General features: G+C 44.1%; 383 protein-coding genes, 32 tRNA genes, 1 pseudogene, 1 CRISPR repeat array and 2 riboswitches (2 of these 419 cut by a window edge). Of the genes and pseudogenes, 168 read left to right on the forward strand and 248 right to left on the reverse strand.

What is annotated here, in order from left to right; translation table 11 throughout:
* A protein-coding gene (locus tag ACAY30_RS07360) for a 6-phosphofructokinase (RefSeq protein WP_290250392.1) crosses the window boundary here: on the forward strand, nt 1–658 show its 3' portion. Its footprint begins 371 nt before the window's first position; 658 of the gene's 1,029 nt are visible here — the last part of the coding sequence; the start codon falls outside the window, past its left edge; it ends in the stop codon at nt 656–658.
* A 26-nt stretch (nt 659–684) separates the two neighbouring features.
* Here the strand turns inward: ACAY30_RS07360 and ACAY30_RS07365 are convergent, their stop codons facing one another.
* The 28 genes from ACAY30_RS07365 to ACAY30_RS07500 form a co-directional block, all read right to left on the reverse strand.
* A complete protein-coding gene (locus ACAY30_RS07365; protein WP_290250393.1) occupies nt 685–1,512 on the reverse strand; it encodes a LytTR family DNA-binding domain-containing protein in 828 nt (275 codons plus the stop codon).
* Complete coding sequence (locus tag ACAY30_RS07370; protein ID WP_290250394.1) at nt 1,505–2,584, reverse strand: sensor histidine kinase; 1,080 nt, start codon at nt 2,582–2,584, stop codon at nt 1,505–1,507. The genes ACAY30_RS07365 and ACAY30_RS07370 overlap by 8 nt, the downstream gene beginning before the upstream one ends.
* Before the next feature lie 104 nt (nt 2,585–2,688).
* Nucleotides 2,689–3,699, reverse strand: a complete 1,011-nt coding sequence (locus tag ACAY30_RS07375; RefSeq protein WP_290250395.1) for a phosphotransferase — start codon at nt 3,697–3,699, stop codon at nt 2,689–2,691.
* A 33-nt stretch (nt 3,700–3,732) separates the two neighbouring features.
* Entirely contained in the window at nt 3,733–4,353 is a 621-nt protein-coding gene (pnuC, locus tag ACAY30_RS07380; protein WP_290250396.1) for a nicotinamide riboside transporter PnuC, read from the reverse strand.
* Nucleotides 4,353–4,628 carry a hypothetical protein gene (locus ACAY30_RS07385; RefSeq protein WP_290250397.1) on the reverse strand — a complete coding sequence of 92 codons (276 nt, stop codon included), beginning with the start codon at nt 4,626–4,628 and terminating at the stop codon, nt 4,353–4,355. The genes pnuC and ACAY30_RS07385 overlap by 1 nt, the downstream gene beginning before the upstream one ends.
* Nucleotides 4,629–4,697: 69 nt before the next feature.
* A complete protein-coding gene (locus ACAY30_RS07390) occupies nt 4,698–6,872 on the reverse strand; it encodes a TonB-dependent receptor (RefSeq protein WP_290250398.1) in 2,175 nt (724 codons plus the stop codon).
* Between the two features lie 73 nt (nt 6,873–6,945).
* A riboswitch (TPP riboswitch) is annotated at nt 6,946–7,051 on the reverse strand.
* Nucleotides 7,052–7,245: 194 nt separating this feature from the next.
* Complete coding sequence (locus tag ACAY30_RS07395; protein WP_290250399.1) at nt 7,246–7,596, reverse strand: HIT domain-containing protein; 351 nt, start codon at nt 7,594–7,596, stop codon at nt 7,246–7,248.
* A 72-nt stretch (nt 7,597–7,668) separates the two neighbouring features.
* Complete coding sequence (locus tag ACAY30_RS07400; protein WP_290250400.1) at nt 7,669–8,244, reverse strand: DUF4136 domain-containing protein; 576 nt, start codon at nt 8,242–8,244, stop codon at nt 7,669–7,671.
* 61 nt (nt 8,245–8,305) lie between these two features.
* The gene (locus tag ACAY30_RS07405) at nt 8,306–8,953 is read right to left on the reverse strand and encodes a DUF2959 domain-containing protein (RefSeq protein WP_290250401.1); all 648 of its coding nucleotides are present in this window, start codon (nt 8,951–8,953) and stop codon (nt 8,306–8,308) included.
* A 193-nt stretch (nt 8,954–9,146) separates the two neighbouring features.
* Nucleotides 9,147–9,222 (reverse strand) — tRNA-Gly (locus ACAY30_RS07410).
* A 41-nt stretch (nt 9,223–9,263) separates the two neighbouring features.
* Nucleotides 9,264–9,350: transfer RNA gene (locus tag ACAY30_RS07415), tRNA-Leu, on the reverse strand.
* Nucleotides 9,351–9,387: 37 nt separating this feature from the next.
* Nucleotides 9,388–9,463 (reverse strand) — tRNA-Gly (locus ACAY30_RS07420).
* 34 nt (nt 9,464–9,497) lie between these two features.
* Nucleotides 9,498–9,584 (reverse strand) — tRNA-Leu (locus ACAY30_RS07425).
* A 4-nt stretch (nt 9,585–9,588) separates the two neighbouring features.
* Nucleotides 9,589–9,662: transfer RNA gene (locus tag ACAY30_RS07430), tRNA-Cys, on the reverse strand.
* Between the two features lie 39 nt (nt 9,663–9,701).
* Nucleotides 9,702–9,777: transfer RNA gene (locus ACAY30_RS07435), tRNA-Gly, on the reverse strand.
* A gap of 21 nt (nt 9,778–9,798) precedes the next feature.
* A tRNA-Gly gene (locus ACAY30_RS07440) sits at nt 9,799–9,874 on the reverse strand.
* A 19-nt stretch (nt 9,875–9,893) separates the two neighbouring features.
* Nucleotides 9,894–9,969, reverse strand: a tRNA-Gly gene (locus ACAY30_RS07445).
* A gap of 67 nt (nt 9,970–10,036) precedes the next feature.
* A tRNA-Leu gene (locus ACAY30_RS07450) sits at nt 10,037–10,123 on the reverse strand.
* Nucleotides 10,124–10,162: 39 nt separating this feature from the next.
* Nucleotides 10,163–10,238 (reverse strand) — tRNA-Gly (locus ACAY30_RS07455).
* Between the two features lie 25 nt (nt 10,239–10,263).
* Nucleotides 10,264–10,339: transfer RNA gene (locus ACAY30_RS07460), tRNA-Gly, on the reverse strand.
* A gap of 36 nt (nt 10,340–10,375) precedes the next feature.
* Nucleotides 10,376–10,462, reverse strand: a tRNA-Leu gene (locus tag ACAY30_RS07465).
* A 4-nt stretch (nt 10,463–10,466) separates the two neighbouring features.
* Nucleotides 10,467–10,540: transfer RNA gene (locus tag ACAY30_RS07470), tRNA-Cys, on the reverse strand.
* Between the two features lie 44 nt (nt 10,541–10,584).
* Nucleotides 10,585–10,660: transfer RNA gene (locus tag ACAY30_RS07475), tRNA-Gly, on the reverse strand.
* Nucleotides 10,661–10,892: 232 nt separating this feature from the next.
* Complete coding sequence (gene pgsA / locus ACAY30_RS07480) at nt 10,893–11,498, reverse strand: CDP-diacylglycerol--glycerol-3-phosphate 3-phosphatidyltransferase (RefSeq protein ID WP_290250402.1); 606 nt, start codon at nt 11,496–11,498, stop codon at nt 10,893–10,895.
* Between the two features lie 91 nt (nt 11,499–11,589).
* Entirely contained in the window at nt 11,590–12,483 is an 894-nt protein-coding gene (locus tag ACAY30_RS07485; protein WP_290250403.1) for a sulfurtransferase, read from the reverse strand.
* A gap of 7 nt (nt 12,484–12,490) precedes the next feature.
* Entirely contained in the window at nt 12,491–14,323 is a 1,833-nt protein-coding gene (uvrC, locus tag ACAY30_RS07490; protein WP_290250404.1) for an excinuclease ABC subunit UvrC, read from the reverse strand.
* A complete protein-coding gene (uvrY, locus tag ACAY30_RS07495) occupies nt 14,313–14,975 on the reverse strand; it encodes a UvrY/SirA/GacA family response regulator transcription factor (RefSeq protein ID WP_290250405.1) in 663 nt (220 codons plus the stop codon). The genes uvrC and uvrY overlap by 11 nt, the downstream gene beginning before the upstream one ends.
* A gap of 10 nt (nt 14,976–14,985) precedes the next feature.
* Nucleotides 14,986–15,249, reverse strand: a complete 264-nt coding sequence (locus ACAY30_RS07500) for a hypothetical protein (RefSeq protein WP_290250406.1) — start codon at nt 15,247–15,249, stop codon at nt 14,986–14,988.
* A gap of 191 nt (nt 15,250–15,440) precedes the next feature.
* On the opposite strand from ACAY30_RS07500, the gene fabA reads away from it, so the two are divergent.
* Nucleotides 15,441–15,959: a bifunctional 3-hydroxydecanoyl-ACP dehydratase/trans-2-decenoyl-ACP isomerase gene (fabA, locus tag ACAY30_RS07505; protein WP_290250407.1), complete on the forward strand. Its 519-nt coding sequence runs from the start codon at nt 15,441–15,443 to the stop codon at nt 15,957–15,959.
* A gap of 849 nt (nt 15,960–16,808) precedes the next feature.
* On the opposite strand, the gene ACAY30_RS07510 is transcribed toward fabA, so the two are convergent.
* The 9 genes from ACAY30_RS07510 to rlmKL form a co-directional block, all read right to left on the reverse strand.
* The gene (locus ACAY30_RS07510) at nt 16,809–17,747 is read right to left on the reverse strand and encodes a hypothetical protein (RefSeq protein ID WP_290250408.1); all 939 of its coding nucleotides are present in this window, start codon (nt 17,745–17,747) and stop codon (nt 16,809–16,811) included.
* A 61-nt stretch (nt 17,748–17,808) separates the two neighbouring features.
* Nucleotides 17,809–18,108, reverse strand: coding sequence for a hypothetical protein (locus ACAY30_RS07515; protein WP_371189822.1), 300 nt, complete (start codon nt 18,106–18,108; stop codon nt 17,809–17,811).
* A 149-nt stretch (nt 18,109–18,257) separates the two neighbouring features.
* Nucleotides 18,258–18,602, reverse strand: coding sequence for a hypothetical protein (locus ACAY30_RS07520; RefSeq protein WP_371189824.1), 345 nt, complete (start codon nt 18,600–18,602; stop codon nt 18,258–18,260).
* Between the two features lie 38 nt (nt 18,603–18,640).
* Complete coding sequence (locus tag ACAY30_RS07525) at nt 18,641–18,934, reverse strand: hypothetical protein (RefSeq protein ID WP_290251949.1); 294 nt, start codon at nt 18,932–18,934, stop codon at nt 18,641–18,643.
* Nucleotides 18,935–19,088: 154 nt separating this feature from the next.
* A complete protein-coding gene (locus tag ACAY30_RS07530; RefSeq protein WP_290251950.1) occupies nt 19,089–19,661 on the reverse strand; it encodes a hypothetical protein in 573 nt (190 codons plus the stop codon).
* A 483-nt stretch (nt 19,662–20,144) separates the two neighbouring features.
* Nucleotides 20,145–21,929, reverse strand: coding sequence for a DUF3466 family protein (locus ACAY30_RS07535; protein ID WP_290251951.1), 1,785 nt, complete (start codon nt 21,927–21,929; stop codon nt 20,145–20,147).
* Nucleotides 21,926–23,848: an ABC transporter ATP-binding protein gene (locus ACAY30_RS07540; protein WP_290251952.1), complete on the reverse strand. Its 1,923-nt coding sequence runs from the start codon at nt 23,846–23,848 to the stop codon at nt 21,926–21,928. Before ACAY30_RS07540 ends, ACAY30_RS07535 begins: the two co-directional genes overlap by 4 nt.
* A complete protein-coding gene (locus ACAY30_RS07545) occupies nt 23,835–24,080 on the reverse strand; it encodes a glutaredoxin family protein (protein WP_290251953.1) in 246 nt (81 codons plus the stop codon). Before ACAY30_RS07545 ends, ACAY30_RS07540 begins: the two co-directional genes overlap by 14 nt.
* Before the next feature lie 10 nt (nt 24,081–24,090).
* Nucleotides 24,091–26,217 carry a bifunctional 23S rRNA (guanine(2069)-N(7))-methyltransferase RlmK/23S rRNA (guanine(2445)-N(2))-methyltransferase RlmL gene (gene rlmKL, locus ACAY30_RS07550; RefSeq protein ID WP_290251954.1) on the reverse strand — a complete coding sequence of 709 codons (2,127 nt, stop codon included), beginning with the start codon at nt 26,215–26,217 and terminating at the stop codon, nt 24,091–24,093.
* Between the two features lie 394 nt (nt 26,218–26,611).
* On the opposite strand from rlmKL, the gene ACAY30_RS07555 reads away from it, so the two are divergent.
* The 5 genes from ACAY30_RS07555 to ACAY30_RS07575 all read left to right on the forward strand — a co-directional run bounded on the left by ACAY30_RS07555 (nt 26,612) and on the right by ACAY30_RS07575 (nt 27,686).
* Nucleotides 26,612–26,688 (forward strand) — tRNA-Met (locus ACAY30_RS07555).
* Between the two features lie 105 nt (nt 26,689–26,793).
* A tRNA-Met gene (locus ACAY30_RS07560) sits at nt 26,794–26,870 on the forward strand.
* A gap of 163 nt (nt 26,871–27,033) precedes the next feature.
* Nucleotides 27,034–27,110 (forward strand) — tRNA-Met (locus ACAY30_RS07565).
* Nucleotides 27,111–27,369: 259 nt separating this feature from the next.
* Nucleotides 27,370–27,446, forward strand: a tRNA-Met gene (locus ACAY30_RS07570).
* Nucleotides 27,447–27,609: 163 nt separating this feature from the next.
* Nucleotides 27,610–27,686, forward strand: a tRNA-Met gene (locus ACAY30_RS07575).
* 456 nt (nt 27,687–28,142) lie between these two features.
* Here ACAY30_RS07575 and ACAY30_RS07580 read toward each other — a convergent pair.
* The gene (locus tag ACAY30_RS07580; RefSeq protein WP_290251955.1) at nt 28,143–28,703 is read right to left on the reverse strand and encodes a hypothetical protein; all 561 of its coding nucleotides are present in this window, start codon (nt 28,701–28,703) and stop codon (nt 28,143–28,145) included.
* A 365-nt stretch (nt 28,704–29,068) separates the two neighbouring features.
* Here ACAY30_RS07580 and ACAY30_RS07585 point away from each other — a divergent pair, with 365 nt between their 5' ends.
* A complete protein-coding gene (locus ACAY30_RS07585; protein ID WP_290251956.1) occupies nt 29,069–29,332 on the forward strand; it encodes a DUF1653 domain-containing protein in 264 nt (87 codons plus the stop codon).
* A 14-nt stretch (nt 29,333–29,346) separates the two neighbouring features.
* On the opposite strand, the gene ACAY30_RS07590 is transcribed toward ACAY30_RS07585, so the two are convergent.
* The gene (locus ACAY30_RS07590; RefSeq protein ID WP_290251957.1) at nt 29,347–30,318 is read right to left on the reverse strand and encodes an NAD(P)H-quinone oxidoreductase; all 972 of its coding nucleotides are present in this window, start codon (nt 30,316–30,318) and stop codon (nt 29,347–29,349) included.
* Between the two features lie 42 nt (nt 30,319–30,360).
* Nucleotides 30,361–30,630 (reverse strand): acylphosphatase, encoded by a 270-nt coding sequence (locus tag ACAY30_RS07595; RefSeq protein ID WP_290251958.1) that lies wholly within the window; start codon nt 30,628–30,630, stop codon nt 30,361–30,363.
* 98 nt (nt 30,631–30,728) lie between these two features.
* On the opposite strand from ACAY30_RS07595, the gene ACAY30_RS07600 reads away from it, so the two are divergent.
* Complete coding sequence (locus tag ACAY30_RS07600) at nt 30,729–31,919, forward strand: class I SAM-dependent methyltransferase (RefSeq protein WP_290251959.1); 1,191 nt, start codon at nt 30,729–30,731, stop codon at nt 31,917–31,919.
* Nucleotides 31,920–32,142: 223 nt separating this feature from the next.
* Here ACAY30_RS07600 and ACAY30_RS07605 read toward each other — a convergent pair whose 3' ends face one another.
* The 4 genes from ACAY30_RS07605 to ACAY30_RS07620 form a co-directional block, all read right to left on the reverse strand.
* A complete protein-coding gene (locus ACAY30_RS07605) occupies nt 32,143–32,457 on the reverse strand; it encodes a PilZ domain-containing protein (RefSeq protein ID WP_290251960.1) in 315 nt (104 codons plus the stop codon).
* Between the two features lie 231 nt (nt 32,458–32,688).
* Nucleotides 32,689–36,573, reverse strand: a complete 3,885-nt coding sequence (hrpA, locus tag ACAY30_RS07610) for an ATP-dependent RNA helicase HrpA (RefSeq protein WP_290251995.1) — start codon at nt 36,571–36,573, stop codon at nt 32,689–32,691.
* 535 nt (nt 36,574–37,108) lie between these two features.
* Nucleotides 37,109–37,528 carry a CBS domain-containing protein gene (locus ACAY30_RS07615; RefSeq protein WP_290251961.1) on the reverse strand — a complete coding sequence of 140 codons (420 nt, stop codon included), beginning with the start codon at nt 37,526–37,528 and terminating at the stop codon, nt 37,109–37,111.
* A 217-nt stretch (nt 37,529–37,745) separates the two neighbouring features.
* Nucleotides 37,746–38,831: an isoaspartyl peptidase/L-asparaginase family protein gene (locus ACAY30_RS07620; RefSeq protein WP_290251962.1), complete on the reverse strand. Its 1,086-nt coding sequence runs from the start codon at nt 38,829–38,831 to the stop codon at nt 37,746–37,748.
* A gap of 493 nt (nt 38,832–39,324) precedes the next feature.
* Between ACAY30_RS07620 and ACAY30_RS07625 the strand changes: the two genes are divergently transcribed.
* Complete coding sequence (locus ACAY30_RS07625) at nt 39,325–39,672, forward strand: DUF3718 domain-containing protein (RefSeq protein WP_290251963.1); 348 nt, start codon at nt 39,325–39,327, stop codon at nt 39,670–39,672.
* Nucleotides 39,673–39,829: 157 nt separating this feature from the next.
* Here the strand turns inward: ACAY30_RS07625 and ACAY30_RS07630 are convergent, their stop codons facing one another.
* The 7 genes from ACAY30_RS07630 to ACAY30_RS07660 form a co-directional block, all read right to left on the reverse strand.
* Entirely contained in the window at nt 39,830–40,093 is a 264-nt protein-coding gene (locus ACAY30_RS07630) for a hypothetical protein (protein ID WP_290251964.1), read from the reverse strand.
* A 106-nt stretch (nt 40,094–40,199) separates the two neighbouring features.
* Nucleotides 40,200–42,401: a winged helix-turn-helix domain-containing protein gene (locus ACAY30_RS07635; protein WP_290251965.1), complete on the reverse strand. Its 2,202-nt coding sequence runs from the start codon at nt 42,399–42,401 to the stop codon at nt 40,200–40,202.
* A gap of 242 nt (nt 42,402–42,643) precedes the next feature.
* Nucleotides 42,644–43,153, reverse strand: a complete 510-nt coding sequence (locus tag ACAY30_RS07640; RefSeq protein ID WP_290251966.1) for a DUF3087 family protein — start codon at nt 43,151–43,153, stop codon at nt 42,644–42,646.
* A complete protein-coding gene (gene recD / locus ACAY30_RS07645) occupies nt 43,150–45,075 on the reverse strand; it encodes an exodeoxyribonuclease V subunit alpha (protein ID WP_290251967.1) in 1,926 nt (641 codons plus the stop codon). The genes ACAY30_RS07640 and recD overlap by 4 nt, the downstream gene beginning before the upstream one ends.
* A 26-nt stretch (nt 45,076–45,101) precedes the next feature.
* Complete coding sequence (gene recB / locus ACAY30_RS07650) at nt 45,102–48,818, reverse strand: exodeoxyribonuclease V subunit beta (protein ID WP_290251968.1); 3,717 nt, start codon at nt 48,816–48,818, stop codon at nt 45,102–45,104.
* A gap of 4 nt (nt 48,819–48,822) precedes the next feature.
* Nucleotides 48,823–52,275, reverse strand: coding sequence for an exodeoxyribonuclease V subunit gamma (recC, locus tag ACAY30_RS07655; protein ID WP_290251969.1), 3,453 nt, complete (start codon nt 52,273–52,275; stop codon nt 48,823–48,825).
* A 365-nt stretch (nt 52,276–52,640) separates the two neighbouring features.
* A complete protein-coding gene (locus ACAY30_RS07660) occupies nt 52,641–52,985 on the reverse strand; it encodes a DUF4870 domain-containing protein (RefSeq protein WP_290251970.1) in 345 nt (114 codons plus the stop codon).
* Between the two features lie 259 nt (nt 52,986–53,244).
* Between ACAY30_RS07660 and ACAY30_RS07665 the strand changes: the two genes are divergently transcribed.
* Nucleotides 53,245–53,928: a DUF2982 domain-containing protein gene (locus tag ACAY30_RS07665; RefSeq protein ID WP_290251971.1), complete on the forward strand. Its 684-nt coding sequence runs from the start codon at nt 53,245–53,247 to the stop codon at nt 53,926–53,928.
* Between the two features lie 29 nt (nt 53,929–53,957).
* Here the strand turns inward: ACAY30_RS07665 and ACAY30_RS07670 are convergent, their stop codons facing one another.
* Complete coding sequence (locus ACAY30_RS07670) at nt 53,958–56,672, reverse strand: reprolysin-like metallopeptidase (RefSeq protein ID WP_290251996.1); 2,715 nt, start codon at nt 56,670–56,672, stop codon at nt 53,958–53,960.
* Between the two features lie 394 nt (nt 56,673–57,066).
* Between ACAY30_RS07670 and sbcB the strand changes: the two genes are divergently transcribed.
* On the forward strand, nt 57,067–58,515 hold the full coding sequence (sbcB, locus tag ACAY30_RS07675) for an exodeoxyribonuclease I (RefSeq protein ID WP_290251972.1): 1,449 nt from the start codon (nt 57,067–57,069) through the stop codon (nt 58,513–58,515).
* A gap of 149 nt (nt 58,516–58,664) precedes the next feature.
* On the opposite strand, the gene ACAY30_RS07680 is transcribed toward sbcB, so the two are convergent.
* Nucleotides 58,665–59,546 carry an NAD(P)-dependent oxidoreductase gene (locus tag ACAY30_RS07680; protein WP_290251973.1) on the reverse strand — a complete coding sequence of 294 codons (882 nt, stop codon included), beginning with the start codon at nt 59,544–59,546 and terminating at the stop codon, nt 58,665–58,667.
* Between the two features lie 76 nt (nt 59,547–59,622).
* On the opposite strand from ACAY30_RS07680, the gene ACAY30_RS07685 reads away from it, so the two are divergent.
* A complete protein-coding gene (locus ACAY30_RS07685) occupies nt 59,623–60,102 on the forward strand; it encodes a glutathione peroxidase (RefSeq protein ID WP_290251974.1) in 480 nt (159 codons plus the stop codon).
* Between the two features lie 36 nt (nt 60,103–60,138).
* On the opposite strand, the gene lysC is transcribed toward ACAY30_RS07685, so the two are convergent.
* Nucleotides 60,139–61,479, reverse strand: a complete 1,341-nt coding sequence (lysC, locus tag ACAY30_RS07690) for a lysine-sensitive aspartokinase 3 (protein ID WP_290251975.1) — start codon at nt 61,477–61,479, stop codon at nt 60,139–60,141.
* Nucleotides 61,480–61,795: 316 nt separating this feature from the next.
* Between lysC and ACAY30_RS07695 the strand changes: the two genes are divergently transcribed.
* A complete protein-coding gene (locus ACAY30_RS07695) occupies nt 61,796–62,542 on the forward strand; it encodes an ElyC/SanA/YdcF family protein (RefSeq protein ID WP_290251976.1) in 747 nt (248 codons plus the stop codon).
* An 82-nt stretch (nt 62,543–62,624) separates the two neighbouring features.
* Here the strand turns inward: ACAY30_RS07695 and ACAY30_RS07700 are convergent, their stop codons facing one another.
* A complete protein-coding gene (locus ACAY30_RS07700; RefSeq protein ID WP_290251977.1) occupies nt 62,625–64,328 on the reverse strand; it encodes a SufS family cysteine desulfurase in 1,704 nt (567 codons plus the stop codon).
* 276 nt (nt 64,329–64,604) lie between these two features.
* Between ACAY30_RS07700 and ACAY30_RS07705 the strand changes: the two genes are divergently transcribed.
* The gene (locus ACAY30_RS07705; RefSeq protein WP_290251978.1) at nt 64,605–64,811 is read left to right on the forward strand and encodes a hypothetical protein; all 207 of its coding nucleotides are present in this window, start codon (nt 64,605–64,607) and stop codon (nt 64,809–64,811) included.
* 135 nt (nt 64,812–64,946) lie between these two features.
* Here the strand turns inward: ACAY30_RS07705 and ACAY30_RS07710 are convergent, their stop codons facing one another.
* The 9 genes from ACAY30_RS07710 to rimP all read right to left on the reverse strand — a co-directional run bounded on the left by ACAY30_RS07710 (nt 64,947) and on the right by rimP (nt 76,861).
* On the reverse strand, nt 64,947–66,464 hold the full coding sequence (locus ACAY30_RS07710) for a hypothetical protein (RefSeq protein WP_290251979.1): 1,518 nt from the start codon (nt 66,462–66,464) through the stop codon (nt 64,947–64,949).
* 67 nt (nt 66,465–66,531) lie between these two features.
* The gene (gene nlpI / locus ACAY30_RS07715; RefSeq protein WP_290251980.1) at nt 66,532–67,470 is read right to left on the reverse strand and encodes a lipoprotein NlpI; all 939 of its coding nucleotides are present in this window, start codon (nt 67,468–67,470) and stop codon (nt 66,532–66,534) included.
* A 127-nt stretch (nt 67,471–67,597) separates the two neighbouring features.
* Nucleotides 67,598–69,703, reverse strand: coding sequence for a polyribonucleotide nucleotidyltransferase (gene pnp, locus ACAY30_RS07720; RefSeq protein WP_290251981.1), 2,106 nt, complete (start codon nt 69,701–69,703; stop codon nt 67,598–67,600).
* A gap of 558 nt (nt 69,704–70,261) precedes the next feature.
* Nucleotides 70,262–70,531, reverse strand: a complete 270-nt coding sequence (gene rpsO / locus ACAY30_RS07725) for a 30S ribosomal protein S15 (protein WP_290251982.1) — start codon at nt 70,529–70,531, stop codon at nt 70,262–70,264.
* A gap of 161 nt (nt 70,532–70,692) precedes the next feature.
* The gene (truB, locus tag ACAY30_RS07730) at nt 70,693–71,643 is read right to left on the reverse strand and encodes a tRNA pseudouridine(55) synthase TruB (protein WP_290251983.1); all 951 of its coding nucleotides are present in this window, start codon (nt 71,641–71,643) and stop codon (nt 70,693–70,695) included.
* A 3-nt stretch (nt 71,644–71,646) separates the two neighbouring features.
* A complete protein-coding gene (gene rbfA / locus ACAY30_RS07735) occupies nt 71,647–72,042 on the reverse strand; it encodes a 30S ribosome-binding factor RbfA (protein WP_290251984.1) in 396 nt (131 codons plus the stop codon).
* Nucleotides 72,043–72,149: 107 nt separating this feature from the next.
* A complete protein-coding gene (infB, locus tag ACAY30_RS07740; protein WP_371189834.1) occupies nt 72,150–74,810 on the reverse strand; it encodes a translation initiation factor IF-2 in 2,661 nt (886 codons plus the stop codon).
* Nucleotides 74,811–74,836: 26 nt separating this feature from the next.
* Complete coding sequence (gene nusA / locus ACAY30_RS07745; protein WP_290251986.1) at nt 74,837–76,330, reverse strand: transcription termination factor NusA; 1,494 nt, start codon at nt 76,328–76,330, stop codon at nt 74,837–74,839.
* A 75-nt stretch (nt 76,331–76,405) separates the two neighbouring features.
* Nucleotides 76,406–76,861 (reverse strand): ribosome maturation factor RimP, encoded by a 456-nt coding sequence (gene rimP, locus ACAY30_RS07750; protein ID WP_290251987.1) that lies wholly within the window; start codon nt 76,859–76,861, stop codon nt 76,406–76,408.
* Between the two features lie 495 nt (nt 76,862–77,356).
* On the opposite strand from rimP, the gene ACAY30_RS07755 reads away from it, so the two are divergent.
* From ACAY30_RS07755 to ACAY30_RS07770, 4 genes are all read left to right on the forward strand, one after another.
* Entirely contained in the window at nt 77,357–78,139 is a 783-nt protein-coding gene (locus tag ACAY30_RS07755) for a 3-hydroxybutyrate dehydrogenase (RefSeq protein WP_290251988.1), read from the forward strand.
* A 71-nt stretch (nt 78,140–78,210) separates the two neighbouring features.
* On the forward strand, nt 78,211–79,158 hold the full coding sequence (locus ACAY30_RS07760; protein ID WP_290251989.1) for a PHB depolymerase family esterase: 948 nt from the start codon (nt 78,211–78,213) through the stop codon (nt 79,156–79,158).
* Nucleotides 79,159–79,326: 168 nt separating this feature from the next.
* Entirely contained in the window at nt 79,327–81,600 is a 2,274-nt protein-coding gene (locus tag ACAY30_RS07765; RefSeq protein WP_290251990.1) for a TonB-dependent receptor, read from the forward strand.
* 117 nt (nt 81,601–81,717) lie between these two features.
* On the forward strand, nt 81,718–82,383 hold the full coding sequence (locus ACAY30_RS07770; RefSeq protein ID WP_290251991.1) for a response regulator transcription factor: 666 nt from the start codon (nt 81,718–81,720) through the stop codon (nt 82,381–82,383).
* On the opposite strand, the gene ACAY30_RS07775 is transcribed toward ACAY30_RS07770, so the two are convergent.
* A complete protein-coding gene (locus ACAY30_RS07775; protein ID WP_290251992.1) occupies nt 82,380–85,838 on the reverse strand; it encodes a PAS domain-containing hybrid sensor histidine kinase/response regulator in 3,459 nt (1,152 codons plus the stop codon). The genes ACAY30_RS07770 and ACAY30_RS07775 overlap by 4 nt on opposite strands.
* Before the next feature lie 245 nt (nt 85,839–86,083).
* On the opposite strand from ACAY30_RS07775, the gene ACAY30_RS07780 reads away from it, so the two are divergent.
* Both ACAY30_RS07780 and ACAY30_RS07785 read left to right on the forward strand, forming a co-directional pair.
* Entirely contained in the window at nt 86,084–87,160 is a 1,077-nt protein-coding gene (locus ACAY30_RS07780; protein ID WP_371189838.1) for an MFS transporter, read from the forward strand.
* Between the two features lie 2 nt (nt 87,161–87,162).
* Nucleotides 87,163–88,101, forward strand: a complete 939-nt coding sequence (locus tag ACAY30_RS07785) for an alpha/beta hydrolase (RefSeq protein WP_290251994.1) — start codon at nt 87,163–87,165, stop codon at nt 88,099–88,101.
* A gap of 619 nt (nt 88,102–88,720) precedes the next feature.
* On the opposite strand, the gene ACAY30_RS07790 is transcribed toward ACAY30_RS07785, so the two are convergent.
* The 8 genes from ACAY30_RS07790 to rlmE form a co-directional block, all read right to left on the reverse strand.
* Nucleotides 88,721–89,620: an IS256 family transposase gene (locus ACAY30_RS07790; protein WP_371189840.1), complete on the reverse strand. Its 900-nt coding sequence runs from the start codon at nt 89,618–89,620 to the stop codon at nt 88,721–88,723.
* Between the two features lie 284 nt (nt 89,621–89,904).
* Nucleotides 89,905–89,991 (reverse strand) — tRNA-Leu (locus ACAY30_RS07795).
* A gap of 17 nt (nt 89,992–90,008) precedes the next feature.
* Nucleotides 90,009–90,359, reverse strand: coding sequence for a preprotein translocase subunit SecG (gene secG / locus ACAY30_RS07800; RefSeq protein ID WP_290249932.1), 351 nt, complete (start codon nt 90,357–90,359; stop codon nt 90,009–90,011).
* 12 nt (nt 90,360–90,371) lie between these two features.
* A complete protein-coding gene (gene tpiA, locus ACAY30_RS07805) occupies nt 90,372–91,118 on the reverse strand; it encodes a triose-phosphate isomerase (protein WP_290249934.1) in 747 nt (248 codons plus the stop codon).
* Between the two features lie 141 nt (nt 91,119–91,259).
* Nucleotides 91,260–92,600, reverse strand: a complete 1,341-nt coding sequence (gene glmM, locus ACAY30_RS07810; RefSeq protein ID WP_290249936.1) for a phosphoglucosamine mutase — start codon at nt 92,598–92,600, stop codon at nt 91,260–91,262.
* Nucleotides 92,601–92,691: 91 nt separating this feature from the next.
* A complete protein-coding gene (gene folP, locus ACAY30_RS07815) occupies nt 92,692–93,528 on the reverse strand; it encodes a dihydropteroate synthase (RefSeq protein WP_290249938.1) in 837 nt (278 codons plus the stop codon).
* A 230-nt stretch (nt 93,529–93,758) separates the two neighbouring features.
* A complete protein-coding gene (ftsH, locus tag ACAY30_RS07820; RefSeq protein WP_290249940.1) occupies nt 93,759–95,675 on the reverse strand; it encodes an ATP-dependent zinc metalloprotease FtsH in 1,917 nt (638 codons plus the stop codon).
* 101 nt (nt 95,676–95,776) lie between these two features.
* Nucleotides 95,777–96,412, reverse strand: coding sequence for a 23S rRNA (uridine(2552)-2'-O)-methyltransferase RlmE (gene rlmE, locus ACAY30_RS07825; RefSeq protein ID WP_290249942.1), 636 nt, complete (start codon nt 96,410–96,412; stop codon nt 95,777–95,779).
* 92 nt (nt 96,413–96,504) lie between these two features.
* Here rlmE and yhbY point away from each other — a divergent pair, with 92 nt between their 5' ends.
* Nucleotides 96,505–96,801, forward strand: coding sequence for a ribosome assembly RNA-binding protein YhbY (gene yhbY / locus ACAY30_RS07830; protein WP_290249944.1), 297 nt, complete (start codon nt 96,505–96,507; stop codon nt 96,799–96,801).
* 160 nt (nt 96,802–96,961) lie between these two features.
* A complete protein-coding gene (locus tag ACAY30_RS07835) occupies nt 96,962–97,375 on the forward strand; it encodes a hypothetical protein (RefSeq protein ID WP_290249945.1) in 414 nt (137 codons plus the stop codon).
* Nucleotides 97,376–97,568: 193 nt separating this feature from the next.
* Here the strand turns inward: ACAY30_RS07835 and ACAY30_RS07840 are convergent, their stop codons facing one another.
* Both ACAY30_RS07840 and ACAY30_RS07845 read right to left on the reverse strand, forming a co-directional pair.
* Nucleotides 97,569–98,306, reverse strand: a complete 738-nt coding sequence (locus ACAY30_RS07840; protein WP_290249948.1) for a 3'-5' exonuclease — start codon at nt 98,304–98,306, stop codon at nt 97,569–97,571.
* Nucleotides 98,303–99,901 (reverse strand): Na/Pi cotransporter family protein, encoded by a 1,599-nt coding sequence (locus ACAY30_RS07845; protein ID WP_290249950.1) that lies wholly within the window; start codon nt 99,899–99,901, stop codon nt 98,303–98,305. Before ACAY30_RS07845 ends, ACAY30_RS07840 begins: the two co-directional genes overlap by 4 nt.
* A 61-nt stretch (nt 99,902–99,962) precedes the next feature.
* Between ACAY30_RS07845 and ACAY30_RS07850 the strand changes: the two genes are divergently transcribed.
* Nucleotides 99,963–101,138 (forward strand): cation:proton antiporter, encoded by a 1,176-nt coding sequence (locus tag ACAY30_RS07850; protein WP_290249952.1) that lies wholly within the window; start codon nt 99,963–99,965, stop codon nt 101,136–101,138.
* Here the strand turns inward: ACAY30_RS07850 and ACAY30_RS07855 are convergent.
* From ACAY30_RS07855 to aroG, 8 genes are all read right to left on the reverse strand, one after another.
* A complete protein-coding gene (locus ACAY30_RS07855; RefSeq protein WP_290249955.1) occupies nt 101,118–101,450 on the reverse strand; it encodes a DUF1294 domain-containing protein in 333 nt (110 codons plus the stop codon). The genes ACAY30_RS07850 and ACAY30_RS07855 overlap by 21 nt on opposite strands.
* A 109-nt stretch (nt 101,451–101,559) precedes the next feature.
* Entirely contained in the window at nt 101,560–101,961 is a 402-nt protein-coding gene (locus ACAY30_RS07860; RefSeq protein WP_290249957.1) for a hypothetical protein, read from the reverse strand.
* Between the two features lie 217 nt (nt 101,962–102,178).
* Nucleotides 102,179–105,289: an error-prone DNA polymerase gene (locus tag ACAY30_RS07865; RefSeq protein ID WP_290249959.1), complete on the reverse strand. Its 3,111-nt coding sequence runs from the start codon at nt 105,287–105,289 to the stop codon at nt 102,179–102,181.
* Between the two features lie 27 nt (nt 105,290–105,316).
* On the reverse strand, nt 105,317–106,786 hold the full coding sequence (locus ACAY30_RS07870; protein ID WP_290249961.1) for a DNA polymerase Y family protein: 1,470 nt from the start codon (nt 106,784–106,786) through the stop codon (nt 105,317–105,319).
* Nucleotides 106,786–107,472 (reverse strand): translesion DNA synthesis-associated protein ImuA, encoded by a 687-nt coding sequence (gene imuA, locus ACAY30_RS07875; protein ID WP_290249964.1) that lies wholly within the window; start codon nt 107,470–107,472, stop codon nt 106,786–106,788. The genes ACAY30_RS07870 and imuA overlap by 1 nt, the downstream gene beginning before the upstream one ends.
* 549 nt (nt 107,473–108,021) lie before the next feature.
* On the reverse strand, nt 108,022–108,792 hold the full coding sequence (gene udp, locus ACAY30_RS07880; RefSeq protein WP_290249966.1) for a uridine phosphorylase: 771 nt from the start codon (nt 108,790–108,792) through the stop codon (nt 108,022–108,024).
* Nucleotides 108,793–108,856: 64 nt separating this feature from the next.
* Nucleotides 108,857–109,243 carry a DUF2750 domain-containing protein gene (locus ACAY30_RS07885; RefSeq protein WP_290249967.1) on the reverse strand — a complete coding sequence of 129 codons (387 nt, stop codon included), beginning with the start codon at nt 109,241–109,243 and terminating at the stop codon, nt 108,857–108,859.
* 62 nt (nt 109,244–109,305) lie between these two features.
* Nucleotides 109,306–110,361: a 3-deoxy-7-phosphoheptulonate synthase AroG gene (aroG, locus tag ACAY30_RS07890; RefSeq protein ID WP_290249969.1), complete on the reverse strand. Its 1,056-nt coding sequence runs from the start codon at nt 110,359–110,361 to the stop codon at nt 109,306–109,308.
* A gap of 227 nt (nt 110,362–110,588) precedes the next feature.
* On the opposite strand from aroG, the gene add reads away from it, so the two are divergent.
* Both add and deoD read left to right on the forward strand, forming a co-directional pair.
* Nucleotides 110,589–111,587 carry an adenosine deaminase gene (gene add, locus ACAY30_RS07895; protein ID WP_290249971.1) on the forward strand — a complete coding sequence of 333 codons (999 nt, stop codon included), beginning with the start codon at nt 110,589–110,591 and terminating at the stop codon, nt 111,585–111,587.
* 21 nt (nt 111,588–111,608) lie between these two features.
* Nucleotides 111,609–112,319, forward strand: a complete 711-nt coding sequence (gene deoD / locus ACAY30_RS07900; RefSeq protein WP_290249973.1) for a purine-nucleoside phosphorylase — start codon at nt 111,609–111,611, stop codon at nt 112,317–112,319.
* Nucleotides 112,320–112,753: 434 nt separating this feature from the next.
* Here the strand turns inward: deoD and ACAY30_RS07905 are convergent, their stop codons facing one another.
* The gene (locus tag ACAY30_RS07905; protein ID WP_290249975.1) at nt 112,754–113,968 is read right to left on the reverse strand and encodes a phosphopentomutase; all 1,215 of its coding nucleotides are present in this window, start codon (nt 113,966–113,968) and stop codon (nt 112,754–112,756) included.
* Between the two features lie 218 nt (nt 113,969–114,186).
* Between ACAY30_RS07905 and udk the strand changes: the two genes are divergently transcribed.
* The 4 genes from udk (at nt 114,187) to ACAY30_RS07925 (ending at nt 117,662) form a co-directional block, all read left to right on the forward strand.
* Entirely contained in the window at nt 114,187–114,816 is a 630-nt protein-coding gene (udk, locus tag ACAY30_RS07910; RefSeq protein ID WP_290250227.1) for a uridine kinase, read from the forward strand.
* Nucleotides 114,817–114,848: 32 nt separating this feature from the next.
* Entirely contained in the window at nt 114,849–116,099 is a 1,251-nt protein-coding gene (locus ACAY30_RS07915; protein WP_290249977.1) for a NupC/NupG family nucleoside CNT transporter, read from the forward strand.
* Nucleotides 116,100–116,148: 49 nt separating this feature from the next.
* Nucleotides 116,149–116,916 carry a deoxyribose-phosphate aldolase gene (gene deoC, locus ACAY30_RS07920; RefSeq protein ID WP_290249979.1) on the forward strand — a complete coding sequence of 256 codons (768 nt, stop codon included), beginning with the start codon at nt 116,149–116,151 and terminating at the stop codon, nt 116,914–116,916.
* Between the two features lie 161 nt (nt 116,917–117,077).
* Nucleotides 117,078–117,662: a thymidine kinase gene (locus tag ACAY30_RS07925; protein ID WP_290249981.1), complete on the forward strand. Its 585-nt coding sequence runs from the start codon at nt 117,078–117,080 to the stop codon at nt 117,660–117,662.
* Nucleotides 117,663–117,823: 161 nt separating this feature from the next.
* Here the strand turns inward: ACAY30_RS07925 and nhaA are convergent, their stop codons facing one another.
* The 3 genes from nhaA to ACAY30_RS07940 all read right to left on the reverse strand — a co-directional run bounded on the left by nhaA (nt 117,824) and on the right by ACAY30_RS07940 (nt 122,960).
* Entirely contained in the window at nt 117,824–119,038 is a 1,215-nt protein-coding gene (gene nhaA / locus ACAY30_RS07930) for a Na+/H+ antiporter NhaA (protein WP_290249983.1), read from the reverse strand.
* Nucleotides 119,039–119,254: 216 nt separating this feature from the next.
* Nucleotides 119,255–120,433: a cystathionine beta-lyase gene (locus tag ACAY30_RS07935; protein WP_290249985.1), complete on the reverse strand. Its 1,179-nt coding sequence runs from the start codon at nt 120,431–120,433 to the stop codon at nt 119,255–119,257.
* A 133-nt stretch (nt 120,434–120,566) separates the two neighbouring features.
* Nucleotides 120,567–122,960 (reverse strand): DNA polymerase II, encoded by a 2,394-nt coding sequence (locus ACAY30_RS07940; protein ID WP_290249987.1) that lies wholly within the window; start codon nt 122,958–122,960, stop codon nt 120,567–120,569.
* A gap of 81 nt (nt 122,961–123,041) precedes the next feature.
* Here ACAY30_RS07940 and dinG point away from each other — a divergent pair, with 81 nt between their 5' ends.
* A complete protein-coding gene (gene dinG / locus ACAY30_RS07945; protein ID WP_290249989.1) occupies nt 123,042–125,138 on the forward strand; it encodes an ATP-dependent DNA helicase DinG in 2,097 nt (698 codons plus the stop codon).
* Between the two features lie 45 nt (nt 125,139–125,183).
* Here the strand turns inward: dinG and ACAY30_RS07950 are convergent, their stop codons facing one another.
* Entirely contained in the window at nt 125,184–125,990 is an 807-nt protein-coding gene (locus ACAY30_RS07950) for a sulfite exporter TauE/SafE family protein (protein ID WP_290249991.1), read from the reverse strand.
* A gap of 69 nt (nt 125,991–126,059) precedes the next feature.
* A complete protein-coding gene (queE, locus tag ACAY30_RS07955; RefSeq protein ID WP_290249993.1) occupies nt 126,060–126,731 on the reverse strand; it encodes a 7-carboxy-7-deazaguanine synthase QueE in 672 nt (223 codons plus the stop codon).
* A 96-nt stretch (nt 126,732–126,827) separates the two neighbouring features.
* Between queE and queC the strand changes: the two genes are divergently transcribed.
* Complete coding sequence (gene queC / locus ACAY30_RS07960; RefSeq protein ID WP_290249995.1) at nt 126,828–127,496, forward strand: 7-cyano-7-deazaguanine synthase QueC; 669 nt, start codon at nt 126,828–126,830, stop codon at nt 127,494–127,496.
* 10 nt (nt 127,497–127,506) lie between these two features.
* Here the strand turns inward: queC and ACAY30_RS07965 are convergent, their stop codons facing one another.
* Nucleotides 127,507–129,942, reverse strand: a complete 2,436-nt coding sequence (locus ACAY30_RS07965) for a bifunctional diguanylate cyclase/phosphodiesterase (protein WP_290249997.1) — start codon at nt 129,940–129,942, stop codon at nt 127,507–127,509.
* A gap of 1,130 nt (nt 129,943–131,072) precedes the next feature.
* On the opposite strand from ACAY30_RS07965, the gene ACAY30_RS07970 reads away from it, so the two are divergent.
* On the forward strand, nt 131,073–131,279 hold the full coding sequence (locus tag ACAY30_RS07970; RefSeq protein WP_290249999.1) for a hypothetical protein: 207 nt from the start codon (nt 131,073–131,075) through the stop codon (nt 131,277–131,279).
* 233 nt (nt 131,280–131,512) lie between these two features.
* Here the strand turns inward: ACAY30_RS07970 and uvrB are convergent, their stop codons facing one another.
* The gene (uvrB, locus tag ACAY30_RS07975; RefSeq protein WP_290250001.1) at nt 131,513–133,507 is read right to left on the reverse strand and encodes an excinuclease ABC subunit UvrB; all 1,995 of its coding nucleotides are present in this window, start codon (nt 133,505–133,507) and stop codon (nt 131,513–131,515) included.
* 25 nt (nt 133,508–133,532) lie between these two features.
* Nucleotides 133,533–134,885 (reverse strand): MATE family efflux transporter, encoded by a 1,353-nt coding sequence (locus ACAY30_RS07980; RefSeq protein WP_290250002.1) that lies wholly within the window; start codon nt 134,883–134,885, stop codon nt 133,533–133,535.
* A gap of 286 nt (nt 134,886–135,171) precedes the next feature.
* On the opposite strand from ACAY30_RS07980, the gene ACAY30_RS07985 reads away from it, so the two are divergent.
* The 6 genes from ACAY30_RS07985 (at nt 135,172) to ACAY30_RS08010 (ending at nt 136,312) form a co-directional block, all read left to right on the forward strand.
* Nucleotides 135,172–135,381, forward strand: coding sequence for a DUF2007 domain-containing protein (locus ACAY30_RS07985; RefSeq protein WP_290250004.1), 210 nt, complete (start codon nt 135,172–135,174; stop codon nt 135,379–135,381).
* A gap of 352 nt (nt 135,382–135,733) precedes the next feature.
* Nucleotides 135,734–135,810: transfer RNA gene (locus ACAY30_RS07990), tRNA-Asn, on the forward strand.
* An 86-nt stretch (nt 135,811–135,896) separates the two neighbouring features.
* Nucleotides 135,897–135,973, forward strand: a tRNA-Asn gene (locus tag ACAY30_RS07995).
* Nucleotides 135,974–136,009: 36 nt separating this feature from the next.
* Nucleotides 136,010–136,086 (forward strand) — tRNA-Asn (locus ACAY30_RS08000).
* 36 nt (nt 136,087–136,122) lie between these two features.
* Nucleotides 136,123–136,199: transfer RNA gene (locus ACAY30_RS08005), tRNA-Asn, on the forward strand.
* Between the two features lie 36 nt (nt 136,200–136,235).
* A tRNA-Asn gene (locus tag ACAY30_RS08010) sits at nt 136,236–136,312 on the forward strand.
* Between the two features lie 423 nt (nt 136,313–136,735).
* Here ACAY30_RS08010 and ACAY30_RS08015 read toward each other — a convergent pair.
* Nucleotides 136,736–137,095: an MmcQ/YjbR family DNA-binding protein gene (locus ACAY30_RS08015; protein ID WP_290250006.1), complete on the reverse strand. Its 360-nt coding sequence runs from the start codon at nt 137,093–137,095 to the stop codon at nt 136,736–136,738.
* A 386-nt stretch (nt 137,096–137,481) separates the two neighbouring features.
* On the opposite strand from ACAY30_RS08015, the gene ACAY30_RS08020 reads away from it, so the two are divergent.
* The 7 genes from ACAY30_RS08020 to ACAY30_RS08050 all read left to right on the forward strand — a co-directional run bounded on the left by ACAY30_RS08020 (nt 137,482) and on the right by ACAY30_RS08050 (nt 144,692).
* Entirely contained in the window at nt 137,482–137,862 is a 381-nt protein-coding gene (locus tag ACAY30_RS08020) for a hypothetical protein (protein WP_290250009.1), read from the forward strand.
* Nucleotides 137,863–137,994: 132 nt separating this feature from the next.
* Nucleotides 137,995–138,414: an energy transducer TonB gene (locus ACAY30_RS08025; protein ID WP_290250010.1), complete on the forward strand. Its 420-nt coding sequence runs from the start codon at nt 137,995–137,997 to the stop codon at nt 138,412–138,414.
* A gap of 137 nt (nt 138,415–138,551) precedes the next feature.
* On the forward strand, nt 138,552–138,803 hold the full coding sequence (locus ACAY30_RS08030; RefSeq protein ID WP_290250012.1) for a hypothetical protein: 252 nt from the start codon (nt 138,552–138,554) through the stop codon (nt 138,801–138,803).
* Between the two features lie 392 nt (nt 138,804–139,195).
* Complete coding sequence (locus ACAY30_RS08035; RefSeq protein WP_290250014.1) at nt 139,196–139,636, forward strand: hypothetical protein; 441 nt, start codon at nt 139,196–139,198, stop codon at nt 139,634–139,636.
* 269 nt (nt 139,637–139,905) lie between these two features.
* A complete protein-coding gene (locus ACAY30_RS08040) occupies nt 139,906–140,763 on the forward strand; it encodes a hypothetical protein (protein ID WP_290250016.1) in 858 nt (285 codons plus the stop codon).
* Nucleotides 140,764–141,000: 237 nt separating this feature from the next.
* Nucleotides 141,001–143,817: a DUF2339 domain-containing protein gene (locus ACAY30_RS08045; RefSeq protein WP_290250017.1), complete on the forward strand. Its 2,817-nt coding sequence runs from the start codon at nt 141,001–141,003 to the stop codon at nt 143,815–143,817.
* A gap of 254 nt (nt 143,818–144,071) precedes the next feature.
* A complete protein-coding gene (locus tag ACAY30_RS08050; protein WP_290250019.1) occupies nt 144,072–144,692 on the forward strand; it encodes a LysE family translocator in 621 nt (206 codons plus the stop codon).
* Nucleotides 144,693–144,700: 8 nt separating this feature from the next.
* On the opposite strand, the gene ACAY30_RS08055 is transcribed toward ACAY30_RS08050, so the two are convergent.
* Nucleotides 144,701–145,165 (reverse strand): hypothetical protein, encoded by a 465-nt coding sequence (locus ACAY30_RS08055; RefSeq protein ID WP_290250020.1) that lies wholly within the window; start codon nt 145,163–145,165, stop codon nt 144,701–144,703.
* Nucleotides 145,166–145,454: 289 nt separating this feature from the next.
* Between ACAY30_RS08055 and ccoN the strand changes: the two genes are divergently transcribed.
* From ccoN to ACAY30_RS08125, 14 genes are all read left to right on the forward strand, one after another.
* The gene (ccoN, locus tag ACAY30_RS08060; RefSeq protein WP_290250022.1) at nt 145,455–146,879 is read left to right on the forward strand and encodes a cytochrome-c oxidase, cbb3-type subunit I; all 1,425 of its coding nucleotides are present in this window, start codon (nt 145,455–145,457) and stop codon (nt 146,877–146,879) included.
* Between the two features lie 10 nt (nt 146,880–146,889).
* The gene (ccoO, locus tag ACAY30_RS08065; RefSeq protein WP_290250228.1) at nt 146,890–147,561 is read left to right on the forward strand and encodes a cytochrome-c oxidase, cbb3-type subunit II; all 672 of its coding nucleotides are present in this window, start codon (nt 146,890–146,892) and stop codon (nt 147,559–147,561) included.
* A gap of 2 nt (nt 147,562–147,563) precedes the next feature.
* Nucleotides 147,564–147,746, forward strand: a complete 183-nt coding sequence (locus ACAY30_RS08070) for a CcoQ/FixQ family Cbb3-type cytochrome c oxidase assembly chaperone (protein WP_290250025.1) — start codon at nt 147,564–147,566, stop codon at nt 147,744–147,746.
* Nucleotides 147,739–148,719, forward strand: a complete 981-nt coding sequence (gene ccoP, locus ACAY30_RS08075; protein ID WP_290250027.1) for a cytochrome-c oxidase, cbb3-type subunit III — start codon at nt 147,739–147,741, stop codon at nt 148,717–148,719. Before ACAY30_RS08070 ends, ccoP begins: the two co-directional genes overlap by 8 nt.
* A gap of 206 nt (nt 148,720–148,925) precedes the next feature.
* The gene (locus tag ACAY30_RS08080; protein WP_290250028.1) at nt 148,926–149,408 is read left to right on the forward strand and encodes a FixH family protein; all 483 of its coding nucleotides are present in this window, start codon (nt 148,926–148,928) and stop codon (nt 149,406–149,408) included.
* Nucleotides 149,409–149,410: 2 nt separating this feature from the next.
* The gene (locus tag ACAY30_RS08085) at nt 149,411–151,807 is read left to right on the forward strand and encodes a heavy metal translocating P-type ATPase (RefSeq protein WP_290250030.1); all 2,397 of its coding nucleotides are present in this window, start codon (nt 149,411–149,413) and stop codon (nt 151,805–151,807) included.
* An 18-nt stretch (nt 151,808–151,825) separates the two neighbouring features.
* Nucleotides 151,826–152,026, forward strand: a complete 201-nt coding sequence (gene ccoS / locus ACAY30_RS08090; RefSeq protein ID WP_290250031.1) for a cbb3-type cytochrome oxidase assembly protein CcoS — start codon at nt 151,826–151,828, stop codon at nt 152,024–152,026.
* A 3-nt stretch (nt 152,027–152,029) separates the two neighbouring features.
* Nucleotides 152,030–152,695, forward strand: coding sequence for a sulfite exporter TauE/SafE family protein (locus ACAY30_RS08095; RefSeq protein WP_290250034.1), 666 nt, complete (start codon nt 152,030–152,032; stop codon nt 152,693–152,695).
* A gap of 49 nt (nt 152,696–152,744) precedes the next feature.
* A complete protein-coding gene (gene fnr, locus ACAY30_RS08100) occupies nt 152,745–153,458 on the forward strand; it encodes a fumarate/nitrate reduction transcriptional regulator Fnr (protein WP_290250035.1) in 714 nt (237 codons plus the stop codon).
* Between the two features lie 205 nt (nt 153,459–153,663).
* Nucleotides 153,664–154,584 carry a universal stress protein UspE gene (gene uspE / locus ACAY30_RS08105; RefSeq protein ID WP_290250037.1) on the forward strand — a complete coding sequence of 307 codons (921 nt, stop codon included), beginning with the start codon at nt 153,664–153,666 and terminating at the stop codon, nt 154,582–154,584.
* A gap of 241 nt (nt 154,585–154,825) precedes the next feature.
* Nucleotides 154,826–156,115 carry an NCS2 family permease gene (locus tag ACAY30_RS08110; RefSeq protein WP_290250039.1) on the forward strand — a complete coding sequence of 430 codons (1,290 nt, stop codon included), beginning with the start codon at nt 154,826–154,828 and terminating at the stop codon, nt 156,113–156,115.
* Between the two features lie 110 nt (nt 156,116–156,225).
* A complete protein-coding gene (locus tag ACAY30_RS08115) occupies nt 156,226–157,005 on the forward strand; it encodes an outer membrane protein OmpK (protein WP_290250041.1) in 780 nt (259 codons plus the stop codon).
* 399 nt (nt 157,006–157,404) lie between these two features.
* Nucleotides 157,405–158,283, forward strand: coding sequence for a fructosamine kinase family protein (locus ACAY30_RS08120; RefSeq protein WP_290250043.1), 879 nt, complete (start codon nt 157,405–157,407; stop codon nt 158,281–158,283).
* Nucleotides 158,284–158,392: 109 nt separating this feature from the next.
* Complete coding sequence (locus ACAY30_RS08125; RefSeq protein ID WP_290250045.1) at nt 158,393–158,599, forward strand: CPXCG motif-containing cysteine-rich protein; 207 nt, start codon at nt 158,393–158,395, stop codon at nt 158,597–158,599.
* Nucleotides 158,600–158,704: 105 nt separating this feature from the next.
* Here ACAY30_RS08125 and ACAY30_RS08130 read toward each other — a convergent pair whose 3' ends face one another.
* Nucleotides 158,705–159,334: a riboflavin synthase subunit alpha gene (locus tag ACAY30_RS08130; RefSeq protein WP_290250047.1), complete on the reverse strand. Its 630-nt coding sequence runs from the start codon at nt 159,332–159,334 to the stop codon at nt 158,705–158,707.
* A gap of 50 nt (nt 159,335–159,384) precedes the next feature.
* Between ACAY30_RS08130 and ACAY30_RS08135 the strand changes: the two genes are divergently transcribed.
* Entirely contained in the window at nt 159,385–160,764 is a 1,380-nt protein-coding gene (locus ACAY30_RS08135; protein WP_290250048.1) for an MATE family efflux transporter, read from the forward strand.
* Nucleotides 160,765–160,938: 174 nt separating this feature from the next.
* Nucleotides 160,939–161,015 (forward strand) — tRNA-Val (locus ACAY30_RS08140).
* Between the two features lie 117 nt (nt 161,016–161,132).
* On the opposite strand, the gene pta is transcribed toward ACAY30_RS08140, so the two are convergent.
* The 7 genes from pta to ACAY30_RS08175 form a co-directional block, all read right to left on the reverse strand.
* The gene (gene pta, locus ACAY30_RS08145; RefSeq protein ID WP_290250050.1) at nt 161,133–163,247 is read right to left on the reverse strand and encodes a phosphate acetyltransferase; all 2,115 of its coding nucleotides are present in this window, start codon (nt 163,245–163,247) and stop codon (nt 161,133–161,135) included.
* Between the two features lie 9 nt (nt 163,248–163,256).
* The gene (locus tag ACAY30_RS08150) at nt 163,257–164,462 is read right to left on the reverse strand and encodes an acetate kinase (RefSeq protein WP_290250052.1); all 1,206 of its coding nucleotides are present in this window, start codon (nt 164,460–164,462) and stop codon (nt 163,257–163,259) included.
* 287 nt (nt 164,463–164,749) lie between these two features.
* Complete coding sequence (locus ACAY30_RS08155) at nt 164,750–165,355, reverse strand: hypothetical protein (RefSeq protein WP_290250054.1); 606 nt, start codon at nt 165,353–165,355, stop codon at nt 164,750–164,752.
* A gap of 105 nt (nt 165,356–165,460) precedes the next feature.
* On the reverse strand, nt 165,461–166,591 hold the full coding sequence (locus ACAY30_RS08160; RefSeq protein WP_290250056.1) for a MaoC family dehydratase: 1,131 nt from the start codon (nt 166,589–166,591) through the stop codon (nt 165,461–165,463).
* A gap of 55 nt (nt 166,592–166,646) precedes the next feature.
* Nucleotides 166,647–167,549 (reverse strand): CoA ester lyase, encoded by a 903-nt coding sequence (locus ACAY30_RS08165; RefSeq protein WP_290250058.1) that lies wholly within the window; start codon nt 167,547–167,549, stop codon nt 166,647–166,649.
* Nucleotides 167,546–169,252, reverse strand: a complete 1,707-nt coding sequence (locus tag ACAY30_RS08170) for an acyl-CoA synthetase (RefSeq protein ID WP_290250060.1) — start codon at nt 169,250–169,252, stop codon at nt 167,546–167,548. Before ACAY30_RS08170 ends, ACAY30_RS08165 begins: the two co-directional genes overlap by 4 nt.
* Nucleotides 169,252–170,373: a CoA ester lyase gene (locus tag ACAY30_RS08175; RefSeq protein ID WP_290250062.1), complete on the reverse strand. Its 1,122-nt coding sequence runs from the start codon at nt 170,371–170,373 to the stop codon at nt 169,252–169,254. The genes ACAY30_RS08170 and ACAY30_RS08175 overlap by 1 nt, the downstream gene beginning before the upstream one ends.
* Before the next feature lie 480 nt (nt 170,374–170,853).
* Between ACAY30_RS08175 and ACAY30_RS08180 the strand changes: the two genes are divergently transcribed.
* The 3 genes from ACAY30_RS08180 to ACAY30_RS08190 all read left to right on the forward strand — a co-directional run bounded on the left by ACAY30_RS08180 (nt 170,854) and on the right by ACAY30_RS08190 (nt 173,341).
* Nucleotides 170,854–171,843 (forward strand): CoA ester lyase, encoded by a 990-nt coding sequence (locus ACAY30_RS08180; RefSeq protein ID WP_290250064.1) that lies wholly within the window; start codon nt 170,854–170,856, stop codon nt 171,841–171,843.
* A 367-nt stretch (nt 171,844–172,210) separates the two neighbouring features.
* Complete coding sequence (locus ACAY30_RS08185; protein WP_290250066.1) at nt 172,211–172,612, forward strand: hypothetical protein; 402 nt, start codon at nt 172,211–172,213, stop codon at nt 172,610–172,612.
* 231 nt (nt 172,613–172,843) lie between these two features.
* Nucleotides 172,844–173,341, forward strand: coding sequence for a YchJ family protein (locus ACAY30_RS08190; protein WP_290250068.1), 498 nt, complete (start codon nt 172,844–172,846; stop codon nt 173,339–173,341).
* Between the two features lie 19 nt (nt 173,342–173,360).
* Here ACAY30_RS08190 and ACAY30_RS08195 read toward each other — a convergent pair whose 3' ends face one another.
* Both ACAY30_RS08195 and ACAY30_RS08200 read right to left on the reverse strand, forming a co-directional pair.
* Nucleotides 173,361–174,638 carry an ATP-binding protein gene (locus ACAY30_RS08195; protein ID WP_290250070.1) on the reverse strand — a complete coding sequence of 426 codons (1,278 nt, stop codon included), beginning with the start codon at nt 174,636–174,638 and terminating at the stop codon, nt 173,361–173,363.
* A gap of 23 nt (nt 174,639–174,661) precedes the next feature.
* On the reverse strand, nt 174,662–175,378 hold the full coding sequence (locus ACAY30_RS08200) for a response regulator (RefSeq protein ID WP_290250071.1): 717 nt from the start codon (nt 175,376–175,378) through the stop codon (nt 174,662–174,664).
* Nucleotides 175,379–175,783: 405 nt separating this feature from the next.
* On the opposite strand from ACAY30_RS08200, the gene xthA reads away from it, so the two are divergent.
* Together xthA and rlmA are read left to right on the forward strand one after the other, a co-directional pair.
* On the forward strand, nt 175,784–176,590 hold the full coding sequence (gene xthA, locus ACAY30_RS08205) for an exodeoxyribonuclease III (RefSeq protein WP_290250073.1): 807 nt from the start codon (nt 175,784–175,786) through the stop codon (nt 176,588–176,590).
* Between the two features lie 25 nt (nt 176,591–176,615).
* Nucleotides 176,616–177,431 carry a 23S rRNA (guanine(745)-N(1))-methyltransferase gene (gene rlmA, locus ACAY30_RS08210; RefSeq protein WP_290250075.1) on the forward strand — a complete coding sequence of 272 codons (816 nt, stop codon included), beginning with the start codon at nt 176,616–176,618 and terminating at the stop codon, nt 177,429–177,431.
* 102 nt (nt 177,432–177,533) lie between these two features.
* On the opposite strand, the gene yfbV is transcribed toward rlmA, so the two are convergent.
* The gene (gene yfbV, locus ACAY30_RS08215) at nt 177,534–177,956 is read right to left on the reverse strand and encodes a terminus macrodomain insulation protein YfbV (protein ID WP_290250077.1); all 423 of its coding nucleotides are present in this window, start codon (nt 177,954–177,956) and stop codon (nt 177,534–177,536) included.
* Between the two features lie 861 nt (nt 177,957–178,817).
* Between yfbV and ACAY30_RS08220 the strand changes: the two genes are divergently transcribed.
* From ACAY30_RS08220 to tcdA, 7 genes are all read left to right on the forward strand, one after another.
* On the forward strand, nt 178,818–179,207 hold the full coding sequence (locus ACAY30_RS08220; protein WP_290250079.1) for an ACT domain-containing protein: 390 nt from the start codon (nt 178,818–178,820) through the stop codon (nt 179,205–179,207).
* 27 nt (nt 179,208–179,234) lie between these two features.
* Nucleotides 179,235–179,585, forward strand: a complete 351-nt coding sequence (locus ACAY30_RS08225) for a Spx/MgsR family RNA polymerase-binding regulatory protein (protein WP_290250081.1) — start codon at nt 179,235–179,237, stop codon at nt 179,583–179,585.
* Nucleotides 179,578–180,723: a succinyl-diaminopimelate desuccinylase gene (dapE, locus tag ACAY30_RS08230; protein ID WP_290250083.1), complete on the forward strand. Its 1,146-nt coding sequence runs from the start codon at nt 179,578–179,580 to the stop codon at nt 180,721–180,723. Before ACAY30_RS08225 ends, dapE begins: the two co-directional genes overlap by 8 nt.
* Before the next feature lie 22 nt (nt 180,724–180,745).
* Nucleotides 180,746–181,465, forward strand: a complete 720-nt coding sequence (locus ACAY30_RS08235) for a M15 family metallopeptidase (protein ID WP_290250085.1) — start codon at nt 180,746–180,748, stop codon at nt 181,463–181,465.
* A complete protein-coding gene (locus ACAY30_RS08240) occupies nt 181,458–181,673 on the forward strand; it encodes a hypothetical protein (RefSeq protein ID WP_290250087.1) in 216 nt (71 codons plus the stop codon). Before ACAY30_RS08235 ends, ACAY30_RS08240 begins: the two co-directional genes overlap by 8 nt.
* A 99-nt stretch (nt 181,674–181,772) precedes the next feature.
* Nucleotides 181,773–182,333 carry an HD domain-containing protein gene (locus ACAY30_RS08245; protein WP_290250089.1) on the forward strand — a complete coding sequence of 187 codons (561 nt, stop codon included), beginning with the start codon at nt 181,773–181,775 and terminating at the stop codon, nt 182,331–182,333.
* A gap of 155 nt (nt 182,334–182,488) precedes the next feature.
* Nucleotides 182,489–183,289 carry a tRNA cyclic N6-threonylcarbamoyladenosine(37) synthase TcdA gene (gene tcdA / locus ACAY30_RS08250; RefSeq protein WP_290250091.1) on the forward strand — a complete coding sequence of 267 codons (801 nt, stop codon included), beginning with the start codon at nt 182,489–182,491 and terminating at the stop codon, nt 183,287–183,289.
* A gap of 184 nt (nt 183,290–183,473) precedes the next feature.
* On the opposite strand, the gene ACAY30_RS08255 is transcribed toward tcdA, so the two are convergent.
* Nucleotides 183,474–183,821 carry a rhodanese-like domain-containing protein gene (locus ACAY30_RS08255; protein ID WP_290250093.1) on the reverse strand — a complete coding sequence of 116 codons (348 nt, stop codon included), beginning with the start codon at nt 183,819–183,821 and terminating at the stop codon, nt 183,474–183,476.
* Nucleotides 183,822–184,076: 255 nt separating this feature from the next.
* On the opposite strand from ACAY30_RS08255, the gene ACAY30_RS08260 reads away from it, so the two are divergent.
* Genes ACAY30_RS08260 through ACAY30_RS08275 form a run of 4 tightly spaced genes read left to right on the forward strand, consistent with a single transcriptional unit; the run spans nt 184,077 to nt 186,931 of the window.
* Entirely contained in the window at nt 184,077–185,300 is a 1,224-nt protein-coding gene (locus tag ACAY30_RS08260; protein WP_290250095.1) for a Xaa-Pro peptidase family protein, read from the forward strand.
* Between the two features lie 16 nt (nt 185,301–185,316).
* Nucleotides 185,317–186,018 carry a sulfotransferase family protein gene (locus ACAY30_RS08265; RefSeq protein WP_290250096.1) on the forward strand — a complete coding sequence of 234 codons (702 nt, stop codon included), beginning with the start codon at nt 185,317–185,319 and terminating at the stop codon, nt 186,016–186,018.
* Nucleotides 186,019–186,065: 47 nt separating this feature from the next.
* Nucleotides 186,066–186,629, forward strand: coding sequence for a septation protein A (locus tag ACAY30_RS08270; protein WP_290250098.1), 564 nt, complete (start codon nt 186,066–186,068; stop codon nt 186,627–186,629).
* A complete protein-coding gene (locus tag ACAY30_RS08275; RefSeq protein WP_290250100.1) occupies nt 186,629–186,931 on the forward strand; it encodes a YciI family protein in 303 nt (100 codons plus the stop codon). The genes ACAY30_RS08270 and ACAY30_RS08275 overlap by 1 nt, the downstream gene beginning before the upstream one ends.
* Before the next feature lie 560 nt (nt 186,932–187,491).
* On the opposite strand, the gene ACAY30_RS08280 is transcribed toward ACAY30_RS08275, so the two are convergent.
* A complete protein-coding gene (locus ACAY30_RS08280) occupies nt 187,492–188,223 on the reverse strand; it encodes an SDR family oxidoreductase (protein WP_290250102.1) in 732 nt (243 codons plus the stop codon).
* Between the two features lie 328 nt (nt 188,224–188,551).
* Between ACAY30_RS08280 and ACAY30_RS08285 the strand changes: the two genes are divergently transcribed.
* From ACAY30_RS08285 to ACAY30_RS08295, 3 genes are all read left to right on the forward strand, one after another.
* A complete protein-coding gene (locus ACAY30_RS08285) occupies nt 188,552–189,019 on the forward strand; it encodes a hypothetical protein (RefSeq protein ID WP_290250104.1) in 468 nt (155 codons plus the stop codon).
* Between the two features lie 1,067 nt (nt 189,020–190,086).
* The gene (locus tag ACAY30_RS08290; protein WP_290250105.1) at nt 190,087–190,710 is read left to right on the forward strand and encodes a hypothetical protein; all 624 of its coding nucleotides are present in this window, start codon (nt 190,087–190,089) and stop codon (nt 190,708–190,710) included.
* A gap of 66 nt (nt 190,711–190,776) precedes the next feature.
* Complete coding sequence (locus ACAY30_RS08295; protein ID WP_290250108.1) at nt 190,777–192,717, forward strand: hypothetical protein; 1,941 nt, start codon at nt 190,777–190,779, stop codon at nt 192,715–192,717.
* Between the two features lie 349 nt (nt 192,718–193,066).
* Here ACAY30_RS08295 and ACAY30_RS08300 read toward each other — a convergent pair whose 3' ends face one another.
* The 3 genes from ACAY30_RS08300 to ACAY30_RS08310 all read right to left on the reverse strand — a co-directional run bounded on the left by ACAY30_RS08300 (nt 193,067) and on the right by ACAY30_RS08310 (nt 196,450).
* Nucleotides 193,067–193,978, reverse strand: coding sequence for an FRG domain-containing protein (locus tag ACAY30_RS08300; protein WP_290250110.1), 912 nt, complete (start codon nt 193,976–193,978; stop codon nt 193,067–193,069).
* Between the two features lie 221 nt (nt 193,979–194,199).
* Nucleotides 194,200–194,736: a hypothetical protein gene (locus tag ACAY30_RS08305; protein WP_290250112.1), complete on the reverse strand. Its 537-nt coding sequence runs from the start codon at nt 194,734–194,736 to the stop codon at nt 194,200–194,202.
* 631 nt (nt 194,737–195,367) lie between these two features.
* Nucleotides 195,368–196,450 carry an AI-2E family transporter gene (locus ACAY30_RS08310; RefSeq protein WP_290250115.1) on the reverse strand — a complete coding sequence of 361 codons (1,083 nt, stop codon included), beginning with the start codon at nt 196,448–196,450 and terminating at the stop codon, nt 195,368–195,370.
* Nucleotides 196,451–196,569: 119 nt separating this feature from the next.
* Here ACAY30_RS08310 and ACAY30_RS08315 point away from each other — a divergent pair, with 119 nt between their 5' ends.
* Nucleotides 196,570–197,493: a TIGR01777 family oxidoreductase gene (locus ACAY30_RS08315; protein ID WP_290250116.1), complete on the forward strand. Its 924-nt coding sequence runs from the start codon at nt 196,570–196,572 to the stop codon at nt 197,491–197,493.
* Between the two features lie 129 nt (nt 197,494–197,622).
* Here the strand turns inward: ACAY30_RS08315 and ACAY30_RS08320 are convergent, their stop codons facing one another.
* The 3 genes from ACAY30_RS08320 to ACAY30_RS08330 form a co-directional block, all read right to left on the reverse strand.
* A complete protein-coding gene (locus ACAY30_RS08320; RefSeq protein WP_290250118.1) occupies nt 197,623–197,982 on the reverse strand; it encodes a VOC family protein in 360 nt (119 codons plus the stop codon).
* A 203-nt stretch (nt 197,983–198,185) separates the two neighbouring features.
* On the reverse strand, nt 198,186–200,690 hold the full coding sequence (locus ACAY30_RS08325; protein WP_290250120.1) for an ABC transporter permease: 2,505 nt from the start codon (nt 200,688–200,690) through the stop codon (nt 198,186–198,188).
* Complete coding sequence (locus ACAY30_RS08330) at nt 200,690–201,412, reverse strand: ABC transporter ATP-binding protein (RefSeq protein ID WP_290250121.1); 723 nt, start codon at nt 201,410–201,412, stop codon at nt 200,690–200,692. Before ACAY30_RS08330 ends, ACAY30_RS08325 begins: the two co-directional genes overlap by 1 nt.
* Before the next feature lie 112 nt (nt 201,413–201,524).
* Here ACAY30_RS08330 and ACAY30_RS08335 point away from each other — a divergent pair, with 112 nt between their 5' ends.
* Complete coding sequence (locus ACAY30_RS08335; protein WP_371189860.1) at nt 201,525–202,028, forward strand: arylesterase; 504 nt, start codon at nt 201,525–201,527, stop codon at nt 202,026–202,028.
* Nucleotides 202,029–202,055: 27 nt separating this feature from the next.
* Here ACAY30_RS08335 and ACAY30_RS08340 read toward each other — a convergent pair whose 3' ends face one another.
* The 3 genes from ACAY30_RS08340 to ACAY30_RS08350 all read right to left on the reverse strand — a co-directional run bounded on the left by ACAY30_RS08340 (nt 202,056) and on the right by ACAY30_RS08350 (nt 205,201).
* Nucleotides 202,056–203,423 carry a DASS family sodium-coupled anion symporter gene (locus ACAY30_RS08340; RefSeq protein WP_371189862.1) on the reverse strand — a complete coding sequence of 456 codons (1,368 nt, stop codon included), beginning with the start codon at nt 203,421–203,423 and terminating at the stop codon, nt 202,056–202,058.
* A 39-nt stretch (nt 203,424–203,462) separates the two neighbouring features.
* The gene (gene nagZ, locus ACAY30_RS08345) at nt 203,463–204,503 is read right to left on the reverse strand and encodes a beta-N-acetylhexosaminidase (RefSeq protein WP_290250126.1); all 1,041 of its coding nucleotides are present in this window, start codon (nt 204,501–204,503) and stop codon (nt 203,463–203,465) included.
* Nucleotides 204,504–204,571: 68 nt separating this feature from the next.
* Entirely contained in the window at nt 204,572–205,201 is a 630-nt protein-coding gene (locus tag ACAY30_RS08350; protein WP_290250128.1) for a TetR/AcrR family transcriptional regulator, read from the reverse strand.
* Nucleotides 205,202–205,594: 393 nt separating this feature from the next.
* Between ACAY30_RS08350 and ACAY30_RS08355 the strand changes: the two genes are divergently transcribed.
* Nucleotides 205,595–205,804, forward strand: a complete 210-nt coding sequence (locus ACAY30_RS08355; RefSeq protein WP_290250129.1) for a hypothetical protein — start codon at nt 205,595–205,597, stop codon at nt 205,802–205,804.
* Between the two features lie 305 nt (nt 205,805–206,109).
* On the opposite strand, the gene ACAY30_RS08360 is transcribed toward ACAY30_RS08355, so the two are convergent.
* Both ACAY30_RS08360 and upp read right to left on the reverse strand, forming a co-directional pair.
* Nucleotides 206,110–206,475 (reverse strand): hypothetical protein, encoded by a 366-nt coding sequence (locus tag ACAY30_RS08360; protein ID WP_290250131.1) that lies wholly within the window; start codon nt 206,473–206,475, stop codon nt 206,110–206,112.
* A gap of 850 nt (nt 206,476–207,325) precedes the next feature.
* The gene (gene upp / locus ACAY30_RS08365) at nt 207,326–207,952 is read right to left on the reverse strand and encodes a uracil phosphoribosyltransferase (RefSeq protein WP_290250132.1); all 627 of its coding nucleotides are present in this window, start codon (nt 207,950–207,952) and stop codon (nt 207,326–207,328) included.
* 382 nt (nt 207,953–208,334) lie between these two features.
* Between upp and ACAY30_RS08370 the strand changes: the two genes are divergently transcribed.
* On the forward strand, nt 208,335–208,736 hold the full coding sequence (locus tag ACAY30_RS08370; protein ID WP_290250133.1) for a DUF6524 family protein: 402 nt from the start codon (nt 208,335–208,337) through the stop codon (nt 208,734–208,736).
* A 191-nt stretch (nt 208,737–208,927) separates the two neighbouring features.
* Here the strand turns inward: ACAY30_RS08370 and ACAY30_RS08375 are convergent, their stop codons facing one another.
* Nucleotides 208,928–209,563, reverse strand: a complete 636-nt coding sequence (locus ACAY30_RS08375) for an MBL fold metallo-hydrolase (RefSeq protein WP_290250134.1) — start codon at nt 209,561–209,563, stop codon at nt 208,928–208,930.
* 221 nt (nt 209,564–209,784) lie between these two features.
* Here ACAY30_RS08375 and ACAY30_RS08380 point away from each other — a divergent pair, with 221 nt between their 5' ends.
* Entirely contained in the window at nt 209,785–211,122 is a 1,338-nt protein-coding gene (locus ACAY30_RS08380; RefSeq protein ID WP_290250135.1) for a sodium-dependent transporter, read from the forward strand.
* Between the two features lie 7 nt (nt 211,123–211,129).
* Here ACAY30_RS08380 and ACAY30_RS08385 read toward each other — a convergent pair whose 3' ends face one another.
* The 3 genes from ACAY30_RS08385 to ACAY30_RS08395 all read right to left on the reverse strand — a co-directional run bounded on the left by ACAY30_RS08385 (nt 211,130) and on the right by ACAY30_RS08395 (nt 216,297).
* Nucleotides 211,130–212,455 carry a DNA recombination protein RmuC gene (locus ACAY30_RS08385; RefSeq protein WP_290250136.1) on the reverse strand — a complete coding sequence of 442 codons (1,326 nt, stop codon included), beginning with the start codon at nt 212,453–212,455 and terminating at the stop codon, nt 211,130–211,132.
* Nucleotides 212,456–212,596: 141 nt separating this feature from the next.
* Nucleotides 212,597–214,612, reverse strand: a complete 2,016-nt coding sequence (locus tag ACAY30_RS08390) for a S9 family peptidase (protein ID WP_290250137.1) — start codon at nt 214,610–214,612, stop codon at nt 212,597–212,599.
* 155 nt (nt 214,613–214,767) lie between these two features.
* The gene (locus ACAY30_RS08395; RefSeq protein WP_290250138.1) at nt 214,768–216,297 is read right to left on the reverse strand and encodes a fumarate hydratase; all 1,530 of its coding nucleotides are present in this window, start codon (nt 216,295–216,297) and stop codon (nt 214,768–214,770) included.
* 262 nt (nt 216,298–216,559) lie between these two features.
* Here ACAY30_RS08395 and pabB point away from each other — a divergent pair, with 262 nt between their 5' ends.
* The 4 genes from pabB to ACAY30_RS08415 all read left to right on the forward strand — a co-directional run bounded on the left by pabB (nt 216,560) and on the right by ACAY30_RS08415 (nt 221,108).
* The gene (pabB, locus tag ACAY30_RS08400) at nt 216,560–217,957 is read left to right on the forward strand and encodes an aminodeoxychorismate synthase component I (RefSeq protein ID WP_290250139.1); all 1,398 of its coding nucleotides are present in this window, start codon (nt 216,560–216,562) and stop codon (nt 217,955–217,957) included.
* 108 nt (nt 217,958–218,065) lie between these two features.
* On the forward strand, nt 218,066–218,707 hold the full coding sequence (locus ACAY30_RS08405; protein WP_290250140.1) for an outer membrane beta-barrel protein: 642 nt from the start codon (nt 218,066–218,068) through the stop codon (nt 218,705–218,707).
* A 337-nt stretch (nt 218,708–219,044) separates the two neighbouring features.
* The gene (locus ACAY30_RS08410; protein WP_290250141.1) at nt 219,045–219,614 is read left to right on the forward strand and encodes a CoA pyrophosphatase; all 570 of its coding nucleotides are present in this window, start codon (nt 219,045–219,047) and stop codon (nt 219,612–219,614) included.
* Nucleotides 219,615–219,731: 117 nt separating this feature from the next.
* Nucleotides 219,732–221,108, forward strand: coding sequence for an L-serine ammonia-lyase (locus ACAY30_RS08415; protein WP_290250142.1), 1,377 nt, complete (start codon nt 219,732–219,734; stop codon nt 221,106–221,108).
* Nucleotides 221,109–221,205: 97 nt separating this feature from the next.
* On the opposite strand, the gene ACAY30_RS08420 is transcribed toward ACAY30_RS08415, so the two are convergent.
* The 11 genes from ACAY30_RS08420 to ACAY30_RS08470 form a co-directional block, all read right to left on the reverse strand.
* The gene (locus ACAY30_RS08420; protein WP_290250143.1) at nt 221,206–222,264 is read right to left on the reverse strand and encodes a hypothetical protein; all 1,059 of its coding nucleotides are present in this window, start codon (nt 222,262–222,264) and stop codon (nt 221,206–221,208) included.
* Nucleotides 222,265–222,384: 120 nt separating this feature from the next.
* Nucleotides 222,385–223,155 carry a tRNA-uridine aminocarboxypropyltransferase gene (locus ACAY30_RS08425; protein ID WP_290250144.1) on the reverse strand — a complete coding sequence of 257 codons (771 nt, stop codon included), beginning with the start codon at nt 223,153–223,155 and terminating at the stop codon, nt 222,385–222,387.
* Nucleotides 223,156–223,167: 12 nt separating this feature from the next.
* Nucleotides 223,168–223,647 (reverse strand): YcgN family cysteine cluster protein, encoded by a 480-nt coding sequence (locus tag ACAY30_RS08430; protein WP_371190260.1) that lies wholly within the window; start codon nt 223,645–223,647, stop codon nt 223,168–223,170.
* Nucleotides 223,648–223,897: 250 nt separating this feature from the next.
* Nucleotides 223,898–224,911, reverse strand: coding sequence for a lytic transglycosylase domain-containing protein (locus tag ACAY30_RS08435; protein ID WP_371190262.1), 1,014 nt, complete (start codon nt 224,909–224,911; stop codon nt 223,898–223,900).
* 56 nt (nt 224,912–224,967) lie between these two features.
* The gene (locus ACAY30_RS08440; RefSeq protein WP_290250147.1) at nt 224,968–225,258 is read right to left on the reverse strand and encodes a YcgL domain-containing protein; all 291 of its coding nucleotides are present in this window, start codon (nt 225,256–225,258) and stop codon (nt 224,968–224,970) included.
* Nucleotides 225,259–225,397: 139 nt separating this feature from the next.
* Entirely contained in the window at nt 225,398–226,525 is a 1,128-nt protein-coding gene (gene rnd, locus ACAY30_RS08445) for a ribonuclease D (protein WP_290250148.1), read from the reverse strand.
* A 131-nt stretch (nt 226,526–226,656) separates the two neighbouring features.
* Nucleotides 226,657–228,315, reverse strand: a complete 1,659-nt coding sequence (locus tag ACAY30_RS08450; RefSeq protein ID WP_290250149.1) for an AMP-binding protein — start codon at nt 228,313–228,315, stop codon at nt 226,657–226,659.
* Nucleotides 228,316–228,659: 344 nt separating this feature from the next.
* Nucleotides 228,660–229,571: an alpha/beta fold hydrolase gene (locus ACAY30_RS08455; RefSeq protein WP_290250150.1), complete on the reverse strand. Its 912-nt coding sequence runs from the start codon at nt 229,569–229,571 to the stop codon at nt 228,660–228,662.
* Nucleotides 229,572–229,610: 39 nt separating this feature from the next.
* A complete protein-coding gene (locus ACAY30_RS08460; protein ID WP_290250151.1) occupies nt 229,611–230,306 on the reverse strand; it encodes a M50 family metallopeptidase in 696 nt (231 codons plus the stop codon).
* A gap of 113 nt (nt 230,307–230,419) precedes the next feature.
* Entirely contained in the window at nt 230,420–231,121 is a 702-nt protein-coding gene (tsaB, locus tag ACAY30_RS08465; RefSeq protein ID WP_290250152.1) for a tRNA (adenosine(37)-N6)-threonylcarbamoyltransferase complex dimerization subunit type 1 TsaB, read from the reverse strand.
* Nucleotides 231,122–231,166: 45 nt separating this feature from the next.
* Nucleotides 231,167–233,140, reverse strand: coding sequence for an ATP-dependent DNA helicase (locus tag ACAY30_RS08470; protein WP_290250153.1), 1,974 nt, complete (start codon nt 233,138–233,140; stop codon nt 231,167–231,169).
* A gap of 630 nt (nt 233,141–233,770) precedes the next feature.
* Here ACAY30_RS08470 and hisG point away from each other — a divergent pair.
* From hisG to ACAY30_RS08515, 9 genes are all read left to right on the forward strand, one after another.
* Nucleotides 233,771–234,673, forward strand: coding sequence for an ATP phosphoribosyltransferase (gene hisG / locus ACAY30_RS08475; protein WP_290250154.1), 903 nt, complete (start codon nt 233,771–233,773; stop codon nt 234,671–234,673).
* Between the two features lie 3 nt (nt 234,674–234,676).
* Nucleotides 234,677–236,017: a histidinol dehydrogenase gene (hisD, locus tag ACAY30_RS08480; RefSeq protein WP_290250155.1), complete on the forward strand. Its 1,341-nt coding sequence runs from the start codon at nt 234,677–234,679 to the stop codon at nt 236,015–236,017.
* The gene (gene hisC, locus ACAY30_RS08485; protein ID WP_290250156.1) at nt 236,014–237,177 is read left to right on the forward strand and encodes a histidinol-phosphate transaminase; all 1,164 of its coding nucleotides are present in this window, start codon (nt 236,014–236,016) and stop codon (nt 237,175–237,177) included. Before hisD ends, hisC begins: the two co-directional genes overlap by 4 nt.
* A complete protein-coding gene (hisB, locus tag ACAY30_RS08490) occupies nt 237,174–238,268 on the forward strand; it encodes a bifunctional histidinol-phosphatase/imidazoleglycerol-phosphate dehydratase HisB (RefSeq protein WP_290250157.1) in 1,095 nt (364 codons plus the stop codon). The genes hisC and hisB overlap by 4 nt, the downstream gene beginning before the upstream one ends.
* 25 nt (nt 238,269–238,293) lie before the next feature.
* Nucleotides 238,294–238,944 carry an imidazole glycerol phosphate synthase subunit HisH gene (gene hisH, locus ACAY30_RS08495; protein WP_290250158.1) on the forward strand — a complete coding sequence of 217 codons (651 nt, stop codon included), beginning with the start codon at nt 238,294–238,296 and terminating at the stop codon, nt 238,942–238,944.
* Complete coding sequence (gene hisA, locus ACAY30_RS08500) at nt 238,944–239,681, forward strand: 1-(5-phosphoribosyl)-5-[(5-phosphoribosylamino)methylideneamino]imidazole-4-carboxamide isomerase (protein ID WP_290250159.1); 738 nt, start codon at nt 238,944–238,946, stop codon at nt 239,679–239,681. Before hisH ends, hisA begins: the two co-directional genes overlap by 1 nt.
* Nucleotides 239,663–240,448, forward strand: a complete 786-nt coding sequence (gene hisF, locus ACAY30_RS08505; protein ID WP_290250160.1) for an imidazole glycerol phosphate synthase subunit HisF — start codon at nt 239,663–239,665, stop codon at nt 240,446–240,448. Before hisA ends, hisF begins: the two co-directional genes overlap by 19 nt.
* A 115-nt stretch (nt 240,449–240,563) precedes the next feature.
* Nucleotides 240,564–241,184 carry a bifunctional phosphoribosyl-AMP cyclohydrolase/phosphoribosyl-ATP diphosphatase HisIE gene (hisIE, locus tag ACAY30_RS08510; RefSeq protein ID WP_290250161.1) on the forward strand — a complete coding sequence of 207 codons (621 nt, stop codon included), beginning with the start codon at nt 240,564–240,566 and terminating at the stop codon, nt 241,182–241,184.
* Nucleotides 241,185–241,203: 19 nt separating this feature from the next.
* The gene (locus ACAY30_RS08515; RefSeq protein WP_290250162.1) at nt 241,204–241,674 is read left to right on the forward strand and encodes a GNAT family N-acetyltransferase; all 471 of its coding nucleotides are present in this window, start codon (nt 241,204–241,206) and stop codon (nt 241,672–241,674) included.
* A 36-nt stretch (nt 241,675–241,710) separates the two neighbouring features.
* On the opposite strand, the gene ACAY30_RS08520 is transcribed toward ACAY30_RS08515, so the two are convergent.
* The 5 genes from ACAY30_RS08520 to ACAY30_RS08540 all read right to left on the reverse strand — a co-directional run bounded on the left by ACAY30_RS08520 (nt 241,711) and on the right by ACAY30_RS08540 (nt 245,501).
* Nucleotides 241,711–242,478, reverse strand: coding sequence for an SIMPL domain-containing protein (locus tag ACAY30_RS08520; RefSeq protein WP_290250163.1), 768 nt, complete (start codon nt 242,476–242,478; stop codon nt 241,711–241,713).
* Nucleotides 242,479–242,508: 30 nt separating this feature from the next.
* Nucleotides 242,509–243,279 (reverse strand): hypothetical protein, encoded by a 771-nt coding sequence (locus ACAY30_RS08525; RefSeq protein ID WP_290250164.1) that lies wholly within the window; start codon nt 243,277–243,279, stop codon nt 242,509–242,511.
* The gene (locus ACAY30_RS08530; RefSeq protein WP_290250165.1) at nt 243,269–243,931 is read right to left on the reverse strand and encodes an RNA polymerase sigma factor; all 663 of its coding nucleotides are present in this window, start codon (nt 243,929–243,931) and stop codon (nt 243,269–243,271) included. The genes ACAY30_RS08525 and ACAY30_RS08530 overlap by 11 nt, the downstream gene beginning before the upstream one ends.
* A 125-nt stretch (nt 243,932–244,056) precedes the next feature.
* Complete coding sequence (locus tag ACAY30_RS08535; protein ID WP_290250166.1) at nt 244,057–244,653, reverse strand: energy transducer TonB; 597 nt, start codon at nt 244,651–244,653, stop codon at nt 244,057–244,059.
* Nucleotides 244,654–244,829: 176 nt separating this feature from the next.
* Nucleotides 244,830–245,501 carry an energy transducer TonB gene (locus ACAY30_RS08540; protein WP_290250167.1) on the reverse strand — a complete coding sequence of 224 codons (672 nt, stop codon included), beginning with the start codon at nt 245,499–245,501 and terminating at the stop codon, nt 244,830–244,832.
* A 117-nt stretch (nt 245,502–245,618) separates the two neighbouring features.
* Between ACAY30_RS08540 and ACAY30_RS08545 the strand changes: the two genes are divergently transcribed.
* On the forward strand, nt 245,619–246,014 hold the full coding sequence (locus ACAY30_RS08545; protein WP_290250168.1) for an MAPEG family protein: 396 nt from the start codon (nt 245,619–245,621) through the stop codon (nt 246,012–246,014).
* A gap of 161 nt (nt 246,015–246,175) precedes the next feature.
* Here ACAY30_RS08545 and ACAY30_RS08550 read toward each other — a convergent pair whose 3' ends face one another.
* The 8 genes from ACAY30_RS08550 to ACAY30_RS08585 all read right to left on the reverse strand — a co-directional run bounded on the left by ACAY30_RS08550 (nt 246,176) and on the right by ACAY30_RS08585 (nt 254,673).
* Nucleotides 246,176–249,046: a prolyl oligopeptidase family serine peptidase gene (locus ACAY30_RS08550; RefSeq protein WP_290250169.1), complete on the reverse strand. Its 2,871-nt coding sequence runs from the start codon at nt 249,044–249,046 to the stop codon at nt 246,176–246,178.
* The gene (locus ACAY30_RS08555; protein ID WP_290250170.1) at nt 249,043–249,600 is read right to left on the reverse strand and encodes a hypothetical protein; all 558 of its coding nucleotides are present in this window, start codon (nt 249,598–249,600) and stop codon (nt 249,043–249,045) included. Before ACAY30_RS08555 ends, ACAY30_RS08550 begins: the two co-directional genes overlap by 4 nt.
* A 498-nt stretch (nt 249,601–250,098) precedes the next feature.
* On the reverse strand, nt 250,099–250,743 hold the full coding sequence (gene adk / locus ACAY30_RS08560; RefSeq protein ID WP_290250171.1) for an adenylate kinase: 645 nt from the start codon (nt 250,741–250,743) through the stop codon (nt 250,099–250,101).
* A 331-nt stretch (nt 250,744–251,074) separates the two neighbouring features.
* On the reverse strand, nt 251,075–251,734 hold the full coding sequence (locus ACAY30_RS08565; protein WP_290250172.1) for a GNA1162 family protein: 660 nt from the start codon (nt 251,732–251,734) through the stop codon (nt 251,075–251,077).
* Nucleotides 251,727–252,074, reverse strand: coding sequence for a DUF4810 domain-containing protein (locus ACAY30_RS08570; RefSeq protein WP_290250173.1), 348 nt, complete (start codon nt 252,072–252,074; stop codon nt 251,727–251,729). The genes ACAY30_RS08565 and ACAY30_RS08570 overlap by 8 nt, the downstream gene beginning before the upstream one ends.
* On the reverse strand, nt 252,071–252,400 hold the full coding sequence (locus tag ACAY30_RS08575; protein WP_290250174.1) for a hypothetical protein: 330 nt from the start codon (nt 252,398–252,400) through the stop codon (nt 252,071–252,073). The genes ACAY30_RS08570 and ACAY30_RS08575 overlap by 4 nt, the downstream gene beginning before the upstream one ends.
* Before the next feature lie 6 nt (nt 252,401–252,406).
* Nucleotides 252,407–253,363: a CsgG/HfaB family protein gene (locus tag ACAY30_RS08580; RefSeq protein ID WP_290250175.1), complete on the reverse strand. Its 957-nt coding sequence runs from the start codon at nt 253,361–253,363 to the stop codon at nt 252,407–252,409.
* 590 nt (nt 253,364–253,953) lie between these two features.
* Complete coding sequence (locus tag ACAY30_RS08585; protein ID WP_290250176.1) at nt 253,954–254,673, reverse strand: SIMPL domain-containing protein; 720 nt, start codon at nt 254,671–254,673, stop codon at nt 253,954–253,956.
* Nucleotides 254,674–254,871: 198 nt separating this feature from the next.
* On the opposite strand from ACAY30_RS08585, the gene ACAY30_RS08590 reads away from it, so the two are divergent.
* Both ACAY30_RS08590 and ACAY30_RS08595 read left to right on the forward strand, forming a co-directional pair.
* Entirely contained in the window at nt 254,872–255,981 is a 1,110-nt protein-coding gene (locus ACAY30_RS08590; RefSeq protein WP_290250177.1) for an HlyD family secretion protein, read from the forward strand.
* The gene (locus tag ACAY30_RS08595; protein WP_290250178.1) at nt 255,971–256,987 is read left to right on the forward strand and encodes a DUF2955 domain-containing protein; all 1,017 of its coding nucleotides are present in this window, start codon (nt 255,971–255,973) and stop codon (nt 256,985–256,987) included. The genes ACAY30_RS08590 and ACAY30_RS08595 overlap by 11 nt, the downstream gene beginning before the upstream one ends.
* A 129-nt stretch (nt 256,988–257,116) precedes the next feature.
* Here ACAY30_RS08595 and htpG read toward each other — a convergent pair whose 3' ends face one another.
* Nucleotides 257,117–259,060, reverse strand: a complete 1,944-nt coding sequence (gene htpG / locus ACAY30_RS08600; RefSeq protein WP_290250179.1) for a molecular chaperone HtpG — start codon at nt 259,058–259,060, stop codon at nt 257,117–257,119.
* A gap of 186 nt (nt 259,061–259,246) precedes the next feature.
* Nucleotides 259,247–259,846: a recombination mediator RecR gene (gene recR / locus ACAY30_RS08605; protein ID WP_290250180.1), complete on the reverse strand. Its 600-nt coding sequence runs from the start codon at nt 259,844–259,846 to the stop codon at nt 259,247–259,249.
* 399 nt (nt 259,847–260,245) lie between these two features.
* On the opposite strand from recR, the gene ACAY30_RS08610 reads away from it, so the two are divergent.
* Entirely contained in the window at nt 260,246–262,840 is a 2,595-nt protein-coding gene (locus ACAY30_RS08610) for a TonB-dependent siderophore receptor (protein ID WP_290250181.1), read from the forward strand.
* A gap of 251 nt (nt 262,841–263,091) precedes the next feature.
* Here ACAY30_RS08610 and ACAY30_RS08615 read toward each other — a convergent pair whose 3' ends face one another.
* Both ACAY30_RS08615 and ACAY30_RS08620 read right to left on the reverse strand, forming a co-directional pair.
* On the reverse strand, nt 263,092–263,292 hold the full coding sequence (locus tag ACAY30_RS08615; protein WP_290250182.1) for a DUF3185 family protein: 201 nt from the start codon (nt 263,290–263,292) through the stop codon (nt 263,092–263,094).
* A gap of 313 nt (nt 263,293–263,605) precedes the next feature.
* Nucleotides 263,606–264,973: a M17 family metallopeptidase gene (locus ACAY30_RS08620; RefSeq protein ID WP_290250183.1), complete on the reverse strand. Its 1,368-nt coding sequence runs from the start codon at nt 264,971–264,973 to the stop codon at nt 263,606–263,608.
* Between the two features lie 861 nt (nt 264,974–265,834).
* Here ACAY30_RS08620 and putP point away from each other — a divergent pair.
* From putP to ACAY30_RS08635, 3 genes are read left to right on the forward strand one after another with little or no spacing between them, the layout of a single operon-like run.
* Complete coding sequence (putP, locus tag ACAY30_RS08625; RefSeq protein WP_290250184.1) at nt 265,835–267,319, forward strand: sodium/proline symporter PutP; 1,485 nt, start codon at nt 265,835–265,837, stop codon at nt 267,317–267,319.
* 24 nt (nt 267,320–267,343) lie between these two features.
* On the forward strand, nt 267,344–268,444 hold the full coding sequence (gene proB, locus ACAY30_RS08630) for a glutamate 5-kinase (RefSeq protein WP_290250185.1): 1,101 nt from the start codon (nt 267,344–267,346) through the stop codon (nt 268,442–268,444).
* 4 nt (nt 268,445–268,448) lie between these two features.
* The gene (locus ACAY30_RS08635) at nt 268,449–269,696 is read left to right on the forward strand and encodes a glutamate-5-semialdehyde dehydrogenase (RefSeq protein ID WP_290250186.1); all 1,248 of its coding nucleotides are present in this window, start codon (nt 268,449–268,451) and stop codon (nt 269,694–269,696) included.
* A gap of 149 nt (nt 269,697–269,845) precedes the next feature.
* Here ACAY30_RS08635 and ACAY30_RS08640 read toward each other — a convergent pair whose 3' ends face one another.
* On the reverse strand, nt 269,846–270,397 hold the full coding sequence (locus ACAY30_RS08640; RefSeq protein ID WP_290250230.1) for a YeeE/YedE thiosulfate transporter family protein: 552 nt from the start codon (nt 270,395–270,397) through the stop codon (nt 269,846–269,848).
* On the reverse strand, nt 270,397–270,951 hold the full coding sequence (locus ACAY30_RS08645; protein WP_290250187.1) for a YeeE/YedE thiosulfate transporter family protein: 555 nt from the start codon (nt 270,949–270,951) through the stop codon (nt 270,397–270,399). The genes ACAY30_RS08640 and ACAY30_RS08645 overlap by 1 nt, the downstream gene beginning before the upstream one ends.
* A 454-nt stretch (nt 270,952–271,405) precedes the next feature.
* On the opposite strand from ACAY30_RS08645, the gene ACAY30_RS08650 reads away from it, so the two are divergent.
* Entirely contained in the window at nt 271,406–271,954 is a 549-nt protein-coding gene (locus tag ACAY30_RS08650; protein WP_290250188.1) for a hypothetical protein, read from the forward strand.
* Nucleotides 271,955–272,093: 139 nt separating this feature from the next.
* On the opposite strand, the gene ACAY30_RS08655 is transcribed toward ACAY30_RS08650, so the two are convergent.
* The 13 genes from ACAY30_RS08655 to csx16 (ACAY30_RS08715) all read right to left on the reverse strand — a co-directional run bounded on the left by ACAY30_RS08655 (nt 272,094) and on the right by csx16 (ACAY30_RS08715) (nt 290,575).
* Nucleotides 272,094–273,086 carry a fatty acid desaturase gene (locus ACAY30_RS08655; RefSeq protein ID WP_371190264.1) on the reverse strand — a complete coding sequence of 331 codons (993 nt, stop codon included), beginning with the start codon at nt 273,084–273,086 and terminating at the stop codon, nt 272,094–272,096.
* Between the two features lie 62 nt (nt 273,087–273,148).
* On the reverse strand, nt 273,149–274,201 hold the full coding sequence (locus ACAY30_RS08660; RefSeq protein ID WP_290250190.1) for a flavin reductase family protein: 1,053 nt from the start codon (nt 274,199–274,201) through the stop codon (nt 273,149–273,151).
* A gap of 405 nt (nt 274,202–274,606) precedes the next feature.
* Nucleotides 274,607–275,080, reverse strand: a complete 474-nt coding sequence (locus ACAY30_RS08665; RefSeq protein ID WP_290250231.1) for a fasciclin domain-containing protein — start codon at nt 275,078–275,080, stop codon at nt 274,607–274,609.
* Between the two features lie 735 nt (nt 275,081–275,815).
* Complete coding sequence (locus ACAY30_RS08670) at nt 275,816–276,145, reverse strand: hypothetical protein (protein WP_290250191.1); 330 nt, start codon at nt 276,143–276,145, stop codon at nt 275,816–275,818.
* A 197-nt stretch (nt 276,146–276,342) separates the two neighbouring features.
* Nucleotides 276,343–276,924 carry a 4Fe-4S single cluster domain-containing protein gene (locus ACAY30_RS08675; protein WP_290250192.1) on the reverse strand — a complete coding sequence of 194 codons (582 nt, stop codon included), beginning with the start codon at nt 276,922–276,924 and terminating at the stop codon, nt 276,343–276,345.
* On the reverse strand, nt 276,924–278,762 hold the full coding sequence (locus tag ACAY30_RS08680; RefSeq protein WP_290250193.1) for an AAA family ATPase: 1,839 nt from the start codon (nt 278,760–278,762) through the stop codon (nt 276,924–276,926). The genes ACAY30_RS08675 and ACAY30_RS08680 overlap by 1 nt, the downstream gene beginning before the upstream one ends.
* 4 nt (nt 278,763–278,766) lie before the next feature.
* Entirely contained in the window at nt 278,767–279,903 is a 1,137-nt protein-coding gene (locus ACAY30_RS08685; protein WP_290250194.1) for a hypothetical protein, read from the reverse strand.
* 2 nt (nt 279,904–279,905) lie between these two features.
* Nucleotides 279,906–282,026 carry a PIN domain-containing protein gene (locus ACAY30_RS08690; RefSeq protein ID WP_290250195.1) on the reverse strand — a complete coding sequence of 707 codons (2,121 nt, stop codon included), beginning with the start codon at nt 282,024–282,026 and terminating at the stop codon, nt 279,906–279,908.
* On the reverse strand, nt 282,023–285,991 hold the full coding sequence (locus tag ACAY30_RS08695) for a DEAD/DEAH box helicase (protein ID WP_290250196.1): 3,969 nt from the start codon (nt 285,989–285,991) through the stop codon (nt 282,023–282,025). The genes ACAY30_RS08690 and ACAY30_RS08695 overlap by 4 nt, the downstream gene beginning before the upstream one ends.
* A 498-nt stretch (nt 285,992–286,489) precedes the next feature.
* The gene (locus tag ACAY30_RS08700) at nt 286,490–287,527 is read right to left on the reverse strand and encodes a hypothetical protein (RefSeq protein ID WP_290250197.1); all 1,038 of its coding nucleotides are present in this window, start codon (nt 287,525–287,527) and stop codon (nt 286,490–286,492) included.
* Between the two features lie 411 nt (nt 287,528–287,938).
* Complete coding sequence (locus ACAY30_RS08705; protein ID WP_290250198.1) at nt 287,939–289,126, reverse strand: Card1-like endonuclease domain-containing protein; 1,188 nt, start codon at nt 289,124–289,126, stop codon at nt 287,939–287,941.
* Between the two features lie 4 nt (nt 289,127–289,130).
* On the reverse strand, nt 289,131–290,270 hold the full coding sequence (csm6, locus tag ACAY30_RS08710) for a CRISPR-associated ring nuclease Csm6 (RefSeq protein ID WP_290250199.1): 1,140 nt from the start codon (nt 290,268–290,270) through the stop codon (nt 289,131–289,133).
* Between the two features lie 5 nt (nt 290,271–290,275).
* Nucleotides 290,276–290,575: a CRISPR-associated protein Csx16 gene (csx16, locus tag ACAY30_RS08715; protein ID WP_290250200.1), complete on the reverse strand. Its 300-nt coding sequence runs from the start codon at nt 290,573–290,575 to the stop codon at nt 290,276–290,278.
* Nucleotides 290,576–291,369: 794 nt separating this feature from the next.
* Here csx16 (ACAY30_RS08715) and ACAY30_RS08720 point away from each other — a divergent pair.
* The gene (locus tag ACAY30_RS08720) at nt 291,370–292,404 is read left to right on the forward strand and encodes a toprim domain-containing protein (protein ID WP_290250201.1); all 1,035 of its coding nucleotides are present in this window, start codon (nt 291,370–291,372) and stop codon (nt 292,402–292,404) included.
* A gap of 25 nt (nt 292,405–292,429) precedes the next feature.
* A CRISPR array of direct repeats spans nt 292,430–293,715; the repeat unit is 36 nt; unit sequence GTCTTAATCCCCTTTATCACGGGGCAACATTCCAAC.
* Nucleotides 293,716–293,873: 158 nt separating this feature from the next.
* Here ACAY30_RS08720 and cas2 read toward each other — a convergent pair.
* The 17 genes and pseudogenes from cas2 to ACAY30_RS08805 all read right to left on the reverse strand — a co-directional run bounded on the left by cas2 (nt 293,874) and on the right by ACAY30_RS08805 (nt 310,934).
* The gene (gene cas2, locus ACAY30_RS08725) at nt 293,874–294,152 is read right to left on the reverse strand and encodes a CRISPR-associated endonuclease Cas2 (RefSeq protein ID WP_290250202.1); all 279 of its coding nucleotides are present in this window, start codon (nt 294,150–294,152) and stop codon (nt 293,874–293,876) included.
* Nucleotides 294,149–295,120 (reverse strand): CRISPR-associated endonuclease Cas1, encoded by a 972-nt coding sequence (gene cas1 / locus ACAY30_RS08730; RefSeq protein ID WP_290250203.1) that lies wholly within the window; start codon nt 295,118–295,120, stop codon nt 294,149–294,151. The genes cas2 and cas1 overlap by 4 nt, the downstream gene beginning before the upstream one ends.
* A 2-nt stretch (nt 295,121–295,122) precedes the next feature.
* Entirely contained in the window at nt 295,123–295,260 is a 138-nt protein-coding gene (locus tag ACAY30_RS08735; RefSeq protein ID WP_371190289.1) for a hypothetical protein, read from the reverse strand.
* 3 nt (nt 295,261–295,263) lie between these two features.
* Nucleotides 295,264–295,416, reverse strand: a pseudogene (locus ACAY30_RS08740) (hypothetical protein); the annotation flags it as partial.
* A gap of 28 nt (nt 295,417–295,444) precedes the next feature.
* On the reverse strand, nt 295,445–295,918 hold the full coding sequence (ssb, locus tag ACAY30_RS08745) for a single-stranded DNA-binding protein (protein ID WP_290250205.1): 474 nt from the start codon (nt 295,916–295,918) through the stop codon (nt 295,445–295,447).
* Nucleotides 295,919–295,974: 56 nt separating this feature from the next.
* The gene (locus ACAY30_RS08750) at nt 295,975–298,230 is read right to left on the reverse strand and encodes a helicase C-terminal domain-containing protein (protein ID WP_290250206.1); all 2,256 of its coding nucleotides are present in this window, start codon (nt 298,228–298,230) and stop codon (nt 295,975–295,977) included.
* 170 nt (nt 298,231–298,400) lie between these two features.
* Nucleotides 298,401–299,678: a CRISPR-associated ring nuclease Csm6 gene (csm6, locus tag ACAY30_RS08755; protein WP_290250207.1), complete on the reverse strand. Its 1,278-nt coding sequence runs from the start codon at nt 299,676–299,678 to the stop codon at nt 298,401–298,403.
* A 32-nt stretch (nt 299,679–299,710) separates the two neighbouring features.
* Entirely contained in the window at nt 299,711–300,295 is a 585-nt protein-coding gene (gene cas6, locus ACAY30_RS08760; protein WP_290250208.1) for a CRISPR system precrRNA processing endoribonuclease RAMP protein Cas6, read from the reverse strand.
* A gap of 287 nt (nt 300,296–300,582) precedes the next feature.
* Complete coding sequence (locus ACAY30_RS08765) at nt 300,583–302,757, reverse strand: TIGR03986 family CRISPR-associated RAMP protein (RefSeq protein ID WP_290250209.1); 2,175 nt, start codon at nt 302,755–302,757, stop codon at nt 300,583–300,585.
* Entirely contained in the window at nt 302,757–303,224 is a 468-nt protein-coding gene (locus ACAY30_RS08770; protein ID WP_290250210.1) for a hypothetical protein, read from the reverse strand. The genes ACAY30_RS08765 and ACAY30_RS08770 overlap by 1 nt, the downstream gene beginning before the upstream one ends.
* A gap of 4 nt (nt 303,225–303,228) precedes the next feature.
* Nucleotides 303,229–304,686 (reverse strand): RAMP superfamily CRISPR-associated protein, encoded by a 1,458-nt coding sequence (locus tag ACAY30_RS08775; protein WP_290250211.1) that lies wholly within the window; start codon nt 304,684–304,686, stop codon nt 303,229–303,231.
* On the reverse strand, nt 304,686–306,245 hold the full coding sequence (locus ACAY30_RS08780; protein ID WP_290250212.1) for a hypothetical protein: 1,560 nt from the start codon (nt 306,243–306,245) through the stop codon (nt 304,686–304,688). The genes ACAY30_RS08775 and ACAY30_RS08780 overlap by 1 nt, the downstream gene beginning before the upstream one ends.
* A 7-nt stretch (nt 306,246–306,252) precedes the next feature.
* Nucleotides 306,253–306,840 carry an RAMP superfamily CRISPR-associated protein gene (locus ACAY30_RS08785; RefSeq protein ID WP_290250213.1) on the reverse strand — a complete coding sequence of 196 codons (588 nt, stop codon included), beginning with the start codon at nt 306,838–306,840 and terminating at the stop codon, nt 306,253–306,255.
* Nucleotides 306,841–308,526 carry a hypothetical protein gene (locus tag ACAY30_RS08790; protein ID WP_290250214.1) on the reverse strand — a complete coding sequence of 562 codons (1,686 nt, stop codon included), beginning with the start codon at nt 308,524–308,526 and terminating at the stop codon, nt 306,841–306,843. It lies immediately after the preceding gene.
* 22 nt (nt 308,527–308,548) lie between these two features.
* Nucleotides 308,549–308,848 carry a CRISPR-associated protein Csx16 gene (gene csx16, locus ACAY30_RS08795; protein ID WP_290250215.1) on the reverse strand — a complete coding sequence of 100 codons (300 nt, stop codon included), beginning with the start codon at nt 308,846–308,848 and terminating at the stop codon, nt 308,549–308,551.
* Nucleotides 308,849–309,357: 509 nt separating this feature from the next.
* On the reverse strand, nt 309,358–309,567 hold the full coding sequence (locus tag ACAY30_RS08800) for a hypothetical protein (protein ID WP_290250216.1): 210 nt from the start codon (nt 309,565–309,567) through the stop codon (nt 309,358–309,360).
* A gap of 176 nt (nt 309,568–309,743) precedes the next feature.
* A complete protein-coding gene (locus ACAY30_RS08805) occupies nt 309,744–310,934 on the reverse strand; it encodes a Card1-like endonuclease domain-containing protein (protein WP_290250217.1) in 1,191 nt (396 codons plus the stop codon).
* A gap of 298 nt (nt 310,935–311,232) precedes the next feature.
* Here ACAY30_RS08805 and ACAY30_RS08810 point away from each other — a divergent pair, with 298 nt between their 5' ends.
* The gene (locus tag ACAY30_RS08810) at nt 311,233–312,246 is read left to right on the forward strand and encodes an IS1595 family transposase (RefSeq protein ID WP_353958570.1); all 1,014 of its coding nucleotides are present in this window, start codon (nt 311,233–311,235) and stop codon (nt 312,244–312,246) included.
* Nucleotides 312,247–312,367: 121 nt separating this feature from the next.
* On the opposite strand, the gene ACAY30_RS08815 is transcribed toward ACAY30_RS08810, so the two are convergent.
* From ACAY30_RS08815 to ACAY30_RS08830, 4 genes are all read right to left on the reverse strand, one after another.
* Nucleotides 312,368–312,901, reverse strand: a complete 534-nt coding sequence (locus ACAY30_RS08815) for a hypothetical protein (protein WP_290250218.1) — start codon at nt 312,899–312,901, stop codon at nt 312,368–312,370.
* A gap of 382 nt (nt 312,902–313,283) precedes the next feature.
* Nucleotides 313,284–314,039, reverse strand: a complete 756-nt coding sequence (locus tag ACAY30_RS08820) for an NYN domain-containing protein (RefSeq protein ID WP_290250219.1) — start codon at nt 314,037–314,039, stop codon at nt 313,284–313,286.
* 805 nt (nt 314,040–314,844) lie between these two features.
* A complete protein-coding gene (locus tag ACAY30_RS08825) occupies nt 314,845–315,465 on the reverse strand; it encodes a macro domain-containing protein (RefSeq protein ID WP_371189878.1) in 621 nt (206 codons plus the stop codon).
* An 81-nt stretch (nt 315,466–315,546) separates the two neighbouring features.
* Entirely contained in the window at nt 315,547–316,203 is a 657-nt protein-coding gene (locus ACAY30_RS08830) for a DUF4433 domain-containing protein (protein WP_290250221.1), read from the reverse strand.
* Between the two features lie 588 nt (nt 316,204–316,791).
* On the opposite strand from ACAY30_RS08830, the gene ACAY30_RS08835 reads away from it, so the two are divergent.
* Complete coding sequence (locus ACAY30_RS08835; RefSeq protein WP_290250222.1) at nt 316,792–317,016, forward strand: tyrosine-type recombinase/integrase; 225 nt, start codon at nt 316,792–316,794, stop codon at nt 317,014–317,016.
* Between the two features lie 143 nt (nt 317,017–317,159).
* Here the strand turns inward: ACAY30_RS08835 and ACAY30_RS08840 are convergent, their stop codons facing one another.
* From ACAY30_RS08840 to ACAY30_RS08875, 8 genes are all read right to left on the reverse strand, one after another.
* Nucleotides 317,160–317,486, reverse strand: coding sequence for a YbaB/EbfC family nucleoid-associated protein (locus ACAY30_RS08840; RefSeq protein WP_290250223.1), 327 nt, complete (start codon nt 317,484–317,486; stop codon nt 317,160–317,162).
* Nucleotides 317,487–317,614: 128 nt separating this feature from the next.
* Nucleotides 317,615–319,960 carry a DNA polymerase III subunit gamma/tau gene (gene dnaX, locus ACAY30_RS08845; RefSeq protein ID WP_290250224.1) on the reverse strand — a complete coding sequence of 782 codons (2,346 nt, stop codon included), beginning with the start codon at nt 319,958–319,960 and terminating at the stop codon, nt 317,615–317,617.
* A gap of 49 nt (nt 319,961–320,009) precedes the next feature.
* A complete protein-coding gene (gene apt, locus ACAY30_RS08850) occupies nt 320,010–320,555 on the reverse strand; it encodes an adenine phosphoribosyltransferase (protein WP_290250225.1) in 546 nt (181 codons plus the stop codon).
* A 353-nt stretch (nt 320,556–320,908) separates the two neighbouring features.
* Nucleotides 320,909–321,307: a response regulator gene (locus tag ACAY30_RS08855; RefSeq protein WP_290250226.1), complete on the reverse strand. Its 399-nt coding sequence runs from the start codon at nt 321,305–321,307 to the stop codon at nt 320,909–320,911.
* A gap of 542 nt (nt 321,308–321,849) precedes the next feature.
* Nucleotides 321,850–323,160, reverse strand: a complete 1,311-nt coding sequence (locus ACAY30_RS08860) for an IS4 family transposase (RefSeq protein ID WP_371189879.1) — start codon at nt 323,158–323,160, stop codon at nt 321,850–321,852.
* A 153-nt stretch (nt 323,161–323,313) separates the two neighbouring features.
* The gene (locus ACAY30_RS08865) at nt 323,314–323,712 is read right to left on the reverse strand and encodes a hypothetical protein (RefSeq protein WP_290252143.1); all 399 of its coding nucleotides are present in this window, start codon (nt 323,710–323,712) and stop codon (nt 323,314–323,316) included.
* A 298-nt stretch (nt 323,713–324,010) separates the two neighbouring features.
* Nucleotides 324,011–326,302 (reverse strand): peptidase domain-containing ABC transporter, encoded by a 2,292-nt coding sequence (locus tag ACAY30_RS08870; protein WP_290252142.1) that lies wholly within the window; start codon nt 326,300–326,302, stop codon nt 324,011–324,013.
* 59 nt (nt 326,303–326,361) lie between these two features.
* Nucleotides 326,362–327,798, reverse strand: coding sequence for an HlyD family efflux transporter periplasmic adaptor subunit (locus tag ACAY30_RS08875; RefSeq protein ID WP_290252141.1), 1,437 nt, complete (start codon nt 327,796–327,798; stop codon nt 326,362–326,364).
* Between the two features lie 1,594 nt (nt 327,799–329,392).
* On the opposite strand from ACAY30_RS08875, the gene ACAY30_RS08880 reads away from it, so the two are divergent.
* The gene (locus ACAY30_RS08880; protein WP_290252140.1) at nt 329,393–330,160 is read left to right on the forward strand and encodes a transposase; all 768 of its coding nucleotides are present in this window, start codon (nt 329,393–329,395) and stop codon (nt 330,158–330,160) included.
* A 176-nt stretch (nt 330,161–330,336) separates the two neighbouring features.
* Here the strand turns inward: ACAY30_RS08880 and galU are convergent, their stop codons facing one another.
* The gene (gene galU, locus ACAY30_RS08885; protein ID WP_371190266.1) at nt 330,337–331,179 is read right to left on the reverse strand and encodes a UTP--glucose-1-phosphate uridylyltransferase GalU; all 843 of its coding nucleotides are present in this window, start codon (nt 331,177–331,179) and stop codon (nt 330,337–330,339) included.
* A gap of 500 nt (nt 331,180–331,679) precedes the next feature.
* On the opposite strand from galU, the gene ACAY30_RS08890 reads away from it, so the two are divergent.
* On the forward strand, nt 331,680–332,543 hold the full coding sequence (locus ACAY30_RS08890) for a universal stress protein (RefSeq protein WP_290252138.1): 864 nt from the start codon (nt 331,680–331,682) through the stop codon (nt 332,541–332,543).
* A 169-nt stretch (nt 332,544–332,712) separates the two neighbouring features.
* On the opposite strand, the gene ACAY30_RS08895 is transcribed toward ACAY30_RS08890, so the two are convergent.
* The 3 genes from ACAY30_RS08895 to ACAY30_RS08905 form a co-directional block, all read right to left on the reverse strand.
* Entirely contained in the window at nt 332,713–335,109 is a 2,397-nt protein-coding gene (locus tag ACAY30_RS08895; RefSeq protein ID WP_290252137.1) for a M28 family peptidase, read from the reverse strand.
* 131 nt (nt 335,110–335,240) lie between these two features.
* On the reverse strand, nt 335,241–336,149 hold the full coding sequence (locus ACAY30_RS08900) for a phospholipase A (protein WP_290252136.1): 909 nt from the start codon (nt 336,147–336,149) through the stop codon (nt 335,241–335,243).
* A gap of 104 nt (nt 336,150–336,253) precedes the next feature.
* Complete coding sequence (locus tag ACAY30_RS08905; protein ID WP_290252135.1) at nt 336,254–338,086, reverse strand: SLC13 family permease; 1,833 nt, start codon at nt 338,084–338,086, stop codon at nt 336,254–336,256.
* A 439-nt stretch (nt 338,087–338,525) separates the two neighbouring features.
* Between ACAY30_RS08905 and nrdB the strand changes: the two genes are divergently transcribed.
* The 7 genes from nrdB to ACAY30_RS08940 all read left to right on the forward strand — a co-directional run bounded on the left by nrdB (nt 338,526) and on the right by ACAY30_RS08940 (nt 344,538).
* Complete coding sequence (nrdB, locus tag ACAY30_RS08910) at nt 338,526–339,656, forward strand: class Ia ribonucleoside-diphosphate reductase subunit beta (protein ID WP_290252134.1); 1,131 nt, start codon at nt 338,526–338,528, stop codon at nt 339,654–339,656.
* Between the two features lie 64 nt (nt 339,657–339,720).
* Nucleotides 339,721–339,933, forward strand: a complete 213-nt coding sequence (yfaE, locus tag ACAY30_RS08915; RefSeq protein ID WP_290252144.1) for a class I ribonucleotide reductase maintenance protein YfaE — start codon at nt 339,721–339,723, stop codon at nt 339,931–339,933.
* Nucleotides 339,934–340,037: 104 nt separating this feature from the next.
* Nucleotides 340,038–340,517 (forward strand): acyl-CoA thioesterase, encoded by a 480-nt coding sequence (locus ACAY30_RS08920; RefSeq protein ID WP_290252133.1) that lies wholly within the window; start codon nt 340,038–340,040, stop codon nt 340,515–340,517.
* A gap of 121 nt (nt 340,518–340,638) precedes the next feature.
* Nucleotides 340,639–341,919: a retropepsin-like aspartic protease gene (locus ACAY30_RS08925; protein ID WP_290252132.1), complete on the forward strand. Its 1,281-nt coding sequence runs from the start codon at nt 340,639–340,641 to the stop codon at nt 341,917–341,919.
* Nucleotides 341,920–342,212: 293 nt separating this feature from the next.
* On the forward strand, nt 342,213–342,635 hold the full coding sequence (locus tag ACAY30_RS08930; RefSeq protein WP_290252131.1) for a YeeE/YedE family protein: 423 nt from the start codon (nt 342,213–342,215) through the stop codon (nt 342,633–342,635).
* Nucleotide 342,636: 1 nt separating this feature from the next.
* Entirely contained in the window at nt 342,637–343,074 is a 438-nt protein-coding gene (locus tag ACAY30_RS08935) for a YeeE/YedE family protein (RefSeq protein ID WP_290252130.1), read from the forward strand.
* Between the two features lie 789 nt (nt 343,075–343,863).
* The gene (locus tag ACAY30_RS08940; protein ID WP_290252129.1) at nt 343,864–344,538 is read left to right on the forward strand and encodes an NAD(P)H-binding protein; all 675 of its coding nucleotides are present in this window, start codon (nt 343,864–343,866) and stop codon (nt 344,536–344,538) included.
* Between the two features lie 194 nt (nt 344,539–344,732).
* Here ACAY30_RS08940 and ACAY30_RS08945 read toward each other — a convergent pair whose 3' ends face one another.
* Nucleotides 344,733–345,569, reverse strand: a complete 837-nt coding sequence (locus ACAY30_RS08945) for an alpha/beta hydrolase (RefSeq protein ID WP_290252128.1) — start codon at nt 345,567–345,569, stop codon at nt 344,733–344,735.
* An 846-nt stretch (nt 345,570–346,415) separates the two neighbouring features.
* On the opposite strand from ACAY30_RS08945, the gene ACAY30_RS08950 reads away from it, so the two are divergent.
* On the forward strand, nt 346,416–347,576 hold the full coding sequence (locus ACAY30_RS08950) for an IS256 family transposase (protein WP_371189880.1): 1,161 nt from the start codon (nt 346,416–346,418) through the stop codon (nt 347,574–347,576).
* A 403-nt stretch (nt 347,577–347,979) separates the two neighbouring features.
* Nucleotides 347,980–348,141 carry a hypothetical protein gene (locus ACAY30_RS08955; RefSeq protein WP_290251037.1) on the forward strand — a complete coding sequence of 54 codons (162 nt, stop codon included), beginning with the start codon at nt 347,980–347,982 and terminating at the stop codon, nt 348,139–348,141.
* A gap of 187 nt (nt 348,142–348,328) precedes the next feature.
* On the opposite strand, the gene ACAY30_RS08960 is transcribed toward ACAY30_RS08955, so the two are convergent.
* From ACAY30_RS08960 to smc, 3 genes are all read right to left on the reverse strand, one after another.
* The gene (locus tag ACAY30_RS08960) at nt 348,329–350,272 is read right to left on the reverse strand and encodes a BRCT domain-containing protein (protein ID WP_290251038.1); all 1,944 of its coding nucleotides are present in this window, start codon (nt 350,270–350,272) and stop codon (nt 348,329–348,331) included.
* A gap of 157 nt (nt 350,273–350,429) precedes the next feature.
* Entirely contained in the window at nt 350,430–351,731 is a 1,302-nt protein-coding gene (zipA, locus tag ACAY30_RS08965) for a cell division protein ZipA (protein WP_290251039.1), read from the reverse strand.
* A gap of 12 nt (nt 351,732–351,743) precedes the next feature.
* Nucleotides 351,744–355,280, reverse strand: a complete 3,537-nt coding sequence (gene smc / locus ACAY30_RS08970) for a chromosome segregation protein SMC (RefSeq protein WP_290251040.1) — start codon at nt 355,278–355,280, stop codon at nt 351,744–351,746.
* A 292-nt stretch (nt 355,281–355,572) separates the two neighbouring features.
* On the opposite strand from smc, the gene cysZ reads away from it, so the two are divergent.
* Nucleotides 355,573–356,322: a sulfate transporter CysZ gene (gene cysZ / locus ACAY30_RS08975; RefSeq protein ID WP_290251041.1), complete on the forward strand. Its 750-nt coding sequence runs from the start codon at nt 355,573–355,575 to the stop codon at nt 356,320–356,322.
* A 105-nt stretch (nt 356,323–356,427) separates the two neighbouring features.
* Nucleotides 356,428–357,771 (forward strand): anti-phage deoxyguanosine triphosphatase, encoded by a 1,344-nt coding sequence (locus ACAY30_RS08980; protein WP_290251042.1) that lies wholly within the window; start codon nt 356,428–356,430, stop codon nt 357,769–357,771.
* Nucleotides 357,772–357,779: 8 nt separating this feature from the next.
* On the opposite strand, the gene ACAY30_RS08985 is transcribed toward ACAY30_RS08980, so the two are convergent.
* The 3 genes from ACAY30_RS08985 to ACAY30_RS08995 all read right to left on the reverse strand — a co-directional run bounded on the left by ACAY30_RS08985 (nt 357,780) and on the right by ACAY30_RS08995 (nt 362,097).
* The gene (locus tag ACAY30_RS08985) at nt 357,780–358,895 is read right to left on the reverse strand and encodes a patatin-like phospholipase family protein (RefSeq protein WP_290251043.1); all 1,116 of its coding nucleotides are present in this window, start codon (nt 358,893–358,895) and stop codon (nt 357,780–357,782) included.
* An 84-nt stretch (nt 358,896–358,979) separates the two neighbouring features.
* The gene (locus ACAY30_RS08990; protein WP_290251044.1) at nt 358,980–360,824 is read right to left on the reverse strand and encodes a protein kinase; all 1,845 of its coding nucleotides are present in this window, start codon (nt 360,822–360,824) and stop codon (nt 358,980–358,982) included.
* A 241-nt stretch (nt 360,825–361,065) separates the two neighbouring features.
* A complete protein-coding gene (locus tag ACAY30_RS08995) occupies nt 361,066–362,097 on the reverse strand; it encodes a CNNM domain-containing protein (protein ID WP_290251045.1) in 1,032 nt (343 codons plus the stop codon).
* Between the two features lie 805 nt (nt 362,098–362,902).
* Here ACAY30_RS08995 and ACAY30_RS09000 point away from each other — a divergent pair.
* From ACAY30_RS09000 to nhaD, 9 genes are all read left to right on the forward strand, one after another.
* The gene (locus tag ACAY30_RS09000) at nt 362,903–364,810 is read left to right on the forward strand and encodes an EAL domain-containing protein (protein ID WP_290251046.1); all 1,908 of its coding nucleotides are present in this window, start codon (nt 362,903–362,905) and stop codon (nt 364,808–364,810) included.
* Nucleotides 364,811–364,964: 154 nt separating this feature from the next.
* Nucleotides 364,965–365,543 (forward strand): electron transport complex subunit RsxA, encoded by a 579-nt coding sequence (rsxA, locus tag ACAY30_RS09005; RefSeq protein ID WP_290251047.1) that lies wholly within the window; start codon nt 364,965–364,967, stop codon nt 365,541–365,543.
* Complete coding sequence (gene rsxB / locus ACAY30_RS09010; protein ID WP_290251048.1) at nt 365,543–366,097, forward strand: electron transport complex subunit RsxB; 555 nt, start codon at nt 365,543–365,545, stop codon at nt 366,095–366,097. Before rsxA ends, rsxB begins: the two co-directional genes overlap by 1 nt.
* 10 nt (nt 366,098–366,107) lie before the next feature.
* On the forward strand, nt 366,108–368,486 hold the full coding sequence (gene rsxC, locus ACAY30_RS09015; RefSeq protein ID WP_290251049.1) for an electron transport complex subunit RsxC: 2,379 nt from the start codon (nt 366,108–366,110) through the stop codon (nt 368,484–368,486).
* A 6-nt stretch (nt 368,487–368,492) separates the two neighbouring features.
* Nucleotides 368,493–369,548, forward strand: coding sequence for an electron transport complex subunit RsxD (gene rsxD, locus ACAY30_RS09020; RefSeq protein ID WP_290251050.1), 1,056 nt, complete (start codon nt 368,493–368,495; stop codon nt 369,546–369,548).
* Nucleotides 369,549–369,562: 14 nt separating this feature from the next.
* A complete protein-coding gene (gene rsxG, locus ACAY30_RS09025) occupies nt 369,563–370,210 on the forward strand; it encodes an electron transport complex subunit RsxG (RefSeq protein WP_290251051.1) in 648 nt (215 codons plus the stop codon).
* Nucleotides 370,197–370,901, forward strand: coding sequence for an electron transport complex subunit E (locus ACAY30_RS09030; protein WP_290251052.1), 705 nt, complete (start codon nt 370,197–370,199; stop codon nt 370,899–370,901). Before rsxG ends, ACAY30_RS09030 begins: the two co-directional genes overlap by 14 nt.
* Before the next feature lie 97 nt (nt 370,902–370,998).
* Nucleotides 370,999–371,679, forward strand: a complete 681-nt coding sequence (nth, locus tag ACAY30_RS09035) for an endonuclease III (protein WP_290251053.1) — start codon at nt 370,999–371,001, stop codon at nt 371,677–371,679.
* Between the two features lie 87 nt (nt 371,680–371,766).
* The gene (nhaD, locus tag ACAY30_RS09040) at nt 371,767–372,996 is read left to right on the forward strand and encodes a sodium:proton antiporter NhaD (RefSeq protein WP_290251054.1); all 1,230 of its coding nucleotides are present in this window, start codon (nt 371,767–371,769) and stop codon (nt 372,994–372,996) included.
* A 134-nt stretch (nt 372,997–373,130) separates the two neighbouring features.
* Here the strand turns inward: nhaD and ACAY30_RS09045 are convergent, their stop codons facing one another.
* On the reverse strand, nt 373,131–373,457 hold the full coding sequence (locus tag ACAY30_RS09045) for a heavy metal-binding domain-containing protein (protein ID WP_290251055.1): 327 nt from the start codon (nt 373,455–373,457) through the stop codon (nt 373,131–373,133).
* A gap of 110 nt (nt 373,458–373,567) precedes the next feature.
* Nucleotides 373,568–378,208 carry a DUF3320 domain-containing protein gene (locus ACAY30_RS09050; protein WP_290251056.1) on the reverse strand — a complete coding sequence of 1,547 codons (4,641 nt, stop codon included), beginning with the start codon at nt 378,206–378,208 and terminating at the stop codon, nt 373,568–373,570.
* A 418-nt stretch (nt 378,209–378,626) separates the two neighbouring features.
* Between ACAY30_RS09050 and gloA the strand changes: the two genes are divergently transcribed.
* The 9 genes from gloA to ACAY30_RS09095 all read left to right on the forward strand — a co-directional run bounded on the left by gloA (nt 378,627) and on the right by ACAY30_RS09095 (nt 390,415).
* Nucleotides 378,627–379,019, forward strand: a complete 393-nt coding sequence (gene gloA / locus ACAY30_RS09055) for a lactoylglutathione lyase (RefSeq protein WP_290251057.1) — start codon at nt 378,627–378,629, stop codon at nt 379,017–379,019.
* Nucleotides 379,020–379,170: 151 nt separating this feature from the next.
* Nucleotides 379,171–379,707 carry a YaeQ family protein gene (locus ACAY30_RS09060; protein WP_290251058.1) on the forward strand — a complete coding sequence of 179 codons (537 nt, stop codon included), beginning with the start codon at nt 379,171–379,173 and terminating at the stop codon, nt 379,705–379,707.
* Nucleotides 379,708–379,723: 16 nt separating this feature from the next.
* Entirely contained in the window at nt 379,724–381,055 is a 1,332-nt protein-coding gene (locus ACAY30_RS09065; protein WP_290251059.1) for a M28 family peptidase, read from the forward strand.
* A 313-nt stretch (nt 381,056–381,368) separates the two neighbouring features.
* Nucleotides 381,369–383,234 carry a DUF885 family protein gene (locus ACAY30_RS09070; protein ID WP_290251060.1) on the forward strand — a complete coding sequence of 622 codons (1,866 nt, stop codon included), beginning with the start codon at nt 381,369–381,371 and terminating at the stop codon, nt 383,232–383,234.
* A 226-nt stretch (nt 383,235–383,460) separates the two neighbouring features.
* Nucleotides 383,461–385,851, forward strand: a complete 2,391-nt coding sequence (locus ACAY30_RS09075) for an ATP-binding protein (protein ID WP_290251061.1) — start codon at nt 383,461–383,463, stop codon at nt 385,849–385,851.
* A gap of 48 nt (nt 385,852–385,899) precedes the next feature.
* Complete coding sequence (tsaA, locus tag ACAY30_RS09080) at nt 385,900–386,610, forward strand: tRNA (N6-threonylcarbamoyladenosine(37)-N6)-methyltransferase TrmO (protein ID WP_290251062.1); 711 nt, start codon at nt 385,900–385,902, stop codon at nt 386,608–386,610.
* A gap of 213 nt (nt 386,611–386,823) precedes the next feature.
* Nucleotides 386,824–387,810, forward strand: coding sequence for a rhodanese-related sulfurtransferase (locus ACAY30_RS09085; RefSeq protein ID WP_290251063.1), 987 nt, complete (start codon nt 386,824–386,826; stop codon nt 387,808–387,810).
* Nucleotides 387,811–388,228: 418 nt separating this feature from the next.
* The gene (locus tag ACAY30_RS09090) at nt 388,229–388,459 is read left to right on the forward strand and encodes a hypothetical protein (RefSeq protein ID WP_290251064.1); all 231 of its coding nucleotides are present in this window, start codon (nt 388,229–388,231) and stop codon (nt 388,457–388,459) included.
* Nucleotides 388,460–388,699: 240 nt separating this feature from the next.
* Nucleotides 388,700–390,415 carry a proline--tRNA ligase gene (locus tag ACAY30_RS09095; protein ID WP_290251065.1) on the forward strand — a complete coding sequence of 572 codons (1,716 nt, stop codon included), beginning with the start codon at nt 388,700–388,702 and terminating at the stop codon, nt 390,413–390,415.
* A gap of 112 nt (nt 390,416–390,527) precedes the next feature.
* Here the strand turns inward: ACAY30_RS09095 and ACAY30_RS09100 are convergent, their stop codons facing one another.
* Nucleotides 390,528–391,160, reverse strand: a complete 633-nt coding sequence (locus ACAY30_RS09100; RefSeq protein ID WP_290251066.1) for a lecithin retinol acyltransferase family protein — start codon at nt 391,158–391,160, stop codon at nt 390,528–390,530.
* Between the two features lie 150 nt (nt 391,161–391,310).
* Here ACAY30_RS09100 and ACAY30_RS09105 point away from each other — a divergent pair, with 150 nt between their 5' ends.
* From ACAY30_RS09105 to ltaE, 8 genes are all read left to right on the forward strand, one after another.
* The gene (locus tag ACAY30_RS09105; protein WP_290251135.1) at nt 391,311–392,528 is read left to right on the forward strand and encodes a pyridoxal phosphate-dependent aminotransferase; all 1,218 of its coding nucleotides are present in this window, start codon (nt 391,311–391,313) and stop codon (nt 392,526–392,528) included.
* A gap of 274 nt (nt 392,529–392,802) precedes the next feature.
* Nucleotides 392,803–393,408: a 5'-deoxynucleotidase gene (yfbR, locus tag ACAY30_RS09110; RefSeq protein WP_290251067.1), complete on the forward strand. Its 606-nt coding sequence runs from the start codon at nt 392,803–392,805 to the stop codon at nt 393,406–393,408.
* Between the two features lie 308 nt (nt 393,409–393,716).
* Nucleotides 393,717–393,934, forward strand: a riboswitch (cobalamin riboswitch).
* Nucleotides 393,935–394,190: 256 nt separating this feature from the next.
* Nucleotides 394,191–395,021, forward strand: coding sequence for an ABC transporter ATP-binding protein (locus ACAY30_RS09115; RefSeq protein WP_290251068.1), 831 nt, complete (start codon nt 394,191–394,193; stop codon nt 395,019–395,021).
* Nucleotides 395,018–396,037 carry an iron ABC transporter permease gene (locus ACAY30_RS09120; protein WP_290251069.1) on the forward strand — a complete coding sequence of 340 codons (1,020 nt, stop codon included), beginning with the start codon at nt 395,018–395,020 and terminating at the stop codon, nt 396,035–396,037. Before ACAY30_RS09115 ends, ACAY30_RS09120 begins: the two co-directional genes overlap by 4 nt.
* Nucleotides 396,038–396,082: 45 nt before the next feature.
* Nucleotides 396,083–396,685 carry a cob(I)yrinic acid a,c-diamide adenosyltransferase gene (gene cobO / locus ACAY30_RS09125; RefSeq protein ID WP_290251070.1) on the forward strand — a complete coding sequence of 201 codons (603 nt, stop codon included), beginning with the start codon at nt 396,083–396,085 and terminating at the stop codon, nt 396,683–396,685.
* Nucleotides 396,685–397,689, forward strand: coding sequence for a cobalamin-binding protein (locus ACAY30_RS09130; protein ID WP_290251071.1), 1,005 nt, complete (start codon nt 396,685–396,687; stop codon nt 397,687–397,689). The genes cobO and ACAY30_RS09130 overlap by 1 nt, the downstream gene beginning before the upstream one ends.
* A gap of 21 nt (nt 397,690–397,710) precedes the next feature.
* Nucleotides 397,711–399,657 carry a TonB-dependent receptor domain-containing protein gene (locus tag ACAY30_RS09135; protein ID WP_290251072.1) on the forward strand — a complete coding sequence of 649 codons (1,947 nt, stop codon included), beginning with the start codon at nt 397,711–397,713 and terminating at the stop codon, nt 399,655–399,657.
* An 87-nt stretch (nt 399,658–399,744) separates the two neighbouring features.
* Nucleotides 399,745–400,776: a low-specificity L-threonine aldolase gene (ltaE, locus tag ACAY30_RS09140; RefSeq protein ID WP_290251073.1), complete on the forward strand. Its 1,032-nt coding sequence runs from the start codon at nt 399,745–399,747 to the stop codon at nt 400,774–400,776.
* 97 nt (nt 400,777–400,873) lie between these two features.
* Here ltaE and astB read toward each other — a convergent pair whose 3' ends face one another.
* Nucleotides 400,874–402,211 carry an N-succinylarginine dihydrolase gene (gene astB / locus ACAY30_RS09145; RefSeq protein WP_290251074.1) on the reverse strand — a complete coding sequence of 446 codons (1,338 nt, stop codon included), beginning with the start codon at nt 402,209–402,211 and terminating at the stop codon, nt 400,874–400,876.
* A 340-nt stretch (nt 402,212–402,551) separates the two neighbouring features.
* Here astB and ACAY30_RS09150 point away from each other — a divergent pair, with 340 nt between their 5' ends.
* Genes ACAY30_RS09150 through ACAY30_RS09160 form a run of 3 tightly spaced genes read left to right on the forward strand, consistent with a single transcriptional unit; the run spans nt 402,552 to nt 405,198 of the window.
* Complete coding sequence (locus ACAY30_RS09150) at nt 402,552–404,279, forward strand: acetolactate synthase 3 large subunit (protein WP_290251075.1); 1,728 nt, start codon at nt 402,552–402,554, stop codon at nt 404,277–404,279.
* Nucleotides 404,279–404,776, forward strand: a complete 498-nt coding sequence (gene ilvN / locus ACAY30_RS09155) for an acetolactate synthase small subunit (RefSeq protein WP_290251076.1) — start codon at nt 404,279–404,281, stop codon at nt 404,774–404,776. Before ACAY30_RS09150 ends, ilvN begins: the two co-directional genes overlap by 1 nt.
* Before the next feature lie 8 nt (nt 404,777–404,784).
* The gene (locus tag ACAY30_RS09160; protein WP_290251077.1) at nt 404,785–405,198 is read left to right on the forward strand and encodes a GNAT family N-acetyltransferase; all 414 of its coding nucleotides are present in this window, start codon (nt 404,785–404,787) and stop codon (nt 405,196–405,198) included.
* On the opposite strand, the gene ACAY30_RS09165 is transcribed toward ACAY30_RS09160, so the two are convergent.
* Nucleotides 405,195–405,947, reverse strand: coding sequence for an SDR family NAD(P)-dependent oxidoreductase (locus tag ACAY30_RS09165; protein ID WP_290251078.1), 753 nt, complete (start codon nt 405,945–405,947; stop codon nt 405,195–405,197). The two genes, ACAY30_RS09160 and ACAY30_RS09165, sit on opposite strands and share 4 nt — an antisense overlap.
* A gap of 33 nt (nt 405,948–405,980) precedes the next feature.
* The gene (locus ACAY30_RS09170) at nt 405,981–406,454 is read right to left on the reverse strand and encodes a DUF3429 domain-containing protein (RefSeq protein ID WP_290251079.1); all 474 of its coding nucleotides are present in this window, start codon (nt 406,452–406,454) and stop codon (nt 405,981–405,983) included.
* 345 nt (nt 406,455–406,799) lie between these two features.
* On the opposite strand from ACAY30_RS09170, the gene ACAY30_RS09175 reads away from it, so the two are divergent.
* The 3 genes from ACAY30_RS09175 (at nt 406,800) to ACAY30_RS09185 (ending at nt 411,120) form a co-directional block, all read left to right on the forward strand.
* Complete coding sequence (locus ACAY30_RS09175) at nt 406,800–407,033, forward strand: DUF6482 family protein (RefSeq protein ID WP_290251080.1); 234 nt, start codon at nt 406,800–406,802, stop codon at nt 407,031–407,033.
* Between the two features lie 395 nt (nt 407,034–407,428).
* Nucleotides 407,429–409,546 (forward strand): polyphosphate kinase 1, encoded by a 2,118-nt coding sequence (ppk1, locus tag ACAY30_RS09180; RefSeq protein ID WP_290251081.1) that lies wholly within the window; start codon nt 407,429–407,431, stop codon nt 409,544–409,546.
* Between the two features lie 47 nt (nt 409,547–409,593).
* The gene (locus ACAY30_RS09185; protein WP_290251082.1) at nt 409,594–411,120 is read left to right on the forward strand and encodes an exopolyphosphatase; all 1,527 of its coding nucleotides are present in this window, start codon (nt 409,594–409,596) and stop codon (nt 411,118–411,120) included.
* 46 nt (nt 411,121–411,166) lie between these two features.
* Here the strand turns inward: ACAY30_RS09185 and ACAY30_RS09190 are convergent, their stop codons facing one another.
* The 4 genes from ACAY30_RS09190 to ACAY30_RS09205 form a co-directional block, all read right to left on the reverse strand.
* Nucleotides 411,167–411,343 (reverse strand): hypothetical protein, encoded by a 177-nt coding sequence (locus ACAY30_RS09190; RefSeq protein ID WP_290251083.1) that lies wholly within the window; start codon nt 411,341–411,343, stop codon nt 411,167–411,169.
* Between the two features lie 119 nt (nt 411,344–411,462).
* On the reverse strand, nt 411,463–412,779 hold the full coding sequence (locus tag ACAY30_RS09195) for an amino acid permease (protein WP_290251084.1): 1,317 nt from the start codon (nt 412,777–412,779) through the stop codon (nt 411,463–411,465).
* Nucleotides 412,780–413,094: 315 nt separating this feature from the next.
* A complete protein-coding gene (locus ACAY30_RS09200) occupies nt 413,095–414,183 on the reverse strand; it encodes a TonB family protein (protein WP_290251085.1) in 1,089 nt (362 codons plus the stop codon).
* Nucleotides 414,184–414,416: 233 nt separating this feature from the next.
* Nucleotides 414,417–414,572 carry a hypothetical protein gene (locus ACAY30_RS09205; RefSeq protein ID WP_290251086.1) on the reverse strand — a complete coding sequence of 52 codons (156 nt, stop codon included), beginning with the start codon at nt 414,570–414,572 and terminating at the stop codon, nt 414,417–414,419.
* Between the two features lie 202 nt (nt 414,573–414,774).
* Between ACAY30_RS09205 and ACAY30_RS09210 the strand changes: the two genes are divergently transcribed.
* A complete protein-coding gene (locus ACAY30_RS09210; RefSeq protein WP_290251087.1) occupies nt 414,775–416,061 on the forward strand; it encodes an APC family permease in 1,287 nt (428 codons plus the stop codon).
* Between the two features lie 156 nt (nt 416,062–416,217).
* Here the strand turns inward: ACAY30_RS09210 and ACAY30_RS09215 are convergent.
* From ACAY30_RS09215 to ACAY30_RS09240, 6 genes are all read right to left on the reverse strand, one after another.
* Nucleotides 416,218–416,293 (reverse strand) — tRNA-Glu (locus ACAY30_RS09215).
* Nucleotides 416,294–416,365: 72 nt separating this feature from the next.
* A tRNA-Glu gene (locus tag ACAY30_RS09220) sits at nt 416,366–416,441 on the reverse strand.
* Between the two features lie 86 nt (nt 416,442–416,527).
* Nucleotides 416,528–416,603: transfer RNA gene (locus ACAY30_RS09225), tRNA-Glu, on the reverse strand.
* A gap of 93 nt (nt 416,604–416,696) precedes the next feature.
* Nucleotides 416,697–416,772, reverse strand: a tRNA-Glu gene (locus ACAY30_RS09230).
* Between the two features lie 88 nt (nt 416,773–416,860).
* Nucleotides 416,861–416,936 (reverse strand) — tRNA-Glu (locus ACAY30_RS09235).
* Between the two features lie 72 nt (nt 416,937–417,008).
* Nucleotides 417,009–417,084: transfer RNA gene (locus ACAY30_RS09240), tRNA-Ala, on the reverse strand.
* Nucleotides 417,085–417,533: 449 nt separating this feature from the next.
* Between ACAY30_RS09240 and yvcK the strand changes: the two genes are divergently transcribed.
* Complete coding sequence (gene yvcK, locus ACAY30_RS09245; protein WP_290251088.1) at nt 417,534–418,502, forward strand: uridine diphosphate-N-acetylglucosamine-binding protein YvcK; 969 nt, start codon at nt 417,534–417,536, stop codon at nt 418,500–418,502.
* Between the two features lie 217 nt (nt 418,503–418,719).
* Here yvcK and dcd read toward each other — a convergent pair whose 3' ends face one another.
* Nucleotides 418,720–419,313, reverse strand: coding sequence for a dCTP deaminase (dcd, locus tag ACAY30_RS09250; RefSeq protein WP_290251089.1), 594 nt, complete (start codon nt 419,311–419,313; stop codon nt 418,720–418,722).
* A gap of 33 nt (nt 419,314–419,346) precedes the next feature.
* Nucleotides 419,347–420,459: an iron-sulfur cluster carrier protein ApbC gene (gene apbC, locus ACAY30_RS09255; RefSeq protein ID WP_290251090.1), complete on the reverse strand. Its 1,113-nt coding sequence runs from the start codon at nt 420,457–420,459 to the stop codon at nt 419,347–419,349.
* Nucleotides 420,460–420,574: 115 nt separating this feature from the next.
* On the opposite strand from apbC, the gene metG reads away from it, so the two are divergent.
* On the forward strand, nt 420,575–422,602 hold the full coding sequence (gene metG / locus ACAY30_RS09260; RefSeq protein ID WP_290251091.1) for a methionine--tRNA ligase: 2,028 nt from the start codon (nt 420,575–420,577) through the stop codon (nt 422,600–422,602).
* Nucleotides 422,603–422,686: 84 nt separating this feature from the next.
* Here the strand turns inward: metG and ACAY30_RS09265 are convergent, their stop codons facing one another.
* The 7 genes from ACAY30_RS09265 to seqA all read right to left on the reverse strand — a co-directional run bounded on the left by ACAY30_RS09265 (nt 422,687) and on the right by seqA (nt 431,291).
* Entirely contained in the window at nt 422,687–423,187 is a 501-nt protein-coding gene (locus ACAY30_RS09265; RefSeq protein ID WP_290251092.1) for a murein L,D-transpeptidase family protein, read from the reverse strand.
* Nucleotides 423,188–423,567: 380 nt separating this feature from the next.
* Nucleotides 423,568–425,160 (reverse strand): dihydrolipoyllysine-residue acetyltransferase, encoded by a 1,593-nt coding sequence (locus ACAY30_RS09270; protein ID WP_290251093.1) that lies wholly within the window; start codon nt 425,158–425,160, stop codon nt 423,568–423,570.
* An 11-nt stretch (nt 425,161–425,171) separates the two neighbouring features.
* Complete coding sequence (locus tag ACAY30_RS09275) at nt 425,172–426,149, reverse strand: alpha-ketoacid dehydrogenase subunit beta (protein ID WP_290251094.1); 978 nt, start codon at nt 426,147–426,149, stop codon at nt 425,172–425,174.
* Entirely contained in the window at nt 426,149–427,333 is a 1,185-nt protein-coding gene (locus tag ACAY30_RS09280; protein ID WP_290251095.1) for a thiamine pyrophosphate-dependent dehydrogenase E1 component subunit alpha, read from the reverse strand. Before ACAY30_RS09280 ends, ACAY30_RS09275 begins: the two co-directional genes overlap by 1 nt.
* A 279-nt stretch (nt 427,334–427,612) precedes the next feature.
* The gene (astE, locus tag ACAY30_RS09285; RefSeq protein WP_290251096.1) at nt 427,613–428,674 is read right to left on the reverse strand and encodes a succinylglutamate desuccinylase; all 1,062 of its coding nucleotides are present in this window, start codon (nt 428,672–428,674) and stop codon (nt 427,613–427,615) included.
* 252 nt (nt 428,675–428,926) lie between these two features.
* A complete protein-coding gene (gene pgm / locus ACAY30_RS09290; protein ID WP_290251097.1) occupies nt 428,927–430,573 on the reverse strand; it encodes a phosphoglucomutase (alpha-D-glucose-1,6-bisphosphate-dependent) in 1,647 nt (548 codons plus the stop codon).
* A 61-nt stretch (nt 430,574–430,634) separates the two neighbouring features.
* Nucleotides 430,635–431,291: a replication initiation negative regulator SeqA gene (gene seqA / locus ACAY30_RS09295; RefSeq protein ID WP_290251098.1), complete on the reverse strand. Its 657-nt coding sequence runs from the start codon at nt 431,289–431,291 to the stop codon at nt 430,635–430,637.
* Nucleotides 431,292–431,631: 340 nt separating this feature from the next.
* Between seqA and ACAY30_RS09300 the strand changes: the two genes are divergently transcribed.
* The 5 genes from ACAY30_RS09300 (at nt 431,632) to fur (ending at nt 434,275) form a co-directional block, all read left to right on the forward strand.
* Nucleotides 431,632–432,417: an alpha/beta fold hydrolase gene (locus ACAY30_RS09300; protein WP_290251099.1), complete on the forward strand. Its 786-nt coding sequence runs from the start codon at nt 431,632–431,634 to the stop codon at nt 432,415–432,417.
* 134 nt (nt 432,418–432,551) lie between these two features.
* Nucleotides 432,552–432,773: a DUF2788 domain-containing protein gene (locus ACAY30_RS09305; protein WP_290251100.1), complete on the forward strand. Its 222-nt coding sequence runs from the start codon at nt 432,552–432,554 to the stop codon at nt 432,771–432,773.
* 4 nt (nt 432,774–432,777) lie between these two features.
* Nucleotides 432,778–433,056, forward strand: coding sequence for a LexA regulated protein (gene ybfE / locus ACAY30_RS09310; protein ID WP_290251101.1), 279 nt, complete (start codon nt 432,778–432,780; stop codon nt 433,054–433,056).
* Between the two features lie 21 nt (nt 433,057–433,077).
* Complete coding sequence (gene fldA, locus ACAY30_RS09315) at nt 433,078–433,605, forward strand: flavodoxin FldA (RefSeq protein ID WP_290251102.1); 528 nt, start codon at nt 433,078–433,080, stop codon at nt 433,603–433,605.
* A gap of 226 nt (nt 433,606–433,831) precedes the next feature.
* Entirely contained in the window at nt 433,832–434,275 is a 444-nt protein-coding gene (fur, locus tag ACAY30_RS09320; RefSeq protein WP_290251103.1) for a ferric iron uptake transcriptional regulator, read from the forward strand.
* Between the two features lie 469 nt (nt 434,276–434,744).
* Here the strand turns inward: fur and ACAY30_RS09325 are convergent, their stop codons facing one another.
* Nucleotides 434,745–435,572 carry a hypothetical protein gene (locus ACAY30_RS09325; RefSeq protein WP_290251104.1) on the reverse strand — a complete coding sequence of 276 codons (828 nt, stop codon included), beginning with the start codon at nt 435,570–435,572 and terminating at the stop codon, nt 434,745–434,747.
* A gap of 534 nt (nt 435,573–436,106) precedes the next feature.
* On the opposite strand from ACAY30_RS09325, the gene ACAY30_RS09330 reads away from it, so the two are divergent.
* Nucleotides 436,107–436,424, forward strand: coding sequence for a hypothetical protein (locus tag ACAY30_RS09330; protein ID WP_290251105.1), 318 nt, complete (start codon nt 436,107–436,109; stop codon nt 436,422–436,424).
* A gap of 208 nt (nt 436,425–436,632) precedes the next feature.
* On the opposite strand, the gene glnS is transcribed toward ACAY30_RS09330, so the two are convergent.
* Entirely contained in the window at nt 436,633–438,303 is a 1,671-nt protein-coding gene (gene glnS / locus ACAY30_RS09335) for a glutamine--tRNA ligase (RefSeq protein ID WP_290251106.1), read from the reverse strand.
* 376 nt (nt 438,304–438,679) lie between these two features.
* Here glnS and ACAY30_RS09340 point away from each other — a divergent pair, with 376 nt between their 5' ends.
* Nucleotides 438,680–439,219, forward strand: a complete 540-nt coding sequence (locus ACAY30_RS09340; RefSeq protein WP_290251107.1) for a CIA30 family protein — start codon at nt 438,680–438,682, stop codon at nt 439,217–439,219.
* Between the two features lie 62 nt (nt 439,220–439,281).
* Here the strand turns inward: ACAY30_RS09340 and ACAY30_RS09345 are convergent, their stop codons facing one another.
* On the reverse strand, nt 439,282–441,513 hold the full coding sequence (locus tag ACAY30_RS09345) for a prolyl oligopeptidase family protein (RefSeq protein WP_290251108.1): 2,232 nt from the start codon (nt 441,511–441,513) through the stop codon (nt 439,282–439,284).
* 405 nt (nt 441,514–441,918) lie between these two features.
* Here ACAY30_RS09345 and ACAY30_RS09350 point away from each other — a divergent pair, with 405 nt between their 5' ends.
* Nucleotides 441,919–442,461 (forward strand): peroxiredoxin-like family protein, encoded by a 543-nt coding sequence (locus tag ACAY30_RS09350; RefSeq protein ID WP_290251109.1) that lies wholly within the window; start codon nt 441,919–441,921, stop codon nt 442,459–442,461.
* A 91-nt stretch (nt 442,462–442,552) separates the two neighbouring features.
* On the opposite strand, the gene ACAY30_RS09355 is transcribed toward ACAY30_RS09350, so the two are convergent.
* From ACAY30_RS09355 to sucC, 5 genes are all read right to left on the reverse strand, one after another.
* Nucleotides 442,553–443,044 carry a hypothetical protein gene (locus ACAY30_RS09355; RefSeq protein ID WP_290251110.1) on the reverse strand — a complete coding sequence of 164 codons (492 nt, stop codon included), beginning with the start codon at nt 443,042–443,044 and terminating at the stop codon, nt 442,553–442,555.
* A gap of 155 nt (nt 443,045–443,199) precedes the next feature.
* The gene (locus ACAY30_RS09360; protein WP_290251111.1) at nt 443,200–443,670 is read right to left on the reverse strand and encodes a GNAT family N-acetyltransferase; all 471 of its coding nucleotides are present in this window, start codon (nt 443,668–443,670) and stop codon (nt 443,200–443,202) included.
* A 288-nt stretch (nt 443,671–443,958) separates the two neighbouring features.
* On the reverse strand, nt 443,959–444,216 hold the full coding sequence (locus ACAY30_RS09365) for a DUF2999 family protein (protein ID WP_290251112.1): 258 nt from the start codon (nt 444,214–444,216) through the stop codon (nt 443,959–443,961).
* 113 nt (nt 444,217–444,329) lie between these two features.
* Nucleotides 444,330–445,202, reverse strand: coding sequence for a succinate--CoA ligase subunit alpha (gene sucD / locus ACAY30_RS09370; protein ID WP_290251113.1), 873 nt, complete (start codon nt 445,200–445,202; stop codon nt 444,330–444,332).
* Nucleotides 445,202–446,368 (reverse strand): ADP-forming succinate--CoA ligase subunit beta, encoded by a 1,167-nt coding sequence (gene sucC, locus ACAY30_RS09375; RefSeq protein ID WP_290251114.1) that lies wholly within the window; start codon nt 446,366–446,368, stop codon nt 445,202–445,204. The genes sucD and sucC overlap by 1 nt, the downstream gene beginning before the upstream one ends.
* Nucleotides 446,369–446,726: 358 nt before the next feature.
* On the opposite strand from sucC, the gene ACAY30_RS09380 reads away from it, so the two are divergent.
* Nucleotides 446,727–447,281, forward strand: coding sequence for an outer membrane beta-barrel protein (locus tag ACAY30_RS09380; protein WP_290251115.1), 555 nt, complete (start codon nt 446,727–446,729; stop codon nt 447,279–447,281).
* 141 nt (nt 447,282–447,422) lie between these two features.
* On the opposite strand, the gene ACAY30_RS09385 is transcribed toward ACAY30_RS09380, so the two are convergent.
* From ACAY30_RS09385 to ACAY30_RS09400, 4 genes are all read right to left on the reverse strand, one after another.
* Nucleotides 447,423–447,707 carry a hypothetical protein gene (locus tag ACAY30_RS09385; protein ID WP_290251116.1) on the reverse strand — a complete coding sequence of 95 codons (285 nt, stop codon included), beginning with the start codon at nt 447,705–447,707 and terminating at the stop codon, nt 447,423–447,425.
* 384 nt (nt 447,708–448,091) lie between these two features.
* The gene (locus ACAY30_RS09390; protein WP_290251117.1) at nt 448,092–448,259 is read right to left on the reverse strand and encodes a DUF2986 domain-containing protein; all 168 of its coding nucleotides are present in this window, start codon (nt 448,257–448,259) and stop codon (nt 448,092–448,094) included.
* Between the two features lie 32 nt (nt 448,260–448,291).
* A complete protein-coding gene (locus ACAY30_RS09395) occupies nt 448,292–449,071 on the reverse strand; it encodes a cytochrome b/b6 domain-containing protein (RefSeq protein ID WP_290251118.1) in 780 nt (259 codons plus the stop codon).
* Nucleotides 449,072–449,300: 229 nt separating this feature from the next.
* Nucleotides 449,301–449,609 carry a hypothetical protein gene (locus tag ACAY30_RS09400; protein WP_290251119.1) on the reverse strand — a complete coding sequence of 103 codons (309 nt, stop codon included), beginning with the start codon at nt 449,607–449,609 and terminating at the stop codon, nt 449,301–449,303.
* A gap of 172 nt (nt 449,610–449,781) precedes the next feature.
* Between ACAY30_RS09400 and ACAY30_RS09405 the strand changes: the two genes are divergently transcribed.
* Nucleotides 449,782–450,462, forward strand: coding sequence for a DUF4377 domain-containing protein (locus ACAY30_RS09405; RefSeq protein ID WP_290251120.1), 681 nt, complete (start codon nt 449,782–449,784; stop codon nt 450,460–450,462).
* Between the two features lie 50 nt (nt 450,463–450,512).
* Here ACAY30_RS09405 and ACAY30_RS09410 read toward each other — a convergent pair whose 3' ends face one another.
* From ACAY30_RS09410 to ACAY30_RS09435, 6 genes are all read right to left on the reverse strand, one after another.
* Nucleotides 450,513–452,075, reverse strand: coding sequence for a tetratricopeptide repeat-containing sulfotransferase family protein (locus tag ACAY30_RS09410; protein WP_290251121.1), 1,563 nt, complete (start codon nt 452,073–452,075; stop codon nt 450,513–450,515).
* A gap of 5 nt (nt 452,076–452,080) precedes the next feature.
* Nucleotides 452,081–453,349 (reverse strand): amidohydrolase family protein, encoded by a 1,269-nt coding sequence (locus tag ACAY30_RS09415; RefSeq protein ID WP_290251122.1) that lies wholly within the window; start codon nt 453,347–453,349, stop codon nt 452,081–452,083.
* Nucleotides 453,350–453,444: 95 nt separating this feature from the next.
* Complete coding sequence (locus tag ACAY30_RS09420; RefSeq protein ID WP_290251123.1) at nt 453,445–455,895, reverse strand: TonB-dependent receptor; 2,451 nt, start codon at nt 455,893–455,895, stop codon at nt 453,445–453,447.
* A 598-nt stretch (nt 455,896–456,493) separates the two neighbouring features.
* Entirely contained in the window at nt 456,494–457,981 is a 1,488-nt protein-coding gene (odhB, locus tag ACAY30_RS09425) for a 2-oxoglutarate dehydrogenase complex dihydrolipoyllysine-residue succinyltransferase (RefSeq protein WP_290251124.1), read from the reverse strand.
* A 23-nt stretch (nt 457,982–458,004) separates the two neighbouring features.
* Nucleotides 458,005–460,803 carry a 2-oxoglutarate dehydrogenase E1 component gene (locus ACAY30_RS09430; RefSeq protein WP_290251125.1) on the reverse strand — a complete coding sequence of 933 codons (2,799 nt, stop codon included), beginning with the start codon at nt 460,801–460,803 and terminating at the stop codon, nt 458,005–458,007.
* Nucleotides 460,804–461,008: 205 nt separating this feature from the next.
* Nucleotides 461,009–461,373, reverse strand: partial view of a succinate dehydrogenase iron-sulfur subunit gene (locus ACAY30_RS09435; RefSeq protein WP_290251126.1) — the 3' portion only. 346 nt of this gene lie beyond the right edge of the window; 365 of the gene's 711 nt are visible here — the last part of the coding sequence; the start codon falls outside the window, past its right edge; its stop codon occupies nt 461,009–461,011.

The raw sequence follows: 461,373 nt of genomic DNA on the forward strand, positions 1-461,373 counted from the left end.
ATTAATTGGTTTACCCGGAACCATCGATAATGACATCGATGGTACTGACCACACTATCGGATTTGCTACCGCGGTGGAAACGGCAATACAAGCGGTTGATAAAATTCGCGATACCGCCGATGCATTTGAGCGAATTTTTATTATAGAAGTCATGGGCCGCCACAGTGGATTTTTGGCGCTCAATGTGGGAATAGCCTCTGCTGCCGAGCAAATTATCACCTTTGAAAACTTTGAAAATCCAGGTAAAGAATTACAAAAGATAGCCGAACACATCGCGTTGTGTAAAAAACAGCGAGGCTTGAGTAGTTACCTTATTGTTGCTGCCGAAAACCTGTGGCCAGGTGGCGTAAGCCAACTCGCGGAAGATCTTGCTAACTACGCCAATATTCGTTGCACGCCTTGTATTCTTGGCTACATACAGCGCGGAGGTGCACCGTTGGCAAAAGATCGAATACTGGCGACTAAACTGGGAATTGGTGCTGTCGAAGCGGTAATCGACAACAAAACGTTAATTATGATCGGTGAGTCTAATCGACAAACCTGCCAAATACCGTTAACTCAAGCCGTAGCTCACCAAAAAACGGTAAATAAAGCCTTACTCGCCGCTCAAGAGTCGGTATTAGACATTGCAAAACTGGCTAAAAGCCACTTGATGTAAGTTTGTCCGTTTCGCCGTGGGGGAAGTTAGCTGCCCAAAATAGCTTGTTTCACTTTGTCTTTGTAGCTACGAGACACTTTGATTTCTTTTTCGTTGGTCAACACCACGTAGTATTCGCCATTGGCATTATTGCCAAACTTATCGATAAAATGTCGATTGACGATACTAGAGCGATGAATGCGAATAAAGTGACGAGGGTCTAATAGTTGTTCTAACTCTTTCATTGTCTTGCGCAAGATGTGCGTTTCACTGTGGGTATGAACACACATGTAATCGCCGGCGGCATCAATCCAGACGATATCTTTGGTTGGCACCAAGGTGGTTTCACCGACGTCTTTAATTGGCAGTGACTCAGCATATTCATTGATCGTCACCGGCGTATTCGTGGCGAGGTCTTTGAGAATTTGTTGACTATCATGCCCGGTGACATCCGATACTAAATGCAACAGCCGGTTTTTATGTTGCTCTGCTAATTGTAATGCAAACGCTTGCTCTACATTGTCAATTGCCTTTGCTAATCGCTCGCTATCAACCGGTTTGAGCAGATAGTCTATCGCGCGGATGTCGAACGCTTTAATCGCGTATTGATCGAAGGCAGTAACAAACACGACCATCGGTAAGCGAATATTTTCCTCGTTCAATCGGGCGACAACGTCAAAGCCATTTAAGCCAGGCATTTGAATATCTAAAAACACCAGATCCGGTTGCAGTAATTTAATTTGCTCGACAGCCTGCTGGCCGTTACTGCATTGACCAACCACCTCAATATTGGCTAGTTCATTGAGTCTTACCATCAACCCTTTACGCGCCAGCGGTTCATCATCAACCACTAATGTTTTTAATACCTTACTCATGTTCTTGTTCATGCTCAAAAGGAATGCGAATATTAATTTTTACACCTGATGGTACATTATCGCTGATCACAAAGGAATAATCCTTGCCATACAATGTGGCTAAACGCTCTCGCGTATTTACCAAACCGACCCCTTTTTCTCGAGATAGTTCGCCATTGTGAATTTCTGCACCTGGACCATCGTCCGCCAACTCTATCAGTAAATCATTAGCAAAGCGAGACACCTTCAATGAAATGGTTCCACCCTCTTCTTTTGCCGCAATCGCGTATTTAATCGCATTTTCGACTAACGGTTGGAACAGTAAGCTCGGAACCAGCGCATCTTGGCAACTGCGCTGGATTTCAAACTGTAATTTTAACCGCTGTTCAAAGCGCACCTTTTCAATATCAAGGTACAATTCCAGTGCTTTTATCTCTTGCTTTAACGTCACTTTTTTCATTGGATCCATATCCAATGAATAGCGTAAAAAGTCACTCAAGCGCGTAACCATAGCATTTGCCGTGGTATTTTCACGTATTAAAATCAAGGTCGAGATAGCGTTTAACGTATTGAATAAAAAATGCGGATTAAGTTGATAGCGAAGCATTTTCAATTGAGCTTGGTTAGCCATGTTGTTGGCACTAAGCACATTTTGTTTCTCGGCTTGTAACATTTGATAGTACTTGATGCCAAAGTACAAACCACTCCAAGAAAGCATGATGTAGAAAGACCACAAGCTCGATTGAGTGTAATACAGGATAAAGTCTGGACGCCAGCCGTGTTTGTATATTTCCCAATAGGTGATATTTTTAACCACTTGCCACAACACACCGGCTACGTACGATGAAACGATCACGCAGATAGCAATTTTCCACGGTGGCATTTTCCATACATAACGGTAAACGTAGCGCAAAGGAAACGAAAAAATGGCACCTGCATAGGCACTGAGTACGGTTACCCAGGTGAACAAATCGCGAAGGTCGTGCAGTAGCGAGCCCAAGTAATGCACTAAGGCAAAACCCACCCAGCCACTGATGTGTAATACCCAAAAAAAACGATTTCGATTATCTACGAGTTCTTGCCAATTAAACATACGCTAAACAGTCAGCCACATATAGCTTTATTATCCGTCAGCAGTACTCATTACGCACGACCGTTAGTCTCACTGTGATGGTACTTTGTCGCAAAAAAACGCCCTTACCAAAGTGTAAGTGCTTGTTTTATCTGTCTATGCGCCCAGCGTCTCTGCTTTGGACGCAGTTGTTCGTCATTTACCGACAAGAACCATAAGCCGTTGATTAAACGACAAATATCAAGGTAACGCGTAACTTTTTCTGCGGTGACAGTCGGTTGTATCGGTAACTTTTGTTGGTTGTAGCAGTGACAACTAGCGACAATGTATTTTTGCGGCAAATCATTAATAGCAATCATCATCGCGATATCCCACTCAGGCTCAGCTGATACCGCACAATCAAAGTCGATAAGGCAAAACCTGTCCGTCGATAACACATTGTTAAAGTTTAAGTCGCCATGACAGCTAACCCAGCGATGTACTTGATTATCGAGTGTTGACACCAATTGTGTTGCGCGTGTTGTTACATCGCCTAGCGTTTTGTTAATACGGCGTAAACCACCGCGAGCGGACAAGGCTAACTGCTCTGTGAGTTCAGGGATGTCTAATGGCGATAGTTGGCAATTGAGGCGATGTAACCTAGCAACTTGCGCCACTGTTGCGCTTACTTTCTGTTCGACACTAAGCTGACTGCGATTTAGATTGACGCCGTCAATGAATTCACTGATGACAACGCCTTCTTGAAAATTGTGATAGTAAATTTTTGGTGCTAGGTCTGCATGGCTTGCCTGCTGCCATAACGATAATGGCGCCATGCTGTCGACCGGATGATACACTTTCACCACAAGATTTACGCGATTTTCAGGTGTTGGTTTAGATTGATTGATAGCACAAGTCAGATTGACAAGCAGACGGTGCAATTCAGTTTGCAGGTCGCTTGGGTTGCAGTTATTTAATTGCTTATCTGCCCCAGTGTTTAGCACCTTATTTAACGCTTTGTTTATGGTCTCTGGCGAAACCTCAATACGATAGCTGTTGTGAGAAATCCCGTCGCTAAAAACTGAAACGTCATTGGCATGAGCGAGCAAAGTTTTTAATATTGGCCGCGCGTTCTCGGCGTGGTACCAGATTGACATGTCGACCTTTCTCACTTGCATAATGTATTGGCTTTAGCTTCCATTGCCAGGTGCCAACTGAAGTTTATACGCACTGTGCCAACGATAGATACCGATAAAGCACATGACGATATTAAACATCGCCAAACACGCTGTTGGCTCGAGCCCTTTTTGCAGGTACAAGTACACCGAAGCCGTATTAATAACGATCCAATACCACCAATTTTCAAATACCTTTATTGCAACCAAATACGTCGTCGCCATGGCAAATACAGTGGTAAATGTATCTAAATAGGCAAAATCTGCTTGCGTATAGTTAGCCATGTACCAGCCGAGCAGCAAACTCAGTAATGACAACGCTAACACCAGCACCAGGTGGTGACGAAGCGGCCAACGAATGATTTTCTCTCCGTGGTTTACTTGACTCGAGCGTTGCCAACAATACCAACCATAGACTGCCATAACCATGTAATAACCGTTTAACAATGATTCCATCAACAGCGAGACATCGTAAAAGATAACGGTAAAAATGAACGTGCTGATCAGCGCTGCTGGCCAGCACCATATTGAGTTATGAGCCACTAGAATAACATAGGCAATAGACAGCCCTACTGCCACCAACTCCCAAAACGGTGCGTTAGCAAAGTAGCCGATGGTGCTTGCAAGTATATCCATCAGCCTACGTCTCGGTGCGGGCGCTCAAAAGCGACTTCACCGGCCAAAAGTTTAACCACAAACACCGCACTACCGGTTCGTTGATGAACCTGCTTAATAGCCTCAAGCACGTGTGTTGTTGCTAAGTCATAGTCGCCAAAAACCTGCGTGCTCAGGCCATTGGTCACTACCTTTAAGCCGTCAACTGAACGCAAGCGATCAATGAATTGCCAAATTTCAGCCTCATAGGTCTGCATTGCTAACGGGTACAAACTGATATCAATTGACGCGATCATCTGTTATTCCTCAACATATAAACTGACGTTGACGACGCTTGCCGTCAAGGTTGGTTGTCTTTTCTGGTGCTAAAACTGATAGTCTACACTGACCCCAAACTGACGCGGTGCTCCGAATTGGTAATAACTGTTGTTTTGGTATCCATCACGAGGATCGTTACCAAAATAAAAACCACGGGTTTGATAGACATCATCGGTTATATTTTTAAGCCAAAATTTTACTCGGCTATCACCATAGGTATAGGTAACAGAGCCATTTAACAGTAACATATCTGTGGATTTCTCACTGTGCGAATCAGAAAAATAAAAGTCGCTGCGATGATCGATACCGAGATTAACTAACCAGCGATCGCTGAGATCGTAATTGACACCGATACTAAATTGATAGTTTGGCGCGTGTGCTTGCTCTCGCCCGTCTAAGTCTATCCCTGTGATGCTGATAAAATCTTGATAATAACTATCGAGATAGCCTAGTGCCCCGTACCAAGTCAATTGATTGTTAACACTCCACCCTAGCTCTAGTTCAACCCCTTGATTCACACCTGATGCTGCATTATCGATATAAGACAAAAATTCGGCACTGCCATCTGGTCGACTGATTTGATCGTACGTTTGCACTTGCATATCACTTCTATTCATATGAAACAGCGCAATGCGAGTGTACGCATCACCATCAAACCATTGGCTTTTTAAACCGAACTCTACATTATCGACTTGCTCTGCTGAAAAGCGACGCAATGGATCGGGCAACGTCCCATCGGTATTGACCCCCCCAGCTTTGAAGCCGCGGTTATACGAGAGGTAATACAGGTGCTGATTAAGGGTATAAGCCAGCACCAGTTTTGTGCCAAGCATGGATTCACTATCTTGTTCATATAACGCATTTGAATCGCCGTAATTGAGATCTCGTTGTTCAATGCGCAATCCGGTGGTCAACGTTAATCGTTGGCTCAAATAACTGTCTAATTGAAAAAACAGCGCTGTTGATTCAGTGTCATACTGCGAGTAAAAATCTGTTTCTGCATAACTGTATTGTCGCAGCAAGTGATTATTCTCACTTCGATAGTACAGCCCTGTTAACCAATCAGTGGTTTGATTAAACAGTCTCTTGTTCGGTTTCGATAACAAACGAAACTCGGCGCTGGTAAGTTGCTTTTGTCGAAAGTAATAGTCGGTTGACGAGTAACTAGGGGCGAGACAGTTAAACACCTCACAGAGTAAAGGATTAGACCAATCTTCATCATAGCCGTAATCGATATCAGAATCGGCATGACTCAACAACACAACTGCATCGCCAGTAGACCATCCCTGATAATTGAGTTTCAATCGCGCCGCTTTCGACGTTTGTTGGTCAAAGCCCGGCTGATCTGATAGCGTTTTTCTCGTGTTATCTAAGCTAAAGGCATCATAACCGTTGTTAAAATCAAAATAAAAACCGGCGAGATCAACGGTTAAATCGTCACTTGCGCGGTAGCGAAATTTAACCCGACCGGTCAACTCGTCGCGTCGATTGGTATCTTGCTTTTGCAAGTACGTGTTGACATTAAAACCATCGCTTTGATGGTGTTCGAGTGCCATTCGATATGCGAGTTGCTCATTGATAGGTGCAGATATAGCCATACCTAGGGCGCGTCCATCAAAATTGGAAAGCATTAATCGCAGGCGACCCTCAAAGCTATCGCTCGGATCATTGGTATTAATATTGACCACTCCTGCCAGAGCATTAGCGCCAAACTTGGTACCCTGTGGCCCTTTGAATACCTCGACTTGTTCAACATCAAACATCGAGGCAATACCACCAACACCGGTAAAGTCGACATCATCAATGATCACCCCTACTGAAGGGTTAATTGGTTCGTTAAACTGGCTTCGTTCGCCAATACCGCGGATTTGATAATATCGAGCTCGATTGGTACCGCCCGCAAAATTGACATTGGGCACTGATATAACCACTTCGTCTAAGTTTTGCGCTTGGCGACTATCGATATCAGCCTCGCTTAAAACCGATAAACTCGATGGATTTTGCTGCAAGCTGTGTCGCCGATAGTCACCGGTAACAACGATAGTTTCAAATGCTTGCTGATTGGTTGACTCGAATTGTAAATCAGGAGTAGCAACACGGGATAACGTGCTATTGGTGTTAGCAGTATCGTCTTCATTAGTGAGTAAGGTATCCTGCGCCAACCCGCTAAACGGTAACGCACTAGTGAGTATGAAACCCGCTAAAGCTGTTTTATTCGACATACAGATCTCTCTATTATGGCTGTGAGATCCGGCAAAAGAAGTGTCAACGCTATTAATATGTTGCGCGATTATGCAACATGTCAGTGACCATTCCTACGCCGGTATTATCCGGTTCAGGTTCTAAGGGTTTGCTTACGCATCTCAGTTATCACTGTGTGATAACACCCCCTGGTTTTGGCTAATGATAGCAATTTGTTGTTGATCAAAACAAGTAAATCTCGCCCTCGTGTTACTAATTAACATCAGCAAACAGCGTACAGGCTGGCATCAATATAAAAAAAACCGATCGCTAGGGTATCAGCAAATCGGTATTCCATATATTGATTCGTATAACATATTAATCAATATGTTATACGTGCACTATTGATCTATTCTAGATACAAAGCATAGGGCCTAACGGCTCACCACCAACTAAGTGCATGTGGATGTGGTACACCTCTTGCCCACCGTGCTGATTACAATTGATAATCAAACGGTAGCCATTTTTTTCTATACCCTCTTCTTTGGCGAGCTGTTTTGCCACGGTGATCATTCGCCCTAACGCAGCTTCATCGTCGGCGCTAACATCGTTGATCGTTGGGATCAGCTTGTTAGGGACTATCAGTATATGTGACGAAGCTTTTGGTGCAATATCGCGAAAGGCCGTTACTAATTCATCTTGATAAAGCAAAGGGGCGTCAATTTCTTGTCGTATAATTTTTGAAAATATGGTCTCTTCTGCCATAAAACTGGTCCTGATAATGTTTAGTGCTTAATGAGGTATCTGTATTGTCGTCGCTAGCAAGGTCAGCGTTGATTACGGCAATGTTTTGTACTCTTGCAACATTGCATCGACAATTTGTTGGATGCGTGCTTGCTTTTCTTCTACCGGAACGTTTTTACTGATCGCATGACTTAAAATAGAACGCCAAACGGACTTATTGGTATTTGGATCCACCATATCAATGACCACCGTGCCCTCAGTGTAATCTTTCACTTCAACCTGTTGCATCATATGCGGATAGGTGTATGCGCCGTAACAGCGCCAACACGTATACACACCGGTGTTATAAGTGCGTACTTTTGACTTGTCTTTTGTGGCGATTTGAAATCTTATCAAGGTATCGGCAACGTCAGGTTGCGCTTCGCTCATCCCTTTAGCCTGTAGGTTGCGATGTATCGCATTGACAATACGATCGTGATCTAAACTACTGACATGAGGGCTTAATGACGTATTGCCTTGTGCATCCACCGTCGCAGGTACCAGTATCGCGTACGTCGATACCGCGTTAAAATCGTAGCTTGGATTATAATCTACGTCCGCTTTGTAACGCGTCGCACAGGCGCTTAGAAAACTAACGGCTAATAAAATAATGAGAAAGTGTGACTTCATAATGCCCTCGCTTGTGTCGTTGTTGTGTAGTCTGAGTCGATGTACTCGCGGTAAGTTCCACTTATTGCTGCTCGATATCATCGATAAATTGCTGCGAACGCTTAATTGACTCGTTCATACGTGTGATCAATACATCCACATCTCGTTTTAACGAGGTATACTCCCCTTGCAGTTGTCCAATCGCTCTTGCATTTAAATTATGTTTTAAAAACAGCATATTATCCTTTAGAGCAGCTAGTACTGGTTGCATTGCTTGTTCTGATTGGCGCATTGATTTCATCAGCGTTTGATAATTTCGTTGCGTGGCCGTCAATTTTGCTCGGCTTTGTCGCTGCAAAGTTTGACTGCTATATTGGTCGATTTCGCTTTGCCACTCGACAAACAGCGCCTCGGCCACATCCTCGATCGCTTCAATGCGATCACTGACCTCGTTTGCCGCATCCTCTGACTGCTGATAATTGTCTAAGGTGATTTGGTATTGTTGTTTTAAGTCGCCACCGTCATAGCCTATTAAATCACTCAGTTGTTCTACAGCCGATGAAAATTGTTGCTGTGCATCTTGTTGAGATTCTTTGGCATCTTCAATGCGACTGACCATGATATCCCGCTTGTGCTGGCCCACCGTTTCCATCGCAGAATAATACGCAGATTGACACGCTGACAGTAACGCAACCGAGGCAATACAAAATGTCTTTGAGATAACGTGCATAGACGACTCTAGTTTTAAGTTATTGATTAGTAGAGCATACGTCAAAAATGGTATTTTTTAAATGTCTGTTTTAACAAAAGCAACAATCGAATAAGAACCGTGGATAAAGCAGATATTAACACAGCAGGTGGTTAATTAAATATGAAACGACAGACCAAGATAAGTTATAAGCAATGTAATGCGACGTGAGGATTGGAGCGGCTAACGAGACTCGAACTCGTGACATTCACGTTGGCAACGTGATGCTCTACCAACTGAGCTACAGCCGCATAGAGGTGTTATTACAAAGCTAGTACCTTGCTAAAGCAAATGGTACCCGGGGCCGGACTTGAACCGGCACGTCCGTTAAGACGAGGGATTTTAAATCCCTTGTGTCTACCAATTCCACCACCCGGGCATAATGCCGAATGCTTTGTAATAAGGTAGTAATAAATTGGAGCGGCTAACGAGACTCGAACTCGTGACATTCACGTTGGCAACGTGATGCTCTACCAACTGAGCTACAGCCGCTTTGTCAATTTTGTATCACCATCTGTCGATGAAATGGTACCCGGGGCCGGACTTGAACCGGCACGTCCGTTAAGACGAGGGATTTTAAATCCCTTGTGTCTACCAATTCCACCACCCGGGCAGAATGGAGGCGGGTCCCGGAGTCGAACCGAGGTCCACGGATTTGCAATCCGCTGCATAGCCACTCTGCCAACCCGCCGATAACATCAACACGTTGGTGATGATTTAACAAAATGTTTGGAGCGGCTAACGAGACTCGAACTCGTGACATTCACGTTGGCAACGTGATGCTCTACCAACTGAGCTACAGCCGCATAAATACATTTTGAAAAATTTGGAGCGGCTAACGAGACTCGAACTCGTGACATTCACGTTGGCAACGTGATGCTCTACCAACTGAGCTACAGCCGCATAATATATTTTGAAATGTTGGAGCGGCTAACGAGACTCGAACTCGTGACATTCACGTTGGCAACGTGATGCTCTACCAACTGAGCTACAGCCGCTTCATAAAACTCTTATTACAAAGTCAGTACCTTCAATATAATACATTGTTGTTAATTCAACAATGAATGGTACCCGGGGCCGGACTTGAACCGGCACGTCCGTTAAGACGAGGGATTTTAAATCCCTTGTGTCTACCAATTCCACCACCCGGGCATAACGCCGAATGCTTTGTAATAAAGGTAGTTATAAATTTGGAGCGGCTAACGAGACTCGAACTCGTGACATTCACGTTGGCAACGTGATGCTCTACCAACTGAGCTACAGCCGCTTCATAAAGTGCGTACATTGTATATTGGAGCGGCTAACGAGACTCGAACTCGTGACATTCACGTTGGCAACGTGATGCTCTACCAACTGAGCTACAGCCGCTTTATAAAGTGATACGCTCACCATGTGTTGATGAAATGGTACCCGGGGCCGGACTTGAACCGGCACGTCCGTTAAGACGAGGGATTTTAAATCCCTTGTGTCTACCAATTCCACCACCCGGGCAGAATGGAGGCGGGTCCCGGAGTCGAACCGAGGTCCACGGATTTGCAATCCGCTGCATAGCCACTCTGCCAACCCGCCAATAACATCAACAAGCTGGTGATGGATGTCCTTATCTAAATAATTGGAGCGGCTAACGAGACTCGAACTCGTGACATTCACGTTGGCAACGTGATGCTCTACCAACTGAGCTACAGCCGCTTTTCCATGCTGACTCCCTGTCAACGGTTGTGCATTCTACATCGTTCTTTTGATGAGTCAACACTTAAATTTTATTTTTTTATCGTTTGCTCAAAAATCGACTAACATGGTGATTTTTTCGCTAAAAGGCGTTGTTTATCGGTCATTTTTTACCATCTCACATGGCCTATTTAGCGGGCGTTTAACGATTCATTATTGGTGCGCGCGCATTAACACGCGCGCTAAGAAGGTGCTAATTACCGCGCAATGCCGGCATTGCTGCGCGTAAGTACTGAGTCATCGAAATAAACGCAAATACGGTAGCCAAGAAATAAAAAAACCAAGCCGCGTAAATAATTAGCGAAGACGGCACGTCGAATAACACCAGTGGAATAGGATAATTAGGCTGCCAGATTAGGCCCATAAGTGCCAACATTTGGGTTGCGGTTTTCCATTTACCCAAATCTGAGACGGCTACTTGGTCGCGTTTTCCAACGTCGGCCATAAACTCTCTTAGCGCAGATATCACGATTTCCCGTGCAATCATAATAACCGCCGGTATTGTCACCCAAATATTGCGAAATTCAGAAACAATCAGTACCAATGCGATGGTCACCATCAATTTATCCGCTACCGGATCGATAAACGCGCCAAACGGTGTTGATTGCTTTAACCGACGGGCCAGATAACCATCTAATGCATCACTGATTGACGCAACCCAAAAAACAGCGAACGCGGCAAAGTTTGACCAGTTTTTACTGAATTGATCTGGCATCATGTCGTGCATGTAGTAGACAAAAATGAATACTGGTATCAAAAAAATACGGAATAAGGTGATATGGTTAGGTATTGTCCACATAAAATTAATTAAACTGCTTGTTTTAGTTGTCTATTTTACATGAAGCTTGCCACTTGTCATGTAACCTTTTTAACATTTTTGCATTTACCGGCTAACTATTGATAGGAAGCGCGTGATCGCTCCCCCACTCAGCCCACGAACCGTCATACAGGCAAACGTTGTGATAACCCACTAATATTGACGCCAACATAACAATGCATGCGGTAATGCCCGAGCCACATGAATATATAATAGCACTGCTTTGCTGGTCGATGTGCGCATCGAATAACTCGAGCAGTGAGTCTCTGTCTTTAAATCGACCATGCTCAAGTACATCGGTAAATGGAATGTTTATTGAGCCGGGTATGTGCCCTCGCCGCACTCCGGCGCGCGGTTCGGGAATCTGTGCATAAAACCGTTGGTGACTACGCACATCAATAAGGCTAACATCGGATTGTTGTAAACCCGTTAGTATTCGCTGTTTGTCAATCAGTAACTCAGAGCGCTTGCTAGCGCAAAATATGTTGCGACCAAACGTACTGCTTTGGGCACTGACAGGCAACGCCGAGAACGCGTCGCTTGTTCGGTACTTATCGACGACCGGTAGCTCGTTGTCCAGCCATGTGGGTAAACCGCCGTCTAATACAAAAACGTTGTCAAACCCCATATACTTAAATGTCAACCATACTCTTGGCGCACTGTAGATGCCTTGTTGATCATAAATCACCACGACGGCATCACGGCTTATCTGGTAATGCTGGATCAACGCGTTAAATTGCTCCGTTGTCGGCATCGCGTGTAACTGTGGACTGTGTCTATCACATAACTGCTGCTCGACATTCACCGCAATTGCGTTGGGTATTACCGATAAAGATGAATAGATACGCGGTTCAATACCGACAATGTTATCCATAACTGCATCAATCACAATTAATTGCTCATCACCTAAATGTTTTACTAGCCACGTGCTATCGACAACGGGTACGCTTGGTAACGGTATGGTCATAATTATCCTAATTGAAGAAGTCGCGAATGGTTTTAGCTAACTGTTGCGATATACCAGGTACTTGCATTAGTTGGTCGACTGAAGCATTTTTAACTTCCTGTAAACCGCCCAAATACTTAAGTAACGCCTGTCGTTTTTTAGCGCCGATACCAGGAATATCTTCCAACGTCGATTTTTTTGCCGCCTTTGCGCGTTTCGCGCGGTGCCCTGCTATTGCAAATCGGTGCGACTCATCGCGAATGTGTTGCACTAAATGCAACGCTGGCGAAGTCGCAGGTAAATTAATTAATTGATGAGAGCCTGCCATGATCAGCGTTTCGAGTCCAGGTTTTCGCGACTCTCCCTTGGCAACACCGATCAATAAAGGGCTATGCGGTAAATCAAGGTCAGCAAAGAATTGCTCGGCACGGGCAAGTTGACCTTTACCGCCATCAATAAACACAATATCTGGTAGCTTATCGTCATCTTTTACTTTACCGTAACGCTTATTCAGCGCAAACGACATGGCAGCATAGTCGTCACCGGGGGTTATGCCGTGCACATTATATCGTCTGTAATCGCTTTTTAACGGGCCGTCAGGATTAAACACCACACACGACGCTACGGTTTGTTGCCCCATGGTATGACTGATATCAAAACACTCAATGCGTTCAATTGGCTTATTCAGTTCAAACTCGTTGTTCAATTCTCTAAATCGCGCTTGCATTGATTCTTTATGACTGTTTTTAACTTGCAGCGCATTGTCTGCGTTGGTGTTGGCCAAGGTCAGATAACGTTTTCGTTCACTGCGCACATTACTGGCGATCTTCACCTCATATCCCACCTGTTTTGACAACAGGTGTTGTAATTGGACGCTGTTATCAATGGCACATGGCAAAATGATCTCTTTCGCTATGTTCCCCTGATTAACATCTTCACCTAAGTAATGCTGTGTTACAAAGGCACTGACAATTTCCTCATCTGAACTGGCCGAAGGAATGAGCGGATAAAAACTCTTGCTACCCAGCACCATGCGATCGCGAATAAACAAGATGTGTAAGCACGCTTGATTCTTTATACGAGCAAAGCCAATCACATCCAATTCAGCGGTAGTCCCTGAAACAAACTGCTTCTCTTGTACTTTGCGAAGCGTCGCGATCTGATCTCGGTATCTTGCCGCCTGCTCAAATGCGAGTTTATCACTGGCCCGTTCCATTGATTCAACCAGTGTTGAAATTACCTGCTCATTTTTACCCTGTAAAAACAGCCGCGCTAAATGGACCTGTTGCTGATAGTCTTGCTCTGATATTTTATCAACACACGGTGCGCTGCAACGCTTTAATTGATATTGCAAACAAGGACGAGAGCGAGCGCGATAATAGCTATCTTCACATTGGCGAATGGGGAATAATTTTTGCATTAGACGCAAGCTGTCCCACACCGCGCCCGCACTTGGAAATGGTCCAAAATATTCGCCTTTAACACGCTTTCCCCCGCGATGAGCTCCTAGTTTAGGGTGGCGATGAGCTGTGATGACTATATAGGGGTAAGATTTGTCATCTCGCAGTAAAATATTGTATTTGGGCTGATATTTCTTGATGTAGTTGTTTTCAAGAATAAGTGCTTCGCCTTCGGTGTGGGTTATGGTCACATCGATAGCGCGAATTTGTTGAACTAACGCTCGAGTCTTAACGCTAGGAACGTCTCGGCGAAAATAACTGGCCAACCGTTTGTTGAGATCTTTTGCCTTGCCTACATAAATGACTTGTTGCTGTTCGTCATACATGCGATAAACGCCACTTTGATGAGTGACGTTCGCCAAAAACGCTTTATGGTCAAAGACTGTTTGATTATTTTCCATGTTTCAATTGCACGTCGTCGGTACGCAGTAAACCATAGCGAATTGCTAAATGAGTCAACTCCACATCATTGCTAACCGACAACTTTTCAAACATCCGATAGCGATAGCTATTCACCGTTTTACTGCTCAAAGACAGTTTTTCAGAAATACTAACCACCTTTTCTCCGCGCGTTATCATCATCATTATTTGCAATTCGCGATCCGACAACGAGGCCAATGGGCTTTCATCTTTTTTACTAAATGAGGATAGCGCCATTGTTTGCGCAATTTCAGGGGTGATATATCGTTGCCCCGACTTTACTGCCCGTATCGCTTGAATCATTTCTTCCGGCGGTGTATTTTTGGTGAGAAATCCCGACGCCCCTATTTGCATGACGGTAGTTGGGAAAGGCTCCTCAGCTTGTACCGTTAGCACGATCAGCTTTAAATGCGGTTTGTAGCGCAAAATTTTTCGAGTCGCCTCTAACCCACCAATGCCCGGCATATTAACATCCATTAAAATCACATCAGGCTCGTTTTGACGACAATACGCGACCGCATCTTCGCCGGTGGCCATTTCCGCGACCACTTTAATCGCCTTCGAATCTTCGAGTAAGCGTTTAATCCCGGTGCGTACTAAATCATGATCATCAACCAATACAACGTTTATCACTCAAAATCCCTTATAACTTATGTTGATTTAGCCAATTGCTGAGCAAACCAATTTGACCGTTTTTGTAGGCGGCATAGGTAATGCGAATCGCATTTGACAATATCGTGCTGTCGTTCCAATCAGTTTGCTCACTGATTTGCTGGTAGCACTCTATCGCTTCTTTCGATAAATATCCGCGTACTTCTTTTTTGCCTTTGCTGCGCTGACGCTCGCGAAAGCGTTGTTGTTTTTCAGCGTTACTTAACGCTACTTTGGTCGTACCAGTATCAGCCATTACCATGCTCTCTTGTTATTTTTTGTTATATGGTTACGGATAACCAAATTAATTGCAATTAATTTCATTTTTTTATTGTTTGGCGTACACATGTACGCTAAAGTCTTGGCCTGATGATTTTCCCGATCAAGCCTTTAGTCACGTGGCTAACAGCTCCGATCAGTAAACAAAAAGATGAGAAAAATTTTATCATGTTTGAACAAAAGAATGCTTACAACAAACAAGACTTAGTCCTTGCCGGCACCACCGACTTTTTTGGTGAAGGTAACTCAAAACTTCCAGCCGACAACATGCTAATGATGGATAGAATCGTCAAAATCACCGAGGAAGGTGGTAAATTTGGCAAAGGCGAAATTGTTGCCGAGTTGGACATCAATCCAGACTTGTGGTTTTTCGATTGTCACTTTAAAGGCGACCCAGTAATGCCGGGCTGTCTAGGCCTTGATGCCATGTGGCAACTTGTGGGCTTCTTCTTAGCATGGACAGGTGGTCCTGGCCGCGGTCGTGCGTTAGGTGTTGGTGAAGTTAAATTTACCGGACAAATTTTACCTACTGCGAAAAAAGTAACGTATCGCATTGACCTTAAACGCGTGATTAAACGCAAACTTTACATGGGTCTTGCCGATGGCACGGTAGAAGTCGACGGTAAGGTAATCTACCAAGCAACCGACTTAAAAGTTGGTCTTTTTACTGATACAACTGCGTTTTAACATCTCTTAAACGACACGTATTACCGGCCAACGCGCAAGCTAACGCATTGGCAACAATGGCAATAACGACAACTTAGTGTTCAAATCGCCAAATTTGACTAAAAAAACATATTTAAAGGGCTATGAATATTGTTTCATAGCCCTTTATTTTTGCACCGATGCACGTCTTAATTACCGCTACCATTGATAACATTGCATCGTTGTGCTGAAACATTCTAAGTAAATAGGTTTTACTGTGTTCGATCAGTTTTGATTAAAGAGCTAAATCCAATCGTACTGTTGCGAACATTACAGCTAAAATTGTTGTGATAACCATTTTGTCTGGTTCCAATTAACTACCTCGCTGACACGCCATACCTTCACATACGACCTAGTCGCGTTTAAAGGATTACGAATCGCCGTCTTGTCCCTTTGAATTTATGCAAAAAGTTAGAAAAGAGGTGCTCATGCGACCATTCTTTGTGATTAGGACGCTTCAAGTTATAAGAAGACGTTGTACGGCCGTTTTGTGCCACACAGAGTCATCAACAAAATCAGAATAATAAAGCCGTCATCCCATCATGCTTTTGGATGGGATCTCTATCAGTTTCGATGTGGCTTGACCGGCCGATAAGTGCCAGACAGAGTCGCTCAAATAATTAAAACAATTCAGCGTCATCCCATCATGCTTTTGGATGGGATCTCCTTCAATTTCGATGTGCCTTGACCGGCAGCTTTGTGCCATTCAGAGTCATTAACTAAATCAGAAAATTAAGCCGTCATCCCATCATGGTTTTGGATGGGATCTCTTCTATTTTCGAGGTGAACTGTACGGCCGAGTTCTGCCATCAACGGTGATTAAACTAAGCTTTAATGTTGAGTAAGGCAGTAAAATTCATCACATAGATAAGACTCTGCCTGGTTCATTTTGATAGTGTATTCATCAAGCTTTTCTCGGTCATTCATATTCAGGCGATTATACAAATATCTCCATTCTCGAAAAACTTGTTTATGCTCTCCTGAAGCTGCTTTATTAAAGTAGGACAGAGAGTGATTGTAATCTTTATTCTGCCTATAGTGCACAGCTAGTCTAAGGCAAGGTTCTACGTATTTTTCACATAATAAAGTTAGCGTATCGATGCTCTTAGTCACATCTTTTGGCAGAAGCTCACCTACTAGGCTTTCAATCGATTTTGCATACAAGGCTCTATCACTCCCTTCAGAGATAAGTTTTTCCAGTAGAGCAATCGCTTCTTCATGTTTATTAAGCTCAAAGTAATAATGGACACTTTCTATATCGTTAGGGGCCTCATTTATTTTTGTTAAGTAATGTGCATCAAGAGTTTCATGAAAATTATCTAGTGTTTCAAAAGTATCTGACATTACTTTGTAATCTTTATATAAAAAAGAAAAAATAAAGAGTGGTGTAAGCAAAAGAAAGAACACGCTGAGTATAATTAAAGTTGCCTGTATTTTAGCTTTTCTGCCAACGACTACTTTTATATCAACAGGTACTTTACAGTCTAAAGGTGGGAATCTGCTCTCCCTTATTGCTCGAATAGCTATTCGTACCATAAAAAAAGTAAAAGTAACTAATGCAAATAACCACGCAAGGTTAAAAATCGAAGCAATGGCTAGTAGCTTATAATATGCCTCAATAGCTTGCTCGTTAGTTAAGTTTTGGACATCACCTCGTATAAAGTTTGAATAAATATCCGACTGAAAAAATAAAGATAAAGATAACATGATAAGCACAAATACAAGTAATTTAGTGCGTAGAGTTTTATCTGCTTTAATAATTTCTGTCATTTTTATTTGAATATAATAGTGAGGTTGCTAAGGTCTGGTTATCGCTCAAAGCAGCCCATTATTAGGCTTTTGATTTTCCCCAAGGAAGTGACTTAGATATTTTTAATCCTTGGTAATTACAATTGATAAAAAACTCAAACTTTATAAGTTTGTCGTCAACGTTAATCTTGCCAATGGCCTCGTTACAGTCGTTTGTAAAAAACGTATAACGCAAAACATCATCAACAGTAATTTTTGTTCCTTCAGGTAAATTTGCTATTAACCTACCCTGGTGACAGCAATCGCTTTGCCTTACCAATGAAACATTATAAAAGCCAAAGTTACCCTCGGACTGTTCATATAAAGCCATATCTTCAGTCAACTCAAATTCGCCGCCAACATAATTCGAATAATGGTTAGATAAGCTTTGGGAATTTGCAGCGCAAGAAATGCATAAACTCGAAAACAATAATATGATTAGTATCCGCATTAGATCCCTCGACCTATCTTTACACGTCCGTTTATCGCTCATTACAGTCTCATACCGCTTACACTGCTGATGCTAGAGTATTTGGCTAAAGCTGATTTATCTTTAATTTCTTTCAGAACATGCTGTATATCTGTTTGTATCCCGTCTAAGTCATATATACCACCCAAGGCGATATTCAAAGCTTTAAACTGTTCAGGCTCCATAAAGACATAAAGTGCATATTCCGAATAACACTTATATTGCGGAAATAGCGAAACTAACATCCATGAAATTTGCTCTTTTGAATAGTATTTGGCCTTTGGATATTCTTTGTTGAGGAAACTATTTCCTTCTCTTAAAAAAGCCAACAATGCTCGTGTCTTTTTGGACCATAATATGGAAAGCATAAATATCCTTTTATTTCCGCTTATCGCTCAAACCAGAATTATTGAGCTTTATATTTATCGAAGACTTTGAACAGTAAAAAATAGCCTAAAAACTGAATTGGCCACAGTTCAAAACCTAATATGTTAAAAGTTGAATCGATATACTTTCTAATAGCCAGATATATTGACGCTGGCCACCAAATCAATCGAGCAACAACCATTTCCAGTTGATAATACCACTCAATTTCTATAGCTGTGTCGGAACTCATTGCGGCGTGCAGAAAAAGGAAAAAGCCAGCAAAAGATAATACTAATATCGCAATAAATCTTTTTATCCATTTTGGCTGGAGCATTAACAGAATATCCTTTTAATGTTTAATTTACGGCTCGTAACCAACTTCTGCTTATCGCTCACAGCAGCCGTTTGCTACTGACTATTAATCAATAACTTACGCTGTTTAACCGACAGGCCAAACGTGCCAACAGCAGTCAGTGAACTCTTATAAATCAAAATTTACAATAATCTAAAATATCTGGGGGAATTAGCTGGTACTCTTTTAATTTAGAGTTCAACCAACTCGATAGTTCCATAGCACTTGAAGAGTTGTTTTGCCGTGCCCAATCTCCTTTTTCTTCTAACACTATTGGAGAGTACACCTCTTTTTTAGCGTCATATTCAAAAGTAGCGTATAAGATTCTTCCAGTATCGTAACATCTATGTTCTTCGTCACTAATGTCACTCATTTGGACATTATTTTTAGTATTGATTAACTTATTAAAAGTTTCTTGGTCAATTACTTCAAGCAAGAATGGATCGTCACCAATTAACTCATCAATATAAGTTTCATCATAAGTTTCGCCTGAAAAAATACCATCATAATTAGGCAACCGGGTGTTATTGACAAAAGAATAGAGAGAACCATCATCAGTTAAATACATTCCAACATGCTGTCCACCAAAAGCATAATTATCCCAAAATACCACTAATTGATATTTTGGTTCTTTTTTTACAGACTCATCCCCTCCACAACTAAATAAGACTGTACAAACAATTATCAATAATAAATGTTTTATATTCATAACGCTTTCCCTACTTTGTTGTTCAACTTCCGCTGTTCGCTCACAGAAGCTGTCAGTTACTGAATATTAATCAATAACTTACGTTATAACTGCGACCGATGCAAATGTGTATTCGTCTGTCATTCGAATGCAAGCTCAATCAAGTCTCATTTTTGTTTTACGAGCTTTAGATATTGACCGCATGTATTTCTTTCTTTGAGGTCAGGTGGATTATTAGGTGTATAACTTTTGAGTAAGTGTCGTATCCGCAACCATCTATTTATTGGCGCGGCCTCTTTTCATTTACTGATTTAAATAAAAAAAAACAAAAAAGGGATCTAGTATCCTAGATCCCTTATAAAATATCAGCCGCAGTGGCTGTATCACTATTTTTCGTTTACGCTGTATTGCTAGCCGTTTGTTTTAATCTATATTATTAAACATTACTCAGCATCGGCTAAACGGTGTATTGGTTTTCTAAAGCCAACATACCACTGATAGTAATTACAAATTTTTTGTGCGAAGTTGGCGAGCACCAAAGCCAAACAAAGCCAGTAACCACAATGACCACGACATCGACGCACCTTGACGTTCAATGGTTTCGCCTAAGTCTTCTCGACAATCATTGACGCTAAATGTCGATCCTGTCGGTTTTAGTACAACTACGCGCAACACGTCTTCTTCAGCGCCCTCAACAATCTCGCCATCAATTGAAAACGGTTGTCCTTGGGAATCTAACTTCGGCTTTCTCACCCAAGCTGTAGCCAATATTTCATTGCGCTCGTTGATATCTTTGGCTTCAACAATAACGTATTTGGCTTGGTCTTCACAGCTTAAAAATTGGTTTACATTATAAAACTGAGCATTGCCAATATCGTATAAAAAGCCATGTCGACGACGCGGAAACTCCGAACTGTCAACAAAATCCTCTACCTCGCCTTCACCAACGATTATGTTATTATCGTTGATTGCGTGAGGATAGCTGGCTGAGCCCTTAAAAAAATCTTCAGGAAAAACAGGGGTAATCACGTCGCTATTTGCGTCTGCATAGAAAAACTTGGTTCTAGGCTTGCCGTTGATATAGGCATACATGTAGCCGGTAAACATACCTGCGTTATTAATGTCTAAGGCTCGTGACTCAAAATATTCATCGCGATCGGTGAATTGAATAACCTCACCATCTTTAAAAACGGCAGCAAATTGTCCTTTGCGCTCAGTTTTGCTTGGCTCAGTTTCGTCCTCGTCCCACCAAAAATCGGAAAAACCAACGATCACGCCATCGTCGTTAATGGCCGTTGCTGCGCTGACGAACGCGCGTTCATCCTCTTCATTGGGGTTAACAATACCCGTGCCTAAATCGACCGTATTAACAATCTCACCCTGCTCATTCATTTCCCACAAAAACGCATTCGAGTAATACAATTGACGACGGCGATTTTGAATACAAATCTCCAAAGGTATGTCATTGATAAGATTGTCTGTTAAACAGTAATCATCTTCCTTCTCAATGTCGTCAAGGGTTCTACTGCTTAACGCAACCGATGAGGTACCCACAGCGACACGGTTACTATTAACATCGTAAATCGCAGATAAACCACCGTACTTGGCCTCGGCAGGTGGCAACTCTATAACCGTCTCACCGTCAAAGCTTATCCAACCGCGTTGATCAAATTCGCGGTACCAGTGAATTTCTTCTTCGCCATCATCATCAAACGGCTCCAATGGCAAATACGGTGCACTAGAAAAGCCAAATACCCAGCCGTCGTCGGTCATCCCTTGAGCGCTATCAACGGTTGAACGAGTTAATTGACCTGTCTCGGGGAAGGCGCTATCAAATACCGGAAGCTCAAATGCTTGTTTGCTATTTTCGTCGTAGCGATAAACAAAGGTATCGCCAATGCGTTGATTTTCACTACCTCCGGCGGTACGCAAATAGCGAATAGTCCAAGATAGCGCATTGGCATCTGGGTTACCCGCTCGCAATTGCTCTTCAGCCTGCTCATCAATTTCGTATAATTCAAATACCGCCTCGTGATCGCGCTCTGCTAGACGAACAATACGATCAAAATCATCCTCGTCTAAATAGTCAAACTGAACAGGGAAATTATACGAGGTTTGTCCGACGATAAGCGTTTGACCAATATTGGTTTGCTCAATCGCATAGGTATTTTTAATATTGTCCAGACCGCTGTATTCACTGATCGTATACGATACGGCTTCTTCAGCAAAACTACTAGACATTGCGCTTACAACGCTCAATGCAATGGCGGATTTAATCAAGTTTTTCATTTACTGCTTTTCTCTTGAAATTCTTCTAATTCTTGCCAACGATCAAAAGCGCGTTCAAATTCATCCTCTGATTGTTGCAACTGCTGTAATACCGATTGCGTTACTTGGCTCTCTTGAGCAAAAAAATCAGGTTCATTGACCTGTTGTTGCAATGTTTCAATGGTATTTTCTAATTTTTCTAATAATGACGGTAACGATTCTAACTCGCGTTTATCTTTATATGAAAGCTTATTTTGCTTTTTTTGTCCGCTCGCTGACTTTTGTCCCGACGAATTCGTATTAACTTTGTCTTTGACGGCCTTCGTCTGCTTTTGTTCCGCACGCATTGCCAAATATTGTTCAACGTCGCTATAACCGCCGACGATCTCAGCGATATGGCCACTGCCATCAAAATACAAGCAACTGTTTACGCAGTTATTAACAAAGTCCCTGTCATGACTAACCAATAGTACCGTACCTGGGTAGTTGGCAACAACCACTTCCAACAATTCAAGTGTTTCAATATCCAAATCATTGGTTGGCTCGTCCAAAATAAGTAAATTACTCTGTTTCAAAAACAACTTAGCCAACAGCAAGCGATTGCGTTCTCCACCCGACAGCGCTCTAACTGGTGTCCTAGACCGCTTCGGACTGAACAAAAAGTCTTGTAAATAACCTAACACATGGCGTGTTTTACCATTTACGGTAACTTCTTGCTTACCGTCAGAAACAGCATCGGCAACGGTTTGATCAACATCCAATTGCTCGCGATATTGATCAAAATAAGCAATATCCAAATTAACCCCCAAGCGCATTTTGCCAGATGTAGGCTTAATTTGTTCGGTAATTAACTTGAGTAATGTCGATTTGCCGGTACCATTTGCGCCAATTAAGGCGATGCGATCACCTCGACTGATCAACAAATTAAGATCGCGAATCACCTGTTTGTTGGCAAATTCTATCGCCAAAGACTCACATTCGAATACCAATTTACCACTGCGCTCTGATTGTGCAACGGTCATGTCTCCTTGGCTGCGAATATCTCGTCTCGCTTTGCGTTCTAATCGCAATTTTTCAAGCGCTCGAACTCGACCTTCATTACGTGTTCGCCGAGCTTTAATACCCTGTCGAATCCAGGTCTCTTCTTCGGCTAGTTTTTTATCAAACAATTGGTTTTGTTGTTCTTCAACCTGCAAGTCGTGTTGTTTTTGCTCTAAATAGGTATCGTAGTCACCCGGATAACTCTTGAGTACACCGCGGTCTAAATCAACAATACGCGTAGCGAGCGATCGTATAAATGCCCGATCATGCGAAATGAACACGATAGTCCCGTGAAAACCCAACAAAAAATTTTCTAACCAAAGCACACTATCAATATCAAGGTGGTTGGTCGGTTCGTCGAGCAACAAAACATCGGGGTTGGTAACCAGTGCTTTTGCCAGAGCGATTTTGCGTAGCCAACCACCAGATAATTCACTTACCGATTGCTGACCATTTAGCTTCAGTTTGCTCAATACCTGCTCGATACGCTGCTCGTCTTGCCACGCGTTGTTTTGTTCGAGCTTTTGTTGAACACCTGCCAATTTAGCTAAGTTCTCTTCACTCGGTTGCTGCTCCACTATGGTTAAACATTGGTGGTACGCTTGTATTAACTCGGCATTTTGTTTTAAGCCGGCTGCGACAAAATCAAAGATGCTCTGCTGACAACTTTTTGGAGGATCTTGAGCGAGCATGGCCACGCGGATATCGTTTGAAAACACCAACTCGCCATCATCGAGGTGCACCGATTGGTTGATAACTTTGAGTAATGACGACTTACCAGCGCCATTGCGTCCAACGAGACACACTCGTTCACCGCGCTTAATACGCATAAGCGCATTGTCTAAAATTTTGTCTTCGCCAAACGCGAGTTCAGCATTGGTTATTCTAATTAGTTCCACTTATAAACTCTTGTAATTGGATAAAATCAAATGGCCAATATAGCGCAATATGGCTGGCGCGATGCTCAAGTACCGGAATACTCGTCGAGTATAGCGACACCAGTTGTTGATCATCAACAATATCAACACTCTGGTATTGACCTTTAATCAACATATCGCACAACGCAGCTGCTTCGTCGCACAAATGGCAACCTTCGGTGCCGTACAGCAAATAAGGCTTTGTTTTTGTCACTACACGATCCTTATTGACGAGTAATAGACCAGCTATTGTGAATGTGTTTATTGCGTTTAAAGTCAATATCCAACGTTTGCGCACTTAACTCTTTGGCCTGCAAACCATGCGCTGCCAATGCGTCAAAGTCCATTTTAAAATTGCGCTTGTTGTTGGTGAAAATCAACTCGCCCCCAGGCGCAACGGCTTTCATTGCCATGACAAGTGTCTCGATATGATCGCGTTGAACGTCAAAGGTGTTTGTCATCCGTTTAGAGTTTGAGAAAGTTGGCGGATCAATAAACACCAAATCAAATTGTTGGTTATTTTCAGCCAACCACGCTAAACAATCAGCCTGAATAAACTGGTACTTATGACCGCGTAAACCATTTAGCTCAAAGTTATCTTTGGCCCACTCTAAGTAGGTTTTCGACATATCTACTGTGGTAACGGCTTCAGCCCCCGCTAAAGCCGCTTGTACCGATACTGAACCCGTATAAGCAAATAGATTCAGTACCCGTTTACCTTTCGACTTTTTCGCTACCAATTGGCGTGTTTTACGATGATCCAGAAACAAGCCGGTATCGAGGTAATCCCATAGATTCACTTTCAATAACGCGTTGTATTCTCTTACCACCAAGGTTTTCTTTGCTTTATTCAAGGCTTGGTACTGATTCTTACCTTTTTGTTTGGCTCTTACTTTTACCACAACTTTATCGGCAGAAACGTCAAGTACTCTCGGTGCAAAATAGATCACCTCTTGTAAGCGTTCCGAGGCCTTTTTGGCATCGATACTTTTGGGTGGTGCATATTCAAATATCACCAGGTGATCGTCATAAATATCCACTGCAACGTTGTATTCTGGAATATCGGCATCATAAATTCGATAACAGTTAACGTTGTGTTGCTTTAACCATGACTTCATGGTTTTAATGTTTTTTCGAAGTCTATTGGCAAATGCATTATCGTCTTTATCGCTAATGCTTACCTCGGGTGTGCGTTCAATTTGAGCTTGATCAATATGATAAAGCGCCATTTGGCAATCGAGTGGACCGTTTTTGAATTTATAACGCTTATGACTTGCCAATTTTAATAACGCTAACATCTCAATGTTGGAGGTAATTAATGCTACATGCCAACCTAAAAAGCGTTGCTTAAACAACTTACCAAGCTCTGTAAAGGTGGAAACGAGCTCGGGTAATGACCCCAACCGTTCACCGTATGGAGGGTTAAATAGTATATGCCCCGTTGCCTTGAATGGATTGACAAGATTTTCTGCACGGCCAGGTTTAAATTCAATGAAGTCGCTAAGTTCGGCATTTTTGGCATTGATACGAGCCGTTTTTAATACCCGCTGATCACTGTCAAAGCCATACACTTTGATGTCACAGTCCGTTAAGCGTTGTTGATTTGCTTGGCCTTCGCTTTCAAGTAGGCTGTTAAACAACTCTGCGTCGTGCTGTTGCCACCCTTCAAAACCCCAATATTTTCTATCGACACCAGGTGAAAGCCCCGCTGCCATCGAAATGGCTTCAATTAACAAGGTGCCTGAGCCACACATCGGATCTATCAACGGTTGATTGATATCGTTTAACCAGCCTGAACGAATCACCATGGCTGCAGCTAGGTTTTCTTTTATTGGCGCCGCCCCAGTGTTATCGCGATACCCCCGAGCAAATAGTGAACGGCCAGAGAAATCCAGATAAAACGTCACCGCGTTGCGCAATAACCTCGCCTGAAATCGCACATCAGGCTGAAATTTTTCAACATTGGGTCGAACCTGTCCCTGATCACGAAAGCTATCTACTATCGCATCCTTTACCGTCAATGCGCCAAATTGGGAATCGCGAATGGCTTGGTTCTTTCCGACAAAATCTACGGCAAAGCTTTTTTCAGCGCTAAAGTGGTTTGGCCAAGTTATAGCTGATGCGGCGTTGTACAGGTCGTCTTTATTCTTTATCGGTACCGGCTCTGAAATAGCTAATAACACACGACTGGCTAAACGGGTTCGCAAACAAATAAGATAAGCGTTCTCCAACGTTGACGAAAAGTAAACGCCTTCTGGCTTTTGTACCACATCACTTGCATCCAACTGCTTTAACTCATCGGCTAACAGTTGCTCTATTCCAAACGATGTAAGAGCTAAGAATTGATTCATAAAGATATCCAAACACAAAGATGGGTGAATTATAAAGGATTGTTCCTCGACTTGTTACTTGATCTGCCATTATTTTTTACGGCCCCAAGCTTATTACCAATTGGCGAGTCGTTGGTAATCCTCTGCCACTTAACATTTTCAGGGCATTACTAATGCCAACAACCTATATAATGCTAATTGGTTACATTGTCGTTAAAATGCAAGCCTATATTACTGGCTCGTGAGTTGATCCAATACTTGGCTTTACGATTATAATAAGCTGGACAAACAACATTGTTCACCGATTCTGCTAGTTTCGGATAAATAATCAGCGAATGCCATTAAGTTACTAAAAATTACTGATTAGTGCTTGCAATTAACAACGCCAATCCTTATAGTACGCTTCGTTTTCAGGCGCGGGATGGAGCAGCCTGGTAGCTCGTCGGGCTCATAACCCGAAGGTCGTCGGTTCAAATCCGGCTCCCGCAACCAACTATTTTATTTATACACAGTTGTTTGGATATCTGAAAACCTTCCTTAGTAAGGGGAAGAAAAACCTCTTTACTGGCTTACCTACTCTGTTGTAGGTCATTCGGACGCGGGATGGAGCAGCCTGGTAGCTCGTCGGGCTCATAACCCGAAGGTCGTCGGTTCAAATCCGGCTCCCGCAACCAATTTTATTAACAGTGTTTGCATAGACACGATTAATAAAACGCCGATATGTTGACGAGGTCGTCAGTTCGCTAATACAAGAACGGGCTACCGCAACAAATTCTTATAGAATGAATTAAAACTTCTAAGGCTTTGTTTTATAAGCATTTATAAAACACATTCGGACGCGGGATGGAGCAGCCTGGTAGCTCGTCGGGCTCATAACCCGAAGGTCGTCGGTTCAAATCCGGCTCCCGCAACCAATTTTATTATCAGTGTTTGCATAGACACGATTAATAAAACGCCGATATGTTGACGAGGTCGTCAGTTCGCTAATACAAGAACAGGCTCCCGCAACAAATTTTATTAACAGTGTTTACATAGACACGATTAATAAGGCGCCGATATGTTGACGAGGTCGTCAGTTCGCTAATACAAGAACAGGCTCCCGCAACAAATTCTTTTAAACAGAATTAAAACGTTTAAGGCTTTGTTTTATAATCAAATATAAAACACATCGGACGCGGGATGGAGCAGCCTGGTAGCTCGTCGGGCTCATAACCCGAAGGTCGTCGGTTCAAATCCGGCTCCCGCAACCAATTTTATTAACAGTGTTTGCATAGACACGATTAATAAGACGCCGATATGTTGACGAGGTCGTCAGTTCGCTAATACAAGAACAGGCTCCCGCAACAAATTCTTTTAAACAGAATTAAAACGTTTAAGGCTTTGTTTTATAAACTCTTATAAAACTCATTCGGACGCGGGATGGAGCAGCCTGGTAGCTCGTCGGGCTCATAACCCGAAGGTCGTCGGTTCAAATCCGGCTCCCGCAACCAATTTTCTTAAATACGCCCCGTTAAAAATATCTCATCATTTCTTCATTTGTCGACTCAAGCGTCGGTTCGCTAATACAAGAACAGGCTCACGCAACAAATTTTCTTAAGAACGCCCGTTAAAAATAACTGATCATTTCTTTATTTGTCGACTCAAGCGTCGGTTCGCTAATACAAGAACAGGCTCCCGCAACCAATTGTCTTAAAAACGCCGCGTTAAAAATAACTCATCATTTCTTCATTTGTCGACTCAAGCGTCGGTTCGCTAATACAAGAACAGGCTCCCGCAACCAGCTATTTATCAGAGCTTCCCCTACATACTTTAATGACAACCTAATACTTGACTATGTCGTCGGTGCGTTGGCACGACAACAGAGCCAGTTCACGCTTATCATTAACACCGCTGTCTCACTGTGCTTACAATAAACGTCAGATGAATTACCGATCGTTGCGATTAACCTATTTTGTTACAATGTGCTTACCATCAAGCGACGTTGGGATCATGATATGGGCGTAATCGGTATCTCCCCACATGACATACGGTCCTCCAACACGAGGATCGCTCGTAATGTGTTGTAACAATGCTTTGGGAACGATGATCATAATATGCGGTCCGGTCTCAACGTAGTCATCGGCAGCGCCGTGATCTGCGTGATAAGGAGTAGAGTTACTGACACCTGAACCACTAGGCTCTCCCTGGAGCATATAAGATATGCCGATTTTGTCCGCTTTAAACGGTTGTTTATTGGCAATCGCATTCATCATTGCCATCCATGTGGCATCATTACACATTGGGGCTTTGTCACCGGGTAGTGTATCAGGTAGGCAGGTCCATTCATTACTACCTTTTTGTAAGACCGTACCGTCAGTGTCAATAATAGTTGCGTTATCACTTATTTGTGCTGGTGCAGCCGATTTTGCTCGGCTAATTTTATCTAATATCGAGTCTTCGGCGACGCTGAACGAGGTGCCTACAAAGTAAGCAGTTAACAACATCCCTAATCGAGTAACATTGTGCATTTTAATGCTCCTAAGTAAATAATAAACGATAAATATCAGCGCTCTTTAGTCGTTAATTTTGCCCGCAAACTGCCAATCGATTTCACAAACAACTGCAGTTCATGGTTAATATTAATCAATTATCCGTGTTGATAGACGATAAAACGCTGTGAAAAGTATGGTAGCTAGAGGTTAGAATGTAAAACAGCCGAATGCGAGCACGCTGCATTAAAGAGCTATAGGTAACCAAGGAGTAGATTGGTTAGCAGAAAGTATTATCGCATCTAAGTTACATTGACGTACAATCGGATCAACAACAGTTGCTGTATTTTTATCGCTGTTACCGCTTGCCAATAACACAAAATACTAAATTTTTGGATCGACATATGAATAAGCAAACATCAAAGTTAATCAAGCTCGGTTTTTATCGACATTTTAAGGGGAATATATATCGCGTCTTACACCTTGCTAAAGACAGTGAAACCGAACAGTATTTTGTCGTTTATCAACCGCAATACGGCGATATGGATGTTTGGATCCGACCGCTATCAATGTTCGACGAAACCATTGAGCGCGATGGAAAAATATTCAAGCGTTTCACGTTTTTAGGCGAGAACATCGACACTGGTAACGCGAGTAAAGACGATTAAAGGTGGGAGTGATATTAGGTGACTCGCAAAATATATTTTCCAATATTTTTATTTGCTGCCATTGCCTGATGCGCTTCATCGGCATGTGACCAGTCAAATACTTGGTCAATAACTGGCTCGATGCTACCGTCACACAGCGCAGAAAAAAACTGCTCTGTAAAATCTTTAACCAACTGCGTTTTGTATTGATCCGAACGATTTCGCAAGGTTGATGCCTCAATCCTCGCGCGCTTTTGCAACAGTTTTGCAATATCAACTGGCTCGCTATAACGACCGCCAAGCATTGACAAAATAACTATGCAGCCATCAAGCGCTAATATCGATATGTTTTTGTTTAGGTAGGAGCCTGAGACGATATCAACAATAACGTCGAATCCTTTAGGGTTATGTGCTTTACTCCACTCAACAAAGCATTGTTGACGGTAAGGAATTACGTGGTCGGCGCCAAACTGGGCACAAGCCTGTGCCTTTTGCTCGTTGCCAACCGTTACCGTCACAGTCGCCCCCATCGCTTTGGCCAGTTTTATCGCCGCACTACCAACACCACTGGCACCACCGTGAATTAGCACCGATTGCTCAGGGATTATATGGCCAATGGTAAACAAGCTTTGATATGCCGTGAGGAATACTTCACTTAATGCGGCACCCTGCTCATAACTAAAGTGTGGCGGCAACGGGATCATGTGTCCTTGATGCATTGCTACGTATTGTGCGTAACCACCACCTGCAACTAACCCACAAACTCGGTCACCAATCTTAATCGAATCAACATCAGAGCCTAGTGCTATGACATCACCACTGACTTCTATGCCTAAAATATCAGACTCGCCTTTAGGAGGCGGATATTTGCCGTCTCGCTGTAACAGATCTGCTCGATTTACACCGATCGCACGGACTTTAATCAAACACTGTTGTGACGATAGTGATGGCTTGTCGGTATCGGCGAAGGACAATGGGTGATTGTTTAAACTGCGTATGTATTTCACACTATTTACAAAGTGACCAATTTACCAATACTCTACCCCAATTTACCCGACCGCGAAATGATTAATATCGCGTAAATGGGTTGCTTCGATTGTCACGTTTTCTACATGTGCATCGGGGGGGCCTTCTTTAATCCACTCTAACATTTGCATAACGTTGGATTCTTCACCACAAACCATTATTTCGACACTACCGTCGTCTTGGTTATGAGCGTAACCTGCTAAAGATAAATCAATTGCTTGCGACTGTGCGCTCGAACGAAAATATACTCCTTGTACTTCGCCAGTCACTTTCGCAATATAACAAACTCTCATTTTTTATCCTTTTGTTATTTTCGCCTGAAAGTAAAATTGTGAAAACAAGAGTCTTTGTTTACAATCAGTGCACTTTTACCTACTTAAGAAAATATAGTATGTCTGCACGAATTTTGTTAAATCCGGGAAGAGAAAAATCTCTACTGCGCCGCCACCCATGGATTTTTTCTAAGGCCATTCAAAAAGTGATTGGTAAACCGATGAGTGGTGAGACCATTGACATATATGATAGTAAAGGAAACTGGATTGCAAAAGGCGCGTGGTCACCAAATTCACAAATTCGTGTGCGAGTATGGAGTTTTGATCAAAATGAACCGATTGATGCCGACTTTTTCCTGCGCCGAATCGAAAAAGCCAAGCTAACACGACAAAAAACCATCGCCGATGGCGGCTTAACGGGCTATCGATTGATCGCAGGAGAATCAGACTATTTACCCGGCATTACCATTGACGTTTATAACGACATTATCAGCTGTCAATTACTAAGTGCGGGAGCCGAATTTCATCGTTACCACATCCTAAGCGCACTTGAGACGCTCTATCCCAATGCCAGCATCTACGACAGGTCAGACGTTGATGTGCGTAAAAAAGAAGGCTTAGAGCTAAGTAAGGGCTGGGTAAGTGAACCGCTCGCGTCGACTGAAACCGAAATATTAGAGCACGGCCTGAAAATTAAGGTAGATGTTGAAAAAGGCCATAAAACCGGTTTTTACTTAGACCAACGCGATTCGCGCTTTGCCACTGGCCGCTATGCAAAAGACAAGGAGATTCTCAACTGTTTTTGCTATACGGGTACCTTTTCTTTGCACTGTGCTAACGCGGGCGCCAAGTCAGTAGATAACGTAGACGTATCGGCGACGGCCCTTGATTTGGCTAAGCAAAACCATCAACTAAATGGCTTCGATAGCGACAACATACGCTTTATCAAAGACGATGTATTCAAGTTATTGCGACGCTACCGCGACGAAGGCAAGCAATATGATATGATTATTCTTGACCCGCCTAAATTTGCAGAATCAAAGGCACAACTCAAAGGCGCGTGTCGAGGCTACAAAGATATCAATATGCTTGCGATGCAGTTGCTCAAACCAGGTGGATATTTATTTACTTTTTCATGTTCAGGTTTAATGGATGCGGGCTTGTTTCAAAAAATTGTCGCTGATGCAGCACTCGATGCAAGACGCGAAGGGAAAATTATTGAACGCCTGCAGCAAGCGGCCGACCACCCTATTGCCTTAAGTTACCCCGAAGGCTATTACCTCAAAGGTTTGATATGCCAAATTGACTAGTGGTATATAACCCTAGAAACCAAATTGAATAAACGCGTTAAAAACATCCATAAAAGATCAACAGAGCCTAAAGCCTGTTGATCTTTTTGATACAGATTTTGTTCGCATTAAAAGCGATTTTATCCAAGCGCGGCGCGAGAGGTAAGAGTATTCCAAACCAAAGGTCGGCAACAATGGCAAAATACCTTGTAAACGAATCAAACAACCACATACTGGGACGTGTTTATTGACTATCAATGAGTTCCACAGCTAACAGAAATACAGTATCCGACTCTTGCTCACAACGGATCACTCTGCCTTGACAATCGATCAGCGGTATCGACATTTGGTCGTCATTATCTAATTGTATTTTCAACAAGGTGCCGATATCTACTGGGTGGTTTATTTCGACCGCTAATCCGTTATCACTGATATCCCGGCAGTTCGCAACCGTCTCAACGCTTGACTCTTGATCAACCAAAGTGATAATAATTTGCTGATTCATCAGCGTGCGAAAACACGTTCTGTGATCATCAAAGTCTTGTTTTTTTACTTCCATATAGCCTCTGTCATCTTAACTAACGCCGGTCGACGCCATTTTGCCATTGCCGATAAGACCAGTGCTCGACAATGTGTTATGTGGCGCACACATGAGCCTTTTGTTAATTAGATGTTAGCGCAAAGCGAGTCAATTAACCACAGTTTTTATATTGGTTTTAATCCGGTAGCAACGACCACCTAACTCAATTTGCCCCCTGCATATGCAGCGCGTTTATCGCGGTATCTGTACCTAGGCGAATTCCGCGATTTTCAGTTTAATGCGCTTCAACGACACCGGCATTGAGGTACCAATATTTTGAGCAAAAACACTGACTCGAAACTCTTCAATCATCCATCTTATATCGAGGATAGCATCATCGACCAGTTTATTTTTAGGTTGCTTTGCCAATAAATCATCATACAGCGCTTGCGCCTTGGCAACATCTAACATTTTTAAACGATCGGCGTTGGGGTCTACCGGTAACTTTTCCAAGCGACGCACAATCGCTTGCAAATACCGCAGTATATCATCGAGACGATTGACCCCACTGTTACTTACGAATCCTTTGTAAACCATGTTATTTAATTGCGTTTTGATATCGGCGTGGGCTTGGATCATAGTCAGTGCCACACTGCCTTTTAACTGCTTGGCGATATCGTGACGCAATAGCAGTACACGCTCAAGTTTAATGGCTGTTTGCAACACATGATCGGCGATTTCAGCGCGGACAAAATCACGCGCTTTGTCATAGTCTTGCTGACGATAAGGTACCAGTTCATTGCGACTTAACAAATCGGTCGCACAAGCAAGAATGCAATCATCCAAAAGATCAGAGACCTTGCCAAACGGGTTAAAATACAAACCGAGTTTGGCCTTATTGGGTAAATTTTTCTCCAAGTATTTCACCGGCGAGGGAATATTCAGTAAAATTAGTCGCGTCGCGCCTCTGAGCATCGCCTGCTCAGCCCGCTGTTGGTCTTCAAACAGTTCTATGGCAACATCTGCCCCCTTGTCTACCAATGCGGGGAAGGCTTGGATGCGAATATTCGACACCTTCTTTTCATACGAACGCGGTAAGACATTGAAATCCCATTCGCTAATGTGGTCGCGCTCAATACCTTGCTCGGCAACGGCTGCGATAGACTGCTTCACCTTGCCTTGTAACTGTTCTTGCAAGGTGGTTAAACAACGCCCCTGGGTAACTAACTTGCCCTTGTTGTCGCAAATTTTAAAATTCATCCGCAAATGCGGCTCTAACGCTCTAAAGTCAAAGCAATCGTCTGGTAAACGAACGCCAGACATGCGTAGTAAGTGTCGTCGCAACGACTCGTCTAACGGTCCCTGTTCAATATTAATTGCATCAAAACAAGCTTGTGCGTAGTTGGGGGCGGGAACAAAATTTTTGCGAAGTTGTTTCGGCAAAGAGCGGATCAATGCGGTGATTAACTCCAAACGCATTGCTGGGATCAACCATTCGAAACCTCTATCTTCAACTTGATTCAACATCGAAATAGCGATGGTCACGCTGACCCCGTCGTCATCGCTCCCAGGCTCAAAATGGTAAGATAAAGGCAGGGTTAACTTATCTTGTTGCCACGTTGTCGGGTAATCGTTTGCTTTGAGTTGTTGTTCGTTATTAAGCAGCAGCTGTTGGTCAAACTTTAACAATTGGCGGTTGTTTTTGACCTCGCGATTATACCATTTCAACAGACCCGCTTGGTTCACCACGTGATCGGCAATGTGTTGTTGATAAAAATCACATAACACTTGTTCGTCAACCAAAAAGTCTCTTCGTCTGGCTTTATCTTCAAGTACTTGTATTTTTCTAACTAAGTCTTGGTTGTGTTTAAAAAACTCAGCTTTGAGTTGAATATCGCCATGGACCAGACCTTCTAAGATCATCAATTCGCGGCTGGTTTGCGGATCTATCTTGGCAAATGCTACCTTGCGCTTGGGCACGACTACTAAGCCGTATAAGCTGACTTGCTCATAAGCCATTGCTTGGCCCTGCTTTTTATCCCAATGAGGCTCACTGTATTGATATTTAAACAAGTGCTGAGCTATTGGCTCGAGCCAGTGTGGTTCTATTTTGGCGCACATTCGAGCAAATAAACGACTGGTTTCAACCAGCTCCGCTGCCATAAGCCATTTAGGCGTTTTCTTCGCTAGACCAGAGCCGGGAAAAATATAAAATCGACTATTGCGCGCACCTTTGTATTCACGGTTCTCATCGAGATTACCAATATGGCTTAACAAGCCTGAGAGAAGCGCTTGATGAATGCGTTCGCTGCTGTTCGCTAGCTCCATATCTAACGAGCTAAACAGCCAATTTTGCTCTTTGCAGGTTTGCTTTAATTGAGCGATAATATCTTGCCATTCACGAATGCGCACATAGCTGAGAAACTCCCGCTTACACAAGGTTCGAAATTGATTATTACTCAACTGTTTTTGTTGTTGCTCAACGTACTGATACAAGTTGAGTAAACTGACAAAGTCAGATGTTTTGTCTTTAAAGCGAGTGTGTTGTTGATCCGCCGCTTGCTGTTTGTCCATCGGCCGTTCTCGAGGATCTTGGATACTCAAACCCGCTACGATAATTGCCACCTGCTTGGCGCAGCCGTTCTCGATGCCACTCAGCATCATTTTCGCGAGCCGAGGATCAACCGCAAACAGCGCCAGTTGACGCCCAGTGTTGGTTAATGAGACCCGTTGAATATCATCGGTATTAATCGCCGCCAACTCTTCGAGCAAACGCATACCATCATTAATGTTGCGTTGATCTGGTGCCTGAACAAACTCAAACTCTTCAATCTTGCCAAGTCCAAGCGCCAACATCTGCAAAATAACTGTCGCCAGATTGGTGCGAAGAATTTCTGGGTCGGTAAACTCTGGGCGACCGAGGAAGTCTTGCTCTGAGTACAGGCGTATACAAACACCCGCCGCAACACGGCCACATCGTCCAGACCGCTGATTCGCACTGGCTTGTGATATTGGTTCTATTGGCAAGCGCTGAACCTTAGTGCGATAACTGTAACGCGATATACGCGCCGTGCCGGGATCGATGACATAGCGTATTCCCGGTACAGTTAGCGAGGTTTCAGCAACGTTGGTGGCCAAAACGATATTTCGACCTCGATGTGGCGCGAAGATGCGATTTTGCTCTGCGACACTAAGTCGAGAAAACAACGGTAAGACCTGCGTATCGCGATAATTCTGTTTTTCTAAGGCTGACATTACATCGCGAATTTCTCGTTCACCGTTGAGAAAAACGAGAATATCGCCAAGCGGCAGTGCGGACAACTCATCGACGGCAGCGATGATCCCTTCAACGTAATCGCCGTCAACCTCATCTAGTGGACGATAGTGAATATCAACTGGGTATGTACGACCCGACACTTCGACGATTGGCGCATTATTAAAGTGTTTTGAAAAACGCTCTGGATCAATCGTGGCAGAAGTAATAATCACTTTCAGATCAGGGCGTTTCGGTAAAATTCGCTTGATATACCCCAAAATGAAATCGATATTGAGACTGCGTTCATGGGCTTCGTCAATAATCAAGGTATCGTATTGACGTAGTAGCTTATCCCGTTGCATTTCAGCGAGCAAGATACCATCAGTCATCAGTTTAATGTAGGTGTTATCCGACACTTGATCAGAAAAGCGCACCTTATAGCCGACTTCTTGGCCAAGGCTGACGTCCAACTCTTCTGCGATGCGCGATGCCACCGTTCGGGCTGCAATTCTACGCGGCTGTGTATGACCGATAAATCCTTCTATGCCGCGCCCTAATTCAAGGCAAATTTTCGGGATCTGCGTGGTCTTACCCGAACCCGTTTCACCGGCAATGATCACCACCTGATTATCGGCAATGACAGTTTTCAGATCGTCGACTGCTTGTGAAACAGGCAATGGTTCTGGATAGTTCACCTCAGGACACTGTTGTTGTAAGCTCGCTTTTAACTCAATGGAGCGTGTAATCGCCATCTCAACGGATTGTATTACCGCCTGTTGTTTTTCGGGCTTAGTTATTTTAGCAATCCCCTGCAGGCGTCGTTTTAATAAAAATCGATCGCATAAACGAGTCGCGGTTAAGCGCTTTTGAAGTGTTGTTAATGTTTGTTGTAATGTCACCGACACGAAGCTTCCGAAATGAACCGTCACAATATTTTCGACGATTTTAACAGGTTATCGCGTCGATGCCTATGTGAGTATTGGCTCTCTGTTAGGCAAAATGTGGTGGTGTCTTGACCCAGTCAGGCTGTTAAGGTTAGTTGTTCTATGTGGTATAACTTTTTTTTCTATTTAAAAGGGATTTAATCGAGGTACAGTGTAATATGTATGGTTATGAGATTTGCACCAGCAGTAACAAAGAGACAATAGTTCATAGGTGAATACAGTAACAGTAACCGAATCGAATAAACCAATACCTAGCACTGTGATTATTGAACAGATTCATTTTACTGCACTATTACCTATCGATATACTGTAACCACACACCATAAGCACTGCCTTTTATGTCTTGTAATAGTGCCCACCAAATCGGCACAAAAAGACGCGGCTATGCTCCGCAATCCTCGTGTCATCGACAATGAACGTTCAACTAACGTAGCGTGCGATTAAAGCCTAGCCGGCAATATGACAATCTGTCCGACGTCAGGCTCAAGGTTTAGGCCTTCTGTCGGTATATCGATTTAATGTGGCGATCAATCGCAGTTAACACATTACTGCGGCTAATAATACCTATAACGCGTCCCTCGTCATCAATAACGGGGTATAACTTGGGTTTCTGCAGTAGCATCGTCTGGGCGAGTTCAACAATACTGTCATATGGCTTGACCGTCAGCACCTGTTTGGTCATGACATTTTCTACCTCGTAACAATGCTCGCGGTAATAGCCAGTTTCCAGTATTTTTTTTAAAATATCTGATTCAGATAAAAAACCTACCAACGCCCCGTTGATATCCAATACCGGAGCACCGAGTTGGCCACTACGGGTGAGCATTTCACTGGCTTCCTCAATCGGCATTTGTGGGCGCAGTACCACTGGATGCGCATTGAGATAGTCTATTACCTTTAATGACTCCATTGCTTACCTCTAATATTCATGTTGCTTACTTTTAGCGTAGACTAATATTTAAAAATACTTAATCTTCAAGGTGATTTTTATGCTAAAAAATCACTTATCTGTTAATCACCTAGCACTTATTAACCGCGATGTAAATTAGCGATCAAGCACCGCCGCCAAGAGGGTAAAAAGCCAACTCAACGCGCGGTGTTCGGTGCTGGGATCAACGTCGTCGGTGTTAGCGTATCGGCTCTTTAAAAATCGCCACCTGAGTCTGTTCGCCTTGACGGCGAGAGGCTCGGTACATGCCTTTAGAGTTAAAAGGCATAACAATATTGGCCTGCTTATCAATAGCGATAATGCCGCCACTGCCACCGGCTTCAACCAGTACATCGTTGATCACTGTATGGGCAGCTTCCGCTAGCGAGATCCCCTGATACTGTACCCTGGCACAAATATCAGCGGCGACGTGATAACGGATAAAATACTCGCCATGACCGGTTGCCGACACCGCACACGACGCGTTATTGGCGTAGGTCCCCGCTCCGATGATGGGGGTATCACCAATGCGTCCAAAGCGCTTTGCGGTCATGCCGCCAGTTGAGGTGCCTGCAGCTAAATTGCCCTGTTGGTCGATAGCAACCGCGCCCACTGTACCCGTCTTATGCTCAGGTGAAAGTGAGTGATGAGCCGCCATATAATCTTGCTGACGGTGGCCATCAGCGGCCAATTTTTGTTTTACTTGTTGCAGTTGTTGATAGCGGCGTTCGGTATTGAAGTAACTATTGTCCACTTGCTCCAAGCCTTGCTCCGCGGCGAACTGCTCTGCCCCTTCACCACTTAACATCACGTGTACCGAATTATTTTTTACCGCATTGGCTAGCGCAATGGGACTCTTGACGTTACGCACGCCACTTACGGCACCTGCTTGTAGTGTGCGTCCATCCATAATTGAGGCGTCGAGCTCGTGTACCCCATCAAAATTATATACCGCGCCTCGGCCGGCGTTAAACAAGGGAGATGCTTCCAACACTTGAATGGCCGCAATAACCGCCTCGCTACTCGCCCCACCGGCTTCTAGTATCGCATAACCGCTATCAATGGCACTTTTTAATGTACCTTTATAGGCAATTAGCTGTTGTTCGGTAAAGTTTTCTTGTTCTATCACGCCTGCACCACCGTGTATGGCAATAGCGTAGCGCGGTGTTTGATCAGATGCACTGTTTTGAGCAAATGAAAGCGGTGAGGTTACACAACTACTGATCAGTACAAATGAGGTTGTTACAAGCTTAGTTAAGCGATTAAATTTTGGTGTTCTGTTCATATCTAAGTGTGGTTCCATTGTTGTTAAAATTGTGTTGAACAACAATTAGGTTATCACGTTTTAACCAAGTTCACGACCGCTCGCCAATCGCCCTGCAAGTATGTGCTTGTTGAAACATTTGCTAAGTTCAGCTTTAAAGCGATTACGTCAACACAGCGAATACGCGTTGGTATAGGGCAACCGATTGGGGCCCGTGTACGTCGATATAATTCATATAGATATAAAGCTAATAGGTTTTTCGTTTAATAAATATGTTTCCCCCACATCTTAGCTAATTTAATAGCTAACTCATTGTTATCTAACTTTTAAAGTATATATATCTCATGTTTCCATCAGCTTTTCATCAGGTTTTATAAGCCAAATCACGCTTTAATGAAAGAGTCGTCGGAGCACATTGAACAACAACAAAAACCACACAATAAATAGTTACTGGTTATTTAACCTCAACGACATAACGAACTACCAGTCGAGTTATATGTAGAGGAAACCTATCATGAACAAGTTTACTTTATTACTTAGTACAGCGGCGTTGTCTAGTGCTCTAGCCGTTACGCCGGCCAACGCAAATGCCATGTCGAGTTATATGGAAAATGCCTTGATTGACGTGTGTAAAGCTGCTCAATCTAACAACACCATTCGCTTTGGCAAGGCCGTTGATAGCTATCGCCTGAAAACCGAAACGGTCGCTTTGAAAGTGGTATGTAATGGAGAGAACATTGCTGATTTTGCAGCCACGCACGGCGCATATAAAACGGCAGATCGTTTAAATGACGCGTTAGGTGATGTGAGCATTGAAGACGTTGCTGACAATAAAACACAACGTTATTACGTCAACTTTTAAACCCGCTGTATTCTAACGCAACACGATGATCAATAGATCAGACGATAAGGCATAGACAATTAAGGTGATAATGTATTCGAATTCAGACTATTTCAGTCTATTGTGTCGCTAACTACATGCGCGAGAATTTACAACCGATATACACATTATCACCTTGTCAAAGCCGACTTCGCAACACCCACAGATGCAAACATCTTTGCGCCACTATTTTACCAAAAACCACAAATTTACCAACAACCACAAATTTACCAACAACCACAAATTTACCAACAACCACAAATTTACCAACAACCACAAATTTACCAACAACCACAAAGGCTTTGGTCGCCTGCCTAACCTCATTGCCAATGAGTGAGTAATGTAAGTAATACGCGATAACATGGACAATAAACGCTGTCGCAGCGTGTTTAGGATATGGCATGGGAGTATCGGATTTGTCTGCGAGCTACTGTCTCTTTGTTACTGCTCGCTCGCTTCGAATAAACATACTTCTCGCACGGTGCCTCGATTAAATGCCCGTGAATTGCTTAGTTTAATTTATTTCGTTGTTGATCTAGAGCGACCTCAATGTAGTGTTGCCACTGTTCAAAGCGACTGTCTTGCTGCAATGGCATCAAGCCAGGGTGAGGCCCGCCGTATCGAGGATCAAACCAGTGTAGCCAACCGTCATTTAAGGCCGCAGCAAATGCATCACCGGCTTCATTAAAACGCTCATCAATCAGTAACAGGATCACATCACTAACACCGTAGCCCAAGTAGCCCATTCTATTTTGTTCAGTTAACGTAACCAACAGCTCTCGAGCCAACCGCTGTGCCGCTTGCTTCTGGCCGGCCTTAGACAAGGCGTAAATGTAATCGACCCTATCACTGACAAGTGTTTTGTCGGCACGGCCATCACTATCGTCATCTGTGTTGAACAAGGGCGCGAATTGTTCTACCGTAGCCTCATATTCGCCAGCCAGTAATAAAGCCCTCGCGTATAACAATCGCCCTTTTGCTTCGCCTAATTGTTCGAGTTCTTTACAAACTGACGTCGCATCTGCTGCGCTGTGATTGCGCAACGAATCCCTGCATTGTTTACTAAGCACCATCGGTGGTGACAGCGTGTCATTGTCTAGTTGATAATGAGCTTTTGCTTGCGAGAATCGTTGCAAGTAGTAATAACTGTCTGCGGCTAGCGCAGTGATCCGCGGTGAAATTTGCTGCTCATTAAGCCTATTTTGATGGATAAGAGCATGACTAAATTTACCCGTATCGACATACAACTGCATCAATAGTTGATGCAGTTGTGATTCATTAGGATGCCGTTTTAAATATTCATCTAACAAGCCGATAGCGGTGATAGAATTACCCAGTTGGCTTTGCAGGGTAGCCCATTGATACATGGCGTTAGCATGCTCACTGTCACTTTCGAGAACGGTTTGTAGTAAATTCACCGCCTGCTGATGTTCACCGTTAGCTCGGTATAAAGTTGCTGTGTAGATTTGTAGCTCTATGGGGTTGGTTTGCAATGCAATGGCCGATTCTAATTGCTGTATTGTCGTTGCCAAACTCGCGCCTTGAAAGCGAAAATCGTATAGGCTCTGGGCCGCAACAGCAGTACCATCTTGATAACCATTAACGGTTAATGTATCGAGTAATTGTTGCACCCGTCGCTGTGCATTAGCGTCCATTTGTGGCCAACTCAACATGTATGTCCACGCTAATTCGGAGTACAAAAACCACTCGTTCGGATATGTTAACACCGCGTTTTCGAGAAGCGTTTTCGCCGTAGCCAAATTATCGGTACTGTAGGAGCGGCGCAATTGTCGCGCCTCGTGACGCAACATAGCTGCTTGTAGCGTTTTCAACGATACATGGGATAAATCAAGCTTGTCGATGACCGCTACATAAACAAAGTGATCAAGGGTTTGACTGACGTTGTTAACTAAGGTGTGATACGCTTGCTGGTCGCCGGCAAAGGATTGACTCCAAAGCACATCGCCATTATCGGCGTTAATGAAATAGACGGTAACGTGATATTCCTCGCCCACTTGTTGCACACCACCGCGAATAATAAAATCAACGTTTGCTCCCGACAAATCAACCAATGAGTCAGAGTCAACAACCACATTCGCCGTATTCGAATTACTCAGTGTCGATAACAAGCGTTGTGACAACACATTGGCAACCATCGCGGTGCTAGGTTGCTGATCTATAGACGAGAAGGTATCTATTTTGAGATTGATTTTACTCACTTTAGCAGACGCAATGGGCGTATCGGTCCGCTCAGACAGCGTTTCTACTGTTAGTAACACAAATAACACGACAATGGCGATGGTCATTATAAGCGCGCTATAGATAATGAATTTAGTTGACAAAGGCTTAGTATTGTCGGCGGATAACAGCTGTTCAACCGACGCTTGAGGTTCGGTTTCGGGGAGCTCTAAGATATAGCCGTGCTTGGGAATGGTTTTAATGTATTTATGAACTTTTGCCGTGTCACCCAATTTTTTACGCAACACGGATATAGCGCGAGTGATCACCTCATCAGAGGTATAGCTCGATTGCCATACTTGTTCGGTTAACTCCTCTCGAGAGATAACCCGATTGGCATTTTGCAACATATAAACCAGCACATCCATGATCTTGGGCTCGAGGTGAACAACAAGATCCCCTTTTTGAATAACTGATTTATCGTGAAGAACAATCCATTGATCTAACACTAATGGCTGTCCATTTGATTTCACATTGCACCCTTTAGCTTAAAGCTTCGCGCAATGTAAGACCTTACAAGCTGATCGCAGCAGCGACAGCATACCCCTAAAACAAAGCGCAGTAGCCAATCACTAGGCGAATATTCAAAGGCAATGTGTATCGTTAAACAACGAGCTACCATCGCCTGTTCATCGCAACTAGCCTGTCTAATTTTAGACGTTATGCCGCTATATTGCTCTTTTTATCTGGGCTAAGTTAACGTTGCGATTTGCAACTACAGTTGGCTGAGCATGTCTTGATGGTATTGTGTGCTATCAACGCTCAGTGCCAAACAACTGAGATGTTCGTTTAAGCGGTTTTGCTCTCGCATCAGTGAATCAAGGGTAATGGTATTATCATCCAAATGGTATAACTGCTCGCACGCGCGATAGTAAAACGCCAAGGTGATTAACGCGTTTATGTCGTTGTCTTGATAGGCTCGTTGCTTGATCTTGGCCAACTTGCGATAGATTGCGTTGATTTGCTGTTTAAGTCGCCAGACATAGTGTACTTCATGCATAAACGGATGATGCCTGTATCGATGTATAAGCGACAAAGATATCAGTAGTGCCATTGCTACGCCCAAGATATTGAGGTAGAAATTATCTCCCCCTTGACGTTGCAACACCGTTATCAGGCCTTGGCTAATCGCCAGTGACAAACTCGCAAAACCAAGGATAAATACCACAATAACGCGATTCAAATGGCTGCGATAACGCTGCTTATCTATTTTTTCTATGTTCATGGCTGGTTCGTTGTTTCACTCGATTTATTGATAATTCGCGCCGTCAACCCCGACGCTCGATTCACTTTTGTCAATACAGAACGCTCAAAGACCGACTGACGACAATATAATTCGATGTGCTTTTTAGCACGAGTGATCCCGGTATACAAGAGTTCCCTTGATAATAAACGCTGATGCATATCACTCACCACCATGGCCACACGTGAGAACTCAGAACCTTGAGTTTTATGAATCGTCATCGCAAACACCGTCTCGTAACTGGGTAAGCGAGCTAGCGGCACCCGTCGGTAGCCATTGCCATCCTGAAAATAGGCAACAAGCGGTTGCCCTTTAATTTGCCAAAGTAAACCGATGTCGCCATTGTACAACCCCGTGGGGTAATGATTTTCAGTGATCATAATCGGCTTGCCATGGTACGGTTTATTGATATCGTACACTAGCCCCTTACTTTGTAAAATTTGTTCAACGCTCTGATTAATATGGTCAACCCCGTATTCTCCATTGCGCCCAGGCGATAAAATTCTAAAACCATCGAGCAACGCAAACGCCTCATCGAGTGCATCACAGCGCAACAGGGAAACGTAATATCGATTAACCAAACCAACTAGGTACTGATAAAAATTGTCGCTCCCCGACCACGCTACCTCTTCGTCGCCTTGGCTTATCAACTGCCAGCCCTTTTCGGCGTCGCCATTAATAACGCATGCCGCCAATTGCCCGATACCGCCATCACTGCGAAAACGTCGGCTGTACGTTAAGTAACACAAATAATCGAGACTTTGTTGATGTGCATCAATGGCGCTAAAGTTGCTCGCAAGCGACGTCAACCAGGTCAAGTTTTTGCCACCTAACTGGGTCTTCCCATAGGGCGCCAGATCGGCAAGCACACTGCCCGTTGCAACCGACGGTAACTGGTTGGCATCGCCGAGCATGATGATCCGTGCAGTTGGTTTTAACGCTCTAAAAATCCGACTCATCATCGCCAGATCGACCATCGAAACCTCATCAATTAACAACACATCACATAGTAACGGATTTGTTTCGTTGTGCTTGAAGTTGACTGAGTTAGGTATAAAACCCAGTAATCGATGGATAGTTGAAGCCTGAGTTGGAATTTTAGCCAACAACTCTGGAGCGTATTGAGTCTGCTGCTGAAAACCGTTTACGGCACTTACAATCGATTCACTCAGGCGTTGGGCAGCTTTACCTGTTGGTGCTGCCATCTCGATGTGGAGTGACTCATCTAGCATCAATAACGCCAACAGTAACTTGGTCACCGTATACGTTTTTCCGGTACCAGGACCACCGGCAATAATTGCTAGCGATTTATTCAACGCATTAGCAACGCTGACCGCTTGCCAATCAATCGTGTTTCCATCCGAATCTTCAAACAGCTGTTCAATAATGGCTTGACAACGAGCCTCGTCGACATCGACTAACCGGTGACACTTATCGTTAATGGCATTGGCCACTTCCACTTCAAAGCGATAGTAACGCCGTAAATACAGATTACCGTACTCATAAACCAGTAATTCACTTTGTTGATCAGGGCTAAAAAACTGGATCAACAAGGTGTCGAGTTGTTCAAAGCTGGCAAAGCGAAAGCCTTGCTTTGGCTCAACAACAGTTCGCTCAGAAGCACTCAAATCGTCAACAAACCAACGCTGAGCGCTGAGCTGTTTTACCGACGTGCAACTGTGACCTTGACGATGCGCTTGTAATAGCGCCATCACCAAATGTAACAACTGTTGGTATTGATGTTGGTCAATGCGATGCTCGCCAGCGACCAGTGAATCAATGACACTAAGCCCGCTGTAATAATCAATAGCTTCAATTCCAGCCAAGGTTTCACAGGCATGGTAATAATCCCTATACACTGGTTCTAAGGCTGAATTACTTAGCGCGGGCACTACTATTGTCATGGCGTTTCCCTATTACCTAAACTGGGTTAAAACAGCTCAAACTGCTGTTGATCATCATCGTTACTAGCGGGCGTTTGCGTTAGTTCGCTTTCGCCGTTATTGGCCCGGTATGCAAGGCCGTCTTCAACGAGTCGCTGTTTGCATTCGTCGCTCAGAGGTTGACCTCGAAACACTCGGTCCAGTGCGTCAATTAACTGACCTGAAAGAGGGTGGAAAAACACCCCTTCGCGCTTCGTGTTTTTATCAGACATCGCCCGAAGGTACAGATAATACACACCGCCAAAATCTTCTTCAAACAAGTAGTTATCCAGACGCTCTGCCAAATAGCGATGCAGCGCTAGCGCGTAAATGAGAAATTGCACATCGTAGTGATGGGCGATAATGTGTTTGGTCAACTGAGCCGTTTGATAGTGACTCATCTCATCGCCAAGGTGACTCGACTTATAGTCACACAGATAATATTTAACTCGTTGTTGTTGGTTGACATCGGTGGCGAAGATCAAGTCGATAAAACCGTGCATCATACCTTGAAGGTCTCTCGCCGAGGCTAATAAAAACGGTTTAAATTCTATTTGAGCTATGCCCAAGTAATATTGACGAAAGTGATTGACTAACCATTGAAACGACTGTGTGTCGACGGTTTCCATGGGAAAGTAGAACTCCGCCTCTTTTAGCGTTTGCGATTTGCTCAACAACGACAAGCTAAGTCGCTGTTCACTTAACGGCGTGGCAACAATCTCGTCTAGCCATTGATAAAACAACTGCGGTTCAAATGTTGGAGGTAAATTGGTTATGCGATGTAAATGTCCCGATACCTGTGTTGACCAATTGACCTGGTTAAAATCACTGTGCTCTAAAATGTCGTGCAACAAATTACCGGTTTTCGCGCCCTTGGGGAATGAAAAGCGTACATCTTGTTGTCCCGCACTACCGACATCAGTTTGCTCACCTTGATCGCGTTCGGCATCGAGGCGGCCAAAATGACGCATATTGCGGGTCAGTGCTGAAAACGAGCTTAGCCACCAATCGCGTTCAATTCGGCCCGTAAACGCAGGCAGTCGGGTGTCTTCTATTGGTTGCTCATCTACACTCACCGCGTCTCTCATTATTTGGCGATCATCAGCCCAACCAACACCACTGTCATCGGTTAACAACGGCGCTAGTGCATCTTTAAAGTGCTCTTGCTCGGCCATTTTCAAAGTGTGCCCTAGCGGTGACAAATGGTAGTTTTCATATTTTACAAGGGGCAGATAACAGCGATACTGAGCACGCGTTATTGCCACATACAACAAGCGTATATCTTCACTGTAATGCTCTTTCGCCGTTTGCCGTTGAACTGCTTCATTCTCGCCGAGATGCCATTTAGTTCCTTGCTCTTGGTGATGATATTTAAGCACAGTTTTATTGACTAAGCCGAACTTAAGCGGGTCTTTGTGACGTGTCGCAAACGGGACGAAAACAATGGGGTACTCCAATCCCTTTGAGCCGTGTAGGGTTACAATTTGTACTAAGTTTGCATCACTTTCCAAACGCAGCTCTGCTACTTGTGATAATGGATTATGACATTGCTCGGTTAAATACGAGGCCAATTGTGGCATTTGCCGCATCCGTTGCCACGCCTGCTGCAACAACTCAAATAAATGAATGATATTGGTCAGTTGTCGCTCATTAGTCGCTTTGTGTTTAGGGTAATACTCGTGAAGTAATTTCAGCCCCATGGCCATAAAACCGCGTTTGAGCCACAGTTTATGCAATTGTAAAAATCCGTGTTTAGTGCGCTCATACAGACCTTCATCCGATTGCAAAGCAGAGATTTGCTCAGCGCTAAAGTCAAAGTAGAGGGTCGCCAAGGCTCCGATAAAACGCTTGTCGTCTTGATAGTGAATGATGGCATCAAGTACGGTAATAAATTGTAGCGCCACTTCAGACTCAAATAAGTTGTCTCGTTGCGACTTGTACACACTGGCGACACCGACATTGTTCAATGCGTCTTGCATTTCACCAGCTTCGCGAGAATCCCTCACCAAAAGCGCTATATCAGCGGCCACGACCCTTTGCTTCGACCCGCCTTGGAGGTGGGCACTGGCGAGTAAGCGTTTAACTTCAAGTGCGCACCAGGTGGCAACAACCTGTCGGTATTCACTCTTGACGTTGTTTCGATACTGGTAGTTTTCGGTATCACTAAACTCAATGAATTGCAGTGCTTGATAACCACTGCTATCAACCAAGTTTTTCCGGTCGGCAAACGGCGAAGGTTTAACGGGCTGATAATCAATACCAAACCCAAACACATCCTTTCCAGTAGCATCTAGGCTATTACCGTAAAACAGGTGGTTATAGCCGGCAATCATCGCACTGGAACTGCGCCAATTGGTGTCCATGACCCAGCGTTTGCCAACTTGTGTACTGGCCTTTAAATAGGTGAAGATATCGCCACCGCGAAAGCCGTAAATCGCTTGTTTGGGATCGCCGATTAAATACACGCCATAATGCTCAGGCTTGGTCTGAGATAAGTAGAGATGCTGCAATATACTGAATTGACGTTGGTCGGTGTCTTGAAATTCATCGATAAGCGCGACAGGATATTGCCGCCTTAATAAGTCGGTTAACGGCTTAGACAGGTGTTCATGCTCATTTTCTAAAGCATCGCTTAAGCGTGCAATTAAATCATCAAAGCTCAAAACATTGTGCTGTCTCTTGCTGTTTGACACATCCTGTTGTATTCGAGCTATCAAGCTTAACAACAAGCTAAAAACCTCCAGCTTTGCTAACGCTTGTGATAGCCCGTCCACTTGTTTTTTAAGCCGTTCTGACGATTTAAAAGCATGTTGTAGTTGCTGTTTAACGTCTCTTTTGTCTTCGCCTTTTGGCAGCCGATTGGCCGCGATAAACTTGAAGTCAACCGGTTCAGAAATTACTTGTTGCAGCGCTGTAACACACGCTTGCTGATCGTCTTTTGCGCGCTCAGTAAGACCACCAAGTTTGGCCGTAAAAGCCAATAATTGCTCCCATTCCTGTTGCCTTGCTTGTAATTGCTTGCCCTTTTTACTGGCAATAAGATGGGTATAAATTAACGCCTCGTGTTGGCACAAATCGTCATTGGCTAGCCGAGCTTGAGCACCAATGGCTTCAGTAAAATCTGCGACAGTGTCGATACTGGGCTGTTGTTCACTGCGCAGCACTGGCAAAAATGCCTGAATAAACTGCTCCGGTGTTGCCCAGTGTGTCGTGAGCAACTGGTAGTCATCGGTTTGCTCTTTGGCTAAACGCCGATACACATCTTGAGTGGCTTGGAGATAAAAGTAATTATCGTCAGCTTCCATGTCGGTTGAAAAACTCAAGCCAGAAGCAAAAGCTTGTTCGCCGAGAACCCGAGCGCAAAAGCCATGAATGGTATAAATTGACGCTTGATCGAGATTTATTAACGCTTGTTTGATTACCGCATCGACATAGTGCTGATCAAATTGTTGACCTAAGTGATAAAAATACGGGTTGTTTGGATCTTGACTATAGCTTTGCCAATGCGCCAAGGTCTCGCGCAAAAATGCATCAATGCGACCGCGAATTTCCTCTGTTGCCGCCTTGGTAAACGTCATAACCAGTATTTGTTCTACGGTTAACTGTCGTTCCAACAACAAACGTAAATACAAACGGGTAATATTGAATGTTTTACCTGTACCAGCACTGGCTTCGATTAAGTGTGAACCGTGTAAGTCAATAATATGGGCGTCTAAAATCTGCATCTACTTAATCCCTGCTCTGTTGTGCCACGCCAATAAGTTGCATTGTGATCCCTGAAAACATCGGTGCATACAAGGTTAATAGCTCAGCCCACAAGGCTTCTATATCCGGGCATTGTTGGAAAAAATATCGCCGATAGGGGTCTTCACCGATACTCGCAACTTGACCAAAATCACTCCCTTGCCAGTATTTTTCAAAGCGCGGTTGTTCAGGCGGCTTTGGATTAAACGCTTGTCGTTTCCACATTAAATCAAACGCCATCGATGCATCAACTAACAGTGCTTGTTGCTGACCAAGTAAAAACGTTTTGACAAACTGCAACAGTTGTTGTTTGGCATCCTCGACAGGCTCAAGACGAACAATCGCGACGCTGTCTTCTTTGCCCTGCTTTGCTTGATGAAAATAGTAACCATAACTTGTCACACGATGATCGGTATGACTTACTTGCACCAATAAATGCTGTAAGTAAAGCTTCATTAAATCATTGCCCTTTGTCGACGCGTGTCGATAGTCAACACAGAAGATTTTATCTTCACTGCGCAAAGTGGCAACACTACCCTGCACGCAAATCTCACCCTGCTCAGTAGTTAAGGTCACTTGGTGACGCTGTTCGTTATCGAAGTGATCTATTGATAATTGATCATTATTGGTCACCACCTTTAAATGCGAGGTTAAGGTGTTGGCAAATCCGAGCATTTGATCTTGCCATTGTTGTAGCGTTTCAGCTAGCGATGGCACATCGGGAAATTCACCAGACAGCGCGGCAAATTGCTGTTGTTCAACAAACGCCGGAGTCTTATTGGTTGTCAGTGCAAGGGCTAAAGCATCTCCTTTAAACAGGTAACTGGTGAGCGCATTGGTTTGAAATGGCTCGACATCATCGATCAACGTATTCGTTTGTTCAAAATACAGCTTTAACTGGCGTTGCGCAAAGTAGCGCGTCGGGTGTTTAAAAAATTCAATGACTTGGTCAAGATCAACGGTCACTGGCAAGGTTACATCGGTTGAGGTGCTATGTTGACTGAGCGATAGCTCCGCGTTGGATACCAAAACGGTTCCACTAGTTGAATCACCTGACGACATTTCAGCACTTATCGGCTCTGACTTTTGTGTCAACGCTAACCAGTTTTGATCGAAGCTGGCAAATCGATTGCTTATGCTATAGTTCTGCTTTGCAAACGCCTGTAAAGGCAATTGTCTTAGCCCGTCGTTGTCACCTTGCTCAAATGACCACTGATAACCACTTTGCAAATACTCCATTAACTCGCGTAGAACAATCGAGGGCTGGCGTTCATTGTTGTTTTTGCTATCGCGTCCTTGATAACTTAAATACAAGTGTTGCCGCGCCGAGATAAGCGCCTCTAAAAATAGGTATTTATCATCACCTCGACGAGAGCGATCGCCAATTTTAGCGTCACTCAACTGCATTAGATCAAAACCAACTGGTATTCTTTGTCGAGGATACTCACCGTCGTTTAGCCCTAATATAGCGACCACCTTAAATGGGATCGAACGCATCGGCATCATAGAACAAAAGGTAATTTGACCGATCATAAATTGACGACCTGGATCAGGTTGTGAAAAGTGGTGATTTAAGAAATCGCTAACCACCGACCAATCTACCACATGCTCATACTTAGCTTCATCGACATAGTGTTGCAGTTGCTCCAGCGCGTGATGGATAATATTCAAGCCGTTATCGTCGTCAGAATCAGCAAACAAGCGCTGTACTTGTAGGGTTAAAAATTGATACCACTGCTCAGGCGTTTTTTGCGTTTGCATCACCCGTTGCATGTGTTGTAATTGTTCGAGAAAAAGGATTAACTTGCCCAATATTAACGCATCGTTACCCTCTACATCGGCTAGCACCACCCCTCCTCGTAACAAAGTGTCGCGATCGCCATAAGCAAAGCCTTGCAGCAATTTCGACAACCCTTGCTGCCAGGTAAACTGAGACGTTTGTCGATCTGATTGCAGCAACGTTTTTTTGTGCTCTGCGTCGAGCCCCCAATACACATTGGCATGGATTAACCACTCGCGGACTCGTTCAACATCGTTAACGCTCAATCCAAATCGCTGCCGCACGCTATTAAGCTCTAACAGTGACAGAATCGAAGCAACACTAAAGCGGCTATCAGGCATCGACAATAACTCACTAAACGCATGCACTAATGGTTCACTTTCTTTACTCACCCGATCGGCAATAGAACACGGCAGCGGTGGCACCCCTTCACCGATATCGTCCCAACCGCGCACAAACACCGAATCGATGTATGCAGCATACGCCTCGACCTGCGGACACATAACAATAACATCCTTTGGCGTGATGTCTGGATCATTGTTAAACAGGTGAAGTAGGTAGTCATGTAAGCCTTGTACTTCGCGCAGTGCACTGTGCGCACTGGTGATCACCACTGAATCATCAAATCGTGCCTGTGGTGACTCCCTGGCATCGTGCAGGGTGAGAATATCGCGCTGTAAATGCATCAACACCGACGCCTGTGTCGCCTTATCTGGCGTTGATTCAAACAATTGGTCGTAGAGCGGGATTTCGATATTTTCTACACCGTGTAATAACGACAAAAACTCTCTTCCCTGTTGACCTAAATTAGCCAATAATGGGTTAACTGCGTGTCCATCTATGATGTCTTCAGGCCACTTGCCCAACTGTTGCAAGTAGGCCTGCTTCGCTCTCGCTTTGTCGGTTTGTACATCTGACCAAAATTCAAAACACGGATTGAGATGAAATACGTGAACATCGGTATAATCGGCTAATAACTCTAAAAACTCGAGCCACATCGGGGCTAAAGCGTTAATGCCAAACAAGGATATGCGTTGCGGTAACAGATGACTCAAGTGTTCAATATTGTTAGTTGCGATTGTCATCAGTTGACTGGGATCGTACGGGATATCTTGTTGTAGATAGAACCAAATCGCACATTGCCAGCGCTGCGCTTGGTTAAACACCTGATCATCACTGGCGACGTGTTTACCCTTGCGCCATTTGGCTAACCACTCAGGTCGATAGATCAAATACTGCTCGTACAAATCGGCGAGCTGACAAGCTAATTGGTAACGCCGCAAATCTTGCTGGTTACCGCTGTTATACCAGTAATCGGTCGCTTCAAGGCATGCCTCATCGGCGATTACCTCGCTCTGTTGTAACAACGCATCGATGCGCCAACTCAACACCTCCCTTGAGTAAGGCAATTGCTCGGGAAATTGCTCCTTACACAAGGTTTTCAACAGCGTCCACAAATACTGCGCAGGAAGAACAAAATCGCTGTTCATACTGATCCTATTAGCCTTTGCGACTTCCATGTTCAGCCAATGCTGTAATCCCTGACTTTGCACCATAACCGTTTCTTTAGCCAGAATAGGTAGCGGTTTAAGCTGTCGAATCTTTAAAAATAAACTCAACAAGTCTTCCATGCGGTTGGCCGGATAAATATAAAACAAGTCAACATCCCGATCTAAATAATACCTTTGATGCGATTAAATCACACCAGTCGATAATACGCCAGAGGGGGTGCGCCAATAGCTGGTGTTATCGCCATACAATCTGAGTAAAAATCAATATATGTATGTGATGCCACTATTTTGAAAAGTCGTCTGCGCTTTGCTGAGAGGCTAACACTTGCTGTGAATGTCGCGAAACTCGATGGCGCGTTGTGCAATGATGTCGGTATTTTTTTTTGAATTACAGAGTGGTTAATCTAAGCGCAGCGAAAGGTGAACGAACTTCGGCCCGTACACGTACCAATCATGGTCCACCGTGATATTCTAGAAAAGGTAGGAAACGGTGCTCTATAGCTGTAGGTGATTTATCCGTGATGCCGTCTGATCAAACTGTTAAAGCTCTCGTCGAACCACTTGCCGAGCAATGGCAGATAAAGCTGTTGTTTAGTCCACGCGTGGTAGATACCTATGACCCATAAAGCAAACAGTGGTACCGCCAACAACCAACCAATGACTGGGATAAAACTCAGCACCACCCAAGTCAAAAACAAGCCCAGTGATTGGCGTAAATGAAACGCCGAGCACTCGCTCGGGTTGCGACCGTGCATCAATAGTGCTATCACCCAGCCGACAATACTCAAATAACTGATCACGGCGATGGCGCGTGCATCAATTGTGGCGATATGGTGCTCTGACTGTTGATAATTCATGGCGACTCCTACTACGCTACTAGGTTGTTTTGTCGTATCGATTTTTGCTCAAATTAAAACGGATTTAATCGAGCGCAGTGATAAACGTATGGTTGTTGCATATGACCTGCAACAATGAAAAAATACTTTTAAATGAATACACTGGACAGCAAAGATCAAAAACCCCTATGCAATCTTAGCTGATATATACGCTATTATAACTATGGAAAAAAGTATCCATTTTGCAAGTCTGGAGTTAATAAAATTAAGCGTTTAGGTTATGACGAAAAGTAAGGTTTTACACATTCAACCCATATCCCGTCGCAACCGACTGTCGTTAATGTTGTTAGGTGGCGCGTTATTAATTGTTTGTTTCGTGATTGATTTGCTGTTTTGGCAACAATATAAAATACAGCTGATACTGATTAACATGGCCGCATTAATTGTATTTTTAGTCGGCTATCTGAAACACATTCAACCCCATAACAGCTATACCCTCATGCCAGAACACTTGCAATATCATCACCCATGGGGGCAATGGCGATTACCATGGCAGGATATCCAACGCTTAGGACTTGTGCACACCGACATACAGTTACAGCGTATTGAGCTGCCATATATCGGCATTAAACTACACAACTTGGACGCGTTAGCCAAGTCGATATCACCTCGCCTTGCCAACAAATTAGTTCACGAGCAAAAGCAGCTGTTAGTGCTGGCTATTAAACGCGGTGATATTACCTTCCAAGATGGCATCATCTGTTTTGACCCCTTTGTGTTAAACCAAAACGCCATAAAAGGCCCTGTGGCAGCGTTTTTACATCAGTGTTGTGTATTACAGCGGGCGTATGGTTATCACCTGTTTTTACCGAAAGACAGTTTTGATCGCAGTGAAGATGAATTTTTATCACTGTTAAAACAATGTCATTATCACGCCATCAATACCTACCAGCGTAACCCTTAAAACGGGTGATAGGTATTGATGGCTAACCGTTATGTGGGTCGTTTACCGCTACAGCGCAATAACTTGTGCGTTACCTTCAATACAACAAGGAGCCATAACCAAACCACCTGGCCCATCGATAAGCCGCCGCCCGCCGATGCTTTGTCTGCGGTTTCGGCATTAGTTCGCACTCGAATGGTGGCGGTTGATTGAGCTCCGAGAGCATCCTCTATGGTGTAGTTAAATTGGGCCTTACTCGGCGCAGCCCCATTGCCGTTATAAACGATGTAGTCACCTTCAATACGCACGCTTGCTGGGCCATTGTAGTCTATTGCAACAATGCGCAATTGCTCATCATCAGAGGTAAGCAGATCGACATCGGTATCATTGGCGAGTACGTCGAAAACCTCATCGTTGGAGGCTGATAAGACCACAAATTCATCGTCGTTCGCTTCTGGGGCATCGTTTACCGATTGGATAAATACTTGTAAAACAAACACCTCGCTGTCGTTTACACCATCGTTAACCTTAACAAAAATCTCTACGATGCCATTTTGATCGCTAGGAAAGGTTATGGTATTGATCCCGCGAACTCGGCTATTGCTGTAATTATCGCCGTTTAACACCGTAACCGTAAATTGCTCTGGGTACTGACTGTCATCGTCGTCGACGATAATATCATTGAGATCAAGGCTTAGGGTTTGATCTTCGTTAATGACGATGCGGCGTTGCCCACTGATTACCGGGACGATGCTCTGTGTTGATTGATTATTTAAGGTAAAAGGTGTTGATAAGGCAAAGAATGACGAGGTGCTACAGGCAACTTTTATTAACGTATCGCTACTGCTTATCGCTGGCAGTGACACTGTCTCCCGACCATCGTTGTTGGTATCGGTCAATAGTGGATAGGCAAAACTATCACCGCCGTTGGCAGACAAGGTGATGTCAACGTATTTGCACTGTACATTACCGCTGTCGGTGTTGGCGACTTGCCATACAACTTCGGTTGTCGCTTGCTCCGTTAATACGGTATTTTTACTTGGTCTATCGACCGTAAACGGTCCCGCACTAGGATCCACCTCAACGCTAACAGTTGCATAGCTGAGGTTACCTTGCTGATCTCGAACGCTGACTTTAAAGTTCATCGTCCGCTCTGTGGTCGGGTAGCTTTCTCCCGGCTGCAAACGCCCACTGACGATACTTTGCAGTGAAGGAAAATAACGATAAGGACGTGTCGACGGTACGAACGAGCGAAATATCGGACTATCACCGTTGTCTATCATCGCTTGTCGACTATTGGTTTGTCGACCTAAATCGTATTGTTCAAAGTTATAGGTCAATTGATCGGCATCGCCATCGTCTGCCTTAGCGCTTAAAACAAATGGTGTATTTGCTGGGATCACTATACTTTGCTCTGCGCTTATCGTTGGCTGTTGATTCTCCTCTTGCCAACTAACGCCACAGCTGTTGCCAATACCATAGCGGTCAGCCGTTAAGTATTGCCGCACCTCAAGCACCGAATGAATATGAAAATAGTCATCGGCAAACGACTGTATATTTTGATCATCACACAGGCCGGCATAAGACATAATTGTTGAGCCACTGCCCGGTTCAAAGGCTGAATTTGCCACCCGATTACCTGAGCAAGTACCACTGACGCCGTTAAAGCTGTGCTCGGCGCCTAACTGATGGCCGATTTCATGAGCAACAAAATCGATGTAAAAGCTATCCAGATCCGGTGAATTATTGCCACTGGCACCCGCAGCCTTCCACGCTCCTTGGGCATACTCGCCTAAACTAAACAGATCATCGTCACACGCCACCCCAACGCCGGCAATACCGCCGGTTGTCGTTGTTAATACGTGGCCGAGATCAAATTTGTCATTGCCTACATAGGTCGCCAGCACATAAGGCGCTTCATAAATATCGCTGTCGTCATTTGCAAATGGGTCGTTTGAGTCGACAAAAAAAGCGAAATCGCTGTCCTCAGCGAGGACAAAGTCGATTGCTAAGTCGCGACGCATGACAACGTTAATGCGATTAACCAAATTTACCAATGCGGCCAACACATCGTTTTTATCACCGCCGAAAAATCGACTGTACTCGTACGTCGTAGCAAAGGCAATTCGATAGGTCTTCTTTACCGCGTGTAATTCGCCCGCTTTGTGCGCCAGATCGTCGCTACCTTCTCGAGATCGCAGGGTTCGGTCTTTTATCCGCTCTTGATCATCGTCCAGCGGGTACTTGTCACGAACGTAGTAATATTCATGGTCCAACGCGTCAATATAGGTGGTGGTTTTGCCGTGAGTGATATTGGCATAGAGCTTATTGCCACTGATAACGACACTAGCAATAGTCTGTCCGGTTTGGACATCGACACCATCAAAACTTTGAATATCCGGATATCTTGTTTGCATGCTCGTTGGTATTACGCGATTTCTTCGCAGCGCAACAGTGATGTGTTGCCCTGATGCCAAGGGTAGACTGATCTCGGGTCTGGCGTTGCTGAGAGTTGCCTTTATTGACGCAAAGGGCTGATGATAAATCGCACTGGGATGGTCTACCACCGAGCTGTTTAATCGTTTGAAGACCTTTTGCCGCAAGGATGATGCGCGCGTTGATAAAGGTAACTCAGATAGTCGCTGCAAGGAGAGTTGCGAGTCGCCAGCGGACTCTATTGCGTTATTGCTCAACGATAGATCGCGTTTATTTTGCCACAACGCTTCGTATCCAAATACCATTGGACCACGGCTGACAAAAAGCACCAACGACAACAGAAAAAACCTTGTTATTATTCTCATATATGTCAAAAGTAAACTCAGTTTAGACTAAGAAACCTTGCCACAACGGTGCGCTAGCTTAGCGAACACGACAACAACAGGTGTGATGTAACTAAGTATTAGACAGCATGTTTAATAACACAAAGAATTAACAAAAAAACAGTTTATAACACGCCTCTATCGCCACCGACAGACACTCAGTTAAACGGTTACTTGGTGGCTCATGAATGGGCCCGCATGGCGCTAGTTCTGCGCTTTATTCAATATCGAAGGGAATCCACTTATCGCCTAATTTGAGTAGCGATTTTTACTTATAGATGTGGTACAGTCGAGGGTCTAGACAACCACCAAACAACAAAAGAGCTTTGCATTTACGCCAATGGATAAGGTTATAGAACAACATCAACCCACCCTACTTTTTCATGACTATGAAACATGGGGGGTATCGCCAAAGTTGGATAAGCCCTCACAGTTTGCAGCCATTCGTACTGATCTCGATTTAAATATTATCTCAGAGCCTGAGGTATTCTACTGTCAACCGCCGGCTGATTACTTACCGCATCCTGGTGCGTGTTTGGTTACTGGTATTACGCCACAAAAGGCGCGACAACTCGGCGTTAGTGAAGCAGAATTTGCTCGCCGTATTCACGCCCTGTTCAGCGTGCCCAATACCTGTGTTGTCGGCTACAATTCAATTCGCTTTGATGATGAAGTAACGCGCTATCTGTTTTATCGCAACTTTTACGATCCGTACGCGCGCGAATGGCAAAATGGCAATACCCGTTGGGACATTATCGACATGGCTCGCATGTGCTATGCACTGGCGCCCGAGGGAATTAACTGGCCAGCCGATAACGATGGCCAAGTGAGTTTTCGCTTGGAGTTGCTAACGGCGGCGAACGGTATTAGCCATGACGCAGCCCACGATGCCATGAGTGACGTTTACGCGACCATTGCTTTCGCCAAGTTGATCAAGGAAAAGCAACCCAAACTGTACAACTTTATGTTTTCAATACGCAGTAAACAACAGGCGGCAGCACAAATCAACGTGTATGATATGACGCCGTTTTTACACACCTCAGGACGGATCTCTCGGGCGCAGCGCAATACCAGTTGGTTTATGCCCATTGCGGTTGACGAGGTCAATAAAAATGCCATCACCTGTATCGACCTATCAAAAGATATTTCACCATTACTCGAACTCGACGCCGACGAAATAAAACAGCGCTTGTACACACCACACGACGATTTGCGCGGTGAAGGAAAACTGCCCATTCCACTAAAGCAAGTGCATGTCAATAAATGTCCGGCTGTGGCTCCAGCCAAGGTACTAACACCTGAGCGCGCCGCGTTAATTGGTATTGACCGAGACAGCTGTTTGGCAAATTACAAACTGATCAAACAGCATGCAACGCAGATAAAAGACACGTTAGCCGATGTCTTTTCTCGAGATTTTAACGATCAACAAGACGACGCAGAACACGCCTTGTATTCGGGTGGCTTCTTCTCTCATGCTGACAAACAAAAAATGATCGACATCATTAATATGCCTGCTGAGAAGTTAGCAACGTACCCATTTAATTTCACCGACAAACGACTCGACACCCTGTTGTTTCGTTACCGAGCGAGAAATTTTCCGATGACACTATCGCCAGAAGAGCAACATCAGTGGCATCAGTATTGCCAACACAAGTTGCAAACAGGCGAAAATGGGCTAAGTTACGACGAGTATATGATAGAAATTGAAAATCTAGCCCACGCGCATGAAGATAATAAAGCCAAAATGGCTATATTAAAGGCCTTGTACGACTACGTCCAAGGCAAGTGAACACGCGTTAAGTAGAGTACTTAGTTAACATGCAGCGCTCGTCGTTCAGGCGAGCGTTAGTAACGTTCGGTGTCGCAGACACTCGGTCAATGACACCGAATCAAATACGCATATCTAACGCCACATAACTGACGCTATACGCTGACACCTCAGTCGGTTTTTTGTTGTTTGAGCAAGGCTATTAAACTTGACGTATCCCAACGATTACCGCCCATCTCTTGCACTTGCTGATAAAAACCATCTACCATCTGCGTCATCGGCAATTGTGCGTCGTATTTTTTAGCTTCTGCAAAGGCGATAGCCAAGTCTTTGCGCATCCAGTCAACAGCAAAACCAAAATCGTACTCACCTTGCCACATGGTTTTATAGCGATTCTCCATTTGCCAACTGCCGGCAGCACCTTTGGCGATAGTCTCCACCAACTTATCGGCGTCTAATCCTGCTCGTTGGGCAAAGTTTAGCGCTTCACTTAATCCTTGAACCACGCCGGCGATACAAATTTGATTCGCCATTTTTGCAATTTGACCATTACCTACCGGTCCCAACAACTGGCTAAATTTTGCATAGCTCGCCATCACCGGCTCGACCATGGCAAATACTGATGGCTCTCCGCCACACATAATGGTTAATTGACCATTTTCAGCGCCCGCCTGACCGCCCGATACAGGGGCATCGATGAACTGTTTGTGCTGACTTGCGGCATATTGTGCCAACTCTCGTGCTAATTCGGCCGACGCTGTTGTATGGTCAACGAGTACCCCACCAGCTTTTAATCCCGCTAGTGCGCCGTCATCGCCTAACACCACTTGCCGAACATCATCGTCATTACCGACGCAGACAAAGGCGATATCGGCATTGTCGCTTGCCTGTTTTGGCGTCGATGCGAGCTCTCCTCCATACAGCTCAACCCAGCGCTTGGCTTTTTCACTGTTGCGATTGTAAACCGTCACATCAAAACCAGCGTTTTGCAGATGACCGGCCATAGGAAAGCCCATCACCCCTAAACCAATAAAAGAAACTTTTATCATCATATTCTCGTATAAATGTTATGTAATGTAATTTTTGTGCTAGTTTAATTGAAAACACGGGCTAAATAACAGGAAAACCATGAGCAAGTTATATGATTTTAGCGCTGTCAACAATGCTGGGGTATCGATCCCGTTATTAAATTACGAAAACAAAGTCTTGTTATTCGTTAATACGGCAAGTGCCTGTGGTTTCACACCGCAGTACGCCGAGCTAGAACAACTGTATCAGCGTTTTAAAGATCGCGGCTTCGCTATTCTGGCTTTTCCATGTAACCAATTTGGCCAACAAGAAACGGGTTCCGACAAGCAAATAGCCGAATTTTGCAGTACCAATTTTGATATCAGCTTTGATTTATTCGCAAAAATTGAGGTCAACGGACGCAATGCGTCACCGTTGTTTAACTACCTAACTGACCAAGCAAAAGGCTTGCTAGGCAGCAAAAAAATCAAATGGAATTTCACCAAGTTTTTGGTCGACCGACAAGGTGAAGTCGTCAAGCGCTATGGCTCGATAGTAAAGCCGATGAGCTTGGCCAAAGATATTGAGAAGCTACTCTAGCACCACAAGGGCGAGCGCTTCCCCGAGTCCTGTCAATTATGCAAACAATTGCGCGTGCAACCTTTCCACGACGTGATCGGTTTGTTGCTCAGCGACCAAAAAACACAGGTTATTGGCACTCGCGCCGTGACAGATCATGCGTATACTGATCCCATCTAAATGGTTGAACACGCCACCAGCTAAGTGATCACTGGTGTGCAAGTTATTGCCAACGATGGCGACAAGTGATAACCCGTGCTCGACGGTAACTTCACAAAATTGCTCTAGTTCATTAATGACCTGCCGGTTTATCACCGCTTGTTGTTCCCCTTGTGGGTTGTCAAAGGTGAGCGCCACCGAAATCTCCGAGGTAGTGATCAAATCAACACTTAACTTGTGTTTTGCCAATATGGCAAACACTTGGGCTAAAAAGCCACTGGCGTGTAACATGGCTTCACTTTTTACCGTAACTAGGGTTTGTCCCTTGCGGATGGCTATAGCGCGGTACGATGGTTTTGACTGAACCTCTCGCCTAATATGAGTACCACCGGCAAGTGGCTCGCGTGAAGAGCCGACAAATACCGGAATATCGGCACGCATCGCCGGCACCAGTGTCGCAGGATGTAATACTTTAGCACCAAACGTCGCCATTTCCGCGGCTTCGCCAAAGCTTATTTCATCAATTGCTCGCGCCTTGGCAGTGATCCGCGGATCGGTGGTAAAAATACCGATCACATCGGTCCAGATATTAACCGAGGTGGCGCCACAACCTTCGGCTAAAAGCGCGGCGGAATAATCAGAGCCGCCGCGACCGAGCGTGGTGGTATTGTTGTGTTCGTCGGCACCAATAAAGCCTTGAGTAACAATAACTTGAGTGTCAATCAGAGGTAACAATATCGTCTCACAGGCGTGTTTTACATAGTCGATATCAACAACCGCCTTGGTAAATGTACTGTCGGTGCGAACAACCCGACGAGCATCAAACCACTGCGCTTGAACACCGAGGCTGTTGAGTACTTGGGTAAATAACAACGAGCTGATTTGCTCACCAAATGCCAGTATCGCATCACCGGTGAGTGCGGTCGGCGAGATGGTTTGTAACTGCACCAGTGACGTCAGTTGTTCTACTAGGCTTGCCAGCTGTTGATCAATTTGCTGCTTGTTGGTTAAATGCTTGCTGATATTATACGCTATCGCGGCAATTTCACCGATAACTTGCTGCTGAAGCGCGGTGTCAATACCGGGTTGTGACAAGGTAATTAAGTGATTGGTGACACCGGCACTGGCTGACAAAACTATAACTTTGGTATGGGGATCGCGCTGCACTATCTCGGCGCAACGCAACATAGCTTGGTAATCTGCAACACTGGTGCCGCCAAACTTTGCAATATGTAACATCAATATATTCTCCGTAGCTGACCAACGTCCCCAAGCAGCACATAAATGTATAATAGTGATTCGCATCGCCTATTAGGACCAATCTGGCGATAAAATAAGCTGTTCGTTGACACTAAAAAGAGCAAACGCACACCTGTTGCTAACGGCTTTATAGCCGCGCCGTGAGCGCTTTAATGTAACAGTAAAATAGGCCATAACACAACGTTAAGTGGTTAACATTGCGTTATTTTTTTTACTTGAGTATCACATCCAACAATATCTATAATAACCAAATTATCACCGCTATCTATGTGGTGTTTTGGAGCAAGGGATTAATATGGATTGGTTCTGGTTAAAAAAGCTGATCGGTCAGTTATTGCAGCCTATGGTAATAACACTGATACTCATGCTGCTGTCGTTGTGGTGTTTTGAGCGAAGTAAAAAGCTGGCTAAAATTAGTTTAACGACGGCCGTGTTAGTGCTGTTTAGCTTTTCGTTTATCGGTATAAGCCAATATCTAATCAAGCAGTTTGAACAAGTACATCCCCCCTTTCAACAACAGCAGAGTAAACTCGATTACATTGTGGTATTGGGTTGTGGTCATGTTAGCGATCAGCAGTTAAGCCCATCACAACAATTGATTACTTGTTCATTGCAACGCACTGTTGAAGCGCTGCGCATCGCTATGTTACATCCTGAAGCGACGATTATCACTTCGGGTGCGGCCATGCACGATCGCCAAAGCAATGCACATGTGGTCAAGCAAGCACTGCTCGAACTGGGCTATAGCGGTAATATAATCACTAACGAACAAGCTCGGGATACCGAAGATGAAGCCATCTATCTCGCCGAGTCCCTACAAGGTCGAACATTCGCGTTGATCACTAACGCCAACCACATGCCACGGGCCATGCGCTATTTTCAGCAACAACAGTTAACCCCCATTGCCGCGCCCACAGGCTATTACGCTAAAAATGCGCCTTTGCACTGGCAACAGCTCTTCCCCGATGGCAAAAACTTGATGGTCAGTGAACGAGTATTTTATGAGTTTTTTGGCCAAATATGGCAATGGCTTAAAGCATAAATGGCTATTGTAAGCTCGCTATATCACGCTGTTAAACTGTTAAGCTGTTTAGGTTAGCTCTCGCTAACCGGTGATAATGCCGTTACTGGTCAATCGCAGCGCTTGCGATAAGCTGAATACGCGCCACTATCGCGCGTACGCCATTGCCTCTAGACGGGCTTAAGTGTTGCATCAAGCCGATGCGCTGGAAAAAGCCATCAACATCAACACCGGCGATTTGCGCTGCCGTTTTACCTTGAAATAAGCTGAAGATAATCACCATCAGACCTCGAATTAACCGCGCCTCTGAATCACCGCTAAAAAACAGATGACCATTGACTTGCGTCACAGTTAACCACGCTTGGCTTTCACAGCCCTCAATTAGCGTTTGTTTATTTCTTTGTTGCTTATCCAAACGGTTGAGTTGTTTCGATAACAGCATAATCAAGCGGTGTTTTTGATCCCACCCTTTGACCGCTTTAAATTCGGTTAATATCTGCTGTTCGCTCACTGTGGATGTCTCAATTGGCGACGACGTATTGTTTTCGGCTTTGTCGCTTGTTGCACCTTTCACGACGTGCTCGCCAGAGGGTAGCTCGCCACTAACAAAATCTTGTAATACAGCAACCAAACGGTCAATTTCGTCAATTTGATTATACGGTGCCAACGAGACTCGCAGTGAGCCAGATAGACCTTTGCTGGCCAACAAAGGCATCGCGCAGTGATGACCTGCGCGCACGGCAATGTGATGACTATCGAGATAGGCGGCGACGTCCTGGTGGTGATGCCCAGCGATATTAAAACTGAGCAAGGGAATATCTGGCTTATCGTCAAAGATAGGAGTGAACCCAGAAATGGTCGTTAGCGCTCGATACAAGTAGTCAGTAAGGCTGCGCTCGTAACCGTCGATATCAGGGTACTGCAGCAACTGCTCAATCGCTTCTGCTAAACCAAGTGCGCCTGCGATATTTGGCGTGCCTGGCTCAAATTTAAACGGCAATTGATTAAACGTCGTTTGTTCAAACGATACGTGTTTGATCATTTCACCACCAAATTGATACGGGCGCATCGCCTCTAACAGCTCTTTTTTGCCATACAGCACACCAATACCGGTGGGCGCAAACAATTTATGGCCTGAAAAAACATAAAAGTCACAATCGAGTTGTTGTACATCAACAGCAATATGAGCAACTGCCTGGGCCCCATCAATGAGTACTTTTGCACCTTGCCGATGCGCCAGATCAATCAGCGGTTTTACGTCGGTGATTTTACCGACAACATTGGACACGTGGTGAATCGCTAACAATCGACACTTTGATGTAATCAACTGTTCTGCTTGATGTTGTTCTATTTCGCCCCGTTGGTTCACCGGTAGTACAACCAAGCGAGCCCCTTTTTCTTGAGCCAGCTGTTGCCAACAGACAATATTGGCGTGATGCTCAGCCGCCGAGACCACTATCTCGTCGCCCGAACGGACCTCGCGCTCAGCAAAGCTACGAGCAACCAGGTTAATTGCTTCGGTTGTACCTTTCGTCCAAATCACCTCTTCAACACAGCGTGCATTGATGAAGCGTCTAACAATGTCTCGCGCTTGCTCAAACGACGAGGTTGCTTGCGCACTTAAGCGATGAGAGCCGCGATGAACATTGGCATTTTGCTGAGCATAAAAGTCACTGGTCAATTGAATAACACTGGAAAATTTTTGCGTAGTTGCTGCGTTATCAAAGTAGATATACTGTTCGCTATTGGCAAGAGATTGAATAAGTGGAAATTTTTTTCTAAATTCAATTGGATTGAAAGACGACATAAATAACTGATCAGCAATAAGAAAATTTATCCGTCAATTATAACGCACAATATCGAGGTAAAAACAGAGCTGTTAAAAGGATTTTTTTGCATCGCAATAAAACAAAAACCCTGATTGTTTACTATCATTAATGATCCAGGGAATGTAAATGAACAACGTGAGATGGTTTCGACGTTGTTCTATCTCATCCGTTCATATAACACTCTGGAACTCGTCCGCGTTTTTTAAATGCAGTAGCGTGATTATTATACACTTTATAATAAATTGAGGAGATGTATGCCATTATTCTCATGGTTTTGCGAAAATCAACAACAAACGCACATGACATTCACACATAGCGAGCGAAAACGAAAGTTGGATATTCACAACAAAACAATGTGGCCAGTTGCCAAAGTAGACTACATTGCCTCAAGGAACCAAGAGCGAGCTGATGTCGATGATCGACTGTTCGAAACTCAATCAACCGTTAATCCCTCAGATTGACACCCCAAAATGAAGAGAAAAATAGTCGCAATGCGGCTATTTTTTTTGATTACTGAAAATGACTAGGCAACATTTTAGTATTCTTAGCAGGCCTCTGTCACATTACACACTTACGGTACAAATGCGAATTAAACGCTATAACAGATGAAGCTGTAAATTATCGAAAAACGAGGCCATCAAGCGTTTGTTACTGGCTCGCTGATAGAGGGTTTGATACACCTTTGGCATTACCCTCTCGTAATATTCGAGGTTTGACAATTCAGATACGGGTTTAAAGCTCAGCAAATCCCTTCTGTTGCAGGTGTTGGTCAAAAACAGTCCCAGCTCTCCTTGGTAGTTAGCTGGCGTACCCAATCGATAACCGCTGCCTGTTGGTTGCACTAACGGTGTATCCGAATCGAGTAGATCCAACCATGGAACACGGTCGGTAATGTATGCTAAAGCCGCCGCTTTAGTGTCAAATATGCGCTGTTCTACGGTGATCACATTATGGCCAATATGGCCAGCTTGAGCACATGCCGTATGCGCTTGTGGCAATGGATATTCATCGATAAAACCAAGTAAATGGCTTAACTCATGGGCGAGTACCGCACTGCTATCTGCGGCATCTAAAAACAGCATACCGTTGTTAACATTAGCGCCTCCTTGCGCCACCATAACCCCCACATATCGAGTGCCGTTGGGCAATCGGGTTAACACCGAGGGCGATAATTGACAATGAATGCGCTCACTTGACCTATGGTAGCAGTGTGTTTCGCTCGGCGGTAGATAACGGGGTGTTAACAAACAAAATTGCTGTTGGTAAAACGGCTCCAATTCGCCAAACATTTCAGTCAGTTTTTGCAAATGAGGAACAGTTGAGGCGAAAAATTGTATCGGATATTGACACCTTGTCTGCGGATACGTTTTAGCATGCGTTATTGGCTTGCTTTGCTGGTTGCTATCTAGTACCAACTCGCTACCTAGCCTAGACGAATGTTGTGAGGTGAGTTGGCTGCGCGTAGGTTGTTGCTCTGTACTTTTGATGGCCATGATCTGAAATTGGTCAAGGGTTTTATACCACTGTTGACCAGCATTGGTAGAAAGTTGAGCAACTAGGCCTCTCACATCAATTAATCGCTCAACGGCAATCGACCAGTCAATGGCCAAGCTAAGTAGCGTATCCTTGTCAACCGGCGCAACCGAAATAACGTTGTCACTAAGCGCGGCGACCAATGGCGATTTACCATCAGTGGCAAAGCTTAATAACAAAGGGTTTAGCACATCCAATGCGCGCTGATATTGCTGCTGCTCGGCATACTGCTTGGCTTGCTCGAATAAAGCAGAGGCACTATGTAAGCGCATCGCTCGAGCGAAATAGTACTGTTGATTTCTGCGGTCCTGTTGCTGTCGGTAATAATGACTTAACAACCAGGCGTAATGACCGTCAACGCGCGCTAAAGCAGTTGCTAATTGCAACCAACCACTCGACTGATACGGTTGAGATGCGATCGCTAACCTTTGCGCCGAGGTGATATCTAGCTCCACTGCGTACGCCAGTGCGCGCTGATTTTCCCTGTGACTAAGAACGTAGTCTTCTAACGCCTGTTTAACAGGGAATGAACTTGAGGCAATAATGACACTGATGAAAACCAGTACGACTCGTAACAACATAAAAACCTAATAGGCAAACAAACGCGATCACCGATGTTTAACCGATGAACCGATAAGGCGACATCAATTATCGTTGCTCGAGTTCGAGTAAGTCCAGCTCTAGCTCAGCATATCGGTGTTCGATAAACTCATACACATTTGTGGTTAACGCCAGTTTAAAATAATCGCGTGAAGTATTCATATCGTCATTGAGTTGGTTGTACTTGCCCAAGTAAAAATACGCTTCACAAAGTCGGTCCAATAACATTTTTCGGTCGGTCACATCAACGCTGATCGAGGCGATAAATTGTTGCTCACTGATATCACCGACAAACAAGCGCAAAATGTTATTTGCCCAGCTATCGTGTTCAATTGTTGCCAGCGTCTGGCGTAAATTTTTCTGAGCGCTCAACGGATCAATGTCATGTTCGACCAAATACAACCACGCAATTCGATAAGGATCGTTTTGTTGCTCTAATTGAAAGCGTTGTAAATCGTTAAGTGCCTGCTCAGGCCGCTTGCCGTAATAAAGTGCGATACCGCGATTGAGATAAGCGTACTCGTGGTCGACGTTAAGTTCAATAGCCGCATCAAATGCTTCATAAGCTTGAAGAAAGTCTTGACGCTGAGTCAAGTGAATACCGACAAAATTATAGGCATCTACAAAGTCTGGCTGTAAACGCAATGCGCGCTGAAAATCATAACTCGCTAAACCGCGCAAACCAACGCTATCGTAAATCACTCCCCGATCGTACAGTAATTGGGCCCGTTGTTCTTGGGCTAAGTCAGCCGTCGCCAATATTTCCGTTAATCGCGCCAAAGCGAGTTCACTTTGCGGGTTCACCGCCAATGGCTGTTCGATAATTACCTGCGCATGAGACGTGGCATGTCTATCTGATAACGATACGCAACCAGTTAAGGTCGTTAGCGATAAGCTACATATTAATAACAAGGTGTGTTTCACAGAACGTCCTAAGGTATTGAAATGAATATATTCGGTGAGTACTAAGTATATCTCAACCGCCAATAAACACCAATCACGGCAGCATTAATACTAAGTGCGTCATCGCAACACTAACGCTGGTGAAGTAACAAAACCTCAAGGCAAAAAAAATGCCGGTAATTACCGGCATTTTAACGTTGTCGACGTATGATTACGCGTCTTCAGCTTTGATGTCTGCTTCTTTCATACTTAAACGAACGCGACCTTGACGGTCCACTTCAAGTACTTTAACAGTCACTTCTTGACCTTCAGATAAATGATCTGACACGTTATTAACGCGCTCTTCTGCAATTTGCGAAATGTGTACTAAGCCATCTTTGCCCGGTAGAACATTAACAAACGCACCAAAGTCAACAATGCGAACCACTTTACCAGTGTACATCTTGCCCACTTCAATTTCAGCAGTGATCGCTTCGATACGCGCGATTGCGTCTTGAGCTTGCTCACCGCTGGTTGCGGCAATTTTCACTGTGCCGTCATCTTCGATTTCAATGGTTGTACCAGTTTCTTCAGTTAACTGACGAATGGTAGCACCACCTTTACCGATCACATCGCGAATTTTATCGGCGTTGATCTTCATGGTGTGAATGCGCGGTGCAAAATCAGAAATGTCATCGCGAGCTTCGCTGATTGCTTGGTCCATAACACCTAAGATGTGGATACGAGCGCCTTTTGCCTGATTTAAGGCAATTTGCATGATCTCTTTGGTAATACCTTCGATCTTAATATCCATTTGCAGTGCTGTAATACCGTTGCTGGTACCAGCTACTTTAAAGTCCATATCACCTAAGTGGTCTTCGTCACCTAAGATATCTGAAAGTACAACGAAGTTTTCGCCTTCTTTCACAAGGCCCATCGCAATACCGGCAACTGAATCTTTAATTGGTACACCAGCATCCATTAACGCCAGTGACGTACCACATACCGATGCCATTGAAGATGAACCGTTTGATTCGGTGATTTCAGACACAACACGTACTGCATACGGGAATTCTTCAGCGCTTGGCATCACCGCTAAAATACCGCGTTTTGCCAAACGACCGTGACCGATTTCACGACGTTTTGGAGAGCCGATAAAACCAGTTTCACCAACACAGAACGGCGGGAAGTTATAGTGCAACATGAAGTTGTCTGTTTTTTCACCCAAGATTGTTTCTACGCGTTGTGCGTCGCGTTGGGTACCTAATGTAGCCGTGACTAACGCCTGAGTTTCACCACGGGTAAATACCGCTGAGCCGTGCGTACGAGGTAAAACACCGGTCATTACGTCAAGGGCGCGTACCATCTCTGGATCGCGACCGTCGATACGCGGAGCACCTTGAGTGATGCGTTCGCGAACGATTGTTTTTTCAAGATCGTGAATTAAGTCTTTTACTTCGCCTTCATCAAGCTCTTCACCTTCGCCAAGCGCGACGGTTAATTGTTCAACAACGCGAGTTTTAATTTCACCAATCGCGTCATAGCGCTTAGCTTTCTCAGTAATTTGGTATGCTGCGGTAATGTCAGCTGTTGCTAATTCAGCAATTTTGGCGACGAGAGTTTCGTTTTTCGCCGGTGCCTGCCATTCCCACGCTGGGGTATTAACTTCTGCTGCAAATTCTTTAATTGCGTTGATTGCCGCTTGCGATTGCTCGTGACCGTATACAACCGCACCTAGCATCACTTCTTCAGATAAAATATCGGCTTCTGATTCAACCATTAATACCGCTGATTCGGTACCGGCCACAACAAGATCTAATTTACTGTCCGCTAACTCTGATTGTAGCGGGTTAAGTACGTATTGGTCGTTCACATAACCAACGCGCGCTGCGCCAACTGGACCACTGAACGGGATACCAGAAATAGCTAACGCCGCCGATGTACCTAACAACGAGATAATGTCTGGTGCAATTTCTGGATTCGCCGAAACAACGGTAACAATAACTTGTACTTCGTTGGTAAACCCTTCAGGGAATAGAGGGCGAATTGGGCGGTCAATTAGACGGGCGGTAAGTGTCTCTTCTTCTGAAGGACGACCTTCGCGTTTGAAGAAGCCACCAGGAATTTTACCAGCCGCGTATGTTTTTTCTTGATAGTTAACCGTTAGCGGGAAAAAGTCTTGGCCAGGAACGGCTTCTTTTTTACCTACAACAGTAACTAAAACGCTCGTATCATCCATTGATGCCATAACAGCTGCAGTTGCTTGACGAGCAATAACCCCGGTTTCTAGGGTTACTTTATGCTGTCCGAATTCAAAAGTTTTCGTGATCGGAGTCATTGATTTTCCTTATTTTATAGAGCCCTTGCTCTAACATTTTTTCATATATAATTTCGCGGTTAATTATACGCAAATCACTTGTGATTGCTACAGATATTATCAAACTATTTCAAAATCAAAGCTGTTGGCAACAAACTGACTCGCATCGTTAAATTGGTCCTCGTCATTAGCATAACGACAATGTGGCAGCGGTTGAATACTGTTGCCAAAGGGTTACCTGTACCGGCTTGACCTTAGTTATGGCTTTGTCTGTCTCGTCATTTGTCGATAAATGCGCGCAACACGCTCAGATCAGTTGTGACAATCAGCTGTATTAACACTTAGTAAAGTTGGCGAAAAACAACGAGGTAAAGGACGGTGGAGAAAAAATAGAGTTTATTTGGGTCTATGGATGTTTGCGTTAATTTAACCGCAATCACACAAGTATGTGTTACCTGTGACTGTATCTAACAGCGTGATATGCCACTAGCGACAACGGGCTGGCACGTCGAAATAATCGGTTAGTACGATCAAAAAAGGCCAGTATCACACTGGCCTTTTTATCGTTTGGGACCTGTCTTAGCGACGGATACCTAAACGCTTGATTAGATCTTGATAGCGAGCAACATCTTTGCGCTTAACGTAGTCAAGAAGCTTACGACGTTGGCTAACCATACGCAATAGACCACGACGTGAGTGGTGATCGTGGATGTGCTTCTTGAAATGACCTTGTAGGTGGTTGATTTGAGTAGTTAATAGAGCTACTTGAACCTCTGGAGAACCAGTGTCACCTTCTTTAGTCGCGTATTCCGCAACGATTGCTGCTTTTTGTTCAGCTGATAAAGACATAATAAATACCTTAGTGTTAAATGTGTTTAATCAAACCCGCTAGGCCAAACACTAATTCAGCGAAGCAGAAAAGAGCGCGTATGATATCACGAATGTTAGGCTATGCAAGTAATTTTATCGCCCGGCTAACAGACATCGTTTAAGCGACGCGCATCAACTATCTAGCTACCCTCAGAGCTGTGCTCAACTACCAAACGTTTAGGAGCCAACATGCCGTCGTCATTGATATAGCCGACGCCGATAAATTGACCTGTCTCTGCTAAGCTGATTTTTAATAAACCATCGGCATCAGTCCCCGGTGCCATAACGGGATTGCCGTGACGCAAATAATGCGCAGACTCGGCATCAACGTGTACTTCAGCCAACCCTACCACCGCAGTGTCCATCGGCAATAACAACGGATCGAGTAATACCGACGGCGCGTCGCCCTGCTCTTTGGCCTGGTTAAGCAACGTCTCAAGTTGTTCTAACGTCACCATTTTTTCAACGGGGTAATTACCAACACGCGTACGTCGCAACATACTCACATGCGCGCCACAACCTAACAGCTCACCTAAATCATCAACGATTGTGCGAATATAGGTGCCCTTAGATACGTGAATCTCCATATCTACTTCGTCGTGCTCAAAGCGCAGTAAATCCAAGCGATAGACCTCGATATCACGCGCTTCACGCTCCACGGTAATACCTTCTCGGGCGTACTTGTACAAAGGCTGGCCTTTGTGTTTCAAGGCCGAATACATTGACGGCACCTGCTGCGATTTACCGCGAAACGACTCCAGTGCATGGTCGAGTTGTTCCGGCGACACGTCGACCGGCTTTTCGCTTACAACCTCGCCATCTGCGTCACTGGTAGTGGTGCGAATACCCAACTTGGCAGTAACGATATAGGTTTTGTCAGTATCGAGTAAAAATTGTGAAAACTTGGTCGCTTCGCCAAAGCAAATCGGCAACATCCCTGTAGCAAGAGGATCTAGCGCCCCTGTGTGCCCCGCTTTGTTGGCAAAATAAATACGCTTTGCTGCCTGCAAGGCGTGATTAGATGACATCTCCAGTGGTTTATCTAACAAGAGAACGCCGTCTATTTGACGACCTTTTCTGCGTCTTGCCATGGTTTAGTCTTCCTGCTTATCGTTGTGTTTTTTCGACTTTTTTTCGTCCTCAGCAATAACCTGATTAACGAGATTAGTCATGCGAACACCTTCTACCAGCGATTTGTCATATTCAAAGCGAAGTTGCGGCATAATGCGCGCGCGCAACACTTTGGCAAGTAAGCTGCGAATGTAGCCAGCGGCATCATTTAAAATCGCCAACGCATCTTTAATTTTGCTGTCATCGTCGTGAAAAAAGGTGACAAAGACTTTGGCATAAGCCAAATCTCGGCTGACTTCTACAGCCGACACCGTTACCATGCCCAAGCGCGGATCTTTTACTTCGCGCTGCAATATAACAGCGATTTCTTTTTGGATTTGTTGTGCCACGCGATCGGTACGAGAAAATTCTCTGGCCATTTATATCTCCAATTTAGACAAAAGCCTGCTTATTCAAACGTTAGTGAATAAACAGGCAAAAATAGGGGCAAAGCCCCTATTTTAATAACATAGATGATATTTGTTGATTACAGTGAACGCGCCACTTCAACCGTTTCAAATACCTCAATTTGGTCGCCTACGCGTACGTCGTTGTAGTTCTTAACACCAATACCACACTCCGTACCATTGCGCACTTCTTGAACGTCATCCTTAAAGCGACGTAGTGATTCCAATTCACCTTCGTAGATAACCACGTTATCGCGTAACACGCGAATTGGTGCACTGCGCTTAACGATACCTTCGGTAACCATACAACCGGCGATTGCGCCAATTTTCGGTGACTTAAATACATCGCGAACTTGTGCAAGACCAATGATTTCTTGTTTAAACTCAGGGGCAAGCATACCACTCATGGCCGCTTTAACCTCGTCAATCAACTGGTAAATAACACTGTAGTAACGCAGGTCAATGTTTTCAGACTCGATTACTTTACGCGCTGCCGCATCGGCACGTACGTTAAAACCAACGACGATGGCGTTTGACGCTGCCGCTAATGATGCATCTGTTTCAGTAATACCACCAACACCAGAGCCGATGATCTTAACTTTCACTTCGTCAGTTGACAGCTTCAGTAGTGAATCAGAAATCGCTTCAAGTGAACCTTGTACATCAGATTTCAACACCACGTTAACTTCAGCCACGTCGCCCTCTGCCATGTCAGTAAACATGTTTTCAAGCTTCGCTTTTTGTTGACGCGCGAGTTTCACATCACGGTACTTACCTTGACGGTACAACGCTACTTCACGTGCTTTGCGCTCGTCTTTTACTACGGTCGCTTCGTCACCTGACTGCGGCACACCTGATAGACCTAAGATTTCAACTGGAATTGATGGTCCTGCTGTTTCAACCGCTCGACCTAATTCGTCACGCATTGCTCGAACACGACCATATTCTAGGCCACACAATACGATATCACCTTGGTTTAACGTACCTTCTTGTACCAAAATGGTAGCTACCGGACCGCGACCTTTATCAAGTTTCGACTCGATCACAACGCCGCTTGCCATTTTGTCAACAACCGCCGATAGTTCAAGGACTTCAGCTTGCAACAGTACTGCGTCTAACAGCTCATCAATACCTAGACCCGATTTTGCCGACACCTTAACAAATTGAACGTCTCCGCCCCACTCTTCAGGAATAACGTCGTGCTGAGCCAGCTCATTCATCACTCTATCTGGATCGGCAGTTTCCTTATCCATCTTGTTAACCGCAATAACAATTGGTGCTTCGGCAGCTTTAGCGTGCTGAATTGCTTCAATTGTTTGAGGCATTACGCCATCATCAGCGGCAACCACAATAATAACGATATCGGTTGCTTTCGCACCACGAGAACGCATCGCGGTAAATGCCTCGTGGCCCGGGGTATCCAAGAAGGTAACCATGCCGTTGCCTGTTTCAACGTGATATGCACCGATGTGCTGAGTGATACCACCGGCTTCGCCTGCTGCTACTTTCGCTTCGCGAATATAATCTAGAAGCGATGTTTTACCGTGGTCAACGTGACCCATAATGGTAACAACTGGTGCGCGAGTTACCGCATCGCCTGAATCACCTCGGTCGGTCAATACCGCTTCTTCAAGCGCATTTTCTTTTACCAATACCGGCTTGTGTCCCATTTCTTCAGCAACTAATTGTGCTGTTTCTTGGTCGATAACCTGATTAATGGTTGCCATGGCACCCATTTTGAACATCACCTTAACAACCTCGGCACCTTTCACCGCCATTTTATCGGCTAATTCAGCTACTGAAATTGTCTCACCAATGCGAACTTCGCGTTTCACGTCTTTCGCCGGCTTTTGGAAGCCGTGCTGTAAAGACGCAGGAGCACTTAATGTTCCTTTCTTGCCACGACCTTTGGCATGTGGCGCTCGCTTGTCTTCTTTTGCGCCTTTTTTCTTGCGACGGCGACGGTTTTGCGTTTCTTCTTGCATATCAACCTGATCTTCCGCTTCTTGCGCGTAAACAGATGAGGTTACATGCACGACTTCTTCTTCCATCGCTTTGCGTTTTTCTTCTTGCTCTTTCCAGCGAGCGGCATTTTCTTCAGCGAGACGCGCTGCTTGCTCAGCCGACTTGCGCGCTTCTTCTTCCGCTTTAGCTTTCGCTTCAGCTTCTTGCGCTAAACGAATTTTCTTTTCTTCTTCGTTTTCTTCGCGTGGCGGTGCCTTTTCAACCGCGTCAGCGTTGTCAGCTTGCGCCGAGTTTGCTTTCGCTTCGGCTTTTGCCTTAGCCGCGGCTGCCTTGGCCTCTGCTTCAGCTTTGGCTTTCGCCGCTGCTTCTGCCTTGGCTTTGGCTTCGGCTTCAGCTTTGGCTTTCGCCTCTGCTTGTGCTTTCGCTTCAGCTTCTAGACGCGCTTTTTCTTCCGCTTCAGCCTGAGCCTTAAGCTCCAAATCACTGGCTTTGACATAGGTGCGCTTTTTACGTACTTCAACTTGCACTTGTTTTGCTTTAGAACCTGAGCCAACCGACAAGGTCGATTTTTTCTTGCGGTTTAACGTCATGCGAGTTGGCGCTTCTGATGTATCACCATGCTGCTTTCTCAGGTAATTAAGCAAGCTTTCTTTTTCCTGCTCAGTAACGCTGTCTTCAGCGCCCTTCTTTATACCGGCTTCGTTTAATTGAGTGAGCAAACGATCGGTATCTGTACCTATTTCGCTAGCAAGTTGTTTTACGGTTACATCTGTCATTAAATATTTTCTCCTTGCTTAGCTTATTATTCGTTGAACCAACAAATGTTTCGAGCAGCCATAATCAATTGTGCTGCTTTCTCATCAGTTAATTCTTCAATATCGGAAATATCATCAACACCTTGGTCAGCCAAGTCTTCCAAAGTGATGACGCCGCGACTTGCCAATACGTAGGCAAGGTGCTTATCCATGCCTTCTAAGTTCAATAAGTCGTCGGCTGGTTCAACGTCTTCAAGCGATTCTTCTGTTGCTAAAGCTGCGGTGGTTAGTGCCCCTTTGGCACGTTCGCGCAACTCTTCAACAGTATCTTCATCGAGGCCATCAATTTCTAGAAGTTCGCTTACCGGAACGTAAGCAATCTCTTCTAAAGATGAAAAGCCTTCCTCAACTAACATGGTGGCAAAATCGTCATCGATATCGAGCTTGTCAGTAAACAGCGTGATAATCTTGTCGTTTTCTGCTTCGTGTTTTGCCTTCATATCAGCCACGGTCATTACATTCAGCTCCCAACCGGTAAGTTGGCTAGCTAAACGAATATTTTGACCGCTCTTACCAATAGCCATCGCTAAGTTGTTCTCTTCAACCGCGATATCCATGGTTTTATTATCTTCATCAACAATAATTGACGCGACTTCTGCAGGCGCCATAGCGTTGATCACAAATTGTGCCGGGTTGTCATCGTAAAGTACGATATCAACGCGCTCGCCACCGAGCTCTCCCGATACCGCTTGTACACGTGAGCCACGCATACCAACACAAGCACCAACGGGGTCAATGCGTTTGTCGTTTGACTTAACCGCGATTTTAGCGCGGCTACCTGGATCGCGCGCAGCGCCTTTGATTTCTAATAGCTCTTCGCCAATTTCCGGCACTTCAACGCGGAATAGCTCAATTAGCATTTCTGGTTTGGCACGCGATACAAAAAGCTGTGCGCCGCGAGCTTCCGGGCGAATATCAAACAACAAACCGCGAATACGGTCACCTGGACGGAATACTTCACGCGGTAACATTTCGTCGCGGAAAATAACCGCTTCGGCATTGTTGCCCAAGTCGAGAACGATTGAGTCTCTGCTGGCTTTTTTCACCACACCGGTGATGATTTCGCCAAGTTGATCGCGGTACTCATTAACCACTTTTGCGCGCTCAGCTTCACGTACTTTCTGTACGATAACTTGTTTTGCTGTTTGCGTGGTGATGCGGTCAAATTTTACCGATTCGATTTGCTCTTCAACAAAATCACCAACTTGGATTTCCGGTTGATCGTATTGTGCTGCCGCTAAACCGATTTCTGCATACGGGTTTTCCATCGCCTCTTCGCTGTCTTCAACAACTTGCCAGCGACGGAAGGTGTCGAATTCACCAGTTTTGCGATCAATTTCAACACGCACAGCAATATCGCCTTCATATTTCTTTTTGGTGGCGGTTTCTAGTGCTGTTTCCATTGCTTTGAAGATATCTTCACGTGATAGCGCTTTTTCGTTCGAAACGGCGTCGACTACCAGTAGTATTTCCTTGCTCATGCTCTTAAAGCCTCATCTTTTAATTCAATTCCCACTCATTTTGCCGTTCACTCGCTGGCAAAATGAAAAATATAGTTAAAACTTAGCGATTAGGTTCGCTCTTTCGATATTGCCAATTGGCAATTCATAATCTTGACCATCAACGATAACGATTAAGCTATCGCCTTCAACCGCATCTAGCTCACCTTTGAACTTGCGACGGCCATTAATCGGCATCGAAAGTTTCACATCTACGGTTTCACCAATGACTTTTTCGAAGTGAGGTTTCTCAAACAGAGGTCTATCTACCCCAGGCGAAGACACTTCCAAGTTGTATTCCGTCGAAATTGGGTCTTCGACATCCAATACCGCACTAACTAATCTTGACACTTCTGCACAATCGTCAACATTGATGCCATTCTCATGGTCGATAAACAAGCGTAAAACAGAGTGTTTGCCGGCGCTGACATACTCAACCCCTAGCAATTCCTTGCCGGTCATCTCCACCGACGGACGCAGCATCTCAGTTAATTTTTGTTCAAATTTACTCAAGAATATTCTCCAAAAAAGAAAAGGGCCATTAGGCCCAATAATGTAAGCTACCTGGCAATGTCATCTACACCGAGGGGCTTGGACAACAATCAGTAGTATTGGTGTCGACTGGGTATCGTTAAGCGATTTAACGAGTACCAAATACGAAAAAGCCCCTATTCACACGGGGCCTATATAACAACCCTTTGTGAACAGTAAAAGATCATGCCATTACAGTGCCATAAATCTTCAACAGGCCGTGAAACTTAGCTAATTTTCTACCCTAGAGTTGTAAGTAAAAAATCATTTCACGTCAAAGCTGGTGCAAGTATATCCTTGTCAGAGCAAAAGAGCAATACCAAGCTCGGCTAACTTAGGCACACAACAACAATATTTGCCTCACCTCATCGCACAGATCTATACATGGTACTAAGGTGGTAAAGGCAAGCTTGATGGTTTTCTCTACAATGGTGTTATTACAATCTACGAAGATGATTATATTAGGGAACATCGTTTATGTTAAAAGGTAAAACAGCATTAATTAGTGGGTCTACCAGCGGTATTGGCTTGGCTACTGCACATGTACTAGCCAAGCAAGGCATTAACATCGTCCTTCACGGCTTGATGTCGCCAGCTGATGGCGATAAGTTAGCGACAGAGATGGCCGAGCAATACGATATAAGCACACTGTTTGACAATACCGATTTAAGAGACCCCACCGCTATTGGTGCACTAATTGATAGAGCGACAGCACAATTTGGCAGCATCGACATTCTAGTCAATAATGCCGGTATTCAGCACACCGAAGCGGTTGACACCTTTCCCACGCAAAAATGGGATGACATCATCGCCATCAATCTGAGCTCAGCGTTTCACCTGACTCAACAGTGCTTACCATCGATGCAGGCGAAAAAATGGGGACGTATCATCAATATCGCTTCAGTTCATGGTTTGGTCGCCTCAGTCCATAAAGCAGCCTACTGCGCGGCCAAGCACGGTCTTATTGGCTTTACTAAGGTAGTGGCTCTGGAAAACGCCGAATGTGGCATTACTGCGAACGCTATTTGCCCTGGTTGGGTTGACACGCCGTTGATCAACCAGCAAATCGAAAATGTGGCAAGCGAAAAAAACCTGCCAATTGAGCAAGCACGTTACCAATTAATCACCGCCAAGCAACCACTACCACACATGTTAGAAGCCGAACAAATTGGTGAGTTTATCTTATTTTTATGCAGTGACGCTGCGCGCTCTATTACTGGCGCTTCGCTACCAATCGATGGCGCGTGGACCGCGCAATAAAGCAATTTAACTCGCGAATCACAAACGCAGACAACAGATCAATATACAACGCAACAGCAACGGAGAACTCAATGTTAACTTGGAATAAAAGCCTGTTATGGGCATCCCTATTTGTCGCCAGTAGCTGTCATGCCCAGTTTAGCCAACTGACTGACTTTGGCGACAATCCCGGTGAGTTAACGGCAAACGTACTGACCATCAACAAAGGCGCAACCGCAAACCTGGTGTTATTGCACGGATGTACACAACAGGGAACTGACCTTGCAACAGACAGTGGCTTTGTCGCCCTCGCCCAACGTTACAACTTTAATTTACTTCTCCCCCAACAGTCGACAAGCAATAATGTGCAAGGCTGCTTTAACTGGTTTTCGCCCGCCGATACCAGCAAAGATCAAGGCGAGTTGTTGTCATTGAAAAATATGATCAACGCCTACCAGCAACAGACTCAGGCTGAGCAAACGTATTTGGTTGGTTTGTCTGCCGGTGGTGCTATGGCCAATGTGCTAATGCACACTTACCCTGACATGTTTGATGGCGTCGGTGTCATTGCCGGTATCCCGTTTAACTGTGCTCACTCGCTTACCGAAGCCATTTCATGCATGAGAAATGGGCCAACGAGTGTCTCGAAAAAGGCAAAAAGCACAGCACAGACTAATACAACCAATGGCACACATCTACCCAAGTTAACCGTTTGGACTGGTACCGACGATCAAGTGGTCAATCGCAAAAATGCCAGCTTCACTGTCGAACAATGGCTGACGAATAATGGGCTTAGCTTAGAGAAAATCCTAAACCAAAAAAGTGGTATCACTCGTAGCCGTTGGCAAACGAATGAGGCCGATGTTGTGTTGGAGCTAGTAGAAATTGACGATCTTGGTCACGGTATGATGGTGAAACCCGACAGTGAGTTTAGCCAAACAACGGGAAGCTATTTACTCAACGCGCCGATTAGCGCAGCCGTTGCAATCAGTGAGTTTTTTCAGCTAGACGCTAAGGAAATCTCTAATGAAAAACAATAAAGCATTATTTAACAACAACTTAAAGAACAAAAATCGCATACTACTATAGTACACATTATTTATGTTCAAAAATCGTTTAAAGTGATTAACAAGCTACCATACAGCTCCTTTTGTTTGGTGCAAACTCATACAACAAGAAAGTATTAATAATAATTATTGGGGAATAAAATGAGACAAAGCGTAAAATCTCTCAGTTATCTGTCGCTTGCCATAGCCAGTGCACTTAGTACACAAGCGCTGGCTGAAGAACAAGCGTTAGACAGCAGCGATCCAAGTCTTGAGCGCATTGAAGTTACCGCGCGTAAAACCGTAGAAAACCTACAAGAGGTACCGGTTGCGGTGACTTCAATAGGTGCTGATGATCTGGCGCAAAACGGCATTGAAGTACTTACCGAAGTACAGCAGTTTTCACCTAACACGACACTACAACGCAGCCGCGGTACCAACTCAACAATAACCGCATTTATTCGCGGTGTGGGTCAGCAAGATCCATTATGGGGCTATGAGCCAGGTGTTGGTATTTACGTCGATGACGTATACATGGCTCGTCCACAAGGCGCCGTGTTAGATCTACTTGATGTTGAACGCATCGAAGTTCTGCGCGGACCGCAAGGCACGCTATACGGCAAAAACACCATTGGCGGTGCGATCAAATACGTCACCAAAGAAATGTCTGGCGATACCGAGTTAAAAGTGCAAGGTACTGTGGGTAGTTACAACCAAACAGACTTTAAATTGACCGGTCAAATTCCACTTATTGACGACAGCTTATACATTGGTTTTGGCGTAGCAAGCTTGCAACGCGATGGCTTTGGCGAATACTTGCAGTCAGCACTGGAAGGCCAAGACAAAGAAAACTACAACAAAGACGTCACCGCAGCGCGAGTAACATTGGAATTCCATCCGTCTGACGATTTGTTCTTCCGTTTAAACTACGATAAAACCAAAGATGAATCGAACGCAAAAGGCGGTTATCGCTTGTTGCCAAGTATCCTAACCGATGCGCCTGTACCTGACAGCGTATACGATTCATACACCAGTTTACCAACCTGGAACGAAGTCGAGCTTGAAGGCATCAGCTTTACCGCAAGATGGGACGTTTCAGATAATACCCAACTCAAATACATTGCCTCAAGCCGCGAAAGTTACTCGCCGACCAACATTGACTTTGACAACACCGCACTGCCAATTTTTGACGTGCCGGCGATCTATGACGATGAGCAAATGACCCATGAGTTACAGCTCAATAATGTGGGCGATAATTATAAGTTCGTATCGGGTATTTACTATTACGACGGTGAATCATGTGGTCAATTCGAAGCCATTTTGGAAGTCCTTGGTAATGCATTGGGTGCGCCAGGCCTCACTCGTGAAGTGACCGGTTGCAATAACTCAACAAGCCAAGCGGTTTACGCACAAGTCAGTTATGACTTAACTGATCAATGGTCAGTAACCGCCGGTGGACGTTATACCAAAGATGAAAAAGAAGCCTATGTAAACAATGGTTTGATCTTTGCGACCGTATATCCTGAGTCAGGCTGGGTGCCTGGTTATGTGCGCCCTGAAGGCGAGCTTGTACCTGAAGTGTTAAACGACAAGCAAGACTGGTCTAAATTTACCCCGCGCATTGGTGTTGAATATCAAGCACACGATGATTTAATGTTATTTGCCAGCTACGCAAAAGGTTTCAAATCAGGTACCTTTAATCCTCGGGCATCAACCGCCGAGCCAGCGGCAAACCCAGAAGATGTCGATTCATTTGAACTTGGTATGAAGAGCGAATGGTTTAACAATCGCTTGCGCGCTAATGTCACCTTTTTTGCTCTAGATCACCAAGACCGTCAATACATTTCGGTACTACCTGGTGAGACAGCGGCCGATTTAAATCAACGCTTAGCCAATGTGGGTGAATCAGAATCGACCGGTATTGAAGCAGAACTGGCGTTTAGAGCAACTGATAACCTTGAGCTAACCGCTAGCTTGGGTACGATAGATGCTGACTTTACTGAAGTACTTGATACCAACCCAGAAACTGGTGAGCAGTTTGACAAGTCGGATCGCTTCACTATTTCAAACACGCCGGATTACACCTTTAATTTAGGTGCTAATTATACCCTTGAGTCAAATATTGGTGACTTTGTATTTAATGCCAATTACTACTACCGTGACGACTATGTGTTATTTGAAGAAGACAGCTTGTTAACACAAGACGGTTACGGGTTGTTAAACGTCGGTATTAACTGGTTTAGCAATGACGGTCATTGGACCGCGGGCTTACACGCGAAAAACTTAACCGACGAAGAATACATGATCGGCGGTTATCAGTTTGTCGCGCCGCTAGAAGACGGCAGCTACGCACCAGGCTTAGGTGGTGACAATACGCTAATTGGCTATTACGGCGATCCAAGAACGGTCAGCTTAACGGTCAGTTACCAATTTTAATCCCGCCTCCCTCGGTGATTAATGAACAAAAAGAGCTGGTATTTATCAGCTCTTTTTTTCATAATCAACAGTAAATAATCCGGACAATAACGCACAATAATAACCCAAGGATTTGCCATGACAGACGCGAAAATTGCGATCGCTGACGACCATCCGCTATTTCGAGCAGCGCTAAAACAAGCCATAGCAGAGTGCTTTGTCGATGAGGTCAGTCTCGAAGTAGATAACTTTCAGGATTTGTTGGCTTTGATAGACGCTCAGCCAAGTATTGAATTAGTGTTTCTTGATTTGCACATGCCCGGTAACGATGGTTTTAGTGGTTTGTCGATGTTGCAAAATCACCACCCCGATCTCGTGGTCATTATGGTGTCCTCGCAAGACGACCAACACGTAATGCAAAAAGCCATACACCTTGGCGCTGCCGCCTTTATTCCTAAGTCCGCCGATTTAACGGTGATAAATCAGGCCATCAATACGGTGCTCGATGGCGAAGTCTGGTTGCCTGATAACATGGTTATTGACACCGACGAAAAAACCAAGGCAGAGCAACAAACACTAGCCAAACAGTTGGCGCAACTTACCCCACAACAATTTGTGGTACTCAAGTTAATAGCCGATGGTCAATTAAACAAACAAATCGCCTACGATCTGGATATTAAAGAGACCACGGTGAAGAAACACGTATCGGCTATTCTAACCAAGTTAGCCGTTAACAATCGCACTTTAGCTGGCTTAAAATATCAACAACTGATGCAAGCCACCGAGCCACATTTAGCCAGTTAAACCGCCACTTGCTTTAACACCCGTTTTAACGCTAAGGCTTTAACGGGTTTTGGTAAAAATTGGTAATTGGCATTACTGGTGTGTTGTCGCACCTGCTCCGACGGATCAGCTGAGACAATAATACACGGTGTTTGCCAATCCTGAGCACTAACCAACTCGCTTATTACATCAACGCCGTTGGTGTTGCCTCCTAAGTGATAGTCGGCAATGATCAGATCGGGTTGACCATCACACTGCAACGCACATTGATTTAAGCTAGCTTGGTCATCGGCTGCAACAACACGACACCCCCACTCGCGTAACTGGCTAGACAACGCTGTTAACATTAATGGGTCATTATCTAATAACAGTATTTGCACGGCGTTACTTGGCTCATGCGATACCAACTCAGCTGTTGGCGCAACAGTCATAGCTCGGTTCGATTCTCCTTGAACGCTATTAACCGGTACTTCGACGCGTTTGACATCGAGCATAAAACCACTGCCTTTATTGAGTGTCGATTGCACGCTAATGGTCAAACCCAACAAGGTGGCAATGCGCTCACATATCGCCAAACCCAATCCTAAGCCGGGGATTTCACGACGTTGCTCTAATCGTTCAAACTCTTTAAAGATTTGCGCTTGTTTGTCGCTCGCAATGCCAGGTCCATTATCCCAAACTTGGATGCGAATGGCGCCGTTTGTGCGACGAACGCCCAAAACGATTTTCGGCCGACTGTGTGTAGCGTCGTGCCCTTCACTACCGTAGTGCAGCGCATTGGATAAAAAGTTTTGGATAATGCGGCGCAATAAACGCTTATCTGTTTGTACCCAAACGTCGCTATCAATACAATGAAATTGCACGCCTCGTTGCTGCGCCAAAACAGTAAATTCATTGGCCAGTGGCGTCAACACATCGCTGAGACAAAATTTCGACACCTCAACTTTATGCGAACCACCATCGAGTCGTGAGATTTCCACTAAGTCCGACAATAAGGCTTCAACTACGTTTAGCGAATCATCAATGTGATTGGCCAGCTGCTGTAACTCTTTATTGTCGGCCTTCTTTTTTAACATCGAAGTGAACAAACTCAATGCGTTAAACGGTTGCATTAAGTCATGACTGGCCGCCGCTAAAAATCGAGTTTTACTTTGATTGGCCGCTTCGGCTTGCGCTTTAGCGTGCTCTAACTCATAGGTGCGCTTAGCCACTTGTTGCTCGAGTACTTCATTGGCTTGTTGTAACAGTCGCTCGGCTTGAACGTGCACAGTGATATCACTAAAGGTACTGACAAACCCGCCTCCTGGCATTGCTTGACCGCGAATCTCCAGTACTCTGCCATCGGGCATAATGCGTTGGTAATGATGATTGTGCCCATGGCGCATGTGCTCTATTCGCTTTTCAATTAACATCGACTCGTCGTCGCCTTCAATCACACCGCGATCAATGTTGTAGCGCAGTAAGTCCGAGACGTGCATACCGGCGACGACAAAACCATCTGGGTAATCAAGCAATTCAACGTAGCGTTTATTCCACGCAACTAAACGCATGTCGGAATCTATCACGCTGATCCCCTGCTCAATATTTTCTACCCCAGATTGCAATAATTCGCGATTAAATTGAAATACTTGCGTTGCTTCATCAACAATACTAACCACGTCTTCTAGCGGATAATGCTGCGCATTTGCTGCCGCTTTCATCACCATACGCGTCGATGCCGAGCCTAGTACGCCCGACAATTGTAAGCGCGTATATTCCATTAAACGGTTGCTTGGCTCTCGCGTGTTGATATTTTGCTGTTGGGCGAATTGTAATAACCTATCCGCGGCATCCTTGTCGATAAAGCGTTGTAACAAGCTATACAGATCTTTACTCGACAGTTTTCGCTCGCCTATTTTTTTCTGCTTATTAACATACAAATTGGCCTGTAACGTTTCTCCGACAGTTTGTTTACTGAACAAGGAAACTACGATAAAACACAAAGCGTTAGCCACCAAGCTAAATACCACGCCATGGGTTAAAGGATCGAGCGAGGAAAGATAAAACAACGCCGTCGGTTGCAGCCATGCAATTGACCAAGGGCCGTGAATAACCCAACCAGCTTGGGGCGCCAGCATTGGCAACAACAAGGTATACAACCAGACCAAGCTACCAACGCAAACACTGCTAAACGCAGCACGTGATGTTGCCCGTTGCCAATATAAAGCGCCAATAACCGCGGGGGCAAATTGCGATAACAATACAAACGACAGCAAACCCACACTGGCTAAGTGACTGTGTTGAATAACCAAGCGCTCAAAGGCAAATGCCAGCGCCAAAATAACCACGATACTGGTTCGGCGCATGGTTAATAACACACCCGATATTTGCCCGCGGTTTTGCTCATTGAACAAACGCAACTTAAGCATGGTCGGAGTTAAAATGTCATTTGATAGCATGGTACTTAATACGATCGCCGCTACCACAACCATGCTGGTGGCCGCCGCCAAACCACCAATATAGGCGATGACACCAAGCCACGCTTGTTGATGAAACAATGGCAAACTTAAAACAAAGGTATCTGGATTAACGCTGCCCCCAGGAAAACTGAGTAAGCCAGCAAGCGCGATTGGCAACACAAACAAATTGATGGCGATCAAATACAGTGGAAACAACCAACGCGCGGTTTTTAACTCGCCCTCGTGATTGTTTTCAATCATGGTCATGTGAAACTGTTGCGGCAAAATAAAGATAGTGATCGCCCCCAACACCGTTTGCGCAATGATCGCATACCACGGGCTAGGCTCAGAGGGCAACGCAATTTGCGCTTGTTTGGCCAGTAAATCGCCGACACCATCAAATAAATAAAAACAGGCAAATAAACCGACAAGGGTAAAAGCGAACAACTTAACCACTGAACTAAATGCAATCGCCAACACCAATCCGGGGTTTTGTTTACTGGCTGATACGTGTTGTGCGCCGAAGACAATACTAAACGCTATTAATACTAAGGTCACGATAAGCGCCGTGCTGGCCCCAACTTGCAAGGTACCAGTGAGCAAGTCAAAACTGGTACTTATCGCCCGTAGCTGAAGGGCAATATAGGGGACGAGGCCAATCAAGGTAACAATCGCTACCAGTGCGGCAATTTGTGGTGAGCGATCGTATCGACAAGAAATAAAGTCGGCAATTGAGGTGAGGTTTTGCTGTTTGATGATACGCAGTGTTTTTAGCAACATCGGCCAACCGAGCAGAAAACACGCTATGGTACCTATGTACAAGGGAGCCAACCAATCTCGGCTCAAAGCGGCTTGGCCAACGGTGCCGTAAAATGCCCAAGACGAACAGCACACCCCTAGCGACAAACTGTACACCCAAGTTTTCGGTCGGCTATTGCTGCGGTGTTGACCGAAAAAAGCGACGATAAATAACACCGCTAAATACGCTATAGAAATTAAGGTAACGAACCAAATATCCAGTGATTGCCAAGCTAGCACATCAAATCCTTATTGTTGTTTTTATCCGCCGATGGACATTGTGTTATCGCGCTGCTGTGCTGTTTTTCATTTAATAGTGAACTAAGGTAGTAGTTCTTTTCGCTGCGCATTGCGATAACCTATCAAGCAGTGATTACCATCGTCAATTTTTATTTATGAAGATAACCAACAAATACCTTATTGAAACTCTTGTTTTTTTCAGTTACGTGCTCTTTGCCATGGCCTGGGTTGGCGGCACCGCGAGCATGAGCCAAATTATGGCTTCGTTAAACGTCGACAGTTTAGCATCGGCCAGTTTTATCAGTGGCGCGGTTACCCTAGCTAAAATCGTCGGCACCTTTATCGCAGCGTGGTTAGCGGTAAAATACGGCGTTAAAATGGCGTTTTTTATCTCCAGCTTATTAATCACCATCGGCATTTTTACCCCCTATTCACCTAATTATGAAGTTTTGTTACTCAGTCGCTTTTTAATGGGCTTGGGGGGCGCCTTTATGATCGTCTATTTTAATCCCATTGTATTGCAGTGCTTTAAACCGCATGAGCGTCCGGTCATAAACGGCTTAAATGCGGTAGCCTTTAATGTCGGTACTGGGGTCATATTATGGTTTATGGACGACATCAATGCCCTTACCGGTGGCTGGAAAATGAGTTTAACCATATTTTCGTTAGTCAGTTTAGTGTTAATGTTGGTTTGGTTGTTGGTGCGCTTACACGATGATCAAGCGCAAGTAGCCAATCAACAGGCACCTGCGACCTACAGCTACACAGATGGCTTAAAAGACAAATTCAATTGGGCCTATGCTCTGACTTACTCTGGTTTATTGACCTTTTACATCTGTTTATTCACCTTTTACCCGAAAGCAGGGATCACCCAGAGCAAGTGGGTAATAAGCTTTGGAATTATCGGTACACTCGCCGGTATTGCATACAGTAAGAAAATACTACAGCGACTACCGGTTATTCGTTGGTCTGGCCTGATCATGACATTGAGCTTAGCCGGTTTATCGTTTAGCCCAACCCCGTGGTTACAAACGGCAAGTGCGATTGTGCTCGGTTTTTTCATCTTTTTCCCTATCACCGCATTAGTCTCTATTCCACATGAGCTAAAAAATATGACATCAGCGCGGGTCACCGTGATATTCAGTTTGTTTTATTCAATTAGCTATTTGTTTGCAACTGTCGTGTTATGGGTGTTTGGCAAGCTAGTTGATATCAATCAAGGCGATTACAGCGCATCGTTAGCCATGGTTTGTGTGCTCAGTTTGACATTTTTCATCGGTAGCTTTTACCTACCTGAAACGCAGCCTAAAACGGAGAAGTAACAATGAGAGGTATTGTATCATCCAAACTCGCCCCCTTATTAGCCGATGTGAATAAGGCGCTTGAGGAGATAAAGGCCAACAATATTCCATTCGAGGTAGATATTACGCGGCAAAACCTCAACAACTTATCAGCGCTAATGGGCACAGGACCGGATATTGCATCGATTCAAGACAAGTCATTAGCACACGACAACGGGGTGATTAACACCCGAATTTATCATCCAGCACCCGAACAGGCACTACCGGTAGCGTTGCACTTTCACGGCGGTGGGCACATGTGTGGCAGTGTCGAATTATACGACCCAATCAGTCGACGTATTGCCGACACCTGTCGGGTCGTGGTGATTGCTGTAGATTACCGCCTTGCCCCTGAGCATCCTTATCCAGCCGGAATCGACGACTGTACCTTGGCACTGCGTCACATAGACCAATTACGCAGTGACATTAAGCACAACGGCCAAGTGTTTATCATCGGCGATAGCGCTGGTGGCGCGATTTGTACGACGTTAGCGTTGAAAAGTTTGACTGACTCAAGTTTAACCATCGATAAACAACTGTTGATATACCCAAGTGTCGACTACACCATGAGTAGCCCATCAATAGACGAAAACGGACAGGGTTTTTTACTAGAGAAAGGCAAAATACAATGGTACTTCGAGCAATATTTTCAATCACGAGACAGCCAGCAAACCCGCTTTGATGCCTCACCGCTATTAAATACCATTAACAAGGCATTACCTCCGACGTTAGTGATCACCGCCGGTTGCGATCCGCTGCGAGATGAGGGCGTACAGTACGCCAAAGCACTGGCTGGGGCCGGGGTTGAAGTAACCCATCACTCGTTTGACGATATGATCCACGCGTATATGTTACTGCACGACTTAGTTGAACACGAATGTCAACAAACATATCAAGCAATGAGCGATTTTATCTCGCGCTAAATTTAAACTGGTATCGCCCACAACTATACAGTACACAGCGGTTAACCTCCCTTGGCCACCACAACAAAATAGTGCATGTTGTGGTGGCCTTTTTATTGGCGCCGTTTTGCCTTTAAGTCCCCAGTCGCGTCCGCTGATAATATGGCGTTGAATATCATTCCTGCCAGCGCAATTGGTATCTGACAGGTTAAATAGAACCGCGCATGATGCTTATGTTAGCTAGTGTCTCAAACTGGCCTTTAACTTAGAGTCGGTCAATCGCTTGTTCTTCTAGTTTCGATGTAGACGGATTACCAGCTAACAGACTAAAAATAATGAGTTTCCACTTGTAGAATTTGCGACTTGAAACAGAGCACAAGAAGGTATTCTCGATTACATCGAAATGCTTTATAACCGTGGACTGGAGCATGAGTATTTGCACAATCCGTTACCAATTGACTATGCCAGCTGTTTCATGCCAGCTATTTCATGAACCAATAACATGTTTAGGTTAATCACTTCATTACCTCTTGGTCATGATGGAGTACATCAACTGGTGAGCTAACATCCGCACCACATAAAGTACGGGTACCGTCCCAAAAAGTGTGTCTCTCTTATTTCAATTTCAGTTTCAAACTTTCTAGTTAAATAAGTTACTTTTCTCAAAACGACTTATTGGGTATTGGTAAGTCGTTTGATTCATATCCAATGCAACCTTACTCAGAATGGTTAACACTGAGTCAACGCTTGGCATAGAGTTTCGTATTTTGAGCGTACGTTTGAATGATTTATTTAATCGTTCGATCCAGTTGGTAGTATAAATCATATTTCGGATCATCGGCTCAAAGTCTAAATAGGTCGCGTAATAGTACATGTATACTTCATCTATAAACACTTTGAAGCTAGGATATCGTTTACCCCATTTATCAGACAACCACCTCGCTCGGAGCAGAAACTCCTCTCGATCATCCGATTGATCTTCTAAGTTGAATACAAACCTTAAATCCTCAGCAACATCATTACGATGAGATTTTTTCACTTTCTTTAAGATGTTGCGTTTCATATGCAACACGCATTTTTGAATTCGGCATTGATAATGGCGCTCAATGGCTGAATCTAAACCGGCTAAGTTATCTATCACAGCGAGGTCGATTTGTGCGAGCCCTCGAGCTTTTAAGTCTAATAAGATGTCATCCCAATTTGACGCCGATTCCGTTGGCGCATTGTAGATACCGATAACCTCGCGAGTCATATCATGCTTAACGGCCAGCACAATGTAATAAGCTTCACTGGAAACTGTTTCACGCTTTGTCTTGATGAATGTCGCGTCGAGATAAATGATGGGATAGTACTCGCACAGCTTCTGCTTTCTGAAGTCCTCCATTTCTTTATAAAGACTTTTGGTGATGCGTGATACCGCGCTACGCGTCAGTTTCTGACCGTAAATCGATTCGGTTACAGATTCGATATCTCGGGTTGTCAAACCTTTAGCATAAAGTTCGAAGCAAAGCTCATTTAATGTATCACTTTGCTCCTTCATTACATTGAGGATCCAAGGCTTGAATTTGTTTACTATTCAGCGTTAAATTAGTCATGGTCTCTCTCCGTTTGTTGTTGATTGTTTTTTGGTCGAAACTTTCAACTAAACTAAGAGAGACTTTTTTATTTGTCTAGTGGGACACACTTCTGTGGGACGGTATGAAAGTACGACTAAAAGTCTTGGCTTGAAAGGACCTTATCGGGCGTTAGCAGGCATAAAAAAAGCCCAGAGCGTTGATTACTCTGGGCTTTTCTAACTTTATCGGTTCTTATTGAACCTTGAATTGGTGCGGATGGGGGGACTTGAACCCCCACGAGCGTAAGCTCACCACCCCCTCAAGATGGCGTGTCTACCAATTCCACCACATCCGCGAAACTTTTAGTAGCGATTAGTTAGGAACGTCGTTCTCTTTTTTGTCATCGCTTACTGGAACATCTGAAGCTGGGGTTGCGCTTTCAACTTGCTCTGCGCCACCTAGGTTATTCCATTCATCTGTTGCTTTTGTGCGTTGGGCTGTTAAGTTACCTAACACTAAGCTGATCAAGAAGAAACAGGTTGCTAAAATCGTTGTTGTTTTGGTCATAAAGTTACCAGAACCCGATGAACCAAAAATGGTTGCTGATGAACCTGCACCAAAGGAAGCACCCATATCTGCACCCTTGCCTTGTTGTAACAAGATAAAACCAACAAGCACTAAGGCTATGATCAGATAAATTACTAAGAATATTTGATAATACATTCTGTTAAAATCCTATTCTGCTAGGCAGATGTTCTTAAATTCTTCAACTTTCAAACTCGCTCCGCCGATTAACGCTCCGTCAATATCGGTTTGCGAGAATAATTCTTGGCAATTGCCAGCATTTACACTGCCACCGTACAAGATTGAAATACGATTGGCAATAGTTTCATCGTAAGATGCCAAATAACCACGGATAAATTCGTGTGTTTCTTGTGCAACCGCTGCCGATGCACTTACACCAGTACCAATTGCCCATAATGGTTCATAAGCAACAATCATCTGCTCAAACGCTTTAATGCCAACTTTGTCGAGCACTGCTTGTAGCTGAGATGTCAAATACGCTTCTGTTTCACCTTGCTCTCGTTGTGCTAGCGTTTCACCAACACACAAAATCACGGTCAGATTCTTATCTAACGCTTCAGCGACTTTATCGGCGACTAACGCCGAGCTCTCGCCAAAGTGCGTGCGACGCTCTGAATGACCAAGAATCGTGTATTGTACATTCAAATCATTTAGCATCAAAGCAGAAATTTCACCTGTATAGGCACCGCTTTCGCGATCGTTGATGGTTTGCGCACCAACGGCAATATCCGGATGAGAAAACGCCGATACGGCTTGACTTAAATAAGGCGCCGCAGGACAAACAATAACCTGTTTATTTTTGTACGTTAACTGGTTTAATGCAGCACTCATATCGTTAATCAATTGAGTGTCGCCATTCATTTTCCAATTGGCCGCAACGATTATTTTTCTGTTCATGTTTTTTCTCTTTCTCCAGAAAACGGCGTGATACTAGCAACTGTTAGAACAGGTTACAAGCAATTATCATCATTTGCCGTTTAGTTGCTCAAATTAACACCATTTATGCGATAATTTGAACAACTAAGCGCGACAAACCTGCTATGCTGTAACCGCTTTTACGGTATCGGCGATAACGTGAGCTAGACGCGTCACGTCACCTTGATTCGGGCCTTCTACCATAACGCGAATCAATGGCTCGGTACCCGATTTGCGCAACAACACGCGTCCTTTACCGGCTAATGCACTCTCAACTTGACGAACACTTTCGTTTACTGCGTCATCGTTAAGCGGGTCGGTATTCTCGTTAAAGCGAACATTGACGAGTATTTGCGGTAACTTATTCATGCCAGCCTTCAGCTGGGCTAGTGATTTACCCGATTGTGCAATGGCTTCGAGTACGTTCAATGCGGCGACGATGCCGTCACCCGTTGATGTGCAATCTAAATTGATAATGTGACCTGAGTTTTCTGCGCCTAAGGTCCAACCGTTTTGCTTCAGTTGCTCCATAACATATCGGTCGCCGACTTTAGCTCGAGTAAATGGAATATCTAACGCCTTCAGTGCCAGCTCGAGCCCCATATTGCTCATCAGTGTGCCTACAACACCACCGTTCAACGTGCCGCGCTGTTTGGCATTTTGCGCAATAATGTAAATTAGTTCATCACCATCGACGACATCGCCATTGTGGTCAACCATCATTAATCGATCGCCATCACCGTCAAGGGCAATACCTAAGTCAGCTTGCTTATCTAATACAAGCTTGGCAATATTGGCCATTGAAGTGGCACCACAATCGTCATTAATATTGGTACCGTTTGGCGAGCAAGCGTACTCAATAACTTCGGCACCCAGCTCTCTAAATACCGCTGGCGCGATGTGATACGTTGCACCGTTGGCGCAATCAACCACAATTTTCAAACCATTAAGTGAGTATTCTGAGGGGAAATTACTTTTACAAAACTCGATATATCGACCTGCCGCATCATCGATACGCATCGCTTTACCAAGTTTTGCCGAGTGAACACAATCCATTTCTTCGTCGATCATTTTCTCGATTTGTAACTCAACATCGTCCGGTAGCTTTTCACCTGAGGTTGAAAAGAACTTTATACCATTATCGTAAAATGGGTTGTGCGAGGCACTGATCACAATACCCGCTTCAGCGCGGAATGTTTTGGTCAAGTAAGCAACAGCCGGTGTCGGCATTGGTCCCATAAGACCAATATCAATACCCGCCGCTGAGAAACCCGCTTCTAAAGCGGATTCAAGCATGTAACCAGAGATACGAGTGTCTTTACCAATTAACACTTTTTTAGTGCCTTGGGTGGCCAACACTTTACCCGCAGCCCAGCCTAGTTTCATCACAAACTCTGGGTTAATTGGTGCTTTGCCAACCAAACCTCGTACGCCATCAGTTCCAAAATACTTTCTATCTGGCACGTTTTTCTCCCTTGTAAACTGTCAATACAATATAAATTTAATACTATCTTAATTGGTTAAATGTCACGTACCACGCCCATAGTTGTGGCGACTAAGCACCGGCTTGTGTCCATTTTGTGGTGTATTCAAGTACCGCTAGCGCGTCAACTGTTTGCTTCACATCGTGTACTCTAATAATTGAAGCGCCGTGTATCGCTGCTATCACTGCTGCGCTCAAACTGCCAGCAAGCCGTTGTTCCACATCACAATTTAATAAATTTCCAATCATCGATTTACGCGACATGCCCGACAAAATCGGTAATCCCAACGAGAGCAACTCCGCCTGGCGCGCCAACAATTGATAATTTTGCTCTAACGTTTTGCCAAAGCCATAGCCAGGATCTAAGATTAACCGTTTGCGATCAATACCAGCTTTATTACACGCGTCGATGCGTTGCTTAAAAAACTGATTAATATCGCCAATGATATCGTGGTACACGGGGTTATCCTGCATAGTGCGTGGCATGCCCTGCATGTGCATTAAGCAAATTGGCACATCGCACGACGCGGCTACGTCTAAACAACCCTCATTTTGTAGTGCTCGCACATCATTAATCATCCCCGCGCCTGCCACAATCGCTTCTTGCATTACCATGGCTTTACTGGTATCGATGGAAATCACGGTGTCAAAGCGCTGGCTAATGGCTGTGATCACCGGTATCACGCGGTCGAGCTCTTGTTGCATTTGCACTTCTGCTGCACCGGGCCTTGTTGATTCACCACCAACATCAATAATGGATGCGCCATCTGCGATCATTTTCTCCGCCTGTCGCAATGCGTTATCGAGACGATTGAAGTTTCCGCCATCAGAAAATGAGTCTGGCGTTACGTTAAGGATGCCCATCACTTGTGGCTGAGAGAGATCAAGAACTTTGGAGGCAAATCGCATAATCTAGAAGCTGGTTTTATTATCAGATAATTGGCGCACATTATAAAATAGTCAACGTTGCAATAGCAACGTATATACCTTGCTTGCCGCTGTTTTTTATTCAGAGCGAAGTAATACTGCTTGCCCCCTGCTCGCCGGGCTAACCTCACAAAAAAACCACAAAAAAGCCCACATAATTGTGGGCTTTACTCGATCGGCAATTTAATTACCTGTCGTTTTAATGACGATACCTAGTTTGCTGGCTCATCAGCCGGTTTGTCGGTACTCGTCGGTGACGGAGCACTTGCTGACGGCGGCTGATCATTGCGGTTCTCATCGCCATACCCTTTTGGAGCTCGTACATCTACGCGAGCCATTAAGTCGTCAATTTGATCGGCATCGATGGTTTCATATTTCATCAATGCGTCTTTCATCGCGTGTAAAATATCCATGTTGTTATTTAAGATATCTTCTGCGCGCTTATAGTTGCGCTCGATAATAGCACGGACTTCGTCGTCGATATCTTTAGCAGTATCATCAGACATGTGTTTGTGCTGAGCTGCCGTGCGACCTAAGAAAACTTCGCCTTCTTCTTCCGCATACAGCATCGGACCCATCTTTTCAGAAAGACCCCATTGGGTAACCATTTTACGTGCGATTTCAGTCGCGCGTTCAATATCATTTGACGCACCGGTCGATACTTTATCACTACCGTAGATAATGTCTTCGGCAATACGGCCGCCGTACAATGACGAAATCATACTTTCTAGGTGCATTTTACTGTGACTTACCCGATCTTGTTCTGGCAAATACATCGTTACACCCAAAGCGCGACCACGTGGAATGATACTGACCTTGTATACCGGATCGTGCTCAGGCACCATACGGCCGACGATGGCATGACCAGCTTCGTGATAAGCCGTCATTTCTTTTTCAGACTCACTCATCACCATTGAACGGCGCTCTGCACCCATCATGATTTTGTCTTTCGCCTTGTCAAATTCAACCATAGACACTAAGCGACGACTGGTACGAGCGGCGAATAACGCGGCTTCATTAACCAAGTTTGCTAAATCGGCACCACTGAAACCTGGCGTACCTCGTGCAATTACTGCCGCATCAACATCATCGGCAATCGGTACTTTGCGCATGTGAACTTTCAAGATTTGCTCACGACCGCGAATATCCGGTAAGCCCACCGTGACTTGGCGGTCAAAACGACCAGGACGCAATAACGCCGGATCTAACACGTCTGGACGGTTAGTCGCGGCAATAACGATAACGCCTTCAGTCCCTTCAAAGCCGTCCATTTCAACAAGCATTTGGTTCAAGGTTTGCTCGCGCTCGTCGTGACCGCCACCTAGACCCGCACCACGCTGACGGCCTACCGCATCAATCTCATCGATGAAAATAATACAAGGTGCTGATTTCTTCGCTTGGTCGAACATGTCGCGTACACGCGACGCACCCACACCAACAAACATCTCGACAAAATCTGAACCAGAAATAGAGAAAAATGGCACTTTCGCTTCACCGGCAATGGCTTTCGCTAATAGTGTTTTACCGGTACCTGGCTGACCCACCATAAGAATACCTGATGGGATGCGCCCACCCAGTTTCTGGAACTTAGACGGGTCGCGCAAGTAATCAACAAGCTCGGCAACTTCTTCTTTGGCTTCATCACAACCGGCAACGTCGGCAAACGTGGTTTTAATTTGATCGTCAGATAACAGGCGCGCTTTTGACTTACCAAAACTCATTGCGCCTTTACCGCCACCACCTTGCATTTGACGCATGAAGAATATCCATACACCAATCAACAATAGCATTGGGAACCAGTTGACAAAAATACTGGCCAGTAAGCTAGGCTCTTCAGGCGGGACCCCTTCAACTTTAACGTTGTTCTGAATCAAGTCGTTGAGCAAATCTTTGTCATACTGTGTTGGGATCATCGTGGTAAAGGTCTGTCCGTTGCGCATGGTACCGTTGATGGTACCATCTGCTTCAATGCGAACCTCGCCTACCTGACCAGCACGGGTATCAGAAATAAATTGGGTATAATCGAGTTTTGAATCCGCCGTGTTGTTTGGCGTAAAACTTTGAAATACCGACATCAGTACAACGGCTATGACTAGCCATAATATTAAATTTTTAACCATATCGCTCAATGTGAGGACCTCTTAATGCTAACTATGCGATGATTCTTCGATTTTTATCGTGCGAAAATTGTTGTAGAGCAACGCTTGCGCAACCCTGTTAACTAACTTTACTACAGTTTGTAGCCTGTAGCTACTATATATACCTCTCGAGAACGGGCTCGAGACGAATCTGGTTTACGGGTTTTCACGGCGTTGAAACAGCTTTTCACGTCTTTCATGTATTGATCGAAGCCTTCCCCTTGAAATACTTTGACCACAAAACTGCCGTTTTTCTTCAACACTTGATGACACATATCTAACGCTAACTCGACTAAATACATGTTACGCGCTTGATCTGTGGCTTCATTACCACTGAAGTTATGTGCCATATCGGACATCACCACATCTACATTGCGTCCGTCAATGCGATCGAGTAGCGCCTCGAGCACCGCGTCTTCGCGAAAATCACCTTGTAAAAATGCAACCCCGGGTAGCGGCTCCATTGGTAAGATGTCACAGGCGATAACATTGCCTTCATCACCAACGACCTTCACTGCGTATTCGGACCAGCCGCCCGGCGCGGCACCTAAATCTACGACGTTCATGCCCTTTTTGATCAACTTGTCTTTGTTGTTGATCTCTTCAATCTTAAACACGGCACGCGAACGCAAACCAAGTTTTTGCGCTTTCTTTACAAATTCATCGTCGAAATGCTCTTGCATCCAACGATTGGAACTGGCGCTACGACTTTTTTTAGCTTTGCTCATAAATTAACGATTTAACACCATTAAAAATTAGTATTAATCTCAAGATGGCGTTAAAATGTCTGTAATTCAAGTCAGTTAAACGAATATTTTCAATGAATCTATCAAAAAAGCAAATTACCTACCTTAAAGGATTAGCTCACTCGTTAAAACCAGTCGTGTTATTGGGCGCAAACGGATTAACCGAAGGCGTGGTTGCCGAAATCGACGCTGCGCTTAATCACCACGAATTGATCAAAGTTAAAATTCCAACCGATGACCGTGAAATCAAGCAACTCATCATTGATGCCATTGTCCGCGAAACCAATGCGATAAAAGTGCAAACGATTGGTAAAACATTGATCATTTATCGCCAAAGTGACGATAAAAAAATTCAAATTCCTCGCATTTAATTCGACTGCGGTGTAAAACACTTACATCAGCGCATAAGTGTTTGCATTGTGAGCATACACTTGTGCCCGCTGAGTGTATCGCCGAAGTACATTCACCAATACAGTGAGGTCAGGTAAAACTGTCACTGTTAATCGACATATATCTACGGAACAACACGACATGAAAAAGCTTGCTCTTACAGGCCTAACCCTAATGAGCCTTTTTGGCACAGCCACAACACACGCAACTGAATTGGGCCTCGGCATTGACCAAGGTTTCGGAGTATCTGCAAAAATTAATAACTTTCAGCTATTCGCTGGCGATGACGGGATTAGCTTGGACTATTTTTTTGCAACGGGTAAGTTGGCACAACAACACGGTCTGTCATGGTACTTCGCTGGTGGCGCATTTGTCGCTGAGCATGACTTTGGCATTCGCGCGCCATTGGGCGTCACGTTATCATTTGCGCCGCGCTGGCACTTATACGGCCAATTGTCGCCACAATTAGAGAAACACGACGATGATCACCACGGCCACGATGACGGTATCCAATTTGGTTTAGATGCCGCAATTGGGGTTCGCTATCGCTTCTAGGGTCTGTTCATCTTAGTGGTATAGATTTTGTGCAAATTAAAAGGGGTTAGCTCGAGGCGCAGTAAGAGACGTATGGTTATTCCATACCAACAAACTGTAACGATGAGCGAATGACTTTTGAACAAATCGAATAACAAAATACACAGGACAGTGTTTAGCAAGCAGTTGGTGCTATATCCATGCACCGAGATCGTTAACGCGGGCTCTCCAGTATATCACTTGGTCTAGTGGCTTGGAGCATCTGAGTAAGCCAAGCCGGACAGTGTGGCGTGTAGTTCCGGCTGATTTTGTCTAAAAACACAAAACAATCAAGTGGCACCATTGCGTCTTGAGCAGCATAGCTTATTTGTTGCCCAGTCAATGGTGTTTTACTCCAGTTACTCAATGAAACCCGTTTACTTTTGCGAAGGTACTGGTTAAACAAGGTGGCAACAAGGTGTTGTGCACCCGCCCCTTTTTTTCTTCCCAAACGTTTAAACACGGCAACAAGATCTAAGCTGTTGACTAAGTCAACAGCGTGGTTTGCTCGCAAATTTTTACTATCGCCGCGCAGGCCAATGCCTATTTTCACAATGTGTTTTGCTTCCAACACTGGCGCTAGTGCGCTGAATGATTGCAGCTCATTGAGGTGTAACAAATAGCACGTGTTCGGCGTTGCTATTTGGATCAGACACGTGGCAAAATTATCTTCTGCTCGAAAATTTGGTCGAGCCTCTGTATCAAAGCCTAGCCAGCGGTGAGTTAACATATCGTCGATAGACGCATTAACAGAGTTTTTACTGACAATCACGATGTCTCTTTCACCTGCGCTGTATTGAGGTAAGGTTTTGATCTTTTCCTTGGCCGTTAAGGTGAGCAACGCTTGCTCCGCACTTCCCCATGTAGGATACCGTTTTAGCCACGTATTCGCATATTGTTGTACACTGGTCATTTTGTTATCGCTTCATTAATGTCCGCTATATAGTAACTAGCGCGGTGCAAATTGTGTAAAAGCCGTTGTAGTGCTCTGGCAGAATCTAACGATTGCGTTGCTTCTGGCACCGTTATCTCGCCATTGGCAATACGTTGCACAATGTCTTGTCGGTATTGTTCAAGTGATGGCTTAAGATAATTATCACAATCTCTAATTTGTCGATATGATTGATAAAAATCACCGGACTCTATGCTATTTAACATGAGCTCTATACTGTAAACCAATTCTGCAACACTGCTGTATAATACGTGTTGGCCACTTTGCTGCAGTGACATGACATTTTTATCATAGCAGCGTTCGTGTAAACGTTGCATGTGATCGAGTAAATGAATCAACGACACTAAGGTAAACCAATCAGGTTTCTCTCGTTTATCAATATGAATCAAATCAACGTATTCATGAGTGCGATCTAAGGCAATCTCTAATTGACCAAACTCGCCGGTCACTTGCGATCGCCGATCGCCTAACAGCCAGTGAAGGTATCTGAGAAGCTCAACAAACTGTGGTATCACGGCGGATTTTGCGGCGGTCAACGCCACATCGGGATGAGCGAGAAACGCAGTTTCTAAAGACTGAGTAAAAGACTTTTGCTCGCGGCCAACCAAACGTTTCATCAATGCGGCAAAATGTCGGGTAAACGGCAATATCAACAAGACCCCTAAGGCATTAAACACGGTGTGAAATGCCACCAAGGCGATTTCCCCGTTACGCTGTAGCTGGTCTGGGAATAGTAACTCGTAAAGGTAGGTAAATGGGGTAAGTAAAATTAATGCACCGATGGCCGTGAGGATATTATACACCACGTGCGAATACCCCGTTCGCTTGACTGCAACCGAGCCCCCAATGGTCACCATTAACGCGGTAATTGTGGTGCCTACATCCATGCCTATAACTAACGCGGCCGCTTGATTAAAATTAATAGCCCCTGCGTACAACGCGGTAATTGCCGTGGCTACACCTGCACTTGACGATTGCGTCACTAAGGTAATGGCGATACCAATAAGTACCAATTTTAACCGACCTAGCGGACTATCATCGGGAAATGTTTCAGGTGTTATCACACTTTGCAAACCTGACATGCCTTGCTGCAATTGTGAAATGCCAACAAAAATTAGGCCAAAGCCCGCCATCACCATACCAACAGCAGCCAGTTTGCCCTTGGTAAATAGTTTTAACAATGCGCCAATAAATATCAGTGGTAAAAGCACATTGGTTAACTGCAGTTTGAAACCGACTAAAGCGACCAACCAGCCAGTAATGGTTGTTCCGATATTGGCGCCAAAGATAATCCCTAAACTTTCAGAAAATGTAATAATACCAGCACCAACAAAACCGACGGCGGCGACCGTTGTGGCGCTTGATGATTGCAATATTGCGGTACTGATGGCTCCGGTTACGGCCCCTGTTGTAGGACTTTTGGTAAACCTAAGCAACACCCGTCGCAACGCCGTACCCGCAAGTTCATGCAGGGCGTTGGTCATGATCACCATACCGATTAGGAAAATCCCTAAACCGCCAAGGGTCGTCAATAACATTGGGTAATTAATAGCCATTTACTTTATTGCGAATTGTCTCTTATTATTAGAATAGTTTGTCGATTCTAAAATAACAGTTATGCACAACAGCGCTGCAACTCCACTTCTATTTCTTGGGTTTATACTGTTGATTTCATTGGTGATATCACCAATTGCCAATCGTTTTAATATTCCTCGTGCATCGCTGTTTATCGTTTGTGGTTTGGTCATTGGGCAGGTAAGTCCCGAGCCCATTTTACAACTGGTCAAACAATGGTTTAGCAGCATTGCCAACGTAACCTTGTTAATTATCGGTTATTTACTCGGTACGCGATTAACCCGAGATTATTTAACCAACTACGCTAAAATCGTTTCGTTAAGCACGTTTACCATCGTACTCTGCACGTTTGGCGTCGTATGTCTTGGCTTATTATTGTTGGGCTTTCCTATTGAAGTTGCGGCAATAATGGCATCGATTGCCCTAGCCACCGATCCTGCAGCGACACTCGATGTGATCAAACAGTCGCGTTTTAATAATCGATTTACCAAAACCTTGGAAGGTATAGTCGCTTTAGATGATGCAGCGGCACTGATTGTATTTTCTATAACCTTGTCAATTCTCAGTGTTTTCAACACAAATGATAGGTCGTTACTACTCATTGGGCAGATGTTATGGGAACTGATCGGCGCGGTTGTGTTAGGTGGTGGTGTCGGCTTATTACTGGTCTGGTTGCTCAATTTGAAACAATACGACATTACCCACACTCAATCGGTTCTGGTTGAATCGTTAGGACTGATATTGTTAACAGGTGGCTTAGCCATATACCTCGAGTTGTCATTCTTATTGGCGGCCATGGTCATGGGGTTGGTGGTGGTCAACTTTTCCGATCAATCACTTGACCATTTACACGAACTTGAATACATCGAGCACCCGTTGCTGGTGTTGTTTTTTGTTCTCGCCGGCGCCTCTGTGGCACCGGTGCTTAATAATAATCTGATTTGGTTGCTCAGCGGTTACGTTTTCCTGCGCATTGTTGGTCGCTTTCTCGGTGGCTATAGCATCCCAACTGACGCGCTTTCAAAGACAAACAAAAAGTGGTTAGGTATTGCCTTGCTACCACAAGCTGGTATTGCCGTTGGTCTGGCACTGTTAGCCGGTCAGCACTTTGAGAGTCATGCCAATACCATCATCTCGGCAACCATTACCCTCACCGTGTTATTTGAAATCGTTGGTCCTGTGCTCACAAGCTATGCGCTAACGCGCAACAAGAAGTGATAAAACCGCCACCAATAATGCAATATTTGCGATTGAGGCCAAGATCAGCAAACGCACAAAGCTTTGCTTGCGCTGCTTGTGGTGAAAGGTTTTCATGGCTAACACAGAGCCTGGCCAACCGCCGACTAACGATAGGCTTAGCAAGGTGCGCTCGCTAATTCGCCAGTGTCCGGCCTTGGCTTTGTATTTGTCCAAGCCAAAAGCCAAAAAAGCGATGACCGACATCAGTAATAGGTAAGCGAGGATAATCAACAGCGGGGAGTTCCCAGGCGCCTGATGATAGTTAATTGCGTCGTTGAGCAGTTGGTTCATTGAGAGTTACACCGTTATGTGTGCTGACTTTACCCTGTATTGTATTATTGCGCTGATAAATATCGTGCCGTTAGTTGATAACTGATGCCATAGTTGAACGGACCGCGAGTCACCAAAGCACCGATACGTCGTCAATAATGGCGATGGCGTTTTCTTCGAGTGCTTGCTTGCGTTCACATTCAGTAAGGATACCAATGAACGGCGTTTTTCTGCGCAACCGACGCATGGTGCGATCATCACGGGTCATTTCGGCCAAAAATAGCGCTTTATCTGCTGCCAGCTGTAAAATGCTCAGCCAGGTAATGTAAGCACCATAACCAATTTTGCCCTGTTCTCGATAACGCTCTAATGTTTGCGTCACAGAGTCGACTAATTCGGGGTTGGCGATTACCTTTTTCGCTATGGCTGCGTGCAACACACAAATTTGCTTATCAATATACTCATCTTTTATACCAGCTTTTTTAAGCCGATATGCTCGATGAGTAGAGCGATGTCGATGTCGTGACGTCATAAGTAACGGATATAGTGATTAAAATCTAACATAGCACAGCAATAGCCTATTCGAAGCCGTTTAACGCGTAAAGCACAAGCGATATATTACGCCGATAAACATCGAGAACATAGCGCAGTGTATATCTAGTAAACGATAGTAACAGGTATTGGGTTTACAACCAGCAACTATACAAGTATAGGTGGAGGGTAACGAACGCAGTACGTGGCAATAATAATTAATGAAACTCACGTGACACATTACCCAACTTGGGTAAGCAGTCGCTTATGTCGACCAATTTACCCGCAATCACATGAGTTACCTCGCCTTCTCGCTCTAAAATCCCTGTCACCTTTAGTATTTTACTGCGTAAGTAAGGTTGCTTTTGTGCCCGAGCCGTTGCCGCCCAAACCACCACATTAATATTACCCGTATCATCTTCTAACGTAATAAAGGTAACCCCTGCTGCGGTGCCCGGTGACTGCTTGGCACTGACTAATCCAATAACGGTCACTACCGATTTATGTGCTTTATCGGCAAGGGACTGCATACGGCAAAAACGACCTAAATAGCCGGCTTCATCCAACAGGGTTATCGGGTGTTTATCAAGTGTTAAGCCCAGCGCTTGATAATCTTCTGTCATCGAATCTACAGCCGATGGTTTGATACCATAATCAGCCGCTTTAGGCTCCCCCACATTTGACAGTAAAAGAAGTTGATCGTCGTTATTCATTATTGCCCAACGACTTTGATATCGATCGCCAAGGATACTCGCCAAGGCGTTACTGCTGGCTAATTGCTGAAGATCTTTTGGCTGTGTTATAACGGCCTTGATCTGTTGTATGTTTTGATAACCGCATACCGGGCGATGAGCAATAAGCGCGGTAGCACTTTGCTTTGATAAGCCTTTAATCAAACGAAACCCTAAACGGATGACATATTTTTGTTGTTCGAGTACCAATATATGCTCATATTGCGAGTCATTCACACAAACCGGTAGAACCTCAACACCATGTCGTTTAGCATCTTGTACCAATTGAGAAGCACTGTAAAATCCCATGGGCAAACTATTTAAAATTGAGGCATAAAACGCCGCCGGGTAGTAGTATTTTAGCCAGGCAGATACGTAGGCAAGCACGGCAAACGACGCAGAATGACTTTCTGGAAAGCCGTATTCACCAAAACCTTGAATCTGTTCAAACAAACGTTCGGCAAATGCTTGAGGATAACCTCTCTCAAGCATACCTGAGACAAGCTTTTGCCTAAATGGCAATAATTTTCCGTCTTTTTTCCAACGCGCCATCGCGCGGCGCAATTGATCGGCCTCGCCACCACTAAAGCCAGCGGCAACCATCGCCAACTTAATTACCTGCTCTTGAAAAATAGGCACTCCTAATGTGCGCTCCAATACTTCTTTCACTTCTGGCGACGGATACTCTACCGGCTCTTGACCGTTGCGGCGCTTTAAATAAGGGTGCACCATATTACCCTGAATAGGACCTGGTCGAACGATCGCTATTTGGATGACCAAATCGTAGTACGTTGCTGGCTTTAATCGAGGTAACATACTCATTTGCGCCCGTGATTCTATTTGAAAAACGCCAACGGTATCGGCTTTTTGCAACATGTGATAGACCTGTTTATCATCTGCTAAATGAGTGATATCGGCAATCGATAGTGATTGTTGATAATGCTGTTCAATCTCAGTAAAACACTTACTGATCGCAGTTAACATACCCAATGCCAGAATATCCACTTTTAACAAACCCAACGACTGTAAATCATCTTTGTCCCATTGGATCACCGTGCGCTGCTCCATGGCTGCATTTTCAACGGGTACTAGCTCATATAAAGGCCCATTAGAAATGACAAAACCACCCACATGTTGCGATAAATGACGTGGAAAACCTAATATTTGCTCAACCAACTCGACTAAGTGACGCCCTTGTGTCGCATTTGTGTCTATGCCTAATTCAACAAGTTGGGACTGCCAACATTGCTGATTATCGCGACGATTAATGTTATTAATTAAAAACTCTAACTGAGTGACGTTAAAGCCCAATGCTTTACCCACTTCGCGAATCGCACTTTTTAAACGATATGTGATCACCGTTGCGGCAATCGCGGTTCGTTCGCGTCCGTACTTTTGATAGATATATTGGATCACTTCTTCACGGCGCTGGTGTTCAAAGTCAACATCTATATCGGGAGGTTCGTTGCGCTCTTTCGATATAAAGCGCTCAAATAAAACGGCAATTTGGCGAGGATCAACAGAGGTAATTTCAAGGCAATAACAAACAACCGAATTAGCCGCTGACCCTCGTCCTTGATAGAGGATTTGCTGTTGCTTAGCAAAACGCACCACATCGTAAATGGTAATAAAGTAATATGCGTAATCCAATTCCTCTATAAGCCTCAGTTCTTTATTAATAATCTCTTGAATGTGTTTAGGTACGCATTGACCAAAGCGCCTATGTGCCCCTTGTTTCACTAACGATTTTAAATACGCTATCGCGGTTTGTCCCTTGGGAACTAACTCTTGCGGATATTCGTAACGCAAGCTAGTTAATTTAAAGCGACACCGCTTGGCAATATTTACCGCTTCATCTAACCACGCTTGAGGAAATAACGCAGTGAGCTTGTTCAATGGTCGCAATGCATATTCGGCGTTTGCCAATAAGCTCTGCCCCAGTTGGCTGATGATTTTACCTTCTGCAATGGCGGCTAATGTATGCTGTAAAGGCAGGCGACAAGGATCGTGCATCAGTACCCCACCACACGCTGTGATCGGCAATTTAAATAACTTAGCTAAACGCTGGCAATGAGCTTGATAGGTGTGATCACTGGCTTTTAAGTATCTGGTATAGCCAATCCATAAACGAGAGCCATGATATTTCGTTAACCACTGCCCCCATTGCTCGTCAGTACAAGGGCTGTTGCTACTCATATCATCTTCGACCACCGACGGCTCCCCTTTAGGTATCCAAATCAACAGGCAGTGTTGTATCGACATGATATCCCAATCGGACAGCTGGTATTCACCTTTTGCACTGCGTCGACGTGCATTGCTGATAATACGGCACAGTTCGCCATAGGCTTTGCGATCAGGGCAAAGCAGAATAAAAGTTAACTGCCGATAGTGAAAGACACTGCCGATAATCAGCTCGATAGCCAGCTGTTTACGGTCAATTTCACTATGCGCTCTAACCACACCGGCAACAGAACATTCATCGGTGATCGCCAAGGCTTGATAATTTAACTCATTCGCCTTTTGCACCAGCTCCTCTGGGTGTGAAGCCCCCGTTAAAAAGGAAAAATTACTTTGACAAAACAATTCCGCATAAGACATGGCTCTTTCTCTTGTATCACTCTCTTGTTAACTAAACAATCCATGTATAAACCAATCGTTGTCAGGTGTTCTAAATACCCACAACCACTGCCCATGAGCAGAACGAGCAATAAAATAATCACGACATATACTGTGCTCATCCCACCAACCGCTAATAATGCGTTCAGGGCCGTGGTGCAAGGTAACGTTATCAGTTAACGCGAACGGTTGTTCTAGTAAGAGACTTGGACGGTGACTCTGCCCTGCCACTTCTTCGACGCGAGTGCTATTTAACTTATTTTCAATGTCTTCTGGTTGATGATAACGCAAGCCACACTCAGGTCGATGATCGCTAACCGCTGACACTGAAAAGACAGCATCTTGACCTAACTTAGCCTGTAATTTGGCGATCAACTGTGCAGCCCCTGTCGCCGCTTGCTGTGATGCAAATAAATCGCTGTGTTTAAATTCACTTTTGTCTACCTCACACGCTTTAACCGAAATTGCCACTACAGGCGCCATAAGCGTTACTGACTCCAGTGTTAACAGGCTAAGCTCTAACCACTGAGATGAGCGATATTCCCCATGTGCGCTATTAATCATCAAGGTTTGATGTGGGGGGTGATGATCGCGAAAGTACAAGGTTACCTGTAATTGTTGACAGCGTTGTTGGCGTAGGTAAAGAAACTGCTCTAGCGACTGATAAATACTGTAAAGAGGCTTTTCTAGATACATCACATTACTGATGTCATGCCATAGGTCTAAGTGCTTAAAAAATTTTTCATCGGGCTGATAAAACGTTATTGGGTGGTGTAATTGGCCAGTAAAACGCCCGACATAATTGACTAAATCAATATCAAAACGCTTGGCGATATCGGTTAACGGTAAAGCAATTAATTGCTCTACCTGTTCGATACCGATGCGCTTGAGGTGATTGATGTTTTTTGCTGATAGCCCAGTATGAGCCAAGGCTAATGGATGCAATTCTTGCTCAATCTCGTGCTGATCAGCACTGATTATATTGCACTGATTTTTGGCCAAAAGTATGGCGCCATTAACCGAGTAAGCAGTAGCGTAATAATAATCCACATTAGCAGAGTCTAGGTGTGTGCTTAGCGCCTGCCAATAATGAGTTAAATTTTGATACAGGGTTAGCATACGACTGACGTTCAATAGCAAGCCATTAGTTGAGTGCATACAAATATCTGCACTCAATAAATACAGGCTATCAGCAAGCTCTTGTAAACGCTGTTGTTCAATGTTTTGTTGATATGGATATACGCACACATTAGCTGCTAATGATGCAGCGCTAGCTAGCCCCATATCAATGTCGATACCTTGCTGTTTGGCACTCGTATTACATTGCACAATGCGATGCGTTTTTTCATCGACAATAACCGTGGGACGAGAATCGAGATGCTGATACAAGGTATTTAATTGCAAACAGGGAAAGTGTAAATAAAGCCATAGTGACCGACCCTGTTGTTGATCAGGATAGCGATTATCAAGGTGCGACATTACGACACGTCTCTCACATTGGGAAACATTGTGATATTTTCGCTTTCAGGAATAGACACCAGCCAGGGCCAGCGACGTCCTAAAGGAAGGATAAAAGGCGCTACTGGCCAACCTTTTTTTCGCTTGTTAATGGCCACTTTTACCCCTTGTGGGTGAGGCTCTAGCGATAAACTTAAGTCAACGGGCAAACCGATGTCATCAGGTTTTTGATAGCGAATTAAAAACTGTCGGCTCCCCCCTTCTTGAGCAGCTAATTGCAACCGTTTGATATGGCGAACCTGAATCGCTTTATTGCACCACAACAAGACATCACTGCAACAACCACTGAGCAAGCTTTGCTCGGCAGTCCATAACGCCTGTTGAGTCGATTGAGGATAAACACACAATATGCGGTGTTGATCGATGCCTGCGTACTGCCAAGCACTTGCGTTAATTAATCCCGGCGGGTTTATTAACATCAAGCATTGCTTGCTTTGATTGTCGGCGATTAATGGCATCAACAAACGCAGCTCACCAATAGCTATTGCACTGAGTAACTCGATAACACCAGAGGCAGGAAACCCGCCATTGAGCTTTTCATCGAGCAGCGCATAACCTGTCGATAAAATATCTCGTTTGGGTTGGTGAACGTCGTTAGCATGCCAAACCAATTGTTTGCGTTTAAGAAAGTCGATTAATTCATTCATTTTAAATTACACCTGTATATACGTACAGTATATGTACTATAACTGATTTCAGCAAGTGTTGAACAAATCAATTTGCGAACGACTAAAATTGAACACTTATATTTACGCTCTAAGTTATATCTCAGCGCCAATTGTTGATGTGGTTTTCACCGGTAAGAAGACTTTCAGATAACAATATAAACTCTCATCATGCAGGCACTTGAACGTTCGGGTGAGGTTATTGCTATTATGCTTGACCTCGCGTTTTCTTAAGCGACCATGAAAACTCAAGTTTTGGCAATAATCATTGTATCTGGGGGTAGATCAGGTAATAGTATCAATGGATTAGATCAGGAAACTATCAGTGCCAAGCCAGATAACCGCAAATATCCCATGTCGTAAATCGTGCTAATCCACTAAACAATACACCGACAGTAATAATTGATATGCTAGATGTTCAAGCTCCCTGCATGACCTCGGGAGCTTGAACAGAGAGAAGTCACTGTCAGCCACTGATAACCACGCTAAGTACTGTGTACACGAAACGACTGAATGTCGTTAAGCGATGAGTTACGAGATATCAGCGAGCACGAGTTGCGCGGCTCTGACCACTGCGCTAATGGAGCGATTTTCAACCAATTTATGCGTTTCTGCATCGGGTATTTCGCTGTTGTGTCGATTGACAATAACCCCAGCTAAACACCCCGCTTTTAAGCCCGAGCTGGCACACATAGTGAGCAGTGTCGCCGATTCCATTTCGTAATTAAGCACGCCCATTTCTTGCCACTCTTCACACGAGCCAACAAAGCGCTTAACTACCCGTCCGGTATAGGTATCATAACGCTCTTGCCCTGGGTAGAAAGTATCACTCGAGGCAGTTATACCTGTATACACTGCCCCGTCTTGCTCATTTGCCGCTTGATACATCGCATGGCTGACGTGAAAGTCAGCGACAGCGGGAAACTCCATCGGTGCAAAGTGTAAACTTGCCCCGTCAAGTCGTACCGACCCGGTACTGACGATAATATCACCGACGTTAATCTCTGGTTGAATGGCACCTGTTGTGCCAATGCGCAAAAAATAACGCACACCAATCTGTGCCAACTCTTCAACGGCAATCGACGTTGATGGACCACCAATGCCGGTTGAGCAAACCACCACTGGATGACCATCGATTTGCCCTTTATACAAGGTGTATTCTCGTTGTGATTTGATAAACGTCGGTTCATCTAAGTGTTGTGCGATTCGATCCACCCTGCCCGGGTCACCTGGTAAAATAGCCAAGACCGCATCGTCAATATCGTCTTTTGTTACCCCTAAATGAAAAACAGCGTTAGCCATAAAGCCCCCTTGTTCCGTTGGTAGCTTTAGTCTAGACGCTGAATTGAAAAAACGCGTATGAAAACTAGTTTTTACGCTCTAATTTTGCTTGTTTTTTAGCTAATGCTTCGGCAAATTGCCACGGGTATAATATTTGCCCTGTTAAATTGTTATTAGGGAAAATAATGAGACACAAATCGTCTTCCTCCATACCAGGCAACCAGCGCTGTTGAATTTCGTCAAGGGTTAATTTTAACGGTTCACAATGCGACCACTCGTCTGTAGCCCAACTTTGCGCGGTCTCTTTGGTCGGCCAAAACGGAACCAAATCTTCGCCGTCGTCGGTGAGCATAACCGCGCCGTGTTGATCGGTTAAAATCCACGCCTGACGCTCTGCCATCAAGTGTTGCATAAATACATCGTAACGCTGTGCGTCAGTTAAGTGTAAACTGTCTTTGTCTATAGCTACCATGATAAGCTACCTCTTGTTAATGAAACCGGCCAACACTGTGAATTTGGTTCTTTTACACGCTATTATTTTTGCATTCGCGCCGACGACGCTTTTGCCAGTTTATCTAATAACACTTCGGTATCTTGCCAACCAATACACGCATCAGTAATACTTTGACCATACGTCGCGGCTTTATTATCGACCAGATCTTGACGCCCTTCCACTAGGTGACTCTCTACCATCACCCCAAAAATAGACTGATTCCCGTCTTTTATCTGGCCGCAAACGTCATCACAAACAAGCATTTGGTTTTCAAATTTCTTACTTGAATTAGCATGTGAAAAATCAACCATCACTTTGTCTAGCACATTGGCCTTGGCTAATTGCTCGGTGATATTATCGATGTGCGGTTTGGTGTAGTTAGGTTCTTTGCCGCCGCGCAAAATAATGTGGCAATCGGGGTTTCCTTTCGTTTCAACAATCGCAGAATGACCGAACTTGGTTACCGATAAAAAGTGATGCGGTGCACTCGCCGCCCCAATCGCATCAATGGCTATCTTTATCGTGCCATCCGTGCCATTTTTGAAACCCACTGGACACGATAAGCCCGATGCCAATTCGCGATGAACTTGTGATTCGGTGGTACGAGCGCCAATGGCCCCCCAACACATTAAATCGGCCATGTATTGCGGAGTGATCATATCCAAATACTCGCCCGCGGTTGGCAAGCCCATATCATTGAGCTCCAATAACAATTTGCGGCCGATTCTGAGCCCTTCATTTATGGCAAAGCTATTGTCTAAATGTGGGTCATTAATAAGGCCTTTCCAGCCAACTGTGGTACGCGGTTTTTCAAAATACACACGCATTACAATTTCCAAACTGTCGCGATATTTAGTGCGCAGCTTATTTAAGCGAGAGCCGTATTCAAGAGCAGCGGTTGGATCGTGTATCGAACACGGGCCGATAACCACCAGTAACCTGTCATCTTGGTTGTTGAGAATGCGGCTTATTGTCTGACGTGCTTCAAACACACTGCGCGCAATTTTTTCGTTTGTGCGATAGCGCTCTAACAAGGCTATGGGTGGAAGGAGTTCTTTTAATTGATTAATTCTTACGTCGTCGGTTTGATACAGCATGCCAGACTCTTTATTGATTTATTATTCATGAGTTACTAGGGTCTAATTTAACAATGTTTTTACAGATTGCCAATCGTATTTAGCTCGTTATGGCGATATTCGTTAACCTTTAGCACACGCTTACGCTAGCGATTAATTTGCAGCCAAAAATTAACAAATATAAAAATTCACCTATATTTAAACTCACCTGTTACACAAATTTCGCCACGACTGATTATTACGCCATTATGATAGCAACTGATTTACCGCTCATTGATCTACATCGACACCTTGACGGCAACATTCGTGCGTCAACCATATGGCAACTCGCGCATCAGCACAATATCGCCCTACCGTGTGACAATTTTGACGACTTTATCGCCCATACGCGGATCAATGATAAAGCCAATACCTTAGTCGAGTTTCTGCAAAAGCTCGACTGGGGAGTAAATGTACTCAAAACGCTAGATGATATAAAACTTGTCTCCTATCAAAATATCGAAGACTTACACAAAGCCGGTATCGACTACGCTGAACTGCGATTTTCGCCCTACTACATGGGCATGGCGCACAACTTATCGACAACTGATGTCGTTGCTGCAGTGATCGATGGCGTACAGAGCGGCTTACAAGATTTTCCGGTGAAAGCTAATTTGATTGGTATATTATCGAGAACATTTGGTGTTGAGGCCTGTCACATCGAACTCAATGCCATTCTCGCTCACAAACAGCACTTTGTCGCCGTTGATCTCGCAGGTGACGAACTCGGTAAGCCCGCCACGTTGTTTGTCGAACACTTCAATAAGGTCGCACAAGCGGGGCTATGTGCCACCGTTCACGCGGGTGAAGCCGATGGGCCAAGTAGTGTTTGGAATGCCATTAATTTACTCAGCGCTCGACGCATCGGTCATGGTGTTAACAGCTATCGCGACAATGCACTTATGGATTATCTTCGCGATAACAACATATTTCTCGAGACGTGTCTGACATCAAATTATCAAACGGGGACGGTTGAACGGCTTGACGATCATCCAATTCACACATTTATTCAACACGGTGTCGGCGTGTGTCTTAACACCGATGACCCTGCAGTTGAAGGCATTGAACTTCGAGATGAATACGCACTTGCCAAAAATCAACTGGGCTTTACTGATGCCCAGCTAAGACAGTTACAACTCAATTCGCTCAAAGCCGCCTTTATAAGTGACAGCGAGCGCACTGAACTCAAACTGATGAAACAAAAGTAATCAACAATAGGAATATTAACTATGGCTACTCCACATATAGAAGCAAAAGAGGGTGAAATTGCGGATACCGTGTTACTTCCCGGCGATCCATTACGAGCAAAATTTATCGCTGAGAACTTCATTGATAATCCGGTACAATTTAATGGCGTACGCAATATGCTTGGTTTTACCGGTACTTATAAAGGCAAACGCGTATCGGTTATGGGATCAGGTATGGGAATTCCTTCGGCTTCCATATATGCCACGGAGCTTTATAAATTTTACAATGTCGAAAACATCATCCGCATAGGTAGCTGTGGTGCGGTTCGCGACGATGTCAATGTGCGCGATGTGGTGATCGGCATGGGCGCAAGTACCGACTCAAAATGTAATCGCATGCGCTTTAATGGCCATGATTTCGCCGCTATTGCCGACTACGGCTTACTAAAGCGCGTGGTTGATGCCGCTGGTAATCTCAACATCGATGTAAAAGTTGGCAATATTTTCAGTGCCGATTTGTTTTATGCGCCAGATTTCGAGTTTTTTCACACCATGGCAAAACACGGTATTCTCGGCGTAGAAATGGAAGCGGCTGGTTTATATGGCGCTGCTGCTGAATACGGTAAAAAAGCTCTTTGTGTGGCAACCGTTAGCGACCACATTATTCGCGGTGAAGAATTGTCGTCAGCAGACCGACAAACAACCTTTAAAGATATGATGATCATGACTCTTGAGTCGTTATTACTTGAGTAAAAGCACTCATGGTTAACGTCTATGGCAAAGCAGTTCATTGGCGTGAACTGCTTTGTAATATAGATGTTGTGCGAATTAAAAGGGATTTAATCAAGGTGTAAGACGTATGGTTATGTCATACCAACGCAAGCAACCCAACGCGTAGCACCAATGGAGAAAATGACATTTAAACGAATCCAATAGTCGCAAATAATCGAATTCATATAACCAAATACGTGACACAGCGTTTTTCAAGCTGGGTCCTGTGCCCTACTTTACCTCCAAAGCGCTCCACCTTAACCTTGACTCTACACGCTGATAAGGTGGCGAACAAAGACCATTGATCACCCTTACCGCCCCATTAAGCACAGTGGGTAAACGTACACTCTTAGCCTCTTAGCCGAGCTTCACTGTCTCAACAGTTTCTAGGCAACCACACGACTTGGCCAGGCGTTTTACTGTAACTTCGACGCAAATGACGTGCCGTACTCTGGAGCTTTTACTTCAAATAGCTCCGCAATGGTGGCGCCAATATCGGCAAAAGTATCACGCTCTCCCAAGTCAATGGACGGCATGTTGCGCTTGTACACCATAACGGGGACGTATTCTCGTGTGTGGTCGCTGCCGTGCCATGTCGGATCACAACCGTGGTCGGCGGTTAAAAACACGTAGTCATCATCTTTGAGTTCGACACCAATCTCATTTAACCGAGAATCCAAATATTCAAGCGCTTTGCCGTAACCAACGGGATCGCGGCGATGACCATAATCTTGGTCAAAATTAACCAAATTGGTGAAAATCAAACTGCCTTCGGGTTGAGATTTCAGCTGCTCAATACTGGTATTGACCAAGTCCTCTAACCCCGTTGCCTTGAATTTTTCGCTTATCCCTTGATGGGCAAAAATATCGGCAATTTTACCGACGCTAACTACCTTGCCACCCGCTTCCACAATGTTATCCAGTACCGTGGGTGCCGGCGGTAATATCGAATAATCTCGACGATTGCCCGTACGCTGAAAGTCATCAGGACTCGAACCAACAAAAGGGCGAGCGATCACCCTACCAATATTTAATTGCATCTCATCAAGAACTTCTCTGACTTGTTGACAATACGTGAGCAGATTGTCCAAACCAAACGTCTCTTCGTGAGCGGCAACTTGAAATACACTGTCTGCCGAGGTGTAGCATATCGGCACACCGGTTTTCATGTGTTGTTCGCCAAGCTCGTTAATGATATTAGTCCCCGAAGCGTGACAGTTGCCAAGGATCGCATTGATCCCTGTTCGCTGATAAATTTGCTCGAGTAACTCAGCCGAAAAAGAATTGGTTTTATCGGTAAAATAGCCCCAGTCAAACAAAACCGGTACGCCCATCATTTCCCAGTGACCACTGGGGGTGTCTTTTCCTGAACTGATTTCAGCCGCATAACCATATGCGCCAGTCGAAGGAGCCTCTCCAGTTACTGCTGGCGCCTGTTTACCTGCGGCAGTGGCGGCGTTAATTAACCCTAATTTGGACAATGTCGGCAAGTTGAGTTTACGACCGCTTTGTTGATAAAACTCAGCGGCTAAATTGGCAAATGTATTTGCTCCTACATCACCAAAGTCTTCAGCATCTGGTGCTGCCCCTAAACCAAAACCATCGACGACTAAAATTAATGCTCGTGCCATGAGATATCCTTTTAAACAACTAGTGTACGCGTCAAAGCAAAGCCGAAATGCAACGCTTTACTTCGCCCTGAATCAATAAACGAAAAGAATGTAACTTTATTATAGAAGGATTTATTAAATTGTACGGAAAAACACTTTTTACTACCTACTGACTAGTTTTTGAGCAAAAATACGCAATACTATTTAGCATGCTTAACCTTTTGGGATTTGTAGTGTCTATCAATAACCTGACAATTATCGCGATTGTTGGAGCATCAGCGTCCGGTAAATCATTATTCGCTGAAACAATATACAACGAGCTCACCGAAGAGCTTGGCAATACCTCGATGACCATCATCAAAGAGGATTCCTACTATCGTTGCCAAGACCATCTTTCAATGGATGAGCGTGTCAAGACGAACTACGATCACCCTCATGCATTCGAGCACGAATTACTTGCCCATCACTTGTTTCAATTAAGCGAGGGGCACTCGATTGAAGTCCCCATGTACGATTACAAAGAACACACTCGCAGCAAAGACGTAGAAATCGTCAACCCGGCAAAGGTTGTGTTAGTCGAAGGCATTTTGTTGCTGACCGATCAACAACTGCGCAATCGCTTTGATATCAATATATTTATGGATACGCCGTTGGACGTCTGTTTAATTCGCCGTATTAAACGCGATTTAAAAGAGCGTGGCCGCGATCTGGATTCTGTTGTGCGGCAGTATCAGGCCACTGTTCGTCCGATGTACTATCGATATATCGAGCCTTCAAAAGAACATGCGGACATCGTTATTACCAAAGGTGGGCGCAATCGTATGGCGCTCGAACTAATTAAGTCAAAAATTCGCGAACTAGCGAATTAATTTTTTATGTTTAATAACCCATAGGTGCAATTATGGATTTAGATACATTTCGTGGCGTGTTGGGAATAGTAGCTATTTTAGTCGTTGCTTATTTAGCAAGCTCCAATCGCAAAAATATTAACTGGCGCACTGTTGGCGGTGCTTTAGCAATACAGATCACACTCGCTGGTTTGGTTTTGTATAGTGATACAGGTCGCATGGCGCTAGAGGGCATTTCGAGTGCGGTTGGTAGTATCATTGACTACTCAGCAGCAGGTATCGCCTTCTTGTTTGGTGGCTTAGGTACCGATGCCATGTTTGCCAATGGTGTTGGTTTTGTCTTCGCCATTCGCGTACTTCCGGTGATTGTCTTTTTCTCGTCATTAATTGCCGTGCTCTATTACTTGGGCATTATGGACAAGATAGTCACCTTCTTAGGTGGTGCGTTAGCCAAGCTACTCAAAACGTCGGATCCAGAATCTTTGTCTGCTACCGCCAATATTTTCGTTGGTCAAACTGAAGCGCCATTAGTAGTGCGCCCATTTTTGCCAACGATGACTCGTTCAGAACTATTTGCCGTCATGACCGGTGGTTTGGCGTCAGTTGCGGGGGCCGTGTTAGTCGGCTACGCCGGTATGGGGGTTGAACTCAAGTATCTGATCGCCGCATCTTTTATGGCCGCGCCCGGTGGCTTATTAATGGCTAAATTTATCATGCCAGAATCCGGCGAACCCAAAAATGAACTGTCTGAACTCGATGAAGTTGAAGAAGACAAAAAGCCCGTCAACGTTATCGACGCCGCGGCAGAAGGTGCATCAAAAGGTATGATGCTAGCCCTAAACGTCGGTGCAATGTTAATGGCGTTTGTTGCCCTAATCGCGCTTCTAAACGGTATGATTGGTTGGTTTGGTGGCTTCTTTGGCATGGAGAACTTAACCCTAGAAATGATTTTAGGCTACGTATTACAGCCAGTTGCCTGGTTACTCGGTGTACCGTGGGATGAAGCGTTTAGAGCAGGTAGTTTCTTGGGTCAAAAAATTATCGTCAACGAGTTTGTTGCCTATGTTGACTTCATTAAGTACAAAGATGAACTTAGCGCCGGTACACAAGCGATCATCACCTTTGCGCTGTGTGGCTTTGCCAACCTGTCATCGATTGCGATTCTATTAGGTGGTTTGGGTACCTTGGCACCCAACCGTCGCCACGACATCGCGCAAATGGGTATGAAAGCCGTTTTTGCTGCAACATTAGCCAACCTAATGAGTGCGGCAATTGCTGGTGTATTCATTTCATTAGCCGCTTAACACCTCAAAGCCCGCTGTTGCGGGCTTTTCCTTAATCAAGGGGTAATTTATGACTGAGCAAGCATTAAAAGATGTGGCCAAAGAAGCCATTGGTTATATTGACTTAACAACACTAAATGACACGGATACAGATGAAATTGTTGCCACCTTATGCGACCAAGCCATCAGCCCTGCAGGTAAAACGGCTGCCATTTGTATCTACCCTAGATTTATTCCAGCAGCGAAAAAACGCCTCGCTGGTAGCGGAATAAAAATTGCCACGGTAACCAACTTTCCACATGGTAACGACGATATTGATATTGCTGTTGCAGAAACCAAAGCCGCGGTTGCTTATGGCGCCGATGAAGTAGATGTCGTGTTTCCTTACCGCGCATTTATGGCTGGCAACGAGCAAGTTGGTTTTGACTTAGTAAAAGCCTGTAAAGACGAATTGCCTGACAACGTGCAGCTAAAAGTGATCATTGAAACGGGAGAGTTAAAGTCAGCCGACTTGATCCGCAAGGCAAGTGAAATTTCAATTAAAGCCGGTGCTGATTTTATTAAGACTTCGACCGGCAAAGTAGCAGTCAACGCCACGCCGGAGGCAGCGCGCATTATGATGGAGGTGATTCGCGATCTCGATCCCAGTGTAGGTTTTAAACCGGCAGGTGGTGTGCGCACCACAGAAGAAGCTAAGTATTATTTAGATATGGCTCGTGAAATCCTCGGTGATGATTGGTTGTCACCAGCAAAATTTCGTTTCGGAGCCAGTGGATTACTCGGTAATTTATTAGCTACCCTAGGTCACGGTGAAGTAAAGAAAAGCACCGGCTATTAAATCAGCTGTCGTTGCTACCATCCAACAATGCTCGCCTAAGTTAACGAGCATTGTTGGGTTCATAACATCTTGTCATCCACTAGGCTGGTGCGTCGTGTTATGTAGCTGACAATCCACCGACATCTCATCTACCTCTCGTTTAGTAACCAAGAAAAGATCCTATGGCGCAACTTTATTTTTACTACTCTGCAATGAATGCTGGTAAATCAACCTCATTATTGCAATCGGCTTACAACTATAACGAGCGCGGTATGAATACAGCCATATTTACCGCCTTAATTGACGATCGGTATCAGCAAGGCAAAATAACATCGCGATTGGGCTTGAGTAGCGATGCGCTGCTGTACGATAAAGACACCAATTTATACGATCAAATTAATCTGCTTCTGGCGAGGCAAAAGCTCGATTGTGTTCTGCTTGATGAAGCCCAGTTTTTGACCAAGCAACAAGTAAAACAGCTATCTGACGTTGTTGATTACTTAAATATTCCGGTACTTGCCTATGGAATTCGTACCGACTTTATGGGCGAAACATTTACCGGCAGTGCCGCTCTTCTGGCTTGGGCTGATAAACTGGTTGAACTGAAAACCGTATGTCATTGCGGTCGCAAAGCGAATTTTATTATACGTTTTGACCAGTCCGGTAACGCAGTAACATCTGGCTCACAAGTACAAATCGGTGGCAACGATATGTATGAGTCGGTATGCCGAAAACACTTTAAGGCATCCGTTTGGGACAAAACATAAAGCTTGTAGCAATTTTTCCTCGGCAAAGCGAAGTCCTCAACTGAGCAGATAGCAAAACGATTACACAAGCGTCAACAGATAAAAAAACCGCGATGCTATTTAGCATCGCGGTTTTTTAACTTGTTTATTGATCAAAACACGTGTTAATTCGCATTTTAATTTTACGGCTTTTGCACTTCATTATCTTGAACATCGTCTTTGTGTTTGGGCAATGAATAGCGCAACACAAAGAAACCGATAAAACCAGAGATTAGCGAGCCAATGACGATACCTATGCGCTCGTCAAAAATCTGATTCGCATAGCTGCCCTCAAAGGTGAGAGAGCCGATAAATAAACTCATGGTAAAACCAATGCCACACAAGGCAGATGTACCGTATAAGGTTTTAAAGCTCATCCCTGCGGGCAGCTCAGTAAGCTTGGCTTTGATTGCCAAGTAGCAAAATCCAAACACCCCGATTTGTTTACCCACTAATAAGCCTAAAGCGATTCCCAACGGCACCGGGTGCAGTAAATCATCGACCGACATCCCGGATAAATTTAAACCGGCATTGGCAAATGCAAAAACAGGTAGAACAAAAAACGCAACCACAGAGTGTAAGTCATGCTCCAACGATTTTAATGGTGAGTAATCTGGGTTGGTTTTTGAGCGCATCGGAATAAATAAGGCGACCAACACGCCAGACAAGGTCGCGTGAACACCGGATTTCAACATCGCAACCCACATAATAATGCCGATCATCATGTAAAGGCTTCGCGCCTCTACTTTGCGATGATTCATCCACCAAAGTATCGGAATACACGATGCGACAACAACCAAGGATGCAAATGAAATATTGTCGGTGTAAAAACAGGCGATAATAATAATGGCGCCAATATCGTCGAAAATAGCCAGTGACGTTAAGAAGATTTTCACCGTTGCAGGTACTCGAGAGCCCAACAACATTAACACGCCTAGCGCAAACGCGATATCGGTCGCTGCAGGAATTGCCCACCCTTTTGCGTATTCTGGATTGTCATAGTTAAAGTACGCATAAACTAACGCAGGGATGAGCATACCACCAATAGCGCCGATCCCCGGTAAAACGATATTTTTCGGGTCTTTGAGTTCGCCTTCGCGCAGTTCGCGCTTCAGTTCAAGACCTACGAGAAAGAAGAACACCGCCATTAAACCATCGTTAATCCAAAGCAACAGTGGTTTAGCAACCTCTAGTGGTCCGACTTTAACGGCAACGGGTGTGCTCAAGAACAAATCATAGTAGACCGATAATGACGTATTGGCAAAAATCATCGCGAGTACCGCAGCCATCATTAAGATAATGCCGCCTGATGATTCCAGTTTAAAAAAGCCTACAATAAAATTAGGTTCAGTTTTCATATAACTCCTGTCGAATAACTACCGAATATAACGCGACGCCTGTAGTTAGAAATAAGAATAGCGTTAACAATACGCATCGTCCCTGCACTTCGATTTGCGCGAAACTCACATATCATCTATTTATTCATCGCGTCCTCTAAGATATACATTTACCCATTGAACTTGCAAGTAAAACCGTATCTCGAGCGTCCTGTTGTGACAATATTTAACCAATCATTACTGCTGTTCGTTGTAACGAGCTAAGCCCGCTTGCAAGTCAGCGATTAAATCGTCGACATCTTCTAAACCTATGTGCAAGCGCACCAATGGGCCTTGATATGGCCAATGGGTAACGGTGCGTTGTGATGCCACGTTGCGATTGGCGAGAATAAGACTTTCGAATCCGCCCCATGAAAAGCCCATTTTAAAATGCACCATGGAGTCGAGCATCGCTGTTAATGCTCGTGGACTAGACGGCTTTAAGATAAATGAAAACAAGCCATTACCGCCTAAAAAATCGCGTTTGAAGAACTCGTGACCGGGACACGACTCTAACGCAGGATGCAAAACAGCTTCCACTTCTGGCCGCTCTGCTAACCAACGAGCGACAGTCAGTGATGAGCGTTGATGCTGCTTAAGGCGCACGCCAATGGTGCGCAAACCGCGCAATGCTAAATAACTATCATCTGGCGACGCACACTGTCCCAACAGGTAGGAATTTTCGCGCAGTGTTGGCCAACAACGAGCATTAGCCGTGGCGGTCCCTAGCATACAATCTGAATGTCCGGCGACGTATTTGGTTGCCGCTTGCACTGAAACATCAACGCCATAGGTAAATGGCTGAAAGTGAATTGGCGATGCCCAAGTATTGTCTAAAACGATCACCACATCGCTATTTTTTTGACGCGCTGAATGACAAATACCCGGTACATCTTGTACTTCCATGGTTAAACTACCGGGAGACTCTAAAAATATCACCGACGTATTATCCCGCATTAATGCCTCGATACCTGAGCCTATCATCGGATCGTAGTAGGTAACTGAAACGCCCATGCGCGACAAAGTCTTATCACAAAAGTCACGCGTTGGCTCATACACAGTATCCACCACCAATACGTGGTCGCCCGCTTTGACAAACGACAACATAGCACTGGTTATCGCTGCCGTGCCACAAGGATAAACATAACACCCTTTTGCACCTTCTAGTTCGCTCATCGCATCGGCAAAGGCAAATGTCGTCGGTGTTCCTCGACGACCGTAAAAAGGCACTTGATTGGCGCGATTCGCCGCGGCGTGCTGCATCTCGCTTACCGAGTCAAAAAGTACCGTTGAAGCGCGCACAACCGGAGGATTGACCACACCATTCGTCCATTTCGCGCTTCGCCCTGCACGCACTATTTTGGTATCTTTTTTCATAGAGCCCTCGTTTATTGTTCTAACACACCTCGCCTAGCCAACACGCCCGTAAAAATGGGTAACCAGCTACTGAGTAAATAGAAATCTAGCCATCTAAATAGTTATACCTAATTACCTGTAAAAAGGCACGCTTTTAAAACAACTGTAATTGATCATCGATGATTTTATTAAAATTTTTACCAATAAACGGTAATATGCCATCGGCGACAGCCGCTAACTGACGCTCGATATAAACAGGGTAATCGATGTCACTGCGCAGATATTCTACCGCTTGGGGCCCCTCTTTGGTGTACGCGTATTCAATCCAACTTTTGTGCTGATAACGAAGTGGTTTACCCCGTCGTTCATTTTGTAAATCTGCATCGCGAGCTGCCTTTACGTGCGGTGGCACATTCTTTTGATAGAGACTTAATTGTTGACGAATTCGCTTGCGAAAAATAAGTTTATCGTCAAATTCACCTCGCAAAGTGCGTTCCACTATGTCGCGAATATAAGCGTCGACCGGTTCGCCTTTAAACACCTTTAAATATAACGAGCGCTGAAATTCTTTGGCAAGTTCCGTCCAGTCGGTACGCACACTCTCTAAGCCTTTAAAAATAAGCCGTTCACTTGTACCGCGTCCCACTAAGCCTGCATAGCGCTTTTTAGTACCGATATCTTGTCCGCGCACAGTGGGCATTAAAAACGTGTGAAAATGAGTTTCAAATTCAATTTCCAACGCTGATTCAATGGCAAATTTCTGCTGTAAATACTCTGCCATATTGGCATTGACCAAGGTGACCATTTGTTGCCCTATCTGCTGACTTTGCTGATCGCTCTTGTCCTCGCCAATACTGACAAAGATTGAATCGGTATCGCCGTAAATCACCTGATAACCTTGGTTTTCAATCCACTGTTTGGTTAAATTTAACAGCTGATGGGAACGTTTGGTAATCGCCCCGGATAAACGCGGATCAAAAAAACGACACCCTGTTGAGCCCAATACCCCGTAAAAGCTGTTCATAATAATTTTGATCGCTTGTGATAACGGGGCATTTTTCTGCGCTTTTGCTTTATCCCGCTCGCGCCACAGGCGCTCGATAATAGTAGGTAAAAAGTGTTTTTTCCTAGAAAACCACGCGCCGTCAAAGCCCTCAATCACCTCGTCATCAAGGTTTTGTAAGTGGTCTTTGATGCCCTCAACCATGCCCATAGGATCTATTTTAAAGGTTCGAATAATACTGGGGTACAGGCTCTTAAAATCGAGTACTAACACGTTTTTGTACAGCCCAGGAACGGAGTCCATAACAAAACCGCCGGGCGAAACCAAATCGCGTTCCCCATCACCCATATTAGGAGCAATGTATCCAGCGCGATGCAATTTAGGTAAGTATAAGTTGGTAAATGCAGCAACACTGCCACCAATGCGATCTAGTTCCAAACCGGTTAACTGACTGCGCAACACCGCGTAGTTGAGTAATTGGGTTTTCTCAAAAATCAGCCAGACTAAACGACAATCTTCTAAATTGTACTCGGCTAATGCCTGCTTGTGGTAAAGAAACTTTCGGGTGATTTCCGCCCCGCGGTTGTCAACATCGTCGATGGCCTTACCAATACCGAGTAATTCTTGAGCCACATTTTCTAACGCAAAACTGGTAAAGCTGTACGTTGCCGAGCGCAACATATCAATGCCATCGATCACAACGCGCCCAGCAATATCAATAAAGTGTTGTTCATTGGCAAGGCGATTGGCTCGCCAACTTGGCGGACTGGCATCGCGTCCAATAGAAAACTTAATATTGTTTAAATCATAGCGTTTTTGCAGTAATTTAAAGTCAAAATTAATGACGTTCCAGCCGATTAATATATCGGGGTTGAGCTCATTAATCAGGTCAATAAAACGCATTAATAAGTCGTATTCATCCTCGACCCATTCGATGTAACTCTCGGCATTGGGCTCGGGCTCACCGATCATTAACACTCGCTTGATAGCCTGTTGGCTGTTGTCTTGTGCGTACGCACCAATTGAATAGAGCTCGCCGTCAAATGAACATTCAATATCGATTGAAAGCATTGTCAACGCCGGCGAATACGCTGAACGTCTGAGTTTCGCTTGTTTTACTTGCTCAAAACCATGCGCATTAGAACGCTGACCGATAAACTCGGCAGCTCCGTTAATAAAGCGTTCACTGAGATAGCGATCCTCTGGCCGAATATCGTCCTCATAGCACTTTATCATCGCCTGTTTGAGGATATCTCTGGCGCGGTAAAACGCCGATAACGAGCTGAAGTAAAAACCGACGACAGCATCTTGCTCAAAGGTTCGCAGCTCGAGCGGTTTGCTTAAAAATGATATATGCGCTTGTTTTAAATGACGAACAGCTTCATCAGCGCTGTTTGCTTCAACAAAAAAAATGGCTTTTTCATCATCAATGATAAGCTTGGCCGGACCCTCGTTGGTTTGCAGCCAATAAATTAACTGTAGCTTATTCGCGACATCGCGACTTTGGCGTGTTAAAACAAAACCTTTTTTTATTGAATCGACCATTATTTAGGTGTAATTGCAGACAAACCTGTTAATATATACAGCAGTATATTAAAGACCCGTGCCAATGGAAACCGTTATTTTATGCTAGGTGACAAAACCAAGGAGTCAATTCGCTCCGCTTATAAGCGAATTGGTGAAAGCCTCGAAAACTTTAGTCCGCGCAAAGAGCAAGCGTATTTAATTGCTGAAATCGCTAAAACGATTGCCGGCGAATACGATCGAAATACTCGGCACATAGTCATTGAAGCAGGTACTGGTACGGGCAAATCGCTGGCCTATTGCTTGGGCAGTATTCCCATTGCCCTAAAACGCAAAAAGAAAGTCATCATTTCAACGGCTACCGTGGCATTACAAGAGCAGCTAGTAAACAAAGATTTGCCATTCTTATTGCGACACTCTGGTCTTGCCTTCGAATTTTGTTTGGTAAAAGGTAGACAGCGCTACGTTTGCGCCCAACGCTTAGCCTTGGCTAATCACACTCACAGTGACAGTGACAGTGACATAGAGCAAGTTGCACTGTTTGAGCGCAAACCGACAAAACACGATACGCAATTACTCAAACGCATGCACAAAGCATTAGTTGATGGCAAATGGCAAGGTGACCGCGATTCGTGGCCAACTCCAATAGCCAACGATATTTGGCAATATATTCAAAGCGATAAACACAGCTGTTTACGTCATCTCGATGAACACGCACAGTGTCCATTTCATCGCGCGCGAGATTATATGGACAACGCCAATGTCTTGGTGGTCAATCACAGTCTATTACTAGCAGACCTAGAACTCGGTGGTGGAAAGATTCTCACCGAGCCCGAAGATACCATTTACATCATCGACGAAGCGCACCATTTACCTGATATTACCCGCGATCACGCCAGTGCGATGGCCACTGTTAAGGGTGCCGTTGAGTGGTTACAACGCCTAGCTCCAACAGCAGATAGAATCAACAAGCTAGCAACGACAGACCGGACGATTTCGCCGGCGTTAAAAGTAGCCGACCTAAGTGAAGAAATCATCACTGAACTGCGCCGGGTTAATGAATATTTTGACGCCAACCAAAATGTGTTTTTTGGCGAAGACAAGCAATACCGATTTGAAAATGGCGTGGTAAGCGATGAACTGCGTCATTTTGGTGAAGACATCGCCAATGCCAGTAAAAAGTGCTTTTCTGAATTAAACAAACTCTACAATACCCTGCTCGAGGAAGTTAAAGACGGCAATGTTCAAATGTACAAGGCCGAACCGTTACTTGCCGAAGCAGGCTTTGAAATTCAACGCGTAGAAAACCTCGAAAAGATATGGTCAATGTATGCCAAACAAGACAGCGAAAAAGCCGCACCTCTGGCGCGTTGGATTGAAAAAACAACAGGTAAGCGCGACGACTACTTAGTCAGCGCCTCCCCTATTGATGTCGGCTTTATGTTGCAAGATAACCTATGGGATAAATGCGATGCTGCGGTGTTGTGCTCAGCGACGCTTTGTGCGTTAAATTCATTCGATCACTTTCGCCGCCAAGTGGGCTTAGGTAACGATGACGGGACACAATATAAAAAGCTCAATTCACCGTTTGATTATCAACAAAACGCGGTGTTAACGATACCCAAAATGCAACACGAGCCCAATGTCAGTGAACCGTTTACTCTAGAGTTGATTAGCAAACTGCCATCACTACTTCGAGAAAACCAAGCAAATCTCGTACTCTTTTCTTCGTATTGGCAAATGGAGGCGGTCGCCAACGCGTTGCGCGAAAAACCCCAGTACAAAACCATTCAAGTACAAGGCGAGCAATCAAGGCAGGCCATACTCAATCTGCACAAAGAGCGCTGTGACCAAGGTAAAACAAGTATCATTTTCGGCAGTCAAAGTTTCAGCGAAGGTTTAGATTTACCGGGAAAATACTTAACTAATTTAATCATTACCAAATTGCCGTTCTCCGTGCCAACCTCACCAGTTGACCAAGCACATGCCGAATATATAAAGCACAAAGGGGGCAACCCATTCATGCTTCTTAGCGTGCCTGATGCGTCAAAAAAATTGGTTCAATCGTGTGGTCGTTTACTTCGCAATGAAAAAGATACCGGAATGATCACCATTTTAGATCGACGCTTAGTGAGCAAACGCTACGGCAAAGACCTGTTGGACTCGTTACCACCGTATCGCCTAAACATCGAGTATTAACCGTTAATTCGACAGAGTATTTGGATGTGATTACGCATTAAACACTTATGCCGAGCCAATCACTGTGCGGATCATATTCAGTGAAATAAACACAACAAAAACGGCAAATAACTTCTTTAATACCGTGACCGACAAGGTGTGTGCGAGTTTGACCCCAACAGGTGCGCTAAAAAAACTAGTCACTGCTATCAATGCCACCGCCGGCCAATAAACAAAGCCGGTGGTATACATCATATCGTTGCTTGCTAGGCCATTGATAACGTACCCTAAGGTGCCCGCTAACGCTATCGGGAAGCCACAGGCCGCCGACGTGCCTATAGCTTGGGTAATCGGTATGTTGCGAGCGCTCAAATAGGGCACCGTCAGTGTACCACCGCCAATAGAGACTAAAGCCGAAATTGCGCCAATCCCAGAGCCCACCAAGGTCAGTGTTGCGGGAGAGCCTACGTTTGCTCCTGCTTTGGCTGGCTTATTGATAAACAAGCCCATCGCGACATAACTCATAAACACGGCAAAAAATATCGCTAAATACAGCGATGGAATTTGTGCCGCGATAAACGTCGCGGCAAATGTTCCAACTAAAATTCCAGGTACCATATAGCCCACAATCGGCCAACGCACGGAGCCTCGTCGATGATGAGCCCAAAATGACGATAACGACGTGAGAATAATGCACGCCATTGAGGTACCCAAAGCAAGGTGTACCACCTTGTTTGATGGCAATTCCATCGCCATGAACACCGCGGTCAGAGCAGGCACCAACAGCGCGCCCCCACCAATACCAAGTAATCCCGAAAGGACGCCAACAACAGCGCCTAGCAATAGCAGAAGCAATAAAAAGTCAATCGTCACACTCGGTCCTTATGATTATTATTATGATCGATATCTTGTGCGCTAACCGGTACCTACATGCCTTTACGGTTATTCTATGCCAATGTACTTGTGTACTTGTACCGATAGTCGCCAATTGTTAGCAATACATGTCTCTATTGCTAATTTGGTAGCTCGCTCCTTTTGGCTAATCGGTTGCAAATACACAGGGGTGTCGGTTACTTTACATTGGCTCAGTAAAGCTTTGAGTTCGTCAACGTGTTGCTCTGTGGCAACCGGATGTTTTATCTCATTGGCGCGTTGCATCGCCGTTGATAACACCTTGTAACCACCGCGCATATTCACTTTCGGTGATACCGTCACCCAACAATCTGCCGTCGTCAGAATTTCAAAGGTACCCGAGGTTTCAATTTGAGTCGAATAGCCATGTTGTTCAAATAATTGACACAAGTCTGTTAAATCGTACATGCATGGCTCACCACCGGTAATGACAATATGGCGCGCTTGAAAACCTTGTGATTGTACAGTGCGTAAAATTTGATCCGCGTCCAATTCAGTCCATTCATCGGTTTCTGCGGTTTTCGTTAATACCGCATTGGTGCTTACTTGTGATTCTAAGTTTATCTCCCAAGTGTGTTTAGTATCACACCAACTACAGCCAACGGGACATCCCTGTAGTCGAATAAAAATAGATGGCTGACCGGTAAAAGAGCCTTCACCCTGAATGGTTTCAAACAATTCGTTAATTTTGTATTGGGTCATAATAAACTTTGGTACCAGAGGATTTTCGAGTAAAATTATAGTTTTAAGCAGAGATACGTTTAGTATACCTCATCTTATCAAACAAAAGGCTGAAAAATGTCAGAAATCACTGCAAATAAAGTTGTCGTCATCTATTCAGGTGGTATGGATTCATTCACCGTATTAAATAAGGCGTTGCGCGATGGCAAGCAGGTATATGCCCTCACCTTTGACTACGGGCAAAAGCACGTTAAGGAGATAGATTTTGCCGCCAAGGTGTGTGCTGAATTGTCTATTGAACACAAGGTGATTGATATCACCGCCATTAACCAATTACTTAGTGGTTCATCACTCACCGATGACATCGACATTCCCGAAGGTCATTACGAAGAAGAGAGTATGAAATCAACGGTGGTACCGAACCGCAATATGATTTTGTTGTCATTGGCCGTCGGTTACGCCGTATCGGTTGGCGCAAGTCAAGTGTATTACGGCGCTCATTCCGGCGATCACGCTATCTATCCCGATTGTCGGCCTGAATTTGTTGAAAAGATGAATGATGTTTGTCAAATCGCCAACTACCAAGCCGTAGAAATTTACAGTCCATACCTTAGAGACAGTAAAATTGACATTCTCACTGATGGCTTAAAGATGGGATTAGACTACAGCAAAACATGGACTTGTTATAACGGTCGTGACAAAGCTTGCGGTAAGTGCGGTGCCTGCCAAGAGCGCCTAGAGGCATTCGCTAAAAACAACGCCACAGACCCGCTGTTATACGAGTAACAGGCCTCATTTAGCCAACGCTGGCGTTGCGCACCGTTGCAGCGGGCAAGGTAAAATCTTGAGGCTGTCTGGTTCTGGAATTGTTCGCTGTGATATGCTGCTTGGCCGATAGTTTTTTACGCGGTTGTTTGCTGTTTTGGGTGAAATACCCCTTAGAACGACGCAACCAGCGAGCAAACTCCTGGGCAGGCATCGGACGGCTAATAAAGTAGCCTTGTGCTTTTTCACAATGGTGCTCTAGTAGCCATTTAAGCGTTTCTTCATCTTCAACGCCTTCAGCGACAACAACCAGGCCCAATTTGTGAGCCAACTCCAAGGTCGAACGGACAATCATTTGATCGGTGCTGTCACTGACCACATTATGGATGAAGCAACGATCGATTTTTAACTCCTCCACCGTCAAACTTTTCAGCTTAGCCAGTGATGAATACCCGGTGCCGTAATCGTCAATAGATAGGCAAATGCCTTGCTCTTTTAGCAATTGGATATTCTCCATGGCGTTTGAATTTTCATCGATAAAGGCGTTTTCGGTGATTTCTAAAATCAACGCACTAGCAAGATTATTCTGATTAATGACAATGTCGATCAACTCATCGCAAAAATCCCGATCAACCAGATTACAAGGGGATATATTGACGCTGATTTTAATATCTAGCCCTTGTTTACGCCAGCCCAAGTATTGGGCAATCGCATGTTTGACCACCCATATGCTCAGCGCCTTCATTTGACCGGTTTGTTCGATATTGTGCATAAAGCGATCGGGTTTTAACAAACCGTGTACCGGATGTTGCCAACGAACTAGCGCTTCGACTTCATCAATGCGGTTATCGGCCAAATTTAACTTGGGTTGAAAATGTAACACAAATTCATCGCTTTCGAGTGCTGGCTTGACGCGACTGAGTAGTTGCAGTCTGTCTAGGGTATTTAAATCTATTTGATCATCGTAAATTTGGTAAGGAACATTCATCCGTTTAGCCAGTTGCATCGCCGAGTCCACTTCTTTGAGGATCTGACCGGCATTAACCTGACCTTTTGCCACCGTAACACCGGCATGCGCTTGAATATGTAGAGCAATGTTTTGCACCACAAACGATGCTTCAACTTTGCGAATTAACTTGTTAATACAAGGCTCGATTTGACTGGACTGACAGTTTGGAAACACCACGATAAAGCCATTACCAGAGGTTTTATAAAGCGGAACATGCAATTGCTTTAAGCGATGAGCCACTTCACAAATCACTTCATCCCCGACCTTATGCCCCAAGGTATCATTGATTTGTGACAACCGACAGATACTAATTTGGCTGACTACCAAAGCGCCCTGTTCGCTTTTCATATCGCGATAAAACTGATTGCGATTGGGTATTTGGGTCAAATGGTCGTAATAGGCTTGGCGCGATATTTCTCGTTCGCGTTGATGAATTGCGTTTTGCATCGTGTCGAGTTGCTTAGCCAGTAAGTTGAGTTCTTTACTTTTTCCGACATCGACGTGACTTTCGTACTCACCCTTAGCAATTGCCTTGCTAAAACGCAGTAAGCGGGTCAACGGTTGCGTAACAATAATTGCGATATAGTAGGCTGCTACTAACGATAATGCGCACATAACGAGGATCATCAGTATCAACCCCGCGCTGTCTTTGCTCACTGCGCCAATTAAACTGGCTCGGGTACGATAGGTTGTTACAATAAGCGAGCTTTCATTGACATTCCCCAACGGATAACTCGAATACACCAAATCGTAGTCATCGACATGCGCTATTGGCGCGAACCCCTCTAGCCGCCTGTTGCCTCGTTCACTTTTTGCGATCCAACGCCACTGACCATGCTCTACCATGCCAATACCGACGTGAAAGCTGATTAGTTTTTCGAGTTCATCAACTAATCGTTGGTCAATTTTATAGCCAAAACTGACGTAACCGATCAGCTTGCCTTGATCATTAACTGGCGATAACACTAACTGGTACAGATTGTCCTGATACAGCCAAAAGTGAGTTTGGCTTTGCTGACTTAACCAGTTTCGATGTTCAAACTGCTCACCGATTTGTTGGCCCAATACTGTTTTGGCTTGTTCGCCTTGAGCATCTGTTGTTAACAGTTGGCCAATAACCCGCGCATTGCCATCTAGCGCCATAGCAATATCAGCTTCGATGCGCTGACGGTGATTATCGAGGGACAGTAAAATGCGACGCTCATCCGCAGAAAATGCATTTTTTAGATCCGAATCTTTAGCGACTGTTTCAGCAAACGCCAAAGTGTAATAACTGCGATTTTCCAGTTCGTTTTGTAGCAGTGTTTCGGCTCTGAGAAGTTGTAACTTAAGTTGTTGCTCTTCTAGGCGTTTATTCGCTAGATAGGTGGTATACAAAGAAACCCCTTGCACGGTTAACAAAAGTACCACCACTAAAAACACGATATTTTTGCGAAGACTGTCGAATTGCAATGCCATAACGTTAGGCCCCTTCCTTATCGTGTGCTAACTCCTTTAGCGAGGTTGTTACTCGGCAAAGACGGATAACGTGCGCGCGTTGGCTTAAAGCAAACCACACGGTAACGCCGATGGCTAAAGAGAAGCGAATTATGGACCAACAGTAATTAGAGGAACGAGCAGGCAAACGATAATTGTTTAACCAGTTGAAATGAAATAAGCGAGCATCAATAAAATCGGTTGTCAGGATTTGGTGCGACAAACGAATACAGCAAAAGCAACCCAGTTCAATATCTCTATTGACAGGTTGATCATTGTCATTGTCGATTACTTTCGTCGTTACCAAGCCTATCGCATAATTTTTTTGTTTTTGCGCATAGGAGGCAGTATTAAGACGCTGCACCCAAACCTCGTTTTTTTTATTATCAGGGGCTATTGTGGCTCATCATTATGGCATCAAGCGTTTGATACTTGTCGTAAATTGGGTCGTGCTTAAGGTTTTACCCGTTGTTCGCATCCAAATTTTCTAGCACGTTGTCTATATTTACGCCTTGAAAAAACAACCCTAAAGTGAACATAAAATAACCAATGTAAAACTAAGCTTAGGATCAAAATAAAAAAAAACAAAAAAAAAATTCAATTATTTCATTATTTTAATCTTCCGGTTAACTTATATCTGTCATTTTGTATAACCATACGCGAGTTGCTTTAAGACGAGGTAAATCGTGTGTAAATCATGTAGAATTGGCGTTTTGTATCGCCATCAAGCTAGGTGGTGTATGACACGCAGCTTTTTAGTTTAGAGCTCTGTTAGTGTGTTCTGAAAACGCTTTGATAACACCAACGCCTGCCTATTGCCAATTGCCAATTGCAGGCGTTTATCATTGCAATGGAGTACTTGGTGATGGGAGAATAATGGCTACGGTTCTCGGTTGTTTAGCTAGGTGATTTATATTTTGTTAACAGTATCAAACGCTAAGCTACCTGCACAGGAAAAAACGCTAATGCCATTTTGCAACTAGGCAGATCAATCTTCAAAAGCAAGCGAACAATTGGCCGACAAAAATCGTTGTCAACACTGATAAATACGGGCTGTAACGCAATTTGTGACCTATACTCAACAATGGCTCAGAAAGTTTTTTGGAGGGCTTATGGCATCGGTTTGGCGTCATCACGCAAAGCATTTACAACACTTACTCGCTGACAAAGATGAACTGCAAGCTCATCTATATTTGGAACAATTGATGCTTTTCCCCGTCGATATACAAGACCAGATCATCAATGACATTGCCAATCTGCCAACGTGTAGCAGCAAAGACATTGCTGAGATCATTACCTTTTATTCAAACAGAGTATAAGTAACGAACCGACTATCCAACGGCGCATGGCTCACGCGCTTCGGCGCGACCTCTTCGTTATGTCTTGTACCTTTAAAGGAAGTATCCGTCTTCAGCAACCGATACTAAGCCTGACAGACCACTGACTGTATTTCTGGCTTAGTATTGATTTCTCACATCGTTTGGTTACGCGCCAAGTCGAGCAAAGTACTTTACTCGCAATTCCTACACGCAATTTAAGATGTTGTTTTATATTAGGTGTTTAGTTGCAACTCTCGTAACTTAGCTATCTCATCTCGACATGCTGCAGCTTTTTCAAACTCCAGATTACGCGCGTGATCAAACATCTCATTTTCTAAGCTTGCCACTTGCTTATCTATCTGCTCGGTACTCATCGCCGGTTGGTGAGTTTTAGCCTCTGCTACTTGGTTTACCTTACCAACACTGGTATCAACGCCCATGATATCTGCAATTTTCTTCACTAGCCCTTTCGGGGTGATACCGTGATTCTCGTTGTAGGCTTGCTGTTTAGCGCGGCGACGCTCGGTTTCATCGATGGCTTTTTTCATCGAGCGGGTAACAGAGTTAGCGTATAAAATAGCCATACCATTGAGATTACGAGCCGCACGACCTATGGTTTGTATGAGAGAGCGCTCAGAACGCAAAAAGCCTTCTTTATCGGCATCGAGAATGGCAACTAAGGATACCTCTGGCATATCCAACCCCTCGCGCAATAAGTTGATACCAATTAGCACGTCAAATTTACCCAAGCGCAAGTCTCGAATAATTTCCATGCGTTCAACCGTATCAACATCAGAGTGCAAGTAACGCGTTTTAACGTCATGCTCGCTTAAGTAATCCGTTAAATCCTCTGCCATTCGCTTGGTTAATGTGGTCGCTAACACCCGCTCATTTTTCGTCACGCGAATTTTGATTTCACTGAGTAAATCGTCAACCTGAGTATCTACAGGGCGGACCTCAATAACGGGGTCAAGCAAGCCTGTTGGACGCACCACTTGCTCGGCTACTTCGCCACCGCTTTTGTCTAATTCATAGTCGCTTGGTGTCGCTGAAACATAAATGGTTTGCGGTGCTAGCGCCGTAAATTCGTCGAATTTCATCGGTCGATTGTCTAACGCCGATGGCAAGCGAAATCCGTATTCGACTAGGTTTTCTTTGCGCGATCTGTCGCCTTTGTACATCGCCCCTAATTGCGGCACGGTGACGTGCGACTCGTCGATAATCAGCAGACCATCGTCGGGTAAATAATCAAACAAGGTCGGAGGCGCTTCGCCCGGCTGACGCCCGGATAAATAGCGCGAGTAATTTTCAATACCCGAGCAATAACCGAGTTCGGTCATCATTTCAATGTCAAATTGGGTACGTTGAACAATGCGTTGTTCTTCAATTAATCGATTGTTGTCTTTTAATTGTTGCGCGCGCTCTTTGAGCTCTATTTTTATCTCTTCCACCGCTTTTAAAATGCGCTCTCGCGGGGTTGCATAGTGAGTTTTTGGGTATACGGTAACACGCGGTAACACCGCTTCCACTTCACCGGTTAGAGGATCAAATTGACTGATCCGCTCGACTTCTTCGTCAAACAACTCTACCCGCAAGGCCAATCTGTCTGATTCAGCAGGGAAAATATCAATGACGTCACCGCGCACACGATAGGTTGCTCGTTGAAACGCCACATCGTTACGGGTGTACTGTAATTCGGCTAATCGACGTAAAATATCTCGTTGATTAATAATATCGCCCTGGCGCAAATGCAACATCATTTTCAAGTATGAGTCAGGGTCACCCAAACCATAAATAGCAGACACCGATGCAATAATAATGACGTCGCGACGCTCCATTAACGCCTTCGTTGCAGACAGACGCATTTGTTCTATGTGATCATTTATCGAGGCGTCTTTTTCGATAAATGTATCAGTGGTTGGCACGTATGCTTCTGGCTGGTAGTAATCGTAGTAAGAGACAAAATACTCAACCGCATTATGTGGGAAAAACTCTTTCATTTCTCCGTATAACTGCGCAGCCAGGGTTTTATTTGGCGCTAAAATCATTGTTGGGCGATTTTCGCTAGCGATTACGTTAGCCACTGTAAAGGTTTTCCCCGAGCCCGTTACCCCTAATAGCGTTTGATGTGCTAAACCACTGTTGAGCCCATCTAATAACTGCTCTATTGCAGTCGGCTGATCGCCACTTGGCTGATAGTCGGAAACAAGTTGAAAATCTTTAGTCATTATTGCCTCTTCAATGACGTGTCAATTAATCAGAACAGCGAAACTGTTTGGTAAATAGGTAATACGATACTATGGCCATTAATAGATTGCCCACTACGGCGCCAATAAATAACCCTTCTAGTGCAAATAAAATACTGCCAAGGTAAGCAAATGGCAGGTAAAACACAAATAACCGCAATACGGACAGCACTAAGGCAGTCATCGGTTTGTGTAGGGCATTGAGAGACGAGTTAGTCAGTATAATGATACCTTGCAGCCCATAGCCTAATGGCAAAATATAGATGAATAACGTAATCAAATCGGCGACGTTTTGTTCTTTGGCAAACGCCGCAGATATCCACGGTGCCGTCGCGATTAACAAGGCATATACAAGCAGTTGCCACAACATGACAAACTTAACCGACACTTTATAACCCTGTTCGACTCGCGAGAGTTTTTCAGCGCCAAAGTTTTGACTGATAAATGGCGGTAATGTCATCGACAGAGCTAACACCACCAAACACGCAATTGACTCAATTCGAGAGCCCACACCAAACGCCGCCACAGCGGACTCTCCATACGTGGCAACAATAGCGGTCATAACTGCTGCCGCAATGGGTGTGAGCATATTGGCACCAGACGCTGGTAAGCCAATTTTTAGGATCTGCCGAGTAGAATTAACCAATACCTGTTTTGAGGGCAAATTCATGTGGATGAGATCGCCTTTAATGCCCAACACATAAATAATAAAAAACCAACCCACAGACCACGAAGCCAGCGTTGCAACGGCCGCCCCTTGAATACCCATAGCAGGGATGGGTCCCCAACCAAAAATAAACAAGGGGTCAAGCACTGCATTGATTAAGCCAGCGCTGCCCATAACCACGCTCGGAGTATGCGTATCTCCCGAAGCGCGTAAGATAGCGTTACCTATCATCGGCGCAACCAAGCCCACACTGCCAATAAACCACACATCCATATACTCGTGAATAAGAGGTAGCAAGTCAGGCTTCGCGCCCAGTAAAGTAAATATTTGCGCTGAAAACGCATAGCCGACTGCCGACAGCGCTATGACAATAATCGAGGCGACCATTAACGCAACAGTTGCAATATCGCGCGCGTGTTCTTTATCGCCTTTACCTAATGTTCTAGCGATAACCGCAGACGTACCAATACCCAGCCCAATCGTCATACTGATCACGGTAAAGGTAATTGGAAAGGTAAAACTTATAGCCGCCAAAGGCGCTGTACCTAATAAGCCAACAAAGAAGGTATCAACCAAGTTAAAGGTCATTAGTAAAACCATGCCATACGTCATCGGTATGGTCATTTTTTTTAACGTCTGGCCTACATCGCCGTTTAATAAATCGCGTTGTTTTGCTTTGCTGCTCAAGGTCATTAACGAACGAAACCGGTAAGAAAAATCAAAGAGTTCTATTGTAAAATATTGTGCCCATGGTTGCTAACAAAACCTGTAATTAATCGCCATGCGTCGTTTATCGGTGTTTATTGTCGCCGAGAGTACTGGCGTCGTGAAAGCGGTTTGGTGACACTAGATATAAATAAATGTCTCTGCGCAACCATCTACCGCAACTGTTATTTCAACCGTTCTTGGCGTACTCTTAACCAATAGTGGCGATAAAATACGCATAGTTTGCGCAAAAAAGCGTAGCACAGGAGGATCAATGATTTGTGTTTTTGACGCGTCGAATACCATACAAGCACATCTAGTTGCCAACTTACTCGAACAAGCTGAGATAAAAGCGTATATTCACGGCGAGCACTTACAAGGTGGCGTCGGTGAATTACAAGCCGTCGGCTTAGTACGCGTGCTCGTTGACAATGCGAATGAACAACTGGCTCGAGAGCTGATCGACCATTGGGAGTTGAGCTAAGTCAATATTCAGCCCAAAACACATGGTCATTTTATGACCAACAAAAACTAAGCTGTTGTATTATTTATTGAAACGCTATTTATAGCGGTGCAAGCGAGAATAAAATTTCTTTGCTAAACAATACTGTACAGGTCATTTACACTTCCACTCACACAGTTATCCACAAATTTAGTGGATAACTTATACCTCGGTGCGACCAATCTCTCGTCGTCTGTAAGCGTCTATTTTCAATGCGAACTGTACGCAAAACAAGCAGTTGAATTAAATATGTTATTTATTCTTGTTTTTCCTGTTGACAGGCAACATTGAGATAGATAATATTCCGCTCCGTTAGCGCACAGCGCAATACTACTCCCCTGTAGCTCAGTTGGTTAGAGCGGTGGACTGTTAATCCATGTGTCGTCTGTTCAAATCAGACCAGGGGAGCCACTTTATAGAATTGATATAACGTCGATTCAAAAATAATGGCTGATATTATAAAATTTCGTATAGTAGAAGCGGTTATAAAGTTTTATTCCCCTGTAGCTCAGTTGGTTAGAGCGGTGGACTGTTAATCCATGTGTCGTCTGTTCAAATCAGACCAGGGGAGCCACTTTTAAAGAGTTGATTTACTCTAAAACAAAATCATTCCCCTGTAGCTCAGTTGGTTAGAGCGGTGGACTGTTAATCCATGTGTCGTCTGTTCAAATCAGACCAGGGGAGCCACTTTCAAAGAGTTGATTTACTCTAAAACAAAATCATTCCCCTGTAGCTCAGTTGGTTAGAGCGGTGGACTGTTAATCCATGTGTCGTCTGTTCAAATCAGACCAGGGGAGCCACTTTCAAAGAGTTGATTTACTCTAAAACAAAATCATTCCCCTGTAGCTCAGTTGGTTAGAGCGGTGGACTGTTAATCCATGTGTCGTCTGTTCAAATCAGACCAGGGGAGCCACCTTAGAAAAGCCCGCATCTAGCGGGCTTTTTGCTTTCTGACTTGTAATAAAAAATAAATTTGCTGGCTCAGTGTATTTCAAATCGATACATATCAGCTCACCGGCGGTAGACTGGCGAATGATTAATGGCCATGCGCCGTCTGTTCAAGTCAGTTCAGGGACACCACCTTAGAAAAGCCCTCATCTAGCGGGCTTTTTGCTTTCTAACTTGTAATAAAAAAATAAATTTGCTGGCTCAGTGTATTTCAAATCGATACACATCAGCCCTCCGGCGGTGGACTGGCGAATGATTAATGGCCATGCGCCGTCTGCTCAAGACAGACCAGGGGAACCACCATAGAAAAGCCCGCATTTAGCGGGCTTTTTGCTATTCTAGCCTTCAAACTATCTATATTAAACTCAATAACACTTTGCTAGTGTGATTATAGTAATTGCGCTTGTAATTTTTTTGCTAATGTTTTTACCACCAGACTGTATGATTGATCGACGAGTCGCAACACTTCGTTATCCGGTACGGGGTTATTTGGATCAAAGTAAATACTAATCCAATGTCGTTTATCCATGTGATATCCCGCTGTTATTGCGGAGAATATATCTCTAAGCATTAGCGCTTGGTCTGGATCGCACTTTAAATTTATCATCAACATATCGTTGCGATGCGTTAGCAAGGCAAACATCTTATTTTTCACTTTAAATACAGATACGTCATTACCAAAAGGAAAATCTAACGTCGCTCCGCGTTTCTCTAATAAGTATTGTTGTAGTTCTTGTTCTGTCTTCATACTCCCCTGCCCTCATGCACGCGATTCTTTAACCGAGCCGATAATTACTATGTTTTAACGCATTTGATCACCATAATAAATCCGCTAATCAAGGTAAAGCGGACGCGACGTTCTCTTTGAATGACGAACAGACATTGAATATTTTCTTTTGATACTGTTTTTACATCCAGAACCAACGAACTTCCCCTATATTCAGGAAAATGAGCAATTTGCGCATTTTTGTCCGTAGACAACTCTACTAACTTTAAAATATTTCTTTAGCTAGCAAAAGGTTAGCTAATCTGATAAAAATGTAGTAATCAGAAAAGTGAGCGATTGCGTGGCAGAAAAATGCGCAATTTGCGCACTATTAAATTGTTATGTTTTTCACAAGGAAGGAGTCAATTATGACCAATGTGTACAAAAATGTTATTTCATTTCTACTGGGTAGTTCTTTCGCTTATATCTTTGTTTGGTTGTCAGGTGTTGTTGCCGCTATGCCTGTACCAGAATTTCTCCGACCATATAATGAGTTTGTAGTCTCCTACTATTCAAATATTTTAATCGTATTGTTCGCGTCAACTTTAGCTTTAATTATTGTATATGCCGTACGTAAAGCATTTATCTTATTTACCAAGCAAAACCTATTTTACTTTGCTCTGCCTATAGTTTTGTTCTTAGTGTATCTATTAGTATTTATGGGCTTTGCTGTAGCACCTTTAATGTATGCTGCAATTCCAACATTGCTGGTAGCTCTATTGTTAAGCAATGGTGCACAAAAAACATAACAAGGCAATTATGTGTGGGACGTCTAAAGCTTAGCTGGCGCTCATTCTTCGCTAATTTTAGCCAACATTTATACGCCCAATATTGCGGCATTAGGATTTAATCCTGCATCGTGAATAAAAAATGGAATGATTATGAAATTATACAATTTACTATTGGTTAGTGTTTTAGTTGGGTGTGCGAATACAGCGGAACCAGACTTAGGTGAAGTAAGCGCTAATGCTATAGATTTAACTAAAGAAGTAGCGCAAACAGAAAATTACTGGGCAGTTAAAAAGAGAAGCTATCCTCAATATCCAATTAGTGCTGCAAGAGATGATATAAGTGGTTGTGTTGAATTTTCTTTTACTATTGTTTCAGGTAAAGCTAAGAATATTAAGATAATAAAATCTGTTCCAGAAAAAATCTTTAATACTGCTGCTATCAAATCTTTGAAACAGTTTAGATGGGAAGCAACTAAACAAAATAGCTCTCAAACACCTGTAGTTACAACTCTTCAATTAGATTTTTCAACATCACCAACTCAATATGTAGCAGAGTGTATTTCAAGTTAAATCCTAACAAGCGCATTAAGTGAAGGGACTGCTAACGCTTGGCTCAGTTCTGCTTCGCTACACAAGTTTAGCCAAGCATTTATGCGCCCATTAGTAATGGCGTTATACATACATGGAGTTTCACGGTAAATCTAAATATGGATAAATTTTTACTTATTGTTATATCTTTTGTTCTAACCTCATGTTCATCAGTCTCCAATGAAGAGGTAGCATGTAATTTTACTGATGGCGCAGTCAACTCTAAAGATTCTGGCGTTTTTAATGCACTACTCAATGGTACTGTTAGGGCCCTGTTTACTGATTCAGAAAGTAATTGCGTAAAAAGAGACCTGGCTTCCTGTATCGATTCTGAAGGTGAAATTAAAAAAGAATGTGTTGTTTCGAAATAATCGATGGCCTGTTGTAAGGTATGTATAACAAGGCAATGAAGCAGGATTTTTATCAGTTGGTTGAGTTCCGCTTCGCTACACAATTTTAGCAAGCTATTATGCGGGCATTGGTAACTTAAAAAAAGAAGATATTGTCATGAATGGAATTAGTATTTGGGCAGTTTTGTTCACGTGGGTTTTAATATGGATTGTACCTATTGCATTGATTATTAGGTCACGTAAAACTTCAGGAGCTGAGAAGTTGGCTTGGTTAATAGGCACTGTATGTATTTCATGGTTTGCTGTAATACTCTATTTTTTGCTTGCTCCCATAAGTAATAAGGAAGTTAAACAGGACTCAGTAGGCTAGTGCTAGTCGTTACATAACAAGCAAATCATTTGGACTAAAAACTGTGAGCTCAGGTCTTGCGTCACTAATTTTAACCCAAAGTTTTCAGCCCATCATTAGGGCGTTACAAGCACAAGGATGTAATCTCATGTGGAGAGAATTAAGCGCTTTTCAAAAGCAACTTTTTATTGCCGCTATATCAGTCGTAGTGCCGTTTGCTCCAGAACTGATATTTTTGGCAGACTTAGGTGGCGTTGAGCTCGTTTTCAGTTTTTTACTACTTTATTACAAGCCACTGCTTCTAAAGCTTCAATCAACTTATCTCAAAATTAAAAATGAGGCGTATTTTTGTATTGGGTTAATTCGCTCATGTGCAGCGGCACAGCCAAAAATATTCTTAACTCAGGCAACATTTAGCTGTATAGCATTGGCAGTCACTGGTTCAGTTTTCTATGCGGCAGTGCTGTTTATGCCTGCACTAATGTTAAACAGTGTGCTGATCTAATGTGTGCATTAAGGGCGGAAACGTAACACTTAGCTCGCTCTCTCCTCGCGGATTTTAGCCAAGTATTACTTGCTGTTTATACGAGCGTTACCTCTTCATAGTACGAGTATCTTAGATAATTATAAAGCGCCGAATTAGGCACTAAATCGACGTTAACGTATTGAAAGAGTTAATATATCTTATACGATAAGCGAAAGTGAAACGGGCTCTTGTGCTCATAAAGCTTTAAACAACACGTGCTTGTTATTTTATAGAGATTTAAGTTACAAATGATAAGAAATAGTCTTTTAGGTTGTATTTTTTTGTTCAGTACAACAGCATACGCCGGTGCGCCAGTATATTTCACTAATGAGGTTGATAAAAAGTACCGGGCATTAATCAAACACGTAAGAGAGATGCTTCCTAGCACGGAACGCCAGCTTGCCTATTTGCCATCTTTTTACCCCTTTAGCTTGTTGGATGTACGACCGACCAAACTCAATAAAAAACACCTGCGAGATTTCTCAAATTTCAACTTCGGCGTATTCGGCAGAGCACTTTTAAATATTGATAAAAAACAACTATCTAACTTGCCTAGTATAGCAATCTGCAAAGAACAGAAATGTAAAAACGACAGAATTGCGCGCATCGAGCAGTTTTTGAAAGACTCAGCTGAAGAGATTAAAGGTATCAGCAAGAGTGATAGCTTATTAATCGTTCAGCAAACAACACCAAACGTATACAGAATAAATAATACCTTCTTTAGCCCTACTCAATTAATCACTTATTATCCGTCCAAACACGCAGGGTTCGCGCCTTCTGGCAATTATAAAATATCTACGCCAGAGCAATCGCCAGATATGATGGTTCTGGCTCAGGCTTCTCAAAAGCTAAGAAGTATAATGGCGAAGCACAACGTAGCCGCGATCACTAAAGCGGCTGACAACAGTATAAACGTTATATTTGGTGGCTTAGGAGATAATCATTGGGGCGTTGTTCTTTATTCTAAGGCGACGACACCTAACTCTGGTGATTACAATCACATCGGGTTGGAATACGATATTGTACAAAAAATTATCAGACCACAGCTTTTACTATCAAACCGTTTAGAGCGAGTTATGACACGCTTGTGTCAGTCGGAAATATAGCGTAAGTTATTGATTAATAATACAGTGACGAGTGGCTTTTGCGAGATGAGAGGTAAAGTGTTTATTTCCGTATACTGCCTAAGAAGCGATTGCCACTGGTTTAACCAAATGAAAAAACAAGTGATGAGTTCACCTTATAGATAAGTTGCTAACTCAATGTTTAGCCGAAGTGTTACGTAGTAAATAGTCTTTGTGCTTGCTCGGCTAAATGAAATAAGAACGTTACAGGACGTACTAATGAATCAAGAAGTTAAAGCGCTTAAATCTGAGTTAGCATTACTAAAACTTCAGTTTAATGAAAGACTAAGTTCTGTAGAGACGCGGTTGAATAAGCTGCTTGAGGACGAAAACCCCAAACAGAATGAGCACAGTTTAAGTTTTATTGATGTTGATAGCAATAGCGCTGTTCAACTACAAAATGAAGCTCTGAAAACAGAGGCGCAATTACCTGAATCAGCTGACGAATACCGAGCTCTTAACAGACGACCTGAAGACTCTGTTGCTCGTCAACCATCATTTTTCACTTCGTTTTTGCAAATTGTTCTATCTTCATTATTCGATTGGTTCTCTCCGGTAACCAAAGTATATCAGTCATACAAAGAACGCGGCTTACTTGGTATTTTTGTCCTTACCCTCGCAGGAATAGGCTTAACCTTAGCTGGCTTTGGCTATCTAATGCAGCTACTCATTGATCAACTTGGCGCGGGCACCAAATCTTTATTAATGTGCATGGCAGCAATACTTGTTATGGCCGTTGGCATACGCTTGAAGATCAATACGCGCTTTAGTGAGTTCGCTACAGCGATTGTTACTTTAGGCATCTTATTGTCCTATAGCACAATATACTTTTCAGGCAGTGTGTACGGGATAATCCCCAATATAGTGGTGTTACTCCTGTATTTGTTAATAGCACTAGTTTGCCATTTCTTAGCTATTTGGTTGGATACTAAAATTGTGGCGGGTCTTGGGATTATAGGTATCGCCACTATGCCTATTTTGTCGAACACCATCCAAATAGAGCCTTTGTATTTTTTACTGTCTTTGGCATTTGTTACCGCCAGTAGTTTGATATTAGCGTATAAAAAAAGTGAGCCATGGCTTGCTAACTTAAGTCTTGCTTTTTGTGTCGTTGCATTAGAGTGGACTATTGGCATAGAAGCGGTAAGTATTTCAGCCTGGATTGTAAATTTATTTTACCTGCTGTTTTTCACATACATTGTCATTACTTTAGTTAGAAATGACGATTCAAATCACAAAGCTATTGCCTTACTGGCTGCATTGGTGGGCGCTACGCTGTTGTTTTTCTTTCAAGCCAGTGAGCTATTTTCAACTCAGATGAGTGCAAGTTTTGCGTTGAATGCCGTTATTGCTGCCAGTGTCAGTATCCTTTTCTATAAAATTAGACACAACCTGACTCACTTTGTTGTTTTGCTATCATCCGTGTGGACGGTCTTAGCTATCATTAGCGCTATTAGCGATGCGTATTGGGGCATCGCATGGGCTGTTGAAGGGTTATTGTTGCTTTATATTGGTCGCAGATATGAAATGACCAAGGTGATCAATCAGGGACAAGCTTTAACCGCTTTGGCGCTGGTGTACTGCTGGTCAGCATTAGCTCTGTATTTCCCATTACCCGCATTGAAGTCAGTTGATGGCTGGGTGCTATCGATAGTCATTGTAGCCGTTATTGGTATTTGGCAACGCCTAGTCAACGCATCAGACGTTTTTGATCAACTAACACAAAACAAGATCAAGCCTTTGTTACAGTTACTTGAGGTTGTGTGGTTATCTGTATTGGCTGTAGCGACTCTCGATATATGGCTAGGTAATTGGACAGGTGCGACAGTTATCTTACTGCAATTGCTTTGGTTGTTTAGAGCTAAGCAATGCAAACAAGTGTCCATTGAAGTCTTTGCTGCCGCCTTAATATCAGTTCCGTTATTCTACGCGTTTAGCGGTGCATTAATGGTTGATAGCTATCGCTTTATGACGTTGCCATTATTTGCCAAACTTGCTGTTATCTCCGCTTTTATCCAGCTTTGGTTGTGGTCTGCATTTTATCGTAAATATCAGCCAGATAGTGCAATTAAAGGCTTCGCAGAATCCGCACGAATTTTATTTTATATGTTGCTTCCTTTGTGTTGGGTCGGCTCGACAATACGTCGGTTGGATGAAAATGCACTAATGCTGCTATGGTTGTCACCGCTGTTATCACTGTATCTTGCCACCAAAACCAAGCATCAATTATTGATTAAAGAAACAAAAGTACTGGCCGCTTTAGCGAGCTTGGCTCTTGTGGTTATTGTCGGTCAAATGGAGCTCGCTTATAGTCTCGTTGCGCTAATGGGCTTTATTACTTTTTACGGTACCGCTTTTTACTTTAATAAACGGATTTCAAAATCACAACTGTGCCAATTCATATGCAGTTGCGGCGTGATATCACTCGGTCTTGCGGTTCCAACTATCATAGGCGTTCACAGTACAAACATATTGATAGGCCTTGTCGCAGCGTCGCTGATTTGGGTGGGGTTGTTAGCCATGCTCGGCCACTCTGAACACTTAAAACGAAACGAATACACTATTATCTGCGTGAACGGCATATTAATTGTTACCGCTTGGTGGTTAACCGCATCCGATGCTATGTATGCGAGTATTCCACTAATATTTTTACTTGTAGCTGCTTACCGAAACAGCACATTTATTAGCAATACAAAAATAAGTAGCCTTTTAGGTCTCAATAGTAACTTATTCCTACACTCGATAGCTGCTGTCACTTATGTCACACTGTTTGCTTCACTAAATGAATATCGATTAGATCTATTGATAGCCCCGGTGTTTGCTGTCCATGGCGCTGTTATTTTATTTGTCAATGATCGACGCTTATTTACGGTAAAGTACAGCTTTGGCTTGATTGTGTTAGGGATCATTAAGTTAGCGTTCATAGATACCGCTAATGCACTGCTTTGGCAAAAGGTGATTTTATTTATGGGGATAGGCGTGTTCATTCTGATGGCTTCGTTTTGGTATCAGAAATTAGTAAGAAAAGCCGTGTAACAATGTGTTTAAGGTAAAATCAAACTTAGGCTAACGACAAGTCGGCAGAATTTATACATCTTTTATACGACACTCGATACACCTACCAAGCGATAACCACATGGTATTGTGCCAGACGCCTAGTGTTAATCATCACGGGATAGCAAAGGTTGCTGAACCTTGCAATGTATAAAGTCGCTAACGATAAATTGATAGCTTTTAATTTCTGATTTATTTACCATTAGCGCACTGTTTAAACACCGGCATTAGTTGCTATGGATCTTGCTGTTTTAAGTCTGTTTATTCCCACTTTTTTCTTCGTCTCTATTACACCTGGTATGTGTATGACATTAGCGCTTACCTTGGGGATGAGTGTTGGCGTGCGTCGCACTATGTGGATGATGTGGGGCGAGTTACTCGGTGTTGCCACCGTAGCCATTGCCGCAGTATTAGGCGTTGCCGCGCTTATGTTCAAATATCCACTGGCATTTAATGTGTTTAAATTGCTCGGTGGCGGTTACCTTTTGTTTATCGCGTATCAGATGTGGATGAATAAGGGAAAAATGGCCATTCCCGACACGCTTGACAGTAACCAAACCCTAGCCCGGTCAGGTTTATTCTCTCAGGGATTTGTTACCGCCATCGCCAACCCGAAAGGCTGGGCGTTTATGGTATCTTTGTTGCCACCATTTATTCATGCTGATCAACCTTTGACACCTCAATTAACCCTATTAGTGAGCATTATTCTAGTGTCGGAGTTTACCTGTATGATGCTCTATGCTACGGGTGGTAAGTCATTGGGTTTGTTGATTTCCAAACGCCAAAACGTACAACTGATAAACCGTATTTCTGCCACCTTAATGTCCGTCGTCGCTATCTGGTTATTAATATCTTAACCAATAATTTAATTAAAGCTTTGCAGATCAAACGTCAACTGTTCAACGCTGCCGTTTGGTTGCTCAACAACAAGGTGCATGGTCCAAATCATCGATGATTCTGTGCATGCACCAACCATTGTCTGAGCGACGAATTTGCCATTTTGATATGTGAAAAACAACGGTATTTTTCCCATATACATATCTCTGCCTTCTAAATGTCCCTCTACAGACGACAAAGCGCTCAAGGCAGTTGATTGCAATGTAAACGTCATCGGTGTCTCCACTTTAAACACCGATGGTGTCCCTGTTAAGCGGTAGACAGTATCACCGATATTTCTTACACATTGATCTTCACTAAAATCACAGCCAACTGCAGATTGCAGAGTCGTTGATGTCACCTTGAGGGGTGGCGAGGGTAAATAAAAAACAAATAGCCAAATGGCTACGACACACAGAACAACGCCTAGTGCAAAGATAAAACGTCTGGTCAAAATTCACTCCATCAGGTACTAAAAAACTGATAAAAATTAACCAGTTTGCTAATACATTTTACAATTTACTAAATTTTCTTGATCTAGGTCAGAATTTCCCACAACTTCACGTGACATATGCTTTTTAGGTCGTTATTATCGCACCCGATAAATAACAATATGCGTGTGTTGTTTTTTTGAACTATAACTATAGGTTAACGACGATCGGTATAAAGCGTCAGTTTTAACAGATTTTAGTGACCTTTAACGCTCACATCAACTTAATAACTATAAGTGTGGAACCTTTAATATGAGTCAAAGTAATCTCGCAGAAATGGATTACAACTACAAAGTTGTGCGCCAATTTACTGTCATGACGGTTATTTGGGGTATTGTCGGCACTTTCGTTGGTGTTTTAATTGCGGCGCAGCTGATTTGGCCGGCGCTAAACTTTGAAACTCCATGGCTGACTTATTCTCGTTTACGTCCTTTACATACCAATGCGGTAATTTTCGCATTTGGTACCAGCGCTCTGTTTGCAACGTCTTACTACGTTGTCCAGCGCACCTGTAAAACTGCCTTATTTGGCGGTCCGTTAGTCCCGTTCACCTTTTGGGGTTGGCAAGCGATTATTGTCGCTGCGGCCATTACCTTGCCGCTAGGTATTACCTCGTCAAAAGAATACGCCGAGCTTGAATGGCCGATTGATATTCTTATTGCCTTGGTGTGGATTTCTTACATCATTGTTTTCTTCGGTACCCTGTACAAGCGTCGAACGTCTCACGTATACGTGGCTAACTGGTTCTTCGGTGGCTTTATTATTACGGTTGCGGTTCTGCACATCGGTAACTCAATGGCGATTCCATTGACGTTAACCAAGTCTTATTCATTATACTCAGGCGCAATAGATGCGATGATGCAATGGTGGTATGGACACAACGCTGTAGGCTTTCTTCTAACGGCGGGCTTCTTAGGTATGATGTACTACTTCGTACCAAAACAAGCTGAACGTCCGGTATACTCGTACCGCTTATCAATCGTTCACTTCTGGGCGCTTGTATCGCTATATATTTGGGCGGGACCTCATCACTTACACTACACTGCTCTACCAGACTGGACTCAAAGCTTGGGTATGGTTATGTCAGTGGTGCTATTCTTGCCATCTTGGGGTGGTATGATTAACGGTATCATGACCCTATCAGGCGCATGGCATAAACTTCGCCATGACCCAATCTTGCGTTTCCTTATCGTATCGCTGTCGTTCTACGGTATGTCAACGTTCGAAGGTCCAATGATGGCTATCAAATCAGTAAATGCGTTATCACACTACACTGACTGGACAGTCGGTCACGTACACTCTGGTGCGCTAGGCTGGGTTGCGATGGTATCTATCGGTGCTATGTACCACCTTATTCCGGTGTTATTCGGTCAAGGTCGTATGTACAGCATCAAATTGATCAACGTTCACTTCTGGTTGCACACCACGGGTATTGTGCTTTATATCGTTGCCATGTGGATCTCAGGTGTAATGCAAGGTCTAATGTGGCGCGCTGTTAACACAGACGGTACGTTAACCTACAGCTTCGTTGAATCACTGCAAGCTTCTTATCCGTTCTACTTCATCCGCTTTGTCGGTGGTTGTTTCGTCGTAACTGGATTTTTATTGATGGCTTATAACATGTTCAAAACTATCGGCGCCAAAGAAGGTAGTTTGCAAAAAGAAGCGATCGCATAAGGAGTTAATGATGCAAAATAAACATGAAAAAGTAGAAAAGCACATTGGCTGGTTCTTCACTGCAACAATCGCGGCTATCAGTATTGGTGGCTTGGTTGAAATCACCCCTCTTTTCTTCCAGAAAGAGACTACTCAGCCAGTTCAGAATTTACGTCCATACACGGCGTTAGAAATGGAAGGTCGTGACATATACATCCGCGAAGGTTGTAATAACTGTCACTCGCAAATGATCCGTCCGTTTAGAGCGGAAACAGAACGCTACGGACATTACTCAGTAGCCGGCGAATCCGTATGGGAACACCCGTTCTTATGGGGATCAAAACGCACTGGTCCAGATCTTGCCCGTGTTGGCGGACGTTACTCAGACGATTGGCATTACGCTCACTTAATGGATCCGCGCTCAGTGGTTCCGGAGTCAAATATGCCGTCGTATAAGTGGTTGGCAGAAACGCCGATCAGCAACAAATACTCTGCACAAAAGATGGAATTGTTCAATAGTTTGACCAAAAACCGCAGCCACAAAGATGAGAATGGTAACCCTATTCCACTTTACTCGGCTGAGGACATCGCCAATGCAGGTAAAGAATTTGCTACCACTAAGAGTATTACTGGTAAGGACGGTCTAACCGAAATGGACGCCCTTATCGCTTATTTACAATCACTTGGTCACGCGTTGAAATAATTATGGATATAGGCACGATTCGAGGCATATTTACCGTTTTAATCTTTGTATTGTTCATCATCATTGTGATTTGGGCATACAGTAAACGACGTAAATCATCTTTTGATGAAGCCGCAAACTCTATATTCGACGACGATAATAAAGATCAGGCGAAAGATAAACAGGAGACTAATAATAATGTCTAGCTTCTGGAGTGCATGGATAATTGTTCTTACCTTAGGTACCTTAATTGGTTGCTGGGTGTTACTGCGTTGGTGTTTAACAAACTTCGCCGGCGTTCCCGAAGGCGAACCAATGGACCACGAGTTTGACGGTATCCAAGAGTTAAACAATCCTCTACCTAAATGGTGGAGTACCTTCTTCTTGGTAACAATCATCTGGGGATTTGGCTACTTGGCTTTATACCCAGGTTTAGGTAACTTCCAAGGTCTATTGGGCTGGAAGAGCTCAAACCAAGACGTTACCAGCCTTGAAGATTCAAAAATGAAAAATGCGGCAGCAAAAGACGCAGGTCTTGCTGTACAGTATGACCGAGAAGTTGCGTCAGCAGACGAGCGTTTTGGCCCTATTTTTGCTCAATTTGCCAGCCAAGATATAAAAGCATTGGCCGAAAATGAAGAAGCATTAAAAATTGGCCAGCGTTTGTTCTTGCAAAACTGTTCGCAATGTCACGGCTCTGACGCCAAAGGTACAACAGGCTTCCCTAACCTAACCGATAACGATTGGTTATACGGTGGCAGCCCTGAGGATATTGAACATGCGTTACTGTATGGTCGCAAAGCACAGGGTATGATCGCTTGGAAAACCATGTTAGGTGGCGAGCAAGGTGTTAAGGAAGTTGCTGCGTACGTAATGAGTCTTAACCCAGAGCGCGCAGACAAGGTCGACGCTGAACTAGCAAGTGCTGGTGAAGAAAAGTTTGCCATGTGTGCGGCTTGTCACGGTGCTGAAGGTCAAGGCTCCGATGCCATGGGCCTTGCTCTTGGCGCGCCTCGACTAAATGACAACATTTGGTTGTACGGCGGTAGTGAGCGAGCAATTGAGGAATCAATTCGCAACGGTCGCGCCGGTGTTATGCCAGCTTGGAAAGACATCTTAGGCGAAGATAAGATTCGAGTGATCAGCGCTTACGTTTACAGTTTGTCGCAAGCAGAGTAACTCAATACTTAAACGAAAAACCCTGTAGGGCACTGTCTTACAGGGTTTTATTTTTGCCATCAGTTTGTATTGATCTAGTCTGTTACTCTTGTTGTTAAGTTTATAATAAAACAGTCTAAATCAATATAAATTGCCTCGTCGTAATATATAGAGGGAAGCCCGCAGTTGGGTTACAATAACGCATCAAATTTTTGGGAAACTGTTGCATGAAAACTCCTTGGTACAAAGAGCCGTGGGCTTATTTAGTATTTATTTTGCCACTTAGTGCGGTCGTAGCCGGTATCACTACCCTGATTATCGCTAACACCGGTGCCGATACCGTAGTTGTTGATGACTATTACAAGAAAGGCAAGGCGATTAACCAAGACATCGGCAAATATAAACTAGCCGAAAAACTAGGCGTTCGCTTTGACATTAAAGTCACAGAGAATGAACTTGTATTAAAACCAACGGGTATCGAAAAAACCTTTCCCATGTTGAATGTCGCGTTCTATCACGCAACATTAGCCGACCGCGACTTTGCGATAAAAGTAACACCTGATGGCAACGGTTGGTTGCGTACCCCGCTTGAGAACAATATTGAAGGAAAATGGCGTATTGTCATTACCCCGTTTGATAACACCTGGAAGTTGCAAACTATTCTTGGCTTGCCACAACAACAATTTAGAGCTTTCGAACTTAGATATTAATTATGTCGCACGCACATCAGGACTGCTTTCACTGTGGAGAGCCGATCCCTGCAGGTATTCACTTGCCAGTGGAAATTGAAGGAAAAAGCCACGATATGTGCTGCATTGGTTGCCAAGCCGTTGCGCAAACTATCGTTGCTAATGGGTTACAAGACTATTATCGTTTTCGCAGTGAAAAAGGTAATAAAATCGATGCCAGTATCCCTGATGCGTTAAAAGATCATCAGTTTGTTGATGACGAAAATTTGCAAAGCGAATTCACCTTTGATGTTGATAATCAAAAGGAAACCATAGTCTCTATCGACGGCATGAGTTGTGCTGCCTGCGCATGGCTTATTGAGAAGCAACTCGCTTCTCACCAAGCGATCAGCAAAGTGCAGGTTAACGCGACAACCCAACGAGCGACAATTACCTGGGACAACACCCAACTTAAACTCAGTGCAATATTAAAAACCATCCAACGCATTGGCTATCAAGCGTCGCCATTTAAAGCCAATCAAGTCGAGCAAAGTAACAAGCAACAAAGTAAGGCGTTTATTCGTCGTCTTGGGGTCAGCGGCATTCTGACCATGCAAGTGATGATGATTGCTGTCGGTTTGTATTTTGGGGCCTTTAGTGATCTTGCTGAGCATAATTTGACTTACCTTCGCGGCACCAGTTTTGTACTCACATTGCCCATAGTCACCTATGGCGCCCTACCGTTTTACACAGGTGCGCTTAGTGCGTTACGGGCTCGTCGTTTATCGATGGACGTACCGGTGTCTATTGCCATTATTTTGGCGTTTTGCGCCAGTACGTGGGCAACGTTTACACAAACCGGCGAGGTTTATTTTGAGTCGCTGGCAATGTTCACCTTTTTATTGTTAATTGGCAAATTTTTGGAATTTAGAGCCCGTGCGCATGCCGCCCAGGCCTCTGCCAACTTATTAAAATTAATGCCTCTCACTGCGACCATTCTCGTTGACGATGCTGAACAAGTGATCAGCGCCAAACGATTAACGGTTGGCGATCGCATTATAGTTAAGCCAGGAGAAACTGTTGCCGGTGATGGGGTTGTTATCTATGGTCAATCGAGTGTTGACGAATCGATGTTAACCGGTGAACACGTGCCTGTTCACAAATCTGTCGGTCAGAGCGTTTTCGCTGGCACTGTCAATGGTGATGGCAATTTAACGGTGCAGATCACCCAAACCAGCTCAGATAGTTTTCTTACCAATTTAATTCGACTGAGTGAAAAAGCTCAAGCACATAAGCCTGCCATCGCTCAATTATCGGATAAAATTGCCCAGTACTTTGTGGCTATTATCTTACTTACTGCGATAGCGACCTCAATTTACTGGTACCAACACATGCCATCTGAGGCTTTTTGGATCACCCTATCGGTGCTGGTAGCGACCTGCCCTTGCGCGTTATCACTGGCCACCCCCACGGCGCTCACCTGTGGCACAATTCGCCTCAACCGAGACGGTATAATGATCAAATCAGGCCATGTGCTTGAAACCATGCCAAGTGTTGATTGTTTTGCCTTTGATAAAACCGGCACATTAACGCGCGGTGAGTTCAGCCTTGTCGATTGTAAACTATTTGACCAAACAATCGACAAGGACCACTTACTTGCCACAATAGCGGCCATGGAAAGTCACTCTGAGCACCCGATCGCCAAAGCGTTTATTGACTATCGTGATTTTGCCGTAAACGTCGAGCAAATTACCGTCGTTCCCGGCTCTGGTATTCGCGGTTACCAAGATGGCAATGACATAGCGATAGGCAAAGCAAGTTGGATAAAATCGATAACCGGTGCCGATAATTTCGAAGACGACGATGCACAAGTCGTCGTCGCCATTAATAACCGTTTGATTGCAGCCTTATATCTGGGCGATGTCATTCGCAACGACAGCAATGATGTACTGCAAACGTTAAATCAAAAGCAAAACTACACCTTAATGATCAGCGGTGATAATAAAGCTGGAGTCGAAGCCTTCACCGGTGTGGCGCTAGACGAGCTACATCACAGCTGTTCAGCTCAAGATAAGCTAGAGATCATTGAGCGCCAGCAAAAATCGGGCCGAACCGTTGCCGTGGTAGGCGATGGCGTAAATGACTCGCCAGTATTTGCCCAAGCACATGTTGCCATCGCTATGGGCAGTGGCACAGAGATCGCCAAAAGCGGTGCCGATGTTATTTTGTTAAATAATAAACTAACCAGCCTCCTTGATTTGCTCAACACCTCTAAACAAACAGGACAGATTATCAAGCAAAATTTTGCGTGGGCGTTTGCCTATAATACAATCGTCCTGCCACTTGCTGTGTGTGGCTTTATAACCCCGTATATGGCAGTATTAGGAATGTCGGCTAGCTCGATAATTGTCGTAACCAATTCTTTAAGGTTGCTTAAATAAGCACTAGGTAAGCTGAACATGAGTGTAATTTACGTACTGATCCCGATTGCTATTTTATTTACCGCCATTGCCATTTACCTATTTTTTTGGGCGGTAAAAACAGAGCAATTTGACGATTTAGAAAAACAGGGTATGAGTATTTTATTTGATGACGAGAAGAAATCGAATAAGGCCGATGAGGCAACCGATAATGCGGCACAGAACGATCAGACTAAATAACCCATGACCCTCGATTTTTTCTCAGCTTTGTTAATCGGAATTGCCGGTGCCGGTCACTGTTTAGCTATGTGTGGCGGTATCTCGTCGATGTTGACCACCCGAAGTGACAGTGAAGCTGGGCACTTTTCGCGTGTGATTAGTTATAATGTCGGTCGCGTCGCTTCGTACACCTTGCTTGGCGCAATTGCCGGCTTTACCGGCTCTATTGCCATTAAGTCATTGGGTGCACAAGTCATTTGGCTAAAAGTCATTGCCGCTATTTTTATCATCTTACTGGGCTTGTATGTTGCTAGAATATGGTTTGTGTTAACTCATATCGAGCGTCTTGGTCAGTATCTTTGGCGTTACATTCAACCGCTTGCACGACACGTATTGCCAATTAAGACAACGTGGCAAGCGCTCATGCTTGGCGCTGTATGGGGGTGGTTACCCTGTGGCCTCGTTTATTCAACACTTACCTGGTCGTTGGCGTCAGGCAGTGCGCTACAAGGCGCATTGATTATGCTGGCGTTTGGTTTGGGAACACTACCTGCATTATTGGTTGTCGCCTGCTCGGTACAATGGTTGGACAAACTCATTCGCGCCCCGCTGTTTAAGCAGCTCACCGGACTCGCCTTGGTCATTTATGGCGGTTACTCTTTGTATATTGCCCTAAAGCAAATATTTTAGTAACCTTACTTTTTATAACGTTATTAATACCTGTGTGGGTAATCAACATATGGCTTTTTCCGCCCAGAACATCAAATGCCAAAATTGTAGTATCAGCGAACTCTGTTTGCCGTTTAGCTTAAATGAGAATGAAATAAACCTGTTGGATGATATTATCCAACGCAAAAAGCCAATTCAAAAAAACACCCAAATTTTTGAAGCAGGAGAGCAGCTACAAACTCTGTACGCTATTCGCTCCGGCACCTTTAAAACATTTATTATTTCTGAGCAAGGAGAAGAGCAGATCACAGGCTTTCATCTCGCCGGAGATTTGATGGGCTTTGACGCGCTAGCCAGCAATAAGCATCCGAGCTTTGCCAAAGCACTTGAAACGTCGATGGTTTGTGAAATTCCGTTCGAAGTGCTCGACACGCTATCTAATAAAATCCCTCGCCTAAAATCGCAAATGTTAAATTTAATGAGCGATGAAATTCAGTGTAACAACGAAATGCTGCTGCTGTTAAACCGCAAAAATGCAGAAGAGAAACTGGCCACGTTTTTGGCCAATTACGGGCGTCGATTAGGCAATCGCCACTTGTCTTCACTGGAATTTAACTTGCCAATGACGCGCAGCGAAATAGGTAATTATATTGGTTTGACCATTGAAACCATATCCAGGTTGATGACCCGTTTTCAAAGAGATGGTTTGATCAAAGTGGACAATAAACTGATCACCATTTTAGACAAACAAGCCTTATTTGAACTTGCCGGTTTTCATCAGTGATAATGGCAAACAGATAAGTTAAGCCAATCACATCGTTATTTTTTAACATTATTGTAACATCCTCATTGACCAGTTAATATTAACACTACACACTGTAACGAGTGCGTATCGATAGTGTAATCGATACGCACAACATACCGTTAGCAACAAACGTAGTGTTACAGATGACAGCGATCATTAAATACATCGTACTTTGAGGCGTGTTATGGAAAAATATCAAAACATTCTTGCGGTTGTCGACCCTAGTGAGCAACAACAAAAGGCGTTAGATAGAGCCTGTACCCTTGCCAAGCGCAGCGGTGCCAATATAACCGCCCTACTCGTTATATACGATTTTTCCTACGAAATGACAACCATGCTCTCTGCCGATGAGCGCGAAGCGATGCGCACCAGTGTAGTCAACGATCGCACTTTGTGGTTATCCGAGTTAACAGAGCAATTTGACTGTCAAATCGACGTCAAAGTTATTTGGCACAACCGCCCTTTCGAGGCCATTTTAGCTGAGGTGCGAGATCATCAGTTTGATATCGTGATCAAAAGCACACATGAACACCCTACCCTACAATCAGTGATCTTTACCCCAACAGATTGGCACCTTATCCGCAAATGCTGGGTACCATTACTACTGGTCAAAGATCACCTCTGGCCTGAAAACGGGCGAATTTTAGCGGCCATCAACGCCGGTAGCGAAGAGCAAGAACACCAATCGTTAAACAATAAAATTACCGACGAAGCTCTCAATCTTGGCAAGTTAATCAAAGCCGACGTGCACTTAGTGAACTCCTACCCAGGCACCCCTGTTAATATTGCTATCGAAGTACCTGAATTTGATGCCGCTGAATACAACGAAACCATGCGTAATCACCACTTAGAGGTGATGAAAAAGCACGCCAGCCAATATCATATCGATGCGCACAAGTTACACATTGAAGAGGGTTTACCTGAGGATGTCATTGAAAGCGTCGCCGAAAAAATTGATGCCGAGCTGGTTATTCTGGGCACAATTGGCCGAACCGGCCTGTCGGCGGTGTTAATTGGCAATACCGCCGAACACGTTATCGATAGATTAAATTGCGATTTACTAGCACTTAAACCCGAAGGTTATCACTCGCCTTTTCTCGATTAGCGCTGATGTAAATGTAAATGCAAACCAGCAACATTTAAACGCGGTGTTAATACCATGAAACGAGCTTGTATAAGCTAGCTCGTTATCGTCATTATTTTAATATTTTTCGTGATTTTTATTACATTTCGTAACAAAGTTTCGTAAAATAGCGCATCTTTTATACACCCTTGGCAATCACTCGTTAACTCGCTGCAACATTGTCAAGGAAAGCGCGTAATAACTATTTAGTTCAGGAAAAACGATGTTTGAAAAGCTGTTCAAACTTGCCGAGCATGGCACCAATGTAAAGCAAGAAATTTTAGCCGGTTTCACCACCTTTTTAACCATGGGTTACATAATTTTTGTTAACCCAAGCATGTTGGCAATGACGGGTATGGACCAAGGTGCGGTCTTTGTCGCAACGTGTTTAGCTGCCGCCATTGGCTGTTTAATCATGGGCCTCTATGCAAATTACCCAATCGCTCTTGCACCAGGCATGGGGTTAAATGCGTTCTTTACCTTTACCGTTGTATTAGAACTCGGTTATAGCTGGAATGTGGCTCTAGGTGGCGTATTTATTTCAGGTGTGATATTTACCTTGTTAAGTGCGTTTAAGGTGCGTGAATGGGTCATTAACTCAATTCCTCATGCCTTGCGTTTTGGTATTGCTGCCGGTATTGGTATGTTCCTTGCGCTTATCGCCTTAAAAAATTCAGGCATCATCGTCGCTAGCCCTGCCACACTTGTAACCTTAGGTGAAATCACTGATTTTGGTCCAATGATGGCCATTTTAGGTCTGTTTTTAATCGTTGCTTTAATTAGCCTTAAGGTCCACGGTGCAGTAATGATAGCAATTCTCGTTGTCACCGTACTTGGTATTATGTTTGGCGATGTTCAGTACAACGGTGTGGTATCAATGCCACCGTCAATCGCTCCAACATTTATGGCCTTAGACATTGCTGGTGCATTTGAAGTAGGTATGATCAGTGTTATTTTCGCTTTTCTATTTGTTGACCTATTTGATACCTCAGGGACGTTATTAGCGGTTGCACAACGCGGAAAATTGCTTGATGAAAACGGTAATTTACCTCGCCTTAAAAAAGCACTATTTGCTGACTCAGGTGCCACGGTTGCGGGCTCTTTATTAGGTACCTCAACGACCACCAGCTACGTTGAAAGTGCATCGGGTGTTGCAGCCGGTGGTCGCACGGGCTTAACGGCTGTTACGGTTGCTGTACTGTTTTTATTAGCGCTATTCTTTTCTCCGCTAGCGGGAATGATCCCAGCCTACGCAACCGCGGGAGCACTATTTTTTGTTGGTGTCTTAATGGTTGGCAGCTTGGTTAATGTCAACTGGGATAACTTGCTCGATGCGGTACCGGTTGTGGTCATCTTAGTAACTATGCCTTTGAGCTTTTCTATTGCCGACGGTATTGCTCTTGGTTTTATTAGCTACGCGGCAGTTCGCGCATTTTCAGGTCGCTTTAGTGAAATTAGTGCCAGTGTTTGGTTTCTAGCCATCCTGTTTGTCGCTAAATTCATGTTCTTATAACATTTCAAAAATCTAAAGGAGCAGACAATGCCGTCTGCTCCTATATCGCAACACGTAAGGCTACATAACGTCGAGCTGTGTATAGCCAACTTTATTTATCAGGGATCCTAATGAACACCATTAAATCTATCTGTTCATCTGCATTACTGGCAGGTGCTTTTTTAACGTCAACTCAAGCCACAGCAGAAATGTTTTGGAGTGACAACTCGGTATCGTTGTTACACAACGTGAATCAATACCACGTCAATGAAAACGACGATGTTGTTACCGTTACCCTTGAACACGCGTCTGGCCATAGCTGGGGCGATTTATTCTTTTTTGCCGATCGCTTAGACTTCAAACAAGACAGCGACAACGTTGCGGCAAAAGAAACCTATTCTGAGTTATCTCCGCGCTTAAGTCTCAGCTATGCAACCGGTAGCAAGTTTGAATACGGTATCGTAAGTGACGTATTTATCGCAACGACTTGGGAACACTCAACGTACCATTCAGCTGTTTTTTCAAATAGTTTTGATAACTACTTAGTCGGTGTCGGTGCTGATTTGAAACTTCCTGGCTTTGCATACGCCAATGTGAATGTCTATCAAGCCAATAACGAAAACGTGGATAACGATCAGCAATTGACGTTGGTATGGGGTTACCCATTTAGTATCGGCAATGCAGACTTCATGTTTGACGGCTATATCGATTGGTCTTCAGCGGCTGATACACACAAAGCAGAATTTCACTTTAATCCGCAATTGCGTTTAGACGTTGGCAAATACTTTGGTATTGCCAAAAAATTTGAAGCCGGTATTGAATACTCATACTGGGACAATAAATTCGGTCTTGACTACCCAGGCTTAGGCACAGAATCAGCTGTTAGCTTATTGGTTAAAGTGCATCTGTAACATCGTTACACTGATCGCACATTGATAACAATAATAAGGCGTTGATATATAGCTAAACACTCACTGTTCAGCTGCAAGCGTCACACTGATAGGCGTCGTTTTAAAATTAGGCGCATATGAACAGAGTTAGGATCATCATTGATGGTCCTTTTTTTTTTGCCGAATAAACTGCATCCTTTAGCCTGCAGATGAGTGTCCACCAATACCCTGACCTATAACAACTATTAGAGTTTAGGGATAACCTCGCAGGAAATAAAACAACTCACCACCATTGATCTCAGCACTCGTAAAACATCACCAAACCGCGGTAGTAGCAAACAAAAAACTTGCACAAAGCAACGCGGTAAAACACGCCATTGTCTATACTAAACTGACCAAATCTAGAGCAAGGGAGGATCAATGTGGGACGATATCGGTGCAGCGATAGGCAAAACATTAAAATGCGATGTAACAGTTGATAAAATCGAGCCGATCTCGGGCAGTGATGTTACCCGAGCTTATTGTCTTCACAGTGGCACTCAGCGCTATTTTGTTAAGCTCGACAACCGAGATAACCTCGCTATGTTTGAAGCGGAAGCGCTTAACCTAGATATTTTAAACTGTCGTCACGACTTGATCGTGCCTGAGGTCATTTGTTTTGGTATTACCCAGCAGCACAGTTTTTTAGTCACCAACTACATTGCGATGCACCGCTCGCCAACACCACAAGGCACGGTTAACTTTGCTCAACTAGGTGAAGTGCTAGCAAACCTGCATTCGGAAAATCAACAGCCCGAATTCGGCTGGCCTGAAGACAACTTCATTGGTGCGACGCGTCAAATCAACACCTACGATGACAGTTGGGCGCGTTTTTTTAGCGAGTATCGAATTAAGTACCAATTACAATTGTTTGCTCGCAAAGCTGACGGCTTGAACAATGATCAAATTTGCGCCATGTGCCGTGACATACTATGCGATCACCAGCCAATTCCGAGTTTGGTTCACGGTGATTTGTGGTCAGGCAACATTGGTTTTACCGCTGAGTATCCGTGTCTATTTGATCCTGCTTGCTATTACGGCGATAGAGAAGTCGACATTGCGATGAGCGAATTATTTGGACGTTTCGACGATGCTTTTTATCAATCTTATCACGCAATAGCGCCACTCGATTCAGGCTATGAACAACGCAAATTAGTGTACAATTTCTATCACATTCTAAACCACGCCAATATGTTTGGTGGTGTTTACGTCGATCAGGTTTTTACATTTATCAAACAAATACAAAAGCTTAATAACTAGCCCCGTGATAAGGCGTTAAATGTGCATCATTTTCGCCACAAAACACAGCAAAATAGGCAATAAGCGGTCATACTTAAGACATGGCATTTATACATAGGAGCGTGTCACCATGGCGCAGAATATGAGTAAAAAAACCATTCATTGTCCGCACTGTGCACATCCCATGCATATTGAGCTAGACACTAGCCAAGGCGACCAAAATTATTACGAGACTTGCCCTAACTGTTGCTGTGAAATGCATTTGAATATGCATATCGACGATTATAACCAAGTCATTCAATTGGCGATTGACGCCGATGATGAACAAGTATTTTAGAGACCAGAGCCAGTAACGCACTGTAGTGACACATTCTTTGCCACGCCTTATGGCATCAAGGACAACGCAGGTCCGTTTGCGTTAAACACCTGCTGTTTTTACCATTTATTGATTATATCGTTGCGCCATAATTCGCTCGATCGACTCGACAATGGTCATGGTTTGTTGATCAAATTCAATATTTACCGCATCGCCTAACGTTAATAACGAGAGGTTAGTAAGACGCAGGGTTTCAGGGATAAGATGTAAGAAAAAGCGCTCATCTTCGACCTCGCCAAGTGTTAAACTGCAGCCGTTGACGCTGATAAACCCCTTGGCAAAAAGATACTTGCGCCATTTTTTATCAATACTAAAGCACAGTCGGCAATTGTCTTTACTGTCAGTTCGTTCGACCAGGGTTGCCATGCAGTGAATATGGCCTGAAACCATATGCCCACCTAACTCATCGCCAACCGTCAACGAGCGCTCAATGTTAACACGGCTGCCCTCGTTCAATGTGGCAAGGTTAGTCAGGCGCAAAGTTTCGTCTATAACATCAAACACGATAAAGCCATAACACTCGTCTATTCTATCGAATGCCACCGCCGTTAAACACACGCCATTTGTCGCTACACTCGCCCCTACTGCTAAATTGTCTAACATCGCAATGGGTACGCGAACCGTCAACTGACGAAAGTTTTCGCCCTCTTTTATCGATGTGACGGTCGCCGTCGATTGCACAATTCCTGTAAACATATATTATCTCTGGTTATAATCTCTTTCTCTATTATCGTGCCTTTAGCTTTATGACTCTAGCGAAATTTTTTTCCGATACCAAAAAACTAATTAAATTAGCCTACCCTATTTTGATCGCTCAACTAATTCAAAATTTAATGAGTTTTGCCGACACGGTAATGGCAGGTCGCGTAAGTTCAACCGATATGGCAGCAGTAGCGGTTGCCAGTAGTATTTGGTTACCTATTATCATCGCCATTCAAGGCGTAACCATGGCACTAAGCGCAATCGTATCGCAAGCCAGAGGGGCTAAAGACACATCGAGAATTGCCCACGCTACGATACAAACCGGTTGGATAACCATAGTGTTATCGACTTTAGTCATTGTCGTTTTTTACTTACTGGTTGACTCGGCACGTGCCCATTTGCAATTAGAGCCTGAGTTAAAACGGTTAATGCTAGACTACCTCAGCTTTATAGTTTGGGGCGGTCCGGGCTTTTGCCTGTACTTTGTGTTTCGCAATTACATTGAGGGTATGGGCATAACCAAACCTACCATGATCATTGCGATGATCGGGCTACTTATCAATATTCCCGCAAATTATATTTTTATTTATGGCCAATTTGGCGCACCTGAATTAGGTGGTGCGGGGTGCGGTATCGCAACGGCAATCGTTTATTGGTCAATGTTTTTGGCGACAATGGTGTATGCACTGTGGAGTAAAAAACTGCAACACATCAACTTAATTGGCGCGTTAAGCCTTCCCGAACGCCGAGAAATCATCACCTTGTTAAGCCTCGGAGTGCCGATTGCCTTATCTTTGCTGTTTGAAGTCTCCCTGTTTAGTGTTGTGGCGATTATTCTCGCTCCGTTTGGCGCAGATATCGTCGCCAGCCATCAAATAGCAATTAATTTTTCATCGCTTATTTTTATGGTGCCATTGTCTATTGCTATGGCGGTCACCATTAAGGTGGGTTTTGCGGTAGGGGAAAAACAGCTCAATAATGCACGAGATATTTGTGCAAATTCGATGATACTCGGTTTTTTGATCGCGGTGTTAACAGCGGCTTCGACCATTGTCTTTCGCGAACAAATTGCGCGAATTTATACCAATGAGGCGGTTGTTGTCAGCATGGCAGCAAAGTTAATGTTTTTAGCGGCTTTATTTCAGTTTTCAGACTTCATTCAGGTTATTTCGGCCGGTGCCCTGCGCGGTTATAAAGACACCAAGTCGATTTTGTACATTACTTTTGTCTCTTATTGGTTGGTCGGTTTGAGTTTGGGCGTAATTTTAGGATTAACCGATATTATCGTACCGCGACTCGGCGCCGCCGGTTTTTGGATAGGCTTTATATCGGGTTTGACATGTGCCGCCATATTGCTTTATTGGCGTTTAAAAATCATCCAAAAACGAGCTGACAGTGCGGCGCTATCGGTATCTACACCGTAAATATAGCTCGCATTTGCGCTTATTTGCACAATTATTAAGCGAACAAACTTGTTTTGCTAAAAAACTTAATAAAACCACTTGCATCAATAAATGTGAGTGGTTAACATAGCCGCCGTTGTTAGCCAAAAGGCTACCAATAATGACAATTTAAGATGACACGTATATGTCATATGTGGGAGCGTAGCTCAGTTGGTTAGAGCGCTTGCTTGACATGCAAGAGGTCGCTGGTTCGAATCCAGTCGCACCCACCACTATTAAAATCAGCCTAGAGCTGATTTTTTTGTATTTGCAACTCAGTAAAACGCCGAGCTATCAAGTATCCCCGTCATTTATCTCTCAGTAAATCTCACAGCGAGCGTTGCGACCGCTTATTGTTGATCCGCCTGAATAGCGGTAAGAGCAATCGTATAAACAATATCATCAACCAAGGCGCCGCGAGAAAGGTCGTTCACCGGCTTGTTCAAACCTTGTAACATAGGGCCGATACTGATCAAATCGGCAGAGCGCTGCACCGCTTTATACGTCGTGTTACCAGTATTGAGATCGGGGAAAACAAAGACGGTCGCTTGGCCGGCAACCTTGGAATTTGGCGCTTTTTTAACCGCGACATTTTTCATCACCGCCGCATCGTATTGCAACGGCCCATCAATCAGTAAATCGGGACGTTTTTGTTGCGCCAATTTGGTTGCTTCTGATACCTTTTCAACATCGACACCGGAACCAGAGCTCCCGGTAGAATAACTGATCATCGCAACCCGAGGTTCGATACCAAACTGCACGGCCGAGTCTGCTGACTGAATGGCGATGTCAGCTAATTGCTCGGCATTCGGATCAGGGTTAATTGCACAATCGCCATAAACAAATACTTGATCGGGCAACAACATAAAAAACACCGAACTGACTAACGAGTTTCCCGGTGCGGTTTTGATCAGTTGCAGTGCTGGACGAATGGTATTGGCGGTAGTATTGACCGCACCTGAAACCAAACCATCTACCTGACCGAGCTGCAACATCATGGTCGCGAGTACAGTATTGTCTTTTAATTCTTCGCGAGCAATGATATCAGTCATCCCCTTGTGTTTGCGCAATGCAAGCAGTGGGTTGACGTAGTTTTCCCGAATCACTTCAGGGTCGATGATCATCACCCCGTCGGGCAAATCGATACCCTGTTGCTCTGCCACTCGCAATATTTCGTCGTGATTACCCAGTAATTGACAACGAGCAATGCCACGCTCAGCACAAATTGCCGCAGCCTTAACTGTGCGCACCTCATTGCCTTCAGGCAGAACGATTAACTTGTCCGCTTTTTTCGCTAAGGTAGTCAATTTGTGCCTAAAGGCCGGTGGTGACAATAATTGACCGGTAATTTTCTCACCTATGAACTCAGTCAGCCATTGCTCTTTTAAATGATCAGCAACAAAATGTTTTACCCGATCTTGGCGCTGAATGTCTTCTTCCGGAATTTCGGGGTTAAAGCCCATCAAATGACGTGAGGTTTCCCAGGTGTCCCAGTCCACCGACAAAACCGTCAAGCCTGTTTGTAACGCTTGCTGACATAAGTTCCACACAGCATCGTTGGGCTTATAACCATTGGTTAGTAACAACGCGCTAATTTTTGTGCCATTAAGCGCCGATAAGCAGGTGGCGATAATAATATCGGTGCGGTCGCCGGGAGTGACAATGAGTCGGTTGGGTTCTAAATGGCTCATTAAATTGGCGACGCTGCGCGCGCAAAAGCTAATACTGCGCACCCGCCGGTGTTCTAAATCACCTTCGTTTAACACTGTCGCCTCCAGGTACTTGGCAATTTCGGCAACGCGCGGCGCAACCAAATCCATATCCCAGGGGATAGCACCTATTAATTGAAATGCTTTGGTTTTGAATATTCGTAAATTCAGCCATTCGCTGACATCACTGCTAGGCGTAAATTCAGAATCACGGGGTAATAAGCCATAGACATCTTTATTGGGCGCATTAATTTTATTGATAATGCATCCCTTAACGCGCGGGTTTTTGATGCCACCAAAGGTTTTGGCACTGACTTCGAGCCGATCCTCAAACCGTTCAGGCGTATCATTATCCGGTGTAGTGACAAATATAATGTCTGCTGACAGCGCTTGGGCAACCTCTGCGTTTATGCGTGCTGCGTAGGTGTGTTTAGTGGTTTTGATCATTCCCTCAATCACAATAATATCGTTATCAAAGCGCTCGAAGTTGGCTACAATTTCTTCGAGAACGACATCGAGTTTGTCATCACCGACCTTCTCTTCAAGCACCGATATCGGTATGCTGTGTTCCTGAATATTGGCCAGATCCGGCGCTGCTTGGGTATCTCCGTGCAACACATTGCGCGACGGTTGGGTAATAGGCTTAAAGTAGCCTACATCAACCCCCAACTGCTGTAACTTGTGATACAACCCAAGGGCACTGCTGGTTAGCCCAACCCCAAAACCGACAGGGACTAGCATAATACGTCTTGGCATGGCGCTCTCCTACCCTTGTTGTTTAGCGATAATGTCACTGCTTTGCATGGCGATGACTAACTCTTCATTGGTGGGGATAACCAAACACAATACGCTTTCATCCGTTGATATAATGCCGCGTTTGCCAAAACGAATATCGGTATTGCGTTGCTCATCGAGCGTTAATCCTAGCAGCGCTAAGCTGCGCACCACGCGAGAGCGCACCAAGTCTGAGTTTTCGCCTATACCGCCGGTAAACACCAAGGCATCAAAATGTGTTAGCGCGGCCATATACGAGGCGATGGACTTGGCGATGCGATAACAAAAAATATCCATTGTCATATCGGCGTGAGTATCGTTATCCTCTAAAATCGCATCTTCAATGGTGCGGCAATCGTTCGACATTTGCGAAATGCCTAGTAAGCCACTTTCCTTGTTTAACAAACTATTGACCGCGTCAGGCGAGTAATTGAGTTGCTCGATCAAATGGAATACGATCCCCGGGTCTATATCGCCAGAGCGAGTGCCCATAACCACCCCTTCAAGTGGGGTCAATCCCATCGATGTATCAACGCTTTGGCCATTGTCAATGGCGGTAACGGAACAGCCGTTGCCCAAATGTGCGGTGATCACACTGGTTTGCTCGATCGGTTTGCCAAGCTCTTTGGCGGCCTGGTTAGCAACAAAGTAGTGACTTGTCCCGTGAAAACCGTAACGGCGAATGCCGTGTTGTTTGTAAAGGTGATAAGGCAGTCCGTAAATAAACGCTTTCGATGGCATAGTTTGATGAAAGGCGGTATCAAACACTGCCACTTGCATTAAACCATCAAACGCCTTTTCTGCGGCATCGATGCCGATCAGATTAACCGGATTGTGCAATGGCGCAAGCTTGCCAAGGTCGGCAATACTGGCTTTAACCGAATCATCAATAATGGTTGGTTGCGAATACGATTCTCCACCGTGAACAACGCGATGACCTACCGCACTGACTTTCTCACTTAATCCTGCCTGTTGTAAAAAGTCGACAATGAAGTTAACCGCCACTTGGTGATCAAACGGCTCTGTTAACGCCGTTTGCTGTTTACTACCTTGATAGCTCACTTTAATAAATGCTTGTTCCGTCAATAGACGCTCGGCGACCCCAGATACAAACTGCTCACCACTATCGGGTGCTATCAACGAAAACTTTAAACTGGAACTGCCGCAATTTATTACTAACACTGTTTGTTCTGACATACGTTACCTTAATTATTTATCGCTGCTGTTAATGCCACGGAACCGCTTATTACTTTGGATGCAAACGAGGTTAGTCGAAGGCATTTTTGCTTTATCGAGGACAAAAAATGCAATAGACACGCCAACACCGACCTGCTTACAAAGGATTAGAATTGTAGCGATTACTTGGTGCTGTGCGCTGAGACATAAATGTCGATTACATGCCTTTGAAGTATAGATAAAAATTAACAGAAGGGAGAAAATAAGGTAGCGCCTGACAACAACTCAGTGCACTTACTGCTAGGTTGTCAATCAAATAGGCACTGACCAGTGTCAATGGTGTGAATTAGCGACTGTAAAAAGCCAATTTTTTCATTGGTTAACTGGCGATAATCAAAATACGGGCAGACGATAATCGCTTGCGCTTTATCAATCGCGAAATCGCTAGTGGGCCAAAAAAAATTGGCTAACCTGTGCTCACCTAACAACTGATATGCGTAGGTTTTTCCCATGATAATATCTATACCGGGTTTGCTTTTAGCACTTGCTAATGCGTCATAGCTCTTGGCAAACAGCAACGCAGTATGACTGTGCTGTTGCAATAAGGTGCGCTCGCGGTAGTGCTGCCATCGGTGTTGATAAGCCGCTTGATCAGATAGTAGATCAAAAACCAATTTGGCATACACGTTAAATATTTTGCGCCAATGATTAGACGTTTGCTGGCCGATATAGTGGATATCGCCGTCGTTAAGTGGCATGACATCACGTGGCACATCAAATGGGCTAAGCTGTGGCGCATTCGCACAATAGACGCGCAAACGCGCGTTTTTATCACCTAAGCCACCGACGCACGTCGGTACAACGCCGGATGCTGAGTTGTCTGGTGCTATCAATGAGCGACGATTTTCATTCATCAATTTATTGTTACTCGATTATCACAGACACAAATGGAACTGCAAAATAGCAAAGCGTTGCAAAGCCCACCGAGTTTCTTAGTGTATAAATGATGCATTGACGGGTTATACCGGTGTTTTTCCCTTGCGCATAATCACGCTGTAATCGAGGTCTAATACCACATCTTGATGATACCTCTGCCCTAATTCGCCACGCTCAACAATGTATGGCATCTGTTCGGGGGTGTTATTTTTAATGCCGAGACTATTAATACGCACAATGGCAACGTCATCGCGATAATCTAAGTCGGTTATCTCGACTATCGTCGATAAGCAATAAATAGTATCTGACGCATAACACGGATTAACGTGTTTGCCACCGTGTATCGCCGATAACCAAATCGCGTTGGCAAGACCGTTATAAGACAGTGCGCGACACAGTGAGATGATATGACCGCCGTATACTAAGCGCTCCGTGTTATTTGCTTTCATCCAGTGCTGATCAAAATGAACCCGTGCATTGTTTTGGTACAAGCGCGTAGCCAGCGAATGATCGCTGTCGTTAATGGTAATGCCATCGCGATGAAAAACTTGCATCCCCGGCGACAACTGTTCGGCGGTAATCTGACAATCGGATAAGTGTTCAGCCCAGCATGTCACATTGAGATTATCGGGAATCTGTTGCTCGGCAATTGATACCTCAGGCGCGGTTTTTGGTACGATAGCGACATCGCTTTTAAGCTCAGTGCGCTTGTGTACCATAACCCAGCGCTTAAACGACAATACCGCCTGTTGCCGTTGGTTAGTCGCTATTGAATGAACATAGACAATACCGGTTTTACCACTGGAGTTTTCTTTCAAGCCAATAACTTCGCTGGTGACGCTTATCGTATCTCCAATGTAAACCGGATGCTTAAAGACCACTTCTGCGTAGCCTAAATTGGCTACCGCATTAAGTGATATATCATTGACCGTTTTGCCAAAAGCAATGTGAAACAGCAATAAATTATCAACTGGAGTATGGGCAAAGCCACATGACTGAGCAACGGTTTCAGCGCAGTGTAGCGCAAAACGCGAGCCCGTTAGCGCAATATAAAGGCTACAATCGCCCTCGGTGATCGTTCTAGGCACACCGTGGTGCATGACTTGGCCTAGCTCGAAGTCCTCAAAAAAATAGCCTTGAGGACAAATAACGGTTGCTTGTTGTTGCTTGTTTTCGTCTTTAGCCAAGCGTTCATACCTCGAATCATTTACCATAAGGACTCCCTTGTTATAACCCCTGATGTCCAAGACAGCGGTTGAGTCATTGCGACTATCGCGTTGTCGGTCCAAGTAATTCACTTTGGCCAATGCGCTTGACCATATCGCATAAACACAACACGCGCTCTGCCCAGTCTTGTAAACAGGGTTCGATTACCCGACCGTCAACAACGCCAACAGAGCGATTTTGCTGATGCGCGTTCTCCATTGCTTTAATAATGGCTTTAGCTCGGTTGACGTCTTCTTGTTTTGGCGTCATCGCATCATTGGTGTAGGTCAGTTGTACAGGGTGGATAACCGCTTTACCGTCAAAGCCAAAATCGCGAGCCTGACGACAACTGTACTCACACGCGACAGCGTCTTTGAGATCAAAATGCGGTCCATCGATAATACTTTTATCGTATGCGCGAGCCGCTAACAAACACATAGACAAGTAGGTTTGTAAGCCTTGGCGATCAAGCGTAGCGTTAATGTGCAGCGCATTGGCTAAATCACTGGTTCCCATGATTAACGTGGTTAATCGCTCACTGCAACTGGCGATTTCCTCTACCCGTAATACACCAAGCGCAGATTCAATGTTAACCATCACACTTTTGTCTTGACCACCCGCCTCATCGAGCGCGTTTATCGCAGTTAGTAGCTCGTGTTTCGAGTTGATGTTGGGAAACAACACGGCATCAATATCGAGACTTGCCACCTTGGTGATGTCGTCTTTGAACCAAGGTGAGTCTAATCTGTTCACTCGTACAACGCGCTCTGAGTAACCAAAATCGCTATCGGCTAATTCATCGATAAGAGTTGATAGCGCTTGTGCTTTGAGCGCCGGCGGTACCGACTCTTGTAAGTCAAAAATCAAGCTGTCGGCATTAAGTGTTCGCGCTTTGTGGATAAAGCGCTGTTGGTGGCATGGTATGTACAAAGCGCTGCGACGGGGGCGATAGTTATTGCTTATCATGATGATGCCTCTATTGTTCTATCCATTGGTTGGGTCTGTTTATGTGCCATCTTTTCAATATCACTAACCAGTTTTTTTCTAATGACTTTACCATTTTTGGTACGTGGAAACTGTTGGTAAAAATAGACCTTTTTGGGCGCTTTGTAACGCGCGAGGTGCGCATTGGCAAAATCGAGTAACTGTTGTGCGTTACCCGGCTCTTGACCTTCGCTGATCACACAAATACTGACAATGGCCTTATCCGGGCTGATGTTTTCAGCTAAAGCGACACAATCGCTAACCAAGGGATGTGTTTTCATCACCCGCTCAATTTCATAGGGCGATACGCGATAGCCAAAGGTATTGATAATCTCGTCTTTGCGCCCAATGAACCAAATATAACCATCGTCATCACGACGGGCATAGTCACCGGTAATAAAATAACCCCGTTGATGGCTCATCGCTGTTTCATCGGGTCGTTGCCAGTAGCGTAAAAATAAGCCGGGATCCCCCTGCTCTATCACAATCATACCTTCTTGGTTATCAGTAACCGGCTCAAATTGATCATTGAGTAGTGCAACTCGATGGCCAGGTTGCACAAATCCTGCAGAGCCGGGGCGTATAGGCATATCGGTGCGTTGCGAAATATAGTACGAGCATTCCGACATACCTATGGCCTCGTACACATCCATGGCAAAACGCTGACGCCAACGAGCAAGCATTTCGTCACTTAAGTGTTCGCCGGCACTCATACAATGGCGAAGACTCGGCAAGTCTTCACCTTTAACCTGTGTTTTTTCAATAATTTGTCGATAAATGGTTGGTACACCGATAAAAATGGTGCAACGGTGCTTATTGATCAGCATGGGCCAGACATCGGCGCGATTTTCCCCTTCATAGACGATCACCGAGTGTCCGTGAAACAAAGGGTCCATCAGCGCAGAGCCCAAAACATAGGTCCAGTTAAACTTACCCGAGTGCAACACCCTATCAGCTGACTTAAAATCAAACCAATAACGACTCGCTGGCAAACGGCCGAGCAGTGATTTGTGACCGTGTAGTACGCCTTTGGGAAACCCAGTGGTGCCAGAGGTATACACCAGATAAGCAGGGTCTTGGGCCAAGGTGTTGACAATCTGGTTATCGGCGTCAGTGGCCGTTAAAACTTGCTCAAGATCGATAACCTCAATAGTTCGCTCGTTGTCGTTTACACCATGGTTATTGATCTTGTCATCAACAGGCAATCGCCCCTTAGCACCGGTTAGCAACACAGTATGCACCGAACCAAGTTGGTCGAGCATATCGACTAATTCAGACCACATACATTGATCGGTGACTAACACCTTTGCGCCAGAGTCTTTGGCCAGATAAACGACTTCAGATGCCGATAACAGCGTCGATGTGGGTACCGCAATCGCACCGTGTTTGAGCACGCCAAAAAAACTTATTGGATAATACACACTGTTGGGTAAGCGAATTAACACCCGATCGCCCACCGCGAGCCGCAAAGAATTGAGGACTCGCTTAAAGCGACCACTTTGCTCGTCGAGTTGTTGATAGGTTAGCTGTGAAGTGCCGCGTTGTTGATCTTCGACGATCATCGCCAACTGTTCGCCTCGTCCTTGGTCTACATGTTGGCGAATACATCCGTGGGCAATATTAAAGTGCTCGGGTATCTGCCACTGATTAGTTTTTGTATTTAATATATTATCGTACTGTTGCATTAGATTCGTCCGTATGGCCAGTTTTCACGTATCACTGAAACAGGAAGCATTTTTAAGACACTGAGCGCAAATTGCTTATCCGTTTCATTGAGTGACTTCAATGCATAGGCGCGTAACAAACTCTGCAGAGCTTTTCCGAACATCGGTGGATCCAGCATCTCACCTTCAAATTTGATTGCACCACCGAGTAATGCATCGGCTGCAATCGCCGCCTGTAATATTTCAACGTTGCGCTTTATCTCTTTTGGCGACGGGGTAAATGCTACTTTACACAGGTGTATGTGGTAGGGATGGATCAATTGTTTTCCGGTGAGCCCCATTTGTGCTTCGATTAGCGCATGCCCGTGAACCACATGAGATTCGTGATCACCGTGTAAATCTAACCAACGGCGCACATCATCCGGTTCAATCATTTTCTCAGGCATTGGTGTATCGTTAATTAACACCTCGACACCACCTATCACCCCTTTACCCGCAATGCGCGCTTCGAGAAGCAAGGTACGCAAGTAGGTTAATAACTCATCTATCCACCCTTCGGGAGTTAAATGAATCGCCATGGCTTTCGAAAAATCGTGGATACCAAATACCACGTGCTTAACGCTTGAAAATGCCATGAGCTGATCGGCTATTTTTAACGAGCGAGGGTGTTCAATGATGGGTTGGATTTCTATATTGGGATTGACCGCCACGAGCCATGCGCTGAGATCGCGAATTTCGGCTGCGCCGTAAGACTCTCCAGCTTTGGCCAGTACAATGACGTCAACATAGTCCGCTACCTGACGGATCATTTGCAGGTCTTTTTCGTACTCTTCAGTGCGAAACGGATTAATCCTCACGGCAATTTGAAAACTTCTCTGTGCAAATTGAGGTAACTCGTTGATCAATAACTGTCGAGACTGCTCTTTTTGTCGACAGCCATCCTCCAAGTCAAATAACAGCGTATGCGCTTGACATAAGTGGGCGTGCTTGCGCATCCGTTCACTTGCCTGCTCCAAAGTTTCGTAACTTCCGTCTTTGGGCGAGTACTTGATCGGCGGATAATACAACTGTATCCCCGGCCAAAAACCACCGAGCACATCTTGCTCGTTTACTTGATCTAAAAATTCATTGTGATAGTTCAACACATCCTCCTACGCTCTGCCGGCTAGTGCCATGTGTTCCCTCCTTTTTACCCATCGCAGATTGCTCAGCGAGGTACGACAACGAAAAAGAAACAAACAAAATAATGAAAACTTTTATTTATAATTACACCATTAGAGTATATATTTCAAACAAATGTTTAAAAAATATTAGACCTTGCTATCAAAATGCGCTAGCTTATTAAACAAACAGCAGGTCAGCAAGAAAATCAACAAAAGCCGATATGGCAAAGGTATTTATGTGACTTTTGAACGTTCGTGAAATTTTCAAAAGTACGTGGTGACAGGTTATATATAAAACGGACTATATGCGTTTTTATCGGTATTCGCCTAGTCAAAATCAGATAAAAAAAGCAAACCTATCCCGTAAACTTACAACGTTGATTACACGGCATTCAAACGTTAGGCTTAGACAACAGGGACAGGAAGCCACCCTATACTATTAAAATAATTGGAGGACTTATGTCGACACTGGTACACCCAAATAAAGCGTTGTTTGATGGCGAAGCGCCGTTTCCCGTTCTACCCAGTTGCGAACATTTTGCCGGCAGTGAAAAGTTAATTAGCAAAGCTATGCAGTTACAACAAGAGCTGGGTCCGGTTTTTGATATTACGTGTGACTGTGAAGATGGTGCTGCTGCGGGTAGCGAGGAAGAACACGCTAATATGGTGGCGCAGATGATTGGCAGCGATGCCAATGCGTTCAATATGGTAGGAGTGCGCATTCACGATCACAGCCATCCCCATTGGCAACGCGATATCGATATCATTGTGCCGCAAGTCGGTGACAAACTAGCGTACATTACCCTGCCTAAGTGCACTAATGCCTCTCAAATTGAAGAAATGGTGATGTACATAAAACGCATTGCGCACCAAAGCAATATAGAGCGTGACATTCCCGTACACGTGTTAATTGAAACACATGGCGCATTGCGCGACGTGTGGCAAATAGCGGCGATAGAATCAGTGCAGGTGTTAGATTTTGGTATGATGGATTTTGTTTCTGGTCATAACGGTGCCATTCCAGCGTCTTGCATGCGCTCGCCGGGACAGTTTGAGCATGCCTTACTGGCGCGAGCGAAAACCGAAATGGTGGCGGCGTGCTTGGCCCATGGTGTTATCCCATCACACAATGTCACCCTCGATTTAAAAAATGTCCAACAAACAATCGATGATGCAAGTCGAGCAAGACTTGAATTTGGTTTTTTGCGTATGTGGAGCATTTATCCCACGCAAATAAACGCCATTGTTGATGCAATGAAGCCGGATTATCAGGAAGTTGAAGACGCGGCGGCCATTTTGTTGGCAGCACAGCAAAATAACTGGGGTCCGATTCAATATCAAGGTGAACTGCACGATAGAGCAACTTATCGTTATTACTGGCAACTGTTGCAACGTGCTCACGTCAGCGGTGTTGATATAAATCCTCAAGCAAACGCTGCGTTTTTTTAAACGACATAGTTTGCTCATTGCCCATCGACCAGTAAAGGCTGAGGTTATTTTATCAGCCTTTACTTTGCGCAAATAATGCCACGTACTGCCTCTAACACGCTTATCGTCATCTCTAAATTGTAAACCTCGGCGCGTTTATAATAGCGCCTTAACCTTGCCTCTTGTCAAACAATTCAAATAGCCAATAACGCGGCTAAAACGGTATTCAGCTCATATAACGACCAAATACAGACACGTGCCTTGCAACGTGAGCCGTTGATTAATTAACCAGTAACGTACTTTTTATGAACAAAAAAGGGTTGACATCCGTTTACAGAAACAATACTGTACGTTTATACAGTATGCATTACACATTGGAATAGACACAATGAATCAGGCAATAAACAACCTTAATCGCTCGTTTTATAACTCGAACCGTTGGCTGACTTTGGCCTCTGATCAGCCCCATCAAACGATGACTTTCGATTTACTGTCTCGCTGCAGTAAAAATCAGCAGCAAAAGCGTTGGATTCTTTGTGTAGGTGGAGACGAAACAGACTTACAGCCACTGACAAAACACATTGACCACGAAAAACTACTGCGTGTTTACCCTAACCTAAAGCCAATAACATTTGAGCAAATCGTCAACGCACTACTGCGCGGAAATTGCTCCACCATTATTATTTGGGATAAGCAATTTAACGCCAGCCAACTGGACATATTAAAGAGCAGTGCAAAACACGGTAAGACCGAGTGTATTATTGTTAATCATCACAAAACCCTGCACTAATATGTGCCAGTAAACCGTAATTAACAAAGCACGGGCTTTGAGATGGTCGCGAAATTAGCTGAAAGCGCTGAATAACATTGACCGCAATAGCTTAAGCCGCCTAAAGCGTGCTGTTATCACGACAGTAAAAAGCGTATCGCAATATCACCCGAGCCACTAACATTAACTAACTTGTGTGGCATAAGTTGTGGTAGTATTAACGCTTAATTTTATCATTGTTTTAACCTGTCTATGTCTAACCAGACCGATACTTATCCTCTAACACAGCCTTGCCCATGCGGCTCAAACAAGCCGTTACAACAATGTTGCCTAGTCTTTATTGAGGGGCGCGATATCGCTCAAAGCGCTGAACAACTCATGCGCTCGCGTTACACAGCTTATGCATTGGGCAACGCCAACTACATCGCTCAAACGTATGCAAAGGCACAACAGCGTAATAATAGTGAAGCGGACATCCAGGCGTGGATTGAGCAAACTCATTGGTTGGGCTTAACCATAGAGGACACCAATTACAGCGACAATGAGCAACACTTTGTACAGTTTGTTGCCAGCTATTTATATCAAGATCAAATCCGTCAATTACAAGAAAACTCGCGTTTTATCAAAGAAGACGGTCATTGGAGATATATCGACGGCAATATATTATCCGATCACCTTATCCGCCGAGTTACTCGAAACGACCCCTGCCCTTGCAATAGCGGTAAGAAATTTAAGCGCTGTCACGGCTGATTGTCACGCGCTTAACGGTTCAACGCACCGGCCACGTGAGTACAAATCTGGCACCACCTAATGGGCTATCATCAACCGTGGCAATGCCGTGATGCCAACGCATGACTTTACTGACAATAGCTAAGCCAAGACCAAACCCGCCAGTGTCTTTACCGCGACTTTGATCAAAGCGAGAAAATGCGTCAAAGACACGGGCTTTAAATTCATCGGCAACACCACTGCCATTATCATCAACGGTAATGCAACAGTGTTGCTCTGTAAGCGCTAAGGTGACGTCGATTCGACCGCGACCAAACGTGACCGCATTATTTAAAACATTACTTATTGCTCGACTAATAAAGTGGGGATCGCACCGAACCAGTTGTCCGTCTAGCGAATCATTCACGTTAACTGTGAGATCGGGCTGAGTAATGTTGGTGACTTGCTCTTGTACGATGGCACTGATGTCAGTGAGCTCAAAACTGATTGTCGGTTCAGTCGTGTCAAATGAGTTATACATCACTAAATCATTTACCAAGGATTCGAGTTCACATATATCGGTGTTGATCGATTTAATATAGCGTTGCTGAGTATCTGCATCGGATGTACTACTTAGTACTTGTAAGGCAAATTTACTTCGCGCCAATGGCGTAGATAACTCATGCGACACTGCTGTGGTAAGTTCTCTATGTGCTTTCAATAAATGCTTGATCCGCGACGACATCATATTGAAAGTTTTGATGATCGGTTTTATTAATGCCGAATCGCCACTTACCACCTGAGTATTGAAGTTTCCTGAGCCAAATGCAGCTACCGCTGAATCTAAACGTGCCAAATCTCTTGAAATAGGTCGCAACCACAAATAAAGTAAAATACCAAGTAATAGCACCATCAGCACGCGCAACAATAGCGGTGTTTTTGGCGCAGTGGACGCTTTAACAGGGCCGAGTATCAAAATAGCTGATTGCTCACTCAGCGCTAGGCTAAACGTTAGCCAATCCCCATCTTGTGTCACTAATACCTGTGGCGATGTGATATCAACGTCGGTAGAGGTGTTATCAGCAGAGTTCTGCGTCCATTGCAACGACAGCGGTAAATTATATTGCCGAGCGGTATCGTCAATTGCAGGTGACCAGGTTGCAGGATCAGCTTGCTGTAGTGAGTCTGCCAGTAATACCAGCAGAGTTTTATAGCCAGAATAAGACGCAATATCTTGCTTAACACTGCGTTGCCAAACGTGATCAAGCGCAAAACTAAGCGCGCCAAAACACAGCAGAAGCAAAACGTACAAGCTGAAAAATGAGCGCCCGAGTTTCATCGTTTAGCCTTAATTCAAACGCATCAATCCCAAGCGTCCGGTACAAACAAATAGCCTTGTCCCCAAATAGTTTTAATCCGATAAGGTGTTTCAGTAGAGTCGAGTAATTTTTTGCGAAGCCTCGAAATGCGCACATCAACACTTCTATCCATACCATCGTATTCCCGACCCACCACCGCTTTATAGATATAGTCGCGGTTTTGAACTTCGCCTGCTCGGGTCGCTAACAACCAGAGTAAATCGAATTCTTGACTGGTTAAATCGATACTTTCGCCGTCGAGAACCACTTGGCGAGAGTTGCGATTGATGCGCAATTTACCACATTGGATTTCCGCTTTTTCACTGCCGCCTTTGGGCAGTTGCCCACGTCGCAATAAGGCATTAACGCGAGCTAATAAAACACGAGGCTCTAACGGTTTGGCGACGTAATCATCTGCGCCTATTTCCAACCCTAGTACCTGATCAAAGTCGGTACTCTTTGCGGTCAGCATCAATATTGGGTTACTAAACGTAGGGCGTAGATCTCTACAAACAGTAAAACCATCTTTACCCGGTAACATAACGTCTAAAATAATCAAATCCGGTGAGAAATTCTCTACCGCTTTTGCCACGGTATCACCGCGAAATTCCTGCTTTATATGAAATCCCTCACTCGTCAAAAAATCCTTTATTAAATCCGACAATTGACGATCATCTTCAACCAGTAATATTTTTTTAAGGTTCGGTTTGTTCTCTGCCATTAAAATTGCTCCAACTATGTGCAGTTAATCCCTTCGTATTTGCTAGGGTCTGTTGATTACAAGCTCAGTGCTAACGGGCATTAACTCGGCGTTGACCTTGTTACCACCGAGACGACAAACAATCAGCTCACCAATTGACGCATCACAATGATAATTAACACAACGACCTGACACAACGCATTGTTAGATTTATCATCACCTTAGCTCGGCGTCGCTTGCAACACCAAATTGCCGATCTAGCGACTCGAAAAATCCCCTTTGGTTACATTTTAGTTAATTGATTTATAAAGACTAAATTTATTAACCAAAAAACTGCATTTATTTAACTACAGAAAATTAGTCTGCGGTTTGTCAATGCGCAATAAGCTGTTAAAATGACGCAAAAATTTTTAAATAATAATCGCTATGAAAATTGTCTCGTTCAATATCAACGGCCTTCGCGCCCGACTTCACCAACTGCAAGCACTGATTGATAAGCACCAGCCCGATATCATTGGTTTACAGGAAATCAAAGTACACGATGAAGCCTTCCCGTTAGAGGATGTGCAAAAAATGGGCTATCACGTATACTTCCATGGTCAAAAGGCTCACTACGGTGTTGCAATGCTGTGTAAAAAACAGCCTATTCATGTGCAAAAAGGTTTTCCAACCGACTTGGAAGAAATGCAAAAACGCATGATTATGATCACCACTGAGGATGACAACGGCCAACCAATCACGGTATTAAACGGTTATTTCCCTCAGGGAGATAACATTAGTCACGAAACAAAGTTTCCGTACAAACGTCAATTTTACAAAGACTTAATGGGCTATTTAGACACTCATCACAGTGCAGCTGATAACATTGTGGTAATGGGGGATATTAATATCTCACCAACCGATCTTGATATAGGCATTGGCGAACAGAATCGCAAGCGGTGGTTGAAGACCGGCAAGTGCAGTTTCCAACCTGAAGAAAGAGAATGGTTAGCAAAATTATTAGACTGGGGCTTTGTCGATACATTCAGACAATGCCATCCCAGTGTCGACGACCAGTTTAGTTGGTTTGATTATCGCTCGAAAGGCTTTAACGACAACCGAGGTCTGCGCATCGACGTGGTTTTAGCCACTAAAGAATTGGCCAAGCGCTGCACTGAGTCGGGTATTGATTACCAATTACGCGGTATTGAAAAACCATCAGATCACGCACCGATATGGTCTGTTTTTAACTAGACTTGAGAACACAAGGATCATCATCATGTCCCGATTGGCATCGTACGTTTGCCCTATTTGCCATCAACCGTTGATTCGCGTTATGGCAAGCTATCGCTGTCAGCACAATCACAGTTTTGACATCGCCAAGGAAGGTTACGTCAATTTACTTCCCGTGCAGTATAAGCACTCTAAGAATCCGGGTGATAACAACGACATGGTCAACGCACGGCGAGCTTTTCTCGACGGTGGGTATTATCAGCCGCTGCGCGACAAGTTGGTACAATGGCAACAAGACAAAATGCCCAGCGGTTGCATAGTCGATGCCGGTTGTGGGGAAGGCTATTACACCGCCGCTCACGCCGCTAAAAACTGCTCAGTCTACGGTGTTGATATCGCTAAAAATGCAGTTCGCATTGCGGCTAAAAAATACCCTGATTGTCATTTTAGCGTGGCATCAATTGCCCAGTTGCCGTTTGCCGAGAAATCCGTAGATTGGCTGTATTCAGTGTACGCACCGATAAAAGCAGAAGAGTTTCATCGCCTGCTCAAAGACGACGGCTTTTTTATCAGTGTAACCCCGGGCAAAAAGCACTTGTGGCAACTTAAACAAAAAATCTATGACACCCCACGAGAACACGATGAGACGAAAGACCAGATCGAAGGTTTTGCGCTAGTCACACAAGAGCGATTGAGCTATACAATGACGTTTGCCGATGGTGGGATGGCGAGAAATTTACTGGCGATGACCCCATTTGCATTTAAAGGCTCAGCGACACTGAGCGAGCAGCTGGCGAATGACCACGGCTTTTCATGCACTGCCGACTTTTTAATTCGTCTATATCGAAAGCAGTTGCCTTGAGTGTCCATGGTAAACAGAACGCCTAATCAACACTATCACAACTGATCAATGACCAACTGACGCACGCCGTTCGGGAGCTATTTTCTTATGGCAGTGCGTTGGTTAAGCGCTTTGGTTATATGAGTATCGCAGCAGTTTGGCGAGATCGAAAAATGTCGGTTTCTGCGCGGTAAAGTTTACCTCATCGTTCACCGCCTGTAATTTCTCCACCCCGTCTCGGTACCACTTGGCCAGTGAAGGCGGGAGCAGTAACTTGGCTTGATTAGACATAAAAAACACCGCTTGCACCAGCATTGAGGCGATAAACAAACCATAAAATAAGGCATACTTAAGTTGTTCGACGCCGTGTAGCAGCAATGGCAAGGTGAATGCTAAAACCGCTAAAGGCGGCGCATAGCGCAGCACGAAGCGACTGGTGAGCACCGCTTTGTACTGAGGAAAGTAATTGATCAACTCAGGCTTATTTGGCCAAGTATCTATGTAGTCAAGTCCGCGCTTGTAGGTTTCTAAAATTGACTGTTGCATAGCGATACACATTTCTCATCGTAAGGTTTGCCCGTCGTTCACTACAAAAGCTCCAACGACACCTGATTATACACTTGTTTACACCACAAAGATCTCTTAATAAAAGATAACACATTTAGCTGTGAAAATACGACCAATTGCATGATATTTACTGCCGACCATTGACAATCCAGATCGGTAATTGATCGCTTTTAAGTTACCCATTGATCGTTTTATCTACAAGATCTGTCTTAAAAGGATCAGTTAACTATCAACTTTTATACATTTAGATAGTTTTTAATACAAAACGTTAAAAATAGCGACTTAAGAACATTTATTCACAATAAAGTTTTACGGTTATTTTTTAACCGATATTTTTTTATGTTATATTACAGGCACTTAAACCACTTATAATAGCTTATATACACAATTATCCACATTTTTTGTGGATAATGACATCGGGTATAAAATACATTAAAAGTACGATTATCGACACTTTATTACTTGATACTTTAAGTATATAAGCAATTTTGTACATTTTACCTAAGTTAAGGCTGTTTCGTTAATCTATAGAAAAACCTATACCATAAACTATGTCGCTGCGTTATAGTATTTGAAACGCGGTTAGGGTCTGTTGACCTCTGTGCGATAGGTTTTGTTCGAATTACAAGGGATTCATTGAGGTGCAGTTAGAGAAGTATGGTTATTCGATACGAAGCAACTGCAACAATGAGGAGAAACCTTTAAACGAGTCCAATAATCGCATAGGTAAGACAGCGTTATTACGTACTCATGTGGAATAACTACACATCGTAATCGCTGCCAACACAGACTGCAAAACTCAACACGCCCTAGGCAAATCGTCGGTAAAAAGGAATCTTTATGGCTAAGCAAACTCTGCAGGTATTATCACATACCTTTACCATCCACAGTTTCACCCCTGAGACAGCAATTCCCACTCAGGTTTTTGCCGAGCCGGTGTTTTTTGTCGGCAAAACTCAAGATGAGTTATCCGTCGTCGTCCCTGACACCCTATCTCTTGACAGCCTAGAAGCCGAGCCTAATTGGCGAGCGTTAGAGGTATTGGGGCCGTTGGGTTTTTCGCTAACGGGAATTCTATCTGAAATTTCTGCAGTCTTAGCTGCCGAGAAAATCAGTATCTTTGCGATTTCTACCTTTGATACTGACTACATCTTAGTTAAAAATGACACACTTGAGCGCGCGGCACAGGCACTGCGTCGCGCCGAATATAAAATACTTAACAACGATTGACAATAAAATAAGACACGCACAAATACTATGACAATTATTTACGGCATTCATAACTGTGACACAGTAAAAAAAGCACTCAAATGGTTGGATAACGCCAACGTAAACTACACCTTTCACGATCTGCGCAAAGATGGTTTAACCGCTGAAACCTTGCAACAATTTGTTGCATTGAGCGACTGGTCTGCACTGATAAATAAACGCAGTACCACCTATCGAAACTTAACTGATGAAGTAAAACACAACCTCTCCGGTGATGTGGCAAAACAAACCGTGTTGGACAATGTTACTTTGCTAAAGCGCCCTTTACTAATGCACCAAGGACACCTTCATCTAGGTTTTAAAGCCGCTCAGTACGACGAGATATTCGCCAATGAGTAACACCAGTGAAGTCATTGAATTAACAAAGGAGTTAGTGTCTCGACCGTCAGTAACACCTGTTGATGCGGGTTGCCAAGAGTTGATCAAGCAGCACTTGAGTGAGCTGGGATTTAACAATGAAACCATGGTATTTGAAGATACCACCAATCTATGGGCCCGACGCGGTAACGCTGCGCCGGTGTTTTGCTTTGCAGGTCATACCGACGTTGTTCCTGTCGGTAACTTAGATAAGTGGTCCAGCGATCCCTTTGTGCCAATCATTAAAAACGGCTGGCTTTACGGCCGAGGCGCTGCTGATATGAAAGGTTCACTGGCGGCGATGTTAGTTGCCACTGAGCGTTTTGTGAAAGATTATCCATACCACAACGGCTCTATCGCCTTCTTAATTACATCAGATGAAGAAGGCCCGTTTATCAATGGCACCACACGGGTTATTGACACCCTCGAAGCGCGTAATGAAAAAATTGATTGGTGTATTGTTGGCGAACCATCAAGTACTGACAAATGCGGAGATATTGTGAAAAATGGCCGTCGAGGTTCGATCACCGCTGATGTGCACGTTCATGGTGTGCAAGGACATGTAGCCTATCCACACTTAGTTAAGAACCCAATACACATGGTCGCCCCTGCGCTTGCCGAATTAGCTGAGTATCGTTGGGATAACGGCAACGATTACTTTCCCCCAACAAGCTTACAATTTTCGAATATCAATGCCGGTACAGGAGCCACCAACGTAGTTCCTGGGGAGCTACACACAGTGTTTAACTTGCGGTACAGTACTGAAATTAACGACCAATTTATCGTCGATAAAGTCACGGATATTTTAAATAAGCATCAACTCGATTACGAAATCAACTGGACTTTTAACGGTCAGCCATTTTTAACCGAACCTGGTGACTTACTCAACGCTGTTATAACTGCGGTAGAAGAAACCAATGGTGTCAAAGCGCAGCCGTCAACTTCTGGTGGCACGTCAGATGGACGCTTTATTGCGCCAACAGGCGCACAAGTGGTTGAGTTGGGGCCAACTAATGCTACTATTCACAAAGTAAACGAATGTGTTAATTGCCAAGATTTAGAAGATCTGGTTGAAATGTATTATTTGACTATGAAAAAATTATTGGTAGAGCACCCATAATACGCGATGAGCTATAACGACCATGACTAAATCGGCAGAACTCCAGATTACCTCGGATCAAGTTTACGGCCTTAGCGATCAACACATTTATTATCTCGCTAATGGCCAAGGTGTTCACCTCGGTATGATAAATGCATTCGAGCAATTACAAAACGCCGCAGCTACGGCTGGCTTTAATTTGCAAATAGCCAGCGGTTTTCGCAACTTTGAGCGCCAACTAGCGCTATTTGAGGCGAAAATACTCGGGCAACGACCGGTCAAAGACCGCGCCAATCAACCGATTGATTGTAGCTCACTATCCCCCCTGGAACAGATAAAAGCCGTGATGTTATTTTCTGCGCTACCGGGCGCCAGCCGCCATCATTGGGGAACCGATATTGATGTTTACGATCCGACGCTACAGCAGCACGATCTGCAATTAGAGCCTTGGGAATACCAAAGTGGTGGGCCACAAGCACCTCTTGCATCGTGGTTGACCAACAATATGCATCTATTTGGCTTTTACCGTCCCTATGACAGATATCGCTCTGGCGTCAGTGAAGAGCCGTGGCATTTGTCATATGCGCCGTTATCACATTTGTATATGCAAGCCTTTCAAGTGGATACGTTAGCCGCAATTCTAGATAACGCAGATTTGGTCTGTAAACAAGCACTGCTGGCTAACTTAACTGAGTTGTGTCAGCAATTTGTTTTTAACATTAATACCCCAGACACAAGTCTTTGTGGAGAGAGTTATGCCTAGTTGGTTAATTATCGTTATCTGTTTATTAGCATTTGCGGCAATTGTTGGTAATTTATCGCTGTTAAAGCGCAGCAGTAAGCCGATTCGACGCAAAAGTTTGAATGACTTACAAGAAACGCTACCACGAGCGGGTGAAAAGCGAGAACAACAAATACAACAAGAGCGTGAGCAAAAGCGTCAGCCGCGGGGATCGCGGCCCCCCCATTAGGTCAGTTTTTTTTAGCGTTCGATGCCATTATAGTCATCGCGGTAAGGCGTTCATATCAGGAGAATTGGTTAAACATGGTTATTGTTATAGGGTAAGAAAGTGAACGTTGTTACCAGGTATGATCTTGTAGACGAAGTTTTAGAGCAGTTTCGCAGTGTCATTGACAAAGACTTTGACGGCTATCGAAATCACATAACCAGAATGCTTAATTACTGTCATTTCTTATTACCGACAATTTCACCAGAAGATAGCCAAAAAATTCAGATAGCTGCAGTTTTTCACGATATTGCATTGTGGACGCATAACCGTGTCGACTATCTCGTCCCTTCGTATCAAGACTGTCATCAGTGGTTAGAAAAGCAAGGCCTTGACCACTGGAAGGAAGAGCTTCAAATAATTATTGATATGCATCATTTGGTTAGTGAATACAAAGGCCCACATAGCAAGCTGGCGGAAATCTTTAGAAAAGCAGATCTCGTTGATTTTTCATTAGGCTTTATAAGAAATGGCATTGATAAATCATTTATTAAAGAAGTAAAGCAAGCAATTCCTAATGCAGGGTTTCACAAAGCGTTAATTCGCTTTAGTTGTATTCAGTTAGGTCGAAACCCATTAAATCCGCTACCAATGATGCGAATTAACAATATTTATAAACGTTAAGCATTGAATATCTGCGATAAATACAAGTTTAACTTGGGGACTTTGTGTACCCTGTAATCAGCGCACTGTTGGTTGAACGTGCAAGCAGGTGCGTATTTGTATTTTTACCGCTATAATATGCGCCCTTTTGAATTAGTTTGTTAGCGAAGTTATTAATGTCGGATTATTCATTGCGTTTTGGTGGTATTGAACGTCTTTATGGCGCGCAAGCGAGTCGTGATATTCAGCAAGCACATATCTGTGTGATTGGTATCGGCGGTGTGGGCTCTTGGGCTGCAGAAGCGCTAGCTCGCAACGGTATCGGTCAAATTACCTTAATTGACCTTGACGATATTTGTGTGACTAACACCAATCGCCAAATTCACGCTTTGGCTGACACCATAGGTGAAAGTAAGGTCGAAGTGATGGCCAATCGCCTTCGTCAAATCAACCCTGACTGCCAAGTTAACGAAGTCGATGATTTTGTTACTGAAGATAATCTTCGCCAATTGTTGAGTAACAACTACGACTACGTTATCGATGCAATTGACTCGGTACCGATCAAAACGGCCATCATTCAATTTTGTAAACGCAACAAAATTCCGGTGATCACCATTGGCGGCGCTGGCGGTCAAACTGATCCGACAAAAATCGACATTTGCGATCTAAGTAAAACGTACCAAGATCCACTGTTGGCAAAAGTAAAAAATCAATTGCGTCGCCAGTTCAACTTTCCTCGTGACGCCAAGCGAAAATTTGCCATTGATGCGGTATTCTCATCCGAGCAATTAAAATACCCCGCACAAGATGGCAGTGTGTGTCACAGCAAACAAAGTCAACATGGGTCGATGCGCCTCGATTGTAATATGGGCTTTGGCGCCGCCACCCACGTGACCGCGAGCTTTGCCTTTGTCGCCGTGGCGAGAGTGATGGAAAAGTACCTGGCGAGAAAACAACGCCAACGCGCCAACCAATAAATATTGTCATTTAAAAAGGGCTTGCTTAGATTGCTAAACAAGCCCTTGTCATAGGCAAAATCGTCAATACACATTCGTCTCGGTATGACTTGCAGCCAATGTTAAACGCTAACTTGAAAAACGATGTCTCGCACTAAGTCACGCAAAGTACCGCTGTATTTGTCAGCTTTGTAACACACATGGCTTAGCCAAGGGTATTAATTACCACATCACTTTTACAGCTTATCACCGAGACATTAGAGTAACCCAAACGCATAATTGATTCAGCCGCCAGCGTTGCACGTGTGCCTGCTGCACAGTGCAAGTAAATTGGCATATCGGCCTGTTTACACATTTCTAATAACTTACCTTCTAAAATGCCCCGTGGAATGTTAACCGCATCAGCAACTTTGCCATTGGCGCATTCTGCCGGCTCGCGAACATCAATGAGTAAACCCGAGTTTTGCGTTAACTCTTGTTTTGCTTGCGCCGCATCGATTCGACGTACATTCCCAACAATCTCAGCCATCAGCTCTGGCATGGTCTTCAACATAAATACACCTCTTTATTCTATTTCGGCTTATTATATAAAAGCTCAATACATTAGCAACAGATAATATTATTAAAACCAGAGCAAGTTGTCACAATTCCCTATCTGGTGTTAACGTTTTTTATCTCCAGTAGCACAGACTGATGGTTTTACTGCCTTTAATGGCAAAATAGTGAGCGAACGCGCTGTTGCTGTTGATCTTTACCTAAAATCTAGTAAAGTCGTCTGCTTACACCAACGAGCAAAAGTTATTTATCTATGAATGCAAATGGTATCGGCGGCTCAAATGCTGCCATTGAATTAGCTAAGCTCAGCGATATGAGCAACGATATCCAACCGATCAGCAAACGAGAATTTGCGCAACGGGTCGAAAAGGCGCAACTGATTATGCGCGAGCGCGGCATTGACGCCTGTTATCTAAATGCGGGTACCAATCTGTATTACTTTACTGGCACTCGTTGGTATGCGTCTGAAAGGATGGTTGGAGCCATTTTGCCGGCAAACGGCGATATAGAATACATAGCACCGCATTTTGAAATTGATACCCTTGAACAATTTATGGTGTTAAAGGGAAAAATACACCCTTGGCATGAGCATCAAAGCCCATACCAAACGGTTAATCGCGCGCTGTCAGAAATGGGCATTCACCAAGGTAAACTGGCCATTGATGAGTCGAGCCAATTTTTTATTAGCAATGGCATTCAACTGGCCTGCCCCGAGTTACAACTGATTGACGCCAAACCAATAACCGCGGGTTGTCGAATGCAAAAATCAAGCGCTGAACTGGCGTTACTACAGCGTGCTAAAGACATGACCCTAGCCGTACACAAAGCCGCTGCTCGCATTTTGCGCGAAGGGATCAGTAGCCAAGAAGTTGAAGCGTTTATCAACGAGGCCCACAAGCGCGTAGGTGCCAGCAGTGGATCGTATTTTTGTATCGTTCTGTTTGGCCAAGATACAGCTTTTCCACACGGAGTATCCAATCCTAAAACGCTAGACAAAAACGACATGGTGTTAATCGATACTGGCTGTCAACTGCACGGCTACAATTCAGACATCACTCGAAGTTATGTGTTTGGTCAAGCAACCCCCAAACAACGTCAAGTGTGGCAACACGAAAAACAAGCGCAACTCGAAGCGTTTGCCGCGGCACAAATAAATGCGCCTTGTGCACAGGTCGATCGCGCCGCTAGGGATTATCTCGTGGCACAAGGCTATGGCCCAGAATACAACTTACCAGGACTGCCACACCGCACTGGACATGGTATCGGCCTAGATATTCACGAATGGCCATACTTAGTAGCCAGTGAGCAAACAGCTTTGGCAAATGGCATGTGCTTTTCAAACGAGCCAATGTTGTGTATTCCGGGTGAATTTGGCGTTCGTTTAGAAGATCATTTTTACATGACCGACGACGGTCCTAAGTGGTTTACCGAGCCTGCTCATAGTGTTGACGACCCGTTCGCTTATATGACCCAATAACCAACGCACGCACTCAATGAGTAATATCCGCCCCCCGAACAGTGGCAACTCGGCGTCGACAGCCGATAAACTGCTTATTGTCGGTCTGCCGCGCACCGCAACAACCAGTGTGTGCGTGGCTCTGCTTGAATTGGGTTTTAATGTAGCCCATACCGCATATACCAAACGAGCAATACAACGCGCCGAGGTCATTGCCGACACACCGGTGTTTAGTCACTATCCATTACTGAATGACGCCTACCCCAACAGCCGTTTTATCTATCTACAACGAGATATTGACGCTTGGGTGTTGTCTATTCGTCGTTTGCTTGAGCGCATGTTCGACAATCTAATGCGCAGTGATGGTGGCTTTAATCCGTACATAAAGCAGAGCTTCTTGACCGTATTTGCTCCGTTAACCCGAGAAAACCTAGCCAGTGATCAATTTTTGCGCGCGTGTTATTATCGACATCAACAGCAAGTCGTCGATTATTGTCAACGACACAAGCGTGAATTGCTGAGTATTAATGTAAGCGACGATAACGCCTTTGAGCAATTATGCCAATTCGTCAACGCAACGCCGTCATCGACGGTTCAAGGTTTTAAACCGATCAATGTCGGCGGTAAAGTTATTGCGTGGAACAAAGTTCGCCATCCAAACAAAATACCGGCAACAGACAACGGTCGCGTTGATAGCGATTTATTTGCGTATCTGACTAGTTTGGCTGACGCAAACTGATATACTCAACCCCCATTAATTTTTTTAGATAATTCATTGATACGATTATGGCCTTATTAGAATACATTCCGTTGATCATCTTTTTTATTTTTTATAAAACCCATGACATCTTCGTCGCCACCGGTGCGTTGATTGTCGCCACGGTTATTCAAATGATAGTGTTAAAGCTGAAAAAGCACCCTATTCCAACACGCCAATGGGTTGTTTTTGGCTTAGTAGTTGGCTTTGGCGGGTTGACTATAGCCTTTAATGATGATGCATTTTTGAAGTGGAAAGTAACCATTATCAATGGCTTATTCGCAGCGACGTTACTTATTGGTAAGTACGTGTTTAATAAAAATCTATTGCAAAGCTTCTTAGGCGAACAATTCCAATTGCCTGAGCGTGTGTGGACTAAATTCAACTTGGCTTGGGTGTGCTTTTTCATCCTCTGTGCCGTCGCCAACTGGTACGTGGCATTTAACTTTGATCAAGAGACTTGGGTTAACTTTAAGGTATTTGGCTTAACCGCTATGACCTTTGTGTTCGCCATTGCCTCAGTCATGTCTGTATTTAAGTATTTACCGAAGGAAGACGATACAGTGACAAGCGTGAATAAGGACGAAAAATAATGTGGTACATGATATACGGCGAAGACGTAGACAACTCGCTCGACAATCGTTTGGCGGTGCGCGATAAGCACCTTGAGCGCTTGCAAACATTGCAAGCTCAAGGCCGGTTGCTAGTAGCAGGTCCCCTACCAGCGATTGATTGCGACGACCCAGGCACTTCAGGCTTCACGGGCTCGTTGCTGATTGTTGAGTTTGACTCGCTTGATCAGGCACAACAGTGGGCTGAGCAAGACCCGTACGTCGACGCAGGTGTTTATAAAAAGGTTACGGTTAAACCATTTAAGAAAGTGCTTGGTATCTAAACTAATAGCTTTGGTCGGTAACGCAATAAAACAGAGCAAGCCCTAGCTTGGGCTGATATCAAATTAAGGATCTAGGACACTAGATCCTTTTTTATTTGTTTATAAAATACATTAACTTGTTGGAACATTGAAAAAATCGTAGGTAAAGCGCCTATTTTCTGAACTATGCAAAATAATTGTTTTATAGTGGTTCGAATGTCGGCGATGTGTCATTCAGGCCCTTAGCCAAATTTGAAAAATAGCTCCATCATCCCATCATGCCATCATGCTTTTAGATAGAATCTATTCTAGTTTCGAGGTGACCTGTACACCCGAGTTATGCCAACCAGAGTTAGCCACAATGTCAGAAAAAGAACATCGTCATTCCATCATGTTTTTAGATGGAATATTCTCCAGTTTCTATGTGGTTTGACCGGCTGTTTTGTGCCACACAGAGACATCAACAAAATCAGAATAATAAGGCCGTCATCCCATCATGCTTTTGGATGGGATCTCCTTCAGTTTCGATGTAGCTTGACCGGCCGAAAAGTGCCAGTAAGAGACGATTAACAGTGAGTGAGTTACTTACCACCAGCTAAATCTATAAATGAACCCGTAACATATGAGGCTTCATCAGAAAGCAACCATAAGATCGCATTTGCAACTTCATCAGGAGTCCCTCCTCGTTGAAGAGGGATTTGTGGTGAAAGGCGGTCAACTCTATTAGCTTCTCCACCATCCGCGTGCATATCGGTATAAATAAAACCTGGTCTAACTCCGTTAACCCTAATACCCATTGATGCAACCTCAATTGATAAGCCTTTAGTTAAAGTATCTATAGCTCCTTTTGATGCTGCATAGTCAATATACTCAAAGGGGCTTCCAGATCGTGATGCTGCTGATGACACATTTACAATAGCCGCACCTTCGTTCATATACTTTAATGCTTCACGACAACATAAAAAGCAGCTAGTGATATTAGTAGTTAATATTTTATTGAATCTTTCAACACTAATTTTTGATATTGACGCTTGCTGAAAAAGGATTCCAGCATTATTTACTAGGTGAGTAACTGAACCATAAGTATTTTTCACAGCTTCAAACAAAGCTATAACATCACTTTCGATGGACACGTCAGCTTGGAATGGAAATGCTTTACCGCCACGATCGCAAATATCGTTAACAACGGATTCTGCTTGTGCTTTATTCGATTTATAGTTAACGCAAACTGCAAAGCCCTTAGCGGCAAGTAATTTAGAAGTAGCAGCCCCAATTCCTCGACTGCCTCCAGTTATGACAACTACTTTTTTCATTTCATTCCCTGTGTAAATTGATAAATCTTAGATGTCTCTTATTCGCTCAAAGCGGAAGTTTTCCGCTCACCTGTATTCATCCTAATGATTGAAAGCACCTTGTAAAGAGTTATTAATAAAAAAGCGTCAAATCTAAAAAGATTTGACGCTTTTGCTCAGGTCCACAAAAGGTAAATAGCTTGATCTTCGATACTTTTCTTTTTCCTCAAAGCTTCAATGGTCCATCAACGCGAATAAAACCCTAAACCAATTAAAGGGGGGCTATAATTTTTTACAACTCCTCTTTGGTCGATAATATAACCAACCCAAATAACCAAGAGAATCAACCATGGACTGCTACGAAGAGTTAGACACCGACGCAAGAGACGAAAAGTTTCACTACACGTTAAGAAACTTCATTAACTACCTTGAAAGTACACACGATGACGATTGGACGATTGATGTCGTCAAAAATAAAGCTGGAACAAAAAACTGTCTGTTTGGCCACTTATGGGATTTTGCCGGCGGAAACGACAACGAAGAAGCTGGAAATAGGCTTTGGGATTGGTTCGAGTCAGCAGTTTCGACCACTCATTATGTCTACCCGATCAATGACGGGAAAAATCCAAAATACCAACAAGAAACACCCAAACTTCGATGCATCCATTTCCTGAAAGACCTCTACAACGGCAGAGAACTAACGACATTCGAAGGTATCGATAAAGGCATGTTCTTAATGCGCAAAGAAGAAGGCGACATGTCAAAAGCCTACAGAACGGTCAGCCCATGGCATTCAGCCCTAAACATCCCCGCATAAAGGAACACCAGGCGCTATTATGGCGCCTCCCTCACCAATTCCAAACCCTACCTATCCCAATAATCGACGCAAATATAAGTGCCTTTTCTTTAGGTATATCAACAACATACGATACTATTTTACGTATCAACAGTTTGGAGATTCGCTATGACAAAAGAATTAAGTGACTTGAAACCACCAAGCATCGATATCGGCACCCGTGACGCGAAGCCACCGATTTTCGTAAAGAGTTAATCACAAACGCATGGAGGAAACTATGCAAGACATCAGAGTTTACTAACCGAGGCAAAATATGAGATTAAAACACACAGAAAGGTTCGCCGAAGAGACAAAAGTTTACGGGCGAGTACAACTGGCACTTAATTCACGCGATATTGTGCGCCCTACCCACTAAGGCACTGATTATGAGCCTTAACTTTGACGATTTATTCTTATACCAACAAGATAATCGACATACAGGAGCTTTTAGTGATGAAGACTTTATTTAAAAGACACGCCAATGAAGGCTCAACCGAGTCCGTCTAATGAATGCTTCCACTAGGCTGACTAATTCAGGCAACATCAACGTTGACATTGGAGCTTAATCAATATGAAAGTAGGCATTTGGGACAAACCAATTAACAACCATAAAGAGCCTTGACATGAACTATTCAGAACAGAAATGGGATCAACTTATCAAGGTCGGCGGTTAGAGATGAAAAACCTGGCGTCTAATCAGGTCAGACATAATAGTGAACACTTAATACATTCGAGGCACAGTCCTCGGATTTTTATTTATAAAGGTGAATTTTTGACTTGATGCTTGGTTGAGTTAACTTAGCCTACATAAAGGAGTCGAATAATGCTTTAAGCAACAACAGGAAGCGATAAAATATATCAGTATTCAATTACGCAACCAAAAATAACCATAAACCTCTTTCTAATTGTCGAGGCGCTAAGGCCCGCCCAACATCAAGGAAAGTCGGTTAAGACACCCTCCTTGACTTTTTCTTATAAAACAATAACTTATAATTTGTGAAGGGAGTTGTACCACATACTAAATTAACTGTAAAAAGGAATTAATAGCAATGAAAAATATTAAGGATAAACTGTCTAGAACGTTAGTATTAGTAATCTCACTATTGACGCTTGCCAGCTTAAGTGGCTGCCAACTGTCAAATTGCACAAGGACTGGCGCGGCCGAAGGGAAAATTGAAGGAGGCGAGGTTTCTGGAAGAGTAGAAGGAAGAATAACTTGCCCAGGGACACCACATGAAGCGAGAAACGACTTATTTAGTCCGTTACAAAACCTAGTATATGCATTCACTGAACAAACTTTCGAAGATTTCGATTTTGAAGAGTTCAATGTTAAACTTGATATAACTAACGGATATGTTCCAGGCCAGACAGGCACGATAGAAATTAACCTGACTGAAGATGGGACCACACTAGTCACCGACAGCTTTCCGATCAGCATCAGCAATGGCATTGCTACACTTTCTAACCCTCAAGCAGTAAAACTTTGGGCATCCAGTTACGACGGCATTATGACTGGCTTTACATATGAAATTTCTGATATTGGCATTCAATCCGGCGGCGGCGGCATAACCATTGTTAAGACAGATCGCTATGGTACTGAAGTATACGCCTCACAATCAGCATACGTAGCCGGCCCAAATGATGGCTGCTTCCGCTTTTGTATTGAAAAGTAGTTCGCCTCTTAGGCTATAGCCCCGAAACAGGGGCTATTACTAATCACCCAATATCAGGCACGAATTATGCGGTATCGTATTCATCTAATAATCACATTGCTGGCACTTACCTCCGGTTGCTCTTCCTTGAAAAGCCAACTCCTAGAAGGTGAGTACGACGAATTAGCAACCAGTAATACTAGCCAACACGCCGTAATAAAACTACCATTACTACCCATCTTGCTTAAGAGTGAGAAAAACGGGGTCAAGAAAGATATAAAATTCTGCAAGGAAATAGAAATCCCCGCCCGAGTCAGCCTAACCATGAGGTTCGATTGCGACTTAGGAGATAAAACCGTTAACACTTATACCCAAGTGTTTGAAAAGTACCACCATCAACTAATAGAGGCGACCAACCAAAGCTCACTATCTAAGTATTTAAACACAACCACTGATTTGTGCGTGTCTATCGTTGAAAACTCCACACAGTTTTTACGCAACAAACCCCTATCACCATGCGCACATATAGTTATTCCTCACTTAGAGCAGGACACTAAAGAGAAATCGAACAGTGAATTTGATGAGAGCGCATTTTTCCACATAAGCATCCTGAGAAGCTACTACCCTTTCATATTTCACGAGCTATATCATACAGGCACTGAAATTCAATACCTAAACAGAAACTCTGCAATAATTTCCGAAGAATACCACGCGTATATATTAGACAACTTCGTAAGTAATTTGATAAGCCAGTTGGTCACCAAAAAGCCATTCGCAATTAGCATTAACTATGATGAAAACTCACAAAAAACAATCGAAAGCTATCTAGCTCTATGCAAACAACCAGAAAAACTGGACGATTTCTTATCTGAGTTCCATTCATACGAAATGCTTTCAGTGTTTGGTCTTTCGCTTCATGAGACTGAAACAAAACTAATAGCCCCCTCAACCGGGCTTTTGAATTATTATTACTTGTGGCAATTTCAACAGGAGCTTTCTACTACTGAGCAATTAAGAGATATTTTGCAATCATGCAACCCTTCGAGACTGACATCTAATTACGCCCTAAAACTCCAATTGCTTGATTTTGATTTCTCCGAAGCGTTGCATCCGGGTGACAATGTTAAATTGAATGCTTTTAACCATCATCTATCGGAGTTGACCAGCAGAAAGCAAAGCCCCTTCGAAAATTTAGCATACTGCAATAAGCTTAGTTACCTACCGTTAACCGAGCAACTTTGCCAAACCCACGCCATCGACCAAGTCGCTCTACAACTCTATCGACTAAATGATTTTGACAGTAACAATTATCACCTACCAAACATTCTGTCAGAACGGCTGGAACACTTAAAACAAGATTGGCTTCAATTAAATCCGCACAAAGCAAAACTAAATTCAAATGGGAACCTGTACGAATTAAACCCCGAAGGCCGTTTTACGAACTCCTATAATTGGGTGGCGGACACTGGTGCACCCCTAAATGTATTCACCTCCGGAGAAAATGAATGCTCTTTGGACGGAGAGATGGCAGCTAAAGGCTTGTTTATGCAAACGGTCTCATTAAAACGGTGCAATACCCATGAACAGTTAGGTGTAATTTGGAAAAATGAAAAACAAAGAGAGAACGTTATAGGGTTCCCTTACTTGGCACACACTAACGCCATCATGTCTAAATCAGCGATAAACCCATATGAACCGACAGAAAAGATCCCTTACATTTATTACCAGGGCATGCCAATAATCCAACAACACCAAAATGGAGTCAGACTTAACCTATGCTTTGATACAGGGAGCAAAAGGTCATACATAACACCAAGGTATCGAGACCGGTATCTACTCACGAAAACTGAAATAGTCAAAAGACTTCAAAACGGAAAGCTCGAAATAACCATCAATAATAAAAAGGGAAGGGTTTCAGTATTGAACCACAATGCATTTATTCAATGCGATGTGATCGTTGGAAGCGATCTAGTTGAGATCTACAGCGCTGTACAATTTACATTTGATGAAGTCAATTTATGGTATTAGACGGAACTGAACTCCGAAAGCACAAAAACATATGCCAAGAAAGCAAGCTATTTACCTTTTGTGGACCCAGAATTCCGTCCAAGGCAGGAAAAGCTTAGGGTGCAGAGATTAATACTCAGACGTATATTTGTCTGAGTATTTTTATTGGTTGACTTGTAGAGGTATGCGACCGCTTTGTGCCAATAGCTGCCTGTTAGCAATTGCTAATATACGCTGGTTTCGAAGTGTTAACGCCTCGTTAAAAGGTCGCCAACTTACAACCACCTATCCTAATCAAGCCACCGTAAACAGTGATGCTATTATGATTGCCGTGCGTTGGCAATCCTGCTTAAACGGTTTGTTATAAACACTACTCAAAGATTTCGTGAATATAGTCTTTGGTGTTTTCCACTGCTTCATTTATGGCATCTAAGTTGATATCAATGGAGTTATCAGGGTAGATAAAGCCTTCGTTAATTCCATATCTTGAATCTAATAGATCCAATATTTGCGTTTTTAGAGAAGCTGGTATTTTGTAAACATTTCTTCCTGGATGGTAAGTCATCTCGGAAATGTTAAACATAGATAAGTCATAAGGGAGTATGTCAGCGTTGTATACAAATACACCCTCTTGATGTTGGATTCGTCGATTATATTTTACGTTATCAACTTCGATTATTGGCGTAACCAAATTTAGACCCGTAGGTGATATCGTCGTTTTCATGTCAACAATAGACTGTGCCAATTCTTCATTGGTCATTCGTGTATAACCAGCTCCACCTGAAAGGTAAATATCAAGTAAGCGTTGAATATGTTCATGGATATTTGATTCATATACTACACAATCTTTGTCGAGATTCTCTTCACACGCAAAATATAAAGCAATTTTTGCATTTAATGTGAAATCTATAACATTTGTCGGTAAGCCATAATGTTGAGCCAAATAGATCAAGGTATTAGTTGGTAGACTGATAGATCCTAGTTTTTTTAGTTCTTCTTTAAAACGATTGATGATTAAGAAAGATTTTTCGACATAGTCGACTTCATCAATATTTGGAAAGGATTGTTTTCTTGCTGCATCAATTACCACATCATGCCATTCTAGACCTTTTTTATTCCATACATAATGGCGATAGTAACTAGAAATACAGATAAAACCACTATCAGACATACCACGATAATAATAGCCTGATGGTTTATCTGGCATTAGTTTTTCAACGACTTGCTCAATCGTTGATAGCTCTTTTGTATACCATGCTCTGAATGGGAAATCTGGCAACATATCCTTGTCTACCTTTGCGGTGGGTTATTGTAAACAATAAGCCATACAATTAATGTTAACTTATTGATGATGAGCAACATAGTTCGGGTGCTTATAGCAGTTTATTCTTTTGACACTTGCTGAATGACTGCAGCTCGCTCAAAGCCGCCGTTCTCTACTGACCATTAATCAATAACTTACGCTATTTAACCAACAGGCGCAAATGCGCCATTAGGCGAGTCTTAATCAATATTTAAACTGTGGATTAAACGACCGCGATAATCGTAACCTTTAGACTTATAAAAGGCTAATTCGACAGCTTTAAATGAATCTAAATGAGCAGCAATCATAGGAATAAACCCACTTAAAGCGACAAAAGGGCCTATATTGGCATCAGTTAAATAACCATAGTCATGAAGTAACCAATGGTTAAAATTAAAGTGCTTAGAAAAAATAGCAACTCCAATCGCAAAAGTCAGTGACAAGTAATACTTAAACCATTGTGGTTTATTGAATTTCCATAAAATCCTAGATAGTTTTGAAAACAAAATTATAAATAAATATATTGCTAAGACTCCTAATATCGGAGCTTCCATCTCTAGGATTGCACTTCGTAATATTGCGATTAGGTTATTATTCGTGATATCAGAAACATCTGTTCCCAAATAAAACATAAATATTGGGGCTAAATAGAGAAATATCGCCCTTGGATGGAATGCCATATAAGCATTTGCTTGCTGAATGATATCTTCAGGTAAAGATTCTACTACTTTCATCATTTTTTCTTACAAATACTATGTCTACTCTTCGCTCTAAGAAGACATTAACCTTTTCAATAAGATAACGTCAATTTAGTACCATTAACTTCCCATTGGCAATATACGTTTGTTGCGGTTACGGCAATGGCTCGCCAAATTCATCAACTTTCTTGCCCCACTTATCCATCATTGTGCCGCACTTTTTGCAAGTCCAGCCACCATATGTTTTTTGATAATCATTTTTAGGAAGCCTAATGATTGGCATCTGTTGATTACAAGTAGGGCAATTTACTCTGTTTTTTAAATTTATACCGTGCTTAGACTTTTTAGCGTTCTCCACCTTGAAATAGAGGAACAATCCCAAAAGTGGAAGCAGTGATGTTGCTATAATGCTCAGATACAATTTTGTACCCCTAACAATCTATTCTTTGGACTCATCTGAGTGACCGCTGTTCGCTCACAGCAGCCGTTAGCTACTGACCATTAATCAATAACTTACGCTATTTAACCGACAGGCGCAAATGTCGTCTTACCCCCATTTTCATGGACACACTACAATTGATAGTAGAGAGGTGTTTATGACCAATGCCGAAAAACACACGGCGTCGCTCTTAGCCATCGCATAGCACACAGTCAACGTCCGACTTGTCTATTACTCTTTAGTATCTATCGATTCCATCGCCGGTGATACGGGAACCCTTTGTGCGGCTTCTTCTGCATCACCCAACATCACCGATAACCACTTACCGCCTTCGGACGTTTCCAGAGCAATTTTAATGATCATGGTGAGCGGTACCGATAACAGCATACCGACCGTGCCAAGTAACCAGCCCCAAAAAATTAGTGATAAAAACACCACTAAAGTTGATAAACCCAAACCTTTGCCTAAAAAACGCGGCTCAACCATATTGCCAATAACGGTATTGATTGCCATGTAACCCGCGCCAATGAATAACGCCATGGTCGGATCAAATTGTACGAATGCAAGTAGTACTGCAGGTACTGCCGCGATAATCGAACCAATATTTGGAATGTAGTTAAATAAAAATGCCAATACGCCCCACAAAATGAAAAAATCTAAACCCGCTATCCACAACATCAGTGACACTAGGCAACCAGTTAATAAACTAACCCATGTTTTAATCGCGATATAACGATTAACCGATAACAAAAAGCGGTCAATGCGCTCAATCTTCATCTCCGGATCTTTTAATGCAAGGTGCAATTTACGGGGAATACTCGGTGCCTCAAAAAGCATAAAGACAACGGTTATGATGATCAAAAACATATTCGCCATGATCCCGCCAAAACTCGACAGCATATTGGCGGCAAAGCCCATGGCTGCGCTTGGATTTAAATACTCCATCAAAATACTCGAGGAAATATTGATATTATAATCGGCGAGTTTATCGATCAGCCCTGAGAACTTGGTGGTTAATTGTGCTTTGTATACCGGCATTAACGCCGACAATTCATTGAGGGAATTACCGATTAATCCAGCTAACGTCATACCCGAGCCGACAAATAGACCGATAATCAATACTATCGCCACTACTTTCGGAATTCGATACTGTGCGGCCCGTTCAACCAAGGGGTTACACATAATGGCAATAAACACAGATAACAAAAACGGGATCAAAATATTACTTGCGGCTTTTATGCCCGCCATAATGACCACCAAGCTGGCTAAAATAACCAACAGGCGTGCTGAACCGGTGTAATTAGAGGTCGACATAGGAAAATTAAATCATTATTTTTATCATATTGTTAGCTTATCAAACTCAATTTAAAAGGTACACGTAGTAGTATAAAAATTGTCTTATTAGCTACACTTATATGCAAGGAGGTACTCGCTTGAACACTGCTACTAAGCCCATAAAACGCATTCTTATCACCGGTGGTACCGGTCTTATCGGCTCTCGGTTTATCAATACATACCAAGATAAGTACTGTTTTGATGTATTAACGCGTCAGCGTCTGCCAAGCGATAGGTTATTTGCTAATACCAACAATATCTCCCTCGTCCACCAACTTGACGATATCGACGACTTGAGTGTGTTTGATGCCGTAATTAACCTTGCCGGAGAGCCCATTGCCAATAAGCGCTGGAGCGATAAACAAAAGTGCCTAATTTGCCAAAGCCGTTGGGATTTAACTCATCAACTCTCTCAGCGCATCAATGACTGTCAAGCGCCACCTTCGGTATTTATCTCAGGCTCTGCCATTGGTTATTACGGAAGACAAGGCACTTCCCCGATTGATGAAAGCTTTGAAGATTGTTACAACGAATTTACCCATAAAGTATGTAACACCTGGGAGCAAAAAGCGCTGCTCAGCGCCGAACAAACGCGGGTCTGTATACTCAGAACGGGCATTGTACTGGCGACAAACGACGGGGCGCTGAAAAAAATGCTATTGCCCTACAAACTCGGCTTAGGCGGACGTTTTTCAACCGGCAAACAATACATGTCGTGGATTCATATTGACGATATGGTACGCGCTATCGACTTTTTATTGACTCATCAACAATGCCAAGGCGCGTTTAACTTGACAGCGCCAACCCCAGTAAATAACGCCGAATTTAGCGCTACCCTTGCCCAGACGCTCAAGCGCCCAAACATCGCGGTTATGCCAGGCTTCGCTTTGCGAACCATGTTTGGCGAGATGGCAGACTTGTTTTTATTTGGTCAAAACGTCATTCCCAAGAAGCTTGAACAGGTGGGCTTTGACTTTAGGTACCCAACACTAAAACCGGCGTTGATGAGCCTGTTACAATAACCAATGCACAACATGAATTCTGTTTTAGCCTTAGCACGGCGGCTACTATACATACTGAGATAAATAGCGTGAGTTCATCGACCAATAATCACGGTTAAACACAAGATGCCGACAGCGTGTTAAATCTTGTCAGTCTTCAACTTTGTCTGACCACACCGCTAGTTGATTACCGCCGGGTTCAACAAAATGAAAACGACGCCCTCCAGGAAAGGCAAAGATTGGTTTGCAAATAATTCCGCCAGCTTGTTCTACGCGTTTGAGTGTCGCTTTAAGGTCGGCGCTGTACAGTACAATCAGCGCACCTCCATCCGACGCGGGCAGCCCTGTTGACTGACTAAAACCGCCGTCTAATCCTCGATTTGAAAAAGAGGCGTAATCAGGGCCGTAGTCTATAAAAGTCCAACCAAACGCCTCGCTAAAAAACGATTTAGTCGCTTCGATATCTGTGACGCTAAATTCAACGTAATTAATGTTAACTTGATTATCCATATTCACATCTATTCGGGTTATCTAGAGGTTTGTGTAAAGCTAGGGTCGATGACCTTTGCTGTCTGTTTTTCGAGCAATTTAAAGTATGAGATTGGTCTCAAAGGTATAGCACAAAGATCAACAGCCGATAATCGTTATCAGCAACATGATAAGCCACGCCGAACGAGATTGGCGTGGCTATACCGTCGATGTCTAGGTTGGTATCACAGCGTCCGTCTTATCAAGGTAACGCTTGATAAATTCATTAACCGATAACAACTTATCAGTCCCATGAGACCGACAAAAGTCGCACCGGTCACAATCCCCAAAGCCCAGTATTCAATGTGCCAATTAGGTTGCATATCAAATACCCGTTGCTGCACCACGTAAACCGCGATTTCCATGCCTATACTGGCCAGTAATCCCGCTATCGCTCCCAAAATAACAAATTCGAGTAAGGTCGCGGCTTTTAATAGCGCACCACGTGCCCCTAATGTACGCAAGATAGCAAGCTCGCGCTCCCGCTCTTCCATGCTGGCCTGTACTTGGGCAATAAGTACCAAAGCGCCGGCAATTAACACCAAGATCAAGATAAACTCAACCGCTAAAGAAACTTGGCTTATAACATCTCTAAGCTGTAATAAAATCGCTTCGACATCAATCACACTGATGGTTGGATATTGGCTTAAAAACGTTTGCATATCACGCTTTTTATCGTCCGGAACGTGAATTGACGCAATGTAAGTTGCCGGAAACTGAGTCAGTACCGAATCGGAGAAAATCATGTAAAAATTGGGTTGCATGCTCTGCCAGTTGACGTCGCGAATGCTGGTGACGGTGACGTCCACCTCTTGTGCACCGATTTGAAAGCGAATACTGTCTCCCAGCTTGAGCTCTAAACGCTCAGCCACCCGCGACTCAACAGAAACTTGAGGACGGTTGTCACCCGGTTTAAACCACGCCCCTTGCACGATAACATTTTCATCCGGCAGCTGGTTGTGCCAGGTCAAACTCAGCTCTCGACCAATACCTTGACGTCCTTGATCCGAGCCATCTTGGGTTTCTTTTGACGATGCTCGTTGCACGGTTTCATCGTTAATCGCTTTCAAGCGGCCTCTAACAATGGGATACAGCGCACTGGCCGACATATTGTTTTGGCGTAAAAAGCTTTCCACCGCAGTAACCTGCTGTTGACTAACGTTGACTAAAAACTGATTTGGGGTATCTGCCGGTAACTGCCCCTGCCATTCGTCTAGCAAATCGTTGCGCACGACCAACATCAATAATAACAGTTTTATCGCAACGGTGAAGCTGATCAACTGCACGTTGTTTTGTTTACCACGACGCTTCAAGTTAGCCATTGCCAAATGAATACTCTGCCCAGCTTGAGAGCCTATTTTGCGACCTGCCGAAACCAGTAAGCGCCCGAGTAAGACCACAATACCGGTCGCAATAACACCACCTATCATTAACGCTAATGTAAGAATGACATCGCGACTAAACAACCACAATAAAATAAATACGGCCAACAGCGGCGGTAAATTGCCAATCAGCGAGCGACGTTTGTCAAAACTGGTGAAGCCGCGAATCACCGACAGCACCGGTGTAGCAATAAGCTGTTGCATCGGAGTAATGGCAAAGGCAAAAGCACAAAGCAGGCCGGTAAAAATGGCCACCACGAAGGGGTAGCTGGTCATGTCCCCCAAGCCGTACGGTAAATGGTCACTAATAAAGTACAAGCCCAAGGCTAAGATCAACGCACCGAGTAACAAGCCAACAGCAATAGAAAACAAGGCCAGTGTTGTCCAGTGCAACAAGTACAATTTGCGAATATGGGTCATCGATGCGCCCATCGCTTTGAACACTGCCACCATTGGTTGATGGCGTTGGCCATAACGGCGAGCAGCAACACTGACGGCGACACTGGCCAGAATAATGCCGAGCATGCTACCCAACGCCAAGTACTTCTCTGCGCGATTGAGAGCTCGTGCCAAAGGCGATTGCTGAGACTTAATATCGTACCAGCGTTGCGTTTCAAGTACCTGTGGCTTGATCCAGCTTTCAAACGCTTTTACATCGTCGTTATCACCGGCAAATAAGTAACGATAAGTGAGGCGTGAACCCGGTTGAATAACCTGTGTTTTCGCAACGTCTTGATAATTCATCAAAACTCGAGGGCCTTGGGTAAACACCGAAAATGACGTGTCAGGCTCTTGAAACACCGTTCCAGTTATCACAAACTTGGCTACCCCTATTTCAATCTCGTCGCCAACGCTAAGCGACATTTTCTCCAATAAGCTCGGTGCCACCCAAACACTACCCTGTGGCGGTTGGCTTTGCTGCTGACGTCCATTTTCTTGGTCAATGAGCAGTTCGCCGCGCAGCGGGTAACCCTCGCTAACCGCCTTAACCGAGGCCAATAACATCTCGTCTTCGGCGAAAATCATCGACGAAAACAACAGTATTTGCGCTTGATTAAGCCCCCGTTGTGTGGCCTCTTGCAACAGTTTGGCATCGACTTCTCTACTGGACTGCAAAACCCGATCGGCGGCGATGAAACTGTTGCTTTTACTGATCAGTGCCGAGCGAATTTGATCGCTAAAGCCCGAGAGAGAGAACACGGTGGCCACGGCTAAAATGATAGCCGCACAAATAATGGTTAGATCACCGCGCTTTAGCTCGTGTTGAAACAATCGCAGTGAATGGCGCATCCAAATCGGCATCGTCATTAACCCACCTCTGCCATCGTTGCTTCTTGCTGGACAAATTCCCCCGCGTGCATCGTCAATTGTCGTTGACAGCGTTGCGCCAGTTCATTGTCATGGGTTACCAACACTAACGTCGTACCCTGCTGCTCGTTTAACTCAAACAGAAGCTGATTGATGGTTTCGCCGGTAGTGGCGTCTAAGTTACCGGTTGGTTCATCGGCAAATAAAATGTCCGGTTGACTGATAAACGCCCGAGCGATAGCAACGCGTTGTTGCTCACCGCCAGATAATTGGCTTGGGTAGTGATCAAAACGAGATCCCAAGCCAACCCGTTGCAACATTGCCTCGGCTTTGTGCTTGGCATCGCTATCGCCGGCGAGTTCGGCTGGTAACATAACATTTTCTAGCGCCGTTAAACTGGTAATTAGGAGGAAAGATTGAAAAATAAAGCCCACGTGGTTGGCGCGTACCTGACTGCGCTGCTCTTCGTCATATTGATGCAACGGCAAGCCCTTTAAAAATATCTCGCCATTGCTTGGCACATCGAGGCCCGCGAGTAATGACAACAGGGTCGTTTTTCCCGAGCCCGAAGCACCGATTATCGCTAGCGTTTCTCCTGACTTGACTTGTAAGTCAATTGTTCGCAATATGGTCAGCACGTTATCATCAGCATCGTTGCTTGGCGTTTTTACCTGTTTAGTGACACCTTGGCACTGTAATATAATTTCGGAATCTTGCTTCATGTTAAAATTTTTGTCCCTAATCGTTATCATATTCAACCTTACGTTAAGCCATAAGGTTTTGGCTCACAATACTATTCTACTACTAGGAGATAGTCTCAGTGCAAGTTATGGAATGCAACAAAATCAAGGTTGGGTGCATCTGCTCAATCAGCAACTTGAACAACAACAGGCAAGCTACCGCATCGTTAACGCCAGCATCAGCGGAGAGACCACAGGTGGCGGTTTAGCCCGTTTTGACGGTATTTTGGCGTCACAACAGTTTGATATTTTACTGATCGAATTAGGCGGTAACGATGGCCTCAGAGGCTTTCCCCCGAAGTTAATTAAACATAATTTGTTACAAATAATCGACAAAGCCAAGGCGCAAAATATTCGCGTGTTGTTATCAAAAATAAAAATACCGCCCAATTACGGACAACGTTACAACCAAATGTTTGAGCAAGTGTTTGTCGATGTCGCTGAACAAACGAACGTCACCTTATTGGAATTTTTTATTGAAAGCGTTGCCACCGACCCTGCACTAATGCAAAGCGATGGCATTCACCCCAATCAACAAGCTCAACCGACACTGGCAGCCAATATGAAAGCGCTGCTCGACGCGGCGCTGCGCGAGTAGCGCTTACGCTGTGACTGACGGGTTAATTTACAACAACGCGTAACATATCACGGCGACGATCATCGCCACCACAAAACTGAGTATTGCGCCCTCTTTCACCATGTCTGAAATGGTAATTTTTCCGGTTCCATAGGCTATCGCATTGGGCGCGGTAGCCACCGGTAACATAAACGCACAACTGGCACAAATCGCAGCGGGGATCATAAACACGTGCGCATCAAGGCCGGCAGACAACGCGGCAACCGCCAAAACCGGCATCAGTAGCGTCGCGGTCGCCGTATTACTGGTGATTTCAGTTAAGTACGTCACCACCCAGCACAGTAATAGCAACATCGCCAGCAGCGGTAAATACGCCAGTGATGCGAGCCAGTTACCCAACATATCCGATAAACCCGAAGCCATAAAGCCCTTGGCGATAACAATACCACCGGCAAACAACAACAACATGTCCCAAGGAATCGTTTTCGCGGTTGGCCAATCGAGCAATCGCCCACCTTTGCCGTTGCCCACGGCAAACATTAGCGCTGCAGCAGCTAGCGCGACGGTGCTATCGCCCACACCGTGAGCGCCAATTAACCCACTCCAACCACCAAAGGGCTCTTGCCTGAAAACCCAAGCTAAGGCTGTTAAGGCAAAAATCGACAGTGTGCGCTTTTCTTCTATCCGCCACGCGCCCAGTTTTGGCATGCTAATTTCGTCGGTTAGTTTTAAGCCTCGAGTTAACCAAATTGCCATCACGGGAATGGTCACTAACACCACCGGAATACCGATTTTCATCCACTGTAAAAAGCCAAACTCTTGGCCGGTATATTCTTCGTAAATCCCGGCAAAAATAACATTGGGCGGTGTGCCGATTAATGTGCCGATGCCACCAACACTGGACGCATAGGCAACACCGAGAATAAGAGCCACTTTCAGCCGGTCATTATCGACGTGTGCCAGCAGTGCCAATGCCATTGGCAGCATAATCAATACGGTCGCCGTATTCGATATCCACATACTCAATACGGCGCTGGTTAACATAAAGGCAAACACCAACCTTTTGGCGCTGCTCACCCCGATGAAATTAACCATGTATACCGCCAAGCGTTCGTGAGCTCCGCTTTTTTCCAAGGCCTTGGACAGCATGAACGCCCCCATCAGCAGTAAAATAACATGCGAGCCAAGCGCGGAAGCGGCTTGCGTGTGATCAAGTACGCCAAACAGTGGCAACAAGGCAAAGGGGATTAACGACGTAGCGGGAATGGGCATCGCCTCACTGATCCACAATAACACCGTTAGTACGGTAATGGCCGCGGTGACCGCTGGTGTGTGACCTAAGCCCACAAAAAGAAGAACGAAGTAGCTCAGTGCAGCAACAACAGGAGCCATATACAACATATATCTTGATTTCATAGCGATATTTTACCTGCTAAGCGCGATTTAAAATTTGTGTCAACATTGATTAAAGCGGTTTAGTTGGGCAACGCTAGCGACATACAGCGCATCTTCGCCAAGTGCATGCCAACGGTGTTGCACAGTGGCCAACATGGTTTGGATACGCTGTTGCGCGATGTTGTTTTGCGCATCGATGTCAGCGCGGTCAATGGCTTCAACAGCGCCTTGTCGGTCATTACACACCAACAGCATATCACAACCGGCTTGCGCCGCCGCTTGACAGCGCTCAACGACAGAGCCCGCCACGCTCGCTCCTTGCATCGATAAATCGTCGCTAAATATCACTCCGTCAAACCCTAGCTGTTGGCGCAAGATCGTTTGTAACCAAAGCGCTGAAAAACCAACGGGCTTATCGTCAACAGCGGGATAAATAACGTGGGCAGGCATAATTGCATCTAGCTGCCTATTGGCAATTAACTGGCTAAAGACGGTCAAATCATGGTCGAATATTTGTTGCTTACTGCGAAAGTCAACCGGCATGGCTATGTGCGAATCTTCTTGCACGCTGCCGTGTCCAGGAAAGTGTTTGCCGGTGGCTTTCATTCCTGCCTGCTGCATACCGCTAATAAAAGCCGATGATAAACAGCTCACCATCTGCGGTAAATGATGAAAACCGCGATCGCCAATCACCTCTGAAATACCATCGAGATCCAACACCGGTGCTAGTGATATATCGACACCCGACGCCCTCACCTCTGAGGCCATGAGGTAACCAAAAGCCTGACTGTTTTGCCTAGCTCGTTCCATTACCTCTTGCTCACTACCAGCTGTGCTTACCGCATGAGCATAAATTTTTCCCATTGGCGGAAGCGCCGAAAAACCGTGTCTAAAACGCTGCACACGTCCGCCCTCTTGATCGACGGCAATTAAACATTTAGGGTTGATCTGTTTGACCTGTTGGCATAATCGGGTGAGTTGCTCTACATTGTCGTAGTTGCGACTAAATAAAATTAATCCACCGACTTTAGGGTGCGCCAATAGCGCTTCATCTTCGCGGTTTAACTCGGTTGACTGCACGTCAATCATTAATAAGGCCATGGTAATTCCACTACTCGCTGGGTTTTAACATAATATGCAGCTACTGTTGTAGCTTAAACTCTCTAGTCTTATGACTTTATAATGGGCGCGCCAACACCCGAGGCGAGATAAGGAATAATGCGTTTAATAACACCGGCGACATCCACTTTGGTATCAAAATCATTGTCGGCAATATCAATCAGTGCTGCCGACGACGACATGGTGAAAACTACCGTTCCCATAGTAAAGTGCAAACGCCAAAATATGTCCTCGCGCGTCAAGTCTGGATAGGCTTTTTCTACAGCGCCAATAAAATTATCTAAAATTCCCGGATAATTGGTGGTAATAAACCAACGCAAGAAGCCTTGGCTGTCTATGTAACTGCGTCCTAACAGCTGTAAAAAGATACTGGTGCCGTTGTCGCGAAAGTCATTTAGCGATAACAAAGGTTCAACAAATGCGTCAAACACTTGCAGTAAGGTAGGCGCTGTCGTTTTTTCATTTACCGCCTTTAACGATTCAACCAAGGGAGGACTTAACTGATCTAAATAGCGCTTCATCAGTGCTTTAATCAGCTCTTTTTTCGAGCCAAAGTGGTAGTTCACGGCAGCGAGATTCACTTCCGCCGCACTGGTAATTTCGCGAAGCGATGTTGTGGTAAAACCCTTTTCGGCAAACAAGGTTTCGGCGGCATTTAATATTTTTGTTTTGGTATCCATGGCTGCACACAGTTCCTAAATGGCGATATCTAGCCTATCGCATAGGCCAGTTTAAAACACTCGTTTAAAATGACAGGAAGCACCATAACTGTCAAGTACTATATAATACAAACACTTAACCTCGCTTAGCGCAACGGAGTTCTAGTTGGCTATGCGTACATGCGTTAGACGAGTAGCGTCTATGACGCTTTTATTGGTGGCCGTGTGGTTTGACAATCGAGTTGACTATACCAAACTTAACAAAGATTACCTCGCCACTGTCAGGGCGTGAGGTCAATCCAGACAGAGCACCAATCGTGGTGTGCCAACTCAAGTCGAGTTGTACGACATGCCAGTGGCTGTCTCAGTCTGAACTCATTTTACGGTTAACATCAAAACTATATGGAGATTACAATGACTGTTAATTCAAAAGTAATAACAACGCTATTAACACCCGATTGCAAGACACAATCCTTACCGATAACTGAACTCAACGAACAGCAATGTATTGATGTGGTTGGCGGTAATACCGACGGTGTCCATGTGGTTAAAGATAGCACCCTTGATACCTCGCAACTCGACGACCTTGGCAAGCTATCACAGGACATGCGAGGCAGAGACTAGCGATTGATAAACGCGAACTGGTTGGCGGTCGTCATCAAATGAGTCATCAATTGTGATACATATTAAAACGCGCGTGCCTTAGCGCGTGTCTTAGATGGTTGAGTCGACAATAGTTGATTTGCGTGTGCTTGATACAGCCGACATCTACCGCCATTCGAAGACCACACAAAAAAGCGCACGGGCACGATTTGCCTATGCGCTTTTTTATATGACACTAACCCTAGCCCACACCAAGTAACCCTTAATGAAAACAATCTAAACCACTTTCACACTAGGCTTGGAGGTGACTTGAAAACTCAGTGACCTTACAACTCGTGAGCGTGATGCAATTGAGGCATATCCAATTCAAAGACCGCTTGCTGCTCAGTTATTAAAAAGCGCCATGATTCAGTAATTTGCTTGTGCTTTTCAATATCTTCGAAGTCGTGATAAGCGTCGAATTCATAGTGCGCTTGCACAACACCTGAGTTTTGTTCTAACTGATCCACGCTAAGCTGTAAACTGTCTAACCTAACCACGGCTTTATCACAAAATTGGTTAGATACACGCGCCAAACGCTCGTGTAATCGACTTTTCTGTAATATTAACTGCTCACAAATCACGTCATTCATGGTGTTTAAACAAGCTCGGTTGTGATCGTTTAAATCGATGTCGATGCGCAGTGTACTCATAACTGTTTCCCCAAGGCAGCGTAATGCTTTATTATCTTTGCTTTAATCGTTCATACGGGTAGCGCTGCAAAAGTTAACATTTTCTAGCGCTGACCACTGAGGGCGATTCTAGCATTGCTAGCGCCACAAATGAAAGCACACATAAAAACTTTCACACACAAATTCACCGCTATTTACTGTCTGCTACCACGGCAGCTGTACACTATTTGATACAACTTAGATATCGTTTCTCTTTGACCGGCAATAAGCCCGCTACGGTGACATGTTGTAACTGTTTGATCTGGCTTAATATCTATAGTTGTACTCGGGTTAAATAACGTCGGCCTAGTGAACTTAGTTCAACACCGATTCATATTGCTAGTTTTTGATCAATGATAGTGGGTTTACTTACCAACTAGCGTTAGGTAGCACTGATACATGTAATGAGCTCGCTAACGCAAGTGTAAACATTTCAGCGAATATTCAGTGTTGCTGTTATTGCCGATGGGGGGCGTTGCGTTTACGAGCTATAAAGTAATAGCATCAAACAACGCCACGGTGACCGTTTCAATCGCAACGAGCGGATTAATTAGGGCGTATTGAACTTTGCAGTTCATTTTTGTAGCGAGTTGTTTGGGATTTATACAAGACAACGACTATAAAGTTTAGTCATCTAAACAAATAGGCGTTAACAACGTAGAAATTTCAAACAAACGCTGCCCGTACGGTTCTGCCTAAATTCTCTCTGCTCTGTAATATCTGACATTTACCTAGATGACTATGCTGCATGACAGCTATTTTGATCAGAAATCATTTAGGTTGAATAAAATTTATAGCTCAAAATATCAACACGCCCTAGCTATTTAATTGGTTACTTAGTACCAAAAATTTTGTCGCCTGCATCACCCAAGCCAGGTAAAATATAACCTGCGTCGTTTAAACAGTCGTCAATAGCTGCGGTGTATAGCGTGACGTCGGGGTGTGCTTTTGCCAATGCATCAATGCCTTCTGGCGCCGCCACCAAGACTAAGGCAATAATATTGGTACAACCGCGCTGTTTGAGTAAATCGATGGTCGCTACCATTGAGCCACCCGTTGCAAGCATTGGATCGATAACTAAGGCTACCCGCTCTTCTATTTCTCCAGCCAGCTTTTCAAAATAAAACACCGGCTCAAGTGTTTGTTCGTCGCGATACATACCAACCACCGAAATACGCGCGTTCGGAATAAGCTTTAATACCCCATCCATCATGCCAAGGCCTGCGCGTAAAATCGGTACGACGGTAACCTTCTTGCCGCGAATTTGATCCACCTCAATCGGACCGTTCCAACTGTCAATTTGGGTTTTCTCTAATGCAAAGTTCTTTGACGCTTCATAGGTAAGTAAGCTGCCTACTTCTGATGCCAACTCTCGAAAATCTCGAGTACTAATACCGGCTTGTCGCATCAGGCCAAGCTTGTGGCGAATGAGCGGGTGATTAACTTCAACAACATTCATAGTTTCAGTTCCTATTTCGCATTAAATATCATTGATTATGGTAGAAAAGCGACGAGGATCAACGCCGTCAGGGCGAAAATTGCAAGTTTTAATACACCATACTACCCACGCTTAGGATAAGTGTAAACGCGAGTAATGAGCATCAATAGGCTCGGTTGCTTAGCGCTAACGCATTAAAAATTATCAACTAAACTTATAACAGCTAGGGCGTGTTGACCTTGATTGGTAATTTTCACAATGAGCTAGTTCTCGCACTCGCCGCACTAGCATTATTGAAAAAGATCATCACGCGTTAGAGCTGTGATAGTAACCACTTATTGCACATGATGAAAAATCACGGCACCTAACCACAATACAGGCTTTAGTAAAAAGAGATCTAATTATGAAAGAAATATCACCACAAGGCTTCAGCATACGCTTTATCTTTGCCCTCTTGTTGGTTCTGTTAACCTACAACCCAACACAGTATTGTTTTATTCGTTGGGTTCAAAGCGCGGGTTTTTCACCGCAAGTGTTACTGGCGGGGGTCGTATTGCTCACCGGTTGGATTATCTATGTGAATGCGACCCTGCGGTCAATGGGGGTGCTTGGCTTAGCCCTTGCTAGTGCCTTTTTTGCTGCCTTAGTATGGTTGTTAGTCGAGTGGGGTGTACTCAGTTTGGAAGAAACCACCGGTATCACCTGGATCGTTTTAGTGATTTTGGCGGCAATATTGGCCTTGGGGATGTCATGGTCCCATATTCGTCGGCGCATGTCTGGGCAAATGGACACCGACGAAATTTAGTTATGTTACCAACATGTGTTGTTCAGGGGACTGATGCTACCTCGGTCTGTCGCCTTGAACACGTACCGTGTTATTGCGCACAACCGATGCATCGCATGTCTGCACGGCTATCACAAGGTGGTATTAATGCCCACGTGAACAGCGTATAACCACTGTAATGCCTTGGCAGCTAGCGCTGATAGCGTTAACGTTTAGTCTCGCACGTATGGGTTGCTGCGACGCTCTTCGCCAAACGTACTCATGGGCCCGTGACCAGGAATAAAGCGCACATCATCACCTAATGGCCATAACTTGTTTTTAATCGAGGCAATTAGCGTTGGGTGATCGCCTTTGGGGAAATCGGTGCGTCCGATAGAGCCTTTAAACAACACATCACCAACTTGCGCCAACTTCGATTGGCGGTGAAAAAAGATAACGTGCCCTGGTGTGTGCCCTGGACAAAAATACACCTCGAATTGCTCATTGCCCAACTCAACAGTATCGCCATCTTCTAACCAACGCGAGCTAGTGAAACTTTCGCTATCGGGAAAGCCAAATTGCTGTATTTGCAGATCAAACATATCAATCCAAAATTTATCTTCGCGGTGAGGCCCTTCAATAGGTATATCTCGAGACGTTGAGATAGCGTGAGCACCACCTGCGTGATCGACGTGAGCGTGAGTCAATAACAACTTAGTTAGGGTAATTCCTAACGCATCCACCTCGCTTAACAAGCGTTCGGTTTCGCCGCCTGGGTCGATAATAGCCCCTTGCATGGTTTGATCACACCAAACAATGGTGGCATTTTGCATAAATGGCGTAACCGGGACAATTTTGTATTGTAACATCGTATCTATACTTCATTGAAAATGACATTACTGGCTATGATAAACAGCCAACCCCTTCGACACCAGTAAAAAAAGCCGCTCAGTTATTGCCTCCACCACAAACGCATAAAATTCAAGCAAGCACGGTAAAAACCTGACAAAATAACAAGTTTTACTTGCTAAAATACGGCAAATTGTGTGTTATGGCTTGGTGCCTTTTAAAAACATCAAAAATGTAGGATATGTCAGTAACAAGAGATTCATTTCATTCTAAACTTGGTTTCATTTTAGCCGCTGCCGGCTCGGCGATTGGTCTTGGCAACGTTTGGGGATTTCCTACCCAAGCGGCAAACAACGGCGGTGGCGCATTTGTGTTTGTTTATTTAATCGTTACCGTTTTATTGGCCATACCCGCCCTATATGCGGAAGTTTACTTGGGTAACCAAGCGCAAAAGAATCCGGTTGCTGCCTTACAGCAAGCCTGTGCTGATGTGTCGTCAAATTTGGGCAAATGGGCTGGACTATTTGGTCTGTTAGGCGCGGTATTAATGCTCAGTTTTTATTCTATTGTGGCTGGGTGGATGCTATCACATGCCTTGGCCCCGATCATGGAGCTCGTCGGTTTTCAGAGTTTGGCAAGCTGGTTGGCAGAGTCAAGCACCGCCCGAAATCTCGCCTTTACCCCCGTGTTTATTTTGTTAAGCGCGTTGATCATTAACCGCGGTGTGCACCAAGGTATTGAGCGCTGGTCTTCGCGATTGATGCCGGTTCTGTTTTTGTTACTGCTTGGTTTAATTGCCTACATTCTACAACAACCTGGCGCCAGTGAAGGCGTAGCAATGTACTTAACGCCTAACTTTGAGCAGGTAAAAGATCCACAGCTGATCATCTCTGCCATGGGACAGGCGTTTTTCTCGCTATCTATTGGCGTTGGCGGAATGATGGTATATGGCTCTTATTTGAAAAAAGATGCCAATTTAGGCAAGTTAGTGCTCTCTATTGGCGCATTAGACACACTGATTGCGTTTTTAGCGGGCCTGCTAATTATTCCGACCTTATTTGTGGCTCAGCACATGGGGCAAGAAGTCTTTCGCGATGGTCAACTTATTGGTGGGCCGCAATTGATTTTTGCCACCCTGCCCGCCCTATTTGAATCAATGGGCCAAATTGGTATTTATGTGTCACTGGTGTTCTTTTCACTGATGTCAATGGCAGCGTTGACCTCGACGATTTCATCAACGGAAGTTCCGGTTGCCTATTTGGTTGAAGACAAGGGCTATTCGCGGACTCGGGCGACGCTACTGGTATCGATTATCGTGTTGTCGGCAAGCATGACGTTAGTGTTTAACTTTGATCCACTTTTTAGCATGGTGATCAATTGGGTGAACTCGTTCCAGCTGCCAATCATGGGCTTGTTTTATTTTATCGTCGTGGGTTGGATGTACAAGCGAGGCAATCAACTTGCCGATAAACAATTGCTACAACAAAAGCCGTGGTTGAAATTTTGGGCAAACTACTTGCGTTTTGTTTGCCCCTTATTGCTTTCGGTAGTGTTTATTAACGTCATTAGCAACAGCTAACCCCCTATTAGCGCACCAACGTCTGCTCAAACACCCGAGCAGGCTTGGTGTCATCATCACCTTGTGACAAGTCAACCTGCTCAATTTTTTCAAACCGACTGCTGATTTTATTCGCTGATGTATGAATTTTTTTAACGTCGTTAGCGGCTTGATCAATATGTCTGGCGAGATGATCAAAGCGCTCTTTAAAGCGATTAAAATCTGTACCTAGCATGTGTAAGTGCTCTTGGATTATATGAACCTGTTGACGCGTCGCCTCGTCTTTCAGCACACTGCGCACGGTGGTAAGTACCGCCATTAACGTGGTTGGCGAAGTTAACCAAACCCGCGAGCGGTATGCCAGTTCAACAAGCTCAGGGAAATGGGCGTGAATTTCGGCAAAAATCGCCTCCGCCGGTAAAAACATAATGGCTCCATCAGCGGTTTCTTTATCTAAGATATACTTACTGCTGATGTCATTAATGTGTTTCTTGATATCTTGTTTAAATTGATTCTGGTAATTTTTCCGCTCGACATCACTTATTCCCACTTCGGTCATTTTGCGATAGCTTTCTAACGGAAATTTCGAGTCAATAACGATATTACCGGTCGGTTGCGGTAAAAATAATATGCAATCGGCGATCTTGGCATTGGATAAGGTATATTGCAGGGCAAAGTGTTTTTCGGGCAGTACATTGCGAATTAGCGCATTGAGTTGAACTTCACCAAATGCGCCGCGAGAGCGTTTATCCGACAGCACTTCTTGCAAACTGACCACGTTACTAGACAGTTCGGTTATTTTGCGCTGAGCATCGTCAATAATCGCTAAACGCTTGACGATGTCGTTAAATGTTTTCGTGGTTTTATCAAAGCCTTCTGAAAGGCGCTTTTCAACACCTGCGGAGATCTCCTGTAGGCGTTTATCGGTGTTTTGGGTTAATTCGTTCATCCGCTTGGCCAAAACTTCGCCGTTGGCTTGCATCGCTCGACTCAACTCTTCGCGGTTTTGCGCGGTAGTGCTCTGCAAATGCCCAACCAACTGATTTATCGCCTCGATTTGATTCTTATTAAACTGCTGTTTGTGCTCGGCCAATTGCTCGGTCAACGACAATCGAAGTTGCGCGAGTTGTTGTTGTGTGGCGTTGATAAAGTTGTTTTGTAATTGACTTTGTTGTTGACTAATTTTATCAATGTGAGCAATTTTTTCTGCCATTACCGCGTTGTCACGGCTGTCGTGTTGCGCTTGGGTTTTCAGTTGTTTTAATTGGTTGATAACAAACAGGGTTAAGCCGATCAGTAAAAGTATCAGCGTCGCTACCACAATGGGCAGTAATAACGGGTTATCCAAACTCATAAGGTCTTCTTGATTTTTTATACTGGTTATATGTACAGTCATTAAATCACAGATAGCCCCTATTGCAAAGCGTTAAAAAAAATCTCGTCGCTGAATATCAGCAACGAGATTTTTTAATCAATGTATATGGTCAAGCGACGTTTACTTGAGGTATTTTTTCATCCAAGCAAACACTTCGCGATACCATTCTTTTAAGTTATCGGGGTTGCGAATGTGGTGATCTTCATCGGGGAACATCACTAAGCGTGAATCGATACCCTTGCGTTGCAATACCGTAAACGCAGCCAGCGACTGACTGTAAGGCACGCGGTAATCCAGTTCACCTTGAATAACCAACATCGGCATAGTCCAGTTATCGACATGGGCTGAAGGATCAAACTTGTCGTAATTTTGTTTAAATTGCCAATAAGGCCCTGAGAAATCGTGCTCTGGGAACCACAGCTCTTCAGTGGTGTGGTAAAAGCTCTTCATATCAAACAGACCTGCATGGTTAACGATACAGTTGAAACCGTCTGACCAGTTACCCATGATCCAATTCATCATATAACCGCCATACGACGCCCCTAGCGCACAGGCGTTATCAGCGTCCAACCAAGGCTGTTGCTTGCTGATGTAAGCCATACCCTTTTGCAGATCAACCAGGGGTTTGCCTCCCCAATCACCACTTATTGAGTCGGTAAACTGTTGACCATAACCGGTTGAACCGTGAAAATCTATCATCACCACGCCGTAACCCTGTGCTGCCCATAACTGCGCATTCCAACGATAGTGGAACATATTGCCAAAACTACCTTGCGGGCCACCGTGTACTAGAAAAGCAATGGGGTATTTTTGACCTTGTTTAAAGTTGGCCGGCTTTACCCAATAACCATGAACATCTTCGTTGTTCCAGCCTTTAAATTTGAATTGTTCAAATGCCCCCATGTCGACATTGGCTAGCTCTTGTTTGTTTACCTGTGTTAATTGCTGAAGGCCAAAACCATCTTTTGAAATAACGTATACATCGGCGGGGCTGGCTAAGTTATGGCGAGTAAAGTACACCTTGTCACCATTGATAGACACATCTGCGGCATAGCCATCATTAAAGATGGTGTTGACATCACCGAAGGCGAGATCGATTTCAAAAATTGATTTTTGACCAACATCTTGGGCCACCGCAATCACCGAGCGATTGTCGTGATCAAATTGGAAGCTGGCAATCGAACGATCCCACAACGGTGCAACTTGTTTGACATCGCCGGTTTGTAGGTCTTTGATCGTTAGCGTGTACTTGTCCGATTCATACACTGGTGTTTTCATCGCTTTCCAAGCCAAATACTTGCCGTCTGATGAGTACACCGGCATCGCATCCCAGGCGGTGTTTTGTTCGGTAATATTGGTGATGTTATTGTTCGCCAACTCTACTTCAAAAATATCCCAATTGGTTGACCAAGCATGGTCAACACCCGGTGTTTTTGCAGAAAATGCTAACTTTTTACCATCGACGCTGAACGCAACTTGCGTCATACCAGCAAAATCAGTGTCCCAATCAGTCATGATGTCTTTGGCGTTAGTCGTCACCTGATCAACATCGATAGCACCGACAAAGATATGCTGGTTAAAACCATCAAGCCATGCATCCCAATGACGCACCATTAATTTGTCGTAGGCGCGAGTGTTGTGTTTTTTACTTTGCTCTTCGGCCATCGCTTGCTGGGTACAGGCAAAGCTGTCACAGCCGGGCTTGACCGTAAATGCAAAGGCTGCTTGGTCTTGTTGATGATTGAGTTTGTAGCCTTCAACCGGCAATGGAAAGTTGGTTATTTGGCGTGCTTCGCCACCGGTTAGTGGTAAATACCACAACTGCGAGTTACCACTGCGCGACGATAAAAAGTATAAACCAGTGCCCTTGTTGTCCCATGTTACCGAATGCTCAGTACTGGCGTGTGAGGTTAACTGCACCACATCACCGCTTGCAATATCGCGTTTGTACAACTGGCTTTGACCGGTTTGGCCGTTTTTGATGCCGTATACTAAGCTGTCGCCATTGGGAGAAATAACCACATCGTGCAGTTGATTTAGGGTATTTAACTTATCAACCGTTAATATATCTGCTTGTACCTGCGTTGCACTTATTAGCAACGACGCTAAAAGCGTTGTTTTAAGTAATTTTTTCATTGTCTAATCAGTTAGTGTGTTAAACGAGACCAGCATTAAAATGTTGTTTTATTAGTTGAACTGCCAGCCGAGATACTTTCTATTGGTATAAAGAATGTGTACCGTAGTTGCATAAAACAAAACGTGCCCACGGGCACGTTTTGTTTTAATGTAGGTTAACCTTTTAAAGCACTGTCAAGCTCTTCAATTTTTGCTTGCCAAATCGCTGGACCGGTAACATGAGCTGATTCACCAGCACTGTCAACCGCCACGGTCACTGGCATATCTTCAACCTCGAATTCGTAGATTGCTTCCATACCAAGCTCTTCAAATGCCACCACTCGTGATTTCTTAATGGCTTTTGACACTAGGTATGCCGCGCCACCAACAGCCATTAAATACACTGATTTGTGGTTTTTGATACTCTCTACTGTTGCCGCGCCACGCTCTGCTTTACCAATGGTACCAAGTAAACCGGTTTCAGCGAGCATCATCTCGGTAAACTTATCCATACGCGTTGCAGTTGTCGGTCCTGCAGGACCAACGACTTCATCACCAACGGCATCGACAGGGCCGACGTAGTAAATAAACTTGTTGGTAAAATCGACACCGTCAGGTAAACCTTCACCGGATTCGAGTAATTGCTGAATGCGTTTATGGGCCGCGTCGCGACCAGTTAAAATCTTACCCGATAACAATACTGTTTCACCGGTTTTCCACGTGGCAATATCGGCTTTGGTTAAGGTATCAACATTAACGCGGCGAACGTTATCACCAACTTCCCAAGTTACTTCTGGCCACTCTTCTAATTTTGGTGGCTGTAAATTTGCCGGGCCAGAGCCGTCTAGGAAAAAGTGTACATGACGAGTAGCCGCACAGTTTGGGATCATCACGACAGGTTTTGACGCTGCGTGAGTTGGTACCGACTTAATCTTAACGTCGGCCACGGTAGTTAAACCGCCCAAGCCTTGAGCGCCAATACCTAACTTATTGACGCGCTCAAAGATTTCAAGTCGTAACTCTTCTTCCGCAGTTTGTGGACCGCGATCTATCAGCTCTTGAATATCCACTGGATCCATCAAACTTTCTTTGGCTAGTACGCCTGCTTTTTCAGCCGTACCGCCAATGCCTATGCCCAACATACCCGGTGGACACCAACCTGCGCCCATAGTCGGTAAGGTTTTAACAATCCAATCAGCTATTGAATCGCTTGGGTTAAGCATTGCCATTTTGGTTTTATTTTCAGAACCACCGCCTTTTGCGGCGATCATAATTTCAATTTTATCCCCAGCAACCATATCAATGTGAACAACCGATGGCGTGTTGTCTTTGGTATTGGTGCGTTGACCGGCCGGATCGGCGACAATTGACGCGCGTAACGGGTTATCTGGGTTGGTGTACGCACGACGCGTTCCTTCATCAACCATTTGTTGTACCGTTAAATCGGTTTTATCCCATTTAACATCCATACCGATTTTAACAAAACAAGTCACAATCCCAGTATCTTGGCAGATTGGACGCTTGCCGGTGGCAGACATACGTGAGTTGATAAGAATTTGTGCAATAGCGTCTTTAGCTGCTTGGCTTTGCTCTTTGTGATAAGCCTTTTCCAAAGCTTGAATGTAATCTAAAGGATGGTAATACGAAATGTATTGCAACGCATCTTCAATGCTATCGATAAAATCTTGCTGTTTAATTACCGTCATAGTTTTCTCGTTTTTCTTGATTTCTCGATGTGCTAACAAGGCAGAGGCTATTGTCGTGCATATGACCTCAATGTACAGTCCACAGATCGAGTGGTTATCTGTCTTTGACGTAAACGCCAAAGACGCAAAAGGGAGTCATTATATAAAGTGTAGCTATGATACCCCTGCCACACCTTTATCTCAATAACACATTGATCAAATAGCCGATAACTCTGCTACAATAGCGACCAGAAAAGGTCAACATGTTGAATTAACCACTACCGTGAACCAGCAACTACGCACTACTTACCAAATTCAAACCCTAAATTTTGCCGATCACATTGCCATCAGTGACATTGCTAATGCATTTTCGAAAACGCCATGGAGCGTTTGGCTCGACTCCGGTGACAGCGATCACCAAGACAGTCGCTTTGATATTTTGGTGTTCGCTCCATTAGTCACCATAACCACCACTGGTGACACTACCGTTATAAGCGATTTACGCGATGGCAGTGAATACACCAGTGATGACGATCCGTTAACCTTAGTTGAGCAGCAGCTCAACGAGGTATTTTCAAACCGCACTAACGAACACCCATCATTACCGTTTGTCGGTGGTGCTGTCGGTTACTTTGGTTACGACTTAGGGCGACGTTTTGAAACGCTGCCAACTGACGCCAAAGCGGATATTAACTTACCCGACATGGCTGTTGGCATTTATGGCAATGCCGTAATTTACGATCGCCAACACAACGTATATGAATTGGTGTCGTGGGATGATGACATCGAACACGTGGCACAACAACTTTATACCCAGATCGCCCAACACGGTACAGCCGCACTAGCCGATTTCAGTTTGACCTCAGATTGGCAAGCCAACATGAGTAGTGAGCAATATCGGCAAAAATTTGCCCGAGTTCAAGATTACTTGCGCTCCGGAGACTGTTATCAAATAAACCTCGCTCAGCGTTTTAGTGCCAATTACCAAGGAGATGAGTTCACCGCGTATAACAAGTTAAGGGAACACAACAAAGCGCCGTTTTCCGCCTTTATGCGACTTACACAGGGTGCGGTATTAAGTGTTTCGCCAGAGCGTTTTTTACAAGTGAGTCATCAACGGGTAGAAACCAAGCCGATTAAGGGCACTCGCCCTCGCTCAACGATAGCCGATATTGATGCGGCCAATGCGCGAGAACTGCAAAGTGCCGATAAAGATCGAGCGGAAAACCTAATGATAGTGGACTTACTGCGCAATGATATTTCTAAGGCCTGTCTCGCCGGCACGGTAAAAGTGCCCAGTTTATTTGCCATAGAAAGTTTTCCAGCGGTGCATCATTTGGTCAGTACGGTTGAAGGCATGCTCTGCCCAACCAAAAGTGCCAGCGATTTATTGCGCGGTGCCTTTCCCGGAGGCTCGATAACCGGAGCCCCTAAGATTCGGGCTATGGAGATCATCGAAGAGTTAGAACCACATCGTCGGAGTGTCTATTGCGGTTCGATAGGCTATTTGTCAGCCTGTGGCAAAATGGATACTTCGATAACCATCCGCACCTTGATTTGTGAAAACAACCGCATTCACTGTTGGGCCGGTGGTGGTTTGGTTGCCGATTCAAAAGTAGACAGCGAGTACCAAGAAACATTTGATAAGGTCGCCAAAATTTTGCCTATTTTAAAAACTTAGCCAACAAAGAGCGTGCGTATTGAATTGCTTTCCTACACATAAAGTGCTAGAGTCACACGTCGCAAAAGCCCGAAAGACTTTGATTTTATTGAAAAAAGGAATTTAGTAGTGAAAGGAAAAATAAAAATATTAGCTGCACTTTGTCTCAGCACATCGTCGGTTGCTCACGCTGAGTCAGTTGATGCTGATAATACCATGTACGTAGGAGGCTTTATTGGTCAAGCAACGTATGACCTGGCTTCAAATGATTTTGGCGTCGATAGTTTTGACGATTCAGACACTTCATTTAAATTGATTGGTGGATACCAGATTAATGCCTATATATCCATAGAAGGTGGTTATACCAACTTGGGCGAGTTGACCTTTTCCTTGTCTGAAAGTGTCGGTCTTGAAGTTATCGGTGGTGGAACGTTTGACACACTCATAGATGGTTCTGTTGAAGTTGATGGATTAATTATTAATGTTGTTGGATCCTATCCCGTTGCTGAGCAAGTTTCAATTTACGCTAAAGTTGGCATGTTCAGTTGGGATTCTCAATTAGAAAGTTACATGGAGTTTAATTCCAGCGACCCACAAATCCCAAGCGAAAGTTTCTCTGTATCGGAATCAGAAGATGGCTCAGATGTATTTTATGGTCTTGGTTTGACTTATCACTGGAATGACATCTCTTTCCGCGCTGAATATGAGCTATTTGAAAGTGACAGCGATCAAATTGACGTATTCAGTATTGGCGCTGTTTATAATTTTTAAATGACACTGGTTACTCAAAAATAATTAAGGCAGTCAAAAAGCTGCCTTGTTATGTGCCTTGTTATGGTTAGCTTTGCTAACTTTCCCCCCTTAATAACGTTCATTTAGTTGTTTTCATTCTGAAAAATATCGCGTAATTCACTTATAAAATGCTAAAAATTAAACAATATACTCTTATCTACAATTAACGCGACTAAAGCCTTGCAAATAAAAGTCAGTGCCGTTGAAAATCGTTCCTAGGGTATGTTGCCCCCTAATATGGCCAAGGCGTTGCGCAATGACGAACGCATTGTTTGTTGATATGCTATGAATGGGTATGCGCAAAATAAGGTTATCAATGAACAAACAGCAGTTTATCCAGCGTTTTAACTACCAACGCCTGACAAAAATAAATGATGCCTATCACCATCACGGGCAGCTGCGCCAAGCAAGTGTGCTTATTGCATTAGTTGAACACAACAATGGTCTTGAAGTCGTATTGACTAAACGCGCCGCGCATTTAAAGCATCATCCTGGACAAATCAGTTTCCCTGGCGGTAAAGTCGAACAGTCAGACAGCAGTTTATTAGCTGCGGCCTTGCGTGAAGCGCACGAAGAAATTGGCCTACAACCTGGCGATGTACAAATTGTTGGTCAGTTAAAACCACATCACGTCATAACCGGCTATCAAATCACGCCATTTATCGGCTTTATTAACCCTGAGTACCCATTTATCATCGACACAAACGAAGTCGCGGAAATATTTGTCGTTCCGTTTGAGCATTTCATTAATGAAGGTAATCATCTGTCATTTACGGTCGAACGTCGTGGTACCCGCCACAATATCCACTTTATGCCTTATATGCACTACAATATTTGGGGGGCGACTGCGGCAATAATCAAAGATTTGGTACAACATTTAAAATAAGTCACTCTTCGCAATTTACCCTATGATAATTTGGATAAATACGCTAATATCCGAACAAAATTTCAAAATAAAACTAAATGTAAAATTTAGTAACAAACAAAGGTTGCAAATTTCAACATGATCAGTGTATTTGATATGTTCTCGATAGGTATTGGCCCGTCGAGTTCACATACGGTAGGTCCGATGCGCGCAGCGAATCGCTTTATTGACTCATTAAAGCAGGAACAACTGTTTAGTCGTGTCAGTCGTGTTAAAGTCGAACTGTTTGGCTCATTAGGCCAAACCGGTATTGGCCACGGCACAGGTAAAGCGTGTATTTTAGGGCTTCACGGCGAAACCCCTGAAGACGTTGCGGTTGAAGACATAGACAAGATTCTCGAGAACACGGTTAACAGCCAGTCGATCCGCCTCAATCAAGAGCACACCATCGATTTTCCCAAAGATAAATCTATTATTTATCATCGTCGCAAAACCCTGCCCGCTCACGCCAATGCAATGACCATCTTTGCCTTTGACGGTGACGATGTCATTTTGGAAAAGACGTATTACTCCATTGGTGGAGGCTTTATTGTTGAAGACAGCGAATTTGAGCGCGAAAAAAACAAGGCGCTGTCGCTGCATAACAACGTAGAAAGACCATATCGCTTTACTAGCGCTGACGAGCTGTTGGCGCTGTGTGAAGAAAGTGGCTTGAGTATATCCTCGGTGATGATGGCCAACGAAAAGTGTTTGAATGACGAGCAATATATCCGCGATGAGCTACTCAAGATTTGGCAGTGTATGTACGCCTGTGTTGAGCGCGGCATTAAAACCGAAGGTATCTTACCCGGCGGTTTAAATGTCAAGCGAAGAGCGCCAAACTTATATCGCTTGTTGACGGTAGAAAAAGACATAGATCCCCTAAACGCGATGGATTGGGTCAACTTATTTGCCTTGGCCGTCAACGAAGAAAACGCGGCAGGCTCACAAGTGGTAACGGCACCAACCAACGGCGCTGCCGGTATCCTGCCTGCGGTATTGTGTTACTTCAATAAATTTGTCAGACCTGTTACCGACGACGACTGCATTCGCTACCTGCTAACCGCGGCGGCCATTGGTATTTTATACAAAACTAATGCCTCGATATCTGGCGCTGAAGTTGGTTGTCAAGGCGAGGTAGGTGTCGCCTGCTCTATGGCCGCTGGCGCGTTAACTGAGATTATGGGAGGTAGTCCCAAGCAAGTTGAAAACGCGGCAGAAATCGGTATGGAACACAACTTAGGCCTAACCTGTGATCCGGTGGGGGGCTTGGTTCAAGTTCCGTGTATCGAGCGCAATGCGATGGGCGCAGTTAAAGCGATTAATGCCTCGCGATTAGCCATGCGCGGCACCGGTACGCAAAAGGTGTCTCTTGATAAAGTGATCAAAACCATGTGGGATACTGGCCAAGACATGAAAACCAAATACAAAGAAACGTCTCGCGGTGGTTTAGCTGTTAACATCATTGAATGTTGACGAATGTGAGCTCATCGATACGCAAAAATTGATCGACATATGACGTTAAAAAGCGAGGCGACACAACCGTGTTGCCTCGCTTTTTTGATCTGCTCGTTTACTGGTTATCTTTAACCGAACACACAAACGCCAGTTTACTGGCGTCTTGGCTCATTACCATGCGCGTAATATGACCAGAGCAATATTGACTAAAATCAGCAAACTGTTGCCACTGAGTATCGCTTGCTGGCACTGTTTCTACTTGCCAATTGGCGTTGATCATCACCTTGGCGCCGTCAGCCGATAACAGACTCCCATTCGGGTGCCAGGCGTAATACATGTTTGCACCAGGTAACACGGTGTGCTTTGATACCGATTTAAGGTCTCGATGATAGACTTTGAGTTGCCACTGTCCGTCAACAGCTTTGGTATAGCTGAATCGGTCATCAAGCGCATCGCCAACCGCTACTTTGCGCAGTGTTCGACCGATGTCGGTATCTATTAACGCAGTTTCACCAGAGCTGACACGGGCGCGTTTTAACTGCATTTTTTCACCGAGGACAAACAACAATAATTCATCGTTATTAAGCCACGTGTGATAGCCAACATCATATGTGTCGCCAAGTAATACCTCGCCCGATACTGGTTTACCTTGGCGGTTGCTTGAATTCGACGACGGTGCGCTATGCTCATCAGTGCCATAGGCAAATCGGTACATCAATTGGCGGCCATCTTCGGCTACTCGAATCACCGACACGTGATCGCCATCAGGGGTTATTGTCGGTGAATATTCGCTTTGTACAGAATTGGTTAAATTGACTAATGTGCCCTGCTCAATATCATAGCGCATACTGTCTGTTTGACGTTTTGGAGCAGAGCTGTCGCCATCTGCGTGTACATCGGTAGCTAGGTCATACATCGCCGTATACAATAAGACGGTGTCATTCTCGGCAAAGTGTGGCTGATTGTCATATCCGTCTCTATCACTGACATTCACCACGGTGATAATGTCGTTATTACTAAGCGTTGCCAAATAAACATCGTCATCGTAAGCGCTACTAATACTCGTGTTAAACGCCAATGCAACGCCGCCGAACACCCTCATCAACTGGCCGTTACTCACACCTGTCTTTAACCGACGTATCGATAAAGCTAAGAACATATTCTGTAAACCCACACTCGTCTCCTTTTGCCCTATTCGTTGCTTGTTTTTACTCGTTATTCTCCACCCCTATACCGCTCACTGTCACCAACTTTAGCAGTGATGTCAAGCACCTATAGACAACAGCAGGCAATGTCATGGTTGCGGATAATGAGACTTTATAAACGTTTGATAACGAGCTACAGACAGAGGATCGGCTAAATTGCTTTGTTTTACCCCCTGTTGATATTGATAGGTAAAAACATCAAACCACAAGTGCAAATGTTGGCTCGCTTTGTTGTCGCCGAATAATTGCAATACGTATGCTGCCACCTCAGCGGTCGCTAGCTGTCCTTCAATGACCGCTTTGCGCACTTGATAGCGAGAGCCGTTTACTGAGGGACCTTGTTGCTGTGATAATTGTTGCTCGCCTAAGCTCAAGCTGATTATTGGCAGTTTGTGTAAATACGGGCTTTTGCGGTAAATTTTACGCGCTTGTCGCCATGTAGCATCGATAAAAATCAACAACGGGATTTTGCCACAAGTGCTCGGGACACTGCGTTCGTAAACCGTTTGTTCAGGTAACGCATAAGCTTTGGGGAACACCACATACGGCTGGTAATCATCACTGTTTAACAATCGCTCTAGCTCTGGGTCGATGTCTTGACGCCGCCATAAAAAGGCATGCGTTTGTTCTATCACATCGGCAATTAAACGACCGGTATTGCTTGGTTTTAGCACCTCGTCATCGTACATAATTAACGCTGTTGCCAGTTGACTATCACTCACTTGCCTGAGCGAGCAAATACAGTGCTCTCGATGTAAGCGACACGTCGGACAGCGAGGCACTTTTGCACCTCTGGCGCGAAACTCGCGAGTGCTTATTGACTTGCGATATTGATAGAGACGATTTACAGCATGACTCATGGTATTATTTTGCTAATCTATGTCGTCAACCGGCCAGCTGACGATATATTGTTGATACTCTTCCAAGTCGACTTCATCGTCTTTAATGACCTTACCTCGTACACTCATACCCGCTTGGTGCATCGCCGACTTTTTGCCCTTGTGCAGCAATGGATGCCAAGACGGCAAGCCTCGACCCTCGTGCAAGCGTCGATAAGCACAACTTTGTGGCATGAAAAATATGTCGGCTAAGTTCTGCTGTGTTAACTTTACGCAGTCAGGCACCAAGCGCGTGCGTTCGCTATAGCGGGTACACTGACAGGTTTTATCGTTAAGCAGATAGCACACCACATTGGTGTACAACATTTCCTCGCCTTCGCGAATATAATCGGTGGGTTTTTGTACGCCCTCGTCGATCAGCTCGACATCATCATCAACTTCTTCTTCAATAACTTTGTGAAGACAACATTTTCCACAACCATCGCAAAGCGACTCCCACTCTTGTTCGCTCATTTGCGCTAGGGTTTTGTGGAGCCAGAATTCTGATTCGGCAAGTTTTACGCTCGCATCATTCGCTTTTTTCTGTGGACGCTTGTTTGATTTTTTGCTCATAGGAGTGCTTGATTCTATCAATCATATACTAGAAGTGTACGTCATAACCGTGCGCTAGGCACAATTATGACGTAGCTTTTAAATGGCCAATCAGACGCTATTGCCGTTGACCATTAACCAGCGTAACAACGGTGATGCTGGTCGGCTTGAATTAGCGAGAAAACTTAATTCGATCGGCTAAATGACCAACCGAGGTGACAAAATAATACGACGTATTCCAATGCATCAAGGTTTTGTAATTGTCATATGCCAAATACGCGCGCCCCTGCTCGCCATCGGGAAACACCAAGGCAGCATTGATGTCAACGTTCGGTAAGTCACCGCCGTCATATCGACGCACACCTAGCGCTTGCCACTGCGCTAGTGGTTTTTCTGTTCGCGCCCAGTGCTTCAACCACGGTTTGCGACCGCCGGTGCGTTGGGGGATTGCCAGAGCGTTGTCAAAGGCTGGAGGCAAGGTAACTTGTCTGGCCCAGGTGATATCGTCATTCCAACCGACCTGGCTTAAGTAATTGGCAATCGATGCGAATACGTCAGAGGTATTGGTCCAAATATCTTTCTTACCATCACCATCGCCATCCGCCGCATAAGATAAAAACGAACTTGGCATGAACTGGTTGTGTCCCATAGCCCCTGCCCAAGAGCCTTTCATATTTTCTTTGCTGATATGGCCCTGCTGTAAAATCGTCAAAGCATCAAATACTTGCGCTCTAAAAAACGCCTCTCGACGACCATCGTAAGCCATGGTCGACAACGCAGAGATCACGTCGAAATTACCGGTTATCTTGCCAAAGTTAGACTCCAACGCCCACAAACTGACGATAAAGCGCGGCTGCACACCGTATTTTTTACCTACCTCATTGAGTTCAGATTGGTATTTTTTCATCATCTCCTTGGCTTTATTTACTTTCCAGTCAGGTACCCGCTTCGGTAAATAAGTTTCCAGTGTTTCTACCACTTCCGGCTGATTTCGATCGGCTTTAACAGCTCGCTTGTGGTACGTCACATCGGCAAAGCTCTGCTCGATCAAGGCGTCACTAAACCCCTTTTGTTTGGCTTCTTGTTTGAGTTCAACGATGTATTGCTCAAAACTGATTTTTCCGTCAGTCAATATTTGCTCAGCATGCGCCACTGCACTCAACGAGGCGGTCAAGCTCAGTGCCAACAAGCGACGGGAAAAGGCAGAGAAAAACGATGTTTTGGTATTATTGTTATTCATAATTACTCCATATCTTTATCTTCAACACCTAAGTCTTTTCTGTGTTGTTTTAACAAGTCTTCCTTCGGTGGTGGAAGTTGTAGATAAAAACCGTTATTGGTTAATTCCGATGTTACTTTTTCAATATCCGCTAACGCCAGCTTGTCGCGCTTGGCTAAATTAACCATAGTGACCAGTTGTGGGGTGCCGAACATTTGCATCAGCGTATCAGGAACCTTGGAAAAATCGTCTCGTTTGGTAATGTAAAGATAGGTATCGGCTTTTTTAGAGCTTCGGTAGACTACACAAATCATAATGTTTAGCACTCATACGTTGTTTTAGTAATTCTCGGCTGCGCTGTCGCTCACTAATCGAGCGACATTCGTTGTTTAACGATGTGACTCGCGCAATAAAAAAAGGTTCGCGTAATATATAATATCAACGTCGAAAGTATTATAACGAATTTAAAAATTGAGTTATCGGCTTGGCAAACATCGGTTCACGCCAACCGTGCAGCAACTCAACCGAATTCTGATCCGTTTGATTGAGTTGCCAATGCCACATAAGCAATTGATGTATTTGTTTTTTACCCGCCACTACAGCGATATCCAAGCCTTGTTTATCCGCTAATTCCGTTAGTTTCTTCTTTACCGCTTTGAACGTAGTTTTGTAATTGGGGTACGTGTCAAGGCGGGTCATTTGCTCTGGCAACTGTTCGTCAGGAAGCGCATTGACCTGCTCAATAACCTTTAACATCGCCTTGCCTTTGTGGCGAATATCAAGGCTGTCGACACCTTCAATTTGCACCATAGCGCGATGGCTTTGCGGATTGTGGAAGGCTAGATTAAACAGCGTGGCATCCTTGGCGACAAACGTCAGCGGCAAGTTGCGACGCATTGCCTGCTCATATCGCCAAGCGAGTAAATGCTGGAGTACAGCCAAATTACGCGGTTTTAATTTCCACGCTGACTTGTTGTCTAAGTACAGCGAATAGGGATCGGTTGGCGTAAATTTTTTCTCTATTTGCCATTCGCTCTCGGCCAACGCGGCGTGATAAAAGCCCGCCTGTTGAACTTGCTCGATTATGCGATCACTGATTTGATAGAGGTAATACACATCGGCGGCAGCGTATTCCAATTGACGCTGAGTTAACGGGCGCTTTATCCAATCGGTACGCGACTCACTCTTGTCCAATTCCAAATCGAGATAGTGTTTAATCATCGATGCATACCCCATCGACAACCCTTGACCGAGAAAGGCCATGGCAATTTGGGTATCGAGCATATTTACGGGTCGGCAATTGCCAGAGCGCAAAAACACTTCCAAATCCTCTGAGCAGGAATGGATAAGTTTGAGTACGCTAGGGTTTTGCAACAATTGCCAAAACGGCGACAAATCATCAATCACCAATGGGTCGATCAACGCCACTTGCTGACCATCATATATCTGCAATAAACCTAAATTTGGAAATAAGGTACGGGTACGGACAAACTCGGTGTCGACACAGACTTTATCTCGTAACGACGCGCTAGCACAATATTCGGCTAATTGTTGTTGGTTATCTATGTATAAAAACTGCACACTACACTCAGATTAAATAGCTATTTGGCAAGTGTCTGCTGAACCATAACGATTGTCAACTGCGAAAAAATAGACAGCGTGACTGTTAAGGCGTATTAATCTTTGTTTAATCAAACAAAGTCCAACACGCCCTAGCGCAATTGGCGACGCAGAATTTTGCCGACATTCGACTTGGGTAAGTCATCGCGAAACTCAACCACTTTCGGCACTTTGTAACCGGTAAGATTGGCCTTACAGTGATTGATAACGTCTTTTTCTGTCACCTTGTTATCGCTTTTGGTGACAAACACCTTAACGATTTCACCACTGACCTCGTGAGGAATTCCCACGGCAGCACATTCGCTAATACCGGGGTGGGTTACCACCACATCTTCTATTTCATTGGGATACACGTTAAATCCGGAAACGATGATCATGTCCTTTTTTCGATCAACAATGCTAAAAAAGCCTCGCTCGTCCATTAGTCCGATATCGCCGGTCGACAACCACCCATCATCACTCAGCACCTCGGCCGTGGCTTCAGCGCGCTGGTAATAACCTTTCATTACCTGAGGCCCCTTCACTAATATTTCACCGGGCTCGTTCATTCCTAAATCGCGGCCTTGCTCATCAACAATACGCATCTGTGTTGATGGTGCAGGTACGCCAACCGTGCCGTCATAGGCTTGTAGGTTATACGGACTGATGGTTACCATCGGGGCACATTCGGTTAAACCGTAGCCTTCTAACATACGAGTTTTGGTTACCTGTTGCCATTGTTCAGCGACGGCGCGTTGCACCGCCATACCGCCACCTAATGACACTTTTAAACCGCTAAAATCCAAGTCCTTAAAGCCCTTGGTTTGCAATAACCCGTTGTACAAAGTATTTACACCGGTCATCACGGTAAATCGATATTTACTCAGCTCTTTGACAAAGCCTTGCATATCTCGTGGATTGGTGATCAGTAAATTACACCCGCCCACAGTAAAAAATGTCAAGCAGTTGGCGGTCAAAGCGAAGATGTGATACAGCGGTAGCGCCGTGACGATCATTTCTTCACCAGGTACGAGTAATGTTGTTAGCATACCTTTGGCTTGCTCTAGATTGGCCACCATATTGCGATGCGTTAACATCGCACCTTTCGATACTCCTGTCGTACCGCCGGTGTATTGCAAAAATGCCAAATCACCACCATTTATATCCACTGGTTCAAACGTCGCACTCTGACCTTTGCGCAGAATGTCGTTAAACCAGATAGCACCGGGTAATTTATACGCCGGTACCATTTTTTTAAGGTGACGTACCACCAAGTTGACAGCCAAACCTTTTAACAGACCCAAACGATCACCGAGCGAGGTTAAAATCACATGTTTTACTGGGGTGTCAGCAATAACTTGCTGGAGGGTGTGAGCAAAGTTTTCAATGATGACAATCGCCGTGACATCGGCGTCTGACAGTTGGTGTTTGAGTTCGCGAGCGGTGTACAAAGGGTTAACATTAACAATGGTGATACCCGCAATCATGCCACCAAACAGGGCTATGGGATATTGCAGAGTGTTGGGTACCATAATCGCCAACTTATCGCCTTTTTTCATGCCTAATTGGTGTTGCAGATAACTGGCAAAAGATTTGGCCCTGTCTCGCAATTGGCCATAAGTCATGGTGACGTCCATGTTAATATACGCCGGTTTGTCGGCGTACTGTTCGCTGTATTTAAAGAAAAGTTCAGCAAGTGATGCATATTTATCTGCATCAATGTCATGTGGCACCCCTGGTGGGTAACTTTTCTCTAGCCAGATTCTTTCCACTTTGTATCTCCAGATTGCAACGCATTAAACGGCAACCAATTTGTGCATCAACCGTTGCGAAAAGATTAGAGCTCAGGATGCGGCACCACAATTAGGCTAAGTCTTAGTTATTGTTGTGTTATCTTTTTTTGCAAGCGTAGGCTCTAACCATCTTTTATGTCATCGCCAAGTATAGTTGATGTGAATATTTTTAGGTTAGCCTTTAATCATTTCATATCGAGGTAAAAAAGCAAGAGGTAAGACCAGGCGAAGCGTTCAAGTGCTCACTTTGCAAGCAAAAGTTCAAGAACCAAACAGCCTTATACGCGCTATTGTCGCCTTTTTGCAGGCCGACGTCGCACTTATCAAGGGTTTGGTTGGGTATCTGTCAGGGTTTGTTCAACAATGTCAACGACACCATCGGGTTGTTGCATGTGAACGTGATGACCACCCGTTAACCGGTGAATAGACAGTCGGTCAATACTCGGGGCGAATAACTCAATGGCGCGATCGATCATATCAAACCCCTGTTCGCCCTTTATCAAGGTGATCGGTGCTTGAATTTGCTTAACTATCTGCTGCGCCTGAGGCAGTGCGTAACGATACAGCGAAACGGTGCGCAGCCGCGCATCGGAACGCCAGAAATAACCGCCCTCATCCTCTACCAAGCCTCGCTCTACGATAAATCGCGCAGATGCTGGATCGAGGTCAGACACGTTTACTCTTGCTTTGATTGCGCTATTTACGCTAGTGTGTCGCGCTTTGCGCAAATTTCCTTGTTTTGCTCGACTTTCAATGCCGCGCCGCAATAAACCTGTGGGATCGTCTGTTTCGGTTAACAGACCAAATGCCTCAATTAATATCAACTGACTAACTTTGTCAGGAAATGTACTGGCGTATAACGTCGCGACCATTCCGCCCATTGAATGACCGAGTAGATTCACACTTGGCGATTTCAGTGTTTGCTGCAATTGATACAAATCATCAACATAATCGACAAAGTGATAATGCGCATCAATACCGCGATGATCGCTTAAGCCGTGTCCTGGCCAATCGATAGCGATGAATCGATAATGTTCTAAAAGTGGTGACGATTTGGCCGCCAGTTGTTGAAAAAGCGGAAGAAAACTGGCCGCATTATCAAGCCAGCCGTGCAAGCAAATGATTGGCTGACCGGCTTTATTACCAATTGCGATACCAGCTAAGCAAAGATGCGATAAAGGGTAGCGTACCGATTCAATTTCAGGCGTGTTGTCCAAGGTCATGTCAATATCCATTTCGTTTCATGCTAAGGTGGGCCCAAACTCGCTCGCAATTTAGGATTTAATGCGCAACATCTGATATAGCGCATACAGACCAACCGCTGTCCAGGCGAAAATCCAAATAAATTCTGGCATCAAGGTTAAATTAGCCAATGCATTGGCATCGCCTACATCGCCGTACCCAAATAAGTACAACGGTGAGCGAATCGCGTTGAGTACAACACTAAGTGCGATGAGTTGCAATACCGCCTTAAGCAATTTGAGATGACGTATCTTTGCACTAAATGAAAACAGTGCGATGAGCAATAAACAAATTCCCCAAGTGAGCAAGTCAGATACCCAAAAGATCATCGAGATCAGCAACGTCAGTAAGATCAGATAATTGAATAGTTTGGCAATGCGATGGTGTGCGCCGGCGGACCAAAAAATAAGCAGCGCCCAAACTGTCGCGCCTAGATAGCCACTGACACTGATTAAAAACGGGTTGCCACCGCGAGTCGTGCACAGCCCCGCACCGTTGGGAAATAGTTGAATCTGAACAATTTGGCCGCCGCTCACTAAAGCGGCAAGACCGTGAGAAATTTCGTGAAAGTAACTCTCTAGCCAGTCAAATGGTACCGAAATAACGGGTAAGTATTTGATCACAATAGCCAACAGCAACAGCGTATAGGTATTGGTAAAAATCGAGAGCAATAACGAGTTCGTTGATGACGACTGCGATGTAACACTCGATTTTAGTGATTTATTCATGCCTAATTATCTACTGTTGAAGGTATTTCATCGTCATTTGCGCATCGCGATCAGCGCAGTTGTCAACGCAGCGGTCAAGACATTTAACCACAATCTGACCGCTTGTTGCGCGACTATTCCCGCCCAGGCAATTTTTTCCAGGTTACAGTATCGCGCACGTACACCGGTTGTGCGTTTTCGGCATCAACGCCTTTGCCCTGTGCAAATGCCTGTTTGCCCAGCTTTAACATTGCCAAGGCATGAGGAAAGCGAACGCTGTCATCGACATCGATATCAGCAAGCTCTGCAAACGCTTCGTTATATGCACTCCAAGCACTACCCGCTCCGTGCAATGGCAAGGTTGTTGTCAGCTGATTGACATAATCACCGACACGTGACGGCGCCATTACCGCTTCATCTAATAACGGTTGCATCAACTGGTTATCATCCACTTGAAATAAACCAACATAGGCTTCACTCATTCGCGCATCGATGGCCGATAACACCAAAGGATGACCAAAATTATCGTACGCCTGTTGCGCCATGGCTTGTAACGTTGAGATACCGACTACGGGTAAATCAGCGGAAAAAGCCAGTCCTTGAGCAACGCCAATGCCAATGCGTACACCAGTAAAGCTGCCGGGACCGCGGCCGAAGATTAACCCGTCAAGATCAGCGACTTTAATACCCGCTTGCTTTAATACGTCGTCAACCATAGGCAATAGCAACAAACTATGCGATTGCGGACATAGCTCGAAGCGATGATAAACACGGTCATTAACAGATACCGCAACAGACGCGGCTTCGGTAGAGGCATCGATAGCCAGATAATTCACGTAAGCTCTCTCTTTATTTAACTAGCAACTAAGGGCTATTGTAACTTAATTTTGCTTTTCTTGGTGCAGTGATTGTAAAAATTTCATCGCTTTATTTAGCTCCCGTGTGCGTTGCATATTCGGCAGCGACGACAAAAACACACCACCATAGGGTCGATTGACCAACCGCGTATCGCAAATAGCCAACACGCCTTTATCATTTACATCGCGTATCAATCGACCAACCCCTTGTTTGAGCGCGATAACCGCTTCGGGCAGTTGAATTTGCTTAAATGGATCGCCGCCTTGGCGTCGAACATCGTCACTTTTCGCTTGTAACAAGGGTTCATCAGGTGAGCTAAAAGGCAATTTATCAATGATCACACACGTCAGGCTATCGCCGCGAACATCGACCCCTTCCCAAAAACTTGCGGTTGCGAGTAATACCGCATGAGGATCGTCAATAAATTGCTCTAACAGCACCGATTTGGCCGTTTGTCCTTGTACTAACAGCGTATTATCGACTTCATCGGTGAGTAATTCTGCTACTTGATTGAGCATTCGATACGACGTAAATAGCAAAAAGCAGTTACCGCGACTGGCTTTTATTAGTGGTATGGCGATGTTCGCTAGTGCCCTTGCTCTATTGCGATCATTGCTATGAGGCAGGTATCTCGGTACCAAAAGCAGTGATTGCTGCTGGTAGTCAAATGGGCTTTGTAACATCAATTGTTGTGCATCAGCCAAACCTAAGCCCTGAGTAAAGTGACTAAAGTCGCCATTAACCGATAGCGTGGCTGAGGTAAAAACAAAAGCGGTTTCATCATCACCTGTATGCGCCGCAAACTTATCGGCGACCGACAACGGTGTTTGGTGCAACACCACGTGACGGCGCGTTGTTTCAAACCAAAGACTCATGCCTAGCGCCTGCGTATCTTGCATCACTTGATATTTTGCCAACAATTGTTGGCAACGTTCAAAACAGTTATCAATCACCTCGGTGCGCGATACACACAAGGTTAACACCTCGTGTAAAAATTTAAGGTCGTCGTGCAACTGAGTAAACCCGCGCGAAAACTGCTGGTATTTGATTTGCTCACGCCAGTTTCCTCGCGTCGGATCGGGCGCAAACAATAAGCGAAAATCACCGGCTGAGCGGGCCAGTTTTTCACTGGCCTTAAGCAATTGCTGTACATCGGTTAACGCCAGTCGATATTGCTGCATACAGTCACTAGCAAGTTCTAGAATTTGTTTGGTGGAAAACGATTTGCCAAAATATTCGCTTGCGATATCGGCAATTTGGTGAGCTTCGTCGAAGACTACGACATCGCTTTTGGGGATCAACTCGCCAAAACCGGTATCTTTCAATGCCATATCGGCGAAATATAAATGATGGTTAACAACCACAAGGTCAGCGTTGGCTGCACGCTCTCGCGCTTTAACCAAATAACATTTCTCGTAATCGGGACAATTACGCCCCAAACAGTTATCTACCGTTGAGGTAATCAACGGCAAAATTGTCGAGTCTTCGCTTACTTCCACCAATTCGCCAATATCACCGCGTTGCGTTTGACTGGCCCATTGACGCACTTTGACTAAGTCTGCCAAGCCTTGACTATCTAACGTTACCGCTGATTTTTGCCGCCGCGTCGGCGCGCTAGTGAAGTTTTCTTCAAGTCGAAACAAGCACAAATAGTTGGCGCGGCCTTTGAGCAACGCGATCTTTGCCCCCGACTCTAGGGCCTGTTTGACCAAGGGTAAATCTTTGTGAAACAACTGCTCTTGCAAATTTTTGGTACCGGTAGAAACGATAACTTTTTTACCACTGATTATGCTAGGTAATAAGTAGGCAAAGGTTTTTCCGGTACCCGTTCCCGCCTCAACCACCAAATGACGACGGCTTTGAATAACGTCTGCAACTTTTAACGCCATATCGCGCTGTGCTTGTCGCGGGCGATAGCCATTAATGACTTTAGCTAACGCGCCATCCTCTGCAAAGGCTTGATCAACGCTCTCTATAAAAGTGGTCGTTTTTGTCAAAAGTAACTGCTTTTTTGAAGTATTATTGGCCGATATTATAACAATATTCACTTTGATTTCTATGCTTTAGCACAGATGTAAGGCGATTTGCGATTGTTGATAACAGCCTCCGTCGACGTTCAATCAGTTGTGTTAACACGGGTTAAGTTAACAAAAAACTGCTCTATCATGCGTTGTTAGCCGTTTTAACTTGCACTAAGTGAGTATCGTGTTATGGTGATGTTATGTAACAAATTTGTTAATTAACAACAGCAAGAACAGACAACAACGTTCAACAAAAACGAGTAAAAACGTTATAAATAATAATGTTTTGATCCAAGACCACGGCTTGTTGCGTAACTGTGTTTGTGGTTAACATAAATCATCAGGTATTCGTAACAACGGCTTGTGGCAAAAAATAGCAGCGCAATCTCAGATACAGTTATAGGACAATGAAAAACAATGAATAACCTAACATCACATCATCATCACCATGCACGTGGCTAGCCCTTAGGTTATTCACTGAGGGGCTGTGGGCTCTTCAGTATGGCGCAACAACGCCCCGAAAGAGTCCAACCCTTTCGGGGCGTTTTTTTTCGCACCGACCGAAGATGACATACTCTAATAATACAATCAATTTTTGGGACCATTATGACCTTAGATAAAAATCGATTAACCATCGCCATCCAAAAGTCAGGACGATTGAGCGACGAGTCACAAACCCTGTTTAAATTGTGTGGTTTGACCCTTAATCTAACCGATCGCAAACTGCTAGCGCACGTTGCTAACATGAGCATTGATATTATGCTGGTGCGCTCATCTGATATACCTGGGTTAGTTATGGACGGTATCTGTGATCTAGGTATCGTTGGTGATAACACCCTGCAAGAGCACGCATTACAGCGCCAGCTCACCCTTGAGGCCAATGATTTCAATAAAATATGCTCGCTCAAATTTGGTGGTTGTCGACTTTCTATCGCCCTACCTCAAGAAATGCAGTACCACGGTGTGCAAAGCCTCAATGGCCTTAGACTGGCCACCACCTACCCTCGTTTGTTAAATCGATTTGCTCAAGACAACGGTATCCACATCGACATTACCAAGCTAAATGGTTCAGTTGAGCTTGCCCCTCGCGTTGGTTTAGCCGACGGTATTTGCGATTTGGTGTCTACGGGTACAACGTTAGAGGCCAATGGGTTAAAAGAAGTCGAAGTCATTTTCAAGTCTAAAGCAGCACTGATAAAAGGACCTAACCGCTTGTCTGAGGCGAAACAGGCAACCCTAGATACCCTGTTACCGAGGATTAAAGGGGTACTGAAAGCGCGAGAAAGTAAATACATCATGCTTCACGCGCCGAAGGACAAGCTCAATGAAGTAACCTCGCTGCTCCCCGGCAGTGAAACGCCAACCGTGCTCCCTCTTGCCGAGCGCGACGATCGCGTTGCCGTGCACATGGTCAGTACAGAAACCATTTTCTGGGAAACCATGGAACAACTCAAGGCGCTAGGCTGTAATAGCATCTTAGTCATGCCAATTGAAAAAATGATGGGATAAGAGATGATTTATTGGTCGAAACTTAATCAACAACAACAGAGCGACGCCTTGTCCCGTCCTGAGCTAGGTGACAACCGAACCGTGCGTCAGAGCGTTACGCGGATCATCGATAGCGTTGCCAAGGACGGAGACGATGCGCTATTTAAACTAACCGAGCGCTTTGATCGCATTCGCCTAGATTCATTGCGTATCTCACAAACCGCAATCGTCAATGCCAGTAACCGTTTATCAGATGCGCGAAAACTGGCTATACAAACGGCTTATAGCCATATTGAAAGCTTTCATCGCGCTCAGCTAACCGATGATATAACCATTGAAACAGCCCCTGGTGTGACTTGCATGCTCAAAACTGAGGCCATCGACAGTGTAGGCTTGTACATCCCTGCGGGTACTGCGCCGTTGCCATCGACGGTGTTAATGCTTGGGGTACCGGCGAAAATAGCTGGTTGCTCACGGGTGGTATTAGTGTGTCCTCCACAAAACAATACTCTGATCGCCGACGAAATATTGTATGCTGCCAAGCTGTGTCAAATTGATGAGATATACACCATTGGTGGCGCTCAAGCCATTGCCGCTCTAGCACTTGGCACAGAGACCATTAAACCGGTGAATAAAGTGTTTGGCCCTGGCAACCGTTATGTCACCGAGGCAAAAACACAGTTAGCTCAACGGGTACCGGGTTTCACCATTGACATGCCTGCGGGGCCGTCAGAGCTGTTGATTATTGCCGATCAGCACGCCACGCCGAGTTATGTTGCCGCCGATCTTTTATCGCAAGCGGAACACGGCATTGACTCACAAGTGATGTTAGTTACCGATAGCGAGTCATTAGCGCACGCGGTAACAGAACAACTGGCCTCGCAACTTGCCTTACTGAGTCGCCAACAGATAGCCGATGAGGCACTGCAACAAAGTCGGGTTATCATCACTGACAGCTTAGCGGATGCCGTAGCGATATCCAATCGTTACGGACCAGAGCACTTAAGCCTGCAGTGTCGAGATACCGACCGCTTATTGACCAGCATTCGCGGTGCGGGCTCTGTTTTTGTCGGCGACTTTTCGCCTGAGTCAGCGGGCGACTACGCCAGCGGTACCAATCACGTATTACCCACATACGGCTATTCAAAAGTGTTATCGTCATTGCATTTGGCCGACTTTTCTCGCCGCTATACCGTGCAAACACTTACTCGAGAAGGGCTGCGCGGACTGGCGCCAACGATTATTGAACTCACTGATGCCGAGGGGTTAGACGCTCATCAACGAGCGGTCACCATTCGCTTAGAGCAAACCAATGCAACTGCAACGCAAACGGTTGCGAGCGTCGCACCAGGGGAAGCAAAATGACACGAAGCATTAGCAAAGATGACAACAACGAGACTATCTCTCGCCAAGAACGAGAGTGTCAGTTGGCAAAGCGCTTGGTCAGAGCCGATATCAAAGACATGATCCCATACCAGTCGGCCCGACGAGAACAAAGCGAAGGCAACATTTGGTTAAATGCCAATGAGGCGGGTGATCAACAGTCGATTAGCGTCAACTTCGAACACTTAAATCGCTACCCTGACTTTCAGCCACAAGCGTTAATTCAAGCTTACCGCGACTACTGTGGTGTGGCGAGCGAGTCGATTTTAGCTACGCGCGGTGCCGACGAAGGCATCGAACTCATTATTCGCACCTTTTGTCGAGCGGAACGCGATAGCATTTTAATTTGTCCACCAACCTACGGAATGTATGCGATCAGTGCTCAAGCTCACAATATCAACATCGAAAAAGCCCCATTAATCGCTGATATGCAACTCGATTTACCGGTGCTAGCAAGCTATAAGAATCGGGTGAAAGTGGTGTTTATTTGCTCGCCGAACAACCCGACGGGCAACGCGTTGGCGATGGGCGACATTGAACAGGTGTTAACGCTGTTTGCCGACAGTGCCCTAGTAGTCGTCGATGAAGCGTATATCGAGTTCTGCCCAGATAAAACCGTGACCCATTTACTGGCTGCACACCCCAACTTGGTTGTCTTGCGCACCCTAAGCAAGGGCTTTGCTCTGGCTGGGCTGCGCTGTGGTTTTGTCTTATCATCGCCCGCTATCATTGAGCAACTGAGTAAGGTGATCGCCCCCTACCCAATCAGTCAACCGGTTGCTGTCATTGCCAGCCAAGCTCTTTGCAAACGCGAGGTTATGTACCAACGCGTCAATGACACACTACAACTGAGAGACAAAACAGAGGCGATACTAAAAGCACAACCTTGGCTAACTCAACTGTTTGCCTCACATAGCAACTATCTGCTGTTTCGCGCCACCAACAGCCAAAGCTTATTTCGCTTTTTACTCGATCGAGGCGTGGTGATCCGCGACCAAAGTAAGCAACTCGGTCTCACCGATTGCTTGCGAGTCAGCATAGGTAACGCGGAGCAAATGCAACACTTCTTTGACGCTCTACTCGCATTCAATAAGGTGTACTACCAACAACACAATAATTTAACCAGACAGGATACGCTATGAGCAAACCAATCGATTTAATCAAGGACCGTAGCGACATTTTATTTATCGACCGCGACGGCACTCTAATTGAAGAACCACGGGTAGATAAACAAGTCGACAGTTTAGAAAAGCTGGAGTTTGAACCTGGGGTTATTCCTGCATTGCTGCAACTGCAACAGGCAGGCTTCACCTTAGTGATGGTATCGAATCAAGATGGTTTGGGTACCGATAGCTATCCACAAGCCGACTTTGACTTGCCTCACAACAAAATGATCGCCTTGTTCGAGTCGCAAGGGGTGCAGTTTGCCGATGTGCTTATTTGTCCGCACTTTGCAACCGATAATTGTCCATGCAGGAAACCGAAGCTCGGTTTGCTGAGTGATTATTTGCAACAAGGCAAAATCAACTTCACCAACTCGTTTGTCATTGGCGACCGAGATACTGATGTAGAACTGGCCAACAATATGGGGTTAGCAAGTTTTCAATATCACCGAGAGCAACTTAACTGGCCGGCTATTTGTCAGCAGTTACTGCTGACTGAGCGTTCGGCAAAGGTGGTGCGAACGACCAAAGAAACCGATATTACAGTAGAGGTGAATCTTGACCGCAAAGGCGGTTCTAACATTGCCACTGGCATAGGCTTTTTTGACCATATGCTTGATCAAATTGCTACCCACGGCGGCTTTTATTTACACTGCCACGTCAAAGGTGACTTGCACATTGATGATCATCACAGCGTCGAAGACACCGCGCTGGCTCTAGGCGAAGCGATAAAACGAGCCTTGGGCAATAAACGAGGCATCGATCGCTTTGGTTTCGTGTTGCCGATGGACGAATGCCTAGCACAGTGCAGCATCGACCTCTCTGGGCGACCTCACCTCGAGTTCAATGCCGTATTTAGCGACAACCGAGTAGGTGACATGTCGACACAAATGGTTTATCACTTTTTCAAAAGCCTGACCGATGCCATGGCCATCACCCTGCACTTATCAACCACAACGGGCAATTGTCATCATCAAGTCGAAAGCCTGTTTAAGGTATTTGGTCGTGCATTTGGGCAAGCGATTAAAGTCGGCGGTGATCAACTGCCGAGCTCAAAGGGCGTGTTATAAGTGATGATGGAAAAAAGGAAGACTAATGGCTGATATAACAACAGCAGATGCAATCGGTGCTGACGCGCTGATTATTGATACCGGATGTGCCAATATCAACTCTCTTAAATTTGCCCTTGAGCGACTTGGTTACCACATTGTCGTCAGTGATGACGAGCACTGTATAGGCCAGGCCAAAAAGTTATTTTTACCCGGTGTTGGTGCCGCCAGTTTCGCCATGCAGACGATAAAAGACAAGCAGCTAACCGACATTATCGCTACGCTCGAACAACCGGTATTGGGTATCTGTTTAGGCATGCAACTGCTGTGTCGTTCATCGCGTGAAAATGGAATCAATACTCGCTGTTTAGGGTTGATTGACAGCGACGTTGACTTACTTAAGGCGGGTCGAGGACACAGTGGTTTGAATCCGCTTCGCCTACCACATATGGGCTGGAACACCCTCAGTGACATTGGCTCTAACCCATTGTTTAACAGTATTAGTGAGCGCGATTATTTTTATTTTGTTCACAGTTATTGCGCACCGATAAGTTCCAGAACCCTAGCCCAATGTCACTACGGCCAAGCGTTTAGCGCCAGTTTGTGTGAAAACAATTTTTACGGCGTGCAGTTTCACCCCGAACGTTCAGGCAAAAGCGGCGCTACCTTACTCACTAATTTCATGGAGTATTGCTGATGATTATCCCTGCTATCGACTTGATAAATGGCACGGTAGTCCGCTTGTACCAAGGTGACTATCAACAAAAGACCGAATACCCATTGACCGCCGAGCAATTGGTGGCACTTTATCACCAACAGGGAGCCAAGCGCCTGCACTTAGTCGATTTAGACGGAGCCAAAGACAGTCAACAACGCCAGACCAAACGCTTGGCACAAATTATTAACAGCGCCGCGATGCCAGTACAGGTTGGCGGCGGTGTTCGCTGCCAAGCGGATGTCGACACCTTACTTGAGCTCGGGGCACGTTCTGTTGTGGTGGGCAGCTTGGCCATTAAGCAACCCGAGCTGGTTGCATCTTGGCTAAAGGAATACGGCAAACAAGCGATTGTTTTAGCATTGGATGTCAACATTGATCAACACGGCCATAAGCACCTGCCGACTCACGGCTGGATTGAACGCAGCGAACACACGTTAGAACAACTGATCGACGGTTACGGCGCTGATAACATTGGTCATATATTATGTACGGACATAGCAAAAGACGGCACCCTGCAAGGTTGCAATACCGAGTTATATCGGCAAATGAAGCGTGCTTATCCTGCAATACAATGGCAAGCATCGGGGGGCATTGGCTCACTTGAGGATGTTAAGCGCGCGGCGATATCCGGTGCCGACTCTCTGATTTTAGGACGCGCGTTATTGGAAAATAAATTCACCGTTAAGGAGGCAATATCGTGCTGGCAAAACGCATAATCCCCTGTCTCGATGTTCGCGACGGGGTGGTAGTAAAAGGCGTACAATTTCGCAATCACCAAGTCATTGGTGACATCGTGCCTTTGGCTCAACGCTATGCCGATGAAGGTGCCGATGAATTGGTTTTTTACGATATTACCGCCAGCTCCGACGCTAGGGTTGTCGACAAAAGTTGGGTGGAAAAAATAGCCCGAGTAATTGATATTCCGTTTTGCGTTGCCGGTGGTATAAAAACCGAACAAGATGCTCAAACCCTACTGGCTATGGGCGCTGACAAAATTTCAATTAACTCTCCAGCGCTTAATGACGTCACTCTGATATCGCGTCTTAACGCGCAGTTTGGGCAACAATGCGTGGTCGTCGGTATTGACTCGTACTTTGATCAACAAAGCGGTCAATACCAAGTCTATCAATTCACTGGCGACGAGAAAAAGACAGCTCGTACAACTTGGCAAACTCACGATTGGGTAAGAGAAGTGCAACGGCGCGGCGCCGGAGAGATAGTGCTCAATGTGATGAACCAAGACGGCGTGCGACAAGGCTATGATATCGAGCAAATGGCTTCGCTGCGAGCGGTATGTGATATCCCCTTGATCGCCTCTGGCGGTGCCGGAACCATGCAACATTTCGCCCAAGCGTTTATCGATGCCGATGTCGACGGTGCTCTAGCGGCCAGTGTATTTCACAAAGGTATTATCGACATAACTGAGTTGAAACTGTACTTACAACAACAAGGCATTGTCGTTCGCCTTGATCAAAAACGTTAGTCGATGGCGACAACAGCTAGGGCTTGAAGTCGTATTAACCGAGCTCATTAACGTTCGTCGATTAACCTCATAACAACACAACAAGGCGCCTGAAAGGCGCCGAACAGGAGTATATATGCAAGTGCGCTTAGACAATATCGACACCCTTGCGTGGGATAAAATGAACAACCTGATCCCAGCGATCATTCAACATGCCCATACGGGAAGCGTATTAATGCAAGGCTATATGGATCAGAACGCACTCGAGCGCACGTTACAACAAAACCTGGCCACATTTTATTCGCGTTCCAAACAACGCTTGTGGCAAAAAGGTGAAACCTCGGGCAATACCTTAGCGGTACAGTGCATTGTCACCGATTGTGATAAAGACAGCCTCTTAGTACTTGCTATTCCCAACGGACCAACCTGTCACCTGGGAACCGATTCGTGTTTTAGTGAGCAAACGATGCATCAGCAAAATTTTTTGAGTTATCTCGAACACGTTATTCAATCTAGAAAGAACGACAGCCCAGACACCAGCTATACTGCGAGTTTGTTGGCGCAAGGCAGTAAGCGCTGCGCGCAAAAAGTTGGCGAAGAAGGGGTTGAAGTAGCACTTGCGGCAGCAACTCATGACCGAGCTGAACTATTAAATGAATGTGCCGATTTGCTTTATCACACCTTGGTTTTATTAACCCAACAAAATGTTGATTTAAAAGATGTGATGAAGGTATTACAATCTCGTCATCAACCTTAATAAAACACACGATAACGCTATGACAACTGAGATTAACTGGCAGGCAAAAACCTTCGACCAATTATCAACCAACACCCTTTATGACCTGTTAAAACTTCGCGTCGATATTTTTGTGGTCGAGCAAACCTGTTATTACCCTGAACTCGACGATGCGGATCGGGTGGCCAATACTATCCACTTGCTTGGCTACGACGGTGCTTCGCTAGTGGCGTACTTGCGTATTTTGCCCAAAGGTGTCTCGTATGACGATTGCATTAGCATTGGCCGAGTAGCCGTTGCCCAAAGCCATCGAGGCCAGCGTATTGGTCGCGACTTAATGGAGCAAGCGCTTAGCTTGTGTGATGTACATTTTGCCGGACAACCGTTAAAAATATCGGCGCAGCACTACCTTGAAGCCTTTTATCAAAGCTTGGGTTTTAGCAGTGTATCTGATGTTTATCTAGAGGATGGGATACCCCACATAGCAATGCTAAAGCAGCCTACCAAGTAGTCCTTACTGTGACCTGTTAATGACTTTTGAGTGTATTTACTGATTATCCTTGGGGGTAATTTTATACATAACATCAACGATTTGGCTTAACACAATATACTCTGGCTGCATCGCAATCACATAAGGCTGGTGCATATAACCTGACCCAGCGCTAACCCCAGAGCGCCGGTACGATTGCACTCTAGCATCGCTATTGACAGAGAATGAAGCGGCAAAGTTTAGGTGTGAGACCGCGTCTTTTATCGCATAGACCGTGTCGACCTTAGCGCCCATACTAGCCGCTAACAAATCGGCCTTTTGTTTGGCTCTTTGTCCAGCTTGAACGATTAGTTGTGCGGTTAATTTTTCGCGCTCGCTGTGATCAAATTCACTGTCGATATCACTGACAAACGATTGGTTATACAAGGCGTTCACCACATCGCCGTACTTAGATAAATCGGTTAGCTCTAAACTAAAGCGCTGAGTGACGTCATAGCCAATAATGTCGAGTAGTTGGTAGTCATCGTCTCGTTTGCGTTTAATGCGCTTAGTAATTGACGATGAGCTCAATTTACTTGGCTCTATTGACAGTTCGGTTAATGTAGCCATCACCACGGATGTCGTATCGGCAAGTTGTGACATTGCTATTTCGGGTTGTTTATCGTAGGTTCGCACCCAAAACCTAATGCTCACTTTATCGGGCGCCACGTTTTGTTCACTCACCGCTTGGACGGTAACAAATGGAAAGTCAGGTAGTGGCTGACTCGGTGTTGGCGACGCAAATAGCGATGCGCTGAATAACAACCAATGGCAAATGTGTTTCACGGTGTTCTCCTCAAAATAGATCGATAGCTCCTAATGCTCCTCATTGCATTGATGCTGATGTTGATTATCAAGTAAGGCTAATACCGAATCATCGTGCTGGTAAACGTCAACAAACTGCCCTTCTTTAATCCCATCCGGTAGAGGTGAATACAGGCTATGGCGAGTCTGCGCTGCGATAGACAGCGGAGCTTGAAGTTGATCGCAGTGTTGTATAAACCAGCGATTGTCGCGTTTAACTAGGTATCCTGAACTAACGCGATTGGCGTATAAGCTCGGTGACTCTTTTGAGCGCTGATAATGTGCGTTTAAAAACCGCGCAACTTGTTGATTAAATGCCACCAGCTTTTCGCTTTCATCAATCGCAGTAATTGGTAAAAAACGAATATTAGGCAATGAGTTAGGCTGATATTCAGGTAATGAAGCAACACGTTCCAATGGCGTTTGATGAGTTGCTTTGTCAGCAGGCACTAGCGCCCTATTCTGCGACTCAAATTCAGTAGGTAAGTCAACAAGCTGAAGTTTTTTTTCGGCGACGATGTTGAGCTGCTGGGTGATCAGATCAACCAAGGGTGCACTAATCAGTAAACAAAAACAGGCCAAAGCACTAACTTTTAACAGCGACCAACCTTGGTAGCGCTCGCTGATACGAGCCGCAGTCGGTACGGTTTTGGTACGGCTCATCGCCTCGTCCATTACCTGATGCAGTCGCTGTTGCGCAACGTCAGTTGCTGGTGATTGACGCTTTGATTTGTTGTATAGCGCCCTGAGTTGCTGATCAACATTTTGCCCATCACGACTCATAATGATCTCCTAATAGCTTTTTAAACGCGTTGCGACTGTAGCGCAGTCGAGAGCGAATAGTTTCGATGTTTTGCTCACAGATATCGCTTATCTGTTGTATTGAGAAGCCTTCTTGCTGTAATACGAACGCCTCTCGTTGTGCAAATGGCAAATGCGCTAATACCCGTTCAAACGCCTGCTGTAAGTCGTCGTATTCATTGCTGTCAATAGTAGGGCTAGCGGCGCAACCATCTGCCTTATCAAGACTGTCAAATTGCCACCTCTGCTGTCGTCGCAATTCATCAATTAACTGATGGCGGGCAATGCGAAATAACCAAGCCTTCGCACTTTGGCTCCCCTGAGGGGTAAATTGCCCCGCTTTTTGCAATACCGTAAGCCAGGTCATTTGGCTGATATCATCGGCGAGTACGCGGTCGCTCTGACACAGTAAAAAGTAATGTAAATCCCGATGCAGTCGCTCTACGAGCATGTGCATTGCCGCGGTGTTGGTCGACGAAGCAAATAGAGTTAACAATTGCTCGTTTGACATGCTATCTAAGCGAGCGAGTTTACCGGTTAACTGTTGCCATATTGACGGTCGAAAATCAGCGTTAGCACCGTTATCCCGGGATTGTCGATGTTGACGCCAAGCTAATGATGGTACTTTAATCAAATGCAGTTCCTCTGGCTGTACAACGGTTTAAGTGAATACTGACGAATTGGTGTTAAAAGACGTTAACCACATGAATTTAAATATTAAAATGTATTACTTCAATATCATCAGAGTAACACTGTTGGCTAACTTTGGTCTAACTTAAAATCGAGCTGTATACTCATACCGCGTTGCGCGATAGTTTTACCATCCACCACTTTGGCGCGATACTTCCATTTTCTCAACGCTTGCTTTGCGGCTTTATCAAATATCCGTTTGGGTGAGGAGTCGATTATTTGCACGTTGTCCACACCACCGGCTTCATTGATATCAAATGACAAAACCACCCATCCTTGAACTCCCTGCTGAGCGGCGTCAATGGGATAACGCGGTGCAACGCGCATCACAGGCCGAGCAGCCGAATCATTGGCGACAAAATCGTTTACCGATGTCGTTTGCTCAATGTGCGTTGTAGGGACCTTGATTTGTACTTCTGGCCCAGGCGTTTGTATTGAGGGACTTACTGCATTTGGAGGCGGCACTGGTCGCGTTGGCGGTGGTATCAATGTGCGCGGTATTGTTTTAACTTCACTATCTTTGGGCGGTTGCACAAATTCGATTGGCTCAAAGGTCGGCGTCGTGTTGTGTACGGCGGTCTTTGCAGTAACCAAGGAAGCCATAAATACAAACAAGGCAAACACGACAGTCGATGTTAGCGCCAATAAAGAAAGTAATTTTGTCATAATAAACCCCTAAAGCTTGATATAAACAATGATTAATGCGGTAGACGATTGACGGATTTACGCCATTAGCTCGCTTATCATCAGTCACTGACCGGGTGAGCGAGGTCGATTGAACGTTGTTATCACATCAATAACGCGTCTGTTATCAATAAAACGATGGGGAAAAATAAAAGGGGTTAAGATTTTTTTCCAAAATCAATGCGAACCGATAAACCGTCTTGGCGTACCGTCTTGCCGTCGATAACTTTCGCTTTATACTTCCAGCGTTGTAGTGCATCGATCGCCGCTTGATTAAAAATATCAGGTGGGCTTGCATCTAAAATTTCAATGTTTTCAATATTACCCGAACGATTAACGCTAAATTTTAGCTTTACCCAACCGCGTATTTTTTCTCGGGCGGCTTCAATGGGATAGCGAGGAAGCGCGCGGTATATCGGCTGGGCATCATTGTCTTTGATCACAGATACGGCAAACTCTTGTGGCTCGAGTTGGTTACTCAAATGAATTTGTGGCATGCTCACCGCAGTTTGCTCTATTTGAACAGGCTCTTTGGGCATGGGTACGGCAATAATACCAGAGGGTTTTTCGAGGAGTTTGGGTGGCGGTTCAACGACCCGTTGCTTGCGTCTCACTACCGATTTTTCCGGAAGTTGAACAATTTCAACTACTGAGCTTTGCTCTTCTTCTTCAAGGTAAATCTCGTCTGTGGCAATCAAAGCTGCCATAAACGCAAATAAGGTAAAAGAGACGCAGGCGGCCAATACAATGGGGATAATAAACTTCACATCGCGCCCATAGCGTCGTTTAATCCACTCGCGGTGTCTAATATCATCAACCTCCACCGACATCAACCTAGCTTAAGTATAGTACGACATAGTAAAAAGAATCAGTAAACAAATCGGTTTGCTAACTGGTTTGTTTGGTTTACGATACAACCATATCGTCAATAAAGAGAAAAATCGACTATGTTAACAACTTCACCAACCATCACCGGATTCTACGCTGGCATTCTCGCCATTTTATACATCGCTCTTTCGTTTAACGTGATCCGCTATCGGCGCAGTAAACAAGTCGGCATTGGTGACGGCAATGATAAAGACTTAGCTAAAGCGATTCGGGTGCATGGCAATTTTGCCGAATACGTGCCATTGGCGCTGATATTATTAGCGATTTATGAACTCTCTGGCGCCCAAGCCTATACCGTACACGTGCTTGGTGGAGCGTTTGTTGCCGCACGCTTTTTACATGCGTTAGGATTGAGTAAATCCATTGGCGTCTCCTGGCAGCGTTTTGTCGGTACCCTATCAACATTCTTGGTGTTATTAATCTTGGCTGTGGTTAATATTACAGCACAGTTCTAAACAGCGCCAAAGGCTGCTGTTCGGGCACATACTCACCTTCTACAAGGTGAGTATTGTCCAGACATAGATTTGTTGAAACACAGGTATCGCCACTCGATATCAAACCCGATAGCAAAGCGAAAACAATGACCCAAAGGGTTCACCTGCCTACCCTGCAGACGTTACGTTTTTGCCTCGGCAGCTACGGTAAACGTTTTCGACAACAATGGCTTATCATCTAGCGTGAATATCTCTAATGTATAATCACCTGGCACCAAATCTTCATCGTTTACAAGCGTCCAATAGTAGCCATATTCCTTACTGGTATTAATAATTTTTGTTTTCTGCGTTTCTTTATTTTTAATTGCATCAGGTAAACGCCAACGCAATTTGATCAATGTTTTTACTTTTTCTGCATCAACGTTAGTATCTTTGTTGTTAAAAGACAGGTAAACACCAAATATACGCCCCTTCTCAAGCGCTATTTTAGTTGTGGTTTTTTCGTGAACTTTTCGAGAGCGCAGCCAAGAGCGAGTGTCTCGCTTAAACAATCCATAATCGATATCCGCTACGTCTATGTTCTTAACTTTTATACCGGTATCGGCAAATAGGTTTTGCTCGAATTGTTGCTTTTCGCTAGCTGAAAACGTGTTTTCCCAAATAACATCGGTGACAACATTACGCCATGTTTTGTATTGGTCTTCGCTTAATGAGGAAACGGTCTTATCATCATTGTCGACATAAAACAGACGATTTAAGCAGTTTTCAAAGCTTTTTTCTACGCCTCTGCCCAAGCAATGGGCGCGAGCGATACTAAACTCCGCGTCTTCGTGTTGTTGTTCATGGGCTTTGTTAAAGTAATGGAATGACGCTTCGTAGTCTTGCTCCGTTTCCTTACCCGAATAATATAAGTCTCCTAAGCGAAATGATGCGTCATCGTAGCCAGCATCCGACGATTTCTTATACCATTCAATCGCGCTATTGATATTTTGTTCGACGTATTTACCTTGATGATAAAAACTTCCTACGTTAAACGTAGCTCTACTTTCACCGTACTGTGAGGCCAGTTGATAAAATTCGTACGCTTTTTTATCGTCGTTATCTACGTTATCACTAAAAGTATACGCATCGGCTATCCGTACGTATTCTTTTGCTAAGATTTTGCTGTAGTGCTCTGTTATTTCAGGCTCGAGGTTGAGTTGAGTGCGAATAAAATGGTCTACATATGAGAACTGTAGTCTGTCGCCATACCAATTGTGTTGGCCGTGACCGACATTGTCAAAAAACAAGTAATCAACATTTTTCTGCAACTGGTTTAAGCGAAACTTCATGCGGTTAGCCTGCTCAAAGTCGGCCACTTCATCTTTTTTACCGGCAATGAGCAAGGTTGGCGCATTAAGCTTTTGAGCGAAGTAAAATGGCGACACTGTTTTGAGCGACTCATCGAACTCCCCTACCACTTGAGCGATATAATCGCGATGATCCTCTAAAGTTTTATAATTGGATGCGTTAAACAGCAAAGGTAAGTCGTATATCCCATACATTGAGACAACGCACTGATATTGCTCTGGATGATATATCGCGAGCATGACAGCGGAATAACCACCATAACCTGTGCCCATAGAACACATATTCTGATAGTTGTATTTTTGCTGCACTGCGTTAACCACAGCGGTAATATCTTGCTCTATTAATTTGCCAAATTGAGCCCGACCTTTGTCGAGAAAACTTTTTCCGTACCCACTAGAGCCGCGAAAATTTACGTTGAGTACCGAATAGCCGCGACTGGTGAAGTACTGAATTTCACCATTATACGTGGCGTTATCTCGAATCCCGACAGGACCACCGTGCGGATACACCAAGAGTGTATTATTGTTGTATCCGACAGGCCGACTTAACATACCTTCAATAACCGTATGTTCATTTACCTTAACGCTAAACGGCTCTATATCGCTCAAGGTGATATTATCGAGTTGAGGGTGCACAGACTTAATCAACTTGAGCTCATCGGTGGCCTTGTCATAGTAATAATACTTGCCTGGATTTTTAGCCGAAAAGCTGGCCATTAATTTTTTACGGTTATCAACGCTAGCGTCAACGGTTACGATATTCTCGTTATTAACTCGGGCCATTAAATTTTTAGTTAAGGCGTCTTCATCAGCAGAAAAATATTGGACTTTTGGTACTCCGTGATCAATATACCTTACATACTTTACGCCACTGCCAATTGGGTTTAACACCGCATCGTACAAATCATAGGTTGGATGTTGGTATATCACTTCGCCAAAGGTTTCCGAATTGATATCAAATTTAACTAATGAACGCGTATCCAGATCCTTACTGGTCAACACGGCCATGGTATTTTCATCGAGCAAGCCTACGGGAATGAAGTCGTTGTCTTTATCGATAGTATAAAAACGTTTCCATATTTTCTGATCGGACTTCAAAAACCAAAATTCTAGTTTTTCATCGTCTAATCTCACCGTTAACAACACGCTATTACTCTCGTCATAAAAGTAAGCAAGCGCGTTTTTTAACTCTTTCTTAAGCTCGATTGCTTGGCTAAGGTCTTGTTGCTCGAGTTGTTCAGTGGTCGCCTTGTATAGCTTTAAATTATTTTTATTTTCGCGGTGAGCGAAAATAACGGTGTTTTCTTCACTTGGCAAAGCCGCGACTAAATGCCCCTCCAGTTTAAATTTTTGCCATGATACATCTATCTCTTCTTGTGTATCGTCGATATGCAAAAAACCGCTTTGCTTATCCAACTCAACATACAGCGTTTTGTTATCTATCCACTGGTACTCTTCAACTTTGAGCTTTTCTTTATGGGCAATACTTAATGCAACGTGTTCTTCAAGGGTGACTGAATCAATAATTGTAAAGACGTTTTGTGTATCTTGGTGCTCAAACGACACTAAATAGCGACCATTGGGGTTTATTTTCATTGAATAAACAGCAGGTGGCGTAAACAAAAGTTCAGGCGCTATTGGCTGAGAAGCTTTCGCGTTGAAGCAGATAAAAAGTGCTATACACAGAGTAATTAATGCTTTCATTTTGCGCCTCCTTGAGCAGTTGGGATATTGCTGACAACATCAAAAAAAGAATCTTCTCCGGGTCCTGCATAAGTAATTTTTCGTTGATCTAAAATGTTTGAAAAATTAGTTTGCATATATTCTAGCGCTATAGATGACTTATTCAGAAGTTTTACATTTGAATAACTTGACCAAAAACTCGGAGTGTATATTTGCAAATGTCCAACATAGGTGATCATGCCTTCATTGACTGTAAAATCCCACAAGCCATCTTCGAAGTCCTTAATCTGTAGATAGCGATTAAATTTTATTTTATCAATTGAATACTGGCCTTCAGGTAATGACACTAATATGTAATTACTGCCGGCTCTGAGATCGTCTGCGGTTAATTTAATATATTTTGTACCGGTGAGATGCAATTCATTAAGGCTATAGGTGGTATCCACAGCGAATAGTAAATACCCTTCTTTGTGCTCTAGATGTCTATCTTGATCCTCTTTAAAACTGCTTACTTTGGTGGCACAAGAAGTTAACAATAAAACACTGGCGAGAAAGATAATTTGTCGTAGTTTCACAAACGCACTCCATGCTTTAACGGCCACCAACATCTATTAACCTAAATATAAGTGACTGAAATACAGTTGAATAATGATAGTAAGTTAGATAGCATCGATTGTAAACAGATTGTTAATGAGTGCTAGTATTAGGCTACGCATAAGCAAAATGAGTTGACGATGAGATAGTACGCAAGGGATAAATATAAACGACGTGGCTAATATCAACGACGTCACTGGGGCGAGTTTATCTGTGTTCAATAATGCGACTGGGACAGTGAAGTGGGATCGAAATTGTTGATAAATTGGCATAGCTGTTTGATAACGTCTAACCAATAAAAAACGCATACACTGTGATAGACGGTGTATGCGTTTAAATATCAGCTCGGTAAAATGTACTTACCAACCTATCCTTGAAATAAGCATAGACATGACGTTTAACCGACGCTCGCTAACGTTATTTTGCCATTAAAGACAAATAACGTGCGTTAGCAAAGCGATATGTCTATCCGGTTTTCTCTACGCTAGTTGTTCAGCAAGCTCTGCACTTACTTTATCAACCGGTTGAGTACCATCAATAGTAATGTATTTACAATTACCTGAATCGGCTTCTGCTTTGTAGTAATCGACCAACGGCTTAGTTTGCTCGTGATAAATTGCCAAACGCTTGCGCACCGTTGCTTCTTCATCATCTGGACGAATGACAAGCTCTTCGCCTGTTTCATCATCTTTGCCTTCCACTTTTGGCGGATTGTAAACAATGTGATAAACACGACCTGAACCAGGGTGCACACGACGGCCGCCCATGCGTTCAACAATCACTTGGTCAGCAACGTCAAATTCAATCACGGAGTCAACGTTGATGCCAGCGTCTTTCATTGCATCAGCTTGCGGAATAGTGCGAGGAAAACCATCTAAAAGGAAACCCGCTTTACAATCGTCTTGCGCGATGCGCTCTTTAACCAGACCGATGATCAATTCATCAGAAACCAATTGACCTGCATCCATCACTTGCTTGGCTTGCACGCCAAGTTCCGTACCGGCTTTGATCGCTGCTCGCAGCATATCACCAGTCGAAATTTGAGGAATACCATATTTGTTCATCAAAAATTGAGCTTGAGTGCCCTTACCCGCACCCGGTGCACCTAATAAAATAATGCGCATAAACAGACCTTAGAATGTCGTGAATCCCAACAGGGATAAATTTATATTTATAAGTGCATAATCATACTTGCTGAGCAGATTGCAAACAAGTGTTTAGCCGAAAATGAATGACAAAAAACACGATTGAACCGAAGTAGAGAAGCATTGAGTAGTCATCAATGCTAAAGAGTGTGACGGACATGATAAAACAAGTCTAGTCTGAACTAATACAAATCATCGCATTAAACCTAATTTGTACTCGCTCAGACCCAGTCAGATTGGTTATTAATCTAGCTCCAACTGACTATACGAATCAGGCTTGAGCTGTTTAGAGCTCAAACCTTCATTAAATTTACTGAACTTTAGCTTTGACAATGCCCGAGTCATTACCATCAGCGCCATGTCTTTTATGGTATTTACCTACAGGTATTGTATTAATAATTCGAGAATTTACCATTCGTGCAATCGGTACATAGTCAGTTGCGGCAGTGTTAACTGCTGTAACTAGAGCATCTATTAGTGGGTTTCCTGAATTACCGCCACTGGTATCTTGCACTATCACATTGTCGTATTGCCATAACACTTCGTTTGTAGTGGTAGAGAGAAGTTCGAAGTCCAAGCCTACGGTAACATTTGCTGCTAACACATAGTAGTTCGTATCCCATTGATTAATGTTAACAAATAAAACCGAGTCAGCGCCAAAAAGAGCCTTAAACTTACTAGCAGGAATATTCCGGATCTGTGCACCGTCGCTGACCCCCTCTCTTGCTAACATTTGAGAAACAAAAGGAACAGGAACTACATAATATCCAGCCTCTGCTAACGGTTGAGCAATCGTAGTTGAAAAAAGGTTTGCTGCGTCAGATGCTGTTGTATTATTAACGGCAGGTACCACAACAATACTATGTGGCTTTTCATTATACATTTTCGGAAATGCTTCTTGTTTTGTCAGTGTAGTTCCACACCCTGAAACAACTAATGATAACAATAGAACTGCAAATAACTTATTCACTTTGCTCTCCTCCTAATGCACGTTGAACAAACACTAAAGACTCCGGATATGCCTCTAGCTCCATTTGGAAGTACTCTTTGGCTTTCTCTTCGTTACCCAGTTTTGCTTCATACATTCCCAACTCAAAATAAATTCCAGGGGGAACTTTCTTTTTAGTAGTGGCTTTAGAAACTATTTTATTCAATTCGAGGTAATGTTTCTGCTCGGCCTCTGTCGAGTAATCACTGTTTAGGTCATATAATGTACTTGAATAGTTTTCCCAGTTATACATCGTGTTCGAGGCACAGCCTGACATTAATATAGCCACAGTTAAAATCATACATTGCTTATTGATTATCATGGTATTAGCACCTCTGCACTTTGCTCATTTGTTAAAAATAGTTTTCTAGCCAAGATAACATTACCATCTCTGCGAACCTCTATGTTATGAGAACCAACAGCTAGGGGAAACTTTGCAACTCTTTCGCCATCGACTTTATAAAATTTTGTATCCTCGTCGATTACAATAACTTGATCTCCAATGATTATTTCAGTTCCAACATAATTGCCTTTAAGAACTAGAAAACCAGAGTCTTCTACTTGGCTCACACTCTGATAATTCTTAGCACAACCAGTAACATTAAGTGCCAGAATTAGTGTACTGAGTAATAAAGCTATTTGTTTCATTTCTAATTAACTCCTTTTAATTTCTCTAACTACATAATTTGAAATTTGGTTTAAATCTAAATTCGTGCCAGTAACGCTGACGACGCTTAACTCGTCATTTCCTGAACCTATAAATGACTCAACTTTTACTTTTCCAACTGACTTACCCGGCATTGAAATCATAAAACCGGTTTGAGGATTTTTTACTTTTTTACCTGGAGCAATAACAGCGAATTCATCTCCTACTTTGACACCTTGATTAGAGCCACCAGTCATAAAAATTGAATCTTCTTCACCTTTGATTAAGTAAGCCTGCCAGGGATTGTCCATCAAATTATTCATAATGTTTGCAACTAGCTTGCTAATCGCTGCTGATACAGCTTTATCATCTAGAGATGTGTCATAAGCAGCTGTTTGACCAACACCTAAAACTCTATTAGCCTCAGTCCTTGCTTCTCCACTTGCCTCTTCAGAGTAGATAATTTGACCTGTCCTAACATCAACAAGTCGAACGTTGACCGTGGCATTAGCAACCTGGATTTTATTACGAGAAAACACGCCTACTTCACTTTCTGTTCTACGACCAAATTCAGAAACTGAACCGATAATTAGATAGTCAGAACCGACCTTAGTACTATCAAAAGTCTTCGACTCTGATGCAAGCAACTGGATGTCAGGCCTTTCTAACATAATAAATTTACCGGTTGAAGTTAGACGTGCACTAAGAATGTCACTAGCCTGTTTACCTAAGCGATTATTATTATTATCCACAAAGATACTATTTCCGCGTTTCGTTTCATCAGAGAATCGACCGATAGCAACTAGTCGCTTTAAACCGTCAACAGTATTGAGAGATTCTGGTTTGACGTCGTTTTTTTGGGCTACAATGGGGTTGTTTAATTGTTGGTTTGTCGAAGAAGTACAACCTCCCAACAAAATTAGAGATAGTGCGCCACTACAAATGATAATCTTGGAATTAACCATGGTTACATCCTTGTTCTGTTGTTTTTATTAGTTAGGATTAACCTATCACATGTATTGTTGAATTGCCAAACTTATAGTTTATCGGTTTGAAACATAAAGAAAAATTTAAATTACCGATGTTAAGAAGTGATCTGCCATCCATCGCTCATTGATAATTTATCTTTCTGATAATGACATTTTTATTTACTATTCATCCCCCCACAAAAACAAATCAGCACCTCTTTATAGTTATGAGCTAAACAAGAGCCTCGGATACTCACTCATATTAGGACGGGTCAGAGTAAACAAAAAAGGGACCTCTAAAAGGGTTCTGACGGATATGCCGTTTTTCATAAGAGCAAGACTCGTTCCTATTCGGCAGATTTTGGTTCGATGGCAGGATGAGACATTGCCCTCTTCGTCTTATCCATCGTTTTGAGCTTGCACTTTAGGAGTAAGCATTTCAACAGGGAGAGAAATGTGGTCTCAATATTTAGTGGCATTAGACTTTAAGCGCCAATAATCGCACATGACGGAGGTAACGAAAAGGAATATAACGCATAGTCCCAAACGGTAAAAAGGTCACAAAATCAACATCCTTTCTGCGAGCATCAATCAGACAAATAATACTCTATGGTAGAAACTACACGGATTTTCTTTATATGCGGATTATTTTTATCACGATTACTAATAGTAAATTGTCCTTGAGAAGCGCGTTTAATTTTACCTAACTGGCTATTGGAATCACTGGCAAATTTTTGTGCGACCTCGCGGGCATTGCGAGTTGCTTCTTCAATCATACTTGGTTTTATCTCATTTAAATCGGTAAAAATATATTCAATCTGAGCTTGATAATTGGCACCGCTTAATACAATTCCTTGCTTGCCCAAAGATGACACTTTACTCACTACCGAACGGACGGTGTCTATTTTATCTGAATATACAGTAACCGTTTGCATCCCTGTATAGCGAAATTGAGTTTTACCAGGGTTGCCATATTGCTGCGCAAGTTTATCGGTGATTTCTGGTACTGCCACTGACATTTCACTGCTTTGTATGCCATTCATCAATAAAAACGCCTTAATCTTATCTGTATTTTCCTCAATAACCTGATAAAGCGCTTGCACATCATTGGCTGCTTGTGAAAATTGAATAGGCCAAATAACCACATTCGCTTGTTGTTCACGCTCTGCGAGCCCTTTTACCACCACACTGCGCTCATACTGTTTCACCTTGATTGCCGCGTTAGCTAACAAATAACCGAGCAGTGCTAAACCGAGCAAGATACCAGAGCCTAAAATAAATGAACTAACCGTATCCTTTTTTTGCATCACGTGACCTTTGCCTAAGAGTAATAGCTAATTTATATGCCATTTCTGCGATAAATCAATGTTGCTCTGTACCGAGCTGATAAGTCTCTGCGATCGAAACGAGCGTCTATACTTTGACTTTTAAGGCGAGTAATTCACACCTATCAATAAGATTAAATAAGCACTTAAATATGCGTTTTTATCATTGGGAACCTAAGCATGTCAGAGACAAAAACCGATACCGAGCAATCATCGCAGAATAACAACCATATACAGCAAGCGCGCTCGTTTACGCTAATTTTAGCGCTCGTTATCATACTTTTATGGGGTTATACATTGTGGGCTGATAGAGTGGCACCAATGACCGATCAGGTTAGAGTGAATGGCCAAGTCATTCGCATCAGCCCGGAAGTTTCTGGCCCAATATCAGAAATCCATGTGCAAGATAACAGCATCGTCAATGTTGGCGATAGCTTGATTTCCATTAATCCCGCACCGTTTGAATTGGCGGTAAAAGCGGCTCGATTTGAACTACAAAAAGCTGGGCAATCATTTATGGCCGATACCGCATCTATCGATGTAGCCAAAGCCAATGAAGTAGCCGCACGCGTTAAAGTCAACAATGCTAAAAAGAATGTCGATCGCAATCGACAGTTAGTCGCCAAAGGTATTATCAGTCAGGCAACCATGGATAACGCCATAACCGAATTAGAAACCGCACAAGCTAACCTTGAACAAGCCAAATCGGCACTGGAAAAAGCCAAGCAACAATCAGGACCAAGAGGTAGAGAAAATCCGGCAATACAAGTTGGTCTGACCAAACTCGATCAAGCCATTCTCAATCTAAGTAATACGAAGCTAATTGCGCCAACTAACGGGGTAATTACCAATATGGATGTTGCGGTGGGTGATTTCGCCGCCGCGGGGCAACCGATAATGACCTTAATCAATATCCGCTATTTGTGGTTAACTGCAATGGTACGAGAGAACTCTATTGGCCATTTAAATCAAGGTGACAAAGTTAAAATTGTTTTAGAGTCTTACCCTGGTGAAATATTTACCGGTAAAGTATCGTCTATTGGTTGGGGCAGCAGTGGCAATGGCAACTTTGCTGTTGATGCCGGTAATGGCCTGATAAATTCTCCTACCACAGGTCCTAAGGCACAGCGGTTTCCCGTTAACATTGAGTTGATTGAATTGCCTGAGCACGTAACCTTGCGATATGGCGGCAGAGCAACCGTGGCTTTTTATCCTAATGAAAGTTCTGTCGCTGAAACGCTGCAAGATCTTTGGATTTGGGCGTGGAGTTATATCAGCTATGTTTCATAGTGCAGCCAACCCGTTGCTTAGAGTCGCACTCTTTCCGGTATTGCTGCTGTTTTGGCAACAGGTATTTGGTACCGACTTACCTCTGCTCGCGCCGGCCATGTGTGCGGTATTTCTCACCACAACACATCAACCACCACCGTTTATTATGGTGGTTTTAATGGCCAGCGTGTTATCCGTTACAGCATGGCTGCAAGTGCTCATTGATAATATATTTGCTGATTACCCGCACCTGTATTACCTCACCCTGTTTGCCGTATTTTACTGGTGCATGGAACGCACCAAGAAGAACCCACAAGATGTGTTTGCTATTTTGCTTATTGTGTCAACGGCGATGATTGCCACCTTCTCTCGCCAACAAGGGATGAGTGTTAGTGATATTCCATCCGCTTTATGGAGTAATATTTGGGTCGGTGGCATGGTGGCCTACCTTGCCTACGGGCTGTTTCCTAGTGGTACGCCTTTGGCGCCACAAAAAGTCATGCCCTCATCAAATACGCAATACCTGCTTGATTGGCAAATCTTTGTCAAAGCACTGGTGTTGTTAATGGTGCTCGTAGTGTGTATGAATTTTGAATTAGAACAAACCACTATTATCACAGTCGTGGTGGGTTTGATCATAAAAGATATCGATCCCATTGTGGGAAATGACTACGGCGCCAGGCGCTATCTGGCAACATTTGCCAGCGTGCTATACGCCATACCAACACTCATCGCCTGTATTTTGCAAATGAACCTCATTGGCACACTTGGCATTACCCTAGTCAGCGCCATGTTAATGGGCATTCAGGCGCAGAAAAAACACGCAAGTTTTAACTCAATTCAACTGATGTACACCAGTTTTGTGGTCCTTATTTTTTATCCGGTGACGGCAACCAGCATCAGTGCAATCGCCGATAACATTGAGCGCTTTGCATCTGTGCTACTTGCTGTTGTCATTGGTTGGTTAACATTAATCGTTTTATCAAGCCGTAAACGGGTGAACAAACAGCGCATCACCATCGAGTAATGCAAGGGTTGCGATTGTTATGGCAATAAAAAAAGGCGTTTATGAGGATATTCTCATAAACGCCTTTATCGATATTTGATGTGCTGTGGCTTAACTAACGAGTTTAACCTATCAAACTCGTTAACCAGATTACTTAGTTAGGCTTAGCATCAGTTTGTTTAACTTAGTTACAAATGATGCAGGGTCTTTTAAGCTACCGCGTTCAGCAAGCATCGCCTGTTCAAACAATACCTCGGTCCATTGACCAAACTTGTCTGTATCGCTCTCGTCAGCCATGTGCTTAACTAACTCATGCTCGGCGTTGATTTCAAAAATAGGCTTGCTTTCTGGTACTTCTTGGCCAACCGATTGCATCAGCTTGATCATTTGGCTACTCATGTCGTGCTCATCCGTTACGATACACGCTGGAGAGTCCGTCAAGCGATGAGTCAAACGCACGTCTTTCACTTTATCACCTAAGCTTTCTTTGATTCGGCTAACGACGGAATCAAATTCCTTTTCAAGCTTTTCTTGCGCTTGTTTAGTTTCTTCATCATCGAGTTCACCCAGGTCGAGATCGCCACGGGTAACAGATGAAAACTGCTTAGAATCAAAATCAGTCAAGTGACTCATTAACCACTCATCAATGCGATCGCTCATCAACAAGACTTCGATACCTTTTTTGCGGAATACTTCTAAGTGCGGGCTGTTTTTCGCCGCTTCAAAGCTATCTGCAACCACGTAGTAAATCTTGTCTTGACCTTCTTTCATGCGTTCAATGTAGTCAGTTAACGATACATTCTGCTCGCTTGAATCCGTGTGAGTTGAGCTAAAACGCAGTAATTTGGCTATCGCTTCTTTGTTAGCCATATCTTCAGCCGGGCCTTCTTTTAATACCTGGCCGAACTCATTCCAGAATGATTGATATTTTTCAGCGTCTTTCTTACCCAACTTGTCAAGCATACTAAGAACGCGCTTAGTACAACCTTTGCGCATTGCTTGCGTGACTTTGTTGTCTTGTAAGATTTCACGCGAAACGTTCAACGGCAGATCGTTAGAATCAAGTAAGCCTTTAACAAAACGCAGGTAGGTTGGCATGAACTGTTCAGCGTCATCCATAATAAACACGCGTTGTACGTACAGTTTCAAACCGTGTTGACGCTCGCGGTTGTACAAGTCAAACGGCGCTTTACTTGGAATGTACAGCAGTGAAGTGTACTCGCTAGTACCTTCTACTTTGTTATGGGCCCATAATAATGGCTCGGCAAAGTCGTGTGATACGTGCTTGTAAAACTCTTTGTATTCCTCGTCAGAAACATCTGACTTTTCACGAGTCCACAGCGCTTCCGCTTTGTTGACACTTTCCCACTCTGCAGGCTTTGCTTCGATTGCTGGGCGAATGACATTGCCCTCTTCGTCTTTTTCCTCGTCTTGAGCTTGCACTTCAGGGGTAAGCATTTCAACAGGGATAGAAATATGGTCTGAATATTTGGTGACAATAGACTTTAAGCGCCAATCGTCTAAGAATTCTTTTTCATCTTCTTTTAAGAACAAGATAATGTCGGTACCGCGACTGGTTTTTTCAATGCTTTCTACCGAGAAATCACCCTCGCCCTTTGATGTCCACTCAACACCTTCTGATGCATCGGCGCCTGCTGCGCGGCTGCGCACAATGACTTTATCGGCAACGATAAACGCCGAGTAAAAACCCACACCAAATTGACCAATCAATTGTGAGTCTGACGCTTGGTCGCCAGATAGGCGAGCAAAAAAGTCGGCTGTACCCGATTTCGCAATGGTACCTAAGTTGGTGATCACCTCATCGCGAGTCATACCAATACCGTTATCTGAAATGGTGATCGTATTTGCATCTTTGTCCGCTGACACGCGCACTCGCAACGTGCCGTCGCCTTCAAATAACTCAGCGTTTTCTAATGCTTTAAAACGCAATTTGTCGGCTGCATCGGCCGAGTTTGATACCAACTCACGCAGGAAAATTTCTTTATTAGAATACAGTGAATGGATCATAAGTTGCAGAAGTTGCTTTACTTCTGTCTGAAAACCATGAACTTCTTTATGACCTTGCTCAGACATAAAAAATATCTCCTAAAAATACAAATTACGAAATACCGCTGTGACGCGTTTGACAACAAACGGTGCGGCTGCAGATGAAAACTAAGTGGGGATAGAAAAATACGATTTAAAGGGGAAAAGGCAATTTTTTTTGCAAAAAAACAAAATTGGCCAATCTATCTGTGTCAACAAATTGGCCAGCAGAAATTAAATTTGTTTACGGCCACTAAAGGCATGCGACAAAGTATTGCCGTCAACGTACTCAAGTTCACCGCCAACAGGTACGCCATGAGCGATACGCGAGGTTGCAATGTGATAAGACTTAGCCATATCAGCGATAAAGTGAGCGGTTGCTTCACCTTCAACGGTTGGGTTAGTTGCCAAAATTAACTCGTCAAACTGCCCGCTTTTAAGGTGTTGTTCGAGAATGTCGAGACCTAATTGCTCAGGACCTACCCCATCAATCGGGGACAAATGACCCATAAGTACGAAATAGCGACCTGTAAACTCACCCGTTTGTTCAATTGCAATAATATCGGATGGCGATTCTACCACACACATTTGCCGTTTTTCCGCTCGCGATGGCGCTTGGCAAATATGGCAATACTCTTGTTCAGTAAAAGTGCGACAGCCTTTACAGTGATCAACATCTTCCATCGCCATAGCCAATGCTGTTGCCAGTTTGGCTCCACCGATACGGTTGCGCTCGAGTAAGTGAAACGCCATGCGCTGTGCCGATTTAGGCCCTACACCCGGCAAACATTTTAGGCTATCGATTAAATCCTGCACTAGTGGACTGAGTTTCATAGTAAGCATATTTACAAATAATGGTTGGTTGCATAGTAACAAAAACCCCTGAATGATTGCATCCCAGCATGGGTAAATTTTTTCATTATTCTCGGTAAATAATATAAATCATTAATTTTTCGTAACATTTTTAATCAGCTTTACGTGCTCAAAAACTAGACGCAGACGTTTTTTTAAACAATGATGGTAGGTGATTTTGTATTGCTAATGATTATACCAATAGCAAAGCGACTGGCGATATCAGCACTTGTCGAGTCAGTGACTCACATTGCGAACACACAGTGTTACGCGCCTAAGATCGTTGAACAAAGCAATCATCATCGAATCTCTTTGTGATATGTAAGTAGATCAGTATTCATATTTCTAAAGAAAACATCCAACGGAAATAAGGACTTTAAAATGACTACATCAATAAAAAAATCGCAGATTTCAGCATTATCTGCTGCCGTGATAGCCTCATTGAGTGCCAGTGCATGGGCTGAAGAAGCTATAACTGAAGACATCGAAACCATTGAAATTACCGGTTCACACATCAAACGGACAAATATGGAAGGCCCATCGCCTGTCACCAGTTTAAATGCTGATGATATCGCGCGTTCAGGTGCGACCGATCTTATCGGTGTGTTCGCTAAACTTCCCATTTCAGGTCAAGGCACGTTTTCAACCCAAGCCAACAGTTCAGACGATACCGCAAATGGGGGCTCATCGGTGTCTTTGCGCGGTTTAGGTGCAGATTCGACGTTGATCTTGGTAAATGGTCGTCGCGTGTCCGTCAGTGCTTTTGCAAAGAGTATTGATACGGCGTTTGTCGATATTAACAATATTCCAGTGTCGGCGATTAAGCGCATTGATATATTAAAAGATGGTGCTTCTGCCATTTATGGCTCGGATGCTGTTGCCGGTGTTATTAATATTATTCTCAGAGATGACATTGAGGGGGCAGAAATTTCAGCAAAAATCGGCGACACTGCCGATGGCGGTGGTCAAGAGCAGAACGTAAGTTTGGTATTTGGTCATCAAACAGACAACTCAAGTCATACCTTTATTCTCGATTACTTTGATCGAGAAGAAATACTCTATGCCGACAGAGACTACTCAAAGACTGCTAATCAGGCTCTTCGCACGGGTGACCCGCTTGCCACCGACTTTCGCTCATCGTCAGGTATTCCAGGGACCATTGCATTAGCCAGTGACCCGTCAAATCGACTGATTGATTTGTATGGCAACGATACCTGTCCAGAAGCAGATCGCGACTTTGCCAATAATCTGTGCCGGTATGATTATGCTCCTTATATGACCATGTTCCCCGAAGTTGAGCGCTTTAGCTTTAATTACCTCGGTAAATATGAGGTCAGCGATGCGGTCACGGCCTTCGTCGAGCTCAATGGTCAAAATTCAAAATCAACTGTCCGTGGAGCTGGTAGCCCAAGTTTTAACGAATTATTCATGGCGGGTGATAATCCAAACCATCCCTTTGCCGATCAACCCGATCACGAATTCTTTGGTCAAGACTTGACCATGCGACGTCGCACAGTTGACATAGGTAATCGAGAAAAACGAGTTAACTCGGATTACTACCGATTCATAGCCGGATTAGAAGGTGACATTGGTGATTGGTTTTGGGAAGCTGCGTACAGTTACATCAAGAGCGAATCAACAGAGCGCGGCGTTGACGGTTTCCCCAACTCTTTGCGCATACAACAAGCCATTGACAGTGGCTTATGGAATCCTTTCGAGCCTTCCGCAAATTCTCAAGAGGCGTTAGATTTTATTGAAACCACAACAACCAGGATAGGTAAGTCAACCACCAAAGCGGTTGATGTTACCTTCTCAGGTCCTTTGTTTACCATGCCCGCCGGTGATTTGATCCTTGCTATTGGCGCTGAATATCGCGAAGAGAAAATCTCTGATAACCCAGATGATCAGTTCTTACGCGGTAATGTGTTTGGTACCGAAGCCACCCAAGCCAACGGCTCTCGTGATAATACGGCTATTTTTGCCGAACTTGCTATTCCGCTGGCTGATAGTTTTGAGGTGCAAGTCGCAATGCGCCATGAAGACTATAGCGATTTTGGTACCACAACTGATCCCAAAGTCTCCTTCTTGTGGACACCGACAGATGACTTGAGTATTCGAGGTTCTTATGGCACCGCCTTTCGAGCGCCCTCTTTACATCAACTTGGTTTAGGCAGAACTGATGAGTCACCGAACTTGGTGGACACATTGCGATGTGAAGCAATTGGCAACCAAGACCGAGCTTGTGAGCCGCAAGAGTACACGGCAATCTTTGAGGGTAATCCCGACTTGGGCCCAGAAGAGTCAACCAGTTATAACGTCGGCATTATTTACAATGTGACCGACAACCTCAACTTCTCAGTCGACTATTACAACTACGATATCGAAGATATCATTGGCGCAGATACACAATTTGTGATGGATAATTTTGGCTTAGACGGAACGATCGTAGAACGTCGACCAACCAGTATTGAAGGAGACCCAGGAGAAGTCATTCAAGTCAATGACGGTTACCAAAATATCGGTGACCTTGAGACCTCTGGCCTTGATGTTGACATCCGCTACAACCTTGAAACAGAGACTCTTGGTCAGTTTCGATTTGGTTACGTGATGAATTACGTGCTTAACTTTGAAGATTACAAAGGCACCATGGAAGGTGGTTTTGAACAACCAGAGGTGCGTTGGACCACATCACTTGATTGGATTTTAAATGATGTAACATCGACGTTGGCAATTAACTACATCGACGAGTTTGAACAAGAGTCGTCGTTGTCGATAGACAAAAAAGTTGATTCGATGACTACGGTTGATGCTACGGTCAACTACTTTGGCTTTGATGATGTAACATTAACACTTGGTGCGACAAACCTGTTCAATGAAGAACCGCCGTTTGCCTATCACGACTTTATGGGCTTTGTTGTTAATGTACACAGTGGCCAAGGTCGATTTGTTTATGCACAAGCAACGTATTCATTTTAACCACCTTGCATCGCTACTGATGCAATACGCGTTGATCTGAAGACAAGTCAACTGAGGTTGACAAACAGCAGTAAAAAACGGCGAACCTCAACAAGAGGACGCCGTTTTTATTTAGCCGTTATACAATACAGTATTGGTTACGGTCGGGTGCTCACACAGTTAATGAGAGTGATTGGCTGAGCCCCCAAAAAAGCTCGAACTAAGTTACCCCTTACGGGGCGTTGAGTTAATCACGAGATTGATAAGTTGGCTTACTTTCTAAAAAACAACAGTAACCCGATAACAAAACTGACTGCACCAGCAATATAAAACATCATCACTTCATCGGTTTTTTGTCCGGTTACTGCCTCAGTGACTTGCTCTACCGCTCCCGCGCCTTGTTGATTACCCCAGACGACAAGGGCAACACCAATAACCATTAAAATTAAGCTTGCCAATTTACTTGAACCCATAGCTATTTCTCTCTATTCACATATTGTGCCTATATACAGCCTATGTTAGAGCTCACTTTTGTGCAAATTTCTGAGCCAAAAAGTCATACTAGTTTATTGATTTAAAAACTGTTTATGAAATGTAACTGAAAATCAAAGGGTCGTTTAAATGGATACAAAGAAGCGCTAGTGAAACTGACAAAAGACAAGCAAGTAAAAAGCGCCAACAATCGGCTAGTCGCCCAATTGTTGGCGCTGAACCATGTGACCCGAGGGCCTATTCTACGCCCGAGCTAAGCGCCTTAGCACTTAGCTCGACATAAACACCGATCAATTACGCGTATTTTTGTTGCAAGTGCTTAAATACCGCGCGCACGCCAAACGCTTCTCCGCCTTTAGGGCGTCCCGGCAGTGCTCTGATATTAAAGGCCATGATATCAAAGTGACACCAATCAGTACCGCTCTCAACAAACTCTTGTAAATAAAGTGCCGCGGTAATGGCACCGCCGAACGGTCCAGTAGCGCAGTTTGTCATATCGGCAATATCGCTTTTTAGCATGTCTTTGTACGGTTGATACAGCGGCATGCGCCAAACCGGATCGTCAATTCCCAAGCCCGCATCGGTAATGGCTTGTGCAGTGGCGTCATTGGTGGCAAAGAAGCCCGGTAATTCTGTGCCTAAGGCAACTCGCATCGCACCTGTTAAAGTAGCAAAGTCGATAATCATCTCAGGTTTGTCATTCATCGCTTCATCGAGCGCATCACATAACACCAAGCGCCCTTCTGCATCGGTGTTATCAATTTCAACGGTTAAACCTTTGCGAGTGGTGACCACATCACCTGGACGTAAGGCATTACCCGCAATCGCATTTTCAACCGCAGGGATTAGCACGCGCAAACGCACATTCAATCCAAACGACATGATTAAACGCGCCAAGCCAAGCACATGGGCTGAGCCACCCATATCTTTTTTCATCAATCGCATACCGGCCGCAGGTTTCACGTCTAAACCACCGCTGTCGAAACAAACACCTTTACCAACAAGCGTTATTTTAGGCGCGTTCTCGTCTCCCCATTGTAAATCGAGTAAACGCGGCGCGTGGCAACTCGCTCGTCCCACAGCGTGAATTGTTGGGTAGTTTTGCTCGAGCAACTGATCACCGACAATTTCATCAAAGCTGGCGCCAAATTCGTCGGCCATTTGCTTGGTCACCGCAGATAAGTGCTGTGGCATCATGTCGGCGGCGGGTGTATTTACTAAATCGCGAACCAGTGTCGTCGCCTGATACTGTTTTATCGCCTCTGCGACAAGCGTTTGATCATTAATGGCTAGCGTTGGCAATTGCGTTTGCTGTTGCTTGTATCGATCAAATTGATAAGCACCCATCAGCCAACCAAAGGCAACCGCCTCATATGCATCTTGCTCCGCTTGCAACAGATATTGGGCCTTAGGTAACTGGCGGATCAGTTCACCGCAGGCAAAATAGGCGTTAGTCGACTCAACTACCATCAGGGCGCAGTAAACTTGCCCCTGTTGATCCGGTATGATAGCAACCCCCTCTTGCTTGTAAGCGGTGTTTGCTAACCAGTTTTTGGCAAACTCAGATTGTTGCTCACACCATGTGGCATAATCGCTTTTGTTGATGACATAAAGCGGCGTACCGCTGTTTTCAGCAACGAGTAAGTTGGACGGGTTCGACATAGTCTCTCTCTTTTTTACATATTGTGTTTGTGTCTATTGTTGATAGATATAAGGCTTGATAGCACAATAAACAAGTCAATTAATGCTTTCTATCAGCATTAGCCTCGTTAGTCGCCTTTGCATGGCCTACCAGGATACGTGTTGATCACTAACTAACGAGGCTGTCTATTTAATCCGAGAAGGATCCAAACGACAAAATTAGTTAGCACTGTTAGTAATAAACAATAAACCATTGCTCTAGCCAATCACAGTGACATCAGTACGCACCTAGCCAACCGAAGTCCTTATATACAGTACCCTCAAGCCACTAAACAGTGGTTGGAGGCCATGCACTAAAAACGACAATATTTAGACATCAGAAAGGGATGAATTAAAAATGGTCACAAAACGGTCACAAAACAGCCCTTGATATTTCGTACAATAATCATTAGTATACTAAAGACAATAACAACAGGAGGCTTATTGTGAATTCAGACATATCAGAAAGTATTTGTTTTTGGCTTATTATGGGAACGTACCTTGTTCCGAAACTTATCATCGACACAACGCGCTCGGCAGTCAACTATGTCGACCAAAAAACCATTCCTCTCGCCAATCTAACCAAGCTGTAAAGCGGGTGTTGGCCACCAAGGTAAGTATTTGTTTCTAAAGCATTAGAAACGCTACTACACAACCTTAGATAAAAAAACTTGTAACCAGAGAGCTTAGCGACACGCGATTAGTGTATCCGTATTTTGATCCTTTAGCGTACTTAAGCTCTCTGCTCTGTTGATAAGTTATCAGTGCAATAATTTCTAGGGATCCGGTGCAAAGAAAATTGCTTCTGAAAATTATAATTATATTTCGAATTATTAGATGACTATGTTTTATTTAAGTTTCTCTACCATATCTATTGTTCTTTACTTCGTTATGCTGATCGGTATTGGCATATACGCAATGAAAAAATCGACGGCTAATAACAACGAGTACCTACTAGGTGGTCGCAATGTAAGCCCGAAAGTGACCGCGCTGTCTGCCGGTGCTTCTGACATGAGTGGTTGGATGCTGATGGGATTACCAGGTGCAGCCTACGTCAGTGGTTTAAACAGCATTTGGTTAGCGCTGGGGTTAGTTATTGGCGCCTACGTAAATTATCAGATTGTCGCACCAAAACTGCGTGTATTTACGGAAGTAGCGGATGACTCACTAACTATTCCCGAGTTTTTATCCAAGCGTTTTGCGCTTAACAAAGGCGGTGTGCGCTTAATTGCCTCATTGGTTATTATCGTGTTCTTCACGGTATATACCGCTTCGGGCTTGGTTGCCGGCGGTAAGTTATTCGAATCGGCATTTGGTTTACACTACAGTTGGGGCGTAATTGCTACGGTATCTGTGGTCGTCGCATACACCATTTTAGGTGGTTTTTTAGCAGTGAGCTTAAGTGACTTTATCCAAGGTGTGATCATGCTTATTGCCCTTGTTGCCGTGCCACTGGCTACGTACATGCAGTTCGATCAAGCACAGATGATGCAATTTACTGAATCTATGTCGTTTAGTTTCAGCAACATGGAATTTATCGCCGCGCTAAGTTTAATGACATGGGGCCTAGGTTATTTTGGTCAGCCTCATATTATTGTCCGTTTTATGGCGATTGATAGCCACAAGAATTTGCCACGCGCAAAAACCATCGGTTTAACGTGGATGACCATATCCATTATTGGTGCCGTTGTCACTGGTTTAGTAGGCGCAGCATTTATTGCCAACAGCAAGCAAACCATCAACGATCCAGAAACGATTTTTATTTTCTTGTCGCAATTTTTATTCCATCCGTTTATTGCCGGATGGTTATTAGCGGCCATTTTAGCGGCGATAATGAGTACCATTTCATCGCAACTATTAGTGTCTTCAAGCTCGTTGGTTGAAGATATTTACAAGGCATATTCGCGCACGGCACCAAGTGCCAACAAATTACTGATGACAAGTCGAGTGTGTGTATTAGTTGTTGCTGTTGTTGCGTCACTGATCGCCCTTGATAACAACAACAGCGTGTTAAATTTGGTTTCCAATGCCTGGGCCGGATTCGGTGCGGCGTTTGGACCACTTGTTTTATTTAGCTTGTGGTGGAAAAAGCTAACCCACGCAGGGGCTATTGCCGGTGTGGTAACGGGTTGTGTGACCGTATTAATTTGGGCTTATGTGCCGTTGTTAGCAAATGGTCAAACACTGAGTAGCTTGTTTTACGAATTACTACCTGGCTTTATTGCCAGCTCTACAGCCATTGTTGTTGTCAGTTTAAACAGCCAAAAACCCGCTACACAAGCTATTTCATGGTTTGAAGAAACGTCGAAAAAGTTAGTCAAAGCCTAATTATTATTGAGTCAGGAGTCCATTATGAACACCCCTAACTGGAACAGAATTGTTATTAAAGTCGGTAGCGCTTTGATAGCTCCAAATAGAGATGGTTGCAGTAGTCAATATCTGCTGAGTATTGCCAACTTCATCGTCCGCTGCCGCATGTCAGGTATCCAAGTGGTATTGGTGTCCTCCGGCTCGGTTGCCGCTGGTGCCCATTTGTTTGAACAGGTGAATGATTCGTCCATCACCATTAAGAAAGCCATGGCCAGCGCTGGCCAACAAGAAATGATGGCGACATGGGATAGGTTATTCGACTTTTCTACGGCGCAAGTGTTGTTAACTCATGCCGATTTAAGAAACCGCGACCGTTATATTAGTGTGCGAGATACCTTAGATACGTTACTTGAGAATGACATTTTGCCAGTGGTCAATGAAAACGACACGGTAACCACTGACAAACTTAAAGTCGGTGACAACGATAATTTATCAGCCATGGTGGCCACCGCGACTCAAGCTGATGCGCTGATCATTTGTTCAGACATTGACGGTTTATACACTGCCAATCCGCACCTTGATAAAAGTGCGCGCTTGATCAGTGATGTGATTGAAATCAACAGCGATATTTATGCGATGGCCGGTGGCGCAACCAGCGATGTCGGCACTGGCGGTATGAAAACTAAAATTCAAGCCGCTGAAAAAGCGACGTCGCATGGTATTCAAACATTTATTGTTGACGGCTTTAACGAGCAAAGCTTTAATCAACTATTAGAGGGTAATAATCCCGGTACGTTATTTCATCCACATCCAGATCCCATGCTTGAACCAATGCATTGGCTGCGTCACACCACCCTAGCTCAAGGCGAGTTAGTGGTAGCTGATGAATTTAGCATTGATGAAGACCTTACCAGTGATGTGTTGACATCAAACGACATAATCGACGTAAACGGCGATTTCTCGGCAGGAGATGTGGTCATGCTGCGTAAACAAAATGGTGAAAAAGTTGCCAAAGTAACAACGAATTACAGCAGTTGTTTACTCAGTTTTGTCGCCACACAAGACGATGAACAAATTAATAGGACGCTCGACGATACAATCGATCCTATTCTCTCTGAAAAATATATTGCAAAAATGGAATAAACACATGACATTAATGAAAAGTATTGCCACACAGGCGAAAAAAGCCGCACGTATTCTTGCTATTCAGTCAGCCGAAAAACGCATCAGTGTATTAACTGATATGGCTGATGCACTGCGCCAACACGCAAATGTCATCCTTGAGGCAAACAAAGACGATTTGCAGCGCGCCACCGAAGCTGGGTTATCCGATGCGATGATTGACCGCTTAACGCTAAACGAACAACGCATTAATGACATGGCCGATGGCTTAGACACCGTTGCATCATTACCCGAAGTTGTTGGTACAACTCGTGAGTTTGGCAAACGTCCCAACGGCCTAACAATAGAAAAAATGCGCATTCCACTCGGCGTAGTTTGTATGATTTACGAAGCGCGCCCTAATGTTACCGCCGACGCCGCAGGTTTGTGTATCAAATCGGGTAATGCCGTTGTGCTGCGCGGTGGTAAAGAGGCGCTGAGCAGTAGTTTAGCTATTGCCGACGTATTGCGTTCGGTATTAACAGCGCATCAATTACCAGAAGAGATAGTATCGGTTATTCCCGATCCAGATAGAGCATTACTCAATGAGCTACTGACCTTGAAAGATGACATCGATTTGGTGATCCCTCGCGGCGGTGAAGGCTTGATCAACTTTGTCAGTGCAAACAGTCAAATTCCTGTGATTCAACACTACAAAGGCGTATGCCACTTGTACGTTGATAACGAGGCAGACTTAGATAAAGCGCTAGCCATACTGTTAAATGGTAAAACACAACGCACCGGTGTGTGTAATGCGTTAGAAGGCTTACTAGTACATGGTGATATCGCTGAGCAATTTTTACCTAAAGTAGCCGATGCCTTTAAAGAAAAACAGGTGAAGGTAAATGGTTGTGATAAGGCCGAGCCTTACTTTGACGACTTTACCCTACTCAACGACGATGAGTTTGGACAGGAATATTTGTCGCTTGAAATTGCGGTGCGCGTTGTAGACAGCATAGAGCAAAGCTTTGCTCATATCGAGCAATTTGGCAGCCATCATACCGAGGTGATTGTGACCGAAAACAAACAGACCGCCCAGCGCTTTCAGCAGGTGGTCGATGCTTCTGTGGTAATGGTTAATGCATCATCTCGATTCTCTGATGGTGGCGAATTGGGCTTGGGTGCCGAAATTGGTATTGCAACAACGAAACTGCACGCCTATGGCCCAATGGGTATTGAATCTCTCACCACAGAAAAGTATCTGGTACACGGTACTGGACAGTGCCGTAATTAGTGCTTGCTGCGCACGCTTGCGTGCAGTTTAGTACGACGCAGATACACGGTAGGACAAATGTCCTTGAGTTAAATCTAGGCTACTATCCGTAGCGGTTTAACTCAGGGGCATTTGTTTAAGTTTATCAGCCCTCTCTATACTGCTGTGCATTACGGCAGGTGTCCTCTCGAAGACGACTTGCGCAGTGTTGTTGGCAACAGCCACGCAACCAAGACAAAACCAACGCCGATAACTATTGGTAGCCACATAGTACCGGATACACTGACTACGCTGGTTTTGCCGCCAAGCATAGGTTCAAACAAGCCAAACGTTGCTAACCACGGGTAGGCAAGTGCAAAGGCGCCAGCACCCAATAGACCACCTAAAACAAAAAATAATGCGTCTTTTCGCCCAGCGCCGACGTTGGCTAAGCTCGTGCCTGGACACATACCAGATACTGCCCAACCAATACCAAACAATGCGCCGCCAATAATCACTCCCATATACATGGTTTTAATACTCATGTGAGATGGGTCAAATACGTTGAGGAGAACACCGACAAAAAACACGGCGGACGACAAACCAATTGCAGCAAGGATAGTTTTAGCCAAGCGCAAATCTCTCAGGGTTAGCATATCAATAATGATATCGGCATGTGTTGCCCCCACTCGATACAGCGAAAAACCAAATAAGCTGCCAAGAACAATGGCTAATACAATCATCACACATCACCTCCGCTTTTGTTATACACCAACATGGCGACAGGAATTGCGGTGATAAATGCGGCAAGCGCAAATACATAGCCGCTAATTGAGGTTTGCATCATCCCACTCATCATGTGCCCTGAGGTACAACCGCTGGCCAGTCGAGCACCAAACAACGCGATAAAACCACCGATAAAGGTCATCGCATAACGCGACCATGGATTAGTGCCGTAGCATTTGGCATGTGCTTTGGGGATCTCAGGCTCCTGGTGCGAACGCGAGGCAATAAAGCCACCGACAATCATACTCAATACAAAAATCAGCCCGTAATTTAACGGCTGTGCAACGGACTGGGCGTACTTGCCACCAGACTTAGCCAAGTATTCATTACTGCTGGTGTATCCGGTTTGGGTACTCGAGTCTTGAGTTACCAGTTCAGGCTGAAACACTTTGGCAATCAGGCCATCAATAATAACAAATTGGGTTGACACTCCAATTGGTTTAACCAGTACCAGGGCGAGCACAAACACCGCGGCTAATGCGACAGCGCCCTGTTTCCAAGATAAGGTCATGGGTCACCTCCTAACATAACCAATTGCTGATGATTAGAGCGTGTTCAACTTTGCTGTTCATTTTTGCTGCGAATTGTTTGGGATTTTTACAAGGCAACGACTATAAAGTTTCGTCATCTAAACAACTAGGCGTTAACAACGTAGAAATTTCAAACAAACGCTGGCCAAAGGGTTCTGTCGAAATTCTCCCTGCTCTGTAATAACTGACACTTACATAGATGACTATGCTGCATGACAGCTATTTTGATCAGAAATCATTTAGGTTGAACAAAATTTGTAGCTCAAAGATCAACACGCCTTAATTATGGCACATTAAATTAGCAACCAATGATATGCCCAATAATCTGCACCTCTCTCGGTAAACTTCATAGCATTACAACAAAAATTAGCTTGCAACTAAACTTGGTTGTGGCTTTGTGCGTAAACACTGATAAACAACAAAAAGGAATATACAATGTTTAAATTTTTCACCGTCGGCGCTCTACTACTTACCTTGACCGCTTGCGCCAGCGTTATTGAAAATCGATCGCCAATTAACGAGACCTTTCCCAATGTCACCGGTACTAACCTAAACAAACAATCGATCGCTATCCCCGATGGCTTAGAAGGTGATTTAAAAGTGTTGCTGATAGGGTACGTTGAGCGCTCTCAATTTGATATTGACCGCTGGTTGATCGGTTTAGATATGACCCAAACCCCTGTTCCAGCCTACGAGTTACCAACCATTGCCGGCATGTTCCCACAAATGTTCGAAACCTTTATTGATAATGGCATGCGCAAAGGCATACCCAAGTCAATGTGGGGTGGTGTGATCACCATTTATGACGGCGCCGAAAAGATCACTGCGTTAACCGGTACTGAAAATCGCAAGAATGCACGAGTAATTCTGATCAACTCGGCAGGAAAAATCCTCTATTTTTACGACCGTGGTTTTGCCGTTGATGCACTGAATAACTTGCGCGAAACAATTAGAGAGTATCAGCAACAAACAGCAAGCAAATAGTATAATGCGATTGATGTCGGGATGTAAAAATACTCTGTCGTCGCTGATTGAATGCTTGCTTAGTTGGTGGCTAGCTTTTTAGCCACACAACTTACGCCAAACACCTTACGCCAGTTATCAAGCGAGACGTAACCTTAGCTTACGGAAACGAGTAGCGAACAATTCGTTTGACTACCGAGCCATATTGACGAAAGAAACTTCCCGTATTGTAATGAATACCGTGCTGTTGCAGGATACGCTCTACAGATGGTGCTATCTCTCTGTATCGTCTGGCCGGCAGATCCGGAAACAAGTGATGCTCTATCTGAAAGCTTAAGTGCCCAGTTAAAACGTGAAACCAGTTACCGCCTTTTAAGTTTGATGAACCTAATGCTTGACGATAGTACCACTGCCCTTTCGTCTCATTTTGACAGTCCTGCTCTGAGAAGGTGTGTACGTCTTCGGTAAAATGGCCACAAAAGATAATGGTTGACGTCCATAAGTTGCGCAACAGGTTAGCGCATAAATTACCGACCAGTACCCATAAAAACAGTGGTCCGGCTAACAATGGAAACAGCAAATAATCCTTAACTAGTTGTCTTGCCCCTTTGCTGAAAAAACGACGTTTGAGCTCGGCATGAGATACTTTATTGTTGCGGTTTTGCTTCTTTTTACCAAAAAACACCCGCTCGGCAGCCATTTCGTGATACGACACTCCCCATTGAAATAAAGCACTTAAGAGAAGATACGTGACAAATTGCCAGAGATTTTTAACACGCCAGCGAAAATCTTTTGACAAGCGCAACAAGCCATAACCAAAATCTCGGTCTTTGCCAATAATATTGGTGTATGTGTGGTGTTCGTAGTTATGCACTCGATTCCAACTCGCGCCATCGCATGCAATATCCCATTCGTACGATTTTGAGTTGATGTGTTTATCGTTCATCCAGTCGTATTGACCATGCATCACATTATGGCCGATTTCCATATTATCAAGGATTTTGGCAATGGCTAATGACAACACGCCAACGACCCACAACACAGGAGTAATAAAACCTAACATCAATAATATGCGACCCGACCACTCTAAAATGCGCTGCAGGACGATAATTCGCCTGATATAGTTGGCATCTTCTTGGCCAATTTTGGCCATCGTTTGCTCGCGCAGTTGATCGAGTTGTTGACCCAACAGCTGATAATTTGGGCTACTCTTACTCATACTCTAAGCTCCACATCACTCATCACTTGTGATACACATAATTGAATTAACTCCTCACCGCGATCAGATAATTTACCGGTGACCACATTTTTAACCACACCGGTGGTTTTAGTACACTGGCATTGATGGCAAATCCCTATTTTACAGCCGTGTGATACAGGCTCTCCTAACGCCAGCAGTTGTGACAAAATAGGCGACTCATTGCTTACCACAATTTGCTTACCATTTAACGACACGTCAAAAAGTTGTTTGGTTTGACTATCTAGTTGCGTCAATGCCATTAAAGAAAAGTGTTCACTGTATAGCGATATATCGTGTAACTGAGCGTACTTGGCTACGCTTTGGTAAAACGCCTGAGGACCACATACCAGCATGGTTGATTGCGCAAACTTCTCTAGGTGATTTGATACATCACCGTCGACGTTTCGCGTCATTAACTGAAAAGAAAAATTTTCCATGGCTGCTGACAATGCCGTTAGCTCATCGACAAGCAGGTGTTGTTGTGGCTTTGCGTAGTAAAGCAAGTGAACGTGTCGGCCGTCGTTAGGCTGATTTTTTAAATCGTTAAGCATGGCAATAAATGGCGTAATACCAGAACCTGCCACCAACAACAGGTTATTATCGGTAAGTTTACCAACCGTAAACTGCCCTTTCGGCGACGAGATGTTCACCCAATTACCAAGCGACAATTGACTCAGCGCGGGGGTAAAATGCCCTTGCTGTTGCTGTTTGATCACTAATCGAATCAGTCTTTTCGATAATGCCAATTGAGGTGCTGAGGCAATGGTAAATACGCGAGTTAGCAACTTTCCATTAATCTCCTGCGTTAACTCGATGTGTTGGCCTGATTGATGTACAGGCCAATTGCCATGTACGCGCAAGTACAATTCAATGGTGTCAGTAACATGGTGATTAACCGCCACGACGTTGGCACGGTAAAAGCCATCTCGCCAGGCCGGTTTAACGGCTTGTATAACAGGTTCGATATAGCCAGAAAATGACGTGTGGTGTAAAAACCGTCGGCTGAGCCAATTTAAATATTTTTTCATGAATAGGTTATTGAGTTTACATGTGTACGCTTAACTAAGTGCACAAGTGTACGCTGAAAAAATAAAAAATCAATACCGTTAGAGCTAAAACTCTACACTCAGATAAATTTGTCGTGTTAAGCGACTTTTTGTTGGGGGCAATACCGTGTAGAAAACGCCATGATTGCCGGAGGATATCAAACTGACGCGATCAATGATTTTGTCTTAATTGCTAGATATTGTTTGTGATTATGTCAGGTTCACGCTGTCGTTATTATGATGAGGCCTTTGGCTTGAACCAGAGTTGCTGTCACTCAATTAAACCACCACGCACAAACCATAAAAAAGGAGCCGTTAAGGCTCCTAATTTACACTATTAAGTGTGGTCATTAACCATAATGCCTCACGCAAGGGGGTTATGTCTGGTTACTGCTTCGGTAAAATCACCGTATCAATCACGTGAATTACCCCATTGCTCGCTTTAATATCGGTTTTGATGACGTTGGCATTATCCACTTTTACTCCAGCGTCGCTCACATCAATAGTCACAGAATTACCTTGCACGGTTTCAGCCGCATCCAACGCCACAACATCTTTTGCCATCACCTTACCCGAGACCACATGGTAGGTTAAAATCGCAACGAGCTTATCTTTGTTTTCAGGAAGCAGTAGGCTCTCGAGGGTGCCTTCCGGAAGTTTGGCAAACGCGGCATCTGTCGGCGCGAACACCGTAAATGGTCCATCGCTTTTAAGAGTGTCAACTAAATCAGCAGCTTTCACCGCGGCCACCAAGGTGGAAAAGTCATCATTTGAGGCGGCTATATCAACAATATCTTGCTTGTTTTTGTCATAACCGCCCGCAAAGGCCACGCTTGAAAACATCACATAAAGGGCAAACATTGGCAAAGTTAAAAGCTTTTTCATGGTCGTATCCTGTCGTTTGTTCATCAAATTATTCAAATAACGGCATCGGTAAGCTGCGGTGTGGTCACAACAATGACGTGCACAAATCTTACTAACACCACTGAACGTTGACCTTGACGACACATCACAGCTGATGCAAGGTCTAAGCGTTTCATACCCTAGACTTACGCAAGGTAACCAACAATGGATTAGTCTAATGAGTGTTGTTTTACCCTTGGTCAATATTTAAACAATAATTCTCCCTCTATTGCCAGGTGTTAAGTAGCAGTAAGTTACTATTTTCGAGCAACATTAATCTTCGAATTTTGTTAGCTATTACACTTGGCGTTTTTCGGGCAAAAAAATAGCGCCGCTGACGCTAATTGCCAGGGGCGCTATTTCTCTAGAGTTCTGAATTAGAACGGCATTTTCATGCCCGGTGGATGAATAGTCGTTAACGACAATTTAGTATTCTGACACCTTGTTTTTTATGACTTAAGCGCATAGAGCAATACATAATTACTCCCTAGGGTTCATTTTTGTCCTATCTCTGTCCCACATTAGGGCGTATCTTAAAAGCCTAATCTTCACTTAGAAACCAAAAAAACGCACTGCGGGTCTAAAATTATATACATTCGTAAAACGACAAACCTTTTAAAGCTTTTGCTCATAATCTTAGACATAGACCCGTAACCATACCTTTTTTAGATCAGAACGATATGTTGGCCAATATCAAACCGACAAAGACGCAACGACAAGCGCTGTAATTGAAATTAAAATGGAACTAATGGTTAACCCTAGATAAATTCGCATTTTTTTCTCTAAAGCTACTAGACTTTCCTCCAGTGATAAAATGGCTTTTTGCAGATTGTCAGCAAGAAGGTTTAAGTTTTGAGCATTTTGAGAGGCCGCTGATTGCAACTCAGATATTTGCTCGTTAATAAGCTCTGCCGCTTCTTTAGAGGACTTGGATTTCGAAGTGAAGGCGGGGATCGTGGCTGATGCTATATCAGCCAGATAAGGTGCAATTGCTTTTATAATCGGTAAAGCCTGAACAGCCATAATAAAAATCCTTTAAATTTAAAATATTTACGTGAAAAATTACCGTTTAATGAGTTTTAAGTCAATTTACCGTTAAAGCATCTAAGATGAGGATCATTAGTAGGCCATGAGACAAAGAGACATATTATCGAAAGATAGTTTTGCAAAGTGAACGTTGCTTAGTTTGTACAAAAACCTCTCTTATATTCATTTCTTTATCAAACCTTTACAATAAACGGCAGACCGTTGGCAGAAACTTGCCCATGAGCATTAATACGCCATTCATTTGTTACTGTTCCTAAGCTAGACTCTATCGAGCGATCGTATCTGTTCGTTAAATAGTGAAATTTTTGATTCATTGAACCAACCCAGTTACGGTTTTGCTCAACGTGTTTCAATTCAAATTCACCGTCTACAACAACATCAACGTGATTCAATAGCTTAGCAATACCTGCGAATCTGCTTTCATCCAATTCTTCAAGCTCATATCCCGTAAATAACATAACAGATAAACCAATGCTCTGCGCAAACTGAGCTAATTCCGATAAGCCATTAGCCTGCAACACTGGTTCACCACCAAGTAAGGTTATGCCTTGGATACCAAAATTCTTTTTGTTTGCTTCTACTCGCTTTTTAAGTTGTTCTACTTCGATAACGTTTGCGGGTTTTATTTTCAGAAAGTCCGGATTACAACATGATGAACATCGCTTCAAGCACCCTTGAACCCAGACAGCCGTGCGTACACCAGGTCCTTCTGCTGCTGTCGCATCAACGATCGCCCCTAGATTAAGCCAAGACATCAGTCAATCTCGAAGTCAAAGCGATTACCGGCTTGAACCACTCTAACTGGACGTTTCTCGAATCTATCCTTGTCCATAAGGTTTGCAAACAAAAACTCAGCTAACGGATCGAAAAGCATAGTAACCATCGCATTTAATACCCCACGCCCACCGGCACTTATATCAACTTGTTCAACAATAGTCTTCAAAGCTTTTGGTTCATTTTCGAAAATCAGATCGGATATACCCCATTTTTCTTTCAGACGGGTTTTCAACGGTTCAAGTTTTGCTTTCGCAATTCCAACAAGAACATCTGAACTCGTCATAAAATTAAAAGGTACGATATTCGCTTCGCCAATGCGACCCAGTAATTCAGGACGTTTTAACTCATGTACAAAATGCCTAGACACATGAGCTTTGAATTGCTCAATCGCCCGCTCTCCTGGTTCAATTTCACTGGCTCCGATATTGGATGTAAATACTATAAACGTATCGGAAAAACTTACCGTCTCCCCTTTACCATCAGTAAGACGTCCATCTTCTAAAATTTGGAGAAATTTATCCAAAATACGAGGGTGCGCTTTTTCAATTTCATCAAACAGTAATAATGAAAATGGCCTTTTTTTCACTGCATTAGTGAGTTGCCCTCCCTCTTCGAATCCTACGTAACCAGGTGGTGCACCGACTAATCTCTGATCTGCATGTTCGTGGTTAAATTCTGACATATCAAAACGTAAGCAGGCATCTTCATCACCAAACAAAAAGCTAGCTAGCGACTTAGCTAACTCCGTTTTGCCAACACCTGTCGGGCCAACAAAAAACAAAGCGCCTTTAGGCATTCTCGACTTCGACGAGTGCTGAAGTCCGGACAATCCGGTAAATGCTCTTACCAAGACTTTTCTTACCAATTTTATGGCTGCATCTTGTCCTTTAACCCTTCTTGTTAAAATCAGTTCAACGTGTTTGAGTTTATCGTAGTTTAATTGCTCCCACGGCGATTCCTTACTACCGTATCGATACAATGAGACTAATGCTTCTATGGATAACTCGGGCTGATGTCGGGAAAGGCGAGCGAGTTGATTAATTTCGCGAAGGGTAAATGAATCGGTTAAATCAACAAAGTCTGCTAATAATCGCGACTCACTCGATAACTTTTTCTCAATATTAAAAACATCTTTTAGCCCCAATATTACTTGCTTGCGTTCAGCGCGATTTGGCAGAGGAACTACGATTTCGGCGAATTGTGGGTTACCAGAGATCAGCACAGGAGGTAAATGATTGTTTCCATGACATACAAACACCATCAAACTTAGAACGCTATTTACTTGATCGAGGCTCATTTCATCTTCAGAATCGCGCAAGTTTTGTGACAATTGAATTATCCAGCCTCGCTCTTGTTCTGACAGTGCGTTAACTTGACCAAACAACAAATTAGACCAATCGACGAGAAACGCTACTTTAGGGGCATGGCTGTTTAACATCACGCGTTGAGCTACCGCAAAAAAATCCTGCGGTGTAAGCTGAGTCTGCCCTTGAGGTACAGCACTGTGTTGCGAAGTTTCATCATCAAAATCATAATCATCCCCCTCAACTTCCTCAGACTGCGATCCAAATGATGTCTGTAACTCATTCCATTCTGAATCAGATATTCCAGATAATCCACCCACGCGAGAATAATGAATAACGTGTTTGAAACCCAGCTTTTTAAGTGTATCACTTAACGCTTGTGTGAATGGTACCACTTTGTCTTCTGTGTCAAATACAAGATTATTAACATTACCACTGATAACAATTCCTCGACGTAATTTCGCTTGGCGAGATAGTTCATCAAGCCATGTTGATGTTTTTCGATCGTTCATATTCCTATCCTTGTTCATTCTTTGTTTGAGATGGAATGGGTTTCATTTCGGAATCTTCATCATCTGGATTACTCCACAAAACGCGTGAATCAGACAAATCTACCCCATAGATTTCGCTGAGTTTGGGCAAGACTGTATCTATATCCTTTTTACAGGTTTGACCTTTGTAGTTATCAAATTTATACGTACAACTGCCATCTAACCGAATCAGAAATTGCGCTCGATTACCTGCCGGTCGAGAAGCCGAAATCACGACCTCTTTATCTCCTGTTTTTGTGACAACTAGTTTCGGCTTTTGTACCGAAAAACCACTGTTTTTAAGCGTATTGAAAATGGCTTTCACAGTCTCTTTACGTACAGATTCATCCTCAATTTTCTTATCTGCCTGATAAGAAACCCGTTCTATTTTTTCAAGTTGCTTAACTGGATTTTCACAATTTTCTAAACAAATATCGTCAAGCTGCTTCGTGATCTCTTGAGCTTGCCCATCGGGTAAGTTTTTTAACGCCATATCCGAAATAACTCCGGCTAAGTGTTTATTAACACTTGGTTGGGCTTGCTTTTTCATATCGGCTCTGCGCTCCTCAGCTTTTTTACATCCCTGTTTTTTGAGCGCTAGGAACCTAGACGTCAGTTCACCTTCTGTATCAATAGAATTTTCTGAAAACACCTCATGCTCAAGTGCTTTAATTTCCTCGATCATTAAATTTAGCGAAAGTTTGTCGTCCCAATCACACATTTCCTGAGTCCAGCACGCAGCAATTCGTGCGTTTTTCTGTTTCTCCGCTTCAACTCTCGCCTCTCGATCTTTTAAATATTGTTGGTACTGTGCTTCCTCTACTTGTTTTTTTATCCGTCGCGCAATACTAGGTAACGAATAAATTTCAGAAGCCAATAATTGAGAGTGTTCCCTCGCGGTAAAGGGATCGCTATCGAGCTCCCTTCGAATCTGTTGGAGTTCAACAAGGCTACGATCATACTGTTCTTGCACAAATTCACTCAACCCCTGCTGCCGTAATATCGATAAGACATGTTGATAACGTTCCAAGTAGTCAGACGTAGTATTGCGGACGCGATCTTCTGCAATTCTTTGGCGACGTTCTCGTTCTAACCTGTACTGCGCTTCATGGATTTGGCTCACTTTTACTTCCTTTTAATCTTTTTATTACGCTGCGAACCAGCTAGATACCGTTGCGTCGATTGATTCGCGATGCCTTCGGCATTTGCTAGATTTCGCAGGTTCTTGTCATTTGTTATAAGTATTGAATTACACAATCGATAATAAGCAGCAACTGACAATATTTTCAAATCAGGCTTGCCTATTGTATTCTTATCCATCTTGTCTAATAAGTCTGGACGCGCCTGTTCATAGTCGATAATGCTGCAATCTAATCGGTCGATTACTGCTCTGGCTTTCTTAGCCTTATCACTCCACTTACCGTCAATATTTTCTTGTTTCAGACCATCTAATTCATGTAAGACCGTTGTAGGTACTACAACTTGATCTGACGGTTTAACCTTGTCTAATAAGGATAAATCTTGCATGAGGCAGTTCGTATCGATTATCACAACTCGCTTCTTAAAGTCGTTTGGATTAGCATACTGCGATTGAAAATATTGCTGGATGTTAAGTATTTTTTCTTCAAGCTTTGCCAATATTGACTCATTAACTGCCCTCGCCGGGAGCATCTTTGATAATGATTTAATTTGAATAGCCAAATTATTTAATAATTGGTAGCGCGACACATTAAGCTTAAGCACCTTGAAGTTGTCTACATTCAGTAGGTCTTGTTGTATTTTTCTATTTATAGAATCATATGTCTTTACTAAATCAGATAATACTTTGCTAATAGATAAACCTGCAATTACTTCAATTTTTCTTATCGCCGAATTAATTAATGTAATTAAACAGTCGGTTGTTAAGCTATCTACAGATAATTCTTTCTCTTTAAGAAAATGGATACATTGCTCAACCTCTTCCTTGTTTCTTAGGGGCCTAAATTTCTGTTTAAACATAGCTACGCTAAGATCAGTTACTAACTTATTCATTTTGTTATAATAACCAACCACTTGCTTGATATTTGCGCAAGGCAAACGTTTAATTGCCTGATTACAATCAATGACAGCTGAAAAAATGACAACATTGATGTCTTCACTTGTCAAAAGGTACTGTTCAAGTTGCTCTTTCTTGTTATCGGCTTGAGTGATGATAGTCAAATCAACCTCACGAGGCTGTCCACTATACCAAACCTGTGATAGACCAGATTGCACATCAAAGCCGCCATTTGATTTATGTACTAGCAGTGCATCAGCGCCCTCCTCCAATGAGATAGGACTTCGGCTAAGTGTTAAGACGTTGCCTTTTAATGATGGATTACTTGAAGGGTCAACAACCACACTCGCTACATTGGCGGTTTCAATATTTTTATCGAAAGTTAGTAGATAATGTGGCTTTAGCTTATTTATCACGGCCGTTATTTGACCAATTGGAGCCACGTCGTGAACCATATTCCAGTCAAATTGAAGTTGCTGGTGTTGACAATCTGAAGAAAAAACTGGAGAAATAACGAACTGCCAAAGATATTCTGCTTCTGCACCCTCTAGCCATTTTGAAAAAACCACATCTTTAGACATAGGCGTTATATTGCCATTATGATCAATATCAATCTTAAATACTTTTCGGTCCCAAATTTCCCCGTTCAGTTGAGGTTCTATCTTGTCAATACGCTCGTTCACCTTTGACTTCCAACGCTGTCTCAATTTCTCATCAATCAATGGTTTGACTGCAGAGAGAGTGACATCCAAACTGTCAATTGGCAAACGTATTGGATTTTCACCAAAAGTTGATTTGACATCATTCTTACCGACTATTTTCCCTAACAGAGGATCATAATAGCTGGTTTCGGTGGTATACTTATTCTCGCTCGGCAGCGCATTCTGGGATAGGAACTCTCGTCCTTCGCTAGTAATCAAAATACAATTACATTGCATCCCTAACGCATCATCTATTGAATAATCATTACTAAGCTGAATCGCCCTAAAATCGTTTAAATGCCTCAGAGCATCAATAAAAAATGTTGAACATAGTTTCAGATGATTAGCAATGTCTTCAAGAGTGCGATCCCCCAACTCGACTGAATATTTCGCAAACAATTGCAAAAGACTTTTCTCAAATACGGTTGGACGTCGCACCGTTTGATAGGAAATTATTGAATCAACTTTCAAGACAGGAATGTCAATTTTAATATTATGTGCGTAAATCACTTTGGCGCTCCTTTGCCTATTAAATACGTACCATCAAAGTGTTCTGTCATTTCTGCTGCACTGAAAATACTGGCTTGGCGATCTAATTGGGCAAAAAATTGGCGGTAAACCTGTTTTTTCTGTTTACCCGGCTTGTCCATATTAGGAAGCCACACATCTCTCAGTTCTAGCATGTTGCGGGCACCGAACATGATTAATAAGTTTTGTGCCCGTGACATAGCAACGTTGATGAATTCGAACCGTGCAACATTGGCTTTTGCAGACCTGCGTTTATGCTTTGGTCCTCCATCGTTGCGAACTAAGCTAATTAAAATTATTGGCTTCTCTTTACCTTGATATCTTATAACGGTATTGATTTCGACATGGATAGCATCAAATTGAATTTTACCGTTATTTACCTTTTTAATTTCATCGCGAATAACTCGACATTGCGCAGCATAGAACGAAACTACGCCTACGACTTGCTTGTTGTGTTTATCAAAACCTTGCTGAGCGCATTGTTGATTTATTTCAACCAAAGTACGAGCGATAAGAATGGCTTCTAGTCGGTTGGTTCGATCTTGGTTCTCTTTAAAAACGTTTCCTTTAAAGTCTAAAGACGTATCGACCCACAGCACATGATCTTTATGCGACAAGAGTGTATTATGTTTACTCTTCAACAGAATATTGTGTGATCTGTCTTTTTCTGGATTTCCGCACAACAGTTGTCCGTCGTAAAAATAATTCACGAAGTTCATTATCTTCGGATGCATGCGATACTGTGTAGTCAATCGTTCTTTTATCGATGAATCGGCATTTTCAAAATGTTCTTTAAAAAGTGATGCTGTCACCATTTTTTCAAAGCGATTCAAATTGTCCCTGGTGAGCAGTGTCTCTGTGTCGTCATCTTCATATTCCTCTATTTTATCTGTGAAGGCTTGTGCATCTTGGCTTTCTTGAAAAACGGGAGGTAACTGGCGATGATCACCGACTAAAACTGCTTTGCGTGCGCGCATAAGAGGTAGCAAAAGTTCTACCGGCGTCGCCTTAGATACCTCATCAATGATCACGGTATCAAAGCTTTCGATTCCTGCATCCTTAAGGGTTTTGTCACTTTCATTACACGAAATAGCAACTAAATTACAGCTTTCAAGAAAAGTTTGGCTTACGTGCTCCCAATCGCGTTGCGCCGAATTTTCTATTGATAGATTGGCTGTCCAATCATGCAAAAAACCTCGCCATGGTGCATGCTTTTTATCGAATTCAATAGCCACATCCATTTTATCTTGATAGTCTTTATTTGCTTCTCTCAAGCATTCATCCAAATTCCGTGTCGAGTCAAGGTTTCTAGCGGATAATAGCTCGGCAGCTCTAGACTTATGTGCCTGCAGTGACTCGTTAAGAGTCGCCAAATCTCTCTCAGTAATTTGTAAAGCCTTCTGTCTTTTCCTTAATGCATCACTTGATGGCTTTGGAATATGTTTATTTTGTTTCAACCATTGGTTTTGTTGATCAATAACTTCCTGCAATACAATATCAACCTCCTGCTTTAAACCATCTAACTTACCGATTCTATTAGACATTAACTGATAGGTCTGTGCGGCATTTTTAACATTGACAATATCTCTTCTATCCGTGAAACACTGATAATTTGCAATATCTAATCCTGCAGCCTGATTTTGAAGAACTCTAATTTCCGCTCTAACTTCACGCCATTGCACAAATAGCTCTTCGCTATCATTTGTCTCCAGTTCTGCGGCTAAGTTTTCTTCACGAATTTCTAACTGCGTAATCTTTTCCTGTGTTAAATCATCTTTTAATGACTCACTTCCGGCACTTTGAAGGCGTAACAAATCCGTTCGTAATGCTGGCAGTATTTCTTTTACTCGACTCCAGATTGCCAACAAAGCATTTAGCACCAATGCACTTGAAGCTGGATTATCAAAGTCTTCAAACGCTAAAAAGTGTTCTTCAATGTCGATGTTTTGCTCCTTCATCTGTTGCAGCAGAACGATCAAATTTGTACACGCTATCGGAAGGAAAGAGTCACTAATAATCTCCAATTTTTCGTTTTGTAGGTTAACCATTGATTGATTTGTAGCGTCAATTTGGCTAGATAACACCTCCCAGCGACAAACACTATCGTCATACGCTTGTTGCTCCTTCGCTAGAGAGTCTTTGACAAACTTTTTCTGCTGATACTGTCTATTGAGTTGGTCTTCAACACTTTGCAGATCTGCAACAACATATTTAGCACTTTCAATCCACATCTTGAGTTGTGTGAATTCTTCATCTCTTTTCTGTTGAGGTATAAGCCACTGGTCTTTGGCGTAGTCATGTAAACTTGAATAGTAACGTCCCAAAGCCTTATCTTCAGCAAACGCTTTACCCTCTTCGGTAATTTTTCCGTGCCCTCGAGCAAGTCGAATAGCTCTTAATTCAGGTCGGTTGCGAATGCAACTTAAAGCATTATCAATGGCGTCATGCGATTGGCTTGCCAACAAAACTGTTTCGCCATTACGTGCTAACTGAAGAATGGCTTCAGCAATGACAGTCGTCTTGCCCGTTCCCGGCGGACCTTGTACCAAACACAGATCTGGCGCTGATACCATTTTATTGACCGCTTGTTTCTGAGCTGCGTTTAATTGCTCGTTAAACCATGATTCGATAGTAGTATCATTTTTTGATGCCCCTGCTTTGGAAATGTCAAACATATAGCTAGAAAGATACGGGGAGTAACAGTTTTCATTCTGGCGCAAATTTTTAATCGTTTGCTCTTGTCGTTTAATCAAGGTCAGATCACCAACAGAAGGGAACGAAATAAAACCTTGCTCAGGAATAGCACTAAGTAATGCGTCCTCTACTTGCTTCCTCTCTGAAATCAAATCAGAAGCGCTTTGCGTTTCATTATCTTCTGTTATTTCAATTTCCTTTAACGCGTTATCGAGTTTGTTTTTCCAATCTTCTGATGGTTCAATTGTTACATAGGCTAAAATAGGTTTGTCAATCCCGCTCTCATGCAGCAAAGTAAGATGCTTACTGTACTTCTTCGTTTCAGTCACTTTTAGCTTTTTAATTCTACCTTTTAAGTGACCCAATTGTTCACCACGCGGTATGCGACTAAACTTGTCATTAAAATTCAACTCAAAGCGCCATTGGTCTTGTGAAATTCCTAATTCAAACGCTTCAAGGTCTTTTCGCTTAAATACGCTGTCGGCCTGACTAATAAGTTGTTCACGCTCAGCCATAACAAGAAACTGCAGGTTACTTTGTTGATCAAATGAGTGTTCTAGATAGCGTAGCCCGATGGTTTTCCGATCAATCAGTTGTCTTTTGAAATTCAAAAACTCTTGCCAATCCTTTAATTTTTCTGCTGCTTTGACCGAAATAGCAGGCAATTTGTCAGCGAGTTCTGGAGTTAAAATATTGTCTGTACAGTAACGCTCTGGGCGCAACGAACTCGCAGAAGCAAGCAGCTCTACTTCATAATCGGCTGCACCTTCGTCGTTGAAGCTGGTGAAGATATCTTCGGGAACAAAAACCGGATTCCTTTGCATGACTCCCCAGTAACCTCTGATGCAAATAGCACTTGTTGAAGGTAAGTCGTTTAAGAACTCTCCATGGTTAGGAATTCGAATAGCGAGATTAATCCGCTCTTCCGCTTGGTCCTTTATTGATAAGTTCGCCACAAAATATGCTAGTGGAATATTTTCTAAAAAGAAGTCTCTCAAAAATAGGTTCAGCTGGTCATCAATATCTTCGCTCTGGTTTTTATACTTTCCTTCGAGCTTAGGATGCTTAAAAAACAAACGACGTAACGAACCCTTTAAACGCTTCTCATTACGATTTGTTTCGTTACTCCAATACAACACACCATCCATAGTTTTACTGGTATTAGGTGCCGCCTCGTGCTCAAACGAGTGCGAATATTCTTCCCTGGTGTCCATTTCATCTTCTGAAAAATCATCAGCCCAGTAACTATCCATAATTGTCCTTATTTTCGAAATACTAAATTTTATTAACAAGTGTATGACGTTGTCATATACGCTCAACCAAGTTTGAATCAGACATCAACTATCAGGGCAACACGTCGACACGTAGGCTGCAGACTTGAACTTAGATGATATCAAGTCATCCCCCTTTCCTAAAAACACCAGCTATACAAGACTCACAAACTTCGCTGTACGTTAATCAACTATTTAAAATGCGTCTTGGTTACCTTGCGTCTCATAGAGAACATTTAAAAAGAGAAGTTCATGTGACCAACTCGTAACTCCGTTTGTCATGTTGGCAACTGGTTAGTATGTTTTACATGAGCAAGCTTAACCTATCTCTGTAAGAACTTTGCAATAAAAAGCTTTTTACGACCGTAACCGTTAACTAAACTTGTTGTTTATATTTTTTAACCTCTATTCGTTGACCGCACTCGTGCTCCAACCAAGTCTTACATTAATCCGCATATTGTATCGATACTGTAACTGGGGCTAGATCAAACGCTTAGCGTGCTCTAAATCGTCTAGCACTAGCCCTAAGTGCAACGGATTATTACCCCCAAAGTACGGATTGGGGTTCTTAAATGTTGATTGCTTGTGACTGTACTTTTTCTCAAAGCGCTCGAGATAATTTTCCCAATACACTTTATCTTGTGAACTAAGCTTGTATTTATCGCTTTGTAACAGCATTTGTCGTACCAAAAATGCTTTTAAATAAACTAACTGATCTTGGCTATCCCATATATCAAAAAACGTATTCCACAACTCTTGTTCACGATGGCATTTATCTAGCATGAGTAAAAACTCATCAATTCTGCTGATGCCCAAAATCTGATAGATATAATAAATAGCTCCCTCCCAATAGGAGCCTATTTGAAAAATATCGCCGCCTGCGATAGGGTACTCTGGATACTTTGCTACTGAAGCAGATCTAAGGTTATCAATAATTGAGATATAGGCTGTGTGCCAATCGTCATTTATCGTTAAATGATTGGGATCAGCATATACAAACTTGCGACCATTCCTTTGATGGAGTTTTCGGTGTGGAGGAGTGAGTATGCCTTCAGATGAAGTCGATTGAATATACCCAGTTGGTGAGGAATAGTAATCACGATACATCACCGGCAGTATGCCTTTCTCTGCATTCCCTAGAATATACGTTAACCATCCTGCATACTCGAAGTTGTTTGCTTTACACTGCGTCAATAATCGTGGGAAGCGCTCTTTTATGCGCTCAGCTAATTGTCTTGCATTCAGTGTTATTGCATCTTCCCAGCCGAAATAGAGGTTACCATCGAGTCCAGATGAATGAGACGCCTGTTCGTACGTGCCGTCATTGTAGCAAGCGATGTTGTCGTCATTATCAATGAACACATCATAAAATGGAACCAATTGCACCCGCCAATGACCACCAGATGATGACATGCCAGTATAAATAGCTAAATTTTGATATCCCTGCTTATGTAGCTCGTGTACTGCGCGTAATAAACGACAACATCGCCGAATTAATTGCTCTTCCGTAGCGCTCATTATAGAAATCCTATTCTCAATCGTCCTTGCACTTGTTAGCTATAGTTGCACAACTCAGACAACAAATGAACCCTCTACGTGACTCAATGTTGTTTAAATAACCTGAATATTGTTTTGCCAATCGGTTAATACACTTTCTAGACGAACTTGAACGAAGAGGTATCTTATACCTAGCAATTAATTTAAATCACTGCCCAGTGTATAAACAAAGCGACTCGACAGCGGCATACAACGTACAACCTACTCTCGTGAATACTCGATCATTTTCGAACAAAGCATTGTAGCTTAATCCCGATACTGACCATTTCAAACTTGCTCAGGCTTTTATAGCAAGTAGTCGGTGGAAAGCTTACAAAGTATGGTATCAGCGCGCTATCAATGCGATAGTGCTTTTGTCTGAGCTAATACACATTAAACGTCTGTTTCCAATTTCCAGTTGCAAAAATAATCGACCAACGCCTGATAACTCCGAACTTGCAACGGTTCTAAGTTACGTTTATTTAATAACCTATCTTCGGTTGAATCGTTGAACGGCAAAGCGGAAACCAAAACCCCTTTAGCTAACATACCACCAAGCTCCGCTGTTAAACTGTCAAGCTTACGCACTGTATTTTGACCTGAGCCATCTCGCCAGTTTTTCGTTTTTACTTCAACCAGTAACATTTGGTTATTATTCACTAACACCACGTCCAGCTCATTAGCTATCGTTGCGTTTTTAACAGCGTCGTGTTTGGCTAACGCGTACCCTTCGACATTCATTGCCACATGTTCAATTTGAGCTTGCTGAGCCGCTAAAAACGTCAATTCTTCTAGCCAGCCTCCCCCTAAATATCTAGCAACATCTTCTGATTTGAAGGTAATACTTTGACCTGACCAAGTGAGCACCCCTGAGTTTTGAGCGAGATCTAATATTGCAGCCAATTTCTTAACTTTATGATCATCAACTGGAATTTGAGCAATAAACGTTGAATTACTACGCGAAAAATTTGTTTGTTGACACAAACCATTCAAAACTGAAATTAAAAAACCTTGCTTATTAGCCACCTTTAAAAGTTCTTTACTTAATTGTGCTCGCTGATACACACCGTCAATATCGATGCTGTCACGATCAAGCCACGACTCTGCCTGAAAACCACTAAGTTTAAGATAGCTAGGCACATCCAATATCGACATATAAGGTAACTGCGCTGAACTGGCATCATTTAACATTATCACCTTGTGTTTTTCGGTATCGGTATAAATCGCCATAGATTGTTCAGCGAGGTTGTCAAATTGCTTAGTAAATGCTAAAGACATTGGTTTTGTGCCACCGGTGGCGTTTAATACAATATGACAATTTGGGTGTTGAGAACGAATGCGATCAAACAATTCTCTTGCATCTGAGCGCAGTAATTCGTAGTCATGAGCATCAAGGGTTTGTACAACCTCTACATCCTCAAAGCCATTCTCTGTGTAATATTGCTTAAGCTGCTGAGTCTTGTGGGCAAAGCTATGACCAGATTGAACCAAATATACCTTAGATATATTTGATTTTGCCGACATGGTTGGAATTACATTAGGAAACAGTTGAGCTGATACTAAATTAATATAAATGTACACAGTGTTATTCCTTTATGGTTATATTTTCCGCGGCAACAAGGATGCCAACGCGTTTGTGCTTTGATATTTCACAGTCATAAAATGGCAACTTGTTAATGCCGATCAATTCGCAAAGATAACATCCAAATTTGTTTTTCAACGTCTTATTAAGGGTTGTTCGGGTTCTCTCGAACTTGTCATAATCCATCGCTTTAACAGGGCATTGTTCAGGATTATCTCGAAAGTCTTCTTGGTATTTAACGCCCAAGGCTTCAAATACTTTATTATCGCACCGCGTTTTCAACGCCCACTTTAAAAAGCGTCTACTGTAATTCTTACACTCTTCTTCTTTAAGATTTCTCGGGTTAATAAGACCTCGACAATCTTTTTGTTTTTCACTGATAAACCAACAATATGTTGCCATCTGATTTGGTGTAAGTTGGCAAATATCGTCATTTAATGTTACCTGATTTTTACTTAAATCAAGAACTAGCCAAATATTTTCTTTCTGTAGATTCAGTTTACTTACCGTAGAAGAAAAATCTTCGTATTGGTTATGCAATAAATTATCAGGCATCTCCTTGCGCATGCGCACAAAAGGAATATCAGCAAGAGTCACTTCCGCTTCTTTAGCATCTAAAATCGCGTTGTGTTTTTTAACAGTTTTGCTTTCTTTGGTCGGATAATAAAAATCGTGTATGCCTTCATATCCTTCACTCACTAAAACATGACTCAAAGTATCCTGCTGTCGACCAAACAAAGACATGGCGTACCCAAGATAAAACGTCATGGTTTTTCGCCCGCCTGCGATTGAAGCATGTACGGCCACGTTGGGATCAGAAGTGAACTCACGAACCTTTCGGGTAATAAAGTCAGCAATGGCACAGTGATCATCTTCAGTTAAAGCATCGTCGATTTGTACACCATCATTTTCAACACAATAAATATGGGATTCATCGAAAAGGACAGGACTCATTTGATATTCATTTAACAGCTGTTGCAGGTATGCATCCGTAATCAAGCCTAAGCGCGCTCGCTTTTTTCCTTCTCGCGTGGTTATGATATAGATTTCATCAATGTGCTGTCCCTGTTTGTGCAATGCATACAGAGTTTCTGTTACAACTTGGGGCGAAAGGCCGGTAACAGCCAAAAGCGCATGTTTCATAATGCTTATTTCCTTATACGCTGAAGGTGATATTCAACTAATATCGGTTGGCTAAGCAGAAATTCATCGTTTGTTAACTCCTTACCACGAAGAGTTGCCGGTATATCTATGTTGAGATTGTAATACCGTACACCATTAATGCACAGTTGTTCAACCAAGTGCAATGGCAAGTTACCATACACGCAATCACCCGCTTTAAATGCACTGGTATCAGTGCAGTGTGATAAAAACTCATCTATTCCCAAACCCATTAGCAACGACCAATTTATTGCTGCCTGATGGCGACTTATAAAATACTTTTTCATACTATCCCTTAATCAACAACCTTGGTCTGTGTTTGATATTTATTGCACTAATAGCAGTCTTAAATACTGGTAGCATTCTTATTATCGTACTGAATACTTAGCGCTTTGCCGACTCAAAGATGCTCACCCTGTATCAATTTTGTCTTTGTCTAGAACGGAATATCATCAACGTCATCTATATCTAAATTGTTGGTTGATGGTTTATCGCCGTATTTGTACCTACTATCACGATCAAGTGCTTCCTTGGCCTCTGCCGCAACATTGGCTCGTCATAACTTTGGGTTTTTTGGTGACTTCACCGGATGACGACAGGCTAGTTGGCCCACTATCTTTGCCGTCAAGCATGTGCAGTTGTGTCGCTTTGTCAGTCTAATCATCACTGATAGTCAACGAAACATTGCACACAGGCGCGCCATCACTTAAATGCCATAACACGGGAGCGTGGCCAGCGCGCCCAACTAAAATGACTTTATTGACTCCTCTAGACATCCTTCCTCCGCTACTCTTGCTCGTCTGTTAAAAAAAACACATGTCATACGATACATGATCATTTTTCTGTCAACCTAGGTAAAAAGCTTTTCACTCATGGAAATTTCATCTAACTAAGCATATTTCGCCCAGGTATTATGAATAAGTCATCTTGGCTCGCTTCCATCTGAACTGACATACCCGCGTGAAGCGACAAACCTTTACAAACAATAAAGAAATCCCTAAGACAAGTTTGTTACTCGATATCCGTAACTTAAAAAGCACTACGATAGACAATCTATTGTCAATCACAAGGCAGTCACAACGTGTATACCGCATTAGATATTATTCGCATTCATCAACATGAATTTATTATGGCATCAAATCAGGTTGGTATTGATGGCTCAGAATTACTGTCGAACATGCCCCCTCCTGGGGCCATGTTGAAAGGGAACAGTGTACCGGTATTAGAAAGCAAATATCGGGGAACTTGCAGTGTTTTGTTTTATATAAATCGAACTCGCTCCGGGCAAGAATACCCATATGTTCAATTTCGAACGTTCAAACATGGTGGAATTGTCAGTGAATTTAATGGCTTTACATATCTAAATAGTGACACATCGGGCACGGAAAAAATTAGTCATCAATACAGTAAAGTTGTTCGCATCAATCAAAAGCACAACACGACAACGAGATATCAAGAAGACAAAGCTAAATTACAAAGATATCACTCTATTCAAAAACAGTATTACGCCGCCAAGCCTATTGATATTAAACACCCTTGGCTTGCTCGTCGACTGAACGGTTACGCGACAACGTCATTGCTGTTAAGAACTGATATTAGAAGCACCGGCAATGGCGATTTATATGTTCCACTGCAAAATGCAACACACGGGCATGTTGGTTATCACAAAATTTTCAGCAAAAACCAACAAGATTATAAACGGCACTTGATTCTAAAATCTGGCTGTTTGAATGGAAGCTATGTCGAGATCAGAGGAAAAACAGCATCACAGCACAGTGTTGCAATTTGCGAAGGGCTTATCACCGGATTAAGTATCGCTCTGGTTTGGCATGGCCCAATATACGTAGCCCTTACCGCGAACAACTTGGCACATGTTCGTAAAAGTTTAAATGGTCAACCTAGTACAAATGTCTACCTGTTCACAGATAATGATCAGTGGAAACCTAATGTAGGCAATGTTGGAGTATTGAAAGCCAGACAAGCCATGTTGAGCGGTGACCACATAGTGATCCCCCAGTTTTCATCAACATCACTGCTGCACAAACCGACCGACTTTAATGACCTGCTGTTGTTGGAAGGTTTAAAGCAACTAGTCAAGCAAGTGCCCACCTTATAACCGTGGGCAATTTACATACCGATAGACCGTAATCCCCTTTATCACGGGGCAACATTCCAACCAGTTTAAGGAGAAATTTATGTCTAAATTAACGTCTTAATCCCCTTTATCACGGGGCAACATTCCAACACAGAAAAGCAGGCTATGTCAGTAGACGCAAAAACTGGGTCTTAATCCCCTTTATCACGGGGCAACATTCCAACCGACCTCTTTGTGGGATCTTGGCGTACAGACCCTGTCTTAATCCCCTTTATCACGGGGCAACATTCCAACGTTATCACACAGACATGAAGACCTTAAACTGTCTTAATCCCCTTTATCACGGGGCAACATTCCAACACAGAAGGCAAAAGCATCCGTGAAATGATGACGTCTTAATCCCCTTTATCACGGGGCAACATTCCAACCACTCAACAAGAAGAGAAGGGGGCGAAGAAAAGTCTTAATCCCCTTTATCACGGGGCAACATTCCAACGTTTGGCATGGCGAAAACACTGGGATTTGTGCTAGGTCTTAATCCCCTTTATCACGGGGCAACATTCCAACCCAGGTCAGCAGGTAGCTGGCGTAGTAGAAGTTCGTCTTAATCCCCTTTATCACGGGGCAACATTCCAACCACAAAACACTGGAGGAAGTAGACTATGGCACGTCTTAATCCCCTTTATCACGGGGCAACATTCCAACCTACAACGAGAGGCTGCTATCTTAGCTAAGGGTCTTAATCCCCTTTATCACGGGGCAACATTCCAACAGCGTAATCTTATGGATATGTTACATATAGAGCAGGAGTCTTAATCCCCTTTATCACGGGGCAACATTCCAACAGCGTAATCTTATGGATATGTTACATATAGAGCAGGAGTCTTAATCCCCTTTATCACGGGGCAACATTCCAACGGAAACCATGCGCGACGAGTCCTTCAACATGGAGGTCTTAATCCCCTTTATCACGGGGCAACATTCCAACCCCTATACTTATCACCCTATTGACGATCGCTGTAAGTCTTAATCCCCTTTATCACGGGGCAACATTCCAACGAAGACCACTGGCTAAACATCGGTTGGGGTCTGTCTTAATCCCCTTTATCACGGGGCAACATTCCAACGTTAACACAGGCACTACACCGCTATTTTGAGCGTCTTAATCCCCTTTATCACGGGGCAACATTCCAACCATTACCGTTTATCAACGCATGCATACTATGTCGTCTTAATCCCCTTTATCACGGGGCAACATTCCAACTATATTACTTTGCGTTTACCGAGAGCAAAGAGGTCTTAATCCCCTTTATCACGGGGCAACATTCCAACACTAGACCCTAATTTTATCTTATTTAAACAACAAGTTAAAAGTAGGTTTGAAGAAAAATTTAAAAACTCAAAAGTTGATGATTTCATCATTCATGGTTTGATGGTGTTGGTTATAACAAGGTAGCACACCTAGTGATCATACACCATGCGTTTGCTCTTTAATCGATATAAATACCCGCGTTTACATTACTTGCTCCTAATTTATTCCAATCATCTAGATGCACATTATTAACCGGATATAGCCTGACATCGTCTTCCTTTTTGTTAATGATTTGCGCTAACTCTTCCCACACTTCAGCTATCTGCAAACTCTGGCTGGTCTTGAGATAAAAGACCGAATATTGCAAAGGGATCCCATAACCAAGTAACACTTTATGCACTCGCTTAAGACGCTTTGGATGCCTAATATCGTAACTGATAATGTAATGTGTCGTCATATTGTGTTGTCTCGCTCGACTAGCGTTTTAGCAAGTATTGCACAAATTGAACGCAAATATTTTCGCCATTGCGGCATCGCGATCGCTAACTGCGCAAAAAATACTTTTCTGCCTGCTTTTGTTAACATACACGCCCCCGAATTTTCGCGACAAAAATGATCGGAACGCAGCACTCTCAAGCGAAACATCTCATAGACCCAAAAATCTACCTGTGTTCTGATCAGTTCCTCAATATCACACGCCAAGGAAGCGCGATTGTAGTCGGGCTGATGAAGAACGCCTAAATAAGGGGCAAGACCTGCACCATGACAAGCTCGGATTGCTTCAAAATAGGTCATTGTGTACATCAACGACAGAACTGCGTTCACTGGGTCGCGTGGTGGCCGTTTGTTTCTTCCTGTAAATTCTAGGCTGGGGGCAAAAGCTTCAGTAAACGCTGAAAAATAGTGCTTAGCGGCGATGCCTTCATAGCCCATCAATGTATGCATATTTGCAGTCGCGTCCGCCAACTTCGTCGAAGTTTTCAGTCTCAATTTCTGTAACGCTGATATCGCCCGATTAAACTGTGTGGCCTTGTCGGGTCGTTGTGATTTAAGCTTGCGAAGCATACTTAATTGTAAAGTAATTTTTCGTCTAATAAGCTTTTGAGCGAATAAACTTTTCTGTGCGTCATCAGATATACACTGATATTGCGCTACGCGCCTTGCAATATTGCCATTAGACATGGGCACACTGATCATACTAGCGTCTGGATTGCGGTTATTCAGGCAAATCAGTGAGACCTTAAATTTACTTAAACTGCGCAACATACCCGTGGTCAGTTGACAATCACAACTTATGACTAATGCGTTCATTTGAGTGAGGGGTAGGCTCGTGTAACTACCTTCCATACCAGGATGTTTTACTTTTAATCTTCCTTGGGCAACTGTGATTTGGGTATTTTTCCTATCAATAAAAATCGTTTCCATGTTTATCCAATATAGGTAAAGCCTAAGTTTACAGGAGCCGTAGCCACGCCAAGATATTTAACCTCTTCGTAAGACAGCACTGGTTGCAATACGATACTATCGCCCGGCTCACTACTCGCTTTTAACATTCGAACAAGCATCTGATACTCTGAGCGAGATAAAAAACATTCATAACATGAATACTGGCCACCAACGGCAAAACTCTTCACAATGGCACAAATTCTCTCCCGCCTAGCAGTATCAGAGATATCGTAGCAGCATAAAAACAGTTGCCTTTTTATATCCAAATTAAGCACTTGATCAGCTGCTTTCTCCTATCTTTGTCTAGAACGGTATATCGTCGTCCCACTGAGTGTTTTCAGTGGTTGTTGCAGTTGACTGTGAAACGCGGTTGGAAGAGCTCTGTTGCCGAGCGCGATTAGACGAGGAAGAGGCGCTATATTCAGCCGTATTTTGCACAGTGCGAGAGTCTAGCATTTGCATTGTATGGGCTCGGATCTCAGTTGTATATTGATCATGGCCCAACTGATTCTGCCATTTTCGAGTCTGTAACTTCCCTTCAATATATACCTTTGCGCCTTTAGTTAAGTACTCAGCTGCCACCTCGGCCAAGCGATTAGTTAACACCACACGGTGCCATTCGGTTGCCTCTTTTTGCTCTCCAGATACTTTGTCTTTCCATGTTTCACTCGTTGCTATGGATAAATTGCAAATGCTGGTATTGTTAGCAAAATACTTAATTTCCGGATCCCTACCTAGGTTTCCAAGTACAATGACTTTATTAATGCCTTTACTCATCAAATTCTCCTTTCTCATTAGGTTAGGGTTAACGGGCACTATTGTTGAACTATTGGCTAAATAGCGCTTGAGTTACGTTGAATCATAGGAATAGCCGCTAACAGCGACTTGCCATAGCGACTTGTATTTACCCGAGGGTCGAGTAAAATCACTTCACCATAATCTTGTTCACTGCGAATCAAACGCCCTACACTCTGGATGAGTTTACGCTCGCAAATTGGCAACGATTGCTGTACAAATGACGACTGGCCTTTGGCTTCTAACATGCAACTTAAGTGCTTAAACATAGGTTCGTTAAGTGCCGGAAAAGGCAACTTGGTGATCAAAACACATGTTAAGTAGTGTTGTTGAAGATCAAGTCCCTCACTTAAACCATCAACCCCAAACAAAATCGAGGTCTCTCCAGCGTCTATACGGTTTTTATGCCGTTCAATCAGTTCGCGTTTACTAAAGTCGTCTTGTCGCAAAATATTGCGCTTAAGCGCATGACTGCAAAGGGTGAAAACCTCGTTCATCTGCCGATATGACATAAACAAAACCAAAATAGATTTATGTCGATTTACACTTTGCTGCAAGAAGCTAAGCACCGTTTCTGCATGATTAGCGCTCTTTGGGTTGCCGTGAAATAACGGCGCGCTAAAACAAGCGGCTTGATAATCAAAAGGCGATACTATGTCGGCCGTCATTAGTGACTTGTCGCTATCGTTTAGCCCTAACGGCTCAACAAAATACTCCAATCCACCTAGCACCTTAAGTGTTGCGCTAGTGAACACAAGAGAGCCTGCCACGTCGATTACGCGCTCTTTAAAGTGCTCTCGAATGCTGACTGAATTTGACTTAATATGAAAAACAGTACCGTGTTTCTTTATGTCGCGCACTATCCAGCGAACCAGCCCGCTGTCAATGCGTTGCGTGTTCGTTAAACACTCATCAAACTCAACATAGCGCTGCAGGCAAACGATGCCTTCGCCAAAGTACGTGTTTAGTTTGTCTAGTAAGCGGTGCCACTCAGTCACTAAGCGCTTAGATCTTTGGTCCAAATTGTCATGTTCGAAAAACTTGGCATTTTCGCTGTTCTTAATCAGTAATGTCAGATCTCGGTTCATAGTGACTAACGCTTGTAAGGTCGCCTGAATCAATTGAGAAAGAGATTTTTCTGTTGGATTTAACGACAATAACCAGTGTTCAGTATTGTCATACTCACCAACATTGCCACGCAGCGTATTAAAGTTATTGAGTAAATAGCTATCTAATTCGACGACGTCAGTACTGTTGCTTTCAACGGAATCGCGAAATTTATTCAGGGCGGTTGTTAAGTTGTCACTTGAGCTATTACTAAATAGTGCTGGCACCTGCTCTAGGTTACTTAGCAACTTGCGCAACTTATCCGCTTTATTGCGCACACTTTCCATCTCTGACGGCAAAAATGATGATTGCAGGCTGTCTCGATACACATCGTGAACATGATGCGCCTCATCAAATACGATAATATCGTCTGCTAAGCTTCCCAGTACGGTATGAGGATTTGAGGCTGCAATCGAGGTCAAGGAGTGATTGGCAATGACAATGTCAGCTTTTTCGATCGCTTCGCGCTGTTTAAAATAAGGGCATGATTCGCCAAAATCACAGTTTTTAACTTTTGGACATCGATCCGATTGGCGGTTGAGCATATTCTGAATACCCGTTATCCCAGGCAACTCGCAAGTATCAAGATCACCTGAAAACGATTTATCTGCGAATGCGTCGTAAACTTTTTGAACAAGAATGATTTGATCATCACCTGCATTGGCCTGTAATTCGTCTTCTTCAATCAACTCATCAAGTAAGTTTTTTTGTGTTTTATTACCGCTAACTTTCTCGGTTTTCGCTAGAAGGTCATGTGCTCGCTTTGGACAGTAGTAACGGTTCACTCCCTTAGCAATTTCGACTTTAATATCTGATGCAAGGTTCGCTTGAACCGTCGGAATATCTTTTTCTATTAGCTGTGTTTGTAGGGCTACCGTTTTAGTCGATACGACAAGTCTTTTATTTTGTTCGGTAACAAATGGCAGTGCGGCAAGTAAGTAGCCCAATGTTTTACCTACCCCCGTATCGGCTTGGATCGCCGCTATACCATGGGTGCGAATAGCTTCGCCACAACACTCAATGATCTGCTCTTGCTGCTCTCGCACTCTAAAGCCCGGCATAGCTTGAACCAGTGATTGATACAACAAAGCATACCTTTGTTTTAAGTCGGCAGGCGTGAATGGAACAGGTTCGTTTTGCTCGTTTTGAGCTTCGTTAAAAAGTATGTCTACTGAGTTATGCATCATGGACGACCAATATAGTTACTGAACTTGGTTTCCATAGTAGCTATGCGGAGAAAATTTATTGGGATGACAAGTTTGTGAACGTCAGGTATTACGATTTAGCACAGGACACGGTGGTAAAAGCGAAAGAATAGCGACAGTATTTGCTATTCTTTTGCATGCAACAAGTAAATTTAGTGTAACGTTATCTGCCGTGGGTTGAGTAACAAACCATAAGCTGCTGCGCGTTTGTCGGTCTTAGACTTTGTCTCTTTTCGAGCCTCTGGCAACTCTGTATGAAAGTCATTAGCGTTGACGCTCACCGGTGTCGGTATACACAAACGAAATGTATTACCCACCGTTTTTTCTGCAATTGCTTCTTTTATCTCTCGAATCAAACGGTCGAAAATACTCGGGGTAACCCCTTTTTTTAGAACTGTATTTTTTGTCGCGGTGCTTACGCGAACATTGTCATATACATCATCAAATTGATCACAAATATTTTCAAAATTATCTATCGGCTCACCTTCAATATCATAATTCACGAATGTCGCTAATTCTTTGATCCATCGCCCCTCAATAGTCCCCCAAGTGTTATCCCAATCACTTCGAAAAATTTGAAAGTCTCCTGAAATAGTATCTCTTAAAACCGCTATATATAATGCCAGTTGCTCTGGTGATAATGGAATTTCACTGCCATTAATCTCAATTAACAGTCTGTCACTATCCACAGATAGCTCAATATTTTCTGGTTTCATACTCAGTTGATACGCTGTGATGCATTCTGAATAAGAGAGCTTCCCACCATAAACAAAGGAATCATTTGCATCACGCAAACTATTGTTCAGGCGAATAAAGGGTATTTCAGCAAGTTCAATAGCATTGATTGCGTTTTTAGCGTCAAGTGGTTGGCCATCAACTTTCTTAATTTTTCCTTTGTTGTCACCATACAGAAATGTTAGAGGTTTAGAATCAACGGTTGGGTACATAAAATCTGTCCCCTCATAGACCATATCAACTAATACGTGACTTAAGTTGTCCTGCTCACGCGCGAACATACTAAAAATGTAGCCCATGTAAAATGACATGCTCTTGCGCCCACCTGCGATAGAAGCATCAATTGCTGTCGTGTTATCGTGATCTTTACCGACAATATCACGGATAACATATGTTATCGTATCGGCAATTGCGACTTGATCAGCTTCATCACGAATATCCTCAATAGCCTCTCCATGAGCGTTTTTAGCAATATGAAACTCAAGGTTATTGAGTAAAATAGGCTCTTGCTGGTAATCATTGCACATAGCCCGAATAGTCTCTATCACATTCAGACGCTCAAATGTTTCCTTGCCGTGAGACGTGGTAAAAAGATGAGCCTCTTGTGGAAATCTGCCTTTCTTGATCAATGCATACAAGGTTTCTGTAATAACCGCTGGGGAAGAGCCGAGCACTGAAATTAGTATGTTTTTCATTAAATCCCTCTATTTTTTAAACCTGGGCTGAGTTAATAAATTAGTTTGATTTTCCCCAACCCAAATGTTGTTTTGCCCCCGATGTGAATGAGTTCGGCTATTTTTAACAATATTGGTGCCAAGCCTAACATGCCATAAAAGCTCACTTGCCCTTTCACCCCACCAAATGGTAGTTGCTCTTTTTGCTTCAGTGAGTAACGCTGCCAATCCTCGTAATAACCGAACGCTTCCCCGGTTTCAACGTGAATAGGCAGCTGTTGCGCATAAACATTGTCGAGTAAAGTCTGTGAGTCATTTACCCAAAACTTGGTCAGTTGGGTTAATCGCCTAAGTACTTGAGTCACCCAAAAATTCAAATCGTTTACCGGCTCTTTAATAATGCAACCTTTGTATTTGCAGCGCATTGGCGTTATCATCTGCACAGCCATTTCCTGAGTCTGCTCTGGATAACTTCTCAAATCGCTTAACCAATCTTGCAAGTTGCAAATATGCAGTCCAGGTTTTAAGCCCAACGGTGTATTACTAGCAATACTTACCACTTTAAATGGTAGCCTTTGATAGCCTAACCCCAATTTTTCGCCATACCGAACGGCTGTAATAAGCTTATCTGCGAGCACAACGGAATCACCCAACAGCGTGATCTCAAAAGAGTATAATTCGCCCTTTTGGTAATCTGCTTTATGATCATTACTTGGACATATTACATAAGGCTTGGGCTGATTAGGCGCATGGTTGCCAAACAATACATTATACGCATTGCCCCCCCCGCCCTTTAAAGCGTGTCCGAACCATCCATGAAGCATAGATCCTTTAAAATCGGGTAACGTTCCTGTTTTCTCAAACGCTATAGTGACATGAAGTTTTAGCAGCCGAAATTGACTGCTGAGTTCGTCTAACGCTAAGGTCATTGCTGACTCAGCCACTTAGTTAACTTCTGCACGTCACCTGGTTTTATGGTGATTTGCTGCGCTATTGATAATACCTGTTTAACTTGCTCCGATGTCAGCTCGTCACTTTCAGCTAGTGTTTTAAGCGACTTTAACACGTTGCGTATTTGTTTCGCCGCATTTTTTTGTTCGGTGCTGTTAAAGGCATCTTGTCCGTCAACTATCAATTGCAGTTCGCCACACGCTTTCTCAACAGGTGGTGCATCGGCGAGTTTTTGCGCTTTAGCTCGCTGCTCAGATTTCTGTTTTTTTCTCTCGTGTATTGTCTCGGATTCTTCGGCAAGTTCTAACATTTCACGATGGTGATTAGACTCTGAATCGAACAAAGCAGACAAACGACCACGACCAAACGATAAACTGCCCATTTTATCAGGTGCACGCTCTGTGCGACTGAGGTTAACACCGTTATAGCTCAAAGATTCTATCGATGCTTTGGCATTCTTGATCTTCTGAAAATCCTTCAACTCATGATATAAAAAGTCATTTTCATGACTAATATAACTATCTGACAAGGCAAGTAGATGTTTTAATTGCGGTGTTTCTAACCACTTACCTTGTTTTAACTGTTCGTTCATATGTGTCGTAAACTCTTCCACTAATCCATGCACGGTTATATTCGTTAGAACACCGCGATTAGCGCGTAACTGCTCAGGGTTTAATTGTAAATCGAACTGCACCGCGCCTGCACCAAGCGGCTTACCATGGCCTAAGGTGTGAAAGTGAGCACTAGAACCGTTAAGTGTTAATACCCACACTAACGCCGCTAGCTCTTCTCGCTTTAAATTATGAAAGCTAATTTGACCTTCAAAAGTATGATTTTCACTGAGTAATTCTAATCGAGTCTGAACATTCAGATTGTCATTTGACGGTGGATTTTCTTTAAACTCTTGCCTTACCGGGTAGCGTTTCCAGCCCGCAACTTTTGCCGTTTCTTTAGAGTCTAGATAACCATAACTATGGTATTCCTCAGGTTCTGGTTGCTCTATATACGCGCCTAAGAAACTCGGTTTGGGTCCTGCCAACACCAATGGACTTGATATCATTGATGTCTCTTTATTGGTCATCACCGCATCCGAAAACTGAACTCGACTTTTGAGGCCAAAACCTTTGTCTCGTAGCGTACCGAATATGAGTTCTGTTAAGCTAAAATATGCATCTTCCATGTGCTCTTTTGACAAATTTTTAATCAAATCATGATTAGAGTTTGTATAACTTACTCGTGGCATTCTAGCAAAACCGAATGAATGTACTTTATTTTGCATCATTAATGCGAACACAGGAATGCCATGTTCGGGATGCGCATGCTTGATAAGGTAATCACTTTGATCATACTTCACACCGTTCACTGTTTCTTCAACCGAACGGTGATTAGCAAATAAGTTCTTGACTTGCTCACCAATTTGGTCACTTGTGACTTTGTCATTTTTCGCAAAGAAAAAGTAACTAAATTCATAGCTTTCCGGCTTACCCTGACCAAGTATGCGTTGATTAGTAAATACGCAATGCCCTTCGGTGTTGCCCATACCTAAGTTTTCGGCCCATTGGTTTTTCTTTACACCCTTAGGATCCGATATTATTGCTTTAACAGTTTGCGTTAACGGTAACTTCGAATATTTTTTGATTGCCTTATCTTTATTACAGATTTTGATATCAAGATACTTTTCAATTTCATCATGATGGATTTTCGCTACCTTACACTTGGTAAATTCCCACACTTCTTTGTCTGAATTATATTTTATCCAGCCAGGCTGAGAACCTGTTCCATCAAGCAATTTTAAGTAAGCGCTCTTGTTACCACCTTTTGACGCAATATCTCGATAAGACAGGGTGAAGTCATCTACCTGATTAAATTTCCCAAACGCTGCAATGTCCATCACATTGCATAGCATGCCTTTTAAGGATGAACCAGGAACTATGGGTTGACCTTTTGGGTTTCGCGCAAAGCGTAAAACATTCTGCTGGTCTTTACTGTGACCTACACACAACGGCGTGTGGTTAGTTAAATGATATTTGATGATGCCTGAAATTCCGTTTTCAAAAGGCACATCATGGCTCACTAAATGAGCCCAATCAGGCATATAGACCCATTTTGATAACGGAACAAAATGATAAGGGGCTTGAACTTGAATCATTAACTATTCTCCTCATCGTAAAAGCCAACAAACTGCTGTGCGAAAGGCTGCCATTTACTTTCTGTAGTTTGCTTATACCAAATATTGAACACAGCTTTGTTTTGAGAAACTTTATTAGAAAGGTACATAGCTTGTCTCTTATAAACCCACTCTATGTCTGTATCAGCTTCAGATACAATAAAGGACGTAATTCGAAATTGGTTACCTGTAAGCTTAATATGAACGCTATTTTTACCGTCGGAGTATTGCGCTTCAATCAAGTCTTTTCGGGTAATTAGTTCAGCGCTGGTTACCGTTTCATCTCGGTACATTTGCCAACCTGCGTTTGGATTTAAAGTCTCAATTGCTGTTAACACATCTTCAACTGTGCCCATTTTAGAGCTCAATTGCAGTTTCGCTGAACAAAGCATTGGTAGGTCAACATTCAGCGAGAGGTTTTTAAGTTTTTGATAGGTTTCTAAGCTCACCTTGTTACTCTCCCAACAAATGTGAATTAAATGTCATTGTTTGCTCCGATTGGAGCTGCACTGCAGAGGAGCCTCGGCCACTGCCGGCGCCCATAGATAACATGCCCAAGCGAATATCATCGAATGTATCTCTGATTGCGTGTTGTAATTCAATGGGTAACGCTTCACCTGGAGTAATGTAAACATGGACAGTAAATGTCGGTTGATAAATTAATTCTTCACTGTACAGAGCACCTTTTCGCACCCCGCCCGTAAAGCGGTCAATGGTATTGTGAGTTCTGATAGTGATGTTTTCAGGATCGTAGTTAATGATGCTATCTAATACGACCAAACGACCCGCTTGCCCTTTGTTTAACCATGCGCCATCATCGTCTTGTTGCCCGTCTGTCGCGTAACCAAACAATTCATTTACTGCTTGTGGTCGAGTTTGCCAGTCGTCGTGGCTTGCGGTTGCCATACTTTCAGCCCACTGGTCGGTATGTCTACGATAATGGTAAGCAATGCGGTGTGCTAAGATCCCCTTGATAGAGGAACCACAAAATACTGGAATACGCTCTGTCACTTTCGCTTTATTGTCTACCCACCGGACACAAGTTTCACTATACGTCATAATGCCTACCGATCCCGAGCTAGGTACAGAACCCAAAAGCTCACTTCCTCGACCACAACGCCAATAATCTAAGCCTTGTAAAGGAACAGTGGCCAGTAAGCCCAAGGTATGAGTATGATATTGAGGTTTCGCAAGATCGTTATTATTACTGCACGGTTGTGATAACACTGACTGCAACCTTTCTCCAGCCTTTATACCTTCAGCTAGATTAATATTGATTACGTCACTGTTAACGACTTTAATTTGTCCTAAGCCATTACGTGTCGAACTACCCAACGCAAAACGCTTATCGTTAAGTACACCCAAAAGTAAATCTAAATCACTGTTCAAGGCCTGTTTGACTTTTATAGTAAGCGCGAATCGAATCCCTTTAGGAAGTAAAATTTGATCAAACTTACCTGTATCTTTAGCCACACCTCGATCATTGATAGACACCCGTTCTCGATACATAGGACGTTCGTGCAAACAGATTGACAATATAGGGTCATCAGCAATCTTCTCTGGTGACTGGTAATTTTCGACAACTTGGTTATTGCTATCTAATATTCGACCATTGCTCACAACAATTCGTGCAGCAGCGCTTTCTATAGCGCCGTTGCTTTGACTCTTGCTAGTAAAGCCAAAGTAATGATCAATATCGAGTTTGTTTGCAAGTGTTGATGTTGCTAAATGTCGCCATACACCCGCAAATGCTGTTGCAGGAATTGTCGGCAAGCCGTTAACATCACGAACGAGCTGGTTATCGAAGCCTACTTCGCGCAATCCTGAGTTAATAGCCATAGGGCTTGCAGTCTCAAGAACTAACTTTACCACGGTAATGTCAGTACATTTTCGATTTTCAGTATTTGCCATTAGTACTCACCCTCTGCACTTAGCACTTCCTTTTGAAGCTTCTTCAAGCTCTGGTATTGGCAGGGCTCATAACGGCATAACAATTCAATAAAGCGCTCTATTTGCGAAATTGTTTTACCTTTTAGTAGCTGCTTCATTTCAGCAGCGAACGTCGTAAACGTCACGCCATTGTCCCAAGAAGCCCCCCAGCCAAATTCGTCATTATCGACCTTACATACCGCATGTTCACCTTCAAAAAGCTCTGTAAACGGAGCGTTTTTATTGGTTCTAAACACTTCGAATACTCGTCGAAGTTGCGAGCTTGATGGTCCAATATCGTGCGCATTGACAATTTGATTGTAGCCTCTAGCTACTTTGTAGAGGCTGACGATATCTTTGATCATGCTCTGCACGACTAGCCTATCATTGCAAGTGGTCTGCTGTTTGGTCAACCTTGCAAAGACAAAGCGAGTAAGAGGCGTTGTCGCAGCTACAGACTTACTTTTTCTCGCTGTACTCATCTCTATTTTTCGACACGTAAACAGTGTGTCTGTATATTTATCATCAGTTAACCAAGCTGGGTTAATGATAACTTTTCCAAATCCTAGTTGGTTATGAATACCAACCGCGGACGCCAACTTACGTAATTGCTCCTCTGTTAACCTCGCTCGTTCAAAAACTAATACAGAACCTTTACTAATAAGAACATGCTCTGAATCAAAGCCTCCACGAGCACGATTAAACAGGTTTACTCGATGAGTGCGGATAAAACTCTTGTTAGCGGAGAGTTTTATGTCGTCAGTTACACCTTCAACTAGCTCACTCAGCGTTGGAGTACACGTGGGTTGACCAAATTGGTTGATAGCTTCTATATCGCTTTGACAAAAAAGAACTAATGCATCGTTTTGATTGAGAGAGTGTTGTTCAATAAATGGAGACTCTATCGCCTCTATCATGACTTTACCAAATTCACTTGACCGGGAACGACCAAGAGAGTGAATACCCGATACTGTGGCAGTGATCATTTCCAACGCTTGGGCGTCGGCACAGATACAAGCAAGAAATGTTTGCCCCGCATCTATTGCTGTATAATTGAAAAGTTGCCCAGCTTTTGCTGTTTGATGTTCATCAAGAGCGGTTTTGGTCACAAGGGTTTGCCTAATATTTGCAACTCGACCATCTCCTGTAATGAAGCCGCCACGGCATTGCTGATATTGAATTTTGTTATCTCTGGAAAACTCAACTGAGCAATGGTTAGTTAACTCCGAAAAGTCAATTTGACCATCTTGATTCCAACGTTTTGCTTTTTCAAAATGCCATGAAGCTGGTGTTGGTATCGTAGGGAAACCATCTACTATCGGATAGGCATCTGAAAATTGAACACTACCACTATGAAAAATCTCCCAAGACTGGTCATCGCTAAGCTTTGAATATAACTTACTTGCGACAAGCCCTAACAGACTGCTGCCAGTTAAATAGTCTAAAGATTGCAAACCACCTTGCGTCGCGTTATAAGCTGTCATTACAACGGGTTGTAGTGTTGTAATTTTAAAATATTGTAGCTTTTGTTCAGTACTCATACTTTAATCACTCCGCCGTTACGACTACTTGACCGTATCCACGGGTTCGTTTAGCACCAAACTCACTAACCAATGGGCACACCGACTTGAGCCAACTTTTAATCGTTTCGACACCAATCAGGGGCTTTAACGAATTTTCTTGAATATCAATGTCACATACTAATACCATCGGCACAGCTACTTCCATTGAACGAAGTGAACCCTCTTGTGCGACACCGTTTTCATTGATTGCGGTAGAGAAATGAACATCGAAAAGTTGCTCTGCTGCACCGTTGTTGCTTACAAAAAACTCCATTTCATTTTGCCCTAAACTCGCACTGTCAATCGTTAACAAGCCTTGGGTAGCTAAACCTTCGCCTTCTGAGCCAAAAATATAATCCGTTAAATTGGACAACTCTTCGGGTGCTTGAAACCACCCTTTGCTCTCTGCAAGTGAAAAAGCACTGCGTAATAAGCCTTTCACTGCTCTTCCTGGAAGGTAGGGCAAACCATTTCGGTCTTTTAACATTAAACTATCGACATAAGCACCGCCTTCCTCTGCGCACCCAATATGCCAAAAGCTTTGGATATCAAACTTTATTTGTAGCTTACTCATTTATACATTCTCCCCATAATCAGCCAAATCCTGTTGAACGAGTTTTGGTTCACTACTTTGGTAATGCTCTAGCAACAATAAGTCGTTGATGATGGTGTAGTGAATATCACACTCTGGATTATGTGGGGTGAAAACCCAAGGTAAATGGTCATTGATTTGATAGCCCTTGAGGCAAATTTTTGATAACAGCTCATCAAGTTGTCTAACTAAAACAGCATCGCCACATAACGCGCGACCACGATGGTAAATTCGGCTGGCTTCTTCGTGATTACCTGCTCGTAAATGCGTCGCCATCTGTCGCCATCGGCTCATCGAAACTGGCGCATTACGGTGTAAGCTGATGTTTAATAACTCTTTAAGCGTGTCATAGTCAGGGGAAGTTAAGTCTTCTTGTTTTTCTATGTAGAAGCGCGATACCCCCAAGGATAACGTGACATTCTCTTTTAGCATCAAGCGCGCGTGTAAGCTATGCTCGAGGAGACTATCTGCATTATTTTGAGAGACCGTACCAACACGAAGGATACCGAGTGTTGCGGGTCCAATAGGTTGTTCATCTGTTGTTAATTTGGTCAGTGACTTAGCGTAGCTACACATTCCCTCAACGAGGTGATGCATAGTTGAAAAAGGATGATTAACCTTGTGGTAAACGATGCCACCACTAGCACTAAGTTCGCTTGGTATAGCAGGATATAATTTAACTAGTGGTGCTAGGTGCACTTTTGAAGCCTGACTAAATTGCTGACAAAACTCTCTCGCAAAATCTACAGCAGCTTCGGCTTTAATAAATAGCGTGACATCATCACCGCCTAGCACGATGGGTCGCATTGCCATGAGCTGATTATCAGATCTTATTAATGGCGAGACTTTTTTTGTCGCCTTTCTTGCTGAAGTGATGGTCGCAGTTTCAATTGCATCAGAAAATAGCCTGAATGCCTGCCTATATTCCTCTGCCGTTGCATGACTCAGTTGCTCCTTGAGTGCAATGAGCAGTTTCCCCAAGCCATTTCCGTCGATGTGCACCAATGCGAGATCGCGTTTTTGGAAGTGTTCGAATGATTGCTCATATTGATACTCACCAATATGGGCCTCGGGGGTGAAGCGCTCTTGCAAGGGAGAGTTATGCGCGATACCTGCAGATTCATAATACGCTCTATGTAGTTCAACATCGGCATCGACCAACGTTTTAGCGCTTCTATCATATACCTCAGCAGTTACCTGCTTACCCGTCAATGGTGCTCGTTCCGAAATAGCTAAGGAAACGGGGTAGCTCACTTGAGGTAAATTACGATCTTGAGACAATTGCTCATGACCTAGCTTAAGAGCTTCTTGTAACGTTGCACCTTTGGTTACCGCATCACACTGGGTCAAGGATGGAAAGAGTTGTTGTAAGGTCAGTGTCCAAATACTTCTTAAACGATTGAGTGGTTCTTCTATACTGCAATAACTGTAGAATGCACCACCTTTACAACGAACAAAATGAATCACACCATCACTATCTTTCATTTGCGGGTCGTAAAGATCATGCGACAAGTCTGCGGCATCGAGTACCTTAGCTAACAAGCTCTGATCGTGTGCGTTAATTAGATTATCCAAACGCTCGCTTGCGCTGATAACATCTTTCATTTTATTCGATGCAAACAAATAACTTTGAATCGATTTTGCTTCAAATAAATAGCTATAAATCATCTTTGGTTCCCTGTGTTTGTCATCATAAATTCCGAGTAACGGAGTAGCTATCTAGCCTTGGTTGACACGACAAGAGCTGTTCCATTGTCAGTTCTTTACCTCTTAAGTCTTTTTTAATATCTAAGCTAAAATGGCTGTATGTCACACCTTGAGAGTTTAGTTTCTCTACTATATTAATCGGCAACGTTCCAATTACATGGTCGCCAGGCTTTAAAGCCACTGACTCATCTAAATGTTCCACCCAAGCATCAATATTAAGACCATTGACCTTTGCCCATTCAATGGTCGCCAGGTGACGACTAACAAATAACGTTTTATTCATTCTGCTGTTAAATCCGTAAACTGCTTTGTAAATTTGTGAACAAACACGGTTGTAGTGTCCGAACTGAGATTATTGCTTGTGGCTATACTTTATTAGCCAAGATATCTTTTCGCCTTAGTAATAACGGTTTATTAACAAGGTCATTCTCACAACGTTGTTTAGCTCCGAGTTTGTTACCAAAGAATACCCCGCAGGTAAAACCAAAACGTATTTCTGCCATTCGTTTAGCAATCATTACGATTGCGACACTAAATCCACCCCACTTAATCAACAAAACAAACCAGATCGGTATGAGTGCAGTACGAGCAAGATCTTCAACTAACGATAACCCAATAATTAAAATAAAAACAAGTATTAACAATCAAACCATTGGTTTTTTAACATTTGAGATAACGCTTTTTCAGTAAAAAAAATGAAAAATTATCCCATGTTAAATTCCAAATAAGAGACTTACGGCTACGCCTGTAGCACCACCAATACCAACACTTTTCAAATTTGACTCAAGTGTATTAACATTCTCTGCGACGAGATCCACAAACCAAAACATAGCCCAATGTTCGATGCAACAACTCTGAGTTCAACGCTTTCATTTTTTCATCAATGCGCTGTGCGATTAGCAAATCAACTTCGGCTGCATCTAGCTGATTAGCTTTTATGCCGCTCCTATTGAGCTTACAAACGACTTGTTTCTTGGCTATTAAATATTCGCTGTTGTTCATGGTGTAATATCTCGCGTTGCTTTGCGTGTATTGTGGCAAATAAAGAACAGGCGTAGTGCTAAGACAAACTTGTCAAATTAAACGTACGCTTTGGAAGGGGCTGATGTGTATTGGCGTCACAAAAAATGCCTCCGATGGTGGAGGCTTTAAAAAATACAAAAACGGTTATTAAATAATTAGAAAGTTGTACGATCACTTTGATGTTTCCAGTTTTTGAACGTCTCAACAAGTTGCTCATAGGTTTGAACATGCAAAGCCGATAAATGTCTTATGGACTCGATGCGTTGAGCGACTTGTTCAGGTAACGGATAGAATATCGCAATAAGAGCTTTAGTATCGCTACCGCCATATTGCTGGCTCAAACTATCTAATTTGGACATCGCTTCTTGCCCTGAAGACACTGAATTTTCCCAATTGGCTGTTTTTGCTTCTACTATCATCATGTGATTATTGTGTAATAAAACAACGTCCAGTTCGTTTTGAACCGACGATATCTCACCATCATCGCTAATTAGCTTACCCGTCACGTTGAGGGCAACCTCTTCTACCTGTGCTTCTATCGCGGCTAGATAAATCAACTCTTCAAACCAACCACCACCAATGTACCGAGCAACTTCAGGTGAATCAAATGTAATCGACGTATCGGTATATTGGATTAGTCCTTGGTACTCAAGAATGGCAAACAATTCTGCAACCGTGCCGCGAGGTGTATTCGCCAACGGCACCATTGGCTGAAAATACGACGGCCGATTAAAGCAAGACTTCTGAGCCAAATGGTTTATTAAGCTTATGAGTTTTGGGTACTCTGTCGCTAACTGTAATATAGATTTAGTAATTGACGCTCTTGCTTGCACGTCATCGTCGCAACTGGTACCGGTTTTTTTTTGAAGCTGGAACATATTGAGGTAAAGGTAATCATCTATCGTCATGACCGAACTGGTATCAACGTTTTTGAGCTTATCTGAGTCAGACAAGAAAATGATTTGGTTACTGTTTGCGGCGACATAAATAGCTAAGCTATTTTCGCTAGGATCATCAAACTGGCGAACAAACGCAAATGACATCGGCTTTGTACCACACGTTGCATTTAAAATAACTTGCTGGCCAGGATAAAAAGCCTGAATATTGTCAAATAACTCTTTGGCTTTATAGCGTAATGAATAGTAGTCATTAGCATCAGGGCAAGAGAAAATCTCTACGTCATCAATATCATTGCGTTTATAAAATTGCTTTAAGTGCTGAGCTTTACCCACAAAATCATTACCAGCAACAACCAAATAGATTTTTTGAACCGACGGTTTCATCGCCAAAATGGGGATGGTATTGGGGATTGTTTGTGCCGATAAAAGATTGATATGTATAGTCATTTTTTCTCATTTAAGTACTGTTTACAACAAACATACAATACTCAAATTACATAAGCAAGACGTTGATATGGGAGTAGTCTTACCCCTTGAACGCGCGCAACATTTCCACTCCCTAATGAATTTTTCAAATTATAACAATATGTTAAAAAATAGGGTTATAAAAGAAACCAAAATACCCAACGTTGTTGAACTTTGTTTTAATGACATACTGTAAGAACATGGCTATATTAGCGTTAATTATGGATCACGTAAATTGGTCTATAATATACTGTACTTTTTAGCCACTTAATGACTCGAAATGAAGCTCAACCTTTTCACTCAGCTCCTCAGAGAAGTTCCCAAGCTAACAAACAATCAAAAGCACTTACTTCAACACCGTTTAAATGATGAGATTAATCGTGGAGGAATTAGCCTCCTAATTGATAAATGCAAAGGTGATGACATCCTTTGCCCTCACTGCGATTGCGAGCATGTGCAGCGCTATGGCAGTGCTTCTGGGCTACAGCGTTACAAATGCAAAGCTTGCCTAAAAACCTTTAACGCGTTAACCAAAACGCCATTGGCGCGCTTGAGAAAGCGCAGTCTATGGGAAAAAAATTTGGATTGTATGTTTGATGCTCTTCCTCTTTGGCGCGTGGCTGAGATACTAGATGTTGCTGTAAGTACAGCATTTAGGTGGCGACATCGATTTCTGGCTGGGCCAACACATGATAAAACTAGTGAAGTCGCTGGAATAGTTGAGTGTGACGAAACATTTTTTCTTGAATCTTTTAAAGGAAATCAAACCATTCATGACCGTCCGGCCAGGAAGCGAGGCGGTCTCGGCAACAAAAAATTTCGAGATGATCAAGTACCTGTCTTAATCGTGCGCGATAGAAATGGAGGGCTTACAGACTTTGTTCTCGATGCGCCAAACAATCAAGAAATACACGGGGCGCTAGAGCCAATTATCACCGATGAATCAATCCTCTGCACCGATGGAAGCCAAGTTTATAAGTCATTCGCCAAAGCTCATGGTATTAAACACTACAGAAGTATTACCTCTCAGGGGACTCGTGTTATAAAGCGCGTATATCACATCCAGAATGTTAACAATTACATGTCTAGGTTAAAAACGTGGATGGCGCGGTTTCATGGAGTTGGTACTGCCTATTTGCATCAATACCTGGGTTGGATGCGTGCTCTTGAGCATTCACCAACAGGAGCTGATTTTTCATTAGAAATGTTGCTCAACGCCGCTTTTAAGTGTGAATATGTCCCGATAAACAACAAGAAGAGTGAGGATGACGACGGTTGCGTGTTCGCTTTTTAAAAGGGGCCAAATGACTGCTTTGTGCCAAACTCGGCCTGTTAGCAATTGCTAATATATGATGATTTCGTCATGTCAACGCTGCCAGCAAAGGCGAGCAATTTATTTCGAATCCTCCCATATCTTATATCGGCGATTTGACTAGCTTTGTTAAGTCTCTTTTCGCTATACTGCTTATCAACTCGGGAAGTTGAAATGAGAAACGTTTAGCAAATTGTAAGTGGTTATAATAGATACTATCCTTTTCTGGGTTATACCCGCCCCCTACAATCGAACGGCCATTCTTAATAGCAAGAGATGAAAAAGCCAAACTCGACGCATGGGAATAACCGTTATAAAAATCTTTCGCTTTTTTAAGCCAAATAGAACCTTGTATTAAACCAACAGTATCAGAATTATTCACTACTATATCAATAGCATTATGTGGTGAAGCTGATTTATCTTTCGAACAATATGCATCATAAAAATTGATAAATCTCTCTTGGTTTCCTCTACCAACTTTAACTTTTGTATCTGCGGTTAATAACATACACATTGCTAGAGCCTCATAAGAAATTCTGTATGTATTTCCAGCGGCATTGACAAAACCTTCAGTAAGTAACCGAAGTCCGGAAATTTGAGATTCAAAGCAAAGAAAAAGATATTCTCTTACCCACAATGTTGATTCAGTCGAATCACTATATTCATTCTCAAAGATTTTCTCAGATCTTTCAAAATTATTAATTACCTCTGATATATCTTCACTGAACCTACGGACAAATTCTTTAACACTCCTATCATTAATAATTATTTCTCGGATTTTGATGTTTGTCTCCCTGTAGAGTTAACGCCTCAATATGGAGCGTATTAAGCTTGGCTAAAATTAGCGACGAAGGAGCTTTATTCAAATTTCCGTTCCTCGCTCGTAACGACCGTAGACCGCTACGTCAATTCATCAACAACTTACGCTATATCGCCAACCGGCGCAAACGTGCCATCCTGAGTTATTGGTGTGAATCAATGAAAACATGAAATTAAGAAAGCAGATTTTCAGTAACGCCTTAAGCTAACGCGCAGCCTTGCTGAGTTACTTGCCGTGACTTATTAATTTGTTTGGCTTTCTTTTTATCTCTCACCCATAAAACTGAGCCGTTTGTTTTCTTCATTTCAAATAGATCAATCGCTTGGAATAAATCACTCAATTTTTTAAAGCCGTAATTACGTTGGTCAAAGGATGCATGATTAGAAATGTGAGTGCCAATTGGCCCTAACATAGCCCAACCATCATCTTCTTCGACGGCCTCAATTGCTTGCCTTAACAAGTTAATTAACTTTGTGTCACTTTTGATATTCTTGGCTTGATTTTGAATGGGTAATACTTTTTCCGTCTCTTCTTCTAGGTAAAGAAAACGAGAGCAACTATTTACGAAAGCTAATGGCGCTTTTCGTTCACCAAAACCAATAACGAACTTGCCATCTGCCAATGAACGAGTTACCAGTGGAGTAAAATCGCAATCGGAGGATACTAAACAAATAACATCAATGTCTTTTGTGTACAGGACATCCATCACATCAATTACCAATGCCATATCTGTGGCATTCTTCCCCTTAGTCAGGTCAAACTGCTGAACTGGCTGTATAGCAAACTCATGCAGTACATCTTCCCAAGGCTTCAAATTTTGATTTTTCCAATTTCCATATGCCTTTCGAATATTGACCACGCCATATCTTGCTAACTCTGATAGCACTTTATCTATCTTTTTCGCTGGCGCGTTATCGGCATCAATAAATACTGCAATTTTTTCTTTATCCTTCACAAATGCCTCCTTGCAACTTAACTTGTTTGTAGTTGACGAACTGTTCGCCTTTAGACTATGCAATCAAATCAGCTAAAAGCTGAATGACTGTAGATCGCTCATTGCTGCCTGTGACGGAACCCACTAAACAACAACCCCTGATTTAGATAATAAGGATTGACATCTATTTGTCAATCCGGAATATAAACAGGATTTGCAATTAATTATCAATTAGTTAGAACGGCTTCGTGTTATTTGTGGGAAATACCACTAATTAACGCTAATATAGCCAAGAACATACATCATTATTCGCTAATTCAATATGAAATCTAATCTATCGCAGAAATTCTCCACTTAACAGGTCGGCATGCTATCCCTGAAGTGACTGTATTTAATTCTCCGAGTATTGTTGTTCGTCCATTCGAACAACTTGCCCTCATTGCCAAATCGCTTCACCATTCCCAGTAATGTTTATCACCTTGTAACCGGTGCGCTCGTATATTTTTTGCTTTTGTGCAAGGTCAAAATAGGTTCGGTTTAGGTAGACGATATCCCTTTTTTTTAGATTAGGGCACGCTCGTTTCATTATTCTTTTCCAACTCGATAGGTCAACGGTTCTATTTAGCGATTTTGGCTGCCAAGTAGTATTCACTGGCTGTGAAAAGCGTGATGACGTAGCTGCGTAGTTCACATGTATCCCGTAACTTGTTCTGATACGGCTATTATGAAGCCAGAAGCGATATTGAGAGCTAAAAAAATAAACATGTGAAAATGGCTTGTCTTGTAAATGTTTTTGCGACATTTACAAGACGAGTTACAAGGTCGCCTAAAACAGCGTTTGATTTGACCTTAACTGAGGAGGTGCACAAAAGTGAATTAACTTATCCAGTGTTTTTTCACCAATACCGGGTTGAGCACCAATGGCCGTAATACTGTTTACTTTTTCTAATAAAGTGGCCTGATAGATTTTGTCCCACGTTTTTTCTGTGAGGCCGATTTGTTGCCTTAATAACTCTAGCGGTTGCGTATCAATCGCTTGTTGCAATGTAGCGTATAAATCATCTTTAGCCTTGGCATCGAACTGCCATATCTCGATGTCGATATCACAATCAGCAAGGTAATGATACATCATGTCAATTATCTCTTTCTCGTCAAGCCCACCGCGCCCCGCGCCTAGTAATGGAAAAGCGACACTTGTGTACGGGCTTTTTTTATAAGTACCGACAAATTTATGTAATGCTAGCTCTACGTACTCAGGTTTGCTCGGCATTTTCCAATTATCTTTTGTCGGTATGTTTAAAATATGCTTAAAGCCAAAACGTTCTGATGGAGCCGTATAATTCCACAATTTCCCTATCTGAATTTTCTTGCTTTTACATAGCTCTTGGTACTTTTCAAACATTTCTGGGTAACGCAGCTTAAACTCCAAAGCAATACCTGAGCCCATCACACCTTGACAATTAACAGTATTAACTATGGTGTCGCATTTTGAGGCAAAAATATTACCTTTCTTCATTGCAATCATTACTTACCCCTTAAAAAATAACGACGGTTTACACACCACCCTAATGTGGCCAAGTGAAAAGTGCTTTTCAATAATACGTTTAACGTACTCGGTTTGACAATAAATGGTGCGCAGATAGTGTTTGCCAAGACCTTGTGGCGCTGGAATCAACGCCTCAGCCATCATTTTTTGCTTGCGCTTATGGTCACACAGACCATCGTAGCACCAACTGCTTGAAAATACAGTCTTCCAATCAATCTTGAACAAATAGTTAAAATTGTGCGAATACAAAGTATCATCGCAGGCAGCATTACCGTTTGTCACAAGGATTTCATTCTGCAGCAGCAGTTCAGGGCTGTATCCAAGAATAATAATATCTTGGCCATACTCTCGTTGTGTCTTGTACAACATGGCATTACGAGGGTTAAAATAGAACGGTACGTAGTCATGCAAGGAGCGATGAAAAAAAGGATCACGGCGTGAACGACGATCATTAACAGTTTGGTTGCTAATGTCTTCTGTTTGAAAACTGTTACCATGGCTGTGTAATCCGTATTTTAAAATGTTTTCTAAATTACGTATATGCGTCATATGCTTAAGCGTAGAAAACCCTGCGTTTTCTAGCGCTTTGTCTAGTAGTTCGTGGAAAGTTTCGGGGTGTAACTCTTCCGCTGTATTCATAGCTGCATTCCTCGCTTGTTTTGATGAATGCATTATTCCAAGAATTAGTAGCGCGTGGACTTTTCACAAACTTGTATAATTTTACTAACTCATTAAATAACAAAACGAGCCTTGTCCTAGTGCTTAACTGACCACTTCCCCCCTCCCTTTTAAATAAACTATCTCGCTTAGTAAAAGCCCCTGCCAGTAACAGCTGACATACGTCAGTTCACATGATTACCTTGGGGAATCAACTCAGGAATATCTAGGTCGTCTAACTCGCCTGTATTTCTGTTCCCTCCGTGCTTTGTTACTTTTGATGCCGAACGATTAATATCGTTTGAAATATTTTCCCATCTGAAATACCTGACGCAATAACCAAAATTTCTATTTCTCAGGTCAAAGACGTATCTTGAGTGACGCCGGTAACGAGAAGGAATGTTGAGTTATTAATTAGTGAACGAATTTGATTGTTTAGGGAATAAAATTTGGTAAGTTGAATGTCACTTTTTCATGTTGACTGCAAAATCACTGATTATACCGAGCTGATGTCAATATGGCTTAACAATCGATTACACAGAACTAACCATTAAAGATCGCCTGAAAGAAATGTGGTTAAACGAAGCAAGCCTCTCGTATCGTCCGGCATATCAGTTACGGCATACGTACGCCAGTCGCATGTTAATGGCCGGAGCCAACCCCGCTTGGCTAGCACAACAAATGGGTCACAAAAACTGGGATATGATAAGCGCCGTTTACGCTAAATGGATTCCAGGTCAAGATCCTAACTATATTAACAAGCTTGCCGATAAACTGGGACAAATCTCCTGTTAACTTAGTAAAAATATCCAATCATAAAAGCAAAAAAGCTCAGATTGTCGTCTGAGCTTTTTTCATAATTTGGCATTTTTCTTGTCCCATGGATGTCCCATGACACAAAATAAAAACAAATAAGCTTACTTTTCAGTAATTTGCATCTAGAAAGGCATTTTCATGCCAGGTGGCATTTGCATTCCACCAGTAACGGCTGCCATTTTTTCTTTCGACGTTTCTTCAACACGACGCACTGCGTCATTAAATGCCGCGGCAACTAAATCTTCAATCATGTCTTTGTCGTCTTCCATCAAACTTTCGTCGATTTCGATACGACGAACGTTGTGGCTACCGGTCATTGTCACTTTAACCATGCCTGCGCCTGATTCGCCGATTACTTCCATTTCGGCAATTTCTTTTTGCGCTTTTTCCATTTTCGCTTGCATTTGCTGGGCTTGCTTCATGATATTGCCCATGCCGCCTTTAAACATTGATCTTCTCCAATACAATAAATGATGCGGTAGCATCGAATGTCTGTGGTCATTATAACTGCCCTTGCCAATAAGGTTAAGGGCAGAATCCAGATATTTTGATCTACAGTGTTCTGCGAATGTTTACACTATAACGGCATAACCGAGTTTTCATCAACGAAGGCCTGAAACTCATTCTTTAGTGTTTCAACAAAGGCATCATTGTTGATAATTTGCTTGGCCCATTGCAATCGCTTGTCGTTAATTACCTGTTGAATAACAAACGGCGTTGCCTGTGGCGATTCAATCGTGTTGATAATCACTTCACAAGGCTGTTGGGTTAATTGGCTGTAGCTGTTACTGATATTATTAATCACCGCTTGAGAATTAAGATGCGCCCATTGGCTATCCAAATTTATCACCAAGCGTTGTTCGTTACTGCTGAGATCAAGTTCGGCATTTATCGCCAATTGTCTAACGCGCCCTGATAACCCCATAGCTTCAATGGTATTGGCCCATTTATCAATTTGATCTGCCGTTCGAATCGCAGACGGGTCAATATCGGTTGGGTTAAACTCACTTGAATGTCGCAAACTCAGCGGTACTTGCTCGTCAGTCGTTTCGGCTTGGGGCTGGTTTGTCGATTGCGATTGCATCGACGCGTCTTGTGTTACTTGCACATCTTTACGCCCTGTCGGCGTATCATCGCGACTGCTATCTTGTTGAATCGGCTGCGACGGCTCGTCTTGCTCTGTTAGCGAAGCGCGTTGTTCTAGAGTCGTTGTTGAGTCATCAGCAAGTGCCGTGTCAGTCGCTATCTGACTGGGTGTTTTGGCGCTTGCTTGTTGTGACTTTTTTCCTGCGTCCCCCACTGCTTGACGACGACTGCGCAGCATATTGCGAGTCGCTAACATTTTTTCAATATCTGCATCAAGAGCTTGTTCGGTTCCGGCATGTGCATTATCGACAATATCGCTGGTGCGATTTTGCAGTTCTCGCTCATCTGTCGGTGCTGTTGGCTGTGGCTCTGGGTGTTTTGTTTGCACAGCCTGCGGCGCAGCAGTCTGAGCTGTTGATGGAGCGCTTACCCGTTGCTCATTCGCCAATTGCTCAAGCTGTTGCTGCTCTGTTTGTAATTGCTCAACCGAACTAGCGCGTAACTTGGCTGCATTGAAGACATCTGCTGGTTGGCTTGAATGCGATGTGCTTGTTTCGTTATTGCCTGACGCAGGTTGTGCCGTTACAGCAGCTTCACTTTGGCTTGTTGACGGTTGCTCGTGATCGTCAACAGCCGTATTACCCTGTGATTCTTGTTGGCTTATTTGAGAGCCCATGAGGCTCACAGCTTGCTCTGAACTGGTGTTTTGCGCGCTATCTTCATTTGCATCCACATACGCCTCGGCGTTTGCCGGTGCCGGCTTGAACGCTAATAAACGCAACAGCACCATATCAAAACCACTTTGCTCATCACCGGCATAAGCCAAGTCTTTTCGACCATTGAGGACAATTTGATAATACAACTGAATATCTTCTGGTGCCATTGCCCGAGCAAACTTGTCAATCAATGTTGCCTTTTGTTTATCAACATCAACGCCATTGGGCACCAATTGCCAAAGTGCGACTTGATGTAACAGCTGCAGTAGCTCGGCTAATAAGCGATGATAATTGGGAGCATAAGAGGCAATAGATTGACTCAATTGCAATAACTCTTGTGAATCTTGTTTGAGCAGAGCAATAACAATTTTATAAACCCAGTTTTGATCAACCCCACCTAACATTTGCACCACATTAGCAGCAACAATATGTCCTTGTCCTTGAGCGATTGCTTGGTCAGTTAAACTCAAACTATCGCGCATACTACCGCGAGCGGCTTTGGCTAACAAGGCAAGGGCATCGTGGTCATAAGTGACGTTTTCGGCCTCTAAAATCTCTACTAATTTTTGTTCGATTTGTTGCGGGGTTAACGCTTTGAGATGAAATTGTAAACACCGTGACAGTACGGTTACTGGCAGTTTTTGCGGGTCAGTAGTCGCCAGAATAAATTTTACGTGTTCCGGTGGCTCTTCAAGCGTTTTTAGCAGCGCGTTAAAGCTGCTCTTTGACAACATGTGTACTTCATCGATAAGGTATACTTTATAGCGACCGCGAGATGGTGCGTATTGAACGTTGTCTAAGATCTCTCGAGTATCATCAACTTTGGTACGCGAGGCGGCATCAATTTCAAGTAAATCAACAAAGCGACCGAGATCAATATCTTGGCAAACATCGCATTGACCGCAAGGGTTGGCGCTTACACCTTCGGCACAATTTAGACTTTTGGCAAAAATACGAGCGATAGTGGTTTTGCCCACACCTCGTGTTCCGGTAAACAAATAGGCGTGATGCAGGCGTTGTTGACTCAATGCGTTTGTTAACACAGTGACAACGTGCTCCTGCCCCATCAACTGAGAAAAGTCTTTCGGACGCCACTTTCGGGCAAGCACCTGATAGCTCATATTTTACAACCCTAGTTTGTTATTATTCTAATGAGAGTCGATACTCAGGCTAGTCGCCTTGATAATCAACCATGGTATACACATCGACGTTTAACGCCGCTAAACGCTCTGGCCCTTTTAAATCGGGTAATCCAATGACAAAAGCAGCGTGCTCTGCCGATGCACCAACGCTGCGGATTAACTTGGTGGTGGCTTCTATGGTACCGCCAGTTGCGAGCAAATCATCAATCATCAGTACTTTGTCATCTTTGGTCAACGCATCTTGGTGGATCTCAAGAGTGTCTTGACCGTATTCAAGATCGTAGGTTTGTGAATACGTTTCTCGTGGTAGCTTTCCAGGCTTTCGCACTGGAACAAAACCCACCCCTAAAGCTAAGGCCAACGGTGCACCGAACAGAAAACCGCGTGCTTCAGTGCCAACAACCTTGGTAATTCCCATGTTCTGGTATTTTTGCTTCAAATGATCAATACAAAACAGGAACGCTTTAGCGTCGTCTAAAATGCCGGTAATATCACGAAACATGATACCGTCAATAGGATAATCTGGCACGTCATAGATGACGCTTTTAAGGTACTTAATTTCTTGCTCGGTCATAGCTTACATGTCTATTAAAAGTTTGATTAAAAGGATAATAGATTTAACGCAAATTTTATAGTCACGATTACATTAAAGCGAACTTTATTGTCGCAAAAGCGATTAAATCACCACAATTCTGGTAATTTTGACCGGTTACCGAATGCAAAATACGACGATGTATTTATTTTTCATCATAGCTCAACGAACGCAAACGAACTGATTCAGTAGTTTAAACAAAACATTGAACTTGGTCAGTGAGGTGCTTTTTGCTGAAGTAAAACACGCTACATCGATGTGAATATGGGGATGTTTTCGCTGTTGTTTCTACGTCGACAATCAAAAAAGGCGTACCTAAGTACGCCTTTTACTCACTAAGCCACTTCGGTCGAGTGCTTGAGTGTTGACTGGTCGATAAGAGATGTCATGACGGAAATAAAATCATCGTCACTAATGGGTTTCGAGATAATGGTATCAGCAAATTCTACTTCTGGAATTTGTTCAACCACTTTCACCTCTTGCGTTGACATAAATACTAAATACGTTGGTTTATATTGGTGTAAACCAGCTAGGTTTTTTAATAGTTGTCGACCATCCATTAATGGCATTAAATGATCTACAACACACACATCGAATGCGTTTTTTTGTGCCTTGTTGTATCCATCTAATCCATTAATTGCTGTTGTAACATGAAAACCAGCCTTGGTTAACGCCGCTTCAAGTTGAGCTGAAACTTTGGCGTTATCTTCAACTAATAAAACGTGCATTGTCATCCTAATTCCTTTTTTACAGCGATTAATTATTTGTAGCGATTACAGGTAGGTATACCATCCCATCAGCATAGGCAATAATGGCATAGCAACTAGGGCTACTAATGCTGCAAATAAGTGGCGCTTCGACGAAGCTTCTTTAAAATTATCGTGTGACATTGTATCGAACTCCCAAACAAATTTCGGCGAGATAATACACGATTAAGCAAAAGCTTGATATAGATCAATAAAAAAATTAACGAAAAACCGAACTGATCGATTACTTTTTAACCAACTGTTTTTATTGGATGATTTGAAATGCAACAAAAATCAAAAATCGGTGCAACATTGCATTTACCAACAGTTAACCTAGTTGTGCAATTACCCCGTGATCAGGTAGGTTGCATGGTGTTGTAATTTTACGCACCTAATTCTCGTCTTACTGTATGTTAAGGATATGATCCCCTATCTGACCCGACACAGCGAATGAGGTGATTGCCACTTTTAACAGTGCGAGTTGCGCTGTAAAATAAGCACAAAAAAGGAGACTCGAGGTCTAATGCCGTTCACTTAAGGTGAGCGGCATCTTTATTTTTAGGGTACCGTGTTGGTCTTGGTTTCACGGTTCTTGGAAATGTTCTCCCCCGCCGTGGCTCCAGTATTAGGCTATCAGCCATGGAGTAGAAGTGCTTAAGCTGGCGTGGAATCGCTCCTGGTGAAGAGTACGGTAATCCGACGAGTAGCCGCATTACATGCGCCAAACTTCCGTTGAAGCTCAACTGGTATGGAAGGTAATTCCCTTTGAGCGTTTGACACATTTTTACCATCTGATATCGAATTAGGTTGTAAGTCAGAAGTATTCCCCAGAGTTCTTGCTTTACAAGCTCTGGCAACCTGCTTCTCAGCGTTAACCTATTGCCAAGCATATATTGTTTTTGCTCTCGATATCCAAGTTCAATCTCCCATCTATGGCTATATAAATCGCCGATATCGGCTGAAGGATATCGCATAGGGTCAATCATTGACGTGAGTACACTTTGACTTTTGCCGTTTATTTTTCGCGTAATCAACCTTACTTCAATATCGTTCGGAAGCTCTGGCCACAGCTTCCTCGCTCTGGGATTTGAGGTCAGTCGAACCAGTTTGTCATTACGACCAAGGCTTCTGATAACGTCATATTGAAGGTTCTTCTTCAGTGGTATTAGCCAGTGTCTTTCATTTCCTGTAGATTGCCATTTATGCAATAGCCCAAGAGAATAAAACCCTCTATCAAATAATGTCAGACTGTTATCGGGTGTCGATTCTATTAGCTTCTCGGCTAATACCATCTCATTCACGGTATAATCATCAAACGCGCTTCCTGTAATTAAGTGGCTACTTAATTCCATTTGGCACACCATTCTCACTTGAGGGTATTGTGTGTTAGTCGGTTTCGTATATGCGCTGTTGTTTTCTTTTGAGTCGTCTGTCCGCCATACAACACCATCGACTCCAAGCAAGGTTAATCCATTCCAATGAGGGTGCTTAGCTTCTTTGTTCCAACGTTTTTGTGTACAGTCAAATAAAGCTTTCATAGCTGCTTCGCCAAGATTCTTGCGACGCTGAGTCAAAGCGCTAGGAGCAACAAAAGGTTTTCCATCTCTATCTACTATATCTAGCATGTTTACAACGTCAGCCATCGATTTATCGTTGTATATAGCCATTCCAATCAATAACCACGCCATAGACTCTAGAGTGAGCTTACGTTTTCTTAAGGTGACCGTTTCTGTCAGTTCATATGCTTCTTCAATCAACTCAAGTGGTAATAAATCAGCTAATGTTTCGACTTGGCTAGGCCTAAAGTGGTTAATTGAGTCGAGAGCGGTAGAAAGTTGCATAAAAAAATCCGTAATCAGAAAACTGATTACGGATTTTGCATGATCGTTTAGATCGGTCAACCGATCATTTTCTTAACTGATCGGCATTAGACTCGAGGTCCCCTTTTCATCTGGTTGTGAAGCGATGCTGTTGTTTACAGCACGAAGAAAAGCTTACTCTCCGCACTTGCCTTTTTTACCTTCACCGCATTTGCCTTCGCCACACTTGCCTTTTTTGCCTTCACCGCATTTGCCTTCGCCGCACTTGCCTTTTTTGCCTTCACCGCATTTGCCTTCGCCGCACTTGCCTTTTTTGCCTTCACCGCATTTGCCTTCGCCACACTTGCCTTTTTTGCCTTCACCGCATTTGCCTTCGCCGCACTTGCCTTTTTTGCCTTCACCGCATTTGCCTTCGCCACACTTGCCTTTTTGGTGACCGTCAAAATCAGTTGATGCAACCACGTCTTGGCTATCAAACGGATTTACCTCGGCTTTCGCTGGCATGCTTGCAAACACGGTTAATAATAAAGCGCTCAATGCCGCTGTGACAAAATATTGTTTCAATACGTTCATTGTCTTCTTCCTAAATGTTATAAAGTTACGTGACTTATCACGGTACTAGGGGCTGTTAACTATCACTGTCTGTTTTTGCAGTGGTTTACACTACAAAAACATCAACAGGCACTAGCGTATATGTCACTTTTAGCTTGGGTAAACTGCGTTTCCCGTGGATCTGTTATACAGACCTAGGTTTCTCATAAATCATTCCACTATAATGACAATTTAGCAAGTATTTAACAAAATTAGTCAATCTCATCTAACAAATCAGCGACGACATTTGATCATCGCAATGACCTCAGCAAGGCGAGTGCTAATCAATACAAGGTGATTTCATTTTCTCCGTGACATCGATTACGCCTTGCTCGGTGAGTGTTAAAATAACATCGGCCTGAATAATGGTTTCTATGCGATGGGCGACCACTATGCGGGTCGTGTCTAAACTCTTTATGGCATCGCTGACTAACATTTCATTTTCACTGTCTAAGTGAGACGTCGCTTCATCTAAAAATAGTATTTCAGGTTGTTGATATAGCGCTCTTGCCAATAGCAAGCGCTGCTTTTGTCCACCGGATAAGCTACTGCCCATATCACCAACTAATGTTTCTAATCCCATAGGCATTCGCTTTATCTCGTCGAGTAACTGAGATCGCGCAAGGCATTCGTGCAAGCGAGGTAGATCAACCTGCTCGCTAAAAAACGTGATGTTGTCGATTAAACTGCCGCTGATCAGCTGATCGTTTTGTAATACCGCGGCGAGTTTGCTCCGATATGTACCAATTCCGACGTGTTCAATGTTTTGCTCCAGATAACACACCTCTCCACGACTCGGCTGTTCTAGACCCATGAGCAGTTTCAACAAGCTTGTTTTTCCCCTACCCGATGCTCCGGTAATGGCGATACATTGACCTGGAAATACTGAAAACGATACGTTTTCAAATAAAAACGGCTGTTGTTGGTGATAGCGAAAAGCCAAATTACTGACCGCTAATACAGGCCGTTGCCGCTGATTATCGAGCCCTTGGTTAACTCGATATCCCGGTGTTTGATATTCGGCTGTTTGGTGCTCGTACACCTGATTTTCATCGGTTAAGCACGCGCCAGTTACGACACCTTCACAGGTCGTTTTTGCCATGTTAGGTGGTTCGACACTAAGGTGAAGTGATCGCTGTTGAAAGTGAGGCTCTTGCTCTGCTAGCGCGATATCAGCAATGCGATTCAAGTGCAAACTAAGCATTTTCATTTCAACCACACGGTCTATAAACAGTATTACTTTACTGGTAAATTGTCGTTTGTAAGCGATAAAGGCGGTGAGCATACCAAGGCTCAACTGTCCTTGGATAACACACAGCGCGGCCACATAAACAACGGCAATATTTTCAGCGGCAAAGATCACATCGTGAAGCCAGGTAAAGTGCAATTTCAACTTGCCTACCTCAATCGACAAGTTGAGATAGCTGACCACATTTTTCAACCATACTTGTTGACGCGCCGATTCGCATTGACGCAACTTTATGGTTTCGATAGCGCGAATATTCTCCATAAAGCAGCTTTGCTCTTTTGATTTGGCAACAATTTGTTGTTCATTAAGCTGTTTTAGTGGCTTGTAACACAACCAACGCAATGCCGCGTACGCGACGACGGCGAGCAATACAAGTACGGTTAATTTCACACTGTACAAAAACATCATTAACAGCACCGCGACAATCATCAACCCATCAACCAATGCCTCAACCAAACCATTACTGAGTAGTTGACGAACAGCATCTAACGAGCCAAACCGGGAGACGATATCTCCCATGTGACGGCGCTGAAAAAATGCCACGGGTAAACGCAACAGATGATGGCAGAGCTGACTTGCCATTTGCAAGTTCATCACACTTGAAAAGTGTAATACCACCACTGAGCGCAGAACTCGGGTGAGTAATTCAAATAAAGCCACTAGGGCAAAACCCAGTGCGAGTACAGTTAGTAGGTTGTCGTCTTGATTAACAATCACATCATCTATAACCAATTGCAGATAATACGGCGCGGCAATAGCAAATAATTGGAGCATAACGCTCAAGGCGAGTATTTTTGTTATCGTCGGCCAAAGCCCGGTAATTTGCTGGGTAAAATCAGATAACGTTAGTGATTGACTCAGTTTGGCCTGAGTAAAAGCGTCACTTGGCGTGAGTTCAAGGGCAATACCAGTAAAGTGTTCTGACACCTGTTCAACGCTCAGCTTTTGCTCTCCGATAGCGGGGTCGTGGATGACAACACCGCCTCTAACGCAGTGCTTTAACACGACGAAGTGATTTAAATCCCAATGCAAAATACACGGCGTGTTGAGTTTGCGAATATCCGTTATCGACAGTTTTAGCGCGCGGCCAGTTAACTTGAGTTGATCGGCTGCTGACATCAAATCAGATAGCCGTGCTCCGCTAGGAGACAGACTAACGATGCGACGCAAGCTGGCTAAATCAGCGTTAAAACCAAAGAAATTTGCGATCATGGCCAAACACGCCAAACCGCATTCGCTGCTTTCACTTTGTAACATCACTGGTAATCGGCGGCGCTGAAAAAAAGCCAGACCGTTCGCTGCATCCTTGCGGTTTGTTGACATAATTATCCTTTATTTATTGTAAATGGTGAGGTAATAAGCACAAAGTGGCACCTGCCATATCAACTTCGGCCTTTGAGGCTGTATATAGGCTCTAGCAACCAATGCATTAAGCTTCTCTTATCAAGTGCAATTTCCGCTTGCAATAACATCCCAGGGCGCAAGGCGATTGAACGACCGTAGGCATTAACCGTTTGCTTATCAAGTGCAACGGTTACTTTGTACACGGGCTCTTGTAATCTGAGTGGCATGGTGTGATCGGCACGTGTGATCACCGCGTTGGCAACACTGACGACTTTGCCTTGATACATACCAAAATGTTGATAAGGAAATGCTTGATATTTCAACTGCGTCACATGTCCTTTTTCAATAAAACCAAAACCGCGCGTTGGCACCAACAAGACGGCTTCCATGGTTGCATCACTCGGTACGATAGTCAGTAACGGATCGCCAGCAGAGACGCTTTGCCCCTGCTTATAACGAAGATTGGTGATCGTTCCTGATGTTTGTGCAACCACGCTGTATTGTCGTTGATACATCGCTTCACTAAGCTGCTGTTTGACCCGCTGCTGTTGATGCTTGTTTTCTGCCAACGCCGAGCTTTGGCTGTAATCTAGTTGCTCTAACTGCTGGTTAATATTGGCTATTTGCGCGTGGTGTTGTAATACTTGCTGTTCGAGTTCAAGCCGCTGCTGCTCTAACGAAATCAGCTTTTGCTTTTGTAACATTAATGTGTCACTGGCGAGATAGCCGTTTGCATGCAAGTTGTTAAAATTGGTTAACCGTTTATTTTCATGATTAATTTTATCTACCAGTGCAGTTAACTGACGCTTAACGTTATCGAGTATCGATGATGTTTGACTCGCATTGAGGGCCAAGCTTTGACGTTTGAGCTGTTGCAGCTTTAGCAGGTTATTTTGTTCGCTGACAAGGAAAGCAAGGCTCTCCTGTAATGTCATAATTTGGTTTTGATAAACATTGTCTAGTTGTTGGTTATTGTGGCTCAATCTCGCCTGCTCAATCACCATCAGCACATCACCTGGAGAGACTTTTTCACCTTCTTCTACCTCGACTCGTTTAATCAAGCCTTGGCGTTCAGCATTGAGAGTGACCAACCCTTGTATCGGTTGAATATAGCCACTGACGTGGGTTTTGCGCGTGTATTGATGATTGAGTAAGTACCAAAGGCACACAGCAACCAACAACATCAGTAGTGCAGTGAGCATCGCAAAGCTTATTGGCTGTTTGATGCTGACATCACAATAAAATCGATTTTTTGACTGCATTACCTGAGTGCGAAACAAGCGCTTTGTATGCTGACTATTTTTTTTAACCTCGTTACTCGCACCAACTATAGGGTCAGTACTCGGGTTGACATTGGTCGATGTCACATTTGCTGATTTAGACGGGGGTAATGAGTTACTGGACGACGTTGACGAGGCGCTTTTGCTGTTTTCGGGCTGACTTTGGCTTGCTAGAGAGCGTTGGTTATTTCGCATTATTCATCCTTGAATCACGTGCTTAAATCGAGTTTTTGGTGGTGACTGTATCGAGCTAATTATGTTTGCCGATGGTATTATTGCTAAGTAACAGTGTCTGTTGCTCTGTGGTTAAACAACGCATTGTGTTGTCTTAATCAATGCCCCTATACGGGGTAATGACAAGCTGTCATTTGCATGCACATTAACGAGGCTCAGATAAGAACACCGTCAACGCTGCTATCGTACTTAAGGTAAGTACAACAAGTGGTACCAACGAGCTGTTATCAAGCGCAAGCCATGTGATATTGGTGATTAACCACCCGGTCACAATCGCACCCAACACGAACTTAATACGTTTGTGATATACCTTGGGAGCTTGCATAAATCTATCCTCTAATCAGCGTCAATACGGCGTCTGGTCGCCCACTTGGTTATACCACGATGAACAAGTGGATGATGACGATACGAACGGGCACAAAGTTTGTTCACCCTCTATTCAAGATTAGAACTGAAGTGTTAATTGTCAAATTAAAATCCATCTCTTTTAAACTCATTTAAATCTACCGATTTAGTCGATAAACAGATGATTTATCAAAGGGCTATTACTAGGGGGTTGTTGCTCTTGATGATATAGATTTTGTTCGCATTAATAGCAATTTATGGGGGGTGCGCCAAGAGAAGTATGGTTATTCCATAGCAACGAGTAACAACAATGACAAATGACCTTTAAACGAATCCAATAACCGAATCCGAAGGACGGCATTAATGGACTATTTACAGCGTTATTAGTTACGCATGTGACCTAACCACACAACGCAATCGCACCTTGGGAAAGCCACTTCTTTGACACCAATAGCCACCGGTTAATCGCTTTCAAAAAACATTAAAATCAAAAAATAAAACAATTAAAAACAACAACTTAAACCAAACCCTTAATTTTTATATGATTTTTATTTGCTTTTCGAAAAATTACTTTATACATTTTTTATATGCAGTAAAAAAACGTTGTTCGAACAATAAGTTGAACAACGAACCATATAAACAAGGACACGGATTAATGACAACAGGACGTTATCACATGGTTTCTCCCCAAACATCCAATGCACACTGTAATAACTTCCATTATTACCAACCTGATATCATCGTTAGGGTGCTCTTTGTTGACCTTTACCAAGTAATTAAACCTAAACGCAATAAATAACACTATTTCAACCACGACTTACCCCTTTTCGAGTTGTGGAGAAATAAAGGCTGATGGATCAGCTTTTACAGGACGCCCTCAAGGATTGAGCAATGCAGGATGCATTGTGTACATGGAAGTAGCTAAGGAGTGGCATGGTTATAACGTTGTTACGCGTCATAACCACACAACATAGTCGCGTTATCAATATTGGCTAATCATTCACCGATTAGCAAACACTGAACGCTTCTATCTTGTATCGGATAATGTTGTGCAAAACACGGAACGAAGCGCATGACATGACTCAGAGCGAGGTTCAGTATAATGAGCTGTTACTTGAGGTTACAGGGAGTAACTTGAGTAATAAGACATGTACTGATGCTCTAACCGATTTTCGTATCGCGTATTTAAGTCAAATTACATGGAGTGAAGATGCCTAGAAAACCTCGTCATTACCTAGCCAATATCCCCTACTATATTGTGCTCAAAGGCGCCCAACATCGCTTGGTATTTAATCAACAACAAGACTGTCAAAAATTTTGTCAATTACTGGCAAACATGAGTGATAAATACAATGTAAAAGTACACGCTTATCACTTACTGCAAGCGCAAATACACTTATTGCTATCAGCCCAATCGCATACTGACATGCCCTCTGCTATGCAGTTTTTAAATAGCAGTTACAGCAAGTATTACAATCGCCGCTATCAGCAAAAAGGACGTCTATTTGAAAGCCGCCACAAAGCAAGCATGGTGGATCCCGACAGCTATTTACTCTCAGTCATGGCCTACATAGAAACCCAAATACAACCACAAATCAACAACCAGATTTCATTGAGCAGTTTACGTTACAACAGCGGCGTGGCCGAAATTGTAGGACTCGATAGGTCGGCAAATGATGATACCCCCAATAGTGATGACTTTATTCAACCACACGAGCGTTATTTAAAGCTCGGCAGTGATAAAGAGCAACGCCAACAAAGTTATCACCGCCTTTTTAACGAACAACTTGACAAGTCGACCACTGATTTCATTTGCGCCAATATCGCTATCAACTTCCCCATTGCCAGCCCATATTTCATTCGCAATTTAAGCTTTGAAGCGCAATTGTTATTTGCGCATGCAAAGCGGGGACGGCCAAGAAAAGATCGACCTTCGGTATTTCACATCGCCATGGCTAAAAACAGACAATTCAGTTAATCCGAGCTTAGGTGAGTAGGTAAACTGGCACGTATTGTGGACAGCGGATTACACCGAAGAATTGCGGAAAAGTTTCAATGTACTAGAGGCTGAAACGGATGGTGCTCGCAGCTAATGACTCAGCGAGCAAATGACCGCCAGGAGTTTAATGTATCCATGGCGGTGTTGTGATGCTGTTATTCAATTACCGAACGCAAGTACTGTTTAAATTCACCGTTTAACTCGGGGTGACGTAAGCCGTATTCAACGTTCGCTTTCATATAACCGATTTTTGATCCACAGTCGTGGGACTTGCCCGTCATGTGAAAAGCTTCTACCGTTTCTAGCTTCATTAAGCTCGCTATGGCATCGGTCAATTGAATTTCGTCACCCGCACCAGGAGGCGTAAATTCTAACAATGACCAGATGGCATTGGACAAAACATAACGACCGACCACGGCCAAGTTCGAAGGAGCCTCTTCGACTGCTGGTTTTTCGACAATTTGACTCATCGCATGAGATTGACCCGGTTGCAGTACTTCACCGCCACAATCTACCACGCCGTAACTGCTTACCTGCTCCATAGGCACCGGCTCGACCATGATTTGACTGGCGCCTGTTTGAGCAAAACGCTTGAGCATGGCGGCCATATTTTCGCTTTTCAAATCACTTGCTGCGTCATCAATTAGTACATCCGGTAACACCACGGCAAAGGGCTCGTCGCCGACAATAGGCAGAGCTTTGAGTACTGCATGTCCCAATCCTTTGGCCTCGCCCTGGCGCACATGCATAATTGTTACGTCCTTAGGACAAATGGATTGCACTTCTGCTAACAGTTGGCGTTTTACTCGATTTTCTAATGTGGTTTCTAGTTCAAACTGCTTATCAAAGTGATTTTCGATAGCGTTCTTTGACGAGTGGGTGACTAACACTATTTCTTTAATACCGGCGTCAATACACTCATTTACAATGTATTGAATCAGTGGCTTGTCTACCACAGGTAACATTTCTTTGGGGATTGCTTTGGTTGCTGGCAACATCCGCGTACCGAGGCCAGCTACGGGGATCACAGCTTTTTTTATCACTGGTGACTGCTGATTTGTAGACAAAATTCATTTCCTTTTTATTTTTATCACTGGGCCGAATCGTTGCGTTAGCGAGTTACGCGAACCACCCTACATTGTACTGTTGTCGCTACGTAGTGATACGCGGCGATACCTTCATCTTTTACTATTTTAAAAGCGAACGAAAAACGGCGGTAAACTCACCCCGTCATACGTTCAGTTTAGCACGAGCCTACACGCGTTGGAACAGCTTGTTATTACAGCGTGCGGGTAAGTGTGTTTACTTCAATATAATTCACTATAAAACGTCTGATCCAGTTTCTCAAGCGCGGCAAAAATTATCGTTGCCTGTCTATCACAATCATGTATAGTCAGTATAAGCTCGCTGACTTTTACAAAAAATAAACACGGTAACCGCTGATTGAGTAGACCTTTAACATAAAGTTATAACACGTGCTTAGCGCTTAGGAGGACAAGTGGACAAAATCTTGGTTATAGCCGACCCAAACTTCGAGCAGGTAACGGCCATTGAGCAGGCCGATAAGATTGCCAAAGCACTTGGTGCAACATTGCATATTGTTTATTTTTATTACGAAGACTTACGCGGCTTAGGGCGCAATGGCTCGGCGTTGAAAAACAGTTTATTGGCGCGACTCGATGAAAAGGCCAACGATCAGTTAGCGCAAACCTGTGACAACAACCTCTATACTTATGAAATAGTCTGGCAAAAACACATTGCGCCTTGGGTTAATCAGTACGTCGAACAACACAATGTCAGCATGGTGATTAAAACTGGTCACCGCAGCGAGTCGATGTTTTACACTCCAACCGATTGGCATTTACTGCGCGAAACACAGGCCCCCATTTATATCGTCAGCGAGCAACAGTGGCACAACACCCACGACATTCTCGCCTGCGTTGACTTACAAACCGAACTTTCTGATAAACAACAACTTAACCACACCATTCTCGAACAAGCCCGCAAACTAGCCGATATTTTTGGCGTTAATGTACAAGTACTTTATGTGCCGTTGTTTTCAGTGCTTTTAAGAGATTTAGGTATTCAGTATAAAGATGAAGTTGAAGCCAAAGTAAAAGCAGATTTGATGAATAAAATTGGCAAATTATCCAAGACCTACAACATTCCTGGCGAACATTTTCACATTCACGCCGGTAAACCGGAGTGGGTCATTCCATCGACTGCCGCTCAGTTACATTGCCAATTGGTGATCCTCGGTACCGTGGGGCGAACTGGCTTAAAACAAAAAGCATTAGGCAATACCGCGGAGCAAATATTAAGTCATTTAAAAACCGATGTATTGGCGTTTAAACCGAGCTGATAAACAGGCCAACAGAGCCTGCTTATCAGTGAGCCTTGCAATCTTGCGCCTGACGTTCCTTTAACCTTATGCTCCTTTAGCCATCACACCGTGTTACCTTTTACTCGGCTCGCAGCCTTGGTAAAAGCGAGTCAAAACAATCTCCAATCACAGCGCACCTGAGCGCGCGTTAATTGTTTGCTCGCCCCTCAATAAGCGACAGGGTTTGTCTTGTGATAATTGCATCGTTCACAATAAACGGCTCTGCCATTAACCAAGATTGTCGCGGCGTTATCCACTGAAACTGTTGATATAAATCATAGCTTATCTCATACAGTATCAGTTCGAGTGGTTGTTTGGTCTCAATCGTCATTTGCAAAGACACCTTTTGCTCTGGGTCCGCGACGGTATATTGAAAGAAAAAGCCTTGCTCAAACGATGCGCTACTCGGCTGTTGTTGATGTGCAAACAACTGCCCATTAACTCTAAAGTCACGGATCGAAATAGGCTGGTTAGTCGCGAGTTTAAGAAGATTAACGGAACGCTGTGGCTTGATCGACAGGGTTACATTATATCGATTTTCGGTGTTCGCAATCGATGTCGCATTCACCTGTGCCGTAGCAACCGGAATAACCGGCGCCGATTGATAAAAGCGAACCTTACTTGAGCGATAGGCAGGATACAACTGTTGCGACCAATCATCCCCTGATTGAGGCGATGAAAAAAATTGCTCAATAAAGCTGTCAAAGCGGTGGTTACTGGTCAACCAATACGCCCTATCACTCTGAGTGTCGAGCAAGTAATTAATACTCGATGGCTTTTTTCGCTGTAGATTATACTCTAGCTGCAAATAGGCGACGACAAAACTTAGTAAAGAGCTAGCAAGCAGCAGCCATTGCACGACCTTTAACGGCGTGTTGTGCTGCGCAGTTACGGTTTGAAACACCGGTACTATGAGAGCAAAGGTCAATACCGATAATACGGTGGCCAGCCAAAGAAACTTTAACCCTAAGCCAATCACCAAGGAGGTGATTAGTGGCGCTAATATGGCGACGGTTGGTACGGTAAAAAGCAACAACAGCAAGCGCAATACTGTGCCATATCGGATAGTACATTTAATCCGCAAACACAGCCAATACGAAACACAGGCAAACACAACAGGAATAATCAGAAAGCCTGCGCCAGGTAAATAAAATGCGATTGTCGCATTGATCAGCAACCAGATAACAATGGGCGCAACCACACTCGACTCTGAGCCGTTTAGCGAATAAATTTTGCGGTAAATAACGGCACTAACAGCGAGCGAAAATGCGATAAAACAGGCCATTAACCAATGACCGTTATAGGTGAAGCCATGCGAGCTTTCAGCGTATTGGGGAACCGTGTTAAACAGTAGTTGCCAACCTAGCAACCCAAATCCCCCTGCTACGCCCACGCTTAACAACAAGGCGGTAAAACTTTGAATAATTGCCGTGCGGTTCAACGCAGTTTGTTTTATTGCCTTCACACATAGCCAAGTAAACAGGACCGCTGTAGCCAATAGCATCGGCCATACCCAGTTAAATGGATAGTCAACCATACCAAGTTGGGGAAAGTTAAAATACACTAAGTCGCTATCTGACTTAAGCTCGGTTAAATCGGCATCGGCAAAATAATCGAGTAATGCGGTTAAATACTCGGCTTGATGATTTAAACTCGCTTTGTCTAAGCGATCAACAGAATCTTGTTCGGTATGATAATCAAAGTGATCATCGATAAAGGCAAAGTTAAGCCCTTGAATATTTCTCTCTTCTCGAAACACCGTTAAGTCGGTGTCATTGGGTAGCATTTTATAAATACTGTACATGAGTGAGTTTGCTACGGGATGTTCGATACCCGCTTGGCTAAATGCTTCAACCAGGCTTTGGTTACCCGAATTGGTTTCCAACAATACATAGCTTGGACCGCCGGAGCCTCGCGCTTCAAAGTTTAACGCCAACTTGATATCTTTTGCCCAGCGATGTCCATTGACAAACGCTTGCGCACCAAGCAAACCGCGTTCCTCGGCATCGGTAAAGATAATGATAATGTCGTTATTCGGTTGTCCGTTGTGTTGCTGCAACTTATACAAGTACGCTCGCATCACTTCAATAATAGTAACCACCCCACTTCCGGCGTCACTGGCACCTAGTGATGAGTGCAGTGACGAATCGTAGTGAGACACTAACGCCAAAGCATTGCCAGTATTTTTACCTTTGATGCGAGCGACAATATTGGCGGTCTTGGCCGCCATGAAATTTCGACGATAGCGGGCCCCCATCGCCTCAAATACTTCAACTTCTAAACCAAGTTTTTTAAGTTCATCTATTAAATATTGGCCTACCCGATGATGTTCGTTAGTGCCGACAAAGTGAGGTTTGGTTGCGATATTATCGAGGTGTGCTAACGCATTTTGCTGTGAAAAAACTTGTTTTGAACTGTGTTGATATGCCTCTTTTGACGGACGCTGTGCATCGAAACTCCACAGCGCGATCAGTGCTATAAACGCAATCAAAAAGCACGGATAAAACCAGCGCGAAACAGTGGCTTGAAAACGGGATAAGGTCATATATGGCGCCTTTTCAGCTTGTTATTATTATGATTTTCGCGCGCTATACTGCCAATAAACAAATGACTTGGCAAATACAGGTAACGCCTTAATTACCAATCAATAATTAGCAGCACATGAGATAGTAGTGACTAAAAATCCGAATCTAACATGATCCCTATGCCAATGCGTTGTTGGTTGTGGTCATAGTCAATCATACTCTCGCCGTAGCCAGTAAAGTACTGTAAGTAACCTCGCAGACCGCTGCCAAGTGGAAAGCTTAAGCCTAATTCAACAGCCCCTTTGTGAGTCGACAAATTATTTCTAATCACCATTTCCATACCAACATCGTAGACCGCATACTGCAATTGCAATTGATAATGGCCCATGTAATCGCCAATATCGGGGTTGTCATCACCTTTGGGATCATCGGGACTTTCTTTTTCATCCTCTGGTAATCGATACCAAGGTCTAAAATAGGCTTTAAATAGCCCATGTGTGTAAATCACTTCACCGTAAATTCGGTTCCAACTGCGGCTGATCACTTGCGAGCGACCGTTCGACTGATGCTCTACCCCAAGTCCCAAAGTAACGTTGCCATCAAACGGCTGCCAACCAATGGGCAGGCGATAAAAAAACTCTGGCTGGTAATTGGTTTCCCTAAATGGTTTTGAGATCTCATCGGCATATATTTGCCACCAAGATTGAATGGTCATTCCAAAATGAAAACTGTCGTTATCAACCAAAAAGCCCGGATTAAACAGTGGAAACTTCACACTTAACTGATATTTCGCCTCAATATCTTTAAATTCGTCTCCCGACAGCGACGGCACGTCTTGGTACGCTTGCTCATTAAAGTTATCGGTGTAGATCAACGGCAGAATATAGTTTTTTTTATGTGCTTGTAAAATGAAGTATACGTTACTGTTACTTGGTGCTCTGTTACTTTGAGCTTGCTCTGCTACGTGCTCATCGCTATCTTGGGCGAGGACAAGGCTAGCATTAGCTAGCATCAATAGTAACATCACAAAAAGCTTAGGTAAGTTAGTATAAATAGACATAGTGTTTAATAAATCATCTTTGCTCAACGAGTAAATTTAAGGGCGTTATAACACGTACAACAAGCGCGCTGACATAAAAACCTAGCACAGGCTGTATGTACTTGTTACAAGTACATGACAGTCAAGGTAAACGACAATATCACCCACATAAGAATGCTCAATGGAATACCTACTTTCATAAAATCAGAAAAGTGGTAGCCACCAGCATTCATCACTAACAGGTTGGTTTTATATGCCATTGGGGTGGCATAACTCAAATTAGCACCAAACAATACCGCAAGCACAAACGGCTCAGGTGGTGCTCCTAATTGTTGGGCAACCGATATGGCAATTGGTGTTCCGATAACGGCCGCCGCGTTGTTTGAAACGATGTTGGTTAATATGGCTAGCAATAACATAAGCGCCGCTAACACGCCGCCAGTGGGCAGCGGCGACGACATCACCACAAATACCTCCGCTAAGTATTGTGCTCCTCCCGTTTCCATCATCGCGTTACCCAAGGCTAATGAGGCGGCAACAATGAGAATAACTTGCGTACTTAACGAGTTAGCAACGTCTTGCCAATTTAAACAGCGCGTTGCGAGCAACATCAATACGCCGACGATGGAACTGATCACAATAGGAAGCACATCGAGTACTGGCAATATGACCACGCCACATAAAATCGCCAGTGATAGTGGCGCTTTTCGGGTGTGAGTCAGCTTAGCAGCGCCATCAACAACTAATATGCCCTGCTGAGTTTTCAATTTTTCAATTTGTTCAACATCACCTTGAACCAATAAGATATCGCCGATGTTTAACGGTACTGTGCCAATGGTTTGACGGCCTATTTCCATGGCTTTACCGTCTCGGTGTAAAGCAATAACCGACAAACCATATTCGTGGGCAAAGTTGACACTTTTCAACGTTCGCCCAATTAAGCCGGAGCCTAGGATGACCACGATTTCAGCGAGCATTTGCGAGCCCGGCTCGAGCGGATGATCGGCATCGAGTTTGTGTTTACCTGAATACAAGGTAGTCTTGAGCACGCGCTCGTATTCCTTGAGCCGATCGGGATAGTCTCTAACCTGCAGTCTATCGCCTGGGCGAATCAGTGTATCGGGCAGTGGCACAAGTTTGTGGTTATCCTCACCGCGCTGAATACTTTGAATGCGCAATTGACCATCGGTGAGTTTTATCACCTCAGCAATGGTCTTATCGGCGGCTAAACTGGCTTCTGTGACACTCAAATAGGCGCTGAATAAACGCGGCGACGTATCTGGCATACTGGCTTCGCGTTTGGGTAAGATCCGCGGTGCTATAAGCCACAAATACAGTATTGCTGCCGATGCAGCGATCAGTGCAGGTACGGCAAAGTCAAACATACCAAAGCGTTTTAAGCCCATATCAAAGGCCACACTAACCACTAATAGATTTGTTGAGGTACCAATAGTCGTCACCATACCGCCAACCAAAGTTGCAAAGCCCATGGGCATCAACATACCACTTGGATCGGTTTTAGTTCGAATTGATACACTGATCAAAATAGGTAGCAATAACACAACGATGGGTGTGTTATTTACAAATGCACTCAATGCACCTGCAATAATGAGGGTAAACAGCAGTGATAATTGCGGGCTGATTTTCCAAAGCTTTGCTAAGCTGCGCCCTATCGGCTCTAATGCGCCAGTGCGAACCAGTGATTGACCAATAATCATCAAAGCACAAACAGTCACTAGCGCTTCATGACCAAACCCCGAAAAAAACGACACCGGCTCGATGACTTTGCCCTGATACTGAAACGGAAACACCGCAAAGAACACCGTTAATACAGCGATGACCGTTAACGATGACGTTTCCAGAGAAATATCATCGCGTTTAAACAGGTATAATGCGCCAAGCGTTAATAGCAATACTACCAATGCATGGTAATTGGGCAAACTCGGAAATATTGCCATGCTCATCATTTTATTGTTAATGGTTTGATCAAGTAATATTCAAGCATAGCCAACTAGTTAACGAAATTGCAACCCTTTATTTGTTACCTAGCGCATTGTTTTCTCATTAGAAAATGCTTACCTCTATGCAGAGTAAAGGGTTAAAACAAAATTACAAAATGCAATCATTTTAGTTTTTATTTTTCACGTTTTTTGTGTAGAAACAGCGCTACATTTGGTGTTATTATCCCATTATAAGCCACCATATATTGTGTAGTGCGGTGGTTTCGCACCATGTAAGGTACTCTTGAAGCCAGAGAAATAGCCGGCTTTATCGTTTCTATTAACGGCAGCGGTATCGCACTAAGCAAAATAAAAACGCCTGGATTTGAGCTGGCAGAGAATAAAGAATTTAATACTGTTTACCACGGCATATGAAACAGTATTGAAAGGAGAAATAATGTCGTACTCAACTTTTAATCAAACCAAAAACAACCCACTACTTGAACCAATGTTTTTGGGACAAACGGTAAACGTATCGCGTTACGATCAACAAAAGCATCCAATTTTTGAGAAGCTTATTGAAAAGCAATTGAGCTTTTTCTGGCGACCTGAAGAAGTTGATATCTCTAAAGATCGCGCCGACTGGCAGTCGTTAACACAAAGTGAGCAACACATCTTTATTTCTAACTTAAAGTACCAAACTCTGCTTGATTCTATTGCTGCGCGCAGTGTTAACGTGTGTTTGTTACCTTTGGTCTCAATCCCTGAGTTAGAAACGTGGATCGAGACATGGGGTTTCTACGAAACCATTCACTCGCGTTCTTACACTCATATTTTGCGCAACCTGTTTACCGATCCGAGTGCGGTTTTCGACGACATCGTCATTAATGAAAACATCATTAATCGCGCCAGCTCTATTAGTCTGTACTTCGACCGATTAATTTTATTGACACAACTGTTTCAATCGCAAGGCGAAGGAACCTACGACATTGATGGCGAACAAGTCGTGGTTAACGTACGAGAAATTAAAAAAGCGCTTTACCGCTCGGTGTGCTCTACCAACGCACTAGAAGCAATTCGCTTTTACGTGTCGTTCGCTTGTTCGTTTGCCTTTGCCGAGCGTGAGTTACTTGAAGGCAATGCCAAAATTATAAAATTAATCGCTCGCGATGAAGCGGTACACTTAACATCTACTCAACACATTCTGAACATTTGGGCCAGTGGTAAAGACGACCCAGAAATGAAAGAAATCAGCGAAGAGTTACATCAAGAAGGTCTAGATATTTTCCTTGATGTTATTCGACAAGAAAAAGAATGGGCTGATTACTTGTTTAAAGATGGCTCAATGATTGGCCTAAATGCGGAAATCTTAAAGCAATACATCGAATACTTATCAAATCAGCGTTTAACCGCTATTGGTTATGCACCTCAGTTTGATATTAAGAGTAACCCGCTGCCCTGGATCAATTCGTATTTAACCAGTGATAACGTACAAGTTGCCCCGCAAGAAACTGAAATTTCATCCTATCTTGTCGGTCAAACAGACAGCACAGTTGATGCGTCCGACTTTGAAGGCTTTGATATTTAAGCTCTAAACCGTGGGAAAAAAAGTCACTGTTGATGGTCAGGTTGTTGAACAGGCGTTTGACAACCTGATTTACAAAACCACCCTTGAGTACTTAGAAGCTCAGAATATTGATATCCAATATCATTGCCGTGATGGCTTTTGTGGCGCGTGCCGCTGCAATCTGATCCAGGGCGATATCGAGTACGTTAACGGTGAACCCCTCGCCTTTATTCGCGACGGCGAATTTTTACCCTGCTGCTCCATCCCAACATCCGACATTATCATCACCACTGACTAACTGACGGTCAGCTTAGTCTTCTCTCTAAAAAATCTAAGAACTCTCTAGACCACAACGGATTTTGCGGTACACTGTTGTTTACTATGTATTTATCGAGATCTCTTATGGCCGGACCACAACGCGCAATTACCCTTCGCTTTTTAGCAGAACCACAAGACGTCAACTTTGGTGGTAAAGTTCACGGCGGTGCCGTGATGAAATGGATTGATTTGGCCGCTTATGCGTGCGCCGCAGGATGGAGCTCGCGATACTGTGTTACCGCCTATGCTGGTGGTATTCAGTTTGTCTCTCCTATTCACGTTGGTAATTTAGTCGAAGTCGAAGCAAAAGTAGTGTACACCGGCAATACGTCAATGCACATTGCATTAGAGGTACTGGCGTGTGATCCAAAATCGCTATCAAAGCGACTTACCACCCATTGTATTGTGATCATGGTGGCAGTTGATGAAAGTGGCCACCCGGTGAGTATTCCGCAGTGGCAGCCCGTTGAAGAAGACGATATAAAACAACATCAAACGGCGATGAAACTGATGGAAATGCGCAAGACAATTAAACGAGAAATGCAAATTTTTAACCGACCGTAAAGCAACCGCGTCCGGTGTACATCAATGTAATTAAGGCTATTGCAAAAACTCTGTTGGTTTGCCACATTAACAAAACCAATAATATATACATAGTTTTCAACGGCTAAGGGAATCTGAGTCGATGGCAAAAAACAAACTGATTGCGCTACTGCTGCTTGCCCTTGGGGTCTCAGGCTTCATTAACCTGACCTTGCTTAAACGCCAAGTCATACTTGAACAAAAACTCGCTGATGCTAAGGCGAATAACGCAGGAACAGCACGCCTAGTCGCCTTGCCAAATGGCACGAGCGAAGACGCTAACACCTTGCTGTCTGCAAGTGAACCACAACGAAATACGGGACACAACGAACAGCCAACTAGCCAACATAAACACCCAGTAACAACTGATGACTCGCTTTACAGCGACAATCAGCAGGTCAACTTAATGATCGCGAAAGCACAACAGTTTTTTAATAGCTACCGGTTCAGTCAGGCAGTTGATTTATACGCCAGCATTAATGACCTACAACCACAAACCGCTGAGCAGTTAAAGCACAATTGGCTCGCTGAGTGCCAAACGATGATTGAGCAAAATCGCCTCAATATCGCTTCCGATTTTATTGATGCGATGCTTCACCTGCAACCGTTTGAGTATCACAGCAGCTTACTGCAACTGACGCTGTGGCAAAAGCAAGGTCGAGATTTGCAAGTTTTGCAGCGCTTAATCGACCTTGAACTCAACGAATTCGACGCCGAGCGCAAGCAAGCATTGAGCAGCCACATAGACCGCGTTTATCACCATTGGTCAGCGCGGGTTATCGATCGTCAAAACTGGCGCTTATTAATAGAGCAAACGGAACGTCTATTAGCTCAACGGGGATTGCAAATAGATTATATTGTCAACTTGGTCAATGGCTACCTGCAACTCGACGACGCACATACGGCGCTGTCTTATTTACAACAAATTGAATACCTAGCCGATGCTCAAACGCAATACCAACAATTGCAACAGCGCATAGAGCAGAGGTTGCGCGGCAATGAAGGTATCCCGCTAATTGCCGATCGAGATCACCTATTGGTGGATACGACCATCAATAACGCGCTATCAACACGGCTGATGATCGACACCGGCGCCTCATTAACAGTGATCTCTGAGCGCACCTACGCACAGCTCACTCGGCATACTGAAATCCCCGCTCATAGAGAGATGATGATCCGAACCGCATCAGGTGAAGTAGAGGCGTTTAGTATCATCGTCGAGCAATTTGCCATTGGCCCATGGCAAGTGCGTGATTTGGAGGTAGTGGTTATGCCACTGACTAATATGACCAAAACTGACGGGTTATTGGGAATGAACTTTCTCAGACAGTTTGTATTTAACATCGATCAACAACAAGACTTACTGTTTTTACAGGCAAAGTAAACCTCGCCTTTTAGCAATTGCGCTAATTCAACTGACTACTGTCAGCGAGGTCTGTTGCGCGGTGATTAAGAGAGCCACTGAACCGTGCAAATATCGGCATTTTGACTATAGTTGCGGTTAAATCCTATGTTGCACGCCCTAGCTCGACTCGTATTGCTAAATCCACAACATAGACAAAGGTTATGATATACAACAAATGGGTATTGATAGACGATACCTAAAATCTCATTGCTGTGTTATAAAGCGCGTCTACACCCATTGCATACTGTATTTACTTGAGATGAGGAAACCAAATGACTGAATTTACGCCATACACCGCACTTATTGGCGGTGCAATACTTGGCTTTGCGTCAATTATGTTACTGCTACTGATCGGTAAAACGGCAGGGATTTCCGGTATTTTCGCCGATACCTTCAGCCGCTTCCCCATCCGCATTAGTTGGCAATTGTTTTTTGTTTTAGGAATTATATGCGGACCGATCGTCGCTGCGTTTTTCGGTTTTCATTTACCATCTTCGATTGACTTGTCTTGGTCTCAAATTATCGTTGGGGGCCTGTTAGTCGGGTTTGGCGTTAATTATGGCTCGGGTTGTACCAGTGGTCACGGAATATGCGGCATGGGCCGATTCTCTAAACGTTCAATTATTGCAACGTTGATCTTTATGGGTTTTGGCGTCGCCACCGTATTTATCATGCGCCATGTTATAGGAGGTTAAAATGCCGTCACAGCCATCAAATTTCATTATCAACACGATTGCCTTTTTATGTGGCCTGCTGTTTGCTATTGGATTAACCATTTCGCAAATGGTCAACCCAAATAAAGTATTAAATTTTCTCGACCTATTTGGCACTTTTGACGCAAGTTTAGCTCTGGTCATGGTTGGAGCGTTGACCGTGTTTTGCGCTGTTTACTGGCTGATCATCAAACGTCGACAAAAACCGATTATCACTGACGAATTTAGCGTGAGTAACAAAACAAAAATTGATCAGCGATTGATTATCGGTAGTGCCATCTTTGGTATCGGCTGGGGAATAAGTGGTATTTGTCCTGGACCGGCGCTGGCCAACATAATCTCGGGTCACGATAAGATACTGGCCTTTATATTAATGATGTTAGTCGGTGTACTACTGTCGAAAAAAGTAAAGCAATATTAAACAAACGCGCTAAATTAGCAGGTTGCTAAACAAGCCTATCAAGAGTGCGATTGTCGGTGACTGACAGTCATTCTCGAGCCGATATCACACTCTTTATTAAAATGCACGTTTTTTCTGTTGATAACTCGTTGGGTAAATCCCCCCTCACTGCATAACTATTCATTTGAAAGTTTTTTTGATCGACCTACAAATAAACTTTCAAATCCACTCTGGCAACGGCTTTTCACACAGACTCCCCACTGTGCTAAGACAAAGCCAACAGGGATTGTGACAGCGCCCTTTGCTGCCCATTGGTTTCATCCTGACATTCAATATTACTAATATATACAAGGGTATGAGACACATTAGTTGCGTTTACTAAGTGTTTTAAAGAGAGGTATTTCAACATCGCTATTATCTGCTGATAAAAAAGCTATTTGTCAATTTAATGCCATATTCGACTGCTATTCACTCTGTTCTGTTTACGCGTTAACTCGACCGACTTTCACCGGCTAAATATTGGAAAAAACCCTGTGGATAACTTTGTTTATAATTTCAAACCTTTTATCAATTAAGGGCTGTAAGGTGAGGAATATTTAACATTACAATAGTTTTAAAATATTTCACCCGACTTTCAGCACGAAATGTCAGGTTATTTTACACATTAGCAAAGTTTTACACAAAAACAGTGGATAACTTTTTCTACCCCCGACTATACCTGCACTATAGATTTGCAAGTGTTTTTTTTATATTTTTTTATTAAGATAAAAACGTCTTATATAAACTCAAATTATAATCGAGCAGATATTTATGAAACATACTACGGTCGCCATTTTTGGCGCCTCAGGACTTACCGGCAGTAAGTTATTACAACGATTGCTTAGCGACCCTAACACCAACCATATCACCGCTTTTGTGCGACAAAAATTGCCCGTGTCGCCCGCCAAATTAACGCAGCTTATTACCGATTTTAACGATACAAGTGAGCTACACAAGGCGCTGAACGATATCGATTGTGTGTATTGTTGTTTGGGTAGCACATTAAAGCAAGCGGGATCAAAGCGTCAGTTTTACCACATTGATGTGACCCTGATCAGTGACATTGCAAAGCAATGTGAACAGGCTAACGTTGGCCACTTTGTGGTGATATCAAGTATTGGTGCTAAACCAAACGGCCGATCGTTCTATACTCGGTGTAAAGGACAAATGGAAACGGCGGTAAGCAACACTCAGCTCCAAAACGTAACCATAGTGAGGCCATCGCTTTTGATAGGTGAACGAGCACAATTTCGATTAGCAGAGAGTATTGGCATAACCGTGAATCGTTACTTTGGCGGCTTATTTGGCTCGACATTAAAAAAGTACCAACCAATTGACGCTGAGGATTTAGCCAAAGCAATGCATCGGATAGGCGCTGAAGATAATCAATCAAAGCGACGGATAATAGAAAATGACACACTGCACGATATTGCCAACGCGACCTAACCTGCGTCCATCGTAATGTGACTTACCGTACGAGGTAATTTAGACCACCGGCTTATCATGGTTGCTCTTTTTAAGTGTGTTAACTGTGGTCGATTAAGCCGCCACACAGTGCTTGCGATATCAGTCAGGCTCGATAACTGAACCTGTGTCACCTTGCTTCAACGTGTTGAATATTTGCGTATTTGAGTGAAGGGTTATTCTGTTAAACCGTACAGCCAGACAATTGCTTGTTTGAACTCGCTCTGCCAGAAGCCTTCGTTGTGTTTACCTTGGCTAACGACTTTTGCATGCACCGCTGACGTATTAGGTAACGACTGTTTTAATAGTTCTGCCATTGCTCGCATATCAGATTCCATGTTCTCCCCCTCTTGCCCGCCTACCAATAGGTATAATCGACTCTGTTCAACGTTAACGGCGTTGTGACGGGTAAATGCCCATACCTTATCACTGTACCAGTACGATGGTGAAAACAAGCCAGCCTTAGAAAAAGTATCTGGGTAGGCAATTAAGGCATAGTGACTAATAAGTGCGCCTAATGAGCTGCCCAAAATAGCCGTATTAGCTTTATCGGATTTGGTTCGATAATGCTGATCGATATAGGGTTTTATCGTCGTCACTAAATCGGCAACAAACTGTTTTCCTTCGCCTCGACCATATTGTGCATGGGTCCAAGGGCTGTATTCATTTATGCGAAACTTAGGGCTGTTATCGATACCGACAACAATGACTTCAAACCCTGTGGTGCTATACAACTGTTCGAGTGTTTCATCGACTTCCCACTCGCCAGCATATGACGTTTTCTCGTCAAATAGATTCTGGGCATCATGCATATACAACACTGGGTAGTGTGTGTCGCTCGTACGGTATGACGGTGGTAAGTAAATTCGCAACGTCCTATTGCGTTGCAATGAAGGCAAGGTGACGGCGTCTTGCTCGATAACAATATTGGCTGTATTGGATGCTTCGCCATCATGTGGGCTTAAGATCATTAATAAAATAAGCGATAACAGTAATAGGGGACGTGATTTCATGGTCAATACATTTTCGTGTCTATGGGCTTATCAAACAGCAAGTTAATGTTTAAATCAAGCGAAAGGTTATAACTTCACAAAAGACTAGCAGGAGTCGATATCCGTTTCGGTTTAGCTGTCAGAACAAACACACTGTGTAATCCGGTGCTAATGCAGCAGAGTACTCGCAGCTATAAAGTAAAAAGGAAAGCTTAAACCAAGCCGTTTACTGAGGTGGAGGTTTTAGCTAGCTAAAATACCATGTGTGTAGCACGCACGTGACCGCCTGTTGTGTGCCATTCAAAGTCGCTCACATAATTAGAAACAATTCAGCGTCATCCCATCATGCTTTTGGATGGGATCTCCTTCAATTTCGATGTGCCTTGACCGGCAGCTTTGTGCCATTTTCTGCCGTTCAGAATTTAAGTTACGGAAAGGTTTATTATGTGAAGTGTAACTACCGCAGAAAAATTTATTCCAAATAACTTCCAAAACCTAGACTTTTCTTTTGGAACAGCTTTGTTATCCCACTTAGTATTTGGGTAGAGATATTCAACAACCCCCATATAAATTAACGGCACTGCAAATAAGGACACCATATAAATTAAGACTTCATGGTCTGGTTGCCCCTTGTATAGGAATAAAGGGCCATGGATTGGTACTGTAGCCCATACCCAAAAGAATGCTAATAAAGATAACCTTCTTGGCACAGGTGCTCCATAACTGCATTTACATTTAAAACACTTATTTGGGGAAAATTCCATACCGTCCCACTGAAGTGTGTCCGATTGGACAAATAAAAAAGTCTCTCTTAGTTTAGTTGATAGTTTCGACCAAAAAACATTCAACAAGAAACGGAGAGAGACTATGACTAATTTAACGCTGAATAGTAAACAAATTCAAGCAGCATTGGATTCATTAATCGAAAAGCCTGGTGGTCTGAACCAAGTCTTAGAGTTGGCGCTTAACTCTTTTATGAAAGCTGAGCGTTCAGAGTACCTCAGAAATTCGCAGGGAAATAAGGGAAATGGATTTAGGCCCGTTACAGGATTGGGCATTGGCGAAGCCTTAACTCTACAAGTTCCTCGTGATCGGCTAAACCAATTTAAGCCTTGGATCCTCAATGTAATGAGAGAGCAAAGTGATACGTTAAATGAGCTTTGTTTTGAACTTTACGCAAAGGGGTTAACAACCCGAGATATCGAATCTGTAACCGAATCCATTTATGGTCAAAAGCTCTCTCGAAGTGCGGTATCACGCATCACCAAAAGTCTTTATAAAGAAATGGAGGACTTCAGAAAGCAGAAGCTGTGCGAGTACTATCCCATCATTTATCTTGATGCGACATTTATCAAAACAAAGCGTGAAACAGTTTCTAGTGAAGCCTATTACATTGTGCTGGCCGTTAAGCATGATATGACTCGAGAGGTTATCGGTATCTACAATGCGCCAACCGAATCGGCGTCAAATTGGGATGACATATTATTAGATTTAAAAGAACGTGGCCTTAGACAAATCGATCTCGCTGTAATTGATAACCTATCAGGCTTAGATTCTGCCATAGAACGGCATTATCAATGTCGAATTCAAAAATGTGTTTTGCATTTGAAACGCAACATCTTAAAGAAAGTGAAAAAGTCTCATCGTAGTGATGTTGCTGAGGATTTAAGGTTTGTATTCAACTTAGACGATCAGTCTGATGATCGAGAAGAGTTTCAGATCCGGGCGAAGTGGTTATATGAAAAATGGGGAAAACGATATCCTAGCTTTAAAGTGTTTACAGATGAGCTATACATGCACTATTACGCGACTTATTTGGACTTTGAGCCGATGATCCGAAATATGATTTATACTACCAACTGGATTGAACGATTAAATAAATCATTCAAACGTACACTAAAAATCAGAAACTCAATGCCCAGTGTCAATTCTGTGTTAACCATTCTGAGTAAGGTTGCGTTGGATATGAACCAAACGACTTATCAATATCCAATAAGTCGTTTTGAGAAAAGTAACTTATTTAACTAGAGTGTTTGAAACTGAAATTAAAATAAGAGAGACACACTTTCTGGGACGGTACCGAAAATTCAAAGAAATGCTTTGCTTTAGAATTGATTGCGCCGCAATCAGGACACTCTAGGGATTTAAACATACTAGTTTTTCTAATTCTTAATAGTGAGTATTAAAAAGGTCTGTTTGTAGCTTGTTGATAATTAACCTAAGCGGTTTACGCTTGCAGCACTATTTCTTGTGATTATTTGAAAATGCTCTTACAAATCGATTAGTGAGGAAACCATCTAAAGGCATAAAGACTAAAACTATTGTAAGAAATAGCCATTCAGGTACTTCTTTACTGCGTGCCTCAAAGTATGACGCGGCACCTGCACAGCTAGCAATGAAAGCGCCTAAAGTTCCAAAAAAACAAATTGTAATGAATATTCTATTGGTACTTTTCATCATTCTTTATCGTAATGCAAAAGGTCTGCAAATCGCTCGCAACAGCCGTGCGCCACTGCATTTATTAATCAATAACTTACGCTATATCGCCAACCGACGCAAACGAGCCAAATTTTGGCTGTTCTCTGGCTCTTAAACCATATCCTAATGACTCAAAAGCTTTTGAGAATTAGTAAGACTAACAAAACATAAATCAAACATAGCCTTGTTTTGCCTAATGGTGAAGAGAGTTACGGCTTTAGCTGCGTTCATCAACTAAAGCCGTAACCGACACAGTGCTTTTTTAAAAGGTACTCAGTGTTAATGCTATTAAATGTACTCGTTTATTGGCCGTTAATTAAATCGAGGTATTGTTGCTCGGTTAACACTTCGACGCCTTTGTCGCGAGCTGCATTAATTTTAGTTTCTCCGACCTTGTCACCAGTGATCAAAAAGTTGGTTTTACCCGATACCGACTTAGCCACTTTCGCCCCCAGTGCTTTCGCTTGCTTTTCCATATCGGCGCGACTGCCCTGCTGCATTGAGCCGGTAAAGACAACCACGGCGCCAGCAATAGGTGATTGTAGCGTGTCACTATCCGCCAATTTTACCGTTTCACTAATATTAAAGCCGAGCTCATACACTTTGATAAACTCATCTTTAATGTTGGCTAACCCCTCAACAATGGCTTCGGCGCTAACTTGGGCAAAGCCATCAATTTTTACCATTTCATCAACCGATAGTGACAGCACATCGAGTAAATCGTGGTGTTGAAGCAGTTTTTCACAATTGCCTCCGCCAAGGCGACTGACGCCAAATGCAGACAGAAAACGCCAATCTTCAACGGCTATCTCTCGACTGGCCTGAAGCTGATCTATCAAGTTTTGTGACGTTTTCTCACCAAAGCCAAAACTCATTAAACGACGTGTTGTTAACGCGTAAATGTCGTGAATGTGTTTAACCCCGTATTGGGTAAGTTTTTCAATCACCTTCGGGCCAAAACCGTCGTTATTACCCAGCGTCTTAAAAAAGTGAATTAAGGTGTTTTCAGTTTGCGCTGGGCAATCGCTTTTATTGGGACAGATCAAGTGATCGCCTTCCCACAATAAATGCGATTGACAACTTGGGCAGTTCTCGGGCAATTGCGGCTCAGCCGGCTTGATCACTTGCTCTATTTTAGGAATAACCAATCCACTGCGCACCAATTGCACCACCGCACCAGGACCGATTCGTTTAGTCTTTACCATATTGTAATGATGTACGGTCACACGAGATATCGTGGCACCGCTTAATTTGGTCGGCACAAGCTCAGCAACTGGAGAAATACGCCCAGTACGCGACGTTTGCGCAATAACATTGAGCACCTCGACTTCTGCCGATTCCTCATTGACCTTAAACGCTATTTGCCATCGGTGATTGCGACGCGTTGCTCCCATGTGTTGCTTGATTGCCTCATTGGTGGTCTCTAAGATCACCCCGTCGATGTCAAAGTCGACGGCTTGCCACATTTGCTCGACAATGGCGTCGAAATTTTCAATGACCGCTGAATAGTGATCAGTGTGATTTGTCAATAAAGCAAAGGGGTAAAATACACAGGCGCCGTCATCAATTGCCTGCTGTACATTTTTATCGACTTTTTTCTCGGCAATAATCGCCGCTTGAATGTTGCGCGAGTTTTCAAAGAACTCACTTAGCACCTTGTCGAAATAACTTTTTTTGATCACAATTTCGCCAGGCCCTAAACCGCGCTCGCCGTGGTCAGCGACTTGCAGGCCGCGTTCAAATGCTCGGCTAATGTCTTGCCCGCGGAAACCGTCTCCACGGGTATACAGCGTGGTTCCATCATCATACGCAGCGTAGCCATCGAGTTTTGGCGTCACTCTTATTTGAATGTCTTTTTTATCGACATTAATTTCCTCGGCGGCCTTTAAAATTCGCTTTATCCATTTCTCAATTTCCGCCAACGAATAGGCCTTTTCTGTTGATAGCATACGCTGTGGCAGCTCCACGGTTTTCGCTTCTGCTAACACTTCAGGTTCAACTTGATGCAAGTACGGATGTGATGCATCGATATCTTGTAACATGGCAATGTACAAGTCATATTGGCTGTCACTGATCACCGGTTGACCTGCGCGATACAGAGCATTAGCAGCTTCTAACACCTGCAGTAGCTCGGTCTCGTTTAACGTTGGTAGACTGAATAAATGACGCAATTGTTCAGCGTCAACCGGCTGCTCAAGTTGCTTTAATATGGCTAATTGCTGTTCAGTAAAACTGACATCTATCATGATAGTTAATCCTCTGTACGCAAAAGTCGACGACGTATAAAGTGCGTTTGTGAAAATCGTGCGCCCCTACTGGTGATTGTAGCGAGTGTACGCACGCATCAAAAATGGGGTTGATATAGGCTAAAAAGCCCCTTGCGGGGCTTGACTATTGACTTGCTTAATAACCAGCAAGTCGTGCTTTGCGGTCAAACTCGCGAATTTTACTGATGTAATGTTGCTCGGTTTGACGGGTCATAACACTGCGTTGACCATCAAGTACTCTGCCGCCAAATTCAGCCGCTATTTGCTTGGCAGCATTTAACATTTGACTAAATACCGTCTGTGGGTCGGCGGCATTCGGTAAAGTCATAAACATGGTGATACCACGAGTTGAGAACTGCTCCATATTGTCTAAATCAAACGTTCCAGGGTTAACCATATTCGCTACCGAGAACGTCACTTGGCCATTGCCGGCGTTGTCTTGATGGCGATGGAAAATATTCATCTCACCATACTTTAAACCTAAGGTTAAAAAGCAGGGTAACAATTCAGCACCGCTAATTTCGCGGTTTTGGGGCATCTCTACCGATAACGCCAATACTTCTTGTTCAAGTGGTGGTTGCTTGGTTTGTTCTTGCTGCTCAAAGTCAAAATCGATTTGCTCGCGTTTGCTAGGCGTTGTCACTTTCACATCCGTTGCTGACGAATACTTTGCCTCGTGCGCACTGATAGTTGGTTTGATTGTTTCCAGGTCGTCAACATCGTGCTGACCTGCGCTTGCAGATGACACACTCGGTTGCACTTTTTGCTCAGATATGGCGTGTTCAGATACCGTGTGCTCAATATCTCGGTCGGCAACCAACAGCTGATCATCAAAACTGGTTTGCTGTTCAAAGGCGGTGTATCGATTGTCGCTGCGCTGATTTGTCGATTGCTTCATCACCGGAGGGTTTTGTTCAAAATCGTTAAACTGAGCAAATAAGTCTTCGGTATCCAAATCCTCGGTAATTAACTCCTCAACGGATTCTTTTTGCGCTACGACCTGTTCATCGCTTGGGCTGAGTGAATCTTTCCCGCTTGGCTTAGCCGTTACTGTCGCGCTATGGGCAGCAGCTACTCGACTGTCTTGCTGTTGCACCAGCTCATTAACGTCATCTAGTGACGGTGCTTGTGCATACAAATCGTCTTCACTGGTCATTGGTGGCGTCTGACCCCGCATTGCCTGCAATGTCTCTTCACTGGCCTTAGATACCGGTTGGTCAAGGTGAATAGGTTTGGGGATACCAACGCCAAACTGGTCTAAGCCATCATCGCCAAACTCACGTTCTGGTAAATTAGGATCTGGCTCCTCGACTTTTGCCGATTTCAACTTGATTGGGTTTTTGCCGCCTTTGTGAATTTTGCGACGTCCGTTGACATAAATCGCGATAATAACGACAACACTTATAATTATTAATATATCTCTGAAACTTAATTCCATTACCAAGCCTGTTTACACTGCTTCTGCCATTGCGATTGCTTCGTCAATATCTACAGCGACCATTCTTGAAACTCCAGGTTCAAACATAGTTACTCCAGTTAAATGCGAAGCCATTTCCATGGCGATTTTATTGTGACTGATATAGATAAATTGCACCGATTTCGACATTTCTTCAACCAATTTGCAAAACCGTCCAACATTGGCATCGTCCAGTGGTGCATCCACTTCATCGAGCATACAGAACGGCGCGGGGTTGAGTCTAAATATGGCAAACACCAATGATAATGCGGTTAGCGCTTTTTCACCACCAGAAAGTAAGGCAATGGTACTATTTTTTTTGCCTGGCGGTCGAGCCATAATGCTCACACCAGTGTCAAGTAGGTCATCAGATGTTAACTCTAAATGCGCACTACCCCCACCAAAAACCTTGGGAAACAATACGTTAAGATCACTATTAATTTGCTCAAAGGTGTCTTTAAACTTGGCTTTAGTCTCTCTATCTATTTTTGCGATAGCCGACTCCAACGTTGCTAAGGCCTGTTGTAAGTCATCGTTTTGTTGTTGTAAAAACCGATTGCGCTGCGACTGCTGTTCAAACTCTTCAATAGCGGCTAAGTTGATCGCGCCGAGTTTGGTCACAGACTTGGCCACACGCGCCAGCTTTACGTTCCACTGGCTTTCTGATGCCTTGCTATCAAGCGACGCGATGACCTCGTCCATGTGTTGATTCAATTCGAGCAACTGGTCGCTGGCGGCACTTGCTTTGACTTTATAACTTTGACTGTCGATATCAAACTTTTGTATTACCTGTTGACAATCCGATATCGACTTAGCAAGTTGTTGCTGCCGAGCGTTTAACTCTTCAATCTGTTGATGAGTTTGTTGCAACTGCAAATGAATCGCTTTTTGCTCGCTGTCTAAGGCTGAGCGTTGCTCTAATAACCCTTGCAGGTTAACTTGCTCCTGTTGCAACGGTTGTAAACTGCTTTTAGCATCGCTTTGGTGCATTGCTATTTGCTGACAAATATCGGCCAGTTGCTGCTGATCGCGTTGCATCGCTTGACGACTTGCCTCGTTCTCACTAACCAGTTTCTGTTGCTCCAACATCAGCGCCTGCTGGCGTTCTGCGTCGTGCTGGTATCGTTCAGACAAGTGCGCAGATCGGGCTAACAACGGTTGCTTTTGCTCAGCGAGTTGCTTGGCCGCAGCGGCATCGTTTTGACACAGTTGGGCAAGCTGTTTTTGTTCATTGCGCACCGTTAAACAATGCTGTTGTTCTTGTTCGCACTGTGCTGTTAACGCCTCAATTTGTGCGCTAATTCGCGTTTGTTGCTGTTGCTTTAACTGCAGCGCTTGCTGATTCAATTGCAACGTCTGTTGCTGTTGCTGCCATTGCTCTTGAGTATTTTGCAATGTGGTTTGCCACGTTGACAGTGCTGTTTGCTGCTCATCAAGCTGTTTCTGGTCGTGCTGCAAGCGCTGTTGACACTGACTTAAGTCTTGTTCTGCCTCAGCCAACGCTTGCTTTACTGAGCGATATTGCGCTTTTCGCGCTAATTGGCCTTGGTTGTCGGTTAGCACACCTTTTCTCATCCAAGATGTAGATAACCAAAGCCCGCTTTTACTGATCAGAGAAAACTGGTCATTTGGCAATAACGCCACGTAGTCATCTAAATACTGCAAACTATCAATAATAAGCACCTTATTTAAGGTGTTGGCTAGCGCCCCAGCATTGGTTACTTTGCTGTCTAGTCGACTGAGCTTGGCCAAGCGATTGGCCAGTGGCACCGGTTTACTCATTCCATCCAATGTACAATCGTGTTCACCTAGCATCTGAGTATTTTTGACTAGCGCCACTTTCGATACATCAACACATGCTGGCCAGTTATCAACCAAATTCGCGGCTAAAAAATGCTCCAACACCATTTCTACCGCTAGCTCCCAACCGGGTTCAACATCTATCTGCTGAGCCAATGTCGGCGTTCCGTTTTCTCCGTATTGCTCAAGCCAACGCGCTTGCTCTAATTGCCAGTCGGCTTGTTCATTGAGCGCTGCCGATAAAGCGTCCATTTGTGATTGCAACTTATCGCACTGCCGCAAAAGGTGTTGCTCATCGCGTTGTTGTTCCGCCAAGCTGGCCTGTATAGCTGTAACCTGTTGTTCTAATTCATTAACCTGTTGACGATGTTGACTCACATCACGAGCAAGTTGCTTTTCACTTTCGACCAGCAGCGTCACAGCGTGTTGTTGCTCTTCGATATCTAATTGAGCCAGCTCACTGTGCAAACTGTCTAAACGCTGACTGGTTTGTTGTTGGGCCTGCTGTGCCGTCTGCAATCGGTTTTCACAAATTGCCAACTGCTTGTCATGCTCTGCTTTTTGTTGTTGACATGCGTCCCAACGCTGCTGCCAATCGTGTTGCAGGTCAGTCATTTGTGCTTGTTCAGCTTTGAGCTGTGCGAGCTGGTCGTTGGTCGCTAATAACTCAGCGGCAATGTGATCCAGTTGTTGTTGCAACTGCTGTTGGGTCTGTTGATGATTGCCAATTAGCGCCTCTGTTTTGGTTTTCGTCTGCTCTAGTTGGTTTAATGTGCGCTCATCGTTTTGGCGCTTTTCTTTGAAGTGCTTAATGCGTTGCTCAATACCGGCAATACTCGAGGTGACTGATAATATTTTGTCGTTAAGGCGTTGCTGTTCATCACTGACCGTCACTTGTTGACCACGAGTTGCAACAATGTCTTTTTCCGCTGCCGCGTAATTGGCTCGGTGCTGTTCCAATAGCGTTTGCTGCTCGCTTCGCTGGCGCATCAGCGCCGTCAATTGGTTTTGACACTCGCGGTAACGGATGGCAGCAAGCTGCGCTTTGAGTTGTCGCTCTTGCTGTTTTAATTGGCGAAAGCGAGTCGCTGCCTCAGCCTGTGCGTGCAATTTTTCTATCTGTTGAGACAGCTCTTGGCGAATATCGGCAAGTCGAGCTAGGTTATCTCTTGTGTGTCGGATGCGGTTTTCAGTTTCTCGGCGGCGCTCTTTGTATTTTGATACGCCTGCTGCTTCTTCGATAAACACCCGTAATTCTTGCGGTTTTGATTCAATCAACCGAGAAATCATGCCCTGTTCGATAATTGCGTAACTGCGCGGTCCTAAACCCGTGCCTAAAAATATATCCGTAATGTCTTTGCGACGGCATTTACTGCCATTGAGGTAATAGGTGTTTTGAGCATCGCGGTTAACGACGCGTCGAATAGAAATTTCACTTCGATTGGCCAATGACCCTTGTATGCTGCCCGATGAATTGTCAAAAACCAATTCAACACTGGCTTGACTAACAGGCTTGCGCGCTGTTGAACCATTGAATATGACGTCGGTCATTGAGTCGCCGCGTAAATTTTTCGCCGAGCTCTCGCCGAGAACCCAGCGCACAGCATCAATGATATTTGATTTGCCGCAGCCATTAGGTCCCACAATAGCAGTCATGTCAGTTTCAAACGGCACTTGAGTGACGTCTACAAAAGACTTAAATCCTGCTAATTTAATTTTCTTGAGCCGCATGCAAAGGTTCGTATAAATATGGGTTACTTATTATTATCGTTGTCAGTATTGTAAGGACACACAGTTAATCACACCTACCGCTGAGCCGGCGGTTAGCCCTGTTACTGTGCGTTTACTTTACCAAATAAACTCACGCTTTGTAACAATTTTCGCTGTTGTTGCCAAAGCTTAATTCGTTATACTAAAAAATATGCTCTCTCGCTGGCTCGATTGACACCAACCAAGTCCGGTATCGGTTGTCACGTGGTGTTTAGGCAGCGAGTTACAGATTCAGTAATTACAAGGATACCGTATGAACCGCAGGCGCTATGAGCCAATCGCCCAAAATGGTGCAGGCTATTTTTTTAAAGGTTTTGAATTAATAAGAACGCCAGGCATTCGTCGATTTGTATTTGTGCCTCTATTAGTTAATTTGCTTATTTTTTCTGTCGCGTTTTACTACTTGAGCCAATACATATCGGAGATTATGCTTGGTTTTGAACAATGGTTAGGAGGCGACTGGGCTTGGTTAGTGGTGTTGGTTGAACCGTTACTTTATATTACCGCGCTGATTTGTTTTTCGTTTTTCTTTTCGACGTTTGCCAACTGGATAGCCGCACCGTTTAATGGCTTACTCAGTGAAAAAATGGAACAACTGTTATCTGGCCAACAACTCAGCGACGGTGGTTTGAGTGCTGTTATTAAGGACATTCCGCGCACCTTATCTCGCGAGTGGTGCAAATTAAAGTATTACCTGCCTCGCGCCATTGGCTTTTTCATCGTGCTATGGGCGTTGCCGTTTTTTGGTCAAATTATCTGGTTTGTCTTTGTCGCCTGGATGATGGCGATTCAATATTGTGATTACCCGTTTGACAATCACAAAATCGCTTTTACCGATATGCGCTCCAAACTAGCCGAACACAAAGGTAAGTGTTTTAGCTTTGGTATTTGCGTCACCTTTGCTGCAATGGTGCCCATTGTAAACCTCATCGTCATGCCGGTTGCGATTTGCGGTGCCACCGCCATGTGGGTCGATCATTTTAGACAAGACTATCACCAGTAATCTGATAGATGCTGTAAAACTAGACGTCGAAGTGATTACGATAAATTGCTTAATTAGTGCAAGTTCAGTATGTTAGAGACATAACATGATAACTGGATAGCTTTTATGAATGGTGACTGGAGCGATCGACAAGCACTTGGCATACACACTCGTCAAGACGACCATCGGTCGCCTTTTCAGCGCGATAGAGCACGTATTTTACACTCCGCGGCGTTTCGTCGCCTGCAATCGAAAACCCAGGTGATGGGTGTGGGCCAAAGCGACTTTTATCGCACTAGGCTCACCCACTCGTTAGAAGCCGCGCAAATTGGCTCGGGCATTTGTGCGCAATTGCGCAATAAGTACCGACAACAATGTAGCCAACTTCTGCCAAATGACGACGCATTAATAGAAGCATTGTGCCTAGCGCATGATATCGGTCACCCGCCGTTTGGCCACGGAGGTGAAATTGCCTTAAACTTTATGATGCACAATTTCGGCGGTTTTGAGGGTAATGGGCAAACGTTGCGTATCGTCAGCAAACTCGAGCCATATACCGAACACTTTGGTATGAACCTGTCGCGTCGCACCTTATTGGGCTTGATCAAATATCCGCAATTTATTGATCTTTTAGCCAATCAACAGGCACAAACCCCTCCTGCTAATTTTCGCCAACTCAAGGCCAGCGATTGGTCACCGCCTAAAGGTTTGTACCAAGACGATAAAGCCATTGTTGACTGGATTTTATCGCCTCTTAGTGATGATGATAAAACGCTGTTTCAACAAATTAAGCGAAACCATTACAAACACCATAAAACCTGTTACAAGTCTCTCGACTGCTCAATTATGGAATTAGCCGATGATATTGCCTATGGTATTCATGACATGGAAGATGCCATTGTCACCCAAATGGTTAGCCAAGCGAGTTTTTACGAGCACGTGGTTGCGCCGCTCAGCTATTTAGATGAGCCGTTTATTCAGCAGCACATCCACTCGATTTTTGACAAGCTGTTTTCGGGTAAGCGCTATTTACAAAAAGATGCTATTGGTATGTTGGTAAATTATTTGATCACCCATATTGAACTTATCGATGTCAATCGACAGCAACAGGTTAACTTTGATGAACCGCTATTGCGCTTTAATGCAGCGCTGAGTAGCGCGCCTAAAAAAGCACTGCAGATTTTTAAGGATTACGTGTTGTGTTTTGTGATCAAACAACCATCCATTCAACGCATGGAATACAAGGGCCAACAAATCGTAATGGAACTGTTTGAGGCATTTGCCAGCGATCCCGAGCGCTTGTTACCGCACGACACAAGTAAAGCGTGGCAACAAGCGTGTCACACTGGCAATAACCCGCATCGAGTCATTGCCGACTACTTATCAAGCATGACGGACGAACACGCCACAGGCATTTACAGCAAACTATTTTTAACCCACAGTCATAGCAGTCGTACTGATCACGATTAGCGACACCGCTATATCAGCTTCAGTGGAATGTTTTGTGGTGGTGAGTGGCACAATTGGTCAAACTCATCGGCCAGTTTTTCGCTTTGTTGAACCACCTGTAAAAAATACTGACTGCGCTGTTGTGCTGCTAAGTGCTTAAAGTCGGTGCGATCGGGTATTTTTTTATACGGTAAGCTATTGATAAAATCATCACTTGGACTGAGTACCAGTACGTTGTCAAAGTGTTTCACATTACTGTAGCGATGCTTGACGTATTTATCGAACCAACCCGGCTTAAATTGATGAGCGAAATGCGGATACATCACCAATCCATCGAGGGTTTGTCGCGATGACGATTGACTGTCATCGACCGCGCTGATGTCAACCGGTTGAGCTAAAAAGGGCTGATCAAAATGATAGTCAATTAGGCCTCCATCACGGTACATACCCGGTTTTGCGCCATCAATATTTCTCACCCCATTAATCAACAGCGGGATCGCACCTGTGGCCAATAATGCGTGAAACGCATTGGTTGGTGTTAATGCGACTTGCTCAGAATCAATACCGTCGCGGTAATCAAATGGCGGCTGCTGCATTTGCTGTGAAAAAATCACCCGCTGGTAAAACCGTGACAGTCTGCGTCGTTCACCTCGATTGGCAATGGCGCTGGCCAGTAATCCAGAGGCTTGTAAAAAGGTGTTTTCAAACCGACTTAACCCTTTGCTGCGAGCAACCACTATGTGGTTGTGTACCAACGGATTGGTGGCAATTTGCTGCGCGCCAGTGGCTCCTAACACATAACTTAGCAGCTGCTCACTTTGCGCGCTAATTTGTTGTTTATTCGCATTTTTCGGATAGCTCAAATGGGCATACCCATCGATCAATCGATTAATTGCCGCCAATTTATCGGTTTGTGCATAGCAACTAAATCGCCACGCGCCTGCCGATGAGCCCAAGGTGGCGATGTCAGTTTTTCGGTATTTAAAAAACTCTCCACAAAAATAACGGTCGAGGCCGGCTAAAACAAACCACTTAGGCCCTCCACTGGCGCCAACAAGTGTTGAAAATAGCTCTTGCTTTAAGCCGTATTGGCGAATCGTTTGATATGCTTTTTTACCCGCATATAAGGTGAGTGATGAAGTCATACTGATTGTTGTTTATCGCTGATGGTAAATCTGCCAGTCAATGCGCCGTGCGGTCGAGATAACCGCGAAGCGATTGTTCTTGGGTTAACCGCAAATTATACGGTTGTCTATACTCTGCTTTGGATTGCGCGGATAAAAGTGCTCTGGTAGCTGGCTAATATGCTCAAAAAAGCGGGTATCTTTATAAGGCAACTTCATAAAGCCGGCGATTCCAAGATCATCAATACTCGGTAACAAAGCCAATAGCTTGTGCAAACACCGCTCAAACTGCTGATGTTTGCTGTGATCAAGTAACATCAGAGAACTGTGAATTTTTAAATGGCGCTCTAACACTTCAAAGATAATACAGCCGGTGTGATGAATACCGTTCATCTCTTTTAACACCGCCATAATATCATCGCCAAGGTGCAAATACTCGTCAGGATCTTTGCCGTCTTCAAAATAGGAATGCAGTTGAGAGACATTATTCAAATCGGTAATTTTGGACACCGTAAAAGGAATTGTTTGCCCGTCATTGGTAAACGGTAATCGTCGCTGCTCACGTTCAAAGTGCAGGGTGTCCTTGGCGTTGAACAGGCAAGATTTGAAGATACCAACGCGAAAAATACCTTGCGCCAAATTGATCATATTATTTACCGAGGCGTTAAAAGCGTACTCAACCGAAGGGTCGCACAATGTTAAATTGGAGTCTATGTATACGCCCTCTTTTTGCCAGCGTATGGCTAGCCCACCAACTACAGGGTACTTGCCCAAACGGCTCACCGCTGCAATGAATGCTTTTTCCGTGTCTCCCATCCCTGCAAGGTAGTTTTTATAGTATTTTTCCAACTGAACATCATCGACGTCGTATAAACTTTGTTGACTACCTTGCTCGCGCAAAAACGACTTACGCGAGCCATAGACGACCGTTTCAATTTCACCGAGTTCAGCGTTAATTGAAACGGGGATCAACGGACTAATCAGCGCCTTGCTCTGTTGCTTAGCGAGCACCAACTTTTTCAACAAGCCGACATTCTTAAACAAGTAATCCGCACCGTCTCTACGCAATTGCATGTCATTTGACAACATCGCATCTAATGACTTGGCCAGTACTTCTGGCAAACCCAAAGAACAGGCGGTGATCACTTTGTAACCGTAACGACACGACTGGCCAGATGCCAATGCATAAATCGTTGCCGCCATACCTTGCTCATCAAACCGGGGCGACGACAATGCCCCCGACAACTGCTCTTCACCGATAAAGTAAATATCGCCCATGCGTGAATTGGTTTGTTGAACATCACTACTCATTAAATCCATCACATTGGTTGCCGTCGTATTTGAGTCTTTGTCAACCTGAGCCCACACCGATGAGCCCCAGTCAATTAACTGCAGAGTTTGTGTTGATTCATCCCAAACAATATTAGACGGTTTGATATCGCCGTGAACTATGGGCTTTCCCATGCGATTGTTGTCAGGGTTGGAGATATAAGACAAAAGCTCGATCAGTTGAATGGTAATATTAACAATTTGCTCAGGTGGCAAGGGTCCGCTGCGCAGTGAAATCACCTCGAGATCATCACCCTTGGCTCGGCTCATGTGAATAATCGATTGTCGTTTGATCTTTAAATAGTCATACAAGGTTGGGATAGCGGGATGAGACAGCGCACTTTGCATTTGTGCTTCGTCTTCTAGGCGGTCTTGTACGTGCAACGGTAAGTCTAAACGGGAAAACTTAAAGACGTGTTGTTGTTGATTGTCATCAATCCCCTCAAAAACAAATCCGTAGGCCCCCTTCCCCAACATTTTGACCTGCTTATAACCAAGCTGATTGAGTTGCTGCATACACAACTCTATCCATCGCTTCAGTTTGGCTGCATCTTTTGAACTCAGTAGATATATCGACTGATCTTCAGCAATATAAAAATGTCGTAACTTTGTTTGCGGCACCGCTAATTCCCTAAAACGCGAGCTGTTTTATCAGTGATTACAAGCTATTATGACAAGGTCTAAGCGCGTTGTGAATGCAATTTTTACAACGCGGGTATCGTTCAAAGATCAACCGCGTCAAAGATTATCAACGGGCAACGCGACAATGCTGGTTGCTGACCGTGATTTAGCAACAGCGTCAATAACCTAAGTTGATGCTGCAGTATCAACCCCATCACCGTTGCACGACTACACCGGCGTACTATTTTTCTAACTTATTGCGCAAACGCTCGCGATATTTGCTGCGCGCAAGCTTTTGCATATCGGCGACTCTGTCACTTTCATCAACAATTTCACGCCCCAAGATGGTCTCGATGGCGTCTTCTAAGGTGACAATACCGGCGGTTTGACCAAAGTGATCTTCAACCAGAAAGATGTGTTCGCCGCGCTTGATAAACAAGTCGAGTAAATTAAGTACCGGAAAGTTCTCAGAAATACGGTGTATGGGTTTACTGATTGCCTTGAGTTGCAAATCGCCATTACCCTGTCGATCATTTTCATACAATTGGCCTTTAATGATAACCCCGGTGATGTTATCAATACTGTCTTTGTAAATAGGGATACGGGTAAATACCGCTGTTTGCTCGGTTTTTAACGCATCAACCACTTTGGTATCCTCATTGAGGGCATGTACAACGGAACGAGGAGTCAATATATCTGAGGTTTTCGCCTCGCGTAGCGTTAATATGTTTTCCACCAACTGATTTTCTTGACTGACAATCGCACCGTCTTTATAGCTTAAACTCGCGACCGCTAGTACTTCCTCCCGCGAGGTACTGTAACTGCCCTTCGATGAAAACAGGCGAGTAATGCGCGTTGACAACCACACTAATGGAAACACCAATTTAACCAGTACGGCAATAATGTACGCCGACGGAATGGCCAATTGTCGCCAAAACGTTGCGCCGAGCGTTTTGGGAATAATTTCAGACAAATACAATATCGCCAGGGTCAATAAAAACGCGATCAACGTTTCCCATTTGTCGCCAAAGACTTTTATCGCTTGAGCTCCAACACCGGCAGCCCCCATGGTATGAGCAAAGGTGTTGAGAATGAGAATACTGGAAATGGATTGATCCAGATTGCCCTTCATTTTTGACAACATGGCGCCACGCCCTGCTTTTTTCATTTCCGCAATATAACTGGGAGGGATAGACAACAATACCGCTTCGAGTATCGAACACAAAAATGAGACGCCAATGGCAATTACCAAATAAATAATGAGTAAAGTCATAAACCTTTAAACTAATGTCATGTAGAATGTCTAGTGTAACAAATGATTAACGCGCGCGTTATAAAAAAATGTCCATTAAGCACCACTATAATAGGGGTTGCAAAAAGCCTGCATTGTCCCCATTGATAATTGAACAAACTGACTAACATCAATAAAAATCAATGGTGTTCCCCCCAAGAAAAGCCTATTAGCAAACCGGAATTAGCACTGAGCGATTGCTAGTTGATTGACCATCAAAGCACACTGACCACCGCAGGCACACTAGCACCGTTAGCACGCATCGGTAAAACGAGTACAACAGCTACATATCATCACCGCAGATGCGCTTACATTGGTGACAAAGCCAGCCGAAAGCTTGCCTTATTACAGCGCACGTCAACCGCCCGCGTTAATCGCTCGACTAATCAATCGACTAATCAATCAGTTAATCAGCTCGCGAAAGCACTTCCCGTCACGGGGTGTCGACTCGCTACACCACGTGAAACAGATAAAAAAATTATATTACAAATCAGCATACTAGTTAAAAAATGCGATTGAGTAACGAAGTTAAATTTGACTCAATCAGCAATAATAATATATTGCTTTTATAGCGTATTTTTAATATGTTATACGAGTCTAAATACCAGTTGTCTGATTTTTTTAATCAAGTGCAATTCGCATATGTGTATCAACGCTGAAGAACACACTCTAAATAGCATGACATTTACGAGCGATGACTGTAATTAGTAAGGGAATTTAACAACAAAAATAAGTCGCCTCACCCGCTATGGCGCCGGCTTGGTGGCTTTTACAACAGGGTTTATTTATGTCTTCATTTTCTCGAATATTTTTCAAGAATTTGCTTATTACTGTCATCGTAGCGATCGCTTACGCTATCTTCAGTATGTATAGTCTCAAAGGTTTTGTCGAGGGTGCACAAAGCGACCACAAGACAACTCTGAATAAACTCATTCAAAACTACACAGGCGATAACGTAAAAGCTTTTGCCAAAGAACTAAAGCTGACCTTTGATTACGATCAGCTCAATATCACTGACTTAAATAACCAGCCGATTTACAGCTATCGCAATGCCCGTGCGGGGACGTCGCCGTTGTCACTGTTTGGTGCAGATATCGAACCAACGCGAATTGTTAACGACAACGTAGGGATTAAAGTTCTCTTCAAAACTAACAATGATGCGCTGTACAACGTATTTTACAAAATTACTGTGTTTATAGCGGCAGTCGGTTTGCTGTTGTTATTTGCAAGTTCTCTGATCACCTCGAAAATGGTCAGCCGAGCTTATCGCAAAGCATCGCAAAAGCTGTCTCAGAACATTGCCAGCGACATAAAAACCGCTATCGAAAATCGCGATACGGGTACTCAGTTGTCGTTGCCAACTGAGTTTTCCGATGTAAACAATGTGTTGGTCGAACTGAAAACCTTCATCGCCCAAAAAGTTATTCGCACCCAACAATTAGAGCAAACGGCTTATGTAGACCCACTAACCGAGTTAGAAAATCGCAGTGGTTTTATTGATTACTTCGATACCTACAGTAAAACCCACGGCGCGTCATTTTTTGGCGTGCTTGTGGTCACGCGAAGTTCCGAGCTGTCAACAATCAATAAAGTACACGGTTACATGGAAGGCGATCGCTATATCTGTCAAATCGCTAACATCTTAAAATCCCATTGTAAACACATTGAAGGTGCGAAGGTTTATCGTTTAAATGGCTCCGATTTTGCAACCTTTTTACCCAATACTACGCTAAAAGTTGCGCAAAGTTACTGCGACGAACTAACTGGTTTATTTAACGAGTACCAGCAACTGACTGATTATGATTCGATCGCCTATTCGGGTTTAGTCAACCTAGACACCAAGCGCCCGCTGGGCGAGCATTTGGCCTTGGCTGATTCAGCCATCAGCATGGCACAAACGCGCAACAAAAACTCCTGGTATGCACCGAGTAAAAGCGCGCTCCAAGAACAAGAGCGCGGTGCCCTTGGTAACCAAAACTGGAGCAAAGAGATTGACTTTGTTATAGAAAATCAAAGTGTTAAATTATTAGGGCAACTGATTCAACCAAGTGGTCGCAACAACCGAATTTACCATGAAGTGCTGTCGCGCTTTACCAGTTCTGAAGGTGATATATTGCCTACCGCGACATTTATTGCCATGGCGGAAAAATTAGACAAAATGGTGTTAATTGATCGCCTTGTAATAGAAAAAACCTTGTCCGAGATCAAATCGAAAAACTTAACCAAACAAATGTTTGGTATTAACTTATCGATTCGTTCAATTCACGACGAGCACTTTGTGATTTGGTTGGAACGCCGCCTGTTAAAAGAACACGACATCGCTGCTCGCTTGGTCTTTGAAGTGAGTGAATTCGGCTTAGAGCAAAATATTCGCGGAAGTAAGTATTTTATCGATATGGCACACCGCATTGGCTCTCGCATTTGTGTGGAGCGTTTTGGCTTAGGTATGACTTCATTTAAATTCTTTAATGAATTGCAACCTGACTACGTCAAAATGGACGGCAGTTACACCCGAGATTTGCATCTGAGCAAAAACAATCAGTACTTCTTGCGCTTGATGATCGACTTGGCCCACCGCCTCGGTGTGCGAGTATTAGCCGAGAGTGTTGAAACTCAGGAAGAAAAATACGCCTTAGATGAAATTTTTGTCGACGGCAGCCAAGGCTATTACTTAGGTAAACCGGAAGCGCTTTAACGCGCTTTCGTGCCTTCAGGGCGACGACACAGCAAACTCAGCGCAACTTCTCGCGCAAAAAACACCCAATCAAAAATAACCTTACACACAACAAGTTGTTAAATTGTCTATAAACTAGGATAATAACCGCATAGATTTCTACAAATACAGATAAATGACTGATTACTTATTACTTTTGATTGGAACGGTGTTAGTAAATAACTTCGTTTTGGTTAAGTTTCTGGGACTTTGCCCGTTTATGGGTGTTTCGTCGCGCACCGAAACCGCAATTGGTATGTCTCTGGCGACAACCTTTGTCCTTACCCTAGCCTCTCTACTCAGTTATCTATTTAGTACCTACTTACTTCAACCACTTGGTTTAGAATACTTGACAACCATGGGCTTTATTCTTGTGATCGCCGTGGTGGTGCAATTTACCGAGATGGTAGTACAAAAGACATCGGCAAACCTTTATCGTTTGCTTGGCATTTTTCTGCCACTGATCACCACAAACTGTGCCGTATTAGGGGTGGCCCTGCTCAACTTGTACGAACAGCACAACTTTTTGCAATCGATTGTGTACGGTTTTGGCGCCGCGGTAGGCTTTTCCATTGTGTTGATTATGTTCTCCGCCATGCGAGAGCGACTCGCTAATGCCGATGTACCTGCGCCGTTCCAAGGAGCTGCTATTGCGATGATAACCGCGGGACTTATGTCGTTGGCATTTATGGGCTTTGCGGGGTTAGTTAAATAATGGAATTTCTGCTCTCAATCGTCGTGTTTGGTCTACTTGCCGCTGCTTTTGGTGCACTCCTGGGTTTTGCCTCGGTAAAATACAAAGTTGAAGGCGACCCACTGGTTGAACAAATTGATGCGCTGTTACCGCAAACCCAGTGTGGGCAATGTGGCTACCCAGGCTGTAAACCTTACGCTAAAGCGGTTGCCGATGGTGATGCCATTAATAAATGCGCGCCAGGTGGTGAAGATACGATTAAAAAAATCGCGGATTTAATGGGTGTTGAAGCAATTCCGCTCGACCAAGCACACGCATCGGACAACACACCCAAAGTCGCTTTTATTGTTGAAGAGGACTGCATTGGCTGTACGAAGTGCATTCAGGCCTGTCCGGTTGATGCAATCACCGGCGCGGCCAAGCAAATGCACACCGTTATTGCCGACGAATGCACGGGGTGCGATTTATGTGTCGACCCATGCCCTGTCGACTGTATAAAAATGATCCCCATTGCGCAAACGCCTGAAACGTGGCAGTGGGATCTTGAGTCCATTGATATCGTTCAGATAGATTAGTGAGGTAAATGTGGAATCTGTCATTGAACGCATTAAACAAAACAAATTTTTCGACTTTGCCGGTGGTATACACCCGCCGGAGCAAAAGCTTATCTCTAATACTAAGCCAATCAAGCACATAGACTTGCCCGAACAACTTATTTTGCCGTTAAAACAGCACATTGGTAAGCCCGGAGATTTATTGGTTAAGGTTGGCGATAAGGTATTAAAAGGCCAAGCGCTAAGCAAAAATGGCAACCCTATGGCCGTCCCCGTGCACGCGCCGACATCGGGTACTGTGACGGCGATTAAACCATCGACCATTGCCCACCCTTCAGCAATGAAAGAGCTGTGCTTATTCATTCAGCCTGACGGCCAAGATCAATGGCGTGAGCGTCAACTGATCGATGACTATAAAACACTATCAAAAGCCGCGTTGATCGACAAAATTAGCGATGCGGGTATCGTCGGTTTAGGTGGCGCTGGCTTTCCTACCAACATCAAAGTCAATGTACAGCCGGGTATTAAGTTCTTAATTATCAACGCCGCTGAGTGCGAACCGTATATTACCGCTGACGATTTGCTCATGCGCGAGCAAGCGGCCGTCATTGCCTCGGGCATCGACATCCTCGATCACTTACTCGAACCCGAATACGTGCTAATCGGCATTGAAGATAACAAACCCGAAGCGATTAAAGCACTACAACAAGCCACACAACACAATGAAAAAATTCAGGTTTGTGTGTTACCGACAAAATACCCTACCGGTGGTGAAAAACAGCTAATCAAAGCGCTGACGAACCAAGAAGTGGCCACTGGAGTATTGCCAGTTAACATGGGCATCGTGGTGCAGAACGTGGCGACTGCGTTTGCCATTAGTGAGGCAGTATTACGCGATACACCACTTATTCAACGGGTGATCACCGTGACAGGCCAAGCCATCGAAAAGCCACAAAATTTGTGGGTGCCGTTGGGCACACCAATCGCCCATTTATTGTCACAGGTGGGGTTTAAGCCGCATCACAAGCAACGCATTATTATGGGTGGACCGCTAATGGGTTTTGCCTTGGCAGACTTAAATGTCCCAGCGGTGAAAACCACCAACTGTATTTTAGCGCCGAGCGAAGTCGAAATCGCCGCAACAGAACAAGAAATTGAATGTGTGCGCTGTGGACAATGTGCTGACGTTTGCCCGCAGAGCTTGTTGCCACAAGAGTTACAATGGTACGCTAAAGCCAAAGACTACGACAGACTCGAGCAACTCAACCTATTTGACTGTATTGATTGCGGCGCCTGTGCGTACGTGTGTCCAAGCCATATCCCCCTTGTCCATTACTACCGCGTCGCCAAAGCAACCATTCGCTTTAACAAGCAGCAAGAAGCCAAAGCTGAAAGAGCTAAATTGCGATTTGAAGCGAGAAAGGTTCGGCTTGAACGCGAAAAACAAGAGCGTGAACAAAAGCACAAACAAGCACTTGAAGCTCGTCGCCAAGCGATGAGCAAAGAACAGAGCAAGGCGAGTAATTCTGCAGTTGCGGCGGCATTGGCGAGAGTGAAAGCAAAAAAGGCGGCACAAGCAGACAACGACACAAGCCAATCCACTCCTGCTCAGCCGCTAGACGCCAAAGCCAGAGCAGCTGCCGCAATTGAGCGAGCAAAGGCGAAGAAAGCTGCGGCACAAGCTAATAAATCAGATGAGTCCGCAGCTGAACAGCCGCTAGATACTAAAGCCAGAGCAGCTGCCGCAATTGAGCGAGCGAAGGCGAAGAAAGCTGCGGCACAAGCTAATAAAACAGATGAGTCCGCAGCTGAACAGCCGCTAGATGGCAAAACCAAAGAGGCCAGAGTGGCAGCCGCAATTGAGCGAGCAAAGGCGAAGAAAGCTGCAGCACAAGCTAATAAAACAGATGAGCCAGCAGCTGAACAGCCACTCGATGACAAAACCAAAGAGGCCAGAGTGGCAGCCGCAATTGAACGAGCGAAGGCGAAGAAAGCTGCTGCACAAGCTAATAAAACAGATGAGTCCGCAGCTGAACAGCCACTCGATGGCAAAACCAAAGAGGCCAGAGTGGCAGCGGCAATTGAACGAGCGAAGGCGAAGAAGGCCGCCAGTCAGAGTACTCAAACTGACGACAATGACGACGCTGTTGCTAGCGCCGATGATACGTCCAGTGTAGGTGGTGATTCAACGATTGATAGCAAAGCGGCTGCCAAAGCGCGTGCCATCGCCAAAGCAAAACAAAAAGCTATGGCGAGAAAAGCCACACAAATTACAGAGCCTGCCGATGATAGCGGTGTGCGCTCTGAGCAAGAGCAAGGCTCTGCCATTGACAATAAAAAGGCGAAAATAGCCGCCGCCGTTGCAAAAGCCAAAGCCAACAAGCAACGAAAAAACGAACAAGGTGAGTAATCATTCATGGCCTATTGGATAGCAAGTTCTCCACATAACCACGTCAAAGCAAAAACGCCAGTGTTAATGCGCACGGTGATTTTGGCAGCCATCCCGGGTATTGCGGCGCAATATTACTTTTTTGGTCCGGGAACTTTAATGCAAATCGGCTTAGCCGTGTTGTTTGCGGTATTGGCGGAAATTACCTTTTTAGCCATTCGCGATAAGCAAATTAAGACACAAATTTCTGATTTCTCAGCCGTACTTACCGGTGTGTTAATCGGTATATCGGTGCCCTCACTCGCTCCGTGGTGGATCACCGCGTTAGGCAGTATTTTTGCTATCGCTATAGTCAAACAACTCTACGGTGGATTGGGCTACAATTTGTTTAATCCAGCCATGGCCGCGTATGTGATGTTGCTGGTTAGCTTTCCCGTAGAAATGACATCTTGGCAACCGGCTATTGAGTTAATGAGTATCGATCTTAGCGCCTTTAATCACCTGTGGATTATTCTCACAGGCTTTACTTGGGAAGGTTTTTCTGTCGAGCAACTGCGAATGAATATCGATGGCGTGACCATGGCAACCCCGCTCGATACGCTTAAGACGGATTTAACGCTAGGATTAACGGTACAAGAAAGCTTTACTAAACCGGTCTTTGGCGAATATTTTGCGCTTGGCTGGGAGTGGATCAACATCGGCTTTTTTATTGGTGGTTTATACCTAATGGCAAAAAAAGCCATTGATTGGGTTATTCCAGTAAGCTTTTTAACCACCCTTTGGTTAGTCACCTTGATTGCCTACACCGTATCACCGGATAGCAGTGCATCGACCATGTTTCACTACCTGAGCGGTGGCACCATGCTAGGCGCCTTCTTTATATTGACCGATCCTGTATCGGCATCAACCACCCGCAATGGTCGCATCATTTACGCCGCCTCCATTGCGCTGATGGTATATATTATTCGCACCTTTGGTGGCTATCCCGATGCCATTGCTTTTGCCGTCTTATTGGCAAATATGATGGTGCCATTAATTGATCAGTACACCCGACCTCGAACCTATGGCCACAAGCAGAGCTAACTAGAGTATTGGTGATGAAAAAACAGATTGAACACAACGCAAAAATCTTGGCTATCTTTGCTATCGCCTGCACAGCAATGGTGTCTCTGGTAAGCTTGGCGACAAAAGACACCATTGCTCGCCAGCAACAAAAGCAGCTACTCGACACCTTGCACCAGGTTATTGCTGAAGATAAGGCCAACAATGATTTATACAACGACTGTAAGTTAATTAACGATCAAGAGCTGCTCGGTAGCAATCAGTGGCAAACCGCTTATGTGGCTCGCCTTGATAACCAGCCGACAGCCGTAGCGCTGACTACCATCGCCCCCAACGGGTACAACGGCAACATTGAGTTGATCGTGGCGATAAACATCGATGGTTCTATCAGTGGAGTGCGCGTGTTAGGCCATCAGGAAACACCGGGCCTTGGCGACAAAATAGAACTGCGCAAAGACAACTGGATTTTGACTTTTGACGGTCGCTTTTATCACGACGATAACGACTTGACTTGGGCGGTGAAAAAAGACGGCGGCGTGTTTGATCAATTTACCGGTGCAACCATAACCCCAAGAGCGGTTGTACAAGCGGTTAAAAATGCTCAAATTTATTTTGCCAAGCACAAACAAGAACTTATTTCAGTGCAAGCCTCTTGCCATGGAGACAACGATGACACAGCGTAGCGAATACAAAGAGTTAGCTTGGCAGGGTCTGTGGAAGAACAACCCTGGTCTTGTACAGTTACTTGGTCTGTGCCCGTTATTGGCAGTAACGGCGACGGTAACCAACGCATTGGGTCTAGGGTTAGCCACCTTGCTGGTATTGGTCTGTTCAAATGCCACAGTATCATTAATTCGCGATTACGTCCCCAAAGAGGTACGCATCCCAATTTTTGTGTTAATCATCGCCACGTTTGTAACCTGCGTAGAGTTACTGATGAACGCTTTCGCTTTTGGCTTGTATCAAAGCTTGGGTATTTTCTTACCCTTGATTGTCACCAACTGTGCGATCATCGGGCGCGCCGAAGCTTATGCCTCAAAAAACCCGTTAAAACAAGCGTGCTTTGACGGTTTGATGATGGGGTTGGGCTTTGCCGCAGTACTCGTGGTGCTTGGCGCAATTAGAGAAATTTTAGGTCAAGGTACCTTATTTGACGGTGCCGACCTCCTGCTTGGCGACTGGGCAAGCGCGTTGCGCATTGAGATATTTAGCTTTGATAGCAAATTTCTTTTGGCCATACTACCACCTGGTGCCTTTATCACCATGGGCTTTTTAATCGCCCTAAAAAACGCTATCGACAGTCGTATCAAAGCCAAGCAACCTATTGAAAAGCCATCTAACATTGAGCGGGTGCGGGTTAATTTTGACGGTTAACTACCAGTGGCAAAACCAACAACCGTCAACGTAGCAGTTGCGCCGTAAATGGTTAAGTTAAATACACATAAGCTAGGTCTGTTTTAAGGTGTGCAGTATGAGTACCTCGATCTCAAAAAAAGAAAAAGTACAAGCGATCATGACCATTCTCGATCAATTGTATCCGGAAGTTCCGATACCGCTTGATCACAAAGATCCCTATACTCTATTGGTTGCCGTGTTATTGTCAGCGCAATGTACCGATGAGCGGGTTAACCAAATTACGCCGAAACTGTTTGCGGTTGCGGACAACCCATATGACATGGTCAAACTGAGTATCGATGAAATAAAAGAAATCATAAAACCATGCGGTTTGTCACCAATGAAGTCTAAAGGCATTTGGCATCTATCTGAGATGATCATCAACCAACACGACGGTCAAGTACCACAAGACTTTAAAGCATTAGAAGCGATGCCCGGCGTTGGCCATAAAACGGCTTCGGTGGTGATGGCACAAGCGTTTAATGTACCGGCCTTTCCCGTCGATACCCATATTCATCGTTTGATGTATCGCTGGGGACTTTCCAATGGCAAGAGTGTTGAACAAACCGAGCGCGACGGCAAGCGCCTATTCCCCAAAGAGCGATGGAATGATCTGCATCTGCAAATCATTTACTACGGCCGCGAATATTGTCCGGCTCGAGGCTTTGACCTAGATAAATGTATTATTACCCGCCAATACGGGCGTAAGAGCTTTATTAATCAAGTACTAAAAGAACAAGCGAAAAAACGCAAATAACCCTTAAATAACATAACCCCAACAACGATGGCGCTTTTGGCGGGCTAACGCTCCCCTCTATGGCTCGCCACTGATGCAGATAATCACATGCAAACACTTATTATTGCTCTATCTCTTTTGGCTTTATTACTGGTCATATTCGAAGAGTCGATCCATATTAACAAAGCCAAAAGCACACTGTTTCTCGGTAGCTTGTGTTGGTTGATTTTATATATTGCGCCCAGCTCTGGCTTTTCTAGTGAGGTGATAACCGAGCACCTCAATGAAAACTTGCTTGAAATTGCCTCATTGTGGTTGTTTCTTATGGCTGCAATGACCTTTGTAGCCTATTTAAATAGCACCGGTTTTATTTCCGGTATTGTGCAACATCTGTTACCAACACAACTGTCTGAGCGAAAATTGCTGATCATATTAGGTATCACCGCGTTTTTGTTTTCTTCGCTTGCCGATAACGTAACTGCCACGCTCGTGTCAGTGGCCATTATCAGCCAATTGCAAATTGCTACCCGCAAGCGGATAAAATACGCGGCCTTAGTAGTTTTTGCCGTTAATAGTGGTGGTGTATCCTTGATCACTGGCGACGTGACCACATTAATGATATTCCTCGCCGATAAAGTGACCATTGCATCACTGTTGCAACTTGTTGTTCCGGCATTGGCTGGGGTGATCACTTTGGCGTTATTATTATCTCGAAACATGACAGAAACGGTGCAATTAACGGTTGAGAAAAAGCCGATTCACCCTACCGACAAAGTCATTGCGGCAATATTTTTAACCACTATCATTGCCACGTTAAGCTTTAATGTGATTTATCACATCCCGCCCGTACTGACATTTTTATTTGGTTTGAGTGTGATGTTTTTGACCGCCCACTTTATGCAACGGCCTAAAACCAACCAAAATGTGCTCAACTATATACGTGAGATCGAATTTGACACGCTGCTTTTCTTCCTCGGTATTTTGTTAATCGTCGGCGTGTTAAAAATGCTCCAAGTTCTCGATCACATCGCCCTGCTCTATCAGTACCTGCCAACGTCTGTTGCCAACTACCTGATGGGAATAAGCTCGTCATTGGTAGACAATGTGCCATTAACCGCTGCTGTGCTCAAGGCACATATCGATATGCAACCGTCTCACTGGCTATCGGTTACCTACGCAATGGGCGTCGGTGGTTCATTGCTAATCATTGGCTCTGCCGCGGGCATCATTGCGATGAGTAAAGTTAAAGAACTGAGCTTTATCAATTACTTGTCAATGTTTATACCATTGCTAATCGCTTATTCTGTCGGTTACTGGTTAACCGTGCTAATGACCTAAACAATGACTGGTTAAATAGTCACAGTAAACACCTGTCATAACGCTGCACCGCTGCAGTCAACATTGGCTTTGCTTAGCGGCGCAGTGCGGTTTATTCAGGGTGAGAGTCGATAAAGGCAGCGGCCTTATAAGTGCTAACTGCGCTTAAACCTGACCGCTGTTCCACTTACACTGACCATCATCATCCCGCCTTGTTGACCCACCACCTCGTAATCAATATCAATGCCTACAATACCATCAGCGCCTAAACTTGATGCCTTTTGCTCCATTTCATCAAACGCAATTTGTCTCGCTTTTCCCATCTCTTGCTCGTAAGCCCCGGAGCGGCCACCGACCACATCGCGTATCGCACCAAAAATATCTTTAAAAATGTTGGCCCCCAAAATGGCTTCGCCAACGACGACATCAAGGTAGTGTTCAATTTCTTGGCCATCGACCGATGACGTGGTTGTTTTTAACATAATTGCCCCTCTTCTCTGGTTGAAAATGTGACCCATCAAACGCAATAGGTTATATCGCTAAATCATCCGCTGATAAAATATCCGGCTCGGCAAGCTATGACGGTCGGTATTTATCGGCTTGCTTTGACCGCGCGAGTAATTCTCTCACTTAGCTCAGCAGTCAAGCGCTTAAAGCCAAAAGCCTTGGCAATTGCTTGTTCTATATCTTTGACCGGCGCATTTTTATTTTTGCTTTGAAACAGCTGCCAACAGGCAAAGATTTCCTCATCGCAAATAAACTCAATTTGGTTAATCGGTGGATCCTGGGTTGATCTGTCGCGAATTGGTGGCGAGTTAAATTGCTCATTGGTGCCGATAAAATACTGTTTTAGTTGGTGCTGATGACGTTGTAGTAACAAGTCTATCCCCTTAGTGACGGCGGCTGTGATGCGGCTCCCCGAACGCGCTTTGCCGTGCAAGGTTGCATAACGCCGCGTCAATTCATCTAAGTGAACAGGCCCTTCAATGTCGATAATGTCCACCAATATATCGGCGATATTAGCCACACTGTGCAGGTGTGGTTCAATGTCTTTACGGATGTGAAAATCCGCCTTCTGGTATAAAGCAAATGAGACATCGGCGGCACTGACATCAATGTCGTCCAATTCAACCACTTCGCCAACGCGATTTATTGTCGGCGTATTGACGTTTTTCCCCGCCAAGAGCCCGCCATTTACCGTCTGTTCGGCCTGCTTTAACGCCTCTGACAGCCGTGTTATTTGCTTGTCTCGACGATAAAACCAATCGGTACACCAAATGCGATGATAATGCCACCCAAACGCTTGGAGAACCGACTGACGATGACAGTCGCGCTCGCGGGCAGAGCGAGCGAAGCGATACCATTGCCCATCGGTTTCTATGGCCATCAGGTAGCGCGATTGTTGTGGCTGTTTAACGGCTAATTCAAGTTTAAAGGCGGATTGACCCACTTGATGTTCGACCTCATAACCTAGCGCAGTAATGATCTTGGCGATATCGTTTATTAACGGCTCAGTGCAATGCGGTTTTGTCTCGGGCGCCGCGTTTACGCTGTTTTGCTGGGCAAATTGGAGATAAGTTTTCAGTACTTTGGGGCCTGATTTTGACGTTCTCGATAAATCAATTTGCGTTGGCTCAAACGAGCAAACTACTCGACACGCCAACCTCGCTCGCGTGAACAACACGTTCAAGCGTCGTTCGCCACCATCGCTATTTATTGGTCCAAAATTCATACTCGCCAATCGACCATTTGCCTCAAATGGACCATAGCCAACAGAGATTAAAATAATATCGCGCTCATCACCTTGTACATTTTCAATATTTTTGACAAATACATTTTCCACTTTGTCTTCGCGCAAATAAGCGTCAAGTAACGGATTATTTAGCCGTCGTTGCTCTAATACGTCATCCACCATATCAGCTTGAGCTTTGGAAAAGGTCACCACCCCAACCGAATACTGAGGGTGTTGCTGAGCCAACTGTAAAAGTTGATCGGCAATATGCTCAGCTTCAACGCGATTAGTCCCCGGCTTACCACTGCCTTGGCTCTGACTTGAGTACTCTCCCGGTACTCGGGTTAATGACAAGCCGTAAAAGGCATCGTTTTCTGTGGGACAAGGGGGAAAGATCAGTTGTTGATGATAAAACTCAGTATTTGATACCGCTATTAACGATGGATCTTTCGAGCGATAATGCCACTTAAGCATGGTTTGAGTCATTCCCCTAGCCTCGCCCAGCGATAAAATACTCTCCATCTCAACGGCGTTAACCAGCGCAGAGGGTTCGTCTTCGTCTGCGTCAATGTTGTCCGTTAAGCGATCAAAAAATGAGGTCGGCGGCAGTTGCTTTTGGTCGCCAACGACGACTATTTGCCGAGCTCGAGCGATGCACCCTAGTGCGTCTTCTGGTCGAATTTGACTTGCTTCGTCAATCACCAGCAAGTCAAAGCTGATCTGTTCAGGTGGCAAGTACTGCGCCACCGATATCGGGCTCATTAAGAATATCGGTTTAATCGCTTGTATCGTTTCTCCGGCGTGGGACATTAAATAGCGAATCGGTTTGTGACCGCGCTTTTTGGCAAACTGGCCGCGAATCAGTCCCATCTCCCCTAATGCTCCTTTGGGGAGTTTGTCTAGGTGTTGCTGTAAGATGTGTTGGCGCGATTGGATTATTTTGCTTTTTTCAACGGCATTAAACGACGCCACTAATGCATCTCGGTCGACTTTCGCGATAGCGTCCAAGTTGGCGACGCTTGACCGGCACCTATTCCACTTGGCAATCCACATCGCGTAGTCAATCGTCGTCGGTAGTTGACTGTCACTGAGTTGGCCTTGATCATGGGCGTGTATAAATACCTCAATGGGATACTCTAGCAGTGCTTTGCGACATTGATAATACTCAACCCACTGTGAATATTGATTGATATTCACCTGTATCTTAAGTAATCGAGCCACCGCGGTATCTGTCGGCTGCGCGTCGGCGAACCCCAAACGTTGCTGTAATGAATTTAATTGCCGTGTAAGTTGCGCTTCAATTTGCTGATAATTGTCTTTGTCGCCCGCACTGTTAACAGGTTTAGCAATGAGTTTTGCCAGCTGAGTGTGTGCTAGGTTAAATAGTATTTCAGGCGCGTTTTCAAGCCAGTGTAAAGCGCGTTCAATTGCCTTGACATCGGTGTGCTCTGCTTGCCAAAAAGTTGACAACTGTTGCTCTAGATGCGGCACAACTTGTTCGTATTTCTGCTTTTTTAGCTTCGCCTCTATAAGCTGTTCAATCAAGGCTAAGCGTTTCTCCGGTTCGCTGTTGAGAGTGTGAATGAGGTGTTTTTGCAATTGCTCGCTGGCATTTTTATAGCGAGAAAAAAAAGTGCGTCGAAACCAGCTGTGTACACCGTCTAAAATACCAAGGCGAATGTCGTCCAAGTCAACATCCCACATCGTTTGTTTCACTGCTTGCTGATGCTGCTCAGCGCATTGAAGCCAGTCCTTAGCTGTTGCTAATGCTTCGCTAAACTCGGCGTTGTTGTTCAACGTCAATAATGTATGCCACATCGTCTCGCTTAGCTGAGGGCTTTGCCGAAGGTACTGATACGCTGACTGCCACTGCGATACCTGTTCAAAGCTCAGCGGTAGACGGTGTTTTGTTGAGTTTGTTTGCTCAGTTTGTGGGTCCTCTTGGGCTGAAAAAAAATATTGGCTAAGCGAATCGCGATACGCGGTCCAACGCTCATATGCACCGTTTAATGCCTCTATTTGCGCACTTATCGCGGCCAATTCAAACGGCTGAATATCAACATTGGTTACCCCGTAAAACACGTGTTGTTGATAGGTGCCATAACTCGCCTTTGCTTGCAGGTAATTGGCAAGGCTGTTGGTTATCTCTTTCGTATCATCATCGCTGAGTCGTTCCAGTTTGGGCTCTGCCAATACCGGTACTCCCACTTGTTTAGCCATAAACGACGACAACTGGCTCAACACCTTATATGGGCTGTAATCTCTACTCGGTAATGGGTTGTGCAACGCGGTGCAAATCTCGTTCAACTGGTCGCGAAGCTCCGTCAATTGCGGATCAACATCAGCGTAGTCAAGCTGTTTATCCGCATGCGACAAGGTCAGAGCTAATTGCGTTAAAAATGCTTTTTTATTGGCTTTGTGGGAATGCAGTTGTAGGTATAAATCGCTCAAACCAACCCGGTTTAGGCGTCGCTCAACCACCTCTAACGCCGCCATTTTTTCTGCCACAAACAAGACTTTTTTTCCCTGCAGCGCGGCACCCGCAAGAATATTGGTAATGGTTTGCGACTTCCCCGTACCAGGAGGTCCTTGTACCAGTAAATCGCGCCCTTGATTGACCTGTTCAATCACATTTGCTTGGCTTGTATCGGCATCCACTACATAGTGGGTGTTTTTGCTAGACAAGTGCTGATCGATGTTATCGGTTTCAGACCAAAGTGGCGGTTGTTGCACAAAACCGTCAGCCAGTAACGAGTTAATCAAGCGATTTTTAGTCAGGTCTGTTACCGGCCAATTTTGTGGTTCGAGGTCGCGTAGCATTAACAATTTGGCAAACGAGAAAAAACCGAGTTGCATACCATTGTCATCAACCGACCATCGAGGCATTGTACTAATCGCCTGTCTGACCTTAGCAAAATACGTACTGGGTAACGGTTGGTCAACATCATCGATGTCCGGTAGCGCAATTGCAAAGTCGGCCTTTAATCTTTCTTGTAAGGGTAAGTTAGTGGCTAAATCCTCATCGCGAACTCGCAATTCAAACACTGTGCCTTGCTTGCGCACCAGTTGCACAGGTAATAATATCAGCGGTGCTTGGCGCATAGTGTCACTGCGTTCATCTTCAAACCACCGTAAAAAGCCCAGCGCTAAAAACAGAATATTAATGCCTCGCTCTTGCTCGGCAATTCGCGCATTATTGGCAATTTTTACCAGCGTTTTACCCAGAGCCTGTTCATTGATGTCTGCTACGAGCTGCTTATCTTGCGCTTCTGTTGTGTTTGCTGGCTGCTCACATTGGTCGGTTGTGCCGGTCGCGCTAACAAAGCGCATTGTTTTACCGTCTATCTTCAGTCGACTAAACACCCGATCACTGGTGTTGTTAATGATATTGAGCAGTCTGGCGCGCTGACTTTGCCGATTAACGTGAATCAACCGGTTGCGTGTACCCGTGGCAACGAGGCGTTTTCTCAGGTCTTCTAGCAATAATGCGATCTGGGACATAACAAACAAGTGACAATGTTGGCGATATGTACATTAGCATAGAAGTAAAACGCTTATTTTGTTTGAACATTTTTAATGGTTTATTACTTAATCATGTGAAATTACCACACCCAAAAAAGTGTCGCCTTGTAAACGAACCGATTAAATTTTAAATCGATATGCGAGGCGCTTAAATAAAACAGCGCTGGGACTGCGTCGTCGCTATACTGTTTCCAAGGCGCGCAAATTTTCTGCAGTTGACGACAGGTAATGGCAAGTGAGCTTTACATTCAACGCATGGTCACCGCGCTCAAATGGTAAAAAACATTGGCAAATGAACTGTCTTATTGCGTACACTAACCTGGATAAGATAAGCGGTTGATGTTCCTCGTGATCTCAATTAACCGACAGTCTAACCAGTAAAAAGTAGGATATTACTATGCGTATATTACACACCATGCTTCGCGTTGGTAACTTAGAACGTTCAATTGAGTTTTATCAAAATGTGCTTGGCATGCGCTTATTGCGCCAATCTGACAATGAACAGTACAAATACACGTTAGCGTTTTTAGGCTACGATGAGATGGAAAACTCTACCGTGCTAGAACTAACCTATAACTGGGGCGTTGATAGCTACGATTTGGGTAGTGCGTTTGGTCACATCGCAATTGAAGTTGATAACGTTTACACCGCGTGCGATAAAATTAAAGCATTGGGTGGTGTTGTTTCGCGTGAGCCAGGCCCGGTAAAAGGCGGCACCACAGAAATCGCATTTGTGAAAGATCCCGATGGCTACGCTATCGAATTAATTCAAGCCAAAAGTGATCGTTAATAAAATTGGCACCGACGCGAAAGACGATGTAAACACAGGGTCAATCAACCACGTAGCATAAAGTAAACCGAGCTCAGCAACATCTCGCTCGCTTTATCTTTTGTGACACGGCTAAACCAAGTTTGGCCAAATTTACCAATAAAGGCAGTTCATGGCATTAAAAGCAACAGTAAACCGGGCACAAGTCCAAGTGAGTGATATGGATCGCCATTATTACGACAGTCTTTCGTTAACCATCGCACAGCATCCAAGTGAAACCGATAAACGCATGATGGTTAGGTTGTTGGCATTTGTATTAAATGCCAATGAGCAGTTGCGTTTTAGCAAAGGGTTGAGTGAAGACAGCGAGCCCGACATTTGGCACAAAGATTACAGTGAGCAAATCGTGTTGTGGATAGAGCTTGGCGAGCCCGATGAAAAACGTATAAAAAAAGCCTGTAGTCTTGCTCGCCAAGTCATTGTTTACGACTACCAAAGCAGCAATGAAATATGGTGGCAAAAGCTGAAAAACAAGGTACAGCATTTTGATAATCTGAGTGTTTACGCCCTTGACAGCGATGATTGTCAACAGATGGCAGACATGGCCAAGCGCTCGATGGATCTCACTTACACCATAGACTCTGGCCAAGTTTGGGTAAGCTCAGCTGAGCAGACAGTACAAATAACACCAATTACTCTAAAATCATAAGATAAGTTTAAATATCATGAAATCGATAACAACAACCTTAGCCAGTTTGACACTCACTGTAGCGAGCGCTTTAGCAAGCGTCAATGCCGCACAAATTGATCTCGCTAAAGTCACCCAAGACATGCAGTTTCTCGCCTCTGATGCAATGCAAGGACGGGCGATTGGCAGTCAACAAATTGAGCTAGCTGAAGATTACATTGTCGAACAATTCAAACAAGCCGGCCTTACCCCACTTGCTCAACTAAACGGTTTTAAACAACACTTTACCTTGTACAAATACACTCCTGAACAGATCGCCGTAACCTTAAATGGGGTGACCATTGACTCACAAGATATTGCTTTTAGCGCCAGTGGCACCGTTGATTTAACGACTGAAAATAGCCGTATTGTCTATATTAACAAGCAACAAAAATTGGCCCCCGAGCTTAACAGCATCAACCAATCCGGCGGCAATACCTTGGTTGTTATTGCACCGGAACACCGCAGCCAGTTTGTTCAGTATCAACGCTATTTAAGTCGAGGTAGCATGGCGTTATCTGAGAAAAATGGCGATGGATTAGTCATGGTTATCTCCGAACAGCAAGCTATTGAACAGTTCAGTGCCAAAGGTAACGCCAAGCAACAACGCATTGCACTTGCCAACGTTGTCGGTGTATTAACAGCTAATGAACCCACCGATGAATACGTTATCTTCTCAGCCCATCACGATCACGTCGGTACCACCAAAGCGCTCGATGCCAATCAAGACATTATTTATAACGGTGCCAATGACGATGCCAGTGGTGTCAGTGCGGTACTGAACTTGGCTCGCTATTACCAACAAAAACAGCGTTCGGGTAACCTTGAATTAAAGCGCAATATCATGTTTGTCAGCTTTACCGCTGAAGAGTCGGGCTTACTTGGTTCAAAAGCGTTTGTCGATCAAGTAGACACTGATGACATTGTCGCCATGATCAATATTGAAATGATCGGTAAGCCATCTGAATTTGGCCCGGGTAAAATTTGGATGACCGGATTTGACCGCTCAAACCTCGGTCACTTGTTAAATAGCGCGCACGGCAAACAAACCATTTACGCCGATCCATACCCTGAATACAATTTATTTTATCGCTCAGATAACGCCTCGCTTGCTCGCGCTGGCGTCCCGGCGCACAGCGTATCGAGCACCCAAATTAACAACGATTTAGACTATCACAAAGTGACCGATGAAATTGATACCCTAGATATCGAACAAATGCGAGACATTATCGACACCTTAGGTCAAGCCAGCGTGCCGTTGCTCACTGGAGAGGTTACGCCACATCGAATCGACGGCGTAAGCGCCAGTGGCGTTGGTGCGTTTTTTTAACTGTGATTTAAGTTTTTTAAACGTTTTTAAATATTTACTTACATTTGTCAGCTAAGCTGTACTGTAAAGCCGTTGGCTATGGCTTTACAATGTTTATCGGAAAACAAATTCAACAAGCGCTCAACAAGCTAGTTATTGGCTAATTCACCTTGTCAATAACGAGCATGTCATACGGCACAAGCCAATCTGGTTACTTGTCGTATAAACAGGACCGTTAACCGCATCTCGGTATTATGTCCAAGGTTAAGCGGTTGAAAACACCTGTGTTTTGAGGCAGGCTTGGTAGATAATTACTAATAATAAGGCTTCATTTATGCGAACGAAAAAATCTTTATTGGCATTGGCATTATCAAGTGCGTTTCTTGCCGCTTGTACCAACACTGACTCGACTGCATCATCAAATGCGAACAACACCGCAACTGAAGTAGTAGCAGAGCAAAACGCAGCAGTGGCTGAAACCGAATCACAGCGCTTAAACGCTTTTTTTGAAAAAGTGTTTATGGATACCGTCATGCGCTCGCCGCAAATGCAAACGTACTTGGGTATTCGCAAAGACTATGACAAGTGGGATGAGTTTACGGAACAACGCAGTGCAGAAGACCTACAATTTGCCAAAGACAACCTAGCCGCATTGGCAGAGTTTGATTACGACAAACTCGACGATCAAACTAAAATCAGCTATCAGTTGGCCAAAAGCTCATTAGAGCAAGAGATCAACTCTTACAAATGGCGTCACCACAACTACCCTGTTAACCAAATGTTTGGTATTCACTCAAACATTCCGTCTATGTTAATCAACCAGCACACCATTGCTAACAGCAAAGAAGCAAACGACTATATCGGTCGTTTAAACGGTGTTGAAAAAGTCATGCAGCAATTGGTTGAGCAACTTAAAATTCGTGAGAACAAAGGCATCATCGCCCCGAGTTTTGTCTTCCCTCATGTTATTCGCGATTCACAAAACTTGATCAACGGTGCACCGTTTACCGACGGTGATGATTCAACCTTGTTTGCTGACTTTAAGAGCAAAGTAGCCAAACTCGACATTGATGACAGTGAAAAAGAAACACTTATTAACGACGCCAAAACGGCCCTGTTAAGCAGTGTACAATCGGGTTATCAACACCTAATTGATTACCTTATTGAACTGGAACCGAAATCGACCAACGATGCGGGTGCGTGGAAATTTCCAAATGGCGCGGAATACTACAACGTCGCGTTAAAACGCACCACAACGACTGATTTGACCGCTGAGCAAATTCATCAAATCGGCTTACAAGAAGTTGCCCGCATCCACGATGAAATGCGTACCATTAAAGATAAAGTTGGCTTTAAAGGTGACTTGCAAGCGTTTATGCAGTTTATGCGTACCGATAAACAATTTTATTATCCGAACACCGAACAAGGTAAGCAACGCTACTTAGATGAAGCGACTTACTGGATAGACGATATGAAAACCCGTCTTGATGAGTTGTTTATTGTTAAGCCAAAAGCCGACTTAGTGGTAAAACGCGTCGAGGCGTTCCGCGAACAATCAGCAGGTAAAGCATTTTACAATCGTCCAGCGCCAGACGGCTCTCGTCCAGGTATTTACTACGCTAACCTATACGATATGGAAGCTATGCCTACCTACCAAATGGAAGCACTTGCTTACCACGAAGGTATTCCGGGCCACCACATGCAGTTAGCTATTTCTCAAGAGCTAGAAGGCATTCCAACATTCCGCAAGTTTGCTAGCTACACGGCTTACAGCGAAGGTTGGGGTTTATACAGCGAATTACTGCCAAAAGAAATTGGTTTGTACGAAAACCCGTACTCTGATTTTGGTCGCTTAGCAATGGAGTTGTGGCGCGCTTGTCGTTTGGTTGTTGATACCGGCATGCACACCAAAAAGTGGACTCGTGAGCAAAGTATTGATTACTACGTAAACAACACCCCAAATGCCAAATCTGATGCGGTAAAAATGGTTGAACGCCATGCGGTTATGCCTTCACAAGCAACCGCATATAAAGTCGGTATGTTAGAAATTTTGCGCATGCGTGACATGGCTAAAGAAGCACTAGGTGACAAATTCGATATTCGCGAATTCCACGAAGTGTACTTGAAAAACGGCCCATTACCGCTTGATGTTATGCAAACTATGATGGAAAACTACATCAAAGAAAAGCAAGGTGCATAGGTCAAGCGACGTTACCTCGCTAATTTGACATAAAGGAGCTGAACATTCAGCTCCTTTTTTTTTAAAAGCCAGTCAATACAACGCCTATGTGCTATGACAATCAGGCTGAACAGTATGGTACCGAAATTTTTGCCTCGCCTTAAACAGGTGTAATGTTTCGAAAAAAGTTGTCGGCAGTGTTAGAATAAGCCTTATAAACGCGACGCTAAAACCCATTGAGATTACTTTGAGCATAAACAGTTATTTCACCCGTTTTTTTCTGGTACTACTGGTCCTGATCACCGCTAACGTGTGCTTTTTTTATTACTACCAATCTACCGCTAATCAACTGGACCGATTAAAAAAAGATCGCGTCAATGCCATGGAGCTTGCGGCGATGGTACGCGACACCTCAAATAAGCAAACGCGCACCGCGCGAACCTATGTGGTCACCGGTGATGACACCTATAAAAATTATTACCAAGAAGTGATCGAGGTGCGCCAAGGGTTGCGCACTCGCCCGGATGATTACTTTAGCGTCTATTGGGATGAAGATCACACCGAACGTCAACAAAGCTCGGCTGCGCAAGAGCCGCTAATTAACACCATCGACAAGTTACTGGCACCAAAAGCTTTGCTTGATATACTGCGAGAAGCCGTGCGCATGGGCGATCAGTTGGCCAATATTGAACAGCAAGCACTTAGTCTGTTTGCCACAGACCCGCTTAACAAAAAAACTAGCGCAATGGATCTGTTATACGGCGCTCCCTATTTAGAGGCGAAAAGCGACATAATGCAGCAAATAGATGTATTTCACCGCGCTTACGACAAGTGGCACTACCAAAGCACGAGTAAACTGCAACAACAAATCAAAGTAGGTCAATTGATCAAATTGGTGTTGCAAGCCATGTTTATTTTAAGTTTGTTGTGGATTCGCTATTTTATCGTCAAATACATCTCCGGCCCATTGAGTAATATCACCGAAATGGCGCGCAATATTGGCACCGGTAACTTTAACTTAAAAGCTGAACATCCAGGTAAACCAGCCGATATTGATATCTTGGTGCAAGCGATGAATCAGATGCAAGATGAAATCAAGCAAACCTTGGTAAAATATGAACAACAGGCGTTAATTGCGGAAAAAGCCAAGCAACAAGCAGAAACAGCCAATCGCACTCGGGCTGAATTCTTAGCCAATATGAGCCACGAGATCCGCACGCCAATGAATGGCATTATTGGTTTATCGCAATTGTTACAGCAACAAGATCTGGCGCAAGAAGATAAAGCTTACGTCAACAAAATTTTATCTTCGGCCAAGCAGTTGCTCAATATCCTTAATGACATTCTTGATTTTTCTAAAATCGACAGTAATCGCATGGATATTGATCGAGTTGAATTCGACTTAAACAGCTTATTTGAGCGATTGGCGAATGTGTTTGCCATTAACGCCGATCACAAGCACCTAGATCTGCAATTTAATATTGACGACAACGTACAACGTTATTTTTACGGCGACCCTGTGCGCATTGGTCAAGTGTTGATGAACTTAACCTCCAATGCCGTCAAGTTTACCAAGCAAGGACGGGTGAGTATTGGCCTCGAGCAAAAAAATAACACCATTGTCTTTACGGTCGAAGACACGGGGATCGGCTTAACCCAAACTCACATGCAACGCATTTTCAAGCCGTTTTCTCAAGCAGATAACTCCATTACCCGAAAATTTGGAGGTACCGGGCTTGGACTCACCATAAGCCACAAGCTGGCTAAGTTAATGCGCGGTAACCTCAAAGTAACTTCTACCTACGGCAAAGGCAGTTGCTTTACCTTCGCCATTCCGCTTGAAAAAGCGGTACAGCAACCGCTGCCACAGATCAAACAGCACAAATTACTGGCGATAACCGATTACCATTACCATCAGCAGTTATTGGAGCAACACTGTCCACACTTTGATATAGCGCTACAATTTTTACAGCGCGATGCGCTGTCATCTATCGAGGTCAGCGACGACCAAAATCTGGCGTTACTGGTTGATATCTGTTATTTAGATGAACGACAGCTCGATGCGCTTGAGTACACGCTTAAGCCCTTGTTGCTAGACAGACAGTTAAAACTTATCGTCATCAGTCGCTTAAGTCAGCCAGAACAACGCAATCGATTTGCCTTCTACGACAATCGCTATCACATGCATTGGCCCATTTCCTTTGCCAGCCTTGTTGATATTCTCAGTATTGATAACAGCAAACAATCATCGTATCAATACAGTCAATTTAGCGGCATAAAAGTGTTATTAGCAGAAGACATTCCGGTGAACCAAATTGTCGCCAAGGGCTTACTTGAAAAGCTAGGGGTTAGCGTTGATGTGGTCGAAAATGGCGAACAAGCCGTCGCCGCGGTTGAGAAAAAACACTACCATTTGGTATTAATGGACGTGCACATGCCGAAAATGGATGGACACCAAGCGACGCGTTTAATTCGCGAAAACTCCGATTTTGACGACTTGCCGATCGTCGCATTAACTGCCGACACGCTGCGAGAGCGCATTGAACAGTGCTCTATGTCGGGGATGAATGACTTTATTTCAAAACCATTCATGCTTGCCGATATGGAAAAAATATTACATCGACACATCAGCAATTAACAACAATACGCGTTGTGGTGTTAACCAACGCAATAGATAGGCACCGATATGGATAAGTGTTACCAAATGAGCCCGATTGCCGTGGTTCATTCGCCCTATAAAGAAAAGTTTGCCATTCCGCGCCAGCCAAATTTAGTCACCGCGGCACACGGTAAAATAGAGCTATTACTGGCGGCTAATCAACACGAGCTGGTGCGCGATATTGAGCAGCACAGCCATTTGTGGCTGGTATTCGTGTTTCATCAAACGATCGAGCGCGGTTGGAAACCTCTGGTTAAAGCCCCGCGATTAGGCGGCAACGTCAAAACCGGTGTTCTTGCCTGTCGCACCACCCACCGACCAAACCCAATAGGTATCTCGGTGGTTAAATTTCAAGGTCTGTCAACAGTAAACGGTCATCTGGCAATTGATATCAGTGGCTTAGATTTGCTCGATGGCACACCTATCTTGGATATTAAACCCTACATTCCGTACAGCGATTGTGTCCCTCAAGCAAGGTCAATGATGGCGCCTGAGGCACAAAAAAGCTCGATATCAATAACCTTTTCATCAACGGCGCAACAACAGTTGGCGCATTATCAGTCACAATACGCCAACTTTGAATTGTTGATACGACAAGTTTTGGCACAAGATCCCAGACCCGCCTATCGCAAACGCGATCTCGGTCAACAAGAATATGGCATGCGCTTATACGATTGTAATATTCGCTGGCAAATCAATGCCGATATTTGTACCGTTGTGTCGATTGACTCGGTGTGATCGGGGAGGTGTACTTTTTTGGGTGACTGTTGCCTTATCGATACGTATAATGGCGCTATTCACGGCAAATAGTCCGGTTACTAAGCTAAGTTAGCATTTGACTATTTGCGTATGTTTCATCCTAACCTGCCTACCCGATATGTGAACAAACACGCGGTAGCGGTTGGCCCTAAATTGCTGCGGATTTACGCTCCGACTGGCGAGGACCTATTTATGAGTAAGTACGTTGTTTGTGCTTTATACAAGTTCGTTACCCTAGAAAATTACCAACAGATCAAACCTGAATTACTGCAGACTATGCAGGACAACAACATCGTTGGTACCCTGTTACTGGCCAAAGAAGGTATTAATGGTACCGTTGCCGGCTCTCGAGGCGGTATCGATGCGTTATTGTCGTATTTAAACGATACATTAAATCTTGCCCCTATTTCGTTTAAAGAGTCATTTACCGACAAAGCGCCATTTAAGCGCACCAAAGTAAAACTGAAAAAAGAAATTGTCACCATGGGGGTTGAAGGCATCGACCCGAAACAAGTTGTCGGCACCTACGTGAAGCCACAGCAGTGGAATGAATTGATCAGCGATCCTGACGTGCTGTTAATTGACACACGCAACGATTACGAGATCGAAATTGGTACTTTTAAAGGCGCAATTAACCCAAATACTGATTCATTCCGTGAATTCCCTCAGTATGTTGCCGATCATCTCGACCCGCAAAAGCACAAGAAGGTTGCTATGTTTTGTACCGGCGGTATCCGTTGTGAAAAGTCGACGGCGTATTTAAAAGAGCAAGGCTTTGATCAGGTCTACCACCTCGAAGGCGGAATATTACAGTACCTAGAAGACGTCGATAAAAAAGACACGATGTGGCAAGGCGACTGTTTCGTATTTGATGATCGAGTTGCCGTTAATCACGACTTAGAAGTCAGCGGTTACGATCAGTGCCACGCATGTCGTTTACCGATCACCGAACAAGACAAGTTACGCGATGAATATCAAAAAGGCGTCAGTTGCCATCGTTGCTATGACCAAACTAGCGAACAGCAACGCGCTCGATACGCTGAGCGACAACGTCAAATGATGTTAGCGAAAACGCGCGGCGAACAGCACATTGGTGGTGACGTACATAAAAATATCGCAGAGCGAAAAGCAAAGAAGCAGCAACGCATTGCCGAGCAGCAAGCCAACAGCGTTAAGTAAGCTAAACAGCATCGAAATCGCGATCGAAATTACATGAGTTAGACAAAGGCTTGCACGGTTTATCGAGCAAGCCTTTTTAACGTCGCTGCCTAAAAGACCTTGATTGTATTGATAGCTTAAACGGTGAATTAGCGCGACAATACCTCGATAGCGCTGGCCATTCACCTACCTGATGATGGTAAACCGTTTTACTCGATAACCAGTAGCCGGTTGTTTTAAGCCTTGATGCCAACCACCATGAGCTTGCCTGTCCATTTGATATTATCGGCTCTGTGAGGTATTATTGCGCAAAGTTTAGCCACCCCTAGATGGTTGTTTTATCAATCTGACACACCGATAAACACTGTTTTGTTGTCGCTAAACCAGACCTCTATTTACGCTGAATATCGCGACTCCAGGCGCTCGTGCGAGGTGGCCAATGGCTAACGAAAAAACGTTTTTACCTGAGTTTAACAAGGTAAATTCAGGCACTGATACCAGATCACAAGGTGACGATGTTAGTCGCCCCGACCAACACTTATATTTTCCGTTTGGCGATATCCCCTGCCCCGCGGCCTCCACTCCCAGTGACCGCTGGTGGTTTAACAGTCGCCGTCGAAGCCATAAACGAGTGCAAATTAAACGAGTTATTCAACGTCGTAAACGCTGATGAGCTATACCGACGCTACTGGTTTCATGTACGCTTCGTTGCGTCTTTAGCACTCATGACTCAACACTTGGTACTTGCTCCTACATACTGAGCACGGATCACGCGGTTACCCACCACTAACGGCTGACAATTTGATTATTTTTCACCGTTGTAAACAGATAAGCGTTTGCCTAATGACCTGGTGCTGTTAGAATAACAGCTATTTTCAACGTCAATTTAATCATACGGAATTGCATCTCCATGCGTACTAGCCAATATTTGCTTTCAACACTTAAGGAAACCCCAGCCAGCGCCGAGGTTATTAGTCACCAATACATGCTTCGAGCCGGCTTAATTCGCGCCGTGGCCTCTGGTATGTACACCTGGTTACCGACTGGTTTAAAGGTTCTTAAGAAAGTAGAAAATATCGTTCGAGAAGAAATGAATCGAGCGGGTGCAATTGAAACTTTGATGCCAATGGTTCAGCCTGCGGATTACTGGCAAGAGTCAGGTCGTTGGGAAGACTACGGTCCAGAGCTGCTGCGTTTAAAAGATCGTCACGACAGAGATTTTGTGTTGGGACCAACTCACGAAGAGGTGATCACTAAGTTAATCAGCAATGAGCTGAACTCGTACAAGCAATTACCGATCAACTTGTATCAAATTCAAACCAAATTCCGCGACGAAGTTCGTCCTCGTTTTGGGGTGATGCGCGGACGTGAGTTTTTAATGAAAGATGCGTACTCTTTCCACTTATCACAAGAAAGTTTACAGCAAACTTACGACATCATGCACGCGGCGTACTGTCGTATCTTCGAACGCCTCGGTTTGGATTATCGTCCGGTTATTGCCGATACCGGCTCAATTGGCGGTGATGCCTCGCATGAGTTCCACGTATTAGCTGACTCAGGCGAAGACGCAATTGCGTTTAGCACAGGCAGCGATTACGCGGCGAATATTGAAAAAGCCGAAGCGCTCGCGCCACAAGGAGAGCGTGCAGCACCTGCGCAAGAACTCGATAAAGTGGCAACGCCAAATGTCCACAGTATTGATGAGGTCTGTGCATTTTTCAACACCACAGCAGACCAAGTTGCTAAAACACTGTTGGTGTTAGGGCATGCTGAAGAAGGCGAGGCAGCGCCAATTGTCGCTCTGGTATTGCGCGGCGACCACGAGTTAAATGATATTAAAGCGGAACATTTAGCCGATGTGGCTAGTCCATTGACGTTTGCTACTGACGAGCAAATCAAAGCGGTAGCGGGATGTGATGCGGGCTCTATTGGCCCTATTGGTTTAGCGACAAACGTCATTGTTGATCGCAGTGCAGCTCACCTTGCTGACTTTATCTGTGGTGCCAATGAAACCGGCTTCCACTACACGGGCGCTAATTTCGATCGCGATATCAACGACTATCAAGTTGCTGATATTCGCAACGTTGTCGCCGGTGACTTAAGCCCTTGCGGTCAAGGCACGCTAGAGATAAAACGCGGTATTGAGGTAGGCCATATCTTCCAGCTGGGCGAAAAATACGCAAAAGCGATGAACGCCGCCGTTCTTAACGAAGAAGGTAAAAATCAAACCTTAACCATGGGTTGCTACGGTATTGGGGTATCGCGTATCGTTGCCGCAGCCATCGAACAAAATCACGACCAACACGGTATTATTTGGCCAGAAGCCATAGCCCCGTTCAAAGTGGTCATCATTCCAATGAACATGCACAAATCAGCGCGCGTTCAACAAACTGCTGAGGCTCTGTATAAAGAGCTCACCGAGGCAGGTGTGGAAGTGTTGTTTGACGACCGCAAAGAGCGCCCAGGCGTCATGTTTAAAGACATGGAACTGATTGGTATCCCACACAGTATCGTGGTTGGTGAACGCAACTTAGATGCACAAGAAGTCGAGTACAAAAACCGGATCAGCGGTGAAAAATCAATGTTAAAAATTGCCGATGTGTGCCAAGTTATTGGTGACAAATAAGCACATCGTTTGCGTTTAACCGAAAAAATCGGCGCAGGTATCATCTGTGCCGATTTTTTTTGCATTGCATACTTACAAATAGCGCCTGTTGGCGTAGTGATGTCACTTGCAGCTAAATACGCGCGTGTCGCTCACTAACGGCGAGCTCCGGGCGGCGCTGTTGCCATTTATCCCAGTATATTTTTCGATCAAAGCGCTTTGACAAATACTTGTTTAGTTGATGAAACGTGGTGACATCCGCCTTTAAGCCACTGATGCAATACCAAGCGAAGCGATGGCAGTTGTTTTTAATCAAATTATATTGCCACATTTGATAGACACTTTTGGCTGCCCTTTGTGCAGTGATCTCATCGGCAAGTGCCTGACCATGACGATCGCAGGCGACAAAGATATCTGTACCCGAGCGCTCGTGTAAGAAGCGCATTGGTGATACCGCCTTAATTAAGCCACTTCCGTGAAGTTCAACGATGGTGTTGTCATCAACCCAAATACCAGTGTGCTCAAGTACCCTGCCTAAACCACAGCAAACCAAAGCACCAGGCTTCATTTGTGCCAGTGTTTCATTGGCAAATCGCTCATTCGGGTATCTAGCTATTCCGCTGTCGTGCTTGTTTAAGTGTTGGCGCGTGTCAATGCCGTCTTCGATTGAACGCAATTTATCTTGTTCATCTCGCTTGCCTTCGAGCTCTTTAATCACCACTGCGCCTAGAGCGGCAGCTGTTAGTACGAATAATGGTAAAGGCATAATTCCCCCATATATCAAACTCTCTGTTAAGTTATACCCAAGATATTGGCTAATTGCGCAAAAAAAGTGTCAGTAAGTGTGTCAAAGTAGTCAATTTTAGTTATGATGAAGTTAACTAATAACAAAAATTCAATAAATAAGTTACTGATCATGAGCGAGTATTTGAAGTCTAAAAAACTCACTGGAGTATGTTATGAAATTCGAGGTCGCATTGCTGAGGAAGCACAACGCCTTGAAGAAGAAGGTCACAAAATACTCAAACTGAATATCGGTAACCCTGCGCCGTTTGGCTTTTTGGCGCCCGATGATATCTTGCGCGATGTCATTCACAATCTACCGACGGCTCAAGGCTACAGTGAATCCAAAGGAATATACTCAGCGCGTGTTGCGGTGATGCAATACTATCAACAGTTTGGTCTAAAAGATCTCGATGTTAATCACATTTTTATCGGTAACGGGGTGAGTGAGCTGATCATCATGGCGATGCAGGCGTTGCTCAACGACGGTGATGAAGTGCTTATTCCCTCTCCTGATTACCCGCTGTGGACGGCGGCGGTAGGACTGTCGGGAGGTAAGCCGGTTCACTATCGATGCGATCCGCAAAACCACTGGTATCCCGACATTGAGCATATCAAAGCGCAAATCAATCAACACAGCAAAGCCATTGTCTTGATCAACCCCAACAACCCAACCGGGGCGGTTTACCCTAACCACGTACTCGAACAAATTTTAGCGTTGGCTAAACAACACAACTTAATCGTCTTTTCTGATGAAATTTATGACAAGGTGTTGTACGACGGCGCAGAGCACACGCCAACAGCTAGTTTGAGTAGTGATGTGCTAGTCGCCACCATGGGCGGATTGTCTAAGAATTACCGCATTGCCGGTTTTCGCGCTGGGTGGATGATGTTAACCGGCCCTATGTCCAAAGCGCGCAGTTATCTAGACGGCCTAACCATGCTCGCGTCAATGCGACTGTGCGCCAATGTTCCATGTCAATACGCCATTCAAACGGCGCTTGGCGGATATCAGAGTATCAACGAGCTAGTGCAAGATGGCGGTCGCTTGAAAAATCAATTAGATTTGGCACATTCGATGATTAACGATATCAACGGGTTGAGCTGTCACAAAGCCAAAGGCGCTATGTATTTATTTGTCAAAGTAGACGGTGAAAAACTCGGCATCAACGATGACGAGCAAATGATCCTTGACTTGTTAAAGCAAAAGAAAATACTGTTGGTGCAAGGCAGTGCGTTTAATTTTAACGAAGGTATCTATTTTCGCTTAGTGTTTTTGCCGCATGCCGACGACCTAGTTGACGCAATAAATCGGCTTAAAGACTTTTTTGGCCACTACTCTCAACTTTAGGACGTGTTAACCTGTGTTTGAATTTTCTACAATGAGCTATTTTTTGTAATAGCAAAGCAGAATAAACGACGTTTGGTTGTTCCAAACGAGTGAATTCTAATGTCGTTGGTGCGAAAAATAGCCATTGCGCCGTGGGCTGAGGCTAAAATCGTTTTACTCGGCGTTAAAACTGATGAATTTAGATGGCTAAACAACATAATGTTTGCCTTGATTAAAACGATCTTATTTCTCAGTATAATTATTAAACTAAGGTCAACACGCCCTAGGAGTGATTATGGATAGTACCTTTCTCGCATGGTTATTTCGCATGCCACTGATCAAACGGTGGGCGTTAATGTATTGCGTTAAAACCGAAAACATTGCCGAGCACTCACACCAAGTTGCCGTTGTCGCCCACTTATTAGCGGTGATTCGCAATACCATGTTCAACGGTGATCTCAATGCCGATCGCGCGGCCACCATTGCCCTGTATCACGAAGCTGCCGAAACCCGCTATGGCGATGTGGTGAGTCCGACTAAGTACGCCAACGAACAAATTTCGGCTGAATTTAAAAAAATTGAAAGCCTTGCCGAAAAAGAGTGCTTGGCTACCTTGCCAAAAGAGTTACAGGCCGCATTTGCCAGCATCATTGTACAAGACCGCGTTGATAGCGAGCTAAAAGCAGTGGTTAAAGCCGCCGATATTTTAGTAGCCTACATTAAAGCGATTAATGAGCTTTACCACAACAATCCTGAGTTTGCTCACGTTGAAGAAAAATTACAGCGCAAACTCGCGGTACTCAAGGCCGACATGCCCGAAGTAGATTACTTTGTCAAAACTTTCATTCCTGCCTGTACAGCCACCGTTGACAAGCTCAGTCACCCTGCAAAAGGTGACTAACCAAAAAAACGATAAGCTGTGAGATCAGAGCTGTAAGCCAGCTATAAGCCGTAAGCTGTAAGCTGTAAGCCGTAGCCGTAAGATGTAAGCTGTAAGCCGTAGCCGTAGCCGTAAGATGTAAGCTGTAAGCCGTAAGCCGTAGCCGTAAGATGTAAGCCGTAAACTTTAAAGTGACATGGTTAACCAGCGTGAATAACACCTGTGGCATCGAACAAAAAACGGCTAACGCGATAAACCCTTTGTCTTGGTTGAACAAACTGCTATGATGAGCTTACTTTAATAGGTGTTTGCTTGTGTTGATCACTGGTAGCTGATTCATCAACGTCGGTCTGTCTTTCAAAGCAAACTTAAAAGGGAATGAGGTGTAAACCCTCAACTGTTCCCGCAACTGTAAGTAAAGCGTTTTTATAAGCCACTGGTATCGATACATACTGGGAAGGATAAAAACTAAACGTGTTAATCGCCCGATAGCGGTAAACGCGTTACTTTACGAGTCAGGAGACCTGCCTACTAAAGGACAGTATTCGTGCGGGTAACGCGATGCAAGTCGAGTAACTATCATTCCATCACTTTGATGCATGGTTGTCATGCCGACCTGTTACCGATCCCGCCGTATGGCTGACAATACATGATTTTATGGTGTTGTTAACACACTGACATAAAAACCATTAACCACAGAATCTCAGCGTTACTAGCAAACACAGCATCGACGATGTTGTCAGCTTTGGCTGTTAACTAACGCGCACAGGACTGTGATTTGCGGCATAAGGTGACCCGTTAAAATGAGGCAAACAGCCCTTCGATGTCAGCAATTGAGTTGGCGACCACAACAGCACGCGGTGTTGCGCGATATTGACCTCACCGTTAACTCTGGCGAGGTGGTCAGTGTTATTGGTCCTAACGGCGCAGGCAAAACGTCGCTGTTAAAATGTATAGCCGGACTCATTACCGACTTTGAAGGACGCGTGTTTATCAATGAGCAGCCTATACATCTGCTCAGTCGCCGCCAGATTGCCAAGCAATTAGCCTTTGTTGAGCAACAACACAGTAACTACGTCAACTTGCGCTGCAGCGATATTTTGCAAACAGGCTTGATTGCACAGCAACCACTATTTAGTCTCAGTAGTTCAACCGAGCAACAACAATTGCAAAACGCCCTGCATACAGTCGGTCTGTCAGATCACGGTAATAGCCTGTTTACAACCTTATCTGGTGGCGAGCAGCAACGACTGATGATCGCCAGAGCTCTGGTACAGCAATCAAACATTATCGTCCTCGATGAGCCAACCAATCACCTAGATATCTTTTATCAACAGCAAATTCTAAGCTTAGTCCGAAGGCTGGGTGTGACCGTGATTATGAGCCTGCACGATATCAATCTCGCCAGCTATTACAGTGACAAAATAGCGTTACTTAACAAGGGAAAGGTTGTTGCCTTTGGCGCTGTAGATGAAGTGCTAACACCCTCGTTATTAGAACCCGTTTTTCATGTGCGCAGCCAGGTCAGTAAGCAGCGTTGTGCAGATAACACCTGGTACACTCATGTACAATTTGCCCCCAGTAAACAACCCGATTTCAATGCGTCCTTCGGCGATAATAAGGGGGCTGTATGACCGAGACGTCTCGTCCTCAATTAAGGGGTAATCTGTATCTGTTGGTGATATCTATCGCCGTGATCTTAATAAGTATTGTCGCAGCGCTCGGTTTGGGTTCAAGCGATGTCTCGTACCGACAATTATGGCAATGTATAGACGCCTGTGAAACGCCACTGTATCACACCATCTTTTTTGAGCTGCGCCTGCCTCGCATATTAACCGGTTTTATTGTCGGTGCTGGCTTAGCCGTTGCCGGTTCGTTATTGCAAAACGCAACGCGCAACCCGTTAGCCGATCCGTATTTATTTGGCATTGTCGCCGGTGCCGGACTTGGTGCTACCGTAACTAACCTCATTGACCTGCAACATTGGCCGGTAGCCACGCAGGCATTAGTACTACCCATTGCCGCCTTCATCGGCGCTCTAGTGGCCATTGGCTTAGTACTTAGCGTATTGAATCGGTATAACCTGCACCGCAGTGAGCACGTATTACTTGCCGGAGTGGCTATCTCATTTTTACTGAGTGCGATCACCAGTTTTATTCTTTACACCGGAGATGCCTTTGCGGCTAACCGGGTGATTTTTTGGTTGATGGGCTCGCTTGCGCAAGCTAACAGCCACAGTGTATACGTGTTGTTACCTATTGTAGCGGTGTCCATTTTACTGTCGCTGTTAATGAGCAAACAACTCGACGCTTTACTGCTTGGTGACGACAGCGCTAAGACGGTTGGTGTCGATGCGCAAAAATTACGCATCGCAGTACTGGTACTGTGTGCACTGATGTGCGCTATGATTGTCGCCTTTTGCGGTGGCATCGGATTTGTTGGTTTGATGATCCCACATGTCGTACGCCGCTTGTTTTCACTGACCAGTTTCAAATTAATTATCTTTAGTGCCTTGGTTGGTGGGGTCTTTTTAGTGTGGGTGGATGTACTGGCGCGCACCCTACTAGACGGTCAAGAACTTCCCATTGGGGTAATAACCTCGTTACTTGGCTCGCTGTTCTTTTTAACCTTGATGCGCCATACCAAGTAGCAAACCAATTTTCCTTATATTCAGCAAACGAAAACGAGTAACTCGATGACAGATAACAAGCAACAGCAAAAACATCAACAACGACAGCAACAGTTAAAACAAGAAGTTGACCAAGCTATTGCCAACGCCACCATAGACAAAGGGCTGGTGGTGGTGATCACCGGTAATGGCAAAGGCAAGTCAACATCGGGATTTGGCACCGTCGCTCGTGCCGTCGGTCATGACTTACGCGCCAGCGTTGTCCAATTTATCAAAGGCTCTTGGAGCTGCGGTGAGCGCAATTTGCTAAGCCAGCACGGTGTTGATTTTTATGTCATGGCTACTGGGTTTACTTGGGAAACGCAAAACAAAGCGCAAGATACCGAGGCCGCACAAGACGCCTGGCAAGCGGCGAAAACCATGTTAGCCGACCCGAGTATCGATGTTGTACTACTAGATGAAATCACCTACATGATCAGTTATCACTACATTGACATTGATGAGGTGATGACGGCAATCGAGCAACGACCGAGTCATCAGCACGTGCTGATCACCGGACGTAACTGCCATCGACGCCTGATTGACTACGCCGATACCGTCTCGCAAGTGCAATCGGTTAAACACGCCTTTGATAACGGTATTAAGGCCCAACAAGGCATTGATTGGTGATGGCGATTCGAAGCTTCCCTTACATGTTGCCGTTGACAAGCCGAATAACCCAGAGCAACAAACCGAGTTGGCTACGTCTCAGAACAGGCTTTGCCTCGTCGATGTATCAACTCACAGGGCTTTGCTCGATTGCGCTGATACTGGCAATGCAAATGGCGGTTGCTATGCCTAGTGTCAGCTCTTCTGAGCTCGATGCAACCAGCAGCGAGCCTTCAACAACGCTACCACAGCAGGATAAAACAACGGATAAGCGCATTGTTGCCCTTGCTCCGCATATTGTTGAAATGCTCCATGAAATTGGAGCCTATGATCACATTATTGCCACCTCTGAACACGCAGACTACCCCCTGCAAGCCAAGCAGTTACCGCGAGTGGGTAACTATTTGGCGTTGGATATTGAGCGCATACTGCAACTGCAACCCGATCTGGTTATCGCTTGGCAAAGTGGCGTGCCGATTAATGACCTTGCGCGATTACAGAGTTTGGGAATAGATGTGCTGTTTTCAAATCCGACACAGCTATCTGATGTTGCCGATGAGCTACGCTGGCTAGGTCAATTAACCGGTCATCAATCATTAGCCAACCGCAAAGCAGCACTATTTGAAAAACAGCTCAGCCAGTTAACAAAACACTATCAAAACCGACCTAGGGTATCGGTATTTTATCAGTTATGGGCCCATCCCCTAACCACTGTGGCCAAAGATGCGTGGTCACAGCAGCAACTTGATATTTGTGGGGCCTACAATCCGTTCAACAGCGCGACAAGCCAATACCCACAAATTAATATTGAACAAGTTCTACTCGCCAACCCTGACGTGATCATTGTGCCACAATCACAATCAGTGACTAGCGATGGGTTTGACTGGTCAAAATACCCGTCGATAACAGCGGTTGTTCAACAGCAATACATTCACCCTAACGCCGATGCCCTGCACCGCATGAGTTACCGCTTAATTGATGAGCTGGCGATGCTGTGTGAGCGCATCGATGCATTTCGCCAATAATATCTTTAAGAGTTAGATAACGTGCCCGCTAAAATATATTACCGCTTACCACTAATCATTTTCCTAATCCCGCCGTGGCGCTCCTTGGCAGCACTGCTCTTGGGCTTACAGCCTTGGCAAAGTCTGGCCACACAGAGCATCGATGAGCATATTGTAGTAAGTGCAAATCGCAGTCAACAACAGCAATTTAGTGTGTTAGCGAGCACCGAGGTTATTAGTCAACACCAGATAGAGCAAAGCCAAAGTGACAACCTCGGTCAATTACTTGACGGCGTTGCCGGTATTCACGTGGCCAGTCAAGGTGGTGGTGGTCAAGTGCAATCGATCTACATGCGCGGTACCAACGCCAACCACACGCTAGTGCTTCTGGACGGCATCAAAATTGCGTCATCGTCTCTTGGCTATGCCAATATCTCGGCGATTAATATGGCGATGATCGAGCGGGTTGAAATTGTCAAAGGACCACGCGCGGCGCTGTGGGGCAGTGATGCCATTGGCGGTGTAATTCAATTGTTCAGTAAATCCTACCAAGCCAATGAAGGTGCAGCGGCGCTGCAGTTGGGCTCTCATCAATATCAACAAGCCTATAGCGGATTTGGCCTAGGCGATAGTGATAACTCGCTATCCGTGGCGTTTTCCGCCGAAAAAAGTGATGGTTTTAATGCCTACCAAACCGACCCGTTTGAGTACGATATTAACGAGCCCGACATTGATGGCTTCAAGCGATTTTCGACGTATTCAAACGGCAAACTAACGATTATCGACAACTGGTTGCTCACCGTTAATGCGCGAAAAGAGCACAGTTATAGTGACTATGACGCTAGCTATCCAGATTTACCATGTTTTTCAGAGCCAGCTAAAACCTGTCCTGTTTTTTATGCTAACCAACAACTTGAAAAGAATGACAGCATCAAAATAAGTAGCCACTACAAGCTTGATTGGCTACAACACGAGTTCAGCTACAGTTACCTCAAGCAGCATGCACTTACCTATGGCAATGGCATTGATAAACAGCAAGGTGAGCAAATAACGACGCAAAAACATCAGTGGTCAACGCTTAATCACTATCAGCTTTCGCCCCACGTGACGGTTGCGCTTGGCGCTGAGCTATTGAAGGAATCGGTCAGCAGCAATAGCGATATCGCCCCCAGTGTGGAGGGTTTTCAATCGTGGCAAAAAACCAGTCGAGACACCCTCGGCGTGTTTCTGCTAAGCCAATCGCAGTGGTATGATTGGCTATTTGATCTCGTCATTCGTCGCGATGACATTGATTATATTGGCTCTGAAAATAGCTATAATATCAGTCTTGGCTATCAACTGAGTGACAGCCAGTTAGTCGCCATATCGCAAAGTCGCGGTTTTAAAGCTCCGTCGTTTAATGATTTGTACTGGCCGAGTGCAGGCAACCCCAACTTACGCGCTGAAACCGCTAACAGCAAAGAGCTATTATTTCGCCAGCGTCTACTATTGACCAACATTGAGGGTCACGTTGAGTTGGTTTTATTTGAAAATCACATCGACAATTTGATCAGTTGGCAACCAAATGACTTTGGTCTGTGGCAACCGCAAAACATAGACCGGGCCGAAATTCGCGGTATTGATATTGCTTTGACGGCCAATCACCAGGCGTTATCACACACGTTTGCATTGAGCTATGTCAACAGTGAAGACCGCAGCAATGGCAAACCGCTGATGCGTCGACCACAAAAAACGGCCAGTTATCAACTGCAACTCAACTTCGATAGATGGTACGCATCGAGTGGCATTTATTATCACAGTGACAGTGACGATGTTAGCGCAACGCTACCGGCCTATCACTACGTTAATATTGGACTGGGTTTTGATTTGAGCGACCAAGTGAGTTTCAATGTCAACATCAACAACGCCCTTAACCAGCGCTATCAAAGTGCCGCCAATTACATCGCCGATAGACGTAATGTTAAGTTGGCTTGGCGTATTCACTTTTAATCCAACAAAATGTTATCAACGGCTCGCTATAACCACTAAGATTGCTGATAATAACGTATAAACGTTTTTAAACTGGCAAACAATTCAATGATAGATTTTCGTTCAGATACAGTAACTAAGCCAACGGAAAAAATGAAACGAGCGATGCTTGAAGCAGAGCTTGGCGATGATGTGTACGGTGATGATCCCAGTGTTAATGCGCTGGAACAACGCCTCGCCCAAATGACTGGATTTGACGCGGCTATGATCGTCAATTCAGGTACCCAATCAAATTTGTGCGCTCTGCTCGCCCACTGTCAACGTCAACAAGAATACATCACCGGCCAAGGTTATCACACCTACTTATACGAAGCTGGTGGTGCCGCGGTTCTTGGCTCAGTTGTGCCACAACCAATCGCCGTTGCCCCGTCAGGTGAGCTGGCAATAAGCGATATTGAGCGGGTCATTAAAGCTGACGACCCACACTTTGCGATATCTAAGTTGATCAGTCTCGAAAACAGCCACTGCGGCAAGGTTATTGATGTTGCCTACTTCGAACGCGTTAAACAATTCGCCGAACAACGCGGTTTATCTGTACACTTAGATGGAGCCCGCATCTTTAATGCAGTGATAAAGTTAGGTGTCGACATTAAGGACTTTTGTCAACACGTCGACTCGATTTCGATTTGTTTTTCGAAAGGACTTGGCACGCCGATGGGTTCAGTGTTGTGCGGCAGTAAAGCCTTTATTCAGCGCGCGCGACGAATTCGCAAGATGGTCGGTGGCGGTACCCGTCAAGCGGGTATGGTTGCAGCGGCGATGGATTACGCACTTGATCATCACATCGAGCGTTTACAGCGCGACCACGACAACGCTGCCAAACTGGCTCAACTATTAGCTGGTGTGCCCGGCATCGATGTACAACCGGTGCAAACCAATATGGTGTATCTCGACCTTGCACCAAGCATTAACCCTCAATTACTTGGCCACTTGTTGCACGCGGAAGGTATCTTAGTATCAGCCAGCAATAAACTCAGGCTCGTTACCCACCTCGATATTAGTGAAGCGGATATTATTTACAGTGCTAATGCGATAAAAGATTGTTTAGCATTAATGCAACAAGCAAACGACGCTGAGTAGGCACACGCGCAAAGGCAAAAGCAACGCGCTCTATGGCGCGTTGCTATGCGGAACGCAGACGTTCGACCACCCCGCCTAGCGAGGGTCTGACAAGCGATTACTGTTGAAAACGGTAAACAGAACCGATATTGAGGATTTGCGTTAAGTGATCGAGCGCCTCGCGCGATTCCACGAGCAACTCGGGATCGCGTAAATCATCAAAGCACAAGGTATCTCGGTAGTGTTTGTTAACCCAATCGGTTAAACGCGTATACAGTGCATCAGACATCACACAATGTTGATTGACCGCATTGAGTTCGGCTTCATTCATCGCTACGCGCAGACGCAAACACGCCGGACCACCGCCGTTTTTCATACTTTCATTAACATCGAAGTATTTAACCTGTTTGATTGGCGTGTTTTGATTAACTAAGTCGTCTAAGTACGCTTTAACTCGCGGGTTATCACGACAGTGCATCGGCGCGATAATCGCCATCTCACCGTTGGCTAAGGTGATTATTTGAGTGTTGAATAAATAACTGCTGACGCAGTCGGCCACACTGACTTGTTCACTTGCGACTTTGATAAAGTGCAGATCTTGTGCGCCAAATTTTTGTTGAACTTCGGCTAAAAACGCTTCGCTGTTTAAAAACGCCTGCTCGTGATAAAACAACACGTTTTGATTGCCGACACTGATCACGTCATTGTGGAATACGCCTTGGTCAATGACATCGGGGTTTTGCTGAACAAAGACCACTTTGTCGTCACTTAAACCGTGTAAACGAGCAACCGCGCGGCTTGCTTCGAGTGTTTGTCGAGCTGGATATTTTTTTGGGATTGGCATCTCAGAGTTAAATGCGTATTTGCCAAAGGTAAATATTTCAACCCCTTGTTCACCGTATTCGCTGCATAATCGGGTGTGATTAGCCGCCCCCTCATCACCAAAGTGATCGTTGTCGTTTAAGTGCAGGTGATGGGTAAAGTGTTTGTCATCGGCAAACACACTTTTGAGAATATTCCCCGTCGTTTCCGGCTCTAGTGAACGGTGAAACTTATTGGTCAAATTGGCGGGGGTAAAATGCACCTTATTGTCATTGGTATCGGCTGATGGCGATACCGTCGCAGCGTTGGCAGTCCACATGCTCGATGCGCTGCAACAAGCCGATAAAACCGCCGGCGCTTGTTGATACGCTTTTTCTAACACTTGTGCATCACTGCCGGCAAAGCCTAAACGACGCAATGAAAAGATATCTGGGCGCTCTTGTGGCGCAAACACCCCCTGTACCATGCCCATGTCGTGTAACGCTTTCATTTTTTTTAGACCTTGTAGCGCCGCACTTTTTGGACTCGATACGTCATTTGCGTTTAATTTTGAGGCCACATTGCCCTCTGATAAACCAGCGTAATTGTGTGTAGGGCCGACAAGGCCATCAAAATTAGCTTCAAATGTTTTCATAATTCCCCGCGATTATTTTTCAAATAAGCACTCATTTTATCTATTTTTGTCGCTGAGTAAATTAAAAAACGCTTAGTATTCGGCGATTTACAGGCGGTTGTTAAAATAATGTTGACAACCTCAAGTAAGTCATATAAATATTAATTAACTTAAAGCAAATATTCATTATTCGATGTTGAAACTGATTCTTCTCCCTATTGTGCTGATTGTCTTGGTAGTCTTACCACGGCACGGGGGCCTGTTGAATCATTAACATACGCATAATAATTCATTAAAACCCTCAAACTATCGATTGAGGGTTTTTTCGTTTTTAGGGCAAAAAAATTTCAAAGGCAGGGGTATGAGTACACAAGATCACTATTGCGGTGCACAATTATTGACAAAATCACTGGCCGAGTTAAATGTTGAGTTTATCTTTGGTTACCCAGGTGGTTCTGTGTTAGATATTTACGATGCCATTTTTCAGCAAGACAAAGTCAGCCACATACTGGTTCGCCATGAGCAAGCGGCTACGCATATGGCAGATGGCTATACGCGAGCAACGGGTAAAACGGGGGTCGTGTTAGCCACTTCGGGGCCCGGTAATACCAATTGCGTAACTGGAATTGCCAACGCTTATATGGATTCGATACCTATGGTGGTATTAGCCGGTCAAGTGCCGTCAAACTTAATTGGTGGCGATGCTTTTCAGGAAACCGACATCGTTGGTTGCTCGCGCCCTATCGTCAAACACAGTTTTAATTGTCGCGATGTAAACGAGATTCCCAATGTGCTGGCCAAAGCGTTTTACCTTGCCGAAACGGGGCGCCCTGGACCCGTGGTGATTGAATTGCCAAAAGACATTTTAAACCCCAATGTCAAAGTGCCATTTCATATGGATAAAACGCCACACATTCGCTCGTATAGCCCTACGGTTAAAGGACACGGCAAACAAATTAGAAAGGCGGTTGAGAGTTTAGTGAACGCCGAGCGCTTGGTCATTTACAGCGGTGGTGGCATTGTCCTGTCTGATTGCTCTGACACCTTAACCGAGTTGGTTGAACGTTTAAACGCGCCGTGCACAAATACTTTAATGGGGCTTGGTGGCATCAGTGGCTTGCACCCCAATTTTATTGGTATGCTCGGAATGCACGGCAGTGTTGAAGCGAACAAAGCGATGGCCAACGCCGACGTCATTTTAGCGCTAGGTGCTCGATTTGATGATCGAGTAACAAATAAGGTTGAAAAATTTTGCCCTAATGCGACCATTATTCACGTCGATATCGACCCAACCTCAATATCGAAAACCGTCAACGCCCACATTCCCATTGTTGGCTATGCCGATACAGTGATGAAACAAATACTGGCCAAGCTCGATGCTATCGGTCATCAGCCTAATAGTGATAACTTTGCCCATTGGTGGCAACAAATAGAGCAATGGCGAGCATTAAATAGCTTTAGTTATCAGACGGATGCAGAAAAAATAAAGCCACAACAGGTGGTTGAGGCCATTTATAAGCACACCCAGGGAGATGCGTATATTACCTCTGATGTAGGGCAGCACCAAATGTTTGCTGCGCAGTACTACCCGTTTAAAGAACCGCGCAAATGGATCAACTCAGGTGGTTTGGGCACCATGGGGTTTGGCTTTCCCGCCGCGATGGGCGTAAAGCTGGCTTTTCCCGAAGCCGATGTCGTCTGCATCACCGGTGATGGTTCGATTCAGATGAATATTCAAGAATTATCGACCTGCCTGCAATACAACCTGCCGGTGGTTATTGTTTCGTTAAACAATCGCTCATTAGGTATGGTAAGACAATGGCAAGATATGCTCTACGACGGTCGCCACAGTTCATCGTACATGGAATCGCTACCTGATTTTGTCAAACTGGCCGAAGCGTACGGCCACGTTGGTCTTCGCGTTGACCACCCAGATCAGCTCGACGATGCGATAAAGCAAGCGCTGTCGATGAAAAATCGTCTGGTGTTTGTCGATGTTTTAGTTGATGAAACCGAACATGTCTATCCGATGCAAATGCGCTTTGGTGCTATTGACGATATGTGGTTGAGAAAAGGAGAAAAAGTATAATGCGTCGTATTTTATCTGTGTTATTGGAAAACGAACCAGGGGCATTATCTCGTATTGTGGGCCTTTTTTCACAACGCGCATTTAATATTGATAGTCTCAATGTGGCTCCTACTGACGACCCAACTTTGTCGCGAATTACCATTTCAACGTTTGGTGATGACCAAGTGCTTGAACAAATAACCAAGCAAGTGAATAAACTGGTGGATGTGCTTAAAGTAAGCGATTTAACCGAGCGCCAACACATCGAACGAGAGTTAGCGTTAATTAAGGTACTGGCGCTGACGTCGCGCACGCGCACCGAAGTCGCCCGCTTAAGCGATATTTTTCACGGCAATATCGTTGACGTGGGCAAACAGGTATACACCTTAGCTATTCACGGCAAGGCCGATAAAATCAGTGCCTTTATCGACGCACTGCGCAACGAAACCGACATTGTTGAAGTGGTGCGCTCTGGCACTCTGGGTATCGCTCGCGGTGAAAAAGCACTTAGCGTCTAATTACTACCTTGCTTAACGTCACCGTTGCTATTAAAGCCGATAAAAAGCGAGTCAAGCGCTTTTACAAACAGCAAGCGTACTCGGCTAGCTTCTTAGGCGATGATGTGTGTTACCTATTGGTCGACGCCACTGATCAAATCATTGCATCAGTGATCGTCTCCTATCAGCACCAATGCCCGTTTTTGCATGCTCTTGTTGTTGCTAAACCTTATCGAAATCAAGGTATTGCCAGTAAGCTATTACAACACTGTCAGCAACAACACCGAACGATTACCTGTTTTGCCAAACGCGACCTCAGAGGATTTTACCTTCGGCATGGGTTTGTCGTTTGCGCATCTGGACATATTGATAATAGCTTGTCTTCTCGCTATGCTCGCTACGTTATCAAGCAACCCGATCTGTTAATCTTTGCGTACGGCTAAAATTCGATCGGCTTTCCTTGCCAATCGACATAGTGCAGGTGGCCATCGCATACGAGGTTAGCGGTGACGTTGAGGCACGCTATAGCAACAAAATCAGGTGAAAACAATTGCTGCGGTTTGACGTTTGCCTGAAATGGCCGAGATAATGGTGTATCGGTAGTACCGGGATGAAAGGCTACTATCATACACTGTTTCGCTCGCCGTCTTAACTCAATCGCCGCGGTTTGCAGTAACATATTCAGTGCCGCTTTGGAGCTTCGATAACCGTACCATCCTCCTAATTTATTGTCATTTATACTGCCTACACGAGCTGAAAATACGATCAATTGGCACCGACACTGATGAGAGAGATACAGCGCGACCTGTTTGACGAATAAAAAAGGCACAATGGTATTGCTTTGATACAACTGACTAAGTGCGTGAGCACTAACATCCTCAAGTCGTTTTTCAGGGCTGATCAACGGATTGTGCAACACGCCATTAAAAATAATCACCTGTGTTACCTGTTGCCAGTCACCGTGTACGCGCTTATCAACTTGCTCGATTGCACTGCATATCGCTTGCTCGGAGTAATCACAATCTATGGCAATAACCCTATCGTTGTGCTCGAACTCAGTTGTCGGTTTAGAGCTGATTAAAATCAATTTTTGTTGCACTGACTGATTGGGTTTTTGATTGCGCTGTAAGATTTGCTTGGCCACAGCTTGAGCAATCGCAGAAGACGCGCCAACTAACACTATGTAACTCATTACCGGCTCCTAGCTCTATCTCTTGTCATCACTTTACTTCCCCAAGCTAAAAATCAAAATCAGGTGGCAACTTACGACGGTTAAGGTTAACACCCAGCGCATCGTTTGATAGCGTTTAAAACTATTCACTTGCCCGCTGTTGGGGTTAAAGTTTCTCAATCGCGCCTCACTAATGATCAGTAACAAATACAATGCACTATACAAAGACAAACGCAACGCTAGGTCGGCAAATACTTGTAAACTCAACATCAACCAAACAAGCAGCATCAGTGCATTTGAGATTATTAGCAAGGTTTTGCCTCCGCCAATACTACGCCCTACCAAAGCTTCAGCCCACAAGGCACCGCTTAAAAACACAATAATCAGCGCACTGTAGTGCTCAAATAAGGGCAGTAATAACTGACGAGTAAATGGTTGCTCAAAGAATATCAGTGTTAACAACGCCAACAAAACAAAGGGGATCAATCCCAAGTAGCCCAGAGCTATTGCTAAACCATATTTTGACATTTACTGTTCTACCCTACTCGCACTTAGCATCATTGCCATGTTCTCCACCGCTTTAAACGCTTTGTAACGCCACAATACCGGTCCTAGTACCCATACCCGACTACATCACAACAGGTGTCAACACCAGGTAATGCTTGGTCGGTGGTTGCGCTATTTCTATACAGTGTAGAATACGCCGCTTGCCAACACGAAGATCGCCTATGCTCAATAACGAACATACCGCAACACGCCCTAGTGTCTGCTGATCACGCGGCCAAGCCTTAATCACCGCGGTGATCCCGCTTAGTAATTGCTCAGTAAGATCAGTTACTGTTAATGCTGCGCCGTGCGCTTGTGAGGCTCTTTATGGAACTGACCATCAAATCATTCGAAGGCAACATTTACCTTGTCAGCGAAAACGGAACCCTGTTAACTAATCAATTTAACACCCCCGTACGCTTTGACTCGATAAGCCAAATAAAAGAGCATTACCGCAGCAATATGCCAAGTAGCGTGACGCTAGAACAACACACGCCTTACGATGAAATGTGCGGTTTGACCTCAGCGACAACCCCGTTAGTAATCCCCCTTCACTGGTGATTCACCGATACAACAATAATTATTTAAGTATCTGAATTAACAACCAAATAAATGCTTGCGATTGGTGTTGTCCTTTCCTATGCTTTTACATGGAACAAGCCATAGCGACCACTGCTGTGCGGGTAAAGTGCGATACCCCGATCGATCATTGATTCGTACACCGCTGACGTCCGGGGCCGTTGCGCTATCGGTCTTGCGTCAAGACAGCGAGTTGAGTCAATGAGCTAAGTCAGTACGTCAAGCAATCGAGCCGTATCCCAGTATACAACGGGTGGTGCCTTGGTAGCACTGAGCGATGGACAAACGTTCTTGGCCATCCCGACAGTCTCATCTTTAAAAACAAGCGGTACTGATTTGTCGTTAGTAGACAATCGTCCGGTCGAACGAGTGAGTTTATGTTCGCAGAATTTAGCAACGAAGATTATTTTTCTCGCCACCTCAGTTGGCTTGCATTTAATGCACGCGTACTGCAAGAAGCACAAGACTCGCGCAATCCAAGCATTGAACGATTGCGTTTTCTCGGTATTTTCTCCAATAACCAAGACGAATTTTTTCGGGTAAAAGTGTCTGATATCAAGCGTAATGCGTTACTGCAAAAAGCCGCCGGTAATGAGCTAGCCGTAGAACAATACCAGCGCTTATTACAGCAAATCGAACAACAGGTATTAGCATTTAACACATTGTTTAATCAAGCTTATAACGACATCTGCCACGACTTAAAACAACAGGGCTTGGAGATTATCGATCACAGCATGCTCAGTGATTTTCACCGGCAATGGCTTAAACAGTATTTCGATGCCCAAGTTCTCCCCTATATACAACCACTGATCGTTAGTAAAAACATTGATTTTCAGCATGTCATTGAAGATCACATCACTTATCTATTTGTCGAAATTCAGTGCCAAGAGCAACGTCAGTACGCGGCGATTGATGTACCGATAAAAGACAGTGAACGCTTTGTCTTACTGCCGCAAGAAAAAGACAGCAAGAGACAGAAAATCATCTTACTCGACGATGTCATTTGTTATGCCTTACCCAGAATATTTAGCGGTTTGTTTGAGTTTGACAAGTTACAGGCGTACTCGTTTAAAATCACTCGCGACGCGGAGTACTATCTCAGCGAAGACGATATTGATGACTCGATCTTAGTGAAAATGTCTAAAGGTATTAAGCAGCGCTTGCACACTGAGCCCGTGCGTGTTGTACGCGATCAAGATATGCCTCTTAGGATGGAAAAAAAGCTAAAAAAACTACTCGGCTTTACCAATTATGACACCACTTTACCCGGCAGTCGCTATCGCAATTTCAGAGACTTTATTAGCTTTCCCAATTTCAATAAACCCGAGCTGTGTTATCAACCTTGGCAACCTATGATATGCGGTGATTTCACTCGCTTTACCACGGTTTTCGAAGCCATTTCAGATAAAGACATCTTGCTGCATTACCCCTATCATTCATTCAACCACTTTACCGAGTTTGTCCGCCAAGCGTCGTACGATCCAAGAGTGACATCAATAAAATTAAACATTTATCGAGTTGCGGCAAAGTCGCAAGTCATTGGCTCCCTGCTCGACGCGGTGCGCAATGGCAAAAAGGTTACCGTTAATGTTGAACTGCGCGCTCGCTTTGACGAAAGCAACAATATTGAGTGGTCTAAACGGATGACCGATGCTGGGATAAAGGTGTTATTTGGTATCCCGTCACTGAAGGTACACTCTAAACTGTGCTTGGTGAACCGCCAAGAAAATGGTGAAATCGTTAAGTACGCGCAAATTAGTACCGGTAACTTTAACGAAGATACCGCCAAAATTTATACCGATTTTGCCTATTTCACCAAGAAACAACAAATTGCAGAAGAAGTTAACAATGTGTTTAGATTCATCGAACACAGTTATAAGCAGTTTAACTTTGATCATTTACTGCTCTCGCCAATTAACCAAAGAGAACAACTCGAGCGCCTTATCCAAAATGAAATCATTAACGCCAAGGCAAGCATACCTGCTTCTATCACCCTAAAACTCAATAATTTAGTCGACCAACGCTTGATTGATAAACTGTATCTCGCAAGCGCGGCAGGGGTGACGGTGCGATTGCTAATTCGCGGCATGTGCTCGCTAATAGCCGATCACCCAAAGGCCGGTAACAATATCACCGTAATCAGCGTGGTTGACCGCTATTTAGAACATTCGCGGGTGATGATTTTTTATGCCAACGGCGCCAATAAAGTATTTTTAAGTTCCGCTGACTGGATGACCCGAAATATTGAAGATCGAGTTGAAGTGAGTGTGCCCATTTACGAAGATGACTTAAAGCAACAAATCATCGACATGGTGGAGTTTGGTTTTAACGACAATTGCAAGGCACGCATTATTAACGCCTCACAAACAAATGATTACGTAACACAAGATGGTGATAAAGCGCGTTCTTCTCAGCAGCAAACGTATCTGTATTTAAAGGCATTAGAGCAGACCAAGTTAGTATCTGAGGATAAAAAATCTGCTAAAGCCAAATAATCCATCAACTACACTATATAGATTAGGGTATACCAGTATAAGTGACGATGAGCGATAATGTTGAGACAACTATTGATAACCAAGATATAAACGCACATACCATTGCTGTGGCCGATCTCGGGTCGAATAGCTTTCACTTGGTGTTGGCGCGTATTGTCGCGAATGACGTGCAAATATTATTGCGAGAGAAAATCAAGGTGCGCCTTGCGCAAGGTCTTGACAGCGATCTCGTGCTGAGTGAAGAAGCCATTAACAGAGGCTTAGAAACACTGGCCATTTTTGCCGACACGCTCAAAGGGTTTCATCCCGATCACGTTAATATCATTGCCACCTATACCCTAAGAGCAGCGGTCAATCGCAATGATTTTATCAAACGCGCAAAGTCGATATTACCCTACCCTATTCAAATCATTAGTGGCAAAGACGAAGCCCGTCTAATTTATTCAGGTGTGGCGCACAGTATGCACTTTACCGGTAAACGCTTGGTGATTGATATTGGCGGTGGGTCAACAGAATTTGCTCTTGGTCAACAGTTTGACACCTTGGCATTATCCAGTCGCAATGTCGGATGCGTCAATTTAAGCAATGCCGTTTTCCCCGATGGTAAAATATCGAATAAGCGATTTAACAAAGCGCTAATGAAAGTTGAGCAGGAAATCCAACCTATCGTTGAACGATATCAACGCATTGGCTGGGATATATGCATAGGCACCTCAGGCACCGCATCGGCATTACTCGAAGCCGCGACGGCCAATGGGTATTGCGACAATACCCTCAGTCATTCAGCGTTGCTCAAACTCAAAAAGCGGTTATTAACGTTTAAGCATTTTGACGATATCGACCTTGACGGAATTAATGAAGATAGAAAAAGCGTTATTGTTGCCGGTTTAGCGGTCATGCTTGGTGCCTTCGAAATCCTGCAAATCAATGAGCTACAGTATAACGATAAGGCACTGCGCGAAGGAGCCTTATACGACATGGAAGACCAACTACAACAAGATGATATACGAGTGCGCAGTGTCGATAGCTTGATTGCACGTATGAATATCGATACTGCCCAAGCCGATAGGGTTTGCTCAACCTGCTTTGACATACTCGAACAAGTCAAGTTGGATTGGCCATTTGACAGCATAACCGACGCAGCCAATATACTTATGTGGGCCGCTAAACTGCATGAAATAGGCTTACATATTAATTCATCCGCGGTAAACAAACACTCGGCTTACATTGTCAGCAACGCCGATTTACTTGGTTTCTCACAAGAAGAGCAACAGTTACTCACCTTACTAATTCGCTTTTATCGAAAAAAAATAAAGCCAGATGAGTTGGATGAATTTACCCTATTTATCGATCGTGACGTGTGTCGCTTGTTGGCTATTTTTAGACTCGCGGTGCTGTTTAATCAAAAACGACAAAACCAGTTTCTCGCCGCCTACACAGTTAAAGCGAGTAAAAAGAAACTGACCATCACATTTACAGACAACTGGTTGCAAGAGCAACACTTGTTGAGCGCGGATTTACAGGATGAAAAAGCGGTGTTAGACGATATCGATATTATTTTGCAGGTGCGTTAGGGTAAAACAAAGAAGGCTGGCTTGTGTCATCAATATCTATACGATTTTAACTGCCTTTGTGCTGCTCATGCGGCAGTTTTACCGGTTTGCACAAATAGCCTTTGGTGTGTGATGCTCTGGCGCAATCTTTACATATAAAACGCGGCTTATCGACAATATGCCACAATTCGTGCAAATGTGCTTCGACTTCTTTTTTCTTCCACTTGCAAAGGGATTTTACCATGGGGGATTCGCCTATTTGTGACCTTACTTAAGTCTAATACCAAATAGTGAAAAACACCTATCAAGGATGACTAATTAATATCGGTCATCCTTTGCAACGCCAGCGGTAACAAAACCGTGTTATTCGCTAAACTCGTTACTCACCAAGCGTTGCGCTCGCCGCATCAAGGCATAAACAGGCAAACCGGCTATAAGCAATACACAGCCCCAAAATATGGCGTCAAAACCCGTATTTACAATAATCCAAGCGGAGAACACAATGGCAAAGAGTGATACGCTAGCCGATGCAAAACTAAGTTTATGGCTTGCTTGTCCGCCGTAAAGCATCAAGGCGTGAATAATCGCACACACTAAATACGGTAACAGACTGGTTAACGTGGACAGTAAAATAACAAACGTAAACTGTTCGACCAAGTTATCGCTGGCATTCATCAACACCAATGCCGAGACTAATAATGACGATAAGATAATGGCGTTAGCGGGCACGCCATTTTTTGAAGTTTTGGCAAACACTCTAGGTAGTAGTGAATCTTTTGCCGCCGCCATAGGCACTTGCCCCACTACCAAGGTCCAACCGTTTAATGTACCAAAACACGAAACCACAGCAATAAATGCCACCGCGTAATAAGCCCACTGACCAAATAACAATGCAGCCGCATCTGCAAACGGTGCATTAGATTGTGCAAGTTGTTCGGGCGCAATTAAGCCAAGTACAGCAAACGTGCTGGGAATGTAAATACAGGCGGCAATTAAGGTTCCCAATAATGCGGCACGAGGGACATTCTTTTCAGGGCTCTCTACATCATTAGCGGGAATATTTGCCGACTCAAGACCTAAAAACGCCCACATGGTCATGGCCGCCACCGATGATACTGCAGAAAAGATACTGTCACCCGAGCGATTAAACGGCTCAAAGTGCTGCTCTTGCATAAAGAACACGCCTACCACGGCGATTGCGATCAGTGGGATCACTTTAGCTAACGTGGTCAACAGCTGTACTTGACCCGCCTCTTTAAGACCGAGCAAATTAACCCCCACTAAAATCCAGACAAAAGCGAGTGTTGCCAGGGTGGCGATAAGGTTATCAGCCGCCAAGATAGGGATAAATACCGACAAGTAACTGACTAACGCAAGCGCGATTGCCGCATTGGCCGTGACCACGCAAAACCAGTAGCCCCAAGCGACAATGTAGCCCATTAGATCGCCGAAATGATGCTGAGCGTATTTGTAAGGCCCACCCGAGCCACGGATCTGACGCGCCAAACTGGCAAACACATAGGCTAGAGATAACGCCCCAAGCGCCGAGATAATCCAGCCAAATAAACTGATGCCGCCAAAGTTTGCTAATGCTGCTGGTAGTAAGAAGATGCCGCTACCGACCATGTTACCGGTAACTAATGAAGTGGTTGTCCAAAACCCTAATTTTTGCGTTGCCATACCTTTCCCTAATTTACTGCTAATCATTAACCTAACGCTATGCCCGTTTAAAATCAACAGCCAGGCAACAGTTAGTTAACAAATAAGAGAGGATTGGCGGTAGGTAATAGAGACCAAAAATCACTTGATGGCGAGCGCACATATATGGCTGAGGTTTGTACTGAGCAAAGGTTAAAACAGTCGAATTTTTATAATTTTTTTATTTAACCGTATCTTTTGTGTATTGTCTGGACAATACCTGCATTAGATTTAACGTCTGCTTCAAGCCGCCTAAATGTCGCGTGAAGCAGAGTCATAATCTATCACTATCACCTTTTATTCTGCCATTTTAAAGTCGAGCCGCACCGTTGTGTATGCTTGTATCGGCTTACCATCTTCAAATTTAGGTGCATAGCGCCATGTCTCGATTGCTGCCAAAGCTGACTTCTCAAACAAATGGCCACCATTAGACGCTAATATTTTTGGTTCCAAAACCATTCCGAATTCATTAACAGTAAAGCCTATATCCACCCACCCTGATTTCCCTTTGCGAGCATAATTAATTGGATATTTAGGACTGCGTCTAAACAACGGTGTTTGTTCTTGATCATCGAGCCAAGGTGTCATTGAACCAATGGCTATACAATGCTTCGTGGCTTGATCACTTTTTCCCGTATTTTCTAACGCGTCAATTAGAAATGCATGGGTACTAAGTTCTAGAGGGTGAGTTACACCGTCGAGAGATTCAAATACACGCAAATTAGCCTCAAAGAAATCAATCGCTTTGTTATACTTTTTTCGAGCCAAATAATATCTACCCGCCCAAAAATTAGCGCTAACCACTCGCTTATCGTTTTCAGGTAAATTTTCAGTAAGATACTTTTGTGCTGCTAAAATAACATCACTTTTGCGAGAACCTAGACGAAGTAATGCTGCTCCTGCATCCAATTGAATTTGCGCATTAACATAAGGAAGTTCTTCTTCATGGTCCTTGGCAATAGCTAAAGCGTCAAGGTAATAATTTATCTCTTTTTCTACTTTGAAGAGAGCTGATTGACCCAAAAGGATAAATATTTCTGCAAGCTCAATGGCATTTTCTCCATATTTACTTTTGAAAATATTTAATGTCGTTAAAAGTAGCTGCTCAGCTTGTTCCTCTTGATTGTTCTGGAGGTGTTCTCGCGCTAAAATTAAAGCTAAGTTTGCTGTATTGATATCTTTTTCGCCATAGAGTTGCTTGCCTAGCAGATAGGCCGCTTCAGCATGCTTAAATTGCGCATTTCTATCATTAGTTTCTAACGATTTTTGATATGAGTAATAGGCGGACTTAAACTGGGCGTTTAAGGTTTCGCCTGTGTTTGCATTAGTACTAAATGGTATAGTTGCTAGTATTACTAAAGATAAACAAGTCCGTTTTAAAATCATTTAAGTTCCTATTCCCCGAATATTCCAGGCTACAGTTGGTTAACTACCGTTGCGATAGATTCGCATTTTTAATGCTAATTGCGTCAATGTATTTTCTCCTCAAAAACGGCTACTAATAATCGACAGCGGTGTTAGAGGCTCACAACAGTCACTCGCTACTATTTATTAATCAATAAGTTACGCTATAATTTTGGCCGATGCAAATTTCCATATTCGACCGTTCACAAACAACTCTAACTCAATATATTTTGAGTATTTGGTTCCAATTTAATTTGTGCCAGTTCAGATCCTATGGCTTTGGTTTGTACTAAGATTTCGTTTTCATCTAACGTTGGCATTTCAGCCTTACCTAAAACAAGACAGTGTGTCTTAGTTTGATATTGTTCCATCTCCCATCCGCCCGCTAAATGAAAAGGTAAGGTACCTATAACCATCCCCGTTTGGGTTGAGGCTAAAATAATTTAATTGTGCAGTATATCAATCAGTTAAACCGGTCTATCGTTGAAACGAATTTTCATGTCAGGCTACTATTTACCCACTGTTTTTTAATGTTATGCTATGGATTGTTATTAACACCGCAAGGAGATGCTGATGCAGGGTGCCAACTTAAAATATCGTCGTGACATGGGCATGCTGGGTGTATTTTTCATTGTCGTCAATGGCTTAATTGGGGCCGGTATTTTTGGACTACCTGAAGCACTCTATGCTGCTGTCGGCACCTTTTCACCTTGGTTATTACTTATTGGTGGACTACTGGTCATGACCATCGTTATCTGTTTTGCCGAACTGACGAAACTGACCGATAAGTCAGGCGGACCACAGCGCTATGTTAGTGATGCCTTTGGTCCCTACCCGGGCTTTATTGTTGGCTGGAACTTCTTTGCCGCCCGGTTGATCAGTCAAGGCGCCAATGTATTGGTTCTCGTCGCCTATGCCGCAGCGCTATTTCCAATTCTTAATGACGGTATTGCCAAAGTCATAGTGATCATTGCCTTACTCAGTACAATAACGTTTATCAACGTTATCGGTATAAAGCGCGCAGTCACCGTACTTGGTACGTTAACAGTGTTAAAGCTGTTACCTTTATTAGTATTGATGTTGTTCGGTATTTATCACGCGTCTGTACACGGCTCTGTGGAACTTCCAAAATTTAGCGCCGTCGAGGGTGTTGCCCTTGCGGCGTTGTATGCCTTCGTCGGTTTTGAAAATGCAACGATTCCAGCGGGTGAGACCAAAAACCCTCAACGGTCAATGCCCCACGCCTTGGTGCTTGGTCTTGCCATCGTAACCTTGTTCTATTTTGGCTTACAATGGGCCTACAGCTACAGCTCGATTGCAGGCAGTGGCTCTGAAGCGCCCCTGACCTCTTTGGCGGGTGAGTACGGTGGTAACATTGGCTCCCTGCTTATTGCTGGGACGATCGTCATCAGCGTCCTTGCCAACCTCACTGCAGGACACACCTCAGCGAGTCGAATGCCTCCAGCACTCGCCGATGATGGGCTATTACCTACCTGGTTTGGCAAGGTATCTCGTTGGGGTACACCTGCCAATTCGATTATATTTTTCGGTGCAGGGGCAATTTTGATCTCTCTTTGGGATGACTTTTTAGCGCTAGCCGCGGTAAGCACCTTAGCTCGGTTAATCGCTTATATCGGCTCGATAATAGCCTTACCCTCTCTTAGACAACGAGCAGGCAAGAGTCGGTTCAACACAACCATTGTGCTAACCGCTCCAATAGCTTTAATCCTTAGTCTATGGGCAATGCTGCAAACCAATGTAACGCATTGGCAAACACTGGGCGGTGTTGCTTTGGTTGGCACCGCACTGTTTGTTATTGCTCGAATAAAACAACATCACCTTTGTTACGACGAAGGTTAGCTATGCCGTACGCCCTATTCCTCATGTGCGCTTTACTTTCATCTTGTGCCAACATTTCATCATATGGATATATGATTATGAAGGCGTGACGGAGCGGAGAACAAACGACAGATGCAAAAAAGCCGGCATAAAGCCGGCTTTTTCTCACTAAAGAAGTGGCATCCCGTAGGGGATTCGAACCCCTGTTACCGCCGTGAAAGGGCGGTGTCCTAGGCCTCTAGACGAACGGGACGCTGAGATTAAATGCGAACATTTAATATGTGTTGTCATTAGCAATAACAACTGAAACCTAAGATAAAATAAGTGGCATCCCGTAGGGGATTCGAACCCCTGTTACCGCCGTGAAAGGGCGGTGTCCTAGGCCTCTAGACGAACGGGACGCTGAGATTAAATGCGAGCATTTAATATGAGTTGTCATTAACAATAACAACTGAAACCTAAGATAAAATATGTGTGATAAATAAAGTGGCATCCCGTAGGGGATTCGAACCCCTGTTACCGCCGTGAAAGGGCGGTGTCCTAGGCCTCTAGACGAACGGGACACAAAAATTACTGATTAATCAGTATACTTTGGTGTCTGATGGCTTACCATCGGGCACTAAGAACTTTCAAACTTTACTCATCAGAAAATAAGTTGGCATCCCGTAGGGGATTCGAACCCCTGTTACCGCCGTGAAAGGGCGGTGTCCTAGGCCTCTAGACGAACGGGACACAAAAATTACTGATTAACAGTATACTTTGGTGTCTGGTGGCTTACCACCGGGCACTAAGAACTTTCAAACTTACTTTCAAAAAATAATGGCATCCCGTAGGGGATTCGAACCCCTGTTACCGCCGTGAAAGGGCGGTGTCCTAGGCCTCTAGACGAACGGGACGCAAAATTGATTATCAAAAACAATGACAAACAACTTCAACAACTCTAACGATGACAAGGTCACTAAGTAAAATGGTGGAGCCATGCGGGATCGAACCGCAGACCTCTTCGCTGCCAGCGAAGCGCTCTCCCAGCTGAGCTATGGCCCCTCTACTTGACCTTTCAACGTTGGCCTTGGACTGTCGTTGAAAACGAGGCGCATTGTATGGAGTACTTGAAAAACTGTCAACACATTTTTTGAAATTAATCTGAAAAAACGCTTGTTCGCTCATTTAATGATCGCTTTGTTTGTTTTTTGGCTTTTTTCTCTGACCTGATGGTGGTTTTTCATCAACTTGCAGGTTTGTTTCATTTGCTTTACCTCGATTGGCCAATACAATGAACACGCAGTTAATTTTACCCTGCTAACAAAACCTTTATATGAAGGTGTTGCCTCTGTCGCAAAATCGCTGTCAATTAGCTACACTTGATATCATTACAATAGTCATAAAAAACGACCCGAGTCAGTGTATCCACTTTGATAACCAGTAGCTCTTAGGTAAAATCACTCACGCACGGGCGTTGGCATCAAGCCAACTTAATAACAGGACATGATTGGATGCAATTAAAATCAATGAATGTGGTAGCGCTTGGCGGTGGCCATGGCTTAGGGCGCGTATTGTCAACACTCTCCTTTTTAGAAAACAAGCTCACTGGTGTCGTTACCACAACCGATAACGGTGGTTCAACCGGCAAACTCAGACGTCGATCAAGTACCATTGCGTGGGGCGATTTACGCAATTGTTTAACCCAGTTAGCAGCCAGTGATTCGGTTGGTAGTCAGTTGATGAACTTTCGTTTTGGCGGTCAAGACGAATTAACTGGTCACAACTTGGGGAATCTTATTTTATACGCGCTAAACGATATTCATACCCGCCCGCTCGATTCAATCACCTTGATCAGTAATATGTTGCGAGTCAAAACGAGTGTGCACCCAATGTCTGAAACGCCAACTGACCTGATGGCCTTTTACAGTGAAGGTCGCGTTAAAGTGGGCGAGCTATCGGTTGACGATATGGTGAGTATGCCAGACACAATGATGCTTGCGCCGTTGGTCAAAGCTCTGCCGGAAACCATTAATGCAATTAAACAAGCCGATGTGATTATCATTGGGCCCGGAAGCTTCTTAACGTCGGTCGTTCCTCCTCTGTTAGTTAAAGATATCAGTAAGGCGATTAAGAAAAGCCGTGCTCACTGTATTTACATCGATAATATTATCAAAGAGGAATCACCTGCCGGGCAGTTGACCATTGACCAAAAATTAGCATGGCTAAAGCACAACCTTGGCTTCCAACCAATTGATTTAGTGATCAGCGAAAATAGCAAAGAGACATCGCAGTTAGTAAAGCAACTCACCTGTCCGCTAGCGAGCGACCAAGAGCGCTACTTTCACGACAAAGACAAATTAATTGGTGCGATTGAACAAGCCATTGAGATACTAACGCCGGCGCCAACGCTAAAGACGAGTAATGACGTTGACGCGGCAACTCATTCGTCACCAAAGTCGATAAGTCACGTAACCGCTTAACTGGGGTAGCTGAACTGGGGTAAGAAGAACGTTGTAGGTGAACTCAGAGCACGAGCACTGCTATCGATATGACATTGGCGGTTAATACATCATAATGTCGACTGACGCCAATTCTGAAACGCCACTTGTAAGCGCCACTTGTGTAGTGGCGTTACATACAGTTAAAGACGACTTTAGATGGCAACTCTAAAGGAAAACGTTAACTACCTCTTCGCCGCTAAGCACTTTTGTCGTCTTCACTAATCCGACTTGCTACCGCACCTTGTTGATCTTTGTATTTGGCATCAACCCGTTTGTTGTATGGGCGAAGAGCCTCACCTGACATAGTTTCAAAGTTAAGTGCGGCAATAATCATTTTCGGACGTAAAGCCAAAGGTAATTTTCCTGAGTTATAAAACTCCAATACCACCTGCCCTGACCACCCCGGATCGATGCGATGCGCCGTAACGTGAACCATTAACCCCAAACGCGCTAACGACGAGCGACCGTCTAACCAACCAACGATGTCTGCAGGTAAGGTTACCGATTCATAGGTAACGCCTAAAGCTAACTCACCAGGGTGTAAGAAAAAGGCTTCACCATCATCAATATGGATTTCCTCACTCATCACTGTATTCATCGCGGTCTGCACGTCATTCTTAGGGCCGCTTAAATCAATATACGGTGCATTGTGATCTTGAAACACTCGAAACTTATTACCTAAACTGATATCAACACTTACTCCGGAGATCATTGTCTCATCTGGGCGAGGGTTAATTTTAATTTTTTCTTGGTTTAGTAATTCAATAATATCGCGGTCACATAATCTCATAATTTTTCTTCTGTTATTCTCGTCATCGAGCCGCTACTCTGCGATAGTCGTTATCGTTGGTGTTTGAGGACTTTTCGCATCAAGCTGATAAAACAAACCAGCGGCCATATTAATCGCTATTTTACGGTAGTTTTCACTGACTTCGCTAGCAGTATTTTCAGTAATTACGTTTTCGCCCTGGTCGCTGTGCTCGCGAATCGCTATGTGCAATGGCAACTGCCCTAACACCTCAATATCGTATTGTTCAGCTAAGCGCATAGCACCGCCTTCACCAAACAGCGGTGATGGATGTTGGCAATGCTCACAGACGTGATAACTCATATTCTCAATCACGCCTAAAACAGGCACCTGCACTTTATCAAACATGGCTATGCCTTTGACTGCATCTTTGAGGGCGATATCTTGCGGGGTGGTGACCACAACGGCTCCGGCAACCGGTACTTTTTGTGCCAAGGTAAGTTGAATGTCGCCAGTTCCTGGCGGCATATCAATGAGAAGATAGTCGATATCATCGCCCTGCTCAGTTTGCCATTGGGTTTCGTTAAGCATTTGTGCAAATGCCGAACTTGCCATTGGCCCTCGCCAAATGGTGGCGTCTTTATCAGATACCAAAAAGCCAATTGACATAGCGGTCAAGCCATTGACAAAAATAGGTTGCATTGATTTGCCGTCAAGCGAAACCGGTCGAGCACCTTCAATACCCAACATAGTGGGAATAGACGGCCCGTATATATCGGCATCGAGAATGGCCACATTAGCCCCCTGCTCAGCAAGGGCATACGCTAAATTAACCGTGGTCGTAGACTTACCTACCCCGCCCTTACCTGAGGCGATGGCAATAATGTTTTTCACTCCCTTAACACCGTGCTGACGCACCGGTTCAATGTGATAATCAAGCTCAACATCGACATCGATTTCAAATTTCTCAACAACTGCTGTTGCTAGCTGCTCGATGCCTTTTTGACAAGCAAAGTAGGCGGTGAAACACAAGCAAATACTGTCGCCGTCTCGCTTGACCTGCCATTCTTTCATCGCTGCGTCTAAACCAAACGAAAATGGGCTCTGCTGATATTGTTCGAGAAACTGAGTTACTTGATTTAGCAATTGCATGTCCTTTTTGGGTGATGAAAAAAACTTTTTAAACATAGTCGGCAGTTTTTCTTATAATTTATAAGATTTCTTAATGAAAATACGCCTTAAATTCTGTACTATCCGAGGCCATATTTCTATTAAATAATTTCATAATCAGGCAAATAGTCAAATGAGTGATAAAAATCGCAAAATTTTGGTGACCAGTGCCCTGCCATACGCCAATGGCCCAATCCACTTAGGTCACCTTCTTGAATATATTCAAACCGATATCTGGGTGCGTTTCCAGAAGATGCGTGGTCACGAAGCATATTACGTGTGTGCTGATGACGCCCATGGCACACCAATCATGTTAAAAGCTCAACAATTGGGTATTAGCCCTGAGCAAATGATTGAGCAAGTGCGCGAAGAGCACATGGCAGATTTTGCCGATTTTCACATTGAGTTTGACAACTATCACTCAACTCACAGCGATGAAAACCGCCAGTTTGCTGAATTAATTTACAACCGCCTAGACGAAAATGGTTATATTAAGCGTCGCACCATTTCACAACTGTTCGATCCAGAAAAACAAATGTTTTTACCGGATCGCTTCGTTAAGGGCACCTGTCCTAAATGTGGTAGCGAAGATCAAAACGGTGACAACTGCGATAGCTGCGGTGCAACGTACTCGCCAACCGAGTTAGTTAATCCTAAGTCGGTGGTTTCAGGCGCAACACCGGTAATGAAAGATTCTGAGCACTTTTTCTTTGACTTACCGGCTTTTGAACAAATGCTTAAAGACTGGACTACCTCGGGTTCTCTGCAAGAAGAAATGGCAAACAAACTCAACGAATGGTTTGAGTCTGGCCTTCAGCAGTGGGACATCAGCCGCGACGCGCCATACTTTGGTTTTGAAATTCCCAATGCACCTGGCAAGTTTTTCTATGTCTGGTTAGACGCGCCTATCGGTTATATGGGTAGCTTTAAAAACCTATGTGACAAAAAGGGCATCAACTTTGATGAATTTTGGCAACAAGACTCTGAGGCTGAGCTGTACCATTTTATCGGTAAAGACATTATTTACTTCCACTCGCTGTTTTGGCCGGCGATGTTAAAAGGATCCGGTTTTAGACAACCAACATCGGTTTACGCGCACGGTTTTGTAACCGTAAACGGTACCAAAATGAGTAAATCAAAGGGTACCTTTATCAAAGGTCGTACTTATTTAGACCACTTGAACCCTGAGTTCTTGCGTTATTACTTTGCCGCCAAATTAACTAGTCGCATTGATGATTTGGATTTAAACCTTGAAGATTTTGCGCAGCGCGTAAATTCGGATCTGGTTGGTAAAGTGGTAAATATCGCCTCGCGTTGTGCCGGTTTTATCAGTAAAAAGTTTGACGGCATGCTATCGACCGATATTGACGACCAAGCGCTTGCCAATGACGTAATGGCTGCCGGTGACTCTATCGCAAGCCATTATGAAAATCGCGAGTTTGGTCGAGCGATGCGTGAAATTATGGCTTTAGCAGACAAAGTAAATGAGTACATCGCTGTTAAAGAGCCTTGGGTTTTGGCAAAACAAGAAGGCAAAGAAAAAGAAGTACAAGACGTGTGCTCTATGGGCATTAACTTGTTTAGAATCTTAATGATTTACTTAAAACCGGTATTACCAGAGCTGGCGCAAAAATCGGCTGACTTCTTAAATGATGAACTTCAATGGGACGGTCACAAAACCTTGTTGACTAACCACAAAATCAATAAATTTAAAGCGCTTATGCAGCGCGTAGATATGGATAAAGTAAACGCTATGGTTGATGATTCAAAAGAAAACTTGGCAAGTGCACAAGCCACAGCCATCAGCGGTCCGCTTGCCGATGACCCGATCAGTGATGAAATCAGCTTTGACGATTTTGCCAAAGTTGATCTGCGCGTAGCAAAAATTGTTACCGCCGAGCACGTTGAGAAAGCCGACAAGTTGCTGCGCATAGAAGTGGATTTAGGCGGAGAAAAACGTCAAATATTCGCTGGTATTAAATCGGCTTACCAACCAGAAGACTTAATTGGTAAGTTAACGGTTGTCGTTGCCAACTTAGCACCGCGTAAAATGCGTTTTGGGATGTCAGAAGGCATGATCATTGCCGCCGGTCCTGGAGGCAAAGACATCTTTATTTTAAACCCTGACCAAGGCGCAGAGCCTGGCATGCGCGTCATGTAAGGTCACCGTAATGGTTTAGTAAAAAGGCAGCCTTGGCTGCCTTTTTAATTATAATTTTTTATTGCTGCTACGGCGTGTGCCGTGCTACCACTCAATATGAATGCGAGTGCCAGTTTCAACCAGCGCCATAAACTCATCCATTTGCTCATTGGTCAGCGCAATGCAGCCATCTGTCCAGTTAAAGCGTTGACGGCGCTTGGCATCTCGGCGATCCCCGTTGCGTTGACCGTGAACCATAATAAAGCCCCCGGGGTCAACACCAAGCATACGCGCTCTGGCTTTGTCTTTGGCATTGGGGTAACTGATGTGCATCGCACGATAAAACTGGGAGTCCTCTTTTTTATAGTCGAGTATGTATTCGCCTTCAGGGGTTTTGCTATCTCCCTCTTTTACCTTGTGGCCTTTGGGCGATGCCCCCAGTGCAATGTGGTATTGCTTTACCACGTCTTCTCCAGCCATTAAATACATCACCCGTGCGGATTTATCAACCTTCACTAAATCAACGCGATGATATGTGGTGTTGGCCTGAGCGGTGGCGATTAAACTCGACAAAATGAAAACGGCAATGTGAATAATGACTTTCATAAACGAACAACTTTTTAAGCGAGCGGCTATCAACCAAACTTCGCGGTAAACACTCTACCTCAGAGGTACAACAGAGGCGTTAGTTTAATACATGCCAAGTAAGATGCAATAGTGTTGGCGTTGAATAGCCATATCACCGGCGCTTATAAACGCAATATTGCAGACAGAGCTGATATGTACTGACAAAACGATAAGTGCAAAATCGCTGTTTTAAATATGCTTAGCAGGCCATTGACGTGGGCGTGACAAGTGGCTTTGTCACACACCTTTTTTAATCATAAGAACAAATAAAAAAAGGACCTATTCACATAGGTCCTTGATCTCTATTCAACCGTGCTAATGGCTAATCTGGTTGCACGCTTAACCCATTGCGTTAAGCGTTATGCCATGTGCATCAACATGTTGGTTGGCTCTTCGAGGAATGACTTCCACAAATTGCTGAAGCGGGCAATGGTACCACCATCGATAATGCGGTGGTCGCCAGACCAACTCACTTGCATAATCGAGCGGGCTTCAACCTCGCCTTGCTCGTTAAAGCGCGGTAGTGTTTGTAACTTGCCTAAGGCGACAATCGCCACTTCTGGTTTATTGATGATTGGCGTCGCAACTGTTCCGCCTAATGCACCAATATTTGAAATGCTGATCGTGCCACCTTTTAAATCACTACTCGCAACTCGACCTGAACGCGCATCATTGGTTAAGCGTGTTACTTCTTTGGCCACATCAACAATAGACAGCTCTTGAACGCGCTTGACGTTTGGTACTAACAGGCCAACTTTTGAATCAACCGCCATACCTATATTGTGGTCATCAAAATAGGTTAGTTCGGTACACTCGTCATTAGGCTGCGAATTCATCACCGGGAATTGCTTAAGCGCAAGCGACATCGCTTTCATAAAAAATGGCATCATCGTCAGCTTGATGTCTTGTTTGGCGTAAACCTCTTTCAACTCACTGCGCAGCGCAATCAGTTTGGTCATGTCGATCTCTTCACAATAGGTAAAGTGTGGGATCGTCGATACCGAGGCTACCATCGCTTTTGCCATCGCCGCTTTCACTCCGCGAATAGGCTCTACACGGGTGTTATTGGTTGATTCTACTGGCGCAGTTGTCGCTACTGGTTGAGCGCGTTCGCCATTGGCAAAGGCGCGCACATCATCTTTAAACACTCGGCCTTTAGGACCACTGCCTGGTACTTGATGGATATTAACACCTAGTTCACGGGCAACTCGGCGTACCGCAGGGCTTGCTAACGCTTTGCCTTGAGCAACGTTTGCCGATGATTGTTGATTGGTTGTTGCAGCGTCTGCCGTCGCCACTTTCGCTGGTACTTGCTCTGAGGCCTTAGCTGCTTGGTTGACTTGAGTCGCTGCTGGCTGCTCGCTCGCAGTTGCTACGGTGCCGGCAATTTCAATGGCAAATAAAGGCTGGTGAACTTTCGCTATTTCACCTTTTGCATAATGTAATGTAACCACTTTACCGGCGTATTTAGCAGGAATTTGCACTAATGCTTTATCAGTCATTACATCAACAACAGGCTGGTCTTCTTCTATGACATCGCCTTCTTGAACCAACCATTCAACAATTTCACACTCGACAATGCCCTCGCCGATATCCGGTAAAATAAAGTCTTCAACCACTCCGCCTGATGCGGCATTGGTCACCGCAGAGCTTGCTTGTTCGGGCTGTTCAGCGCTCTGTGCGGCAACGGCTGTTGGCGAAGCTGCCTGTGCGTTTTCAGGCGTCATGGCAAATAGCGGTTCATGCACCTTGGCAATATCGCCCTTGGCATAATACAGCTTGTCAACAACGCCAGAATGCATTGCAGGAATTTGCACCAAGGCTTTGTCAGTCATCACATCACATACCGGTTGGTCTTCCTCAATGTGCTCACCTTCTGCCACTAACCATTCAACGATTTCGCACTCTACAATGCCTTCGCCAATATCCGGTAAAATAAAATCGATACTCATTGCCAAGTTCCTTAGTAGTTGATTGAAGCCATAATTGCTTCAAAGGTTTTCAGCTCATCCGGCATGTATTCTTTTTCATGAGCAAGTGGGAATGGGGTATCTAAACCACACACTCGAGCAATTGGTGACTCTAAATTCAAAAAGCATTTATCTTGAATAGTCGCGGCAATTTCACCAGCAAAACCACCGGTTAATGGCGCTTCGTGGTTAATAAGTAAACGACCTGTTTTAGTGACTGAAGCTGCGACCGTATCGACATCCCACGGTAAAATGGTACGTAAATCGATAATTTCACATGATACGCCTTGCTTCTCTGCCATGACAGCGGCTTTTTCTAGCGTTTCCATTTGCGCGCCCCAACCTAACAAGGTGATATCTGTACCTTGTTTTACAATTTCCGCCTTACCAAGTGGAATTTGATAATCGTCTTCAGGTACTTCCCCAACCGATGCTCTATATAGCTTCTTCGGTTCAAAGAACACCACAGGGTTATCGTCGCGAATCGAGGCTAGTAACAAGCCTTTGGCTTGATATGGGTTGCGCGGAACAACAATTTTAAGTCCTGGCGTATGAGCAAAATAGGCTTCTGGCGATTGCGAGTGATACAAACCACCGGCGATACCACCGCCGTATGGGGTGCGAATAGTTAACTTACCAACGTTAAACTCGTTACCCGAGCGGTAGCGAAATTTGGCAGATTCATTGACGATTTGGTCAAATGCCGGAAAGATATAATCGGCAAATTGAATTTCGGCTACAGGACGAGAACCCTGAGCGGCCAAACCATTGGCAAAGCCAAGAATACCTTGTTCAACAAGCGGGGTGTTAAAACAACGGTGCTTACCGTATTTCTCTTGCAAGTTAGAAGTGGCGCGGAATACACCACCAAAATGACCAACGTCTTCACCAAAACACAGCGTCGAGTCATCTTCTTCCATAGCGATGTCTAATGCGTTATTAATCGCTTGTAACAAATTCATTTTTGCCATTACTTGATTCTCCCTGCCGTCACTGGGTACGCGTCTGGGTACTTTTTAATATGCTGTTTTAATTGCTCTAGTTGCTGCTCTAACGCCGGAGTTGGCTGGTCGTAAACATCAGTAATTAGCTCTTCAATGGCTGGCTTTTCAATGACTTCTGCGACTTTAACCGCGGCTAGAACTTGCTCGCGATACTCATCAAACAATGACTTGTCTTGCTCTTCTGTCCACCACTGTTGTGCTAGCATCCAGTTTTTCATACGCAAAATTGGGTCGTGTTGCGCGTACTTAGCTTCTTCTTCTTTGGTGCGGTAACCACTTGGATCATCCGAGGTTGAATGTGCTCCCAAGCGATATGACATCGCCTCAATAAGTACCGGTTTAGATTCCTCAACCGCATATTTGCGCGCTTCTTGCGTGGCTTTTAACACGGCTAAAATATCGTTGCCATCAACGCGAATGGTTTTGATGTCGTAGCCAACACCGCGAGACGCAATACCGTTACCCGCGTATTGTTCGGTTGATGGCGTTGAAATCGCATATCCGTTGTTGCGACAGAAAAAGATCACTGGTGCTTGGTGAACTGCAGCCATATTTAAGCCCGCGTGAAAATCACCTTCCGAGGCGGCCCCTTCACCTAAGTAACAAATGGTGATCTTGTTATTACCTTGCAGTTTTTGACCGTAGGCGTAGCCCGCAGCTTGCGGTACTTGCGTTGCCAGTGGTGACGATACGGTCATGTAATGCTTGTCTTGTGAGCCGTAATGGATTGGCATTTGACGGCCTTTACCCAAATCGCGCTCATTTGAAAACATTTGGTTCATGAAGTTTTCTAAACTAAAACCGCGATAGATTAAAGCGCCTTGCTCGCGGTATTGCGCCATGATCATATCTTCGTCATCAAGTGCGGCAGCACTGCCAACCGTCGCTGCTTCTTCGCCTAATGCAGCCATGTAAAAGCTCAAGCGACCTTGGCGCTGCGAGGCAATCATGCGCTCGTCAAGCACGCGATGAAACGCCAGTGTTTTGTAAATTTTTTCCGCATGTGCTTGGTCTATGCTTGGCATATCAGCACCGTCGTAAAGGCTGCCATCCTGTTTTAAAATTTTTAGAATGGGAATATCAACTGCAAGGCCATCGATATATTCTGGGCTATGGACAACCCTGCCCTGTGGATACTTTTCGGTATTCATAAGCTTCTCTAGTGTTTGCTATAGCAAAGTATGTATAAAGTATACGCACCTGCCGTAAACCTGAATGATCGGACGTTTAAAAAAAGTGTTTTGCCTGTAAAAATACAAGACAAAATACGACCGTTATTTTTATGCCTGAACTTTACAATTAGGCTCGCTTGGTTGCAATATTTTACACAAATTCGGTGTTTGCTCAGTAAGAGTAGTGGAAAGTAAAATTTACATCACTAAAAAGGGCTTAGCAGAACACCTGTAAACCCTTTTAAATACGCAGCCTGTTTATTCGTCTAACGAACAAGGAATAACCGTCAGAAGTGCTCTTTGCCCTATTGCTACGTCTGCATTGGGAAAAATAATCGCTTCACCCGGTTCGGTCACTCTATGTTCTTGGTCTCCGTCAGTGGCCAGCAGGTAACCTTGCTCGAAGTCACTAAAATTTGGCGCATCTTCAGCAAAGTGCAAGACAAAGTCTTGTTGCTCTCGGTTAATGATTTTAAATATTTTAAACAAATTAAAATCGGCCAGATCAAATGGTTTTAACTGCAGTTCTTGGCCACTGAGTAAGCGATATAACGCGGTTTGGCAATCGGCAAAATTTTCCATGTCATTTTCGCCAAATGGTCTTACTTTGCCCAACTCGACGGTAAATGCATGAGCGCCAAACTGCCTGGCAGAAAAATAGCTGAAGGTTGTTGTTGGGCTATTTGATAGCAACACCGTGTTGATGCCACATTTTAGTAAAAACTGAAGCTGCTCTTTATTGCGTGGTTCACCGTGTAAATATGGGTACACGGCAAATTTATCATTTTTTGACGCTCTGATCGCGGTATGTAAATCGTAATGCAAGCGTTTTCGCTGAGCACTAAGCTTGGCTCCTTGAGCAAAAAAGTCAGCAACAAATTGCTCTAGCGCTTTAGCGCGACGTCGCTCAGCATTGCACAACCCCTCGCCCTGACTATGGGCACCGCTAAACAAGCGGTTTAAGTTTTCTTCAACAAACCGTTGACCTAAGTTTATTGCCGGAGGGTTACCAAATAAAAACAGCACGCGCTGAGTCAGAGGTAACTGACCATTGATAATTTGCTCAATTAATTGTTGGCAAATTTCAATCGGTGCGGTTTCATTACCGTGTACCGCACAAGATAGCACGATATCACTATCGGTTGTTTGCGCTGCGGGTTCAAAGCAAACAACTCCTGTATCGAGCACATGCATGTTTACTTGGCGCTGGCTCTGGCCAAAACTCAAGGTGTGCGAAAATGGCGCGAGATAATCAGGGTTGGCACGGGTGAGAGCTAAGAAATCGGCAGAGGTTAATAATTGTTGTTTTAATTCAGACACGAGGATAACTACAAGTCAAAAAATGGTGGGCTAAGTGTAAAGGATATAAAGTGGGCAGTACAAGGGGGTTAACAAAAAAGCTCATTGCTCGATTGATATAAAAGTAATGTCCACGTCAATGCTACTGTTAACGAGCAATAGCCTCTAGAGCGTGACGGGGGGATATTAAAAGGACCTAGTATTTTAGGTCCTTGATTGTAAAGACTTATACGGGCTTTCTGCTAGCTAAACACGCGCATTTGCGCGTTTCACTTATAAACCCGCTTTTTTAAATGCCGCTGAGACCAGCGCCTTGGCATCGGTGAAAATACTTTCTAGGTGTTCGTCACCTAAAAAGCTCTCACCATAAATCTTATAAATATCTTCAGTTCCTGAAGGCCTTGCCGCAAACCATCCGTTGTCGGTGACCACTTTTACGCCACCGATGGCCGCATTATTGCCCGGAGCGTGACTGAGCACGGCCTTAATATCTTCGCCAGCTAACGTCGACTGAGTGACGTCGTCTTGGCTAAGCGATGAAAGTACCGCTTTTTGCTCAAAGCTTGCCACCGCTTCAACTCGACCATAACTGGATGTGCCAAGCTGCTCGGCTAGTTCAAGGTACCACTGGTAAGGGTCCTTTCCAGTAACCGCAATAATTTCGGCCGCTAACAAACACATAATGAAGCCGTCTTTGTCGGTGGTCCAGCAACTGCCATCCATTGCTAAAAACGACGCGCCGGCACTTTCTTCACCACCAAAACCGTAGCTAGAATCTTTTAACCCATCTACAAACCACTTAAAACCAACCGGTACTTCGCTAAGTGGCTTATTGAGTTGGTTTGCAAGGCGATCGATTAACGAGCTCGACACCAGTGTCTTGCCGATTTTAGCGCTACTCGGCCAGTTGCGATGAGTGAATAAGTAGTGAATAGCGACCGCCAAATAATGGTTAGGATTCATCAATCCACCACTTGGGGTAACAATACCGTGACGGTCAAAATCTGGGTCGTTACCGACGCTGATATCGAAGTCGTCTTTCATCGCGATTAACCCCGCCATCGCATACGGTGACGAGCAATCCATGCGTATTTTGCCGTCTTTATCTAGGGTCATAAAGCTAAAGCTGGCATCGACCGCTGGATTGACCACCTCGAGGTTTAGGTTGTATTTTTTGGCAATCACCGGCCAGTAGTGAATACCCGAGCCGCCGAGTGGATCAACGCCAACTTTAACACCGGCTTTACTGATCGCCTGCATGTCAATGACATTGGCCAGTTGTTCAGCATAAAACTCGACAAAGTCCTGTTTACTCAACAACGGCGATTGCATTGCATCATTAATATCGATGCACTTTACCTCGGCCAATTGCGCCATTAGCAGGTCATTGGCGCGTTGCTCAATAAGCTTGGTAATGTCACCTTCGGCAGGTCCACCGTGTGGTGGGTTGTATTTAATACCACCGTCGCTAGGAGGGTTGTGCGATGGGGTAATAATTAAACCATCAGCTTGTTCACTGTGCTTGGCATTGTGAACAATGATCAGACGAGAAATCACAGGAGTCGGGGTAAAGCCTTGATCAGCTTGAATAACCACAGGCACACCATTGGCGATTAACACGCTAATGGCGGTGATAAAAGCCGGCTCAGATAAGGCATGCGTGTCTTTGCCCAAAAACATCGGTCCGCTAAATCCTTGCTTCTGGCGGTATTCGGCAACCGCTTGGCAAATAGCTTTGATGTGTTGTTCGTTAAAGCTCGACTTATCAGCACTACCGCGATGCCCAGAGGTACCAAATGACACCCGTTGTTCGGCGATATTCATGTCAGGCTTAAGCTGATAATAATGACTCACCAACTTGGCGATATTAATTCGGTCTTGCTCTCTTGCCGGCTTACCAGCGTGTTCGTGTACACTCATCTATTGTCCCTTTCCTGTTTGCTGCGTCGGTTGATGCCTCGTCAATTTGTGGCTCAATTGGCTACAACAAATCGCGGATTCGCTCGGCATCATCGGCGCTGTAACCAAGCGCGATAGCCACATCCGTTAACATGCGCTTTTTCTTAGTGGTATTTGAATTGGTGATCACCCAGTAGCTCGAATTAGGGATCATTTTGGGTTTTGTTGAACTGCCGTATTCCAATAACTCGTCTTCACTTTTTGCAAAGTACAAACGGTCGCGACCGCGAATATCCAACACCTGCTCAAACTCTTGATTTTGAATGCGATACAAAGTTGACAGAATAAGCAAGAAACGTCCAACGGCGCCACGTTGCATTGCCAATTCTTCTTTGTTGATTAAATCAAATACGTTTTGTGTGGGCTCAGTCGGTTGCGTTACGACAACATTATTATCACTGCTTTCATCAGTTTGGTCACTGCTTGCAGGTTCATCGCTGTCTATTGCTAGCGCATCAAGGTGTGACGAGGTCGCAGACGCTTGCTCTGTGCTTGCGTCAACCGGCTTTGAACCTGTGTTATCGACACTTAGATCAACGTTGGCCGTTGCCGTTTCAGCTGTCGCGCGAGCTGAAACCTTGAGCAAACGACGCAGAATGTCAGAAGCACTTTCACCTATAAACTTAGTGTTGCTAGCTATATATTGATATAGCTCGTCATCAATTTCGATGGTTTTCATGAAAATTCCGAATATATTATTATTGTGGCTAGTTAAGCTATTTACGCTATTCAAATCACCGTCAACTGACAAAGCTACTGCGCCATTTGTCTGTGGCGAAATATGTGTAGACTTTGCCTAAAGCAAGCGCAAAGGCATAGTTTGTAACATTAGTGTATCGATTATAACCACGATGTCATTAACTTCCTACCCTGCTGTGCAGTGAATTTTGCAATTTTTTATAAAAACCCATTAACTCGATGGGATTTAGCTAACCAATTAGTCACAGGCAATTGGTATTGTTCAATAATTGCTTTAAAATACGCGCAAAATCTATCCTTCGTCGTAATCAGGGAGCGTCATGACCAGCAACTCAATATTGCATTATCAATCACTCAATGATGGTGTTAGTAAAGACACATCACCGATAGTACTAATTCACGGTTTATTCGGCAGTCTTGAAAACCTTAATATGATTGCCAAGCCGTTGAGTGAACAGCATCACGTGATCAGCGTTGATGTGCGCAATCACGGTCAATCATTTCACCGTGACCAGATGAATTACCAACTGATGGCTGATGATGTGATTGCCTTGTTAGCGTCACTAAATATTAACAAGGCCCATTTTTTAGGACATTCCATGGGTGGCAAAATCGCTATGCAGATAGCGCTAACAAAGCCGAGTTTGGTTGACAAACTGATCGTTGCCGACATCGCGCCGGTTACCTACCCACCTCATCACAACGCCATTATCAATGGCCTACGAGCCATCGATTTAACCGCGATAAAGTCGAGAAGAGATGCGGACACCCTATTGCAAACCGCGGTAGATGAGCCCGGAGTTCGTCAGTTTTTATTAAAGAATTTAGCGAAAAATGACAGCGGTTTTTACTGGCGAGTTAATATTGATGCAATTGACAAAAACTACGCGTCTATTGCCACCGGTTTTGACCACGGAAGTTTTGATGGCGAGGTGTTGTTTATCAAAGGTGCCAATTCAAACTACATAACAACCGAGCATCAACCGGTGATTTTGCAGCGCTTCCCCAAGGCGAAAGCGAAAATAATTCAAGGCGCGGGCCATTGGTTACACGCAGAAAAGCCGGTGGCTTTTAATAAGATTGTGCAAGACTTTATCGATCGTTAAAAATGCCCCAACACGTGGCGCGTTTTTACCAAGGCCGCACATGGCTTGAACATTGCGTTAAAAAATCAGTGAATGGCAGTACATTTACCCTAGCGACTGTGCTATAGTGCCGCCGTAATTTTAAAGGATGTAGTATGCTTTCCGAACATTTAGAATTAATCGAGACGATAGGCCTCAACTTATTTTTTGTCGCGATTTTCTTTTTTATTGGCATGTCGATATACGACGTGATGAAAAAGAATAACGTGCCAAAAAAAGGCCAATACATAGTTTACTTCGTATTATTCCTCGGCTGTGCGGGTTTTATCGCTAAAGGTATTATTCAAGTGATATGGGAAAGCAAGGGATTAGGCTAAAATTATGGCGAAAGAAGCTACAGATTTAACCACCATAGATCTGTTTGTTGACGAGAAACGTCCTGGTCGCCCTAGAACCAACCCATACCCTAGGGAAGTTCAGGTAAAAATTAACAAACGCAACCAGGTTAAACGCGATAAAAGCAAAGGCCTTAAACGCGTAGAATTTAAAGTACATCAGCAGTTGTTTGAGCAGCTTGATGGCATGGCAAAAGACAAAGGCGTAAGCCGCAGTGAATTAATTGAATCATTGCTTGTTGACGCATTAGTTTCACAAAAGTAACAAAGAAAAGGTTATAGATACATGGCAACCGTCGGTCTATTTTTTGGTAGTGACACAGGCAACACTGAAGCTGTTGCAAAAATGATCCAGAAGAAACTGGGTAAGAAAAACGTTGATGTTAAAGATATTGCCAAAAGCACCAAAGAAGATATCGCAGAATTCGATTTACTCATTCTCGGTATTCCAACTTGGTACTATGGTGAAAACCAATGCGATTGGGATGATTTCTTACCTGAGCTAGAGGAAATTGATTTCACCGACAAGCTCGTTGCTATTTTCGGTTTAGGTGATCAAGAAGATTACGCTGAATACTTTGTTGATGCGATGGCACCACTGCGTGATATTAGTGAATCTAAAGGCGCCATTATCGTTGGTAACTGGTCTACCGATGGTTATGAATTTGAAGCGTCAAAAGCGCTTGTAGACGATAACACCTTTATTGGTTTAGCACTAGATGAAGATCGTCAACCAGAGCTAACCGAGCAACGCGTTGATGCTTGGATTGAACAATTAATGGATGAAATGTGTTTAGCCGAATTACTCGATTAAACACCGTGTCGTCAATTGTGTTGACGTGCCACTTACATGCGTATTAGACGATAAAGCCCTTAATATTTTTAAGGGCTTTATTTTTATCTGTAGTACCCAAAGATAGTCTCTTCGGTCGTATTATTATACTGACTGTCTAGTTGCAAATAATTATCAATTAGGGGTTTAATCCGAGATTATTAACCCCTATAATCTTTTCTTACCGATTTATAAAGAAGTATTGACTATGCCAGATCAAAACGAAGAATTAAAAAAAGCTGGGCTGAAAGTTACCTTGCCACGAGTTAAAATTCTCGAAATTCTACAACAGCCAACTAATCAACATATTAGTGCTGAAGACGTTTACAAAATATTGCTTGAGCAACATGAAGAAATTGGTCTGGCAACCGTTTATCGCGTGTTAAACCAGTTTGATGACGCTGGCATTGTCACTCGTCACCATTTTGAAGGTGGCAAATCAGTATTCGAACTGTCTCATAAAGCCCATCACGACCATTTGGTGTGTTTAAAGTGTGGTAAAGTAGTCGAGTTTGAAGACGATGTAATTGAGCAACGTCAATTGGATATTGCTAAGCGAAACAAGATTAAGCTCACCAATCACAGTTTATACCTGTACGGCGAATGCGAAGATGAAGTCGCCTGTGAAGCATACCGAAAATCACAACTCTAAGCGTCATACCACAACACAAAAATTAACGAAAAGTGGACTTTCATGTCCACTTTTTCTTTAAAGCTAGAGCCCATTGATTGTCTGACTAATAATTCCCTCTACGCCTGATAAATACCTTCTGCACAGCATATCACTTTACAAAAAAAGCGTAATTTAGTGTCAATTATTGAGTTTCAAGGTGACTCTGTACGGTCGATTTGTACCATTCAGAGTCGCTCAGATAATTAGAAACAATTCAGTGTCATCCTATCATGCTTTTGGATGGGATCTCCTTCAATTTCGATGTGGCTTGACCGGCCGAAAAGTGCCAGACAGAGTCGCTCAAATAATTAAAACAATTCAGCGTCATCCCATCATGCTTTTGGATGGGATCTCCTTCAATTTCGATGTGCCTTGACCGGCAGCTTTGTGCCATTAGCCGACCAATTGCTTTATCGGCACTAACGGGGCAATCTGATAAACTTTTAGGTCAATAAGTTAAATTGCCAATCCATTCAATAGAGTTTAAATAAGAAATTGTTTCGTCTGAAAGAGGATTATCTTCTAACGATAAAGTTCTCAGATTTTGATTCGCATCTACATTAACAGTATTAATTTTATTGCTTGCTAGGACTAAGTATTCAAGCAATGGAGATAGGCTTGTATCAATAGTTTCAATATTGTTTGAATCAAGCTTTAAACGCTTCAACTTAGGAGCATCTATAGTCAACGTTTCTAGGTTACCGTGACTGACTGTAACTGTTTCTAATTCTGCGTGATTGTTCAAATTAATATTGTCTAAATTATGATACTCAGCTTCAAAAGTGGATAAATTCACATTTTGACTTAAATCTACTTTGGAAATAGAGGATTGATAAATTTTTAAGTTTTTCAAAGAGCTATTGTTATCAGTAATAAGTTCAACTAAGCCAGTTACGCCGTGTAATCTTAATTCCTTTAAAGATTCGTTACTCGATAAATTAAGGCTTTTTAAATCGTGGCTTAGAATGGATAAATATTCTACTTGAGGCATAAAGGAACCATCAAAATAGAACTCATAAGGTGAGTCAGATTCAGGACTTAAAGCCAATTCTTTTAAATTGGTAAGCATCGCAAAATCTTCTGTAGACAGTATGTTTCCAATGCAATAAAAAGAGGTGATGTCTTCAAAGTTCTCTACTTCACCTTCTTCATACAGAGAGGTAATACATTTTTTTGCAGCTTCATCTGCGTAATTATGAGCTAGTATCTCTGGCTTGCTATCGCCGTCACAACCAACCAAAGCAACAATTAAGCATAGGCTATATAATTTTTTCATGGAAATCCCTTTTTCTTTATTATTAATACTCAACAACAATCTAAACGTCCGTTGTTCGCTCACAGCAGCTGTAAATGATTACTTTTTATTCAATAACTTACGCTATTTAACCGTCAAGCGCAAATGTGCCAATAGCCAACCATCACGTATATATAACTTTTATTAGAGCCTTGAATTAATGTACACCTACGATGACGTTTGACACAACTCCATGGCTCTCTACCATACAAGTCCGCAACAGCAGTCTTCGACAATTGCGGTGTTAACAAGTGGTTGCTACACATCATATCAAACTTGTAATACGTTTCTGCGGCATTGTTCGCCAAGCAACATTTACTAAATTTTTGTGTTCTCAACAGCATGGTACATAATAACTTGATATTAGTGTGCGAATTTTGGTGACCTTGTATTGGTAATAAGGCGAAGTCAAGGCGAGTGACGTAACTAAGTTTGTCAGCATCTAATCAATTCACACATACCACTTACGTTGATAAAACGTTGCATTTTTCACCCATTCACAAACAGGAGTGACTTATGAAGCAACAACTGGCAGTAGCTATAACCGTAATTGCGCTGTTATTGACAGCCTGTGCTAGCCAAGACCCTTGGCACGGCTTTAGTAGTAAAGAGAAGCAAGAGTGGTCTGTGCTCGGGATCTCTCCGTCTGACGCCAAAGAGCTTCGTAAAAATGGCCTGACACCAACATTGACAAAGAATTGGATAAAATCGGGTATTAAAAAGCCCGCTACCATACTTAAATGGTATGGCGCAGGTTTTACTGCCAAGCAGTCGGCTAAATTTATTAAGCAAGGCGTTTCGGTGAAAAAAGCCTTGGCAATCGGCGGAGGGTAACCCTGCCAAGATTGAACTGATGCTTTATTGGGGATCTGAATCGTCAGCTCCCTTTTTTATTATGTAGCTTACCGATGCATGGTTGAACGTTAAACTAAATAGTTCAAGCTGCACTTAACGTTAACAGAGCAAAAAAAAAGAGATCTCATCGGATCTCTTTTTTATTCTTTCGACATCGCCGAGGGCAATTAGATTGCGCTACAAATATTTAGTCGCCAATCTTGGCCCACGTATCGCGCAAGCCAACGGTGCGATTAAAGACTAACTTGTCGGCAGAGCCATCTTTGTTGTCTAAACAAAAATAACCTTGGCGTTCAAATTGGAATGCCTGCTCTGGTTTGGCCTGAGCCAAGTATGGTTCAACACGAGCATTACTCAGTACCACAAGCGACTCAGGGTTAATCACTTTGGTAAAGTCTTCTTCGCCGCCAGGGTTAGGTACGGTGAATAAGCGGTCATATAATCGGATTTCTGCAGGTAAGCTTTGCTCTGCACTAACCCAGTGAATAACGCCTTTTGGCTTTGTACCGTCTTCTGGGTTTTTGCCTAAGGTATTTGGATCATACGTACAGTAAACAGTCGTTACGTTACCTTCGTCGTCTTTATCACAGCGAGTAGCAGTGATGACATAGGCACCGCGCAAACGCACGGCTTTATCTAATACCAAACGCTTGTATTTTTTATTGGCTTCTTCGCGAAAATCTTCCGCTTCAATATATAGCTCACGGCTAAATGGCACTTCACGAGAGCCTTGTGACTCATCATTTGGATGATTCTTAATGTTTAGGGTTTCAACCTGAGCTTCAGGGTAATTCTCAATAACCACTTTAATCGGATCGAGAACAGCCATAGCACGCGGCGCTGACTCGTTTAAGTCTTCGCGAACAGCAGACTCCAATACGCCCATTTCAATGGTGTTATCCATTTTGGTTACACCGATGCGCTTACAAAACTCGCGGATCGATGCTGGCGTGTAGCCACGGCGTCTAAAGCCCGCTATGGTCGGCATTCGCGGGTCATCCCAACCAGAAACCAAGTTTTGTTCAACTAGGGTATTGAGTTTTCGTTTGCTCATTACCGTGTATTCAAGATTAAGGCGAGAAAACTCGTATTGACGTGGCGTGCATTCAATCGAGATGTTTTCAATGATCCAGTCGTAAATTCGACGATTATCTTGAAACTCCAAGGTACACAACGAGTGAGTGATGCCTTCAATTGCATCCGAAATACAATGGGTAAAGTCGTACATTGGGTAAATGCACCATTTGTCACCGGTTTGATGGTGATGAGCAAATTTTACTCGATAAAGTACCGGATCACGCATACACATAAAGCTCGATGCCATGTCCACTTTTGCGCGTAAACAACACTCGCCTTCTTTGTACTCACCATTTTTCATTTTTTCAAAATGAGTTAAATTCTCATCTACCGATGTATCGCGGTATGGGCTATTTTTGCCGGGCTTTTGCAATGTTCCGCGATATTCGCGGATTTCATCAGGCGTTAAAAAGTCGACATACGCTAGGCCTTTTTCAATTAGCTCTACCGCATAGCCGTACAAACGGTCAAAATAGTCAGATGAATAGCGAACGTCACCATCCCACTGAAAACCGAGCCATTGCACGTCTTTTTGAATCGAGTTGACATAATCAATGTCTTCTTTTTCAGGGTTCGTGTCGTCAAAACGCAAGTTACACTTGCCCTGATAATCATTTGCGATACCAAAGTTTAAACAAATCGATTTTGCGTGACCAATATGCAAATAGCCATTTGGCTCTGGAGGAAAACGCGTTTGAATGCTGGTGTGTTTACCACTGTCTAAATCTGCATCGATAATATTGGTGATAAAGTTACTCGCACGGTTAGATGTTTCCGACATCAAGAAAGCCTCTGAAAAAACTGAAATAAAATGGGTGATATTTAGAATAACAACGCATTATATCAACTGCGCAGTAAATTAAAATATCCGGTTAATTGATTCGCCAATAAAAACTAGCAAAAACACCACCACTTGCGCGGAATTTTTGTATTTTTTGCTACAACTGATGGCTTTGTGATAACCAAACGAGCTACCTGTCGTAAGTAAATAGGTATGACCGAAACCCTTCATGTGATTCTTGTTATAGCACATGATAGGTGCCTCGCCATGCTTTACTGCTATTATTAACGTTAAAATTAACGAGCAATTGTTGTTTTAGCGCACCGCTTGTTCATGTAAAGCAATCCAATAATGGTGAACGGTCGTAAATATAACTATGAAAACACTTGTCGCGCTACTTTATTTGGTACTGTTTTTTATGGCTAACAGCTTTGCCCAGCAACAAAACGCCATTACCTCTCTGCCTTGGCGCGTTGTTAATGATGGCGTGATGGGTGGCTTGTCGCAAAGTAGCATTGCAGTAAACGGCGATCACATGCAATTCTCGGGACGTGTGTCGCTTGATAATAATGGCGGTTTTGCGTCGGTGAGAACCCCGTTACGGCCCACCTCTGCCAGTGATATCGTGCAACTTCGCATTCGAGGTGATGGCAACACTTATCAGTTTCGACTGCGCATGAGTGCCAGCTATGACGGCCCCGCCTACGTGGCGAAATTTATGACCCAAGCTAACTCCTGGCAAACCGTCACCTTGCGGGCTGAAGATTTTAACTTGCAGTTTAGAGGGCGCCCCATTAGCAATGGTCCGCAATTGAGTTTTGCGCGGGTGGAACAAGTCGGTTTTTTAATCGCCGACAAACAACAGGGCGACTTTTCCCTCGATATTGCCGCAATCGACTTTTTAACCTCGATTTAAATAGGCAACCGCAAAAAAAAAAAGACCGCGCTAATGCGCGGCCTTACTAGCGTTTACAACGCTTATTTACTTGGCTTGTCTAACGACTCTATCCCCATGTTGTACAAGGTAAAGCCGAAGATATCTGCATATTGCTCTATGCTTTTACTCACTGGCGTACCCGCCCCATGACCGGCATTGGTTTCAATGCGAATCAAAGTTGGTGCATCGCCCACTTGTTTTGCTTGCAGTTGGGCCGCAAATTTAAACGAATGTGCGGGTACCACGCGATCGTCATGATCCGCTGTGGTGATCATGGTTGCAGGATATTCAATGTCTGCCTTGACGTTGTGAACCGGCGAGTATCCCCACAAGTACTTAAACATTTCTTCACTTTGCTCGGATGTACCGTAATCGTATGCCCAACCCGCACCAGCGGTGAAGGTGTGATATCTCAACATATCCAATACCCCAACCGCAGGTAAGGCTACTTTCATCAGATCGGGACGTTGAGTCATCACCGCGCCGACCAACAAGCCACCATTTGAACCGCCACGAACGGCGAGATAATCACTTGAGGTATAGTTTTCATTGATCAGGTATTCACCGGCAGCAATGAAATCATCAAACACATTTTGCTTTTTCAACTGCGTTCCAGCTAAATGCCACTTCTTGCCGTATTCACCACCACCGCGTAAATTTGCGACAGCGTAAATACCGCCCTGCTCCATCCAAACCGCGTTGGCAACAGAAAAGCTCGGTGTCAAACTGACATTAAAGCCGCCGTAACCGTATAAAATAGTCGGGTTACTACCGTCGAGTTTTAAACCCTTCTTATGGCTGATGATCATCGGTACTTTGGTACCGTCTTTTGAGGTGTAAAATACCTGTTTAGACACAAACTCATCGCTGTTTATTTTCGCTTTTGATGCCATATAAACCGATGAATCACCAGTTTTTGTATCAAACGCATAGATTGTCGATGGCGTGGTGTAATTGTTAAATGAGTAGTACAGCGATTGCTGATCTTTTTTACCCGTCAAGCCACGTACCGTACCAACACCTGGAAGTGTTATCTCGCGTACTTGCTTACCATTCATATCGTATTGATACACTTTAGAAATGGCATCAACCATGTACTCTGCAAAGATGTAACCACCACCAACGGTCGGCGATAACACGTGTTCTGTTTCAGCGATGACGTCTTGCCAGTTATCACTGGTTGGGTTTTTAGCATCCACCTTAACGACCTTCATATTAGGTGCATCTAAGTTGGTCACCAAATAAAGTGTTTCGCCGTCGCTATCTAACAAATAAGTATCTGATTTGTTGTGATCTAAAATTGTCACCAATGGGCTATCTGGTTTGGTTAGGTCTTTTAAGTACAGGTCATTGCCCGAGGTCGATACAGCACCCGAAATCAGTAAATAACGACCGTCTTCTGTGACCTGGCCTGACACATAGCGACGTTTTTGCGCATCCGTACCACCAAATACCAAAACGTCTTTACTTTGCGGCTCACCTAGCTTGTGGAAGTACAGTTTGTGCTGATCGGTTTTTGCCGAAAGCTCACTTCCCTCTGGTTTGTCGTAACTAGAGTAGTAGAAGCCTTCGTTGTTGCGCCAAGAAATGCCTGAAAACTTAACGTCAACTAACGTGTCGCCAACTTGCTCACCTGTCGCGGTATCGATAACGATAATTTTTCGCCAATCACTACCGCCCTCAGAGATTGCGTAAGCAGCCAGAGAGCCGTCTTTTGAAAAGCTAATTGACGACATTGATGTGGTGCCATCTTCGCTAAAAGTATTTGGGTCGAGAAATACTTGTTCATTGCCTTCTGCATCTTGGCGATACAGGACGTATTGGTTTTGAAGACCGTCGTTCTTATAGTAGTACTGATAATCGCCTTCGATAAATGGGCTACTGACTTTTTCGTAGTTCCACAGCTCTTGTAAACGTTGTTTCAGTTGCTCGCGATATGGAATTTGTTCAAGGTAATCAAAGGTTACCTCGTTTTGCGCTTTTACCCAATTACCGGTTTCAACACTGCGATCATCTTCTAACCAACGGTACGGATCGGCCACTTCGGTGCCGTAGTACACATCAACCACTTCACCTTTGCGGGTTTCTGGATATTTAAGGGCAAAGGCTTTACCAACAGAGCTAGCACTTGCTTGCTGAGAATCTTGATTGTCTTGTTTTTGCTCTACGACTTGTTCGCTGGCCTGCGTTTGTACGTTGTTTTGTTGCTTGTTATTGTCACCGCAAGCAGCCAAAAGCGCGGCACTAACGGATAAAGCTATATATTTTTTCATCGGTATAATTTATATCGTTATGGATGGTGGTAACAGAATATAACTGATTGAAACAAATGTCTAACCAAGTGTATAACACCAACTAACATCTGAGTAACAAGCATTGTGTGTTCGCGGTGTCATTTTTATCTTCTTTATGCGCGACCTTTGTTGTTCGTTAGTATTTGTTTTTATTTTACTTTTAAATTACTACCGTTTTTTTCACACTAGGTTACTAAAAGTATACTGATTGATAAATCCGCAGACCTTCCTAGTATTTAACACAGCTTTGATGGCATAAATGTTCGACGATGGAGTAAGTTTTTTTCTATCGACAACCGATAAACGAGCTGACTCCCTATACACAGAAAAATGACTATAAACGCTTTTAGGCGATCGTTAATAAACACTTTTTATGGAGATATCATGACTGCAGATTTCACCAACAAATTGCATGCGGGATCTGACTTTCCCATTATTGAGGCGACACTGCTAAGTGGCGAAGTGAGAACGCTATCAACGCCGGAAAATGGCTTAGACTGGACTATGGTGGTTGTTTATCGAGGTCAACATTGTCCGCTGTGCACTCGATATTTAAACCAACTCGAAAGCTTAAGGGAAGATTTTGCCAATACTGGTGTTGATCTAATTGCCATATCAGGCGACAGCAAGGAACAGCTGGAAAGCCATATGGAAAAACTCAATATTAGCTTTGCTATTGCTTATGGCTTAACACTTGAGCAAATGAAGGCGCTTGGTTTGTACATTTCAGATCCGCGATCGCCACAAGAAACAGATCACCCGTTTGCAGAACCTGGGTTGTTTGTGGTTAATAACGAAGGCAAGGTTCACGTGGTTGATATATCCAACAACCCCTTTGTTAGACCCGAGTTGACGGCGTTAGCAAATGGCTTAGCTTGGATTCGCAACCCAGATAACAATTACCCCATTCGGGGTATGCACAAATAAAAATAAACAAACGCAATGCGTTTTATATCCACTGTGACCAGAATGAAAATAATCCCCTTACGACATGGTGGATATCCGTGTATTTAAACAGTTACAGTTGATTTACCTGTTTAGTCGCGCTGTTGTTAATGTTAAATCGAGCCATCCAATTGAACACTGCAACCCAAATAATTGGTAATATTAAAATTTCAAAAAACACACCAACCGCGCCCACATCGCCATTTATTAATGTTTGCTCAATGAATCTGAGCAGACCATATGGAGAGAGAGGCATTGCGTTAATATTGCCGTGAAACATCATAGAAAACATAACCGTCAACGCAAGGCACAGCCATTTTCTTGCTACTTCGTAGTGATAAATCAATAATGCAGGGATCAAGGCGGCGATACCAAGAGCAAAGAAGTTCTTGATAATATGGATTACATGGCTATTAACACCCATCTTAAGCCACGCTGTAGCATCAACCGTTGCGGTTATACCGATAGCCGTGATTGAAAATGCGTAATAACACATGCCGATACAAAGACTGAATAATATTAACTGGATAAACGGCAGTACTTTTAAATTGCTGTATCTATTCATTCATCTCTTCTTTGGATATTCACCGACATTTGCACCCTTACCGGTATGGCATCAACATTTTATGGCGCCGCTTAAAACGATATTTTAGGTGCCTTGTGGATTTTTTCGTTGGTGATAAAGCTTTCTGTCACCGAACTTATGACCACTAAATGTTGTTATATCAGTTTGTCTTGCAAATGTCTTGTCATGAAGTGACTATGCGGATCGTGTTTATAGTGTGCAAATGGTCCGCAATAAGTGAAACCGAATTTTTCGTACAGGTTTCGGGCCGGTCGAAAGAAGTCTTGAGTTCCCGTTTCCAAACTGACTTGCCGATATCCCCGTTCAATAGCCACATTTAGCGCGTGCGTTAAAAGCTTAGTAGCAACACCCGATTGACGAGCAGAGCTCGATGTTCTCATCGATTTCAATTCGATGTGATCCGGGGTTAGTTGTTTTATCGCAACACAACCTTGTAGTTCACTGCCAAACCAACCACTAAAAAAGGTAATGTTAGGTGACTTCAGGGCATCAATATCCAAAGCATGGACGCTTTCGGGTGGTGATGTTGCGTACATATCAGCTAAGTGTTCTTCGAGTAGCTTGATCACCTCGCCACCCGATAAATCATCAATCTTTATTTCCATATATTGAAACCTTGTTTTATTGTCAGACCTATTTATGGTTGTGACATAGCTGAGTAAATTTTACTCACCCTAAGCGAGCGTATGCCGCTTTCCTCTAGTCATCCTAATGCTATCTAAGGCAAAGTCAAATAGCGCTGCGCATAGAACAATAAGCGTCGTTTTAGCTAACTAGTTTCCCTACAATTAAAAAAGGACCTAACGTGTTAGGTCCTTTTACATTTACAACAGCTACAGCGCTGTGCTCTTGTGATTGGTGCTGGCCAGACGCCATAACGCCATGAGCCAAGGCTAGCGCGGCTGTTGCAGTGTCTGCTTGGCTTTTTCTAACGCTTGCTCATCTAATCCCAACTCTTTCACAGCGTCACTGATAAGGCTAGGGTTGGTCATTACTTGCATCATGACAGGTTGCAGTTTTTCTTGTTCGATGCCCAGCTCCGCAATGCTCGCCATTGCCATTAGTGGGTTTTGAGTCATCTGCTCGAATAACGCAGCGATTTTTTCGTCGCTGATATTTTCTTGTTTAAGTAAGGCAATAATAGGATTCATAACTATTCCTCAATTTAACAAAAACAAAAGGCCGCTAATGCGACCTTTTTAAAACAGTATGCTATAGGTTGCTAACCACCACAGTAATCATCAACCTATGCGCGGTAATCAAATTACCAACCTGTTTTCTCTTTTAGTGCAGAACCGATGTCAGCAAGAGAACGTACAGTTTTAACGCCTGCCGCTTCTAGGGCTGCGAATTTCTCATCAGCAGTACCTTTACCACCAGCGATGATAGCGCCAGCATGCCCCATGCGCTTACCTGGAGGAGCAGTAACACCAGCGATGTAAGAAACTACCGGCTTAGTTACATTTTCTTTAATGTATTCTGCTGCTTCTTCTTCAGCCGTACCACCAATTTCACCAATCATTACGATTGCTTCAGTTTGTGGATCGTTTTCAAACATCTCTAGTACGTCGATGAAGTTAGTACCTGGAATTGGGTCACCACCAATACCAACACACGTTGATTGACCAAAACCAGCATCGGTAGTTTGCTTAACCGCTTCATAAGTAAGCGTACCTGAGCGAGATACGATACCTACTTTACCTGGCTTGTGGATGTGACCTGGCATGATACCAATCTTACATTCGCCTGGCGTGATAACACCTGGACAGTTTGGACCAATCATGCGAACGCCAGTTTCTTCTAGCTTAACTTTAACGTCAAGCATGTCTAGCGTAGGGATACCTTCAGTGATGGTAACGATTAACTCGATACCCGCATCGATAGCTTCTAAGATCGCATCTTTACAGAAAGGTGCTGGAACGTAGATAACAGTCGCTGTAGCGCCAGTTGCTTCAACCGCTTCACGAACGGTGTTGAATACAGGAAGACCTAAGTGCTCTTGACCGCCTTTACCTGGTGATACACCACCAACCATTTGCGTACCGTAAGCAATCGCTTGCTCTGAGTGGAAAGTACCTTGACCACCAGTGAAACCTTGACAGATTACTTTGGTATCTTTGTTAATTAATACAGACATTATTTGCCCTCCGCAGCAGCAACAACTTTCTCAGCCGCGTCAGTTAGAGACTCAGCAGCGATTACGTTTACGTCAGAGTTAGCTAGAACTTCACGACCAGCTTCTGCGTTAGTACCTTCAAGACGCACAACAACAGGTACTTTAACACCAACTTCTTTAACAGCAGCGATGATACCTTCAGCGATCATGTCACAACGAACGATACCACCAAAGATGTTTACTAGTACTGCTTTTACGTTGTCATCAGAAAGGATGATTTTGAATGCTTCTGCTACACGCTCTTTCGTTGCACCACCACCAACATCAAGGAAGTTAGCTGGCTTACCGCCGTGTAGGTTTACGATATCCATGGTACCCATCGCAAGACCAGCGCCGTTAACCATACAACCAACGTTACCGTCTAGGGCTACGTAGTTTAATTCCCACTGAGCTGCGTGTGCTTCACGCTCGTCTTCTTGTGAAGGATCGTGCATTGCACGGATTTTTGGTTGACGGAATAAGGCGTTTGAGTCAACACCAATTTTGCCGTCTAAACAGTGTAAGTTACCTTGCTCAGTGATCACTAGCGGGTTGATTTCTAGTAATGCGAAATCGTGATCGATAAACATGTTACCTAAGCCCATGAAGATTTTTACAAATTGCTTCATTTGCGTTGGGTTAAGGCCTAGTTTGAAACCTAACTCACGCGCTTGATATGCTTGTGGACCAACTAATGGGTCGATAGCAGCTTTGTGAATTAAGTGAGGCGTTTCTTCTGCAACGGTTTCGATGTCTACACCACCTTCGGTTGAAGCCATAAATACAACACGACGAGTCGCGCGATCAACAACTGCACCTAGGTATAATTCATTAGCGATATCAGTACAGCTTTCAACTAAGATTTTTGCTACCGGCTGACCATTTGCATCTGTTTGGTAAGTAACTAAGTTTTTACCTAACCAGTGTTGTGCAAACTCTTTGATTTCTTCTTTCGAGCTAACTAGCTTAACACCGCCAGCTTTACCGCGACCACCTGCGTGAACTTGAGCTTTAACAACCCACATATTACCGCCGATTTTATCAGCAGCCTCTGCAGCTTCTTGAGGGGTATCGCATGCGAAACCTTCAGAAACTGGTAAACCATATTCAGCGAATAATTGTTTCGCTTGATACTCATGCAAATTCATGGTGTTTCCCAATTGCTTTTTTGAAATGAACTAAGTGCCTAACCTGAAGTTAAAATACAAGGCTCGCACTTAACGACTATAATTTTGGCGCTGATTATATAGAGAAACGACATTAGTTTAAACCCCCTTGTTACAGTTTCCTCAGCATCTGTTACAAAGCGGACAACACTAATACAAACGAAGGATTCATCGCATTTAGCTGGCCTTTATACTGGCGGGTTAATAAGCTACCCCCTGCGCGTTGAGTACAGCTAATTTGATAAATTTAACGTTAAAACAAAACCCAATACTTGCGCTAAGATGTGATTACCATTACCTTGGGCGATGCATAATTACCAATAAGAAAGGAAGCTAATCAATGAAACCCCTATTTTACTCACTTCTAACCTGTGCAGCGTTATCGTCTTTTACCGCGACCGCTGAGCCAACAACTCAACATCAGCCAATATATGACGCATCATGGGCAGTAGGGATTGGTAGCTATGGTTTGACCATAGAGCCCGATGACAATGACTATGCAGAAGATGAATTTTACGGCTATAACCTATCACTGACTTATGCGTCAGTTGATCACATCGCTGTTAGAGCGGCCCTTTACGATACTGAACACGATGATTTGTCTGATCTTGAGTTATCGGGTCTCGAACTGCAACTTCTCGCTGGTACTGGTTTGCGAAACAACGGTTTTAAAGCCTATGGTTTGCTTGGCTTTTATTCGGAGACAATGGAACTTGCGTCTTTTGAAGAGGATTTTAGCGGCTTTCAACTGGGCGGAGGAATTGGCTATCACTGGCCACAGGTGAGTCTCGATTTAAGTGTCGCGTTTCGCTCAACGTCTGATTATGAAGACTTCGCCGAGCTAAATGATGTAATGGCAACATCATCTTCTTTAAACATCGCCTATCGCTTTTAACTCTAGACAATTGAGCCTTCTATAACAGCATGACTAAATAAAACGGCACTAGGATTTAACTCAGTGCCGTTTTATTTAGTCATGCTGTATTATCCCTCGCAACATTATAAGCGGTAGTAATGTCTGCGATAACTTACCGTATTATTTACTCAACAAGTTTTTCAGTATACCGACGATAGCTAATAACACACCACCACCGACGCCACCACTCGCAACACTGCCAATGATACTGCCAAGATCCATACCGCCGGATCCTGTCGCCATACCAAGCATCGCTAAAATTTGCCCGCCTAAACCACCGCCAACAATACCGGCAAGTGAATTACCTAGCGTGCCGAGCGATATGTTTTTAAATAAGCCACCGGCAACGTTACCGCCAACGGCACCACTTATGAGCTGAATAATTAATGGTAATAATGTTTCCATCTTTGTTTCCTCTTAATCAAAAACGAATCGATGCAAACGCACAACATGCACCTTCAATATCACGGTTTCACTGTGTCCCGTAACCTTTGTGAAAGCTAACGCTGTAATCAGCACACATTTTACTAGGCTCTGTGCTAACTGGCTTTAATACTTAATAAAATTCCCTTAACCACCGTACTAAAAGGCTAGTCGCGATGGCAATAAAATCAACTTTTATTAAAAATTAAGCGATAAAAACAAGCATCTATGGGCAGGAAACCTGTGCTTTGTTGAGGAATAAACCACAATTTGGTTCTATAGACGGACCTTTAACGGCGCAGGGCGCAACAATCGGCCAATTAGATGTTAGAGACGATATAGCCAATTCAATCGATAGCAATTACCCTAAGCGCCTTGCTCGTCAGAATTTTGGCGCTCAGCATCTTGCTGTTGGGCGATTTTTTCGCGCTCAGCTTTTGAAATATATTTGGGTTTATTGCGTTTGTGTAATTTTGCGTTAGCTTTTTTCTGTTTCGCTAACAGCGTTGATTTAATCTTCTTTTTTCGATTCATTATCTGCTCTCACGCGTCTGCTACAGCGGTGATTATAACTTTGGTTTGTTGTTCTTTGGCTCGTCTACGGGCTTGCCTTTGATAAATTTTTCGCCGTTAATCATCGCTGAAACGATACCATTTTTTTCTTTAAATTCACTAATAACAACAGCAACGATATGCATTGTAATGGCGATTAACAACAAATAAAAACTGAACACATGGATGGAAATAATGGGCTTGCGCCACTCTCGCATTCGCGCGTACGCGGCTTGATCAACCCCTTGCTTTGAGCCGGGAACCAAGCCCTCAAGCGCTTGGTGGTCTTCGCCAGAATTTGTGACCTGCTCTGCTATTTCGTGACCAAATGGTGGTAAATACAAATCCGTACCAGCTAATATAAGACCGGTAGATGCCTGCGTGATCAGCAAGACAAACAGTACACTAACCATGATTTTTGCCAGTGGATTGTGACCTGCATAGCTAGGCGCTTTACCTTCGCTAAGCTCGTTGATATAGGATGTCGTTTCCCTTATCGCACCTTTATGCACCGGTATTATCGAAGACCACTTAGCGTAATGGCTGCCAATAAATCCCCAAATCAAACGCCAAATAAGGTTAACAACAAAGACATAGCCGATGTAGACATGTATGGTTTTCAGTAAAATTTTGCCGTCAGCACTCACGCCAAAGCTTTTGCTGTTTAATATCATTAGACCGATAAATATCAGCCCCAAAATACACAGTACATTTAGCCAATGAAAGATTCTGACGTGCCTATCCCACACTTTGTACGAAGTGAGTTTAGGTTGATTATCCGGTTGTTCGTTCATAGCTTCTAACCTTGTCAACGCCGTCAATAACATCGTCATACTCAATAGAAGTATAATGAGGACATGGCGATTACACAAAGCCGTGGGCATGCCAGCACTCTCTTGTAACGAGCACTGAACTAATGTGCTAGGGCGACACATGACGCCGTGCTGAATTCTCCTGAGGGTTAATTCAGGCATTTATCACTCTGCGTCCGGTGTGCTATAACAGCTTTAAGGCGTTAAGGTATTAGTGCTTTAATATTTCAACAATTTCTTTGCTGTGTTCCATCAAGCGAACCCATTTTCCATCGACTTCAATGGTGATAATGCCATCCCTACTGCGCTCAACGATAACGCCTTGTTCATAAATTTCAGGTTCTATAACCGTGCCAACTTGCAATTTCTTTTGCCAGCCCGGTGGCAACGCTTTGCCCTTAGCAACTTTTTTCTGTAGCCCAGGTGGCAGTTGCTTGTGTTCATCTTTTTTGGCGTAAACAACCTGACTTGCCAATAAGGATATAATCGGGATACATAACATAACTAGATGATTGCGCATACAGACTCTCTTTTTAATTTTAATGTTCAAAGTTAACTTACTGACTGTAGGCTAACGCGCGGTAATGATGACACAGTCGTGTTGCTATTTCTAGCTGACGCCATAACTCGAGTACCAGAATCGATTGATGCTAGCTACACTTAAAATCACATAAATCAATTAGAGGCCTGTCATGCTCAAGCTAGGTTTTGTTTTACTGTTCGTCATTGGTGCATGGGGCTGTACCGCGTCTCCCACAACTGATCACCAAATATATTGGGTCAACAGCTACAAAGCCAAATGTGTCGGCGTTGCCCCTCGGTTGTGCTTGCAAATACAACGCGGCGACACCTTAACTGACGATGGATGGCAGTTGTTTTACAACACCATACATGGCTTTGATTATGAACTCGGCTATCTCTACAAAATAGAGGTGAGCAAACAACCCGTTTCCCCTGATAAAATCCCCGCCGATGGCTCTTCGATACGCTATACACTGCGCCGCGTTTTAAGCAAGCAATTCGACAGCACCATAAGACTTAACGATATATGGCTATTAGAGCGCATCAATACCAGTGTAACTGAGCTCAACGGGGAGCCATCGCGGCCGACGATGGAAATTGACTTACAACTTATGCAAATATCCGGTAATGATGGTTGCCACAATTTCACTGCTGATATTATCGCTGTTAACGCAAAACGCATAACGTTCGGCCCAATAGCATCGGCTGACCAAGCCTGTATGAATAAGCACATTGCTCACCAGCTGATAACACACATTCGCGCTACCCAGAGCTATACCCTTAGCGATATGCAATTGTCATTTTTTGATCAGCAAGGTGTTGAGCTATTGCGCTTTAAAAAAATAGACTAACCACGGGTTGTCGTTACAGCAAGGTTGCCCCAAGAAGATTGAACCGGCTTTTAATTAGCGTCCAACGCCTGTGTTAATTGTTGCTGGTAGTGGCGCCAAAAACCGACAGATTTAGCCGTTATCCCATCTCGAACTTGCGCCGCACTTGCCGTCGCGACTGGTGCGCGATTATGTTGTAAATCAAGATAGAGCGGTTGCCAAGTTTCACCAATAAAATCAAACAATTTAGGCGCTTCAACAGCGGGATTATGGACAAAGCTTTCATAGTTGAGGCAATAAATATTGTTAGCAAACAGCTGTTGCCAATAGCCCATCAGTTCGGTGAATAAATGATAATAGCTTTGGCAATCATTGATATCATAGCTGTACTGATAAAACCAAAAGTCTGAGGCAAATAACTGCCGATAGTTACTGATTATCGTATCCTGCTCAGACCGCTGCAAACAAATAACTTTCGCCTTAGGTAAGGCCTGCAAAATAAAGCCAATGTACAGGAAGTTGGTTGGCATTTTATCGATAAAGCGCGGCGTATGCCCGGTGATCGACCGCGTTTTGGCAAGGTAATTACCACCCAGTTGTCGCCAGTCAATACTGTGCGCCGCGTTAATGGTCGCCTCATCAAGTAGCGCAGGCGACGTCACCTGAGTCTGTTGTTTTAGCGCTATAGCAAAGTGTTGCATTTCGCCAGCGGAAAAAATATTGTTCGATTGTGTCAGCAAGCGCTCGATCACCGTAGTCCCGGTGCGAGGCATTCCGACAATAAAAATCGGTTCGTCACTATCACAGCCAGAATCGAGGTTAATTGAGCTCTTATTGAAACTCGCCTTTAACGCTGAAAACAGCTGTTGATCACGGCTAATGTGATAACCGCACTGTGCTTTTTTGCGTTGCTTGGGTTTAGTTAGCAGCTGCCAAGCCTTGGCAAAATCACCCTGATGTTCATATTGCCGAGATAAGCTGTGGGCTAGGTACAAGGTATCATCAGCGTCTGTCGCATGCTGTAAGTACCCCGTTAGTCGTCCTATATCACCAGCAAGTTGGCTTTCGGGCATGCTCGCTAGCCCCCAATACGCCGAATAGAGCTTAGGGTCTTGCGCCAAGGCGCGTCGGTAACTGGCAATGGCTTGTTCAAATTGGCCGTTGAACTTATAAGCCGCCGCTAGATTAACGCAGAGCTGGGCGTGTTGTGGCGTTTGTGGAAGTTTGGCTAGCGCCTGCTCGGCTTGTTCGAAACAGCGAATCGCTTGGAAGTGATCGCCCATTTGACTGAACACAACCCCTAAATCATCCCACTCGGCATAGGTCAGAGCAGCGAGCGTTAGCGCCTGCTGCGCCACGTATTTTGCTTTTACGTGATCGTGCAAGCGCAAATACAATTTTGCCTGCAATACCAGCGGTGCGCCTTGCTTGCTCAGCTGACTGGCTTTTTCGGCAAGCTCTATCGCTTTGACTACATTGTGGTGATCACTGGCTATAATCGCCAGTAAATAATACGCTCTAGCAAACTGTCTATCTTGCTTAAGGATTGTCAACAGGCAGTGATGTGCCTGCTGATATTGCTTCTGCTCGACCAGTGTTAACGCTTTTTGGTACAGGGCGTTTAGTTCAGTCATGATCACTATTGCTTATAAATAATACCGTCTTTCATCACAAAGCTGACGTTTTCAAGGCTGGTAATATCCTCTAAAGGGTTGCGGTCAACGGCAATCAGATCCGCCAACATACCGGCTTTAACTTGACCTAGTTTGTCACTCCATTTTAATAGTGCCGCCGAGTTAATGGTTGCCGCTTGTATCGCTTGTAACTCTGTCATGCCAAATTGAGTCATGCGACTGAGTTGTTTGGCATTATCACCGTGCGGATAAATACCCGCATCGGTGCCCAATACAATTTTGGCTCCCGCTGTTACCGCATTGCGAAAGCTTTCGCGTTGGCGAGTGCCAACTTGCTTCTCTTTATCGATATTCTCTTGTGGCACGCCATTTTTAACACCTTCGCTCAACGTATACTCGGTATTGTAAATATCCATCGATAAGTAAGTGCCGTACTCCTTAGCTAAGGCGATGGTTTGCGGTGTTAAATAGCTGGCGTGCTCAATCGAGTCTACGCCAGCTTTAATGGCAAACTCGATACCTTCTGTACCGTGCGCATGAGCCGCTACCGTGCGACCGTGAGTGTGTGCTTCGTCAACAATCGCCTGCATTTCTTCTAAAGTGTATTGACGTTGACCCACTTTAGTGCCTTTTGAAAAAACACCACCAGTGGCGCAAAATTTAATGACATCAACTTGATACTTTACATTTTTTCGCACTTGCTGGCGCACTTGCCACGGTCCATCGGATACACCGTCGCCTCGCTCTTCAAAGCGATGATTTAGCGAGTTGCGGTCGCAGTGACCACCGGTGATACCAAGCGATGGGCCCGAAACCGCCATGCGAGGCCCCGGTATTTCATTGGCATTAATCGCATTGCGCAACGCCACATCCATATAGTCGGCGGCGCCGACATTGCGAATTGTGGTAAACCCCGCCATAAGGGTCTTTTCTGCGTTAACTACGCCACCGATAGTCGCCCGATGTGGCGACTGAAAATAGCGATCGTGGAATTGTTTCGACAAATGACGCACCACATGGGTGTGCATGTCCATAAGCCCGGGAAGGACGTATTTGTGCTGTAAATCTATTTGCTCTGCCGACGGCGCTGGATTGTTTTTGGAAATGGATAAAATTTTATTGTCGCGAATCAAAATATACTGGTCTTTTTTGATATCGCCATTGGTTACGTCCAATACAAAACCGGCTTTGATCACCTGTTCCGCGGCCCACGCCGACATACTTGAGGCGCTGGTCACTGCGGCTAAAATGGTTGCTTTAATTAGTGTTTTCATTAGCTACTCTGCTTGCCTTTATTGGTTATTTTACTGGGTACAAAAAAATAAGGTACCATACACTGTACGATACCTTATTTTTCATTGCCATTTAATTACAGATCAAATGCGTAATTAAAGCGTAAGCCAACAGTTCTAGGCTTGGTAATGTAATGTCCGTAAACCCGTCCTATTTCTGGTAAGTTCTTGTTTTCTGATTCAAATTGAGCCATACCAGCCCATGACTTATCACGGCGTGTTGCGGTATATGCATACTTGTTAAACAAATTGTCGACATAGAAAGTAACCGACCAAAGATCCCCTGATAGTTTGGCCGATAGGTTGCTTAGCGCATAGCCTGGTAACACTTCGCCATCGGCTTTTAGTCCGACTTTGGTGATCACGTCGCTTTGCGCGGTTAAGCCGTAATAAATATTAAGTAATTTGTCATCGAACACGTCGGTTTGATAATCAACCCCCATCGAAAACTGATGCTCTGGTGCACCTGGTAGGCGGTCGCCGTCTTCACCATCATAAAAGTCTTGAATAGCGCTGCCCTGCTCACCTTTAATACCAAATAAATATGGCGCGTCTGATGTCAACTCTGCTTTCGCATACGAGTAATTGGCATACGCGGTAATGTTATCGCTGAGCACCGAGCGCACCGCCAATTCAACCCCTGTCGAATTTGCTTCACCGGCATTGGCGGTAATAATTTCTTGGCCATTGACTGTGGTGGCTTGAATTTGTGCATCTTGCCAGTCAACGCTAAACAGCGCAGCATTGAGGTGCAGACGATTTTGCAACCACGAACTTTTAACACCTAACTCGTAGTTGGTGGTTAAGTCCGGTTTGTAATCCATCTCATTTGGCAAAGCACAGACTTGAATCGAACCATCATCAGAGCACGGCGTTATGCCATTTGAGCCACCAATGCGATAGCCCTCGCTGACAGTAACATACGTCATCACATCGTCATTAAATTGATAGCTCGCGTTTAACTTAAGCAAGTTGCCATCGTCTTTGGCGTTGCTTGACGACAAGCCGATTTCATTGCTCGAGCTGATTTCACCATTCCAAAACGGCGCCCAGTTCCCCGATTCTGAGTCGATGTCATATTGATAAACTCGGGCTCCGGCGGTGACTTGCAGTTTATCGGTAAGTTGATAAGAAAGCTCACCAAAAAGCGCTGATTCTTCAAGCTTTTGCTTGTTTAAGGCGATGTATTCTAAATCGTACTCAATGTTCGCATACGGCTCATCGCCAAACCAATATTCCGTTAAACCTGGGGTGTATTCGCGGTCATCCGACTGCGACTCGAGTTGGTTGTAGTAATAACCAACAATCCATGAAAACGCCGACTCGCTCTTTGACACAATACGCAATTCTTGGGTAAACGATTGCTCTTCACCTGTGTCTAAGGTGTAGGCGGTAAACGCTGGAAAATCTGCGTAACCAGCCCAAATATCGCCAAACAGCAGATCGGTTTGATCGCGTTGACCACTCTGTTCATACTCAGACCATCCTGACGCCGAAACCAAATCAGCAAAACCTAAATCGAGCTCCATTTCCAAACTCAACAGTTCGTCTGTCTTTTCATTTGGCTCAGCCACGCGGTAAGCCGAATCGTACTTACCGACCAACTCGCTTAATGGATTTTCTTGTGCAATAGACTTGTACTGAACAATCGAGTTACCACCATGAGTCTGGTTTTGATGGAAGTACGTTAAGGTGGCGTCAAACCAATCATTCGGGTTCCAACGCAACGCCACGCGCGAAGTAGTGATTTGCTCATCATTGACATCCTGAAGACCACAGATGTTTTGCTCAACAGCACTCGCATCACTCCAATCAGGATCGGGTAAAGACACTCCAGGCTCACATACCGCAACACTATAATCTACATAGCCCGGCGCACTGTAGTGATTTACGTTTACCCGCACCGCTAGCTCATCTTCAATCAATGGTGTATTGAATACAAAGCCCGCTTCGCCACCTAAGTCCTCACTCTCACTCAAGCTAAACACGTCACCGGTGATCGAGCCCTCGGTAATATCAAGCTCAGCATCGTTTAAGATATAGCGTATCGCACCACCGAGTGTACCGGCGCCGTACAGTGTGCCTTGAGGTCCGATCAACACTTCGACTCGTTCAACATCTTTTAAACGCAAGTCAACCAACATTGGGATTTCGCCGACATAGGTTGCCACTGTGCCACCATCGGCACTGCGCTCAGAAGAGTTGGTATTAAGACCGCGGACAATAATTGACGCCCCCTCTCGACCACCTTGATCAGCAATGGTGAGACCGGGTACCCAGCGAGCAACATCTTCCGCTGATGAAATATTTTGATTGAGCATCACATCGGCATCTAATGCAGAAATATTCATTGGCGCTTCTTGTACGGTCGACGAACGGCGTGAGCCCGTCACCTGAATACGCTCTATAGCAGCAACTGCTTGCGCCTGTGTGTCTTGAGCTAACGCCATTGTCGGTAGTGAAAAAGCACTACTTAATGCCAGATACAGTGCCGACTTAGCAAATACGTGTTTAGAATTCGATGCCATAATGATTACTTCTCCTACTACGATCATTTTTTATCTATTACTCGAATAATCTCTGCCGATGCGAGTGTTTGTCTATTACGCGGTTTATCCGTCACACCATCTTCGCCAACACAAGGCGAAGCACAGTAAAAGCGAACCGATAAGCGCATAATCATTCGAGTAGATAATGCGTGAACACCGCCGATGAGCTTACATACATGATGGGTACAACGCCGTCGCGTTGCGACATATCTCGTCAGCAGCTATCAGCCTAAATTACCTATAGGTAAGTAAATACAGGCATTTATCACTGGCGCTAACACAAAACATATCGCCTTATGTGGCTCGTACCAAAATCAAGGTGCGCATTTATATCACAGATAATTATTCACAAACAAGGATTTTTTATTCAAAAAGTAGATGTTTTTTATCGATGGGGTAAATAGAGCACAAAACAACAGCTCTCGTGCCCAAGAGAATCTAGCTACCTAACACACATAGTCGGGTGATCTGATAGGTACTCAGCTATCAAGCGAGATTGAGAATAGACCTGAAGACAACAAATAATGGACAAAAAAAAACGCGCTCAATGAGCGCGTTTTACAACATTCGTTATCGCTTAGATATCCAACAATAAGCGCGCTGGATCTTCTAATAGTTCTTTAATGGTTACTAAGAAGCCTACTGACTCTTTGCCATCGATTAAGCGGTGATCGTAAGACAATGCCAAGTACATCATCGGACGAATTTCGACTTTGCCATCAATCGCTACTGGACGGTCTTGGATCTTGTGCATACCAAGAATAGCCGTTTGCGGTAAGTTGATGATTGGCGTTGAAATCAGTGAACCAAATACACCACCGTTAGTGATTGTAAAGTTACCACCTTGCATGTCGTCCATGGTTAGCTTGCCATCGCGACCTTTGATCGCTAAGTCTTTAATGCCCTTCTCAATGCCAGCCATGCTTAACGTATCTGCATCACGTAGTACTGGTGTTACCAAGCCGCGAGGAGTCGATACCGCAATCGAGATATCGAAGAAGTTGTGGTAAACGATATCGTCGCCATCAATTGACGCGTTAACTGATGGAAAACGCTTCAATGCTTCAGTTACGGCCTTCACGTAGAACGACATAAAACCTAAGCGCGTATCGTGGGTCTTTTCAAACAAGTCTTTGTATTGCTTGCGAAGATCCATGATTGGCTTCATATCCACTTCATTAAACGTGGTAAGCATTGCCGTTGAATTTTTCGCTTCAAGTAAGCGGTTAGCAATGGTTTTACGCAAACGCGTCATTGGTACGCGTTTTTGGCTACGCTCGCCAGATGCAACAACAGGTGCTGTTGCAGGTGCAGCTGCTTTTGGTGCTGCCGCTGGTGCTTTAGCTGCTGCAAGGTGTGCTTCAACGTCTTCCTTGCTGATGCGACCGCCTTTACCAGTGCCTTTTACTTGGCTCGCTGACAAACCATTCTCAGTAAGCATACGACGTACCGATGGAGAAGCAACGTCATCACCTGATTGTTCGTCGCTTGCTGCGCTTTCATTACTCGGCGCCGAAACAGCACCCGCGTTTAACTGACCAATAACTTGCTCACCCAACACAGTTTCGCCTTCAGCGTGGGTGATTTTACCGATCACACCGTCGTCTTGGGCGACAACTTCAAGCACGACTTTATCGGTTTCAATATCAACTAAGTTTTGATCGCGAGTTACCGTTTCGCCTTCGGCCACATGCCAAGTTGAAATCGTTGCATCAGCAACAGATTCTGGTAATACCGGTACAACGATATCGATCACTTTCGCCGCTGCCGTTGGTGCTGATTCAGTTTGGCTTGCCTTGCTAGGCTCTGCACTTGGTGTGGCAGTATCTGCGTCATCAAGGATAGCAATAACTTGCTCGCCTAATACAGTTGCACCTTCTTCTTCACTGATCGCAGTGATAACACCAGCAGCAGGCGCTGGCACTTCAAGTACCACTTTGTCAGTTTCGATATCGACTAGCACTTGGTCGCGCTCTACCTTATCACCAACTTGAACATGCCAAGTAGCAACGGTTGCATCGGCTACTGACTCTGGTAATACAGGAACCTTAATTTCAGTTGTCATTTTTATTCCTCAAGAAAATCTTGTTAAAACGTTAGTGCATCATTCACTAATGCTTGTTGTTCTTTCACGTGCAAAGACATATAACCACATGCTGGTGCTGCAGCTGCCTTGCGGCCGGCATAACGCAATGTGCCCTGCTCGCCAATCGCTTCTCTAAAGTGATGCTGTGAACAGTACCACGCGCCTTGGTTTTGTGGCTCTTCCTGACACCAAACAAAGTCTTTGGCATTAGGGTATTGGGCAATCACATCCTTCAATTCGGCTTCAGGGAATGGGTATAGCTGTTCAATGCGAACAATGGCGACATTATCCTGCTCATTCTTACGACGCTGTTCCAATAGCTCATAGTAAACTTTACCAGAACACATAACAACGCGTTCAACCTTATCGGCTTTGATGTCGTCAATCTCGCCAATCACATTGTGATAAGTACCTTCTGCTAGTTCATCTAACGACGATACCGCTAACGGATGACGCAACAGAGATTTAGGTGACATTACAATCAATGGACGGCGCATTGGGCGAACCACTTGACGACGCAACATATTGAATACTTGCGCTGGCGTTGATGGTACACACACCTGCATGTTGTGATCGGCACACAGCTGCAAGAAACGCTCTAAACGAGCCGATGAGTGCTCAGGACCTTGACCTTCATAGCCGTGTGGCAATAACACGGTCAAACCACATAAGCGGCCCCACTTTTGCTCGCCTGATGACAAAAATTGGTCAAACACCACTTGCGCACCGTTGGCAAAATCACCAAATTGAGCTTCCCAAATGGTTAAACCACTGGGTTCGGCTGTTGCGTAGCCGTATTCAAATGCCAGTACCGCAACTTCTGATAGCACTGAGTCATAAACTTCAAATGGTCCTTGCTTATCGCTAATGTGTTGCAACGGCAAATACGTGCTTGCATCGTCTTGCCCATGCAATACCGCGTGGCGGTGGAAGAAGGTACCACGACCCGCGTCTTGACCGGTAATGCGCACGCGCTCACCGCGATCAACGATACACGCATAAGCGAGGTTTTCAGCGAAACCCCAGTCTAATAACTTTTCACCGCTGGCCATTTTCTTGCGATCATCGTAAATCTTCTTCACTCGTGAGTGAAGCTTGTGATCTTCTGGGTAGCTTGCAATCGCGTTCGCTAGCTCTTTAAGTCGCGCTGAGTCAATGCTGTGATCATAGGCATCATCCCAATCGTGACCCAAATACGGCGTCCAGTCTACTGAATGCTCGGTCATTGGGCGCCATTGCTCAACAGTACACTGGCCTTCGTCGAGTAATTTTCGGTAGTAGTTTACGAATTCTTTGTTTTCGCTTTCTGAAACCACGTTTTCACGTGCCAGTTTTTCAGCGTAAATGGCTCGTGGCACCGGATGTTTCTTAATTTTTTGATACATCAACGGCTGCGTCGCGTTTGGTTCGTCGGCTTCGTTGTGACCATGACGACGGTAACAAACCAAGTCGATAACCACATCGCGTTTAAACTTATTGCGAAAATCTACTGCGATTTGTGAAGCTAACACAACCGCTTCTGGGTCGTCTGCGTTGACGTGTAAAATTGGTGCCTGGACCATTTTAGCAATGTCAGTACAGTATTCGGTCGAGCGAGTATCTTCTTGTTTTGACGTGGTAAAACCAACTTGGTTATTGACCACGATACGAATCGTTCCACCAACTTTGTACGCTCGCGCTTGCGACATGTTAAAGGTTTCTTGTACCACACCTTGACCAGCAATTGCCGAATCACCGTGAATGGTTATTGGCATAACCAAATCGCCTTTATCACAATCGCGACGGTCTAGACGCGCGCGCACTGAACCGATAACCACTGGGTTAACGATCTCTAAGTGCGACGGGTTAAACGCCAACGCTAAGTGTACGTTGCCACCAGGGGTAACAAAGTCTGACGAGTAGCCTTGGTGGTATTTCACGTCACCAGAACCAATTTGTTCAACGTTACCGGCAAATTCATCAAATAACTTGCTTGGGTTTTTACCCATCACGTTAACAAGCACGTTCAAACGACCGCGGTGCGCCATACCCAGCACCACTTCTTTACTGCCGTGCTCACCGGCGCGAGTGATGATTTGCTTAAGCATTGGGATTAAGCTGTCGCCGCCTTCAAGTGAGAAGCGCTTGGCACCAGGGAATTTTGCCCCTAAATACTTTTCTAAGCCATCAGCCGCAATCAAGTCTTTAAGGATTTCTTTTTTCAGGTCGTTTGAAAAGTTCGCCTTAGAACGCACACTTTCAAGACGTTGTTGCAACCAACGCTTTTCAGTGGTCGAGGTGATGTGCATGTACTCAGCACCAATCGCACCACAGTAGGTATCTTTAAGCGTTTGGTAGATATCACCTAACTTCATGCACTCTTGACCTACGGCCAAAGAGCCCACGTTAAATTCTTTATCAAATTCAGATTTTGATAGATCGTGGTGAGATAACTCCAAGTCACGCACGCGCTCACGCTGCCATAATCCCAGTGGATCTAAATTGGCATTTTGATGTCCGCGGAATCGATACGAGTTGATCAACTGCAAAACGCGTACTTGCTTGGCATCTGCTTCACTGCTCACCGCAACGTGCTTAAAGCCTTCTTTTGCTAATTGACGAAATTCATCTCGAATCACCGAGTGATTGGTTTCAACTTCTACACCATCTACTTTAGGAAGCTCATCAAATATCTTACGCCACTCATCAGACACCGAGTGAGCGTTTTCAAGATACATTTCGTAAAGCTCTTCAATATAAGCGGCGTTGTTACCGCTTAAATGGGAAGACTCTAACCAAGTCTTCATTACACCTTCTGGCATTGCCTAATCCTATGTATTGGTAGACTAAATCGCATCAACATAACGTGATGCCATGTTCATAAGAGTTCGCGTGTTTACATTCTGTTAATTGACATATAAAAAAATGTTATTCGCTAACTCAGAAAAACGAAAATGCCAGGTCCACTTGCGCGGACCCGGCGATATACCTTAACCACAAGCAACGCTTGTAGCACGAGTGGTCGGGTTATACCGCTCTTTGCAATAGCATCGATTTGATCGAACCGATTGCTTTGGTTGGGTTCAATCCCTTAGGACAAACGTCAACACAGTTCATGATGCCGTGACAACGGAATACGCTGTACGCATCTTGTAAATCGTCTAAACGCTCATCAGTCGCCGTATCACGGCTATCAATTAAGAAGCGATAGGCGTGTAACAAACCCGCTGGACCGATAAACTTGTCAGGGTTCCACCAAAATGATGGACACGATGTTGAACAACACGCACACAAGATACACTCGTATAACCCGTCTAACTTGTCGCGTTCTTCAATTGACTGAAGGTGTTCACGCGCTGGCTGTGCTTTACCATCGTTGATTAAGTACGGCT

The sequence above is a fragment of the Thalassotalea ponticola genome, assembly GCF_041379045.1.
GTDB classification, from domain to species: Bacteria; Pseudomonadota; Gammaproteobacteria; order Enterobacterales; family Alteromonadaceae; genus Thalassotalea_A; species Thalassotalea_A ponticola.

What these genes read in the sequence shown, in the direction of transcription:
- ACAY30_RS07780 (WP_371189838.1), top strand. Translation starts at nt 86,084, where the DNA reads ATGAGCCAAATTATGGCTTCGTTAAACGTCGACAGTTTAGCATCGGCC.
- ACAY30_RS07680 (WP_290251973.1), bottom strand. Translation starts at nt 59,546, where the DNA reads ATGATGATAAAAGTTTCTTTTATTGGTTTAGGGGTGATGGGCTTTCCT.
- ACAY30_RS08835 (WP_290250222.1), top strand. Translation starts at nt 316,792, where the DNA reads ATGTGGTTAAACGAAGCAAGCCTCTCGTATCGTCCGGCATATCAGTTA.
- ACAY30_RS08635 (WP_290250186.1), top strand. Translation starts at nt 268,449, where the DNA reads ATGACATTAATGAAAAGTATTGCCACACAGGCGAAAAAAGCCGCACGT.
- ACAY30_RS07395 (WP_290250399.1), bottom strand. Translation starts at nt 7,596, where the DNA reads ATGGCAGAAGAGACCATATTTTCAAAAATTATACGACAAGAAATTGAC.
- ACAY30_RS07370 (WP_290250394.1), bottom strand. Translation starts at nt 2,584, where the DNA reads ATGTTTAATTGGCAAGAACTCGTAGATAATCGAAATCGTTTTTTTTGG.
- fabA (WP_290250407.1), top strand. Translation starts at nt 15,441, where the DNA reads ATGTTTGAACAAAAGAATGCTTACAACAAACAAGACTTAGTCCTTGCC.
- cas1 (WP_290250203.1), bottom strand. Translation starts at nt 295,120, where the DNA reads ATGGAAACGATTTTTATTGATAGGAAAAATACCCAAATCACAGTTGCC.
- ACAY30_RS08660 (WP_290250190.1), bottom strand. Translation starts at nt 274,201, where the DNA reads ATGAAAAAATATTTAAATTGGCTCAGCCGACGGTTTTTACACCACACG.
- ACAY30_RS09330 (WP_290251105.1), top strand. Translation starts at nt 436,107, where the DNA reads ATGAAGCAACAACTGGCAGTAGCTATAACCGTAATTGCGCTGTTATTG.
- hisH (WP_290250158.1), top strand. Translation starts at nt 238,294, where the DNA reads ATGGCTGATATAACAACAGCAGATGCAATCGGTGCTGACGCGCTGATT.
- ACAY30_RS08285 (WP_290250104.1), top strand. Translation starts at nt 188,552, where the DNA reads ATGGACTGCTACGAAGAGTTAGACACCGACGCAAGAGACGAAAAGTTT.
- ybfE (WP_290251101.1), top strand. Translation starts at nt 432,778, where the DNA reads ATGGCGAAAGAAGCTACAGATTTAACCACCATAGATCTGTTTGTTGAC.
- ACAY30_RS08570 (WP_290250173.1), bottom strand. Translation starts at nt 252,074, where the DNA reads ATGATAATCAATAAGCAATGTATGATTTTAACTGTGGCTATATTAATG.
- deoD (WP_290249973.1), top strand. Translation starts at nt 111,609, where the DNA reads ATGGCTACTCCACATATAGAAGCAAAAGAGGGTGAAATTGCGGATACC.
- recR (WP_290250180.1), bottom strand. Translation starts at nt 259,846, where the DNA reads ATGAAACTCAGTCCACTAGTGCAGGATTTAATCGATAGCCTAAAATGT.
- ACAY30_RS07935 (WP_290249985.1), bottom strand. Translation starts at nt 120,433, where the DNA reads ATGAAAAAAGATACCAAAATAGTGCGTGCAGGGCGAAGCGCGAAATGG.
- dinG (WP_290249989.1), top strand. Translation starts at nt 123,042, where the DNA reads ATGCTAGGTGACAAAACCAAGGAGTCAATTCGCTCCGCTTATAAGCGA.
- ACAY30_RS08875 (WP_290252141.1), bottom strand. Translation starts at nt 327,798, where the DNA reads ATGCGAAATAACCAACGCTCTCTAGCAAGCCAAAGTCAGCCCGAAAAC.
- ACAY30_RS07985 (WP_290250004.1), top strand. Translation starts at nt 135,172, where the DNA reads ATGATTTGTGTTTTTGACGCGTCGAATACCATACAAGCACATCTAGTT.
- ACAY30_RS09380 (WP_290251115.1), top strand. Translation starts at nt 446,727, where the DNA reads ATGAAACCCCTATTTTACTCACTTCTAACCTGTGCAGCGTTATCGTCT.
- ACAY30_RS09085 (WP_290251063.1), top strand. Translation starts at nt 386,824, where the DNA reads ATGAGTAAGTACGTTGTTTGTGCTTTATACAAGTTCGTTACCCTAGAA.
- ACAY30_RS08930 (WP_290252131.1), top strand. Translation starts at nt 342,213, where the DNA reads ATGACTGAATTTACGCCATACACCGCACTTATTGGCGGTGCAATACTT.
- ACAY30_RS08260 (WP_290250095.1), top strand. Translation starts at nt 184,077, where the DNA reads ATGAATGCAAATGGTATCGGCGGCTCAAATGCTGCCATTGAATTAGCT.
- fnr (WP_290250035.1), top strand. Translation starts at nt 152,745, where the DNA reads ATGGCTTTTTCCGCCCAGAACATCAAATGCCAAAATTGTAGTATCAGC.
- ACAY30_RS08045 (WP_290250017.1), top strand. Translation starts at nt 141,001, where the DNA reads ATGAATCAAGAAGTTAAAGCGCTTAAATCTGAGTTAGCATTACTAAAA.
- nth (WP_290251053.1), top strand. Translation starts at nt 370,999, where the DNA reads ATGAGTACCTCGATCTCAAAAAAAGAAAAAGTACAAGCGATCATGACC.
- ACAY30_RS08305 (WP_290250112.1), bottom strand. Translation starts at nt 194,736, where the DNA reads ATGATGAAAGTAGTAGAATCTTTACCTGAAGATATCATTCAGCAAGCA.
- ACAY30_RS09195 (WP_290251084.1), bottom strand. Translation starts at nt 412,779, where the DNA reads ATGGCAACGCAAAAATTAGGGTTTTGGACAACCACTTCATTAGTTACC.
- ACAY30_RS08905 (WP_290252135.1), bottom strand. Translation starts at nt 338,086, where the DNA reads ATGGCAATATTTCCGAGTTTGCCCAATTACCATGCATTGGTAGTATTG.
- ACAY30_RS08255 (WP_290250093.1), bottom strand. Translation starts at nt 183,821, where the DNA reads ATGTTGAAGACCATGCCAGAGCTGATGGCTGAGATTGTTGGGAATGTA.
- ACAY30_RS07925 (WP_290249981.1), top strand. Translation starts at nt 117,078, where the DNA reads ATGGCGCAACTTTATTTTTACTACTCTGCAATGAATGCTGGTAAATCA.
- ACAY30_RS08765 (WP_290250209.1), bottom strand. Translation starts at nt 302,757, where the DNA reads ATGATTCAAGTTCAAGCCCCTTATCATTTTGTTCCGTTATCAAAATGG.
- tcdA (WP_290250091.1), top strand. Translation starts at nt 182,489, where the DNA reads ATGTCGGATTATTCATTGCGTTTTGGTGGTATTGAACGTCTTTATGGC.
- sbcB (WP_290251972.1), top strand. Translation starts at nt 57,067, where the DNA reads ATGGATAAGGTTATAGAACAACATCAACCCACCCTACTTTTTCATGAC.
- ACAY30_RS09275 (WP_290251094.1), bottom strand. Translation starts at nt 426,149, where the DNA reads ATGGCAAAAATGAATTTGTTACAAGCGATTAATAACGCATTAGACATC.
- ACAY30_RS07785 (WP_290251994.1), top strand. Translation starts at nt 87,163, where the DNA reads ATGAGAGGTATTGTATCATCCAAACTCGCCCCCTTATTAGCCGATGTG.
- ACAY30_RS08355 (WP_290250129.1), top strand. Translation starts at nt 205,595, where the DNA reads ATGACTGTTAATTCAAAAGTAATAACAACGCTATTAACACCCGATTGC.
- adk (WP_290250171.1), bottom strand. Translation starts at nt 250,743, where the DNA reads ATGCGCATTATTTTATTAGGTGCACCGGGTGCGGGTAAGGGCACTCAA.
- tpiA (WP_290249934.1), bottom strand. Translation starts at nt 91,118, where the DNA reads ATGAACAGAAAAATAATCGTTGCGGCCAATTGGAAAATGAATGGCGAC.
- ACAY30_RS08265 (WP_290250096.1), top strand. Translation starts at nt 185,317, where the DNA reads ATGAGTAATATCCGCCCCCCGAACAGTGGCAACTCGGCGTCGACAGCC.
- ACAY30_RS08430 (WP_371190260.1), bottom strand. Translation starts at nt 223,647, where the DNA reads ATGAGCGAACAAGAGTGGGAGTCGCTTTGCGATGGTTGTGGAAAATGT.
- ACAY30_RS07365 (WP_290250393.1), bottom strand. Translation starts at nt 1,512, where the DNA reads ATGAGTAAGGTATTAAAAACATTAGTGGTTGATGATGAACCGCTGGCG.
- ACAY30_RS08800 (WP_290250216.1), bottom strand. Translation starts at nt 309,567, where the DNA reads ATGAACAACAGCGAATATTTAATAGCCAAGAAACAAGTCGTTTGTAAG.
- ssb (WP_290250205.1), bottom strand. Translation starts at nt 295,918, where the DNA reads ATGAGTAAAGGCATTAATAAAGTCATTGTACTTGGAAACCTAGGTAGG.
- ACAY30_RS08360 (WP_290250131.1), bottom strand. Translation starts at nt 206,475, where the DNA reads ATGAGTACACTGCGCATCGACATCGATTTAAACGATCACAACCGAGCT.
- glnS (WP_290251106.1), bottom strand. Translation starts at nt 438,303, where the DNA reads ATGTCGGAAACATCTAACCGTGCGAGTAACTTTATCACCAATATTATC.
- ACAY30_RS08665 (WP_290250231.1), bottom strand. Translation starts at nt 275,080, where the DNA reads ATGTTTGCCCTTTATGTGATGTTTTCAAGCGTGGCCTTTGCGGGCGGT.
- csm6 (WP_290250207.1), bottom strand. Translation starts at nt 299,678, where the DNA reads ATGAAAAACATACTAATTTCAGTGCTCGGCTCTTCCCCAGCGGTTATT.
- ACAY30_RS08945 (WP_290252128.1), bottom strand. Translation starts at nt 345,569, where the DNA reads ATGAAATCACGTCCCCTATTACTGTTATCGCTTATTTTATTAATGATC.
- folP (WP_290249938.1), bottom strand. Translation starts at nt 93,528, where the DNA reads ATGCGATTTGCCTCCAAAGTTCTTGATCTCTCTCAGCCACAAGTGATG.
- ltaE (WP_290251073.1), top strand. Translation starts at nt 399,745, where the DNA reads ATGATAGATTTTCGTTCAGATACAGTAACTAAGCCAACGGAAAAAATG.
- ACAY30_RS08700 (WP_290250197.1), bottom strand. Translation starts at nt 287,527, where the DNA reads ATGAGCGCTACGGAAGAGCAATTAATTCGGCGATGTTGTCGTTTATTA.
- ACAY30_RS09170 (WP_290251079.1), bottom strand. Translation starts at nt 406,454, where the DNA reads ATGTCAAAATATGGTTTAGCAATAGCTCTGGGCTACTTGGGATTGATC.
- ACAY30_RS08190 (WP_290250068.1), top strand. Translation starts at nt 172,844, where the DNA reads ATGTCTAACCAGACCGATACTTATCCTCTAACACAGCCTTGCCCATGC.
- rlmA (WP_290250075.1), top strand. Translation starts at nt 176,616, where the DNA reads ATGTCCCGATTGGCATCGTACGTTTGCCCTATTTGCCATCAACCGTTG.
- hisG (WP_290250154.1), top strand. Translation starts at nt 233,771, where the DNA reads ATGACCTTAGATAAAAATCGATTAACCATCGCCATCCAAAAGTCAGGA.
- ACAY30_RS09185 (WP_290251082.1), top strand. Translation starts at nt 409,594, where the DNA reads ATGAGCGATAATGTTGAGACAACTATTGATAACCAAGATATAAACGCA.
- ACAY30_RS08855 (WP_290250226.1), bottom strand. Translation starts at nt 321,307, where the DNA reads ATGACAATGCACGTTTTATTAGTTGAAGATAACGCCAAAGTTTCAGCT.
- ccoO (WP_290250228.1), top strand. Translation starts at nt 146,890, where the DNA reads ATGCAAAATAAACATGAAAAAGTAGAAAAGCACATTGGCTGGTTCTTC.
- ACAY30_RS08940 (WP_290252129.1), top strand. Translation starts at nt 343,864, where the DNA reads ATGAAACATACTACGGTCGCCATTTTTGGCGCCTCAGGACTTACCGGC.
- xthA (WP_290250073.1), top strand. Translation starts at nt 175,784, where the DNA reads ATGAAAATTGTCTCGTTCAATATCAACGGCCTTCGCGCCCGACTTCAC.
- ACAY30_RS08790 (WP_290250214.1), bottom strand. Translation starts at nt 308,526, where the DNA reads ATGATTTATAGCTATTTATTTGAAGCAAAATCGATTCAAAGTTATTTG.
- ACAY30_RS08870 (WP_290252142.1), bottom strand. Translation starts at nt 326,302, where the DNA reads ATGTCAACAAACCGCAAGGATGCAGCGAACGGTCTGGCTTTTTTTCAG.
- pgm (WP_290251097.1), bottom strand. Translation starts at nt 430,573, where the DNA reads ATGAGTGTACACGAACACGCTGGTAAGCCGGCAAGAGAGCAAGACCGA.
- putP (WP_290250184.1), top strand. Translation starts at nt 265,835, where the DNA reads ATGTTTTATTTAAGTTTCTCTACCATATCTATTGTTCTTTACTTCGTT.
- ACAY30_RS08120 (WP_290250043.1), top strand. Translation starts at nt 157,405, where the DNA reads ATGTGGGACGATATCGGTGCAGCGATAGGCAAAACATTAAAATGCGAT.
- ACAY30_RS09430 (WP_290251125.1), bottom strand. Translation starts at nt 460,803, where the DNA reads ATGCCAGAAGGTGTAATGAAGACTTGGTTAGAGTCTTCCCATTTAAGC.
- ACAY30_RS09280 (WP_290251095.1), bottom strand. Translation starts at nt 427,333, where the DNA reads ATGAATACCGAAAAGTATCCACAGGGCAGGGTTGTCCATAGCCCAGAA.
- ACAY30_RS07770 (WP_290251991.1), top strand. Translation starts at nt 81,718, where the DNA reads ATGACAGACGCGAAAATTGCGATCGCTGACGACCATCCGCTATTTCGA.
- ACAY30_RS08340 (WP_371189862.1), bottom strand. Translation starts at nt 203,423, where the DNA reads ATGAAATCAAGATATATGTTGTATATGGCTCCTGTTGTTGCTGCACTG.
- yfbR (WP_290251067.1), top strand. Translation starts at nt 392,803, where the DNA reads ATGGATAGTACCTTTCTCGCATGGTTATTTCGCATGCCACTGATCAAA.
- ACAY30_RS08515 (WP_290250162.1), top strand. Translation starts at nt 241,204, where the DNA reads ATGACAACTGAGATTAACTGGCAGGCAAAAACCTTCGACCAATTATCA.
- ACAY30_RS07580 (WP_290251955.1), bottom strand. Translation starts at nt 28,703, where the DNA reads ATGCACAATGTTACTCGATTAGGGATGTTGTTAACTGCTTACTTTGTA.
- ACAY30_RS08955 (WP_290251037.1), top strand. Translation starts at nt 347,980, where the DNA reads ATGAATATTCTATTGGTACTTTTCATCATTCTTTATCGTAATGCAAAA.
- ACAY30_RS07705 (WP_290251978.1), top strand. Translation starts at nt 64,605, where the DNA reads ATGCCATTATTCTCATGGTTTTGCGAAAATCAACAACAAACGCACATG.
- ACAY30_RS08155 (WP_290250054.1), bottom strand. Translation starts at nt 165,355, where the DNA reads ATGAATGAAAATCGTCGCTCATTGATAGCACCAGACAACTCAGCATCC.
- ppk1 (WP_290251081.1), top strand. Translation starts at nt 407,429, where the DNA reads ATGTTCGCAGAATTTAGCAACGAAGATTATTTTTCTCGCCACCTCAGT.
- rlmE (WP_290249942.1), bottom strand. Translation starts at nt 96,412, where the DNA reads ATGAGCAAAGCTAAAAAAAGTCGTAGCGCCAGTTCCAATCGTTGGATG.
- ACAY30_RS08070 (WP_290250025.1), top strand. Translation starts at nt 147,564, where the DNA reads ATGGATATAGGCACGATTCGAGGCATATTTACCGTTTTAATCTTTGTA.
- ACAY30_RS08295 (WP_290250108.1), top strand. Translation starts at nt 190,777, where the DNA reads ATGCGGTATCGTATTCATCTAATAATCACATTGCTGGCACTTACCTCC.
- ACAY30_RS07845 (WP_290249950.1), bottom strand. Translation starts at nt 99,901, where the DNA reads ATGGCTATTAATTACCCAATGTTATTGACGACCCTTGGCGGTTTAGGG.
- ACAY30_RS09420 (WP_290251123.1), bottom strand. Translation starts at nt 455,895, where the DNA reads ATGGCATCGAATTCTAAACACGTATTTGCTAAGTCGGCACTGTATCTG.
- ACAY30_RS08095 (WP_290250034.1), top strand. Translation starts at nt 152,030, where the DNA reads ATGACCCTCGATTTTTTCTCAGCTTTGTTAATCGGAATTGCCGGTGCC.
- ACAY30_RS08825 (WP_371189878.1), bottom strand. Translation starts at nt 315,465, where the DNA reads ATGGGCTCAGGTATTGCTTTGGAGTTTAAGCTGCGTTACCCAGAAATG.
- hisD (WP_290250155.1), top strand. Translation starts at nt 234,677, where the DNA reads ATGATTTATTGGTCGAAACTTAATCAACAACAACAGAGCGACGCCTTG.
- csx16 (WP_290250215.1), bottom strand. Translation starts at nt 308,848, where the DNA reads ATGAATAAAACGTTATTTGTTAGTCGTCACCTGGCGACCATTGAATGG.
- ACAY30_RS08585 (WP_290250176.1), bottom strand. Translation starts at nt 254,673, where the DNA reads ATGCAAAAAAAGGATACGGTTAGTTCATTTATTTTAGGCTCTGGTATC.
- ACAY30_RS09355 (WP_290251110.1), bottom strand. Translation starts at nt 443,044, where the DNA reads ATGAATAGATACAGCAATTTAAAAGTACTGCCGTTTATCCAGTTAATA.
- ACAY30_RS07915 (WP_290249977.1), top strand. Translation starts at nt 114,849, where the DNA reads ATGGATTTAGATACATTTCGTGGCGTGTTGGGAATAGTAGCTATTTTA.
- ACAY30_RS07855 (WP_290249955.1), bottom strand. Translation starts at nt 101,450, where the DNA reads ATGAACCAACTGCTCAACGACGCAATTAACTATCATCAGGCGCCTGGG.
- ACAY30_RS08180 (WP_290250064.1), top strand. Translation starts at nt 170,854, where the DNA reads ATGTCGACACTGGTACACCCAAATAAAGCGTTGTTTGATGGCGAAGCG.
- ACAY30_RS09095 (WP_290251065.1), top strand. Translation starts at nt 388,700, where the DNA reads ATGCGTACTAGCCAATATTTGCTTTCAACACTTAAGGAAACCCCAGCC.
- ACAY30_RS08375 (WP_290250134.1), bottom strand. Translation starts at nt 209,563, where the DNA reads ATGTTACAATACAAAATTGTCCCGGTTACGCCATTTATGCAAAATGCC.
- ACAY30_RS07530 (WP_290251950.1), bottom strand. Translation starts at nt 19,661, where the DNA reads ATGAATATAAAACATTTATTATTGATAATTGTTTGTACAGTCTTATTT.
- ACAY30_RS08040 (WP_290250016.1), top strand. Translation starts at nt 139,906, where the DNA reads ATGATAAGAAATAGTCTTTTAGGTTGTATTTTTTTGTTCAGTACAACA.
- ACAY30_RS08150 (WP_290250052.1), bottom strand. Translation starts at nt 164,462, where the DNA reads ATGTCAGAACAAACAGTGTTAGTAATAAATTGCGGCAGTTCCAGTTTA.
- ACAY30_RS08270 (WP_290250098.1), top strand. Translation starts at nt 186,066, where the DNA reads ATGGCCTTATTAGAATACATTCCGTTGATCATCTTTTTTATTTTTTAT.
- ACAY30_RS08640 (WP_290250230.1), bottom strand. Translation starts at nt 270,397, where the DNA reads ATGATTGTATTAGCCATTGTTCTTGGCAGCTTATTTGGTTTTTCGCTG.
- deoC (WP_290249979.1), top strand. Translation starts at nt 116,149, where the DNA reads ATGACTGAGCAAGCATTAAAAGATGTGGCCAAAGAAGCCATTGGTTAT.
- nhaD (WP_290251054.1), top strand. Translation starts at nt 371,767, where the DNA reads ATGCAAACACTTATTATTGCTCTATCTCTTTTGGCTTTATTACTGGTC.
- ACAY30_RS08320 (WP_290250118.1), bottom strand. Translation starts at nt 197,982, where the DNA reads ATGGATAATCAAGTTAACATTAATTACGTTGAATTTAGCGTCACAGAT.
- zipA (WP_290251039.1), bottom strand. Translation starts at nt 351,731, where the DNA reads ATGGAATTAAGTTTCAGAGATATATTAATAATTATAAGTGTTGTCGTT.
- ACAY30_RS09090 (WP_290251064.1), top strand. Translation starts at nt 388,229, where the DNA reads ATGGCTAACGAAAAAACGTTTTTACCTGAGTTTAACAAGGTAAATTCA.
- metG (WP_290251091.1), top strand. Translation starts at nt 420,575, where the DNA reads ATGAGTGATAAAAATCGCAAAATTTTGGTGACCAGTGCCCTGCCATAC.
- ACAY30_RS08225 (WP_290250081.1), top strand. Translation starts at nt 179,235, where the DNA reads ATGACAATTATTTACGGCATTCATAACTGTGACACAGTAAAAAAAGCA.
- ACAY30_RS07695 (WP_290251976.1), top strand. Translation starts at nt 61,796, where the DNA reads ATGGATTGGTTCTGGTTAAAAAAGCTGATCGGTCAGTTATTGCAGCCT.
- uvrC (WP_290250404.1), bottom strand. Translation starts at nt 14,323, where the DNA reads ATGGAAAATAATCAAACAGTCTTTGACCATAAAGCGTTTTTGGCGAAC.
- ACAY30_RS07485 (WP_290250403.1), bottom strand. Translation starts at nt 12,483, where the DNA reads ATGACCATACCGTTACCAAGCGTACCCGTTGTCGATAGCACGTGGCTA.
- queC (WP_290249995.1), top strand. Translation starts at nt 126,828, where the DNA reads ATGTCAGAAATCACTGCAAATAAAGTTGTCGTCATCTATTCAGGTGGT.
- ACAY30_RS07660 (WP_290251970.1), bottom strand. Translation starts at nt 52,985, where the DNA reads ATGAATTATCAACAGTCAGAGCACCATATCGCCACAATTGATGCACGC.
- cobO (WP_290251070.1), top strand. Translation starts at nt 396,083, where the DNA reads ATGACAGATAACAAGCAACAGCAAAAACATCAACAACGACAGCAACAG.
- ACAY30_RS09120 (WP_290251069.1), top strand. Translation starts at nt 395,018, where the DNA reads ATGACCGAGACGTCTCGTCCTCAATTAAGGGGTAATCTGTATCTGTTG.
- add (WP_290249971.1), top strand. Translation starts at nt 110,589, where the DNA reads ATGATAGCAACTGATTTACCGCTCATTGATCTACATCGACACCTTGAC.
- ACAY30_RS07850 (WP_290249952.1), top strand. Translation starts at nt 99,963, where the DNA reads ATGCACAACAGCGCTGCAACTCCACTTCTATTTCTTGGGTTTATACTG.
- ACAY30_RS09105 (WP_290251135.1), top strand. Translation starts at nt 391,311, where the DNA reads ATGAGCGAGTATTTGAAGTCTAAAAAACTCACTGGAGTATGTTATGAA.
- ACAY30_RS08080 (WP_290250028.1), top strand. Translation starts at nt 148,926, where the DNA reads ATGAAAACTCCTTGGTACAAAGAGCCGTGGGCTTATTTAGTATTTATT.
- ACAY30_RS09165 (WP_290251078.1), bottom strand. Translation starts at nt 405,947, where the DNA reads ATGAGTTACATAGTGTTAGTTGGCGCGTCTTCTGCGATTGCTCAAGCT.
- rsxG (WP_290251051.1), top strand. Translation starts at nt 369,563, where the DNA reads ATGAAAAAACAGATTGAACACAACGCAAAAATCTTGGCTATCTTTGCT.
- ACAY30_RS08750 (WP_290250206.1), bottom strand. Translation starts at nt 298,230, where the DNA reads ATGATGCATAACTCAGTAGACATACTTTTTAACGAAGCTCAAAACGAG.
- lysC (WP_290251975.1), bottom strand. Translation starts at nt 61,479, where the DNA reads ATGTTACATATTGCAAAGTTTGGCGGCACCAGTGTTGCAGATTACCAA.
- ACAY30_RS09305 (WP_290251100.1), top strand. Translation starts at nt 432,552, where the DNA reads ATGCTTTCCGAACATTTAGAATTAATCGAGACGATAGGCCTCAACTTA.
- ACAY30_RS08550 (WP_290250169.1), bottom strand. Translation starts at nt 249,046, where the DNA reads ATGAAAGCATTAATTACTCTGTGTATAGCACTTTTTATCTGCTTCAAC.
- ACAY30_RS08325 (WP_290250120.1), bottom strand. Translation starts at nt 200,690, where the DNA reads ATGACGATGCCGATTTGGATGCGCCATTCACTGCGATTGTTTCAACAC.
- ACAY30_RS08110 (WP_290250039.1), top strand. Translation starts at nt 154,826, where the DNA reads ATGTTTGAAAAGCTGTTCAAACTTGCCGAGCATGGCACCAATGTAAAG.
- fur (WP_290251103.1), top strand. Translation starts at nt 433,832, where the DNA reads ATGCCAGATCAAAACGAAGAATTAAAAAAAGCTGGGCTGAAAGTTACC.
- ACAY30_RS08195 (WP_290250070.1), bottom strand. Translation starts at nt 174,638, where the DNA reads ATGAAACTCGGGCGCTCATTTTTCAGCTTGTACGTTTTGCTTCTGCTG.
- ACAY30_RS07760 (WP_290251989.1), top strand. Translation starts at nt 78,211, where the DNA reads ATGTTAACTTGGAATAAAAGCCTGTTATGGGCATCCCTATTTGTCGCC.
- ACAY30_RS08545 (WP_290250168.1), top strand. Translation starts at nt 245,619, where the DNA reads ATGTTAACAACTTCACCAACCATCACCGGATTCTACGCTGGCATTCTC.
- ACAY30_RS08440 (WP_290250147.1), bottom strand. Translation starts at nt 225,258, where the DNA reads ATGATTTGTGTAGTCTACCGAAGCTCTAAAAAAGCCGATACCTATCTT.
- ACAY30_RS07600 (WP_290251959.1), top strand. Translation starts at nt 30,729, where the DNA reads ATGTCTGCACGAATTTTGTTAAATCCGGGAAGAGAAAAATCTCTACTG.
- ACAY30_RS09340 (WP_290251107.1), top strand. Translation starts at nt 438,680, where the DNA reads ATGAAAACACTTGTCGCGCTACTTTATTTGGTACTGTTTTTTATGGCT.
- ACAY30_RS07835 (WP_290249945.1), top strand. Translation starts at nt 96,962, where the DNA reads ATGAAAAAGCTTGCTCTTACAGGCCTAACCCTAATGAGCCTTTTTGGC.
- ACAY30_RS07685 (WP_290251974.1), top strand. Translation starts at nt 59,623, where the DNA reads ATGAGCAAGTTATATGATTTTAGCGCTGTCAACAATGCTGGGGTATCG.
- csx16 (WP_290250200.1), bottom strand. Translation starts at nt 290,575, where the DNA reads ATGAAAAAGTATTTTATAAGTCGCCATCAGGCAGCAATAAATTGGTCG.
- ACAY30_RS08590 (WP_290250177.1), top strand. Translation starts at nt 254,872, where the DNA reads ATGTCAGAGACAAAAACCGATACCGAGCAATCATCGCAGAATAACAAC.
- ACAY30_RS09030 (WP_290251052.1), top strand. Translation starts at nt 370,197, where the DNA reads ATGACACAGCGTAGCGAATACAAAGAGTTAGCTTGGCAGGGTCTGTGG.
- dapE (WP_290250083.1), top strand. Translation starts at nt 179,578, where the DNA reads ATGAGTAACACCAGTGAAGTCATTGAATTAACAAAGGAGTTAGTGTCT.
- ACAY30_RS08415 (WP_290250142.1), top strand. Translation starts at nt 219,732, where the DNA reads ATGATCAGTGTATTTGATATGTTCTCGATAGGTATTGGCCCGTCGAGT.
- ACAY30_RS07885 (WP_290249967.1), bottom strand. Translation starts at nt 109,243, where the DNA reads ATGGTAGCTATAGACAAAGACAGTTTACACTTAACTGACGCACAGCGT.
- nusA (WP_290251986.1), bottom strand. Translation starts at nt 76,330, where the DNA reads ATGAGCAAGGAAATACTACTGGTAGTCGACGCCGTTTCGAACGAAAAA.
- ACAY30_RS08525 (WP_290250164.1), bottom strand. Translation starts at nt 243,279, where the DNA reads ATGAGTCGTGATGGGCAAAATGTTGATCAGCAACTCAGGGCGCTATAC.
- infB (WP_371189834.1), bottom strand. Translation starts at nt 74,810, where the DNA reads ATGACAGATGTAACCGTAAAACAACTTGCTAGCGAAATAGGTACAGAT.
- aroG (WP_290249969.1), bottom strand. Translation starts at nt 110,361, where the DNA reads ATGCTGTATCAAACCGACGACGTAAGAATTAATCAATTAAAAGAACTC.
- csm6 (WP_290250199.1), bottom strand. Translation starts at nt 290,270, where the DNA reads ATGAAACATGCGCTTTTGGCTGTTACCGGCCTTTCGCCCCAAGTTGTA.
- ACAY30_RS07535 (WP_290251951.1), bottom strand. Translation starts at nt 21,929, where the DNA reads ATGAAAAACTTGATTAAATCCGCCATTGCATTGAGCGTTGTAAGCGCA.
- ACAY30_RS09100 (WP_290251066.1), bottom strand. Translation starts at nt 391,160, where the DNA reads ATGCCTTTACCATTATTCGTACTAACAGCTGCCGCTCTAGGCGCAGTG.
- smc (WP_290251040.1), bottom strand. Translation starts at nt 355,280, where the DNA reads ATGCGGCTCAAGAAAATTAAATTAGCAGGATTTAAGTCTTTTGTAGAC.
- ACAY30_RS08830 (WP_290250221.1), bottom strand. Translation starts at nt 316,203, where the DNA reads ATGAATACAGCGGAAGAGTTACACCCCGAAACTTTCCACGAACTACTA.
- ACAY30_RS08935 (WP_290252130.1), top strand. Translation starts at nt 342,637, where the DNA reads ATGCCGTCACAGCCATCAAATTTCATTATCAACACGATTGCCTTTTTA.
- apt (WP_290250225.1), bottom strand. Translation starts at nt 320,555, where the DNA reads ATGACCGAGCAAGAAATTAAGTACCTTAAAAGCGTCATCTATGACGTG.
- ACAY30_RS08960 (WP_290251038.1), bottom strand. Translation starts at nt 350,272, where the DNA reads ATGATAGATGTCAGTTTTACTGAACAGCAATTAGCCATATTAAAGCAA.
- ACAY30_RS09130 (WP_290251071.1), top strand. Translation starts at nt 396,685, where the DNA reads ATGGCGATTCGAAGCTTCCCTTACATGTTGCCGTTGACAAGCCGAATA.
- ACAY30_RS07710 (WP_290251979.1), bottom strand. Translation starts at nt 66,464, where the DNA reads ATGTTGTTACGAGTCGTACTGGTTTTCATCAGTGTCATTATTGCCTCA.
- ACAY30_RS09325 (WP_290251104.1), bottom strand. Translation starts at nt 435,572, where the DNA reads ATGAAAAAATTATATAGCCTATGCTTAATTGTTGCTTTGGTTGGTTGT.
- ACAY30_RS08335 (WP_371189860.1), top strand. Translation starts at nt 201,525, where the DNA reads ATGCAACAAAATCAAGGTTGGGTGCATCTGCTCAATCAGCAACTTGAA.
- udp (WP_290249966.1), bottom strand. Translation starts at nt 108,792, where the DNA reads ATGGCTAACGCTGTTTTTCATTTAGGGGTAACAAAAGACGATATTGAC.
- gloA (WP_290251057.1), top strand. Translation starts at nt 378,627, where the DNA reads ATGCGTATATTACACACCATGCTTCGCGTTGGTAACTTAGAACGTTCA.
- proB (WP_290250185.1), top strand. Translation starts at nt 267,344, where the DNA reads ATGAACACCCCTAACTGGAACAGAATTGTTATTAAAGTCGGTAGCGCT.
- ACAY30_RS07500 (WP_290250406.1), bottom strand. Translation starts at nt 15,249, where the DNA reads ATGGCTGATACTGGTACGACCAAAGTAGCGTTAAGTAACGCTGAAAAA.
- ACAY30_RS07940 (WP_290249987.1), bottom strand. Translation starts at nt 122,960, where the DNA reads ATGGTCGATTCAATAAAAAAAGGTTTTGTTTTAACACGCCAAAGTCGC.
- ccoN (WP_290250022.1), top strand. Translation starts at nt 145,455, where the DNA reads ATGAGTCAAAGTAATCTCGCAGAAATGGATTACAACTACAAAGTTGTG.
- ACAY30_RS08030 (WP_290250012.1), top strand. Translation starts at nt 138,552, where the DNA reads ATGGATAAATTTTTACTTATTGTTATATCTTTTGTTCTAACCTCATGT.
- ACAY30_RS08385 (WP_290250136.1), bottom strand. Translation starts at nt 212,455, where the DNA reads ATGAGTTTGGATAACCCGTTATTACTGCCCATTGTGGTAGCGACGCTG.
- ACAY30_RS09060 (WP_290251058.1), top strand. Translation starts at nt 379,171, where the DNA reads ATGGCATTAAAAGCAACAGTAAACCGGGCACAAGTCCAAGTGAGTGAT.
- ACAY30_RS09045 (WP_290251055.1), bottom strand. Translation starts at nt 373,457, where the DNA reads ATGTTAAAAACAACCACGTCATCGGTCGATGGCCAAGAAATTGAACAC.
- ACAY30_RS09270 (WP_290251093.1), bottom strand. Translation starts at nt 425,160, where the DNA reads ATGAGTATCGATTTTATTTTACCGGATATTGGCGAAGGCATTGTAGAG.
- ACAY30_RS09065 (WP_290251059.1), top strand. Translation starts at nt 379,724, where the DNA reads ATGAAATCGATAACAACAACCTTAGCCAGTTTGACACTCACTGTAGCG.
- cas2 (WP_290250202.1), bottom strand. Translation starts at nt 294,152, where the DNA reads ATGACGACACATTACATTATCAGTTACGATATTAGGCATCCAAAGCGT.
- rlmKL (WP_290251954.1), bottom strand. Translation starts at nt 26,217, where the DNA reads ATGAATCAATTCTTAGCTCTTACATCGTTTGGAATAGAGCAACTGTTA.
- ACAY30_RS08785 (WP_290250213.1), bottom strand. Translation starts at nt 306,840, where the DNA reads ATGAGTAAGCTACAAATAAAGTTTGATATCCAAAGCTTTTGGCATATT.
- ACAY30_RS07510 (WP_290250408.1), bottom strand. Translation starts at nt 17,747, where the DNA reads ATGACAGAAATTATTAAAGCAGATAAAACTCTACGCACTAAATTACTT.
- ACAY30_RS07595 (WP_290251958.1), bottom strand. Translation starts at nt 30,630, where the DNA reads ATGAGAGTTTGTTATATTGCGAAAGTGACTGGCGAAGTACAAGGAGTA.
- ACAY30_RS08020 (WP_290250009.1), top strand. Translation starts at nt 137,482, where the DNA reads ATGACCAATGTGTACAAAAATGTTATTTCATTTCTACTGGGTAGTTCT.
- ACAY30_RS07620 (WP_290251962.1), bottom strand. Translation starts at nt 38,831, where the DNA reads ATGAACAGAACACCAAAATTTAATCGCTTAACTAAGCTTGTAACAACC.
- ACAY30_RS08025 (WP_290250010.1), top strand. Translation starts at nt 137,995, where the DNA reads ATGAAATTATACAATTTACTATTGGTTAGTGTTTTAGTTGGGTGTGCG.
- cysZ (WP_290251041.1), top strand. Translation starts at nt 355,573, where the DNA reads ATGAACCGCAGGCGCTATGAGCCAATCGCCCAAAATGGTGCAGGCTAT.
- yfbV (WP_290250077.1), bottom strand. Translation starts at nt 177,956, where the DNA reads ATGCAACAGTCAATTTTAGAAACCTACAAGCGCGGACTTGACTACATA.
- ccoS (WP_290250031.1), top strand. Translation starts at nt 151,826, where the DNA reads ATGAGTGTAATTTACGTACTGATCCCGATTGCTATTTTATTTACCGCC.
- truB (WP_290251983.1), bottom strand. Translation starts at nt 71,643, where the DNA reads ATGGCAAGACGCAGAAAAGGTCGTCAAATAGACGGCGTTCTCTTGTTA.
- ACAY30_RS08995 (WP_290251045.1), bottom strand. Translation starts at nt 362,097, where the DNA reads ATGACTTTACTCATTATTTATTTGGTAATTGCCATTGGCGTCTCATTT.
- ACAY30_RS08085 (WP_290250030.1), top strand. Translation starts at nt 149,411, where the DNA reads ATGTCGCACGCACATCAGGACTGCTTTCACTGTGGAGAGCCGATCCCT.
- secG (WP_290249932.1), bottom strand. Translation starts at nt 90,359, where the DNA reads ATGTATTATCAAATATTCTTAGTAATTTATCTGATCATAGCCTTAGTG.
- ACAY30_RS08220 (WP_290250079.1), top strand. Translation starts at nt 178,818, where the DNA reads ATGGCTAAGCAAACTCTGCAGGTATTATCACATACCTTTACCATCCAC.
- dcd (WP_290251089.1), bottom strand. Translation starts at nt 419,313, where the DNA reads ATGAGATTATGTGACCGCGATATTATTGAATTACTAAACCAAGAAAAA.
- ACAY30_RS08980 (WP_290251042.1), top strand. Translation starts at nt 356,428, where the DNA reads ATGAATGGTGACTGGAGCGATCGACAAGCACTTGGCATACACACTCGT.
- ACAY30_RS09360 (WP_290251111.1), bottom strand. Translation starts at nt 443,670, where the DNA reads ATGGAAATAAAGATTGATGATTTATCGGGTGGCGAGGTGATCAAGCTA.
- rsxD (WP_290251050.1), top strand. Translation starts at nt 368,493, where the DNA reads ATGGCCTATTGGATAGCAAGTTCTCCACATAACCACGTCAAAGCAAAA.
- ACAY30_RS08680 (WP_290250193.1), bottom strand. Translation starts at nt 278,762, where the DNA reads ATGAACGATCGAAAAACATCAACATGGCTTGATGAACTATCTCGCCAA.
- ACAY30_RS08580 (WP_290250175.1), bottom strand. Translation starts at nt 253,363, where the DNA reads ATGGTTAATTCCAAGATTATCATTTGTAGTGGCGCACTATCTCTAATT.
- sucC (WP_290251114.1), bottom strand. Translation starts at nt 446,368, where the DNA reads ATGAATTTGCATGAGTATCAAGCGAAACAATTATTCGCTGAATATGGT.
- pnuC (WP_290250396.1), bottom strand. Translation starts at nt 4,353, where the DNA reads ATGGATATACTTGCAAGCACCATCGGCTACTTTGCTAACGCACCGTTT.
- ACAY30_RS07605 (WP_290251960.1), bottom strand. Translation starts at nt 32,457, where the DNA reads ATGGAAGTAAAAAAACAAGACTTTGATGATCACAGAACGTGTTTTCGC.
- imuA (WP_290249964.1), bottom strand. Translation starts at nt 107,472, where the DNA reads ATGAATGAATTAATCGACTTTCTTAAACGCAAACAATTGGTTTGGCAT.
- ACAY30_RS09405 (WP_290251120.1), top strand. Translation starts at nt 449,782, where the DNA reads ATGCTCAAGCTAGGTTTTGTTTTACTGTTCGTCATTGGTGCATGGGGC.
- ACAY30_RS07615 (WP_290251961.1), bottom strand. Translation starts at nt 37,528, where the DNA reads ATGGAGTCATTAAAGGTAATAGACTATCTCAATGCGCATCCAGTGGTA.
- ACAY30_RS09210 (WP_290251087.1), top strand. Translation starts at nt 414,775, where the DNA reads ATGCAGGGTGCCAACTTAAAATATCGTCGTGACATGGGCATGCTGGGT.
- hisB (WP_290250157.1), top strand. Translation starts at nt 237,174, where the DNA reads ATGAGCAAACCAATCGATTTAATCAAGGACCGTAGCGACATTTTATTT.
- ACAY30_RS08775 (WP_290250211.1), bottom strand. Translation starts at nt 304,686, where the DNA reads ATGGCAAATACTGAAAATCGAAAATGTACTGACATTACCGTGGTAAAG.
- ACAY30_RS09050 (WP_290251056.1), bottom strand. Translation starts at nt 378,208, where the DNA reads ATGTCCCAGATCGCATTATTGCTAGAAGACCTGAGAAAACGCCTCGTT.
- ACAY30_RS07970 (WP_290249999.1), top strand. Translation starts at nt 131,073, where the DNA reads ATGGCATCGGTTTGGCGTCATCACGCAAAGCATTTACAACACTTACTC.
- ACAY30_RS09115 (WP_290251068.1), top strand. Translation starts at nt 394,191, where the DNA reads ATGAGGCAAACAGCCCTTCGATGTCAGCAATTGAGTTGGCGACCACAA.
- ACAY30_RS08310 (WP_290250115.1), bottom strand. Translation starts at nt 196,450, where the DNA reads ATGTCGACCTCTAATTACACCGGTTCAGCACGCCTGTTGGTTATTTTA.
- ACAY30_RS08460 (WP_290250151.1), bottom strand. Translation starts at nt 230,306, where the DNA reads ATGAATAAATCACTAAAATCGAGTGTTACATCGCAGTCGTCATCAACG.
- pnp (WP_290251981.1), bottom strand. Translation starts at nt 69,703, where the DNA reads ATGACTCCGATCACGAAAACTTTTGAATTCGGACAGCATAAAGTAACC.
- ACAY30_RS07790 (WP_371189840.1), bottom strand. Translation starts at nt 89,620, where the DNA reads ATGAAGGAGCAAAGTGATACATTAAATGAGCTTTGCTTCGAACTTTAT.
- ACAY30_RS07405 (WP_290250401.1), bottom strand. Translation starts at nt 8,953, where the DNA reads ATGCACGTTATCTCAAAGACATTTTGTATTGCCTCGGTTGCGTTACTG.
- ACAY30_RS08860 (WP_371189879.1), bottom strand. Translation starts at nt 323,160, where the DNA reads ATGCAACTTTCTACCGCTCTCGACTCAATTAACCACTTTAGGCCTAGC.
- ACAY30_RS08810 (WP_353958570.1), top strand. Translation starts at nt 311,233, where the DNA reads ATGAAGCTCAACCTTTTCACTCAGCTCCTCAGAGAAGTTCCCAAGCTA.
- ACAY30_RS08115 (WP_290250041.1), top strand. Translation starts at nt 156,226, where the DNA reads ATGAACACCATTAAATCTATCTGTTCATCTGCATTACTGGCAGGTGCT.
- ACAY30_RS07665 (WP_290251971.1), top strand. Translation starts at nt 53,245, where the DNA reads ATGACGAAAAGTAAGGTTTTACACATTCAACCCATATCCCGTCGCAAC.
- fldA (WP_290251102.1), top strand. Translation starts at nt 433,078, where the DNA reads ATGGCAACCGTCGGTCTATTTTTTGGTAGTGACACAGGCAACACTGAA.
- hisA (WP_290250159.1), top strand. Translation starts at nt 238,944, where the DNA reads ATGATTATCCCTGCTATCGACTTGATAAATGGCACGGTAGTCCGCTTG.
- ACAY30_RS08275 (WP_290250100.1), top strand. Translation starts at nt 186,629, where the DNA reads ATGTGGTACATGATATACGGCGAAGACGTAGACAACTCGCTCGACAAT.
- ACAY30_RS08185 (WP_290250066.1), top strand. Translation starts at nt 172,211, where the DNA reads ATGAATCAGGCAATAAACAACCTTAATCGCTCGTTTTATAACTCGAAC.
- ACAY30_RS08280 (WP_290250102.1), bottom strand. Translation starts at nt 188,223, where the DNA reads ATGAAAAAAGTAGTTGTCATAACTGGAGGCAGTCGAGGAATTGGGGCT.
- ACAY30_RS07585 (WP_290251956.1), top strand. Translation starts at nt 29,069, where the DNA reads ATGAATAAGCAAACATCAAAGTTAATCAAGCTCGGTTTTTATCGACAT.
- ACAY30_RS07640 (WP_290251966.1), bottom strand. Translation starts at nt 43,153, where the DNA reads ATGAACATAGAAAAAATAGATAAGCAGCGTTATCGCAGCCATTTGAAT.
- ACAY30_RS08235 (WP_290250085.1), top strand. Translation starts at nt 180,746, where the DNA reads ATGACTAAATCGGCAGAACTCCAGATTACCTCGGATCAAGTTTACGGC.
- ccoP (WP_290250027.1), top strand. Translation starts at nt 147,739, where the DNA reads ATGTCTAGCTTCTGGAGTGCATGGATAATTGTTCTTACCTTAGGTACC.
- ACAY30_RS08610 (WP_290250181.1), top strand. Translation starts at nt 260,246, where the DNA reads ATGACTACATCAATAAAAAAATCGCAGATTTCAGCATTATCTGCTGCC.
- ACAY30_RS08900 (WP_290252136.1), bottom strand. Translation starts at nt 336,149, where the DNA reads ATGTCTATTTATACTAACTTACCTAAGCTTTTTGTGATGTTACTATTG.
- pgsA (WP_290250402.1), bottom strand. Translation starts at nt 11,498, where the DNA reads ATGTGGACAATACCTAACCATATCACCTTATTCCGTATTTTTTTGATA.
- uspE (WP_290250037.1), top strand. Translation starts at nt 153,664, where the DNA reads ATGGAAAAATATCAAAACATTCTTGCGGTTGTCGACCCTAGTGAGCAA.
- ACAY30_RS08655 (WP_371190264.1), bottom strand. Translation starts at nt 273,086, where the DNA reads ATGGCCAAAATTGGCCAAGAAGATGCCAACTATATCAGGCGAATTATC.
- ACAY30_RS08330 (WP_290250121.1), bottom strand. Translation starts at nt 201,412, where the DNA reads ATGAAGCAAGATTCCGAAATTATATTACAGTGCCAAGGTGTCACTAAA.
- ACAY30_RS08865 (WP_290252143.1), bottom strand. Translation starts at nt 323,712, where the DNA reads ATGAACGTATTGAAACAATATTTTGTCACAGCGGCATTGAGCGCTTTA.
- ACAY30_RS08380 (WP_290250135.1), top strand. Translation starts at nt 209,785, where the DNA reads ATGTCAGTAACAAGAGATTCATTTCATTCTAAACTTGGTTTCATTTTA.
- ACAY30_RS08805 (WP_290250217.1), bottom strand. Translation starts at nt 310,934, where the DNA reads ATGACTATACATATCAATCTTTTATCGGCACAAACAATCCCCAATACC.
- ACAY30_RS08410 (WP_290250141.1), top strand. Translation starts at nt 219,045, where the DNA reads ATGAACAAACAGCAGTTTATCCAGCGTTTTAACTACCAACGCCTGACA.
- ACAY30_RS07980 (WP_290250002.1), bottom strand. Translation starts at nt 134,885, where the DNA reads ATGACCTTGAGCAGCAAAGCAAAACAACGCGATTTATTAAACGGCGAT.
- ACAY30_RS08780 (WP_290250212.1), bottom strand. Translation starts at nt 306,245, where the DNA reads ATGAGTACTGAACAAAAGCTACAATATTTTAAAATTACAACACTACAA.
- ACAY30_RS09390 (WP_290251117.1), bottom strand. Translation starts at nt 448,259, where the DNA reads ATGAATCGAAAAAAGAAGATTAAATCAACGCTGTTAGCGAAACAGAAA.
- galU (WP_371190266.1), bottom strand. Translation starts at nt 331,179, where the DNA reads ATGTTGCCAGCAACCAAAGCAATCCCCAAAGAAATGTTACCTGTGGTA.
- dnaX (WP_290250224.1), bottom strand. Translation starts at nt 319,960, where the DNA reads ATGAGCTATCAGGTGCTTGCCCGAAAGTGGCGTCCGAAAGACTTTTCT.
- ACAY30_RS09345 (WP_290251108.1), bottom strand. Translation starts at nt 441,513, where the DNA reads ATGAAAAAATATATAGCTTTATCCGTTAGTGCCGCGCTTTTGGCTGCT.
- ACAY30_RS07385 (WP_290250397.1), bottom strand. Translation starts at nt 4,628, where the DNA reads ATGATCGCGTCAATTGATATCAGTTTGTACCCGTTAGCAATGCAGACC.
- ACAY30_RS08645 (WP_290250187.1), bottom strand. Translation starts at nt 270,951, where the DNA reads ATGACCTTATCTTGGAAACAGGGCGCTGTCGCATTAGCCGCGGTGTTT.
- ACAY30_RS09400 (WP_290251119.1), bottom strand. Translation starts at nt 449,609, where the DNA reads ATGCGCAATCATCTAGTTATGTTATGTATCCCGATTATATCCTTATTG.
- ACAY30_RS09070 (WP_290251060.1), top strand. Translation starts at nt 381,369, where the DNA reads ATGCGAACGAAAAAATCTTTATTGGCATTGGCATTATCAAGTGCGTTT.
- ACAY30_RS08880 (WP_290252140.1), top strand. Translation starts at nt 329,393, where the DNA reads ATGCCTAGAAAACCTCGTCATTACCTAGCCAATATCCCCTACTATATT.
- ACAY30_RS07630 (WP_290251964.1), bottom strand. Translation starts at nt 40,093, where the DNA reads ATGCCATATCCTAAACACGCTGCGACAGCGTTTATTGTCCATGTTATC.
- ACAY30_RS08650 (WP_290250188.1), top strand. Translation starts at nt 271,406, where the DNA reads ATGTTTAAATTTTTCACCGTCGGCGCTCTACTACTTACCTTGACCGCT.
- ACAY30_RS09200 (WP_290251085.1), bottom strand. Translation starts at nt 414,183, where the DNA reads ATGATTTTAAAACGGACTTGTTTATCTTTAGTAATACTAGCAACTATA.
- sucD (WP_290251113.1), bottom strand. Translation starts at nt 445,202, where the DNA reads ATGTCTGTATTAATTAACAAAGATACCAAAGTAATCTGTCAAGGTTTC.
- ACAY30_RS08695 (WP_290250196.1), bottom strand. Translation starts at nt 285,991, where the DNA reads ATGGATAGTTACTGGGCTGATGATTTTTCAGAAGATGAAATGGACACC.
- ACAY30_RS09385 (WP_290251116.1), bottom strand. Translation starts at nt 447,707, where the DNA reads ATGGAAACATTATTACCATTAATTATTCAGCTCATAAGTGGTGCCGTT.
- ACAY30_RS09205 (WP_290251086.1), bottom strand. Translation starts at nt 414,572, where the DNA reads ATGGAACAATATCAAACTAAGACACACTGTCTTGTTTTAGGTAAGGCT.
- tsaA (WP_290251062.1), top strand. Translation starts at nt 385,900, where the DNA reads ATGGATAAGTGTTACCAAATGAGCCCGATTGCCGTGGTTCATTCGCCC.
- ACAY30_RS08300 (WP_290250110.1), bottom strand. Translation starts at nt 193,978, where the DNA reads ATGTTGCCAGATTTCCCATTCAGAGCATGGTATACAAAAGAGCTATCA.
- apbC (WP_290251090.1), bottom strand. Translation starts at nt 420,459, where the DNA reads ATGTTTAAAAAGTTTTTTTCATCACCCAAAAAGGACATGCAATTGCTA.
- ACAY30_RS07390 (WP_290250398.1), bottom strand. Translation starts at nt 6,872, where the DNA reads ATGTCGAATAAAACAGCTTTAGCGGGTTTCATACTCACTAGTGCGTTA.
- ACAY30_RS08950 (WP_371189880.1), top strand. Translation starts at nt 346,416, where the DNA reads ATGACTAATTTAACGCTGAATAGTAAACAAATTCAAGCAGCATTGGAT.
- ACAY30_RS08135 (WP_290250048.1), top strand. Translation starts at nt 159,385, where the DNA reads ATGACTCTAGCGAAATTTTTTTCCGATACCAAAAAACTAATTAAATTA.
- rbfA (WP_290251984.1), bottom strand. Translation starts at nt 72,042, where the DNA reads ATGGCCAGAGAATTTTCTCGTACCGATCGCGTGGCACAACAAATCCAA.
- queE (WP_290249993.1), bottom strand. Translation starts at nt 126,731, where the DNA reads ATGACCCAATACAAAATTAACGAATTGTTTGAAACCATTCAGGGTGAA.
- ACAY30_RS09300 (WP_290251099.1), top strand. Translation starts at nt 431,632, where the DNA reads ATGACCAGCAACTCAATATTGCATTATCAATCACTCAATGATGGTGTT.
- ACAY30_RS09150 (WP_290251075.1), top strand. Translation starts at nt 402,552, where the DNA reads ATGAGTACACAAGATCACTATTGCGGTGCACAATTATTGACAAAATCA.
- ilvN (WP_290251076.1), top strand. Translation starts at nt 404,279, where the DNA reads ATGCGTCGTATTTTATCTGTGTTATTGGAAAACGAACCAGGGGCATTA.
- upp (WP_290250132.1), bottom strand. Translation starts at nt 207,952, where the DNA reads ATGAATGTTGTTGAAGTTAATCACCCGCTCATTCGCCACAAGCTTGGC.
- ACAY30_RS09410 (WP_290251121.1), bottom strand. Translation starts at nt 452,075, where the DNA reads ATGACTGAACTAAACGCCCTGTACCAAAAAGCGTTAACACTGGTCGAG.
- ACAY30_RS09415 (WP_290251122.1), bottom strand. Translation starts at nt 453,349, where the DNA reads ATGAAAACACTAATTAAAGCAACCATTTTAGCCGCAGTGACCAGCGCC.
- ACAY30_RS07865 (WP_290249959.1), bottom strand. Translation starts at nt 105,289, where the DNA reads ATGTCTTATGCGGAATTGTTTTGTCAAAGTAATTTTTCCTTTTTAACG.
- ACAY30_RS08735 (WP_371190289.1), bottom strand. Translation starts at nt 295,260, where the DNA reads ATGCTTGTTCGAATGTTAAAAGCGAGTAGTGAGCCGGGCGATAGTATC.
- ACAY30_RS07905 (WP_290249975.1), bottom strand. Translation starts at nt 113,968, where the DNA reads ATGGCACGAGCATTAATTTTAGTCGTCGATGGTTTTGGTTTAGGGGCA.
- ACAY30_RS09175 (WP_290251080.1), top strand. Translation starts at nt 406,800, where the DNA reads ATGGAACTGACCATCAAATCATTCGAAGGCAACATTTACCTTGTCAGC.
- uvrB (WP_290250001.1), bottom strand. Translation starts at nt 133,507, where the DNA reads ATGACTAAAGATTTTCAACTTGTTTCCGACTATCAGCCAAGTGGCGAT.
- ACAY30_RS07400 (WP_290250400.1), bottom strand. Translation starts at nt 8,244, where the DNA reads ATGAAGTCACACTTTCTCATTATTTTATTAGCCGTTAGTTTTCTAAGC.
- ACAY30_RS08165 (WP_290250058.1), bottom strand. Translation starts at nt 167,549, where the DNA reads ATGATAAGCAATAACTATCGCCCCCGTCGCAGCGCTTTGTACATACCA.
- ACAY30_RS07525 (WP_290251949.1), bottom strand. Translation starts at nt 18,934, where the DNA reads ATGCTCCAGCCAAAATGGATAAAAAGATTTATTGCGATATTAGTATTA.
- ACAY30_RS08840 (WP_290250223.1), bottom strand. Translation starts at nt 317,486, where the DNA reads ATGTTTAAAGGCGGCATGGGCAATATCATGAAGCAAGCCCAGCAAATG.
- ACAY30_RS08920 (WP_290252133.1), top strand. Translation starts at nt 340,038, where the DNA reads ATGGCCGGACCACAACGCGCAATTACCCTTCGCTTTTTAGCAGAACCA.
- ACAY30_RS07520 (WP_371189824.1), bottom strand. Translation starts at nt 18,602, where the DNA reads ATGCTTTCCATATTATGGTCCAAAAAGACACGAGCATTGTTGGCTTTT.
- ACAY30_RS07840 (WP_290249948.1), bottom strand. Translation starts at nt 98,306, where the DNA reads ATGACCAGTGTACAACAATATGCGAATACGTGGCTAAAACGGTATCCT.
- ACAY30_RS09000 (WP_290251046.1), top strand. Translation starts at nt 362,903, where the DNA reads ATGTCTTCATTTTCTCGAATATTTTTCAAGAATTTGCTTATTACTGTC.
- ACAY30_RS09265 (WP_290251092.1), bottom strand. Translation starts at nt 423,187, where the DNA reads ATGAAAGTCATTATTCACATTGCCGTTTTCATTTTGTCGAGTTTAATC.
- ACAY30_RS08015 (WP_290250006.1), bottom strand. Translation starts at nt 137,095, where the DNA reads ATGAAGACAGAACAAGAACTACAACAATACTTATTAGAGAAACGCGGA.
- nrdB (WP_290252134.1), top strand. Translation starts at nt 338,526, where the DNA reads ATGTCGTACTCAACTTTTAATCAAACCAAAAACAACCCACTACTTGAA.
- ACAY30_RS08675 (WP_290250192.1), bottom strand. Translation starts at nt 276,924, where the DNA reads ATGTCTTGGCTTAATCTAGGGGCGATCGTTGATGCGACAGCAGCAGAA.
- ACAY30_RS08240 (WP_290250087.1), top strand. Translation starts at nt 181,458, where the DNA reads ATGCCTAGTTGGTTAATTATCGTTATCTGTTTATTAGCATTTGCGGCA.
- hisC (WP_290250156.1), top strand. Translation starts at nt 236,014, where the DNA reads ATGACACGAAGCATTAGCAAAGATGACAACAACGAGACTATCTCTCGC.
- pta (WP_290250050.1), bottom strand. Translation starts at nt 163,247, where the DNA reads ATGCCAAGACGTATTATGCTAGTCCCTGTCGGTTTTGGGGTTGGGCTA.
- ACAY30_RS08160 (WP_290250056.1), bottom strand. Translation starts at nt 166,591, where the DNA reads ATGGTAAATGATTCGAGGTATGAACGCTTGGCTAAAGACGAAAACAAG.
- rsxA (WP_290251047.1), top strand. Translation starts at nt 364,965, where the DNA reads ATGACTGATTACTTATTACTTTTGATTGGAACGGTGTTAGTAAATAAC.
- hisIE (WP_290250161.1), top strand. Translation starts at nt 240,564, where the DNA reads ATGCAAGTGCGCTTAGACAATATCGACACCCTTGCGTGGGATAAAATG.
- ACAY30_RS08170 (WP_290250060.1), bottom strand. Translation starts at nt 169,252, where the DNA reads ATGCAACAGTACGATAATATATTAAATACAAAAACTAATCAGTGGCAG.
- rpsO (WP_290251982.1), bottom strand. Translation starts at nt 70,531, where the DNA reads ATGTCTTTATCAGCTGAACAAAAAGCAGCAATCGTTGCGGAATACGCG.
- ACAY30_RS08670 (WP_290250191.1), bottom strand. Translation starts at nt 276,145, where the DNA reads ATGGCTGTTCAGGCTTTACCGATTATAAAAGCAATTGCACCTTATCTG.
- recB (WP_290251968.1), bottom strand. Translation starts at nt 48,818, where the DNA reads ATGCAGATTTTAGACGCCCATATTATTGACTTACACGGTTCACACTTA.
- ACAY30_RS08595 (WP_290250178.1), top strand. Translation starts at nt 255,971, where the DNA reads ATGTTTCATAGTGCAGCCAACCCGTTGCTTAGAGTCGCACTCTTTCCG.
- ACAY30_RS07870 (WP_290249961.1), bottom strand. Translation starts at nt 106,786, where the DNA reads ATGTCGCACCTTGATAATCGCTATCCTGATCAACAACAGGGTCGGTCA.
- ACAY30_RS07860 (WP_290249957.1), bottom strand. Translation starts at nt 101,961, where the DNA reads ATGACGTCACGACATCGACATCGCTCTACTCATCGAGCATATCGGCTT.
- rsxB (WP_290251048.1), top strand. Translation starts at nt 365,543, where the DNA reads ATGGAATTTCTGCTCTCAATCGTCGTGTTTGGTCTACTTGCCGCTGCT.
- ACAY30_RS07965 (WP_290249997.1), bottom strand. Translation starts at nt 129,942, where the DNA reads ATGGCATTGCAATTCGACAGTCTTCGCAAAAATATCGTGTTTTTAGTG.
- ACAY30_RS09350 (WP_290251109.1), top strand. Translation starts at nt 441,919, where the DNA reads ATGACTGCAGATTTCACCAACAAATTGCATGCGGGATCTGACTTTCCC.
- ACAY30_RS08050 (WP_290250019.1), top strand. Translation starts at nt 144,072, where the DNA reads ATGGATCTTGCTGTTTTAAGTCTGTTTATTCCCACTTTTTTCTTCGTC.
- ACAY30_RS08535 (WP_290250166.1), bottom strand. Translation starts at nt 244,653, where the DNA reads ATGACAAAATTACTTTCTTTATTGGCGCTAACATCGACTGTCGTGTTT.
- ACAY30_RS08985 (WP_290251043.1), bottom strand. Translation starts at nt 358,895, where the DNA reads ATGACTTCATCACTCACCTTATATGCGGGTAAAAAAGCATATCAAACG.
- ACAY30_RS08540 (WP_290250167.1), bottom strand. Translation starts at nt 245,501, where the DNA reads ATGTCGGTGGAGGTTGATGATATTAGACACCGCGAGTGGATTAAACGA.
- ACAY30_RS07625 (WP_290251963.1), top strand. Translation starts at nt 39,325, where the DNA reads ATGAACAAGTTTACTTTATTACTTAGTACAGCGGCGTTGTCTAGTGCT.
- htpG (WP_290250179.1), bottom strand. Translation starts at nt 259,060, where the DNA reads ATGTCTGAGCAAGGTCATAAAGAAGTTCATGGTTTTCAGACAGAAGTA.
- nhaA (WP_290249983.1), bottom strand. Translation starts at nt 119,038, where the DNA reads ATGAAAACTGAACCTAATTTTATTGTAGGCTTTTTTAAACTGGAATCA.
- ACAY30_RS08575 (WP_290250174.1), bottom strand. Translation starts at nt 252,400, where the DNA reads ATGAAACAAATAGCTTTATTACTCAGTACACTAATTCTGGCACTTAAT.
- ACAY30_RS09190 (WP_290251083.1), bottom strand. Translation starts at nt 411,343, where the DNA reads ATGGTAAAATCCCTTTGCAAGTGGAAGAAAAAAGAAGTCGAAGCACAT.
- ACAY30_RS07700 (WP_290251977.1), bottom strand. Translation starts at nt 64,328, where the DNA reads ATGTCGTCTTTCAATCCAATTGAATTTAGAAAAAAATTTCCACTTATT.
- yvcK (WP_290251088.1), top strand. Translation starts at nt 417,534, where the DNA reads ATGCAATTAAAATCAATGAATGTGGTAGCGCTTGGCGGTGGCCATGGC.
- ACAY30_RS08395 (WP_290250138.1), bottom strand. Translation starts at nt 216,297, where the DNA reads ATGACGGTAATTAAACAGCAAGATTTTATCGATAGCATTGAAGATGCG.
- astB (WP_290251074.1), bottom strand. Translation starts at nt 402,211, where the DNA reads ATGAAAACATTTGAAGCTAATTTTGATGGCCTTGTCGGCCCTACACAC.
- recD (WP_290251967.1), bottom strand. Translation starts at nt 45,075, where the DNA reads ATGACAATAGTAGTGCCCGCGCTAAGTAATTCAGCCTTAGAACCAGTG.
- ACAY30_RS07375 (WP_290250395.1), bottom strand. Translation starts at nt 3,699, where the DNA reads ATGTCAATCTGGTACCACGCCGAGAACGCGCGGCCAATATTAAAAACT.
- ACAY30_RS08130 (WP_290250047.1), bottom strand. Translation starts at nt 159,334, where the DNA reads ATGTTTACAGGAATTGTGCAATCGACGGCGACCGTCACATCGATAAAA.
- ACAY30_RS08290 (WP_290250105.1), top strand. Translation starts at nt 190,087, where the DNA reads ATGAAAAATATTAAGGATAAACTGTCTAGAACGTTAGTATTAGTAATC.
- ACAY30_RS08895 (WP_290252137.1), bottom strand. Translation starts at nt 335,109, where the DNA reads ATGACCTTATCCCGTTTTCAAGCCACTGTTTCGCGCTGGTTTTATCCG.
- ACAY30_RS07765 (WP_290251990.1), top strand. Translation starts at nt 79,327, where the DNA reads ATGAGACAAAGCGTAAAATCTCTCAGTTATCTGTCGCTTGCCATAGCC.
- ACAY30_RS08925 (WP_290252132.1), top strand. Translation starts at nt 340,639, where the DNA reads ATGGCAAAAAACAAACTGATTGCGCTACTGCTGCTTGCCCTTGGGGTC.
- ACAY30_RS09395 (WP_290251118.1), bottom strand. Translation starts at nt 449,071, where the DNA reads ATGAACGAACAACCGGATAATCAACCTAAACTCACTTCGTACAAAGTG.
- ACAY30_RS08390 (WP_290250137.1), bottom strand. Translation starts at nt 214,612, where the DNA reads ATGAAAAAATTACTTAAAACAACGCTTTTAGCGTCGTTGCTAATAAGT.
- ACAY30_RS08620 (WP_290250183.1), bottom strand. Translation starts at nt 264,973, where the DNA reads ATGTCGAACCCGTCCAACTTACTCGTTGCTGAAAACAGCGGTACGCCG.
- yhbY (WP_290249944.1), top strand. Translation starts at nt 96,505, where the DNA reads ATGAATCTATCAAAAAAGCAAATTACCTACCTTAAAGGATTAGCTCAC.
- odhB (WP_290251124.1), bottom strand. Translation starts at nt 457,981, where the DNA reads ATGACAACTGAAATTAAGGTTCCTGTATTACCAGAGTCAGTAGCCGAT.
- ACAY30_RS09365 (WP_290251112.1), bottom strand. Translation starts at nt 444,216, where the DNA reads ATGAATCCTATTATTGCCTTACTTAAACAAGAAAATATCAGCGACGAA.
- ACAY30_RS08200 (WP_290250071.1), bottom strand. Translation starts at nt 175,378, where the DNA reads ATGGCAGAGAACAAACCGAACCTTAAAAAAATATTACTGGTTGAAGAT.
- ACAY30_RS07755 (WP_290251988.1), top strand. Translation starts at nt 77,357, where the DNA reads ATGTTAAAAGGTAAAACAGCATTAATTAGTGGGTCTACCAGCGGTATT.
- nagZ (WP_290250126.1), bottom strand. Translation starts at nt 204,503, where the DNA reads ATGGCCTTATTAATGATTGACGTGCAGTCAACCGAGTTAAACCGCGAA.
- ACAY30_RS08125 (WP_290250045.1), top strand. Translation starts at nt 158,393, where the DNA reads ATGGCGCAGAATATGAGTAAAAAAACCATTCATTGTCCGCACTGTGCA.
- ACAY30_RS08425 (WP_290250144.1), bottom strand. Translation starts at nt 223,155, where the DNA reads ATGAGTCATGCTGTAAATCGTCTCTATCAATATCGCAAGTCAATAAGC.
- ACAY30_RS08370 (WP_290250133.1), top strand. Translation starts at nt 208,335, where the DNA reads ATGAAAGAAATATCACCACAAGGCTTCAGCATACGCTTTATCTTTGCC.
- seqA (WP_290251098.1), bottom strand. Translation starts at nt 431,291, where the DNA reads ATGAAAACCATCGAAATTGATGACGAGCTATATCAATATATAGCTAGC.
- ACAY30_RS08615 (WP_290250182.1), bottom strand. Translation starts at nt 263,292, where the DNA reads ATGGGTTCAAGTAAATTGGCAAGCTTAATTTTAATGGTTATTGGTGTT.
- ACAY30_RS08455 (WP_290250150.1), bottom strand. Translation starts at nt 229,571, where the DNA reads ATGGATATTGACATGACCTTGGACAACACGCCTGAAATTGAATCGGTA.
- ACAY30_RS08350 (WP_290250128.1), bottom strand. Translation starts at nt 205,201, where the DNA reads ATGGATACCAAAACAAAAATATTAAATGCCGCCGAAACCTTGTTTGCC.